Here is a 449,045-nt window from a genome sequence, read left to right as displayed (position 1 = left end):
ACCTGCGGGCCAAGATCGGCGCCCATATCGAGTCGGGCGGAGACCTCGCAAGCGCCTACTATGTGGATCAGGCACGCTGGAAAGGGCTGGACACGTTTGAAGAGCTTGCCACCAAAAACGCTGGCCGGGTGTTCGAAGAAATGGAATGGGAATAAACCTCTCCTCTTCAGTACACATAAATATACGTAGGCTTTCGGGCAAATTTATGCAGGATCATGCCGCAAGCCGGAATAGATTCGTCGTTTCCGTGGTGTTGGGGGCATTTTGTCCTTTTCTGAAGGTTCCGGCTAAACTGGTCTGGACGACCAAGCCGGATAAGGAAAGATTGCCCGCAATGTGCATGATTTCAGGACATATTCTGCAAGCGGGCGGGGCGTGATGCGTTGGCTGGATGTGCCGCCCGTCTGGCTGGCGGGGTTTGTTCTGGCGGCCTGGCTGCAGTCCGCACATGCCGCATTCGGTCTTTCTTTCGGGGGCGCCTGGGCTGAATTCCTGGGCGGCATTCTGCTCGGCGGCGGCCTGTTGCTGGCTATACTCGCTATTACTGAAATGCGGCGGCAAAATACCACTGTCATTCCGCACCAGACACCCAGCCGGCTGGTGCAATCCGGGGTCTTCAGCCGCAGCCGGAACCCAATCTATCTTGGCGATGCACTGATCCTTGCGGGCCTGGTGCTGTGGTTTGATGCGGTGCTGTCTCTGCCGCTGATCCCTATCTTCCTATGGGTGCTTGAAAAGCGGTTTGTCATTCCCGAGGAAGACAGGCTGCGGCGGACTTTCCGGGCAGACTGGGCCCGCTACGGGAAGAAGGTGCGCCGCTGGATCTGACCGGAACGCGGCGCTGCAGCATGGCTTTGCGGCAGTGCGGCAAAATCCTTGCGCAACAATGTTGCGCGTAGTAGAGAAATTCATTGTGATCCGTGCCCAAGCTTTGCTGGCGCGGGCAAGACGAGGGGGACCCATAAGGTGAAAATAGGGACACCAAAAGAAACATTTGCGGGTGAAAGCCGGGTCGGATTGACGCCGGAGTCCGCGAAGCAGCTGCAGAAGCTCGGGTATGATTGCGCGATCGAGAGCGGGGCCGGGGCTGCTGCGGGCTTTTCCGATGCCGCCTATGAGGCGGCCGGGGTCGAGATCGTCAAGACCGCCGCGCAGCTGTGGAAAACCGCTGACATCGTCGCCAAGGTGCGCCAGCCGAACGAGACCGAGCTTAAACGGCTGACCAAGGGCAAGACGCTGATCTCCTTCTTCAATCCGGCCGGGAATGAAGAGGGCATGCAAGCGGCCAAAGCCAAGGGCGCCAATGTCATCGCGATGGAAATGGTGCCGCGGATCTCCCGTGCCCAGAAGATGGACGCGCTCAGCTCCATGGCCAATATCGCGGGCTACCGCGCCGTGATCGAGGCGGGCAACAACTTCGGCCGTTTCTTCACCGGCCAGATTACGGCGGCGGGCAAAGTGCCGCCCGCAAAAGTGCTGGTGGTCGGCGCCGGCGTTGCCGGTCTGGCCGCGATCGGCACCTCGACCTCGCTCGGCGCGGTGACCTATGCCTTCGACGTGCGGCCCGAAGTGGCCGAGCAGGTGGAATCGATGGGCGCCGAGTTTGTTTATCTCGATTTCGAGGAGGAGCAGCAGGACGGCGCCGCCACCGGCGGCTATGCCTCGGTCTCCTCGCCGGAGTTCCGCGAAGCGCAGCTGGCGAAGTTCCGCGAGCTGGCGCCGGAGATGGACATCGTGATCACCACCGCGCTGATCCCCAACCGCGAAGCGCCGGAGCTGTGGACCGAGGACATGGTTGCGGCGATGAAGCCGGGCTCGGTGATCGTCGATCTTGCGGCGGAAAAGGGCGGCAACTGCAAGCTGACCGTCGCGGACGAGAAGATCGTGACGGACAACGGTGTGACGATCATCGGCTATACCGACTTCCCCAGCCGGATGGCGGCGCAGGCCTCGACGCTTTATGCCACCAACATCCGCCACATGATGACCGACCTGACGCCCGGCAAGGACGGCCAGGTCAATCACGACATGGAAGACGACGTGATCCGCGGCGCCACCGTGGCCTTTGAGGGCGAGATCACCTTCCCGCCGCCGCCGCCGAAAGTGCAGGCGATTGCGGCCAAGCCCAAGGAGGCGGTGCCGGAGCTGACGCCGGAGGAAAAACGCGCCCGGGAGGTCGAGGCCTTCAAGGCGCAGACCAAAAGCCAGGTCACCCTGCTGGCGGGCGGCGGCGCGCTGCTGCTGCTGGTCGGGCTCGTTGCACCGGTCAGCTTCATGCAGCATTTCATCGTCTTTGCGCTGGCCTGTTTCGTGGGCTTCCAGGTGATCTGGGGGGTGGCGCACAGCCTGCACACGCCTTTGATGGCGGTGACCAACGCGATCTCCTCGATCATCATCCTCGGCGCCCTGATGCAGATCGGCTCCGGCAGCTGGCTGGTGATCCTGCTGGCGGCGCTTTCGGTCTTCATGGCCGGGATCAACATCTTCGGCGGCTTCCTCGTCACCCGGCGCATGCTCGCCATGTTCCAGAAATCTTAAAGCGAGGCAGGTTCAATGGATTACGGTTTCACCACCGCCGCCTATGTTGTTGCGGCTGTTCTTTTCATCCTGTCGCTGGGCGGGCTGTCAAACCAGGAAAGCGCCAAACGCGCGGTCTGGTACGGCATTGCCGGCATGGGCCTGGCGGTCTTTGCCACCCTGATCGGTCCCGGTTCCGGCCTGTGGCTGCTGTCGCTCCTGCTGATCGCGGGCGGCGGCCTCATCGGCACCTATGTCGCCAAAAAGGTGCAGATGACCGAGATGCCGCAGCTGGTTGCCGCGATGCACTCGCTGGTCGGCCTGGCGGCGGTCTTTGTCGGCTTCATCGCCCATTTCGAGATCGGCAATGTGGCGGCCTCCGCGGCCTCGGGCAGCACCGAAGAGCTCGGCACCTTCGCCAAGCTGATTGCCAAGAAGACCCCGGCCGAGATCGCGTTTCTGCGGGTTGAGCTGTTTCTCGGCATCTTCATCGGCGCCATCACCTTCACCGGCTCGGTTGTTGCCTTCGGCAAGCTGGCGGGCAAGGTGACCTCGGCCGCGACCAAGCTGCCGGGCGGCCACATGCTGAACGCGGGCGCCGCGGCGCTCTCCTTCATCTGCCTGATCTGGTACTTCAATTCCGGCGGTTTCCTGCCGCTGGTGCTGATGACCCTGGCGGCGCTGTTCATCGGCTACCACCTGATCATGGGCATCGGCGGCGCCGACATGCCGGTGGTTGTCTCGATGCTGAACAGCTATTCGGGCTGGGCCGCGGCGGCGATCGGCTTCTCGCTTGGCAATGACCTGCTGATCGTGGTCGGCGCCCTGGTGGGCTCTTCGGGTGCGATCCTCAGCTACATCATGTGCAAGGCGATGAACCGCTCCTTTGTCAGCGTGATCCTGGGCGGCTTCGGCGGCGCGGCGGGTCCGGCGATGGAGATCGACGGCGAGCAGATCGCCATCGACGCCGACGGCGTGGCAGCGGCCCTGGACGAGGCCGACTCTGTGGTGATCATCCCCGGCTACGGCATGGCGGTGGCGCAGGCGCAGCAGAACGTGGCCGAACTCACCCGCCGCCTGCGCGCCAAGGGGAAGACCGTGCGCTTTGCCATCCACCCGGTGGCCGGCCGTCTGCCGGGGCACATGAACGTGCTCCTGGCCGAGGCCAAGGTGCCTTATGACATCGTGCTGGAAATGGACGAGATCAACGAGGACTTCCCGGAGACCGATGTGGCGATCGTGATCGGCTCCAACGACATCGTCAACCCGGCGGCGCAGGAAGATCCGAATTCTCCGATCGCCGGCATGCCGGTTCTGGAATGCTGGAAGGCGAAACAGGTGTTCGTCTCCAAACGCGGCCAGGGCACCGGCTACTCGGGCATCGAGAACCCGCTGTTCTTCAAGGAAAACACCCGCATGTTCTATGGCGACGCAAAGGCAAGCCTCGATAACCTGCTGACCATGATCAGCTAAGAGGCCAGGAAACCTGACGGAAGGCGCTCCAATCGGGGCGCCTTTTGTTTATGGGGCTTCTATCTGGTTTAAAATACTCCGGGGGAGGCCGCAGGCCGGGGGCAGAGCCCCTCGGAAGGGCTTTGCATACCATGGCATTCACATAACTTGTTGAAATAACGCTATTCTTTACATGCTTATTCACAGGCACTATGGTCCGCCGCATTGCCCCGGAGACCCCAATGCCCCTGATCCAGGATCACCCTTTACGCTATCAGCTCACCAATGAGCTGCACGCGCGGCCCTTTCCCGCCATGTCCAGCCCCTGCACGGTGGCTTACCTGGCCGTCAAACAGCCGCAGGAGGCCGAGCATCGCGACAGGCTGCAGGATGTTCAGCATCTGACGGATCTTCTGGACCGCCATGGCGCAGCGCATCCTCAGCCGGGTGCGACGCATCACACGGCGCAAATCGGGCGGCACATGATCAAATGGGAGCAGCACACGGAGTTCGTCAGCTACACGGTTTACCGTGACGGTGTCAGTACGCGGGCATTTGACCCGGCGGATTTTGACGTCTTTCCCTCTGATTGGCTGGCAGAAGCGCCGGGCCAGCGGATCACCTCGGCGCTGATCCGGGTGGTGCCGCGCGCGGCTCCGGCGGTGCTGAAGGCAACCATGCTTGACTGGTTTGTGCCGGAGAGCCTGGCAGCCTCGCAGGTGCTGGATGACAGCGCCGTGGTGGCCGGCGACTTCCGAATCGACCCGGCAGGCCATGTGCGGTTTGCCATCTTTCCGAATGCGGACACCGGCAGCCAGCGGGTCGGCAGGGTAGTGCAGAGGCTGTGTGAGATTGAGACCTACCGGGCGATGTCGATGCTGGGGTTTTCCCGCGCCCGCGGCCTGACCCCGACCATCGGAACGCTTGATACGCATCTGAGCGAGATGATGGCCGAGATGACCAGCGGCACCGCGCCTGCGGAACAGACCCTGTCGCAGCTGCTGACAGTGTCTGCCGAGCTGGAGGCGATGGCAGCCCGTTCTGCTTTCCGTTTCAGCGCCACAGGGGCTTATGAGGCTCTGGTCAACCAGCGCGTCAGCCTGTTGCGCGAAGACCGGCACGAGGGCTTTCAGACGCTCGCAGAATTCATGCTGCGCCGGTTTGAGCCGGCCATGCGCACGGTGAAGTCTGCAGAGAAACGGCTGGAGGCGCTGGCAAACCGGGCGCGCCGGGCCGGTGAGCTGCTGAGGACCCGGGTGGATGTGGAGCGGTCTGCGCAGAACCAGGCGCTGCTTGCCAGCATGGACCGCCGTTCCGATATCGCGCTGCGCCTGCAGCACACGGTGGAAGGACTGTCGGTGGTGGCGGTCAGCTATTACGCTGTGTCGCTGGTGTCCGACTTCTTCCTGCCGCTGGCGGAGCGGTACGGGCTGAACAAGAAACTGCTGATTGCAGCGGTCACTCTGCCGGTTGTTGGCCTGGTGTGGCTGGGGATTCAGCGGATCCGGAAGAAGCTGCAATAAGCAGGGAATTCATGCCGATACCGCCAAGCGCAATGAACACCAGCGCCAGCAGGGCGGCCAGGCTCAGGGCCGGGATACCGGCCAGCCCCGCACCCACTGTGCAGCCGCCTGCCAGCACCCCGCCGGTACCCATCAGAACCGCGCCGGACAGATAGCGGCCGGTTTGGCGCGGGCTGTCAAAGCTTTGCCATTTGAAGCTGCCGCCTAGCAGCGAAGCCGTCAGGGCGCCCAGCAGCACGCCGCCCAGCAGCCCCGGGCCAAAGCCTGCGGGGATGGAACTGGAGGCGATCACGAAGAACAATGTATCGGCAGCCGGAGAGGTGAAGGACAGGCTCTCCATTGCGATAGGATCGAACTCGTCAAAGAGCACAAAGCCGGTGCCAGCCCACGCCAGCGGAACCAGCAAGCCGATCAGGGCGCCGCCGCCCAGCGTCAGCACGCGATTTCCCGAACGCAGCGCAACAGCCAGCGCAGCAGCGGCAATCAGGGCGCTCCAAACCAGCGGGCCGCCGGGCAGGGCCGCCAGGGATACATGGTCACCCAACGGCAACGTCACGGAACCAAGCGCGGTTCGAAGCGGTGCCAGAACACCCTTGAGCGTTGCATGGGCCACAACCGCGAAGACCGCGATCACCAGCAGCGCCCGCAGGTTGCCGCTGCCCGCCAGCACCACCAGCCGCGACGCACACCCGCGGGTAAGGATCATGCCTGCGCCGAACATCAGCCCGCCGGCAGCGATGGCCAGCAGCGGCAGATCCTGTGACATCAGCCGGTGATCCGCAAAGCTGATCCAGCCCTGTGCCACCGCGGCTTGCGTGCCAAGGACGGCAACCGCAAGGGCCATGGCCCAGACGCCGGCTGCCTGGCGGCGGTCATCGCCAGCCAGCGCGCGGCGGAAGCAGAAACGGGTCAGCTGCGCCAGAACACCGAACAGAATGCCGACGCCAAGGGCAAGCAGGACGGAAACGTCCCGGGCGGAGGTCTCTTCAAAGCCAAATGTTTCGAACATTGCAGTCACCAGCAGCTAAAGCGGAATTTTTTCCCGAAATGACGGTATTTCTCTGGCTAGGCAAGGCTTGGGCGTCTTGGCTTGTGACGCAAGCCGGGGAAGCTTTCCCGCTAATCGCAGCTCGGTTCAAAGGTTTGTTTTCCGGTTTCGCCTTCGGGGAAACAAATTGGCCGCCTGCAGTGCGGCGGCCAATAGTCATGTTTTTATTTGAATGTGTGCGTGTGTTGCGCCTCAGCGCCCGCGGATCCGCGGATCCAGCGCATCGCGCAGCCCGTCGCCCAGGTAGTTGACGCTCAGCACTGTCAGGGAGATCGCCATGCCGGGCCAGAACACCCGCTCGGGGTACTGCTGCAGATAGTCGGTGGCATCAAACAGCAGCCGCCCCCAGGTCGGGAAATCCGGCGGAAAACCAAGGCCGAGGAAGGACAGGGACGACTCGGTAATGATCGCGGTGGCGATGCCCAGCGTCGCCGAGACCATGATCGGCGACAGCACGTTGGGCAGGATATGCCGGGTGATCAAACCGCTGTTGGTGGTGCCGATGGAGCGGGCGGCCATCACGAACTCGCGCTCTTTCAGTGCCAGCACATCACCGCGCACAATCCGCGCGGTGGGCATCCAGCTGGTGACGCCGATCGAGGCCACGATCAGAATGAAGATCCCCTGTTCCGGCCCGAAGGCGGCGTTCAGCGGCTCGCGGAACAGCAGCATCATCACCAGCAGCAGCGGCAGCAAAGGCAGCGCCAGGAACAGATCGGTGAGGCGCATCAGCGGCCCGTCCAGGCGTTTGAAGAACCCGGCCACCACCCCGATGAAGGAGCCCAGAAACAGTGCCAGCAGCATCGCTGTCAGCCCCACGGAGACCGAGGTCGCGCCGCCGGCCATCATCCGGGCCAGCATGTCGCGGCCCAGCTGGTCGGTGCCGAAGGGATGTGCCCAGCTGGGGCCCTGGTTGCGGGCACGGATGTCGATCTGGGTGGCTTCAAGCTCCCACACAAACGGGCCCAGATAGACCGCCAGGATGATGAACAGGAACAATGCCCCGCCCATCAGCGCGCCGCGGTGCGATTTGAACTGGTCCCACACATCCTGCCACTGGCTGCGCGGCGGGCTGTGCAGCTCCTCCAGCGCTCCGGCGCCGGGCACTGCGGTCGAAGCCGGCGCCATGCCTTCGTCGGGGACAAAGCGTTCCTTGTCAGTCATAGCGGATCCTCGGGTCAAGAATGCCGTACAGCACGTCGGCGATCAGGTTGAACAGCACGATCAGCACCGCAAAGATGAAGGTCAGGGTTTGCACCATCGGCAGGTCGTTGGCCTGAATGGCGCCGATCAGCAGCTGGCCGATGCCGTTCACCTTGAACACTTGCTCGGTGATGATGGCGCCGCCGAAGATCGACGGAATCCCCAGCGCAATCACGGTGACCACCGGGATCATCGAATTGCGCAGCACATGCACCATCACCACGACATACTCGCTCAGGCCCTTGGCACGGGCCGTGCGCACGTAATCCTGGTTCAGGTTGTCCAGCATTGAGGCCCGCATGAAGCGGCTGAGCTGTGCGGTGATCTGCAGCGCCAGCACCATCACCGGCATGATCATCTGCTTCAGCTGGTAGACAAAGGCGTCCCAGCTGTCGACCACATGGGTGGTGTCATAGATCGACGGGAACCAGCCCAGCTGCACCGAGAAGATCACGATCACCAGCACGCCCGAGAAGAATGGCGGCACAGAAAAACCCACCATGGAAACAAAGGTGCCCAGCTGGTCGAACCAGCTGTACTGGCGGTAGGCGGAATAGATCCCGATCGGCAGTGCAATCACGATGGCAACGATGTAGGCGGTGCCGACAACCCACAGGGTTTGCGGCAGACGCTGGATGACGATGTCCATCACCGGCGAACGGGTCTGCCAGGAGATCACCCGCAGGTCGCCCGCGGAGAAGGAGGTTCCGATGTAATGGTCGATCAGCACCTGCGGCTCGATCCAGAAGAATTGCACGATCCATTTCCAGAACCGGATATGCATCGGCTGGCCAAGGCCAAGCGCCTCGCGCATCTTCTCTTTGACTTCGGGGGGGACGGTCAGGGGAACCTGCGCCATCGGATCGCCGGGGGCGAGCTCCAAGAGCAGGAAGATCACGAGGCTGATAAACAGCAGTGTCGGTACTGCCAGGATCAGCCGTCGGATTGTAAAGGTCAGCATCTGGTAGGCGCCTTTGCAGCTTGTATTAAGGGCAGAGCAGGCGAGGGGGGCCTCACATCCATGTCACGCGCAGGCGGTTAAATGTAACCAATGCTGAGTGGCAAGGGGCCCTGAAGTAACGTCAGGGCCCCAGGTGAGGCAAGCGCTGCTTACTTGATGCGGTACCAGTCGGCTGCGTTCCACAGTTCGCTGTCCCAGACGTTCAGGTCAACGCCGCCCAGGGTGTTGGAATGTGCCGACAGGCGGCCGCGGTGCACCAGAGGGATCATGCCGCCCTTTTCCACCATGATGTCATTCAGGCGCTTGCCGATCTCGGCCCGGGCTTCCAGGCCTGCGGTTTTGGCGAGCTCCGCGTGCAGCGCATCGAACTCCTCGTCGCAGAAGCGCGAGATGTTCTCACCCTGCCACTGGGACGCGGGGGTCGGTGCCTTGTCGCACAACCCGTTCGCCAGGTAGGACTGCGGGTCGGTGCCGTTGAAGGTGTTGGCGTACATTTCGACGTCGGCATAGAACTTCTGGAAGGTGTCGGGCGAACCCGGGTCACCGCCGAAAAACACTGAGGCGTTGAGGTTGCGCAGCTCGGATTCGATGCCGATCTGGCTCCACCATTCCTTGATCAGCGCCTGGAAATCCTGGCGCACGGCGTTGGTCGAGGTCTGGTACAGGATCTTCATCGGCTTGCCGTCGGGGGTTTCCCGTACGCCGTCGCCATTGGTGTCCTTGTAGCCGGCCTCTTCCAGCATCGCCTTGGCGCCTTCAATGTCCTGGGTGGAGCAGTCAAAGGTGTCCGAGGCAAAGGCTGCCGGCGCAGGTACCCAGTTGCAGCCGACCTTGCCCGCCTTGCCATAGCCGATTTCCACCAGCAGCGGCCGGTCGATGGCCATCGACATCGCCTTGTAGACGGCCGGGTCGTTCAGGAACGGATGGCCGCGCTTCACCGAGCGTTCATCCGGGCCCAGTTCCGGGCTGGGGTCGGTCTGGTTCAGCATGATGCGTTCCACCAGCGGGCCGAACCCTGCCACCGGAACGCCCTTGCCGGCCGCTTCCATCTGCGCAATCACTTCAGGTGCCAGCTGCAGGTTCCAGGCATAGTCAAACTCGCCGGTTTCCATCACCGCGCGGCCCGCAGCGGTTGCATCGCCGCCGCCTTTGAACAGCACTTTGGCAAAGGCCGGCTTGGCCGGGTCGCGGTAGTTCGGGTTGGCCGAAAGGGTAATCACATCGTTCGGTTTGAACTCATCCACCGCAAACGGGCCGGTGCCGATCGGGTTAAAGTTGGCCTCGGTGCATTCCGGCGCCTTGGCGCCCATGCAGTTTTCGAACTGGGCCTTCTGGATGATCGGGCTTTCTCCGCCGACAAACGGGCCATAGGGGAAGGGGGTGGGGGCGCCGAAGGTGACCTTGACGGTCAGGTCGTCGACGGCTTCGACGTTGGTTACGCCTTCGAATTTGGTGACCTGCGCACAGCCGCCTTCGGGATGCATGCAGTAGTCGGCGGTGAACTTCACGTCATTGGCGGTGAAGGGGGTGCCGTCAGACCACAGGATACCTGGCTTGATCTTCCAGGTAATCGACTGCAGGTCTTCGCTGACGCCGCCGTTTTCCAGCGTCGGGATTTCCTCGGCCAGGAACGGCACCATCTCGCCTTGCGGGTCGTAGCGGGCCAGCGGCTCGACCACCAGCGAAGCGGATTCGGTGTCCTTGGTGCCGCCGGACAGGAACGGGTTCAGGATCGACGGCGCTTGCCAGTAAATAATGTTGACCTGGCCATCCGAGCCTCGCTCTGCAAAGGCCGCGGGCGCCAGGGACACCGTGGCAACGGCACCCATCAATAGGGACTTGAGTTTCATCACACTCTCCTTGTCGGACATGTTTCATGTCTTTATTCGGCCGGGCCGGTTCGGACCCGGTATTTTGCCGCATCTCTGCGGATGTGTAGCAATCGCGCCTGCAGGCAGCCCAAAGCGTGAAAAAAAGCAATACTTCTTAACATGTTGCCGACCGGGGCGGCGCGTGACGGCCTGCAGGCAGCCACTGAAGGTATCGAAAACCACTTCCTGAAAAATTGCAAATTCCAATTTCGAAAACCCTATGCATTATTTGCATGAGCAATTTGGTGCAAAGTGGAGTTTACTCAGGATTAGGGGGCCTCGTTTTCCGGCGGGGCCCGAGAATATACTGGCAGGGGAGCCGTCATGCTGGACAATGCAATTGCATCGATCAGGAACTTACGCGTGGAGTTCCAGACCAAGGACGGCACCGTCACTGGCGTGGAAGATGTGTCCTTTGATGTGAGCCCGGGCGAAACTGTCTGTATCGTTGGCGAATCCGGGTCGGGCAAGTCTGTCTCTTCGCTGTCTTTGATGCGGCTGGTGGAATTCGGCGGCGGCGAGATTGCGGGCGGCGAACTGCTGTTTAACCGCCGTGAGGGCGGCGTGACCAACCTGGTCACCTCCGAGCAGGAGATGATGAAGCAGATCCGCGGCAATGAAATCGGCATGATCTTTCAGGAGCCGATGACTGCGCTGAACCCGGTGTTCACAGTGGGCCGCCAGCTGACCGAGGGCCTGCGGATCCACAAGAACATGTCCAAAGCTCAGGCCGAGGAACGCGCGTTGGAGCTTTTGCGCCAGGTCCGCATTCCCGAACCGGAGCGGCGCTTGCAGCAATATCCGCACGAACTGTCCGGCGGCATGCGCCAGCGGGTGGTGATCGCCATGGCGATGGCCTGCGAGCCGCGTTTGCTGATCGCGGATGAGCCGACCACCGCACTGGATGTAACCATTCAGGCAGAGATCCTGGCGCTGATGGACCGGCTGAAGCGCGAGACCGGCACGGCGGTTATGTTCATCACCCACGACATGGCCGTTGTGGCGCAGATGGCTGACCGTGTCGTCGTCATGTTCCGCGGCAACAAGGTTGAGGAAGGCAGCGTCGAGGAGATTTTCGAGAACCCCAAGCATGACTATACCAAGGCGCTGCTGGCCGCAGTTCCGAAACTGGGGGAAATGCGCGGCAAGCAATACCCCGAGCCGATGAAGCTTTTGGGTGTCGAGAACCAGAAGATCGAACCGATCAAGGGCACGGATGAGGTGCTGCTGGAAGTGCAGAACCTGACCACCCGCTTTCCGGTCAAGGGCGGCCTGTTGCGCCGCACCCTCTCCAATGTCCACGCGGTCGAGGATGTGTCCTTCAAGGTATTCAAGGGCCAGACCCTGTCGCTGGTGGGCGAATCCGGTTGCGGCAAATCCACTGCCGGCCGTTCGATCCTGCGGCTGGTGGAACCGAATTCGGGCAAAGTGGAATTTGAGGGCCGAGACGTGCTGAGCTTCAGTGCATCGCAAATGCACAAAGCGCGCCTGGACATGCAGATGATCTTCCAGGATCCTTTTGCCTCTCTGAACCCGCAAATGCAGCTGCTGGATCAGGTGGCGGAACCGCTGCGCAACTACGGGCTCGCCTCCGGCAGTGAACTGCAGGACCGCGTTGCCGGCCTGTTCGACCGGGTCCACCTGCCGCGCAGTTTCATGCGCCGTTACCCGCATGAGATGTCCGGCGGCCAGCGCCAGCGGATCGCCATCGCCCGCGCGCTGGCCCTGAACCCCAAGCTGATCGTCGCGGACGAGGCGGTCTCGGCTCTGGATGTGTCAGTGCAGGCGCAAGTGCTGAACCTGATGATGGAGCTGCAGGCGGAACTGGGCCTGTCGTTCCTGTTCATCAGTCATGACATGGCGGTGGTGGAGCGCGTCTCGCATCAGGTCGGTGTCATGTACCTGGGCCGTATCGTTGAACTCGGCCCGCGCGAACGGGTTTTCGAGAACCCGCTGCACGCCTATACTCAGGCCTTGATGAAGGCGGTGCCGATCGCCGACCCGCGCCAGCGCAAGTCGGAGAAGGAACTGAACTTCAAGCCGATCCCCTCGCCGATCCATGAAGTCGGCTACCAGCCTGCGCCGTCGGAGTATCTGGAGTTGGAGCCCGGCCATTTCGTTCTGACCACTGACAGCGGATACTGAGACATGGCTGCCAAATTGACCCCTTTGGAAATCATGCACAGGCTGGTTTCCTTTCCGACCGTAAGCCGGGACACCAATTTGCCACTGGTGGACTGGGTGCAGGAATACCTGTCCTCGCATGGCATCGAAAGCCACCGCTGGGCAGACCCGCAGCAGCCGCATAAGGCCGCCGTCTTTGCCCATGCCGGGCCTTGGGACGAGGGCGCCGTGGTGCTGTCGGGACATACCGATGTGGTGCCGGTGGACGGTCAGCCCTGGGACAGCGATCCCTTTACCGTGGTCGAGAAAGACGGCAAATACTACGGCCGCGGCACCTGCGACATGAAGGGCTACGATGCGCTGGCCATCTGGGCCCTGGTCGAGGCGCACAGCCAGGGTGTCAACCGCCCGCTGCAACTGGCGCTGAGTTTTGACGAGGAGATCGGCTGCACCGGGGCCCCGCCGATGATTGCAGCGATGCAGCCTGTGCTGCCGAAGGGCTCGGCGGTGATTGTCGGGGAGCCCTCGATGATGAAGGCAGTGACCGGCCACAAGGGCGGCACCGGCTATGCCACCCACCTGGTGGGGTTCGAAGTGCATTCCTCGCTCATGCACACCGGCGTCAGCGCCATCATGCAGGGGGCCCGGCTGATCGACTGGGCGAACCGGATGAACGCCGAGAACATGGCCAAGGAACCGGGCGAGGTACAGGCGATGTTCACCCCGCCCTGGACCACCTGCCACGTTGGCATGATCGAGGGCGGCACGGCCCATAACATCACCGCCAAGGACTGCCGCTTCATGATGGATTTCCGGGTGGTGCCGGGCGAAAACGCCGCCGATTGGGAAGCGGCCTATTTGCAGAAGGTCCGCGGAGTGGAAGCTGAAATGCAGGCGATCCACCCGGAGGCGCGCATTGATGTGTCCAAGCAGTTCGACGTTCCCGGGCTGGTGCCGGAACAGGACGGTGCGGCGGAGGCTCTGGTGCGGCTGCTGACAGGTGACAACGGCTCCCATGTGGTCAGCTATGGCACCGAGGCGGGGCAGTTCCAGCAGGCGGGGTATTCCGCAGTGATCTGCGGCCCTGGCGACATTGCCCAGGCGCATCAGCCGAATGAATACATCACCGTGGCCCAGTTCAACGCCGGGCATGCGTTCATGCGCGGGCTGGTGGAAAAGCTGCGCGCGTAAACCCCGCACCTTGAATCCGTGCCTTTTGTGCTCAGATTGATGCCATGGGGTGTATCGGCGGTGGAGGCCGGGCGCATCTGTTCCGGCAGGTTCCGCCACGTCGCCGCAGCCCCGGATACTTGCGAAGCTAAGTTTTTTCGCGGACAGTCTGCCGCAACGGAAGCTGAAACATAAAGGGGGAGGGGAATATGCCGGCCAAGAACCGCTTTGCCGAGATGCACCAGGAGATCACGGCCTGGCGCCATCACCTGCATGAGAACCCCGAACTGATGTATGAGGTGCATGAAACCGCCGCCTTTGTGGTGGCGCGGCTCAAGGAGTTCGGGATCACCGATATCACCACCGGCGTCGGTCAGACCGGCGTGGTGGCGGTGATCGAGGGCAAGACCAGCACCTCCGGCCGGGCAATCGGATTGCGGGCCGACATGGATGCGCTGCCGATCCCCGAGGCCTCGGGCGTGGATTATGCGTCAAAAACACCGGGTGTGATGCACGCCTGCGGCCACGACGGCCACACCTCGATGCTGCTGGGGGCAGCTAAATACCTTGCGGAGACTAGGAATTTCGACGGCAAGGCGGTGCTGATCTTCCAGCCGGCCGAAGAGGGCGGCGCAGGCGGCAAGGCGATGTGCGACGACGGGCTGATGGACCGCTGGGGCATTCAGGAGGTCTATGGCCTGCACAATATGCCGGGCCTGCCGGTGGGCGAATTCGCCATCCGTCCCGGTGCTTTGATGGCCTCGTCGGATGAGTTCAATATCAAGGTCACCGGCAAGGGCGGCCACGCCGCCGCCCCCCATGATGCCATCGACACCACCCTGGTGGCGTCGCAAATCGTGGTCTCTCTGCATTCCATCGTGTCGCGCAATGTCGACCCGGTGAAACGGGTGGTGCTGACCGTGGGAACCTTTGAAACCGACAGCACGGCATCAAACGTCATTGCCCATACCGCCAAGCTGCAGGGGACTGTCCGCACGCTGGACCCCGAATGCCGGACCCAGGCCGAAAGCTGGGTGCGCCGTGTTGCGATAGACACGGCCTCCGCTTTTGGTGCCAAGGCGGAGGTGGAGTGGAACCCGGGTTATCCGGTGACCATTAACGACGAAGACGGCACCGCGCACGCAGTGGAGGCGGCACGGGCGGTGGCGGCCACGGTCAACACCGAAACCCCGCCGATCATGCCGTCCGAGGATTTCGCCTATATGCTCGAGGAGCGCCCGGGCGCCTATATCTTCCTTGGCAACGGCGACACCCAGATGTGCCACCACCCGGCTTATGTCTTTGACGACGATGCGATCCCGCTGGGATGCAGCTGGTTTGCCGAGCTGGTGGAACGAAGAATGCCCGCGGCCTGAGGCGGCGGGGAAAGACAACCAAAGGAGTGAAAGATGCCGGTCAAGAACCGCTTTGCCGAATTGCAGAATGAAATCACCGCCTGGCGCCGGGATATCCACGAAAACCCCGAAATCCTGTTCGACACCCACCGCACCAGCGCGCTGGTCGCTGAAAAACTGCAGGAATTCGGCTGCGACGAGGTGGTGACCGGCATCGGCCGCACCGGTGTGGTTGGCGTCATCAAGGGCAAGGCGGACAGCTCCGGCAAGGTGATTGGCCTGCGCGCCGACATGGACGCGCTGCCGATCCACGAACAGACCGGGCTGGACTATGCTTCCAAAACCCCCGGCGCGATGCATGCCTGCGGCCATGACGGCCACACCGCGATGCTTCTGGGCGCGGCGAAATACCTGTCGGAAACCCGCAATTTCGACGGCACTGTGGTGGTGATCTTCCAGCCTGCAGAAGAAGGAGGCGGCGGCGCCAAGGTGATGTGCGACGATGGTCTGATGGACCGCTGGGGCGTGCAGGAGGTTTACGGCCTGCACAACTGGCCGGGCCAGCCGCTCGGGTCCTTTGCCATCCGCCCCGGATCGTTTTTTGCAGCAACCGACCAGTTTGACATCACGTTTGAAGGCCGCGGCGGCCATGCTGCCAAGCCGCATGAGACCGTGGACACCACTGTTCTGGCAGCGCAGGCGGTGCTGGCGCTGCAGACCATCGCCTCGCGCAATGCCGACCCGGTGCATCAGATCGTGGTCTCGGTGACCTCGTTTGAGACCTCCTCGAAAGCGTTCAACGTGATCCCGCAGAAGGTGCAGATCAAAGGCACCGTGCGCACCATGTCCAAGGAAATCCGCGATCTGGCGGAAAAGCGGATCAAAGAGGTTTGCAACGGCATCGCCGCGACCTTCGGCGGCACCGCGGATGTCACCTATCACCGCGGCTATCCGGTGATGGTGAACCATGAGGAGCAGACTGAGTTCGCGGCGCAGGTGGCGGCCAGCGTCTCTGGCGGCTGCGCGGACGCGCCGCTGGTGATGGGCGGCGAAGATTTCGCCTTTATGCTGGAGGAGCGCCCTGGCGCCTATATCCTGATGGGCAACGGCGACACCGCGATGGTGCATCACCCGGAGTACAACTTCAATGACGACGCGATTCCGGCGGGCTGCAGCTGGTGGGCGGAAATTGTCGAACAGCGGATGCCTGCTGCTTAACTGAGACACCGGGAGGGGGCTGTCTGCCCCCTCTTGAGCGTTCAGCTCAATTCACCCCCGAGAGTATTTGCGACCAGAAATAAACGGGGGAGGGCTGCCTTAATGTTCCAGCAATTCGCGATAGATGGCGACCAGTGCGTCGGCCTCCTTCTCCAATGCGAAATTGGTTATGGCGTGTTTGCGTGCCGCCGCTGACCATTGTTGCAGCCGCCCTTCGGCGGACAGGATCCCGTCGATCGCCTCGACCATCTGCCCGGTGTCGCCGGGATCGATCAGCTGGCCTGTCTCACCCGGCGCAATCAGTTCCTCGAAGGCGCCAACACGGGTGGCCACGGCGGGCACGCCGCAGGACATCGCCTCCAGCGGGGTAAGGCCAAAGCCCTCCCAGCGCTGCGGCGCCACGTAGAGATCCAGCGCCTGATACCAGCGGGAAACCTCCCACACCGGCACCTCGGGCGGGAACAGCAGCCGGTCTGACAGGCCTGCGGCATCCACCTTGGCGCGCAGCTCCTTTTCAAATGCCGCATGTTTTTCGGTGGCGCGGCCCATCACCAGGGCGACGGCCTGAGGGTGTGTCTTCAGCACCTCCAGCATGGCGCCGACAAATACGTCGGTGCCCTTCTGCGCCCGGATCCGGCCATAGCATCCGATCAGGACGGCATCCTCCGGCAGGCCCAGTTCACGGCGCAGTGCGGCTTTGTCTGCGGGCTGACAGAACTCTTCGGTATTGATCCCGTGGTGCACCACCTGAACCGGTTTATCCAGGTAAGCGGCCCCCTTGGCTGAGGTGGCGATCACCCGGTCCATCTGCGAAATCAGCCATTTGGTATAGCCTGAGTGATGCCGCTGGGAGGCAGAGGTGAACAGCAGTTTCAGCCGCTTGCCCAATAGGTATTTCAATGCCAGCCCGCCCAGCATTTCGACATTGCGGCGGGCGTGCCAGACGCGGGCGCCGGCCGGGCCGTTGCGGTTCATGAAGATGAGCTGGGCTGCCGACAGATGCGGCATCTCCCCCGGCAGGCCGGCGCCTGCGGTGGCAATGGCGATCTGCCGGCGCTGCAAAGGCACCAGCCGCACGATCGTCGAGGTCACTCCGGACAGGCGGCGCTTGAAATTCGGGGCGATGACTTCGATTGTGTTGGCGTCAATCTGTGCCATCATGGCCTCCTGGCGGGCAGAAGCGCCAGCAGGGCGTCCACCGTCTTGTCCAATTGATCCGACTGGCGGGAGATGAACTGCCCTGCGGCATCGCGTGCGGCCTGGAATGTTTCCGGCTGTTCCAGCCACTGGGCGACCTGATCCGCCAGGTCCGCAGCGGATCGCACCTCAGCGGCGGCACCCGCTGCGGTCAGCTCGGCATAGGTTTCGGCGAAATTGTAGTGGCCCGTGCCAGTGATCACCGCAGCGCCTGCCTGCATCGGTTCAAACGGATTGTGGCCGCCGATTTCGCGCAAGGAACCGCCCAGAAACACCAGGGGGCAGAGCGCATACCATGTGCCAACCTCGCCGAGCGTGTCGGCCAGATACACCTGCGTCGCGGTCCCGGGCATCACGCCCTTGCTGCGGCGCGCGCAACTGAGGCCAGCGTCTTTCACCAGAGTTTCTACCGTGCTGCCGCGCTCCGGATGGCGGGGGGCCAGCAGCAGGCACAGGTCCGGATGCTGTTTCAACAGCAGTTTATGCGCCTGCAGCACGATCTCTTCCTCGCCCTCATGGGTGGAGGAGGCTACCCATACCGGGCGAGCGCCGATGTTGCCACGCACTTTGCCAAGGCTGTCCGGATCAACCGGCAGCGGGGCAGAGGCGGCCTTGAGGTTGCTGCCGGGGCGGATGCGGCCCGCGGCCGCGCCCATCGCCTGCAGGTTCGCAGCTGTTTTTTGGTTCTGGGTCACCAGCAGGTCGAATTGGTCCAGGATGTAGCGCGCCGTTTCGGGGCGTTTCTTCCAGCCCTCGACCGAGCGGTCTGACAGCCGCGCATTCAGCAGCACCAGCGGACAGCCTCCCTTACGCGCCCGCACCAGCATCTGCGGCCACAGCTCGCTTTCGACAAATACCCCCAGATCGGGGCGCCAGTGCGCCAGGAACCGGTCCACTGCGGCCGCGGTGTCCAGCGGCGGAAACTGGTGGCGGCAGCGCGGCGGCATCCGTTTGGCGATCAATTCCGCCGACGTCGGGGTGCCGGAAGTGATCAGAAACTCCGCCTCCGGCGCCTGTTCGCCCATGCGTTTGATGAGAGTGAGCACCGACAGGCTCTCGCCGACCGAGGCGGCATGGAACCAGATCAGCCGCCCGGAGGGGCGGGGCAGGGAGGCATGGCCCAGACGCTCGCGTACGCGCTTTTCGGGCAAGCCGTAATTGCGCAGCTTGGCCGCGACCTTGCGCCAGGCAAAGGGCGCGATCAACGCGCTGGCGCCGCAATAAAGCGAGTAGAGCAGCGTCGGCCGCGCAGGCGTGTCACTGGACATGTTCAGCCGCCGGTGTGGCTCATATGGCGGGATATCTGGCCGCCGGCCTCCTGCCGGGAATAATCAAAATCATGTCCGCGGGGCTTGTCTCCGATGGCGGCACGTATCGCAGCTTCCAGGATGCCGGTGCCTTCTTCATTTGCGCGCAGCGGCGCGCGCAGGTCGGCTTTGCCTTCCTGACCGAGGCAGGTGTAGATCTCACCGGTGCAGGTCACGCGCACCCGGTTGCAGCTTTCGCAGAAATTATGGGAGAGCGGCGTGATAAAGCCGATTTTCTGGCCGGTTTCCTCCAGCCGCACATAGCGGGCCGGACCGCCGGTGCGTTCGGCCAGATCGGTGACAGTGTAGTGGTTCTCGTACTCCGCGCGCACGTCTTCCAGCGACCAGTACTGGCCGATGCGCTCCATGGCGCCGATATCCTCACCCATCGGCATGACTTCGATCCAAGTGAGGTCCAGCCCGCGCTCAGAGCACCAGCGGGTGATGGAGGGCAGTTCTTTTTCGTTGAACCCCTTCAGCGCCACGGCGTTGATCTTGACCTTGAGGCCAGCCTTTTGGGCGGCGTCAATCCCCTTCAGCACCTGCGGCAGGCGGCCCCAGCGGGTGACATCGGCAAATTTCTGTTCGTCCAGCGTGTCGAGCGAGATATTCACCCGGCGCACCCCCGCAGCATAAAGGTCATCGGCGTATTTCACCAGCTGCGAGCCATTGGTGGTCAGCGTCAGCTCCTTCAAGGCGCCGGTGTCCAGATGGCGGCTCATCGCGTCAAAGAACGTCATGATGCCACGGCGCACCAGCGGCTCGCCGCCGGTGATGCGCAGCTTTTGCACGCCGAGCCGGATGAAGGTGGAGCACAGCCGGTCCAGCTCCTCCAGCGTCAGCAAATCCTTTTTGGGCAGAAAGGTCATGTTCTCCGACATGCAATAGACGCAACGGAAGTCGCAGCGGTCGGTGACCGAGACACGCAGGTAAGTGATTGCGCGGGCGAAGGGATCGATAAGCGGAGCTGTCATGCTTCTTAGGTAAAGCGGGGCAGCGCCCGCGGCAAGGGGGGACGGCATTTGTGTCTGGCAAAGAGTTTCGCTGAAAGCTAGGCTCGCCCTATGCGTATGACAGTCATTTCCCTTGCTTCGATTTCCCTGCTGGCGGCCTGCGACGGTATCCAGCTCAATTCCTCCATTCTTGGCGGCCAGGGGGCGCCGGCCTCGTCAGAGCCGCTGGACCCGGTGCTGCAGCCTGCCCCCGGCGTCGATGCGGTGGAGGCGGACCCGGGTTTGCCCGCCGCGCCGTCATTCCGCGGATCCGCGACCACGGTGGCGTCGCTGGGCGACCCGTCGCTGCCGGGGCTGTGGATGGAAACACCGTTGGTGGCAGCTGAACAGCAGGCCCTGGTGCGCACCAGCCGCAACACCCAGGTGGTGCTGACGCTGAAACCGGCATCCGGCGCGGCGACCGGCGGCAGCCGCCTGTCGATTGGCGCCATGCGCGCCTTGAACCTGCCGCTGACCGAACTGGCCGAAGTGCAGGTGCTGCCCGCCGGCTGAATTTTGTTAAGAGCGGAAAGGCGCCCGCCTCGTTGCCGCGGGGCGCGCCTAATCGTCCTTCAGGTATTTCGCCGCTTCCTTCCGGGCGAAGGGTTTCATGGCTGCTCCATGTTCCGCCAGAAATGCGCGGGTGCGCTCGGCGTCATGCTTGCTGAGGTCGCGCAGCCACCAGCCGATGGCCTTTTGGATAAACCAGTTCCGGTCCGGCACATAAAAGGCCGCCCAGCCCAGGATGCGTTCACGGTGCTGATGATCCGCGGGCTTCAGGTTGTTCATCTTGGCCCAGGGCAGGGTGGCCACAAGGGCCGCGCGGCGGGACCACATGTGGTCCGACCGGGTCCAGGCTTCGACAGTGTCCAGCCGTTCCGGTGCAGCTTGCAGACGTTTTGAAATGGCGGAGCAGGCGTGATCGGCAATGGCCCAGCTGTCAAATCCGGGCACCCATGCCTGCAGCAGCTCCCAAACGGGCGCATCCTCTTTGATCCGCGCCTGGGTCAGCAGTTTGGCAGCGGCGATGCGGGCTTCGAAGATATCCGACTCCCACAGTGCGCGTGCCAGATTAACCCGTTCTTCGAGCGAGAGTGCCTGCCGCCAAGTCCTGGTCAGGTCATTGGCAGCCGGGTTGGGCACGCCCAGAACTGCGCGGCTTTGCTTGTGATAGGCGGCCATCTGCTCGGCGCGGCCGGGTTCTGCCTGCGCTTTCAAACTGGCAAGAGCGTCATCCAGCGTCATCAATATCTCCGAAAATGTTGGTCGGCTGCCCGTCAATAGTGGTCAGGTTGCGCTCCGCCCAGAATGTGTGCAGCCCGTCCCGGCCCAGCGGTTCGGTCACCCTGTCCAATGTGTCCCGTTCGCCGGCGTAATCGAGGAACGGCACCGCGTAGCCGCAGGACGTCTGAATCATTTCCACGCTCAGGTCGTAGATTTGACGCGGGCCCGGATTGGCAGGGAACAGCGCATTGAGGTCCGCAAATTCCGGGTCGCGGGGATGCAGGGTGCGGGCCGAGCCATAGGCCCGCAGGATAAGCGGCCGCGTCGCGAAGCTGCACCACATCAGCGTCATCCGGTTCATCTGGCGCAGATGCCCCGCAGTCTCGTTGCCGCTGCCGGTGAGATTGCGCCAAACGATCCGGTTCGGGTCCATCACCCGCAGGCTGTCCATGCCCTTGGGCGAGATGTTCACCCGGCCTTCCGCCGCGGCGGTTCCCGCAAAGAAGATATGCTGCGCAGCGATGAAACGCGCGTGATCCTCATTGATCCGGTTAAACTGCTTGGCCACCGGGTGCTACTCCACGGTAACGGACTTCGCCAGATTGCGCGGCTGGTCCACATCAGTGCCCTTGGCCACGGCGGTGTGATAGGCCAGCAGCTGCGCCGGGATCGCATAAAGGATCGGGGTCAGCGCTTCCTTCACCCGGGGCATCCGGATCGCGCACCAGACATCGTCTCCGGCCTCGTCAATGCCGTTCTGATCGGAGATCATCAGCACCTTGCCCTTGCGCGCCAGCACCTCCTGCATATTGGAGACAGATTTGTCGAACAGCGCGTCCTTGGGCGTCAGCACCACCACCGGCATGTTCTTGTCGATCAATGCGATGGGGCCGTGCTTCAGCTCGCCGCTCGCATAGGCTTCGGCGTGGATATAGCTGATCTCCTTCAGCTTCAGCGCGCCCTCCAAGGCCAGCGGGAACATCAGGCCGCGGCCCAGGAACAGGACGTCGCGGGCCTCGCTCACCTTTTGTGCCGCCAAGCGGATCGCATCGTTCTGTTCCAGCGCAGAGGACAGCACGTTGGGCAGGCCGCGGATGGCTGTGGCATACTCCGCCATTCCCTCAGCACTCAGATGGCCGCGGTCGCAGGCGGCTTTCAGCGCCAGCGCCAGCAGAACTGTCAGCTGGCAGGTAAAGGCCTTGGTGGACGCCACGCCGATTTCCGGCCCGGCAAAGATCGGCAGAGCCAGATCGCTTTCCCGCGCGATGGAGCTTTCGGAGACATTGACCACCGACAGGATCTTGTCCGCCTTTTCCTGGCAATAGCGCAGCGCCGCCAGGGTATCGGCGGTTTCACCCGACTGCGAGACAAACAGCGCCAGCGTCTTGCCGGGGATCGGCGGTTCGCGGTAGCGGAATTCAGAGGCGATATCGACCTCGACCGGCAGCCGCGCAATCTGCTCAAACCAGTATTTGGCAGTGACACAGGCGTAATAGGCGGTGCCGCAGGCAACCATGGTCAGCCGCTCGACACCAGAGAAGTCCACGCCTCCGCCCGGCAGGCGCACAGCGTCTTCCTCGACCGGCAGGTAATGGCGGATCGCCTCGGCGATCACATGCGGCTGCTCGGCGATTTCCTTGGCCATGAAATGCTTGTGGCCACCCTTGTCGACCTGGGCGGCATCGATCTGGATGGTTTTGGTTTCGCGGTTCACCAGCTCGCCGCGGGTATTGCGGATTTCAGCGCCTGCGCGGGTGACAACAGCGCGGTCGCCCTCCTCCAGATAGGTGATCCGGTCGGTCAGCGGCGCCAGGGCGATGGCATCCGAGCCCACGAACATTTCGCCGTCGCCATGTCCGATTGCCAGCGGCGAGCCCTTGCGGGCAGCGATGATCAGGTCTTCCTCGCCGTCAAACAGGAAGGCCAGCGCAAAGGCGCCTTCCAGCTGATCGAGCGTCTTAAAGGCGGCATCGGCAGGGGAGAGGCCTTCCTGCAGATAGCGTTCGGCCATCAGGGCGACGGTTTCGGTGTCGGTCTCGGTGCGGAACTCCAACCCGCAGTCCAGAAGTTCGGCGCGCAGGTCCTTGTAGTTCTCGATAATGCCGTTGTGGACCACGGCCACAGCGCCCGCACGGTGCGGATGCGCGTTGCTGACCGAGGGCGCGCCATGGGTGGCCCAGCGTGTGTGGCCGATGCCGGCCTTGCCGGCCAGCGGTTCGTGCACCAGGAGGTCGGAAAGGTTCACCAGCTTGCCCACCGCCCGGCGGCGGCGCAGCTCTCCCTTGTTGACGGTGGCTATTCCAGCACTGTCATAGCCGCGGTATTCCAGCCGCTTCAGCGCCTCGACCAGGATCGGGGCAGCCTCGTGATTTCCCAGAACACCGACAATGCCGCACATCACTTGGCTCCCTTCTGAAGACGGGCCTTTTTGGCGCGCAGCATATCCATCAGCTTGCGCGCGCGCCCTGGTTTGTTGGTCTGTTCGGCGCGGGCTATGGCCAGATCGCCGTCTTCGACATTTTTAGTGATCACCGCGCCTGTAGCGGTCATCGCCTCGTTTCCGACCCGGACCGGTGCCACCAGCATGGTGTTCGATCCGATAAAGGCACGGGCGCCGATCTCGGTACGGTGCTTCATCACGCCGTCATAGTTGCAGGTAATCGTGCCTGCGCCAATGTTTGATGCAGCGCCAACAAAAGCATCGCCGATATAGCTGAGGTGATTAACCTTGGCGCCTTCTGCGATTTCCGCGTTCTTGATCTCGACGAAATTACCGATGTGGGTGTCCTCCGCCAGTTCTGCCCCCGGACGCAGCCGGGCGTATGGGCCGACCTTGGCACCACGGCTGATGTGGCAGCCCTCCAGGTGCGAGAACGCGCGGATCAGGGCGCCGCTTTCCACCGTCACGCCGGGCCCGAAGACCACGTTGGGCTCAATCACCGTGTCGCGGCCAATGATGGTGTCAAAGGCCAGGTAGACAGTTTCCGGCGCCATCAGGGTCACACCGAGGTCCAGAAGCTCTGCCCGGGCACGCGTTTGAAACAGCGAATCCGCCTGTGCCAGTTCGGCGCGGGAGTTGACGCCCAGCGTTTCGGCTTCATCGCAGGAAACCGCGGTAACCTTCAAATCTTCGCGCCGCGCCAATTCCACCAGGTCAGTCAGGTAATACTCGCCCGAGGCATTTTCATTGCCGACCTTGGCAATCAGCTCGAACATCATCCCCGCGTCGCAGGCCATCAGCCCGGAATTGCAGAAGCGGAGGGCGCGCTCCGCTTCGCTCGCGTCCTTGAATTCGACGATCCGTTCCAGGCTGTCGCCCTCCATCACCAGGCGGCCATAGCGGCCCGGATCGGCGGCCTCGAACCCCAGCACCACCAGATCGGCGCGCTGGCGGGCCTCGATCATGCGTTCCAGTGTGGCCGCACTGACAAAAGGCGTGTCGCCATACAGCACCACCACATCGCCGGAAAAGCCTTCCAGCGCGGCGCGGGCCTGATCCACGGCGTGGGCGGTGCCCAGCTGCTCTTCCTGCAGAACGACCTCGGCCGTTTCGTCGATGCCGGCGACGGATGCCCGCACGGCCTCTGCCCCGTGGCCTGCCACGATAATGCTGCGCTCCGGCTCCAGCGCGCGGCCCGCGGCCATGGCGTGCTGCAGCATCGGTGCTTGTGCGATCGGGTGCAGGACTTTCGGAATGTCAGAGTTCATCCGGGTGCCTTTTCCGGCCGCCAGGATGACAAGGGCAATGCTCATAATCGCTTTTCTCTTTGTCTTTTTATCGCTTCCGTTTTATCCGCTGGGGGGCGGGGCGCAAGGGACAGCGCCATCAAACAAGATTGCGGCCTGCAACATGCGGCGGCGGAAAGATGCCGAAAGGACGGATCATGCGGACAGTCATCTTCGATCTCGACGGCACGCTGGCCGATACCTCGGGCGACCTGCTGGCGGCGGCCAATGCCTGTTTCCGGCAAATGGGGCTGGGCGACGTGCTGACCCATCCGCAGGATGCTGGCATCGCCCTGCGCGGCGGCCGGATGATGCTGAGCCATGGTCTCCGGCGGACGAACCAGTTCAACGAAGCCACCGTGGATGAGTTCTATCCGCTGCTGCTGGAGGCCTACCGGGGTGCCATCGACCATCACACAGCCCTCTATCCCGGCGCGATGGCGGCGGTTGAGGCGTTGAAAACCGCAGGTTTCGGCGTCGGTATCTGCACCAACAAGCCCGAGGCGCTGGCGGATCAGCTGCTGCGCAGCCTGGGCGTGCGCGATGCCTTTGCGTCGCTGGTGGGGGCCGACACGCTGCCGGTGCGCAAACCTGACCCGGAACCGCTGTTTGAAGCCGCGCGCAGGGCGGGGGGCGATCCGGCCCGCACGCTGCTTGTGGGCGACAGTGATACGGACCGCAATACCTCGGCCAACGCGGGCGTGCCGTCGGTTCTGGTGACCTTTGGCCCCTCAGGTGATGACATGGCGGCGCTCAAGCCCGAGGCACTGCTGCACCGGTTTGAGGACCTGTCTGAGGTTGTCGAACGGCTGATTGCGTGATCCCGCAACTTAGTTTCGGGAAAATCGTCCATCCCGCTTCCCTCTTGACCGGCCGCGGGCTGCGGCTCACAAACGCCGCATGAGCGAAATATTTTCCGGGTCTTTCACCCAGCAGGAACCCATCTCCGAAGACGCTATCGAGGCCGCGCTGGCGGTGCTCCGCAGCGGGCGGTTGCACCGTTACAATGTGGCAGAAGGCGAGGCAGGGGAAACCGCGCTGCTGGAGCAGGAGTTCGCGGCGCAGATGGGCGCGAAATACTGCCTGGCCGTTGCCTCGGGCGGCTATGCTTTGGCGACCTCGCTGCGGGCGGCCGGGGTGAAACCCGGCGATAAGGTTCTGACCAATGCCTTCACGCTGGCGCCGGTGCCGGGCTCAATCGCCTCGGTCGGGGCGGAGCCGGTGTTTGTGGAGGTGGCTGAGAACCTGACCATCGACCTGGATGATCTTGCGGCCAAGGCGGATCGGGCAAAGGTGCTGATGCTGTCCCACATGCGCGGGCATTTGTGCGATATGGACCGGCTGATGGAGATCTGCAACGCGGCCGGCATCACCGTGATCGAAGATTGCGCTCACACCATGGGGGCGTCCTGGAATGGCGTGCTGTCGGGCCGCCACGGCGCTGTCGGCTGCTATTCCTGCCAGACTTACAAGCATGTGAATTCGGGCGAGGGCGGCCTGCTGATCACCGACGATGCGGAAATCGCCGCCCGCGCCATCATGCTGTCCGGCTCCTATATGCTCTATGGCCGCCACATGGCCGCGCCGCCGCCGGAGGTCTTCGAGCAGGTGAAGTACGAGACCCCCAACATCTCGGGTCGGATGGACAACCTGCGCGCCGCCATCCTGCGGCCGCAGCTGCGCGATCTGGACACCCAGGTGGAACGCTGGAACGTGCGGTACCGCGAAGTTGAGAACGGCTTGCGCGGCACGCCGGGCCTGACCGTGGTGGCGCGTCCCGCAAAGGAGGTCTATGTCGGCTCCTCGATCCAGTTCCTTTTGCTGGATTGGTCCGAGGACGCCGTGCAGGAGGCGGTCCGCCGCTGTGCTGCCCGCGGGGTGGAGCTGAAATGGTTCGGCACGCCGGAGCCGGTGGCTTTCACCTCCCGTTATGACAGCTGGCGCTATGCGGAAACACCGCGTCTTCCGCAAAGCGACCGTGTCCTGGCAGGTATCATCGACATGCGGGTGCCGCTGACGTTCAGTGTGGAGGATTGCGCCCAGATCGCCCGCATCATCCGTGCTGAGGTATCTGCGGTCTATCAGTCCGCCTGATAGAGCGGCACCGTCGAGATCGAAACCTTGGCGGAGCCATCGGTCAGCTCTGCTGCGTGGGCAGCATAGATCAGGGTCTGGTTGGCCTCATCGAAAATCCGCTTCACCCGCAGCGATTTCAGAATGATGGAGCGGGACGCCCGGAATACATCCTCGCCATCGCGGCCGCGGTCGATGTCGCCTATTGTGATCGGCCCGGTCTGGCGGCAGGCGATTGAAGCGTTGGACGGATCCTCGAACCAGTTCCCCTTTGACAGCCTGTCAAGCAAACCGCGCTCGAAATAGGCGATGTGGCAGGTCACGCCGCTGACCTTGGGGTCGGCGATGGCCTCGATGATGATGTCATTTCCCACCCAATCGACGCCGATCTCCCCGACTTCTTCAGCTGCGGCGGGCAGGCCCAGCAGGCAGGTCAGGGCTGCGGCTGTCCGGTTCAATCGCTTCATCAGTCTATATCCTCGCAATCTGCTGTGTGCCGGTCTGTCCCGTTACTGCTAACCCAACGCGCTCAAATGGCAAAACGATCCGGGGAACCTTTTTTGGAAGCGCACGTTGTCTGTCCGCAATGGCGCAAAAAACGCGCCTTCATGCAGAACTGATATCGAGGAGAACACAATGTTTACGCCCAAACGCGCCTTGACCGCTTCCGCTCTGGCCCTGCTGGCCGCCCCGGTGTGGGCCGGGGTCAAAGTGCAGGCTGTGACCGACCTGAACCTGCGCGCAGGCCCAGGCCCGCAGCACGAGATCATTGGGGTGATCTCTGCCGATGGCTCGGTTGATCTTGAGGGCTGCCTTGAGGAAAGCAACTGGTGCAAGGTCGGCTATGAGGGTGCAGACGGCTGGGCCTATGGCGAATACCTGACCGGCAATCTTGCCGATACATATGTGCCGGTTGTCGCCAAGGACAGCCCGGTGAAATTCAACACAGTGACCTATACCAGCACCGAGACCGGCGCAAACGATGCTGCGCTGGGTGCTGTCGGCGGTGCCGTCACCGGCGGCCTGATTGCAGGACCGGCTGGTGTTGTCGCCGGGGCCATTGCAGGGTCCATCGCGGGTGAGGCTGCTGTGCCGGACGAGAAGGTGGTGACCTATGTGCGCAGCAACGCCACCGAGCCGGTTTACGTGCAAGGTGAGGTGGTGACAGGTGTCGTGATTCCAGAGCAGGTCCAGCTGGCGGAGGTTCCGGATTCCAAGTTCCGTTACGTCTATCTCAATGGCCTCCCGGTGCTGGTTGAAGCAGACAGCCGCACTGTGATCCATGTGATCCGCTGACCCTGTTGGTCGGTTTGTTGCGGGCGGCCATTCAGGGGCCGCCCGTTGCCGTTTGTACCGCCTCGCAGGAACACGATTGACCCGAATCGGGGGCTCGTTTATTGAATTGAACAAGTGTTCATATAATCGGCTCTAACCGGGAGGTCCCGCGGGATGTTCAACGCAAGCATGACTTTTGATCTTGGTGAGGATGTGAACGCACTGCGCGACGCGGTTCACCGCTGGGCGCAGGACCGCGTCAAGCCGTTGGCGCAGGAAATCGATCAGAACAACGAGTTCCCTGCGGAACTTTGGAAAGAAATGGGCGAGCTTGGCCTGCTGGGGATCACCGTGCCGGAGGAATTCGGCGGCGCCGGCATGTCTTATCTGGCCCACACGGTTGCGGTCGAGGAAGTCGCCCGCGCCAGTGCCTCTGTGTCGCTGTCCTATGGCGCGCATTCCAACCTTTGCGTCAACCAGATCAAGCTGAACGGCAACGCCGAACAAAAGGCCAAGTATCTGCCGCGGCTGATCTCGGGCGAGCACGTCGGTGCGCTGGCAATGTCCGAGGCCGGCGCGGGGTCCGATGTGGTCTCCATGTCGCTGCGGGCGGAAAAGCGCAATGACCACTTCCGTTTGAATGGTAACAAATACTGGATCACCAATGGTCCGGATGCCGATACCCTGGTGGTCTATGCCAAGACCGATCCCGATGCCGGCTCCAAAGGCATGACCGCCTTCCTGATCGAAAAAGAGATGAAGGGCTTCTCCGCCTCCAAGCACTTCGACAAACTGGGCATGCGCGGCTCCAACACGGCCGAACTGGTGTTCGAGGACGTCGAGGTTCCGTTTGAGAACATCCTTGGCGAAGAGGGCAAGGGCGTGCGCGTCCTGATGTCCGGGCTGGATTATGAGCGCGTGGTGCTCGCGGGCATCGGCACCGGCATCATGGCCGCCTGCATGGACGAGATGATGCCCTATATGAAAGAGCGCAAGCAGTTCGGCCAGCCGATCGGGAACTTCCAGCTGATGCAGGCCAAGATCGCCGACATGTACACTGCGATGAATTCGGCGCGGGCTTATGTCTATGAAGTGGCCAAGTCCTGCGACAAGGGCACGGTGACCCGTCAGGACGCGGCGGCCTGCTGCCTCTACTCCTCCGAGGTCGCGATGACCCAGGCGCATCAGGCGGTGCAGGCTTTCGGCGGTGCGGGCTATCTGTCCGACAACCCGGTGGGCCGGATTTTCCGCGATGCCAAGCTGATGGAAATCGGCGCCGGCACCAGCGAAATCCGCCGCATGCTGATCGGCCGCGAGCTGATGGGAACCATGTGATCCACGGGGCCGGCAGCAGCGCAGGGTCCCGGGGCAGAGCTGCCCGCGTTCCGTGCAGCGAATGGAGCTATGATGGCTGAACCGCAAGATTTTCCGGGCCTGCGCCCTGACGGCAGCTGGGATTTGCCGGCACAGCTGAACATGGCCCGCCAGTGCCTGTCCCGCCCGCCGGAACAGACCGCGCTGATCGACATGACAGGCGCGGAGCGGCGCGACATTTCCTATGGCGACCTGTCCGGGATGGTGGATGGCCTGACCCGCTGCCTGCTGACCCGTATCCAGCCGGGTGACCGGGTCGGGGTGCTGCTCAGCCAGTCGCCCTGGTGCGCGGCGGCGCATCTGGCGGTCTGGAAGGCGGGCGGCATTTCGGTGCCGCTGTTCAAACTGTTCAAGCGTGATGCACTGGCCTCCCGTGCAGGCGATGCAGGCGTGCGCTTTGTCTTTACGGACCCCGAAGGCGCGGAACTGCTGGGCGATCTGGCCGATGCGGTGATGGTCGATAGCGCCGGAATGGACGGCGCGCCGGTGCCCTTTGCCGAGACTGCGCCTGATACGCCTGCGGTGCTGATCTATACCTCCGGCACCACCGGCAGCCCCAAGGGCGCGCTGCACGGCCACCGGGTGCTGACCGGCCACCTGCCGGGCGTTGCCATCAGCCATGATTACCTCGGGCAGCAGGGCGACGTGCTGTGGACCCCGGCGGACTGGGCCTGGATCGGCGGATTGTTCGACGTGCTGATGCCGGGCCTTGCGCTGGGCGTGCCGGTGGTTGCGGCGCGGCTGGACAAATTTACGCCCGAAGCTTGCGCCGATCTGATCGCCAAGGCCGGGGTGCGCAATATATTCTTCCCGCCAACTGCGCTGCGGATGCTCAAGGCAGCGGGGCAGGGGCTCGGCGGCCTGCGTTCTGTTGCTTCCGGCGGAGAGCCCCTGGGCGCGGAGATGCTCGCCTGGGGCCGGCGTTGCTTGGGCGTGACCATCAACGAATTCTACGGCCAGACCGAATGCAACATGGTGGCCTCCTCCTGCGCTGCCGGTTTCGAACCGCGCCCGGGCTGCATCGGCAAAGCGGTGCCGGGGCATGAAGTGGCGGTGATCGGCGAAGACGGCAACCCGGCAGAGGGCGAGGGCGACGTCGCCATCCGCCGCGGTTCGGCCTCGATGCTGCTGCAATACTGGAACCGCCCCGAAGAAACCGCTGCCAAGTTCCGCGGCGACTGGCTGCTGACTGGCGACCGCGGCATCTGGGAAGGCAGCTATCTGCGCTTTGTGGGCCGCGAGGATGATGTGATCACCTCGGCCGGCTACCGCATCGGCCCGGCCGAAATCGAGGATTGCCTGCTGACCCACCCGGCGGTGGCCACCGTGGGCGTGGTCGGCAAGCCCGATCCGCTGCGCACCGAGATCGTCAAGGCCTATGTGGTGCTGAAAGACGGGGCCCAGGCCTCGGCGCAGGAACTGCAGGATTACGTCAAGGACCGCCTCGCACAGTATTCCTACCCGCGCGAGGTGGAATTCCTGGACGCGCTGCCGATGACCGTGACCGGCAAGGTGATCCGCAAGGAGCTGAAGGCGCGGGCGGCGGGGGAGGCTGATCAATGACCCAGGGTGTTGCATACCCGGCGTACGCGGCGCCAACCGGAAGTAAAGATCTCAACCCTATAACGGGAGAGTGGACATGAAACTCACATCCAAGGCGATGCCTTCCTCCGAAGGCTTCAAGCAGAACCGCGAGGCGCATCTCGAAGCGCTGGCGCAGATCAGCGAGGCGGCCGAGGCCGCGCGCATGGGCGGCGGCGAGAAATCCCGCGCCCGGCATGAAAGCCGCGGCAAGATGCTGCCGCGCCGCCGGGTGGCAAACCTGCTCGATCCCGGCTCGCCGTTCCTTGAGATCGGCGCCACGGCTGCGCATGCCATGTATGACGGCGCCGCCCCCAGTGCAGGTGTTGTCGCGGGCATCGGCCGGGTCGAGGGCCAAGAGGTCATGGTGGTCTGCAACGATGCCACCGTGAAGGGCGGCACCTATTACCCGATGACGGTCAAGAAACACCTGCGCGCGCAGGAGATTGCCGAGGAGAACCGGCTGCCGTGCATCTACCTGGTCGACTCCGGCGGTGCCAACCTGCCGAACCAGGACGAGGTCTTCCCCGACCGCGACCACTTCGGCCGCATTTTCTACAACCAGGCCCGGATGTCGGCCAAGGGCATCCCGCAAATCGCCGTTGTCATGGGCTCCTGCACCGCGGGCGGCGCCTATGTCCCCGCGATGTCGGACGTCACCATCATCGTCAAGGAACAGGGCACCATCTTCCTGGCAGGTCCGCCGCTGGTGAAGGCCGCAACGGGCGAGGTCGTCAGCGCCGAAGATCTTGGCGGCGGCGACGTGCATACACGCCTGTCCGGCGTGGCCGATTATCTGGCCGAGGATGACGCCCACGCGCTGGCGCTGGCGCGGCGTGCGGTGCAATCGCTGAACATCACCAGGCCGCTGACGGTGAACTGGGCCAGCCCCGAGGAGCCCGCCTACGACCCCGAGGAAATCCTCGGCGTTGTGCCCGGCGACCTGCGCACGCCTTACGACATCCGCGAGGTGATCGCGCGGCTGGTCGACGGCTCCCGTTTTGACGAATTCAAGCCGCGCTTCGGCGAGACGCTGGTGACCGGCTTTGCCCACCTCAAGGGCTGCCCGATCGGCATCATTGCCAACAACGGCGTCCTGTTTTCGGAGGCGGCGCAGAAGGGCGCCCATTTCGTCGAACTCTGCTCGCAGCGCAAGATCCCGCTGGTGTTCCTGCAGAACATCACCGGCTTTATGGTCGGCCGCAAATATGAGAACGAGGGCATCGCCCGTCACGGCGCCAAGATGGTGACGGCGGTCGCCACCACCAACGTGCCCAAGATCACTATGCTGGTCGGCGGCTCTTTTGGCGCCGGCAACTACGGCATGTCGGGCCGCGCCTACCAGCCGCGGTTTCTGTGGACCTGGCCCAACTCCCGCATCTCGGTGATGGGCGGCGAGCAGGCAGCGGGCGTGCTGGCGACGGTGAAACGCGACGCCATCGAACGCCAGGGCAGCAGCTGGAGCGCTGAGGAGGAAGCTGCCTTCAAACAGCCCACCATCGACATGTTCGAGGAGCAGAGCCACCCGCTTTATGCCTCGGCACGGCTGTGGGATGACGGCATCATTGACCCGCGCAAATCCCGCGACGTGCTGGCGCTGTCGCTCAGCGCCGCCCTGAATGCCCCGGTCGAAGAGACCAAATTCGGCGTCTTCCGGATGTAAGCCTCCGGGCTTTCATCTTTCGCGAAATACTTCGGGGGTCCGGGGGCAGCGCCCCCGGTCCGGCGATCCAGACAAAGGACCAACCCCATGTTTGACAAGATCCTGATTGCCAACCGCGGCGAAATCGCCTGCCGCGTGATGGAAACCGCCCGCGCCATGGGCGTGCGGACAGTGGCGGTATATTCCGACGCCGATGCAGCCTCGAAACATGTGGCCCTGGCGGATGAGGCGGTGCATATCGGCGGCCCGGCCCCCGCCGACAGTTACCTTCGCGGCGATGAGATCATCCGCGTGGCGCAGGAAACCGGCGCCCAGGCGATCCACCCCGGTTACGGCTTCCTGTCCGAAAATCCGAAATTCGTTGATGCGGTAGAGGCTGCCGGCCTCACCTTTATCGGCCCGTCCGCAGATGCGATCCGCAAGATGGGCCTCAAGGATGCGGCCAAGGCGCTGATGGAAGAGGCCGGCGTGCCGGTGGTGCCCGGCTATCACGGCAGCAATCAGGACGCGGACTTCCTGCAGGAAGAAGCGGGCAAGATCGGGTATCCGGTGCTGATCAAGGCCGTGGCCGGCGGCGGCGGCAAGGGGATGCGGCTGGTCGAGAGCCCGGCGGAGTTCGCAGATGCCCTGAAAAGCGCGCAAGGCGAGGCCACCACGGCCTTTGGCAACCCGGATGTGCTGATCGAGAAATACATCCAGCAGCCCCGCCATATCGAGGTGCAGGTTTTTGGTGACGGGACCCGTGCGGTGCATCTGTTCGAGCGCGATTGTTCGCTTCAGCGCCGCCACCAGAAGGTGATTGAGGAAGCCCCTGCGCCGGGCATGACGGCGGAGATGCGCGAAGCAATGGGCCGGGCCGGCGTGCGCGCGGCTGAAGCGATCGGTTACAAGGGCGCAGGCACCGTCGAATTCATCGTCGATGGCTCGGACGGCCTGCGCAGCGACGGCTTCTGGTTCATGGAAATGAACACCCGCCTGCAGGTGGAGCATCCGGTGACCGAACTGATCACCGGTGTCGATCTGGTGGAGTGGCAGCTGCGGGTCGCCTCAGGTGAGCGCCTGCCTGCCCGGCAGGAAGACCTGACGATCACCGGCCACGCGTTTGAGGCGCGGCTTTATGCGGAAGACGTGCCCAAGGGCTTTCTTCCGGCCACCGGCACGCTTACCCATTTGTCTTTCCCGGCCGAGTGCCGGGCGGACAGCGGCGTGCGGGCAGGCGACGCCATCAGCCCCTGGTATGATCCGATGATTGCCAAGGTGATCGTGCATGGCTCCACCCGCAGGGTGGCGCTGTCCCGTTTGGCCCGTGCGCTGGAGGAAACCCAGGTCGGCGGCACCGTCACCAACCTTGCTTTCCTCGGTGCGCTGGCTGCGCATGAAGGGTTTGCGCAGGGCGACGTGGACACCGGCCTGATTGCGCGCGATCTGGAGGAATTGGTGGCTGCGCCGAAGGCAGAGCTGCGCCACAAAGCGGCCGCTGGCATGGTGGCGCTTGGTCTGGTGGATGCCGCGCCGGAGACCGGTTTCACGCTTTGGGGGCCGCTGCACCGTGCGGTGACGCTCAGCCATTCGGAGGAAGAGTTCACGGCGGACGTGCAGGTGGACGGGCCGGACCGGCAGCTGTGGACTGTGAATGGCGAAACCGTGCTGGCCGAACGCAGCCAGGGGCATTGGCGCATTGAAGGACGCCGGATGCCCGTAACCTCTGAGGCCGGCGCATTGATCACGGTGTTTGACGCATACGGCCTGGAATTCACTGTTGTGGACCCGCTGGACCGGGATGCGGCTGCGGGGGGCGACAGGAATGTGATTGAGGCGCCGATGCCGGGGCTGGTCAAAGCCGTTTTTGCTAAAGTCGGCCAGCCGGTGGCAGAGGGTGACAGGCTTGCCATTCTGGAAGCGATGAAAATGGAGCATTCACTGCTGGCCGCCCGTGACGGTGTGGTGGCTGAGGTGCTGGCCGGCGCGGGCGATCAGGTTGAGGCCGGCGCGGCGCTTGTGCGTCTGGAAGAGGAGGGGGACGGCTGACCGTGCGCCCGCGGCAGCTGTTGGCATTTGAGTATTTAGGACCAGAAAGAAGCAGGAGGCCCGGCAATGGTTGAGCGTGTCGAGATTTTCGAAGTCGGTCCGCGGGACGGGCTGCAGAACGAGAAGCGCGAAATCCCGGTGGCGGAGAAGGTGGCGCTGACGGATTGCCTGAGCCGGGCCGGGTTTTCGCGGATCGAGGTGGCCAGCTTCGTGTCGCCGAAATGGGTGCCGCAGATGGCGGGAAGCGCCGAGGTGCTGGCTGGCATCGCCCGCGCGCCCGGCGTGCGGTATGCAGCTTTGACGCCCAACATGCGCGGCTACGAGGATGCCGTCGCTGCCAAGGCGGACGAGATTGCGGTGTTCGCCTCGGCCTCTGAAGGGTTTTCCAAGGCCAACATCAACGCGACAATCGAGGAAAGCATCATGCGCTTTCTGCCCATTCTGGAGGCTGCAAAGGAAATCGGCCTGCCGGTGCGCGGCTATGTTTCCTGCGTGACCGATTGCCCCTTTGACGGGGTCACCGCGCCGCAGAAAGTTGCTGAAGTGGCCGAGCGCCTGTTTGCCTTGGGCTGCTATGAGATCTCGCTGGGGGACACCATCGGGCGAGGTACGCCGGACGCGATTACGGCGATGCTGAAAGCTGTCACAGCACGGGTGCCTGCAAAGAATCTGGCGGGCCACTATCACGACACCTCCGGCCGGGCACTCGACAATATCGAGGCATCGCTGGATCAGGGCGTACGGGTTTTCGATGCTGCTGTAGGCGGATTGGGCGGCTGCCCTTACGCGCCGGGCGCTGCGGGCAATGTCGCCACTGAGGCGGTTCACAGGCGTTTGACAGACCTTGGCTATGACACCGGCCTGGACGCGGATGTGCTGGCAGAGGCCGCGCTTCTGGCCCGGTCCATGCGCAGCCGGCAGTAAAATTTCAGCGGAGAAGCAAGATGTTCGAAACGATCACCCTGAACACCGACGCCCGTGGCGTCTGCACCCTGACCCTGAACCGTCCTGATAAGCACAATGCCATGTCCGGACAGATGCTGCAGGAGCTGATTCTGGCGGCCCGGCGGCTGAACGAAGACGGGACCGTCCGTGTGGTGGTGCTGACCGGTGCCGGCAAAAGTTTCTGCGCCGGCGGCGATCTGGGCTGGATGCGGGCGCAGATGGAGGCGGATGCCGAAACCCGCGGCCGCGAGGCGCGGGTGCTGGCTGAGATGCTGATGGCGCTCAATACCCTGGCCAAGCCGGTGATCGGCGCGGTGCAGGGCAATGCCTTTGGCGGCGGTGTCGGAATGGCTTCGGTTTGCGACGTTGCCATCGGTGCGGACCATCTGAAGATGGGGCTGACCGAGACCAAGCTGGGACTGATTCCCGCCACCATCGGCCCTTATGTCATTGCCCGCATGGGCGAAGCCAAAGCGCGGCGCGTGTTCATGTCGGCCCGTCTGTTCGGCGCTGCCGAGGCGGTGGAGCTGGGGCTGCTGGCAAAAGCCGTGCCCGCAGACCAGCTGGCGGAGGCGGTCGAAGCGGAGGTCGCACCCTATCTGAACTGCGCGCCCGGCGCTGTCGCCGCCGCCAAAAAGCTCGCCCGTGATCTGGGGCCGCAACTTGATGACGCGGTGATTGATCATACAATCAAGGCGCTTGTTGCGCGCTGGGAAGGCGACGAGGCGCAGGAGGGCATCAGCGCATTCTTTGAAAAGCGCAAACCCGTCTGGCAAGGCTGAAAAACCGGTGTAAACGATACATCTTCCGGTGGCGGCCGCGGTTTCCTCCGCGGCCGCTTTCCTTATGAAATGACTAAGGAATTACGCGCATGCCGCGGCGGTGCTGTTTCCTGTCACAAACCCTTGTAGATTAACCTTGCTTTAGTTGACGCTGTGGGGGCGGAGGGGTATGCACAGGGCAAATCAACACGCCAATTGACGTCGCGCGGGAAACCGCCGGGAAAAGGAGCTGCTCTTGGAAGAGATGTTGAGGGAATACCTGCCGATCCTGGTTTTCCTGGCCGTTGCGGCAGGTTTGGGCATTGTTCTTATCCTGGCAGCCGTTGTGCTGGCAGTCCGCAACCCGGACCCGGAAAAGGTCAGCGCCTATGAGTGCGGTTTCAATGCCTTTGATGATGCCCGTATGAAATTCGATGTCCGGTTCTATCTGGTCTCGATTCTCTTCATCATTTTCGACCTGGAAATCGCATTCCTGTTTCCCTGGGCCGTCGGTTTCAAGGACATAAGCGACACAGGGTTCTGGTCGATGATGGTGTTCCTGGGCGTGCTGACCATCGGCTTTGCCTATGAATGGAAGAAAGGGGCGCTGGAATGGCAGTGATGACCGGAGCCAACACCGCGGGTGTGGACAAGGAAACTGCCACCCAGGCCCTCAATGCCGAATTGCAGGACAAAGGGTTTCTGCTTACTTCGGCAGAAGACATCATCAACTGGGCCCGTACCGGTTCGCTGCATTGGATGACATTCGGCCTGGCCTGCTGCGCGGTCGAAATGATGCACACTTCGATGCCGCGCTACGATGCCGAACGTTTTGGCATCGCGCCGCGTGCCTCGCCGCGCCAGTCGGATGTGATGATCGTGGCGGGGACGCTGACCAACAAAATGGCGCCGGCCCTGCGCAAGGTCTACGACCAGATGCCTGAGCCGCGCTATGTGATCTCAATGGGGTCCTGCGCCAATGGCGGCGGCTATTACCATTACAGCTATTCCGTGGTGCGCGGCTGCGACCGGGTTGTGCCGGTGGACGTCTATGTGCCCGGCTGCCCGCCGACGGCCGAGGCGCTGCTGTACGGCCTGATGCAGCTGCAGCGCAAGATCCGCCGTACCGGCACCCTTGTACGCTAAGGCGGGAGAGAGCAGATGACTGAAGCACTGAATGAACTCGGCGCGCAGATCGAAGCCAAACGACCCGATTGCGTCGTCGCTTGGGATATCTCCTTTGGCGAACTGAATATCGATGTGACGCTTTCCAATATTGCCGGTCTGGTGGAGTTTCTGAAATCGGACCAGAACTGCAAGTTCTCCACTCTGGTGGACATCACTGCGGTTGACTATCCGGACCGGGCCAAGCGGTTTGATGTCGTCTATCATTTCCTGTCGATGTACCGGAACCAGCGTATCCGTCTGCGCACCGCGGTGCGCGAGGAGGAACTGGTGCCCTCGATCGTGAAGGTGCACCCGTCGGCCAACTGGTTCGAGCGGGAAGTGTACGACATGTTCGGCATCCTGTTCTCCGGCCACCCGGACCTGCGCCGGATCCTGACCGACTACGGTTTCCGCGGCTATCCGCTGCGCAAGGATTTCCCGACCACCGGCTACACCGAAGTCCGCTATGACGAGGCGCAAAAGCGCGTGGTCTATGAGCCGGTGAAGCTGGTGCAGGAATACCGGCAGTTTGATTTCATGTCCCCGTGGGAAGGTGCCGAATACATCCTGCCGGGCGACGAAAAGGAGGGCGCAAGCTGATGTGGTTTGAACCTCTGGCGGAAGCGGGAACCTTGCTGGCAGGCTGTGCGGCCATGCTCGGCGCGGCGATGCCCGTTTTAAAAAGATCTGAAGAGTTCAGCAAAGGTGCCTTTTCTGGACTTGTTCGTTGCGCCGTATTGGCGAAGGATAACGGAGGTCGCAAATGATGGACGGCTCCAAATTTGACGACGGCAGCGTCGACGCGCTTAGCGGCGAGCAGAAGATCCGCAATTTCAACATCAACTTCGGCCCGCAGCACCCTGCAGCACATGGGGTTTTGCGTTTGGTGCTGGAGCTGGACGGCGAGATCGTCGAGCGCTGCGATCCGCATATCGGGCTGCTGCACCGCGGCACCGAAAAGCTGATGGAAAGCCGCACCTACCTGCAGAACCTGCCGTATTTCGACCGCCTCGATTATGTGGCGCCGATGAACCAGGAACATGCCTGGTGCCTCGCCATCGAAAAACTGACCGGCGTGGAGGTTCCGCGCCGCGGCCAGCTGATCCGGGTGCTCTATTCGGAAATCGGCCGCGTCTTGAACCACCTGCTGAACGTCACCACCCAGGCGATGGACGTCGGCGCGCTGACCCCGCCGCTGTGGGGCTTTGAAGAGCGCGAAAAGCTGATGGTGTTCTACGAGCGGGCCTGCGGCGCCCGCCTGCATGCGGCCTACTTCCGTCCCGGCGGTGTGCATCAGGATCTGCCGGATGATCTGCTTGATGATATCGACCTCTGGGCGCTGGAATTTCCCAAGGTGCTGGATGACATCGACGGGCTGCTGACCGAAAACCGCATCTTTAAGCAGCGCAACTGCGATATCGGTGTGGTGACCGAGGAAGAGATCCAGCAATACGGATTCTCCGGCGTCATGGTGCGCGGCTCCGGCCTTGCCTGGGATCTGCGCCGGGCGCAGCCATATGAATGCTATGACGAGTTCGAGTTCCAGGTCCCGGTCGGCAAGAACGGCGACTGCTACGACCGCTATCTGTGCCGGATGGAAGAGATGCGCCAGTCGACCTCGATCATCCGCCAGGCGATTGTCAAGCTGCGCGAGGCCACCGGCGACGTGATAGCCCGCGGCAAGCTGTCCCCGCCCAAGCGCGGCGACATGAAGACCTCGATGGAAAGCCTGATCCACCATTTCAAGCTGTACACCGAAGGCTTCCACGTTCCCGCAGGCGAGGTCTACGCCGCCGTCGAGGCGCCCAAGGGCGAGTTCGGCGTCTATCTGGTGGCGGACGGGACCAACAAACCCTACCGCTCCAAGATCCGCGCGCCCGGGTTCCTGCATCTGCAGGCGATGGACCACGTGGCCGGCGGCCACCAGCTGGCCGATGTCGCTGCCATCATCGGCACCATGGACGTCGTGTTCGGGGAGATCGACCGGTGAGCCTGCCTGCCCTGTTTCATCTTTTCAAAAATACTCCCGCCGGAGGCATCCGCGCGGGCAACACCCACCAAAAGGTGATCTGATGCTGCGCCGTCTCCACCACGAACAACCCGACAGCTTTGCCTTCACCCCGGCCAACCAGGCCTGGGCCGAGGCGCAGATCACAAAGTACCCTGAAGGCCGTCAGGCCTCGGCAGTCATTCCGCTGCTGTGGCGTGCGCAGGAGCAGGAAGGCTGGGTCACCAAGCCCGCGATCGAAACCATCGCCGACATGCTGGGCATGGCCTATATCCGGGTGCTGGAAGTCACGTCTTTCTACTTCATGTTCCAGATGCAACCGACCGGTTCCGTTGCCAATATTCAGATCTGCGGCACCACCTCCTGCATGATCTGCGGGGCCGAAGACCTGGTTGCGGTCTGCAAGGAAAAGATCGCCGCGAAACCGCATACCCTGTCGGCGGACGGCAAGTTTTCCTGGGAAGAGGTCGAGTGCCTTGGCGCCTGCACCAACGCCCCGATGGCGCAGATCGGCAAGGATTACTACGAGGATCTGACGGTTGAAAGCTTCTCCAAGCTGCTCGACGATCTGGCCGCGGGCAGGGAGGTGACGCCGGGCCCGCAGAACGGCCGTTACGCCGCTGAGCCGGAATCGGGCCTCACCTCGCTGACTGACTTCGACAGCGGCAAGACCCAGTATAATGCGAGCGTCCAGCTGGCGGTGGACAACAAGGACGGCGTCAAGCGCATTCAGGGGGATGAGGTGCCGCTGCTGACCCCATGGGTTGGCAAGGACGGCGTTGTTGCAGGCCGTGCCGCGGCGGAGGCACCGCCCAAGGCACCGGAACCCCCCAAGCCTGCCGCGAAACAGGCGGAAGAAGCTGCCAAGGCGGGTCCGAAAAAATCGGCCGTTGCTGAGCCCTCCTCTCCGGAAGGGACGGCGGCCAAAGCCGCGGCTGACAGCCAGGCCGATGAAGCCGAGCCGGAAGTCCTGAAAGAGGCCCGCGGCGGCCTGCCGGACGATCTGAAGCTGCTCAAGGGCGTTGGTCCCAAGCTGGAAGCGCAGCTTAACGACCTTGGTTTCTTCCACTTCGATCAGATTGCGGACTGGGGCGAAGCTGAGGTGGCCTGGGTGGATGCGCGGCTCAAGTTCAAGGGCCGGATCGAACGGGACGGCTGGATCGAACAGGCCAAGCGTCTGCAGGTGGGCGATGAGACCGAGTTCGCCAAACGTGCCAAAGAAGAGCACATCTACGACGACAAAGACGACTGATCGGCACGCAGCCTGCAGGGCCGCACCCGGGTGATGGGGAACAGATGAGCAAGGAACAGGACCAGGCTATCGCTGCAAAGGGCCGGCATATCGCGCTTGTGATTGCCGGGACCATTTTGCTGTGGATGGCCGTGTCGCTGTTCATCGGCCCCATGCTGGGGCTGCCGGGGCGCTATGCGCTGCTGTTCGACTTCGCTGCGCTGGCGGGCATGATCTATGCCCTGGTCAACATATTTCAACTCTGGCGCATGCGTCGGGCCAATGAAGAAGAAAACCAAAGGTAGGCACACATGCTGAAGGATCAGGACCGGATCTTTACCAACCTTTACGGGATGCACGACCGCTCGCTGGCGGGCGCCAAGGCGCGCGGCCATTGGGACGGCACCGCGGGCATCCTGGAAAAGGGCCGTGACTGGATCGTTCAGACCATGAAAGACTCCGGCCTGCGCGGCCGCGGCGGTGCGGGTTTCCCGACCGGCCTGAAGTGGTCCTTCATGCCCAAGGAAAGCGACGGCCGCCCGGCCTATCTGGTGATCAACGCGGATGAATCCGAACCCGGCACCTGCAAGGACCGGGAAATCATGCGCCACGATCCGCATACGCTGATCGAGGGCGCGCTGATCGCCAGTTTCGCGATGAATGCGCATACCTGCTATATCTATCTGCGCGGGGAATACATCCGCGAGCGGGAAGCGCTGCAGGCGGCCATCGACGAATGCTACGATCAGGGCCTGCTGGGCCGGAACGCGGCCGGCTCCGGCTGGGACTTCGATGTTTTCCTGCATCACGGGGCAGGCGCCTATATCTGCGGCGAGGAAACCGCCCTGATCGAGAGCCTGGAGGGCAAGAAGGGCATGCCCCGGATGAAACCGCCGTTCCCGGCGGGCGCGGGTCTTTACGGCTGCCCGACCACTGTGAACAACGTGGAATCCATTGCTGTCGTGCCGACCATCCTGCGCCGCGGCGCCGACTGGTTCGCGGGTTTCGGGCGTCAGAACAACGCCGGCACCAAGCTGTTTGCGATCTCCGGCCACGTCAACAACCCCTGTGTGGTGGAAGAGGCGATGTCGATTGGTTTCGAGGAGCTGATTGAAAAGCATTGCGGCGGCATCCGCGGCGGCTGGGACAACCTTCTGGCGGTCATCCCCGGCGGCTCCTCGGTGCCCTGCGTGCGCGGCGAGAACATGCGCGATGCAATCATGGATTTCGATTACCTGCGCGGCGAACTGGGCTCGGGCCTTGGCACTGCGGCGGTCATCGTGATGGACAAGCAGACCGATATCATCAAGGCGATCTGGCGGCTGGCGAAGTTCTACAAGCACGAGTCTTGCGGCCAGTGCACCCCCTGCCGCGAAGGCACCGGCTGGATGATGCGCGTCATGGACCGGCTGGTTAAGGGCGAGGCCGAGCTGGAAGAGATCGACATGCTGTGGGATGTGACCAAGCAGGTCGAGGGCCACACTATCTGCGCCCTCGGCGATGCGGCGGCCTGGCCGATCCAGGGCCTGATCAAGAATTTCCGCGAGGAAATCGAAGACCGCATCAAGGCCCAGCAGACCGGCCGCCTGGGCGCGATGGCAGCGGAGTAACCAATGGAAACCTTCTCAGCATATTCCCACGCCTTGGCCGCGCTGGTGATCTTTACCCTGATCATCATGGCGCTGTCGCCGTTTTCGGCGCTGGCCAAGCAGAAGGCAGGCCTCGCACCCGGTGCGACACCGCGGGAGGACTATGCCGAAAAGGCTTACCGTCTGAACCGGGCCTATCTGAACGGTTGCGAAACGCTGCCGGCCTTCCTGACCGTGACCATCGCCGCGATCCTCGCGGGGGCGGCGCCGTTCTGGGTGAACCTGCTTGCCTCTCTGGTGCTGGTCACGCGGGTGATCATGATCCTCATCCACCTGAGCGGCAGCGGCAAGCCGCACGGCGGCCTGCGCACAATTTTCTACGTGACCGGCTGGTCCTGTATGGGCGGCCTGGCAATTCTGACTTTGGCGGCAGTATTTTGAGCATTCTAACGACATACCGGCTGACCCTGCCGGCGGCCTGTTTGGCAGTTGCGGCGCTGGTTTCGGCCTGCGGGTCCTCAACCACCAACAAGAACCGTGAACTGTATGACGGCGTCCCCTTCAAGGCCAAGGCCAAGCCGGTGGACAAGAAGGTGAACCGCGCAGATTTCTCCATCGAAATCAAGGGCGCGGACCGCTCGGTCACAGGGGCGCGCAAGGCTGCGGCCCACGCCGGGACCACCTATTGCGTTGTGAACTATGGCTCCTCCAAAATCGATTGGGCGGTGGACCCGTCCGACCAGGATGTGCAGCTGACACTGACCGACGGTCAGGCCGCTTTCCGGGGAACCTGCACCCCGTGAGCGGATTTCCGGCATATCAGGGCTGTCCGGCCCGGCTGCTATTGAATAGCAGCGCCGCCTGCCTGCGCAGTGGGAGCTTCAAACTGAAGGAGTTCTCCACCATGCGCGCCCTGATTGCTGCTGCCCTGTCTGTCTTTACGGCCCTGCCGGTCTCGGCACTGGCCAAACCGTCGCTGCGCGATGTTGCCGAAATCGAAAACCCGCTGTTTGCGGTGGCCGTGGCCAAGGAAGTCTCGGACCACTGCGACCGCCTTGCGCCGCGTTACTTCAAGGGGCTGGGCGAGTTGCGCCGGCTCAAAGCGCGGGCGAATGAGCTGGGGTACTCGGACACGGAAATCCGCGCCTACATCGGCTCGGACGCAGAAAAGGCCCGCATGCGCGCCAAGGGCGAGCGGCTGCTGGCACAAAACGGCGTCTCCTACGAACAACCGGAAACCTTCTGCGCCTATGGCCGCGCGGAAATCGAAAAGAACAGCGCGATCGGCGTGTTACTGAGGGCGAAATAGACCATGTCTGACCTCCGCAAGATCAACATTGACGGAACCGAGATCGAGGTGGAAGGGGCGATGACCCTGATCCAGGCCTGTGAAGAGGCCGGTGTCGAGATCCCGCGCTTCTGCTATCACGAGCGCCTGTCGATCGCCGGCAACTGCCGTATGTGCCTGGTCGAGGTTGTCGGCGGCCCGCCCAAGCCCGCGGCGTCCTGCGCCATGCAGGTACGCGATCTGCGCCCCGGTCCCGAAGGCCAGGCGCCGCAAGTGAAAACCAACTCGCCGATGGTCAAGAAGGCCCGCGAAGGCGTGATGGAATTCATGCTGATCAACCACCCGCTGGATTGCCCGATCTGCGACCAGGGCGGCGAATGCGACCTGCAGGACCAGGCGATGGCCTATGGCCTGTCAGGCAGCCGCTTCAAGGAAGCCAAACGCGCGGTGGACGATCTCGACCTCGGTCCGCTGGTGGACACCACCATGACCCGCTGCATCAGCTGCACCCGCTGCGTGCGCTTCACCACTGAGGTCGCCGGCATCCACCAGATGGGTCAAACGGGGCGGGGCGAAGATGCGGAGATCACCTCCTACCTGAACCAGACGCTGCAATCGAACCTGCAGGGCAATATCATCGACCTCTGCCCGGTTGGGGCTCTGACCTCCAAGCCTTACGCCTTCACCGCCCGTCCCTGGGAACTGACCAAGACCGAAACCATCGACGTGATGGACGCGCTGGGATCGAACATCCGGGTGGATACCAAGGGCCGTGAAGTGATGCGCATTCTGCCGCGCAACCACGACGGCGTGAACGAGGAATGGATCAGCGACAAGACCCGCTTTGTCTGGGACGGGCTGCGCCGCCAGCGGCTTGACCGGCCCTATGTGCGCGTTGACGGCAAGCTGAAGCCCGCCACCTGGCCCGAGGCGCTGACTGCCGCTGCCGCTGCAATGAAAGGCAGGAAGGTTGCGGGCCTGATCGGCGATCTGGCTCCGGTCGAGGCGGCCTTTGCGCTGAAGCAGCTGGTCGAAGGACTGGGCGGCAAGGTGGAATGCCGCACCGACAATGCCCGCCTGGCGATCGGCAACCGGGCAGGCTATGCCGGCACCGCAACCATCGCGGATCTCGATGAGGCTGAGATGATCCTGCTGATCGGCACCAACCCGCGTGACGAAGCGCCGGTGCTGAACGCCCGCATCCGCAAGGCATGGGCCAATGGCGCCGAGGTTGCCCTGATCGGCCCCGCGGCCGATCTGACATACGAATATTACCACGCCGGTACCGGCCGCGAGGCCCTCAGCGACATGATCGGCAAGGGTGTCCCGGAGGAGACCCGCGACAACAAGAAGACCGTCATTATCGTGGGGCAGGGCGCCCTGCGCGAGGCGGACGGCCTGGCAGTCATGGCCGCGGCCCAGAAGATGGCGGAACTTTCCGGTTCCAAGCTGTTGGTGCTGCACACTGCCGCCTCCCGTGTGGGCGCAATGGACGTCGGTGCCGTGACCGAAGGCGGCATCGATGCTGCGATCGACGGGGCCGAGGTGATCTACAACCTCGGGGCTGATGAGGTGGAGATCGGCGCAGGTGCTTTTGTGATCTACCAGGGCAGCCACGGCGACCGCGGCGCGCACCGCGCCGACGTGATCCTGCCGGGTGCTGCCTATACCGAAGAAAACGGTCTGTTCGTGAATACAGAAGGCCGCCCGCAGCTGGCCTTGCGTGCGAGCTTTGCACCGGGCGAGGCCAAGGAAAACTGGGCGATCCTGCGCGCGCTGAGCGCTGAGGCGGACGCCAAGCTGCCTTATGACTCGCTTGCCCAGCTGCGCCAGGCTTTGGTCGAAGAAGTCCCGCATCTGGCGAAAATCGACGAAGTGGGCGGGAAGGAAGGCGAGCCGCTGGAACAGGACAAGCTCGGCAGCGCTGACTTCCTGCCGGCAATCAAGGACTTCTATCTGACCAACCCGATTGCCCGCGCTTCGCAGCTGATGGCGGAACTGTCGGCAGGCGTCAAAGCCCGCGATACCGGGGCAATGGCCGCCGAATGATCCGCCTTGCCCTCATAACACCGCTGCTGCTGGCCGCCTGCGCAATGGCGCCCGGCAGCGATGGTGCGCGGCCTGCCCCGGTGTACGACGGGGTGGAAACCAGCCTGCTGGAGGGCAATCTGGTGCAATTTCACGTCTCCATACGCGGAGCTGCCGCACAGGAAGACCTGGATAACTATGCGGAATGTGCCGCTGCGCAATACGCGCTGATCCGGGGTTACGGATTTGCGCGCCATGTGCGCACAACAATGAAACAGGCAGGGAGCAGCCGGACCGCCGATGCGGTCTATCTGATTTCCCCCGCTTTGCCGCGCGGGCTGCGCACCATCGACGCTGAAGTCGTGGTGGCCGATTGCGCGGCGAACGGAATACCCACGGTGTGAGGACCTATGGCTGAATTCTTTACAACTACGGGCGGCATCGCTGTTCTGATCCTGGCGCAAGTGCTTGCAGTTGTTGCCTTTGTGATGATCTCGCTTCTGTTCCTCGTCTACGGGGACCGCAAGATCTGGGCCGCGGTCCAGATGCGCCGGGGGCCCAATGTGGTGGGCGTCTTCGGCCTGCTGCAATCGGTGGCTGACGCGCTGAAATACGTGGTCAAGGAAGTGGTGATCCCGGCCGGTTCCGACCGCGCCGTGTTCATCCTGGCACCGCTGACATCCTTTGTGCTGGCGATGATCGCCTGGGCGGTGATCCCCTTCAACGACGGCTGGGTGCTCAGCGACATCAACGTCGCCATCCTTTACGTCTTCGCGGTCTCCTCGCTTGAGGTCTACGGCGTCATCATGGGCGGCTGGGCGTCGAACTCGAAATACCCGTTCCTGGGCTCGCTTCGCTCGGCGGCGCAGATGATCTCTTACGAAGTATCGCTGGGCCTGATCATCATCGGCATTATCATCTCCACCGGCAGCATGAACTTTGGCGACATCGTACGGGCGCAGGACGGCGACCTGGGGCTGCTGAACTGGTACTGGATCCCGCATTTCCCGATGGTGTTCCTGTTTTTCATCTCGGCGCTGGCGGAAACCAACCGCCCGCCGTTCGACCTGCCGGAAGCGGAATCGGAGCTGGTCGCGGGCTACCAGGTGGAATATTCGGCCACGCCGTTCCTGCTGTTCATGGCCGGTGAATACATTGCCATCTTCCTGATGTGCGCGCTGACCTCGCTGCTGTTCTTCGGCGGCTGGCTGTCCCCGATCCCGGGCCTGCCCGATGGCGTCCTGTGGATGGTCGGCAAGATGGCGTTCTTCTTCTTCCTCTTCGCAATGGTCAAGGCGATCACCCCGCGCTACCGCTATGACCAGCTGATGCGGCTGGGATGGAAGGTGTTCCTGCCGTTCTCGCTGGCCTGGGTGGTCTTCGTGTCCTTTGCTGCAAAATTTGACTGGTTCTGGGGCATCTTCGCCCGCTGGACCGTGGGGGGCTAAGCAGCGATGGGTGTCGATATCGAGCTCTTCGAACGGCTGGCCGACTTGTCGACCCGCTTCCAGCCGGAAGGCCGGACGCTCATGCTTGGGCGTCACTCCTTCAGGGTGGAGGATCAGATCAAGCACAAGTTTGACCAGATCCTGCGCAAGAAGGGGCTTGATCTGACCCACACAGAGCTGCTTCAAGAGGATGGCTACTGCGAGACCCTCATGCAAAAGCTGGGGTTCGGCGACATGGAGACGATGGATTTTTCGGATTATGAGGGCGCCACAATCCTTCATGACCTCAACCGCCCCGTTGCAGCCGAACTGGAAGAACAGTTCGACCTGATCTTCGACGGCGGCACCATTGAGCATGTTTTCAATGTACCGATGGCACTGGAGACCGTTTTCCGGATGCTGAAACCCGGCGGGCGGTTCATTTCCGCAAACGGCTTTAATGGCTGGCCCGCTCATGGCATTTACCAGTTCAATCCGGAACTGGTCTGGACGTTTTGGGGACGCAACTGCGGCTGCACCGTGCATGACTGCCGCGGCATCCACAAACGGCCGCGCGGCGGGGATTACCATATTGAATTCAAGGATCCCGCCGAAACCGGCAAGCGGCTGCGGCTCAAGGGCAAGATACCGAAGGGGCGCATGTACCTCTACTACGAAATCGAAAAGACCAGCGGTTCAGCGATGAAAGACCTGGTTCTGCAAAGCGATTATGAAACCAAGTGGCACAGCCACAAAAACGCCGGCGCAACCCGGCTTGATGACGAAATGGCTCCGAAATGACCCAAATCGACTATACCCGCGCCGCCAAATACTTCCTGCTGCAGGATTTCTGGGTCGGCTTCAAACTGGGGCTGAAGTATTTCTTCGCCCCCAAGGCCACCCTGAACTACCCGCATGAAAAGGGCCCGCTGTCGCCCCGCTTCCGCGGCGAACACGCCTTGCGCCGCTACCCGAACGGCGAGGAACGCTGCATTGCCTGTAAACTCTGCGAGGCGGTCTGCCCGGCGCAGGCGATCACCATCGACGCCGAACCGCGCGAGGACGGCAGCCGCCGCACCACGCGCTATGACATCGACATGACCAAATGCATCTACTGCGGCTTCTGCCAGGAAGCCTGCCCGGTGGATGCAATTGTCGAAGGCCCGAATTTCGAGTTTGCCACCGAGACCCGGGAAGAGCTGTTCTATGACAAGGACAAGCTGCTGGCAAACGGCGACCGCTGGGAAGCCGAGATTGCCCGCAACCTGGAAATCGACGCGCCGTACCGATGACCTCAGAAGCGCTTCATACCGATACCTATGCCCGCGGCAAGGCCCTGTCCGAACAGGTCAACCCCGGCATGGAAGAGGCATTGCAGGCCCGCTACGACGCGCTGGTGCCGGGGCTGTCGCGAACCATTGTGGACGTGGCTTACGGCCAGTTCTACACCCGCGGCACGGTGGATGAGAAAACCCGTCTGCTGGCCACTGTCGCGGCACTGGCAGCGCTTGGCGGCCAGACCCGGCCGCAGCTCAAGGTGAATGTCGCCAGCGCCCGCGCCGTCGGGGCCACCCGCGAGGAAATTTCAGAGATCATCTTTCAAATGGCGCTCTATGGCGGCCTGCCGTCGATGATCAACGCGCTGAACGCCGCGATTGAGGTGTTCGAAGCAGAGGAGGCCGCCGATGGCTGATCCCAAGAACCCGTTTGAAGCCATGATGGAACAGATGCAGACCCAGGCGCAGGAGATGGCCAAGGCCTTCAATCCGGCGCTGGAGAATTTCTCGCCTTCCGAGGCGTTCAAGGAGTTCGAGGCGCTGTGGCCCACCATGCCCAAAGAAGTCATGGAAATGATGTTCGGCAACACCGTCAACAAGGACGGGCTGGATGCCAAGACCCGGCTGCTGCTGACCCTGGCCGGGCTCACGATGCAAGGCGCGCAGGCGGATTCAGCCGTGCGCCAGACCGTGCGCCACGCCCTGGCGGCGGGGGCAAAGAAACAAGAGATCGTGGAAACGATCGGACAGATGTCGGTCTTTGCCGGCATTCCGGCCATGAACCGGGCGCTGGATCTGGCGCAAGGAGTCATGGACGACAACAAGGACGATGAGACATGAGCGTTTTTGCCTTCTACCTCTTCGCCGTCAGCGCTATCACCGGCGGGCTGTTCACCGTGATCAGCCGCCAGCCGGTGCATTCGGTGCTGTGGCTGATCCTGGCCTTTATCTCCTCGGCCGGGCTGTTTGTGCTCTTGGGGGCGGAATTTGTCGCCATGCTGCTGATCATCGTCTACGTGGGGGCCGTTGCGGTGCTGTTCCTGTTTGTGGTGATGATGCTGGATGTGGACTTTGCCGCGCTCAAGGCCGAGATGGCGCGGTACCTGCCGCTGGCGCTGCTGATCGGCCTGGTGATCCTGATGCAGTTCGTGATGGCCTTCGGCGTCTGGGAAACCGCCCATAAGGCGCCTGAGCTGCTGGCCAATCCGGTGCCTGCCGACCGCCACAACACCGAGGCCCTGGGCCTCATCATCTATGACCAATATTTTCTTTTGTTCCAGCTGTCAGGCCTGATCCTGCTGGTGGCGATGATCGGTGCCATTGTGCTGACCCTGCGCCACCGCACCGACGTCAAGCGCCAGAACGTGGTCGCCCAGATGATGCGCGACCCGGCCGTTGCGATGGAGCTGAAGGACGTGAAACCGGGGCAGGGGCTTTGAGCATGATCGGACTTGAACATTATCTGACCGTCGCGGCGACGCTGTTCGTCATCGGCATCTTCGGGCTCTTCCTGAACCGCAAGAACGTGATCATCCTCCTGATGAGCATCGAACTGATGCTGCTGGCGGTGAACATCAACCTGGTCGCCTTCTCGTCCTTCCTGGGCGATCTGGTGGGGCAGGTCTTTACCCTGTTCGTGCTGACCGTGGCCGCCGCCGAGGCCGCCATCGGCCTGGCGATCCTGGTCTGCTTCTTCCGCAACCGCGGCAGTATCGCCGTCGAAGACGTCAACGTGATGAAGGGCTGAAGAATCATGGAAACCATCCTCCTCTTTGCCCCGCTGGCGGGGGCCATCATCTGCGGCTTCGGCTGGAAATTCATCGGCGAAAAAGCCGCCACAGTGACCGCCACGGCGCTGCTGTTCCTGGCGGCCCTGCTCAGCTGGATCATCTTCCTGTCGTTCAACGGAGAGACCCAGAACATCGAGATCTTCCGCTGGATCGAAAGCGGTTCGCTGTCGACCTCCTGGGCAATCCGGCTGGACCGGCTGACCGCGATCATGCTGATCGTGATCACCACGGTGTCCAGCCTCGTGCACCTCTACTCCTTCGGCTACATGGACCATGACCCGCAGTGGAAAGAGGGCGAAAGCTACAAGCCGCGCTTCTTTGCGTATCTGTCGTTCTTCACCTTCGCGATGCTGATGCTGGTGACCTCTGACAACCTGGTGCAGATGTTCTTTGGCTGGGAAGGCGTCGGCGTGGCTTCTTATCTGCTGATCGGCTTCTACTACCGCAAGCCAAGCGCCAATGCGGCGGCGATGAAGGCCTTTATCGTCAACCGGGTCGGCGACTTCGGCTTTGCGCTGGGGATCTTCGGGCTGTTCTTCCTGACCGACAGCATCAACCTGGCGGACATTTTTGATAAGGCACCGGAACTGGCGGAAACCCAGGTTTCCTTCCTGTGGAGCGAATGGAATGCGGCCAACCTGATTGCCTTCCTGCTGTTTGTCGGTGCGATGGGCAAATCGGCGCAGCTGCTGCTGCACACCTGGCTGCCGGACGCAATGGAAGGCCCGACCCCGGTGTCGGCGCTGATCCATGCCGCAACCATGGTGACCGCGGGTGTGTTCCTGGTTTGCCGGATGTCGCCGCTGATGGAGTTTGCGCCCGAGGCCACGGCCTTCATCACCGTGATCGGCGCCGCGACTGCATTCTTTGCGGCAACCGTGGGCCTGGTGCAAAACGACATCAAGCGGGTGATCGCCTATTCGACCTGTTCGCAGCTGGGCTACATGTTCGTGGCGGCTGGCGTCGGCATGTATTCGGCGGCGATGTTCCACCTGTTCACCCACGCCTTCTTCAAGGCGATGCTGTTCCTGGGTGCCGGCTCGGTGATCCACGCGATGCACCACGAACAGGACATGCGGAACTATGGCGCCCTGCGCAAGAAGATCCCCTATACCTTTGCGGCGATGATGATCGGCACCCTGGCCATCACCGGCGTCGGCATTCCGCTGAGCGGCTGGGTGGGCTTTGCCGGCTTTGTCTCCAAGGACGCCATCATCGAAAGCGCCTATGCCGGCGGCTCGATGTTCGGCTTCTGGGCGCTGGTGATCGCGGCCTTCATGACCTCGTTCTATTCCTGGCGCCTGATGTTCATGACGTTCTACGGCGAGGCACGCGGCGACAAGCACACCCACGACCATGCGCATGAAAGCCCCTGGACCATGCTGGTGCCGCTGGGCGTGCTGGCCGTGGGGTCAATCACCGCAGGCATGATCTGGTACGGCAGTTTCTTCGGCCACGCCGATCAGGTCGGCAAGTTCTATGGCATCCCGGTGGCGGAAGCCTCTGCTGCGGCACATGGCGACGCCGCCGGTCACGGCGCGGAAGCTGCGCTGGGTGACGACGCTGCACACGGTGAAGCCGCGGCACACGGTGATGAGGCAGCCCACGGCGAAGCCGCGGCAGACGGCGGGCACCACTATGTGTTCGCCGGCCAGCCGGGCGAGGGCGGGATCTACATCGGCAAGGACAACCACATCCTGGAAGATGCCCATGCGGCGCCGAAATGGGTGAAACTGTCCCCCTTCATCGCGATGCTGGGCGGTCTGGTGCTGGCGCTGTGGTTCTACATCTGGAGCCCGTCTCTGCCGAGCCGTCTGGCCGCGCAGCAGCGCCCGATGTACCTGTTTCTCCTGAACAAGTGGTACTTTGACGAGATCTACGATGTGATCTTCGTCAAGCCGGCGCTGGCCATTGGCCGATTCTTGTGGAAACGCGGCGACGGGGGCACCATCGACGGCTTCCTGAACGGCCTGGCGATGGGGGTTGTTCCCTTCTTCACCCGTCTCGCTGGACGCGCGCAGTCCGGTTACATCTTCACTTATGCCTTCTGGATGGTGCTGGGCATTGCGGCTCTGGTCACCTGGATGTCGATCGGCGGAGGAACGCACTGATGGACAATCTCCTTTCTATTGTCACCTTCATCCCGGCGCTTGCGGCGGCCATCCTGGCCCTGTTCCTGCGCGGCGAGGATAAGGCGGCGCAGCGCAACGCCAAGTATGTTGCGCTGTTTGCCACAACGATCACCTTCCTGGTGAGCCTTGGCATCTATTTCGAGTTCGACCCCGCCAACACCGGCTTCCAGTTTGTGGAAGAAGCCGCGTGGATTTTCGGGTTCAAATACAAGATGGGGGTCGACGGCATCTCGGTTCTGTTTGTGATGCTGACCACCTTCATCATGCCGCTGACCATTCTGGCCAGCTGGAGCGTCACCGACCGGGTCAAGGAATACATGATCGCTTTCCTGCTCTTGGAGACCCTGATGCTGGGCGTCTTCATGGCGCTGGATCTGGTGCTGTTCTACCTGTTCTTCGAGGCGGGCCTCATTCCGATGTTCCTGATCATCGGGATCTGGGGCGGCAAGGAGCGGATCTACGCCTCCTTCAAGTTCTTCCTCTACACCTTTTTCGGCTCGGTGCTGATGCTGGTGGCGATGGTCTTCATGTATGTGGATGCCGGCACCACCGATATCGAATCCCTGCTGACTCACAGCTTCTCGGCGGCGTCCTTTGACGTGCTGGGCATCCACATTGTGGGCGGCGCCCAGACGCTGATGTTCCTGGCCTTCTTTGCCTCCTTCGCGGTGAAGATGCCGATGTGGCCGGTGCACACCTGGCTTCCAGATGCGCATGTGCAGGCGCCGACTGCCGGTTCTGTGGTGCTGGCGGCGATCCTGCTGAAAATGGGCGGCTACGGCTTTTTGCGGTTTTCCTTGCCGATGTTCCCGGTCGGCGCGGATGTGATGACCGATGTGGTCCTGTGGATGTCGGCCATTGCGGTTGTCTACACTTCGCTGGTGGCGATGGTTCAGGAAGACATGAAAAAGCTGATCGCCTATTCCTCGGTCGCGCACATGGGCTTTGTCACCATGGGCATCTTTGCCGCCAACCAGCAGGGTGTCGACGGGGCCATCTTCCAGATGCTGAGCCACGGCTTCATCTCCGCCGCGCTCTTCCTTTGCGTCGGGGTGATCTATGACAGGATGCACACCCGCGACATCGACGCCTATGGCGGTCTGGTGATCCGGATGCCCGCATACGCTCTGGTGTTCATGTTCTTCACCATGGGCAACGTCGGCCTGCCGGGCACTTCAGGTTTTGTCGGTGAATTCCTGACCCTGATGGGCGCCTTCCAGAAAAACACCTGGGTGACGGCAGTGGCAGCAACCGGCGTGATCTTCTCGGCCGGCTATGCGCTGTGGCTCTACCGCCGGGTGGTATTCGGCGATCTGATCAAGGGCAGCCTGGCCGGCATCCGCGACATGTCCGCCCGCGAACGCTTTGTCTTTGCGCCGCTGGTTGTCATGACCCTGCTGCTGGGGGTCTATCCGTCCCTGGTGACCGACATCATCGCGCCCTCGACCGAGGCGCTGATTGCAAACTTCAACCAGTCTCTGGCAGCGGCCGACACCTCGGCAGCCATCCAGATTGCTTCGCATTAAGGGAGCATGAGGCAGATGATCCAAGCTGATCTTACTGTAATCCTGCCAGAGATCGTTCTGGCACTCTACGCGATGGGGGCGCTTTTGGGCGCCGTCTACACCAGCAAGGACAAGCTGGCCTCCCCGATGGTTTGGACCACCGCGGCGCTGCTGGCGGCGGTGGCCTTCTGGATCGCGGCCAGCCCGGCCACCACCCAGACCGCTTTCAACGGCATGTTCATCAACGACGGCTTTGCCCGCTTTGCCAAAGTGGCGCTGCTGCTGGGTGCGGCTGCGGTGCTGCTGATCGGCCAGGACTATATGGCGCGCCGCGGCATGCTGCGCTTCGAATACCCGATCCTGGTTGCGCTCAGCGCCGTGGGTATGATGATGATGGTCTCCGCCGGCGACCTGATGTCTCTGTACATGGGGCTGGAGCTGCAGTCTCTGTCGCTCTATGTCGTGGCCGCCATGCGCCGCGACAGCGTCAAGTCGACCGAAGCGGGCCTCAAGTACTTTGTGCTGGGCGCCTTGTCCTCGGGCCTGCTGCTGTACGGTGCCTCGCTGGTTTACGGCTTTGCCGGCACCACTCAGTTCGCGGGTATCATCCAAGTCGCCGAGCAGGGCCATATGTCGCTCGGCATGCTGTTCGGGCTCGTCTTCATGATCTCGGGGCTTGCCTTCAAGGTCTCCGCGGTGCCTTTCCACATGTGGACCCCGGACGTCTATGAGGGCGCGCCGACCCCGGTCACCGCCTTCTTTGCCACCGCGCCCAAGGTTGCGGCGATGGGCTTGTTTGCCCGCGTCCTGCATGATGCCTTTGGCGGTGCCATCTCCGACTGGCAGCAGATCATCGTGGTGCTGTCGGTGCTGTCGATGTTCCTCGGCGCCATTGCCGCCATCGGCCAGCGCGACATCAAGCGCCTGATGGCTTTCTCGTCGATCGCCCATATGGGCTATGCGATGATTGGCCTGGCAGCGGGCACCGAACAGGGCGTCACTGCGATGCTGGTGTATCTGGCGATCTACGTCACCATGAACATCGGTACTTTCTCCTTCATTCTGATGCTGGAAAAAGACGGCAAGCCTGTGACCGATATCATGGCGCTGAATCAGTTCGCCGCACGCGAGCCGGGCAAGGCGCTGGCGGTGCTTGTGCTGATGTTCTCGCTGGCCGGGGTGCCGCCGATGCTGGGCTTCTTTGCCAAGCTGGGCGTTTGGCAGGCGGGTGTCGACGCCGGCCTGATGGGGCTGGTCATTGCCTCCGCTGTCGCTTCGGTGATCGGTGCGTTCTACTACATCCGCATCGTCTTCTACATGTACTTCGGCACGGGCGAGGACGACGTCGAGGCGCAGGGATCACCGATCCTGGGCGTGGCGCTGATGGCCTCTGCCGCGCTGATGCTGGTAGGCGTGGTTTACCAGTTCGGCATCGACGGCGCGGCAGCTGCTGCCGCAGCAACCCTTGTAAATTGATCTGCTTTTCAGGCAGGCTGACAAGGCCCGGTCTTGTGACCGGGCCTTTCCGCATTTAAGGAGCGCGTATGAGCTGGCCAGCAGGATATGGAAAACGGGTGCTTGCCGAGGTTGACAGCACCCTGAACGAGGCCGCCCGCATTGCCGGGCAACTGGCAGGCCCCGAGTGGATTCTGGCGCTGCGGCAAACCCAAGGACGGGGACGCCGCGGCCGTGACTGGAAAGACCCCAAGGGTAATTTCGCCGCCACCCTGGTAATGCGGCCCCAAGGCGCTCCGGATCAGGCAGCGCTGCGCAGCTTCGTGGCGGCGCTGGCCGTCTATGACGCTTGTGTCGCGGTCACCGGACGCAGCGAAGGGCTGTCGCTGAAATGGCCCAATGACGTGCTGCTGAAGGGCGGCAAGCTGGCAGGCATTCTGCTGGAAAGCGCCGGCAACGGGCAGGGGGTCAACCACCTGTATGTCGGCATTGGCGTCAACCTGGTGGAAACCCCGATGAAGGAATGGCTGGAACCTGGTGCCGTCTGGCCAGTGTCGCTGCTGTCGGAAACCGGCGTTCAGGTCTCGCCGGAAGAGTTTCTGGAGGCGCTGGCAGAGGCCTTTGCCCGCTATGAGCAGCAGTTCACCACCTATGGGTTCGAGCCGATCCGCACCGCCTGGCTGGAGCGCGCGGCGAAACTGGGCGAGGTGATCACCGCCCGCACCGCCAGTTCCGAGACCGACGGCACCTTTGAAACGGTGGACGCCAGCGGCAACCTTGTCCTAAACACTGCCAAGGGCCGCGTGAGCATTCCCGCGGCCGACATCTATTTCTAGGAAGGGGCAGCGATGCTTCTGGCAGTTGATTGCGGCAATACCAACACGGTGTTTTCGATCTATGACGGCGAAGAGTTCATCGCCATGTGGCGCACGGCCACCGATTGGAAACGCACGGCGGATCAATATTACGTCTGGCTGAACACGCTGATGCGGCTGCAGGGGATCGAGGCGGATATCACCGACATGATCATCTCCTCCACCGTGCCGCGGGTGGTGTTCAATCTGCGTGTGCTCGCCGACCGCTATTTCAACACACGTCCCTTGGTGGTGGGAAAGCCCGGCTGCCTGCTGCCTGTCGCGGTGCGGGTGGACGAAGGCACCGCTGTCGGGCCTGACCGGCTGGTCAATACGGTGTCCGGCTTTGACCTTTATGGCGGCAATCTGATCGTGGTGGATTTCGGCACCGCAACAACATTCGATGTGGTGGCCGAGGATGGCGCCTATGTCGGCGGGGTGATTGCGCCTGGCGTGAACCTGAGCCTGGAGGCCCTGCACCAGGCTGCCGCCGCCCTGCCGCATGTGGACATCACCAAACCTGAAAATGTCATCGGCACCAATACCGTCGCCTGTATGCAGTCCGGCGTGTTCTGGGGCTATGTCGGCCTCGTCCGCGAGATCTGCACCCAAATCAAGGCGGAACGCGGCGTGGCGATGAAAGTAATCTCGACAGGCGGGCTGGCGCCTTTGTTCCAGCAATCTGCTGATCTGTTCGACGCATTCGAGGATGACCTCACCATGCATGGCCTGCAGATCATTCATAAATACAACAAGGAAAATGGTACTGACGCATGAGCAGTGAAAGATTGATCTATCTGCCCCTCGGCGGGGCGGGTGAAATTGGCATGAATGCCTATGTCTATGGCTACGGGCCAAAGGATAAGGAACGTCTGATCCTGGTCGACCTGGGCGTGACATTCCCGGATATGGACACCACCCCCGGCGTTGATCTGATCATGCCGGACATGACCTGGCTGAAAGAGCGGGTTGACCGGCTGGAGGGGATTTTCGTCACCCACGGGCACGAGGACCACATCGGCGCCATCGCGCATATGTATTCCAGCCTGAACGTGCCGGTCTACGCCCGCGCCTTCACCGCCAATCTGGCGCGGCGCAAGATGGAGGAAGCGGGCCACGATCCGGCAGCGGTGCAGATCGTGCAGGCCTGGCCGGAAACCACCAAACTCGGCCCGTTCACCATTGGCGTTGCACCGATGAGCCACTCGATCCCCGAAAGCGGCGCGCTGGTGATCGACAGCCCGGCAGGGCGGGTGGTGCATACCGGCGATTTCAAGCTGGACTCCAACCCGCTGGTCGGTGAACCCTTCGACCCGGAGATGTGGGCGGAGATCGCCAAAGACGGCATCCAGGCGCTGGTCTGCGATTCCACCAATGTGTTCTCCACCCATCCGGGCCGTTCGGAATCTGAGCTTCCGGATGAGATCACCCGGCTGATCTCCGAGGCCAAGGGCCTGGTGGCCGCGACCACCTTTGCCTCCAACGTGGCCCGGGTGAAAACCCTGGCCGAGGCCGGCGTCCGGGCCGGGCGGTCCATTGTGCTGCTGGGCCGGGCGATGCGCCGGATGATCGAGGCTGCGACGGAAACCGGCGTGCTGCAGGACTTCCCCAAGGTGATCAGCCCGGAGGACGCAAACAATGTGCCGCGCGACAACCTGATGCTGATCACAACCGGCAGCCAGGGCGAACGCCGTGCCGCCTCCGCGCAGCTGGCGCGCGGCAAATACCGCGGCCTGGAGCTGAAGCAGGGCGACACCTTCCTGTTCTCCTCCAAGACCATCCCGGGCAACGAGAGGGGCGTGATCCGCGTTATCAACCAGTTCTCGGAAATGGGCGTTGATGTTGTTGACGACAGTTCCGGCCTTTACCATGTGTCGGGGCATGCCAATGGGCCGGATCTGGAAGCCATGCATACCCTGCTGAAGCCCAGAATGCTGGTGCCGATGCACGGCGAGCACCGCCACCTGCGCCAGCACGCCCGTCTGGGCGAGGCAAAGGGCATTGCCAGTGCGGTTGTGGTCAACGGCATGATGATGGACCTGACCGGCGACGCGCCCAAACCCGCCGGCTATGTTGATACCGGCCGCACCTATCTGGACGGTTCTGTCAAATACGGCGCAATGGACGGTGTTGTCCGCGACCGTATCCGCATGGCGCTGAACGGCCATGTGGTGGTGACGGTGCTGCTGGATGAGGAAGACGAGCCGCTGGGCGAGCCCTGGTGCGACGTCAAGGGCCTGCCTGAGACCGGCAGTTCCAACGCCGCTCTGGTCGAGGTGATGGAAGAGGATCTGAACCAGTTCCTGATGCGTGCCGGTGCCAAGACGCTGCGCGACGACGACAAGCTGGAACAGGAACTGCGCCGCATTGCCCGCCAAAGCGCCCATAGCGAGATCGGCAAAAAACCCGAAGTGACGGTGGTGGTCAGCCGCATGCGCTGAGGCGCAATCCAAATAGCGCGACGCGGTTTGCAGCGCAAATTGCGCGCTCGGAAAATCCGGGCCGGGCGGGTCTCCCGCCCGGCCCACGCCGCATCATCGATGCAGCAGGCCCCGTTGGGCCAGGCGCCGCGGACCCCTGGGGGGGGCCGCGGCGCTGCCGCAGAACAGCAGCGGCAGAATCAATAACGCCGCGGCCTTCTCAGGCACGCGGCGTTTTTAATCCGGTTGCTGCTCCGGCGGCACCGGCGGCTGGTTCAGCCGTGCAGCGGGCGGGCGCAGCTGGGGCAGGAAATAACCTTGCGCGGGGCGCTGAACACGGCGCGGAACAGACGGCGCATCACGTTGGCAAATGCCTCGGCACGCAGCTCATGGGCGCGGGCTTCGATGGCTTGGAATTGTGCAATGGTCAGGGTGTTGGTGTCGGTGGTGTTCATGGCGAAGCCCATCTTCAATCGCGTTACAGTGTTGCGGAAGCAATACGCCTGTTTGCACGGATTGACGCCACCCAAGATCGAAGACCTGTTATGCTGCAAGTGCAAAGGTCGCTATGCTGCAACTGCACAGCGGGGTGTCCTTCTGCAGCTGCCAAGAAAAAGGCCGCCCCGAAGAGGAGCGGCCTGCAAAGCGTCAGGCGGTGCCGGTCAGCTGGCCCGGCGTTCCGCGAAGCTGAGGGCGATGAAGCTGGGCAGGTGATCGCCCATTCCGACCACTGTCTTGTCGTCGCGTTTGCCGTATTTGCCGCGGCCCGAAGAGCGTTCGGGCTTCTGCGCAGGCTTTTCGTCCTTGCGGGGGCTGCGGGCCGCCTCCTTGCGGGGGTCGCGGGCTTCCGCTTCCGGCTTGGGAGCGCGGGCTTCCGCTTCCGGCTTGGGAGCGCGGGCTTCCGTTTCCGGCTTGGCTGCGCGGGCCGGTTTTTCGGCCTTGGCTTCCGGCTTCACCGGGTTGTCCAGACGCGGGATCTCTTTCTGGATCAGCTTCTCCACTGCATCCAGCGCCTTGTCATCGCGGGAAATGCAGATGGTGATCGCCTTGCCCGCGCGGCCGGCGCGTCCGGTGCGTCCGATCCTGTGAACGTAATCCTCGGCATGGCCGGGCACGTCGAAGTTGAACACATGGCTGACGCTGGGCACATCAAGGCCCCGCGCGGCCACATCCGAAGCGACCAGGATCCGCAGGGAGCCTTCGCGGAAGCCGTCCAGTGTCCTGGTCCGCTGGCTTTGATCCAGGTCGCCATGGATAGGCGCCGCGTCATAGCCGTATTTCTTCAGCGATTTGGCAACGATATCCACGTCCGACTTGCGGTTGCAGAAGATGATTGCATTGGTGAGCTTGTCACCCTCATTGTCGATCAGCGCCCGCAGAACGGTACGCTTTTCGCTGCCCTCGCGGTCCCGGCGCGATGCCTTGAACTGCACCACGGCCTGTTCGATCGTTTCCGATGCGGTGGCTTGCCGTGCGACTTCAATGCGCTCGGGGCCGGACAGGAAGGTGTTGGTGATCCGCTCGATTTCCGGTGCCATGGTGGCCGAGAAGAACAGCGTCTGGCGGGTGAACGGCGTCAGCGAGAAGATGCGCTCGATATCGGGGATGAACCCCATGTCCAGCATCCGGTCGGCTTCGTCCACCACCATCACCTGCACGCCGGTCAGCAGCAGTTTGCCGCGTTCGAAATGGTCCAGCAGACGGCCGGGGGTGGCGATCAGCACATCGACGCCCTTGTCGATCAGCGCGTCCTGTTCCTTGAAGGAAACCCCGCCGATCAGCAGCGCCTTGGTGAGCTTTACATGCTTGGCATAGGTGTCGAAGTTTTCCGCCACCTGGGCCGCCAGCTCGCGGGTGGGGCACAGCACCAGGCTGCGCGGCATCCGGGCGCGGGCGCGTCCGCGCGCCAGCAGCGTGATCATCGGCAGCGTGAAAGACGCAGTCTTGCCGGTGCCGGTCTGGGCGATTCCCAGAACGTCACGCCCTTCCAGCGCAGGCGGAATCGCTCCGGCCTGGATGGGAGTGGGGGTTTCATATCCAGCTTCCTCAACAGCTTTGAGGACCTTGGGATTAAGGTTGAGATCGGTGAATTTTGTCATATGCATCCGTCATTGCGGACACTGACCTGGCCCGCGCGTGTTTGTTGCAGCCGACTCCGCAAAGGTCATGCGGGATGGCAGCTGCCGGCTCGTGAGGCGGCATAGCAAAATCCTGTGCGATCGTCAATTAATGCCGGATTTCGCAGTGTTTTTGTCCGGGCCTTTTGCAGCAGAGCGACAATTCAGCCGGATTCTGGAAAGTGTTTCCGCCGTTTCCTGTCCAAATCCAGTTTTCGAATCTTGAGCAGCCCCGCAGCGCGCAGGCGGTCCCGCAGGTCTGGGCTGTCGGCGCAAACTTCGTCGAAAAAGGTCCGCAGGCCGGCTTCGCCCTGATCCGACTCGATAGAACTGAGCAGCTGATGCGTCGTGATTCTCCCGGGCTCATGTGGCCGGGCGGGGGCCAGTTCGGCCCGGTAGGAGCCTTTTTGCAGCCGGTAGCGGTAGTGGCTGATCCAGCTCTGCCAATCGGCTGCGTGGAAATGGCACAGCTCCATGCCGCCCAGTTCTGCGGCGCCGGGGTTTTCCGTCTCGCCCAGAAAGGCGTTGTGAATGCGCAGGTCGAGCCCGTCAATGCCGGTCCGGACAAACAGCTTGCCCTGAACGTGGCTGAGAAAACCGCCGCGCAGCACCCGGCCGAACCGGGGATAAAGCTGATCAGCGGGGCCGCCGCGCCGTGCGGGGGCAACATATCCTTTAAAGGCCGTTCCATCGCCGCCGGCAAGGGCCTCGACCGGCCTTACCCGGGCGCATAGGGTCTCTGGCGGCAGCGCTGCAAGCCGGCTGGCGGGCAGGCTGTCCGACCACAGGAACTCATCCACGTCGCAATGCAGCAGCCAGCTGACATCCTTGGCCTGGCGCCGGTAAGCCCGATTGGCATTGCTGGCCTGCCGTACCTGATGCCGCGCCGGGCGGCCCTTCTGCTGCCAATACCGATCATCGCAGTCCACCACGCGGATTTTCGGATGCGCTTTCAACAGCGGATAGGCGTCCGGGCAGGGGGCATCCAGATAGAGGAACAGCCGGTGCGCTCCGGCGTCCAGATAATGCGCTGCAAAGGTGAGGATCTCCGCGGCCTCAGCCTTGATCGTGCTGACCACGCCCCATTTGACCGCACTATGGCTCATCTGAGGCCGATCTGTCCTTGTAGCGCTGAATGCGCCCGAAAATGCTGCGCGGGTCACTCATCACCATCCGCAGCATGCGCATGCCCAGCGGCTGCAAGACCGTGTCATTCTCCGAATAACGCCACAGCCGCGCCAGCAGGTTCATGTCCAGATCGCCATGAGGCAGGGAATAAGGCTCCAGCCCAAAGCCCAGATCATCCGGCCGCGGACCGCCGCGGGAGCGCGGAAAACCGTCGCTGTTCTTGCGCCCGCTCTGGCGGCGCTCGCTGTCGTGCAGCTTGATCAGGTCGAACAGCATCATCAGTCCCTGACCGCCCAGACGCTGATCGATGGTTTCACCGTGGTCGCCAAAGGTGGTCGCAGCCGAAATCAGCCAGCGGACGGGCAGTTCAAGGGCCAGAGTGCTGCCGTGCTCCCTCCAGATCCGCAGGAACAGCTGCTGCGCCTCCGGCGGCGGCGACCGCCTGCGCAGGATAGCGATACACAAAGCATGCAAAGCCCAAAGTTCCGGCTGGCCGAGAAACTCGGTCCGTATCAGCGCCCGCTTGCGCAGGGCATGCCTGCGGTCTTCGGGCATGTCTATCATTTCCGGCGCACTGTCCACGCGCTGCGCCTTCAGAGCGTTCAGATCGATGTCCAGGGGCGGAAGCACTGACAGGGGATCGTCAAACGGCGCCTCGCGCTTTTCGAGCCGCCGCATGAGCGTGTAAAACCCGCCAGGATAGTGTTCGTGTTCCAGATCCAAGGCGGGCTTCAATGCTCTGATTTCTCTAAAGGGCCGTCGGTTACACCATCATTTCCTTGGTCGCGGTCAGTTTCAAGTCCGGATAGTCGCGCACCACCCGGTCGATGTCCCATTGCAGCCGCGTCAGGTACACCACATCGCCGTCGTGATCATGCGCGATGTGCTGCTTGTTGGCATTGGTGAACTTGTCCACTGCTGCCCGCTCGCCGCTGACCCAGCGGGCCGAGGTGAACTGGCTGGCCTCAAACCGCACCGGCAGGCCGTATTCTATCTCGATTCGCGAGGCCAGAACCTCGAACTGCAACTGGCCGACAACACCAACGATGAATCCGGAGCCGATCGAGGGCTTGAACACCTTGGCGGCGCCTTCCTCGGCAAATTGCATCAGCGCCTTTTCCAGATGCTTGGCTTTCATCGGATCGCCCGCCCGCACGCCTTGCAGCAGTTCCGGCGCAAACGATGGGATGCCGGTCACCCGGATCTCCTCGCCCTCGGTCAGCGTATCGCCGATACGCAGCTGGCCGTGGTTCGGAATGCCGATAATATCGCCCGCCCAGGCCTCTTCCGCCAGTTCGCGGTCAGAGGCCAGGAACAGCACCGGGTTGGAAATCGCCATCGGCTTTTTGGTGCGCACATGGGTCAGTTTCATGCCGCGTTTGAAATGCCCCGACGCCATCCGGACAAAGGCGACCCGGTCGCGGTGCTTGGGGTCCATGTTGGCCTGCACCTTGAAGACAAATCCCGCGACCTTTTTTTCTTCCGGCGCCACCTGGCGGGGCTGGGCGGATTGCGGCTGCGGTTCGGGGCCATAGGCGCCGATGCCGTCCATCAGCTCCTTCACGCCGAACGAGTTGATCGCCGAACCGAACCAGATCGGGGTCATATGGCCTTCGAGCACCGATTGCGGATCCAGGGCCGGCAGCAGCTCACGGGCCATTTCGACCTCTTCCAGCAGCTGTTCCAGCAAGTGTTCCGGCACATGTTCTGCCAGCTTGGGATCATCCAGGCCGTTGATCTCAATGCTTTCCGCAACCTTGTTGCGGTCGGCGCGGTCCATCAGCTCCAGCCGGTCGCGCAGCATGTCGTAACAGCCGATGAATTCGCGGCCGACGCCGATCGGCCAGCTGGCAGGTGTCACGTCAATTGCCAGGTTCTGCTGGATCTCGTCGATGATCTCGAAGGTGTCCCGGCTTTCGCGGTCCATCTTGTTACAGAAGGTCAGGATCGGCAGGTCGCGCAGGCGGCAGACCTCGAACAGCTTCTGGGTCTGGCTTTCCACGCCCTTGGCGCCGTCGATCACCATCACTGCCGCATCCACTGCTGTCAGCGTGCGGTAGGTGTCCTCGGAGAAGTCCGAGTGGCCGGGCGTATCCACCAGGTTGAAGCGGAAGCCGCTGAAATCAAACGACATCGCCGAGGCCGAGACCGAAATCCCGCGGTCCTTTTCCATCTGCATGAAGTCCGATCGCGTGCGCCGCGCTTCCCCCTTGGCGCGCACCTGGCCGGCCATCTGAATCGCACCGCCGTACAGCAGGAACTTTTCAGTCAGCGTGGTCTTGCCGGCGTCCGGGTGCGAAATGATCGCAAAGGTCCGGCGCCGTGCAATTTCGGGCGGCAGTTCGGGGTGGTTTGAAGCGGAATCCAGCATGTGCGCGCGTATAGCAGGAATGCCGCAGGAGGCAAGAAAAACAGGGGGCGGCAGGCGTACACCCCGCGTGCCCCCCCTGTGCACCGGCTGGCGCCACGTGCCTGCCCGGCGTTCACCGCCGGGCCGCGCCCTTTTCCACTCGCTCTAAAAGTATCTTCTAAATGACTAGTAGCCTAAAGAAGCGAGTTTCTTCCCCTAGTGTCTTTAGGTAGAAATTCAGTTTGTCCCCAAAGTCGTATGACTTTTCTTCCCAAGCTTTCCAATTCTCGCTGACTTCGTGTTGCAGTTCTTCATCTGGCATATCGGTGGTCTTCAAGAACTCGGAGTATCGAGAGATCAAATCGTCATTTGCCTCAGCAAGTTTGGGGTCATTGGCTTCCCTTGCGATGTGCGTGAGCCGATCCGTGGGCGTAAGGCTCACCATTTCCTTCGCGTCCTGGGGGGTTACCGTTCGATTCTTCTTGTAGCAGTACAAGAGAAAGCAAATTGCGGAGTAACAAGTAAGCATTCTGCTGTGTTTTAGTTTTAAGTTCTTTATCCGAGCCTTCTCCTGCGCGGAGATGTTCTTTCTGCGTGCAAACTCGTAGTTAACACAAAAAGTGCGCCACAGTCGGAGAATGTCGTTGCAGAGAAAAGCTGGGATAAAGGCATCCGAGTGGTCAGCGTAGTCTCGAAAATATTCGGCAATAACTTCTTCGATTACTTCGTTAAAAACATCTTCGCCAACAACTGCTCGCCCTTCAAGAAACATTAGTAGGCGACCGGTCAATGTATTTCTATAATCATCCTCTGGGCTGCCGAGATGTATCAAGAAGTCGGAAACAGCATGACATGTAAGGTATTTCCCGTCGCCATCGAAGTCGGGAAGGTTCATGTTTCGAACTGCTCGGATAAGTTCGGCTTTTGCGAGGATCACATCGAGGTTCGACAGGAGGTTTACAGTTTTCTCTCCATCCTTTGCGACCTTCGATACTATGAAAAGATCTAGGTCACTCTTTGAACCAGCCTCCAATCGGCCGAAAGAACCAGTAGCGTATATGCAGGCCTTGTCACCGAGTATCTTGTTGAGGTCTGCAACATTAATCTGCAGTTCCTTAAATTTCTCCAGAGTCGAACTTCTTCTTTCCTCAAGGTAAGTCAATTTCTTTCCCATTCAAAAATGTTTGCGAAAATTTCGGCTTGCTCAATGGCGTCATCTAGCGCGTTGTGCGTGTGGGGTTTGTTTGACTGCATTTCGGATGGCAAGCTTGACTTTCCAGAAAGGGAAACTGGATTATTCAACTTTACTGCAAGGGAAGTTTTGATGTCATAACATCTGGAATGTCCAAAAGGTGAACCTTTGGGGCAAAATTTTAAGAAGTACCAATACATCCAAGACCAATCAAAACTTAACGGGTAGGCAACAAAAACAGGGTTGCCATCCTGAGACTGAGACCGCACCCAGTTATACGCTTCAAGCATAGCATCGACAGGATTTGAGCCAGTGGAAATTAGTCTTTCCCGGTCTAAACCATTAACTTCCAGTGCTTCAGGTTCAAAGTCTTCCGAAATTGGAGATAGTTCGCGATAAAAAGTTCTCGTATATTGGGCCGGGCGCACAAATTTGTGACCGTCAAAATTCCCTGCATAAACCAGTGCAAACGACAGCATGGAATACGGGCCGGGGATTGATCCATCGGTTTCAATATCCGCGGAAAAGTATATGTCCATGTCTCTATTCATCTACTGCCTGATTCGAGCGCTTGGGGACGCGCCTGTATGGGCACGGCGCCGAGATGTTCGCTGTTGGCCTCTTCTGACATGTCCGTTAAGCATAGGCAACCGAAGAGAATTGAAGAGGCCACGAGAGCAATCTTACCATCATTTGAATGGAAGGGCATGTAAAGGCGAAGCTTTGTCGGTACTAAAATCGTACACTCGTTGCCGTTGGGGCATTCAGTTAGTGAATGCTTAAGCTTCTCACATAGGGGTAAAGCGGAGGTGGGCACTTGGGTCACCTAGGCAAGTGTCTAGTACATCTCTTGCGGAGCTTGAAACGCTACCGCAGCGACGCCCGCTTCAGCAGCCCCACCGCATCCGGCCGGTCCAGCAGCGATCGGCTGACGTCCAGGCCGTGGGCGCCGCGCATGTGCTGCGCGGGCAGGGTGCCATGCTGGTGTCTGGGGCGCAGGGTCCAGAAATCTTCCGGCAGCGCCGGGCTTGTCACAGGGTCGAGGAAGGTGCTCTCCGCCGCGATGCCCTCGGCATAGATGATGTGGTGGCGGTCGAACAGAATCTGGAAATAGTCGGCAAAGCCGCCGTCCAGCACCACTACGGTGTCGCCGTTCACCAGATCGCGGGCGCGGACCAGGATCTCTGGCGCGCATGGAAGACCTGTTGCCGGCCGAAGACTTCCATGCGGTCTTTACGCTCCCTGCCCGGATTGCCGACTTTGCCTGCCAGAACAAGGCGGCGGTCTACGGCCTCTTGTTCAAGGCTTCGTCACAAACGCCACTGACCATCGCTGCCGGCCAAAAACACCTTGGCGCAAAGATCGGCATGGCATCGGTGCTGCACACATGGGGCCCGGCGCTGACCCACCATCCGTACGTGCATGTCATCGTGCCAGGTGGCGGGCTGTCCCAGGACGGCACCCGCTGGATCGGCTGCCGCCCAAGGTTCTTCCTATCCGTGAAGGTCCTGTCCCGGCTGTTCCGGCGCCTGTTCCTTGAAGGGCTGATCCGGTTGCACCGGACGAGCAAGCTGCGTTTCTTCGGAGCATTGGCGGGACTGACCGGCTCCGGCAGCATTGCAGCCCATCCCGCGCCACTACGCAAGACCGATTGGGTTGTTTGCGCCAAGCCACCCTTCGGAGGGCCCGAAGCCGTGTTGGCCTGTCTCAGCCGCTATACCCGCCGCGTCGCGATCTCGAACCAGCGCTTGGTCAGCGCCAATGCCGGCACGGTGGCCTTCCGCTGGAAAGACTACCGCATCAGGCGCGGTGACCGATTGAAGATCATGCGCCTGCGCACGGACGAGTTCATCCGTCGCTTCCTGATCCATGTCCTGCCCTCCGGCTTCCACCGCATCCGCCACACCGGCTTCCTCGCCAACGGCATCCGCCGCGGCAGGATCAAGAAGATCAGGCATTTGCTCAACGCGGAGCCCGAACCCGGTCAGGCAACCGGTGAAGCGGCAAGCGAAGATCCCGACGGCCGGATCGTGTGCCGGCCTGGCCCCAAATGCGGCGGGGCGATGCGCATCGTTGAGGCATTCACCCGCGGCCAAACCCCGAAATCCCGCGCGCCGCCATTGGGGGAGGCCGCATGACACAGCGAAAATGCCCGGCCCGGCGATACGCAGACGCCGCACCGATCACTGCGCCCGGCCTCATGAAACAGGCACCAAAACAGGCTAATGGATGCGAAAAGACAAACCAACCGGCAACAACAGGCCGTGAAAACCGCCGCGCCTGCACTCGTCAAAGCGATCAGCCCCACCGATCCGGCCAACGAAGGCTGAACTCGTAACGCACAATCCCCCTGGCAACGAAAGCCGCCCGCGCTTTCCTCCTTGTCAGATTTATCGCCGCTGCATCTCACGATGACAGCAGCCACAAACCTCAGACTTTGCGGACTTTTGCTGCGCCCGCACCTTAGTCCGCTTTAGCCATTACAAAGCCCCGCTAGGACTAACGCCTAGCATCCCCTCTCGCCATCGTTCTACCAAACTTCTTTGTCGGAACCCGATTTTCTGGTACCTTATTGCGAATAGTTCCAACCTACATTTTGAAAGGAGCCGCTATGAGTGCGTTTCGCTTTCTTCTTACTGGAATTTGTTCCCTTTTTGTCTGGTGCTTAGCTGATACTAGTCCGGCTTCCGCCCAATCCGGGAGCGCTGGCTTGGGGCGTCTTGCACAATACCTGCCTGCTTCAGGACAGGACGACACCTGGCAATTCATCAACAACGTCAACAGTTTTGAGATCAATAACATTGGTGATCCGCATGCGATCAGATACTTCTATGTCGGCCCAGAAAACGGCACCGAAGGCCGACGGCGGATCGATGTCGTGCTCGAAATTCACCCGGGCAGCACCGGATCTGCTGGGATCCTCTATGGGCTGAACAAATCCCGTGATGTCTACCACATGCTGACGCTGGATGCGCAGGGCGTGGTGCGGATATTCCGCCGCGACGATGAAGGGTTCCGGCCTTTATTGGAACAAAGTAGCAGCGCGTTTCAGTTGGGCAGGGCCAATATGCTGACCATCGTGGAAAATGGGAATGAGATTTCGTATCTGCTCAACGGCACGTCGCTCGGCTCTATCGGGGGTAACCTTTACGGCTTCGGTAGTGTCGGCATTGCGGCTGTGGGCGAAGTTCACGCCTATTTCACAGCGTTCTCTGACGGGGCGGCTAGCGATCGATCCAGCGCTCCCGCGCAGGCAAATGACAGTACTACGCTGGCCTCAAACGGACCGGCTTCTCCGCCCAACGAAGCGATCGAAATGCGGCGCGCGCAGATCGTGGATCAAAACGGACCAGCGGGCCAACCGTTTGCGGCCTATGAGACCTTGGTGCCTGCGAGCTGGAAAACCCAAGGGGGGGTGAAGTGGAGCAACTCTGATGGGCAAGCGGGCTGTTTCACGGGTGCGGGGCTGATATGGGGTACGGGCACTCAGGACGAAGCATATGGTCTCGCCTTTATGGATCCGCTCAGCTGGGGGATGTCAACCGATGGGCCAGCGGGCTACATGTGCCTCGGTGAGGATCTGACGGACGCAGAGATGGTGTCTCGCGCCTATTTTCAAGCCATCGCAACCACTTTGCAGGTCACGATCCAAGACGTTCAGCGTGCACCGGAACTGGAACCGCTGACGCAGCTGATCGGACAGGCCTGGCGCGCCAGTTGGCCTGCCACAGCCAAAGTCTGGGTGGATGGCGTGGTGATCCGCGCTCATGTCCGCACCCAGCAGCGCGAGAATGACGCCTATTTCGTCGTGATCACTAAACATGCGGAGGCCAATTACTCTGGGGCCGTCTATCGCGACGGGCGTACTGCAATAATCATGGGCATTTTCACCCCCGTAGGGAAATTGGACGAGGGGCATCCTGGCTTTGCCCCGATCATCAACAATCTACGGGTTAATCCGCAGTGGAAGCACTTGGAACAGAAATGGTGGGAAATTAAATTGCGCCAGCCGCGCCCCAATGTCAGCAGCGTTGCCAAGGCTGATACCTCAATCGGCGACATGATGTTTGAAAGCTGGAAGAAACGGGAAGGAATGAAGGATGCAGGCCATGCCAAGTCCGTTAGCGGCATCTGGGAGGTGCAGCCGTGGAAAACGCCATCCGGCAATACCGTGATGCTTAACCAGAACTACAATCACGCTTGGCAGCTGCAAAACGGGTCGATCGTCCTGACCAATAACGCCAACTTCAATCCAATGCAGGCGTTTAACCAGACCGGTCAGCAGATGCGACAGAACTAAAGTACTTCCGGTTTGACTTAACGAAGAACACAGCGGTTTTAAGGCAGTTCCTGAACACCTTAGGATTATAGTGGTCGCAAATTTCTCCAGTGGATTAGGACACTGATGTGAATGAGCGGGCAGCTATACGTCAGCATGTTATTTGCCCCTGAAAAAGGCTTGTTTAATCGCGCTCAAATCCAAATAGGGCGTTTCGCGGTGGCGATTGCCAAATTAAGATCACTTCTTGTTCGATAAATTAGAGTGTTCGTCATGCCAAGAACGAGAAAACCGAGAGCTTTGGAATCCGGGGAATAGTTGGTTGCGTCGGCGTGAGCCGGGCGTATTGACGAGGATAGCCGTGCTGGCGCCATGAGCAGACATACGCTGTCCGGTGGCATCACGGTCTGATTTGGGCTCAGATCGGGCTTTCTCAGCGCTTAGGCCCAACGGCTGCTTTGCGCTGGAACCCCCATCACGCTTTACGGTAAACAGACTACCGCAGCGACGCCCGCTTCAGCAGCCCCACCGCATCCGGCCGGTCCAGCAGCGACCGGCTGACGTCCAGGCCGTGGGCGCCGCGCATGTGCTGCGCGGGCAGGGTGCCATGCTGGTGTCCGGGCCGCAGGGTCCAGAAATCGTCCGGCAGCGCCGGGCTTGTCACAGGGTCGAGGAAGGTGCTCTCCGCCGCGATGCCCTCGGCATAGATGATGTGGTGGCGGTCGAACAGAATCTGGAAATAGTCGGCAAAGCCGCCGTCCAGCACCACAACGGTGTCGCCGTTCACCAGATCGCGGGCGCGGACCAGGATCTCTGGCGCGCCGGCGCCGATTTCGTCGCTGCGCTGATAGACCATCAGCCGGTGGGCGGGGCTGACGATCAGGTCATTGGCGTTGTTCAAGGCGCCCTGGCGGATCAGGATCGGGGCCAGATCCCCAACCGCGCGCAGGGTGGACTGGCCAATCCAGCGCACCTCCTGAATACCGTCGTCCCGGGTCAGCACACGGTCGCCTGCGCGCATGTCCTCGATCAGGCGCTGCGCGCCGGTGGCCAGCGTGATGCGGGTGCCGCGGGTGAACGAGACGCAGGCGGACTGTGCCAGCTTGCGCCGGGCCGACTTGCGCCCGGCCTTGACCAGCGTATAGGGCATATGCGCCTGCAAGGGGGCCAGCGGCACCAGAAAGATTCCGGCAATCAGCCCGTCACCGTCCACTTCGACCATCACCAGGATCTCGGTATTGGGGCCGCTGTCGGGCATCAGCGTCAGCAGGCAGTCCAGATGCAGCACCGCGCCCGGGGTGCCCAGGGCGGTGTCGCCGGCGATGCGGAAACTGCCATCGTGGTGGGCGGCGATGCCCAGCCGCTGCGGCGGCACCGGGCTGTTCAGCAGGTAGATGTCGTCCAGCACCAGGTCCTCGAGCAGCCCCATAGGGTCGCCCATGTTGGCACCGTATTCGACGCGGAAACGCTCGGCCGGGTAGGCCTGGACGGAGGAAAGGCTGGCGGTCAAATTCTGTCCCATATGCGGCCGGTATTCGCTTTCATATGCGGGCCCGCAGACCGGGCCGTCAAATAGATTTGCCGTGAGAATGTGGCAAAAAGGCGGTGGGAAGAGGCGGATTTCCCGGCAGTATCACGCTGCCGGCTGTGTGCGGCGGGGCCGGCCGCGGGGCTGGCCATCCGGACGCAGGCGGTGCAAGCTCCGCGAAACGGACAAGAATCCCGAGGGAGAACGACGATGGATCTGGGTATTTCGGGCAAGCGCGCGCTGGTTTGCGCCAGCAGCAAGGGGCTGGGACTGGGCTGCGCCGAGGCGCTGGCGGAGGCCGGTGTGAACCTGGTGATGAACGCCCGCGGCGCCGATGCGCTGGAGGCCTCGGCGCAGGCGATCCGCGACCAGTACGGCGTGGATGTGGTGACTGTCGCGGCCGATGTGACCACCGAAGATGGCCAGCAGAAGGTGCTGGAGGCTGCCGAAGGCGTCGATATCCTGGTCACCAATGCGGGCGGTCCGCCGCCGGGCATGTGGACCGACTGGGATCGCGAGGACTTTATCAAGGCGCTGGATGCCAACATGCTGTCGCCGATTGCGCTGATCAAGGCACTGGTGCCCGGCATGATGGACCGCGGCTGGGGCCGGGTGGTCAATATCACCTCTGTGTCGGTCAAGTCGCCGATCCCGGTGCTGGGCCTGTCGAATGCGGCGCGGGCGGGCCTCACAGGCTATGTCGCGGGCACCGCGCGGCAGGTGGCAGGCAAGGGCGTCATCATCAACAACCTGCAGCCCGGCATCCATGCCACCGACCGGGCCGTATCGCTGGACGATGGCGCCGCCAAGGCGCAGGGGATCACGCCCGATGAAGCCAAGGCGCAGCGCTGTGCAACCATCCCGGCGGGCCGCTACGGCACCCGGGCTGAGTTCGGCGCCACCTGCGCCTTCATGTGCTCGCAGCACGCAGGCTTCATGGTCGGGCAGAACATCCTGCTGGACGGCGGTGCCACCAACACCACGATGTGAGGCGCACCGCATGGCCAGCGGGTATTCCCTGAAGGACCAGCTGTTCAACCGCGATAAGGTCCGCTATCTGGCGGGCCTTTTTTCCGCGGCTGAGCCTGGGTTTGATGCCAGTGCTTTCGAAAGCCAAGTGATGGCGGAACTGCCGGCGCTGGAGCTGAAGCAGCGGATGACGCTGATTGCGCAGGTGCTGGCAGGCCATCTGCCCAAGGCGCTGCCGGAGGCCGCGCCGGTACTGCTGAGGGCGCTGCCGCCGCCGCTGGATCCGCGCAAAACGGATGATGATTTTGGCGATTTCATCTTTGCCCCTCTGGGGGAATATGTTGCCGCACAGGGGGTGGAGGCGCACCCGGATCTGTCGCTTGACCTGCTCGAGGAGCTGACACAGCGGTTTTCCATGGAATGGGCGATCCGCCCCTTTCTGAACCGCTGGCCTGCTGAGGTATTGTTGCGGATGCAGGGCTGGGCCGGGCACTCCAGCTATCACGTGCGGCGGCTGGTGAGCGAGGGCACGCGGCCGCGGCTGCCTTGGGGCGCCGCGGTCGGCCTGCCGCTGGCGGATCCGCTGCCTCTGTTGGACCGTTTGCACAGCGATCCCGCCCGCTATGTCACCCGCTCGGTTGCCAACCATCTGAACGATATCGCCAAAAAGGACCCGGAACTGGCGATGGACCGGTTGCAGAGTTGGCGCGAAGCTGCGGTGCAGCACCGCAAGGAGCTGGACTGGATGACCGCCCATGCCCTGCGCGGGCTGGTGAAGGCGGGGCATCCGCGGGCGGTGGCGATGCTGGGATACGATCCGGAGCTGACATTGAAGGCGCTAATTGCTGCCCCGGATACGGTGCGCATCGGCGAGGTCTTGGACTTTTCCTGCCGGCTGGAAGGGGCGGCTGGCGCGCCGGTTCTGGTGGATTATATCCTGCATTTCCAGCGCCCGGGCGGCAAGACCTCGGCCAAGGTGTTCAAGCTGAAGCAGGCCAGGATCACCGGCGGCATGCTGGAGCTGGGCAAGAGGCACAGGCTGAAAGGCGACGCCACCACCTTCAAGCTGGTGCCCGGGCCGCACCGGATCGAGCTGATGGTGAATGGCAAGGTGCGGGCCGGGGCGGCGTTTGAGCTGCTGCCGCCGGCATAGCGCAACGCGGCTGCTGACGCGGCTTCACGTTCCTGTGGGCGATCTGGCAGCGCCCCGGCGCCGCTGCTAGTCCGGGCCGGTCACATCACGGGAACCTGCCATGCAAGCCATCGCCATCACCGCCCTGTTTTCCGCCGTCATTGCCCTCAGCCTCTTTTACGCGCCGCGCAAGGTGACGGTGGGCGGTTTCTTTGGCGGTCGGGCCGCCAGCGGGCAGGCGCCGGGGCTTTGGACGCTGGTGCTGTCGCAGGTGACCACATGGATCTTCGCACGCTCTTTGATGAATGCCGCGATTCTCGGTTTCTATTACGGCATCGCGGGAACGCTGGCCTATGCGGCCTATTACGGCTCCTTTCTGACCGGCGGCTATATCGTCGGACGGATGCGCGCACAGGGCGCCGGCTCGGTGCAGGACTGGCTGTTGCAGCGGTTCGGCGCCGCAGGGACCATGGCCTATAACCTGGTGATCGCGCTGCGGCTTTTGTCCGAGGTCTTTGCCAATCTGCTGGTGGTCGGGCTGATCTTTGGCGCCGCGTTTCCAGGAGTGGCGGGGATCGAAACGCTGGCCATCGTCGCGGTGGGGCTGCTGGCGCTGGCCTATTCCGCCTGGGGCGGGCTGTCGGCGGCATTGCGCACCGATGTGATCCAGATGCTGTTCTTTCTGCTGGTGTTCGGCGCAGCGCTGGTGGCGTTGCTGCTGCGGCCGGGCTTTGACATCGCCGCGGTGCTGACCGCGCCTGGGGCTTCGGGGGCGCACAATGGCTGGGTGTTGCTGGCGGTCGCCGCGCTGCAGGTGTTTTCCTATCCGGTGCATGATCCGGTGATGATGGACCGAGGCTTTCTTGCCGATCCGGCCACCACCCGCAAAAGCTTCCTGCATGCCTTCTGGATTTCGGCGTTGTGCATACTGGGCTTTGGCTTCTTCGGCATCCAGGCGTCTTTGGAAGGCGCCGCCTACGAAGGCCAGCTTCTGGGCACCTGGGCCGTGATGCTGCCGGGCTGGGTGTTTGTGCTGTTGATCCTGTCGCTGCTGGTGTCAGCCCTGTCGACGCTGGATTCGGCGCTGAGCAGCGCCGCGCGGCTGGTGGTCGAAGAGCTGCGGCTGGCGCCGCGCACGCTATGGGGCGGGCGGCTAGCGATGCTGGGCTTTGCGGTGGCGGGCGGGGCACTGACCCTCTGGGGCAATCAGGCGCTGTTCGATGCGGTTGCGGTCTCTGGCACTGCATCGATGTTCCTGACCCCGGTGCTGGCGGCGGCGCTGACGGGCCGCCGGGTGGCAGTCTGGGCCTATCTGGCCAGCTTTGTGACGGCGATGGCGGGGGCGGCGGCCTACATGCTGCGCGACCTGCCTGCGGTGGCGGCGTTGCTTTATGACGGGCACAAATACGAACAGCTGCTGCAAATCTGTCTCGTGGTGCTGCTGGCGGGCTTTGCCGCCGTGGCCTGCGGCAGCCGCAGGGTTGAAGCAGGGCAGGCGGGCTGATACAGCTGCGGCAAAATCCGACGAAAAGCGTCGGGGACCGCAAGAGGCGACAGGTGCAATTGCAGATCCAAACTCCAGTCCCCCGTCTTGATATCCGCAATATCATGCGTCGCATCGAAGGCCGCGCGGTGGTGGATGACGTCTCGCTGCAGATCCAGGCGGGGCAGGTGACCTGCCTGCTGGGGCCGTCAGGCTGCGGTAAATCCACCACGCTGCGGATGATCGCCGGGGTGGAGATGCAGGACAGCGGCGAGATCTATGTCGACGGCAAGCTGATCTGCGACACCGTGTTCCGGGTGCCGCCGGAGCGCCGCGAAATCGGGCTGATGTTCCAGGATTTCGCCCTGTTTCCGCACCTGAGCGTCGCCGATAACGTCGGGTTCGGCCTGAAGGGCGGCAAGGACGAGAAACGCGCCCGGGTCGAGGAACTGCTGAACCGGGTTTCGCTGAAGCGGTTCATTGACGGCTACCCGCACCAGCTGTCGGGCGGCGAACAGCAGCGGGTGGCGCTGGCCCGCGCGATTGCGCCCAGGCCGCGGATCATGCTGATGGATGAACCGTTCTCGGGGCTGGACAACCGTCTGCGCGACGGCATCCGGGACGAAACGCTGAGCCTGCTGAAAGAAGAGGACACCGCCGTTCTGCTGGTCACCCATGAGCCGGAAGAGGCGATGCGCATGGCCGACGAGATCGCCCTGATGCGCGGCGGCCGGATCGTGCAGCAGGGTGCGCCCTACAACGTCTATACCCACCCGGTGGACAAGGCAGCCGTGGCGTTCTTCAGCGATGTGAACGTGCTGGGCGCCGAGGTGCGCGGAGCCCTGGCCGAAACCGCATTCGGACAGTTTCTGGCCCCCGGCGTGCCGGATGGAACCGAGGTCGAGATCGTCTTCCGCCCGCAGCATCTGCGTATTGATTTCGACCGGGCGGGCAAGGGGCCGCTGCCGACCCCCAGCGACGGCGTGCCGGCCCGCGCGGTGGTCGAACGCGCGCGGTTCCTCGGCAGCGAGAGCCTGATCGAGTTCCGGATGGAGTTTGATGGCTCGATCCTGAAAGCCACGGTGCCCAATGTGTTTTTGCCGGAAAAGGGCCGGGTGATGTGGCTGACAGTGCGCCGCAACCGCTGCTTTGTGTTCCCGGCCGGAGCCGCCGCTGCGGCGGGCCAGCAGCCGGGCTGACGCCGCGCCTGCGGGTCTTGCGAAGACCGGTCCTCCCGGGCGGGGCAGTGGCTAGCTCAGTGCGCGGCCATAGCGCCGGAAGAGATGCGCCAGGACACAGACGCAAGCGATGGCGAGCAGCCCGAGCCCGCGCTCATAAACACCGTCGATCCCCGTAGGCAGGAAAAAGAACACCGGTGCCGTCAGGGTCCACAGCACCGCGATGCCCCGCAGCGCCCAGGCGTACCTCCGGCCCATCTGCCCCGCAGCCCCCGCCATGGCAAAGGGAGCAGCCGCCATCAGGACTCCCAGCGCGTAGACAAGATAGACGTGGATCACCACGCCCTCACTGTCGCTGTCGCCATACTCGTTGCGGGCCCCCACCAGAAACACGATCAGCCCCATCAGGGCGAAGGCCACGATGCCAAAGCTCCAGCCGCGCCCGCCGAGATGAATATGGGCGGCCAGGATGGCGATACAGACCAGCGCGGCCGAAAAGGCGTAAAGCCCGGAATCGACGATGAATTCATACCGCCCCGCGCCGAGGTCGCTGATCGTGTCCGACACCCAGTCATGATCCGGCACCACGATGTCGGCAATCACCACGGAGCCGGCCGCCAGCAGGCAGCCGAGTATGGCACAGGCGGCCAGCAGGCGCACCAGTGTCGGCGCGCTGTGCAGGGCGGGCGGCAGGGGGAGGTCTGACATGGGGGCGGTCTCCTTGGATGGTCAGACAACCAACGCCGGGCAGGGGCATCGCGTTCCGCAAACCTGCGCCGCCGGACAAGAGGCTGGCAGTCAGGCCTGGTCCTTGCCGGGCTGATAGTCCTGCAAGCGCTTGCCGGGCTCGTCGACGAACAGTTCGGGCAGGGCGGCGGCCTCTTCGATCAGATCGGCGCGGAACACGCGAAAGGCTTCGCGGGTTTCGCACCAGGCGGTCAGCGTCCAGACCCGGCCCCAGTATTCCATGTGCAGGGGGCGGATCCGGCGCTGCGTCAGGGTGCCGTCGATGCGGCGGTAGGCCAGCTGCAGTTTCTGCCGCGCTTTGATCGCTGCGCGCAAGGTTGGCATATGGGCCAGGGCGCGTGCAGCGTCCGAAAACGGGTAGACCGCGAATTTCCAGGCGTCGGCTTCGGCTATGGTCTGTTCCGGCAGCACCGCGTCAATCTTGGCCGCCAGGGATTGCGCGGCGGATTTCAGATCCGGGTCGGCGGCTTCGGCGACGATGGCCATGCCAAGGTTCAGCGCCTCCAGTTCCTCCGGCGTCAGGGTGAGCGGCGGCAGGCTGATCTGCTCGCGCACCATGTAGCCGACGCCGCGTTCGCCCTCGACCGGCACGCCGGAGGCCGCAAGCGTGTCCATATCGCGGTAGATGGTGCGGGTCGAGACCTCCAGCCGTTCGGCAATGTCCCGGGCACGGTGCAGCTTCCCGTCGCGCAGGATCTGGATGATTTCGAAAAGACGGTCGGTGCGGCGCATGGGACCAACCCTTGGCGCGGGACAGGGTCCGAGGTCAAGGGCCGCGCCCGGCACAGGTGCCGGGCGCGGCCGGGTTCAGTTCAGGGCGTCATGTCCCAGAGCACCTCTTCATGCCGCATATGGGCTGTGCCAGGGGCAATTGCCGCAATCACTTCAGGTGCGTAATCCTGCTGCATGAATGCCTGGGCAGCCTTCTGTGCCGTGGCCATGTCCTGCCACACCACATAGTCGGTCCAGCTGCCATCCTCCCCCTGGCTCAGCTGCCGGTGCACAAAGCCCGCCTGGGCGCGCACAAAGCCTTCGGTGCGTTGCATCAGAGTGACAAAATCCGCGGGACTCACCTCTTTTTCAAGTTTGAAGGTCACAATTTCGGCCGCATGTCTGCGCATCACGTTTCTCCTTTGTGCTGTGATGGGCTGGATTTACCGCCTCACAACTGACATAAACCTGTCAGTTGAATGTGCGGCAGCTGCAAAAACTGCAAAATCTGCGCTTCACGGGCATTTGTGCTGCGGGTGCTGCTTTCGCTCAAAGCGCTGCCCGCGCTAAACCCGTAGCGAACCATTCCACCGGCAGCGCTGATCCGTGCCGGAACCAGAAGGAGACATTCTCATGCTCAACAATATCGGCCTTCCCGGCATTCTGCTTATTGCTGTTGTGGTCCTGGTCCTGTTTGGCCGCGGCAAGATTTCCTCGCTGATGGGCGAAGTCGGCAAAGGCATCACCTCGTTCAAGAAGGGCATCAGCGAAGGCACCAAGGAGCTGGAAGACGACGCGGCGGCCGACGCCAAGGACGTCACGCCCGAAGCCGAAGCCGCGGCTGAAAAAGACAAGGTCTAAGCGCGGATGTTCGATCTTGGGTGGACCGAACTGCTGGTCATCGGCGTGGTCGCGCTGATCGTCGTCGGCCCCAAGGACCTGCCGGTGCTGTTCCGCAATGTGGGACGGTTCGTGGGCAAGGCCAGGGGGATGGCGCGCGAATTCAGCCGGGCAATGCATGATGCGGCGGATGAGGCCGGGGTCAATGATATGGCCAAGGGCCTGAAGGCTGCCAGCAACCCGATGGGCACTGCCATGGACGGGGTGAAACAGGCCGCGCAGGATATGGCCAAGTCGATCGACCCGGCCAAATTCGACCCCAGCAGCGAGACCGGCAAGCTGGCCGCGGAGCGGGCCGAGGATGCCAAGAAAATCCAGGCCTCCACCGCCCGTGCCGCCGCCGAGCGCAAGGCCCGCGAGGCCGAGGAGGCGCTGGCCAAGGCCGAAGAAGCCGAAGCGGCGCTGAAGCCTGCTGCGCCGAAACCGGAAGAAGAGGCCAAATCATGAGCAACCCGGATGAGATCGACGACTCGGCGGCGCCGCTGATCGAGCATCTGGCCGAGCTGCGCAGCCGGCTGATCCATTCGGTCGTGGCCTTTATCGTCGGCATGGTGATCTGTTTCACCGTGGCGACGCCGGTGTTCAACTTCCTCACCGCGCCTTTGTGCCAGGTCCTGGCCGAGAGCGGCCAGGACTGCGCGCTGATCTTCATCAGCCCGCAGGAGGGCTTCTTTGTCGCGATCAAGATCTCCTTCCTGGGCGGCTTTATGCTGGCGTTCCCCTATATCGGGTTCCAGATGTGGCGCTTCGTGGCGCCGGGGCTGTACAAGAATGAAAAGGGCGCATTTCTGCCCTTCATGGTCGCCTCGCCTTTCATGTTCATCCTGGGCGCCAGCTTTGCCTTTTATGTGGTGACACCGCTGGCCTATGACTTTTTCCTGGGCTTCCAGCAGTTCGGGGCCGGCGGCGAGGCTGTCACCGGCGAGGAAGTGAACCAGGGGCTCAGCGTGGTGTTTCAGGGTTCGGCGCAGGAATATCTCAACCTGACCATCAAGTTCATTGTCGCCTTCGGCCTGTGCTTTCAGCTGCCGGTGCTGCTGACGCTGATGGGCAAGGCCGGGCTGGTCAGCGCCGAGGGCCTGGGTGCCGTCCGCAAATACGCGGTGGTGGCGATCCTGGTGCTGGCAGCGCTGGTGACACCGCCGGATGTGATCACGCAAGTGATCCTGTTTGTGGTGGTTTACGGCCTTTACGAGATCTCGATTTTCCTGGTCGGCCGCGTCGAGAAAAAGCGCGAAGCGCAGCTGCGCGCCGATGGCTACTATGATGATGAGGATGAGATGGATGCCCATCCCGACGATCCGGTGATGGCTGAATTCGAAGCTGAAGACCGCAAGGACAAGTAGGCCGGTGATGGCATGAAACAGAGGGGCGCGCCGGCAACGGCGCGCCTTTTTCGTTTTCTGATCCCGCCCCGGCCAGCGAACACGCTTCCGTGAAGATCCCGGCATCCAAGTATCTTTGTCCCAGGCCGTGCAGCATGCTGTCGCCAGTATTTAAGTGTTGGGAGGTTTCCATGAAAAAGGTTCTGACTGCATTGTCCTGCGCGGCGGTTTGCGCGCTTGCATCCGCATCTTCCGCCGAAGACCCGCCGATGGGGTTCTTTGTCACCTCCGCCGGGCTTGGCGACGGCGGCAACCTCGGCGGTCTCGAAGGGGCCGATGCCCATTGCGCCAGCCTGGCAGAGGCGGCGGGCTCCACCGGGCGGACCTGGCGCGCCTATCTCAGCACCCAGGAAGAGGGCAAGCGCGGCATCTCGGCCCGCGCGCGCATCGGCACCGGTCCCTGGTACAATGCCAATGGCGAGCTGATCGCGGTGGATCTGGACCAGCTGCACATCATGCCCAACCTCTATGCCCGCACCGCGGTTGATGAGAACGGCAACCGGATCAAGGGCCGCGGCGACAGCCCGAACGAGCATGACATCCTGACCGGCACCCAGGCCGACGGCACCGCCTATTTCCCCTGGCAGGAGGGCGACAAGACCTGTTCGAACTGGACCTCCAGCGGCGAGGGCGCGGCCACGGTCGGCCACCACGACCGCCACGGCGGCGGCAACACCTCCTGGAATGCGGCGCATAATTCCCGCGGCTGCAGCGCGGACAACCTGCGCGCCACCGGCGGCAACGGCTATTTCTACTGCTTCGCTGCGGATTGAGCGTCCTGCCCGGAAACAAGGCGGGGCCGCCAAGCGAACAGCTGTGCGTGGGCGCCATAATGACGACAAGGACGAGATGGACGCCCGTCCCGGCGACCCGATGATGGCCGGGTTCGCGGCCGAGGCCGGCAAGGGCCAGTCAGCCGGAGACGGTTTGAAACAGAAAGGCGCGTCTGGAATGGCGCTTTTTTTGACGATTTCTGTTACGAGCTGCCAGTCAGCTTTGAGCCCATTTTGACCGATGCTGCAACTTTTTCGAAGATCTGCTTTCCTCAGTATTGCTTGATGCAAATAGGGTTGATCGGCTCTGCCGAACTACTACGAAAGTTTCTCAGGACGGAGGCTGGCAACTTAGCACCAAACATGATATCTGACATTGGTGTTAGATTGATAAGGTGAATGCAGAATACTATGTATAGGACCGCCTTTCGTCCGGATATCGTCAAACGATCTTTGATTGTGGCACTTGTGGTTGGCACCGTGCTTAACCTGATAAATCAGGGCGACCAGTGGGTGCATTCGGGATCAGTGAATCTGCTGAAATGCCTTCTGACGTATACAGTGCCCTACTGCGTTGCGACCTATGGTGCGGTCAGTGCTTTGGCGCGGGTGCGATGAATTTGCACAATAAGTGTTGGAGTAGATAACATGGCGCATGGCTACGACAACAGAATGCACAAGATCGGCGACCTGTCAAAGGCATCAGGGCTGAGCGTGCGTACCCTGCGTGGCTATGAAGAGCTGGGTATTATTTCCCCCAGTCGCTCAGAAGGCGGGACGCGGTATTATGGCGAAACAGAGCTGTCCATTGCGCGGCTTGCCATGAAGATGAGAGAGCTGAATATCTCTGTCGAGATGATCAAGACGATTGCGACGCGACGGCGCGATTATGAAACCGGGGATCAATCCAGCGCCGCGATGATGGAGTTATTGGAGCATCTGACCGATGATTTGCGTGATCAGGCGGCTGGCATTTTGGCGATGCAGAATGAAATTCGGCGCACCGTTCGGCTGCTAAAAGGGTGCCAAGGCTGCAAGAACAAGCCAACGCCGCAGACCTGTCCCGAGTGTCCGATGCAGACCAGCCCGGACCGCACGGACATGGCGCAGATGATCTGGCAGTCGACTTAGGTTGGTACCCGGAATACCGGGCCGAGCAGTGGCCACCTGATATCAAACTTTGCGTTTTCGTCCTTGCGCAGCACGGACAGATCAGGGTCAGGCAAATCAATTCCCGCAGTGATCGCACCTTGTACCGCGGACCAGGTGGCCATGACCTCTTCCAGTCCGTCCAGATTGCATTTTCTCCGCATTTCCGCCCGGGGGCGCGTGACTGAAACCCCCGCAAATTCGAGGCCTTTGTACCCGGACAGCACAAAGGCGCGCTGCGGCTCCCAGAACGGGGCGATTGCGTCAAAGATTGGGGTGTAGGCGTGTCGGACATCACCGGGCAACGAAATCTCACCCCAGCACAGGGCGGCAAAGACACCGTCTGGACGAAGTATGCGACGCGCCTCGGCCAGATGTTTGGCGACGTCGAAATGATGCAGCGCCTGCATCGACAGGACCAAATCTACTGACGAGTCCTCAAACGGCAAAACTCCTGCATCCGCACATATCGCTTTGACCAATGTATCTGGAGGAAGCGGAATTGGATTGATATCGACGGCGCAGGATGTCGCGTATCGGTTTGCCAGAAATTGGGCGATCTCAGCGTTACCGGCCCCACACTCAACGCTCGTGCCCTTGCATAAAGGCAGAGCCGATAGCCAAGACAAGAACTGGTCTGGTTTCATCGGCTCTGCCCTCGGCATCAGTTCATGAGTTTGGTAAATTTCTCCATCTCGCCGTCATGCATATTGTGAGATAATTCCGGGTTTGGGAACTGGCCGCCCGTGGCGCGGTTGAAATATTCTGTATAGGCCTTGCGCATCTCACCCATGACGTCACCAAAGACTTCGCGCTTGGGCGGGATTGGGAAGACCGAACAGCCGATGATATCGCTCGATACATGAAAGATGCCGTGCGCGTGCGGACCAGACCCAAGGCTTGCGACAGCAACCGGCAGGTTCTCGTAGCACCATTTCGTCAGTTCGACCGAAGTATGCTCGAACAAAGCTGCGAAAATCCCCGCGTCAATTGAAGCGCGCACCAGTTCAACAATCTTCGCGGCGTCTTCTGCTGTGCGCCCCGCTGGCGCATGGCCGGAGTTCATCACCGCGCGTTCGCCTTGAACGCCGAAATGGCCCACAATCGGAACCCCTGCCGCAACGATGGCACGCATATGTTCGATCGTGCCCATTGAGGGTTCAATATGCACACCATCCGCACCCAGCTTGACCACCCGCGCCGCGTTACGCACCGATTCCTCGATGGAAATACTCGCTGTGGTGTTGGGCATGTTGCAGATGATAAAGGGCGAGGACGCTCCACGCAGAACGCCCTCCAGCATATAGAGCTGCTCTTCAAAATCTACGGTCGCCATAGATTTATGGCCCATCAGCCCCATCGGACCGGGACTTCCACAACACAGTAAATCCATTCCAAGCTCTTCGGCTATGATCGCACTGGGGGTGTCGTGACATTCCATGCCGACAATGCGCTCTCCTTTTGCGACCTTCTCGGCCAAGTGCTTGAGCCTTGTTTTACGGCGCTTTGTCATCAGATTTCCTCCCTTGATGAAAGTTAACGCTTCACGCTAACCGAGTTTCCTTGGTTGCTGTGTCAACGCGTTGACACAGCATGATCGGGGCAAGGTCAAATTTCTTGACTGAAGCCGAGAAAGGCTTAATCTAACATCATTGTTAGATTGTTAGGCCGGAGGGAAGCCGTTGCCCCAGACATCCCGCGAACCAATCAATTTCCACTTTGTCAGGGACCAATTGCTGTCGGGGTACTCTCTCGAAATACCGGCATCCAAGGCACAATCTTTTTGCCCGCCTGCCGATGGTTTTGTTCCCGGGTCAGAGGTTTATCTTCCCCATTTGTCGAACAAGGACATGGCGGGCCTGGAGGGCGCCTGTAAGACACTCGTTGATTTGGGGTATCAGCCAGTGCCGTATGTGGGCGCACGCCACTTGCAAAACGAGAGCCAACTGCGCGAGCATCTGACTGCCGCGCGCTCTGGTGGAGCCTGCCGGTTGTTGGTTCTGGCAGGGGATCGCGATGGCAGTCTGGGCCCCTACAATGACGCGATGCCTGTGCTGGCAGTCCCCTCGATTTCTGACCTGGGGTCTAGTCACATTCCAATCAGCGGCCCCCCCGAAGGGCACCCCCGGATTGGCGGCGCGCAACTTGTAGAAGCTTTGGAAAACAAGCTGGAATTCTTGGCAGCCCGGGGCATACAAGCTTTCATCACCACCCAGTTCGGCTTTGATGCAGGTTCTTATGCCAGTTGGATAAATATGCTGCGCGCGAGGGGAATTGTTACGCCAATAAACATCGGGATCACGGGGGTGACCTCGATCCCTGCGCGGATCAAATACTCGGTGCTATGCGGCGTGGGGCCATCCCTTTCGGCGCTTCGTAAAAGATCCGGTGCAATGGTCGGTTTGTTAAAAGGCTTTCAACCGGCAGAACTGATCGACGAGCTTTCGCAGGCGCTTGTCCTGAACGACCGGGTACCGGTGAAATTGCACTTTTTTCCTTTTGGCGGTGCCAAAAAGACCTTTGATTGGGTCGCCGCGCAGTTGGGAAAGCCCACATGACCCGTGTAAATCAGGAAGGGGTCCTGTGTCAGAATTTGCCTTGGCAAAACTGGACCGAAATTCTGGAGCTTGGCCGCCACGTAAACACAACATCCAATGCGTGGCTCGAGGCCTACAGCCAACAAGATGAACAAACGGCGGTTTTCCTGAGTGGTCGCGTGGGTCTCCGCCCGATTTCTGACGACGTGGACGACGGTCACGATATTATTGCAAAGGTTGCGCCGGCTATTATCAATTTGTCAGAGACATACACAAGTTCTGAAGCACATTGGATTATCGAAGCATCGAGTATCTATTTCTTCACGCCGCTCCGGCTTATGAGTGCCTTTTCCATCTCGGCCCAGTTTGCAGCAAATTTCATGCAAATATTGCAGTGCCAAACTGCGGAAGTGATGTGTTCGCCAAGTCATTCCGATTGCGGCTCAAAACGGCTTGCCGCTTCGCTCCTGGCAAGATTGGAAGACGGGCAGCCCGCTGGCCAGAAAGTCTACGTAACTCAGGCACAGCTCGCGACCGAAACCGGCCTGTCCCGCCAATGGGTCAACCGGCTCTTGAAGCAATTTGAGCGCCAAGGCATAGCAGAGCTCGGCCGCGGCCACGTTTTGTTGCGCGCGCCTTCGAAGCTTGAGTGTCAGTTTGGATAGGTCCAAAAAAATACTGGGATATTGCAAACAATAAAATGTACACCGTGTCTATTTGCTTTCCCCAGAGGCCGTCGTCCTGCCCTTAGGTATTCAGTCCCGTCATCAGGGCATCCGGGTGCCGAGCAAAGCCCACAATGCAGACCTTCAAGACTGGGCAGTCAGTGGCGGCTCTGTCCGCTGATGAGACATTCATAACTTGCCGGAGCAGAGTGGTTTCAAGCTCGGCTATTTCTTGGCCCCTCTTGCCGCCCCTGCCGGAACATGCTTTGAAATCCGGTAACTGACGGACGGAGGCACCTCATGGACCAGATCGCATTGACCCGCATTGCCGAGGCGCTGGAGCGGATGTCTCCGGCCCCGCTGGAAACCCCTGATTTCAACGCGGCCAGCGCCTTTGTCTGGCATGTGGGGCCGGAGCGGCTGGAGCCGGTCGGGGCGGTCAACCGGGTCGATCTGGACCTGCTGGTCGGCATCAACCGTTCCCGCGATACGCTGCTGGAGAACACCCGCCGGTTTGCCCAGGGCTTCGCCGCCAACAACGCGCTTCTGTGGGGCGCGCGGGGGATGGGGAAATCCAGCCTTGTCAAAGCCGTGCATGGCGCGCTGGCGGCGGATCACCCGGAGCTGAAGCTGGTGGAACTCCAGCGCGAGGATCTGCCCTCGGTGGCGCGGCTGCTGAACCACCTGCGCGGCTCCGGGCACCGGTTCATCCTGTTCTGCGATGATCTGTCGTTCAGCCATGACGACCAGCATTACAAAAGCCTCAAGGCGGTGCTGGACGGCGGGATCGAGGGGCGGCCCGAAAATGTGGTGTTCTACGCCACCTCGAACCGGCGCCATCTGATGCCGCGCGACATGATCGAGAATGAGCGCTCCAGCGCCATCAACCCGTCGGAAGCGGTGGAGGAGAAGGTCTCGCTGTCGGACCGGTTCGGCCTGTGGCTGGGGTTCCACCCCTGTGATCAGGACGAATACCTGGCGATGATCGCGGGCTATTGCGCGGCCTATGGGGTCAAACCGGATGCGGAGACGCTGCGGGCCGAGGCGATCGAATGGCAGGCCACCCGCGGCGCCCGCTCGGGCCGGGTGGCCTGGCAGTTCTTCACTGACCTCGCCGGGCGGCACGGGGTGGCCTTGCGATAGGCCGCAACGCCCCGGAATAAGAAAAGCCCGGCCATAAGGCCGGGCTTTTCATAAATAACAGGCCTTACTGCCGTCAGTTCAGGTAGCTCAGCGGGTCGATGCTTTCGAACCCGTCGCGCACTTCGAAATGGACATAGGCGTCGTCGCCGCCGCGCAGCGAGGCAATACGCTGGCCGCGCACCACGCTTTCGCCCTTCTTCACGGTGATATTGCCGACGTTCTGATAGACGGTCAGCAGCTTCTGGCTGTGGCGGATCACCACGATCGGCACGTTGTTGGAATCCTTGGTGATCGCCGCCACGGTGCCGGCCTCGGCTGCATTGACCGGCGCACCGGCGGCGGCGGCGATGTCGATGCCGTCATTGCGTCCCTTGGCGTAGGTTTTGACGATCTTGCCCTGCACCGGATAGGCCATGGCAGCGCTGCTGGCGCGGGTGGGTTCGGGCAGTTCCGGCTTGGGCAGGGTTTCCGCCGCGGGGGCAACGGCGGCAGGCTCGACCTTTTCTTCCGGCAGCGGCTGGCTGGCGCTTGGCGGCACCGGCGTCACCGAGCCGGCCCCCGGTTCGGTGACTGCCGCGGCGGCCGGGGCCGGCCGGGGCGCGGCTTTCTCTTTCAGGGGGATCAGCAGGAACTGGCCTTCGCGCACCGCAAAATCGCTGCCCAGGCCGTTCCATTCCGCCAGCGATTTCACCGGCACCTGGTAAAGCCGCGAGATGGTATAGGCGGTCTCGCCGCGCTTCACCTTGTGGCGCACCGGCTCGGGGCCGGCCTGCACCTTGGGCGGCTGCGGCTTCGGCACCGGCTGAATCGCGGTAGGGGTGACGGAACCGGGGTTGGGCGAGGTCAGCGGCGCGGTCTCGATAGCCTGGCCCGCCAGCGTTGCAATATCGACGGCCCCCGCGGCGGCGCTGCCAGGCAGGCTGTCCGGCGCGCGGCGCGGCAGCGCCAGCACCTCGCCCTGGCGCATCTTGTCGCCGGTTTCCATACCGTTGAACCGGGCAACTTCTGCGGGCGGCAGGCCGATGCGGGCAGCGACGTCCGAAACCGTATCGCCGCGCTGCGCCACCGCCACCTGATAAGAGGGGTAGGAGATCAGCCCGCGGGCATCCGGCGAGGGCCGGTGCGCTGTTGCGGTCTGGGCCGCGCCGGCGGTGTTAAAGGCGCCCAGCTGGCCGCGCAGGTCATAGTCCAGCGGGCCCTGGCAGGCGGCCAGCACCCCGGTCAGCATCCCGGCCAGCGGCAATACGGCCAGCAGCCTTGCACGGGGCAGGCCGCGGGATTCGGTCCGGTTGGGGGGGGTCCGGGTCATTTTGCTCTCCTCAAAACACGCTTCCCCTTTTTCGCGGGGATTCTCTCGCGTCAATCATTATAGCTCATGCCGTCCGGGCGGCGGCTGAAATCCGCCGGCAGTTTACGTGTCCTTGCCCAATCCCTCAAGCAGCGGCACAAACCGCACCGGGCGCAGCTCGTCATAGTCCAGCCCGTCTTCGGTTTTCCGCACCCGGATCAGCGTCTGCACATGGTCGGACTGCCCCACCGGCAGCACCATGATGCCGCCGGTCTTGAGCTGCGCAAGCAGGGGGCTTGGCGGATCTTCGGCGGCGGCGGTCACGATGATCCGGTCAAACGGCGCCTGTTCGTTCAGGCCGTGGCTGCCGTCGCCGACCAGCGAGGTCACATTGGCCAGCTGCAGCTGCTCGAACACCGCCCGCGCCTCGCGCACCAGCCTTGCGTGGCGGTCGATGGTATAGACCCGGCGCGCCAGTTTCGACAGCACCGCCGCCTGGTAGCCGGAGCCGGTGCCGACCTCCAGAACCGTGTCGCGCGGGCTGATTTCCAGCGCCTGGGTCATCATCCCGACAACGGAGGGCTGCGAGATGGTCTGGCCGCAGGCAATCGGCAGCGGCACGTCCTCATAGGCGCGGTCGGTGAAGATGCCGCGCACGAACATGCCGCGGTCGATGGCTTCGATCGCCTCCAGCACCTTCTGGTCCGTCACCCCGCGCGAGCGCACGGAGTACAGGAACTGCATCTTGGTTTCCGGATCGGGTCCGCTCATGCGCAGGTTCTTTCAATCGCCTTCAGCGCATCCAGTGCATCGCGCGCGGTCAGGTCGGCGCGCATCGGGGTGACAGAGATATAGCCGTCCAGGTTCACCGCGGCGTCTGATCCTGCAGCGGTCTCCACCTGCTGATTGCCGCCGCGGATCCACAGGTAGCGCCGCCCGGTCGGCGACAGCTGTTCCTCGGCCGAAAAATGGCTGCCGCGGCGGTACCCTTGGGTGGCGACGCGGGTGCCCTTGACGTCCGCCGCAGGGACCGGCGGGAAGTTGATATTGTAAAACAGCCGGTAGTCCTGCTGGTCCTGCGGCTGGGCGGCCAGGATCTTGTTGACCAGCGCCGCGCCATGCACGGCGGCGGCCTCGAACGGGTTGGCGGTCCCGCGGTTGGCAGGCCCGTAATACTGCGACAGCGCCATCGCCGGGATTCCCTGCAGCGCGGCCTCCATGGCGCCGCCAAGAGTGCCGGAATAGAGCGCGTTTTCGGCTGAGTTGTTGCCGCGGTTCACGCCCGACAGCACCAGATCGGGCTTGGCGCCCTGCATCACCACATGCAGCCCCGCCAGCACGCAGTCTGCGGGCGAGCCTTCGGCGGCAAAGCGGCGTTCGCCCAGCTGGCTCAGCATGGTGGGGCGGGTGTAGCTGATGCAATGGCCGACGCCGGATTGTTCAAACGCCGGGGCCACGGTCCAGACCTCGCCGCCGGGGCCTGCGACCTCATGGGCGATGGCGCCGAGAATGGTCAGTCCTTCGGCGCTGATGCCGTCGTCATTGGTGATCAGTATGCGCATGGGGTGTCTGCCTGCCGTGTTCAACCGGGTTTTCGATTGAATAGGACCTGCACCGTTAGGGGGCAAGGTTTTCGCGGATCGAAGCAGGATCAGCCGCAAAGCGGGGCAGGGAGGCAACAGGCCGGGCGGAGGGGTGCGCTCCCGCCCCCCGGGCCGGCATCACAGATGCCGTTCCAGGCGTTGGGCCGGGCGCCGCGCACGGCGCGGGACGGCGGCAGGCGTCAGTCCGCGAGGATCTGCGGCAGCAGGCGGGCGGCTTCGTCCTGAATGGCGGCGAGGGCGCTGCGGTCCTCGCCCGGGTGGAAGCGGGCGCGCAGGGCGGTGGCCATCGGCTGCGGGTCCAGGATCCGCACCTGCGGGCCGGTGCGTTCGGCCTCGGCCTGCCAGCTGCGGGCCAGCGCCATCTGCGCCGCCTTGGTGGCGCCATAGGTGCCATAGAACTTCTCGCCTGCCTTGGCGTCGTCAAAGAACACCGCGCGGCCCGACTGGCCCAGCAAGGGCGCCACATAGGGGATCAGCACCGAGGTCGCAGTGGCGTTGATGGCCACGGCCTTGGTCCAGTCCTTGGGGGCAACCGACGGCGCCGGGCACAGGGCGGTGGCGTGGATTGCAGTATGCAGCCACAGGTCCAGCTTGCCCCAGCGGTCGTGGATGCCGCGGCAGAGCGTCGCCATCGCCTCCGGAACGGTGATGTCCATCGGCGCCAGGGTGGCAGAGCCGCCCGCGGCCTTGATGCGGTCATCCAGCTCTTCCAGCGCGCCGGTGGTGCGGGCAACGGCGACAATGTGATGGGTGGGCGCAAGCGCTTCGGCCAGGGCGTTGCCAAGGCCGCGCGATGCGCCGGTGATGAGAGCGATTTTGTCTGTCATGGCCGCCTTCATGGGCCGCGGGCGCGGGCAGGTCAAGAGGTGCTGAATTCAGCCCTGGGACGCGCAGGGGTTTTGATGGAAACTCCCGCAGCTTTTCACGAAAAAAAACCGCACGGCCGCGCGGGTCCGGACGGTTCAGCTGCCCGGCATCATCAGACGCTTGCTTTCGCCTCTGGAATTCAGGATCAGCCCCTTGGCGTCAATTGCCACCACCTGGCCCGATGACAGGCGGCTGCCGCGCGATACTTTGCGGGTGCGGCCCGACGGCAGCCGGATCAGCGCAGTCATGCTGTCCTCGGGACCGTACAGGCCCAGCAGGCTCAGGTTGCCGCGGTTCATTGCATTGGTCTGGGTCGCAAGCCCGGCCACCTTGGCAGGGGTGCCGGTCTCAATCTCTGTGTTCGACATACCGTCCGTTCCTCATTAATCCGGACGTATCTGGGCTGCCGCAGGCTGCGTATCAAGCCGCATCCGGTGCGGCGGCACCTGGATCGGCGGGAAGCCGCGGACGGCCGCAACGGGACCGCGAGACCGGCTGCCGCAGTACCCGCTCAGGCGTCATAAACCAGCGACGGCAGGTCGTGGCCATAGGCATAGAGCAGCTCCAGCAGCTCCTCCAGCTCGGCTCCGTCCTTTTGCAGCGGATAAAGCGGATGGTTCTGCTCGGTGACCCTCAGCTCAGGATACTCACCGCCGGGGCGCATCTCCAGCATGCAGCCCGCAGGCACCGCCATATCCGGCGGGATCGCATTGGCCAGCCAGGCCGGGCGGTCGCCCAGCTTTTCCGTCTCGCGCATTTCGAAGAGGTCGAGATAGGCGTCGAAATCATCGCGGCTGAGGCTGGCCCAGGTGCCCAGGATGAACTCCTCGCCGCGGCTGTTTGCCAAAGGCACCGCCAGCACCGCGCGGATAAAGCGCAGCTCGCCCAAGCGGCAGAAATCATCCGTCAGGATGTCGCCGCGGGTGGCCAGGACGGCAGAGTTGTCCTCCACCTCCATGTCCTCGGAGCAGATATCGGGCCGGTCGCAGCTGAGGCTCAGCAATTGCGCAAATGTGGCGCCGCAGCAGCGGCACTGGCGCGGGGAGATCAGCATGCGGGCAAGATGCGCGTCCAAAAGGCGGCCTTTCATCTGAAAGCATAGGAAAAGGCGCGGGCCGTCACGGCCAGCGCCTCCCCATGCACTGTTGGCAGCTCTCATACGCGGATGCAGCCGGAATATCAAACCCCCATGGATCGCGGGGGCGGCTGCCTCAGCCGGTGGCCAGTTTCGAAGCGTTCCAGGAGGCACCGGGGGCCGGCATGTCCTGAATCTTGGCGCTGACCCGGCTGCTGCCTTCAAGCGCGTCCAGATATTCAGCGGTGACGCCGGTGACATAGTTGCCGTCAAAGCAGGAGCAATCAAAGCCTTGAATGTCCGGGTTGCCTTCCTGCGCCGCCCAGATCAGGTCTTCGAGCTTCTGATAGAACAGCGCATCCGCCCCCAGCTCCTCGCGGATTTCCTCGATGCTGAGGCCGTTTGCGATCAGCTCGTGCTTGGTCGGCATGTCGATGCCATAGACGTTCGGGTATTTCACCGGCGGCGAGGCAGAGGCGATATAGACCTTCTTGGCGCCTGCATCGCGGCACATTTGCACGATCTTTTTAATCGTGTTGCCGCGCACGATCGAATCGTCGATCAGCAGCACGTTGCGGCCCTTGAATTCCAGCGGGATGGCGTTCAGCTTGCGGCGCACCGATTTCTGACGTTCCGCCTGGCCCGGCATGATAAAGGTCCGGCCCACATAGCGGTTCTTCACCAGCCCTTCGCGGTAACGGATGCCGGTGGAGTTGGCGACTTCCAGCGCCACGGGACGGGCCGAATCAGGCACCGGGATGATGCTGTCGATTTCCAGCCCTGCCTCCTGGATCTGCCTGGCCAGCGCCTGGCCCATGCGCAGCTGGGTCTTGTAGACCGACACCCCGTCCATCATGGAATCGGGCCGCGCCAGGTAGACATATTCAAAAATGCAGGGGGTCAGCTTGCCCTCGACCGCCTGGAAGGTATGCATATTGCCGTCCAGATCAACCAGAATGGCCTCGCCGGGCTTCACATCACGGAGCTTTTCAAAGCCGTTGATGCCAAAGGCCACGTCTTCGGAGGCAAAGCAGAAATCCTCGCCGCCGCTTTCTGCCGGGCGCTTGCCCACGGACAGCGGGCGGATGCCGTTGGGATCGCGGAACGCCAGCATGCCGACACCGGCGATCATGCACAGCACCGAATAGGCGCCTTGGATCCGCTCCATCGTCATCTTCACACCGGCAAAGATATTGCGGACCGGCTCGGCATTGCCATTGACCTTGATCGCGTCAGCCACCTTGTCGGCCAGCACGTTCAGCATGATTTCGGAATCGGAGGTGGTGCGCAGATGGCGGCTGTATTTGCCGGTCACCTTTTCGCGCTGCTCGGCGGTATTGGTGATATTGCCGTTGTGCACCAGATAGATGCCATAGGGCGCGTTCACAAAAAACGGCTGCGCTTCGGCCGCACTCAGCGAACCCGCGGTGGGATAGCGGACATGGCCGATGCCGGTCTTGCCGGTCAGGGTGTCGGCATCCTGCGGGCCGAACACATCCTTGACCAGACCGTTTTCCTTGCGCTCGCGGAAGAACTCGCCGGTGTAGGTCACAATCCCCGAGGCGTCCTGGCCGCGGTGCTGCAGCATCAAGAGCCCGTCATAAATCTCCGCAAAGACATCCGTGTCCCGGCTTGCGATCCCCAAAATCCCGCACATTGGCTGGCTCCAATCCCACTTAGGCTTTGCTGTTCGGTTGCTGATGGAAGCGGTTCGGATGGCAGTCTAGCGCATTATGCCTGCTGCGCGCCAATCCGGCTGCCCGGGCTGCGCCAAAGGACCGTACCGGCAAGCCGGCCTGAGCCTGAGCGCCGAATGCGCCGCCGGCACCCGGCGCGCAGCGCGTCAGGTCAGGTCCGCAAGGGCAGGCGGGCAGCGTCTGCAGCAGCAAGGCGGTATGGCTCCGAATCCGATTCCTGTTCCGGCCCTCACATAGTGCCTTTCGCCGCGGCTGTCATCACAGGATCACAGATCCGATGCCGCACTGCGGCAACGGGGCGGGGAAGGATGGTCCGCACGGCGGCATCAATGCAGCGTCAGCAGCGAAATAACACCCACCAGAACAAGGCTCAGCGCCCAGACCAGATCCAGATTGAACCAGCTCTTGGACAGGAACCTCAGCCCCAGCCAATGATAAACGCCAAGCGCCAGCACCCCGCCGGCTGCGGTCATGGCAAGGGTATGGGCCAGCGCCACAGTTACGGCGATGCCGGCATTGCGCCCCATCAGCGTATAGGCGGCGGCGTGGCCTGCGCCTTGGTCCGGGCCGCAAAGGCCCAGATAGACCGGCACCAGCATCAGCCCCGCGCCATGCGCCATGGCGGCAAGGAACGACCACAGCGCCAGCCGCGACGGCGGCACCCGCGCCAGAAAGCGCGGATGACGGCGGTTGATCAGCAGATACACCCCCAGCGCAATCACCAGGCAAGCCGCGCCGATGCGGATTTCCGCATGCCATTCCGTCAGCCACAACAGTGCCGAAAACGGCAGCAGGATCGCAGCCATTGCCAGCAGATGGCCAAAGGCCAGCGCCAGCAGCGCCTTGAACAGGCTGGTCCTGCGCCGCTCCATCAGCGCCGAGGAGACCGCCAGCGGCCAGCCCATCCCCGGGTTCACCCCGTGATAGATCCCCGACGCAACGACGGCCCACCACAGGGCCGCCGCCGTTGAGAGTTCCGCCACCCGTCAGACGGAGGGATAGCAGAAACTGTCGGTGGAGCAGTCGCCCCCTTCCAGCCGGATCTGGTGGCTGCGGTAGCCTTTGGGGAATTCGACAAAGAAATCCTTGTCCAGTTCCAGCCCGCCGTTTTCGCCCACCTTGGCCATCACCATCTGGCCGCCTTCGCCGCCCGGATAGAACTGGTCGTCCCAAGTGGAATAGAGCGAGTTGGTCCAATAGACCCGCTTGCCGTCGCGGCTGATCTCGACCATCTGCGGGCCATAGGCAAAATCCTTGCCGTTGGGGTGCTTGGCGCCGCGGGCAATCCCGCCCAGTTCAACCTTGCCCGCCAGCTTGGGGTTCATAGGGTCAGAAACATCATACTGATGCATTTCACCCAGCCCCCAGCAGGCCACATACAGGTATTTGTCGTCCAGGCTCAGGTCGATGTCGGTGACCAACGGCGGCACCGCCTCGAACCCCTGCAGCAGCGGCGGCAGGTTTTCCGGCTTCTCCGGGCGCGGGTCGATGGTGAGGGTTTTCCTGGCCTCGAATGTGCCGTCATCCTTCTGCCACCAGGTAAAGATCGCGCCCTGCAGGTTGGTGGTATCCACCACCACGCCGCAAAACCCGTAGTCTTTGGAGGGATCATGCGCGGGCCGGATCTCCAGCGCCATCTGGTGGTTTTCGCCCAGGTCGATGGTCTGCACATTCTTGCGCTCGCGCAGGTTCCAGAAATGGATTGAATGGCCGTATTTGTTGCTCAGCAGATCCTCGGCCACGATGCCGTTTTCAAACTGCGGCGGCAGGCCCCATTCCGAGCTGACCATGTAATCGCGCGGCAGATTCCACCAGAAATCATAATGCTTGTCCTGCGCGCCCCGGTCCATTTCATAGCGGCCCAGAATGTCGAAGGTCTCGCAATCCATGATGAAGATGCCCGGCGGCCCGTCGGTGCCGTCTTCGCCGCCGCCGCCCAGGGTCGAGACATAGATACCCTCAGGCCCGCAGTGAATGGTATGCGGGCGGGAATAGCCGGTCTTGGCAAAGACCTCTTCCGGTTCGATGATCTTGTGGATCTTCGCCTGCAGCGGCTCTTTTACGTCTATCACGTAGATCCGGCTGGAGCGGATGCCGGGAATAATCAAATAACGCCGTTCCAGAAACGCGTGCCCCGTCAGCGGCGACAGGGCCGATGAACAGGCGTTCCAGCCGAAATGATGAAATTCGTCGCCCTTGTTGGGCATCATCAGCTGGTGCACGATATCGCCGTAGCTGTCCGAATTCGGATCCACATCGACAACCGCCAGCCCGTCGGGCTGCGAGCCATCAGGGCTGAGCATCAGGGTGAAAGCCAGCGTCTCGGCCGGGGCTTCCATGGCGAGCTTGGGGGTGGCATGAAATGTGGGGTCGGGCCGCAAGTTCATCGTTAAATCCTCCCTGGAACCGGGCGCCAAGCGGTCTGTTGTGTGTTCTGCGCCTGTGTCTGATGCTGGCACACAACTGTTTTCCGGGCAACTTTTTCCCCGAACACGCCTGCATCCGGAACATGCGTTCTGAAATCGCTAGAAAATTTCCGGACAGTTCTGTTGCAAACGTCAGGGAGCGGGTCTCCCGCGTTGCAAACGGGCGGTCTGGCAAAGAAAAGGCCCGCACAGTGGCGGGCCAGGGGGGGAGGGATGGTTTGGTTTACGGGGCCGGGGATCAGGCCGCCAGAATGCGGTCCAGCAGGTTGTCCAGCGGGCTGGGCAGGCGGGCGTCGGTGTCGCCCATGCCGGTTGCGGCCAGGGCACGGCCTTCATCGCTGGCCAGAACCTGGCGGGTTTCGGTCAGCGACAGTTGATGAAAGGCCGAGTCTTCAGCCACATCGCCTGCGGGCATCAGCATGCCGCTTTCGGCCCAAACCAGCTCTTCTTCTTCAAATTCGAAATGGATGCGGCCCAGGCGTTCCGGCGCGGCGGCGGAAATGCCCTTGTAGCCGGTCAGCGCAATCAGCTTGGCGACAACAACCGGCAGGCCGAACAGGCGCTCGGCGGTGTCCATCTCCAGTGCCACTTTCTGGTCCGAAGGCAGCATCAGGTCGGTGTCGTTGCCCAAAGCCCCGGCCGGGACATGCAGGCATGTGGTCAGACGCGGCACCGCGTGGCGCACCGCCTTCACTTCCTGGGCGCCGCCGTCAAAGGTGAACACCATGTCGCCGGGTTTCACGTCGCGGGCCTGCTTAAAGCCTTCTTCGGTCTCCACCAGGGTCGCGGGCAGAAAGCCGCCGCTGCGGACACGGGCGCGTTTTGCAGCCGGGGCGGCCTTCAGGCTCTGCGGCAGGGGATCGGTCAGCAGCAGCACATCAACCGGCTGGCAGTCGGCGAAATCTGTGGTGTGATCCAGCTGCATGTTCATGTCCCTTCTGAGCGTCTTAGCCCGGCGTTTTGCCGTTGAAGCCATCAGGCCCCCGAATTGGGACCAAATTGGGGCGGGCTTGCGTCCCATTTCGGGATGGTGCGATTTTTCCGGGACAAAAACCGCGTTTTCAGGGGGATTGTTAACCCTTTGACGGCGCAGGCTGAGGATTTGTTAAGATTTACCGCAAGTTTGACGATCCGGATATGCGCCGCTCTTCACGTGATTCTATATGGTTAACAAAGTGTTAACTAATATTTACCTCGTTAACCATCGGGCGCTGCTGCCTGTGGATAACTGTGTGAACGCTTTGAATTCAAAGCAAAACGGGCGCCCAGCGGGCGCCCGTGTGTCCGGCTTAAGGTGGTAATCCTTAGGTATTACTGGCCGCAGGAGCCGATCAGCGCTTCATATTGCGTGGTGACCCAGCCCAATGCCTGCTCCGGGTTGCGCTCCTCAATCTTGCCGATCAGGCGCTCAAACACTGCGGCCGAGCGGCTTTCGTCAACGATTGTAAAGCTCTGCCCGGTCATCACGACATTGTAGAGGAAGAAGGCGATTGCCACCAAAAGAATGCCGCGCAAGACGCCAAAGAAGAAACCCGTGCCCTGGTCCAGCCCGCCAAGCGCGGAACGCTGCACCAGGGTGGAAAACAGCGGCGTGAAAAACGAGACCACGATCAGCGCCAGTGCGAACACTGCGGCAAAGGCCGCGATGATCGACAATTCGCAGCTGTCGGCGATGAATTCGCCGATCACCGGGATTTCTGCCATCAGGGGTTCGACCTGCGGTGCAAAGATAAAGGCGAGCACGCCCGCGGCGATCCAGCCTGCGATGGCCATCGCCTCGCGCACGAAGCCGCGTGAATAGGCCAGCAGCGCCGATACGACAATGACCAGGGCCACGACCCCGTCGATGATTGTGAAACCTTCCATGTCCCTCGCCCGTTTGCCTGCGATATCAAATTTTTTGCGACCTTAGCCGGCCCCGAAGAATTCGCCAACAAAACCCGCCAGATCGCTGGACTTTCTCAAGTTCAGGCCGGTCACCGGCACGGTTTTGCTGCCGCCAGGGGCAATTGCCGCCGTGAAACCAAGTTTTTGCGCCTCTTTCAACCGGTTTTCGGTCTGCGGCGCAGGCCGGAGCGCCCCGGATAGTGAAATTTCTCCGAAAACCACCGTATCGGCGGGCAAAGCCACGTCTTCGCGCGCACTCAGCAGCGCCGCAGCCACCGCAAGATCTGCCGCAGGTTCCGAAATCTTCATGCCGCCGGCCACGTTCAGATAGACATCCAATCCGGCAAACGGAATGCCGCAGCGCGCCTCCAAAACCGCCAGGATCATCGCCAGCCGGGATGAATCCCAGCCGACCACAGCCCGGCGCGGCTGCGAATGCGGCGAGGGCGCGATCAGCGCCTGCATTTCGACCAGCACCGGGCGGGTGCCCTCGATGCCGGCAAACACCACCGACCCGGGCGAAGGTTCGCCGCGTTCGGACAGGAACAGGGCCGAGGGGTTGATGACTTCGGCCAGCCCGCCGCCGGTCATCTCGAACACGCCGATCTCATCCGCCGGGCCAAATCGGTTCTTGACCGCCCGCAGGATGCGGAACTGATGGCCGCGCTCACCCTCGAAATAGAGCACTGTGTCGACCATATGCTCGACCACCCGGGGGCCGGCAATCTGGCCGTCCTTGGTGACATGGCCGACCATGATGATCGACACCCCGTTGCGCTTGGCAAAGGTTGTCAGCTCATGCGCCGCCGCGCGCACCTGGCTGACCGATCCCGGCGCGCTGTCCACGTGATCGGCCCACATGGTCTGGATGGAATCGATAATCGCCAGCTGCGGCCTCTCTGCTTCCAGCGTGGTCAGGATATCGCGCAGGTTGGTTTCCGCCGCCAGCTGCACCGGCGCATCCGCCAGCCCCAGCCGCTGCGCCCGCATCCTGACCTGGGCTGACGCCTCTTCGCCGCTGACATAGATGGTCTTGACCCCGGACTGGGCAAACCGCGCTGCCGCCTGCAGCAAAAGGGTGGATTTGCCGATGCCGGGATCACCGCCCACCAGAATGGCCGAGGCCGCAACCAGCCCGCCGCCCAGCACCCGGTCCAGCTCCCCCACGCCGCAGCAGCTGCGCGGCGGCGGGGTTTCCCGTGTTGCCAGATCGGTCAGCGGGATGGTGCGCCCGCGTTTGATGCCCAGCGACTTTTTCGAGGGGCCGGAGCTCAGCCCCTTGTCCTCGGAAATCGTGTTCCATTCGCCGCAGCCCTCGCAGCGGCCCGACCATTTGGAGAAGCTCGCACCGCAGGCCGAGCAGGAGAAAGATGTTTTAGCCATGCCAGATCAGTGGCAGACGTTTCCGTTTTGTTCAAGGGGCTGCGAACCGGGACACGCCCCTGGGGCAGGTTGCCGCGGCGGACGCGAGACTCTGCCGCGCGCTCCGGGTATCAATCCGCGCGGCGGGGCGGCTGAATCGGCACCACGCTGCCGGGTTGCGGATCAGTCCCGTCCGGCGGGTTCTGCAACTGCGCCGACAGTTCCGGCAGCAATTCGAACAGCTCGCCGCGCAGCCGCCCCAGATGCGATTTGGCGATGCTTTCTTCGATCTCCACATCGCGGGTCCATTGGCGCAGCTCATGCATGATGATCTGGGCATCCTCCAGCCGCGCCTTGAAGGTCTCCAGCTCCTCCTGCCGCTGCTGCAGAAACTGCCGGGCGCGGGATACTTTGGCGTCGGAATAGGTCTCTGCCAGCTCATGGCTGACCTGGCTCATCTGCGACGCCACTTCCAGCACCTGCGGCTCCAGCCCGGCCAGATCCGGGTGCGACCGCAAAAAGGCCAGCCGCTCCTTCACCGCGTCGAATTCGGAGGCCAGGGTAAAGATCCCGGCACGGTCGGCGGCATGGGCCAGCTGATAGGCCTGCAGCACATCGTCCATCTGCAGGGAAAACCGCCGGTGCGAGGTTTCCAGCGCCAGGATGCGGCCGCTGGCAGGCAGGAAAAAGGCCAGCATCACCGCCAGCGCCGTCAGGGTGATCTGCGCCGCCATCCCCGCCTGCGGATAGATATCGGCGCCGAGCCCGGCCTGCAGGCTCAGCCAGGGCCAGATGCCCGCGGCCGACAGCCCGGTGGCCGCCAGCGCCGCCAGCGCGCCGCCGCAGATCAGCAGGAACGTCAGCCGCATGAATGCGGTCTGGGCAGTGAACAGGATCGATTGAACGCCGGACATAGGTCCCCCTCCAGCAGCAATGCAACAGATGCAGGGCAGGCGGGCTGCGGGGGACGCCCGTCAGCCGGGCGCAGCGTGCCGGACCCCTGCGATACAGGTGTTCGGCCTTACAAAATGGAGCGGTTCAGCGCCGGATCAAGCTTTCACTCCGGTGTTTTCCCAATCTTTGCAGTGCGTTCAGTCAGCAATCCCAGCACCAGCGAAGCCGCGATACAGGCCGTGAACAGGTACAGGCCCCAGGCCGTTTCGATGGTCGCAAGGCCGATCCCCTTGGCCAGCGTGATGTAGAGCGCGATGAGGAAAACATCGGCCATCGCCAGCTTGCCCAGCACATGCAGCACCGGCTGGACCTTGGCATCGAGCAGATCCCACTGCACCAGCGCCAGCCCGATGGTTTTAAGGTAGGGGGCGAAGATCGCAAAAAACGTCACGATCAGCGCCAGCACCGCGTCGCTGCCCCATAAGGATTGCAGCCCGGTCAAGACCGAGATTTCGCTGAGGCCGAAAACCGGCAGCAGCCCCGCCCGCATCAAGGGCGCAAACCAGGCGACGGGGTAAAGGATCAGCAGCGACAGGGTGAGGAGGCGGAGGATCATGGCAGCTCGTGTTTACGGGTCAGTCAAGGCTTGTGCGTTTCTCCGCCAATAGGGAAGGGGAAAACGTTGCAAACTTCATCAGCCGGGACGCCTGCGGCCCGGCCAGCTCCACCCCGCCCGCATAGGCGGGCGATGGCCTCATGCCGGATGCCTCCGGCGGGAGTATTTCGGCAAAGGTGAGGGAATCAGCGGCCTACCGCACCGCCTCGATCGGCCCCTCCGCGCGGCCGTGGATGAACTGGTCCAGATAGGGATCGCCCGAAGCATCCATGTCGGCCACCGGGCCGGTCCATTGGATCACCCCGCCGTGCAGCATCGCCACATTGTCGGCAATCGCGCGGACCGAGGTCATGTCGTGGGTGATGGTCATCGCGGTGGCGCCCATTTCCACCACGATCTCGCGGATCAGGTCGTTGATCACGCCGGACATGATCGGGTCCAGACCCGTCGTCGGCTCGTCGAAAAAGATGATCTCGGGCTCCGCTGCAATCGCCCGGGCCAGCCCCACCCGTTTCTGCATGCCGCCGGACAGCTCCGCAGGCAGGAGGTCGGCGACATTCGCCTTCAGGCCCACCCGGCGCAGTTTTTCAATGGCGATCCCGCGCGCTTCCTCAGCCGGGCGCTTCAAGGCGCCGCGCAGCAGGCGGAAGGCCACATTCTGCCAGACCGGCAGGCTGTCAAACAGCGCGCCGCCCTGAAACAGCATGCCGAACCGCGCCAGGAACTTGTCGCGGTCGCCCGACCCGGACGGCCTACCATCGACATAGATCTCGCCGCTGTCCGGGGTGATCAGGCCCAGCACGCTTTTCAGCGCCACCGATTTGCCGGTGCCGGAGCCGCCGATGATCACCATCGAGGTGCCCTTGGGGATTTCCAGGTTCAGGCCGTTCAGCACAGCGTTGTCGCCAAAGGCCTTGTGGACGTTTTCCATGCGGATCATAGCGAGAAAAACACCCCCGTCAGAACGAAATTGGCGGCCAGGATCAGCACCGCGGCGGATTCCACCGAGCCTTTGGTGGCGCGGCCAACACCCTGCGCGCCGCGGCCCGATTGCATGCCGTAATAGCAGCCCATCATCGCCGCGATGGTGCCAAAGGCGGCGCCTTTGGTCAGCGACGAGACGATGTCCAGCGGTTCCAGGAAGTCGACTGTGTTCTTCAGGTAGGCCGCAGCATTGAAGCCAAGGTTCTGCACCGCCACGGTATAACCGCCCATGATGCCGATGATGTCGCCGACACCGACCAGCACCGGCACGGTGATCAGCGCCGCCAGCACGCGGGGTGCGACCAGGTATTTCATCGGATGGGTCGACAGCGTGACCAGCGCGTCGATCTGCTCGGTCACTTTCATGGTGGCGATTTCCGCCGCAATCGACGACGTCACCCGCGCCGCAATCATCAGCCCGACCAGCACCGGGCCCAATTCGCGCACCATGCCGATGGCAACGATCTGCGGCACCACGGCCTCGGCGTTGAAACGGGCGCCGCCGGCATAAATCTGCAGCGCCAGCGCGCCGCCGGTGAAGATCGCGGTCAGCCCCACAACCGGCAGCGACAGCCAGCCGATGTTCAGCAGCGCATGCAGGAATTCACGCGGGTAATAGGGCGGGCGGACCATATGGCTGAAGGCCCGCAGCGCAAACAGCGCCGCGCGGCCGACAGCCGCCAGCCCGGCCAAAGCGGTGCGGCCCAGCCGGGCCAGGACGGCAACCGGGTTCATCCCTGGTAGGTCCGGGCGTAGCGGTGGCCGGTTGAGGTCAGGATCTCATAGCCGATGGTGCCGGCCGCATCGGCCAGCGCATCGACGGTCTGCTGTTCATTGAGAATCGCCAGCGTCTCCGGCACCTCAGCCAGATCCGTCACATCCACGGTGATCAGATCCATCGAGACCCGGCCCACGACGGGGCAGGGGGTGCGGCCTGCAAAGACCTGGATGCCGCCGTTGCCCATCGCCCGGTGCAGGCCGTCGGCATAGCCCGCGGCCACCGTGGCAATGCGGCTGGGGCGTTTGGCGGTCCAGGTGTTGCCGTAACCGGCAGTCTCGCCCGGTTCCAGATCGCGCAGCTGAATCACCGGCAGGTCCAGCTGCACCACCGGCAGCGCGTCCTGGAACGGCAATCCGCCGTAAATCCCGATACCGGGCCGGCAGAGATCAAAATGATAATCCGGCCCCAGCAGCATGCCCCCGGTCGCCGCCAGCGAGCGCGGAATCTCCAGCCCGTCGGTCATATCGCGGAAACTCTGCAATTGACGGGCGTTCATCGCGTGCGACGGCTCATCGGCGCAGGCCAGATGCGACATCAGCAGCACCGGGTTCTGGCCCAGGGCGATTTCAGCCACGGCCGCCCATTCGCCGTGCTCCATCCCCAGCCGGTTCATGCCGCTGTCCAGCTGCACCCCGAACGGGTGCCCCGGCAAAGCCTCGAAATGGCGCAGCATCTGGTCCAGCGAGTTCAGCATCGGCGTCAGCTGGAAATCCTTCAGCAGTTTGGTGTCGCCTTCCATATGGCCGGAGAACACCGAGATGCCGGGGCCCGGCCCCAGCGCACGCCGCAGCGCGCCGCCTTCTTCCGCCGCCGCCACAAAGAAGTTGCGCGCACCGGCCCTGGCCAGCGCCTTGCCGACGCGGCCCGCATCCAGGCCGTATCCATTCGCTTTGACCACGGCTGCGGTTTCGCAGCCGGTCAGCGCATCCAGATTCCGCCAGTTGGTGACCAGCGCATCCAGGTTGATTGTCAATCTTGCCGTGCTCATGCGGTGTTCATGACACGGGGCACGCGCAGGTCAAGTGGGAAATACCGGAATGGCGGCAGAGCTCCGCCGCCGGGGAACAAATAAGCCCGGTCCAGCGGGGGGGGCTGAACCGGGCCGGTGCCGGGGCGCTGACGGTCACGCGGACTGCCAGGCCCTGGCACGGTCATCCTGATTGCGGCCGCAACCGGCCGGGATCAATAGTCTTCCTGCCCCTGCTGCCAGGATTTCGCCAGGTTGCCAAAGCGGGTGAACTGCGCCTCGAACGACAGCTCCACCGTGCCGATGGGGCCGTGGCGCTGCTTGCCGACGATCACTTCGGCCTTGGCGTGCAGCCGCTCCATCGCCTGCTTCCACTCTTCCATCTTGTCCAGTTCGTGGTCGCCGGGCTTTTCCCGCTCCTTGTAGTATTCCTCGCGGAACACGAACATCACCACGTCGGCGTCCTGCTCGATCGAGCCCGATTCCCGCAGGTCCGACAGCTGCGGCCGTTTGTCGTCGCGGTTTTCCACCTGCCGCGACAGCTGCGACAGCGCGATGACAGGGATGTTCAGCTCCTTGGCAATCGCCTTCATCCCCATCGAGATTTCGGCGATCTCGTTGACCCGGTTGTCGGCCATGCCGCGGCACAGCTGCAGATAGTCGATCACCAGCAGATCCAGCCCGTGGGTCCGCTTCAGGCGCCGCGCCCGTGCGGCCAGCTGCGAAATCGGGATTGCAGGCGTATCGTCAATGAACAGCGGGCAGCTTTCCAGATCCTTGGCCGCCTGCACAAAGCGGCGGAATTCGCCCTCGGTCATGTCGCCCTGGCGGATCTTGTGCGAGGAGATTTCCGACGCTTCCGCCAGAATACGCCCGGCCAGCTGTTCGGCGCTCATCTCAAGGCTGAAGAACCCGACCACGCCGCCGTCCAGCGCGCCTTCGCTGCCGTCGGGTTTCACCCCGCGTTTATAGGCCTTGGCGACGTTGAAGGCGATGTTGGTCGCCAGCGACGTCTTCCCCATAGAGGGGCGGCCCGCGAGGATCAGAAGGTCCGAGGGATGCAGGCCGCCAAGTTGCTTGTCGAGGTCCATCAGGCCCGTCGAGATGCCGGCCATGCCGCCACCCCGCTGATATGCCTCGTTGGTCACATTAACCGCTTCTGTGACGGCTTTCAGGAACGACTTGAAACCGCTTTCCGTCTGGCCCTGTTCGGCCAGCTGATACAGCGACTGCTCCGCCTCGACGATCTGCTCTTTAGGTTCTGATGCCACGTCAACGCGGCGCGCCTTTTCTGCAATGCTCTGGCCCAGGGCGATCAGCTCGCGCCGGATCGCCAGGTCGTAGATCATCTGCGCATAGTCCCGCACCGCAAAGGCCGAGATCGACGCGCCGGCAAGCTTGGCCAGATAGGCCGGCCCGCCCAGCTCTTTCAGCCCCTCGTGGTCTTCCAGAAACGCCTTCAGCGTCACCGGCGAGGCCAGCGCGTTCTTGGAAATCCGCGCTGCGGCCACCTCATAGATCCGGGCATGCACCGGATCATAGAAATGCGACGAGTCGATGATCAGCGCGATCTTGTCGTAGACCTCGTTGTTGGTCAGGATCGCCCCCAGCAGCTGCTGTTCCGCCTCGACCGAATGCGGCAGCTCATTGTCCGGCATTGCGTTCTGCGGCGCGGCGGGTTCCGGCATCGGCGCCAGAGGGGGCATATCGCCGTCAAAGGGAGTAATCTCGTTCATCACTGCTCTCGTCGTTTGACCGCTTTATAGGGCGCCGGGGGCGGTTCTCCTATCTGGGAATCTCTGTGGATCCCTTGTGGATATCCGCACGGGGCCTGTGGGCTTTTTATCGGAAAGGGCCAGCAAGCCTGTCCTATGCAGGCTACATGATGCGGGGTGCCTTGGATAGACCCCTATATCTGCACGCCAGCCAAGGCGGAAATGCGATTCGGAGCAGCCTTGTCCACAGGCTGCCCCGTAACGCTTGCCGCAGGGTCAGGCGGATTTATGCGCGTCCTGCCAGGCGCGGGGATCCTTCAGGAAGGTCTCCACCTCATCCAGCGTCTCGGTGCTGAAGGCACCCTGCGCGCGGGCTTCGGCCAGCACATCCCACCAGGTGCAGAGATAATGCAGCTCGACCCCGTGGTCGCCCAGCGTCTTGGTGGTTTCCGGGAAGATGTCGTAATAGAAGATCACCGCCGTGTGGCCGCAGCTGGCACCGGTCTCGCGGATCGCATCGACAAACGACAGCTTGGATCCGCCATCGGTGGTCAGGTCCTCGACCAGCAGCACCCGCTCGCCTTCGCTCATCGCGCCTTCGATGCGGGCGTTCCTGCCATAGCCCTTGGGCTTCTTGCGCACATAGGTCATCGGCAGCGCCAGACGTTCGGCCACCAGCGCGGCAAAGGGAATGCCCGCGGTCTCGCCGCCGGCGATATTGTCGAACGCCTCGAACCCGGCATTGCGCATCACGGTGACGGTCATGAAATCCATCAGCGTCGAGCGGATCCGCGGAAAGGAGATCAGCTTGCGGCAGTCGATATAGCTCGGCGAGGGCAGGCCCGAGGCCAGCGTATAGGGCGTTTCGGTATTAAAGTTCACCGCGCCGATTTCCAGCAGCATCCGGGCCGACAGGCGGGCGATTTCTTGTTGGGACGGGTAGGACGAGGGGATCATGGCGGCAAGCATCCTTTGCGGCAGCGGTTTTGCTGTGCTTAAACCGGAACGCCGCCGGTTTGAAGCCCCGGCGGTTGCCTGCGGCACTGCGCGGGCCGCAATCCGGCCCGCGCAGTGATTGGGTCAATCAGAAGATGAAATCATTGCCCGACAGATCGGCAATCGCGACATCTTCCAAGGTAATGGTATTGCCCCTGTTGTCGCTGATCACCGCATCGCCGTCAGCGTTTTCGGACAGGTGATTGTTCTTCAGGTCGCGGAAATGCTTGATTGTGCCGACGTCTGAGAGGTCGATCTTTTCCTGGCGGCCGCCTGTCGAGAAATCAGATACCGTATCGTCTCCAAAGCTGCCCTTGAAAATGAACCGGTCTGCTCCGCCTTCGCCGAACAACAGGTCGTTGCCGCCGTCGCCATTGATCCTGTCCCGGCCGCTGCCGCCGTAGATCGTGTCGTTTCCGCCTTTGCCGGACAGCGTGTCGTTGCCGCCAAGTCCCATCAGGCGGTTGGCGCCTCCGTTGCCAAGCAGATTGTCGGCGCTCTCGGAGCCGCGCGCGCGTTCGATGCTGGTCAGCGTGTCGCGGTCGCCGAAGCCGTCAATGGCAAACCCTTTCGCCAGATTCACGGTCACGCCGTCCGTACCGCCATAGCGTTCATCGCGGTCATAGCGGACCTCGTCCGTGCCCTTGCCGCCGTTGATGGTGTCGTCGCCTTCGATGCCGCGGAAGTAATTGGCTTTACCATTGCCGGTGAGCTTGTCGTCGTAGGCCGAGCCGCGCAGCGTTTCGATGCTTTTCAGCGTGTCGGTCTTGCCCCAGCCATCGGTCGCGGTTCCTTTGCCCAGATGTGCGGTCACACCGCTGGGGTCCCAGGTAAAGGCAACCTGGTCAAAGCCGCCGCTGCCGCCGTTATAGGTGTCGCGGCCGTCGGAGCTGACGAAAAAGTCATCGCCCGCACCGCCGTTATAGGTGTCGCGTCTGGGCGTGCCCCAGAATTCATCCTCTTCGGTGGAGGACACGCCGGGGATGTCAGCCCAGGCAATGTCGGCACCGGGCGCAAAGGCGCCGGTGGGGGTGCCCATGCTGCCAATATCCGCTTCTACCGCGGCCCAGTCGGCCGCCGAGCTAACGTTGGGCAGAGCCTTGCCATCCAGAACGAAATAGAACTCGGTGTCCGTATAATCGCCGGTTTCCAGCGACACGATGAAAATCACACTGGAACCACCGCTCTTCCAGTTGATCTGGGTAATCAGGGTGTCATCGGCCCGAATGTCGGAGCTCAGATTATCCATGTTTATGCCGTCGAGGATCGGCTGAATGACGTTGTCGTCCATCTCGATGATATCGACACCGTCGTCATCGCCGACAACCGTATAGCTGAATGTGGAAGAGGCGGAAGGAACCGTGATCAAGGCGTTGATCGATCTTACGACGTCTGAACCATCACCATCGTCATAATCAGCCCGCACACCTTTAAATGAAAACGTCGTCATACCCTTGCCCTTTACCGGAAATTTGCCAGCGCAACTGCTGGGGGGAAATAATCACCCGATAATTGAAGGGGGCGGCTGATTCCCGGCAAGGGCTAGGGGAAGGGATCGTTAAAGAATTGTTAACAGGTGTTGCTATTCCGCACGCCAATGAACCGCAAACCCCGGATCAAACACCGTCACCGGGCCATCTCCGGTTTCAATCTTCTCCGGGAAATCCACAGCGGTGCCGGATTTGCGCAGGCTCAGGGTCTCGCTGCTGACCGGCAGGCCATAGAACGCCGGGCCGTTTTCCGAGGCAAAGCCCGCCAGCTTGTCCAGCGCGCCCTCTTCCTCGAACACATGCGCCAGCAGGGACATGGTGTTGGTGGCGGTGAAACAGCCGGCACAGCCGCAGGCGCTTTCCTTGTTCGGGTCGGTATGCGGCGCAGAATCGGTGCCCAGAAAGAACCGCGCATCGCCCGAGGCCGCCGCCGCGCGCAGGGCCAGCCGGTGCTCTTCGCGCTTGGCGACGGGCAGGCAATAGTAATGCGGCTTGATCCCGCCCACCAGGATGTGGTTGCGGTTGATGATCAGATGGTGCGTGGTGATCGTGGCGCCCAGGCCGGCGGCGCTGGATTTCACATAATCGACCCCGTTCTTGGTGGTGATATGCTCCATCACCACACGCAGGCCGGGGGTGGATTTGCGGACCGGGTCCAGCACCCGGTCGATGAACACCGCCTCGCGGTCGAAAATGTCGATGTCCGCATCCGTCACTTCGCCGTGCACGCACAGCGGCAGGCCGATTTCGGCCATCTTTTCCAGCACGCCGCGCACCTTGTTGAAGTCGCTGACGCCCGAGGCCGAATTGGTGGTGGCGCCCGCCGGGTACAGTTTCACCGCCTTGACCAGCCCGCTGGCGTGCGCCGCGGCGACATCCGCCGGATCGGTGTCCTCGGTCAGGTACAGCGTCATCAGGGGCTCAAACGCCATGCCGTCGGGCAGCGCGGCCAGGATCCGCTCGCGGTAGGCGGCGGCCTGGGCGCCGGTCACCACCGGCGGCACCAGGTTCGGCATGATGATGGCGCGGCCGAAATGGCGGGCGGTTTCGGGCAGCACGGCCTCCAGCATTGCGCCATCGCGCAGATGCAGGTGCCAGTCGTCGGGGCGGGGGATGGTCAGCGTCTCGGTCATGCACCCGCGTTAGCACAGCAGCGGCTGGAAAAGAAGCGGCTGTATGCGGCGGCGGCCCCCGCGCCAAGCCAGCGGCTGCTCAGCGCTTGGACGGAAAGGTGAACTCGCCGTCTTCGGCGCGCTTTTCCATCTCCTGCAGGCGGCGGCGGAACCGCGGCGCCCGCATCCGTTCGGTCACGTTGCGGCACAGCAGCGCCATCAGGTAGGCCCGGTCGTCCCGCTCCAGCCGCCCCAGCAGGTTGCGCAGGAAATAGGAGTTGTTGCGGCGGCTGCGGAACAGCTTGTGGAAGGCGCCGGCGCTCAGCTTGCGGCTGCCGGCCAGCGACAGGATGTGATACAGCATCTCCATCTCGATCAGCCGGGATTGCACCGCATCGCCCAGGTACGGCACCCGCAGACGGGTCACGTTCTTGCGCGCAAACAGCGCGGCGTGCATGGCATCCAGGCGTTCCCGCGGGTCATAAATCACATAGGCCTGATCGGCGGCGTCCAGCATATCGGGCGCATAGCCATAGCGGTCGGTGAAGGACGGACGCCGCATTTCGGCAAAGCGGTCATCCCATTCGGTCATCCGCAGGTCCAGCGTCGCCTGCGGCTGCACCGCAACCACCACGGCCCCCGGCGCGGCCACCGAAAAGGCCGCCGCCGCATAGCCGCAGGGGCCAGCGCCGTAAAAGATCACATTGTCGAACTCGTCAAAGAACCCGTCGTCGATCAGCTGGTCGAAAAATCCGTAGATGCGGCTGTCGCGGAACCAGGTGTCGCCGTCCGACACCACGCACATATGCGACCAGCCCAGGTTCTTCACCAGATCAAACCCCAAAGGCTGGGCCTGGTCCGACAGGTTGTGAATGCCCTGCATGGTCTCAAACGTCACCAGAAGCGTATTGCCCTGATCGATGAAGGTGGCGAAATGCTTGTCGCCCAGCGGCTGGTACATGCCATGCTCTTCGGCCAGGGCCGCCATCCGGGCTTTCCACTGGGCCGGCTTCAGCCCGGAAAGGTCTTCATCCAGATTTTCAAGTCCGTCCTGCATGCCTGCCATCCTCTGTGCCCTCCCTTATAGGTCCGGGCCTGCTGTTTGGATTTACATTTAAGTGACAATTAAGGCCAAAATTGGAAAAACCCATGCCTGAATAAGGCGGCCCGGGGTTCTTTCGGCGGCCGTTTTCCGGGGGGCATCAGGGTGTCAGCCGGCGTCCTCCTCCGGCGGCGCAGCGGGTTGATCCGGAATGGCAAAACTGCGCAGCAGATCGGCGGCGGCCGGGCTTACCGGGCGGGCCGGGGGCGTCATCAGCAGCCGCGCGAACAGCGCCCGGTAGGGTTCCTGCGTCATCAGCCCGGCAAACCGGGCACGGCGCCAGGCCACAGCGCGGCTGTGCAGCCGGGCCAGCTCCGGATCGTCCATCAGCACGGCCCGCAGATCCGCACTTGCCGGGCCGTAACGGGCGATGGAGGTATCCTCGGCGCTGCAATAATTCCGCTCGACCCAGTAATCCATGCCCAGCTCGGCCTGCCGGTTGACCCGGCCGCGGTCGGCCTTCAGCACATAGCTTTCCATCGCCCCCAGCGGGTAATGGTTCAGCTGCGCCAGCCGCCCGTTGGGCTGGCCGTAATTGGAAAACAGCCGCTTGGTCTTGAACGCCCTGCCCAGTTCACGGCCTTCGCAATCATACCAGCGGAAGCTGTCCAGCTGCGCCGGGCTGCCGAGATCCCGGGGCCGGTGCACACCGCATTTCCGGTAGGTGCCGTCATTGCGGTACAGCGTCTTGAACATCACCGCCCGCCACGGCCAGTGAATGACCTCCGGCGCGCAGCGGGTGAATTGTTCGGTCACCGGCGCATCCTGATAGCGCACCGCACCGGCGTTGCCGAACAGCCGCCAGGTCAGCGTCACCGCATCCGCCTCGGGCAGCGCCGCCAGCAGATCCGCCACTTTGCCGCCGCCGGTCTTGATGCAGACAAATTCGTCGATATCCAGCACCAGCACCCAATCGGCCTGTGTCATCAGCGGATGCCGGTCCGCCTGCTTCAATGCGGTGAACTGGATGCCGCCCTTGTCATAGGGGCCTTCATTGCGGACATGGACCAGCTGCCCCATGTCCTGCAAATGGTCCAGCATCCGATCGGTGCCGTCCTGGCAATCGTTTGAAAACACCAGGAAATCGGTGAAACCCGCAGCCCGGTGATGGGCCAGCCATTCCAGCAGGAACGCGGCCTCATTGCGGACGCATAGGACGGCCAGAACCCGCATCCCCTAGCGCCTCTGGTCCCGGCCGCCAGGGCCGGCGTGTTTGCGAAAAACGCGATGCATGGCTGGCGTCCCTGTCTCTGTCCCTTGCCCCGGTCGTCTGCGGGGCTGTCCCGCGGCAGTTTTACCCGGCAGGCCCGGTTATACAACCGCCTCCGTCAGCCCCGCCGCCGCAGCGTCGCCGCAGCCTGCGGCTTGACCGATGCCGCCCCGCATGGCCTGTTGGCCGGGCAAGGGGAGGCACAACATGCAGAAGGCGCAATCCATCGATCAGGTCCAGCACATGCTGTCGGAGCAGGGCTATGTTTGCGGCAGGTCTCTGGCCACCGTGGTGTTCCTGTCGCTGAAACTGGGCCGCCCGCTGTTCCTTGAGGGCGAGGCCGGCACCGGCAAGACCGAGATCGCCAAGGCGCTGGCGGCCAGCCTCGGCCGCCGCCTGATCCGGCTGCAATGCTACGAGGGGCTGGACGCTGCCAGCGCGGTCTATGAATGGAACTTCGCCGCCCAGATGGTCGCCATCCGCACCGCCGAGGCCGCAGGCAGCGCCGAACGCGCCGCCCTGCAAGCGGAACTTTTCTCTGCCGATTACCTGATCGAACGCCCGCTGCTGCAGGCGATGCGCCCGGATGAGCACGGCGCGCCGGTGCTGCTGATCGACGAGCTGGACCGCACCGATGAACCGTTTGAAGCCTTCCTGCTGGAGGCGCTCAGCGATTTCCAGGTCACCATCCCCGAGCTTGGCACCATTCAGGCGCTGGAGCCGCCGATTGTCATCCTCACCTCCAACCGCACGCGGGAAGTGCATGACGCCCTGAAACGCCGCTGCCTCTACCACTGGGTCGACTACCCGGACTTCGACCGCGAGGTCGAAATCCTCAACGCCCGCGCGCCCCGGGCCAGCGCGCAGCTTAGCCGCGAGATTGTCGCCTTCGTGCAATCCCTGCGCACCGAGGATCTGTTCAAGAAACCGGGCGTGGCCGAGACCATCGACTGGGCCAATTGCCTTCTGGCGCTCGACGTGATCGCCCTCAGCCCCGCGGTGATTGCCGACACCCTCGGCGCGATCCTGAAATACCAGGACGACATCGCCCGGCTGCAGGGTTCCGAAGCCAAGCGCATTCTGGATCAGGCCAAGGCCGGCCTGGATGCCGGCTGATGCTTCATCTTTGCAGAAATACTCCGGGGGGTGAGGCCCGTCCCGGAAGCCGTCCAGCGGACGGTTTCAGGGCCGAACGGGACAGCGCGCCCAGGAACGCGGATGCCTGACACCGCGCCGCTCACCCTGCCGGAGGACCCCAAGCTGGTCCGCAACATCACCCATTTCGCCCGCGCCCTGCGCAAGGCGGGTCTTCCCATCGGCCCCGGCCGGGTGCTGGACGCGGTGGCGGCGGTGGCGGCCGCAGGCTTCACCCGCCGCGCGGATTTCTACTGGGCCCTGCACGCCTGCTTTGTCGCCAAACCCGAACAGCGGGTGGTCTTTGCCCAGGTCTTCCGCCTGTTCTGGCGCGATCCCAGATACCTGGAGCAGATGATGGCGGCGATGCTGCCCGCGATCCGCGGCGTGCAGGAGGAGCGCAGCGCCAAACCCGCCGAAAAACGCGCGGCCGAGGCGCTGCTGGACGGCATGCAGGACCAGCCGGAGACACCGGACAGTGATGAGGACGGCACCGAGGCTGAGATCGACACCACCCTCACCATGTCGGCCGAGGAACGGCTCAGAACCCTCGATTTCGAACAGATGAGCACGGCTGAGGTGGCCGCCGCCAAACGCATCCTCGCCCAGCTCGCCCTGCCGGTGCAGCCGATCCAGTCGCGCCGCCTGATGGCCGCGCCGCGGGGGACACGTCCCGACTGGCGCCGCACCTTGCGCAACGCAGCCCGCCAGGGCGGCGACCTGCAGCAGATCGCCCGCGTCAGGCGCCGCATCCGCTGGCCCAATCTGGTGGTGCTCTGCGATATCTCCGGCTCGATGAGCCAGTACAGCCGCATCATCCTGCATTTTCTGCACGCCGCCGCCAATGCCCGGGAAGGTGCCGGTGGCCGGGGCTGGGCCAGGGTGCATGGTTTCACCTTCGGCACCCGGCTCACCAATATCACCCGCCATCTGCACCAGCGCGACGTGGACGCCGCCCTGGCCGCGGCCGGCGCCGAGGCGCAGGACTGGGAGGGCGGCACCCGGATCGGCGACTGCCTGCATGCCTTCAACCGCGACTGGTCGCGCCGTGTCATGGGGCAGGGGGCGGTGGTGCTGCTGATCACCGACGGGCTTGATCGCGGCGGCCCCGAAGGACTGGCCCGCGAAATGCAGCGGCTGCAGCTCTCGTCGCGCCGCCTGATCTGGCTGAATCCCTTGCTGCGCTGGGACGGCTTTGCCCCCAAGGCGCAGGGCATCCGCGCCATGCTGCCCTATACCGACAGCTTCCGCGCGGGCCATTCGATCGCCTCGCTGCAGGACCTGGCGCAGGTGATATCCAACCCGTCGGATGCCGGGGAAAAGGCGCGCCTGATGGCGCTGCTCTGAGGCGTAAGACGCTTGCAACCCGCGGCCCAAGCGCCGATGTATGACGGCAGACATCCCGGTGCTGCGAGGACGCCGCATGCAGACCCTGACCCTTTTTGAGCACGCCCCGGAAACCGCGCTGGACTGGCATCGGGCCGGTACAGGCGCGGCACTGGCAACTGTCGTGCAGACCTGGGGATCCGCCCCGCGCCGCACCGGCGCGCAGCTGGTTGTCTCCGGTGACGGACAGATCGAAGGCTCGGTCTCCGGCGGCTGCGTCGAAGGCGCCGTGGTGGTTGAAGCCATGGAGGCGCTGCAGGACGGCCGCCACCGCTTGCTGGAGTTCGGCGTCAGCGACGCGGATGCCTTTGCCGCCGGCCTGGCCTGCGGCGGCACCATCAAGGTGCTGGTGGAGCCGGTCGGTTCTGCGCTGCCCGCGGATCTGCTGGAGGACCTGGTGCAGGCCCGCGCAAACCACACGCCCGTTGCCTATGAGGTGAACCTGACCACCGGCGCCCGGCGGCTGGTGCGGGGCGGCCACCCGGACCGGATGCGCCTGGACCGCTCCGGGCTGGAGGACGGCGGCGAAATCTTTGTGGCTGTTCACAACCCGCCGCTGCGGCTGGTCTGTGTGGGCGCTGTCCATATCACCCAAGCCTTGGTGCCGATGGCGCGGATTGCCGGCTATGATCCGGTGATCATCGACCCGCGCGCCGCCTTTGCCTCTGCCGAACGCTTCCCGGGCGAGACCCTGATGGACGACTGGCCGGATGAGGCGGTCGAAAAGCTTGGCCTCGACAGCCGCACCGCGCTGGTGCTGCTGACCCATGACCCGAAACTGGACGACCCGGCATTGCAGGCGGCGCTGGCGGCCGAGGTGTTTTATATCGGCGCGCTGGGCAGCAGGAAAACCCACGCCGCCCGCACCGCCCGGATGCAGCAGGCCGGCTTCACAGAACAGCAGATCGCCCGCATCCACGGCCCCATCGGCCTTGATATCGGCGCCGCGGGACCGGCGGAAATCGCGGTCTCGATTCTTGCCGAAATGACCGCCGTGCTGCGCGGGAAACAGCCATGAGGTTCGGCGCGCTTGCCTTGAAAGACGCCGAAGGCGCGATCCTTGCGCATTCGCTGCAAGGTGCCTCGCGCAGGGTTGCCAAGGGCACGGAGCTGACTGGCGCAGACCTCGCAGACCTTGCCGCCGCCGGCCACACAAAGCTCACCGTCGCCCGGCTGGAAGAGGGCGACATGCATGAAGATGCCGCGGCAGAGGCGCTGGCGGCTGCGCTGATACCGGATCCGGCGGCGCAGGGCATCCGCATCTCCGGCGCGGGCACCGGGCGGGTGAACCTTTATGCCGCGCACGCCGGGCTGGTGCGGCTGGATCTGGCCAAGCTGGAGGCCTTCAACACCGTTGACCCGATGATCACCATCGCAACGGTGCCGGATTACCACCGCGCTGATGCAGACGGCATGATCGCCACGATCAAGGTGATTTCCTATGCAGTGCCCGAAGACGCCGTCCGTCAGGCCTGCACCGGCGCCGCCGATGCGATGCGCGTGCTGGCCCCGGTTTTCTCCTCGGCCACGCTGATCGAAACACAAGTGACCGGGGACATGCCCCGGGACAAAGGCCGCGCCGCCATGGCCGGGCGCCTGCACCGGATGGGCATCAGCCTGTCAGAGCGCGTGGTGGTCCCGCACCGCGAGGATGCGCTGGCAGCGGCGATCACCCGGGCACCGGGCGAGCTGCTGCTGGTGCTCACCGGCTCCGCCACCTCCGACACCCATGACGTCGCGCCTGCGGCGCTGCGCAGTGCCGGCGGCAGCGTGACCCGTTTCGGAATGCCCGTCGACCCCGGCAACCTGTTGTTTCTGGGCGCGTTTCAGGACAGGCCGGTGATCGGCCTGCCGGGCTGTGCCCGCTCCCCGGCGCTGAACGGCGCCGATTGGGTGCTGGAGCGGGTGATCTGCGGCATTCCCGTCACCGCGCAGGATATTGCTGCCATGGGCGTCGGCGGCTTGCTTAAGGAGATTCCCACCCGCCCGATGCCGCGCCGCGATGCGGAAGGCTGAATGCGGCACCGCGGCGAGGGATTTGTGACGCAAGGTCACAACCATGGGTAATCCCTTCTGACGCGGATTTTACCGCCGCCGCCGCCCGGAAAACACTTCGCGGATCGCTGTGCCCGTGCTTAACTCCCCCCAGCCAGATAAAAACGAGCTAAAGGGAGGGTACTATGGCCAAGGTCTCAATGACCGTGAACGGCAAGGCTGCCAGCGGCGACGTCGAGGGGCGCACGCTGCTGTCCGCATTCCTGCGCGAGGCGCTGGGCCTCACCGGCACCCATGTGGGCTGCGACACCAGCCAGTGCGGCGCCTGCGTGGTGCATGTGGACGGCCTGGCGGTGAAAGCCTGCACCATGCTGGCGCTGGAGGCCGAGGGGGCCGAGGTCGCCACCATCGAAGGACAGGCCAATGCAGACGGTTCGCTGAACACGATCCAGCAGGCGTTCCAGGACCATCACGGGCTGCAATGCGGCTTTTGCACGCCGGGCATGGTGATGTCGGCGGCGGCGCTGCTGAAGGACAACCCCAAGCCCAGCGAAGCGGAGGTCCGCGACTACCTGGAAGGCAACCTGTGCCGCTGCACCGGCTACCACAATATCGTCAAGGCGATCATGGCCGCCTCGGGCCAGGATGTTTCGGCGATTGCTGCCGGGTAAGTGCGACGGCCCCAGGCCGGTTGGCGGCCTGAACCGAACAAGGAGTGAGTGACCAAGAGGTGCGCGCAACGCAGCACTCTCCAGGGAGGAAGACCAGATATGCCCAAGGACAACGACAGCGGAATCGGCGCCAGCCCCAAGCGGCGCGAGGACGTGCGGTTCCTGACCGGCGCCGGCAATTACACCGACGACATCAACGTGCACGGCCAGGCTTACGTGCATTTCCTGCGCGCCGATGTGGCCCATGCAACCATCAATTCCATCGACACCAGCGCGGCCGAGGCGATGCCCGGCGTGGTGAAGATCTTCACCGGCGCCGATTTCACCGAGGTCGGCGGCATCCCCTGCGGCTGGGGCGTCACCGACCGCCACGGCAAGCCGCAGCAGGAGCCGCGGCATCCGATCATCGCCGATGGCACCATCCGCCACGTGGGCGAGATCGTGGCGGCAGTGGTCGCCGGCACGGTGGAACAGGCCCGCGACGCGGCGGAAGCCATCGAACTGGATCTCAGCGACAAACCCGCGGTGGTGGGGATGGCCGGCGCCTTGGCGGAAGACAGCCCCAAAGTGCATGAGGATCTGAGTTCAAACCTTTGCTATGACTGGGTGTTCGGCAATCCGGACGACGAAGCGGTGCAGGCGGCGTTTGACAGCGCCGCGCATGTGACGACGCTGGAACTGGTCAACAACCGGCTGGTTGCCAACCCGATGGAACCGCGGGTCGCCATCGGCGAATACAGCCGCGGCACCGATGAATACACGCTGCACACCACCAGTCAGAATCCGCATGTGATCCGTCTGCTGATGTGCGCCTTTGTGCTGGGCCTGCCCGAGCACAAGGTCCGGGTGATCGCGCCGGATGTGGGCGGCGGCTTCGGCTCCAAGATCTTCCACTATGCCGAGGAAGCCTTCTGCACCCATGCCGCCAAGGCCTGCGGGCGGGCGGTGAAATGGACCTCCACCCGGTCCGAGGCGTTCATCTCGGACGCCCATGGCCGCGACCATGTGACCAAGATCGAACTGGCGCTGGACAGCCATAACAACTTCACCGCGCTGCGCACCAATACGATGGCCAATATGGGCGCCTATCTGTCGACCTTCTCGACCTCGGTGCCCAGCTATCTGCATGGCACCCTGATGGCGGGCAACTACAAGACGCCGGTGGTGCAGGTGAACGTGAAGACGGTGTTCACCAATACGGTGCCGGTCGATGCCTACCGCGGCGCCGGCCGCCCCGAGGCGACCTTTCAGCTGGAGCGCGTCATCGACAAGGCCGCGCGCGAGCTGGGCGCCGATCCGATTGCGCTGCGCCGCCAGAACTTCATCACCGAGTTCCCCTATGAAACCCCGGTGGCGCTGACCTATGACACCGGCGATTACGTGGCGACCATGGACAAGCTGGAGGAGGTCGCCGATGTGGCGGGCTTTGCCGCCCGCCGCGCGGCAAGCGAAAAGAACGGCAAGCTGCGCGGCTTTGGCGTCAACTGCTATATCGAGGCCTGCGGCATCGCGCCCTCCAACATCGTTGGCATGCTGGGCGCCCGTGCCGGCCTCTATGATGCGGCCACTGTGCGGGTCAATGCCACCGGCACCATCAGCGTCTTTGTCGGCGCGCATTCACACGGGCAGGGGCATGAGACGTCGTTCCCGCAGGTGGTGGCCGAGATGATCGGCATCGACGAGAGCATGGTCGACATCGTGCATGGCGATACCGGGCGCGTGCCCTTCGGCATGGGCACCTATGGCTCGCGCTCGATTGCGGTCTGCGGTTCGGCGATGGTGCGGGCGACCGAAAAGATCATCGCCAAGGCCAAGAAGATCGCCGCCCATCTGATGGAGGCCTCGGACGCCGACATCGAGCTGAAGGACGGCCAGTTCACCGTTGCGGGCACCGACAAATCGGTGGCCTGGGGCGATGTCACCCTGACGGCTTACGTCCCCCACAACTACCCGCTGGAGGAGCTGGAGCCGGGGCTGGAGGAAACCGCGTTTTATGATCCGGCCAACTTCACCTATCCGGCCGGCGCCTATGCCTGCGAGGTGGAGGTGGACCCCGACACCGGCAAGGTCACCATCGAACGCTTCTCGGCCGCGGATGATTTCGGCAATATCATCAACCCGATGATCGTTGACGGCCAGGTCCACGGCGGGCTGGGGCAGGGCATCGGCCAGGCGCTCTTGGAAAACGCCGCCTATGACGAAGACGGCCAGCTGCTGTCGGCCTCCTACATGGATTACGCGATGCCGCGGGCCGATGACGTGCCGTTCTATCAGGTCGATCATTCCTGCCAGACCCCCTGCACCCATAACCCCTTGGGCGTAAAGGGCTGCGGCGAGGCCGGGGCCATCGGCTCGCCGCCTGCGGTGGTCAATGCAGTGGTCGATGCGCTGCAATCGGCGGGCAAGGATGTCACCCATATCGACATGCCGCTGAGCCCCGCGCGGGTCTGGGCGGCGATGAATGGCTGAGGAAATTGCGGGGGCGCTGCCCCCGCACCCCCGGGATATTTTTGGCCAGAAGAAGAGCCTGGGCGCTCTTTGGGAAGGAAACGAAGATGTATGAATTCGAGTTTGAAAAGCCTGCAACCGTGGCAGAGGCCGTGGCGGCGCTGGCCGATGAGGACGCGCAGGCGCTGGGCGGCGGGCAGACGCTGATCCCGACGCTGAAACAGCGGCTGGCGATGCCGTCGAAACTGGTGAGCCTCGCAGGCATCGAAGGGATGATAGGCGTCAGGGGCGGCGACGGAATGCTGAGCATCGGCGGCGCCACCACCCATGCGGATGTGGCGGAAACCCTGCCGGAGGCCTATCCGGCGCTGGCGGATCTGGCCAGCCATATCGGCGACCCGGCGGTCCGCAACCGCGGCACCATCGGCGGCTCACTGGCCAACAATGACCCGGCGGCCTGTTATCCGGCGGCGGCGCTGGCCAGCGGTGCGACGATCATGACCAACCGGCGCGAGATCACCGCGGATGACTTTTTCCGGGGGCTGTTCGAGACCGCGCTGGAAGAAGGCGAGATCATCACCGCGGTGCGCTTCCCGGTGCCGCAGAAGGCCAGCTATCAGAAGTTCGTGCAGCCGGCCTCGCGCTTTGCCCTGGTCGGGGTGTTCGTGGCGAAATATACGGCCGGCGTGCGGCTGGCGGTCACCGGCGCGTCCGAACAGGGCGTGTTCCGCTGGAACGAGGCCGAGGCTGCGCTGGATGCCGGTTTCACACCGGAGGCGCTGGACGGTCTGAGCGTGGATGCCGGCGGCATGATGGCCGACCTGCACGGGTCCAAAGCCTACCGCGCCCATCTGGTCGGGGTGATGGCCCGGCGCGCCGTGGCGGCTGCAGCCTGACGATCTGATCAGGCCGGGCACCGGGATGCCGGTGCCTGGCAGATGGCGGAGGCTGGCAGATGGCGGAGGCTAGTGCCGCAGGTAGCCCGAGATTTCCTCCAGCAGGGTCTGGGTCTTGCCCGACAGCTCGCGGATTTCGGTAGCGATCACCGCAAACCCCTTGCCCATATCGCCGATCCGCGCCGCCTCGATCGAGGCGTTGAAGGAGATGAACTTGATATTGCGGCCGACCCCTTCGGCATTGGCGATGGTTGTCCGCATGTTCTGTTCGCGCTCCTCCTCGCGCAGCTGCTGGGCGTCGCATAATGTCTGGGCCAACTGCTGGAGAAAGCCGGTGACGGCCGGTTCCAGCCGGTAAAGGCAGAGACCGGCAAGGTCCGGGATCAGGCGCACCTGCGCCAGCGGGCTGCCCTCGGTCCGGGAGGTGGCATCGTGCAGAGGGCTCAGCACCTCCAGGCAGGCCTGGCGCCTGGCCTCCAGATCCTTGGGCAGGCTGTAGCTGCACTGCTGCAACAGGCTGTCCAGACCGCTGCCGAGCATCGCATGGGCCGCCGCGATGCGCTGCACCGACAAGCTCAGAACATCGCTGGCGCTGCCGCCTTCCGCATCATCCTGGTCCCGCGCCAGGGCCAGCAGCGACAGCGCGGCGATGCGGCTGGGGCCGATGGCCATGAATGCGGTGTTCTGTACGTCGGATAAACTTTTCATGCCTGCACCTTAATGACCATGACGATCCTTCTATCGGGCAGGCGTTAAAGCAGCGCTAATTGCGATGGCCGCGGCAAAGGAAAAGCCCCGCAGCGGCGCTGCGGGGCTGAAATACCTGTGTCGAAGGCGGCCGGGTTACTTGTTCGGCAGCGGGCCGATCATCATGATCATCTGACGGCCTTCCATCTTGGGCATGTTTTCGACCTTGCCCAGTTCCTTGATGTCTTCGGCGACCCGCTCCAGAAGCTCTCTTCCGAGGTTCTGGTGCGCCATCTCGCGGCCCCGGAAGCGCAGGGTGATTTTCACCTTGTCGCCGTTTTCCAGGAACTTGTAGACGTTGCGCATTTTCACATCGTAGTCATGAGTGTCCGTGTTGGGACGGAACTTGACCTCTTTGACCTCGATGATCTTCTGCTTCTTGCGGGCTTCGCTCTCGCGTTTCTGCTGTTCATACTTGAACTTGCCAAAGTCCATGATCTTACACACGGGCGGGTTGGCATTGGGCGAGATTTCCACCAGATCCAATCCGGCCTCGGCGGCCATTTCCATGGCTCTGGCGGGGGTCACAACCCCTGCGTTATCGCCATCGGCGCCAATCAGGCGGATTTCGGAGGCACGGATTTTTTCGTTGACGCGCGGGCCGGTGTCGCGTTGCGGCGGCGCGTTATGAGGTCTGCGGGCTATGACTGCGATCCTTCTGTCATTGCAAAAAGTGCGGGAACGCTACTGCTCCCCCGCGTGTGATTCAAGGCTTATGGGCGGTATGGCGGCAGGAAAGCCGCATTTCAAGGCCGCATATTGCAATTGAACTTGAAAACGGGTGTAAAACAAGGCCCGACCGCTGCCGCAGGCCGCGCCGGATTTCGCGAAGACGGGAATGCGGCGGGGTTCCGCCAGTCGCGGGACCGGCCGGCGGCAGCTGGCCGCCCGTGATGCAGGCCAGGGAAACTTCCCCCTTGAGTGCTGCGGCGCAGGGCGTCATTTGGCAGGCGGATGCTGCGGATTGCGCGGCCAGGCCGGCCAAGCCGGGAAACGGAAGGAGAGCATTATGAAACAGGTATTTATAGTGATTGCGCTGGGGGCCGCTGCAGTGGCCGGGTTTGTGCTGCTGAACGGCCGGGACGCGCAGGAGCCCGCGCCCGCAGAGGTGCCGGCGGTGCAAGAGGAACAGAGCAGCACAGGGCCGGAATCGGCAGACGGGGACAGCGCGGCGCCCGCAGCGGCAGAAGAGGACAGCGGCGCGGCAGCCGGGCTGGCGGTGGAAGATGCGGCAGACGCTGTTGAGGGCGTCATCGAATCCGGTGCTGAAGCTGCCGGCGCCGCCGTCGAGGCGGTGCAGGACACCGTAAGCGAGGCGGCGGAAGCGGCTGCTGAATCGGTTGGGGATGCGGTTGATGCGGCCCAGTCCACGGCGGGTGCTGCATCGGATGCGGTGCAGGAGGCCACAGAGGCTGCCGGCGATGCCGCGGCCGGCGCGGCTGAGGGTGCGCAGGAGGCTGGATCCGAGGCGCTGGACAATGCAACCGGCACCGCGCAGGAGCTGCCGGATCAGTCCGGCGCGGCGGAAACCGAAAGCACTGCGGGCAGCAACTGATACTGGCTTAAAGTCAGCTGATTTTCCCGGCGGTAGGCATCATGCGCTGCCGCCGGAAGGCTTCGAGCGGACGTCTGTGGTGCGGATCAATGGGGACGGGCCTGCGCCTGCTGCGCAGCGCGGGCCATTTGGTCCAGCTGGGCCTGGCCGCCGGGCTGCGGCTGCGCCGCCAGAAAGGCCAGGAAGGTCTCCCAGCCGGCACTGTTGCCGCCCTGTTTGCGGGCGCGCTGGATTTGCAGCTGGGCCACGCCGGCCAGATCCAGAGGTTTGGTGCCGTCATAGGCGCTGCCGGTGATTCCGGCCAGATGGCTGCGGAACCGCTTGCCCATCGAATTCAGCAGCAGCATCGGCGAGGTCACCGGATGGCCGGCCTGCACCAGCGCATCAAACATCTCGTCAATGTCGCCGGGGGTAATGGCGCGCGCATTATAGCGGGCCTTGACGCTGGCAATCCTCTCATCAACCGACGGCTGCACCTGGTCGGGACGGGCCTGAAACCCTGCAACCGCTGCCTTGACGCGGGCTTTGCCCGCCTCCGTTCTGACGGACTGGAAAACGGGCGGCTGCCCCGAGGTCAATTCGTTCTGCATTTCTTGCTGCTCCGTTCTGGATCTCAGCAACCGGAATACAGAAACATCCCCAACAAAAGATAAACGGGAGGCGGCAGCCTCCCGTCAAATCCGTGTCAGAAATGGGGCGGCCCGCAGCGGCCGCCCGGCGCAGGATCAGTCCAGGAACGCCTTTTCAACCACGAAATGCGCCGGCTTCGAGTTGGCGCCCTCTTCGAGGCCATAGGTGTTCTCGAACAGGTCCTTGAGCTCGAGGTTGAAGGCCAGGTTGCCGCAGATCATCGCGCGGTCGCTTTCGGGGTTCAGCGGCGCCACGCCAAGCTCGGCAAAGGCCTCGCCCGAGCGCATCAGGTCGGTGATGCGGCCCATCTTTGGGCTCTCTTCGCGGGTGGTGGTCGGGTAGTATTTGATCTTTTTCCAGAAGCCTTCGCCGATCACCTCGTTCAGCAGCTCGTCGTCCTTGAGGCTTTCGATCAGTTCGCGGCCATAGGTCAGCTCGCCGGCGGTGCGGCAGGTGTGGGTGATTACCACCTCGTCGTAATCCTCGTAGGTCTGCGGCTCGCGCAGGAGGGAGGCGAAGGGCGCAAATCCGGTGCCGGTGGCAAAGAACCACAGCCGTTTGCCGGGCAGCAGCGCGTCATGCACCAGGGTGCCGACCGGCTTGGGGCGCAGGATGATCTCGTCGCCCGGCTGGATGTGCTGCAGGCGCGAGGTCAGCGGGCCGTCTTCCACCTTGATCGAGTAGAACTCCATTTCCTCGTCCCAGCTGGGCGAGGCGATGGAATAGGCGCGCAGCAAGGGTTTCACCTTGCCGGTCTTGGGGTCGGGATCGTTCATCAGGCCGATCATCACGAACTCGCCCGAGCGGAACCGCAGGGAGGCCGGGCGGGTCACCTTGAAGGAGAACAGCTTATCGGTCCAGTGCTTCACTTCGGTCACGGTCTGGGCGTCGGGCAGGGCCGGCTTGGCCTTTTCGGGCGCAGCATTGGTCGCAATGTCGGTCACGGGTGTCATCTCATTCATCACTTGCACTGCCGGAGGAGTAGCCGGCACCTCTGATTAGTCTTTGATACAGGTCAGGAAAACCCCCTGTTTTGCGAAACCGGCCCCGCGCAGGACGCAACGGAACCGGTCGGGTACAGGGTTTCCCGGCCGCGGGAGGGCTGGCTTAGCGGGCAGCGGTGCTGCCGCGCAGGCGGGCCTGATAGCTGTGGTCCTGCCAGTTGGCGCGGGCCAGCCACTGGTTCTCGGGCTGGCGGGCGGCCAGATCGTCGCTGATCTCCACCTCGTCAAAACCCGAGCGGCGGGCCATCGCATACTGGTCGGCCAGCACATGGCCAAAGGCGCGCAGGCGGCCCTCATAGCCTTTCAGCCGCAGCTGGCGGGCCAGGGTGAAGCCGCGCCCGTCGGCAAAGCTGGGAAAGCTGATCCGCACCAGTTCGACGCCGTCCAGCGCCACATCATTGAGGCTGGCATCCGACTGCAGCTCAAGCACGCTGCTGCCGTCAAAACCGCCGGTCCAATCGTCCTGGGCAAAGCCCGTGTCCGTCACGATAACAGTCATCGTTAAGCTCCTGTTCGTACCATTTGGCCATCCACCACGTGGATGCCGCATTCTTCTTTGTTTTCGCCGCGCCAGCGGCCGGCCCGGGGGTCTTCGCCTTCCTTCACCGGGCTGGTGCAGGGCGCGCAGCCGATCGACGGGTAGCCCTTGGCCACCAGCGGATGCCGGGGCAGGCGGTTCTCGTCCATATAGGCGCGCACGTCCTCCGGCGCCCAATGGGCCAGCGGGTTGATCTTGAGCCGCCCGGTGCCGTCCTCGACCTCAAAGAAATCAAGCGCGGCGCGGGTGCCGGACTGGAACCGCTTGCGGCCGGTGATCCAGCCGTCATAGCCCGCCAGCGCCTTTTGCAGCGGCACCGTCTTGCGCAGGGTGCAGCAGGCGTCCTTGTCGCTGAATTTCAAGGCCCCGTAGGGATCCTTTTCGGCGATGTCGTCGGCGCGGATGATGCGCACGTTGCGCAGGCCCAGCCGCTCGCTCACTTCCTGCTGATAGATCAGCGTCTCGGTGAACAGCAGTTCGGTGTCGACAAAGACAACCGGCGTCATCGGGTCGATGACCGCAGCCATGTGCAGCAGCACCACGGATTCCGCGCCGAAAGAGGAGACCAGGGCGATATGCCCCGCGTCCTTTAATGCGCCCTCCATAACCGAGGTGGCCGAATGGTGGCGGAAGCGCGCATTCAGCGCCTCCGCCTTGGCGGCCAGCTCCCGGTCCCGGGGGCTGACGGGCTCCCCGGCGGGCGTGTTTCCGGCTGTGTGGAACATCAGATCAGGCGACCTTTTTCTGAGCCTCGGGATAAAGCGCTGCCTTGAACGGCTCCATGCCGATCCGGCGGTAGGTTTCGAGGAAGGTTTCCTCAGCCGCCTCGCGCCGGGCCATATAGACCTCGACGATGCGCTCCACCGCAGGCACGATTTCGTCATAGGCAAAGCCGGGACCGGTGCGGGTGCCGATGGCCGCCGTCTCGGTGGCGTCGCCGCCCAGGGTGATCTGGTAGTTCTCCACCCCTGCGCGGTCCAGGCCAAGAATGCCGATATGGGCAACATGGTGGTGGCCGCAGGCGTTGATGCAGCCCGAGATCTTGATCTGCAGATGGCCGATGTCGTGCTCCATCTTCAGCTCGTCGAAACGGGTTGCGATCTCCTGTGCCACCGGGATCGAGCGGGCGGTTGCCAGCGCGCAGTAATCCATGCCGGGGCAGGCGATGATGTCCGAGATCAGGCCGACGTTGGCGGTGGCCAGGCCGTGCTCTTTCAGCTTGGCGTGGATCGCGGGCAGGTCGTTCTTGTGGACATGCGGCAGGATCACGTTCTGCTGGTGGCTGATGCGCAGCTCGTTATAGGCGTATTGCTCGCCCAGATCCGCCATCAGCCGCATCTGCTCGGCGCTGGCGTCGCCCGGGGTTGCCCCGTGCGCCTTGATCGAGATGGTAACGATGGCGTGGCCCTCGGCGCGGTGCTCGGCCAGGTTGGTGTCGGCCCAGGCGCGGAACACCGGGTCGTTTGCATAGGCGGCATCGAACACTTCGGTGGAGCCGGAGCGGAAGTCCGGCGCCGCGAAATGCTCCTTGATCTCGGCCAGCAGCTGCTGGTCGGTGCCGTCGAACTGGCCGCGCAGGCCCATAAAGGCTTCCTCGACCATCGCGCGGATGGTGTCGATGCCGTTCTCCTGCACGGTGATCTTGATGCGTGCCTTGTATTTGTTGTCGCGCCGGCCCAGCACGTTGTAGACGCTGAGGATCGCCTCCAGGTAGGGCAGCAGATCCGCCTGCGGCAGGAACTCGCGCAGCACCTTGCCGACCAGCGGGGTGCGGCCCAGCCCGCCGCCGACGACAACCTCGAAGCCGGTCTCGCCGTTGCGCTCGACCATGCGCAGGCCGACGTCATGCGCCTTGGTCACGGCGCGGTCGTTGGGGCTGCCGGTGATGGCGATCTTGAACTTGCGGCCCAGGAACTGGAATTCCGGGTGGTCGGTGGACCACTGGCGGATCAGCTCGGCATAGGGGCGGGGATCGGTCAGCTCATCCTTGGCGGCGCCGGCGAAATGGTCGGCGGTGGTGTTGCGGATGGTGTTGCCCGAGGTCTGGATGGCGTGCAGGCCAACCTCACCCAGCGCGTCCAGCATATCCGGAATGTCGCGCAGTTTCGGCCAGTTGTACTGGATGTTCTGGCGGGTGGTGAAATGGCCGTAGCCCTTGTCCCACTTTTCGGCCAGCAGCGCCAGGGTGCGCATCTGGGCGGAATTCAGGGTGCCATAGGGCACCGCGACCCGCAGCATATAGGCGTGCAGCTGCAGGTAGACGCCGTTCATCAGGCGCAGCGGCTTGAACTCGTCCTCGGTGAGAGAGCCGTCGATGCGGCGCTCGACCTGGGCGCGGAACTGGGCGTTGCGTTCCGCCAGGAAGGCTTCGTCGAACTCGTTGTACTTATACATTGGCTTCGGCCTCCTGCTTGCCGTGGAAGTAGTTCGAGGGGCCGGTGCGGCGGAAGTCCTCGCGGAAATGGGTCGGCTCGGGGCCGTTGGGGCCTGCCTTGGCGTCGGCCAGATAGGCGCCGACAATCCTGATGTTCTGCTTCTCCGCCTCCAGCAGGCGCAGCTGGGCGTCTGCCTCATCGGTGATCAGCTCAGCCTCGGACAGGTTGCGGGTCCAGGTGTTGCCGGCGGTGAAATAGATCACGTCGCCTTCCAGCAGGTCGTTGGCGGTGATGACTTTGGGCGTAAAAGGGCGGGCCATTATGCAAGCTCCGTTTTGAGGTCGTTCAGGGCGGCGGCCGCCTGGCGCGGCGCAAGGCCCAGGAATGTGAGGGCAGGGCCGTCGAACCCGGCCGCATCAAGATCGGCGGGCAGGCGGTCCAGGTTGGTTTCCAGCACCCGCTGTCCGGGGCGGGAGGCGTTTTCAATAATCGTTACCGGCGTGGCGCGGTCCGCCCCGTGCATGATCAGCCGGCCCTGCACGAAGCGGGCGGATTTCTTGCCCATGTACACCGCGGCAACCTCGCCCGGGCGCGCCAGGGCGGCCCAGTCGTGATCGGCAAAGCCGGTCATCGCGTGGCCGGTGAGGAACCGCACCGAGGTGTTGCGGCCGCGCTGGGTCAGGCTTTGGCCGATGGCGGCAACGGCGGCGGAGGCCGCGGTGATGCCGGGGAGGATGGTATAGGCGATGCCGGCCGCTTCGCAGGCGGTCAGCTCTTCATCCAGGCGGGCAAAGATGGTGGGATCGCCGGCCTTCAGCCGCAGCACCTTGCGGCCTGCCTTGGCATGGGCCACCAGCCGCGCGTTGATCTCGTCCTGGCTGACCTGCGGGCCAAAGCCCTCCTTGCCGACGTTTTCCAGCACCGCGTGCGGGCCGGCCAGCGCCAAGATTTCATCGCTGACCAGACGGTCATGGAGAATGACATCGGCGTTCTGCAGCGCGCGCAGGGTTTTGACGGTCAGAAGATCCGCATCGCCGGGGCCGGAGCCTGCAAAGACAACCCGGCCCGCAGCCATGCAGCACATGCTGCCGCGGGTGTGAGCGGTGGCATTGGCAGCATGTGTAGTGTGTGCAGGCATCTTGGCGGCCTCTCCAGTGTGTTTGACTTGAAGGTAGATATAGGAAATATTCCCGGTATTGCGCTATATGTCTGCGGAAATAAGAACACTGGTTTTGCCGTGATGAGGCAGCGGGCCGATTGGTCCTCACAATAGGAGAAAACAGGAATGACGGTGCGGATCGACGCCACTGACCGGAAAATTCTGGCTGAACTGCAGCGCGACGCGAGCCAGTCGCTGGATGAAATCGCCCGCCAGGTGGGGTCCTCGAAGACCCCGGTATGGAATCGGATCCGCAAGCTGAAGGAGGCCGGTGTGATCGGCCAGCAGACGGTGCTGCTGGACGCCGAGGCGCTGGGGTTCGAGGCCTGTTTCTTTGTCCTGATCCGGACCTCGGAGCATGAGGCGGACTGGCAGGCGAAATTCTTGCAGGCGCTGCGCGACCGCCCCGAGGTGCAGGAAGCCCACCGGCTGGCCGGCGACATCGACTATATCCTCAAGGTCCGGGTGCAGAATGCCCGCGCCTATGATGTCTTCTATCAGGCGCTGATCGCCGAGGTGCGGGTGCATAATGTGACCGCGCTGTTGTCGATGGAGGAGATCAAATCGACAACCATGCTGCCGCTGCAGGCCTGAGGGGTTTGAGTATTTAAGACCAGAAAGGCGCAGCCGGGAGGGTCCGCTTCTTTCTGGCCGGGAAATACTCCGGGGTTTGGGGCAGAGCCCCATGTCAGGCATGCGTTTGGGGCAGAGCCCCGTGTCAGGCATGCGTTCGGGGCAGGCCCCCGGACTAAGAACTGACCAGCAGCCGGGTCAGGCCATGGAAATGGTAGGTATTGGAGTATTCCGGTTCGGCTGCCAGTTTCAGATCCGGGCAGCGCCCGAACAGGATCGGCAGGGCAATCTGCATCTCCAGCCGCGCCAGCGGCGCGCCGACGCAGAAATGCAGCCCGCCGCCAAAGCTCTTGTTCACTTTCGGCGGCCGTGACGGGTCGAACACCTCTGGCCGGTCCAGCGCCGATGGGTCGCGGTTGGCGGCGGCCAGCAGCAAGGCCACCTGATCGCCGCGCTGGAAGGTATGGCCGAACACCTCGGCCTCCTCATAGGCGTAGCGGGTGAACATATGCAGCGGCGGATCAAAGCGCAGGATTTCCTCGACCAGCCCTTCAATGCCGTCCGGCGCCAGCCAGTCCGGCTGCCAGCCCTGCTGCAGCATCGTTTTCACCCCGTTGCCCAGCGAATGCACGGTGGCTTCATGGCCCGCGTTCAGCAGCAGGATGCAGGTGCCGATCAGCTCATCCGTTGACAGTTTGTCGCCTTCTTCCTCGGCTGCGATCAGCCGGGTGATCAGGTCGTCGCGGGGGTCGTTGCGGCGCTTGCCGATATAGCCGCGCAGGAATTCCGTGAACTGTTGCGAGGCCTCTGCCGCGGCGTGCTCTGTCTGTTCGGTGCGCGATGCCTGATACATCGCCACCATCCTGTGCGACCAGTCCAGCAGCTGCGGCGCCATCTCTTCGGGCACCCCCAGCAGGCGGCAGATGGCGATCACCGGCACCTGGGTGCAATAGGCGTCCAGCAGATCGAAAGGGTCCGCGGGGAAGGCATCGATCAACCGGTGGCACAGAACCTCAAGGCCCGGCTGCAGCGCCGCGATCTCGCGCGAGGTGAAGGCGCGCAGCACCAGGCGGCGCAGGCGGGTGTGGCGGGGCGGTTCGGCGTCCAGCATCGAATGCGCCTCGGCCGTCAGGAACGGGGCGAGATGGGCGGGGCCGTCCTGGCGCATCTCTTCCGGCACCTCGCGGCCGAAGCGGCGGTCGCGCAGCAGCATATGCACGGCGGAATGGCCGAAGGCGGCCGCCATGCCGTAATCCTGCCAATGGTGCAGCTGGCCCTGCTCCCGGGCGGCGGCATAAAACAGGTAGGGGTCCTGCACAAAGGCGGGGCCGGTGGGGGATTGGGTCAAGGTTTTCATATACCGGATTTTGCCGGCATGGCTGGCCAATGCAAGGGGGCGGCTGATAACGTGCGGCCATGAAAACACAAAACTATCTTCGCTGGAGCCTGCCTGCCGGGTTTTTGCTGGCGGTGGCGGCGCTGGCGCTGGCGGTCTGGTCTTACGGCTACCGCCAGGCGCTGGACAGCCTGGCCGAGCGCAGTGCGGCGGATCTGGCGCTGGCGTCGGACCGGGTCAGCACCCAGTTGCAGGTTTATCAGGAATTGGCGGTGCTGACAGTGGAACACCCGGCCCTGCGGGATCTGTCTGCGCCGGACCTGCGTGCGCAGGCGGCAGAGCTGCTGCGGTCGGTTGCGGATAAAACCGCGGCGCTGGATGTGTTCTTTGCCGCTGCAGACGGGACGGTGCTGGCGGCTGCCGAAGGGGTGGCGGCGGCCGGCGTGGCCCGGCAGGGCTACTTTACCCGTGCCATGCAGGGGGCCCTGGGCACCGGCCACGGCGTGCTGCAGCCGGGCGGCAAGCGGGCTTATTTCTATGCCGCTCCGGCCTTTGGGGCTGACGGGCGGGTGCGCGGCGCTCTGGTGGTGGTGGCCGATGTGGCGGATGTGGAGCAGACTTGGCGCGGCTCGCTGCCGGCGGTGTTTTTTACCAATGCAACCGGCGAGGTGTTCATTGCCAACCGCTCGGAACTGCTGTTCTGGCAGCGGGTCGGCGCGGAACCGGCCGCCGGCAAGCCGCAGGTGACCGGCAAGCGCCTGCACGCCGGGCATGAGATCTGGTCGCTGCGGGGCAGTGCCTATCTGCCGCAGCAGGCGCTGCACCTGTCGGTGCAGCTGCCGGTGATCGGCATGACCGGCGAGATCCTGGTGGATGTGGCGCCGGCCAGGGCCATTGCGGCGCTGCAGGCGGCGGCGCTGGCGGCGGTGTGCCTGGCGTTCGGCGCCATGCTGTTCATCGTGATGGAGCGCCGCCGCACCCTGGCCGAGGCCAATGCGGTGCTGGAAAGCCGGGTGGAACAGCGCACCAAGGCCTTGTCGCTGGCCAATGACCGGCTGCGCCGGGAGGTGCGGGAGCGCGAGGAGGCCGAGGCGGCGCTGAAACGCGCGCAGGAGGATCTGGTGCAGGCGGGCAAACTGTCGGCGCTGGGGCAGATGTCGGCGGGGATCAGCCATGAGCTGAACCAGCCCTTGATGGCGATCCAGCAGTATGCCGAAAACGGCACCGCCTTTCTGCAGCGCGGCAAGGCGGAGCGCACCGGCGAGAACCTGGGACGGATCGCCGATATGGCGGCGCGGATGGCGCGGATCATCAAGAACCTGCGCGCCTTTGCCCGCAACGAGAGCGAGCCGATGGGCCGGGTGGATCTGCTGCAGGTGATCGATACCGCGGTGGAGCTGACCACGCCGCGGCTGAAGGCGGATCAGGTGGCGCTGCGCTGGGACCGGGGCCGCCATGCGGATCCGGTTCTGGCCTGGGGCGGCGAGGTGCGGCTGACGCAGGTGTTTGTCAATCTGATCAACAACGCGGCGGATGCGATGCAGGGGCAGACGGAGAAGATGATCGCGGTCTCGGTTGAGACCGGGCCGCGGCTGCAGGTGCGGGTGCAGGACAGCGGTCCCGGCATCCGGGAGCCGGAGAAGATGTTCGATCCCTTTTATTCCACCAAGGCGGTTGGCAGCTCCGAAGGGATGGGGCTGGGGCTGTCGATCTCCTATGGGCTGGTGCAGAGTTTCGGCGGCAATATCCGCGGCACCAACACCGGCGGCGGCGCAATGTTCACCGTCGAGCTGGAGCCTTGGCGGGGCGCTGAGCAGAAAGAAGATGCCGCATGACCCGCAAGGTGCTGCTGGTCGACGACGATGCGGCGGTGCGCGAGGCGCTGGCGCAGACGCTGGAGCTGAACGATCTGGAAGTGATCGCCTGCGGGTCCTTTGTGGCGGCCAAGGATCACATCGCACCGGGGTTTGACGGCATCATCGTGTCGGACATCCGGATGCCGGGGCGGGACGGGTTTCATCTGCTGGATTATGCGCGGGGGGCCGATGACGAGCTGCCGGTGGTGCTGCTGACCGGCGAGGGCGACATTCCGATGGCGGTGAAGGCAATGTCGCGGGGCGCCTTTGATTTTCTTGAAAAACCCTGCGCCGCCGCCGATTTCCTGCCGGTGCTGGAGCGCGCTTTGAAAACCCGCGCCCTGGTGCTGGAGAACCGGCGGCTGAAACGGCAGCTGGAAACCGGCGATCCGGCCGCGCGGCTGCTGTTCGGCAGCTCGCCCCAGGCTGAAGAAATGCGGCGGCGGGTGCGGGCGGTGGCGCCGACCGGGGCCGAGGTGCTGGTCACCGGGGCGCCGGGCAGCGGCATTTCCAAGGTGGCCGAGGTTATCCATCTGATGTCGCCCGCGGGGCAGGGGCCGTTTGTGAAACGCCCGGCCGCCGGTCTGGCGGCGGAGACGGTGGCGGAGCTGTGCACCGAGGCCGCCGGCGGCTCGCTGTTTCTCGACGAGGTGCAGAGCCTGCCGGAGGCGGCGCAATATGCGCTGCTGGCGCAATTGGAGCAGGGCGGCGGGGTGCGCATCCTTGCCGGTTCCAGCGCCGGTCTGGCGGATAAGGTACAGGCAGGCGGGTTCAGCCCGGACCTGTTTTACCGGCTGGATGTGATGCGGGTGCGGATCCCGTCGCTGGCCGAGCGTCCCGGCGACATTCCGGTGCTGTTCCGCCATTACGTGGCGCAGGCGGCGGAGCAGGCCGGGATCGCGGCGCCGGAGATTTCCCAGGATCATCTGGCGGCGCTGATGGCACAGGACTGGCCGGGCAATGCGCGCTCCCTTATGTCGGCGGCGATGCGGTTTGTGCTGGGGATGCCCGAGGAAGCTGCGGCAGCCACGGGGCTGGGGCTGGCCGAGCAGATGGCGCAGGTGGAGCGTTCGCTGCTGATTGCGGCGCTGGGCCGGGCCAACGGGCGCGCGGCTGCGGCCGCCGAAGCCCTGAGGCTGCCGCGCAAGACGTTTTATGACAAGCTGGCCCGCTATGGCATCCGGCCCGAGGATTACCGGCGCTGAGAACGCTGGCGGCCGCGGTGCCTTGCGGCTGGTCTGGTCCGGCACTGCTGCCGGGGTATGAAGGAGGCGGCGCCGCCGGAAACCCCGGAATGGGGCAGGGGGCGGAGGGAGGATGGGGTTTTAATCCCATGCCCGCGTGAAGCCTTCGTTTCGGGGCGCCCCTGCACCCGATGAGGAGGTGGTCTTGGGGGCCCTGTGATCTCCTGTTGGTGCGGGGTGTCAGTCCGCACCGCGTGTCGCGACGGAGGAGAGTATCGCAGGGCCGCGTTAAGGACCGGCAAGCGGGGCGTGCGCCGGGGGCGCAACACCCCTGACCGGGGCGCCTGCGGACCTGTCGTGAGGGCGGGCAACTGCATGATTCCCGGGTTTTCTGTCCGGCGCTAACATTTGTGCGGATTTCCGCACAAAGCCGGGAGCGCCCTGTGCGGGATTTCGCACAGCTTTGACTTCCCTCGTCTGCGGAGGGTTCAATGGCGGCGGTAAGCCTATGCAAAAATGAGGAAAATTCAGGCGTCCGGTGAGTCTCGAATCAATTGTTGAGCGGTTTTGCGCAACTTGGGATGCTCTGAGCGGGCTTCAGCCATGCGCTGAATGCAACATCGGATTTACGAGAGATTTTTCTGGGAGGAAAAGACCATGAAATTCCTGACCACTGCCGCCACCGCACTGGCACTGGCCGTTACCGCAGGCGCAGCTTCGGCAGCCTGCGACGACGGCGAAATCGTGGTGAAGTTCAGCCACGTCACCAATACCGACAAGCATCCCAAGGGCATCGCTGCCTCGCTGCTGGAAAAGCGGGTGAACGAAGAGATGAACGGCACCATGTGCATCGAGGTCTATCCGAACTCGACGCTGTACAATGACAACAAGGTGCTGGAGGCGATGCTGCAGGGCGACGTGCAGCTGGCCGCGCCGAGCCTGTCGAAGTTTGAGAAGTTCACCAAGCAGTTCCGCCTGTTCGACCTGCCGTTCATGTTCAAGAACATCGACGCGGTGGATGCGTTCCAGGGATCGGAGACCGGCCAGGAGATGCTGGATTCGATGCAGCGCCGGGGCCTGCAGGGGCTGGCCTACTGGCACAATGGCATGAAGCAGATGTCGGCCAACAAGCCGCTGGTGGAGCCCACGGACGCCAAAGGGCTGAAGTTCCGGGTGCAGTCCTCGGACGTGCTGGTGGCGCAGATGGAAGCGATTGGCGGCTCGCCCCAGAAAATGGCGTTTTCAGAAGTTTACGGCGCGCTGCAGCAGGGGGTTGTGGACGGGCAGGAAAACACCTGGTCCAACATCTATGGCAAGAAATTCTTTGAAGTGCAGGACGGTGTGACCGAGACCAACCACGGCGCGCTGGACTATCTGGTGGTGACCTCGGTCGACTGGCTGGACAGCCTGGATCCGGCGGTGCGCGACCAGTTCCTGACCATCCTGAACGAGGTGACTGCGACCCGGAATGCCGAATCCACCAAGGTGAACAGCGAGGCCAAGCAGGCGATCATCGATGCCGGCGGCGTGGTGCGCGAGCTGACGCCTGAGCAGCGGGCAGCCTGGGTCGAGGCGATGAAGCCGGTCTGGGAGAAATTCGCAGGCGACGTCGGCCAGGAGAAAATCGACGCGGCGCAGGCCATCAACGCAGGCCTGTAACCGGCCCGCAGACCTGCAGCAGACAGGGCGCCCCCGCAGCGGGCGCCCTGCACCCGGCGCCGCGGCACTGACCGGCGGCCCATCAAAGCAATCCAAAATTTTGGGGGACTATAATGTCGGGGGCAAGAACCGGCCCAACCGGGCTACTCAATTCACTCGAAGAAACCCTGATCGCACTGCTGCTGGGGCTGATGACAATCATCACCTTTGCCAATGTGATCGCGCGTTTCGTGTTCAATTCCAACATCCTGTGGGCGCTGGAACTGACCGTGTTCCTGTTTGCCTGGCTGGTGCTGCTGGGGGCGTCCTACGCGGTAAAGGCGCATGCGCACCTGGGTGTCGATGCCATCGTCAACATGCTGGCGCCGGGTGCGCGGCGGGCGGTTGGCCTGTTTGCCGCCGCCTGCTGCATCGTGTTCTCCTTGCTGCTCTTGAAAGGCGCCTATGACTATTGGGCGGTGTTTGCGGATCTGCCGCCCACGTCGGGGCGGTGGTTCCCGACCGGGTTCGACATGACGGCGCGCAGCCAGAGCTTTTACGAGGTGCAGGATGTGCCGATGGTGGCGGTCTTCAAGTTTCTGGAAGATCTGATCAACTACGGCGAGTCCTACGAGAAACTGCCGAAAGTGGTGCCTTATGCGGTGCTGCCGGTGTCGATGCTGCTGCTGGTGTTCCGTTTCATCCAGGCGGCTTTCCAGATCGCGCGCGGTGAGGTGGACCGGCTGGTGGCCAGCCATGAAGTGGAAGATGAGCTGGACGCCGTGCGGGCGCAGCGCGGGGAGAATGATTGATGGAAGTGGTAATCCTCTTTGCGATGGTGATCGGCCTGCTGCTGATCGGGGTGCCGATTGCGGTGTCGCTGGGCCTGAGTTCCACGATCTTTCTGCTGATCTACTCCGACAGTTCGCTGGCGAGCGTCGCGGGCACGCTGTTTGAAGCCTTTGAGGGGCATTTCACGCTGCTGGCGATCCCGTTCTTCATTCTGGCCTCAAGTTTTATGACCACCGGCGGCGTGGCGCGGCGGATCATCCGGTTTTCGATTGCCTGTGTGGGGCATCTGCCGGGCGGTCTGGCGATTGCGGGCGTCTTTGCCTGCATGCTGTTTGCGGCCCTGTCCGGTTCCTCGCCTGCCACCGTGGTGGCGATCGGCTCCATCGTGATCGCGGGCATGCGGCAAGTGGGCTATTCCAAGGAATTCGCGGCCGGTGTGATCTGTAACGCAGGCACCCTGGGCATCCTGATCCCGCCGTCGATTGTGATGGTGGTCTATGCGGCCGCCGTCGAGGTTTCCGTCGGCCGGATGTTCCTGGCGGGGGTGATTCCGGGGCTGATGGCGGGTCTGATGCTGATGGTGACCATCTATGTGATGGCCAAGGTCAAGAATCTGCCCAAGGGCGAGTGGAAGGGCTGGGGCGAGGTCTTGACCTCGGCCCGCGATGCGGGCTGGGGGCTGTTCCTGATCGTGATCATCCTGGGCGGCATCTATGGCGGCATCTTCACGCCGACCGAGGCGGCGGCGGTGGCGGCGGTCTATGCTTTCTTCATCGCGAGCTTTGTCTACAAGGACATGGGGCCGCTGTCGAACGGCGAGGGCGCGGCCAAGACGCCGCTGATCAAGAAGCCTTATGCGCTGCTGACGGCCTTCCTGCACAGCGACACCAAACACACGCTGTTCGAGGCGGGCAAGCTGACCGTGACACTGCTGTTCGTGATCGCCAACGCGCTGATCCTGAAGCACGTTCTGACCGACGAGCAGGTGCCGCAGCAGATTGCCAATGCGATGCTGTCCGCGGGTTTCGGCCCGGTGATGTTCCTGGTGATCGTGAACGTGATCCTGCTGATCGGCGGCCAGTTCATGGAACCCTCGGGGCTGCTGGTGATTGTCGCGCCGCTGGTATTCCCGATTGCCATCGAGCTGGGCATCGACCCGATCCATCTGGGCATCATCATGGTGGTGAACATGGAGATCGGCATGATCACCCCGCCGGTCGGCCTGAACCTGTTCGTGACCTCGGGGGTGGCGGGGATGCCGATGATGGGGGTGGTGCGGGCGGCGCTGCCGTTCCTGGCGGTGCTCTTTGTCTTCCTGATCATGATCACCTATATCCCCTGGCTGTCCACCGTGCTGCCGAACGCGGTGATGGGGCCGGAGATCATAACCAATTAGGCAGGTGCCAAACAGAAAACGCCCCGGGAGACCGGGGCGTTTTTTGCTGCAGGGGAGGGGCGCTGCCCCTCTTGGCCTTTGGCCAATTCACCCCGGAGTGTTCAGGGAAAAATGAAAACCCAACTGGCTTCGTCTTTCCTGAAAACACTCAAATCCGAGGCCCGCGCCGCAAGCCGCCGGTCAGCTTGCCTCAAGCGCAGTGATGATCGGGGAGAAATCCGCGGCCCGGAGGCTGGCGCCGCCGACAAGGGCGCCGTCGACGTTGGAGACGGCAAAGATTTCGCTGGCATTGGAGGGCTTGACCGAGCCGCCGTAGAGCAGGCGGAAGCCATCAGCGGCAGCGGCGCCGAAACGGGCGCTGAGTTCGGCGCGCAGGAAATCATGCACCTCCGCGATCTGCGCCAGCGTCGGAACTTTGCCGGTGCCGATGGCCCAGACCGGCTCATAGGCGATCACGGTGTTTGCGCCGGTGGCAGACGCCGGGACGGAGCCCGCAAGCTGGCTGCCCGCGATTTTGAGCGTGTCGCCGGCCTCGCGCTCGGCCAGGGTTTCACCGATGCAGACCACAGCGGTCAGGCCTTCTGCGATGGCGGCCCCGGCCTTGGCGCAGATCTGGGCGTCGGTTTCACCGTGGTCGGCGCGGCGCTCGGAGTGGCCGAGGATCACGGCGGCGGCGCCTGCGTCCTTGAGCATGGCTGCGGACAGATCGCCGGTGTGGGCGCCCGCGGCATTGGCGTGGCAATCCTGGCCGCCGATGGCAACAGCGCTGCCCCGGACGGTATCTGCGGCGCGCGACAGCAGGGTTGCCGGAGGGCAGATCAGGATCTCCGCAGCCGGGCCGGCATGGCTTTCGGCCAGTGCCGACAGTTCTGCCAGGCTGCCGCCGGTGCCGTTCATTTTCCAGTTGCCTGCTGCCAGTTTCCGCCGCATGGGGGTATGCCTCCGATCCTCGTTATTTGGGCGTGACAGGTAGCACCGGCGGCGGGTTGGCGCAATTCGCTTGACCGCGGGGGCGGCAACAAAAAGGGCGGGGAAGACCCCGCCCGGTGATTGCATCCCGCCTGGCCCGGGTCAGGCGCCGGGCAGTTCCTTGAAGCTGATCGATTCGCCGCAGCCGCAGGCATCCGCGACATTGGGGTTGTTGAACTTGAAGCCGCTTTCCAGCAGCGTCACCTCATAGTCGATCTCGGTGCCGAACAGGAACATCTGCGCCATCGGCGCGATCAGGATGCGGGCGCCGTCCTGCTCCACCACCTCGTCGTTGGCGGAGGGTTCGCTGACGTATTCCATGGTGTATTCCATGCCCGCGCAGCCGCCTTTCTTGACGCCGATGCGCAGGCCGGCATGGCCGTCCTTGGCCATCAGTTTGGCGATCTGCGCTGCCGCCTTGGGCGTTATGGTCACAGCCTGTTTGCCGGGAATGCCGAACATGGGTTTCTCCTTACACTTAGTCCCTATCTAGGGCCGGTGCTGCGGCGGCTCAACCCCGCAAACGTCCTGGCAGGGGCGTTACATATATCCGGGATGCGGAAATTAAAGGGCCGCGGCGGCAGTTTTCGCAGTCCGCGGGCGTCACAGCCCCATGCAGTTGGCGTAATAGGTGACGGTGGCGGGCCAGTCGGAGAAGACGCCCGCGACCCCCACGTCCTGCGCCAGCACGTGCAGCAGCTGGTAGGAGAGGCCATCATCGCGGGGCAGACCGTCGAGCGATTGAAAGTACCATTCGCCGCCCTGCAGCGGGCCGGAGCGTTCCAGCGTCCAGGTGATCAGCCTAAGCCCGGCGGCTTTGGCCGCAATGGCATAGGCGGAGGGGACAATGCGGCCGTCCCGGACGGTCACCAGCATCCAGAGGGGCGGTGCCAGGTAGTTGACGCCCTGCGCCTTCAGCGCGGCGAAGTCGTAAGGGAAGGTGGCCGGATCGGTGTGATCGAAGCCTTCCTGGCGGTAGCTGCCGTCAAGCAGCACCGCCTGGCGGCCGAACTCCGGTTCGTGTTCGATCCAGTAGAGGATGTCGTCCAGGCTGAAGCTTTGCACCCAGACGTCCGCGGGGGCGATACCGGCGGTCTTGTAGTCATCGATCAGTTTCTGCGCGAAATCCTGTTGCGTGAAACCGTTGAAAGGCATCGGCACCGCGGCGGCCTTCAGCTCGGGCATGAATTTGGCGCCGAGGCTTTGGAACAGGGCAATCGACTCCGCATGGGTCAGGGTTTGGGCGCGGCCGGAATACAGCGTGCTGCGCCAGGAGGGGAGGCCGCCCTGATAGTCCTGCGCGGTGGCGGCCAGCGGGTTGGCGCTGTCCATTTTCGGGCGCAGGCTGCGGAACTCTTGCAGGGTCAGCTCGGAGCTGCGGCATTCGGCGCTGGCGGGGGACTCGCCGGCCGCCGGGGTGAAGGGCCGGATACAGCGGTCCGCCAGCGGCGAGGTCAGGATATCCGTGGTCCGGTGCAGGTCGTTCTGGGCATGGCGGCAGACCAGTTCCAGATCGCCGGTAAAGGTGACGTCGCATTCCAGGATGCCCGCCCCCATGGCGGCAGCGGCGCGGTGGCCCTCGGCGGTGTGTTCGGGAAACATCAGCGGCGCGCCGCGGTGGCCGATCGAGAACTCCGTGCGCGCCGGGGTCTGGCCGGCGCAGGATTGCAGCCTGTCCTTGAGCGCACCGCCGGGCAGCCGGCTGATCAGATAGGCCGGGCGGGGGCCGTAGCTGAGCGCCAGGGGCTCCGCGGCGGCGGCGGCGGGAACGAGCAGCAGGGCGGCGGGCAAAAGGGCAAGGCGCATGGGGCGGCTCCGGGTCTGGGGCTGCCGCAGCTTAGGCTTGCGGGGCGGAAAATGAAAAGGCCCCCGCTGGTGCAGGGGCCGGATCAGTACACAGGCTGTGCGGGCTTACATGAAGCCGAGTTCCAGGCGGGCCTCGTCGGACATCATCTCCATCCCCCAGGGCGGCTCCCAGGTCAGTTCGACGTCAACCGTTTTCACACCGGGCACCGGTGAGATGGCATCGACGACCCAGCCCGGCATCTCGCCCGCGACCGGGCAGCCCGGCGCGGTCAGGGTCATGATGATCCTGACGTCGTTCTCGTCGTTGATGTCGATCGTGTAGATCAGGCCCAGCTCATAGATATTCACCGGGATCTCCGGGTCATAGACAGAGCGGCAGGCGTCGGTCACGGCCTCGTACAGCGGGTGGCTGACGGAGGAGGGCGCGATCAGCGGTGCGCCTTCAAGCGGTTCGGAAGGATTGGTCATGGGGATCCCGGTCTGATATTCCGACGATTTATATAGGGAATGTGCGGCCCGGCGTCCAGAGGCGGCGCACGCCGCAGCGGGAATGTTCTGTTAATCACCCTTTCGTGAAAATTTGATTTGCGCGGGCAAGCGCGCTAAATTGTGGTTCCCCCAAGATGAATTTGCAAACGCTGCCCGAGGGATGCGGGCCGTGCGCCGGTGTCCGGCCACGGTACTGCTGCGTGCGGGCAGGAGCGGAGAGAGGCCATGCCAGGGAAAACCGCGACCCGCAGATGCGCGAACACCGCTGTCCTGGTGCTGGCGGGCGGTTGCCTGGCTGCCGGCGGGACGGCCGGCGATGCCTGGGCGCAGGGGGCGTGGCGCTGGCAGCTGACGCCTTTTGTGCTGGCGCCGTCGGTGGAAGGCACAACCGAGCTGGGGCTGGCCGGGGGCGGCGTATCGATTGATGCGGGCGATGTTTTTGATCAGCTGCAGGCCGGCGGGATGCTGGCGTTCGAGGGGCGCCACATCAGCCGTTTCGGTTTCCGGCTGCGCTATGCGGTGATGGATTCGGACCAAACGGCGGGAAGCTCTGCCGGCGCGGTGGCTGCAGCCTATGACCAGAATATAGCGGAAGCGGTGGTGACCTACAGATTCGGCCAGGGGCGCGACCGGGTCGAGGTTTTCGGCGGGCTGCGCCACTGGGATGTGGATGTGACGGCCTTTCTGCCGGGCGGTGCGGTGCGGCGCGGCGGCACATGGACCGACCCGATTGCCGGGCTGCGCTGGGAGCGTCGGCTGTCGCCGCGCTTCAGTCTTTCCCTGGAGGGCGACATCGGCGGCTTTGGCGCCGGGTCCGACCGGAGCTGGTCCGCCATGGGCGGGCTGATCTATCACCGCTGGGAGCGGGCCTCGATCTATGTGATGTACCGCGGGCTGGGGGTGGATTATCAGGACGGCACCCGCGGCACAGACGGTTTCTTCCGCCATGATGCGGAGACGCATGGCCTGCTGGCCGGGGTGGGGTTCAGGTTCTGACGCCGGCCGCGCCCTGCAGGCCAGGCTGCAGCGATGCGCTGCCCGGCTTGCGCTCAGTCATTGAAATCAGTCGTTGATGTCGTGGTCGAAGGTTTTCACCTGGCCCTTGGGCAGGGCAAAGTACCGGCGCATCACCAGCCAGGCGGCAAGCGACAGCACGGCAAAGATCAGCAGCAGCGGCGGCAGGCCAAGGCCGGCGCCCGCCAGCAGCAGCAAGCCAACGGCAGCGGCGCCGATGGCAAAGCCGAGGAAAACAAAGCCGGGCACCAGAACCTCCAGTATGGCCAGTGCCAGCGCCGTGGCGCCCCACACCCACCACAAGGCCCAGAACGGCATGTCCATCACTTGCCCCCTTTCAGCATTTTGAAGGCATCGCCAAAGGCCTCAAGCGCGTGGGCGGGCAGCACGATGGTCTGTTTGCCGTCGCCGTTGCCCAGGGCATTCAGCGCCTCGACCTGCTTCAGGGCAACCTGGTACTGCGCGGCTTCGATACCGTTTTCGGCAATCGCCTTGGCGACCACTTCGGTGGCATAGGCTTCGGCCTCGGCCTGGATGCGGCGGGCCTTGGCGATCTGTTCGGCGGCGTACAGCTCGGCGTCGGCGGACAGCTCCACCGCGCGCTTCTGGCCCTCGGCCTCGGTCACCTGGGCGCGGCGGGCGCGTTCGGCATTCAGCTGCTGCAGCATCGCGTCGCGGGTGGCCTGATCGAGGTTCACATCGAGGATCTCGGCGCGGGTGACTTCGATGCCCCAGTCGTCAACGGCGCTTTCGACACTGGTTTGAATCTGGCCGATCAGCTGGGCGCGGTTGGATTGCACCTCGTCCAGGTCCATCTTGCCGATTTCGGCGCGCACGATGCCGGCCACGGTGGTGGCAATGGCGCCATCCACATCGCGGATCCGGTAGACGGTCTTTTCCGGCTCCAGAATGCGGTAGAACACCGAGGTGTCGATCTGCACCAGCACGTTGTCCTTGGTGATCGCGTCCTGGGTGGCGTTCGGCAGCTGGCGTTCCAGGATCGAGATCTTGTGGCGGGCGACGTCCAGGAAAGGAACGATGAAATTGATGCCCGGCCCCAGCACCGAATGCAGGCGGCCGAAACGTTCGACCACGTATTTCTCGGACTGCGGCACGATGCGCACGCCCTTCAGCACCACGATGATCAGCAGGGCCGCGCCCAGCAGGTACAGAAGGTTGCTGGAAAGAAGGTCCAGAATCAGGTCTTCGTTCATGAAAAATTCCTTTGGTTAGTCGGCGGCGGCGGCTGGTTCGCCGGGCCGGGCGGGCGCGGCGGCGGCCTGCTGGGGGAGAGCAATTCACCGGGTAATTCACCGGTCGCGTTACTGGGCAATTCACCAGGTAATCCGCCTGGGGTCTTGGCTTTGTTCAATGGAACGCTCTATTGTGTGCAATGGTATGCAAATTCGGTTTGCGGCGGCGCTTTTCAAGACCTGTATGGCGGCGGGGAGCGGCTGCTGGCAAGCCCTGAAAGCAAGTCTGCCATGCCGGTTCAGGCGGCGGGGCCGGGTTTGCGGCGCCGCATCGGGGCAGGGCGGACCCGGTCCTCGATCTCGGCGTAGATCAGCGCCGCGATGTTCTTGGACGACGTCCGTTCGATCCCTTCCAGGCCGGGGGAGGAGTTCACCTCCAGCACCTTGGGGCCGGTTTCCGAGCGCAACAAATCCACTCCGGCCACGCTGAGGCCAAAGGCCCTGGCCGCTTGCACCGCTGTGGTGCGCTCTTCCTTGCTGATGCGCACCGCGACGGCGCTGCCGCCCAGGTGCAGGTTGGAGCGGAAATCGCCGTCGGCCCCGGACCGTTTCATGGCTGCGACGACCTTGTTGCCGACCACCAGGCAGCGGATGTCCTCGCCTGCGGCCTCCTTGACGAATTGCTGCACCAGGAAGTTGGCCTTGAGCCCGCGGAAGGCGGTGATCACGCTTTCGGCGGCTTTCTGGGTTTCCGCCAGCACCACGCCCTTGCCCTGGGTGCTTTCCAGCAGTTTGACGATCATCGGGGCGCCGTCGACGATATCGATCAGGTGGCGGGTGTCCTTGGGCGAGGCGGCAAAGGCGGTGGCGGGCATGCCGATCTTGTGGCGGGCCAGAATCTGATGCGCGTGCAGCTTGTCGCGGCTGGCGGTGATGCCTTCGGAACCGTTGATGCAGAAGGTGCCCAGCGTTTCGAACTGGCGCAGCAGGGCGGTGCCGTATTGGGTGACCGAGGCGCCGATGCGCGGGATCACCGCGTCATAGCGGGGCAGGCGCTTGCCGTCATAGTGGACCTCGGGGGCCAGCGCGTTGAGCGCCATGTAGCAGCGGGTGGTATTGACCACCTCCACCGTGTGGCCGCGGCTTTCGCCTTCCTCGACCAGGCGGCGGGTGGAGTAATTGTCCTCGCGGCTGAGCACGGCAATGCGCAGGGCGCGTTTGGGGGCGGATTTGCGGATGCTGGCGGAGGAGTAGACCGAATAGTCCAGCTCCGGCTGGCACAGGCGTTCGCCGGGGACAACCGTCACGTTTTCCGTCAGCGCCTGGCGGCCCAGCAGCATGTGTTTGGCCATCCCGCGCCGGTCGGTCAGCGTCAGTTCAACCGGCCAGGACTGGCCCCCGATCTGCATCGCGGTTTCGATCACAAAGCGCATTTCGCTTTCGCCATTGGAGGAGGTCACCTCGCGGCGGTCCTTGATCAGGGCGGAACAGGGGATCTCCAGATCGTACTGGCCGGGAATCGGATGCACCATGAATCGCACCTTGGGGGCGTTTTGCGGTCCGAAGGGCTCGATTCCGGTGGCGTGCAGCGAGGATGTGCGGGCGCCGGTGTCGACCTTGACCCGCAAGGCAGGCAGGCCGATGTCCGGCAGGCTGACCCATTCCTCCCATCCGAGTCTCAATTGCGGCGCGGGGTCTGCTGTGGACATGGGAGGGGCTCCTTGGCATTAGGGGTGAATCACCGGTGCGCCGGTTCGAGTGTAACTGCAGGAACATAAGATGGCAGAGCTTTTCAACTTTGAACTGAAGGCAACCGACGGTAAGGCACGCACGGGTGTGATCAATACGCCGCGCGGTGAAATCCGAACCCCTGCTTTCATGCCGGTCGGCACTGCTGCGACGGTGAAGGCAATGCTGCCGGAAAGCGTGCGCGCCACCGGCGCCGATATCCTGCTGGGCAATACCTATCACCTGATGCTGCGCCCGACGGCGGAACGCATCGACCGGCTGGGCGGATTGCATAAGTTCATGAACTGGGAGCGGCCGATCCTGACCGATTCCGGCGGCTTTCAGGTGATGTCGCTGGCCGGTTTGCGCAAGCTGACCGAAAAGGGCGTGACCTTCAAATCCCACATCGACGGTTCCAAGCATGAGCTGACGCCGGAACGGTCGATGGAAATCCAGCGGCTGCTGGGGTCCGACATCGTGATGTGTTTCGACGAATGCCCGGCGCTGCCTGCGGACCGCAAGCGCATTGCCGAGTCGATGCAGCTGTCGATGCGCTGGGCGGAGCGGTCGCGTGACGCGTTCGGCGACCGGCCCGGCCATGCGCTGTTCGGGATCATGCAGGGCGGGTTGGAGCAGGATCTGCGCGAAGAAAGCGCCGAGGCGCTGAAGAAGACCGGGTTCGAGGGCTATGCCGTTGGCGGCCTTGCGGTGGGCGAGGGGCAGGAGGCGATGTTCGATTGCCTGGATTATGCGCCCGGTTTCCTGCCCGAGGACAAGCCGCGGTATCTGATGGGCGTGGGCAAGCCAGATGACATCGTCGGCGCGGTGGCGCGCGGCATCGACATGATGGACTGCGTGCTGCCGTCGCGCTCGGGCCGCACCGGGCAGGCCTTTACCCGCCATGGCGTGGTGAACATCAAGAACGCCCGCCATCAGGACGATCCGCGGCCCCTGGATGAGCAGTGCAGCTGCCCGGCCTGTTCCAGTTATTCGCGCGCCTATCTGCACCATGTGTTCCGTTCGAACGAGATGATTTCGGGGATGCTGCTGACCTGGCACAACCTGCATTATTTCCAGGACATCATGCAGGGCATGCGGGATGCGATTGCGGCCGGCATCTTCGAGGCCTGGCAGGCGGATTTTCACGAGACCCGCGCGCAGGGCGATATTGAGCGTCTGTGAACAGAGCCTGTGCGGCGCCGGGCAGAGTCAAATCTGCCCGCCCGCTTGAAACCGGGGCGGGCGGACCTCAGGTCATGGCGGCAACATTCCTGTTGCTGGACACTTTGAACGGAGGATACCCCCCGTGAGCCACGATCTGTTTTCCCCCCATTCGGCTGGCGCCATCGACCTGAAAAACCGCGTCGTGATGGCGCCCTTGACCCGCAACCGGGCCGATGATGACACCGGCGAGGTGCTGGACCTCCACATCGAGTATTACGCCCAGCGGGCCGGTGCCGGGCTGATCATCACCGAAGGCACCCAGATCAGCGCCGAGGGCAAGGGCTATATCCAGACCCCCGGCATCCACACCCCCGGACAGGCCGCCGCCTGGCGCAAGGTCACCGATGCGGTGCATGCCAAGGGTGGCAGGATCGTCGTCCAGCTGTGGCACGTCGGCCGCATCACCCATGACTCGCTGCTGCCCGAAGGCGTGCTGCCTGTGTCCTCGGTTGCGGAGGCCGCCGAGGCGCAGACCTTCACCCGCAACGGATTCGAGCCGACTTCGACGCCGAAAGCGATGACGGCAGAGGATATCCAGCGGCTGGTGGCAGACTATGTGCATGCCGCCAAATGCGCCAAGGAGGCAGGTTTCGACGGGGTCGAGCTGCATGGCGCCAATGGCTATTTGCTGGAGCAGTTCCTGAAGGATGGCGTCAACACCCGCACCGACGCCTATGGCGGTTCGGCCGAAAACCGCGCCCGCCTTCTGTTCGAGGTTCTCGACGGGCTGCTGAGCGTTTGGGATGCAGACAGGATTGGCCTGCGGCTGTCGCCGTTCTCGGATTTCAATGGGGTTTCCGACAGCGATCCGACCGGCCATTTCGCTCCCATCATCGAGCGGCTGAACGGTTATGGCCTGGCCTATCTGCACATGGTCGAAGGCGAGGCGGGCAGCCCGCGTGCGGGTGATTACGAGACGCTGCGCAAGCTTTGGAGCGGGCCTTACATGGCCAACAATGGGTATGACCGCGACAGTGCGATGGAGCGTGTAGCCTCGGGTGCGGCGGATATGGTCGCCTTCGGCCGCCCCTATATTGCCAACCCTGATCTGGCGGAACGCCTGCAGGCGCAGGCGCCGCTGAACACAGGCAACCCGGAGACCTACTATGGCGGCGGCGAAGAAGGCTTCACCGACTACCCGGCGCTGAAAGAAGAGCGCGCAGCCTGACCGGTGCGCGGCATTCTGAAATAAGCTGCCTGCTTGGGAAGGCCCCCTGGCAGGCACCGGGGCGGGGTGGGTGCGCGGGCCTGTTAGGTCTTTGCTCACCCTTTCCCCATTTGCGCCCTTGTGGTCCCGGCGCGCTGCGGGCAATGTGGGCGCGACCTTGCGGCGGGCTGGTTGAAAAGTGTTAACCATCCCCCCAGATAAAGACATCGAATGAGGAGACGGGCCAAGCGCTGCCGGATACCGGGGCCGGGCCGTCTTGCCAAACCAAAGGACCGAGTATGCAAGAGCCACTCAATTCCTCCTACCCAGTCCTGCCGCTGCGCGACATCGTGGTTTTCCCCCACATGATCGTGCCGCTGTTCATGGGCCGGGAAAAATCGGTGCGCGCCCTGGAAGAGGTGATGGCGGATGACAAGCAGATCCTGCTGTCCAGCCAGATCGACCCTTCCGAGGACGATCCCGAAACCGATAGCATCTACACCGTGGGCGTGCTGGCCAATGTGCTGCAGCTGCTGAAACTGCCCGACGGCACCGTCAAGGTGCTGGTCGAGGGGCAGGTGCGGGTGAAGATCACCGAATTCCTGGAAAACGACAATTTCTTCGAGGCCAAGGCTGAAGAACTGCCGGAAATGCCCGGCGATGTCACCACCACCGAGGCGCTGGTGCGCACCGTGGGCGACGAATTCGAACGCTATGCCAAGGTCCGCAAGAACATCCCCGAAGAGGCGCTTTCCGCCGTCGGCGAGACCGCGGAACCTGCCAAGCTGGCGGATCTGGTAGCGGGCCACCTGGGCATTGAAGTGGACCGTAAGCAGGAACTCTTGGAGACGCTCTCGGTCAGCGAACGGCTGGAGAAGGTCTATGGCCTGATGCAGGGCGAGATGTCGGTCCTGCAGGTCGAGAAGAAGATCAAGACCCGCGTCAAATCGCAGATGGAGAAGACCCAGCGCGAATATTATCTGAATGAGCAGATGAAGGCCATTCAGCGGGAGCTGGGCGACGGCGAGGAAGGCGCAGGCGAAATCGCCGAGCTGGAAGAGAAGATCGCCGCCACCAAACTGTCGAAAGAGGCGCGCGAAAAGGCCGACGCCGAGCTGAAAAAGCTCAAGAACATGTCGCCGATGTCCGCCGAAGCCACGGTGGTGCGCAACTACCTCGACTGGATGCTGTCGATCCCGTGGGGCAACAAGTCCCGCGTCAAGAAAGACCTGATCAAGGCGCAGGAGATCCTGGACGCGGATCACTATGGCCTGGAAAAGGTCAAGGAGCGGATTGTCGAATATCTGGCCGTGCAGCAGCGCTCGGTCAAGCTGAAGGGGCCGATCCTGTGCCTGGTCGGCCCTCCGGGCGTGGGTAAAACCTCGCTGGGCAAATCGGTTGCCAAGGCGACGGGGCGCGAGTTCATCCGCATCTCCCTGGGCGGCGTGCGCGACGAGTCCGAGATCCGCGGCCACCGCCGGACCTATATCGGTTCGATGCCCGGCAAGATCATCCAGGCGCTGAAGAAGGCGAAAACCACCAACCCGCTGATCCTGCTCGATGAGATCGACAAGATGGGCCAGGATTTCCGCGGCGACCCTGCGAGCGCCATGCTGGAGGTGCTGGATCCGGAACAGAACAACACCTTTATGGATCACTATCTGGAGGTGGAATACGACCTCTCGAACGTGATGTTCCTGACCACGTCGAACAGCTACAACATGCCCGGGCCGCTGCTGGACCGGATGGAGATCATTCCGCTGTCGGGCTACACCGAGGATGAAAAGCGCGAGATCGCCAAGCAGCACCTGATTTCCAAGCAGGTGAAGAACCACGGCCTGAAAGCCAAGGAGTTCGAGCTGACCGAGGATGCGGTGACGGAGATGATCCGCACCTACACCCGCGAGGCCGGCGTGCGGAACCTGGAGCGCGAGATCGCCAAAGTGGCGCGGAAATCGCTGACCAAGATCATCAAGAAAGAGGCCGCCAGCGTGATTGTCACGGCGGACAATCTGGATGATTTCCTGGGCGTCAAGAAATTCCGCTACGGCCTGGCCGAGATGGAAGATCAGGTCGGTGTGGTCACCGGTCTTGCCTATACGTCGGTCGGCGGCGAGCTGCTGTCCATCGAGGCGCTGCGGCTGCCGGGGAAGGGCCGGATGAAGACCACCGGCAAGCTGGGCGATGTGATGAAGGAATCGATCGAGGCGGCGTCGTCTTATGTCCGCTCGATCAGCCCGCAGATCGGCGTCAAGCCGCCGCAGTTCGACAGGCTGGACATCCATGTGCACGTGCCCGACGGCGCGACGCCGAAGGACGGCCCAAGCGCAGGCCTGGCGATGGTCACCGCGATTGTGTCGGTGCTGACCGGCATCCCGGTGCGCAAGGATATCGCGATGACGGGCGAGGTCACCCTGCGCGGCAATGCAAGCGCCATTGGCGGGCTGAAGGAAAAACTTCTGGCGGCCCTGCGCGGCGGTATCAAGACCGTGCTGATCCCGCAGGAAAACGAAAAGGATCTGCCGGAGATCCCGGACAACGTGAAAGAGGGGCTGAAGATCATCCCTGTGTCGCATGTGTCCGAGGTTCTGAAGCACGCGCTGGTTTCGCAGCCGGAGCCGATTGAGTGGGACCAGGAAGCCGAGGAAGCCGCGGCTGCCAAGGCGGCCTTGAAAAGCTCCGAGGACGGGGCGGGCGCCACCGCCCACTGATCCCGGCCTTCGGCTGATGGAAAAAAGAAAGGGCGGTCCCGCGGGGCCGCCCTTTTCAGTGTTCTCTTCCGTTCCGGCCCTTCTTTGCGGGGCATGAATTCCTGGCCTCAGCCTGTCTTGCTCCGCCCCCGTCCTGACAGATCCCGGGCGGCGTGCTCCCGCCCGCTGCGGGATGCGCTGATGCGCTCAGCTGCGGTTGGACGGGGCGCCGCACCCGGGGTGCGGCGTGCGGCCTGCCCCGATGGGGCAGGCCGCCGGGCCCAAAATCCGTCAGGAGGCTGGCCGCAGGCCGGGGGCCGCGGGAGCGCCCCGCGGCGCCGGTTGGCAAATCGGTCAGGCCGCTTTGCTGGAACCGGCCATCCTGGCCTGCACCGTGGCAATGGCCATCTCAGCCGGGCTGACATCAGCTGCTTCCGCCTGGATCAGGATCGAGGCCATCGTCTCGTCCAGCGCCTGAAGCTTTTCTGCGACGAATCCCTTGCGGTCCTCGATCCGCAGGATTTCGGTCGCAACGTTGATGATGCCGCCGCCATTGGCCACGAAATCGGGCGCATAAAGGATGCCGCGCGCGTGCAGTGCTGCGGCGTCTGCCTCGGTGGCCAGCTGGTTGTTGGCGCCGCCTGCAACAATCTCCGCCTTCAGCTGCGGAATGGTCTGGCTGTTCAGGATGCCGCCGATGGCGCAGGGGGCAAAGACCTCTGCCTTGGCGCTGTAGATTTCCCCCAGCGGCATGGCCAGGGCGCCGAACGCTTCAATGGCCTGCTCCACACGGGCCGCGTCGATGTCGGTGACAACCAGCTTGGCGCCGGCCGCGTGCAGGAGCTGGCAGAGATACCAGCCGACATGGCCCAGACCCTGAACGGCAACGGTCACGCCCGCCAGATCGCGGCTGCCGTGCTTGTGGGCGCGGGTGGTGCAAATCGCGTTGAAAATGCCGCGCGCCGTGACCGGAGACGGATCGCCGCTGGCGAATGCGCCGTCGGCAAGGCCTGCCGCAAACCGGGTTTCTTCCGCCAGGATGGCCATGTCCGCCGGGCTCATCCCCATGTCTTCGGCAGTGATATAGCGCCCGTCCAGCCCCTCGATGGCGCGGGCAAAGGCGCGCAGCAGATCCGGCGACTTGTCCCGGGCCGGATCGCCGATGATCACCGCCTTGCCGCCGCCCAGTGCCAGCCCCGCCGCGGCGTTCTTGTAGGTCATGCCTTCGCTGAGCCGCTGTACGTCGGTCAGCGCCTCGTCCTCGCTGGCATAGGGGCGCATCCGCAAGCCGCCGGCGGCCGGTCCCAGCCGGGTAGAGTGGATGGCGATGAAGCCAAGCAGCCCCGCGGAGGCCTCCTCGACGCGGTAGATCTCTTCATGGGTGGTCGATGCAACGGCGGTCACTGTCATCTGGATTGCTCCTCCAAAACTTTTCCGGATAATACTAGGGCGCGGGCGCCGGTTTTCACCAAAAAGGCCTGCCGGAGCGGTGATGTTTGGTGGTATGCTCTGTGGAACGTAGCTTCCTTAGAGGAAACCTCCATGGATTCAATTGATCGCAAGATTGTGGCTGCGCTTCAGCGCAACGGGCGGCTGAAGATCTCCGAACTGTCGGAGAAAGTCGGGCTGTCGGCAACACCCTGCGCGCGCCGGGTGGCCAATCTGGAGGACAGCGGGGTGATCAGCGGTTACTCCGCGCGGGTCGATCAGGCCAAGCTGGGGCTGCCGGTCACGATCTTTGTGGCGGTGGAGCTGGAACGGCAATCCACCGGGGCGCTGCAGGCCTTTGAGAACGCGGTGCGCCAGTTCGATCAGGTGATGGAGTGCTATTTGATGACCGGCACCCGCGATATCCTGCTGCGGGTGGTGGCCGAGGATCTGCCGGATTTCGACCGGTTTCTGGAGGACCGGCTGATGCGGGTACCGGGTATTCGCAACACCCGCTCCAGTTTCACCCTGCGCACCATGATTCAGCGCGATGCTCTGCCGGCCTGCTAGCCGGTTCACGCCGGGGGGCTGCATGTGTTAGGCTGCAGGTACAGAGCAGGCCCGCACGCCTGGCTGCCGCCCGCAACAGCGCGTGGCAGCTCAGAAGCCGATGCAGGGCGGATAACAGGATTGCGGGGCATAAAATGGCACGAGAAACCAGCAAAAGCAGCACATCCGCGCGCAGGTCCGGCGCGGGCAAGGCACCTGGCCGCAAGGCCGGCACGCTGACGGGGTCCACCGCCGGGGCGCCGGCTGCGAAACCCGGGACGGGCACGCCGCCGGCGGTGAAATCGCCCGCCGGAGCGCCTGCCGCGCCGGAACCGGTGGTTGTTGCAGCGGCTTCGCCGGTTGTAGCCGCACCGGCGCTGAACAAGAAGGAACTGGTGGGACTGGCGGTTGAACGCTCGGGCGTTAAGAAGAAGGACGCAAAGCCGGTGGTCGAAGCGGTTCTGGCGCTGCTGGGCGAGGCCGTGGCCGGAGGCCGTGAGCTGAACCTCAAACCGTTCGGGAAACTGCGCATCAACCGCAGTCAGGAACGCAGCAACGGCAAAGTATTCGTGTGCAAGCTGCGCCAGCCTGCGGTCACAAAAAATGCGGCGGTAGAAAATTCCGGAGAAGCCGGAAATTCTTCCAAAGACCCTCTTGCAGAGGCCGCATCGGACGGGTAAAAGCCTGCCTCACGGGTGATTAGCTCAGTGGTAGAGCGCTTCGTTCACATCGAAGATGTCAGGAGTTCAAATCTCTTATCACCCACCATTATTCCTGAAAGGCGCTCCCGGACCCGGTTGAGCGCCTTTTCTTGTTTCCGGGGTTCCGTTGCTCCCGCCTTGCCGCTACCACTTTGGCGTGGAACCGGGCAGGGGGCATGCGATGCAGTTTCCGAAAATCTGGCTGCTGCGGCACGGGCAGACCGAGTGGAATGCAGAGCACCGCATTCAGGGGCAGCTGGAATCACCGCTGACACCGCTGGGCATTGAACACGCCCGCCGGCAGGCCGGACTGATAGCGCCGGTGCTGGCGCGGAAACCGGCCTGCTTTGCGTCCCCGCTGGGCCGGGCCCAGCAGACCGCGGATATCGCTTTGAGGGGGGCGCCGTTCGTGACCGACCCGCGCCTGGCGGAGGCCTATGCCGGTGTGTTTCAGGGCTTGACGCTGCAGGATGTCGCGCAGCGGTTCCCGCAGATCCATGGCGCCAACCCGCGCAATCTGGACCTGTTCTGCGAGGCGCCGGGCGGCGAGGGCTATGCAAGTTTTCATGGCCGCATTCTGGACTTCATGCAGGCGCTGACCGGGCCGACCGTGGTGGTGGCGCACGGTCTTTTGGGGCAGGTGATGCGCGGTATCATCTGCGGCCTGCCCCGTGACAGGATGGCGGCGCTGCCGAACGGGCAGGGGTGCGTTTATGTGCTGGAAAACGGGGCGGAAACCGTTTTGGAATGATCCGGCGCGCCGGGTGAAAAAATCTTCGTTTTCCTCTTGCGCTGACCGGCGGCATTGTCTAAATCCCCGCCTACCGGGTCGTTAGCTCAGTTGGTAGAGCGCTTCGTTTACACCGAAGATGTCGGGAGTTCGAGCCTCTCACGACCCACCATCCCCGCCTTGCAGTTTGACCGTTCCAAGACACGGATTGGCGTGTCCGCATCGCGTTTTTTCTATATGTTTCAAAGAGTTACCGGGCCGTGGTTATTTTTTTGGGGGAAAGTCCCGAAAAAGGCAAAACACTGCTTGACGGTTCAAGGGGGTGGGAATATTACAGCCCAACATTCAGCAGCGATGCTGAACGTGCAGCGGGCGGTTGTAGCTCAGTTGGTTAGAGTACCGGCCTGTCACGCCGGGGGTCGCGGGTTCGAGCCCCGTCAACCGCGCCACCGCTGCACCCTGTCCTGGGGTAATACAGGATCCGCCCCGGAGGGGAACTGGACTGGAAACAGTCCGCCGCAAGGCGAAAATGCGGTTGTAGCTCAGTTGGTTAGAGTACCGGCCTGTCACGCCGGGGGTCGCGGGTTCGAGCCCCGTCAACCGCGCCACTTTCGCCTGCCGCCCTGGCATCACAGGGACCGCCCCGGAGGGGAACATTGGCCGGCAACGGCCGCCGAAAGGCAAACGCGCGGTTGTAGCTCAGCTGGTTAGAGTACCGGCCTGTCACGCCGGGGGTCGCGGGTTCGAGCCCCGTCAACCGCGCCACTTTCTCCCGATTTGTTATGCAAAACCGCAACTGGCCTGCAGGTTACGCTCCGGTTTCCGGAGTGTCCTGGCTGAATGTGTTGATCCAGCCTGCTGTGCTCTCCTCCCATAGCGAGGAGATCAGCATGACCTGCCAATGGCCGCTGCCCGCAGGGCAGTACCGCGCGCGGTAGGACAGCAGTGCTGCACGCTCTGTAATGATGCGCAGTTGCGCATCACTCAGCCGGTATTGCGCCATCACCGGCCCGTCTTTCAGTTGCCCGCAATGGCCTGCCTTGTCTGAAAAGCCGCTGGGATAGACGCCGAGGAAGTCCTCCGACAGCAGCCGTCCATCCGCCTCGGGATCGCCAGCGACAAGCGCCTCCCAGACCTTGGTTTCCAAGGCAAGAATTTCGGCCAGATGCGGGCCTTCGGCTATTTTCTTTTCCGTCATGACGCCAGTTTGGCGCACAGCAGGGCCAGGTGCAAGCGGCCGGGGCATGGGGGCAAGGGGGCGAACCCTCCGGCCCTTGTTCGGCCTGGCGTTTGAACAATAACCGCAGCGCCTGCGGCATCCGATTGCCGTGTTTTTTGCGCCGGGGGGCCGGCATCGCCAGCAAACCCCACCGGAATTGACTGATCTTGCTGCTGCTCCCGGACTGGGGCGATCAGGCTGCCGCAAGAAACGCGATAGCGTTCCTTGGCGCCTTTCAGGGCTGAACGGGCGGAGCCCCGAAGAGCGTCCGCCCGTTTGCAGTTACTTGCGCGACAGGGCGTCCAGGACACGGGCCCAGGAGCGGATGCCCTTGTGGAAGCTCTTCAGGTCGTATTTCTCGTTCGGCGAATGGATCGCGTCGTCGTCATTGGCAAAGCCGATCAGCATCGCGTCCATGCCCAGGATCGACGAGAAGAAGCCGGCAATCGGGATCGAGCCGCCCATGCCGCAGAATACCGCTTCGCGCTGCCACTCGTCCGACAGGGCTGTGCGGGCGGCCTCGAACTCGGGGCGGGCGATGTTCATCACCGCGGCCGGGGAGCCTTCCAGATCATTGTTCCAGCGCACCGAAGCATCCGCGGGCAGACGGTCTTCGACGTGTTTGCGGATCTTGCTGCGCAGGGCGTCGGGATCCATGTCGCCGACCAGGCGGCAGGTGATCTTGCAATGCGCTTCGGACGGGATCACGGTTTTGGAGCCGGCGCCGTTGTAGCCGCCCCAGAGGCCGTTCACCTCCAGCGTCGGGCGGGCCCATTGCTGTTCCAGGGTGGAATAGGCCTTTTCGCCATGCGGCTGTGAGTAGCCGACTGAATTCAGATACCCGGCCTCGTCAAAGCCGCAGTTCTGCCACTGGCGAAGCTGATCCTCGGGGACTTCATGCACGCCTTCGTAGAAACCGTCGACAGCCACCCGGCCGGTCTCATTGTCATAAAAGGAGGCGACGATTTCCGACAGTGTGCGCAGCGGGTTCAGGCCGGGGCCGCCGTAGTGGCCGGAGTGCAGATCGATGCGCGGGCCGACAATCGTAAACTCATCCTTCAGCATGCCGCGCAGCTGGGAGGAAATCGACGGCACCCCGCGCGACACCATAGAAGTGTCGCAGATCAGCGCGAGGTCGGCCTTCAGCTCTTCTGCGTTGGCCTCCATGAAGGGGATCAGCGAGGGCGAGCCGGATTCCTCTTCGCCTTCAAAGAAGAAGGTGATGCGGCAGGGCAGGGAGCCGTTGACCGCTTTCCAGGCGCGGCAGGCCTCGACAAAGGTCATCAGCTGGCCCTTATCGTCCGACGCGCCGCGGCCGCGGATCACGGTGCCGTTCGGGGTTTCCTCCAGCTGCGGCTCGAACGGCGGCCTGTTCCACAGCTCCAGCGGATCGACCGGCTGCACATCATAATGGCCGTAGAACAGCACATGCGGCGCGTCGGCGTTTTCCTCGCCCACATGGCCAACCACCATCGGATGGCCGGGGGTTTCGCGTTTTTCCGCGGTGATGCCGATGGCATTGAGGTCCGCGACCAGCCAGTCGGCGGCTTTGTCACAGTCCGCCTTGAAGGCGGGATCGGTGGAAATCGACTGGATCCGAAGCAGGTCCATCAGCCGTTCGGTGGCGGCGTCCAGCTCTGTGTCGATCCGGTCCAGAACATCATTCAGTGCCATGTTTCATTCTCCTGCGTGTCCGGTTGCGGGCAATTTGCCGCAGACCCTAGCAGCGGCCCGGAACAGGGGCCAGTGGGGGAAGGGCGGGATTTCTCTTGTTTTTTCCGGGGCGGCAGGTTTCCGATCCTGCACATTTGCGGCCGGAAGGGCTGTAAATGCGCCGCAAACGGGGGGCGGTTTGGCGCAGGTGTTGTTGCCGCCGCCCTGTTTAAGTTTTATTTGACCTGCATCAATGTTGCGCACCAAGGGCTGCGCGTATGCAGTTGATCGAAGCGGGTGCCTGCGGTATTCATTCCGGACCGTGAATGTGGCCGCATCGCCAGAAGGCCGTGCCCTTTACACAGCCGCGTGCCCCCGGGGCCGCATGAAGCCATGGAGATGCCGGTGGATTATACCGCGAAACTGGATGCAGCGATTGCCAGCCTTCACGACGAGGGCCGTTACCGGACCTTCATCGATATCGAGCGCAAGAAGGGGCATTTCCCGCATGCGGTCTGGACCCGCCCGGACGGCAGCGAACAGGACATCACCGTTTGGTGCGGCAATGACTATCTGGGCATGGGCCAGCATCCGGTTGTGCTGGAGGCGATGCACGATGCGATCGATTCCACCGGCGCAGGCTCGGGCGGCACCCGCAATATCTCGGGCACCACAGTGTATCACAAGCAGCTGGAGGCCGAGCTTGCCGATCTGCACGGCAAGGAAGCATCGCTGCTGTTCACCTCGGCCTATATCGCCAATGATGCCACGCTGAGCACGCTGCCCAAGCTGTTCCCGGGGCTGATTATCTATTCCGACGCGTTGAACCATGCCTCGATGATCGAGGGCGTGCGCCGCAACGGCGGCGCCAAGCGGATCTTCCGGCACAACGACCTTGCCCATCTGCGCGAGCTGCTGGAAGCGGACGACCCCAAGGCGCCGAAGCTGATTGCCTTTGAATCGGTCTACTCGATGGACGGCGATTTCGGGCCGATCGAAGCGCTTTGCGATCTGGCGGATGAATTCGGCGCGCTGACCTATATCGACGAAGTGCATGCTGTTGGCATGTACGGACCCCGCGGCGGCGGCGTCACCGAGCGCGACCGCCTGGCGCACCGCATCGACATCATCAATGGCACGCTTGCCAAGGCCTACGGGGTGATGGGCGGCTATATCGCGGCCTCGGCCAGAATGTGCGACGCGATCCGCTCTTATGCGCCGGGGTTCATCTTCACCACCTCGCTGGCGCCTGCGGTGGCGGCAGGGGCGGCGGCCTCGGTTGCGTATCTGAAAGGCGCGCAGAACCTGCGCGTCAAGCATCAGGACCAGGCCAAGGTATTGAAACTGCGGCTCAAGGGCCTCGGCCTGCCGATCATCGACCATGGCAGCCACATCGTGCCGGTGATTGTCGGCAACCCGGTCCACACCAAGGTGCTGTCCGACCACCTGCTGGAGGATTACGGCCTCTACGTGCAGCCGATCAACTTCCCCACCGTGCCGCGCGGCACCGAGCGTCTGCGGTTTACCCCGTCGCCGGTGCACGGCCCCAAGGAAATCGACGCGCTGGTCCAGGCAATGGACTCATTGTGGTCGCATTGTGCGCTGAATCGTGCCGAACTTGCCGGGTAACATACTGATCAGTGTAAATATACCTTTGCTGTGTTACGCTGCTGCCAATCAATGAGCGGATCTGAGTCGCAACTGTGATTCCTTCACCGCCCTGAACAGATTGCGGCAGGCAGAAATGGGACATCAGGCATGATCGGGCGCTTCACCCAGCGCAAGCAAGAAGAGCATGGCGGAACGGCAGAGCCGAAGGGTTTTGACGATTTCGAACTGAAGCTCGGCGACGTGATGCGCGGTGAACGGGCAACGATGGGGAAATCGTTGCTGGATGTCCAGCGCGAGCTGCGGATCAAGGCGTCCTACATCGCCGCGATTGAGAATTCAGATCCTTCTGCCTTTGACACGCCCGGCTTCATCGCCGGGTATGTGCGTTCTTATGCGCGCTATCTGAACATGGACGCAGAAGAAGCCTTTCAGGACTTCTGCCGCGAAAGCGGCTTTACCGTGGCCCACGGCATGTCTGCCAAGGCCTCCAGCCGCAGCCCGGCCGGTGCCGGCCCGGCGGCAGCGTCCACCGGGCTGGGCGGCGACGCCTTTGGCGCGTCCCGCACCCCGTTTGTTCCGGCCCCCTGCAGCTTTCTCAGCCAGATCGAACCGCGGGCTGTCGGCTCGCTGATGGTGCTGGCAGCGCTGATCGGCGGTATCGGCTATGGCGGCTGGGCGGTCCTGAAAGAGGTGCAGCAGGTGCAGTTCGCTCCAGTGGATCAGACCCCGGCGGTGCTGGCTGATCTTGACCCGCTCAACAGCGCGGTGCTGGCGGGTGCCGACGGCGCCCGCGATCCGGCAGCCGAGGCGCTGGACCGGCTCTACCGTCCGCAGGCGCTGGATGTGCCGGTGCTGGTAGCCCGCGATGCGCCGATTTCGACCCTGGACCCGTCCACCCTGGGCAACTTTGCTTCACCCGAAGCGCCCTCGCTGGCCTTTGCCGAAGCCAGCCTTCCGTATGAGGGCGGAGGCCCGCTGCAGCAGGTGCCGCAGGTTGTGGCCGAGGTTGAACCCGGCGTCGAAATGGTGGCAGTGCGCCCGTCCTGGGTGCAGGTCACCGCGGCTGACGGCAGTGTGATCCTGGAAACCATCATGGACGCGGGCCAGCGGTTCGAGGTGCCATTGACCGAAGATGCTCCGCGCCTGCGCACCGGTGAAAGCAGCGCAATTTATTTTGCGGTGAACGGCGAACATTTCGGACCGGTGGGAAAACGCGGCCAGGTGTCCAAGAACATCGACCTGTCGATGGAGGCGATCACCGGCCGGTTTGCGCTGGCTGATCTGGCCGATGGCCGCAACGAAGCGCTTGCAACCCTGGTGGCCGAACTGCAGGCGGACCAGCCCGCCGAATAACTGTTCCCGTAAATGTGCCCGGCGAATCCTGCCGGAATGGGCGGGCTGCCATTGCAGCGCCGCCTCTCAGCACGTATCTAGCTGCTAACAGGATCCAGCCGGGACGCATTCCTCATGTCGATGAACCACATCCGCCCCTGGCGCCATATCGAGCGCCGCAAAAGCCGCCAGATCCATGTCGGCAATGTCCCCGTCGGCGGCGATGCTCCGATTGCGGTGCAGACAATGACCAACACGCTGACCACCGATGTGGCCGGAACCGTCGCCCAGATCCAGGCCGCGGCAGAGGCAGGCGCGGATCTGGTGCGGGTCTCGGTCCCGGACGAGGCCTCCTCCAAGGCGCTGAAGGAGATTGTGCGCGAAAGCCCGGTGCCGATCGTTGCCGACATTCATTTCCACTACAAACGCGGGATTGAGGCTGCCGAGGCGGGTGCGGCCTGCCTGCGCATCAATCCGGGCAACATCGGCGACGAAAAACGCGTCTCCGAAGTGATCAGGGCTGCACGCGACCACAACTGCTCGATCCGCATCGGGGTGAATGCCGGGAGCTTGGAAAAGCACCTGCTGGACAAATACGGCGAGCCTTGCCCGGAAGCGATGGTCGAATCCGGCCTCGACCATATCCGTATCCTGCAGGACCACGATTTCCACGAATTCAAGATCTCGGTGAAAGCCTCGGATGTGTTCATGTCCGCCGCCGCCTATCAGCAGCTGGCCGAAGCCACCGACGCGCCGATCCACCTCGGCATCACCGAGGCGGGCGGCTTTGTCTCCGGCACCATCAAATCCGCTATCGGCCTGGGCCAGTTGCTGTGGATGGGCATCGGCGACACCCTGCGCGTCAGCCTCTCTGCCGATCCTGTCGAGGAAGTGAAAGTGGGCTTTGAGATCCTCAAATCCCTCGGCCTGCGCCACCGCGGCGTCAATATCATCTCCTGCCCCAGCTGCGCCCGCCAGGGGTTCAATGTGATCAAGACGGTGGAAACGCTGGAGGAACGCCTCGCCCACATCCACACGCCGATGAGCCTTTCAATCATCGGCTGCGTGGTGAACGGCCCGGGCGAGGCGCTGATGACCGATGTCGGCTTCACCGGCGGCGGCGCGGGGTCCGGCATGGTCTATCTGGCGGGCAAGGCCAGCCACAAAATGTCCAACGAACAGATGGTCGACCACATCGTTGAAGAGGTCGAGAAAAAGGCCTCGGAAATTGAAGCGGAAATGGCCGCGCAGGCAGCGGAATAACCCCGCAGGCCTGCTTCAGACTGCCCGCTCTTTCATCTTTGAGAGAATACTCCGGAGTCCGGGGCATAGCCCCGGTTCCGCCGGTTCCACGTCAGGCGTCAGCTTTGCTGGTCGCGGATTTCAGCCACCATGATCTCCATCTGATCGGCGGGCAAGAAGCCGCGCAGCAGCTCATTGCCGAGCACAAAGGTCGGGGTGCCGGAAATCGCCATGCGCTGCGCAAGTGCGCGGGTCTGGCGCAGCTCGGCCGTGACCTCTTCGCTGTCCATCCTGGCAAAGATCGCATCGCCATCCAACGACAGCCCGTCCGCGATCCGGCGCAAGGCCACCTCGTTCGGCTCGCTGCCAAACGCAATCAGCGCATCATGCACCTGCTTGTAGGCCTCGTTCCCCGCTACCAGCTTCGTTGCCACGGCAAAGCGCGACGACAGCACCGAGGCTTCGCCCAGGATCGGGAATTCCTTGATTACCAGGCGGATATTGCCGTCGCTTTCCAGCAGCTTGGCCACTTCGGGAGCGGCCCGGCGGCAGTAGCCGCAGCGGTAATCCATGAATTCAACCAGGGTGATGTCGCCGTCGGGATTGCCACCGACCCAGGAGTAGCCATCGTTCTGCAGCTCTTCCAGGTTATCGGCGACCAGCGTGCCGTCGCGGGCGGCTTCGGCCTGTTGCTGGCGCTGCTCCAGCAGATCAACCGCTTCCAGGATCAGCTCGGGGTTTTCCAGCAGGTAGGCGCGGACCTGTTCGCCGAAAGCGTCGCGTTCGGCTTCGGACATATTGCTGAGGTCCAGCGCCTGCGCCGGGGTGCTCAGCAGGGCGAGGGCGGTGGCTGCCGCCGTGGCGGCGCGGGTGAAGGGGTTCATTTTTGTCTTTTCCTTTTCTGAGCTTGTTCATAGGCCGTCAGCACATCCTGTGCGCGCCGCGCGGCGGCGGATCCTGCAGGCAGCTGGGCGACGGCCCGTTTGGCATGAATTCCGGCGTCATCCAGACGCCCTTGCAAGGCATAACGTTCGGCGGTGACCAGTGCCGCCAGACCGGGTTGGCCGGTCTTGGCATAGGCCAGCGACATGTCGCGCAGCAGCACCGGGTTGCGGAAATCAATGGCGCGGGCGCGTTCCATGGTCTTCAGCGCGGCTTTCGGTTGGCCGGCGGCCAGCTGGGCGCGGCCGTAGCCGGTCAGGATCAGCGGATCCTTGGGGGCCAGTTTCACCGCATTGCCATAGGCGGCCAAAGCGGCGCCCCATTGCCGGTTTTCTATCAGGATCTGGCCTTTCAGCTCATGATAGAAAGGGTCGGAGGGCCGGATTGCCAGTGCCCCGTTCACCGACTTCAGGGCTTTCTTCAGGTTTCTCTGCCGGTGATAGGCGGCGGCCTCGCGCATCAGGCGCACGTCTTTATACTGTTCCTCGCGCACCCGGCGCAGGGTCCATTTCGGGGCGCGGGTAAATCCCGACAGCTTGCCGCGCACCCGGGCAAACCAGTATTGGGCCTCGGCACTGGTCTCGCCCTTGTCGCCATGCGCCGCGAGATAGGCCTGGGCGGCACGGATACGGTCGCGGCTCAACGGATGCGAACGGGTGTAGGGATCCTGGCTGCCGGCACTCAGCACCTCCTGGCCGGCAAAGGCGCGGTGCAGATCGACCAGCCCCTGCGGACTGATGCCTGCACGGTTAAGGTAATCTGCGGCGGAACGGTCGGCTGAGCTTTCTTCGGCGCGGGTGTGGGCCAGAAAGCCGCGCAGCGCGGAATTCTGCGTGCCGATGGCAAGGCCGCCTGCGGCCTCGCCCGCGCCGGCCGCAGCTGCCAGTACCGCCAGGGCCACGCCCAAACCGGCAGCGCTGTTGGCGGAACGCAGGTTCTGCATCCGCCGCGCCAAATGGCCATTGGTGATATGGGCTGCCTCGTGGGCGATCACCGCTTGCAGCATCCCGGGGGAGGTCACCTTCAGGATCAGCCCGTAATTCACGAAAATCGTTCGCGAATCCAAGACAAAGGCATTGAAGGCCGAATCATTGACCAGCAGGATCCGGACCCGGTTTGCATTCAATCCCGCGGCCCGCAGCACCGGCGCCGCCAGCCGGTTCAGACCGTGTTCGATATCCGGGTCGCGCAGCAGCGAGATCGATGCCGCCTGTGCCGCCGCTGCAAATTGAAACAGCGCGCAAAACAAAAGAGCCGGGATTGACGCCAGCCGGAAGAAACGGTCAAAACTCATGCGCGCACCATGGGAGATCAGAATGCGAAACTCAAGCCGATCCAGCGTTGATCCGTTTATTGTGATGGACGTGATGGAGGCCGCCCGCAAAGCCGAGGACGCTGGCCGCCACATCATCCATATGGAGGTCGGGCAGCCGTCGACGGGGGCGCCCTCCGGTGCCTTGAAGGCGCTGGGGAATGCGCTGGAAAACAATGCGTTGGGCTATACAGTTGCATTGGGTCTGCCGGAACTGCGTCAGCGTATCGCGCGGCTTTACGGCGACTGGTACAACGTCGATCTGAACCCGGAGCGGGTGATCGTGACGCCGGGCTCATCCGGCGCCTTTCTGCTCAGCTTCACCGCGCTGTTCGACAGCGGCGACCGGGTCGGGATCGGCGCGCCGGGCTACCCGTCCTACCGGCAGATCCTGAAAGCGCTGGGGCTGACGCCGGTGGACATCCAGACCGCACCGGAAAACCGGTTGCAGCCAGTCGCTGCGGATCTGAAGGGGCTGGATCTGGCGGGCCTCATGGTGGCCTCGCCTGCCAATCCGACCGGCACCATGCTGGACCACGCCGCAATGGGCGCGCTGATCGAGGCGGCGCGGGGCGAGGGCGCCAGTTTCATTTCGGACGAGATCTATCACGGGCTGGAGTATGAGGCGAAGGCGGTCACCGCGCTGCAGCTGACCGATGAGGCTTACGTCATCAACTCCTTCTCCAAGTTCTTTTCGATGACCGGCTGGCGGGTAGGCTGGATGGTGGTGCCCGAGGACCACGTGCGGGTGGTGGAACGCATCGCCCAGAACATGTTCATCTGCGCCCCGCATGCCAGCCAGGTGGCGGCGCTGGCGGCGATGGACTGCGAGGATGAGCTGCGCGGGAACCTGGCCGTTTATGCCAAGAACCGCCAGCTGATGCTGGACGGGCTGCCCAAGGCTGGATTCACCAGAATTGCCCCGCCGGACGGGGCGTTTTATGTCTATGCCGATGTGTCGGATCTGACCGCGGACAGCCGCAGCTTTGCCGCGGAAATCCTTGATAAGGCGGGCGTTGCGGTGACGCCGGGGCTGGATTTCGATCCGGTGCGCGGGGCCACGACGCTGCGGTTCTCCTATGCCCGCTCCACTGCCGATATCGAAGAGGGGCTGGCGCGGCTGGAGACATTCATGGCGTCCAGGGACTGAGCTGCGGCAGTGGCAGAAGGCGGATTTCCAATCCAGCCGGAATTGCCTAGTCTGCCCGGAAAACACCAAGAGACGAGCATGGGCAGACTGATTTCCTTCACCGCATTGATCTGGCTGCTGGCCGCGGGCGCCTGGGCGCAAAACAGCGGCAGCAGTTTCACCGGGCTGGCACGCATTGATGCGGAGACCAGCCGGGTCCGCGATGCCGGGCGGGGCGCCGAGGTGGCGCTGGGGCTGAGCCAGGGGGTGCCCTACCGGCTGTTCACCCTGGACGGGCCGCCGCGGCTGGTGCTGGATTTCCAGGAGGTCGACTGGAGCGGCCTGACGGTGCAAAACCTGCTGCAGGGCGAGCAGATCACCGCGGCGCAATTCGGCACCTATGTGCCGGGCTGGTCGCGGCTGGTTCTGCAGCTGGCAGGGCCGATGAAGGTGTCCACGGCGGCAATGACAGTGGACCAAGTGACCGCCGCCGCCCGGCTGGCGGTGACGCTTGAGCCCGCCGCGGCGGAAGATTTTGCCGCCGCCGCCGGCGCCCCGCAGGATCCGCGCTGGGATCTGCCTGCGCCGCAAACCATGCCGGGCAAGGGCGTGCGCGACGAAAATGCACCGCTTCTGGTGATGCTTGACCCCGGGCATGGCGGCATTGATCCAGGGGCGGAGACCGAAGTGGTCGTCGAAAAACACCTGATGCTGCAATTTGCGCGGGAGCTGGGCGAAGCGCTGGTGCGCTCAGGCCAGTTCACTGTGATGATGACCCGCGATGGCGACTATTTCGTCTCGCTGGAACGGCGCATCGCGATGGCGCATCAGGCCGGGGCGGATGTGTTCATCTCGCTGCATGCCGACACGATTTCCGAGGGCCGGGCGCATGGCTCCACCGTTTATACGCTGTCCAGGGAAGCCTCCGACGTGGCCTCGGCCAAGCTGGCGGAGCGGCAGCTGCGCGGTGATCTGCTGTCCGGCACCGACCTGAGCCAAGCGGACGACAAGGTGACGGCGGTGATGCTGGATCTGGCCCGGCAGGAGACCCAGCCGCGCAGTGATGCCTTGGCAGCGGCGCTGATCGACGGGCTGCGCGGGCAGGGGCGCCCGATCAACAACCGGCCGCTGCGTTCGGCCGGGTTTTCGGTGCTGAAATCGGCTGATATTCCTTCGGTGCTGGTGGAGATCGGATTTCTGTCCAGCACGCGGGACTTGCAAAACCTGGTGGACCCGGATTGGCGGGCCCAGGCGGCACGCGGCATTCTCAATGGGCTGATCACCTGGCGGGCGCAGGACGACGCCCGCCGCGCGCTGGTGCGGCAGTAGCACCGGAGGCGGGTTCCAGTCACTTTGCGGGCCTTGCTCTAAGCGGTTTCGGCCTTGGCCAGCGCCTTTTCGATCTCGCGCTCGAGCTCCTGCTTGTGCGGGGCCAGGATGTCATCGGCAATCTTTGCCAGCAGCCCCTGCTTTTCCACTTTGGCGGCGATGCAGTCCATGAGCTGCCCTTCGGCCTTGCTTTTCTCCATGCAGGAGCTGACGGTCTTCTCCAGCGCGTTCATGCGATCGGTCAAAGCCTTGGAAATGGCCCGGCCGGTGAAGAATTTATGCGCCATCCGCAGGACGGTTTGCAGCACGATCTCGGCGCCGATTTTGCGCGGAATGGCGGTGAAACGGCCAAGGATGAGCTCGATTTCCTTGCCGCCCCAGCGGGCAGCGGTGCTCCACAGGTATTTGTTGATCCAGCGGGAATTGACCATCCGGCTGGCCAGGCGTTCGCCGACCCCTTTCATGATCAGCTGTCCGGCCTTGGCGCCGAGCCAGGCTGAGAAGCCGCCCGCCAACGCGGCAAAGGTGACACGCTTGAAAGAGCCGGCCACGCCGCCAGACTTGACCCATTGCCCCTTGAGGATGACGCCGTTGGCGATCTCCTGAACCGTGTTCTTGCTGGCAGCGACAACGGCGCCGGCGGTGGCGGGGTTCACCCCGTTGGTGACCAGAATCAGCTGCACAATGTCGGCGGAGCCGTCGCGCAGGTCGACCGCGATTTCCTCGCATATCTTGGCGCTTTGCCCCAGTTCCTTGGACAGCATGTTCAGGTCCATCGCCACTGCATCGAGCAGGATCTTGGTCTGTGTCATCTGCTTGAAGGACGCCAGCAGGCTTTTCTTGTTCTTGCCATAGGTCATGTCGACCAGCTTGCCGACAGCAGCTTCGGCTTTCTTCAGCGACTTAGCCGGGCGTTCGATGTCGGCATTGGGGGTCACCATTTTCACGAAGAAAGACCAGAACCCCTTTTGCATCTCGCGGTACTGGTCCTGGTAATTCCGCAGGGTGCTCATGAAGGCCATGGTCTCGGTGTGCAGGCGGCTCTGGATGGCCTCCATGGCTGTGCCCATGTCGTCCTCGGTGAACCAGTGGGTCTTGCCCCGCCATTTCACTTCATAGACCTTGCCCTTGGCGGGCAGCGGCCTGCCGCCCTGCGACTTGGCGAACTGTTCGGCGACCTTGGCGGGCGGCATGTTCAGCATCTTGAAGGTCTTGGAGCCGGGTTCGACCAGGCTGGTCACCTTGGATTTCACCACCTGCTGCTGAAACTGGCCGATGGCAAGGATCGTCGGCTGGCCCACCTTGCCGTTGGCCGGCACCCGTTTGTAGCCGACCGAGGCGGCATGATCGTTGAGCATCTTCTGAACCAGCACAACGTCCTTGGGGTCGTTCACGGCAGTCTTGCCGCCGCCGACCGGCGCTCCGAGTTTGGCCATTGCAGTTTCCTCCACCTTTCGGGCTGCCGGGTGAATCCTGAATCGGGTGCGCGCCGAGGCTGGCGGGCGGTGGATGGGGAGGCAGGCCGGGGCGGCGATTGCGTGCGCGTGGGTTCAGCCTGCCCGCCGCTTGCGCCGAACCGCGGCAAGCTTTGGGAAAATGGGCAGCCGTTGTTAGTATTGTCCGGTCAGGATACATCACAGACGGCTTAAAACCAATTCATCGGGCGGCAGGGCTTCAGACAGCACTATTTCGCCGCCGCATGCTTTGACCCCGGACACCGCCGCACCTATATAGGCGGCACCTCGCGAGAAAGGCCAAACCCGTGCTCAGGTTCATACTCTCCTTCTTTGGTTCCATCTTCAGCACCATCACCCTTGGGGTGGCGATGGTGGCGCTGACCATTGGAGCGGTGTTCTGGATCTACGGGCGCGACCTGCCAAGCCACGACTCGCTGGCCCAGTACCAGCCGCCGACGATCAGCCGGATCTATTCGGGCGAAGGCCATATGATCGACGAATTTGCCAAGGAGCGGCGCCTGTTCACGCCGTCAGCGGATATCCCGGATCTGGTGAAACAGGCCTTCATTTCGGCCGAGGACAAGAATTTCTACAGCCACAGCGGTTATGACGCCCGCGGCATTGCTGCGGCAGCGATCGAGGCGGTGCGCTCGCGCGGGCAGACCGTGCGCGGCGCCTCCACCATCACCCAGCAGGTGATGAAGAATTTCCTGCTGTCCGGCGACCGCCGCGCCGAGCGCAAGATCAAGGAAATCATCCTCGCCACCAGGCTGGAGGAGACGCTTGATAAGGAACGGATTCTGGAACTGTATCTGAACGAGATCTTCCTGGGCCAGAATTCCTATGGCGTGACGGCGGCGGCACAGACCTATTTCAACAAGACCCTGAGTGAGCTGGCCCCGCATGAGGCGGCGACGCTTGCGGCGATGCCCAAGGCGCCGTCGGATTACCACCCGGTGCGCCAAAAGGAACGGTTGCTGGCCCGCCGCAACTACGTGCTGCGGGAAATGCGGGAGAACGGCTATATCTCGCGGGATGTCTACGGCGTCGAAGTGGCGCAGCCGCTGCGCTCGGTGCAGAACGGCGATTTCGAGAGCTTCCGCACCGCGCTGCCGCCGCGCGATTATTTCACCGATGAAATCCGCCGCCAGCTGACCCAGGATTTCGGCGAGGGCGAATTCTTCACCGGCGGCTTTACCGTACGGGCCACCATCGACCATGAAATGCAGGCCGAAGCGGCGCTGGCGATGCGCGGCGGCCTGCAGAAATACGACCGCTCGCGCGGGAAATGGCGCGGCACGGGCGTGACGCTGGAAGAGGCACAGCTGGCGGATGAGGCCAGCTGGCGCGAGGCGCTGGCCAATGCCGATGTGTCCCGTGATATCGAACTGGGCGGCAAATGGTATCCGGCTGTGGTGCTGGAAGTTGGTGACAAATCGCTGACCGTCGGTGTCGAAGACAACGAGGGCACGGGCACTGTGCCGCGCTCCGACATCAAATGGATGAAGGGCAGCTTTACCGATAATTTCACCCGCGGCGATGTGGTGCTGGTGCGGGCCGAAAAGAAAGACGATGCCTTCAGCCACTGGTCGCTGCGCCAGGTGCCGGAAGTGCAGGGCGGCTTTGTGGCGATGGACGTGAACACCGGCCGGGTTCTGGCAATGCAGGGCGGCTTTTCCTACCAGCATTCGGTGTTCAACCGCGCGACCCAGGCGCTGCGCCAGCCCGGCTCCAGCTTTAAACCCTTTGTCTATGCGGCGGCGCTGGACAGCGGTTACAGCCCGGCCACCATCGTGGTCGATGCCCCGATCGAGATTGATACGCCGCAGGGCCTGTGGCGGCCCAAGAACTCCTCCAATAAATTCTACGGCCCGACGCCCCTGCGCACCGGGATCGAGCGCAGCCGGAACCTGATGACGATCCGCCTTGCGCAGGAAGTCGGCATGCCGGTGGTTGCGGGCTATGCCGAACGCTTTGGCGTCTATGACAACATGGGCACCTTCCTTGCCAACTCGCTGGGGGCGGAGGAGACCACGCTTTACAAGATGGTGGCGGCCTATGCGATGTTCGCCAATGGCGGCGAACGGGTGAAGCCGACACTGGTCGACCGGGTGCAGGACCGTTTCGGGCGCACAATCTACCGGCATGACGACCGCGACTGTGTCGAATGCGCCGACCCCGATCTGGCCCCCGGCCATGCGCCGCGGATTGTCACCGACCGGGAGCAGGTGATGGATCCGATCACCGCTTATCAGCTGACCTCGATGCTGCGGGGCGTGGTCGACCGCGGCACCGCGTCGAGCGTGATCAACCTGCCGGTGCCCACTGCGGGCAAGACCGGCACCACCAACGATTCCCGTGATGTCTGGTTTGTCGGCTTCACCTCCAACATCGTGGCCGGCTGCTACATGGGCTATGACCAGCCCCGCCCGATGGGCCGCGGCGCTTATGGCGGCACCATGTGCGGCCCGGTGTTCCAGCAGTTCATGAAAAAGGCGACCGAGAAATTCGGCGGCGGCCCCTTTGACGTGCCGGAAGGCGGCCATTTCATCAAGATCGACCGCTATACCGGCGCACGGCTGCCCGACAATGCGTCAGGCGCCTATGTGGTGGCGGAGTATTTCCGCGACGGTGCCGAACCGATCTTCGGCCTCACCTATGATGGCGGCTTTGCGATGGGATCGAACCTGCCTCTGATCGAGGAAGTGCAGGAGTCCGGCCGCAAGGTCACGACGTCCAGCGGCGGCACCGCCGTGCTGGGGCCCAAGGCGACCTTCGGCACCATCAGCTCCGGCGGCTTGTACTGACCCGGACCGCAGCTTGCGCCGCTGTCGGCTTGCCCGCGGCGCAAGGGTGGTCTATCACGCAGGCCTGACCTGAAAATGCCCAAGATTGCAAGGACACCCCATGCGCGCGGAAACCCAGAACATCGTGGCGGACATCGAGAAATCGCTGGAGCTGCTGGCCCAGCGGCTGAACTGGGAAGCCGCGGAATTCCGCCTGGAGGAGTTCAACGCGCGGGTCGAGGATCCGAACCTGTGGGACGACCCCGAGGCGGCCCAGAAGCTGATGCGCGAACGCCAGGCGCTGGTGGATGCGATCGATACCTACAAGGGCATCAAACAGGACCTCTCCGACAATATCGAGCTGATCGAGCTGGGGGAGATGGAAGAGGATGACGAGGTCATCAAGGATGCTGAGGCTGCCCTTGCGGCGCTCAAAGCCAAGGCCGCCGAGAAAGAGCTGGAAGCGCTGCTGGACGGCGAGGCCGATGCCAATGACACCTTCCTTGAAATCAACGCAGGCGCCGGCGGCACAGAGAGCTGCGACTGGGCGTCGATGCTGGCGCGGATGTATGTCCGCTGGGCCGAGAAAAAGGGCTACAAGGTCGAGCTGCAGTCCGAAAGCGCGGGCGACGAAGCAGGCATCAAATCCGCCGCTTATAAAATCTCCGGCCACAATGCCTATGGCTGGCTGAAATCCGAGAGCGGCGTGCACCGGCTGGTGCGGATCTCTCCCTATGACTCGGCGGCCAAGCGGCACACCTCATTCAGCTCGGTCTGGGTCTACCCGGTGGTGGACGACAATATCGAAATCGACGTGAACCCCTCGGATATCCGCGTTGACACTTATCGTTCTTCGGGGGCGGGCGGCCAGCACGTGAACACCACCGACTCGGCGGTGCGGATCACCCACATTCCGACCGGCATCGTGGTGACCTCGTCCGAGAAATCGCAGCACCAGAACCGCGACATTGCCATGAAGGCGCTGAAATCGCGCCTGTATCAGCAGGAGCTGGACCGCCGCAACGCCGAGATCAACGCCGCCCATGAGGCCAAAGGCGATGCGGGCTGGGGCAACCAGATCCGGTCTTATGTGCTGCAGCCCTACCAGATGGTCAAAGACCTGCGCACCAGCCACGAAACGTCGGACACCAAGGGCGTTCTTGACGGTGACCTGGACGGGTTCATGGGCGCAACGCTGGCAATGAATGTCGCCGGCAAAAGCCGCTCCGAGGCGCAGGGCGAGGACTGACCTGTCACGGTGCTGGACCCAGCGCACGGACCGGAAAAGAAAAGAGCCTCAGGGTGCCCGCCCCTGAGGCTTTTTTTCCGGGCGCGTTCATTTAACTGTCAACTTTTGCCGCACTAGGCTTGCGGTTTTGCCTCATGTTTCCGGCAGCGGAACCGGCACATTTGCATTCGCGCCTGGGCGGGGGGCTGGCGGGGTTCAGCGCGCGGCGGGCCGGATCGCTGGACCGGCAAAGGAATTGATAACATGTATCCCAAAGGCATTTTTTAACAGCGGGTTCGCGTCTAGGCTGGCAAACAGCCAAATGGGAGGACAAACCGCGATGACCATAGAAAAGCCCTTTGGGGTGCCGCCGCTGCGGCCGGCTTCGACTCAGATGCTGTTTGAGGCACTGCGCCGGGGCTGGGCGGACTTCCGGGCGAAACCTGTGTACGGGCTGTTTTTTGCGGGTTTTTATGTGCTGGCAGGCTGGGCCATGACCTGGGTCACGGTTCAGACCGGAACCACCTATTGGCTGGTTCTTGCAGCGATCGGCTTTCCGCTGATCGGCCCCTTTGCCGCTGTGGGCCTTTATGAGGTCTCGCACCGTCTGGAGCAGGGCAGGGGGATAGCGGCCGGCAGGATCCTGGGCGTGGTTCTGCAGCAAAGCCGCCGCCAGCTGCCTTCTATCTGCGCCATCATTGTTGTGATGTTCCTGTTCTGGTTTTTCCTGGGCCACATGATTTTCGCCCTGTTCATGGGCCATGCCACGATGACCAATATCTCCAGTTCAGCCGAGGTTTTTCTGACCGCCAACGGGCTGATCATGCTGGCCGTGGGCACGGCAGTGGGCGCCCTGTTTGCGCTGCTGCTTTATATGATAACGGTGATTTCCCTGCCGCTGCTGTTGGACCGGGAGGTGGATTTTGTCACCGCGATGATCACCAGCTTTCAATACGTCCAGCAGAATTTTCCGGTGATGATGATCTGGGCCGGGTTGATCGCAGCTGTGACCTTTGCCGCGCTGCTGCCGTGGTTCCTGGGGCTGTTCCTGGTGCTGCCGCTGCTTGGCCACGCCACTTGGCACATCTACCGCCAGGCTGCCGCTGAATAGCGTCAGCGGAAGGGCTGACCGGACTGAAGCAGCCGCTGGTGAAAGGGCAGCAGTTCCTCCTCGTCGGCGAAACCTGCGCTGCGCGCGGCGGCCAGCACCTGTTTGGTGCTACGTCCCAGATGTTCATAGACCATCCGCGTCACCCGCTCGCTGGTTTCGTTTTCCCGGACGGTGCGGGCAACATAGCCGGACCAGAAGTTGTTCTCCAGCGAAGCCACCCGGGCCAGGTAGTTGAAGGAATAGGTCATTGCATTGCGGCGGGCGATAACAAACGCGACGCCGTCCTCGTGGCCGCTGATGTAGCCGCGGAATTCGCGGACGGCGGGCCTGTCTGGCAGGCCCTGGCCGCGCATCGCCTCCTTGGCCTCAAAGCCTTTGATATATGTCACCCCCGCCTCACGGAACACATAGACGAGGCCGATTACGAATTTGTCGTCATTGATAAAGCTGCGGCGGGTGAACCGGTAGAATCCGGACGGAAAAAACTCTTCCCTCAGTTGCAGCACACCGCAACCCAGGAAATCGGCGAGAATGGCGCCGTTGATGACTTGGCCGGCCTTTGACAGTTTTTCCACCGGCTCAAGCAGAATGCGGGCATCCACTTCGAAAAACTGGCAGATACGGTCCAGCACGTCCGGGCGCGGAAAGCTTTCTCCGGACAGGTAGCGGTTGAATTGAGTCCGGTTGATTCCCAGCTGCCGCGACAGTTCGGAAATCGACGGATACTGCCGCGACAATTGACGCAAATTGGCGCCAAACATGTTCCTCAGGTCGGCGGGCGATCGGTTTTGACTGGTCATCAATGCCCCTGATGGCGTGGCTGTTTTAGAATTTTAGCGCTGTCTGACAGCGATTTATGCAAGAGGATGGTAAAGAAGCGCGTGGCGTTGAACCCATTTAGCGTCACACTTGCTGCTAGTTCACGTCATCAGGCTAGTCAAGCTGACACAAAATGCAATAGGGCGGCGCGTATTTTACCATGTTAGCGTCACCTCAATTGTACCAGAATTGGAATGCAGCAATGCGAGGACTGGTATGTTTGGAATTGTTTTATGGAGAGACGACCGGCTGAACAAAGCCGTTATCTGGTGCGATGATCAGGGCGACCTTGCTTTTTACACAAGAAAGGCAAGTGAAGATTTCCTGGAACTGAATCCAGGCGATTGGGTTGAGTTTAAATTAAAATTGAACGGCAATTGCAGGATTGCGGAAAATCTTGCGCTATTGCTGGAACAGGGCAGTCCGGACCTGGCGGACCGGCTGTGTGCGGCAGCAGGTTGCGGTGCCGAACCGGCGGGTGCCGGACAGGAAAACGGAACCGTGGTTCCCTTTCCGCAGCATTCTGTGAAAAAGCGGCGCATTGCGGCGCCGCTTCATGTAAGCCGGGGCTGATAACGCCGGCCCCTCGTCGGGCCGGCTGCAGGGTCAATTGCCGCGCAGCAGCGCAGCAACGCCGGTGCGGGCAATCTCGGACAAGCCGAGCGGACGCATCAGATCGGCAAAGGCGTCGATCTTCTCCGGCGCGCCGGTAATCTCGAAAACAAAGCTGTTCAGCGTGCTGTCAACCACATTGGCGCGGAAGATATCCGCCAGCCGCAGCGCCTCGACGCGTTTGTCGCCTTCACCTGCGACCTTCAGGATCGCCAGCTCGCGCTCCACCGCCACGCCTTCGACGGTCAGGTCATGCACGTCGCGCACCGAAACGATGCGGCCCAGCTGCGCCTTGATCTGCTCGATCACCTGCGGGGTGCCGGTGGTGACAATGGTGATGCGCGATAGATGGCCGGTATGGTCAACCTCGGCCACTGTCAGGCTTTCGATGTTGTAGCCGCGGCCAGAGAACAGCCCGATGACACGGGCCAGGACACCGGGTTCGTTTTCCACCAGCACCGCGATGGTGTGCCGCTCCTGCTCATCCGAAAACGTCGGGCGCAGGTTATAAGCGGAATGGCGGGTGGAGCCTTTTTTGATATGCAGGGCAGACATCAGACGTCGTCCTTTTGTTAGTGGCTGCCAAAAGTTTTCTGAAAAACCTTTGGCAGAATTCTTCCTGAGAATTTTGCGGCGCCGCCGCGATTACACCAGCACTGCGCCGCCGCGATTACACCAGCACTGCGCCGCCGGCCTGGATGACGCCCTGGGTGTCGGCCTCGCCCAGCAGCATCTCGTTGTGCGCCTTGCCCGACGGGATCATCGGGAAGCAGTTCTCGTGCTTTTCCACCAGGCAGTCAAAGATCACCGGCCCGTCGTATTCGATCATTTCCATGATCGCATCATCCAGGTCCTTGGGATCGCTGACGCAGATGCCCTTGGCGCCGAAGGCCTCGGCGAGTTTCACAAAATCGGGCAGCGCTTCGGACCAGCTTTGGCTGTAGCGCTCGCCGTGCAGCAGCTCCTGCCACTGGCGCACCATGCCGAGGCGCTCGTTGTTGAGGATGAACTGTTTCACCGGCAGGCGGAATTGCACTGCGGTGCCCATCTCCTGCATGTTCATCAGCCAGGAGGCTTCTCCCGCGACATTGATCACCAGCGCATCCGGATGCGCCATCTGCGCGCCGATCGAGGCCGGGAATCCATAGCCCATAGTGCCCAGGCCCCCGGAGGTCATCCAACGGTTCGGATCCTCGAAATTCAGATACTGCGCCGCCCACATCTGGTGCTGGCCCACCTCGGTGGTGATATAGCGGTCATGGCCCTTGGTCAGCTCTTCCAGGCGCTGCAGCGCATATTGCGGTTTGATGGTCTGATCCGAATTCTTGAAATTCAGGCAGTTCACCGCGCGCCATTCGTCGATCTGCTTGTGCCATTTGGCCAGCGCCTCGCGGTTCACCTTGCGGCCGCGCGACTTCCAGACCTTCAGAATGTCTTCCAGAACATGGGCCACATCGCCGACAATCGGGATGTCCACCCGGATCACCTTGTTGATCGAGGAGGGGTCGATGTCGATATGCGCTTTCTTCGATTTCGGGCTGAAGGCGTCGATTTTGCCCGTGATGCGGTCGTCAAAACGGGCGCCGATGTTGATCATCAGGTCGCAGCCGTGCATCGCCATGTTGGCCTCATACAGCCCATGCATCCCCAACATGCCCAGCCAGTTCTTGCCCGAGGCCGGATAGGCGCCAAGCCCCATCAGCGTCGAGGTCACCGGGATGCCGGTGCCGTCCACCAGCTCGCGCAGCAATTGGCTGGCCGCATTGCCGGAATTGATCACGCCGCCGCCGGTATAAAACACCGGGCGTTTGGCCGTCTCAAGGGCCGCGACCAGTTCGGTGATTTCCTCCATGTCGCCTTTGACCTGCGGCTGGTAGTGGGAGGCAGCGGGTTTCGGACTGTTATAGGTGCCGTTTGCAAACTGCACGTCTTTGGGAATGTCGACCAGAACCGGGCCCGGACGGCCCGTGGTGGCGACATGAAAGGCTTCATGCAGGGTGCCGGCCAGCTTGTCGGTGTCCTTGACCAGCCAGTTGTGCTTGGTGCAGGGCCGGGTGATGCCGATGGTGTCGGCTTCCTGAAAGGCGTCGGAGCCGATCATGAAGGTCGGCACCTGGCCGGTGAGAACAACCAGCGGGATCGAATCCAGCAGCGCATCGGTCAGGCCGGTCACCGCATTGGTTGCGCCGGGGCCTGAGGTCACCAGCACAACGCCGGGTTTGCCGGTGGAGCGGGCATAGCCCTCGGCGGCGTGCACCGCGCCCTGTTCATGCCGTACCAGCACGTGGCGGATGTCATTTTGCAGAAAGATCTCGTCATAGATCGGCAGCACGGCGCCGCCTGGGTATCCGAAGACCACGTCCACACCCTGATCCTTCAGGGCTTGGACAACCATCTTTGCGCCGGTCATTTCACGTGTCATCTGCTTTTTGCTCCAATTGGCGGCATCGTCCGTTACGCATAAAAAAAGCCCCCGATTTCAAGTCGGAGGCGCATGGGTTCGATTATGGCTTACCGTTACCGGCCCATGCGCTTGGTTCCTACGATTACGACTAGGGTGGTCACGGCCACAGGCTCCTTTTTGCGTTGCGGGCGACATTATGGGCGCTGGACAGGGGCGTCAACCGTCAAAGGTATCAAAAAGGCGCTGTGCAGGGACATTTTCTTGCTCTCACCCCGGGGTGCAGCGACATTTCCGCGAATTCGGCGGGCCGCAACCGTTCAGAATCGTTCAAAACCGGCACGCCGGTGTCCCGTTTTTGCCAGATCCGCAGAGGTTGCGCAGGCAAGCTCACTTCAAAGAGGTTCACAGGGAAGGATGCAAATATGGTTCAACTTTCTGATCTGGTCGATCTGGGGCGTTATCCGATCGACCGGCCCGGCTGCGAAGCTTATGCGCGGCTGATCGCGGACCTCCAGCGCGACCTGGGGGCGGATGGCTGTGCCGTGCTGCCGGGTTTCGTCCATCAGCACGGTATTGCCAGGCTGGCGGCAGAGGCTGATGCAGTGGCGGAGAACGGCCATAAATCCTTCAGCCGCACCAATGCCTATTTCAGCAAGGACGATACCGCGCTGCCGCAAAGCCATCCGGTGCGCCAATTCTATGACCGCTCCAATGCCTTTATTCCGGCGGATAATTTCGGCGCGGACAGCCTGCTGCGGGCGATTTACGAGTTTTCCGGTTTCATGCCCTTCATCCGCACCGCCCTGGGAGAGCCAGAGGACCGCTTCTTCCGCTATGACGACCCGCTGGCCGATGTGATCATCAACATAGTCGAGGAGGGGCAGGGCTTTCCCTGGCATTTCGACACCAACAATTACACGGTGACACTGGCGATCCAGAACGGCGAGGCGGGCGGCGATTTCGAATATGCGCCGATGCTGCGCACCCCGGCGGATGAAAATTATGACGGCGTGGCGCGGGTGCTGGCGGGCGGCTCGCCGCTGGTGCGGAAACTGGTGCTGCAGCCCGGCGACTTGCAGATCTTCCGCGGCCGCTATTCGCTGCACCGGGTCGCCCCGGTCGCAGGCCCGCGCAGGCGCTATGTCGGCATCTTCTCCTTTGCCGAGAAGGAAGGCATGTGCGGCGGGGTCGAACGCACCGAACAGCTTTATGGACGGGTGCTGCCGCGCCATTACGAGCGTGAAGGCCTGCGCGCCGACGCGTTGCGGGATTGATTGCTGCTTGACCCTTTGGCGGCATGGGCTGCACAACTGCAGCAGCCCTCCCTTTTGCCGCCAAAGGAAACCAGCAATTGCCGAAGGTCATTTTTCACCTGAAACAGCGGCAAATCGGCAAGAGTCCCTCAAGCCGGGGCTTTGATCTTTACCGGGTGATCGAGCGGATGATTGCGGATGCCGGCGGGCAGGCGGAACGGCGTGTCCGGGACGCTGATATCCGGATCGGCACCCGGCAGGTCGCCGGCGCCAGGTTCGAGGACGGCAACCTGCACGTCATCGATGACCGGCATGTGCAAATGCCCAATGTGCTGAATGCGGCCCCCGCCTATTTGCCGGGGTTCTGGCATCTTGACCCCAAGGGGGTCCGCAGTCTGAGTTCGATCGGCAGCCTCCCGTTCCGCACCGACATGGTTCCGTTCCAGTACGCCAAGCGTTTCTACGGGCGGCTGCAGCGGAATTTCAAGGATCAGCGGCGGTCCCGCCACCGGCAGGAGCAGGAACGGACAAGCCTTCCGGCAGGGGCGGTCGCGGTCTTTTTCCAGGGCAGCTACCCGCGCGCGGCCGGCGCCACCCGTTTCAGCGACATCCGCATCTTGCAAGACGTTCTGAACGGTGCCGGAGACCGCGCGGTTCTGGTCAAACCGCATCCGCTGACAGCGGATGTTGAAAGCTTCTCAGCCCTGCTGCAGATCGCTGGGCAGGACCCCCGCGTCATCCCCACCCAGGCAAATGTTCATGATATTCTGGCCGCCAGCTGTGTTTCGGTATCGGTGAATTCCGGCGTTGCCATCGAAGGGTTCCTGCACCGCACGCCAGCCATTCTTTACGGCGCGTCGGATCTGCACCACATGGCGGAAACCGTCACCCGGACAGGGCAGTTTGCAGCCGCACTGGAGCGTGCATTGGCCCGCACCGGCGGCTATGCGCAATTCATGACCTGGTATTTCCGGAATAATTGCCTGGAAATCGGCGCACCGGACCTGGAGCCGAAGATCTGGGAGATTTTTGCCCAGGCTGGGTTCCCGCGGCGGCGGTTTGCATCAGCGTGATCCGGCAAAAGACCGGTGCCTGGCATTTTGGCGGAGAGTGCCCGGGCGGCCGGGCGCAGTTTTGCTGAGACACTGCCGCGGGTCATTCCGCCGGCGCGGCGTGCCCGGCCCGGTCCTGCCGTTCATGGCAACCGCTCGGGCAGCGAGATCCCCAGCAGCTGCCCCGGAGGAACCCCGGTCATAAAGAGGGCCGCCCCGCTGGCCAGCTGAAAGGACAAGGCGGCAGGTCTTCGCTGCGGCGGAATTCCGGGCCTTGGCGGCCGGGCCTGTTTCTGGCAGCCTGTCCGGTAAAAGACCCCGTATCACCGGGGCGCAGAGCAATCATAAAAAGCGGGCAGCGGCATGAGCATCACACGGCGTCACTTCGGATTTGGCCTTGCAGCTTTCGGGCTGGCGGCCTGCAGCAGCACAGTGCCTTCAAACAGCGGCTCCAGCGGCAGCACCGGCCTGCCGTCGGACCTTCGCCCTGCGCCCAATGCGGGCTATGACGCCTGGGTGGCGTCGTTCCGCTCCCGCGCCGGGGCGCGGGGCATTTCCCAATCCACCCTGCGCGCCGCGTTCCGCGGTGCAGGCTATCTTCCCGGTGTGGTCACGCGCGACCGCAACCAGACCGAATTCAAACGCACGCTGGAGGATTACCTCTCCATCGCCGTCTCGGAGGAACGTCTGTCCAAGGGCCGCGCAGCCTTTGCCCGCCATGCGGCAACCCTGCGCGCGCTGGAGCGCGCCTATGGCGTTGATGCGGAAATCATCTGCGCCATCTGGGGGCTGGAGAGCTTCTACGGCGAGCGCCGCGGCAATGTGCCGGTGATCTCGGCCGTCTCGACGCTGGCTTATGACGGACGGCGCGGGGCGTTCTTTGAGAAACAGCTGACTGCGGCGCTGAAGATCCTGCAGAACGGCGACGTTACCCCCTCCCGGATGACCGGCAGCTGGGCCGGGGCGATGGGGCATACGCAGTTCATCCCGACGTCTTATCAGGCTTTCGCAGTGGATTTCACCGGCGACGGCCGCCGCGATATCTGGTCGGAGGATCCCACCGACGCGCTGGCCTCCACCGCCGCCTATCTGCAGCGCAACGGCTGGACGCGGGGGCTGAAATGGGGCGGTGAGGCCGGGGCGCCGGGCACCCCCGCAGGCCGCATCCTGCAGCCGCAGGCGGGCGGGCCGAAGTTCTCGGTCACCGGAAATTTCGATGCGATCAAGCGCTACAACAACTCGGATTCATATGCGATCGGGGTGGGCCATCTGGCCGACCGGATCGCAGGCGGCGGCCCCTTGCGCGCCGGTTTCCCGCCGGACCGCTATGGCCTGACCAAGGACGACCGCATCCTGCTGCAAAAACGCCTGACAGCCAAAGGCTTTGATACCGGCGGTGCCGACGGGGTGCTGGGGCCGAAAAGCCGGGCCGCCATCAGCGCCTACCAGTCCAGCCGGGGATTGCCGGCATCAGGTGATCCATCGCCGGCGCTGCTCGCAAGCCTCGGCTGAAGCCATCGGGACCGGCGCGTCAGAATCCGGCGCCGGTCCCCTGCAGCACACCGTGTTCCAGCGCGTAACGGGTGAGGCCGGCAGTTGATGAAATGCCCAGCTTGCGTTTGATGTTCTTGCGGTGTGTCTCAACAGTTCTGACCGAGATATCAAGCGCCTGCGCGACCTCCTTATTGGATTTGCCCTGCGCCAGCTCCAGCAGGATGGTCTGTTCACGCCCGGTGAGCGCCTCGCGGCTGTCGCCGCCCTTGGGCTTCAGCGACCCCGCCGCCCCGGTGCAAAGATAGGTCTGCCCCTCCATCACCGCGTCGATGGCCTGTTTGATCTCTTCCGTGGGCACATCCTTCAGCACGTACCCCATGGCGCCATGGCTCAGCGCGGTTGAGATATATTCGGCGCTGTCATGCATCGACAGGATCAGGATGCGGGTGCCGGGGTGCTGCTCCAGAATGATCTCGGTCGCACTCAGCCCGCCGAGATTGGGCATGTTCAGGTCCATCAGCACCACATCCGGCGCCAGAGTGCCCATCTGCTCCACCGCGTCGCGCCCGTCGGTCAGCGACCCGATGACCTCGATATCGTCATAGCTTTCCAGGATCGACTGGATGCCTTCGGCGACCATCGGGTGGTCGTCGACGATCAGAACTTTCACCGGATCAGCCATCATCCCCCACAAGGCAGCTTTCCATCACTTGAGAGGCCCGCAAACCGCCGCACCCTCTCCGGTCACGGCAATTGCGCAGGCGTTCCCTCTTCACCCGGCGGCAGCAGGTGGCTCAGAGGCAGGCTTGCCTCGATCACCGTGCCGCTTTGGGTGCCACGTGATGACAGAATGCGCAGGGTGCCGTCAAGCTGCTCGATCCGCTCCTGCATGTTGCGCAACCCGATGCCGGGGCCGGAGCGGTCATCGCGCGGCGGCAATCCGCGGCCATTGTCAGTGATCCGCATAGTGGCGCCCTTGGTATGGCCGCGCAGATCAATGGTGACCTTGCTGGCCTCGGCATGCCGCTCAATATTGGTCAGCGCCTCCTGCGCAATCCGGTACAGTGCGATCTTGGCATCCTGATCCAGCCGGTTGCGGAACACTACGGTGGAAAACTCGGTTTCGATGCCGGTGCGGGCGGCGAAATCACCCGTCAGCGCCTTCAGCGCCGGGCCAAGGCCCAGATCGTCCAGCACGCCGGGGCGCAGGTCGCGGCTGATCCGGCGCACCTCGGTGATCGCGGTCAGCAGGCTGTCGGTGCCTTTCTCCAACGGGGCCGCAGCACCATCGCTGTCTCCGCGGGACAGCCGCCGCCGGGTGTTGTCCAGCGCATAGCGCACCCCGACCAAAAGCTGGCTGATGCCGTCATGCAGTTCCCGCGCCACCCGGCTGCGCTCTTCCTCCTGGGCGTCGAACACCCGCTGGGTCAGCTCTTTCAGCTTGGCATCCGCCAGCCGACGCTCGCGCAGGTTCAGGAACATGCCGGAGGCAAACACTAGCACAAGAGAGACCAGAGTGATGCCGCCGATATAGATAAAGGTGCGCTGCACCCGCGCTTCCACCTCCGCGCGGGAGGCGGCCACCGTGGCCAGAACATCGTCGATGAACACGCCGGTGCCGATCGCCCATTGCCAGTCCTGCAGCCCGACCACATAGGCAATCATCTGCGCCTCTTCCCCGGTCGAGGGCTTTTCCCAAGTGAAGGTATGCCAGCCCGCGCCGTCACGCGCGAGCCGGACGAACTGGTCCACCACCGGCACCCCGGCGCTGTCGGTCAGGCCCGCCCAGTTGCGGTTGATGAATTCGGTCTGCCGCGGGCTTACCAGGTTGGTGCCGTCGTAATCATAGACAAAGAAGAACCCGTCCTTGCCGTAGATCATCGCGCTGAGAATCTGGGTCACCTGCTCCTTGGCAAGGGCATCGTCCGGCGCCGCCAGACCATAGATATGGGCAAAGCCGTTGCGGGCCTGGGTCACATAGTTGCGCAGCTCCGCCTTCTTGGCCTGCAGCAGCTGCTGCTCCAGCGCCTGGATCTCGCCCTCGGCCAGGGCCCGCGACTGATAGCCGACCAGGACGGCGATTGCCGTGCCCGCCAAGATCAGCGGCAGGGTCATCAAAAGCGACAGTTTCTGCGCATAAGTCGGGCGCAGGAGAGCGGTGAACAGGCGCATCGGCAGGGTCCCGGAATTGGTCAGGATCTTGTACCGAATCATTCAGCCGCCGCCCAGAAGAATCAATCGGACTGTCCGGGCCTGCTCGCCTGACGTGCACCGGCCGGGGCAGTTTCCTGCCGGATATGCCCCGGATCGCGCCGCAAAAGCCGGAAAAACCTCCCGTTCTACGCAGTAGTAGGTATTCCCTTTGAAACCGCCGCCGCTAGGCTGGCCGCACTCGAACCGATCCGCCCGGGGGGACCTTCCGGGCAATCCGAATGATAATGGGAGGAATAATTAATGGATCGCCGTTCTTTCTTGAGGACTTCCGCGCTGGGCGGAACCGCTGCAGCAGCCAGCACCCTGGCGGCACCGGCCTATGCCCAGGGCAAGCGCACCCTGACCATGGTCACCACCTGGGGCCGCGGCCTGGCAGGGGTGCATGACTCGGCACAATATGTGGCCGAGAGCATCACTGCCATGTCTGACGGCAACCTGACCGTGGACCTGAAAGCAGCAGGCGAGCTGGTCGGCGCGTTCGAAGTGTTCGATGCGGTGACCGCAGGCCAGGCCGACATGTACCATGGTGCGGATTATTACTTCACCGGCCAGCATCCGGGCTATGCCTATTTCACCGCCGTGCCCTTTGGCATGACGCCGCAGGAAATCACCAACTGGTACTACCACGGCGAAGGCCAGGCGCTGCATGACGAACTGGGCCAGATTTTCGGCTTGAAGTCCTTCATCGGCGGCAACACCGGCCCGCAGTCCGGCGGCTGGTTCAACAAGGAAATCAAGGGCCCCGAGGATTTCAACGGCCTGAAATTCCGGATGCCGGGCCTGGGCGGCAAGGCGCTGGGCAAACTGGGCGCTTCGGTGCAGAACATTCCGGGTTCGGAAGTGTATCAGGCGCTGTCCTCTGGCGCTATCGACGGCACCGAGTGGATCGGCCCCTGGGCGGACGAGAAAGCCGGCTTCCAGGAAATCACCAAGACCTACTACACCGCGGGCTTCCACGAGCCGGGCGCAGCCCTGTCGGTTGCCACCAACCGCGATGTGTTCGACAGCCTGTCGCCTGCACATCAGAAGATCATCGAGATGGCATCGGCAGCCGGCCACCAGTGGAGCCTGTCGCAGTTCATGAACAACAATGGTGCGGCGTTGCAGCGTCTGCAGTCCGGCGGCGTCAAGACCCTGGAATTCCCCGACAGCGTCTGGGATGCCTTCGGCAAGGCGACCAAAGAAACCCTGGACGAGTTCATGGGCGACGAGCTGTTTGCCAAGATCCGCAACAGCGTCGAGGCCTCGATGAAGGCGTCCTCCGGCTGGATCACCAAATCCGAAGGCGCCTACCGCGTTCAGCGCGACCGCGTCCTGGGTTAATCTGCCTGATAGGCATCAATCGGGTCCTCCGCCGCCGCGCGGGGGATCCACATGCAGTTGCTGATACCGCGGGACGGTCGGCCAACGCCGCGCGCCCAGCCCGCTAACGGCGGCTTCGCAGCAATCTTCCCGGGGGAAATATGCAGGAAGAGAGTGGCATCACCTTCTTTGGCGCAATCTGGGGCGGGCTTGTCTGGCTGATCCAGAACATCGCCGGCGCCTTTTATAATTTCGGCTACGCCGTCACCCATCCGCAGCTTTGGCTCGACTGGTCCGACAAGGCCTCGGTCATGCGCTTTGTCTATTACGGCGGCTCGGTCGACTTCTTCTTTGTTGTGTTCACCGCCTTTCTGGTGCTGACCGGTATCGGCCTCTACTACCGCAATGTCATGTGGGCCATGGTCCGCGGGCTGGAGGGTCTGGCCAATACCACCGGCCGCTTCTTTGCCTGGGCGGGCCTGCTGATGGTGCTGCAGCAGATCATCATTGTCTTCATGCAGCGCGTGTTTGCCCGGCCCGACATCAGTTTCGGCTTTGGCATCCCGTTCAGCCAGGACGTCAGCTGGTTTGCCGAAGAATTGAAGCTGTACAATGCCTTGGTGGTCTGCCTTTGCGTGACCTACACCTTTGTGCAGGGCGGCCATGTGCGGGTGGATCTGATCTATTCCGGCATCAGCTTCCGTGCCAAGCGGGTGGTCGACATGCTCGGCTCGCTGTTGTTCATGATGCCCGCCGCGGTGCTGACCTGGATGTACGGCTGGTACTTCCTGTGGCGCCATCTGATCGTGCCGAAACCCTCGGCCTCGGACAGCCTTGAGCGCCTGGTGATGAAATCCCGCGCCCTGCGCTGGAACGTGGAGACCATCGGCTTCAGCCCCAACGGGTTCAACGCCTACTTCCTGTTCAAGATCCTGCTGGTCCTGTTCGCAGGCCTCGTATTCCTGCACGCCATCGCCTTCTTCTACCGCTCGTTCCTCGAGTTCGCCGAAGGCCAGGGCAGTGAAAACAAATACCTCGACAAGGACAGCCTTGGAGAGGGTGAAGAAGCCTACGAAGGCACGCACTAAAGGGACGTCAAAAAATGCTATTTGGACTTGATGGCGTCGAAATCGGGCTGCTCATCGTATTTCTCTGCCTCTTCGGGGGCATCCTCTCCGGCTTTCCGGTGGCCTTTGCCATCGGCGGCGCCGGGATCATCTCCTTCGGGATCATTGCCGCGCTGGACAGCTCCGGCATCCTGATCCACCAGGCCATCGACACCTCGTCGCAGGCCTACCGCGATCTGCTGAACTCCGGCGTCAGGCCGGACAAGGTCTCGGTCTTCCGCTACCCGGACTTGCCAAGACTGGCTGAGCCGGTGTTCACCCAAGGGTGGGAAGTGGCGCTGGACCGCAACGTCTCCTTCATCGTCAACCGGATGAACGAGCGGGTGCTGGCCGGTGCTTCGATCGAGACCCTGCTGGCGGTGCTGATGTTTGTTCTGATGGGCATCACCCTGGAACGCTCCAAAATCGCCAACGACCTCCTGACCACAATGGCGCGCGTCTTTGGCCCGCTGCCCGGCGGTCTGGCGGTGTCGATTGTTGTGGTTGGTGCGTTCCTCGCGGCCTCCACCGGCATCGTCGGCGCAACCGTGGTGACCATGGGCCTGCTGGCGCTGCCGACCATGCTGCGCAACAACTACAGCCCCGAACTGGCAACCGGCGTGATCGCGGCCAGCGGAACGCTGGGCCAGATTATCCCGCCCTCGATTGTGATCGTTCTGCTGGGCACGCTGGCAGGCGACCTTTACTCCACCGCGCAGGAAACCCGCGCAATGGAGGCGGGCTGCTCTGACGCGCTCACCTATCTGGGCGAACCCGCGGTGGTGTCGGTCGGCACCTTGTTCCAGGCAGCCCTGTTGCCGGGCATCCTGCTGGCGCTGCTTTATGCCACCTATGCCTTTGGCTATGCGCTTTTGAACCCGCACAAGGCACCTGCCGTGGCAATGGAGCCCGGCACCGGCGAGGTGATCACCCGCAATGAAGGCCTGATCTGGTTCCTGGCGGTTCCGGCAGCCTTGGCCGGCGGTGCCATCCTGCTCGGCAGTTTCAACGTGATCGGCAGCCAGAACATCACCGTCTCGACATTCTCGGACGCGGGCCAGACAGCCTCCCTGCGCACCAATGTCGGGGCCGAATGCAAGGCCGCGATGATTGACCTGCACGGGCAAGATGCCTGGGATGCCGCCGAGGCCGAACAGGACACCATCGATGCGGCCGGCGGCGTGACCCTGGCAGAACGGCTGACCGGGGATGAAATCATCGCCGCCCGCGAAGCCAAGATCGCTGCTGCCGCACCGATCGGCACCGGCATCGCGGTAATCATGATCCTTCTGGGTCTGGTGCTGGCCTTCGGCCGCGGTGTGGCGCCGTCACGCGATGCCAAGCCGCTGATCCTGGGCGCCATCGGCGTGCTGCTGATTGCGCTGGTGGATCTGGTTGCAATTGCGCCGGCTACATCCGCAGGCGTAACCGTGCTGTGGATTGCGCTGCCGCTGCTGCTGGCGCTATGGGGCTGCCGCGAAGCCGCGGCGCGCTGCGCCAAAAACGATCTGATCCGGGTGGTGTTCCCGCCGCTGGTGCTGATCGTGGCGGTGCTTGGCTCGATCCTGGGCGGCATCACCAACCCGACGCCCGCCGCGGCGCTGGGGGCTGGCGGTGCCATCATGCTGGCGGCCTACCGCAAGCTGCACGACGAGGGCCGTTCCGGCAAGATCATCATCTGGTCCACCTTTGCCGTGATGCTGTGCATCCTGGTCGGCATGAACTTTGACCTGCGGGTGAATCAGGGCGGGGTTTCCCTGGAAAGCTGGATCGCCTTCTTTATCGCCTATGGCGCCTATCTCTTTGCGCTGTTCGGGCTGCTGTACGGCTGCTGGGTGCTGTTCAAATCAGGCGTCCTGTCACCGATTGTGCGGGAGACCGCCAAGGTGACCTCGATGGTGTTCACCATCCTGATCGGCTCGCAGCTGTTGAACCTGGTGGTGATCTCCTTCGGCGGCGAGCACTACATCCAGCAGTTCCTGAAGAGCTTCGACAACGAGATGACGGTCTTCCTGATCGTGATGCTGGTGCTGTTCTTCCTGGGCTTCGTGCTCGACTTCCTGGAGATCATCTACATCGTGATCCCGATTGTCGGCCCGGTGATCTATGGCGGTTCGTTCGATCCGAAATGGGTAACCATCATGGTGGCGGTGAACCTGCAGACCTCGTTCCTGACGCCGCCCTTCGGCTTTGCGCTGTTCTACCTGCGCGGGGTTGCGCCCAAGGAGGTGACGACCGCCCATATCTACCGCGGGGTTGCGCCCTTTGTGCTGATCCAGGTGGTGGGCATCGGCATCCTGTGGGCCTTCCCGGCGATCGTGACCATCGTGCCGGCGCTGATCCCGAACTGACCGGGAACCGGGATAGGAAAACGGAAAAGGGGCCCCATGCGGGCCCCTTTGCTTATCTGCGGGGGCGGGGCGCTGCCCCTCTGCGCCTGTGGCGCATTCTCCCCGGAGTATTTGCAGAAAGATGAAACGAGGCGGCGCCGGTCTCAGGCGAACTGGATCAGGTCCCAGCGGTTGCCGAAAGGATCGCGCCAGACCGCAACGGTGCCATAGGGCTCATGGCGCGGCGCTTCCTCGAATAGGACGCCCTGATCCTGCATCGCCGCGTGGTCGCTGGCAAAGTCATCCGAGGCCAGGAATAATCCGACGCGGCCGCCGAACTGGCTGCCGATGGCGGCCTCCTGCTCTGGCCCTTCGGCACGGGCCAGGATCAGGCTGCCCTGGCTGGCGCCCGGCGGCAGGATGCGGACCCAGCGTTTGCGGCCCTGATCAATGTCCTCGGCCAGCTGCCAGCCAAGCCGGCCGCAGTAAAAGCCAATGGCGGCGTCGTAATCCGGCACCACCAGAGCGACAGCATGAAGGTATTGCATCAGCGTTTGCGGTGGATGGGCTGTTCGGGAAGCTGGATATTGGCGACCTGTTCGGCAATCGGATCGGTCGACAGCGGATGGCCGGCGGCTTCGAATTCAGAAGGGTCGGACATCTTCTTCCATTCGCTGCGGTGATAGATTTCCAGGCCGGAGAATTTGGCCTTGTAACCCATCTTCTGGCTGCCGGGCACCCAGTAGCCGAGGTAGACATAGGGCAGCCCCGCCTCGCGGGCGATGGCGATGTGGTCGAGGATCATGAAGGTGCCCAGCGAATTTTGCGGCTGGTCCGGGGCGTAGAAGGAATAGACCATGCTAAGCCCGTCCTCCAGCACATCGGTCAGCGACACCGCCGCCAGCGTGTTGGTTCCGGTCTCGGCATATTCCACAACCCGGCTGCGCACCGGGGTTTCCTCGATCATCGCGGCGTATTCAAAGACATCCATATCGGCCATGCCGCCATCGGCATGGCGGCTGTCTAGATAGCTGCGGAACAGGGCAAACTGATCCTCGGTCGCCCAGGGCGAGGTGGCACGCCGCTCCAGATGCGCGTTGCGCTTCAATGTGCGTTTCTGGCTGCGGGTGGCGGTAAAGGCCGCCACATCGATCCGCGCCGACAGGCAGGCGGAACATTCCGAACAGGACGGCCGGTAAAGCACGTTCTGCGAGCGCCGGAAGCCCTGCTGGCTGAGACTGTTGTTCAGCTGCTCCACCCCGTCGCCCTGCAACGCAGTGAACAGCTTCCGCTCCATCCGGCCCTCCAGATAGGGGCAGGGCTGCGGCGCGGTCACATAAAACTGCGGTGCAATAGGAAGGGTATGGCGCATCAGAACTCTTCAGCAGTTTCACAGGACAGACGGAACGGATTGCAACGTGGTCCCATGATGATAGCAATGCGGTCCCGGTGCGCCAAGTAGCGTTGTGGAAAATGGCTTAACGGCGTCTTGCCGCAGCGCCGGTCAGGCGCGCCGGTTCAGCATCACCGTGCCGAGGAAATGGTCGGTCAGGCCCTGGCCGCGCGCGGAGGTCAGCATCAGGATGACCGAGATCACCTGCAGGACCGGCAGCGCCAGCGACAGCGAGTACCCTGCGGTGTGCAGCGCGGCCAGACTGCTGCCAAGCCGCTGGCCGGAGCCGTCGCGCAATTCGATCCCGGCAAAGCGCATGCCCCAGGTGGCCGAGCCATTGGCGATGGTCACGGTCCGGTAGGCAAACCCCACGGCCAGGATCAGCAGCGGCCAGATCAGCAGCCCGGTAAAGGCCGTCATCACCACTGCGGCGGCGCTGATGGTGAAGATCAGAATGCTGTCGATGATCCAGGCGATCAGCCGTTTGGCGGGCACGGAGGTATAAAATTCTGCCTGGTAGTCGGGGTCGGGCAGGGCGGTCATTTGCAAAAGTCCTTTGCACTGCAGGGGGGAAGCGGGCGGAAAATCCCGGCTGGATCCCCGCCCGGAAAGGGGCGGGGCAGCCGGAGCGGGGGCGGCCCGGTCAGATCAAAGGGGCTTGGGGCTGCCGTCGCCGGCGTCCTCTTCCGGATCATCGCTGCGGGCAGCGTCCTTGGCGCGCTCATTCATGAAGGCGTCGAATTCGGCCTTGTCCTTGGCTTCGCGCAGCCGCTGCAGGAAGGCGTCAAAATCATGCTGCTCCTGCTCCAGGCGGTTCAGCGTGTCTGCCTTGTAGGCGTCAAAGGCACTGTTGCCCGAGGGCCGCATTGCGGAATATCCGTGGCGTGTCCAGGACTTGCGGTGGCGGCAGGAGGATTTGCTGAACATGCGTTTGCTCCAGATCATGTAGAAAAGAAGGGCCAGACCCACCGGCCAGAAGAACACGAAGCCCAGCACCATGGCGGCGATCCAGGCGCCTTTGCCCTTGCTGTCCATCCAGGCTTCGCTGCGGGAAAACCAGCCCAGCACGGGTGCATGGGGGGCGGTAGGGGTGAAACTCGTCATCAGGGTCCTCCAGGTTGCGGTAAATGTAAATCCCTTTCACATATCAGCATATCGGAAGCCGGCGGCCCGGGTTCAAGGGTGATGTGAAACTTTTTTACATCCACCCATCGGCGCCGCGAACAGGCCGGTTTGGCGGTTGTAGCGGGTTGTAGCGGGACACTTCGATTTGCAGTGCGGGACACTTCCCGTTGCAGCAACTCATTTTTGCGATTTCCCTGATTTTCAGCCCTGATTCCGGGGTTTTGCCGGTCCGGGGTTGCGCAGCTTCCGCGATTTGGCGCCGGGATTTTGGGACACTTCGTATTGCAGTGCGGGACACTTCCCGTTGCAAACTCGGCAATCCGCCGCCCAAAACGTAAAAAAACGCCGGGCGGCAGAGGATTTTAAAGGGTGTTTAAAGGGGGGTTAAACGCTCGTTGCAGGAATTGGCTTTAACAGCAGTCAATATCAACCGTGCCCCCAGGGGCGCCAAAGCGCGCCGCCAAAGCTGCAGGGCACTTTCCCCCGGGAGGACTTGCACGGCCCGCCGCAAGCGCCGCCCGTCCGCCGCAACGACCGGACCGCCGTCAATTTCCGCACTGAGCCAATAGACCGAGCCGCCGGTTATGCGCCGCCCGTCGGCCAGACAGTCGCGGATTGCATGCCGCCCTTTGTATTCCGGCAGCAGCGAGGGGTGGTAGCCGATAGCGCCCAACCGGGACCATTCGATGAACCACGGGGGCACGATGCGGAAGGAATGAACCGACACGACCAAGTCGGGCCGCCAAGGCAGGTCGGCCGACAGCAGGGGCAGGCGGCGGGGTTTCACTGCACAGGGAATGCCCAGGGCCTCGGCTGCTGCCTTGGCGGCCTTGTCTTCCGGCTCGGTAAGCAATGCGAGCGCATAGCCTTCGCCCGCAAGGCGGCGCAGCACCTCGGCCGCCAGCCAGGAACAGCCGATAACGGCCACGCGGAAGGGTTCATTCTTCGACATAGCGAAATCCCTGTACAGCCCGGAAATGGCCGCCCATGCGGCCTTTGAGGCTGCCTGTGCTTTTGGAGGCGGCGCAGCCGAGGGCAGAGGAAACCTGTGCCCAAAGCGGCTGGGCACGCAGAGCGGCCGCCAGACCGGGGTGCGACGTGTGAAAGAGTGATGGCATCGGGCGGTGGTAGCGGTTCACGCCCCGGCGCCACAGGGCGCAGACTTCATTCAGGAACCGCAGCCCCAACCCGGCGCCTTGCCATTCCGGCATGATCACCAGGCGGCAGGCGCGGGCTTCTACCAGGCCTGGCCGGGGGCTGAAGGCCACATGCGCAACCGGTTCGCCGCCGACAAAGCCGGTGTAGTAATCCGCCGCAACCATTCGAGGCATTTTCAAGTAGTGATGCGGCTCAAACAGGGGCCAGTAGGAACCGCCGGTCTTGTGAATGTCCATTGCGATGCTTGGCGGCCGTCGAAGACGCCTCCATTTAAGCTCGGCACTGCGGGTATCAATCACCCAATCAGGCTGCAGCCACTTGGCCACATCGTCGTGGCAGGTGATGCCGACAAATTGGCCGGCACCCCGCCGCCAGGCTTTGGAGAAGGCGGCCGCGCCGATTCTGGCAACCTGCCGGTCGATGGTCGACGTGAACTCGTCCACGACGGCCAGGGCGGGGCGCCCGCACAGCAGCCGGGCCAGATTGGCGCGGAACTGTTCTCCATTGGACAGGTGGCGCCAGGGCCGCAGCCAGCTCGGCACGCTGCCCAAGCCTACAGCGGCGAGCGCGGCTGTGACCTGGTCCATTTCGGTATCGGGGGCAATAGCGTCAATGATGGCCGCGTCCCTGGACCATTTTAAGGCCGCGTCCGACCTACGGCCGAACAGCTTGCGGCCCAAGGACGACTTGCCGGAGCCGGACGGGCCAATGATCAAGCCGACCTGCCAGGGGCGGGCGCCCAGGTTCGCGTCCAGCTCAAGGCGGAAGTCGGCATCGCCTTCCACGTTGAACATGCTGGACACGCGGGCCGCGCGGTAGGTTTCGGGGATGGGGGATTTGTGGTGGATGGTGAGCCTCATGTGTTCACCACCTTGCACTTGCGCCCTTGGGCCTTCAGCTCCTCAAAGAGGACTTTCTGGGCCGGTTCGTCCGGCACCAGGACAATAACGCCGAACTGGCGCTTATAGCGGTTCCCCTTCGGTTTCCCGTGGGTTCCGGGCGGCAGCGGGGGTAGATTGATCTCGGATGACTTGGTGGGCATTCTGCCCTTCCTTTCCATCGCGCTCATTGGATTGAACCGGGCGCTTTGGTGAAGGGCTCTGCGGCCTCAATGAATTATGTGCCTTGCATCTTGGGCACTTGATGGCGAGCGTGCCGCTGAGGGCGCCAGGCTCGATTTTAAATAACAATCTGCGGCATTCACCGCAACGCTGGTCTTGCAGCTTCAAGTGGAATCACTCCAAAGAGGCCGGGTCCTCGAGGACAGGGAGCGGCCAGGAGTATTGCGTGGTCGGCGGGGTCAGGTGTCAGAACATTGGCCCCGTGTTAAGGGGTGGTGACACACCCCTTGGCCTCCCGTTACCGGGAGGCGGGTTGTTTCAGGTTTCAGCCGCAGGGGCTGCCAGAGCAGCATCAAATACGGCCGGCACATCAAACCCGGCCAAATCCGCATCGCTGAGTGCCTCGATCTGCTGATGCACAGCGCGCTCCGCCGAGAAACAGGCCTGCACATGCTGCGCCACCGCCGCCGCGGCCGCTTCGATCTGCGCCTGCGTCAGATCCTGCCAGCCGCCTGGGAACTTCCAGGCTACCGGTTCAGAAACCATGCCGTTTTGCAGACTGGTGACGGCCGAGGTCAATTTGCGCGCGGTCACCTCATCAGACGGCAGTGTGGTCCCGTCCTGCAGGGTGATGCCGCCGGTTTCCGCCTTCCAGCGGATGCGGGCCAGATCCGCGAACAGCGCCACACGGGCCATGGCCGCTTTGGCTTCGGGGGTGACCACTTGCGAAAAGTCGATATTGCTCATGCCGCGGGTTCCTCTTCCGGCTCCGTTTGGGGTTCTGGAATACTGTATGGCGGCACCGGCACCGGACCGTCCTCAGTGACAGCCACCGGCTGCGGAAACCGTGTTTCATCCGGCGCCTTGTCGCCGTGCGGCAGCAGCAGGGTCAGGGTGATTTCGCCCCCCACACGCTCCACGTCCGAGGCCAGCCACTCGCAGGACACCGCGTCGCGCGGCAGGGTGGCGCCATCCGGCAGCGGGGCGAAGTCAAACAGCTCGCCGTTGATTGTCAGGGCATCGCCCTGCTTGGTGATGGTCAGCGCCTCATCCCGGCGCACCGGGGTCCAGTTGATCTGCATGGGGAAACTCCTTTAGAACCAGCGGCCGGTAGCTGTCAGATGACAGGACTTTGCCTGGCGCGCCCCCGCCGTGTCGAAACAGTTGAACTCAACATATGTGGTGGTGCTGGATGGCGGCTCCGCCGTCACGGAATGCGCCCCGGCACTGATCGGGAGAACTGAACATTGCGGTTCCTCAATGAAGCTGGCCGGGAAGGTCCAAGCCTCTGCTCCCGACGCGCTCGCATTCATGCGACGCGTGCAAATCTGTGTGCCGTCCGCAAAGCGCACATACCTGCCATTAGAATTGTTGCCGCGCTCGATCACTGCACCGGTGGGTACGCCTGCAGACTGAGATACAGTGCCCAGCAGGTTGTTGCGGGTCACGACCTCAGTCCAGTAAAGTCCTGTACCGTCTTCCTGGCACGATCCGATCCACTGTTTCGGCGGGTTGTTCGCGTCCTGTACCCGAGAGGCAATGTACAAAACATCTCCAGACAGTCCCTTGCCTACGATACAAGAACCCCACCACGCTCCGTCATCAGGGTTCCCTGCCGCACCTCCGCTGCCGCCCAGATACCGATAAAGACCTGAAGCAGGCGGGGCCGTGAAATCTGAGATTGTCGGGGCATTTCCAGATGTTACACCCAACCCAAAAGTGCCCGTGCCGGAGTTGGACAGTTTCAGAAGTTTGCCAAATGTGGCATCCGTGGCACTGGACTGCGCCATGGCGCTTGTGAGGGCTTCCACCCAGGCTGACCAGGACACGCCATCATAAGCGCGCAGGTACATCAAACCGTCATGGGAAACAGCCAGCTGCATGTATTTGCCCTGTAGCCGCACTATGCTCAACACCACTCCAGCGGTGCTTGGCGCTCCGGTCGTGGTTCCGCCGGCATACCGGAACAGGCCAGAAACCGTCAGGGCGTCCAGATCGTTTCCAGGCGACAAGTCCAATGTTGCGTCATTGACGCCCAGACCGAAAACACCCGCGCCGGAAAACAGTTTCAGCAGCTTGCCTGCGGTTGTGTCTGTCGAGCTGGCCTGTACCGCGGCGCCGCTGGCCGCCCCGGCTTTGAGGCGGAGCTGCCAATCACCCCCGGCTTTCAATGCCACCTCATTGCTGGTCGGCCAGCCCAGGCCAGTGTCTTCATCGCCGAGTTTGACCACTTCGGTGCTGAACTTGCCTTGGCCGGGGCCGTCCGCAATCGCCTGAAACGTACCGATCAGCGCCTGCACGCTGGCAACCAGATCATGCGCAAGCGACATTGTGGGGAACAGGGCGTATATTTGCCCGGCCGCAGTTGCGCCCTGGTAGGCGGGGGTGATCGTCAGAAGCGTGTCGCTGCTGACTGCCAGCACCTCATATACCCGCCCGTCCGGGCCGACCCAGCCCCAGCCCGCCTGCGCGCTGCCAAAAAAACTGGTGCCGGTGCCGGTGACGATTGCGCTGCCATTCGCAACGCTGACTGTTCCTGCCTTTGGCCATGCCATGAGGCTGCCCTCCTTATGTTACCTGGAACACTGTCCATTCGATTTTCGGGTTGTTGAAATAGACGCCGCCCTGGGCCTCCAAATCGATTGCGAGAAAGACCCTTTGATCGCTGCCGCTGGCCCAGTGTGGGTCCACCAGATCAGAAGGATCTTTGCTCCAGGCCGCGGTTGGGACGGGATTGCCGCCGCCGAAACCGTTCCAGCGTGCGCCGGGCTGGATCGATGTATTGAGGGTCCAGAAAGTATTGTTGGGGTCCATGCCGCCCGGTGCCGTGCCGGTGGTGGTGACCGATGCAGCAGCGGCCAGGGCAAATCGTTGCGCCTGCCAGACGTCCAGTTTTCCAACCCGGATGCCGGTATTCACAAAGGCCCAGCGGGCGCCATTGCCAATAGCCCCTGATACCGTGAATGAGCCTTGCGCCAGGACCAGAGGCCGGGAAATCACTGCGCCGGCCACTTTCAGAACATTGTTCCTGAAGTCGAGCTTCACGCCTTCGGTCGGGATCCCGTTTGCGTCCTCCGCATAGTCCTCAGACTTAAGGCTCCCGGCGATCTCGGCATTTCCGATTGAGCCTTTGCGGATCGCCGCCTTGCGCATGTAAACGCCCGCAGGCACCAAAATGCCGCCGACCATGGTGTCCTCGGTGTAGACCACAAAAGGCGTGCGCTTCTGCGCCCCATCGGGCGAGGCGATGGAAAACATGTCCGCTTGAAACACGATCTCGGCGGCGGGCTTGCCCTCGTCATCCAGGTCAGACCTGACCACCATGCCTGACACATGGCCGTTATTGTCGATGCGCAAGGTGTATTCCCCCATCACGCCATCCACAGTCTGCAAGGTTTGCTGGATGCTGGTGCTGTTGTCCCCCACATCGGATTGCAGCTGAGTGATCGCCGTGGCTTGGCTGGAAACTTCCCCTTCGGCATCGCTGACGCGGGTGTACAACTGGCTGAGGGCTGTGGCCTGTACGTCAGCATTGCCCTCGGCATCTTCCAGGCGGCTGTCCAGGCTGATGAGGCTTTGACCGTGACTGATGATCACGCCTTCCGCACTGGTGACTCGCGCATCCAGTTGCGATTGCGCCGTGGCCTGGCCGGAAATACCCCCCTCCGCGCTATCCAGGCGGGCCTCAAGGCTGGTGAGGCTCTGGCCGTGGCTGGTGATGGTGCCCTCTGCGGCGCTGACACGGGTTGTCAGCGCACTGGAAGCGGACGCCTGGGCAGCAATGTCGCCATCTAGGCGGACTTCCAGGGCATCAATGCTGCTGGCCAGTGCGGCATCGCCGCTGGCGCGCACCAGCTTTTCCGACTCTATCAGTGCTACGCTGTTTTCAATCGCCACACCCAGCGATGCAGTGATGGCCGCTGTTGCGTTACGGTCATCATCTACCCGCGCCCGGATATCCTGCGTGGCATAGGCAAACTGGGTTTTCAGGGCTTCGCGCTGCTCATAAGCCAGCAGCAATTGCTCCAGGGTGGCAATATCCTGAGTGCCAAACTGATCATGCAGGGTCCGCACGTCGCTTACGGTCTGGGTGATTGCCGGGCCATCCAGGGTGCTGATCTGCACCTCTGCCGTGGACAGGCGGCTTTCGGCGGCGTCAAAATCCGCCTGATCCACCTTCAGGGTGATGGCCTCTTGGGCGGCGTCGATATCCACTTCCGCCGAACTCAGGCGGGCGTCCATCCCGTCCACTTCGGTTTGCGTGGCCTTCAGAGCGATTGCCGCCTCTGCCGCGTCCAGGTCCGCCTCAACCTGATTGATCCGTACCTGTAAATCCCCCACCACAGGGATCTGGCTGGGGTCCAGCAGAGCATTGGATATCTGCTGATTGACCCAGGCTTGCGTGGCCGACAGTGTGATAGAGGCTTCCGCGGCAGACAGCCGGATTTCCGCCTCGCTGATCCGTTCGGCTTCCGCCTCCACGCCGTAGATCCGCACCGTGCCGGTGTCCGGATCCTGGTAGATCCCGGCGCCCGCCATCCGCCCGTCGATTTCGGACAGCTTGGTCAGTGCCCACAAGACCTGATCGCCAATCACCCCCAGCGCCTCTGCCGCATGGAAGCTCTGCACGTCGCGGACCTCCAGATCCCGCTGCACCGCGGCTTCCAGCGGCGCGATCCTGCCCAGGACAAGCTGGTCGTTCAGAGCGGCGGCGGCCGCATTGGCATCATCGGAGATTACCTGCCAGGTCTCATCGCTCAGCACATCCGGCTGCAGTTTGAACGCGGGCGTTGTTACCGGCAGCCAGCCGGTCCATTTCGTGTCCCTGGTCTTGGAGATTGCCCGAGCGCGGGTCTCGTATTCGGTGCCGCCCTGCATCGGTTCCAGGCGGAAGGTGCCAAGTTCCAGATCGGCGGTGCTGGCGCTGAAACGCTCATCGTCGCCGTCCTTGACCCGCACCTGGAAGGACACGCCATCCGCCGTGAAGGCAAGCGAGGGGGTCCAGACGGCGCGGATGCCCGCGCCGCGCACAACGCCGTTTGCGTCCTTGATCTCGATCCCCGAGACGCCAAAGCCCGGCACCCCGGCGTCCTGGGTGACGATGGGCGCGGTGACCTGCGGCGCGGCGGGGGTTTCAAGTGCGAGGTCCGGATCAAAGTCGCTGTGATCCCATTCCCGCAGGCTGACCGAGACGTTCAGCTTCAGCAGGTCAAAGGCCATCTCGGTGATGGTGAAGGTCTTGCCGTTGTAGCCGTACCAGGCAGAGGTGAAGCGGGTCTTCAGCAGGGGCCGCAGGTTTGCATATTCGGGCGGCAGCGGCAGCCGGTGGGTCCGGAAGCGGCGGTTTTCCTTCAGCAGCGCACTGCCGATCTGGCGCGCTTGCGGGGTGTTGAACACCATCGGCAGCTTCAGATCAAAGACACGTTCGCCGCCGTCTTCCGCTTCCCATTCCGGCCGGGTCAGCGTGATCGGCGCAGACGGGTTCCAAAGCGCATTTGGGGAAGGATGGGTGACTGTGACCGCGTTGAACGCCTTTTCCAGACCGGGGAAAGGGTCATGCTTCCAGCCTTCAGAGACCAGCAGATCGTCTTCGGTCAGGTCGGCCGCATAGGTGTCAACAGATCCCACCAGCGGATACCAATAACCGCCCAGCTCAACAATTTCGGCATTTGCGGAGGCAAAGACGTCCTCAAGGAAATCGGCCGGCGGCTCTTCAAAGCGGATCTCCATGCCGCCGCGGAACTGCGGCCGGTTGTTGTTGCCCACGGCCAGATCGCAGGCATCCATTGCCGCCGCCCATTCGGTGTAAGGCATGTCCTCGGCCGGAAAGCCGCCGCCCCAGACAGAGCCGCAGGGCAGGGTGATGCCGCGCATGACGGTATAGGCCATGACCATCAGGTTTTCGGTGGGCTGCCAGGTGGCTGGGTCCTCCCAGCGCTGGGACCCGTTGCCCCCGGCGGTGCTGTCCTGGCGCGGATCATAAAAGCCCGGCCCGTCCAGCTCGAACCGGACTTGCGGCCTGCCATTGGGATACTGCTTGTCGCTGCGGTAAAAGGTCAGAACCGCGTAGTTGAGGCCGGTCAGAATGTGGTCTTCGGTCCAGGACCGGTCCGGGTCCGCGCCGTACAGCGCCACCAGGCGTGCATCCGCCGTCAGTTGGCTGCCGTCATAGAACCGGATCCAGCCGTATCCCCAGCCGTCATCCGCGACCTTGTTCAGGATCTGGTAGCCGACGTTCGGGTCCCAATCCGTGCCGATCCCGGAGTATTCGCCGTCAATGATCAGGCGGCGCAGGCTGGCGCCGGGGATATCGCCCAGCTCAATCACATGGGTGAGGTAAACCCGGTTGTCGCCATGGCTGTTCTGATAGACCAGATGGCCTGCCGTGGCGAAGCGGCCAACAACCGAGCCTTGCGGATCTGTCCCGCCCTTTGTCGTGGTCGACGTTTGAATGCCGGGAAGGCGCTGTTTGCGCTGCTTGAGCTTCTTCATCAGCAGCGAAACGCCGGTGCTGATCAGTGTTCGCAGGGCCGCGGTGGCCAAGGACTTGAGGGTAATGGTCGCAACTGCCGCTTTGAAGGCGGTTCCAAGCGCAGCAATGGTGGCCGTGACCGGATCAGCGGCTGCGGGCTGGCACAGTACCAGCAGGAACAGCAGGGCATAGGACAGCAGCTTCATGGCCGGAACACCCGTTCGGCCCGGTCAAGGCGGAGATAGTCCAGCCCTTTGAGGCCCAGGACGTGGATCTGCGGACCGCCAATGATCCCCAGCGCCGTGTGGCCGCCTTCGCTGACAGCGGCGATATCTCCGGGCTGAGAGGTGTTCCAGCCGTCGATTTCCGGCAGATGGGCGGCGGCCAGGCAGTCCAGATCCCGATACCCGGCAGCCTTCAGCTTGGTCCGGCCTTCATCCAGGCTGCGGTACTGGCCGCGCCAGGCGCTGGCCAGGTCAACGCCCGTGCAGGCCTTCACCCAGCCTGCCGCAAAGAAGGCGCAGTCAAATTGCGACGGCTTCAGCACGCGCTTGGCAGACCGGATGCCGCTCAAGTAATCCAGCAGGAGTTCCGCCCGGTTCTGCATCAGGTTCCCCATGGCACCGGCCATTCCCCGGCAACGTCGCTGTATTCGCGGCCCCGGTCATCTGTGTTGCGGCGCTGCAGTTCGGCGTTTGAGCGCTTCAGGGGCAGGCCCTGGGTCAGCTTGCGGGCGGGCGATACCAGGACAAGCTGGGTAAAGCTGGGTTTGCCCTTGCCGCCCAGCTCCTCCGGCGCCTCGTTTAAAACGCCCTTAAACATGCGTTTAACGGGGGGCATCAGATTGCCGGTGTCCAGATCGAAGACGGCGGAATGGATCTGAACTTCAGCATGGCGGGGGTCGTACTGCTGCAGGAGCTGTTTTACCTCGTCCAGCATCGGCGGCAGCTTGACCCGGTACTGGCGCACCTGGAACCCCGGCGCGGCAATGATGGGCGGAACATCGATCACGGCGCCCGCGCCGTAGTAGGTGCGGATCCCGCCGTCGATCAGGAATTCCTGATGATCGTCGCCGGTCCAGAACCCAAGGGTTTCGGGGGCGCCGGTGGTGCGGTTCCTGGCCTGAAACCACAAGAGGACGCGGGCGTCTGTGCCGCGGCGTTCTTCAAGCTGCTGCTGTGCTTGTGCGGAATAGGACATGATTACCTCAGCGTCTGCAGCCAATTGAACGAGCCGCCTTCGGTGACCGCCGAGCGGCCCTCGCCGTACTGGGCGGTGGTGAGGGTGGCCTTCAGAACCGGATTGCCCAGCGTGACGGCCGCGCCCAGGGCGGCGCCCGGCCGGATGAACGGGGTGACTTCGATATCTGCGGCAATGCCTGCACCCGAGGCCACGGCACCGGTCGCAATGCGGTGGTAGGCGTAGCGGGTTGGATTGGCGCCATAGGTGAAGCCCAGAAGGTCGCCGCGGCTGAGGATGTATCCCGCAGGCAGGCCGGAGATATCCAGCTCGCGGTTGTTCGGGTTCAGCGCCTCGATGACGGGGGCGGAGCTGCCAAGGATGAATTTTTCCGGGTCGGCGGCCGGGTGCGGCTGGCGGGTGTCCCAAAGCAGAAAGGACGCGCCGGGTTCGTCCAGCAGCGACAGGCGCGCCTCGATGGCCGCAATGGCGCTGTGGTGATCCTTGTCCAGGACAATGCGCCCGCCCCACAGGCGGCTGCCGAGCCGGTGCTTGATCACGTCGCCGCCGTGGGTTTCCGACGTGGTATTAGCTGCACCCGGCCGGGAGGTGATCCGGGCGATGGGCAGGGTGTCAAAGAATTCGCTGAGGGGGAGGGGCCAGGCCAATGCCATCATCAAACCTTGTATGGATCTTCAAGAGTGTCTTTCACGGTCGAGCGGGCGGGGCCTTGGTCGTAGTCCCGGACCACCTCGACGCTGATTTCCGAGGCGCGCTCTTCCACCACCGCCTCGAACATCGGTGAGGGCAGAAGGCGGACTGTAATGGTCGGGCGGGTTTGCCCGGCCGCCGCTGCCGCCGAGGGCGCACTGGCGGCGGCGCCGGGAACAATTCCGCTTGCAAAACCGGGGATTTCAACGCCGTCATTCATCGCCTGCAGGATCGGGCGGTAGCGGCGGGTGGCCTTGCCAGTGATGACGCTTTCACCGGCAGACAGCATGGTGGGCACCTTGTCGTCCCGGTTGCCGCCGTCGCCGTAAACCATCATGCCAACGGTCCCGTCGGCGAGGCCAAACACCCCAGAGACAAAGTTGCCTAACAGGTCGGTTTCGCCTCCGGATCCGGACCCGCCGCCCAGCAGGCCGGAGCCAATGCCAAAGATCTCGGCAAGGGGACCATTGCCGAACAGAACCGCCTCGGCGGCCGCCTTGATGATCGCTTCTTTCACACGGTCCCAGGCGTCTGCGGCCGCGTCGCCGCTGGTGGTCAGCGCATCGCCCAGATCCTGGCCGGTTGCCTTCAGCCAATCGGCCGCCTCTTTTGTCTGCTCCAGCGCCTTTTCTTCCTCCAGCCGTTGGCGGATGATGGCCTCGACAGCCTTGCGTTCTGCGTCGGTAGCGTCCTTCAGAACATCCCGGTGCCGGATCATTTCCTGCATGACCGGGTTGGTTTCTTTCAGGATATCCAGCCGCCGGGTCTCCGCCGCAATCAGCCGTTCTACAGCTTTGCGTTCTTTCTCGGACTGGCTGGCGCCGCCGCGGCGCGACTTGCGCGGGTTGGGCGGCATGTCCACGTCGGGCAGACCCTGGTTGCGGTGGATGTAATCCGGGTTTCCGGCGCCTGCGCTTTCACCGCGCGGGTCGTTGAAATCCGGGTTGGCGCCGATGCCGCCCATGATCTCTTTGCCCTGGGCTTCCAGCAGGTTGGTTTTCAGGCGGTGGGCTTCATCCGCGGCCAGGGTGATATTGCCCGCGATATCGGCATCGGCCACCCCGTTGGCAGCATCCCAGGCTGCCATCAGCTCGTCCTTCAGCTCCTCGGAAACATCAAGCGCGTCAACTTGCTGCTGAAAAGCCTCGCGCTCTGCCTGCAGCCGGAGTTCGGCGACTTCCACGCTGCCTGCGCCCTGTTCGTTCATAGCCTGGCGCAAGGCTGCTTCCTGCTGAAGCGATGCGATCAGCGTTTGAGCGTCCTGCTGCTGTTCTTGGGACGCCGTCCGGGTCTGGGCATAGTAGGCATAGGCGGAGGCCAGGCGTTCCTGGTAGGGGTCCCGTGCTTCATTTGCCGCGTTCCATTGCTCAAGCAATGACGCCTTCAGCTCGTCGCTGATCCGCAGTTCTTCCACCTTGGCCAGAAACGCTTCGCGGGCCTGGGCAATTTTGAGATTGTGGACCTCGGCCGACTTTTGGCCATGGGCTTCAATGGCGGCGGTCAGAGCTTCTTCAGCAGCCAGTTCTTTGCTGAGGGCTTGGGCCTTGGCTTCGCTTGCAGCATCCCGGCCGTCTTCCATGGCCTGAATTTCCCGCAGCTTCAGCGCCAACTGGCGGAGCATGGCCAATTGGGCGTTTTCTTCTTCGGTGATTTTTCCGGAGAATTGGGCGGCGGTTTCAAAGCTGGTGATCAGCTCCTCTACTGCCTGCACCTGGTCCTGCACAGACCCGTTGGCCGCAGCGCCCAGGCCTTCGAAGTCATTCAGGACTTCGTCGATGAGGGACTTATGAGTGCGGCGGAACTCCCCATAGAACACGTCAAAGTCAAACAGGCCGCTCAGTTCCAGACGGTCATCCAGGCGGAAGCTGTTCAGGTCCAGGCCGCTCTCATCAAGCGTAACCGCGATGGTGGCTTCGGCTTCGAGCTTGAGGGTGGTCAGAGCGTTTTCGCGCAACCCGTCCAAAAGGATCTGGGCTTCCTGCCAGGCGTCGCCGAATTTGGATTGCAGGTCATTTGTTGAGACCGATGCCGCCTCAGCGGCCTCGGCATAGGCCTTCATCTGGTTTTCAAGATCGCCAATTGCATCTTCAAAAGTGCGCGCTTCGTCGCCCGCGCTGGTCAGCCACTGGAATAGGGCCGCACCGGCAGCGATGCCGCCAATGGTCAGCAGGTTCAGCGGGCTGATCATCCGAAGCAAGCCCTGGCGGAGCATGTTTACCGCACCGGCAGCGCCCGCATTGCCGAACACCTGAGTAATTTGTGTACCTTGCTGGAGGGCAAGCTGAACAGGTGCTTGCCCGGCTGCCAGCATCACCCAGATATCATTGAACTGAGCGGTTAGGTTGCCGACTTGTCCGGCAGCAAGCGCGCTGTTCTGACCAACCCGCACAACGTTGTTGGCCAGCCCTTCCTGGGCTGCATCGAGCACTTCAGCTTGGCCAGCCGCCGCGCCCGATGCCGTTCCCAGTTTCTTGATCTCGGCGGCCGCCTTGGCTTCTGCGAAACTTAGAACTTCAGCGGATTTTCCCGCGGCATCCTTTGCCCCCTTCAGCTCCGCCAGCTCCTGTTTGCCCTGGGAGGCATCCATCAAGACTTTTCCGGAGAGGACGAAGGGCATGATCAGTTTCCGATGCTTTCGGCCAGAACGCCGCTTTCAATAATCTGGACCTTGGCAAACAGGTCCGGGGTCATTTCGGTTCCGCTGAACGCCCAGGCGGCCTGGGCGCCGGGGTAGTTCAATCCGGTGATGCGGCTGCGGCCGTCTGCCAGGGCGATCCGGTTCAGCTGGGTGGCGGCGTCCAGGAAGGCTTCCACCGCCTCCGCGTTTTGCCGCCAGACGCCCTCCGGATCAGATCGGCCCGGCCGCCCTGCGGCCATCAGCTCTTTCGGGATGCCCAGGGTTTCGGCGTCTTCGTCTTCCTCGCACCGGGCGGGCGAGGTGCTGAACAATTTGCCCTGCACCCACGCCCGCCCGGCCCAGATCAGTTTCCCGGCAGCAGCCCGTTCATACCGTTGTGGTATGCCCCCATCAGCGCGATCCGGGCGTAGGGCAGTTTGAAGACGGTCTCGCGGATCTCATCACTGTAAGGAATGGGCTTGCCATCGGCCCCGGCCAGGTCATCCAGAGAAGCCACAGCCTGCCGCAGAAACTCTTTTGTGCCCTCAATATCCGCCATGCCGAGACCTTTGAGCGCGTCATCGTCCATGGCGTTGAAAGTGGCCTTGAAGTCCTGCTCGTCTACTCCGTCACCTTTGGGAACACGGACTTTCACGGTGCGGGTAAATGTGGGCCGTTCAATGATGTTGAACACGGGGGTTTGCTCCTTTGGGATCAGGTGAGGGTCAGCGACCACTGGCTGTTTTCGGTTGCGGCGCGGGGCACCAGGCGCAGCGGCCATTCTTTGATGCCCTGGGATTGGGTCAGGCCCGGCCGCTGCATCTGGGCGGTAGGCAGATTGAGCGTGGCGATCTTCCCGGCCTCGGTGCCGTGGGTCAGAACAACCGCGGGCTGGTCCATGTTCATCGCCATCTGGAACGGGTTGAAACCGGCCAGCGGCTGGGCTTCGACGGCGGTTTCAAACAGCTCGGATTTGTCGGTGATCAGGACCCGCTCGGCGCCGACCAGGAAGCGCGGTTCGACCTTGTTGCCCAGGGCCAGCTTGGCCGTCTTCATGACCAGGCTGGTGCCGCCGATGGTGAACACCGGCGTGTTGTTGTGGCTGACCACCAGCGGCTCGGTCCAGGACGCCAGATCCACGGCAGGCGGGGCAGTATCGCTGGGCAGCGTGAACAGCCCGGTAAGATCAAACTTGATCTTCGGTGTTTGCTGCGCATCAAGCATGAATTCCGCGGTGCCGCGGGTGCCGAGCATGACATAGCGGGTGCCGCCGATGCTGATATGCACGGTCCCGGCTTCCTGGCCGTTCACGATGGGGCTGTACATGACCGAGGTGCCCGCAGTGATGGTTTCCGCGACCGCGCAGGCACGCAGCAGCGGCCCCCAGGCCGGGGATGTGCCCGCCGCGCCGGACGCGCTGAGGTCCACGGTCAAGGCCAGCTTGGCGTGAATATCGGTTGGAATGGTGCCGTTGGCACTCATGCCGGGCTGTTCCAGGTCGCGTTCCTGGTCCTGGCCTTCCATCGGCTTGAAGGTCACATCAAAGCCCATGATGGCATTGGCCCCGCCGGTCGGGACGGCGTCGTCGCCATAGGTGCTTTCCAGCTTGAACAGGATGCGCTTGTCGCGCCAGTAGATCGGGGCGGCCATTTATGCCTCCTTTTCCTTGCGGGCGGGTTTGGCCGGAGCCTTCGGCTTCGGATCTGCAGCGGGCTTTTCAACCTGCTTCAGCTTGCCGTCAGGCTGGCGGGTGAAGCTGCCGCCGGATTGGGGCAGGGGAGGCTTGCTCATGGCGTGACCCTCAGTTCGGTGTTGATGGAAAAGACCAGCTCATAAAGGAGGCGGCCCCCGGTGATGGACAGCAGGCGGCCGCGGTCCACTTGAAATACACCTGGGCCAGCCTCTGGCGCCCAGCCCGCCAAAGCGGAGGCCACGCTGGTAATGAGCGGGTCCACCTCTTCCAGCGCCTTGGCGCCGGTCTTTGACTGGCTGGGGGCGATCAGCAGCACCGAATAGCCCCGGTGCAGCGGCTGGGTAAAAACGCCGGTGCCCGCCTCAGCTTTGCCGCCTTTCAGGCCCGCGGGGGAAACCGTCGCGGTGGCATTCTGCGGCAGGCGGTTGCTCCGGATCATTTCGACCAGGTCGGCCACCGGCTTAGCCCGGTTTGAAAGTGCGGGAACCTGATCGTTCAAGCGGCCGACAATCGCATCCAGCATCAGATGAACCCTTTCAGGTTCAAGGCGGTCAGCGGGCGTTCCCGGTCGGTGACCCGCACGCCATTGCCGGGCCGGGTGGTGGGTTCCACACCGGCAACGGGCAGGCGCACGGTGCCCTTGGCAATCTTTTCCAGAGTAGCTAGCGCCGCCTTGTGTTCATCCTTGATCAATTCGGACGGTGTGTAGCGGTGCAGTTTGTAGATCGTGATTTGCTCGGCCAGCTCGCGGATCAGCGGCGGGGTCTCACTCATCGGCAGCACATAGCGGCCCTGTAAATGACCGTCGATCAGGGCATCGGTGCCGCTGATCGCCTTTGCCACCACGTCCGCATCGATCTCGCCGGTGGGTTCTTCACCCCGGTCTGTCAGCTCAACCAGCAGGTCCTGCCCGTAGCGGGTGACCAGGTCATTTTGCGCGGCGTAGGCCATGGTGCCCTCGGGTGGTCAGAGAAGTGGGAAAGGGGGAGGCAGCGCCGGAGGGGCGCTGCCGGTTTACTCGCTGTCCAGCGCCTGAACGACCTTCAGGTCTTCGAGCGTCTTGAACTCGGTGGGGGGCAGCTCAACCGTGTCGTTCTCAGTGTCCGGGGCGTAGGTCTCGCCGTTGTACTTCAGCTCGCTGAGAACAAGGGCGCTGACCTTTTCGGCATCATCCTTGGGCGGTGCAGTGGTGCCTCCGGTGCGCCCTTCAGCAGCCGCTATGGCTGCTTTCAGGTTGTCGTTCGAGATGTTGCCGGGAAGATCCAGCTTCAGCTCTTTGGCGCGCGTGAATAGGGCTTTGCGTTCACTCATGACCGCCCCCTTATGCCGCCACTGCGTTCTGGATGTAGTAGCCGACGTCTTTGGCGACGATCACCTCTTTCACCCGCTCGCCGCGCCGGATGCGGTAGCCGCCCTGCAGGCCGATGTCCTTGTCTTCGATCCGCCCGGCGATTTTGCCGCCGAACTCGGCGGTGAACCCCCAGGTGATGCCGCCGCCCTGGGACGTTGCCATCTTGTTGATGTGCAGCAGGGAGATATTGTTTCCCCAGGCACGCTGCAGGTTGGCGGCCTGGTTCGGTTTTGCGGCATTGAAATAAGCATCGCCAATCAGCAGCCGCTTGATGCCTTCACCGGAAAACAGCTCAAGAAACTGCTGGCGGGTCACAATGCCTTCGTTGGTCAGGTTGCCTTTGACCGCGTTGACGAGTTTCGGGTGCGAAGACAGTGCCGTCCAAACCTTGCGCCCCATCACCATCGTATTGGCGGGCATGATCAGCGTTTTTTCAAGCCCGGTTTTGATGATGCCAATCGGGTCGGAATTGGCGTAATCGGAAAACTGGTCGCCGCCTGCCAGAGTGGTTTTGCGGCCGTCCGCATAGTTGTCGGCATTATGGACGGTACGGGCCACCCGGACTTCCCGGATGTTTTCAATGGTCTCGGAAACCATTTCCACCGCGTGGCCTTCGGGGTCGAAGTTCGACACGCCTGCAGCGCGGGCAGCGGCAGCGGTGTCAATATCGGAAATCGGCACCGGTGCGTCCAGGCCGTAGTCTTCCACTTCGGACGTGCGCTGTTTGCCGCCGAATTCGAGCTGGTTGACCCGGCCTTTACGGCTGACACGGGCGTCGGGCGTATTGAAGGCCTCTTCAATGGGGTATTCCGTCCAGCTGAACTTTTCACCGGGGACGGTATGGCGGGGCATCACCTCATCAGCGATGCGTGAGGCCTCCGGGTTTTTGTAGCCGACCGCAATGGCGGTCAGGATCGGGTCAGATTGAAACGGGCGGGTAGGCGCCATGGTCAGGTCCTTTCAGGAAATCAGGCTTCGTGCAGCAGGCCAGGGGCCAGGAAGGCCATGATGGTGTCGCCAGCGATGCCGGGTTCATCGGCAAAGCCGACAATGCGCACGGTGGTGGAAGCGGTGCCCGCAGCCAGGACGGCTGCAGCATCCGCATCAGAGGTGAGCGGATCGCCGGTACTTACAGGACCGCCCAGGATCACCGGAACCAGACCGGCGCGGTGCACGTCGCACATGCCGCCAGCCGGGGCGCCCATGCTGTCCGAAACGCCCAGGGACGCGGCGGTGTTGCTGTCTGCCAGGTCAATTGTCTGGCCGTTTGCCGGATCAGCAAATTTGACGATGCGGTAACCGGTGATCTCAGAGGCGGCCTCGTAGCCGCGGATGAAGGTCGGGATCATGCCTTGCCCTCCTGCACAGCATGCACCGCTTCGGTGATGCTGATTTCGAAACCGGCTTTGGCCTGCTGCAGTTGGTAGGCGGTGGCTTTGCCTGCCAGTTCGGTGGCATTCAGGGCCAGGCTGGTGCCGCCGCCGGGGGGCGTATCCGGCAGCAACTCGCCTTCCAACTTGGGAAAGGCATTGATCATCGCCTCGGTGCGTTCCGGGTTTTCCTGGTGCATGGCGATGAAGGTGTCGCGCTGCGGCTTTACGCCCATGCGCATGTCGGCAATGGCACCGTCCACAAATGCGGTTGCGGCAGTTTTCTTGTTGCCTTCCTGGAGGGTGCTGAATTGATCCGACAACCCCTTCAATGAGGATTGCAAGGCGATGATTTGAGCATCCTTGCCGGTGGTGTCGGCGTTTGCGCTTTGGGCGGCGGTCAGAATATCTTCAGCGCCCGCATCTTCAGCGCAGCCTAGGGCAACGCCGATCTGGCCAAGCTGGGATTGCAGTTCGGTGCTTTTCTCGCTGGGCTTCCGTGCCTTCAGCGCTTTGGTGATGTCCTCCTCGCTGGCATCGGCCGCAAGGCCCAGCAGCTTGGCGGCGGTTTCCCGAAACGGCATGGTTTCACTCTCCTGGTTAAGCGCGGTCAGCCCGCGCAGATTTGGCTGATTGACGAGGGAGGCCCGCGGAATTGCGACGATTTCCCGCCCGGCCGGCTGCAGCAGGGCGACAACCGGGGAAATGCCCGCAAAGGCGCGGTCTTCGAGCAGTTCACGGCCCTTGCCGGTCCATTCGACCTGGCCCCAGATGCCGTCTTCACGGGCCTGCATTTTGGTGATCCAGCCGCGGGCAGGTGCGGGGAGGCCCTTCGGGGCGGCAAGATCGGTTGCATGATTGACGTCGATCGGCAGCTTACTGGCCCCGTCAAAGCTGGCTGCAATGATCTTTTCCGCGTCGGTTACATGATACGGCCCCCGGCTGTCGTTGGTTTGCACCAGGCCGGATTTGGTGGGCAGAAGATGCACCCAATCCGGTACCCCGGCGCCGTCGGCACTGGGGAGTTCGGATTGGATCGCAATTGCGGTGGTCTGATACGTGTTTCCCATGCCAGCGAATGTCGCAGGCGGGCGCGTGCCGAAATACCCGCACCTATGTGCGGGTCAATGGAGCGGGGGTGTTCGGGGTGCGGTTCGGGACAGGTTGGCGGGGCAGGTGTGCCAGGTCAACCCCGGCTGTTTGCCGCCGTTTCCAGCCACTCTTCCAGCTCAAGCACCATATTATCTTGGTCCTTATCGGAAATGCCGATGAATTCGCGGGCAGGGATTCCGCCCCAGGGGATTGAAGACCCGTTTGAAGCGGTGCCAAAGGCGCCTTTTGCAGCACCAAACTGCATGACGGCAGCCTGGATGGCATTGGAGCCGTATTCCAGCCCGTCCTTGCTGGCCTCATAGAACAGGCTGTTGCGCATGTCGCCGGATTGATTCAACGGTGCGCCATAGGACAGGCCCAGCTTGGCGTAGCGGTCGATTGTCGTCTGGGACCGGGGCGCGAAGGGGGTTCCATCGGGGTTTTCGCCCTTCAGCATCCGGTCTTGAGTGGAGCTGACCAGGTATTCACCCAGGTCCGCCATCGCCTCGGAGGGGTCATCCAGCGCATCCCGGAGCGCTTCCAGCATCGGGTCCAGGGTGTCCGTGTTGTAAACAAGTCCGCTCATGGCTATATTCTACCTGCTTTCGTTGGGGGCATCAGGCCGCCAGGCTCATAACCTGGAACCGTGTTCGGGCGTTCAGGCCGGGGACCCATCGGAAGCTCTTCTTCCCCACATGGATTGAACTGCCAGCATCCGGCGCTTCTTGCCGCGGATCTCCAAGGCCACAGTGTAGGTCACCGCGCCGATCCGGCGCGTTAACCGGACCACAGGCAGTCCCGCCCGCGTTTGTCCTGCTTCCTCGATGGCGTCCGGCTGGTTCAGAATACGGGGCAGAAGCGCGTAAGTTTCCGCACTGATTGGGATCTGGCCGCGTAGGGCTTCAGAGGCCGCGCCGTGCCCCGAAAGAATGTGCCGCACCGCAGGCGCGTCCAGCGTGAAGTGAAAATTCTCCAGATCGTTGCCCAGCAGTTCCTTCACCCGTTGCCGGTGCGCCAGGGTGAGGCGGCCCATAGTTTGGACCGGCTGAACCGCGCGGCCCTCCTGCACAGCTTTTGCATAGCGGCGCAGGTCGGTCATCAGCGACGGCAGGTTGCGGTAGGCGCTGGACAATGCGTCCTGCTGGACGGCCGGGAAATCATCCAGATAGGCGCGGGCAATAGAGTACGGCCAGTTTACCGTCTTCTTGGCCATGGTCTGCACCAGGTCTGCAACGGACGCGCCCGGTGCATGGCCCCAGCCCTCATCTATGCCAGTGGGTGCGCCTGTTTCTGCCAGGGGAGCATCCCAACCGTCCTGGAGCTTAACTCCCGGCTTGCCGCCGCGCCGGATGGCACCGGCAACAGAGCGGGCACCAAAGACATTGCAACTGCAGCCAAAACCATTGGGCGGGAAAGCAAGCGGCCAGAACGGATGATCGGCGGGAAGGATCACCCCGTCCCAGGACAAGTGCTGCAGGCGCGGTTCCAAAGATCCGCCGTGCCGGTAAACCAGAAACGGAAAGTTGCCGTTGCGGAGCTGCGCCAGGCGCCCGGCCATGTAGCTGGAGCGCATATTGGTGCGGTAGATGGTCCGCATCCGCCAGTTCCGGCCTTTTTCGCTGTCTTCACCGGTCCAGCCGGTCCAGCCGCGCCGGGCCACGATGGCCCGGAAATCATCTTTGAAAGCCTCAAAGCCGGTGCCTTCTACAATGGCTTTGTCCAGGGTGGCGGCAAGATCCGCCAGCAGATCGGCCTTGACCGCACCGGCAACGGCAAAAGACCGGTCATGAGCCGCGCCTGCCAAATCATCCCAAGCCGCCGTGGGAACCAGGTTGCCGAGCCGCAGCCGGAAGGCTGCGGCCTGCTCCTTGAAGGGGCGGCGGAAGGTGGCCGCCAGCGCATCAGTCACCGGCTTCATCCTCTACCGCAGCCCGTCCGCCAGCGACGGCGGCCGTGATGGCATCGAGCATGGAGGCGGTAAGTCCATCTGCATTCAGATCGGAATAGGCGTTCAGCAGGATTTCCCGGAATTCCTCGAAGCCGGACGCCGCCTCAAGCATGGCTTCAATCTGATCCAGCATTCCGTCCACCGCCGGGCCTGCTTCCTGTTCCAGGCGGGCGGTCAGATCCGGAATTGGCGACACCCCCGAAAAATCGCCCGCAGAGGGCTGTTCGGCCTGCAGGGCGGTATCGCCCCCTGAAAAACCGTTCCGGGTATAAAACCCCCCTTTAAAAATGCTCTCAGGGGTGTTCCCGTTGCCTGCGCCCGGTTGCATTCCCGGCTGAGGCGGGGTTTCCGGCGTTTTGCCCAGGATCGCGTCCTTCGCCTTTGGTGCAGACAGCCCCAGCTTGTCCAGAACTTCTTTCTGAGAAACCTGCAATCCGGCAGAAACCCAAGGCACGGTCGCATCAGTCCAGGCTTTCAAATCCTCTGCTTCAGGGCGCGCGATGACCAGGCGCGGGTAAACCTTCTGCGGTCCGTGGTTCAAATCAATGAAAGGACGCACCAGTTGGCGGTTCAGGATCGCTGCCAGCATCCTTCCGTCCGCGCGTTCGATATCCTCCTGCACTTCACGATGTTCTTTGCCGGACCCAAGCCCGCCGGTAACCGCATCGGTGGTCGAAGTCTGCCCCAGGACGGCCTTTGACGTCTGCTTGTCCAGCCAGTCGGCGCGCTTTTCGTAAAGATCGGATGACGCGCCGACATTCGGGGCCGCAACAATATCGACCGACATACTGGCCGGCATGATGGCCGCGCAGTCGCCAGCGATATCAGCGACGGCTCTGAACAGCGTGTTTTTCTCGGCGTCTGATGTGCCAGGTGCGTATTTTCCGATTCTGATCGGCTGGCCGAATGTCTGGGTGAATATTGACCAGTCCCGCTGGGTGTAGGCCTTGAACATCCAGGACCAGGTTGCAATCCGGGCCAGACCTGACCGGAGATACAAACCGGACTTTGCCGGCATTGGGGCAAAGATGAACTTGAAAGGAGACAAGGGCACTTCCCGGCCTTTGTCATCCAGCAGGAGCGGGGTGCGCAGATCTGTGCGGTCGAACCGGAACCAGCGCTGATCGCGCCATTCCAGGCGCTCCGGCTGGTACTGGCCTTCGGAGTAATCCCAGATGATTTCCATGAAGGAATAGCCTTTGCCGATTGCATCCAGGATGTTGAAGATTTCCTCGGTCAGCTCGTCGCGCTTCAGCCAGGCCCGGATCAGCTCGGCGTGCTTTTTTGCGTCGGGCGTGTCGGCGCCGGGTTCCACCGTGATTTCCAACTGGCTGACAGCCCGCTTGCGGGTTCCCAGCACGGCCAGGTAATGCGGGTCGCGTTCTTCAATGGTTTCCGCCAGGCCCATGTAGCGGGTCGGGTCGCCGTGATCCGCTGCCCGAAGAATGCTGGCCAGGACAACAGGGTCCAAGCCATCAGCGGGATATCCAAAGACCGGCGAACGCGCGCCGCCAACTGTGGCGGCGGCGACTTCCTGGGTCAGCTCTGCGCGCTTCACCGGACGTCCGTATTGGTCCAGAACCTTTGGTTTACGGCCCATTAGCGGCCTCCCCAAAGCCAAAACCGGAAATTGCCGAACCAGCCGGTGCCGCGCACCCGGCCAGATGCGGCCGGCAAAGTTGCTTGAGCCAGTTTTACGCGCTCATATTTCCACTGCTTTGCCTGCTGCTGCGCGCGGCGTGCTTTGCTCCGCTTGCGCTCTTTTTTGGTGCGGGCCATCAAATCCCCCCTCTTAGTTTTGCGCCCAGGGGCTGGCGCCACCACCCTTTGCCAACGCCCTGCGGCGTGCCAAATGGGTGGCCGCCATCGCTGTCCAGGCTGCCGTCTGCATGTTGCGTATTGGCGCCGCGATAGGCGATTTCGGAATAGTCCTGGCGGCTTGCGAAATAGGCCAGGGCGCTGGCCACGGCGCTGTCCCCGTGCCGCTCCAGCCCATCCGTGCCCTTTATGCGGAAATTATCGGGCACCTTAATGATGCCTTTCACATACTGCAGAGACTGGTGGTCCTGAACCACGTCTTCATGGGCGCACAGCAGAATGGTCTTGTCGCCAAACGCCTCGATGTAGGGAGGCATTTCGCGGGCGTACCAATCGCGGCTGAAGCTCACTTCAATGATGCGCTCGCCGTACCTTTGCGCGGCCTTTTCGGCCAGGTAGGCGCCGTTGCCGGTTTTATCCAGCGCGCCTTTGATGAAGTTCGGGACCCGGTCGCAGATGTAAAAGAGAATGTCCCGCTGCTGGTCGAACGGGATGTTGCGCAACTCCACCAGCAGCTTGGTTTCCCGGACCAGGGTATCGGTGATTTCCTGAATGACAATGTCGGTGGCGTCGCCGGAGCGGGCAAAGTCTTCGCCCATCACATGTTTGCCGCTTTCGTTCAGCCCTTCCAGCACCGGCTTCAGGTGTTCTTCGCACCAATCCAGGGCCGTCTTCTTGCGGACCTCATCCGGGGCATTCTTGAATTCGTCCGGCTGGATCCAGCGGTGGTAGGGCACGCCCTGTTTGGTGCAGGCTTCGATCTGGACGCGGGTCAGGGCGGCGCCTTCGGCCTCGGCCGGGATGGCGTCCAGTTCCTGGCGCATGGCAGCGGTGCGGGACCCGTAGGCCGTGCGGATTGTCTTTTCCCAGGCGTCCTGGCCTTCCTGACACCATTCTTTCTCCCGCATCAGGCAGACGCTGCGGTACAGCCCGTTTTCAACAGCATCGCCGAACGGGATGTGATGAACCTGATAGGGGGTCTTTCCGGCCTTGGCTTCGCGGATCAGCTCATTGAACGGGTTCAGAATGCCGTTGTGAGTGGAGATAATCCGGACCTTGCCGCCCCAGATCAGCATCGCGCTTACGGCGTCAATGACCTCCCGCACATCCTTGTGGAAGGCCGCCTCGTCAATAACAACGATACCCTGCAAGCCCCGGATGTTGGCCGGGTTGGAAGACAGCGCCTCAACCCGGTAGCCGCTGGCAAAGGTGACCCGGTAAGCCGTGATGAACTTACTGGTGCCGTCCTCTTTCTTGTCCTCAAACAGATGTTCTTCAATATCGACCAGCTCACCGGCAACGACCTTGGCGAAATGGGCAACATAGCCGATGAACTCCCGGCCCTTTTCCTTGGTGTCCCCGATGTAGAACACGTTGTCTCCGCCTGCGGCCTTGGTGCTGGCGGCGGTGAGTGTGTCGTCCAGGGCTTCAGCAAAGGTAATGCCGGTGCGGCGGCCTTTTTCAGCGATTTTAAGATCGCTATCGTCCTCCAGCCAGGTCTTCTGGTGTTCCATCAGAATGCCGTCGGCGAGCGGGTCCAGATCCTCCGGCAGATCCGCGCCCAGGCGCAAACCGTCTGGAAGTGTTTCCGCATCGCGTGACAGGATTGGGTGCTGCGGGGCCAGATCAGCTTCGGACTTCATGTGCGCAGGCCCAGCACGCGGTTGCGGATATTCTCTGCCCGTTCCGGCGAAAGCCCGGCCTCGGAAACCGCTTCATCCAGGCGGCCGGCCATTTCAGCCTGCGCTTCCTCACGGGCCATGCGGGCGATGCGGCCGCGTTCGTCATCCATCAGCTTTTCGCGGATGCCGGAGCTGGCCATTACGTCCTTCATCATCTTGCCGATGAAATGCAGCTCGCGCGGGTCGATCTCGCCGTTTTCCTTGGCCATTTCCTGCTGCATGAACTTGAACGCCAACGTGGTCAGCATCTGAAACAGAACGTTGTGCCGCTGGGCTTCTTCTTCCAGCCCGGCTTCAGTCATCCAGCTTTCGGCCCATTGGCTGGCCTGTTCCTGGTACTTGACGAATTCGCGGTATTCCTGGCCGTACTCGTGAACCGCAGACTTGCCAATCTGCAGCTCTATGCCTTCTTCCTGCAGCTTGGCATTCAGGTCATCTGCGATTTTCTCATAACCGCTCCAGCCGCTGTCCCTCAGCGTCTCGTTCAGCCAGTCGCGCACTTCACCTGGCATCATGTTGATTTTACGGGGGCGGGGCATGGCTCAAGCTTTCGGGCTGGGGCGCTGGACTTCCGGGTGGGTGGAACGGCCCGTTGCGATCTCCGCCCCCGAAAGGGTGGCTGTAGCGACCACAAAATCACCGTTCTCCTGCGTGGTAATAAAGCCGTTTTCTTTCAGCCACTGCAGTTCGGTGATGACCTGGGACCGGGTCGAGGTCACGCCAACATGGTCAAGCACGTCGGTCAGGATCGAGGCGTTTGAGGTGTAATCCGTGCAGGCTTCCAGGTGGCGCAGAATGGCCAGGCGGCGGTGCTTGCGGTTGAAATCGTTGTAGCTCATGTTTTTTCCCGCAGGTAATCTTCGTGGCGCGATGAGATGTGTTCAAGCCGGGTCTGGCTCTCGGCGATGCCGCGCATGGACGCCCTCATTGCCTTCAGCTCGCCGCCCATGTCGGACAACAGGAGCTGAAGCGAATGAATGTCGTCTTTCTCAGGCATCGTGCTGAGCGTTTGCTCAGTGGACTGGATGCGGCTTTCCAGTGCGTTCATGCGGTCAGACCCAGCCTTAAACCGGGCGTCCACGTTTGAACGGCGGGTGGCGAACCAAGTATAGATCACGCACCCCAAAGCGGCCGCATAGTTGCCGGTTGTAAGCAGGTTGGAGAACGTGAATGTGGGGTCGAACTCCATCAGTGAAGTTCCCCCGCCGGTTCCGGTGCAGAAGCCCCGATAACCTGAAAATCCGTGCCGTAGCCCAGGGTGCAAGTTTGGCCGCCCGGTTCGGTCGAAATGATAGTCCAGGTGCCAACCGACGGGGCGGCGAATAGATGGATGGCGTTTCCATTCTTAGCCAGCATCTCCGCTGCAGGCCTTTCCCCGTATTGGTCCAGCAGTGCGTCGGCCATCTGATCAAAGGCCGGGAAGCAATCGACGGTAACGACAATGGACAAGGCGTCGGCCGTGCGAACGGCGAAGGCCAGGGCGATGGCGGCGGCAAGGGCTATGATCCTGGTCATGCGGCACCGCCTTTCATACCGGCAATCACCGCGTCCTTGTCCTTGGATCCGACTGACGAGCCGAAATAGAAGTTCAACACCTGGCTAAGACCAGTCGCTAGAGAGCCGATCAGCAGAGCCAGTACCGGGCCGCTGTCCGCGGGCAAGCCGTTCAGGGTCACATAGGCCAGAACTCCAAAGAACCCGACAATCACCACCGCGGCAAGAATGCCGGGCGTTCGGTCCTTGGTTTCAACCTGGCGGGCGCGGGCACTGTCCCGGTCATCGGCAGCGATGCGTTCCAGCTCAATGCCGGCGGCCTGAAGCTGGGCTGCGAACTCGGCGTCCACCTGTTTCAGTTTGGTCAGATCGGCGGCAGAGGCGCCCAGAATGGCTTGCTCCACCTCGTCGGCAGAGGCGCCCTGGCGGCCCATGAATTGGGTTGCCAGGGCATCAACGGCCACTCCGGCCATCGGCCCGCCCAGGGCTGCCGCGACGGTCGGAGCAACAGTGCCCAGAAACCTGATGATCTTGTCCTTGTTTTTCATGTCTCAGCCCCCTTGAAGCCGGGTTTTGAAATGGTGACGGGATCGGCGTAGCTCTCGACAACCCACCCTGCGGCGCCGCCATAGAACACCTTCAGCCACTCACGCCCGGCGACGGTCACAGAGGCGATGACCGGCACGCGGGTGTTATCGGGGATCTGCGCAATCACATTGGGATTGAAGCTGGGCCAGCGGCGCATATTGAGTGTGTCGCCGGGCGTGCTGATGATCACAAAATCATCTGCGGCAGCGGGGGTCTCTTCATCACCCAGTTCTGCCTCCGCCGGATCGGTGCGGCCAAGGATAAGCGACCGGATATGCTTCAGCGGGAAAAGCGGGTTGGTGTCTACTTTCCGGCCAGGGGAGACGTACCAATGGGTGGTGATGTCTTCGAGAGTCGGAATGGACGAAAACAACGTTTGCAAAAGGCCAAGTAGAGCCGAGATTTGCGCCTCAGTGTAGGGCATCCAAAGGCCGTGCCCGTGCTGGGGCGTTTCGGTTTCTTCAATGCCGTATTCCGGTATGTTGAATTTCTGGCCGAACCAGGTGCGTGCAAGTTCCGGTGCAGCCCGCGTCATACGGCCAGGGTTCACCAGTTCGATGCCGATGGAGAACCCGTTGCACCATTCGCGGCCGTGATACTCCGACTTGCCGGCATGGCTGGCTTTCCGGTTCACCGGGACTTGCTGCTCGATGTGCCCGTCGCGCTCGATCACAAAATGGACCGATACCTTGGCGTCGTTGCTCTGCAGGTAGCGGGCTGCGTTGCCCTTTGCGATCCGGCTGGCGGTGTCGTGAAGAATGACAAGGCTGGGAACGATCCCGCCACCAATCCAGCGCGCTTCGTTGAATGCCGCCCCAGTGACCTTGCCGTATTGGATGCCCATTTCCGGCCCCTTAAAACCCCATTTCATTGGGGTTTAAATTGGGGGATCGGGACGGGACGATACACCCGCACCTATGTGCGGGGCAGTTGGCGTCAGACGCCGGGGAACAAGGGGAGCTGGTTGGGGGCGGTCTTGCGGCGCGCGCCGGGTTTCCGCAACCAGCGGCGGACGCTGACGTCGGTCACGCCAAGCTTGAGAGCAATTTGCACGGTTGGCAAGCCCTGAGAATGATAGACTGCCGCGCGCCATTCCTTGACCAGGGGAACACGGCGCTGCAAGCGGTTTTCAATGGCTGCCAGCATCCGGGCCTTTGGATAGCCAATCAGCTCAACAACTTTGGACCGTTCGGTGGGGTGAGTGGCGATGTAGGTTTCAACACCGCCGAAGGCTTCAAGGAAACGCAAGGTGTCCTCAAGTCCCAGGGCTTCCATATAGGGTTCCACCTGGGCAGGCGGTTTAGGAAAACTCAGTTCATCCTTTGCCATTGGTCCGGCCCTTCGGCGGCTTGCGGTTGGTTCGGTTTCCCCGGATCGGCAAAACAGTGGTCACCACTCCATTGCGGACCTTATAGATATGGCCGCCGTGGATGATGCCTGTGGCCTCCGGAAACGCATCGCCAAGCGTCACAGCCTTTCCGATCCGGCGGCGGATTGCGTTGATGTTCACGCCCTTGACGCGCTCAAGGAACCGCAGGACAGCGTGGTCGGATACTTGCGGGCGGCTTGGCTTTTTCATCGTTGATGATCCTCCCAGGCGAATTCAATGTCCGCCCGCTTGCCCCAGCTTTTCAGGGCCTGAATAACCTGGTCGATCTGATCATGCTGGCGCAGCATATCCACGTCGGCTGGGATCGACTGCCAGGTGGTTTCAAACCGGGCGCGGATGAATTTGTTCAGTCCTTTGCGGCTGGAATCGCGCAGTTCGCCGGCTGCACCCAGTTCCCGCCACAGGACATGGACCAGGCGAAGATCGGCGCGGGAGGCCAGCTTGTGTTTTTTGCTGCCGCTGCTGGCCTTGAAGCCATCCGTTTTAAGGCGCTTTAAAACGCTGTTCAGCTCCGCCTCATTCATGTCTTTCATGGAGGCTTTGCCGGTGACGGCAAGCTGCAGATCGCGGCGGCCGTCACTGTCCAGGCCAAGCTTACGACAGCCGACGTGGATCTTTTGTTGAAGCGCGCGGCTCATCCCGTCACCTCTTCGACGGCGGGCACAGCGGTAACTGGGTGAAAGTCCTGTTGCCGGGCTTCCATGCGCTGCGCTGCGCGCTCCATTTCCTCTTTGGACAGCTCCGCGAATTCCTCCTCTGAAATCCTGGCCAGAGCAGCGTTTTGTTTCAGGATGGCCAGCCGGCCGCCAAGCATTCTGTAAGCGCGTCCTTGCCTGGTTGCGTAGACGCTGAAGCTGCGCCGCAGGCCGTCGCGGATATCATCTTTGGTTGTTGGCATGTTTCGGGTCCAATTCTTCAGGATTGGTCTTCGGTTTCGGCGGCGACGGCGGGCATCAGCCAATGGATTTCAAAGCCATCGGCTTCCATGTCGCGGGCCTGATCCATCTGCATTTCAACGCTCCATGTGCATTCGCCTGTTTTCAGGTGAACCGCTGCAGCGATGGGCGGCTGGGAAGCATTGGCGTATTTTGCGGGCGTCTGGGGGCCGAATTCGGACATAACTATCTCCTGATCTGAACTTGCGGGGAACTTGGCGGGAGGGAAACGGGCTTAGGCTTTGGCCAGGTCGATGGCGATGTATTGCCATGGGGCATCAACGCTGGAGCGCTGATAGCAGCGGGTATAAGACGCCGTGCCAACAACGCGCATCGCCATGCGGATGGCTTTCATGGCCTGCTGCCAGCGCTCATCGGCGATATCCTGGCGCAGCAGCATGAAAATCTCAGAGCGGTTGATTTGCCCCGTTTTGTCGGTGTTGAACGCGCGGGTGACGATGGAGCGGAGTTCCGGGCCAGCATCAGCAGCCCATTCATTCAGGCATTCGTCCAGCAGTTGCTTTGCAATCTGCAATTCTGGTCCAAAGTCGATCCGGTCGGCGACGGAAACCGTGACCTTGAACAGGCCGTCATGGGAAAGCAGGGTCATATTGCCTTTTTTCCCGCCAATCTTGGCGCCGTATTCCTGTGCCAGAAGCTCTTCCAGAGCGACAATGTCGCTGTTTGTGTGAGCTTTGAAACGGGCAATTTGCTCCTGCAGCGGCAGGGCATAGCTGACAATTTTGCGGACGGTTTCATCCATCAGCAGATCTTGAGCGTTTACCGTCTCAATTGGGTCCAATCCGCCTTTGGCGTTGGCCATATAGGTGTTGCCGTTAGCGAAAACCCGGCCATCAGGAATAGGGGCGGGGTTGAACTGGCTGGTGCGGGGTGTTTCCGGAGTTGGTTCGGTCATAAGTGGTGGCTTTCAGTGAGTGGTGGAAAACTAGTCAGGCGCCTCCCGGATCCAGGTGGTCGGCAATACGGCGCAGATGAATTGCAAGCCGGACCTTGAACGGAAGCCGGGTGGTCATTCTTTGGGTTCCTTGTTGAATTTCGGGCAGGCACGGCAGGCGCGTATCATCCGGACCCGGAACGGGCTGGAATGTGTCCACTTTTCCGCACGGCGGCGGTGGGCCAGGCAGGCGGCACTGGGGATTTCCGTTTTCAGGGCCGGGCAATTGACCGGGGCACTCATGAAAACATCGCGTACAGCGGTTTCGATCCGGACCAGTTTGCCGGCATAGCGGTTGCGCATCGCCTGGCTGACGATTGTCGGGCTAAGGCCCAGTTTCGCAGCAACAACGTTTTGAGAGGACTGGTCGCATTCGTGGACCAGGACTTCCACCCAATCAGGCAGAACATCGCCCCAGCCGTCCTGGGCAAGTATCAGACGGTCGCTCATTACAGTCGCCCTCCCGGTGCATAGACAATCTTGTCGTCGTTGGTGTCGATGATGACGGTCATGCTGCGTTTCTGGGGCGGCAGCGGGCCAGTGTTCTTCATCAGGAACAGTGATGTATCTGCCATCAAATTCCGGGTTCGGGCGGCGGTGCGCAGATAGCCGGCCCGGCGTAAAATCCGGCAGTATTCCACGATGAACCGCTGGGGGATATCCGGGCGGGCCGGGGCCAGCGCAGCAAAGATATCAACCGGCCTGAACCGTTTCTGGTGGCGGATTGCGGTCCAGACGGCGCCTTCTTTGGTGCTGCGTTTGTCTTTGGCGTCTTCGCGCGCCTCTTCCGGCGATTTCACCGAAAAAAACACCTTGCCCTTGCTGCGGCCCCAAACCCGCATGACGCCGGTCTGCTTCAGGCGGCTGAGGAACCGCGTCCGGATGGTTTCCGACGCGCATATGGTTTCAACATCTGCAGTGGTGAAATAAGGCCGCTCGGAAATGTATTTCCAAATCTGCTGTTCTTCCAGGCTGCGCGGTTCAGCCGATGGAAGCTCAATATCCGCACCTGTCTCGCGCATCTTGCCCAGCAACTGGTCCAGGCGGTTGCGGGACCAGGCAGTATCCAGCTCATGTCCGGTGGCCGCCGCCATGATCTTCTTGGCTTCGTCAACGCCCCAGACAGTATAGAACTGGGTAGTGCCGTTGCGGCCGCACTCGGTGACAACGCCCTGGCGCTGCAAGGCGCGCAGAAAGTTTTGCCGGGTCCAATCGCTGGCCTCGCAATAAGTGGCAACGTCATGGTGGGTAAACCGCAGCCGTGTCTGGATGAATTCCAGGATCTCTTTTTCGGCGGCGTTACGGGTGGCGGCTTGGATCATTTCAGCCCCCTGCGCGGGCTGGGAGCGTCCTTGCGGCGGAACTCGATACCGCCCCAGTCCTGCAGCGTCATGCTGGTCTGGCCGAGCTTGTTTGCCTCGCCTTTGACCTGGGCTAGGTCGGTCACCATGCGCCGCACGTTGCCGGTGTTGCGGTCCAGAATGGCGTCCAGCAAATCTTCGGCAACGTCCACGCCCTCAGCATAAACGCTTGCCAGCAGGCCCGCGTCTTTCAGGGTTGCCGGCTGCGCGGCGACCCAGGACATGACCCGGCTGTCAATGAGTTCATATTTCCGGAGCTTCTGCGGGAATTCTTCCATGCCGATCATGACAACCGGAGTATCCGAGCCATCGTGCAAATCCCGGATCAGCTCTATCACACCGCGCCGGAAGGCATAGTCCGCTTCATCGACAATCAGCGTGCGCCCATCCAGCGCCAGCTCTTCACAAGCCTGCAGAACCATATCGGGCACCACTCGCTTAGGCGCGATGCCCAGTTCGTTCAGCAGCCTTTCCAAAAAGGTCTTTTTGGTCCAATCGCCCTGCATGGAAATGTGGATGACGTCAAAGGCGGAGGCGCAGAAGATGGCACCAAAGGTTTTGCCGTATCCGGGGTAGCCATAAAACACGCCCAAACCCGGCATTCCAAAGGTCCGGTTCTGCAGCTCTGTAACCAGTGCTGCCATTGTCGCCACGTTGGTCAACGGTTGTACGCTATTGCCGATTTCCAAGGTCTGTGTCATGCTTGCTCCTAGTCAATCAATGCCGTCGCCATGGGGTCCAGCCAGGCGGCGGTTCTTTTTTGGGTTCTACCCGGCAGTATTGCCGCCGAATGCCTGTTTCAGCGCTGCCAGCGCCTCGTATTCAGAATGGCTTTGGTAGCCTGTCAGCCAGCCCGCCTCGCGCTCCCCGACAGGATCGCCGTTTTGCTGCCGCCGTTCGATTTCCTGCGCCTGGGCAAACCGTTCGTCTGCTGTTGCGGCCACTTTGAAGGACACCTGTTTGGGGGATGCTTCGGGTGTCTTCCGCTTGGCGCCGATCTGCAGAATGAGGGCGTCCTGAGCCGCCTCGGCGCTGGGGTCGGAATGCTGCCTGAATGTTGAGACCCTAGGCGTTTTGGCAAACACCGGCTTCACCACCTTGGCTTCCATCAGCGCAGTGGTTTCCTTGCGGATCCCGTTCAAATCGGCCCCGAGCTGTTCCGGAGTATGCGGTGCGTAAAGCTTGGCCAACTCTTTCTCTTTTTTGACGATATCACGCTTCCGCTTAGCGGTGACGCGCGCATCCTCATGACTGAAAAAGCCGATTTTCTGCTGACATTCGGCATAACCCAGGTACGCGCCATCGGGTGTGTAAATATGCACGCCGCCGTGCAGATTTTCGGGGTTAAAGCGGATCACAACCTTGCGGCCTGCTTCCTGGCTCATCCAGTCGCAGTGATAGACATTGCCCAGAAACTTCAGGCTGCCATTGTTTGTGTGAAGCTTACCTGTGTCCTGACCCATCAGCCAAAGATTGCGCTGCTCTTCGGTCGCCTTCAGGATATTGGCCGTTGCATAGCTTTCCGCAAAGGTCTCATCAAAACTCCGGCCGGCTGCCGTGTCCGTGCGGCGCCCCGTCCGGGCATTGTGTTCTTCAATGCGCTCTTCCAGAACCTCAATAAACTCATGCAGGGGAACGGCGTGGGAGCCGTAGTTTTCAGGTTTGGCATCCGGACGGTTCCCCACATACGCGCCCGCGAAACGCACATCTTTAGCAATGTCATTTGCATGACCGCCAAAGGCCCGCTCGATAGGCTTTGATTGGCCGCTCGCCGGTTGTGCCCATGTCAGGTTGATGCCCAACAGCGTTAATACGCCGTGCGCATCATCATCGCGCACCTTGAACCGGAACCGGGTAGGGGACCCGCCCGTCATCCACTTGTTTGCAAATTCATGGCCGTTGTCGAACAGGCAACGCTTTGGGATGCCCCAATTGTCTACCATCTCCCCAAAGGCAGCCATCACCATGATTTTGTTCGGATCACAGTCCACCCGCCAGGACAGGAACTTACCTGAGTAGAGGTCCTGAAACGCAATCATTTGCGGGCGGCGGATCTTACCATCGGGCCAGCGGACAAACACATCAAACTTGTGGCAATCCGCGTTCACAGCTTCCAGCGCGTGCAGAGCGGATTTATCTCTGATCTGTGCGGGAAAGCAGCGTATCAGCCCGCGTGGGCCTTCGCGTTTGTATACTTGAGTGGTGCGCGGAACTTCGGCATCCATCCAGCGTTTCGCGGTTTTCAGGATTGGAAACTCCCAGCCCCGATGGCCCGCAACACGAACCGCATCACGGTAGCTCTGTGCAAATGTCGGCCCCTCCATCCGCAGGAAGGCACTTTTCAGCCAGTCCATGAACGGTTTGAACTGGGACCGGTCCTCTTTTTTGACGCGTTTTTTGGGGATCTGCGGGGCCACATAGGCAAGCTGATCCTCTGCTGGGATGCCTTCGATCTGGGTGATCCAGTTGTAAATCGTGCGTTGGCTGACCTTCACCTCCGCCGCGATCACCGCAACGGAAACAACATGGTTCGTGCCGCTATGGTGCAGAAGCTCCACCTTGCGCAGCGCATCAAGCCGCCGCCGGGCTTTAGCCTTGGATTTCTCCGGCAGTTGTTCATAGGCCAGCCAGGCCGCCGTCCGATCGGGGCGCTCATCAGGGGCTTCAATCCCAATTGTAAGCACCTTCAAACGGGCGTCATGGGGGAAAAGCGACCAGTGGAAGTACAAGCCCCCGCCGCGGCCGGGTTTGCGTTTAAGCGCTGCAAAGTTGGTCTTCCAACCTTCGCGCTCAGCATAGGCGTTCACGCCGCGGACACTGCCCGGCAGCCCCGGCAGCCGCGCCGCCGCGATGTCTGCCGCGGACCACCATTCCTGTGTTGGCTTCAGATCACTGGTCACTGTCAGGCCTCCCTCTGGCTGGAAAAGGGAACGACTTCGCCTGTTGCGTCCTGCTTCTGCACCTCGGCCAGCAGTGCAGCCAGCTCTTCCCCGTTCCGCCGGACAAATTCCAGCCGCGCAGCCTTGGAGGCCCTTGCAAAGGCATCTGACAGCTTCGAAGCCTGCATCTCGGGCGTCGACTGAACCGGATCACCGGGTGACTTCATCCGGTTCAGGGCTTCTTTTGCGGACTTCGCTTCACCCTGGCCCAGTGCGATACAGATCGCACTGCGGTCTGCCTCCGCACTGCATTTGGCGATATGCTCCAGATCCTTGAACTGCACCCGGTTCGGGGCGCTGCGCAGCTGGGCGATTTCTTCCTTGGACAACTTTTCGCCGACGCTGATCAGGCGGCGAATGTGCCGGCCTCCCTTGCCGAACACCTCGGCGGCATTGGCGCTGAATGATGCAACGGACATAATGTCCGTTGCATTCCAGCGGCCATGCGCCCCGGCCTTACCCCGCGCAGTTTCGGGATTGTCCAGCTCGTAAAGCCTTTTGTGCTCTGCCAGGAACACGGCCATATCCAGCGGTGTGAGCGGGGCGCCGGCCACATTGGCGTCAACTTCAATCCGGATGGCCTGGTCGTTGGTGCATTCGCTGACCTTGACCGGCACTTCTTCCAGCCCGGCTTCTTTGGCGGCGGTCAGGCGGTGCAGGCCGTCCATCAGGCGGTAGCCGTCTTTGACCCTGCGCACCAGCAGCGGTTGCAGGATGCTGCCCACCTCATGGATGGACGAAACAATACTGGCAACTGCCGTGGGTGAGGCGGTGCGCAGGCGTTCTACCACTTGGATATCGGAAACCTGAAGGGTTTGAATTTTCTGCCAATTTGGAGGGGTCATTGGGGATGCTCCGCTTTGATTAAATTCAGGAGTTTCAAGGGAAGGCCCGCCGTTCTCTGCGGCATGGCCGCCTGTGTCAGCGCGCAGGCGGGGCTTGAAAGTGCCGTTTATGATCTGCGCGCCGGGCATCAGTGCTTGCGGGCCAGGAAGTCGGTGAAATCATCCAGAGCGCCGTCACCGGCCAGGCTGGCGACAAGATCCGCTACCCGGCGCTGCGTTTCGGCCAGGGCTTCAACTGCTGCGTCCACTTCTGCGGCACGTTCCCCGACCGTCTTCCAGCGACGTGTATGAGCCATCTTGTGACGGCTTGCAGCGACAACTAGGCGTTCGCGCTGCTCTGCATAAATAGCCGCAGCGGCCCGAAGTTCAGTAATCCGTTCTGGAACTGATTTATTCATAAAAACACTGGTGCCTGTCATTTCAAATTGGCTCCAAACAAGAACAAGAAGGGCAGGGCGAACACACAGATCGCTCCGATTACGTCACCGGCCAGATCGGCCGGGTGGGGCCACAACTCGCGCACCCTTTGGCCCCAGTCCGCCAGACATGAGGCAAGGCTGGGATCCGCTCCGGCGAGTGGTAGGCGGGAAGAAAAAGCCCCCGGCAGCGCATCCCCATGGCTGCCGGGAAGTTGAGCCAGGCCGCTGCTAGCAGGCGTGCGGAACTGGCTGGACGGGTACTGTTTCTCTATGCGGGTCACTGGCCTGGCGCCCTCCCGTCAGAGAGAGGGGGCAGATCACCAGCAGACAAATTGCGACGTTTCCGTTTGGGGCCGTGCATCTCCTCGTCGTAGGTACCTGTCTCTTTAAGGTGTGGGACGACGTCGTCGCCTGCATTCGCTACCCGATACCCCAAGGTGTACAGAACAGTCCTGACAGTAAGGGTATTCGGGTTGGGTACCTTCCCGTCCTTCAGTCTGCGAATTTGCTTGCCAGAGAGGCCGCAAGACCTGGCAAAGCTTTCGCAAGAAACCGTGGTGAAGCCTCGGTTCATCTGGTCAAGCTCTTTGCGGAGAAGCCCTGCGAACTGCTGTCCGCTCAAGTGGTGAATAATTGTTTCTGGTGCCATCGGGTCCTCCGTTGAATTGAACGGTAGCCCTAAAAGACCATAGCGACAACCCTAAAGGACCATCATAACGCCTTAAAGGGTCGTAAGTTTACCGCAAAAGGTTGCAGCCTATCCTTTTGTGTTGGATGCGCGAACTTAAAAGTCCGCCTATTGGACTTTTATTTCCGTTTGCTGGACAAATAATGTCGTGTAAGGTTCGCGCATGAGCAAACCAGGCAAGAATAAATCTGTCTCAAAGAGTGAAGGGGTCGAGGTGTGGAGGAAGCGCCTGCGCCAAGCCTTGGATGACCGTAACCTTGACTATGATAAGGTGTCGTTGGAGAGCGATAGCGGGGCTGAGTATGTAAGCCGAGTGCTGTCGGGCCGCTTCAACCCCACGGTCGGTAAGCTTATGAAAATTTGTGAAGTTGCAAATATTGATATGGCTTGGTTGTTTTCTGATGATCCTTCATCCGAGAGCCGGTCCGTTGTTGAGAAAGCTGCGGACCTCTCAGAAAATGATGCCGAGCTAGTCAGTCGGCTCATCAAGAGTGCGCGCCCGCGCTGAACTAATCCTATCCATTGCTTGTTCGAACAGCCGGGTTCCTTCGCCCGGCCTTTCTTGGTTTGCTTGCTCCACTTCATGGACAATCCTTTGCAGAGTTTCGGCGGTGATACCGTCTTCTTTCATTTGTTCGCCTATCGGAGAGAAGTATCACTTGTGATATTTCTCGCATTGCGGTAACGATATGTCACATTACATACTAAACGTGTGTGTCCAATATGATTAGTGATATAGCGGGTGTCCATTTACGGACCCTGGATAATATTTCTGAGTGTGGGTTTTCGCTTGGCGTTGGCTTCGACGGTGCGAATATTGCCTATCTCAAGTCGACATACTCGAAAGAGTGGCAGGAGCGGTACGTTGCTCAAAGATACCTCAACCTAGACCCAACAATAAGGTTCGGGATAGCTGGAACCGGCTTTATTACTTGGGACGAACTGAGGGCGCGCTACCCGGAAAGCGAGCGCTTCTTTGATGATGCCGCCAGGCACGGTCTAATGCAGGGAAACACTCTTTCAATTCATGTTGACGGGCAGGTGTCGATAGTGAGCTGTAGCGGTCCCAAGTGGACCGACACCGAGCGGCGGCTTGCGAAAGCAGCTTTGTACACGCTCTACTCACTGCACCACGAACAAACCCGGCACTATTCCATATCACGGCAGGCTCAGGATGTTCTTCGCCTCATGTGTTCGGGGTTTAAGGATCAGGAAATTGCCGAAAGGCTCGGGGTAAAGCTGGAAACTGTTCGCCAGCGCCGCAGAGGGGCGATGCAGGCCGTTGAGGCTACCTCAACCGCGCAACTGGTATCACTAGTGATAAAATTCGGGCTTATCTAAAGACCAACGATTCCATTCAAAATGGGCTCTTTGAACATGGCGCTGCAACTAGGAGAGCGCCATGCAACTACACGTCTTTTCTTTCGAACGCCGCCCCGCTTTTGAAGCGGTTTATTCAGGGTTTCTCGCCCTCCGCAAGCTTAAGCTGGTGGACGAACTTGGCTGGGGTTTGACCCATGATGGAGTTTTTGAGCAGGATCAATATGACCGAACGGGTGCGGTCTACTCCATCGTTACGCACGAGGGGCGTGTGATTGCCGGCGCCCGTGCGGCGTCATGCGCGGGCAGTGATGGGTTTTGGACCTACATGCTTAAGGACGCCAGAGACGGCAAAATCCCTGGTATCCCTGGCGGGCTGCTCAATGACTACCCGGAAACGAACCAGACATGGGAATGCACCCGCTTTGTAATGGATGAGACACGAGCAGATCAGGCGAACCCGTCCATCGAGACTAAGCTCGTCGTCGCCGGGTTGTGCAGGGCTACCTTCGGCCTTGGAGCATCTATGCTGATGTCACTTTCGCCGCCAGGGCTGGGGCCTCTGTTAAAGCGGTTCGGTTACCAGATCCGTAGGGAGGTGGCCCGCTACAGTTGCGAGGACGACGGACGGCTGTACCGTGCCTTTCGGATGGAGTGTGATCCAGGAGTTAATCAAAATCTGGCAGCACGCTATCTTTCATCGAGTTCTGCTTCCGCTTTGCGCGACGAACTGAAAGGGGCGGCGTAGCCCCAATTCGGCAAACCCAAACAACGGCTGCAGAGGGAACATAATTGGGCTTATCGTGTGCAACTTGGGTTCAGAGCCGCGCGCGGCTCTGTACCCAATGTTTTCCCTGCCTTAAGGCAAAGTTGCTGCAGGCACAAAAGGCTGGTGGCAGCCCGATGCAGTCATTGGCCGGAAACCCTGTCTACAGGAAGCCGCAACTGCGAAACTTCTGTCCACCTTCCCGAAAGCAGCTATTCATTCGTCCTGAAAAGCTCTCTCCAGCGCTGGGGTCAGAACCGCGGGAGAAAGGCGAACCCGCTCTCGCGGTTTCGGAATTTGCTGTACTTACAACACATTAATTCGACCGTGGGTTAGGAGGGGAGGCAGGGAGCTGATTCACTGACTAGGCAGCCCGGATTGTCGGCTACGACACCTGTATTCGTACTGTGTGTTCTCTCCCAACACTCTACATCGAGCGATGCCCCCACATGACAAAGTGGGCACTCGCCATGCTCGCTCCGCACACCCCGAGACGGTTCCTCGCGAGTGAGCCATACTCAAACACACAGACTTCTACCCTATCCAAACGAAACGTTTGACAAGTATGCTGAACGTTTCTAATCGAAATTCGCAAGCAACCTGCCGGAGAGCGTATTCATCTCGGAAGCTCCAAGGTCAGTCTTCGCAATCAAATCTGAAATCTTGATTTTGGCTTTCAGACTTCGGATCACAGCACCACCCTCCTCACAGATCCACCCTGCATCCTTAAGGGATTGAATAGACTCAGAAATTTTCTTGTTAATCTTTGGACCAAAAGTCGCTCGAGTATCCGCATCACCCCGACTTCGAGAGAACTCGATTTCGCAGCTCATTCCTTTAGGTTGGTAGCGTATGAGAAATTCCGCCTGTATACTTGTGCGGATTTTTCCTTCAATCTTATCAACATCCCAGCTGTAATCTCGCCCCGATGTGGCAATTAAGTTCTCAACAAAGACATCATGATCGACCTTATGAAAATCTCGTTTCATGAAGTTCAATAGACTTTCAACCTCCGCCTGCGCAGCCTCGATATCCAGCCTCTCGTTCATCTCTTGTCGCGTCATTAGATCGATAAGGCGGGTGACTCTATTCGACACCGTCCTATTCTTAAACCTCCGATTTACGACACGCCGAACTTGATCGACCCAATCTATCAAACGTGCTCCTCCCTCCGGAGGGTGCTCAGAGCACACGAGATAGTACAGAATCATTCCGAGCATGTATGCATCAGTCGATGCAGATCTTGGAGGCGCGGTGTTCTTCAAACCTTTTTGCTCCGGCGCGTAGTATCCGGTCTCTTCGGCACTAATAGCTTTAGTGTTTCCGGACGAAAATCTGTGCCAAGAGAGGTCAAAGTTGATAAGGCGAACAGAAGCTTCAAGCAGCTGCGATTTCTCGTACCCCGGAAACCAGTCTTCGAAAATAATATTCCCAGGCTTCAGATCACGATGAAGCACTTGACCATCGGAAATGTGACAGTTTCTGACTGCCCGAGAAATCGTGAGGAACATTTTCAATGTATCATCTGGCTCGCAGAAATCACCCATCGCCATTACCTCAGAAAGAGGTGAGCCGTTTACGTGCTCCATTATCACGGCGAGTGGAAGTTCAAGGTGATCAATGTACTTCGGAGCAATCGAAGAATTTGATCCGTTCAGCAGATACATTGACTGGATACCGCGCCGAAAACTCTGCCTCTCTGTCTCGTCTTCGTGTGTGTTCCCATTGAGAACTTTAGCAATGAGGTAATCGCCTCCGTTGGTGGTGTCTTCGACTAACCAAACAGAGGAAGATCCACTACCTTGCAGTTTCTCGTGAAGCTTATACTGTCCAAGGGAGTTATAGCCGTCCACCTTACTATCCAAAGCAGTGGCCATTTGGATCGCCAGAGAGTTACGGCGAATGAATTCGTGCAGCTGCCTGCTAGTAAATTCATACTTACATCCCAGCCCCGTCGCGGCACCAGCCATTAAGTCAATCGTTTCTGACCGGTTTTTATTGATCATATCTATTAGTGTGGAGCATTCTGGAAATTCCTCAACGTCAATTTCCGTCCTCGTAATCGGCAATTTCACTTCGGGCTCAGGCGCAGTATACTGCTCCAAATCATCCAAAATGGAGCAAATTGTCGTGGAGTGAACCCTGCTCCCATCCTTTAAAATTTCCGGCGTATACGCAATTATCCGGACACCATTCTTCTCTGCCCACTTTCTGGTCTCACTGTTTGGCGCTGGGCAAATCCAAAAGTGCTCTCCCAAGATTCCTGTTTTCTGGGCTTCTTGAATAGCGGGCGAAACGGCAACATCCTCAGGGTTCACACCTACGAACACGACGTTGTGGCTCTGGAACAACCAAGTCAAAAATGCCCTGTACTTCGTTCCGGTAGCTCCTTCAGTCAGTTTACGCCTTTCTGCGCCATTCATCACCCAGCGGCTTTTCTGATACACGGTACCATGAAGGTTTAGGCAGCAATATGCATCTTTCGCGATGAAAGCCTGCGAGTCCGTTATAGCGTATCCATCATAGCTGAGAAGTTTCGCTTGCCTTGTTCGCTCGTTCGTCTGAAAAGCTCGTTCGATCAGACCGTCGACGTTAAGCGTGACAATCTGCTTGTTGTTTCTCATAGACCATAATTTTTCATACACTACTGGCAGTGGTACTTTCGAGAAATCGAGTGATAAACGCTTATTCAGTGCGTCGTTATAGCTTGTCGACCAATGCTCCTCGGCGTATTCAAAATAGCCCCAGTAGTCGTTAGTGGCACGCCTCACTTCAAGCTCTCTAAACTTATCCAGAAGCTCTTCTGAAGCACCCCCATCTACGGTCTGGTCGATATCATGATGAACCGCTTCGCGAAGATCGTACCAAGTTGGCAAACCAGATTCAGCGGATGCGCCCGCGCCAACAAAAAAGATCGTGCGCCGGGTTTTTTCGGCGTAATTTCTCTTCAGGAGTTTTAGCGTTCCTTGGCTCGAATCATAAGGCATGTGGTCTCTTTTATGTCTCTAAGATCTATGAAGCGCGTCAACGTACTACCTTTTGAAGGTCTTGCAATCCCAAAAACACATCTTAATGGGGAGAGCATTCCATTGACATCGCGCAAGGATAAGGATCTGAGCTATTCAAAACTTAGGCTCAGGACCCATTGATTTCCGGTGGGTGGCGTGATTCACGGTTCGAAAAATGAGCGGTGATATGTCTGATCTTTTCTGGCTGACTGACGCGCAGATGGCCCGTCTTGAGCCTTATTTTCCGAAGTCCCACGGCAAGCCGCGTGTTGATGACCGGCGTGTTCTGAGCGGAATTATCTTCATCAATCGCAATGGCTTGCGCTGGCGTGATGCTCCCAAAGATTACGGCCCGCACAAGACCTTGTACAACCGTTGGAAGCGGTGGAGCGACAAGGGCATCTTTGCCCAGATGATGGCCGGTCTGGCTGCTGATCACGGTGAGGAAAAGACCGTGATGATCGACGCAACTTACCTGAAAGCACACCGTACAGCCTCCAGTCTTGGGGTTAAAAAGGGGGGCGTGGGCGTCTGATCGGGCGCACTAAGGGCGGCATGAACACCAAGCTGCACGCAATCTGTGACAGCCAGGGCCGTCCGCTGAACCTGTTCGTGAGTGCCGGGCAGGTCAGTGATTACACCGGTGCAAAGGCGCTGCTGAGTGGCCTGCCTGACGTCCAGTGGCTTCTCGGAGATCGCGGATATGATGCCGATTGGTTTAGAGAAGCGTTGAAAGACAAAGGGATACGCGCCTGCATCCCCGGCCGAAAGCAGCGCAAGAAAGCCATCAGATACGACAAACGCCGATATAAGCGGCGCAACCGCATTGAGATTATGTTCGGCAGGCTGAAGGACTGGCGGCGGGTTGCGACACGATACGACAGATGCCCAAAAGTCTTCCTGTCAGCAATCGCGCTTGCAGCCCTCGTTATCTACTGGCTTTGAAACTCAATGTGTCCAGAGCCTAGTCACTTCTAAAATCCTCTATAATTTTTTTGTCACGCGACACATACATCAGCATTTTGTTGCAGCAGGCTTCTTCGTAATAGTAACCTGAAAATATCGAGAACGTCTTTGATAAGGGTGGCCAATAAAACAGGCTTATTAGTTCTCGGTTGTCACCATATCGAGATGGGTTTGTTCCACCTCTCCTGCTGAAACAGGTTTTTGCTTTGTAAATCAGGTTCACCTGATGAAATTCACAGCTTTGGTACAAATGGCTGTCACTGGGAACAGCCTGACTCAGGTTTGCCCTTGCAACTATTTCTTCGAAGAACTGAGGGGTGTTGCGAAGCCTGCGATCTGCTAAGCGAACGCAAATTTGATCGGCGATGACTACCAGTGCTAGGCAAACGATAAGGTACTTAAGCATAAGTTTCATCTACGTTGTTTTGAGAGAGATAACCAGGCCTCTGAACGACGCGCGCTTTGCTCAACGTTTCGCACCTCGTGAATTTACATTGAGTGTGAGCTAAACGGTCGTTTTTGTCACGTACAATCTCCGCACGAGTGATCAAGCTGTTAGCGGTTCCAAAAACCTGTGACAAAACGTTTGGGGTTTTGGAAGGTTTTTGTCATGAAGGGGCATGATCATCGGATATGCTCGCGTTTCAACCACAGACCAGAATCTTGATGCTCAGACCGGCGCGCTGACGGCGGCGGGGGCTGAGCGGTTGTTCTGCGAGAGAGTAAACGGAGCCAGGGCGGAACGTCCAAAGCGGGATGAGATGATTGAGCAGCTCCGCAACGGTGATGTGGCGGTGACGGGATAGGACCGTCTTGCCGCTCTAGGCTAAATTCCGAGCCTCTAGAACGCAGTGATACTCGCTATGTCGACATCCATTGGCATGCCCGTTCAGCGAAAGGACTCGAACAAGCCGACGTTCGTACCTGGCGCAGCATCTGTTACATTGGGTTCGAATTGGGCCTTCACAGCAAGCGGCACCAATGTCCCCTTTCGAGAAGTGACACTGACTTTGCAAAGTACACTTCCTGCGCTTTTCTGACGCGCGGGGTTGTCCAAACTGCACGTGCGACGCACAGCAGCAACGCCCCGCCAGCATATCTGAAATCGATTCCTAGTTCAGAGAGTTGCTGTTGAGGGCGGTGCAGCACTCATCTTGTTGATTTTATGTGTATAATCCTATTCTAGGAAGCGATGTCTCTGACCCGCGCCCCAGTTCCAAGTTCGGCGGCTCAAAAGGGCCGACAGAAAGTTAACATAAGTGGCATTATCGCCCTCGTGAGGGCCTGTTTCCCCTTATTCTACAAGGTCTGGGGCAGGGGAGAAAGTTTGCAACGGGAAGTGTCCCAAAATCTGCTGAGCGCGCTGTACGGGCCATTTTGCCGGGTACTGAAGGACAAACGCCCCAAGCCACTTTTCAGGTTTAGAGCTTCTTTAGTGCCCTTTTTTATATGGCTCCGTCCGGGTTCTTCCGGTTTCCTCCGGCCTCTTCCAGTTACTGCAATATCAAGTGTCCCCTAACATTCGGCAAACTTAAACAGCGGCTGCAGAGGGAACATAATGGCGCTTATTGTCTGCAACTTGGGTTCAGAGCCGCGCGCGGCTCTGAACCCAATGTTTCCCCTGCCTTAAGGCAAAGTTGCAGCAGGCACAGAAGGCTGGTGGCAGCCCTAAGCTGCCGGACGCTCCAGCGGCGTCTTCAACCGCACACCGGCTGTTCTATTGTCGCCTTGCCAGAAGATGTTTGCACCCGAAATGTCGCGCCAATAGGATAGCTCGCGCCAAAGCAGCGGGGGCAGAAAATGCTGATCCATGTCGGTGATGAACGAAATGGGAAGATTGACCGGTATCTGGCCGCAGCACTGTCCACAATTGCGGGAGCATTGAATGCGGTAGGCTTTCTCATGGCGCGCTCTTTTACGGCGAATATGACCGGCAACGTTTCTGCCTTCGCTGACGAAGTTGCTCAGGGCTCCTGGCGGTCAAGTCTTAGTTTTCTGATTCTGTTGGCCCTCTTTATTGGGGGAGCGGCATTGGCTGCAGCCTTCGTCACCTTTGGTGAGCAACGCGGCATCCGGTCAATCTACGCCGCCGCCATCGCTGCCGAGGGAGTGGCAGTCCTTGCCCTAGGCCTGCTTCTTTCAGCATCAGTTGGCATATCGAACATGGCTCTCGTCGGAATCCTGAGCCTTGTCATGGGGCTGCAGAATGCGGTCACAAGCCTCATCTCCAGATCGCGTGTTCGGACCACGCATGTATCAGGGATGGCTACGGATATTGGGATCGGCCTAGCAGCTGTCATAATGCCCGGACGCTCTCGGGATGCAGCACTGCCAAAACTGGGGCTACATGTTCTGACACTGTCCGCCTTTGCACTCGGAGGTGTCGCGGGCGCCTTACTCTATGGTTTCATAGACACATGGTTTTTTACACTTGCTGGCTGCTGCCTTCTGGCAATCGCTCTGCCGGGAGTCTTGCGTGGATGCCAGTTCCCCCGTTCTCGCTAAACCCTGCCCAGAACGTTCATACGGGCCTGGCACAGCGAAAGCGCACTGCCAGCTCAAAGCGGACCTGGGCCCCGGGTTGCAGCCCCAAGGATGCTGCAAGTGCGAAACTTTCTGCCCATCACCTTGAAAACGGACATTCAACAGCCCTGGCTTTCAACCTTAAATGCTGCGGTCGGCACCGGGTGCAGAGAGGAACAGAAAGTATGCGTAAAAGGGTTCCACTGCAGGAGGCAATGTGATGTCCATTTCGGACAGGTGGTTTCCTGTTTGTTCAACTCGACTATCCTACAGGCCGATCTGGATCATTCTCCAGCGGCGATCGAGGAGACGTTTTTCGTTCCCATTTCGCGGCTTAACAAAGTAAAGCGTCTCGCGAATACTTTGAGACAGCCCTGGCGGCCAAAGGTTGAAATCCGGCTCGTCCAGTTCTGACCGCGATGAGGGCAGGCTTGCAAATGCGTTGGAGTAAGCCGCAGAAGACGCGATCATCTCGGGTTGCAGGATAAAGTCCAGAAGTTGCATTGAAACAACCATATTTCCCGCATCATTTGGAACCACAAACAGATCAGCCCACAGGTTTGCTCCCTCCTTGGGCACAATGTAACGGTACGGGGTGCTGTCTTTCTCCAGAAATGCCGCCTGTCCGTCGGTGCTCCAAGTGGCTGCCAAGCAGATATTACCGCCAAGCACATCGTCATACTGAGCGGTGTCAAATGACCGGACATATGGCGCAATGGCTGCAAGAACATCGAACGCCGCATCCAGATCCTCAGGAGACCGTGAATGCGGATCGAGGCCTAAATAGGAAAGTGCGGCTGGCACCATCTCCTCGACCGAGTCGACCACGGTAATTCCGCAATCGGCCAGTTCTTTGGCATTCGCGGGATCGAACAGCAGCGCCCAGCTATCAAGCGGTGCGTCTGGCAGGCGGTCGATCACCGCATCGAGGTCGTAAACAAGGCCGGTTGTCCCCCAGAGATACGGCAAGGCATATCCCTCGGCCTGCGGCAATGCCGTGAAGAGAATGTCTAGGAGCTGCCGGTCGGTGCCCGCCGTATCCAGGTCAAATTTCTGAAGAGCCTCTGCTTCGATCAGGCGGTTCACAATTTCCGATGGCACAACCGCCAGATCATACCCAGTGCCCTGTGCTGTCAGCCGCGCCTCTGCCTCGTCAGCTTCCTCATAGAAATCCAGGATGAGTTTTTTGCCGGTAGCGGCATGGAACTTTTCTATGACCGCGGGGTCAATATAGCCGCTCCAATTGTAAAGGCAGACCTCACTCTCCGAATCCGCAACTGCAGGCAGGGCGATCGCCGCGGCCGTAAACAGGAAAGCGGCCATTTTGATTGTCATGCGCATCGTACCGTCGCTTCCTTGGGTTTGTAATGCTCATTCGGCCACAAGCGGGCCAGTGCATTTGCCAATTTGGCTTTATTTATCGGTTTCGAGAGGTAATCGCACATCCCGGCGGATATTCCAGCATCGTGATCCTCCCGCATCGCATTGGCAGAGAGCCCGATGATCGGAACCGCAGGCAGACGGCCTTCCAGTTCTTTCGCCCTGATGGCTCGGGTGGCGTCCAACCCGTCCATTTCCGGCATCCGCACATCCATCAGGACCAGGTCGGGAGACCAGCTGTTCTCCAGCTCTACTGCCTCGGCGCCATTGGCTGCGACCTTGGTAGCGCAGCCCATACCCTCCAGAAATTTGACCACGACGATCTGGTTTACGCGGTTGTCGTCCGCAACAAGAACCTTCTTACTGAATGTAAAGCTTGTCATGTGGGCGCTGTCGGGCTCCGCCGCAGCCGCCGGGGCATTTTCTACTGGGAACTCCAGAATGAATTCTGAACCTGACCCAGCCGTGCTTTCCAGGTAAATCCTGCCATTTATTGCCTCTGTAAGCTTCCGGGTAATAGCAAGCCCCAGTCCAGTTCCGCCAACACGTGCAGTCCTGGATGCATCTGCTTGGGTGAACTGCTCGAAAATACTTTCTTTTGCCTCCTGAGGGACCCCGTTCCCCGTGTCCCGAACCGCGATACGAAGCGTACGCATGCCAGTTGTTTCCGCAGTCTCTTCCTTTAGATCGATCACGACAGATCCGCGTTCGGTAAATTTCACGGCATTGCTGACCAGGTTCACAACAATCTGACGGACGGCCGTGCTGTAGCCCGATACACGCCATCTGCCATTACCGGGATCCGCGGCAAGGCCCAGGCTGATGTTCTTGCTCCGCGCCTGCGGCAGGAACAGGTCAATAACCTCCTGGCAGAGCGAATGGGCATCAAACACCTCGGCTTCAAGTTCCAGCTTACCGGCTTCGGCCTTGGACAGGTCCAGCACATCATTGATGATGCGTAAGAGGGAATTCCCGCTCGCTTTCATGATGCGGATCATGTGCCTCTGCTGGTCACCCAACTCGGTGTCCATCAGCAGCTCGGCAAGTCCCAGGACACCGTTTAACGGGGTGCGGATTTCGTGGCTCATCGTTGCAAGGAATACGGACTTAGCCTCGGAGGCGGCCTCAGCCCGGCGGCGGCTCTCTTCGATTTTAGATTGCGCTTTGATAATGAACCGCTCCATTGGAAAGTACACATACTTGGCCGCCACCAGAACGCCACAAACACCTGTTAAAGCAGCAATTATTGCGTAGACCACCTGCCTCTTCGAGGCGATTTGAGAAGCCCTGACTTCAGCCTCCTTCACCTGCATAAGAACCGGAATCAGGCGTCTTGTAAGGTCCGAAGCAAGTGCTGCGGTTTTCGCAGACTTTGGTACAGAATTTTGGCGCTGCGGATCCGCCAGGACCTTGCTCATAAACAGTATGTCGTCGAACTCGGCCAGCGGGTTCAAGGAGGGTTGTGCCAGGATTTTCTGTCCCCGGGCAGAGAATGCAGACCGTGAACTGGCAAGTTTAAGTTCAGTCAGAGCCCCGGCTGCAGACCTGGCGCTAAGCCGGATGCGGCTGCGTTCAACTATTGCTTTTTGGCTGGTGGGGTTCCTTTGAATCCTCTCAAATGCCAAAGACATCTCGGCAAGTGAAACAAAAGCCTCATCAAGCGCGGACATGTTCTTGGCATGCAGCTGAACGCCGCGGTGGCCAGCAAGCGTAACCCATATAGCGAGAAGCGCTGAGAGAAGCAGAACCGCCAGAGCAAATCCACTGCGTCTGCGAAGATATTTTCTGGAGATACGCAGTGTTAGCACATCACTTTTCCCCCTACATTCTGCAAGGTGTTGCGAAATATTATCGCAAATAAAAAGAACCGGATTTATAATACTTGCACCCCAGGATAGATTAAATATCTAAGCCGTCGGCATTTACCTCTCTTTTTAACCGACCAGCGGCTCACTTGAGTTATGGCCCCGTCGGATCAGATCTGAAAATCTTCGAATTCCGGGCGGAAAGCTCAACTGAATTTCCAATATTATTAACGCCAGAAGGTAAGAATTGGCGCCCGCCGATCTGGTTCTAAACTATTTCAGTACCTCGTTGGCCCTGAAATAAAAAATTCATCAGGCAGCAAGGGAACATTCTCTGGCACCTGATGTTCAACACATGTCAGACCGCAATTTTCCAATCATCCAAACGCGTCTTCAAACTTTGGCGGCGGCCACCAACCCTGCTAAAACCTGTACGAGCAGATAAGGGATTGCGGCGGAAGCATGCTGCAGCGCACTACGGTCTGCGCTGCCTTATTCAGAGGCTCTTTAAGGCTGAGAGGGCGCTTATACCTGTTTCACAACAGATATCGCAAAAGCCATCAGTTTGCCTCCCGTCATCCCTCGATCCGCTGTCAAGCACATTCCCTGTGACCAGGAGGGGAACAGATCATAAACCCCTCCCCTCTTATGGTAACAATATAGTCATTACAATTCGTTGCTTCGCGGATCTTTTTTCTGAGCCGGTAGATGTAGGCATCCAGTATTTTGTCACCCGGATAGTCAGGGCCGGTGTACAAGTTCTCCAAAATTGTATTCTTCAGTACAACCCGCCCTTTTTGCAGCAGGAGCAGTTCCAGAATGTTATATTCGGTATTTGTCAGGTCAATCCTTCTTCCTTTCGCTTCTATAAACTTTTTTCCAAGTTTGAGCGTGATATCGCCCGCCCTGATGTCGGAATCGGAAAACCCTTTGGATCGCCGGATAATCGCGAAAATACGCGCCAGCAGTTCATCATATTTGACCGGCTTGACCATGAAATCGTCAGCCCCGTACTTGAGGCTGTTGACCCGGCTGTTCAGATCATCGGATCCTGAAATCACCAGAACCGGCGTATCAATCGCCGCCGCTCTGAGGTCCCGGATCACATCATGGCCATGGCGGTCCGGCAAGCGCAGGTCGAGCAGGATCAGGTCAAAGTCGAAATGCCGGGCCAGACTGATAGCATCTTCACCAAAACTGGTTGAAGACACGTTCAAATTCTCTCGTGTCAGAAAGCGCGTGACTGTTTCGGCGGTGGCTGCATCATCCTCGGCCAGAAGAATTTTCATGACTCACGACTTCCCGGAAACTGTTACGTGGAACCGGAAAGGCGTGCAAGCGACGGCCGCAGGCCGGTCTCCTCTAAGGCGCTGACATTCCTGGAAAAGTACTCTTCCGCCTCTTCGTGGCTTGCGAAGGTCAGAGCGCTATTGCCGAAGTAGGTAACCCTGTTCCCGCGGCATGACAGGAAGCCGCCACTTTCAAACCTGATGAACCAGCGATCTTGCATCTTTACCACCATGAAAAAAATTAGAGCCTTGGTGGAAAGTTTTCAGAAAAACCTTCATAATCACAAGGGGGGCGCGCATGAAGTTTCTGTAAAAGTGTACATAATCTGGCGCAGCGTTGGCTGGGTGCGGCAACAGGTGCAAGCAGCGGTTCGGACAACGTCCCGATGTGCCATTGTTTGACCTTCGGAAATGCTGCGCGATCTTCGAATGGCTGCAAAGCCTTGCTCCCGCGGCGCCTCTGGTGACATTCCTGCCTTGCGCAGCCGGTGACATTTCTGGATGGCTGCAACACGAGGACCTGTTTCCCTTATTCGACAAGGTCTGGGGCAGGGGAGGCAGTTTGCAACGGGAAGAGTCCCAAAATCTGCTGAGCGCGCTGTAGGGGCCATTCTGCCGGGTATTGAAGGACAAGCGCACCAAGGCGTCTCCTCGGTTTTAACCCCTCTGAAAGCCCTTTTTTACATGCTTCCATCCGGGGTCTTCCGGCTTCCTCCAGCCTCTTCCGGTTATTGCAATATCAAGTGTCTTCTAACTTGCGCTCGGCTCAATGGCGCGCAATGGTTCGGTGGCGCGGCCGGTTCCTGGTCTTGCGGACCTGCGGCACGGACCTGCACATTCCCTCAGGCTGCCATGCTGGTGCCTCAGGATGGAACGCCATCAGCATTTGCGCAGCAGAGCCCCGGAAATATAATCACGAAACTCAGGTTCGGGCGGAAGGCGGCACGGTCATGCTTCCGGTCCTCGGGCCGTTCAGGTGACAACACTGCACACAGCACAATATCCCAAGCAGAGCCAGGGCATTCCCAGCACCGCCCGGCATCCCCTGTTAACAAGATACTCTTTACATCGAATGGCCCCGAGCCGGAGCATAACCGTCTTTTGACGGTATCTTAACGCAGGCATTCCAGCTATTCGGGTATTCCTGACCCGGCGTATACTTGCGCTGCCGGGCTGCAATTCGGGCATTGACGCGCCTGTGCAGCGGGCACAGTCTCGGCGCATGACCACTGCCTTGAACATCACCCGCATGCCCCGTCCCTTTGATCCGGACCTTGGCGCCGAAACACGCGCCTTGGTGCCGGAATTAACCGGGGCGATGGCCGATCTGGTGGCGGGGGCCTGCGGTTCCAGCCCCTATCTGATGGAGCTGACCGCACGGGAGGCTGCCTGGCTGCCGCAGGCGCTGCAGGATCCTGAAACCGCGCTGGCGGCGGTCTTTGCGGACTGCAGGGCGCTGGAAGGCAACGGGCTGAAACCGGGTCTGCGGCAGGCCAAACGCCGTCTGGCGCTGCTGACGGCGCTTTGCGACCTGTCCGGCGGCTGGAGCCTGGAACAGGTGACCGGGGCGCTGACGGACTTCGGGGCGCTGTGCGCGGACGTCGCCATAAAATCCGAGATCGCCGCTTTGATCCGCCGCAGGAAACTGCCCGGGCTGACCGAGGACGACGTGGAAACCGCAGGCGGGCTTACCATTCTGGCGATGGGCAAGATGGGCGCGCATGAGCTGAACTACAGCTCGGATATCGACCTCATCTGCCTGTTCGATGAAACCCGGTTCGATCCGGATGACTTTTATGAGGCCCGCCAGGGCATGGTGCGCGCGACCAAGAACATGTGCGCCGCCCTCAGCGACCGCACCGGCGACGGCTATGTGTTCCGCACCGATCTGCGGCTGCGCCCGGATCCGGCGGTCACCCCGGTCTGTCTGGCGATGGAAGCGGCCGAGCGGTATTACGAAAGCCTGGGCCGCACCTGGGAGCGCGCCGCCTATATCAAGGCGCGCCCCTGCGCCGGCGACATCGCCGCGGGGGAGCGGTTCCTGACCACGCTGCGTCCCTTCATCTGGCGGCGGCACCTGGATTTCGCCGCCATCCAGGACGCCCATGACATCCGCCTGCGCATCCGCGAGAACAAGGGCACCGGCGGCGCCCTGCATGTGCCCGGCCACGACATGAAGCTGGGCCGCGGCGGCATCCGCGAGATCGAGTTCTTCACCCAGACCCGCCAGCTGATCGCCGGCGGGCGCGACGAATCACTGCGCCTGCGCGGCACGGTGGAAGGGCTGGCGGCGCTGGCGGACAAGGGCTGGGTGCCGCCGGGCACGGCAGAAATCCTCTCGGCCCATTACCGCGCCCACCGCGAGGTCGAGCACCGGATCCAGATGGTGCATGACGCCCAGACCCACCAGATGCCCAAATCCGAGGATGGCATTGCCCGGATCGCCAGCCTGATGGACCGCGATCCGGCAGAGCTGACGGCGGAAATCAGGGACCGGCTGACCGAAGTGCATGAGCTGACCGAAGGCTTCTTCTCTCCCGGCGGCACGCCGGGCGCGCCTGCCGCGGCAGAAAACACCGCCGAGCTGGATGGCGCCATCATCGCCCGCTGGCCGACCTATCCGGCGCTGCGCTCCTCCCGCGGGGCGCGGATTTTCGAGCGGCTGAAACCGGAGCTGCTGTCGCGCGTCGCCAAAACCGCCAAACCGGCCGAGACCCTGGTGGCGCTGGACGGTTTCCTGTCCGGGCTGCCTGCCGGGGTGCAGTTGTTCTCGCTGTTCGGAGCCAACCCGCAGCTGATCGATCTGCTGGTGGACATCGCCGGCACCTCGCGCGAGCTGGCCAGTTTCCTGTCCCGCAATTCCGGGGTGTTTGATGCGGTGATCGGCGGTTCCTTCTTTGATCCCTGGCCGGGGGCGGAGCAGTTGCGGGCGGAACTGAAAAACCGGCTGGTGCAGGAAGACGATTACGAGGCCCGGCTCGATGCCACCCGCCGCTGGTGCAAGGAATGGCACTTCCGCATCGGCGTGCACCACCTGCGCGGGCTGATCGACGGGCACCAGGCCGGGGTCCAATACGCGGAATTGGCCGAAGTGGTGATTGCCGGCATCGCACCGGACGTGGTGGCGCAGTTCTCCCGCAAGCACGGCCCCCCGCCGGGACGCGGCGCGGCGGTGCTGGCAATGGGATCGCTGGGCGCGGGGCAGATCAATTCCCAGTCCGATCTCGACATGATCGTGATCTACGATCCGGGCGGTGCGGATATGTCCGAGGGCAAGCGCCCGCTGGCCACGCGGCCCTATTACGCGCGGCTCACCCAGGCGCTGGTCACCGCGCTGTCGGCGCCGATGGCCCAGGGCAAGCTTTATGAAGTCGACATGCGTCTGCGGCCTTCGGGCAACCAGGGGCCGGTGGCGGTCAGCCTGGCCGGCTTTACCAGTTACCAGCAGAACGAGGCCTGGGTGTGGGAGCATCTGGCGCTGACCCGGGCCCGTGTGGTTGCGGGCGACGCCGCTCTTGCCGCCGAAATCGAGACCTTCCGCGCCGGTTTCCTAGCCGAACCGCGGGACCTTGCCATGGTGCTGCAGCAGGTGGCGCAGATGCGCGCGCGGCTGGCTGCCGCCAAGACGCCGGCAGGAGTCTGGGACGCCAAGAACGGCGCCGGGCGGATGATGGATATCGAGCTTTTGTCGCAGGCCGGCGCGCTCACTTCCGTTTCGGTGGCCCGCGATGTGGCCTCCGGCCTGCTGGGCGCTGTCGCTGCCGGATGGCTGAATGACGCGGATGCAGAATACCTGACCGCCAGTTACCGGCTATTCTGGTCGGTGCAAAGCGCCGCGCGGCTGCTTTCCGGCAAGGCGATCGAGGCCGGGACGATCGGGGAGGGCGGCGCGCAGTTCCTCTGCCGCACCACCGGATACGCCCGGCTGGATGCGCTGGAACAGGAGCTGCTGGCCCGTTACGAACGCTGTGCGGCGCTGATTGCAGAGGCCTTGGAAAGGGAACAGGCGGATGAAGGGCAGCATTGAACAGGACCCGCGCGGTCTGATCTACGAATCCTACCGGATCGACGGCATCACCGACGCGCAGTGCCGCAGCATATTCTTTGACTGGGCATTGGGCATGGATGCGGCGCGCGACAGCCGGGAAGACATCGGCGCGCTGCTGGACATATACGGCGGTGCCAATCCGGACCACCCGATGACCGCAGTGCTGCGCGACGGGCTGCAAGGCAGCGCCACGCCGCGCCGCCGCGGCGGCTGGCGCTCGCGCGAGCGGTGATAGCGGCGTCTGTGCGGGCCGGGGCAATCGTTACCCGGCCATCAGTGTTCATCACTTTTTCGCTGAACAGGCCCCGTTTCGGCCCTGTTCGACCCGCATCCTGCCCTTGAACCCGCCTGACGGACCCTGACCCGGCGGCGGCTTGAAAGGGGCAGGAGCAGGCGCAGAGCCATGAACATCTTCCGCAGACAGGCATTCGTCCCGTACGGGCTGATGGTCTCTGCCTGTGCTTCGGTGGACGTGCCGTCGCGCAACCTGCCGTTCAAGCCGGTGCCCGCCGCAGGGATGAGCGTTCGCAACGGCTATGAAACCTTGCCGCAGCTGAATCCGCTGCAGGCCCTGCAATAAAGCCAGGGCGCAGCGGTGAAGTTCTGCGCGAAGGGGCCATGCGGCCCCTTTTCCTGTTCCGGGCTTAAGGCTAAGAGGAACCCATGACAGCCTCCTCAGATGCGCTTCAGCGCCCCCGCGTGAAAATGAAACCCAAATCCAACGCCCGCGCCATCCGGCACGGGTTTCCCTGGGTTTATGCCAACGAACTGGTGACCGACCGGCGCACCCGCAAACTGGCGCCCGGCACCCTGGCGGTGCTGGAGGACGAGGCGCAGCACCCGCTGGGGCTGGTGTCGGTGAACCCGGAAAGCAAGATCATCGCCCGGATGCTCGACCGCGACCCGGAGGCGGTGATTGATCAGGCCTGGTTCGCAGTCCGCCTGACCCGCGCGCTGGAAATGCGCGAACGCCTGTACGGCGCGCCCTTCTACCGGCTGGTCCATGCCGAATCCGACGGGCTGCCCGGCGTGGTGATCGATCGCTTCGGCGCTGTCTGCGCCGTCCAGCCCAACGCCGCCTGGGCCGAGCTGCATCTGGACGCGCTGACCGCCGCGCTGGCGGAGGTGACCGGCACGGAGGTGATCCTGAAAAACGCCTCCGGCCGCACCCGTTCGCTCGAAGGCCTTGATGATGTGAACCAGACCCTGCTGGGCGAAACCCCTGCGGCGCCGGTGCCGGTGCAGATGAACGGCGCCACCTATATGGCCGATCTCACCGGCGGCCAGAAAACCGGGCTGTTCTTCGACCAGCGCGAAAACCACGCCTTTGCCGCCCGCCTCACAGGGCCCGGCGCCAAGGTGCTGGATGTCTTCTCTCACGTCGGCGGCTTCGGCCTCGCGATGCTGGCCGGGGGGGCAGGGCACGCAACCTGCGTCGACGGCTCTGCCGCAGCCCTTGAACTGGCTGCCCAGGGCGCCGAAGCCAGCGGTTTCAAGGACGCGTTCACCGCCCGCCAGGGCGATGCCTTCGATGTGCTGGCCGCCCTCGGCGAGGAGGGCGCAAACTTTGACGCCGTGATCTGCGACCCGCCCGCCTTTGCGCCCTCGAAACAGGCGCTGGAGGCGGGCCTGCGCGCCTATGAACGGATTGCCAAACTGGCAGCGCCGCTGGTCAAACCCGGCGGTTACCTCGGCCTCTGCTCCTGCTCGCACGCTGCTGATCTGTCGCGCTTCCGCAACGCCTCGGCCCGCGGCATCGGCAAGGCCGGGCGCCGCAGCAGCCTGATCCACACCGGATATGCCGGCCCCGACCACCCGCAGCTGCCGCAGCTGGCCGAAAGCGGCTACCTCAAGGCCGTGTTCTTCCGGCTGGACTGACGCGGGATGAAGCTGCTTCTGGATACCTGCGTGCTCTACCCGACAGTGATGCGGGAGATGCTGCTGGGCGCGGCGGGACTGAGGCATTTCACCCCGCTCTGGTCCGCCCGCATCCTGGGCGAGTGGGAGCGCGCAGCACTGAAACTCGGCCCCGAAGGCGCGGTGCAGGCCAAGGCTGAGATCGCCCTGGCCCGCGCCAATTGGCCCAAGGCCGAAATCGCCCCGGCACCGGGCACCGAGGCCCGCCTCTGGCTGCCCGACAGCGCCGACATCCATGTGCTGGCCGCCGCCGTCACCGGCCATGCCGATGGCATTGTCACCCTCAACAACAAGGACTTCCCCCGCCACACCCTGGCCGAGGAGGGGCTGGAGCGGCTCGGCCCCGACGAACTCCTTTACCGCATCTGGCTGGAGGATAACGCCGGAATAGAAGCTGTTGGCGCCCGGGTTCTGGATGAGGCCAACCGCCTTTCCGGCGGCAGCTGGGAGATCCGCCCGCTCCTGAAAAAAGCCCGCCTGCCGCGGCTCGCCAAAGCCCTGTCAGCCTGACCGCGCTTTCAACTTTCCTGAAATACTCCGGGGTAAGTGCCTGTACGCAGCGCAGCAAACTGCCCGGCGGACAGTTTGAAGGCACGAACCGGCGCCGCCGCGGGGGGGCGGCCCCTCAATCCAGCGTCAGCCGACGGCTCAGCGCTTGGCCCATTTTGCTTCCAGCCGCTCCAGCGCGGCGATGCGCTCTTCGGTCTTGGGATGGCTCATCAGCCAGGCCGGTGCCATGCCCGCGCGCGCCTGGGTCAGCTCTTCCAGCTTGGTGAACAGGCTTTTCTGCGGTGCCAGCCCGATGCCCGCCTTGGTCAGCAGCGCGGCGGCATATTCATCCGCCTCATACTCGTCGCCGCGCGACAGCCGGGCCGCGATCAAACCTGTCAGCACCCCGGCAATCCACGGCCCGATAAAGGGAATGTAGCGGCCCAGGATCATCATCAGCGCGGTGCGCAGCGCGTTCTGGCCGGAGAAGTCGATCATCCGCTTCCTGGCATGCCCCAGCGCCACATGGCCCAGCTCATGGGCGATCACCGATACCATTTCCTCGGCGCTTACCTCGCCGTTCTGGTACTTGCGGTAAAACCCGCGGGTGATGAAGATCCGCCCGTCCGGCGCGGCCAGCCCGTTGACCGGGTCGATCTCGTAGATATGCACCGGAATGCGGGCGACCTCCAGCGCTGCCGCCAGCCGGTCGGTCAGCCGCTTCAGTTTCGGGTCCGCCAGCTCGGTTGAGCGCTGGTCCAGCTCACGATGGGTGCGCCAGATCGAAATCCGGTACATCACAAGGCCGTAAGCGATGGCCAGCAGAATGGGGAGAAGGCGCAGCATGGCTCAGATATGGGGGCTGACCCGGCCGGGCTCAAGCGGTTTCTGCACGATCCGCTGCGGCCCATCCGCTCTCCTGCGGCGGCCTGTCCCGGCCCGGGGGGGCAGCTGCTGGCGGTCACCGCTTCCTGCAGCGCGGCATAACAGTCCGGACCGATCGCGGCGCCGGCCAGCTCGCGAATTCGGATCTGGAAAAGCCATGGGCCTTCTGCGCGGAAGCTGCGGAAGGCCCATGACCCCAGGGGCAGGTTTAACCTGCCCTTACCCCGGCGCGGGCGGGTTGGGGAAACTGCGCCGGAATTCAGTAAAACGGCCGGAACATGCGCGGCCCGTCTGAACGGATCAGTTCACGCCCAGCTTGCCGGGAAACTCGATGTTGATCTCCAGGCTCGACAGCTCATCGCCGCGTTCCATGCGGATGTCGATCGCCTCGTCGCCGATCTGCATGTGGCGGCGGATCACCTCCAGAATGTCGCGCTGCAATTGCGGCAGGCAGTCAGGGCTGGCGCCGCCGCTGCCGCTGCGCTCATGCGCCAGCAGGATCTGAAGCCGTTCCTTGGCGGTGCTGGCCGAGGGCTTGCGGGGGCGGAGAGAGAAACCGAACATCCCGCTACACCGCCCGTCCGAACAGCCGCTGCAGCAGGCCGGGGCGCCGGTCCGCAGCGATCCGCATTTCGATCTGCTCGCCGATCAGCCGGCCCACCGCGTCCTCATAGGCGGTGGCCGCCGCCGAGGGCTCATCCAGCACCACCGGCACGCCCAGGTTGGAGGCGCGCAGCACCGCGGCGCTTTCGGGGATGATCCCCAGCAACGGCACGGCCAGGATTTCCAGCACGTCTTCGACCGGCATCATCTCGCCGCTTTCGATCCGCGCCTTGTTGTGGCGGGTGATCAGCACCTGCGCCTTCACCGGCTCGGCGCCTTTCTGCTCGGCCCGTTTGGTCAGGCTGTTCAGCAATCCCAGCACCCGGTCGCTGTCGCGCACAGATGAAACCTCGGGGTTGGTCACCACAATCGCCTCATCGGCAAAATACATCGCCATCTGGGCGCCGCGCTCGATGCCCGCCGGGCTGTCGCAGATGATGTAGTCGAACTCCTGGCGCAGCTCTTCCAGCACCTTTTCGACGCCTTCGCGGCTCAGCGCTTCCTTGTCGCGGGTCTGCGAGGTCGGCAGCACCGACAGCGTCTCCAGCCGCCGGTCGCGGATCAGCGCCTGCTTCAGCTTGGCGTCGCCCTGGATGACGTTGATGAAATCGAACACCACGCGGCGCTCGCAGCCCATGATCATGTCCAGGTTGCGCAATCCGACGTCGAAATCGATCACCACCGTCTTATGGCCGCGCCGCGCCAGTTCCGCGCCGACAGCTGCGGATGTGGTGGTTTTGCCAACGCCGCCCTTGCCCGAGGTGACCACGATCACCTTGCCCAGCGGCTCTTCCAGTTTCAGGTCCTTGCTCATCGTCCCGCCTTCCTTATCCCTGCGCTCATCCCAGGGTCTCCACACAAAGCCGCCCGTCCTGCAGGAACACCTGCACCGGATGGTTCAACAGCTCCGGCTCCAAATTCTCGCTTGTCCGGTACAGCCCGGCGACCGCCAGCAGTTCAGCGTCCAGGCTGTGGCAAAAGATCCGGGCGTCCTCGTCGCCCTCGGCGCCTGCCATGGCCCGGCCCCGCAGGCGGCCATAGACATGAATGCTGCCGCGCGCAATCAGCTCGGCGCCGGAACTGACCGGTCCGACCACCACCAGATCGCCGCCCTCGGCCACCACCGTCTGGCCCGAGCGCACCGGCTGGGTAATCAGCCGGTTCTGCGGCGGGCGCAATTTCTTGGGCAATTCCCGGCGGGTACCGGGCCGGGCCGGGCCGTCGGTGTTCAGCGGCGCATCCTTGCCGCTGGCGATGGTGATCAGCCCGGCGTCCCCGGCTGCGGCCGCCTGCAGGGGCGAGGCATTCTGCACACCGAACACTGCCAGCCCGCGGCTGCGCAGGCTGTCGGTCAGTGCCCGCAGCTCAGCCGGGCGGTTCAAACCCGGCGCCTGGGCCAGATCCAGGATCAGCGGCGCGCCGTCAAAGAAATGCGGGCTCCAGCGCAGCTGCGCGTCCAGCGCGGCATAAAACGCCTGATCCAGCGGCCCGTCCTCCGGGCGCAGCGCAACAGCGGTGAAATACCGCCCGCGAATCTGAAACGGCTTTATGGCTGCAGCGGGGGCACCGCCACGGGGAGGGATGTCTTGATGCGGCACGCTCACGCGAGGCTCCTGCTCGGGGACTGCGGCCTTTGTTTTGCCGCTTGTTCTTTTGTTTATGGATAGCGGTTGGAAAGCGGCCCGTTCAACCGGACGGGGCGCGCTTCGGCGGACATGCGCCGGATGCCGTTCCAAGCGGCGGATTTCCGCAGGCAGACTGCTTTGGGTTGTGCAAAAAAGAATTGCGGTCCGCGCGGCGGGGGCGGGCTGCAGCGGCAATGGTTCCGACGTCCCCGGGGCCTCAAAATCCCAGACCGCTGCCCAGCCGGAGCCACTGCGCATCGCGTGCCGCCTCCGCCGTCTTCATCCTCCCGCCGCCGCGCGCCATCCCCCGCCGCCGTCTGCGTTCCCAGCGCAGGCCCGGCGCCGCGGCGCGCCACCCCAGCTGGCTGGAATCTGGGTCGGCAAACCGGGCCGGTTGCGGGCGCGGCGCTGCTCATGCGGTCACAGGATCGATGAATGCCCGGCGGTGCAATCAACCGCTGCCGATGTGACCTTGCGGCAAATGCAGCGGTTGCGCGGAATTTCCAGTGGCCCGCTCCGGAATGGCGTGATCTGACTGTGGCGGGAGGCTGCTTCTACCGGTCCGCAGCCTTGATTTCATTTCAGGAATTGGAGAATTGCGATGCATTGGATTTTACTTGCGGCGTCAGCGCTGGCGGCGCTTTGGATGGGCGTTCATGCCGTCATCGGCGGCCGGGAATGCGCGGTGCCGCTGGCACAGGACCGGAAGCTGCCGGAAGTTGTGCGCGAAACCACCCTGTTCTGCTGGCATCTGGTGACCGGCTACCTGGGCCTGATGGCGCTGTTCCTGTTTCTTGGCGCCCGCGGCTCGGCCGACATGGCGCTGGCGGGCACGGTCATGGCGGCAGTGACCGCGGCGATCGGCATCGCGGTGCCGCCGCTGCGGCGCGCGGGCTATGGCCTGCTGCCGCAGGGCTGGCTGTTCGTGCCGGTTGCCGCAATGGGCAGCTGGGGGCTGTGGGGCGTCTAGGGGCGGGGCTGCGCAATGCCCGCGTGCCAGGCGCAGCTCCCGCCCGTCCGGCCTGCATTGAAACTGCCGGTCTGCCGGTTGGGCCCGGCGCCGGACCTGAAGGTCCGGCGCGCATCCTGCCAAGGCAGGATGCCATGCCCAAGCCTGCCAAGGGGGGCTGGCGCCAGCCGGCGCGCCTGCAGGCGCGGGAGAGCCGCCGTCACCTGTTGCTTTAATCCGCCGCGCTGACGGGCTGCCGGGAACAGACCCCTAGCGCGACAGCTCCTTCATGCCGCGTTCCAGCCCGTCCAGCGTCATCGGCACCATCCGGTTCTCGAATATCTCGCGGATCATGCCGATCGAATGGGTATAGTCCCAGTATTTCTCCGGCACCGGGTTGATCCACAGGTTCGACGCCCAGGCGTCGCGGGCGCGCTGCAGCCAGACCTGGCCCGCTTCCTCGTTCCAATGCTCATTGGCGCCGCCGGGATAGGCGATCTCGTAAGGCGACATCGAGGCATCGCCGACAAAGATGCATTTATAGTCCGGCCCGTAGGTGCGCAGCACCTCATGGGTCGGGGTCTTCTCGCCCCAGCGCCGCCGGTTGTCGCGCCAGACCCCTTCGTACAGGCAATTGTGGAAGTAGTAGTACTCCAGGTGCTTGAACTCGGTCCGCGCGGCCGAGAACAGCTCCTCCACCACCTGGATATGCGGATCCATCGAGCCGCCCACGTCCAGGAACAGCAGCACCTTCACCGCATTGTGCCGCTCGGGCCGGGTCTTCACATCCAGATAGCCATGCTCGGCGGTGGAGCGGATGGTGCGGTCCAGATCCAGCTCCTCATGCGCGCCCTGGCGGACCCAGCGGCGCAGCCGTTTCAGGGCGACCTTGATGTTGCGGGTGCCCAGTTCGACATCGCCGTCCAGGTTCTTGAACTCGCGCTTGTCCCAGACCTTGACCGCGCGCTGGTGGCGGCTTTCATTCTGGCCGATGCGCACGCCTTCGGGATTGTAGCCATAGGCGCCAAAGGGCGACGTGCCCGCAGTGCCGATCCACTTGCTGCCGCCCTGATGGCGTCCCTGTTGCTCCCTCAGCCGCTCCTGCAGCGCTTCCATCAGCTTCTCAAAACCGCCAAGCGCCTCGATCTCGGCTTTCTCCTCGGCGCTCAGATGTTTTTCAGCCATCTTGCGCAGCCAGTCTTCGGGGATATCGACGGCGTCCATCACCGCCTCGGCCGGGATTGCCTCCAACCCTTTGAAGGTGGCGGCAAAGGCGCGGTCGAACTTGTCGATGTTGCGCTCGTCCTTCACCATCGCCGCGCGGGCGAGGAAATAGAACGCCTCGATATCATAGGTCGCCAGCCCCGCCTTCATCCCTTCCAGGAAGGTCAGGTATTCGCGCAAAGAGACCGGAATGGCCGCCTTGCGCAGGTTTTCAAAGAAGGGCTGGAACATCGCGGAGCCTTTGCTGAGCAGTTATGCCAGCACCCGGTGGGTCAGGATGGTTGCCAGCAGGCCAAGCATACCGAATACGATGGCATAGACAGCCCCGTATTGCAGCATGTCCAGGGTATTGCCGCCACGTTTGCGGGCCTTCATTGCGCCAATTGCGGCACCCAGCACCAAGCCGGCGATTACGATCATGGTCTTTTCCGTCTTTTGTCTCGTGTTGCAGGATCAGGATCCGGAAGGGCGCAGCGCGGCAATCTCTTCCAGCCGGGCCTCGACCGCCCAATCCGGGCCAAACCCGTAGCGCGCCCATCCCAGGCTGTCCAGCCTGACCCTGCGCGCCTCCACCACGCGGCCCTGCAGATCCAGCGCTTCGGCCTGCAGCATCAGCAGCGTCGACAGCAGGGCGGCGTTTTCATGCTGTGCCGCGGCGGCGGCAGCGGGTGTCAGGCGGGCCAGCGCAGCCCCCCCGTTGCCCGCGGCAATCTCATAGGCCGCCAGCTGCACCGCCAGCTTGGCCTGGTGCATCCGGGTGCCGGGCAGCCCCTGCAGATAGGTCTGGGCGGTCAGGAAATGCTGCAGCGCCAGCTCCGGTTCGCGGACATGCAGCATCCGGCCCAATGTGTAATGGCTCAAGGCCCGCCGGTGGTCCTGCCAGCCCAGATCGCGGGCAATCGCGGCGGCGGTGTTGGCGGCGCGCAGCCGGTCCCGCAGCGAGGCTTGCGGCCCCAGCGCCTGCTCATAGGCCGCGATCCAGGCCCGCGGGGTTTCCGGCAGCCGCTGTGACGCGGTGCGCGCGCCGCCCGGGTTCAGGCGCGCCAGCACCGCGGGCAGCCGTGCGGCGACTTCGGCCCGGCTCATGCCGGTGCGCAGTTCGGGCGCATAGGTGGCGCGCAGAATCAGCATGTCAAAGCCGGTCAGCACCGCGTGGATATTGTCATCGTTGAAGATCGAATCCGGCAGCCGGTACAGATCGTTCAGCGGCCCGATCGCCTGGGCCAGCTCCTCGTGCAGGCAGTCGCGGACTTCCTGCGGGCTGACGTCATTGGGGATGAACACCGCCAGTTTCCCGCGGCTGCGCAGCAGCGACCAATTGGTGCGCGGGCTGCGCCGGTTGCGGCGGTATTCACTCAGCGATGCGACGTTGGGCACCACGAAACAGGCGGCCTTGGGCAGAGCCCGCCGGATCTCGGCGCGCGATACCGATTGGATGGTGATATTGGCCGCGCCGCCCGACACCCGCCGCACCGGGATCCCGGCCTCGGTCTGCAGCCGGGTCAGCAGCGCGGTCAGATCGCGGTTGAAACCCGGTGCGGGCGTGCCGGTCACCCGCAGGGTGATCGGGGTCTCGAACCGGGTGAACTGGGGCAGGGTGCTGCCGCCTTCCAGCCGGAAATGCAGATCCAGAAAATCCCGCGCGATATCAGCGTTGGAGCGCTGCGGCGGCTGCGGCCGGCTGGCGGTGAACACCTTGACCGGCGGCAGCGCAACCGGCGCAGCTGCGGCGCGGGTCGGCGCTGCGACCCTTATGTCGGGGGCGGCACAGGCGGCCAGCGCAGCCACAGCTAGCCCGGCCACCGCGCCCCGCAGCACGCGCAGGCCGGCAGGCCTGCGGGCGGACCGCCATTCAGGGTGGCGGACAATGAACTGTGAAACCGGGGCAACGTCAGCGGGCACTCGGGGAGTCTCCTGTCAGCCCGGGCTGTGCTGCCCGGTTCTGTGTCCTCTGATAGGGGAATGCGGCAGCAATTTGAAGCGAAACAGACAGCCGCCAGGCCGCGCGCCTGCCTGTCCCGGCCGTAAAGCAGATCAGCGGCGTCCGCGCGCCATGAAGGCCAGCCGTTCGAACAGATGCACGTCCTGCTCGTTCTTCAACAGCGCCCCATGCAGTTTGGGCAGCGCATCGGCGCCGTCCCGCGCGATGTCCTCCGGTGACAGATCCTCGGCCAGCAGCAGCTTCAGCCAGTCGATCACCTCGGAGGTCGACGGCTTTTTCTTCAAGCCCTGGGTCTCGCGGATCTCGTAGAACTGGGTCAGCGCGGCGGTCAGCAGGCTGTCCTTGATGCCGGGATGATGCACCTCGACGATTTTCTTCATCGTCTGCGCATCCGGGAAGCGGATGTAGTGAAAGAAACAGCGCCGCAAAAAGGCGTCCGGCAGCTCTTTTTCATTGTTCGAGGTGATGATCATGATCGGGCGGTGCTTGGCCTTGACCATCTCGCCGGTCTCGTAGACGTGGAACTCCATCTTGTCGAGTTCCTGCAGCAGGTCATTGGGGAACTCGATATCGGCCTTGTCGATCTCGTCGATCAGCAGCACGACTTTTTCGCCGGCTTCAAAGGCTTCCCACAGCTTGCCCTTCCTGATGTAGTTTTTCACATCATTGACGCGCGCATCGCCCAGCTGGCTGTCGCGCAACCGGCTGACGGCGTCATATTCATACAGTCCCTGCTGGGCGCGGGTGGTGGATTTCACGTTCCATTCGATCATCCGCAGCCCCAGGGCTCCGGCCACCTGTTTGGCCAGCTCGGTTTTGCCGGTGCCCGGCTCGCCCTTGACCAGCAGCGGACGCTCCAGCGTGACCGCCGCATTGACCGCAACTTTCAAATCATCCGTTGCGACATATTCTTTAGTGCCCTGAAATTGCATATCTTTCCTGTTCCAGTCCTGATCGGTGCCGCGGCGCTAAGTTCTTATCACGGTTTTAACCAAACGGCGCCACTATTGTGTAGTGACATTCCCTTCTGATGGGGATAAACGCTGCGGCAGAGGGGAGAGCCAAAATGTTCAGGTGCAAGTTATGACCAGCATTATGGGCCAGACCGAAGGAGCCGAAATGAAGCAAGAGGTGTTTCTGCCGGACGACTACAGACCGGCTGAAGATGAGCCGTTCATGAACGACCGGCAGCTTGAGTATTTCCGACGCAAACTATTGGAATGGAAACAAGATCTGCTGTCCGACAGCCGCGATACCATCGAAGGGCTGCAGGACAACACCCGCAACATACCGGATGTTGCCGACCGTGCCAGCGAAGAAACCGACCGCGCGCTGGAACTGCGCACCCGCGACCGCCAGCGCAAGCTGGTCGCCAAGATCGACTCGGCCCTGCGCCGCATCGGCGAAGGCGAATACGGTTACTGCGAAGTGACCGGTGATCCGATCTCGCTGAAGCGCCTTGACGCGCGTCCGATCGCCACCATGAGCCTGGAAGCGCAGGAGCGCCACGAGCGCCGCGAAAAAGTCCACCGCGACGACTGACGGCCGGCTGAGGCGGGCAAACCGAAAATTAGATGACGCCGGGGTCTTTTGCTCCGGCGTTTTTTGTTTCATTGGGAGCGGGCGGAGAATCTGCAGGAGCTCATGGAACTCAGAGGCCTGAAAATAACTGTCATCGGCGCCGGGATCGGCGGCTTGACCGCAGCGCTGGCGCTGCGCCGCTTTGGCGCATCGGTGACTGTGCTGGAGCAGGCCGAGGCGATCTCCGAAGTGGGCGCAGGCCTGCAGATCACTCCCAACGGCGTTGCCGTGCTGAAGGCGCTGGGGCTGGCCGATGACCTTGCCTGGTGTTCGCAGCGGGCCCGCGCCGTGGTGCTGCGCGGCCACCGCCGCGGCGGCCAGGTATTGCGGCTGGATCTTGATGAACATGCCGCGGGCCTGCGCTATTACTTCGTGCACCGCTCCGACCTGGTCGGCATCCTGGCCGGCGCCGCCCGCCGCGAAGGCGTGCAGGTGCGGCTGCTGCAAAAGGCCGAGCGGGTCGTGCCCGGCCCGCAGCCGGTCGTGCGCCTCTGCAACGGCGCCCAATGCGGCAGCGATCTGGTGGTGGGCGCCGACGGGCTGCACTCGAAAACCCGGGTGGCGCTGAACGGCGCGCGCACGCCCGTCTTCACCGGCCAGGTCGCCTGGCGCGCCACCGTGCCCAACCATCTGAACCTGCCCGCGGAGGCGCAGGTATTCATGGGGCCGGGGCGGCATCTGGTGGCGTATCCCTTGCGCGACGGCAGCCTGATGAATCTGGTCGCAGTGCAGGAGCGCCGCGCCTGGGCCGAAGAGGGCTGGAACGTCAAGGACGACCCCGCCAATCTGCGCGCCGCCTTCTCCCGCTTCGGCGGCACGGCCGCGGCGCTGCTGGAGGCAGTGGAGGATGTGCTGCTGTGGGGGCTGTTCCGGCATCCGGTGGCGGCCGGCTGGCACGGCGAAAATACCGCGATTTTGGGTGATGCCGCGCATCCGACGCTGCCGTTCATGGCCCAGGGCGCCAATCTTGCGCTGGAGGATGCCTGGGTGCTGGCCCGGTCCCTGCGGGAGGCGCCGGATGTCGCGCGCGGCCTGGCACGCTATCAATCCCGCCGCCGGGAGCGGGCGGAAAACGTGGTGCAGGCCGCCAGTAAAAACGCCTGGAAATATCACCTGCGCGCACCGCTCAGCTGGCCTGCGCATCAGGTTCTGAGGCTGGGCGGCCGCTTGGCACCGGGCAAGATGGTCAGCCAGTTCGACTGGATCTACCGCCACGACGTCACCGCCTGAGGCAGCGCAGGCGGCGGGCTCCCGCCCCGTCCCGGTGCATCGGAGATGACCCGGGCCCTGTTGGGCCGGGCGCCGCGCTGAGGCGCGGCGCGGGCGGCGCTGGGTGTCAGATGTCCAGATCCACCCAGACCGGCACGTGGTCCGAGGGTTTTTCGCGTCCGCGCACGTCCTTGTCGATCTGGCAGTCGCGCAACAGGTCGGCGGCCTGCGGCGTCAGCAGGAAATGGTCGATGCGGATGCCGTCATCACGGTTCCACGCGCCGGCCTGATAATCCCAGAAGGAATAGTGCCCCGGTCCCTGGTGCCGGGCCCGGAACGCCTCGGTAAAGCCGAGGTTCACAATCCGCTGAAACGCGGCCCGGCTTTCCGGGCGGAACAGCGCGTCCTCCAGCCAGGCTTCGGGCCGCTTGGCGTCTTCGGCCTGCGGAATGATGTTGTAGTCGCCCGCCATCAGCGCCGGCATCTCGCTGTCCATCAGCTGTTGCGCCCGCGTCTTCAGCCGCTCCATCCAGGCCAGCTTATAGGCATATTTACCGCCCGCCGCCGGGCGGCCGTCCGCCTCCAGCTCAACCGGGTTGCCGTTGGGCAGATAGAGACCGCAGATGCGGATCGCCTGCTTGCCGACCACCGTCGCCTCAATCCAGCGCGCCTGTTCGTCGCTGTCATCGCCGGGCAACCCGCGGCGCACATCCTCCAGCGGCAGCTTTGACAGGATCGCCACGCCGTTAAAGCTTTTCTGGCCGTGGGTTTCGACATTGTAGCCGCGCTCTTCGAGCATTTCGCGCGGAAACGCCTCATCGACCGATTTGATCTCCTGCAGCACCGCCACGTCGGGCTGGGCCTCATCCAGCCAGTCCGGCAGCGCCTTGGCCCGGGCCTTGATGCCATTGATATTAAATGTGGCGATTTTCATGGCTTGCCTCCGGCGCAGATTGCTTTATTCGAGGCTGATCTATCGCTGAATCAGCACCCCGGGGCAAGCCCGAAGCGGAGTTCGCGAATCACTGACGGCACGGCGAATCACCTCTGTTTTGCACAGGTGAAAAGTACCCCTCAGGTTGAGTTTCTTTATTTTGCAATAATATGCGTGTGAATAACGCGGTGCATAAGCTGTGGATGAGTTGAAATAATTGAAATTGCGCAAAAAATAGCGGGTTGAAGTTAATGTAGTCCCCGCTAGAAAATACAATGTGAAATTGCATTTTCTGTTTGCGCTGCACGATGGCCGTGCCAGCGTTGAGGAGCCTTTTGTCTTTAACGAATGGGGTTCCAGATGACTGCTCAGCATAAAATCCAGACCATCCACGCAAGCCGCCCGGCCGCAGGTTCCAGCCTGTTCGAGGGCGATGCGGCAGGGATGTTTTCCTCCGGATCGGCGCCGGAGTGCATGGCCGGCCTGAGCGCGGGGGAGGGCGTGTCGCTGTTTTCTTCCGGCTCCATGCCGCAGGCAGCCGAAAGCTGGGCAGGCGGTGAAACCGGTTTATTCTCCAGCGGCTCGGCGCCGTCGGCACGCGGTGAAACCGCAGCGGGCGACCTGGTGGAAATGTTCTCCTCGGGCTCGGCCCCCGCGGCGCAGTCCGGCAGCCGGACAGGCGATCTGGTGCAGATGTTTTCCTCCGGTTCTGCTCCCGCTGAACACTCTGAGGTTGCGTCCGGTGATCTGACGGAGATGTTCTCTTCCGGCTCGGCCCCGGCCGCAACGGCAAAGGCGGGCGCGGGCGAGGGGACGCATCTGTTCTCCTCCGGCTCTGCCCCTGCAACCGCGGCGCGGGTCAGCGCGGGCGATGCCACCCGGCTGTTCTCCTCGGGCAGCTGATCCGGACGGGGCCGGGCTTTGTTCCGGCTCCTGTCCCTGGGCGGCCCTGCACCGGGGCCGCCGGTCTCGCGCCGCATCTGTCCGAACGAGGTTCCCATGGCCCAGATTATTCCGTTTTTCTCCCCAGCCGCCCGCCAGTCCCGGGCCGCTGCGCAAGAGGCGCTGATTGCCGGTTTTGCAAGGCACCGGCGCAGCCAGGAGGACGTGTTCTGGCTCAAGGAGAACGCCGAGCTGCTGAATATTCTGGAATGCACCGGGGCGGATGTTGCCGCAATCGCCCTGCAGCCCTTGCAGCCGTTCTACCAGGGGGCGGCGCGTCATCTCAGCTTCTTCCGGCAGTATTACCGCTTTATCCTGTCGATCTGCCTGGATCTGGAGGACCTGGGCCTGCCGGGGCAGACCGGTGCGCATCTGGCCGGCTGGGTGTCGGAGCAGGGGCTGGCGCAGGCCGAGCTGTCGGATCTGCAGCGCGCCGAGGCGCGGCGGCTATTGGCGCGGCGCGGGGTGGATCTGCGGGATGACGGGCTGGACGACCGGCTGCGCGGTTTCATTTCAAATCCGCAGACCTTTGCCATTCCGAATAAAAAAGCCGCTTATGAGCTGACCCACATCGTCTTTTACCTGTCCGAGTACGGCCGCCGCGATCCGGACCTGCCGGAAGCGGCGTTCACCAGTCTGGAATTTGCCGGCCTGGTGGCTTTTCTCGATCAGAATGCCGACCTGCTGGCAGAAATCTGCATCGCGCTGCGCTTTGCCGGCGGGCAGCCGCCCGCCGCCTGGGAGGCTTGGCTCGACCGGCAGGTTTCTGCCTTTATGCTCGCTAAGGGAGAATTTATTGGACATCATGATGCGTATCACGAGTATTTTGTGGTGAATTGGCTGATGCTGCTGTCCGGCCGTCCGGCCTTCCGGCAGGCGGTCCCGATGGGCGGGATGCATGTGTCGGCGCAGCAGGGAGGAAGTATCTTGAGGCGCCTGTCTGAAGCCGTTTTCCACGCCGGGATGGCGCGGACGAGCTGGAGCGCGGTGAAGGCGCGCGCTGAGGCCGTCCTGAGCGAAGAAGAACACGGGCTGCTCACTGCAGCGGAGCGCAGCTGTGCACGGTTCGGCGGATTTTTCGAAGGTTTTGCCCGGGCGGGCAGCGCCGGGGCGGCGTGATGGGCTGCCCCGGCAATCAGGCCCTGGGCGGCGCGCTTCTGGTGCTGGCCTACACCGGGCTGATCGCCTCGGCGGACGGGATCACCAAACTGCTGGCGGGGCAATATGCGGCGGCGCAACTTTATGCGCTGTCGGGCGCCATGGTGGCGGGCTTCTGCCTGCTGGCGGACCGCGTTCCCTCCCTGCGCGGCGGGTTCCGCACCTGTTGCCCGCGGGCGATGGCTTTGAGGTCGGTGGCAGCGCTGATCGCCGCGGTCTGTTTCTTCTATGCGTTCCGGCTGCTGCCCTTTGCCGAGGTGTTTGTGTTCATCGGCCTGATGCCGCTGCTGGCGGGTGCAATGTCCGGCGCGGTACTGAAGGAGCCGGTGCGCCCGGCGGCCTGGGTTGCGCTGGCTGCGGGGTTCTGCGGCGTGCTGTTCCTGCTGCCGCATGGCAATGAGGACGCGCATTCCTCCTGGGGTCATATCATTGCCTTCTGCGCGGTGGTGTCCGGCACATTTTCCATGACCCTGGCACGGTTTATCGGCCGCTATGAAAGCAATGCGCTGGCCCAGGTCTTTTATCCCAACCTGACGCTGTGCGGGGCGATGCTGCTGTTCTTGCCCTTTGTCTGGGTGCCGATGCCGATTGCGGATGTGGCCTGGGCTGCTGCCTATGCCTTGCTGCTGTTCGGCGCGCGCTGGCTGCTGGTGGTGGCGCTGCGGCTGTTGGTTTCCTATGCGGTGACGCCGCTGATGAACCTGCAGTTCATCTGGATGGCGGTTATCGGCTCGGTTTTTTTCGGGGAGTTCCCGCCGGCCTCAACCTATATCGGCGGCGCCGTCGTGATTGCCTCGGGGCTGTATCTGGTCTGGGATCAGTTTGCCCCGGCGATGCCCCGGCTGCGCAGTTCGGGGCGGCTGCAGACCGATCCCTAGCGCCGGATCCGCATTGCGGCTGAACATTTGCGCCCCGCCAGGGGAGCGAAGCGCCCGCCCCTTAAGATGAGGGCGGGCGCTGCCTTGCCTGACGGCAAGGCGGCATCGTTAAATGCGCGTTGGCGGCATGCGCGGCCCGGACCGGGCGCAGGGTCAGCCGGACTGGAAGCCGGGTTACATTGAAAACGAAGTGCCGCAGCCGCAGCTGGAGGTGGCGTTGGGGTTCTCGATGGTGAACCGCGCGCCGATCAGCTCTTCGGTGAAATCAATCACGGCGTTTTCCAGGAAGGGCAGCGAGACCTCGTCCACCACCACCTTTTCGCCCTGGCCTTCGAGCACCAGATCGTCCGTCTTGGGCGCGTCCAGGGCGATCTCGTACTGAAAGCCCGAGCAGCCGCCGCCTTCGACCGCGACGCGCAGCGCCTGGCCCTGGTCCGCGGCGCCAATCTCGGCCAGCCGGGCAAAGGCGCGGTCGGTGACTTTCGGGGGCAGGTTCATGCGGTCTCTCCAATGCCGTGTTGCAGCTCAAGGCATTATATATGAAGGTGCAATTCAGGCGGCAAGATTTGCTGGAGAAAAGATTTAACATGCATGCCCCTTATGCCACGTCACCGGACCGCAGCCGCGGCCGGCAGGTGACCGAGGAGGAAAGCTCCTTCCGCTCTCCCTATCAGCGCGACCGCGACCGCATTATCCATGCCAGCGCGTTCCGGCGGCTGAAGCACAAGACCCAGGTTTTTGTCGAACATGAGGGCGACAATTACCGCACCCGGCTGACCCATTCGATCGAGGTGGGGCAGGTGGGCCGCACCATTGCGGGCGCGCTGGGGCTGAACCAGGAGCTGACCGAGGCGGTGGCGCTGGCGCATGATCTGGGGCACACGCCGTTCGGCCACACCGGCGAAGATGCGCTGCACGGGCTGATGGAACCCTATGGCGGCTTCGACCATAATGCCCAGGCGATCCGCATTGTCACCTGTCTGGAGCGCCACTATGCGGAATTCGACGGGTTGAACCTGACCTGGGAAACTCTTGAAGCGATTGCGAAACACAATGGCCCGGTGGTGGGGGAGCTGCCCTGGGCGCTGGCGGAATGCAATGCGGCGGTGGATCTGGAGCTGCACACCCACGCGAGTGCCGAGGCGCAGGTGGCGGCACTGGCGGATGACATCGCCTATAACAACCACGACCTGCATGATGCGCTGCGGGCCGGGCTGTTCACCGACGATGACCTGGCGCGGCTGCCGCTGCTGGACCAGGCCTATGGCGCGGTGGACAGGCTGTATCCGGGGCTGGACCCGAACCGCCGCCGCCATGAGGCGCTGCGGCGCTTTTTCGGGGTAATGGTGGGCGATGTGATCGGCACCGCGCGGGCGCTGCTGGCGGATGCAGGCGTGCAGAGCGTCGAAGACGTGCGGGCGCTGGATCACCCGGTGGTGCAATTCTCGCCGGAGCTGTGGTCAGGGCTGAAGGAGATCCGCGCATTTCTGTTCACCCGCATGTACCGGGCACCTTCGGTGATGGAGAAACGCGCCAAGGTCGCCAAGGTGGTGGAGGCGCTGTTTCCCTACTTTCTGGACAATCCGCAGGACATGCCGGAGCGCTGGCACGCCGATATTGCCGGTGCGGCGGACCGCACCGCGCTGGCGCGGATCGTGTCGGACTATATCGCCGGCATGACCGACCGTTTCGCCCTGCAGCAGCATGAGCGGCTGATCGGGGTGAAGGTCGAGGTCTGAGGGCTTCCGTCTCTGCGGTGTCTGCTGCTGTCCTTTTGCATGTTCCGTTCAGGGGCAGGGGAGAGATGGCGGCGCCGCCACGGGGGCGGAGGGAAGGGCCGGAACGCCAGCGCGCCCCGTGTCCGGTCAAAAGCTTCATCAGTCAGACGCCCCTGCACCTTTTGCCGAGGTGGTCTCCGGGGTCCTGGTCTCCTGGTGCGCGCGGGGTGCCAGGCCCGCGCCATGTGCTGCAGCGGGGAGACCTTCGCATATCCCGGTTAAGGCGGCGCAAGCGGGGCGTGCGGTGCAACGGGGGCTGCCGCAACGCCCCTGCCATCTCCGGTGCCGCCTCCGGCCGGGCGCCAATGGCGGCGGCGGAGGCCTCCGGCGGGGGTATTTGCAGCAAGAGGAAAACCGAACCGCAGCGCTGCCGGCGGTCAGGGCGGGAATTGGTCCTAATCCGTGCTATCATCTGGCCCTATGATGCAATTGCGCATCGGCGGTAAGCCCCGGGGAAGGGCAGCAAAGGGGAAAGCCATGGCACGCTGGACCGTCACATTCACGGACAAGCCCGAAATGGACCGGGTGCGCGGCGACAGGAAGCGGCGGGAGGCGCATATCGCCTTTGTGCGCGCGCGGCCCGAGCTGCAGATCGGCGGCGCGCTGGCGATGCGGCCGATGCAGGATTTCCCCGGTGCAATCTGGAATGTGGAGGCGGAGAGCCGCCAGGATGTTGAGCGGCTGATCCTGCAGGATCCCTATTTCGTGGCGTCCTTGCGCAGCTACAAAATCACCGAATGGGGCACCGCCTCGGCCATTCAGGGAATGCTGTCATGACCGCACCCCGGGAAAGCCGCCGGGCCGCGCCGGTGCTGATCCGCTGGGCGGTGATGTTCCGGGACGCGCCGGCGATGACGGGCGTGCGCGCCAGCAAGGCGCGGCGCGAGGCCCATGTTGCCTATGTCGAAGACCATCCGGAGCTGCGCATCGGCGGCGGGCTGAAGCAGGATCCGGAGGGCGATTTCTGCGGCGCGCTGTGGATTGTCGAGGCCGAGGACCGGATCGAGGTGGAGCATCTGATTCACGGAGACCCGTTCTACGTGCCGGCCTTCCGGTCTTATGAGATCTTCGCCTGGGGCAAGATCCTGGAAGACCGGACGGCGGTTCTGTGATGCCCGCGCCGCGTCAGCAGCGCATATTTCTTCAGTAACAAAAATGGCCGGAAAATTCGATTTTTCCGGTGTGTTGCGCCTGAGGCCCCGGGCGGCACCTGCAATGCTGTTGACCCTGCCTCTGGCCCTAGGTATCCGCTGTGCTGAACATATGGGACGCCAGATATGAACCTTTTTACCGATATCCGCTCGCTTGTGATTGACAGCCTGACCGCCATGACCGGCGAAGGCGCGCTGCCCGAAGGGCTTGATTTTGCCAATGTGGCGGTGGAGCCGCCGCGTGATGCGGCGCATGGCGATATGGCGACCAATGCGGCGATGGTGCTGGCCAAGCCCGCCAGGATGAAGCCGCGCGATATTGCCGAGGCGCTGGCCGCAAAGCTGGCCGCGGATGACCGTGTCACCTCGGCCGAGGTCGCCGGCCCCGGCTTTCTCAACCTGCGGCTGGCGCCCGGGATCTGGCAGAACGTGGTGAAATCGGTCCTGGACGCAGGCACGGATTTCGGCCGCTCGGAGACCGGCGCGGGCAAGCGGGTGAACGTGGAATATGTCTCGGCCAACCCGACCGGCCCCTTGCATGTGGGCCACACCCGCGGCGCGGTGTTCGGCGATGCGCTGGCCTCGCTGCTGGCCTATGCCGGCTATGACGTCACCCGCGAATACTACATCAACGACGGCGGCGGCCAGGTCGATGTGCTGGCGCGCTCAGTCTACCTGCGCTACCTGGAAGCGCACGGGCAGGAAGTGGCTTTTGCCGATGGCACCTATCCGGGCGATTACCTGAAACCGGTGGGGCAGGCGCTGAAGGACAAGGCGGGCGATGCCTATGTCGGCAAGGGCGAGGACGTCTGGCTGGCCGAGGTGCGGGAATTCTCCACCGACGCGATGATGGCGCTGATCCGCGAGGATCTGGCCCAGCTGGGTATCGAGATGGATGTGTTCTATTCGGAGAAATCCCTCTATGGCACCGGCAAGATCGAGGCCGCGCTGGAAGCGCTGAAATCCAAGGGCTTGATCTATCAGGGCGTGCTGGAGCCGCCGAAGGGCAAGAAGCCCGATGATTGGGAGCCGCGCGAGCAGACCCTGTTCAAATCCACCGACCACGGCGACGACGTTGACCGGGCGGTGATGAAATCCGATGGCGCCTGGACCTATTTCGCACCGGACATCGCCTATCACTATGACAAGGTGGAGCGCGGCTTTGACGAGCTGATCGACATTTTCGGCGCCGACCACGGCGGCTATGTCAAGCGGATGAAGGCGGCGGTGTCGGCGCTGTCGGACGGCCGGGTGCCGCTGGACATCAAGCTGTGCCAGCTGGTGAAACTGTTCAAGGACGGCCAGGAATTCAAGATGTCCAAGCGGGCGGGCACCTTTGTCACCCTGCGCGATGTGGTCGATGCCGTCGGCCCCGATGTGACCCGTTTCATGCTGCTGACCCGCAAGAACGATCAGGGTTTCGACTTTGACCTCGACAAGGCGCTGGAGCAGTCCAAGGACAACCCGGTGTTCTACGTGCAATATGCCAATGCGCGGATCTGCTCGACCCTGCGCAAGGCGGCGGAGCAGAACATTGCCGCCGATGACGCCACCCTGGCGGGCGCCGATCTGGGCCTGATCTCGGACCCGGCGCAGCTGGCGGTGGCGAAAAAGCTGGCCGAATGGCCGCGCCAGGTGGAAATCGCCGCCCGCACCCATGAGCCGCACCGGGTGGCTTTCTTCCTCTATGATCTCGCCTCCGAGCTGCACGGGCTGTACCATCAGGGCAAATCGAACGAAGGTTTACGATTTGTTAACGAGAGCAGCCAATCGGCAACACATGCGAATTTGGCGCTGGCCCGGGCCGTTTCCGTTGTCATTTCCGCAGGTCTTGGTATTCTTGGCGTGAAACCGGCAGAAGAGATGCGATAACCAAAAGGGGCGGAAGCCGCTTTGGTGAAAATTGCACATCCGCCGGATTGAGGCAGTTCAAGAGACTTGGGGCGCAGCGCTGAACAGGCGCTGCCGAACCGGGCAGTGAGGCGGACAATGGCGTATTTTGCGCAGGCGGGCCAGGGGCACGCCTATACACAAGGCAGCGGTCACGAACAGGACGCCGCCGCGGACAGCACATACACACATCAGTATACCGGCCAGCACTATTCCGGGCCCGGGGCTGAGCCGGCCTACGGCTATGAAAACCCGGCCTATGGCTACCAGCCCGACGGGCAGGGGCATGCCCCCCAGGACTTTGCGGTTTTTGCAACCCCCGCCGGGCTGCGGGCGCGATTCTCGAAATCGCTGAGCATTCTGGGCGCGGCGGCCTCGATTGCGCTGGTCGCCGGGGTGGGCTTCTGGGGCTACAAGCTGGTGATGCGGGATGTCAGCGGCGTGCCGGTGGTGCGCGCAGCCGAAGGCCCGATGCGTGAACAGCCGGCTCTGCCGGGCGGCGCGCAGGCGGACCATCAGGGGCTGGCGGTCAATGCGGTTGCCGCCAGCGGCAGCGCCGAGGCGCCGGCCGACCGGCTGACACTGGCGCCCGCCGCGATAGAGCTGACCGAAGATGACAAACCGCTGCCGGAACTGGCCGCCGAAGCCGCGCCCGGCGTCAGTGAAGACGCAGTGGCCTCCTTCCAGAACGGCGATATCGACGCGCTGGTCGCCGAACTGGCGCGTGAGGCCGAGCCGGTGTCCGCTGCTGTGCCGGCGTCGGCGGCGGCCCCTGCCATCGTGCAGCCGCAACCGCTGCAGCCGGCGCGTGCCGCCGCAGTCCCGCCGCCTGCCATTCTGAATGCGCCGGGCATCAAGGTCTCGCTGCGGCCATCGGCCCGGCCCGCACGGTTCAGCCCGGCTCCGGCCGCAGCCGCACCGGCAGCACGCGCGGCATCCGTTGATGTGGATCCGGCAACCCTTGCGGCAGGCACCAGGCTGGCGCAGCTTGGCGCCTATGAAAGCCCGGAGGTGGCGCGCGCCGAATGGGACCGTATCCATGCCCGTTTCTCTGACTATCTTGAGGGCAAGCAGCGGGTGATCCAGCGCGCCGAAAGCGGCGGCCGCACGTTCTACCGCCTGCGGGCGATGGGCTTTGCCGGCCTGTCGGACGCGCGCCGGTTCTGCTCGGCGCTGGTGGCTGGCAATGCCGATTGCATTCCGGTAACCACACGCTGACCAAAACGGCACCCAAGCGGCAGCAGTGCCGGTTGCAAACTTTTGTACCGCCCGGCTGGAAGGCCGGGCAGCGCCCGTCCCGGCCCCCACGGGGCGGGCGCTTTGCACCCTCCCCGCCGGGACGGGCGCAGCCCTTTCCTTGAGTGAGCCGGGGGAGCGCGAACAACTGGGGACGCCCATGACCTACGGAGCCACCATCCTCGACGCCGAAGGCCTGCGGCTGACCGCCGATGAAAAGGCGTTCTTCCGCGATGCCGATCCGTTCGGTTTTATCCTGTTTGCCCGCAATCTGGACAGCGCCGAACAGATCCAGGCGCTGTGCGCAGACTTCCGCGAGGCCGTGGGCCGCAATGCCCCGATCACCATCGACCAGGAGGGCGGCCGGGTGCAGCGGCTGCGCAATCCGCTGGCGCGCAACTGGCTGCCGCCGCTGGAGCATGTGCAGCGGGCGGGCGCGGACGCCGCGCGGGCGATGTATCTGCGCTACCGGCTGATTGCCGATGAACTGCTCCGCCTCGGGATCGACAGCAACTGCGCGCCGATTGCCGATGTGGCCTGTGCGGAAACCCATGAGTTTCTGAAAAACCGCTGCTATGGCACCAGCGCCGATGCGGTGGCCGGGATCGCCCGAGCCGTGGCAGCCGCGCATCTGGACGGCGGTGTGCTGCCGGTGCTGAAACATATCCCCGGCCACGGCCGTGCCACCGCCGACAGCCACCTGGACCTGCCGCATGTGGCCAGCCAACCCGGCGTGCTGGAGCAAAGCGACTTTGCCGCGTTCCAGGCCTTGAACGACCTGCCGCTGGGGATGACCGCGCATCTGGTCTATGACGCCTATGACGGCCGCCCCGCCACCACATCGCCGGTGGTGATGCGGCTGATCCGCGAACGCATCGGTTTTGACGGTCTGATCATGACCGACGATATTTCGATGAAGGCGCTCAAAGGATCCCTGGCGGACAATGCCCGCGCCTCGATCAAGGCGGGCTGCGATGTGGTTCTGCTGTGCAATGCCTCGCTGCAGGAACGGATTGCGGTGGCCGGGGCCGCAGGGGCCATGACGGAGGCGGCGCAAACCCGCGCAGAGCAGGCGCTGGCGGCCCGCAAACCCCCTGCGGATCTTGACATTCAGGCCGCCGAAGACGAACTTGCCGCCCTCATGGGCGGGCAGGTGTATGGCTGAGCAGACACTCTTTTCAGACGCGGACACGGCAGTAGAGGACCGGCTGGCAGCCGAGGCCCTGATCGTGGATGTGGACGGGTTCGAAGGCCCGCTCGACCTGTTGCTGACGCTGTCGCGTACCCAGAAGGTGGACCTGCGCAAGATCTCGGTGCTGGAGCTGGCCAAGCAGTATCTGACCTTTGTCAACAAGGCCAAGGAGCTGCGGATCGAACTGGCCGCCGATTATCTGGTGATGGCAGCCTGGCTGGCGTTCCTGAAATCCCGCCTGCTGCTGCCGCCGGACCCGGAGGAGGACGGCCCCTCGGGCGAGGAGCTGGCCGCCCACCTGGCGTTTCAGCTGGAGCGTCTGCAGGCGATGCGCGATGCCTCTGCCCGGCTGCTGGCCCGCGACCGGCTGGGCCGCGACTTCTTCGCCCGCGGCGAGGAAGAGAGTGTCGCCCGGATCAAGACCGTTACCTATACCGCCAACCTGCTGGATCTGATGCAGGCCTACGCCCGCATCCGCACCAAGGAGGACTTCCGCCCCTTTGTGATGGACCGGGAGTCGGTCTTCACGATGGAAGAAGCCCTGGAGCGGATGCGCCATCTCCTGGGCTTCACCGGCGATTGGACCGATCTGATCAGCTATCTGCCGGACGGCTGGCACAGCGATCCGGTCAAGCGCCGCTCGGCCACCGCCTCGACCTTTGCCGCTTCTTTGCAGCTGGTGAAGGAAGGCAAGCTTGAGCTGCGCCAGAGTGAATCATTTGCGCCGATCCAGCTGCGCAGCCTGAACGAGGATACCTGATGGAAGACCAGCTTTTGGACAGCCACGGCGCTCCCATCCGCGAAGAGAGCGACACGCTGTTCGACGCGCCGCCGATGGCCGAGCAGGAGCGGATGGTGGAGGCGGTGCTGTTTGCCAGCGCCGAGCCGGTCACCCTGCGCGATCTGGAAGGCCGGATGCCGCATGGCTGCAACCCGCGCGAGGCGGTGGAGCATCTGCGCAAGCGCTACGAGGGACGCGGCGTGCGGGTGGTTCGCTTAGGCGATGCCTGGGCGATCCGCACCGCGCCGGACCTCGGCTTCCTGATGCAGAAGGAAACCACCGAGCTGCGCAAGCTGAGCCGCGCCGCGATCGAAACCCTGGCGATTGTCGCCTATCACCAGCCGGTCACCCGCACCGAGATCGAAGAAATCCGCGGCGTGTCGGTGTCGCGCGGCACCATTGACCAGCTGATGGAGATGGACTGGATCCGTCTGGGCCGCCGCCGGATGACGCCGGGCCGCCCGGTGACCTTTGTGGTGACACCGGTCTTCCTCGATCACTTCGGTCTGGAAAGCGCCCGCGACCTGCCGGGGCTGAAGGAGCTGCGCGCCGCAGGCCTGCTGGAAAACCGGCCGCCGCCGGGTTCCTTGGTGTCGGGCCAGGGGGGCGAGGACGACGAGGACCCGGAAGAACAGGCGGAACTGTTCGAAGAATGACACCGCAGGGCGCGGGTTTCGCAATCGTGTCCGCCGGGGTCTTGTCCCGGGGTGTTCTGCGCCCCGGAATTGTCTTAATTTGCCGTTAAGGCAACGGGCAGGCAGCAAGCGGGGCGACGTCCATGACTCTTAATTCAATCATCAGCATGATTCTGCGGCGGCTGGTCAGCCGCGCGGTCAATACAGGCGTCAATGCCGGCATCCGCGCGGTTGCCAAACGCGGCAAGGGGCAGGGTGCGGGGCACAGCGCGCCGTCCGCCCCGCAGGCAGGCAGCTCCCGCATTCCATCGGTCAAGCCGGGGCGCCGCCAGAGCTAAGCCGCGCCAGCTGCCCCTGAACGCTGCGGTGACCGCGTCGGGACCGGCCGGTGCAGGCGGGTACGGCGAAGCAGCGGGCGCATGCCGCGCCGGTGAAGCGAGGCCCGGCCCAGGGGCCGGGTGCTGCCCCGATCGCGATCAGGCCGGCGTTTTGAAATGCTTGGACAGTTTCAGCCCCTGGCCCTGGTAATTCGAGGCAATCCCGGCGCCATACAGCTGCTCGGGCACCTCGGCCATCTTCTCATAGACCAGACGCCCGACAACCTGGCCGTGCTCCAGCACAAAAGGCGCCTCGTGGCAGCGCACCTCCAGCACCCCGCGCGAGCCGGTGCCGCCGGCCGCGTCATGGCCGAACCCGGGATCGAAAAAGCCCGCGTAATGCACCCGGAATTCGCCTACCATCGCCAGATAGGGCGCCATCTCGGCGGCATAGGCGGGCGGGATGTGCACCGCCTCGCGGCTGACCAGAATGTAGAAGGCGCCGGGATCCAGGATGATGCGGCCGTCCTTGGTGCGCACCTCTTCCCAGTATTCCTGCGGATCGTATTCGCCGATCCGGTCCAGGTCGATGACGCCGGTATGCGGCTTGGCGCGGTAGCCGACCAGATCGCTGCCCGGCAGTTTCAGATCGACGGAAAAGCCCAGGCCATCCTCGATCACCGCCGCGCCGTCGACCAGCGGGGAGCCCGCGTGCAGCATCTTCAGCTCGGCATCCGACAGCACCGCCTGGCCGGTGCGGAAGCGGATCTGGTTGAGCCGCATGCCCGGACGCACCAGCACCGAGAACGACCGCGGGCAGATCTCGGCATAAAGCGGGCCGGTGTAGCCGGGTTTGATACGGTCGAATTCCTCGCCGCCGTCGGTGATGGTGCGGGTCAGAAGATCCAGCCGCCCGGTGGAGCTTTTGGCATTGGCCACGGCGGAGACATTCGCGGGCAGCGCCAGGCTTTCCATCAGCGGCACCACATAGACGCAGCCTTTTTCCAGCACCGCGCCGCCATCCAGGGAGATGCGGTGCATTTCAAACTCGGTCAGACGGTCGGAAACGCTGCGCCCCTGGCCGGCCAGAAAAGACGCGCGCACCCGGTAGGCCACGTTGCCTAGGCGCAGATCAAGGCTGGCAGGCTGCACCTGTCCCTCGGCCAGCGGGGTGCTGACGGCAATCGCGCCGCGATCCAGCATCTTTTCAATGGTTTGGCTGGGCAATACGCCTGTCATGTCCTGTTCCCCTCCGCGCCGGCTTTGCGGCGATGCTGGCTCAATTGGCCACGGTACGCAATCCCTGCACGCAACCGCCAAAGCCTTGCGCAGGATACGAAAACGCCCGGGTGCGTGAACACCCGGGCGTTTTCATATGGTCGGGCTAGCAGGACTCGAACCTGCGACCTTCCGTCCCCCAGACGGACGCGCTACCAGGCTGCGCCATAGCCCGTTGAGGAGCCTTCTAACCGTTTTCACGGCAGGGGCAAGAGGGGGCGGCAATATTTTTCGCACCGCCGCAAAGAAAGTCAGCAAGGTGAGGCTGTTGCCAGCCATGCCGCCGGCAGCAGTGGTGTTCCGCCGCCGGGTAAGGCGGGGGGTCAGGTGATGTCGGGCGCCCCTGAAGCCGTGCCGCCGGCAGCCAGCGCCCGCAGGTCCGCAGCGCAGCCGGCAATTGCGGCCACGGAGTGCGGCGGCAGGCTGCGGATGGCGGCAAGAAGCGCCAGAACACCCGGTTGCGGCATCTGCGGCTGGGCGGGCGGGAGCTCTGGCGGGTATTCTGGCGGCTGGGCTGGCGCGCCGGGCGCCGGGGCGTCCGCTGCAGCCTCTTGCGGTGCCGCCGTCTCGGGTGCCGCCGGGCCTTCCCGGGGCGCTTCGGCCTCGGGGTCGAAGCCGGAGGAAAACTCCAGGGCATCGACCTGCCGGGCGGCCGCGTCCAGGTCGTGCGGCGGGAAGGACGCCGCGGGATCTGCTTTGGAAACAGGCGCTGACCCGGCTGCAGGTCCGGCATCGGCCCCGGGCGCGGTCAAGCTGAAGTCCAGCGGCTCGTCCGGCTGCAGGCCGGCGGCAGCCACCAGGGTGTCCTCGGCCGGTGCGGGGGCCGGCGCTGTGTCCAAAGCGGGATCAAACGCGGCGGCAGGGTCCGGGTCCGCCGGACGGGCGTCTGCTGCGAAACCTGCCGGTTCTTCTGCAGGCTCCGCTGTCCCGCCGGGCGCAGGGGCCCCAGCAGGGGCCGTTTCTGCCGCAGGGCCAGGCCCGGCTTCGAAAGCCTGTTCTGCCATCGGTTCTGCGGCGTCTTCCGGTTCTGCCGCTGCTTCCGGTTCTGCCGCGGCTTCGCTTGCAGCCGGCTGATCCAGGGACAGCTCAGGCGCCTCGGCGACCGGCTGATCCGCGGCCGGGGCGCCGGCGACTGGCTGAAGCTGGGCGAATCGCTCCCCGGACTCATCTGCGGAGGCATCTTCGGCGGCGGGCTGATCCCGGGAGGCGGCATCTTCAGGCGTATCGGCAGCGGCATCCGGCAGAGCCGCAGGGGTATCGGCTACGGGGGCGCTGGATAGCGGCTGCTCTGCCGCGGGGGCATCGCCAAGACCCGGCTCTGGCTGTTCGGTGCCGCCATCTGCGCCGCTGTCTGCGGCGGGCGGCTCGAGATCCACCCGGGTCTGCGGGGCGGGGGCGGAATCAGATGCGGGGCCGGAGACAGGATCGGATACCGCATCGTATGCGGGGGGGAAGCCGAGCACATTGCTGCTCCCGGCAGGGTCCTCTGCGGCTGCGTCCCGGCTCAGCTCCAGCGAGCTTTGCCAGTCATCTCCCAGTTTATCGGCCGGCGGCGGGGCATCGGGGCGGTCATCGGCAGAGCCGTCAAGCGAATGGGAGAAGCCGGACACATGCGCCGTGCCATGCTCGCGCAGCAGCGCCTGCACCTCCTTGATCGGCAGCCCGTCGTCATGCAGCAGTTTCTTGATGCCGCCCAACAGCAGCATATCCGCAGGCCGGTAATACCGCCGCCCGCCGGCGCGCTTGACGGGTTTGACCTGGGTGAACTTGCTCTCCCAGAAGCGCAGGACATGCGCCTGCACGCCCAGCCACTCCGCAACTTCGCTGATTGTGCGGAACGCGTCCGGTGATTTCGACATGGCCTTTTGGTCCCGTTATTTACGGTTGCCGTCTGCCACGCGGTCTTTCATCAGGTGGGAGGGCCGGAAGGTCAGCACGCGGCGCGGCTGAATCGGCACTTCTTCGCCGGTCTTCGGGTTGCGCCCGACCCTGGCTGATTTGTCCCGCACGCTGAATGTGCCGAACGAGGAGATCTTCACCTGTTCACCGCGCACCAGGGCATCCGACATGTATTGCAGCATGCTTTCCACCAGCTGCGCGCTTTCATTGCGCGACAGGCCGACTTCCCGGAAAACTGCTTCACTCAAATCCATTCGTGTCAGTGTTTTTTCGCCCATACCAATCCCTGTTGTTTGCCAAAGCATAGGGTGTGGGGAATTTCCCTGTCAATATCAATGAATTGCGCCGGCTGTTTCGGCCGGAAATTTAGGCTGCGGGGTTACCAGCGTACCACAACAGCCCCCCAGGCGAGGCCGCCGCCGATGGCTTCGGTCACAATCAGATCGCCTTGTTTGATCTGGCCGCGCTCTTTGCCGACAGACAGGGCCAGCGGAATGGAGGCGGCGGAGGTGTTGCCGTGATCCTGCACGGTTACCACCACCTTGTCCATGCTGAGGCCCATTTTCTTGGCGGTGCCCTGGATGATGCGGATGTTGGCCTGGTGCGGCACGATCCAGTCCACATCCGCGGCGGCAAGCCCGGCGCGGTCCAGCGCGGTGTTCGCGGTGGAGGCGAGCTTTTCGACGGCATGGCGGAACACCTGGTTGCCCTGCATCCGCAGATAGCCGGTCGATTGCGTCGACACGCCGCCGTCTACATAAAGCAGATCCTTGTAGCGGCCGTCGGAATTGAGGTCGGTCGACAGGATGCCGCGGTCGCGGTGGGTGCCGGGCTGCTCCTGGCCTTCCAGCAGCAGCGCGCCGGCGCCGTCGCCGAACAGCACGCAGGTGGAGCGGTCGGTCCAGTCCATGATCCGGCTGAAGGTTTCGGCGCCGATCACCAGCACCCGTTCCGCCTGGCCCGAGGCGATCAGCGCGCTGGCATTGCTCAGCGCATAGACAAAGCCCGCGCAGACCGCCTGCACGTCAAAGGCAAAGCCCTTGGTCATGCCCAGCTTGGACTGCACCATGGTTGCGGCAGAGGGGAAGGTGAGATCGGGGGTGGAGGTTGCCACCACGATGGCGTCAACATCTTCCGCGGTCAGGCCCGCATCCGCCAAAGCGCGTTCAGCTGCTTTGGCGGCCATGTCCGAAGTGGTCTCCCCCTCGGCGGCGAAATGGCGGCGTTCGATGCCAGACCGGCTGCGGATCCACTCGTCCGTGGTATCCAGCGTGGCTTCGAATTCCGCGTTTTCAACCACCCGTTCGGGGAGATAGTGTCCTGTGCCAACAACTACCGCGCGTCGCGTCATTCGATTGCCTGCCTATTTTAATCTTTTTCGGTGGCCGCCCGCATCCCGCGGGGGGCAGTATCATCTTGGGTATGCGCACCGGCAGATGCAACCCGTGCCGCCAGCTTTTCGGCGAATCCATGCTGTGCCAGCCGGAATGCCAGCTTGACCGCTGCGGAAACCCCCATGGCATCAGCGCCGCCGTGGGATTTGACCACAGTGCCGTTCAGCCCCAGGAAGACGCCGCCGTTGACGCGCCGGGGATCCATCCGTTTGGACAGCCGTTTCAGCGAGGTCATCGCCAGAACGGCGGCAATCCTGGACAGAAACGAGTATTCAAAGGCTTCCCGCAAGGCGGTGCGCATCACCCGCGCGGTGCCTTCGCCGGTCTTGATCGCCACATTGCCTGTAAAGCCGTCAGTGACAATCACATCTGCGGTATCGCCCGGAATGTCGCTGCCTTCGACAAAGCCGGTGAATTCGTAATTTGCCTGTGCGGCATGACCCGCGATCAGCGCATGCGCCTCTTTCAGCACGGCGCTGCCCTTGTGCTCTTCGGTGCCCACGTTCAGCAAGCCGACCCGGGGGCGGGCGATATCCATGGAATTGCGCACGTAGGAGGTGCCCATCAGCGCATATTGCAGCAGATCTTCGGCGTCCGCCTTCACGTCGGCGCCGACATCCAGCATCACGTTGAAACCCTGCGGGTTCAGCGACGGCCACAGGATCGCAATGGCAGGCCGGTTGACGCCCGGCAGCTTGCGAAGGCGCAGCATGCTGAGCGCCATCAGCGCGCCGGTGTTGCCGCAGGACACAGCGCCTGCCGCCTCGCCGTTCTTGATCGCATCCAGCGCCGACCACATCGAGGTGCCCTTGCCGTTGCGCATCACCTGGGAGGGTTTGTCCTCCATCGTGACAACGTCGCGGACATCGCGGATCTCGACGCGACCCTCAAGGGTGCGTTTCCTGGCGACCAGCGGTTTCAGCTGTTCGGCGGGGCCGTGCAGGATAAACCCGATATCCGGGTTCTTTTCCGCCGACATGGCAATGCCGGCCACCACAACAGCGGGGCCGGCGTCTCCGCCCATGGCGTCAACGGAAATGGTGATGCGGCCGGCTTTTGCCTGATTTTGATCGGGTTTACCCGTCATGCGAAAGCCTGCCTGGCATCAGATCCTGTCCGTGGCTTATGCCGCGTCTTCGTCGATCTCGATTTCGTCAGCCGCTGCGACGATTTCCTTGTCGTCGTAATGGCCGCAGGAGGGGCATACGTGATGCGGGCGCTTCAGCTCGCCGCAGTTGCCGCATTCGTTCGGGTTTGCAGCAACCAGTGCATCGTGCGCGCGGCGGTTGTTGCGGCGCGATTTGGATACTTTATTCTGTTGGACGGCCATGTCTCAACCTTTGTCTGTTTGGGCCTTGGGGCACTCCCCGCGGCGCGATTGCGTTCTGTTCGATCAGTCTGACGTGCGTTTAGGCGCCTGCCCAAACATTGTCCAACCAAAAATTCCGATGAGCGCGCGAAAATACTGCGAATCCCCGGCGGCGCAAGATGTTTTTTAGGGCAGCGCCGCCACAGGTTCCAGATGCAATTTCCGCAAGCGCGCAAATTCCGGCTTAGTCTTCGTCTTTCAGCAGTCCGCGCAGCGCGCCAAGACCGGCGAAGGGGCGGGCGTCCTCGTCGCGCATCGGCTTGGCGCCGGGTTTGGTATAGACCGCTTCGCCCAGCTCGGCGCCCTCTTTGCGCGGGTAGGTGGGGATATGCAGCGCCAGCGCCTCAGCCATCACGGCGCCCGGGTCGATATGGCTGCCAAGCGGCTCGGTGCTGTCATCCTCGGGCATTTCCACCTCGTCTTCGCCGGGGATCTCCATACGGGACAGGTAGGTGCGGCGGACTTTTTCCTCGATCCGGGTGGTCACCGGCTCCAGCGTCACCACGCAGTCCTGCACCACGGTTGCCCCCAAGGATCCGGTCAGCTGCCAGTCGCGTTTGCCGCGCGCCCTGATCTCCCCGGTAAAGCGCAGCTTGCGCAGCGCGTTCACCCCCAGTTCAGCCGCCAGCGCGGCCAGCTCGGCTTTATCCGGGGTGATTTCAAAGGCGGTCGGGGCGTTTTGCGGCAGATCCGCCACCCGCACTGCGGTGCTCTCAGACATAATCGGGGACTTTCGTTTCTTGAACCGGAAGCGGTCATTAGGTAATCGGGTTCAAAGACGTATTCAAGCCGCGCATTGCGGCAATGGCCGGGGGGCAGTCATGGTTGCTAAGGCATTTCACTTCAAGTCCGTTCTGCGCGGGGCTGTTTTTGCCGCGGCGGGGCTGGCGCTGGCGGCCTGCTCGTCAGTCTACCGCAAGCACGGGTATGTGCCCACACCGGATCAGCTGGCCGAAGTGGTGCCAGGGATCGATACCCGGGATTCGGTGGCCGAAAGCGTTGGCATCCCGTCCTCGACCGGGGTGCTGAACGACAGCGGCTACTATTATGTTGCGACCCGTTTCCGCCACTACGGCGCCGCCGCCCCGAAACCGGTGGCCCGTGATCTGGTCGCGATCAGCTTTGACGCCGCCGGGGTGGTGCAGGGGGTCGAGCGGTTCAGCCTGGAAGACGGCAAGGTGGTGCCGCTGGAACGCCGGGTGACCAGCTCCAGCGTGCAGGACAGCACGTTCCTGCGCCAGCTTCTGGGCAGCCTGGGCAACTTCGGCCCCGATCAGTTCCTGCAGGACCAGTAAGGCTGGCGGCAGCCGGTCCAGCGGGCTTCACCGGGGTGTCACAGCGCTTATGCTAAGGGCTGAGCCGGAAAAGGGGGAGGCCGCAATGGCAGCGGAGCCGGACGTGCTTCTGCACAAAGGGTGTTACCGTGCCCGCCTGGCGGCGGGGCCGGCGGATGTGGCTGCGGCGCAGGCGCTGCGCACCCTGTGCTTCCGGACCGGCGCCGCCGATTGCGACGCTTACGACGCGGCCTGCATGCATGTGCTGGTGGAGGAGGCGCGGACCGGCAGTCTGGTCTGCTGTTTCCGGTTGCTGCTGCTGGAAAGCGGCGCCGAGCTGGGCCGCAGTTATTCGGCGCAGTTCTACGATCTGGAAGGGCTGCGGGCATTCCGCGGCCGGATGGCGGAGCTGGGCCGGTTCTGCATCCATCCCGATCAGCACAGTGCGGACATCCTGCGCGTCGCCTGGGGGGCGGTAACTGCCCTGGTCGATGCAAAGGATGTGCAGATGCTGTTTGGCTGCTCGTCCTTTGCCGGCACCTCGGCGGCGGAATACCTTGACACCTTTGCCATGCTGAAGCACCGCCATCTGGCACCGCCATGCTGGCTGCCGGGGGTCAAGGCGCCCGATGTGTTCCGCTTTGCCGCCGGGCTGCGGCCCAGGCCGGACCCGAAACTGGCGATGCTTCGGATGCCGCCGCTGCTGCGGACCTATCTGGTGATGGGCGGCTGGGTCAGCGACCATGCGGTTGTGGATGCCCGTATGAACACGCTGCATGTGTTCACCGGGCTGGAGATTGCGGCAATTCCGGCTGCCCGCAAGCGGCGTCTCAGGGCCGCTGCCGGGTAGAAATGAGTATTTTTGAAAAGATGAAGAAGCAGCGTTGACGCGATTCTGCCGCCGGGGTAGCTGGCTGGCATGGCACGTATTCCTCTTTTGCAGATGTCCGGCATTTCCCTCACCTTTGGGGGCGATCCGGTTTTTTCCGATCTTGATCTGGTGGTTCAGCCCGGCGACCGCGTCGCCCTGGTGGGCCGTAACGGGTCGGGAAAATCCACCCTGATGAAGGTGATGGCGGGGATTGTTGAAGCGGATAAGGGCTCCATCGTGGTGCCGCCGGGCAAATCGGTGGGCTATATGGAGCAGGATCCGCAGATGACGGGCTTTGCCACGCTTGGCGATTTTGCCGCCAGCGCGCTGGATCCCGGCGAGATGTACAAGGTGGAGCGCGCGGGCGAAGGGCTGAAGTTCGACCCGGCGCGCCCCGTGGAAACCGCATCCGGCGGTGAGCGGCGCCGCGCAGCGCTGGCCAAGCTGATGGCCGAGGCGCCGGATCTGATGCTGCTGGACGAGCCGACCAACCATCTGGACATCGAGGCGATCACCTGGCTGGAGAATGAGCTGAAGGCCACCCGCGCGGCGTTTGTGCTGATCTCGCACGACCGCGCCTTTCTGCGGGCGCTGACCCGGGCAACGCTGTGGGTGGACCGCGGCGAGGTGCGCCGTCAGGAAAAGGGGTTTGAGCATTTCGAGGCCTGGCGCGACAAGCAGTGGGAGGAGGAAGACCAGCAGCGGCACAAGCTGAACCGGCTGATCAAATCCGAAAGCCGCTGGGCGGTGGAGGGGATTTCCGCCCGCCGCAAGCGCAACATGGGCCGGGTGCGGGCGCTGCAGGATCTGAAATCCGAACGCGCCGGCCAGATCAAGCGCCAGGGGGCGGCCGAGATGGCGCTGGATGCGGGGCCGAAATCGGGCCGCAAGGTGATTGAGGCCGAGGGGCTGGGCAAGGCTTTTGGCGGCAAGCAGATCGTGCAGGATTTCTCGCTGAAGGTGCAGCGCGGCGACCGGGTGGCCTTTGTCGGGCCCAATGGCGCGGGCAAGACCACGCTGCTGAAGATGCTGCTGGGGCTGGAAGAGCCGGATTCCGGATCGGTGAAGCAAGGCACCAATCTGGAGCTGGCGCTGTTTGATCAGACGCGGGATCAGCTGGATGGCGACTCGACCCTGTGGGACAACCTGACCGCCGATCCCCTGCTGGGGATTTCCGGCAAGGCGGATCAGGTGATGGTGCGCGGCCAGCCGAAACATGTTGTCGGCTACCTGAAGGAATTCCTGTTTGACGAACGCCAGGCGCGGGCGCCGGTGCGGTCCCTGTCAGGCGGCGAGAAGGCGCGGCTTTTGCTGGCGCGGCTGATGGCGCGGTCCTCGAACCTGCTGGTGCTTGATGAGCCGACCAACGACCTGGATGTAGAGACGCTGGACCTGCTGCAGGAGCTGCTTGATAATTACGACGGCACCGTTCTGCTGGTGAGCCACGACCGGGATTTTCTGGACCGGGTGGCGACCACCACCATCGCGATGGAAGGCAACGGCAGGGCCACGGCTTACGCCGGCGGCTGGAGCGACTACCTGGCGCAGCGCGGCCCGCTGGACGTTGCGGACAAGGCAGAAAAGGTGAAGCCTGCCAAGCCGAAGCCGAAGCAGGAAAGCCAGCCCAAGGACGGGCTGAGCTTCAAGGAAAAGCACCGGCTGGAGGCGCTGCCGGGGGAGATCGAACGGCTGGAAGCGGAGATTGCCAAGCTGCAGGAGCTGATGGCGGATCCCGGGCTGTTCAGCCGCGAACCGGTGAAGTTCAAGAAGGCCACCGAGGCGCTGGTGGAGCGGCAGGAGAAGCTGGCCGCAGCTGAGGAGGAATGGCTGCTGCTGGAAGAAAAAGCCGAAGGCTGAGGCGGTTGTCCCGGTTAGGTCAGCACGTCTGACCAAATGTTTCGCGCGCGAAACATTTGGTCAAAGACACTGACGTAAAGCTTTGGAATTCATCAGGAAATGTGACGCGCGGGTTAAGGCGGCGGGCGCTGGCTTTACCGTTTGATTACCCGGTCAGAGGCCGGGCCGGGTTGCCTGCCACGGTACCTCCTGCCGGAACGTCCCTGGTCACCACCGCGCCCGCTCCGACGATGGCGCCATTGCCGATGGTAACGCCCGGCATCAGGATGGCGCCGCCGCCGATCCAGACCTCTGCCCCCAGGGTGACCGGGCGGGCAATCTCCAGCCCTTGCACGCGCAAATCCCTGTCCTTGTGGTGCTGGGCGCAGTAGATCTGCACATTCGGCCCCAGCATGGTGCCGTCGCCGATGGTGACCGGCGCGGTGTCCAGAATGGTGCAGCCCGCGTTCAGGTAGACATTGCGGCCCAGGGTGATGTTGAGGCCATAGGCGCAGTGGAAGGGCGCCTCGACCAGGCAGTTTTCGCCGTGGGCGGCGAAGAGACCGGCCAGCGGAGGGCTGAGCTGCGCGGCGGGATCCGGCGGGGCGGTGTTGTGCTGATGCACCGCAACGCGGGCCCGGTGCCGCAACACATCCAGTTCGCTGTCCTGGCAACAGTACCAGTCGCCAGCCTGCATTTTCTGCCGTTCAGTCAGGGTCATGGGGCCTCCTGACCGGGAGTGAACGGCTGGCGGCAGGGATTGTCAACCGGGGGCAGTGCTGCTGCGGGCGCGGGCATGGTGCCGCTGCGCACCGCCGGAAGTCCCGGCTGAGACGCGCTTCAGGGGCAGGTCTGCCCTGAAGGCGCCAAAGCGGGCATGACGACCGCTGGTTGCGCCGCAAGGATGAACCGTGCTGCGCACGGCGGCTTAGGGCTCCGCCCGTTGGCAGGCGAAACGCTCCCCCGGAGCGTTTCCAGGGCGCTTGATCACTCCTTGACCCGCAATCAGCGGCTGGGGAATCACCGCATGCGCAGGGCGCCGTCGATGCGGATGACCTCGCCGTTCAAATAGCCCATCTCGACGATGAAGCCGGCCAGGCGGCCGTATTCGCGCGGGTCGCCCAGGCGGGCCGGGTTGGGGACGTCTGCGGCGAGCTGCTGCTGCACCTCTTCCGGCAGGCCCGCCAGCATCGGGGTCATGAAGATGCCCGGTGCGATGGTCATCACCCGGATGCCCGAAGACGCAAGATCGCGGGCCATCGGCAGGCACATGCCGGCCACGCCGCCCTTGGAGGCTGCATAAGCCGCCTGGCCTTTTTGCCCGTCAAAGGCGGCAATCGAGGCGGTATTGATGATCACGCCGCGGGCATTGTCCGCGTCCGGCGTGTTCTTGGCAATCTCGACGGCGGCAAGGCGGGCGACGTTGAAGGTGCCGACCAGATTGATGTCGATGGTGCGGCGGTAGGCATCCAGCGGATGCGGGCCGTCCTTGCCCACGGTCTTGGCGCCGATGGCGATGCCGGCGCAGTTCACGCAAGCCGTGATCCTGCCCATCTTATCGGCGGCGTGGGCGATGGCGGCCGCAACCGCTTCCTCGCTGGTGACATCGGTCTGGGCGAAATGCCCGCCGATTTCTTGCGCCACCTGGGCGCCGCGGGCGGCGTCGCGGTCCAGGATGGTGACCTGGGCGCCTTGTTCGGCAAAGTAGCGGGCGGTGGCCTCGCCCAGGCCCGAGGCGGCGCCGGTGACAATGGCAGCGGTGTCTGCAAGTTTCATGAGCGGGGCTCCTCCCGGTTATCTGAACATGTGTTCATATAATCGGGGCGGTCGGCATCTGTCCAGCGGGACGGGACGTCGCGGGGCGGTCAGGCGCGCATCAGCCGCCCATCAGCCGCCGGTCCAGCAGCGCCAGCGGCTGCAAAAGGCGGCCCAAAGGCGGCCACAGGCCCCAGGTTCCGCCCAAACGGTGTGCCTTGGCGCCGGTGCCGAGTTTGAAACGGGCAAGGCCGGCGGCGCGCCCGGTGTTGATGAGGCCGAGGTCGAGGCGGCAGATGCCCTTGGCGGCAAGCCAGCCCGCAGCCTCCCACAGCAGCAGGGGGTGGGCGCTGAGCCGTTTGCCGCGCGCGGTGGTATGGGCGATGTGGTAGGTGGCAGCGCTGCCATGGGTGAGGATCAGGATGGCGGCGACCGGATCCTTGCCTTCGAAGGCCTGGAACAGCTTGGCCCGGCCCTTGTTCTCGCGCGCATAGGCGAGGGTGAGGTGAATGGGCCAGCTGCGGTAGCCGCGGGCGGTTTGCTGTTTGGCGTCGGCTGCGAACAACCAGTGGCGCGGGTCGTGCGGCAGGTTCTGGCGGGTGAGGCGCAGGCCCTGGGTTTCACCGTGGTTCAGCCGGTTGCGCCATTTCTGATGCAGGGCGGCCCGGCGCTGCCCGGGATCGCCGGTCAGGTCCCAAAGCGCCGCATGCGCCGGGGTGACAAGCGGCACCGCGCCGAGGCGGGAAAGGCCGGGCGCCGGCGTTTCGGGCGACAGGATCAGCGGGGTGCGGCCCAGCCCGTGGTCCTGCAGCGCCGCGCGCAGGGCGCCGGGGTCCGGAATGGCGGCGCGGTTCACCATCGCCAGCGGCAGCCCGCCCGGCAGGCGGCGGCGCAGCACCAGCATGTCCTGCAGCTGCGGCAGCATCACCGGCACCTGCCCGCAGGCGGCCAGGGCGCGGGCAAATTCGGCCGATTGCTGCAGCGCACGGGGGCGAAGTGCAATTTTGCCGCAGGGCGGGGAGGGAACCGGAGAGGCATCAAACATGTTTCCCATTAACACGCTGGAAACCTAAATGAGGGTTAATGAAGCCATGAAACAGTCAAAACAGATCATGGGGCAGGCGGCGGCGGCCCCCCGGATGACCAAAGCAGCGGCGCTGCTGATTGCAATCGGTCTGTCGGTGCCGGTGTTTCTTCTGCTGACGCTGCTGGATACGGTTGTTTTCTGACGCCGGAAAACCGACCGCGCCCGCAGGTGCAGTGGCTGCGCCGCAGTCCCTTGACGGCCTTGGGCCGGGCGCCGCTGCGCGGCGCGGCACCGCGGCGATTGGCCCGAATACTGAGGCTTGGTCCCGGATGGGGCTGGGCGGGGGCGGAGGAGCCTGCAATTGCGAAAAAAAAGGGAGCCGGAAGGCCAGCCCTTTGCAGCAAATGGTGCAGATGCAGATCAGGATCACATAAACAGAGGGCCCCAAGCCGCAGATTACTCCCGAAGAATTCGCCGGGAGCCCCCGAATCCCGAAGAGCAGCAGTGAAGACAATCCTGCCTTTCGCTGCAGGCTATATCGATGTCCGGTCTCAGTACATCTGGCCCACTTTTCCAAGCACATCGTCGATCCGGTCTGCGCGCAGCTTGTAGAAAACCCAGTTCTTGATCTTCTTGCTTTCGACCATGCCGGCCTCTTGCAGGATCTGCATGTGTTTGGTCACCGTCGGCTGTTTCAATCCGATCTTCTCGGTGATGAAGCCGACGCAGACCCCGTCTGAGACCAGATCGCCATCGACCTGCGGCGGGAAATGAGCTGTGGGATCCGCAAGCCAATGCAGGATGCGCAACCGGTTCTCGTGCGCCAGGGCGCGCAGCTCCTGGGCGGTTGACAGGTAGATCTCTGGTGTATAGCTATTCAACTATATAGACTCCTCACTATGCAGGTCCCTTATGTCACATTCCAGGACGCCCCTCAACTTCATCCACTGCGATGTTTTCGCGGCCAGCCGCTATTCCGGCAACAGTCTGGCAGTGTTCACCGGCTGTGCGGGGCTGAGCGCCGCGCAGATGCTGACCATAACCCAGGAGATGCGGCACTTTGAATCGATCTTCCTGAGCGAGGAGAACGGTCAGATCTCTGCCCGGGTCTTTGATCTTTTCGAGGAACTGCCCTTTGCCGGCCACCCGATCATCGGCGCCGCTTGTACTCTGCACAGGGAGCTGGCGTACCGGGAGCAGGGCGCCGAGGACAAGCGGGAGTGGACCTTTCGCCTGCAAGGCGGGCGCGCGGTCAGCGTCTCGACCGAGCATCGGGATGGGCGCTTCATCGGCAGGCTGGATCAGGGAAGGCCGGAGATGATCCGCACGGTCGATGCGCAGGAACGGGCAGGTATTGCCCGCGCCTTTAACCTCGATCGATTGGCGGAATTCCCGTTGGAAGTGATTTCCACCGGCCTGAAATACCTCGTCGTTCCCGCCGCCGGAGGGTTGCAGCAGGCGCGGATTACCATTCCCGATCTGGAGCAGACGCTCCATCGTCTCGGGGCCGGGTTTGCCTATCTGGTCGATGTGGATACCTTTGAAGGCCGGCATTGGAACAACGACGGTATCATGGAGGATGTCGCGACCGGCAGCGCGGCGGGTGTGGTCGGGGCCTATGCCGTGAAACATGGCCTGGCGGAGCCGGGCCGCAGCTTTTGCCTGAAACAGGGCCATTTCATGGGCCGGCCGAGCGAGATCATCGTGACCGCTTTCGGCAGGCCGGACGACGTCGAAAAGGTCACCGTTGCGGGCGAGGTCGCCTATGTCGGCCGTGGCGAAGTGATTGCGCCATGATCCCGGTCATCGGCCCGGATGCCATCCGCCCGCATCTGAGCATCACGGGGTTGATCCCGGCGGCGGAGCGGGCCTTTCGGGCGATCTCGGACGGCAGCGCCCAGGCGCCGGTCTATGTTCTGCACCCCAATGACCGCGCTGACATCCATGTGAAGTCTGCAGCCCTGCCCGGTTGTCCGATCTTCACGGTGAAAATGGCGGGATGGTCGCAGGTGCTGGCAGACCGGGGCGCGCCGGCCTCCAGCGGCATGATTGCCGTCTTCGACAGCGAGACCTGCAGGCCGCTGGCCATCCTGCAAGACGACCATCTGATATCGGACTATCGAACGGCGGCGGCAGGGGCCCTGGTGGCGCGGCTGTTGGTGCCTGCGGCGGCCCGATCCGCGCTGATCGTCGGGACCGGAACCCAGGCGCGGTTGCAGGCCGAGGCCCTGCTTGCGGTGCGCGCCATCAAGACCCTGCAGATCTGGGGACGGGATCGTGCAAAAGCGGGTGCGCTGTGTCAGGAATTGAGCGCGCGCCTGACCGGGGTGGCCGTACAAATGGCCCACGACCTGCCGACGGCTGTTGCCAGGGCCGATGTGATCGTCACCGCAACCGGCGCAAAAGACCCGGTGATACAGGCCGGATGGATCAGGCCTGGTCAGCACATCACCTCTGTCGGATCGGATGACACGGCCAAATGCGAGATCGATCCGGCGCTGCTCAAAGACGCCGAGGTCTTTGTCGATGCCAAGGCCTCGGCGCTCCAATATGGGGCACCGGCCCGCGCGATCGCGGCAAAGCTGCTGGTTGAGGATGCGCTGACCGAGATCGGATCCGTCCTGGCCGGGAAAATCCGCAGCAAGGGGGCGACGACAATCGCCTGCCTCTCGGGGCTGGGCGTGCAGGACCTGACCACTGTGGAGGCATTCCGGGCAGAGCTTACGTCAGCCACACTCGGATAGCTGCCGTTCAACTGCACAGCAGGATTTTGCGAAATGGGTATCCAGCTGTGCCTGGCAAACCGGCCTCCGGCACGTTTTCTTCGATTTGCGGACTTGGCTGCCGGTCGTCACGGCTGCACCAATGACCGTTCATCCAGAAATAAGTGCGTAATCCGCATGGTTTCACCGATGAATTCCGCCGCCACGGAGGCCGGTGTCGGCCAGTATGGATACAGGACGGCTTCAACCGCATCCTGGTCAAGATGCAGCTGTGCGTTGTGCTTAACCGCGAGATGCCTCATGAGGCTGTTCTCCTTCAGGCACATCAACCGAATCGACCGGACACTTCGGTTCCGGGCCATTGAGATAAGTCGCTCAAACAGCGCATCACCAATCCCAATGTTTTGCCAATCGGGTTCGACAGAAAAGGCGGCCTCTGTAGTTGAAGGCCAAAAATGGAGGACACCACGGAGTTCAGCGACGCCTCTTAATTGCCCGTCAATGAATGCGCCACAGACAAGGCTGTCGTAGCGAAAGATGCTAAGGGCGTATTTCGTGATCCCATTATCGCTGACGGTCCCGCAAAAGCGTGCGCGCCGGGAGCCGGCGTCGAGCCGCCGAAAGTGGCCGCAAATTCCCTCCAGGTCTGCCGAGGAAAGGCGGCGCACGGCTAATTCCTGATCATTTCTTTTGTGGCGCATGGAGTTGCCGCCCCGGCTGCAGGAAAAGTGTGAGCCAGCATCTTCGGGAGGAGGTGAAGATGCTGGCCCCTAGCATTGGCGTTCCCTGTTGGTGATTATATCGCCGCTGCTCATGCTGGTTTACTCTGGGAGGAGCGAGAACCAGCAATTCTCACGTGATCCGGCGAGGAAACTCTTGGCCGGATGCTTTCTCAAAGAATTTCCTTGCCTGCCGTGCTACTTGTCCGAGATCAGCCATTCTGCGTACCGCGGAATGTCGGACCGCGAGATGCCAATCTGGGTAAGCTGCTGATCATTCATGGCGGCGAGAACCGACATCATCCTGGCTGTTTCGAGAGTTTTCACAACGGATCTCGCAGTTGCAAAAGTTTTTGTCCTAACCCCCCAGAAAAATCTGGACAGTGCGCTCGAATGAGCGCTGGTGTGACCGTTGCCGGATCCGGCCGGTTGCGTGCTATTGGCCATAGGCTGCCTCCAGTGCCAGTCTTCGAATGCTGCTGCGGGGAATCCCCAAATCTACCAGATCGCGGTCGCTCAGCACCGAGAGTTCGTGGTACGTGGTGCGATAGATTTTCCGCCGGGTATTCGCGCTTCGCAATTTGTCCCGGTTTTGATGAATGATTGTGCGGCTGGCATCCAATACGACCATCAGCCCACTTCTCGAGCGTGTAATTGCCATCATGATACCTCGTTCATTGCTGCGGCGCAGTATTTTTGCTGCACTGCAGAGGTAGGCGTCTTTGTTGGCGCTCACAACTTCTCAAATTGGCACAGGCCCTGTGCCAAGGAGGAACAGACGGTGATAGGACATGGACATTTCTGCGCAAATGCTGATTTTCGCCACAGTGGTCGAGCAGGGAAGCATCTCCGCTGCGGCACGGTCGATGGGGCAGACACCATCAGCGGTCAGCAAACAGATCGGGTTGCTTGAGGATCGCGTTCAGTACCGGCTGCTCAACCGGACCCGCACTGGTGTTTCACCGACGCAGGAAGGCCAGAACCTCTACGAAAAATGCAAGGCGATGGCGGACAAGTTCAAAGAGGCCGAAGACCTCATCTTGAACCTTGACGGCACCCCGCGCGGCAAGCTCAGGGTCGCGTCAACGGTGGCTTTCGGGAAATCACAACTGATCCCCACGCTGCCGAAATTCCTAAAAGAATACAAGGAGGTCCAAGTTTTGTTGGACCTTACAGATCGAGACGTCGATTTGCAGGCAGAGGGGTTTGACGCCGCCATTTGCTTTGCCGAACAGCGCAAGAGCCCCGATACCATGGTTCGCCGCATCATGCAGAGCCGCCGGGTTTTATGCGCAGCCCCCGCGTACCTTGAACGCTTTGGAACCCCGGCAAATTTTGCAGAAATGGCCGAGCACAATTGCCTTAGGGTTTCTGGCACCGGCCGGCGCAATTCATGGTACAGCGTGGAACCAAACAACGGTCAGAGCTTTGAAGCGTCAGGGAACTTTGAAGGAAACAGCACCGACGTCGTCTTTCGCGCTGCGCTCGCCGGCTTGGGTATCGCACGGCTGCCCGGCTACATGGCAGAACAGAAATTCATGTCCGGCGAGCTGGTTCAGATCATGCCGGAATACGCGCCGTCAAGCACCGAGATTGTCGTAATGTTTGCTGACAGGCGCAACCTCGCGCCAAAAACCCGCGCATTCATAGACTTTCTGGTACGGCAGTTCCGGAGCAGCCCTGAAAGTTCAAACGGCAAGACCGCCGCCGCTGGGCGGTAAGCCCATTCGCCAAAGCAGCCACTCATCCGGTCCGCAGCATCTGGCACTCGGGTTCGGAGCGGCGATTGCGTTCCGAACCCGGTGATCGCTCATATGAACCATTTACCGTGACGGGCTGTGCCGGAAGGCTCCGGTTTCCGCAAATCCTGCAGTGCCGTCAGCCGTCCAGCCGGACCAGAGCGTGGCGTTTCTTGCCGGCGCTCAGCTTGATCGGTGAAGACAGCGCGCCTGCGTCGATCATCAGGCCCGCATCGGTGAGCGGCTGGTCGTCGATGCGGGCGCCGTTTTCGGAAATCAGCCGCTTGGCGTCCTTGCCCGATTTCGCGAGGCCGGATTTCACGATCAGCTGCACGATGGACATTCCGTCGCCCAGATCCGCCGAAGACAGCGACAGGGTGGGGAGGTCATCGCCGACGCCGCCCTTCTCGAACACTTCGCGTGCGGTGGCTTCTGCCGCCGCTGCCGCATCGGCGCCGTGCAGCAGTTTGGTCACCTCGTTGGCGAGGATCACCTTGCCCTCGTTGATCTCGGAGCCCTGCAGCGCGCCGAGGCGGTCGCATTCAGCGACCGGCAGCTCGGTGTAAAGCTTGAGGAAGCGGCCGACGTCGGCGTCGGTGGTGTTGCGCCAGAACTGCCAGAACTCGTAAGGCGACAGCATCTCGCCGTTCAGCCAGATTGCACCGCCTTGGCTTTTGCCCATCTTGCGGCCGTCCGAGGTGGTCAGCAGCGGCGAGGTGAGGCCATAGACCTCATGGTCGATCACCCGGCGGGTGAGGTCGATGCCGTTGACGATGTTGCCCCATTGGTCCGAGCCGCCCATTTGCAGAATGCAGCCGTAGCGGTTGTTCAGCTCCATGAAGTCATAGGCCTGCAGGATCATGTAATTGAACTCGAGGAACGACAGCGACTGTTCGCGGTCGAGGCGCGATTTCACGCTTTCGAACGACAGCATCCGGTTCACCGAGAAGTGGCGGCCGATGTCGCGCAGGAATTCCAGGTAGTTCAATCCGTCCAGCCATTCGGCGTTGTTCAGCATCAGCGCCTTGTTGGGGGCGTCGCTGTCAAAGTCGATGTAGGCGGAGAACACCTTTTTGATGCCCGCAATATTGTCGTCGATCTGGGCCTCGGTCAACAGCGGGCGCTCATCGGCGCGGAAGGAGGGATCGCCCACCTTGGTGGTGCCGCCACCCATCAGGGTGATCGGCTGGTGGCCGGTTTTCTGGAACCAGCGCAGCATCATGATCTGGATCAGCGAGCCGACGTGCAATGACTTGGCTGTGGCGTCAAAGCCGATATAGGCCGGGCGCACACCGCTGAGCAGGGCGTCATCCAGCCCCTGATAATCGGTGCAGTCCGCGAGGAACCCGCGTTCCATCATCACTGCGATGAAGTCCGATTTGGGAGTGTAGGTCATAACATGCCTCGGTCTCTAGGTTTTGCACCATGCCGTATAAATCGCATTGGCGCCGGTTGGAACCTGTTTTCCCGGCAAAATAAGCACTGTATCATGGCGTGCGAACGGGCGGGGCGGCCCGGAACCTATAAAGGGGCAGAGGCCATGAGCAGGGCCATAGCAAAAACAGGCGCGGTGCGGGCGCTGGGGGCGATGAGCGGCACCTCGCTGGACGGGGTGGATGCGGCTGTTGTCGTCACCGATGGCGCGCGTATCCACGGGTTCGGCGCCAGCAGTTACCGCGAATATTCGGTGGCGGAACGCAGCGTGCTGCGCGCCGGGCTGGGCAAATGGACAGGGCCGGAGGTCGAGGCGGCGGCCGGGGTTTGCGACGCGGCCCATGCGGCGGCGCTGGCAGGCTTCGAGGACGTGGAGATCATCGGCTTTCACGGCCAGACCCTGGCCCATGCGCCGCGGCTGCAAGGCACGCTGCAGGTGGGGGACGGGGCGGCGCTGGCAGAGAGATTGCGCAAGCCGGTGGTCTGGGATTTCCGCTCGGATGATGTCTCGCTGGGCGGCGAAGGCGCGCCGCTGGCGCCGTTCTTTCACTTTGCCTGTGCGAAATACATCGGCGCCGAGCGGCCCTTATGTTTCCTGAACCTGGGCGGGGTCGGCAACCTCACCTATGTGGATCCGCGGTTCGAGCGGCCTGAGGACCCGGGCGCGCTGCTGGCGTTCGACACCGGCCCGGCCAATGCGCCGGTCAATGATCTGGTGCAGGAGCGGCTGGGCATTCCCTGGGACGCGGATGGCAAGGTTGCGCGCTCCGGCAAAGTGGAGACAGGCGCGCTGGAGCTGTTTCTGGCCGAGCCCTATTTTGCAAGAATGCCGCCCAAGTCACTGGACCGGAATGACTTTGCCGAGATGGTGGGGCTGGTGAACGAGCTGAGCGATGCTGACGCGGCCGCGACATTGATCGCGATGTGCGCCGCCTCGGTTGCGCAAGGGATGGAGCATTGCCCGGAGCCGCCGGAGGCGGTGCTGGTCACCGGCGGCGGCCGCCATAATCCGGTGCTGATGGAGATGCTGCGGGTGTCGCTGGATTGTGCGGTGAAACCGGTCGAGGACGCAGGCCTGGACGGCGATATGCTGGAGGCGCAGGCCTTTGCCCATCTGGCGGTGCGGGTTGCGCGGGGAATGGCGACATCCTGCCCCGGCACTACAGGTGTCAGCGCCTGTGTCGGCGGCGGGGTGGTGAGCGTGCCGGGGGCGTGACGCTTCGGAACTCTGCAAGACGCCCGGCCGGAATTTCCTGCCAAGATTCTTTGCCGGACTTAAGTTGGTCTGCGCTGGCCGGGTCAGCGGGTCAGCTGCTTCACATAGCCCGCCGTGAACGCGCCATAGCCGTCTGACGTTGACTTCAGATGCGCCTGGGTGATGGCGTGGAAGGCCGGCAGCTGGTGGAACGGCACAGTCGGAAAAGCGTGATGCTCGGCATGGTAGGGCATGTTCCAGGCCAGAAACCGCACCGCCTGGCTGGTATATGTGGTGCGGGAGTTCTCCAGCATGTTGGCGACCGGCGGGCAAAGACCGTGTTCCGCCAGGAGGTAAGCGCGAAGGAACGGCTGGCCGATCAGCAGCGGCACAAGCCACAGCCACAAGATCAGCGGTGACGCCAGAAGGGTCAGCAGGGCGGCTGCATAGGCTGCCAGCAGCAGCCGCGCCTCCAGCCGCATATGCGCGTGGCGGCGTTGCGGCAGATAGGGGGCATCAATGGTGCCGAATGCATTGCGCCAAATGGTCTTGCCCATGCCGCGCCAATAGCTCCAGCCGCTGAGGTATATGAGCCATTGGGCCACGGTCACCGGGCGCGGCCCGTGTTCCAGCTCGGGGTCGCGTTCGGGGTCGTTGGTGAATTTGTGATGCGCCAGGTGGAAGTAGCGGAACCAGACAAAGGGCAGCGCCATCGCCAGGGCGCAGAGATGGCCCGCGGCCTCGTTCAGGGCTTTGCTGCGGAACGGCGTCTGGTGGGTGCATTCGTGGCTGAGGGTGAACAGGAACACCAGCAGCACCCCCTGCGGCAGCATCAGAAGCGGCCAGAAGGGCACCTGCAGCACCATGCCAGCGGTGCTGCCCGCCAGTGCGGCAAGGTACAGCGCAAGGTGCCGCAGACCGGCCGCATCCGAACGGGCAGTCAGGGACGCTTTGGTTTCCGGCGGCAGCGATTTGATCAGGGCCGTGTGATCCAATTCAGCAGGCATATGGACAGTCTTGTCCAGTATGCTGATTCGCTGCAAGAGGCGGGGTCAGCCGCGCGGGATGCCGAAGCCTGGCTGTGCAAGCTCGAACCCTTCGAACTGGAACCCCGGCGAGACGGTGCAGCTGACCAATGTGTAGTCCCCGGTGGTACGGGCGGCCTGCCAGTGGCCCTGCGGAACAATCAGCTGCGGCGCGCCTGTGTTCAGATCCGGGGTCAGCAAATGATCCCGGGCAAGGCCTTCGCTGGAGGCGGCAACCGACAGAACCAGCGGAGCGCCGGAATGATAGAGCCAGATCTCGGTGGCGTCGACGCGGTGCCAGTGGCTGCGCTCGGCGCCTTTCAGCAGGAAATAGATGCAGGTGCCGGTGGGACGGCCCTCGTTTCCGGCGCGCCAGGTTTCCTTGTACCAGCCGCCCTCGGGGTGCTGTTGAAGGCCCAGGTGTTCGATGATCTGGTCTGCGGTCATCTGCGCGCGCTCCCCTTTGGTCCTTTGGTGCTGGTAAATCTCTGTGCCAGTCATATGTTTGGGCCATGACAATGATGATCCCGTTCGACAACACATATGCTGCCCTGCCGGGGCAGTTCTACTCCAAACTGGCGCCGCAGGCGGTGAAGGCGCCGAGGCTGATTGCCTTTAACGAGGATCTGGCCCGGGTGATGGGCATCAGCCCCGGCGAGACGGCGGAAATGGCGCAGGTCTTTGGCGGCAATACGGTGCCCGAGGGGGCGGACCCGCTGGCGCAGATTTACGCCGGGCACCAGTTCGGCACCTATAATCCGCAGCTTGGCGACGGCCGGGCAATCCTGCTGGGAGAGGTGGCCGGGACCGACGGCACACGGCGCGACATCCAGCTGAAAGGCTCGGGCCGCACGCCCTATTCGCGCGGCGGCGATGGCCGTGCCTGGCTTGGTCCGGTGCTGCGCGAATATGTGGTCAGCGAGGCGATGCATGCGCTTGGCATCCCCACCACCCGCGCCCTGGCGGCGGTGGAGACCGGCGAGACCGTCTGGCGCGAAGGAGCCCTGCCCGGTGCGGTGCTGACGCGGGTGGCCGCCAGCCATTTGCGGGTCGGCACCTTTCAGGTCTTTGCCGCGCGCGGCGACAGGCACAGCCTGCGCCAGCTGACCGAATACGCGATTGCGCGCCATTATCCGGATGCCGAGGGGCCGATGGGGCTGCTGCGTGCAGTGCGCGACGCTCAGGCCAAGCTGATCGCCGCCTGGATGGGCGTGGGCTTTATCCACGGGGTGATGAACACCGACAATTCCGCGATCTCGGGCGAAACCATCGACTACGGGCCTTGCGCCTTTTTGGATGTCTACCATCCGCATACGGTGTTTTCGTCGATCGACCGCGGGCGGCGGTATGCCTATGCCAATCAGCCCAGTATTGCAGTGTGGAACCTGGCGCAGCTGGCGACGGCGCTGATCCAGCAGCTGGAGGATCCGCAAGCGGGAGTCGCGGAAGCCACGGAAATCGTTCATGCAATGCCGCAGCTGACCGAGGACGCCTGGCTGACCCGGTTCCGGGCCAAGCTGGGGCTCGCCTCGGCGCAGGAGAACGACCTGGAGCTGGTCACCGGCCTGCTGGAGCGGATGGCAGAAAACCAAAGCGATTTCACCAACACGTTCCGCGCGCTGGCGGAGGGCGGGGCACGGGGCCAGTTCACTGAACCGGCCGCCTATGACAGCTGGGCCGAAGGCTGGCAGGCGCGGCTGGCGGATGAGCCGGACCCGCAAGCGGTGATGCGGGCCGCCAACCCGGCCTTTATCCCGCGCAACCACCGCATCGAAGAAATGATCGCAGGCGCCGTGGCGGGAGACTATGCGTTGTTTCACCGGCTGAACGCGGTTCTGGCCAGCCCCTATGCGGACCAGCCGGAGCACGCGGACCTGCAACGCCCGCCGGCACCGGAAGAAGTGGTGCAGGCGACCTTCTGCGGGACCTGACGGGTGTCTTTCCGGTTCCAGATACTCCCGGGGGTGAATTGAGCCGCAGGCGCAAGAGGGGGCAGACAGCCCCCGGGCAACGCGCGCGGCGGGTTGACCGTTGTGTTTCAGGTGTGTCCTGCGCCAAACTCCCGAGTAGCCTGGAGGGACCGGATGCCCGATCAACCGCCGCAGGACACGCTGCGGGTCGCCACTTATAATATTCAGAAATGTATCGGCCTGGACCTGCGCCGGCGGCCTGAACGCATCCTGCAGGTGCTGGCCGGGCTGGATGCGGATGTCGTGGTGCTGCAGGAGGCCGACAAACGGCTGCCGCCGCGGCCCGCGGCGCTGCCGCATTTTCTGGTCGCGGAAACCGGCTGGCAGGCGGCGGATCTGGGCGGCGCGGGTTCCCTGGGCTGGCATGGCAATGCAGTGCTGTTCCGGGGCGGTTTGCAGTTGCAGGCCAAAGGCCATATCGCATTGCCGGGACTGGAGCCGCGCGGCGCGGTCTGGGTTCAGCTGAAGACGGTTCTGGGGCCGGTCCGGGTGATCGGCGCGCATCTGGGGCTGACGGGGCGGGCACGGCGCGAGCAGATGCATGCCTTGGCCCGTGCCGCACAGCGCGAGGACAGCGCGGTGGTGCTGGCGGGGGATTTCAACGAATGGTCGCGTATGCCGGTGCTGGAGCATATCACTCCGGCGCTGACTTTCCTGCCGCCCAAGGCGAGCTTTCCGGCGCTGCGGCCGCTGGGGGCCTTGGACCGGATTGCGTATTGCAAGCGGTTGAAAGCTGTTGCGCATGGGGTGCATGGGGCGCGGCCTGCGCATATCGCCTCGGACCATTTGCCGGTCTGGGCGGATTTGCGGGAGGCGTGATCACGGGCTTGCGTCCGGGGGGGGCTGGGGGAGGGCTCCCGCGCCCGCGGGTGCTTCAGGCTGCGCCTGAAACGCCCTGGCAGTCTTGGGCCGGGCGCTGCTGCGCAGCGCAGGATCAAGACGGAGAGGCACCCGGGGGCAAGTCTGCCCCCGGGTGCCGGTTTGCGTATGTGTTTGCGCTGCTCCGCTTCAAAGATGAACAGCGCTGGCGCCGTTCGTGGGGCGGATCAGCACCAGGAGGTCAGCGGGCGCGCTGTTTCTGGCCGCCGCGCTGTGCGCCGCCGGGGATTCCGCCGCCGGCGCTTGCGCCCTGGGGATTGCCCTTGCCGCCGCCGCCGCGGCGGCGCTGGCCGCCGGGTTTGCCGCCGCCGAAACCGCCGCCGCCGCGGCGTCCGCCGGGACGGCCGCCCGGTTTGCCACCGGGGGCCGCCGGATCCGGCAGGGCTTCCCAAGCGCGGCCCGAGGCGACAGGGATGGTGGTCTTCATCACCTTCTGGATTGCCTTCAGTTCGTCCATTTCATCGGGCGAGCAGAAGGCGATGGCAGCGCCGTCCTTGCCTGCGCGCGCGGTGCGGCCGATGCGGTGGACATAGGCGTCCGGCACATTGGGCAGCTCGTAGTTGTAGACGTGTTTCACGTCGGGGATGTCGAGGCCGCGGGCGGCCACATCGGTGGCGACCAGAACCTTGATGTCGCCGGATTTGAAGGCGGCAAGGGCGCGTTCGCGCTGGCCCTGGGATTTGTTGCCGTGGATGGCGGCAGCAGCAAAGCCTGCCTTGTCCAGCACCTTCATCAGCTTTTCCATGCCGTGCTTGGTGCGGCCGAAGACCAGCGCGCGCTCATCCTTGTGGTCGGCCAGCAGTTCCTTCAGGAGGCTCAGCTTTTCCGCCTTGGCGATGAAATGCACCGACTGGGTGACCTTGTCGGCGGCCTTGCCCGGAGGCGAGACCTCGATCCGGACCGGGCTTTGCAGGTAGGAGTTGGCGATCTCGTTCATCTGCTTGGGCATGGTGGCCGAGAACAGCATGGTCTGGCGCTCGGCCGGCAGCAGGGCTGCAATCTTGCGCAGGGTGTGGATGAAGCCGAGATCCAGCATCTGGTCGGCCTCGTCCAGCACCAGGAAGTCGCAGGAGCCAAGGTCCAGCGCGCCGCGGTCGAGGATGTCGATCAGCCGGCCCGGGGTGGCGACCAGGATATCGGTGCCCTTGGCAATGCGGGAGATCTGCGGGTTGATGGACACGCCGCCGACCACCAGGCCGACTTTCATCGGGGTGTTTTCGGTGAGCCCTTTCAGGGTCGCGGCGATCTGGTTTGCCAGCTCGCGGGTCGGCGCCAGCACCAGGCCGCGCACGGTGTTGGCGGCAGGCTTGCGGCCGTATTGCATCATCTGTGCGATCAGCGGCACGCCGAAGGCGGCGGTCTTGCCGGTTCCGGTTTGCGCAAGGCCCAGCACGTCCTGGCCGTTGAGCGCATGCGGAATGGCGCGGGCCTGGATCGGGGTGGGGTCGTTCAGGCCCAGGTCCTGGAGACGGGTGAGGAGCTTTTCAGGAAGCCCCATGGTCGAAAATTCAGTCACGTATCGTCCTTTCACAGCCCTGCATTCAGCACGGGCCGGATCCGCTGCAAACCAGCGGTTTCTTGCGGGGCAGGGACCTCGGGCGCGCGCTGGCCGGATGCCAGGCCGCTGGCCTCTGCAATCCCCACGCGTGATTTTGGGAATGTCGGCATATCACTTGACCCCGGCTGTCTTGTCACGCACATGCGGTGCGCCCGGTCTTGGTCTCTGCTCACGCGGCAGGGAGGGATGCCTGAGCGTCAAATGGCTGTGGATATACCGGTTGTCAACCATTGATCTCGGCGAAATGTCTGTTTTCGACACAGATTGCATCCGCTAAAGAGGAAGACCAGAAACCGCGAGGACCATCGATGACAAAGCCGATTATCGCCCGTTGCGAAGCCAAGGGGCTGCGTATGACCGGCCAGCGCCGGGTGATTGCCCAGGTGCTGCAGGACAGCGGTGATCACCCGGATGTGGAGGAGCTCTACGCCCGCGCCAGCGCGATGGATGCGGCGATCTCGATCGCGACCGTCTACCGCACGGTGAAGCTGTTCGAGGAGGCAGGTATTCTGGAGCGGCTGGAATTCGGCGACGGGCGCGCGCGGTACGAGGATGCGGAGCGGGAGCATCACGACCACCTGATCGACATGAACACCGGCGAGGTGATCGAGTTCTGCGACCCGGAGATCGAGGAGCTGCAGGAGCGGATCGCCCGCAAGCTGGGCTATGAGCTGCGCGGGCATAAGCTGGAGCTGTACGGGGTGCCGCGCAAGGCGGAGTAGCCTCTGCCCCGGTGCCCGTTCATGGCTGAATTCCGGTTGCGCCGGCGGCCGGAGCTGCATGGCGCATCACGGAAATTGATATGTATGCTCACGTCTTGTCATGACGCCGGGTCGGAAACGGAGTTGCCTGTGCCGGGGCGCTGATGTTCTTTGCCCGGATGGTCCGGCGCACTGCCGGTCCGCGATACGGGACGCGCGCTTATGAACAACCTGCACGGTATTTTTCTTGTCATCGTCTCGATGGCTTTTTTCACGCTTGAAGACATGTTCATCAAACGTCTGTCGGGCACCGTGCCGGTCGGGCAGATCCTGCTGTTTCTGGGGCTGGGCAGCGGGTTTGTGTTTGCGGCCATGGCCAAGATGCAGGGGCACCGGCTGCTGGCGGCGCGGGCCTGGCGCAAGAAGCCGGTGATGCGGGCGGCGTCCGAGGCGGTATCCGCCATGGGGTTTGCCTCGGCGTTGGCGCTGGTGGATATTTCGACGGTGGCCGCGGTGTTTCAGGCAACGCCCCTGGTGATCACCATGGGGGCGGCGCTGTTTCTGAAAGAGGATGTGGGCTGGCGGCGCTGGCTGGCGATCTGTACCGGATTTGCCGGGGTGCTGCTGATCATCCGCCCCGGGCTGGATGGGTTTGAACCGGCGGCGCTGCTGGTGGTGGTGGCAGTGCTGGGGGTCGCGGCCCGCGATCTGATGACCCGCACAATGGATGCCGGAGTGCCCTCCGCCGTGCTGAGCTTTCAGGCGTTCTTGGCGGTCGTCCCGGCGGGGGTATTGCTGCTGATCTTCACGCCGGGCGATGCGCAGGCGCTGGCGGGCGGCGAGTGGATGATGATCGCCGGCGGTGTGCTGTTCGGGGTGCTGGGCTATTACGGTATCGTGACGGCGATGCGGGTCGGCGATGCCTCGGCGGTGACGCCGTTCCGCTATACCCGGCTGCTGTTTTCGATCCTTGCAGGTGTCATCGTCTTCGGCGAGCGCCCGGATGCGCTGACGCTGGCAGGGGCGGCGCTGATCATCGCCTCTGGTCTCTATACATTTGTCCGGGAGCAGGGGCTGGCCCGGCGGGCCCGGCGCGCGGCGGCTGCTGCGGCCTGAGGTCCCGGACGGGAGCGCGGCGCGCATTTGTGCAATCCTGTTGGCGCAAACAGAGCAATGTTAGCCCTAAACCGCCGCTTTCATGTGTGTTAGCGATAACGAGGCCGGTTTACATTTCCCCCGCGGCTGGTATGACGCTGGCAACAGAACGCGCCGCTTTCAGGCCAAACCAAGGATGGACAGATGAGCACCATTATCGACATTCACGCCCGTGAGATTCTCGACAGCCGGGGCAACCCGACGGTTGAGGTCGACGTGATCCTGGAAGACGGCACCATGGGCCGTGCTGCCGTGCCCTCGGGCGCCTCGACCGGCGCCTATGAGGCGGTAGAGAAACGCGACGGCGACAAGTCGCGCTACATGGGCAAAGGCGTGCTGGAAGCGGTTGCCGCAGTGAACGGCGAGATTGCCGAAGAACTGGTTGGCTTTGACGCCTGCGAGCAGGTCGCCGTGGATATGGCGATGATCGAGCTGGACGGCACCGACAACAAAGCCCGCCTGGGCGCCAACGCCATTCTGGGTGTTTCCATGGCGGTGGCCAAGGCGGCGGCCGATTTCACCTCGCAGCCGCTGTACCGCTATATCGGCGGCACCTCGGCGCGGGTTCTGCCGGTGCCGATGATGAACATCATCAACGGCGGCGAACATGCCGACAACCCGATCGACATTCAGGAATTCATGATCATGCCGGTGGCAGCGGAGAACATCCGCGACGCCGTGCGCATGGGCTCGGAAGTGTTCCACACCCTGAAGAAAGAGCTGTCGGCAGCGGGTCTTTCGACCGGTATCGGCGACGAGGGCGGCTTTGCCCCCAATATCGCCTCCACCCGTGAAGCGCTGGATTTCGTGCTGAAGTCCATCGAGAAGGCGGGCTACAAGCCGGGCGAGGAAATCTATCTGGCACTGGATTGCGCGGCGACCGAATACTACAAGGACGGCAAATACGTGCTGTCGGGCGAGGGCAAATCGCTGTCATCCGAAGAGAACGTGGCCTATCTGGCGGCGCTGGTGAACGACTACCCGATCATCTCGATCGAGGACGGCATGGGCGAAGATGACTGGGATGGCTGGAAGGCGCTGACCCAGGAAATCGGCGACAAGGTGCAGCTGGTCGGCGACGATCTGTTCGTCACCAACCCGGCGCGTCTGGCCGAGGGTATCGAGCGCGGCTGCGCCAACTCGATGCTGGTGAAAGTGAACCAGATCGGCACCCTGACCGAGACCCTGAAGGCGGTCGATATGGCGCACCGTGCGCGCTACACCAACGTGATGTCGCACCGCTCGGGCGAGACCGAGGACGCCACCATTGCTGATCTCGCCGTGGCGACCAACTGCGGCCAGATCAAGACCGGCTCGCTGGCGCGGTCTGACCGGCTGGCGAAGTACAACCAGCTGATCCGGATCGAGGAAATGCTGGGTGAAGTGGCTGAATACGCGGGGCGTTCGATCCTGAAGTAAGGCCGCGGCCTGATGGCATGGGCGGGGGCACCTCCGCCCGCAGCCCCGCCGGTATTCCGGCGGGGTTTTTGCGTCATCGTGGGGCGAGGGGAGCGGTCTGTTCCGGTATTGACGCGCTGGAACGATCCGGCTGCGTGCGCCCGAATGTGGGGCAGATCACAGACGTTCACGCTGCTGTTATGGTAAATTTCCGCCGCGCAACGCGATTTGCGTTGCCGGAAAGGGGAACAGGCCATGACGATGCGAAACCTTCGCACAGTCGCAATCTGTGCAATTCTTTCGACACTTCTGGGGTGTAGCGAAACCGGGAAATATCCCTTTAGCGGCGTAGCTGCAGCTGACGGAGATCCGGTGCGGCAGATGTATATCTCCCTAGCCACTGCTGTGCCGCAGGGGCTGTGAGCTGATCCAGCAGAGCCTGCTCACGGCACGGGCGCCCTGAACGGGCCGGGACAGGGCGCCCGTGCCGTGTGCCAGCTATCAGCACGCAGCGGTGTAATATGTTCCGTCGCCGCGTGAGTAGGCGCATTTCTTCGTTTGGTTGTTCTGCGCAACCACGGTGCCGGCGGCGGCACCGCCGAGGGCGGCGATCAGTTTCCAGTCGTCGTCCGCCTTCAGCGCGTCCGCAGCGATCAGGCCCGCGGCGGCGCCGCCGGCCACACCGGCAACGGTGCGCTGCTCCGGGGTCAGATTGGTACAGGCACCCAATGTGATGGTCGCAGTGCTTGCAAGTACGGGGATCCAGCGGAAGGTCATGTGAAGTCTCCATTTGCGTAGTTCGGAGCAGCCCGCTGCGGGGCCGCAGATGACACTATAACACTGCCGGCAAAGGAAAGGTTCCGACTGTTGCGGGCGGGGCCGCCGCTGCAAGCGCAAAAACGCTGGGCGGCAAGAGCGCATCGGCGAAAGTGTGCCGGGCGGGTGACGTTACAAGTCCTTGGTCATCAGGATGTAATTCTCGCGCGGTTTGAACCGGGTGCGCAGATACAGCCGCTGGGCGGTTTCGTTTTCGCGGTCGACCTCCAGGTGCAGGGCGCGCAAACCGGCGGTGGCCAGGGTTTTCGGCAGTTCGGTCAGCACCTCGGTTGCGACGCCGCGGCCGCGCACGGCGGGGCGGATGTAAAGCTCGTCCACAAAACCGTCCATGCCGCCGAATTCCACCGACCAGCCGAAGGTGATGACGATATAGCCGATCGGGGCGCGGGTGGGGCCGATCAGGTAGATGGCGCCGTAAGGGTGGCCGTTCAGCAGCGGCTCAACCCCGGCGCGGCGGTGGTCCTCGGTGGTGGCGAGATTGGATTCGGCATGGAAGGCGGCAACCAGCGCCAGCACCCCGTCCAGGTGTTCCGGCTTGGCAAGATGCAGGGCGGCGCTCATAGGCGGGCGAGCCTTTCGGTCAGGAGTTTGAAGAATCCGTCCGCATCGGCGTCGCCGATGAACAGGGCGTTGGGTTTGCGGCCGGTGACGCGCCACCAGTCGGCGACGGTCATGCCGAGGGTGAGGTCCGACTGGGTTTCGATTTCGACATTCACGCGGCGGCCGGAGAACAGCCCGGGCTGCAGCAGCCAGGCGATGACGCAGGGGTCATGCAGCGGGCCGCCCTCGGAGCCGTATTTCTCCACGTCGAAGCGTTCGAAGAAATCAAGCATGTCCGCGGTGAAAGTGCCCACGCGGGAGTTCAGGGCGCGGATCGCCGCGGTGCGGGGTTTGGTCGCCAGCACCTTATGCGTCACGTCCAGCGGCATCACAGTGATAGGCGCGCCGGATCTGAAAAGGATTTCAGCAGCTTCCGGGTCGACGTAAATGTTGAACTCAGCTGCCGGGGTGATGTTGCCGACCTCGAAATAGGCGCCGCCCATCATGACGACTTCCTGCACCCGTTCGATAATGTCGGGCGCCCGGTTGAAGGCGGCGGCGATATTGGTCAGCGGGCCCAGCGTGCAGAGGGTGACGGTGCCCGCCGGTTCGCTGCGCAGGGTGCCGATGATGAAATCGACGCCGTGCCCTTCGGCCAGCGGCATGTCCGGCTCCCACAGCGTTGGCCCGTCAAGACCGGTCTGGCCGTGCACATGTTCGGCGGTGATCAGCGGCCGGCAGAGCGGTGCCTTGCTGCCCGCGAAGACCGGCACATCCGTCTTGCCTGCCGCCTCGCAGGTAATGCGGGCGTTCTTGCTGGTGAGCGGCAGCGGCACGTTGCCCGCAACGCAGGTGATGCCCAGCAGATCCAGCTCTTCGGGGCTGGCGAGCGCCAGCAGGATGGCCACAGCATCATCCTGTCCCGGATCGGTGTCGATGATGATTTTCCTGGGGCTCATGGTGCTCTCCGCTGGTGATGAGCCAAAAGATTACGCGCAGTTCCGCCGGGATTGAACCGTCCGCAGGGAGGCCGGCGCAATTTCCCGGAATTTTTCTGCAACGGATGTTTGCTGCTGCTGCGTTTGCTTTCCATGGCCATCTGACGCGGCGGCCTCCGGACCGGGATCGGCAGTCTGAAAAAGCCCGGCCTGGCCTGAAGCCCGCGGCGGCTGCCCGGCGGCGGTGCCGCCAGGCCTGTTTGAGTATTTTTTAAAAGATGACGCGGGCAGGGTGCGGCTAGGCGCGCTCGTCTGCCTTTACTTCGTCCCAGAGGGCGTCCATTTCGGCCAGATCGCTGTTTTCCGGGCGTTTGCCGCGGGCGGCGAGTTTGGCTTCGACGCCTTCAAACCGGCGGGTGAATTTGGCGTTGGCGGCGCGCAGCGCGGATTCGGGCTCAACCCCCAGGTGGCGGCCCAGATTGGCCATCACAAACAGCAGATCGCCGAATTCTTCCTCTACCTCGGTGTGGGAGAGGGTGTCGCGCGCTTCGACCAGCTCGGCGCATTCTTCGGTGATTTTGGCGATGACGTTGTCCGCAGAGGGCCAGTCAAAGCCGACGCGGGCGGCGCGTTGCTGCAGCTTATAGGCGCGCAGCAGGGCGGGCAGGCCGACGGCGACACCGTCCAGGGTGCCGGTCTCGGCTTTGCCTGCGCGTTCAGCCGCTTTGATCGCCTCCCAGTCCTGTGTCTGCTGTTCAGCGGATTTTTCGCGGGATTCATTGCCGAACACATGCGGGTGGCGCGAGACCATCTTGTTCGACATGGTGGTGACCACGTCCTGAAAGGTGAAATGGCCTGCTTCCTCGGCCATCCGGGCGTGGAAGACGGATTGGAACAGCAGGTCGCCCAGTTCCCCCTTCAGCTCATCCCAGGCTTCGCGGTTGATCGCGTCGGCAACTTCGTAAGCTTCTTCAATAGTATAGGGGGCGATACTGGCGAAATCCTGTTCGATGTCCCAGGGGCAGCCGGTTTTCGGGTGGCGCAGGCGCGCCATGATTTCCAGCAGGCGTTCGATGCCTGCGGTTTCGTTGCGGATCAGATCGGTATCGGGCATTGCGGCGGCTCTTGTTCCAGTGTCAGATGCATCAATCCCGAGTCTGATGCAGGAGTCCACCCCAATGCCCGTTGTGAACCGTATTGCCGGCTACGCCGAAGAGATGAAGGCCTGGCGGCGGCATCTGCATCAGATCCCCGAGCTGGCGCTGGATCTGCCCAAGACCGCCGCCTTTGTGGCGGAGCGGCTGCGCGAGTTCGGGGTGGATGAACTGCATGAAGGCATTGCCCAAACCGGCATGGTGGCGATCATCAACGGGCGCGGGGAGGGTCCCACCATCGGCTTGCGCGCTGATATGGATGCGCTGCCGATCCCGGAGGAAACCGGGGTGGATTACGCCTCCGGGCACGCGGGCAGCATGCATGCCTGCGGCCATGACGGCCATACCGCGATGCTGCTTGGGGCCGCGAAATACCTGGCGGAGACGCGCAATTTCAAGGGCCGGGCGGCGCTGATATTCCAGCCCGCCGAGGAGGCGATCGGCGGTGCGCGTATCATGGTCGAAGAAGGGATGATGGAGCGCTTTGATATCGGCGAGGTCTATGCGTTGCACAATGCGCCGGGCCTGCCGGAGGGGCATTTCCTGACCACGCCGGGCGCGCTGATGGCGGCGGTGGATACATTCCACATTCATATTCAGGGTGTCGGCGGCCATGGCGCCATGCCGCAAGAGACCCGCGATCCGGTGATGGCGGCCTGCGGCATGGCGCAGGCGATCCAGACCATCGTGTCGCGCAACCATCATACGCTGGAGGATCTGGTGGTCTCGGTCACCCAGATCCACACCGGCAGCACCGATAACGTGATCCCGGACACCGCCTATATCAACGGCACCGTGCGCACCTTTAACCCGGAGGTGCAGAAGATGGTGCGGCGGCGGATGAAGGAGATCGTGGCAGGGCAGGCCGCCAGTTACGGCGTCGAGGCGGAACTGGACTATGAGATCGGCTATCCGGCCACCTTCAATGACGCGGAAAAGACCGCCTTTGCGGTGGAGGTTGCCAAGGAAATCGCGGGCGAGGGCCATGTGGTGCCGGACGGCGGCCGCGAGATGGGGGCGGAGGATTTCGCCTATATGCTGCAGGCGCGGCCCGGGTCCTATCTGTTTCTGGGGCAGGGCAGCACCGCGGGGCTGCATCATCCCAAATATGATTTCAACGACGGGATTGCACCTGTGGGGGCTTCGTTTTTTGCCCGCCTGGTGGAGCGGGCGCAGCCGCTGGGCGGCTAGCGGTGGCGCCGCCGTTGCCGGCCGGCCCCGCGCAACGGCGGCTTCCGGCCGGCCCGCGCGGGGTGGTGCCGGCACAACGGTCGGCCACGGTGTTGCGGCGCAGGGCTCTCTGCTCTTTGACACGGGTGGCGCAACTGCTATTGCCGGGGCACATGCGGCGGCGGAAATCATCTGCCTTCTGGGCTGGAACATGAGAGACAATGACTGACTTCAATCAACCGATCAGCGGCAATGACCTGGCCCGGTTCTCCGGACCCAACACTTTCATGCGGCTGCCGCAGGCAACCTCGCTGAACGGTTTGGATGTGGCCGTGCTGGGCGTGCCGATGGACATCGGCACCTCCTGGCGGTCGGGCACCCGGTTCGGTCCCAAGCAGATCCGTGCCGAAAGCGCGATGCTGCGGCCATATAACATGGCCACGGGTGCTGCGCCGTTTGACAGTCTGAATATCGGCGATATCGGCGATCTGGCGATCAACACGTTTTCGCTGCCGGACTCGCTGCGCATCATTCAGGAAAGCTATGAGGCGATCCTGTCCGGCGGGGTGATCCCGGCGGCGATGGGCGGCGATCATTCGATTACCCTGCCGATCCTGCGCGCGATTGCCAAGAAATACGGCCCCGTGGCGCTGGTGCATGTGGACGCCCATGCGGATGTGAACGACGAGATGTTCGGCGAGCGCGAGACCCATGGCACCGTGTTCCGCCGTGCCTTCGAGGAAGGGCTGATTGTTCCGGACAAGACTTATCAGATCGGTATCCGCGGCACGGGTTACGCCGCCAGCGATTTTACCGAGGCGCAAAGCTGGGGCTTTCAGCATTTTCCGGCGCAGGAATTGTGGGGGCGGCAGCTGCATCAGATGGGTGCGGAAATTCGCCGCGATATCGGCAATAGGCCGGTCTATGTGTCTTATGATATCGATAGTCTTGATCCGGCCTATGCGCCGGGCACCGGCACGCCGGAAATCGGCGGGCTGACCACGCCGCAGGCGCTGGAGCTGATCCGGTCGCTGAAGGGGGTGAACATCGTGGGCTTCGACCTGGTGGAGGTCTCGCCGCCGTATGATCCCTCGGGTAACACCGCTTTGGTGGGCGCCAACCTGCTTTATGAGCTGCTGTGCGTGCTGCCGGGTGTGACGGCAAAATAAGCGGTCCGGCCTGAATTTCAGGCCGGGGAAGGGCCGCAGAGGGAGGAGGCAAGGGTTGATCTTGAAACCGCAATGAGGCGGCTGATGCTGTTCGCCTGGCTGATATTGGCGGCGGGCATTGCCGGCCTGGGGTTCATCCGGCTGGCGCCAAGCGACCCGCTGGATTGGAACACCCAGCCGGAGTTCACCGAGGACAAGGAGTTCCGCGGCGGTGTGTTCCGGGTGGTGCGCAGCGGTCCGGACGGGCTGGAGCGGTTCCACCGTATTGCCAGCCATGCCCCGCGCACCAGCGTGCTGGCGGGCGGGCCGGATGACGGGATGGTCACGTATATCACCCGCACCCAGGTGCTGGGGTTCCCCGATTACACCACCGCTGCGCAGGACGGCGATCTGCTGAAGGTCTATGCCCGGTTGCGGTTTGGCCGGTCGGATCTGGGCGCCAACAAGGAGCGGATCAACGGCTGGCTGGCCGAGATGGAGTCCGGGGTGCCTCAAGCTGCCTCCGCCGGGGAATAGGGGGCGAGGGGGCTCCCGCCTGTTCGCAGGCTTGTGGAAAAAGCCCCTCACAGTCGGGCCGGGCGCCGCGCTGGCGCGCGGCGCAGGCTCTTCCGCCGGTGCCGGAAGAGCCATGTTTTTCTGCTGAGAGGCGCTTTAGGGGCAGGTTTGTCCTTAAGGCGCTGCTCCAAAGATGATGATGTGTGCCGCGTCAAGGGCAATCCGCGCGTGAACGCGCGGTGGCTGCGCCACCCTTGCCCCGGCGGCGCTCTATGAAAATTTCCAAAAATGCCCGAAGATACAGGGGCGAAAAAAGATGAAAGCCGCGGGGCAGTCCGATGAAGGGAGGCCGGATCGGTGCTGCTGAACTTGAAGCGTGGGGGTGAACCCGGGGCTTGTGCTGGATGCCGGATGGTCTGTTACCAATCTGAACGGGCCCAGCTGAGGAGGGAAGTGCAAGTTGGATTGTATTGCGGTGCTCGATCTGGGAAACGGGCGTAGGATACACTGCAAGAGCGTTGATGCGGCAAAAGCCAGGTGGGCGGAGACCTACTCAGGCATGGAAGAGGCGACCATCGACGTGCTCTTTCCTATCGGGCTGAGCAGCATTGTGGTGACCTATCGCTACGATAGCGACATGGAAAAATGGGTGAAGTGCTCATAGTGAGAGGGGCTTGAACGCCTGCAGAGCCCTTTTGGGAAAAGAGAAGATAAACGGCAGGGAGCGGGTTGGTCAGAGGTGCGGCAGTTCTGCCGGAGACGCGGACGCGCCAGGCAGCGGCGCCAGCGACGCCGACAGGCAGCTGCTTTGCACTTCGCGCCACATCGGCACGTTCAAGGACATTTGGCATTGCGCCATGAACATGCGGCCGTCCACCTGCAGGCAGCGCAGCTCGCCCAGCTCGACGCGGGAGCCGGATTTGTCGGTGCAGTAGCAATCTATGGTTTTGCCGCCCGGTCCGGTCACATCCGCCAGGCCCGCGGCAGGCAGGGTGAGAAGGATTGTGGCAATAAGGACTCTGGCATGTGGCATGGCTCTAGCATATCACATGGGGGAGAATTGGCCAAAACATGAACAAGAATAGGCGCGCCCATGGTCCCCGAAGAGCGGCTGGAACAGATCCTGCAGCGGTTTCAATATCTTGAAGCCGCAATGGCGGATGGCGCCGGGGGCGGCGATATTGCAGCGCTGGCCAAGGAGTATTCCGACCTGCGTCCGGTAGCGGAGCAGATCAGCACCTACCGCAGACTGCTGAGTGATCTGGAGGAGGCCGAGCTGATGCTGGGCGATCCGGACATGAAGGACCTGGCAGAGGAGGAGATCCCGGCGCTGAAGGCGGCGATCCCCGAAGCCGGGCAGGCCCTGCAGCTGGCCTTGCTGCCGAAAGATGCCGCAGATGGCCGTCCGGCGATGCTGGAAATCCGGCCTGGCACCGGCGGTGATGAGGCGGCGCTGTTTGCCGGCGATCTGCTGCGGATGTACCAGCGTTATGCCGAGGGGCAGGGCTGGAAAGTCGAGATCATCGAGGAACAGGCAACCGAGCTGGGCGGCATCAAGGAAGTGGTGGCGCATATCAAGGGCGAGAATGTCTTTGCCCGGCTGAAGTATGAATCCGGCGTGCACCGGGTCCAGCGGGTTCCAACAACCGAAAGCGCCGGCCGCATTCACACCTCGGCTGCCACCGTGGCGGTGCTGCCGGAGGCTGAGGATGTGGACATTCATATCGATGCAAACGACATCAGGATCGACACCATGCGGGCCTCGGGGGCGGGGGGGCAGCATGTGAACACAACCGACTCGGCTGTCCGTATCACCCATTTGCCGACCGGTCTGATCGTAACGTCGTCAGAGAAATCCCAGCACCGCAACCGCGAGATTGCCATGCAGGTTCTGAAAACCCGGCTGTATGACCTGGAACGGCAGCGGATCGACAGCGCGCGGTCTGCGGACCGGGCAAGCCAGGTGGGTTCGGGCGACCGGTCGGAACGCATCCGCACCTATAATTTTCCGCAAGGGCGGATGACCGATCACCGCATCAACCTGACGCTGTACAAGCTGGACCAGGTGATGGGCGGCGATCTGGATGAGATCATCGACGCGCTGACAGCGGACAATCAGGCGCGGCTTCTGGCCGAGATGGGGCAGTGATGATGACAGAGACCGCAGCGCAGGCAATGGCGGCAGCAACGGCCCGGCTGCGTGCGGCCGGCGTGCAGGACCCGGCGCGCGACGCGCGGGTGCTGCTGGCCCATGCGGCGCGGATCGAAGCCAGCCGGGTGACACTGATCGCGCCTGAGGAGCTGGCGCCGGAAGTGGCTGAACGCTATGAGCAGCTGATCGCCCTGCGCGCTGTCCGGGTGCCGGTGTCGCATCTGATCGGCGAGCGGGAGTTCTATGGCCGCCGCTTCAAAGTGTCGCGTGATGTGCTGGACCCGCGCCCCGAGACCGAGATCCTGATCGAGGCGGCGCTGGCGGAGCCCTACAGCCGGGTTCTGGACCTTGGCGCCGGTTCCGGCTGTATCCTGGTGACGCTGCTGGCGGAGCGGCAGGAGGCCACCGGTCTGGGGGTCGATATCAGCGAGGCCGCCTGCCTTCAGGCCAGCGCCAATGCGGTGCTGCACCGGGTTGAGGCACGCGCCGATATTCAGCAGTCAGACTGGTTCGAGGCGGTTGAGGGGATGTTCGACCTGATCGTATCCAACCCGCCCTATATAGCGCTGGATGAGATGGACGGGCTGTCCGCGGAGGTGCGCGGGCATGAACCGGGCATCGCGCTGACCGATGGCGGCGACGGGCTGGGGGCTTACCGGAAGATAGCGGCGCAGGCTGCGGCGCATCTGGCGCCGGGCGGGCGGGTGCTGTTGGAAATCGGCCCGACGCAGGGGCAGGCGGTCGGCGCGCTGCTGGAAATGGCAGGGCTGAGCGGTATCGCCGTGCTGCCGGATCTGGACGGGCGGGACCGGGTGGTGCGGGCGCATTCCGCCTCAAATCGCGGTTTTTAACGCGGAAATCCGTGATTTCCGAAGAAATACCAAGAAAACTCTATTGTGCCTCTTGTCTGTAGCTTTGTAACATGGTTACTCAAGAGGAGCCGCTTCAGGAGAACGCTTTCCAAGCCTTCCCGCGGCATCAAGCCCAAAAAAGCTAATGATCCGGCGCTAAGACGCGTAGAACAGGGTCTACGGCGCATTAACTCAAGGCTTACGCTAGGCATATGAGATCGTCAAAATCACGTTCACGTTCCAAGTCAAACCGGAACCGCCCCAATGGCGTCAATGTTGTCAACCGGGTTTTCGACAGCTCCGGTCCCGAAGGCAAGGTGCGCGGAACCCCGCAGCAGATCATTGACAAGTACAACCAGCTGGCGCGGGACGCCCAGCTGAGCAATGACCGGGTTGCGGCAGAGAATTTCCAGCAGCACGCAGAGCATTACCTGCGGCTGCTCAATGAAGCGCAGCGCGAGATCGACGCGCGCCGCGAAGAGCAGGAGCGGCAGAACCGCGAACGCCAGGCCGACCGCGACCGCGAACGGGCCGAGCGGCTGGAGCGCCAGGAGCGGGAAGCTGCGGCTGCCGCCTCGGCACCGCCCGCAGCCGATCCGGCAGCGGCGCCGCAGCCCGAGGTGATCGACCCGCGCGGCGACAATGGCAACGGCCAGGAGAGCGGTCTTGTCGAAACGCCGGAAAGCCGGTCCGCAGCGCCTGCAGACGCCCCGGCGGAAGCACCCGCAAAAAAGGCCCCCGCCCGCAAGCCGCGCACGCGCAAGCCCGCGGCCACGGCTGACGACGCGGCCCCGGCAAGCGAAGGCGGCGAGGCGCCTGCGCCAAAGAAACCCGCCCGCACGCGTGCCAAGCCCAAGCCCAAGCCAAAGGCTGAGGACGGCCCAGCGGAGGCGGCTGAGTAATCAGCGCCCGGCCTGAAAACCAAAAAAACCCCCGGCGCTGACTGCCCGGGGGTTTTTCCGTTTCTGCTCAGGCGGCTGGCCTCTGGCAGCAGAGGCGCGGGTCCGGAGGGTGTCAGGCGTTGTGCCCCAGCACCCGCAGATAGCGCCGGACCGCTTCGGGAAAGCCCAGCATCAGCGCATCTGCGGTCAAGGCGTGGCCGATCGAAACCTCCGCCAGATCGGGGATGGCCCGGCGCAGGGCTGCCAGGTTGTCCACGGTCAGGTCGTGGCCCGCGTTCAGCCGCAGGGCGCCCAGGCGGCGGGCCGCATCTGCCGTGGCTTTCAGCTTTGCCAGCTCTCGGGAGACTGCCTCTGGCGCGGTTTCATTGGCATATGGGCCGGTGTAGAATTCAATCCGGTCAGCCCCGGCCTGCTGCGCCAGCGCCGGGTCTGCCGGATCGGCGTCCGCGAAATAGGAGACGCGGATGCCGGCGGCCTTGAACTCCTGGGCGATGGGCAGAAGCATCTCTCCGTCGGCTGCAAAATCCCAGCCATGGTCAGAGGTGGATTGTTCCGGCGTGTCGGGCACCAGCGTCACCTGATGCGGTTTGTTTTCCAGAACCAGATCGATGAAATGGCGGGTCGGATAGCCTTCGATGTTGAACTCGGCCTGCGGGAATTCTTCGGTGATCAGGCGGGACAGGGCCGGGAGGTCGGAAAAGCGGATGTGCCGCTCGTCCGGGCGGGGGTGCACGGTGATGCCGTGGGCTCCGGCCTTCAGTATGGCGCGGGCGATGTCGATCAGATCGGGCCAGGGCACCTCGCGCCGGTTGCGCAGATAGGCAACGGCGTTGACGTTAACGGACAGAAGGGTCGGATGCGACGTATCGGTTTGGGTCATCGGAATGTAAGGCTCCGGTTATGAAAGGGAACAGCTCAGGCCGTGGCCAGCTCGCGGGCAAGCGCGCAGAAGGCTTCCAGGCTTACCTGTTCGGCGCGTTCGGTGGGCGGGATGCCAGCAGCGTTGAGGTGATCCTCGATCGCCGGTGAGACGCCTTTGAGCGAAGCGCGCAGCATCTTGCGGCGCTGGTTGAAGGCGGCGGCCACGACCCGCGACAGGATCGCGGCATCTGCCGGGAAGCGCGGCTCGGGCAGGGCATCCAGATGCACCACGGCGCTGGAGACCTTGGGCGGCGGCGTGAAGGCGCCGGGCGGCAGCGACAGCACGATCCGCGCGTCTGCCCGCCATTGCGCCAGCAGCGCCAGCCGGCCATAGGCCTTGGAGCCGGGCTGCGCCACGATGCGCTCAGCCACTTCGCGCTGGAACATCAGGGTGAGGCTTTGCCAGAACGGCGGCCAGTCTTTTGGGGTGAGCCAGCGCACCAGCAATTCGGTGCCGACGTTATAGGGCAGGTTGGCGGCGATGCGGATCGGCGGCGTCAGGTGTTCGAGCGGGTCGATCTCCAGCGCGTCGCCGTTGATCACCTCGAACCGGCCCGGATAGGCGTCAGCGATCTCCTGCAGCGCGGGCAGGCAGCGGCTGTCTTTCTCCACCGCCAGCACCCGGCGGGCGCCTTCGGCAAGCAGCCCGCGGGTGAGGCCGCCGGGGCCGGGGCCGATTTCCAGCACGTCGCAGTCTGATAGGTCGCCGGCCTGCCGCGCGATCTTGGCGGTGAGGTTCAGATCCAGCAGGAAGTTCTGGCCCAGTGATTTGCGCGCCGACAATTGATGCGTTGCGATCACTTCACGCAGAGGGGGAAGGGAGTCGATAGCGCTCATATCATCTGGACCTTGGGACAGGGCGCAGGCAGTGCGCCGGATTTTTCATGCCTCCGGCGGGGATATTTGCCGCCTGAAGAAGAATCAAGGGCTGGCAGCCATCCGCTGCGCCAGCTTCAGGGCCTCGATCAGGCTGGTGGGATTGGCCTGACCGGTGCCTGCGATATCAAAAGCGGTGCCGTGGTCGGGCGAGGTGCGGATAAAGGGCAGGCCCAGGGTTACATTGACGCCGCGATCGAAATCCAGGGTCTTGATCGGGATCAGCGCCTGGTCGTGATACATGCAGACCACGGCGTCGTAGCGGACCCGGGCGGCTGCGTGGAACAGTGTGTCCGCCGGGTGCGGGCCGGTGACATCCAGGCCCTCCGACTGCATCTGCCGGATCAGGGCGTTGATCCAATCCAGTTCCTCATGGCCCATGGCGCCGCCCTCGCCGGCATGCGGGTTGAGCCCGGCGACGGCGATGCGGGGCGCGGCGATGCCGAACTGACCCCTGAGGCCCGCTGCGGTGATTTCGATGGTCTCTTGCAGCAGCGCCGGGGTCAGAACCTTGGGGACTTCGGACAGAGCAATGTGGATGGTGGCAGGCACCACCCGCAGCCGGTCACTGGCCAGCATCATCACCACCCGGCTGCGGCCCGCGAGTGCGGCCAGGAATTCGGTATGGCCGGGATAGGAAAAGCCGGCACCGTCGATCAGCGCCTTTTTGTGGATCGGGGCAGTGCAGACGGCGGCGGCTTCGCCGGTCTGGACCAGCTGGACGGCGGTTTCGATGGACCGGATGACACCGGCGGCATTGGCCGGGTCCGCAGTGCCCCTGGCCGCGCTGCCGGCGAATGCAATGGGCAGCACCGGGAAACTGTCTGCGCAGGCCGTAGCCGCCGCAGATGGGGCGGTGATTTCCTTGACCGGGGTGCCTTCCGGCAGATGGCGCGGGTCGCCGATCCAGAAGAACGGGCAAGAGCTGCGCAGGGCCTCCCAGGCCTTGACGGCGATTTCCGGGCCGATGCCTGCGGGTTCGCCGCAGCTGAGAGCAATCGGCCCGGGCTGGCTCATTTGATGTCGATCCGGGCGTCGGCGCGCAGCTGTTCGAGATAGCTGCCGGCCAGCGAGGCCATCCGCTGCGCCGTCAGCGCATTGGCCACGGTTTCGCGGGAGCTGTCCTCGCCCAGATCGGCGGTGCGGCCGCAGAGCATCAGCACCAACAGCGTCTGGCCGTTATTGCGGGTCAGCGCAGTAGAGGTCTCGCCCGGGTCCAGTTTGGCCAGTTCCAGGGCGACATCGCGGGGGATATCAGACGGCGGCAGGCTTTGCACATCCAGAACAGAAGGGTCCTGGCCCTGGGCCAGCCCATAGAAATCTTCGCAGGTGTCGATGCTGTTCATCACCTTTTGCGCCGCGGCAAGCCCTTCGGGCGTGCGCCCGCCGGGCACGTGATAGGCGGCGTATTCGATCGCGGAGAAGCGCGGTGCCGCGCCCTCGACCTCGCGCACGCCGCGCATCTGGAACAGGGCTACTGCGCTTTGCAATGGCAGCGGTTCGGAAATCTCGCCCGGCTTCAGCGCCAGCACAACCTCTTGCAGCTGCGGCGGCAGCTTGGTCAGCGGCATCCAGGGCAGGCGGCCGCCGTTCTCGCGGCTGCCTGCTGCGGAATATTGGGTGGCGGCGGCCGAGAAGCTGTCGTAGCCCTTGAGCCGGGCCACCTGTTCGATCAGCTCTTCGACCTGGGCTGCGTTCTGTTCGTTGATCGGAACGATGAATTCGCTGAGCAGAACCTGGACGCTGCCGGTTCCGGCCGACCCCATGGCGCGGTCAATCTCAACCGGAGTGGGGCGGGCGCGGGACAGGAAGCGGGCGCGAGAATATTCCCGCCAGCCCAGCCCGACCTTGGTGAAATCGCGCAGGGTTTGCGGCGCCACGCCGTTTTGCTGCAGCGCGGTGAGGAACTCGTTCAGCGACAGGTTGGCGCGTGCGGCCAGTTCTTCCATGCCGGCGGTGATTTCCTCATCGGTCAATTCGATCCCGGCCTGTTCCAGCACGGCGAGTTTGAGCCGGTCGTTGATCAGCTCCTCGCGGGCGGTTTCCAAAGGATCGCCGGGCACCCGCAGCGCCGACTGGAAGCGGGCGCGCTGTTCCAGCTCGTACCGGGTGATGACTTCGTCATTCACGGTGATGGCCGGGGCAAATAGGTTTTGTGCTTCCGCCGGCAGGCCGGTCCAGGAAAGCCCCGCGGCCAGCACCAGCGCGGCTGCGGTTTTGAAAGCACGGGAGAGGAAAGGAGCCGGGAACCGGGTATTCACGTCTTGCTGCATGACCGCCTGTACTGTTTGCTGCCGCTCTTTACGGAAAATCCGCTGAGGGAAATGGTAAAGCCGAAATCCGTTGTCGGCTCAACACTTGTTGTTGAGGTATAGCGGCGGTTGACGGAAAGGTCGACCGTCACGCATTCGTTGCGGTACGCCACACCGAGGCCCGCGCGGGTGGCACGGGCGTCGGAAATATCATAGCGCAGCCGGGCGCTGGCGGACCAGCTGGGGCTGATGTCATAGCTGCCGTCCACCCACAGTTCCGAGCTTTCCTCATCCCGGTCCTCATCAGGGTCGGTGCCGAGCCACAGATAGGTGCCGGAGAGGCTGGAGCGGCTGGTGCGCCAGTCGCCGCGCAGTTCAGCCTTGGAAAAATTCAGCGCGCCGTTCAGCAAACCGCGGGTGGAAAGGGCCAGCCCGTCGCCGAATTTGATCTGGCCTGCCAGCAGGAAGTCGGAAGAGGTGCCGCTGAGACCGGAGCTTTTGGTGAACCGGTCGTCGCCGTCGCTGCGCAGCACCTGGCCGGCTGTGGCATAGGCCTGCCAGCCGGTGGGTGCATAACGCGCCCAGTTTGCACCGTAGACCAGGGTCAGTCCGTCCTCGCGGGCGTCGGTGGAGGGGAACCGTGACAGCGACAAGAGATTGCCCTGGTCGAACTCGACAAAACGGCTTTCTTCGGTAACCACATTGCCGCCGCCTTCGTCGCGCCAGCCCAGCTGCAGGATCGGCTCCAGGTACTGGGTGGCGCCGCCTGCGTCGCGGCGGCGCATCGGCAGGCGCAGGGTCAGCGCGGTGCGCGGGGTCAGGCGGGTGACCTCTTCGTTGAAGAAACTGTCATCATAGGCCCGGAAGGCGTCTGCTGCGGCGCCGAGTTCCCATTCCGCCAGGATGCCGGAGCCCAGGCGCCAGCTGCGGCGCCAGTCGATATCGGCAGTGAGCCGCGCAAGATCGCGGCCGTTGCTGTCAATGGCAGTGCCGTCGAGGCTGGAACTGCGGCGGTGGCCATGGCCCTGCAGGGTCAGCCGCAGCTCGCCGCCGGTGAGGGCGGGATGGTGGCGGGTCTGATAAAAGGCTTCAGCAATCCCGGAGGGGATGTTTGCCTGTTGTTCGCTGAGGCGCAGGGTTTTGTAATGGGTCAGGGACGCGCGGAACAGGCTGTCGCGTTTGGCGCGGGACAGCACCGCTTCGGAGCGCAGACGGTCCAGTTCCGGCAGGCCGTAGTCCTCAAGGTAGGCATCGTCCGAGACCGCCTTGACGTCGAAGGTAAACCGGAAGTCGCGCGGCAGATCGAACTGGCCTTCACCAAAGATGTAGCCGCGGTCCTCGCCGGGAAACAGGTCGTCGCGGGTGTAGGCGCCGTTGAATTCGATCCGGCCGCGGCGGAAAGCCTGGCGGTAGCGGAGGTCCAGCGTCTGGGTGCTGGAGGAGATATAGGGTGCCAGTGTCAGGTCGCGGTGCGGACCGAGGGTGAAGAAGTAGGGCACTTTGACCCCGGTGCCGAGGTTCGAGGTGGAGCGCAGCGACGGGATCAGGAAGCCGCTGGCGCGCTCCAGCGAGGGATCCGGCAGGCGCAGGGCCGGGAAGTAGAAGACCGGGACGTCCAGAACACGCAGCTGGGCGCCCTCGAAATAAAGCTGGCGTTCCTGCTGGTCGTGGGTCACCCGCTCGGCCCGGATCTGCCAGAGCGGCGGGCTGCCGTCTTCGCAGACGTGGCAGGAGGTGACGGCGGTCTTGTACAGCTGTGTGTAGCGGCCGCTGACCCGTGTCATTTGAAGCGAGGCCAGCTGCAGCTGCTGCTGGAACACCATGCGGGCGCCGGTCAAGAGGCCGTTGCGCAGGTCGCTGTCCAGCTCGGCGGCATTGGCCAGGATGGTGATGTCGCCTTCCTGGTCGATACGGATCGGGCCTTCGATCTGCAGGGTGCCGGCGGTCTGGTCAAAAGTGATCTTTTGCGCGCGCAGCCGGGTGTTGCCCTGAAACGCTTCGACGTTGCCTTCGGCCACCAGAATGCGGCTGGGGGTGATGAAGACCTGATCTGCAACCAGCATCGCGGGCTGCGCCGGATCAGGCGGCGCCGCGGTCTGCGCCTGCGGGGCAGGGGCGGACAGCGCCAGCCAGGGCAGCACAGCAGAAAGAAGCAGTGCGCGGCGCAAGTTACCCGTCTTCGGCATGGAGGAGCAGTCCCAAGGTCAAAAGTATCGCGGCGGCGGGCGGCGCCCAGGCGGCCAGGGCCACCGGGATTTGCCCGTTCTCGCCAAGGATTTGCGCGAAATTGCGGATGAAATAAAGCCCGAATCCCAGGAGCACCGCCATGAGCACCGCCAGCCCGGTGCCGCCGAAGCGCGCGTGCCGCATGGTAAAGGACGCCCCGACCAGCACCATGGCGATCAGGAACAGGGGGCGGGCCAGCTCTGCCTGATAACGGACTTCATAGCGTTTGGTTGTAAAACCTGCGGCGGACAATTCGCGGATGGTCGAGGGCAAATCGTAGATCGAGATGCCGCTGGCCGTGCCCAGCGTATCGCGGATCCGGTCGGTGGTCAGTGTTGTGGGCAGCCGCAGCTCGTCATGCCGGGCGGCATTGGAATCGGGGTTGATGCCGGCTGCCAGCGGCCAGGATTTGACGTTCGACAGGACCCAGTTGCTGCCGTCCAGCCGGGCGCTGTCGGCGATGATGCGGCGGACCAGGCCGCCGGAACTGGTGCCGGAACTGGTGTAGGCGTGGATCGATACGTCAAGCAACGTGATTTCCGCAGCGTCGCCGCTGTAGCCTTTGGCGTGGATGACCGCTTGCCCCCTGGCCCCGCCCTGGCGCAGCCACAGGCCCTCGCCGGACAGCGACAGCGCTGACGGTCCGCCGTTGTGATAGGTCTCGGCCAGATCCTGGTAGCGGTTGGCGGTTGCCGCCGCGATCGGGTTCAGCATGGTGACCGCCAGGCCGCCGATTGCGGCGGCCACCATCACCGGTGCGGCCAGCGCACGGATGCCGGACCGGCCGATGGCGCGGGTCACCACCAGCTCGCTGCTGCGGGCGAGGCCGACAAACAGCACGATGGTCGACAGGATCATGATCAGCGGCAGGAACTCGCTGAGGGCGGCCGGAACGTTGAGCAGGGTCAGGCCAAGAAGTTGCGGCAGGCTGAGGTCGATCGCCTCGAAGCGGCGGACCTGTTCGTTCAGGTCGATCAGCACCACCAGTGTCATCAGCACCGCAACAATCACCAGGAACCACTGCAGGAAACGGCGGGCATAATAAAGATCAAGCTTCATGCGGACGCCTCCGCCCGGGTCCGTTTGGGCCGGGCTGACAGAACCAGGAAGATCAGCGCCACTGCCAGCCCCAGAAAGGTCGGCAGATAGATCAGCGGCCACAGGCTGGGGTTTTGCAGAACCGGCTCCGAGACAACCCCGCGCAAGCCCTCGACAAAGATCAGCACAACAAAGGCCAGGAAGGCCTGACGCCACACACCGAAGCGCGAGAAGGTGCCCAGCATCAGGGCGGAAAACCCGATCAGGGCGACGGCAACACAGACCAGGGCACGGGCAAAGCGCAGGTGCAGTTCCTCGGCCTGGGCGCCTGCGGAATAGCCATCGCTGCGGGTGATGGCCCGGGTGCTGGTCATCAGCTCCAGGCTTGGGATAGCCCGGATGCTGCGCGCCGGGTTTTCAGACTTTTGGGCGAGAGCGCTGATATCATAAGAAAAATCCGAGAAGAACGTGGTCGAAAGCCGTTGTGTCTGATTGTCCAGCCGCTGCGCCATGCCTTCCACCATGATCAGATGCGCGCTGCCCTCGTCGCGCACCAGAAAGGCGCGGGCACCGGTATAGGTCAACGTGGTTTCCGGGTCGCGGCGGTCAGACAGGAAGACGTCGTTCAAGGTGCCGTCCGGGTCGATCTGGCGGATGTAGAAGGTAACACCGTCTGCCGGATGCAGGAAATCACCCTCGCTCAGCAGGCTGGCGGTGATGTTGCGGGAGACCTCGCTTTCGCGCACCTCCAGCTGGCTGATCGAGGCCGGCAGCAGGTAGTGGGTCAGCGCCGACATCATCAGAGCGGTGATGACGCCGAACGCCAAGGCCGGCCGCGCCATCTGCCAGGGGCTGGTGCCGGTGGCGCGCAGCACAGTCAGCTCGCTTTCGCTGTTCAGCCGGTTGGTCACCCAGACCGAGGCGCCGAAGACGGCAATCGGCAGCACCATGCGGATGAGGTTCGGCAGGGTGAGAGCGGTGAATTCGAGGAACACCAAAGCCGACTGCCCGTTGCCGATCAGCCGGTCGAACAGCACAACAGCCCGGTTGACCCAGAACACGGCCACCAGAATCAGCGCAAAAAAGCCGAAGAAGAGCAGATATTGTGACAGCACGTATCTGTCGTAGCGTGACACCTGATCCCCCCAGACCTTTGTGATTTTGCGGGACATTAGTGGATTTGGCCGACGGGGAAAACTGCATTCTCGCAAGCGGCCTCATTCGGCGGCGGATCGCGGCTGCCGCGGGCGCAAAGGCGGGTCTGGCCAAGCGCCTCTGCGCAGGATACCTCTTAGGCCAAGAACCATATGAAACCAGCAGGAGCGCGCGAGAATGAGCAGCCTTACCCCGATCCGTTTTGCCGAATACGATCCACAGGCCCTGCCGGAAATGACCGGCCGCGTGGCGGTGATGGTGACGCCCGATGGCAGCATGGATCAGGCGGCGCGCACGGCCAACCGGCTGAGCAAAGGAGCAATTGCCCGGCTGATCGAATCGGATGGCTTCAGGAAGGCCAAGGCGGGGGATGTGATCTCGCTTGGCTGGCCCGCTGGCATGCAGGCCGAGGCGCTGGATGTGCTGGTGCTGCCGCGCAAGCTGACCCCGGTGGAGGCGCGCCAGGCGGGTGCAAAACTGGCCAAAGGAGCCGCAGGCAAGCGTCTGACGGTAATGGCCGGCAGCATGAACAAGGCCGCTGACCTCACACTGGGCATTGCGCTGCGCGACTATGGCTTTGACGACCATAAGACCCCTGCCGAGGACAAATCCGAAGGCGAGGTGGTGATCGCCGCCAAAGTGCCGTCCGATCTCGAGGCTGCCTGCGGACCGTTGCTGGCCGTGGCCGAAGGCGTTCACATGACCCGGGATCTGGTCAATGAGCCCGCCAACGTGCTGACAACCACAGAATTCGCCCGCCGCATTGAGGAAATGAAAGGCATCGGTCTTGAGGTCGAGGTCCTGGAGGAGGCGGATCTGGAAAAGCTTGGCATGCGCACGCTGCTGAGCGTCGGTCAGGGCTCTGACAGTCCCTCCAAAGTGGCGGTGATGCAATGGAAAGGCGGCGCCGGGGATGCAGCTCCGCTGGCACTGGTCGGCAAGGGCGTGGTGTTTGATACCGGCGGTATCTCCCTGAAGCCTGCGGGCGGCATGGAAGAGATGACGATGGACATGGGCGGTGCCGGTGTTGTGGCCGGCACGATGAAGGCGCTGGCACTGCGCAAAGCCAAGGCCAATGTGGTCGGTCTGGTCGGCCTGGTGGAAAACATGCCCTCGGGCAATGCCACCCGTCCGGGCGATGTGGTGAAGTCGATGAAGGGCGACACGGTCGAGATCATCAACACCGACGCCGAAGGCCGTTTGGTTCTGTGCGACGTCTTGTGGTATGCGCAGGAACGGTTCAAGCCTGCCGGCGTGATTGATCTGGCGACCCTGACCGGTGCGATTATCATCGGGCTGGGGCATGAGAATGCCGGCGTATTCTCGAACGATGACGATCTGTGCAATGCCTTCCTTAAGGCCGCGCATTCGGAAGATGAGGGCGCCTGGCGGATGCCGTTGGGCAAGGCCTATGACGATCAGTTGAAATCGCGCATTGCCGATATGAAAAACGTCGGCGGGCGTCCTGCGGGCTCAATCACCGCGGCGCAGTTTTTGCAGCGTTTCATCAAGGACGGCATGCCCTGGATTCATCTGGACATCGCCGGTGTGGCCTCGGTCAAGACGGATACGGACTATGCGCCCAAAGGCGCCACAGGCTGGGGCGTGATGGCGCTGAACCGTCTGGTCGCGGATAGGTTCGAGGCGGAATAAGCATTCATGGGGGCTGCCTACTTCTATCATCTGACCCGCAGGCCGCTGGAGGAGACCCTGCCGGTCCTTCTGGATAAGGCGCGCGGGGCGGGCTGGCGCATTGCGGTGCGCGGGCGCGACCCCGAGCGCATGGCCTGGCTGGATGACCGGTTGTGGCTGGGGCCGGAGGACAGCTTTTTGCCCCATGGCCTGGCAGGCGGCCCCCATGATGCGCTGCAGCCGGTTCTGCTGACCGCAGGACCAGAGGCAGCCAATTCCCCTAACTGTGTGATGGCGGTGGATGGCGCCGCGGTCAGCGCGGATGAGGTGCAGGCGCTGAACCGTGTCTGCATTCTGTTTGACGGCACCGATCCGGAAGCCGTGCAGCACGCCCGCCGCCAGTGGAAAACCCTGACCGATGCAGGCTGTTCCGCCCAGTACTGGTCCGAAGAAAGCGGCCGTTGGGAGAAGAAGGCCGAGAAATAGGCCGGGAAACCGGCCTGTTCGTCCGCTGTATCGGCGGGATATTGCCAGTTTCCTACGGTTTTGTTTCAGTTTGGCAGGAAATGCTCGCGCCAAAGGCGCTGCCGCAGTACGTCTCCCGGTCAATAGATCAGATCAAAAGACCAGGACACTGGGGGACAGATGAAAGTATCACATGCGTTCCGTCGGGCGCGGCTGCTGCCGTTTGTTGGGGCTGGGCTGCTGTTCCTCGCAAGTTGCGGTGATATTCAAGGCGGATCGGTGGCCCGCGCCGAGGTTGAGGCCGCGCGTCTGGAGTACGCGGTCCAAGAAGTCCAGTCTTTGCAATCCAGGGGACGCCGCGTCTGGTGCGTGCCCTTTGCCCGCAACGCCAGCGGGATCGAGATCTTCGGCAATGCGAAAACCTGGTGGGCGCAGGCTAAAGGACAGTTCAGCCGCGATCAGAAGCCGCAAACGGGTGCGGTGATGGCCTTCCGGGCGACCCGCTCCAATCCGCTGGGCCATGTTGCCGTGGTGTCCAAGGTTGAGGAGCCGCGCAGGATCCGGGTCAATCACGCAAACTGGCGCCGCAACAAGGTGTCGCTGGGAATGGCGGTCATCGACGTATCGGCCGAAAACGACTGGTCCGCGGTGCGCTTGGAGAGCAATCCGGGGGCCTTCGGGCGGGTCTATCCGGTCAACGGATTCATTCTGCCGGTACTTGACGAAGGGTGACCGATGTCGAGCGGCGCTGCCCCTCCTGGCGGTCCGGCCAATTCACCCCGGAGTATTCCGAGCAAGAGAAAGAAAATGCTCTTGGCTTCTTTCTGGTCCGGAATACTGCTGCCGGAGGCCTGCACCGCCCAGGCGCCTGATCAGCGTGTCAGCACCAATGCGCCATTGCGGATTTCGATGCTGGACCAGCGCTGCAGGTAGCCCATTCCCAGCAGGGATTGCTCCAACTCGCCCTGGTTCACCCAGACGCGCACGTTCGTGTCGGTGATGCCGCCCAGCGACATTTCTTCGATCCAGACCGAGGCCGTGCGCACCTCGCCATTGGCGGTGCGGGCGCGGCCGAGATAGGCGAGGGCGTCGGTATCGATGCCGGCACGTTCCGCATCGCGCGCGTTCAGCACAACTTCGCTGGCCCCGGTGTCGACCAGGAACGGAACGGTGGCGCCATTCACCTCCAGCGTCAGATAGTAATGCCCGTCGGGCGCGCGCGGCACTTCGACCCGTCCGGCATCCACCGCGACGCTTTGCTGCGGGCGCACGGTTTGGCGGATGTCCTCCCACAGCCCATAGGAGGCTATCACACCAAGAAAGATAAAGCCCCAGACGGCAAACATCTGCAGGGTCTTGCCAATGTTCTGGCGGTTTTGCACAAACACCCAGGACCCGACTGCAACCAGCAAGACAACCAGATAGATAACCCGCCCGATTTCATACTCGCCCATCCGCGCACCTCCTGCATATAATGTAGGCGGGCCGGGGCGTTATGCTAGCCTGCAAATCCAAAAGCACGCAGCCCGTCGAGCACGAACTGGACGGACAGCGCCGCTAGCAGCATGCCCAGGAGACGGGTCACAACGGTGATGCCGGTCTTGCCCAGCATGCGTTCGAACAGGCCGGAAAACAGGCACATCACCAAGAGGATCGCCAGCACCGCAACCACCACGCCCATCACCATGGCAAAGCCGGCAATGCCAGGCTGCTGGCCCGCCAGCAGAATGACGGTGGCGATGGACCCGGGGCCTGCAATCAGCGGGATCGCCAGCGGGAAAATGGAGGGGTCTTCAGAATCATCCTCCTCGCTGCGGTCTTCGCGCCGCTTGTTGCGGCGTTCAAACAGCATGTCGAGCGCGGTGAGGAACAACAGCACGCCGCCTGCAATGCGGAAGGCAGGCATGGAAATTCCTGCAAAGCCGAGCACCGCCTCGCCAAGTGCCGCAAACAGCGCAAGCAGAATTGCCGCGGTGATGGTGGAGCGCAGAGCAATCGCGCGCCGCTGTGCCGGCGTCATCCCCTGTGTCAGCGCCAGAAAGATCGGTGTCAGGCCGATCGGGTCAACGATGACAAACAGCGTCACAAAGGAGGTGATCAGAAAAGCCGTGTCGATCATTGCGCCTCTGCTTTTTCCAGTTTCTCCACCGCTTTCAGCCAAAGCTCCTCGGCGCGGTCCTGCGCCTCCATCACTTCGGCATATTTGCGCTGCCAGACAACGGCTTCGTCCTTGCGTCCGTCGTCATACAGGGCAGGGTCCGCCAGTTTTTTGGCGAGCTTGTCGCGCATCTCGCTGACTTTTTCGAGCCGGGCTTCGCCTTTGCGCACGTCGGCGCGAAGGGCCAGGATCGCATCGCGGGTGGGGCGCTTGGGCTTTGCCGCCTTGGGCTTGCCTGCGGGTTTGTCGCGGGTCAGCAGCAGATCGCGGTAGGCCGGCAGGTCGCCCTCGAACGGTTTCACGGTGCCGCCCGACACCAGCCACAGCCGGTCCGCGACCAGGCTGAGCAGATGCATGTCGTGGCTGACCAGAATGACCGCGCCGGAATAGGCAGTCAGCGCTTCGACCAAAGCCTCGCGGCTTTCGATATCCAGGTGGTTGGTCGGCTCATCGAGGATCAGCAGATGCGGGGCGGGCAGGGTCGCCAGCAACAGCGACAGCCGCGCTTTTTGTCCGCCGGACAGGCGTCCCACCTCGGTGTCAGCCTGATCCGACCCCAGGCCGAACCCGGCCAGCCGGGCGCGCAGGCGGGCCTGGCCTTCATCCGGGCGTTCGCGTTGCAAATGCTGCAGCGGCGTTTCGTCGATGTGCAGCTCATCCACTTGATGCTGCGCAAAAAAGCCAATCCGAAGCTTGCCGGACTGGGTCATCTTGCCGGCCATCACATCCAGACGGCCTGACAGCATCTTGGACAGGGTGGATTTGCCCTCGCCGTTCTTGCCCAAGAGCGCGATACGGTCGTCCTGGTCGATGCGCAGATCCAGCCGGCTGAGGATCGGGGTTCCGTCGTACCCGACCGAGACGCCCTCGGTTGCGATGATCGGCGGCGACAGCTCCTCTGGTTCGGGAAAGGTGAACACCGTGCGCGCGGCGTCTTCGGGGGCGCGGATGGTCTCCATTTTTTCCAGCATTTTCACCCGGCTTTGCGCCTGTTTGGCTTTGCTGGCCTTGGCTTTGAACCTGTCGACAAAGGCCTGCAGATGGGCGCGGCGGGCGTCTTGTTTTTTGGCCTGGGCAGCCTGATTGGCGCGGTTGGCGGCGCGCTGGCGGGCAAACTGGTCATAGTTGCCGGAGTAATAGGTCAGGCCAAGCTCTTCGAGATGCAGAATGCCGTTCACCGAGCGGTTCAGCAGCTCGCGGTCGTGGCTGATGATGATCACTGTGTGGGGGTATTTCACCAGATAGGCTTCGAGCCACAGCGCGCCTTCAAGATCCAAATAGTTGGTCGGCTCATCAAGCAGCAGCAGATCAGGCTGGGAAAACAGCACCGCCGCAAGGGCGACGCGCATCCGCCAGCCGCCCGAATAGTCGGAGCAGGGGCGTTGCTGGGCGGCATAGTCAAACCCGAGACCTTTGAGGATGGCGGCGGCGCGGGCCTCGGCCGACCAGGCATCGATATCTGACAGGCGGGTTTGAATTTCGGCAATCCGGGCCGGATCCTGCGCGGTCTCAGACTCGGCCATCAATTCGGCACGTTCGGTATCTGCCGCGAGCACCGTATCGATCAGCGACACGTTTGACGATGGCGCTTCCTGCGCGATGCCGCCGATCCGGGCCCGGCTGGGCAGGGAAATGGCGCCGGATTCCAGCGACAGCTCATTGCGGATCAGCCGGAACAGCGTGGTCTTGCCGGTGCCGTTACGGCCGACCAGTCCAACCTTGTGGCCAGTGGGGATCGTGGCGCTGGCGCCATCGAACAAAAGACGGCCTTCGACCGCGTAGGATATATCGCTGATACGTAACATAGGCCGAGCACTGCTGTACTGTCTGGCCCTTGTCAATGGGGCAGGCCATGTGCAGGGCACCGGCGGCCGCTGGATGTGGCAGGGTTATTTCAGATCGGCGGGGGGACCGGCAAGGGCACAGGTCGCCGAGCCGGCAGGCTGCGCACCGCCTTTGCGGCTGCGTCAACGCTGCGCAATCCCCTCTTTATCCTGTCACAGAGCCATGCTATCGGAGCGGCAATTCGTAACGGGCCGGGCATGATGTCCGGCTTTTCAGCACAGGAGTCTGCCCCATGGCACTGGAACGCACTTTTTCGATCATCAAACCCGACGCAACCCGCCGCAACCTGACCGGCGCAATCAACGCCAAATTCGAAGAAGCCGGCCTGCGTGTCGTGGCGCAAAAGCGCATTCACCTGACCAAAGCCCAGGCAGGCGAGTTCTACAAAGTGCACGCCGAGCGCCCCTTCTACGATGAGCTGTGCGAATTCATGGCCTCCGCTCCGATCGTCGCGCAGGTTCTGGAAGGTGAAAACGCCATCGCCAAAAACCGCGAAGTGATGGGCGCCACCAACCCGGCAGACGCCGCGGCCGGCACCATCCGCGCTGAATTTGCTGAATCGGTTGGCGAAAACTCCGTCCACGGTTCCGACGCGCCGGAAACTGCCGCTGTTGAGATCGCCTACTTCTTCTCCGGCCTCGAGCTGGTCGGCTAAGCCGCAGGCTTACCGGATGAATTAAAGACCGCGCCGGGCAACCGGCGCGGTCTTTTTTATGACTGAGGCCGAGTGGACCGCTCAATGTCCCTGCGATGCGGATGCACAGCAGTGGCCTGCCGCGGTGCGGTCCGATTGGAATCGCTGCGCCGCGCAAGACGTTTCGCCAACGCTTCATCCTGCGCGGCTGTGTGTTTCAGGTGGCGGCGCAGCAGGGCAACATTGCGGACGTTAGCCTTCCAGCCGATGTCGAACAGGTCGCCGATCAACGGGATCGCCCCCACAAGCGTATCAATGCCGATGTTGGCGGCCATACGGGCCAGTGTTCCCTTTGAAGCGCCCATGCGGTGGCCTGAAAGCAGGATGTAGCCGGCAGGCAGCAGCGCAATGGCGTCGCCCGCGCCGGGGACGAGGCCCAGAATACTGTCCCAGCCGACCCGCGTGCCGATCAGCGGAATCCGGAACGCGCGGTCCATGCGATGGGCCAGGCTTTCCAGCGACCGCAGCTGGTCCTCGTGAAGCGCAGCTTTAGGCACGTTCAGGCGTCTTAGCGATAATCCAGACAGCGTGCACGATGCCCGGGATGTAGCCGAGGATGGTCAGCAGGATGTTCAGCCAGAAATGCTTGCCCAGGCCGACCTGCAGAAACACGCCAAGCGGCGGCAGAATGACTGCAAGAATGATGCGGATCAGGTCCATCGAGGATCTCCTTTGGTTGGTGTTCCTTTGATGAACTAACCCTCGGATCTCCCATTCGGTTCCGCCCTGCTATTTGCGCGCGACAACCCCGATCATGTCCAGGGCCGCTTCGAAGGCTGCCTTCTGCGTATCAAAGCTGCTGGCCTTGATCTCGTCAAAACGCTGGCGAAGCTCTTCTTTTTCCTTGCCTTTGCAATCGTTCCACGGCCGTCCCTGCAGCGCCATCACCAGAACGTAGTAGCCGATGAAATGCGGCCGGGTGCCGGTTTGCAGCAGCCTGGCATAGGCTGCGTCAGCGCCGATGGCACGCAGATCCTCGGCCGAAGAGATACCGGCGCGGTGGCAGGCTTCCTCGTAAGCGGGGCCAAGATTGCGGATGGAAGAGATAGGAGTGTTCATGTTTTGTTTCTAGCTGGTCCACGCGGTGTTGTCACGCGGCAATCCGGCTTCATCGACATAGGCGCGGCGGCGTCCTGACGCCGGGTCTTTCCCCGAAGTTGGATTGACAGTCGCATTTGCTGCGGAAATCCTGACTGGCACGGCCAGCGGGAGGGTGTCAGGTGAGCGGCGGACAGCACGGATTTGTGAATATCGAGGAGTTTGACCTGGCAAACCCGCCAGAGGGTTTTCTGGAGGATCCCTTTCCCTTTTATGATGCTTTGCTGCGCGGGGCGCCGGTTCTGCCGCAGCCGGATGGATCACTGCTGGTCTGCCGCCATGCCGATCTGGACAGGATCTACCGGGACACCACGCTGTTTTCCTCGGACAAGAAGAAGGTTTTTGCGCCAAAATTCGGCGCAGGTTCACCGCTATTCGAGCATCACACCACTTCCCTGGTGTTTTCCGACCCGCCGCTGCACACGCGGGTGCGCAGGATCATGACCTCGGCGCTAACGCCGCGGGCGCTTGCCAGGATGGAGCCGGGGCTGGTTGAGACGGTTGATCACTTGCTGGACAGAATGGAAGGGGCGGCCAAGGTGGATCTGATTGAGGATTTTGCGGCCTCCATTCCGATCCAGATTATCGGCAATCTGCTGGACGTGCCGATGGCGGAGCGGGCGCCGCTGCGCGATTGGTCACTGGCGATCCTGGGCGCGCTGGAGCCTGCGTTGAAGGCTGATCAGCTGGCGGCCGGTCACCGGGCGGTGGAGGCGTTCAAGGCTTATCTGCAGGACCTGATCGCCCGGCGGCGGGCCAGGCCGGGGAATATCGAAACCGACGTTCTGACACGGCTGATCAACGGCGAGGGGGCGGATGGCACTCTCAGCGAGGTTGAGCTGATACAGAATTGCATCTTTATCCTGAATGCAGGCCACGAGACGACCACCAATCTGATCGGTAATGGATTGGCGCTGCTGAATGATCATCCGGACCAGAAACAGCGGGTGCTGGAGCAGCCGGACCTGATCAAACCCGCTGTCGAGGAAGTTCTGCGGTTCCGTTCGCCCAATCAGCTGGGCAACCGCGAAACCACAGCGGAGGTGGAAATCGGCGGTATGAAAGTCCCTGCGGGGACCAACTTGCACCTGCTGATCGGTGCGGCGAACCGGGATCCGGAGGTGTTTGACAAGCCTGGCGACTTTGATGCCGGGCGGACGCCGAACCGGCATTTGGCGTTTGCCGGCGGGCCGCATGTCTGCGTCGGGCTGACTCTGGCGCGGCTTGAGGGGAGGATTGCCATTGAACGCCTGCTGCACCGTTTCCCGGGCTACCGGCTGCTGACCGGCCGGGTGCCGGGCGGACGTATCCGCTTCCGCGGCTATGCGGCGCTGCCGGCGGAAATGGGGTGACACGGGCGCTGTCAGGCTGGCGGCTGTCAGCAACAGCACTGCCTTCTGTGCGGTGCGGGCGGGCGCGTTGCCGGTCGGCGTGGCCAGCGCGGCGGTACCTGCGGTGCAATAGATGATCTAGAATCTGCGCGCGCCGGCACCGGTCACCTTCGAGACGGAAACCATCTGGACCACGCGGGGCGCAGCAATTCACCGGCGCGCCGCTGGCCGTTCCGGTCGGGCCGATGGTTGTCAGCAGCCGCCGCCTGATGGCGCAAACGGTGAATGTTTATGCGGAAGAGATCTCTGTTGCGGATGCGGTCGAAGGAGGGCCGATTGTAGTCTTTTGGCGCTACGGGGCCGAGATGCTGCGCCAGGGGGGGGGCATCAGGTGACAGCGGTTCCAGGCAGTGCAGGCGGCGGTGCGGCGGCCTTGGAGCGCGCCAAACAGCGAGCAGGCATTGCATTGGTGCCAGAAATTCCGGCGAAGCCAAAGCATTCGGCCATTCACTGCGTTGTTGTTGGTTAGCCTGGGCTGCCGCCGGCGTATTCACATTTTGCAACCGTGTCATGCTCTGGTGCGCAGCAATCCTGCACAGTGGAGACGAAACCGGCGCTGCAGGCCTTTTGGGAGGAACCGGCGCCGAAAGTTGCACCTGAGGAAGTGCGGTAGCCGTACCGTAGCCGACCATTCTGCACATGTTATCGGCGCGAACAATTGGCGGCCTGTCCAGCGGCTGTTTGGAGGCTGGCAAGCCCTGGGCAACCGCGGTTTTCTCCGGCAAAAACGGCCCCTTAAACGAGGGGCGAAAAAAGTTCCCCAAAACCGCAGATTTCCTCTGGACGTCCTTTGGAGTTATTTCTATACCGCATCTCGTGTTCCGGCGTAGCTCAGCGGTAGAGCAGTTGACTGTTAATCAATTGGTCGTAGGTTCGATCCCTACCGCCGGAGCCAGCTTCCCTCTAGGAAGTTGGAAATAAACGACAGAAGCGCTACAGCTTGGGGCGCTTCTGTCGTTCCGAACACATTCTCCGTCACATCCGATTGCGCGGGACCCTCGCGGGAGCCGGAGTATAGAGAAGATCAACACCAGGCCAGCATCTGGAACCGAGGCCATCGTCGTTTTACTGGCGGCGGCGCGTCGCGGACTCATTGGAAAAACGCTTCACATCTGTTTTCCGTCTTTTCTGGGAGCTAAGATGGGCCGCGAGACCGGGGAGCTGGCCAGTAGTCTGCGGAAGCTTCAACAGCATGTGGTTTAAGCCTTTCCATTATTAATCCTTGAACCGGGAGATCCGCTTGCAACCGGTCATGTCCAAGTTGAAGCAGAGTTCGCTAATCGCGGCCAGCCGACGGTCAAGCGCTGCTGCCTCGCGGGAGGCATAAGCGTGTCGTGGAAGGCAATAAATGCAGGTAGGGATCGGCTTGAAGCCGGCGCAGGCCCGCGCCAGCGCCATAAAAAATTTGACTTGCGGCGTTCAAGAGGGGAGGGCGGATGCGCCTCCGCTGATTGGGAGATGCCGGGCCAAGGGTAGGGAATCCTGCGCAAGCGTTTGCGCCGCATCAATATTTCCACCCGATTTCTCGGAGCTGGATTTTTGATTTTCAATCAACGCTTTGGGTGATTTTGGCTCCGGCGGTAGGGATCGAACCTACGACCAATTGATTAACAGTCAACTGCTCTACCGCTGAGCTACGCCGGAACGGTCTGTGCCGTATAGCGCCCTCCGGATCAGGCGTCCAGAGGGCAAGAAGGACTTTTTCGAAAAAAGTCAGCCGCTGCGCCGGTCAAAAACGGCGGAGGCGGAAAGGGGGCCATGCGGTGCGGCCAATTTGCGGCCGGTGAGGTCAACAAGATGCGCGAAAACATTGCGCTCGGCAGCTTTCAGCAATGCCGGCGGGGTTTCGGTGTAGATCTTCCGGGCCAGAACGGAAGCGCTGGCGGGCGCCTCTGAAAGCGCGTCCAGAATTGCGGCCTCGCGGGAGCCGCGGTGGGCGATCAGCCAGTCGAGCCGGCCGGCAGGGTCGTGGACCGGGGCACCATGGCCGGGGTGGAAAACACGCCAGTCGCGCTGGCGCAGTCGGCGGCAGGAGGCCATGAAATCCGTCAGGTCGCCATCCGGCGGCGAGACCAGCGAACTGGCCCAGCCCATCACATGATCAGCGGTGAAACAGGCGCCGCCCCAAGCCAGCGCAATGTGATTGCCGAGGTGGCCGGGTGTGTGGATGACCTCCAGATCCCAGCCGTCACCGCGGATGATCTCGCCGTCCCCGACCGTGATGTCAGGTGAAAACCCGGCGTCGATGCCTTCGCCGCCTCCGGCCAGCCCGCCGGCGGCCAGCTGGCACATCACGGCGCTGCGCCCGGCTGCAGGCCCGCCAAAGGCAAAGACCGGCGCACCGGTTGCCTGGCCAAGCACCCGGGCCAGCGGGGAATGGTCCAAATGGCTGTGGGTCACGATGATATGGGTGATCTGCTGCCCCGGCTGCACGGCGGCCAGAATCGCCGCAAGGTGCGGCTCGGACTCCGGCCCAGGATCAATGACTGCCAGGCCGCCGGTCCCGATCACATAGGTATTGGTGCCGCGATAGGTCATCGGCGAGGGATTCGGCGCCAGAATGCGGCGCAGGCCCGGCTCCAGCTCTTCGGCCAAGCCAGCCTGCGGGTTGAAATCATCTGATGCCTGCATACTCTTGCTCCGCTGCTGTTTTCCCGGCCGGTTCGGGCCCGGATTGGCTTTTCTCTTTTCCAAGCGCCCTATAGGCTTAGCCCATGTTCTTCAAATGGCTCAAACGATATATGCCGCGCAGTCTATATGCCCGTGCGGCTTTGATCCTGGTGGTGCCCATCGTGGCGCTGCAGATCGTGGTGTCTGTGGTGTTCATCAAACGCGATCTGGAAGATGTCACCGTGCAGATGACGGCCACCATCCAGCGCGAGTTCGAGCTGCTGCGCCAGGTGGCGGACGCGGCAACGGACCAGCAGGCCGCATTGGTTCAGATGGGGCCGCTGCTGCAGCCGTTGAACATGCAGGCGCGGTTTCTGCCTCCTGGTGCTCCGCTGCCGGAGGATCAGTTCAGCCTGATCGAGTTTTCCGGCCGGGTGGTGCGTGAAGAACTGCAGAAGACGTTCCCAGGGTTTCTGGCGGCGCGGTTTCCTGCGGACCGCACGGTACAGGTCTATTTCGGCTCCGCGCACGGGCTGATGGAACTCAGCTTTGACCGTCGGCGGGTAACTGCCGCCGCACCGCACCAGCTGATTGTCACTATGCTGTTGTTCGGCTTCCTGATGATGCTGATTTCCTTTCTTTACATGCGCAACCAGCTGCGCCCGATCAAGCGGCTGGCCAATGCTGCCGAAGCTTTCGGGCGCGGCCGGGCGGTGCCGTATTCGCCGGCCGGCGCATTGGAAGTGCGGGCGGCCGGCAGTGCCTTTCTGGATATGCGCGCGCGGCTCGAGCGGCAGATCGAGCAGCGCACGCTGATGCTGTCAGGGGTAAGCCATGACCTGCGCACGCCGCTGACGCGGATGAAGCTTGAGCTGGCAATGCTGGACGAGGAGCATGCCGCACCGATGCTGCGCGATGTGGATGAAATGCAGGCACTGCTGGATGCGTTCCTGGATTTCTCCAGGGGGGCGACCGTAAGCGAGCCTGAACCGGTGGATCCGCAAGACCTTGTCCGCACTATCATCAGCGATTGGCAGCGCCAGGATAAACAGGTGGCGCTGGGAGAGATGTCCGGCACGGGGGAGGTGATGCTGCGCCGCCAGCCGCTGCGAAGGGCGGTGGAGAATTTGATCTCAAACGCCGTGCGCTATGGCTCCCAGGCGCGGGTTTCTGTGGCTTTGACCGATCGCTCCATGCGCATCCGGGTCGAGGATGACGGCCCCGGCATACCAGCCGGGCAGCGCGGCGATGCCATCCGCCCGTTCACCCGGCTGGATCCGGCCCGTAATCAGGACCGCGGGTCTGGTGTCGGCCTTGGTCTGGCGATTGTGGCGGACATCGCCCGTGCTCACGGCGGTACCCTGCGGCTGGGCGAAAGCACGGATCTGGGCGGGCTGAAAGCCGACATCGTGATCGCGCGCTGACCGCTAAGCCGCAGACGCCGCCCCGCGGGGCAGGCGCCAGTGCGCCATCAGGTGTTGCGCGGCGGCGGCCGGCAGGGCTTTGTTGCATAAATCTGCTGAAGGCCGTGCCACCCCTTTCCCCGGACAGACTTATCCTACGGCCAAGGTATCTGGTATGCTGAGAGCTGTGTACCGGTTGAGCATTGCGATGCGGAGCTGGATTTCCGCAACTTGGCGGTCGAAGTCCCGCGCCATGAGGCTTTGCCCCAGCAGCTTTGCACAATGCATCCAATCGCCGGGAAAATGATCCCCCGGATCACTTTCAGCACCCCATATCCCGGCGCGGCGCCGGCGCTGGTATCCGCTCCATCGTCGCCACAGGGCACGGCCCGAATATCGCGATGCATTGACGGCCCCGTTCCGAGCGATGGCCCCTGCGCTCGCAGGCTTCCAGGGTTTGGTGTTTTTGCGCGGAGGAATGACGGCAAGCGCGCCGCGCGCGGCAATTGCCCCGTGGCATTTCCGGGTGCCATATGCGCCGTCCGCGGTGACGCTGCCAAACTTCTGTTCAGGCGGGATTTGGCCGGGCAGTTCGGGCCGCATGGGCGCATCCCAACGTTGCTGCTTGTGACCTAGACGGCCCGCGCTTCCAGCGTTTTTTCGTCGATCCCTGCGTGCAGCTTGCGCCATATACGGCGTTTGGGGCCACCATGTTCACGGGCATTCCACGCACCTTCACCCTCAGCCTTCACCCTCAGCCTTGATGCCGGTGCTGTCCGCTGCCCGGCAGTGGTTTGCTTGCAAGCCATGAGAGGGGGGGGGAGCAGGTTCAGTGGGCCAGTTTTCGGCCCCGATACGGCAGACTTACGTTCAGTGTCCTCTGACGGCGGCATAGGGTGCTGCAGCCGGGTACGGCCCAGTCCAACCCGGCCAGCCGCAACAAGCATTGTACGACGCCGGTGGATTGCCGCAAAGGCATGCCAGACAAGACCTTCAGGGTAAGGCAGGCCTGGATTGCCGCATCGCTGAATTGGAATTGGCGGCCAGGCTTGCCTGTTGGCGGCGGCGTCCAGACCCTCTCGGGATCAAACCAGATCGACAGCGATCCGCGTTGCTTCAGTGCTGTGTTGCAAGACGGCCAGTTCGTGGTCTTGTACTTCGCCGGGGCCCAACGGCTCATGCCCTCCAGCTATCACGCTGGATGCACACAGTGAATCCTTCACGAAATTTGTGCAGCAAAGCCTTGCTGATGCATCTTATCCTTTGATCGGCAGAGCAACGCTGCCGAAAGACAAGGGCAGTTCTGGGGGAGGTTCCGCGCCTTCCGTTGCGGATCAGAAGTCAGACGAACCGACTGGACAGATGGAGTACCCAGGGTCCAAAGGCCTGAAATTGGCCTGATCTCTGAAGCCTCAGGTTCAATGAACTCGCGAGAAAACCGTACGCGAGATCTAAGGCATTGATTTTATGGTAGGCCCGGAGGGATTCGAACCCCCAACCAAAGCGTTATGAGCGCTCTGCTCTAACCGTTGAGCTACAGGCCCGCCATGGTTTCGTGGTTAGGAAATGGGGCGGGCAAGGTCAAGCGGTGATTGCAGGCCGCACCGGTGAAATTACCGTGCGGTGCCGGTGCAGCGGCTCCAGCCGGGCCACTGTGTTCCCTATGGTCAGATCCCGGTGCCGGTCCGGCGTGCGGCGGGAGCGGGAGGCAGTTGCTCACCGGTCACGATGCGGCCAGCTTCGATCCCGCTCTGGCGCAGGGGCAGCCCGGGCTGCAGGACGGCGCTGCTGATCCCGGTTAACGGTTATGTGATTGAGCGTGGCGGCCGAAAGCTGCTGACCGACACGGGGACCGCCCGGCTGGTTGGGCCGGGCGCGCTGTCCCAGGTGCTGCGCCAGGCGATCGGCTATGCCCATCAGGCGGCCCCTTGGCCATTTGGCCATTGAGGCCGGTTCAGAGGCTGTGAAATCCCCTTGGCGCGTTGCCTGTGATGGCGCGGCGGATTCCTTTGTTTCCTTCCGAGGCGCCTTGCGCTAAAGGCTGCGCAACCGATTTGAAGGAGCCAAGTGATGACCAGCGGCAAGAACGGCTTGACCTATGCAGACGCAGGTGTGGACATTGATGCGGGCAACGCCCTGGTTGACCGGATCAAGCCGGCCGCCAAGCGCACCAACCGCTCCGGCGTGATGAGCGGGCTGGGCGGTTTCGGCGCGCTGTTCGATCTGAAAGCTGCCGGCTACAACGATCCGATCCTGGTGGGCGCCACCGATGGTGTCGGCACCAAGCTGCGGATCGCCATCGACACCGGCGTGGTGGACGGCGTTGGCATCGACCTGGTCGCAATGTGCGTCAACGACCTGGTCTGCCAGGGCGCCGAGCCGCTGTTTTTCCTCGACTATTTCGCCACCGGCAAGCTGGAAACCGAAACCGCCGCCCGCATCATCGAGGGCATCGCCGAGGGCTGCGTGCGCTCCGGCTGCGCGCTGATCGGCGGCGAGACGGCCGAGATGCCGGGCATGTACCCGCAAGGTGATTTCGACCTTGCAGGCTTTGCCGTTGGCGCGATGGAACGCGGTACGGCACTGCCGGAAGGCGTGCAGGAGGGCGATGTTCTGCTGGGGCTGGCGTCTGACGGCGTGCATTCCAACGGCTATTCGCTGGTGCGCAAGCTGGTCGACGTGTCCGGTCTGGGCTGGGACGCGGAGTGCCCCTTTGGCGAGGGCACTCTGGGCGAGGCGTTGCTGACACCGACCCGTCTCTATGTGAAACAGTCGCTGGCGGCGGTGCGGGCAGGGGGCGTGCATGCGCTGGCCCATATCACCGGCGGCGGCCTGACCGAGAACCTGCCGCGGGTGCTGCCCGAAGGCCTGGGGGCCGACATCGATCTGAACGCCTGGCAGCTGCCCGGTGTGTTCCAGTGGATGGCGGCGACCGGCGATATCGCCGAAGCCGAGATGCTGAAGACCTTCAACTGCGGCATCGGCATGATCCTGTCGGTTTCCGCCGATCGCGCCGATGCGCTGATTGAGCTTCTGGAAGGCGAAGGCGAGACCGTCAGCCGCCTGGGCACCGTCACCGCCGGCGAAGGCATGCGCTACACGGGCAATCTGCTGTGAGGGACAAGAAACAGGTTGCCATTCTGGTTTCCGGCGGCGGCTCCAACATGGTGGCGCTGCTGGAGAGCATGACCGGCGATCATCCGGCGCGGCCCTGCCTGGTGCTGTCCAATGATGCCGGGGCGGGCGGCTTGAAAAAAGCCGCGGCCGCCGGTGTCGCAACAGCGGCGGTGGATCACCGCCCGTTCAAGGGCGACCGGGCCGCTTTTGAGGCGGAACTGGTCAAACCCATTCTCGAGGCCGGCGCCGACATCGTCTGTCTGGCCGGATTCATGCGGGTGCTGACCGAAGGTTTTGTGTCTCAGTTTCAGGGCCGGATGCTGAATATCCACCCGTCACTGCTGCCGAAATACAAGGGCCTGCACACCCACGCCCGTGCGCTTGAGGCCGGCGACAGCGAACATGGCTGTACCGTGCATGAGGTGACGCCGGCCCTGGATGATGGCCCGATATTGGGTCAGGCCCGTGTACCGGTCCTGAAGGGAGATACACCGGATGATCTGGCAGCCCGGGTTCTGGTGCAGGAGCATCTTCTTTATCCGGCAGTGCTGCGCCGCTTCGCGGCGGGTGACAAAACGCTGGTTCAGCTGGGCTGAGGTCCGGCTGATTGCATTGCCCGGGACAAGCGCGTATCACGTCCCGGCCCACATGAGATTGAAAAGCCGGAATTTATGAAAACTCTGACCACCACCGAAGACCTGCAGGCCTTTTGCGAAACCGCCGCACAGTATCCTTATGTCACGGTAGATACCGAGTTTTTGCGGGAACGGACCTATTATTCCAAGCTTTGCCTGATCCAGCTGGCCTTTGCGGGGGATGGCGAAAGCGATGCGGTTCTGGTTGACCCGCTGGCCGACGGCATATCGCTGGAGCCGCTATATACGCTGTTTCGCGATGAGAACGTGGTCAAAGTGTTCCACGCTGCCCGCCAGGATCTGGAAATCTTCTGGGTTGACGCAGGTGTCTTCCCCAAGCCGCTGTTCGATACCCAGGTTGCGGCGATGGTCTGCGGCTTCGGTGATCAGGCAGGTTATGAAACCCTGGTGCGCAAGATCGTCAAACTGGGTGTCGACAAGACATCGCGGTTTACCGACTGGTCGCGCCGGCCTTTAAGCGAGGCGCAAAAGACCTATGCGCTGGCCGATGTGACCCATCTGCGCAATATTTACGAGTTCCTGGCCGCTGAACTGGAAAAGAGCGGCCGGTCCCATTGGGTGGCCGAGGAGCTGCAGGTTCTGACCGATCCGGCGACCTATGACATTCAGCCCGAAGATGCGTGGAAACGGGTCAAAACCCGGACCTCGTCGGGTAAGTTTCTGGCCGTGGTGCGTGAATTGGCCGCCTTCCGCGAAACCTATGCGCAAACCAACAATGTGCCGCGCAACCGGGTGTTCAAGGACGATGCGCTGGTCGAGCTTGCTTCGACCAAGCCGCGCAACCCTGGTGATCTGGGCGGCTCCCGGCTGCTGCTGCGCGAGGCGCGCAAGGGTGCCATTGCCGAAGGTATCCTGGCGGCCGTGGCCAAGGGGGCTGACTGCCCGCCCGAAGACCACCCCCGGATGGACCGCAGCAAGGAAAAGCTGCAAGTGAATCCGGCGCTGGCGGACCTTCTGCGGGTGCTGCTGAAGGCCAAGACCGAAGCAGAGGGCGTGGCGGCCAAGCTGATCGCACCCAGTGCGGACCTGGACGCGATTGCGGCGGGCCTGCGCGATGTCCCGGCCCTCAGCGGCTGGCGCCGCGAAGTGTTCGGCGCCGATGCCCTGCGGCTTTGCGAGGGCAAGATCGGCCTCGCAGCCAAAGGCCAGGCGGTTCAGGTGGTGGAGCTGTAAGCCGCTCCGGCTGCTGCCAACAGCAGGCAAATAGAAAAACGCCCGCAACGATTGCGGGCGTTTTTCTTTCTAAGCGGTCATGGGGTCAGCGGCGGCGGCTTTCGCGGGAATTTTCCGCGCCATTCACACGCACGGTGCGGATTCCGGCCAGATCCTGATTCGTAACTGTGCGGGCGGCATGGATGGTGCGGCTGAACTCGCTGCCGGTTGGCGTGCCATCCTCTGGGTACACAACCCGGAAGTCGAAGCTGAGGACACCTTCATCACTGTCTTCGGCCGGCCGCAGAACAACGTCATAGGCGCCCTGACGGGCGGCAACGGCAGTTGCATAGATGATGGCGCCGGATGCGGTGCGTTCTATCCGCATACCGGTCACGTGACTGACCAGGACGGAAGTGTCCTTGGGCTCGGGGCGGGCAAAGAGCCCGCGGGCATTGCTTTCTTGCGGCAGCAGCGGGTTGCTGTTTGCCGGTACCGGCGCTTCGGCGGGCGCGGAGCTGCCAAACCAGTTGGACGGGTTGACCCGCGACTGTTTCCAGCCGCCGCAGCCTGCCAGCATCAGCGCGCAGGCCAATGTAAGAGCCAATGGTTTGTGCATTTGTCCCCGCCCATTCAAAATGTCTTTGCAAGGGATTACCCCATTGGCCGAAGCTTGAAAAGCGGTTGAAATGGGGCGGGCAGGGGCTTAGGTGCTGAACTGCCCCCGGAAACGGATTTTGAGGATAACGGACGATGGCCACTGCCGCCTTTGAAGAGATCGTGGAAGACTTCGAGTTCATGGAGGACTGGGAGGACCGTTACCGCCATGTCATCGATCTGGGCAAGGCGATGCGGCCGCTGGACGACGCGCTGAAAGTGCCCGCAACCAAGGTCGACGGCTGCGCCAGCCAGGTCTGGCTGCATGCCACGGTTGAAGACGGAGAATTCCGGTTTGACGGTGACAGCGATGCGATGATTGTGCGGGGTCTGATTGCCGTGCTGCGCTGCCTGTACAATGGTTTGGGGCTTAAGGATGTGGTTGCCGTGGATGCCAGGGCGGAGCTGGGTCGGCTTGGGCTGAACGAACACCTGTCTTCGCAGCGCTCGAACGGGTTACGCTCGATGATCGAGCGGATCCGCGAAACCGCAATGGCGCAGGCCTGAGGCCGGCCGGGCGAGGGGCCGGCCCCTCGCGCTCCCCGGAGTATTTCTTGAAAGATGAAGGGCCTACTCGGCCCAGTTGGAGATCGCGGTTTCCAGATCGCCATAGCCGGTGTGGCGGTGCTCGAACTCCAGCCCCATGCGGGCTGCGCAGCCGCGGGCTTTTTCCACCAGCTTGGGGTCGCTGATCTGTGACTGGTAGATCAGTTTGGTGTAATTGCCGAACACCATGTCCCGCAGCTCCGGGTGCTTGTCGAGCCCCATCGGACGCCAGACAAAAGCATCGAATTGCTTGACCAGGAAATCGGTCAGGTAAAAGGCAGTGATCTCACCCGCATCGGTACGGGACGCAAAGGCGTCATTGCCCTCAAAAAAGGAATAGCAATGCGGGCCTGCGACCATTTCCACGCCGAGCTCCGCGCATTTGCGTTCCAGCGCGCCGCCGGTGCCGCAGTCCGCATAGATCACGTAAATCTTGTCATATACTGTTGAGTATTTAGCCACGGCGCCGTCGACCGCATCGACAATCTGATCCGGATAGAGGTGCAGTTTTGCGGGCAGGCAGGTGAGGTCTATGTGATCCAGCCCGTTTTTCTCCTTGATATCAAGGATCTCTCGCGCAAGCGCGCCGCAGGCGATCAGCAGGATTCGGCCGGTCTTTTTCTCAGGTGCGGCCAGGCCCTGTTCGGTGAGGGAGCTTTCCTCAAGCGTCCTCCCGGTCGGAGGGCGGAAGGCAGCCCGCTCGGTCAAGCGGGCTGCGCGTCCTTTGCGTGCCAAATCAGGCGCTCATCGAGTTGTGCTTGCGCGCCACCATATCCTTGGCCATTTCAACGGCCACGGCGGCGTCACGGCAATAGCCGTCGGCGCCGATTGCCTTGCCGAACTCTTCGTTCAGCGGCGCGCCGCCAACCAGCACGATGTAGTCATCACGCAGGCCTTGCTCGACCATGGTGTCGATCACCACCTTCATGTAGGGCATGGTGGTGGTCAGCAGAGCGGACATGCCGAGGATGTCCGGCTTGTGCTCTCCCAGGGCTTCCAGGTAGTTCTCGACCGGGTTGTTGATCCCCAGATCGACCACTTCAAAGCCGGCGCCTTCCATCATCATCGAAACCAGGTTTTTACCGATGTCATGGATGTCGCCCTTGACGGTGCCGATAACCATCGACCCGATCTGAGGGGCGCCGGTTGCAGCCAGCAGCGGTTTCAGAATGGCCATGCCGCCCTTCATTGCGTTGGCGGCCAGCAGAACCTCGGGGACAAACAGGATGCCGTCGCGGAAGTCGGCGCCAACGATGGTCATGCCGCCCACCAGAGCCTTGGTCAGAACGTCATAAGGCGCCCAGTCGCGGGACAGCAGAATGCCAACGCCTTCTTCGATTTCCTCTTTGAGACCGTCATAGAGGTCGTCAAACATCTGCTGAACAAGTTCCTCGTCATCGAGTTCCGAGAGGATGATGTCTTCTTCGTCCGACATGCGCCTAATCCTTGCTGACGGGGGTGTCCCCGGTGTTGGCCTGTTTCAGGGGCTTTTGTGACAGAATACAGCCAGTGAACTGCATTATTTGCGACATTGCCGCTGTTCTAACCGACGTATAGAGACAATTCCGGCGCAATAATAATGAAGAATTCACATGGAAATCTTCGAAATTGCCAATTTGTTCTTTATTTGTTCCCTCGTGATGGGTAGGTTGCGCCCATGCTGCAGGAAATCACCCAACATGCCACGCGCCGCAAAGGGCGCGCCAGTCTCAGCAATGCGGCGGGGCGGTTCGATCTGGACCGCAGCCAGGTGGATGACGGCTGGGTTCAGGAGCCGGATCCGGAGGTGATTCCCACCGAAGTGCGGCTCGAGACAGCGCGGTCGCTGATCAGTTATAACCGGTCTCCGGATTTGCCGTTCGACCGGTCCATCAACCCTTACCGCGGATGTGAGCATGGTTGCATATATTGTTTTGCGCGGCCCAGCCATGCCTATCTTGGCCTGTCGCCGGGGCTGGACTTTGAAACCCGGCTGGTCGCACGCCCCAATGCGGCCGCGGTGCTGCGCAAGGAACTGTCGGCGCCGCGTTACAAGACGGCCGTTCTGGCGCTTGGCACCAACACCGACCCTTACCAGCCGTGCGAGCGGGACCATCGCATCACCCGCGGCTGCCTGGAGGTATTGCGGGATTTCGATCATCCTGTGGCGATCGTCACCAAGGGCGCGATGGTGGAGCGGGATCTGGATATTCTGGCGCCGATGGCGGCCAAGGGGCTGGTGCGGGTGGGGATTTCCCTCACCACGCTGGACCCTGACCTGTCCCGCCGGATGGAGCCGCGGGCACCATTGCCGGCCCGGAGGCTGGCCGCGGTCCGGCGGCTGACTCAGGCGGGCGTGCCGGTGCGGGTGATGACTTCCCCCGTCGTGCCGGGGCTGACCGACCATGAGCTGGAGGCGCTGCTGGCGGCCGGCGCGGAAGCGGGCGCTGATGCAGCCAGCTGGATCATGCTGCGGCTGCCGCGGGAGGTGTCGGAGCTGTGGCAGGAATGGCTGGCCGAAAATGAGCCGGGCCGTGCGGCCAAGGTGATGGCGCGGCTGCGGGAAATGCATGGCGGGCGCGATTATGATCCGCGCTGGGGCCACCGGATGCGGGGTGAGGGGCGTTACGCCGAGATGATTGCCCAGCGGTTCAAGGCAGCCTGCAAGCGGCTGGGCCTGCAGGAGCGGACGGAGCCGCTGCGTAGCGATCTGTTTGCCCGCCCGCCGCAGCCGGGCGATCAGCTGGCGTTGTTTTGATCCATTCTTCCACGGCCGGTGCGGTGTTTTTGTGCTATGCTGGGGCCGTATCTGACGGAAAGGAAGGTGGGCTATGACGTCTGTCGCTGTGAAAGCACGGGTCACCGGACGTGTGCAGGGCGTGGCCTTCCGCACCTGGGCCAGGGCGGAAGCGGTGCGGCACGGGCTGTCCGGCTGGATCCGCAATGAGCCCGACGGCTCGGTGCGGGCCCTGCTGATGGGGCCGGCCGCCAGCGTTGCCGATATGGTGCGCAGAATGGGGCGCGGCCCCGGTGCCGCCTCGGTCAAGGATGTCCTGACGGAGCGGACCGATCCCGAACCGGGGGTCAGCGGTTTCAGGATTGTCGGCTAGGCCGGGCTGACCGGCAGGTCTGAACACAGGGCTGCAGACCGGCGCTGGCAAGCTGCCGCCGGGGGGCGGAGCTCGCGGCTATGCGAGGGCGGGTGGATGACACCGATAGGCTGGGACCTGGACGAAATACGGCGCCGCATGATGACATGCGGCGCCGTTATTTCAGCGGTTCTGGCAATTGCCGCCTTCAGGCGCGGCGGCGGCGGCGGGAGCGGCGCTCGCCACCCGTGTTTGCATCATCGCCGGTGCCGTCGCCGTCGGAGGTGAAGGGGCCCAGCAGGTCGACGATCTGTTCCAGCGCCGGACGGTCGCCGCGCGGGCGGCTGTCGAGCGCCGCGCGCATGTGGCGCAGGTGTTCGGGCATGGTGCCGCAGCAGCCGCCGATAATCCTGGCGCCCGCGTCACGGGCCATGACCGCGTATTCGCCCATCAGCTCGGGCGTGCCATCGTAATGGATGTGGCCGTCGACATATTTCGGAATGCCGGCATTGCCCTTGGAGATGATCGGCCGCTCGGTGCCTTGGGCGGCAAAGCCGAGAACGGTGCGCAGAATGTCGGAGGCGCCGGTGCCGCAATTGGCACCGAAAGCCAGCGGCGCATTGTCGAATTCCTCCACCAGCTGGGCGAGGTCAGCAGAGGTCACTCCCATCATGGTGCGGCCTGCAGTGTCAAAGCTCATGGTGCCGCACCAGGGCATATCCGCCAGTTTGAAGGCATCAGCCGCGGCGCGGAATTCCTCCGGCGCGGAAATGGTCTCCAGCCACAAGACATCGGCGCCGCCCTCTTTCAGGGCATCCGCCTGCTCGTGGAACATCTCGACCGCCAAAGCATGGGACATGTCGCCAACAGGTTCAAAAATTTCCCCTGTCGGGCCAACAGAGCCGGCCACCGCGATCTTGCGTTCCGCCTTGTCGGCCACCTCGCGGCCAAGTTCGGCGGCGACGCGGTTCAACTCGCGCACGCGGCCCTGGGCGTCATGCAGCTTCAGCCGGGCGGCGGTGCCGCCGAAACTGTTGGTCAGGAACAAGTCGCTGCCCGCATCAACCGAGCCCTTGTACAGCGCCAGAATCTTCTGCGGTTCGTCCACGTTCCACAGTTCCGGCGCATCGCCGGCCTGCAGTCCCATAGCGAACAGATTGGTGCCGGTTGCACCATCCGCCAGCAGGGCGTCTTTGGTTTCCAGCAGCTGTTTGAAAGTGTTTGTCATCGGTTTAATCCCGTTTCAGCAGGCCGCCAGGACGGGCAGGGCGGCAAGTCGGTCTATGTCCCCTGTGTCATGCCGGGCGGGCAAGGGCAATTTCATTTTCTTCATCTTCATTATGAAGCCTGCGCCGCACCAGCCGGCCGTGCAGGCGAGCCGCGCACTATGCCCGGTGTATTTATGGTGGCAGGCGGCGGCACTGCGGCCTGGGGCGTAGCAGGGCAATGGAGCCGGCAGCGAGGCCCGGCAATGGATCAAACAGCGTAAGCGACGCCTGCGGACTGCTTAGGCAGAATGGCGCTCAATTCAGGCAACGGCGGCAGTTCGGTGTGCGCCTGCAGCAGCTGCAGGCAGATTTCCATGATCAGAAATGAAACTGCCGGCCGGGATCGCCCGCGTAGCCGGTTTGGCGGCGGTGGGTTTTGAATGCAGCGTGGCAACCTTGGCGGGCAGCGCAAAAAGTCCTGCGCTGCCAGTCTGCTGACAGCAGTTTCCGGATGGGTTAACCACCAGGGTTATGTTGTTTTCTGCTGCGGCCCCATGCTGTATTCACAGGGCAGTGCAGGCCGGCATGAGCGGCAGCAGAAGGACTGCGATGCCGGCGGGCACCGCGACGGGAAACGGTCAGAGGGCACCGGGCTGGCCTGGCGGCCGGACCGGGTGATCAGCCGGCTTCGCTCAGAATTTCTTCTTGCGCCCGCGGCATCATTTCCAGCAGTTTGCTGCGGATCTGGTTTTCGCTTGCCCGGGGCCCCAGGTCGCCGGCCAGTTTACGCACGATATCATCATGGCCCGCTTCCACAAGATCGGCAGAGACGACGGACTGGGCGTAATCATGGGCAGATGAGCCGCTTTTCCCCAACAGCTCTGCCGCCCAAAGGCCAACCAGTTTGTTGCACCGCGCACGGGCTTTGAACTGCATTTCCTCATCATGCGCGAATTTGGCCTCAAACGCCTGTTCGCGTTCGTCAAATGTAGTCATGACTGATCCTCATAAACCGTTTGCACCTGTCTAATGATAGGAGCATGATCGTTGCTGAGGGCAAGGAAAAACTGTTCTTGATAAAGCCTTTGTGCCTGCAGCGAGGCGGGCGGGCCTCTGATGCCGGCAGCGGCCGGGGCGCGAGCCCGTGCAGCAAGCTTGCGGCTGAGGCCCCCTTGCACTATGAGAGCGGCACATCGCAGGGCCGGATTCCCGGCATTGACCCGAAAGGCTCCCAATGGCGCGTCGCAAGAAAATCTACGAAGGCAAGGCCAAGACACTGTATGAAGGCCCCGAACCGGGTACCATCGTCCAGTACTTCAAAGACGACGCCACCGCCTTTAATGCTGAAAAGCACGACGTGATCGAGGGCAAGGGCGTTCTGAACAACATCCTGAGCGAGTTTTTCATGCTGGGCCTGGGGCAAATCGGAGTGCCGACCCATTTCCTGAAACGATTGAACATGCGCGAGCAGCTGGTGCGCAGCTGCGAAATCGTGCCGTTGGAAGTGATTGTGCGCAACTATGCTGCAGGCTCGATCTCCAAGCGCCTGGGCATTGACGAGGGCACCCAGCTGCCGCGCCCGATTGTGGAATACTGCTATAAGGACGATGGCCTGGGCGATCCGCTGGTCACCGAAGAACACATCGCTGCCTTCGGCTGGGCCAGCCAGCAGGACATGGACGACATCCTGAGCCTGGCGCTGCGGGTGAACGACTTCCTGTCCGGCGTGTTTCTGGCCGTCGGCATCCGCCTGGTCGATTTCAAGATCGAGATCGGCCGTGTTTACGAAGGCGACTTCCAGCGTCTGGTGATCGCGGACGAGATCAGCCCGGACAGCTGCCGCCTTTGGGATGTGAAAACCGGCCAGAAGCTGGACAAGGACGTGTTCCGCCGCGACCTGGGAAGCCTGACGGATGCATATAGCGAAGTGGCGCGCCGTCTGGGCGTGATGCCGAACAACCCGCCGGCGCCGGGCAAGCCGACGCTGGTGAACTGAGCCGCAGAACAGAATGCGTCGCGTCCGGTGCACGGGCGGGACTTGAATATATTGCAAAGAAGAAGCCTGGATGGGGCTTCGCCATCGAAAACCTGAGGGATGATGCGATGAAGGCACGGGTGCATGTGATGCTGAAGAACGGGGTTCTGGATCCGCAGGGCGAGGCCGTGCGCCACGCACTGGGGGCCCTGGGCTTTGACAAGGTCGAAGGCGTGCGTCAGGGCAAGGTGATTGATCTGGATCTGGCTGAGGGCGCAACCGAGGCTGACGTGACCGCAATGTGCGAAAAGCTGCTGGCCAACACCGTGATCGAATCCTACAGCATCGAGCTGCAGTGATGAAGGCGGCGGTAGTAGTCTTCCCGGGTTCGAACTGCGACCGCGATCTGGCGGTGGCGTTTGAGCAGGCCGGATTCGACGTGTCGATGGTCTGGCACAAGGACAGCGCACTGCCCGAAGGGATTGATATCGTCGGCGTGCCCGGCGGCTTCTCCTACGGCGACTACCTGCGCTGCGGTGCTATCGCGGCGCAATCGCCGATCTGCAAGGCAGTGATCGATCACGCCGACCGCGGCGGCTACGCGATTGGTGTCTGCAACGGCTTCCAGATCCTGACTGAAACCGGTGTGCTGCCGGGGGCGCTGCTGCGCAACGCAGGTTTGAAATACATCTGCCGCACCGTGGACCTGAAGGTGGCGACGTCCGAGAGTGTCTTCACCCAAGGGTACAGCGCGGGCGACGTGATCGGGGTGCCGATTGCCCATCATGACGGCAATTATTTTGCCGATGAAGAGACTGTAAGGGCGCTGCAGGATCAGGACCGGGTGGCCTTCACCTATGCGGATAACCCCAATGGTTCGGTTGCCGATATCGCCGGTATTCTGTCGGAAAACCGCCGTGTTCTGGGCATGATGCCGCACCCGGAGCGGGCTGCGGATGAGGGGCATGGCGGCACCGATGGTGCGGCAGTGTTCCGCGCATTGGCGGGTATGGTCACTGCCGCGTGACTTGAGGATGCGGGGCGGCCGCAATAGGTATAGTTTATGACCGCCCCGCACTCAGATTTGAACAAACCCAAGCGGAAGACCGGCTCGCGCACGATTTCCTGGCGTGCGCGGCTGTCGCTTGTGCTGTTCATGCTGGTGGCGGCTGCCACCGTGTGGACCACCAACCGGGCGCTGACCCACCGATTTACTGAAAGCACCCGCAACCGGGCCGAGCTGCGGCTGGCGCTGTACTCAGGCAACCTGCTGAGCGAGCTGCGTCAGCATGCGATTGTGCCGCAGCTGCTGGCGCGCGACCAGACTTTGATTTCGGCCCTGCAGTCCAATGACTTTTCTCTGTCTACGCAAAGGCTTATCTCCTTTGTTGACGAAATCGGCGCGGCTTCGATCATGCTGCTGGCTCAGGATGGCCGCACCGTGGCTGCAACCGACCGCAACCGGCTGGGCGAGACCCATCGCAATGCCGCTTATTTTGTCGATGCGCTGACCCTGCAGACGCCCGAAGGCGCCATCCAGCGGGCGATCCGGGCCACCACAGACTGGACCGCGCTGCCGCCGGACGCCTATTTGCAGGGCGAGGCGGTGATGCGGCTGGAGACACGGGTGCCGTTCCAGGGCTGGCGGATGGCATCCTTCACCACCTATTCCTCGGTGCGCGAGCGGGTAAACGCGGTGCTGGCACTGGAAATTATGGGATTCGCCATCCTGCTGGCGCTGGCCTTTTACGCGCTGAGCCGGAAAACCGCGCTGCGTATGGCCTTGTTCCAGCGCGAGTCGGCAGAGCTTCGCGTATTGAATGCGCGCCTGCAGCGGGAAATTGCCGAACGGGAACGGATGCAAAAGACCCTTGCTGTGGCTGAACAAAGCCTGGCGCAAAGCTCGAAACTGGCGGCTTTGGGTGAAATGTCGGCGGCTGTCAGCCATGAGCTGAACCAGCCGCTGGCGGCGATGAAAACCTATTTGGCCGGCGCCCGGCTTCTGCTCAACCGGAACCGCCCGGACGAGGCGCTGGCTTCTTTTGGCCGGATTGATGATCTGATCGAACGGATGGGCGCGATCACCCGCCAGCTGAAATCCTATGCGCGCAAGGGCGGCGATACGTTCAGCCCAGTAAACGTGGGCGATGCACTGGCCTCCAGCCTGTCGATGATGGAGCCGCAGCTGCGTCAGCGGCATGTGAAAATCACCCGGATTTTGCCCGAAGAACCTGTTATGGTGATGGGCGACCGGATGCGGCTGGAACAGGTCATGGTCAACCTCTTGCGCAACGCGCTGGATGCCACCAAATCTGTGGCGGACCCTGAGGTGGAAATCCTGCTGGCCGCAGGTGAGACGGCGACGCTGTCGGTGCGCGACAATGGGGTGGGGATCAGCGGCTTCGATGAATTGTTCGAACCGTTCTACACCACCAAGCTGCCCGGCGACGGGGTTGGTTTGGGGCTTGCCATCTCCTCGGGGATCGTCAACGACCTTGGGGGACGGCTGACGGCCCGCAACGGCCAGAACGGCGGTGCGGTCTTTGAGATGCAATTGCCGGTCCTGGTGGACGGCATCGAGGCTGCCGAATAGGGCAGCCCCTGAATTAGGAGTGAACGCGCATGGCTCAGGCTATGAAGATCGCGATCGTAGACGACGAACAGGATATGCGGCAGTCGATCAGCCAATGGCTGGCGTTGTCCGGGTACGACACCGAGACGTTCTCGAGCGCTGAAGAGGCGCTGAAGGTGCTGGGTCCGGATTATCCCGGCATCGTGATTTCCGACATTAAGATGCCGGGCATGGACGGGATGCAGTTCCTGAAAAAGCTGATGGGCAGCGATTCTGCGCTGCCGGTGATCATGATCACCGGCCATGGCGATGTGCCGATGGCGGTTGAGGCGATGCGGGTCGGCGCCTTCGACTTTCTGGAGAAACCCTTTAACCCGGACCGCATGTCGGAACTGGCCAAGCGCGCCACTGGTGCCCGCCGGCTGACGCTGGACAACCGGGCGCTGCGACGCGAGCTGTCGGATGGCGGCCAGATCATGAAGAAGCTGATCGGCCAAAGCCCGGTGATGGAGCGCCTGCGGGAGGATATCCTGGATCTGGGCCAGGCCGACGGCCATGTGCTGATCGATGGCGAGACCGGCACCGGCAAGACGCTGGTGGCGCATGCGCTGCACGCAGTTGGCAGCCGCGCGGGCAAGAAATTCGTGCTGATTTCCTGTGCCGCCCTGGAAGAGGAAGCGCTTGCCAAGCGCTTGTTCGGCCCGATGCAGCCGGAAGACAGCATGCTGCCCGCGGTCGAGGAAGCCCGCGGCGGTACTTTGGTGCTGGAAGATATCGACGCACTGTCAGAAACTTTGCAGGCCAAGCTGCTGAGTGTGATCAACGAGCAGGGCACGCCTGCGGAAACCCGCATTATCGCGATTTCCAACCTGCAGGAGGCCGGCAAGACCTGCGAAGACGCGCTGCGCCCGGATCTGTTCTACCGGCTGGCGGCGCTGCGGATCACCGTGCCGCCGCTGCGCCAGCGCGGCGAGGACATCCTCACGCTGTTCACCCGTCTCAGCGAACAGTTCTCTGAGGAATACGGCTGCGAGGCGCCGCAGGTCAGCGCCCAGGAAGCGGCGCAGCTGCTGCAGGCGCCCTGGCCGGGCAACGTGCGCCAGCTGATCAACATTGCTGAACGCGCGGTGCTGCAGTCACGCCGCGGCTCTGGCACCATTGCATCGCTGCTGATGTCCGACCACGAGGAAATGCAGCCGGTGATGACCACTGAAGGCAAGCCGCTGAAGGAATATGTGGAAGCTTTTGAACGGATGCTGATCGATAACACCATGCGCCGCCACAAAGGATCCATTGCCAGCGTGATGGATGAGCTTTGCCTGCCGCGCCGGACCCTGAATGAGAAGATGGCCAAATACGGCCTGCAGCGGTCGGATTACCTGGCCTGAATTAAACAGCGCCGCTTTCCGGCCCGGAAAACGGCGCTGCCTAACAGGCGTCTTCCAAACCGGAACTCTCGTAGAATGTCGGTGGCGGTTTGAAAAAATACTAGAAATGAACAGCTTGCCTGTTAAAGGCGGGCTGTATTCATTTTCAGGTCCTGTGGTGACGAATGACCATTGTCATTACCTATCCACAGGCCTTATGCTGACACAACGGGCCGGAAACCGGCAAATGGCTTCCCCCGTTCTGATGAGTTTCGCTGGCTCCAGCTTTTGTCCGGCACGATCCGAGAAAACTGCAGCCAGACCGATTGGCCCCTTAAGCTTTAGGGGGCAGTTTAGCGCCCGAACCGGAATTGCAGCCGGTACAGGGATAATGTGGCAGGGACGGGCGGCGCCCGCCTGCCGGAGAAGAACCGCGATGACGCGCGCGAGAGCGAAAAGCACTGAGGCAGGAAGGCCGGGCATTGATCCCGGGACCACCTGCTGCACCGCGCCGTCCCAGATCGCCCTGACAAGACACCACCCGAAACGTGCGCGGCCGCCTGGAACCAGGCGGTTTGCGGACGCACAGGGCAGGTGCACCAAGGACCCATGGCAAAGAAGATGCTTATCGACGCCACCCACGCGGAAGAGACCCGTGTTGTGGTTGTGGATGGAAACAAGGTTGAGGAATTCGACTTTGAATCCGAAAACAAACGCCAGCTTGCTGGCAACATTTACCTCGCAAAAGTAACCCGGGTCGAGCCGTCGCTGCAGGCGGCTTTTGTGGACTATGGCGGCAACCGTCATGGATTCCTGGCGTTCTCCGAAATCCATCCGGATTATTACCAGATCCCCGTCGCCGACCGTGAGGCGCTGATGGAGGAAGAGCGTGCCTATGCAGAGGCGATGCGCGCCCGCGACGACGAGGAAGACGAAAAGCCGGCCAAGCCCAAGCGGTCGCGCCGTTCCAAATCCGCGGCTAAGGCTGCCAAGACCTCTTCTGATGATGCGGTGGAAACCAAGGAGGTTGAGGCCTCTGAGGAGAAGACCGCCGAAATCGCCGGAATGGAGACCATTGATCTGAGCGACAGCGCTGAGGTTGCGGATGATCTGGCAGAAGTGCCGGAAGGGTCGTCGCCGGTGGACCATGTCGCGGAAACACCGGTTGAAGAGCCGGAAGACAGCGATGCCTCTGCTCCCGAAGCAGCCGAAGCCGAAGTGTCCGCCGACACCGCTGAGACTGCTGGCGAGGAAGCCCCTGCAGAAGCGGCAGCCGAGGCTGAACCAGCTTTGGAAACCGCTGAGGATGATGCAGAAGCCGCTGCAGCCAAGGCCGATAGCGCGGACGGCGATGAGAGCGACGAAGACGCTGGCGAAACCGGCCGTGCCGACGCGACCTCCAAAGATGACAGCATCGAATCCGTCGCGGATGAGGACGACAGCGAAGACATCCGTCCGCCGCGCAAGCCGCGCCCGCGCCGTTATAAAATCCAGGAAGTCATCAAAGTCCGCCAGGTCCTGCTGGTGCAGGTCGTCAAGGAAGAACGCGGCAACAAGGGCGCTGCGCTGACCACCTATCTGTCGCTTGCCGGCCGTTACTGCGTGCTGATGCCCAACACCGCCCGCGGCGGCGGGATCTCCCGCAAGATCACCAACGCTGCCGACCGTAAAAAGCTGAAAGATATCGCGACCGAACTGGACGTGCCGACCGGTGCGGGCCTGATCGTGCGCACCGCCGGCGCCAAACGCACCAAATCCGAGATCAAGCGCGACTATGAATACCTGCAGCGGATGTGGGAACAGATCCGCGAACTGACGCTGAAGTCCATCGCGCCGGCCAAGATCTACGAAGAAGGCGACCTGATCAAACGTTCGATCCGCGACCTTTACAGCCGCGAGATTGACGAGGTTCTGGTCGAGGGCGAGCGCGGCTACCGCATCGCCAAGGACTTCATGAAAATGATCATGCCGTCCCATGCCAAGAACGTGAAAAACTACCAGGAAGGGCTGCCGCTGTTTGCCCGTTTCCAGGTGGAAAGCTACCTGGCCGGGATGTTCAACCCGACCGTGCAGCTGAAATCCGGCGGCTACATCGTAATCGGCGTGACCGAGGCGCTGGTGGCGATCGACGTGAACTCCGGCCGGGCCACCAAACAGGGCTCGATTGAGGAAACTGCGCTCAACACCAACCTGGAGGCGGCTGAAGAAGTTGCCCGTCAGCTGCGTCTGCGCGACCTCGCCGGTCTGATCGTGATCGATTTCATCGACATGGACGAGCGCAAGAACAACGCCGCCGTCGAAAAGCGCATGAAGGACAAGCTGAAGACCGACCGTGCGCGCATTCAAGTGGGCCGGATCTCGGGTTTCGGTCTGATGGAAATGTCGCGTCAGCGCCTGCGCCCCGGGATGATCGAAGCGACCACCGCGCCGTGCCCGCATTGCCACGGCACCGGTCTGATCCGCTCGGACGACTCGATGGCGCTGTCGATCCTGCGCCAGATCGAGGAAGAGGGCACCCGCCGCCGCTCCCGCGAAGTGCTGGTGCGCTGCCCGGTTTCCATCGCCAACTTCCTGATGAACCAGAAACGCGAGCATATTGCCCAGATCGAGGCGCGTTACGGCCTGTCTGTGCGGATCGAGGGCGACCCGCATCTGGTCAGCCCGGATTTTGTGCTGGAGAAATTCAAAACCGCTTCGCGGGTGGTGCCTGTGGCAACTGCTCCGGTGGTATCGGTTGACACCTCGATCATGGACCAGGTGGACGCCGAAGAAGCCAGCCAGGATGAGGAAGAAGCGCCGGCAGCCGTGGAGGAGGCCGCAAGCACCGCCGACGATGCTGCGCAGGACGATAAGCCCAAGCGCAAGCGCCGCCGCCGCCGCCGCCGGAAATCAGGCAATGGCGAGCAAGGCCAGGCTGACGATAACGGCGATGAGGCCTCTGATGAGCTGCAGCAGCAGGATGAAGCTGCTGAGCCTGCAGAAACTGCCGCCGAAGGAGAAGGCGCTGCCGCTGAAGAGGTGAAGGAAAAGAAACCTTCCCGCAGCCGCACCCGTACCCGGTCGCGCAAGCCGAAGGCCAAACCGGCCGAGGCAGAGACCGCGGAAGAGACACCCGCCGCTGCGGAGACTGCCGAAGCCGCTGCGCAGGACGCTCCGGCCGCGGCTGAAGCTGAAGCAGAAAACGCCCCTGCAGCGGAGTCCGTTGCGCAAGCGCCGGCTGAAGACGCCGCAGAAAGCGCATCAGCCGCTGCTGCCGCGGATGCTGAACCTGCCGCGGACAGCGTTGCTGAAGCCGAAGGTGCCGCTCCTGCAGAGCTCGCCCCTGCTGAAGGTGACGCTACGCCGGCAGAACCGGCGGCTGCTGAAGCCGACGTTGCACCGGCGGAAGAGCCTGTAGAAACAGCACCGGACGCAGCTGGCGAGGCGTCGGCGGAACAGCCTGCTGCAGAAGAGGCCGCACAGCCGGAACCGGCGCCTTCGAAAGAGGAGAAGAAGAAGGAACCTGCGATGGCGGTAGCTGCTGCTGACCCGGAACCTGAAGCGCCGGCCAAACCGAAACGCCGCGGCTGGTGGTCGGTGGGCAGCTGATTGCGAAGTAGAATCTAGAGGGAGAGGCAGGCCAAAGCGCCTGCCTTTCTTTTTGGGGACATGAAACCGATTGCTATGCCACCGCTGGCACTGCAGGGAAACGTTTACCAGCGCAGTAAACGATCCTGCTCTCACGTGTTTTCCGGGCTGGATTTCGGGTCGAATACCGCCGCATTCAAGCCTGGGGGCCTGAAAGTTTACGGTCCTAGCCGCCTTTGCGGATCAAATAGATCTGGTGGCCCGCGCCTTCGCTGTGGCCGACAAACTCATGGCCCGCTTCATTGCAGAAATGCGGTACGTCAATCACCGCTGCCGGATCATCCGCCAGCAGTTGCAGCACATGGCCGGGCTGCAGCGATTTAAGCCGCTTGCGGGCCTTCAGGACGGGCAGGGGGCACAGCAGCCCGATGGCGTCCAATGTCTCTTTGATCTCGGTCATGGTCTGGAGATAAGCGGGATGTTTCATCCTGTCCACAAGGATGTGACCAGCCCGCCCCGTGACGTTGGTCAATTGCTGGCATAAGTGTTGGGACATGTTTGGAATCGAGATCATTGACGCAGGGCTGCTCCCTGCCATGCTGGTAGCGCTGCTAGGCGGCGTGATCAGTTTTCTGTCGCCCTGCGTTCTGCCGATCGTGCCGCCGTACCTGGCCTATATGAGCGGCGTCACCATCGGCGAAATGCAAGGCACTTCAGCAGCCCGGCGCAAGGCGGTCATTGCTGCGCTGTTCTTTGTCATGGGGCTGTCCACGGTGTTTCTGCTGCTCGGGTTCACCGCCTCGGCGTTTGGCGCATTTGTGCTGAAAAATCAGGAGCTTTTCGCGCAAGTCTCAGGCGTGGTCGTGATCATATTCGGCCTGCACTTCCTGTCTGTTTTCCGCATTCCGCTGCTGGACCGCGAGGCGCGGATGGAAGCGGGCGAATCCGGAGGTTCCGCGTTGGGCGCGTATGTCCTGGGGCTGGCATTTGCCTTTGGCTGGACGCCCTGCATCGGGCCGCAGCTGGGCGCGATCCTGTCGCTGGCCGCTTCTGAGGCTTCCGTCAGCCGCGGCACAATCCTGCTCGGCGTTTATGCCGCAGGTCTGGGTATTCCCTTCCTGCTGGCGGCGATGTTCCTCAACCGCTCGATGACGCTGATGAATAAGATGAAGCGGCACATGGGGATGATTGAAAAGGTGATGGGCGGGCTGCTGCTGGTTGTCGGCATAATGCTGGTCACCGGGCTGTTCACCACTTTCTCATGGTGGCTGCTGGAAACATTCCCGGCACTGGCAACGCTGGGCTGAGAGCGGAAGCATCAGGGGCCTTCGGGCCCCTTTTTCTTTGTCATTCCTGGCCTTACTCTTGCCGGAATGCACTGCTAGTCTGGCGGCTGAACAATGATGCAGGCCAGGGCGTGACACAGCAGGAGCACGGTCAACAGCGGGTGCGCAAGCGGCGGGTATTCTACATACCCGGCTATGATCCGATTCATCCGCGCCGTTACCGCGAGCTGTACCGCAAGGAAGGCACAGCGCAGGCGGAGATTTCCGGCTACAGCCTGACCCTGTCGCCCAAGCAGACCAAAGGCCCCTTCGGCTGGCACGTGGTGTCCAGGATGGACGGTGTGCAGACCGAAGCCGATATCGAGGTTCTGATCTGGTCCGACATCGTGCGCGGCAGCATGGAGGCCACGATCCCCGCAACCTACTGGCAACTGCTGCGCACCGCCTGGATCTACATCTCCACCGGCGCATTGCTGCGGCTGATGCGGCTGCGCAAGGGGCCGGTGATTGCCGCGCTTTACCCGGTTGGGATGCTGCTGCTGCAGGCGGTTCTGGCGCTGTTGCTGGCCTGGGGTGTTGCGTATGTCTTGGGGGCGGCGGCCGCACTTGCCGGCCTTTCCGGTCCGGTGGCGCCGGCCATTGGCTGGGCCTTGGGCTTTGGTGCCGGCTACGCGCTGTTGCGCTGGTTCAAGAAACGGGACGGAAAGTTTTTTGCCTATTACCTGATGCACGATTATGCCCATTCCGCGGCCTCCCGCGGTGCTATCGCACCGGAAATGGATGTCCGGATGGGCGAGTTCCGGGCGCTGATTTCGACCGCTTTGCAAGATCCGGACCTGGACGAGGTGCTGGTGGCGGGCCATTCCTCTGGCGCGCATGTCGGCGTGTCCGTACTGGCGGACCTGATCCGAGCGGGACTGCCCGCTAACAGCCCGGCACTGGGGTTTCTGACCTTGGGGCAGGTCGTGCCGATGGTGTCATTTCTGCCGCGGGCGGAGCGTTTGCGGGCTGATCTGCAGTATCTGTCCCAGCGGCACGAGCTTGCCTGGGTCGATGTCACTGCGCCCGGTGACGGCTGCGCCTTTGCGCTGTGCGACCCGGTGTCGGTCAGCGGTGTCGCGGCAGCGGGCAAGCGCTGGCCGCTGGTATTTTCCGCCGCCTTCACCCAGACCCTCAGCCCGGAACGCTGGCAACAGCTGCGTTGGCGGTTTTTCCGGCTGCACTTCCAGTATCTCTGCGCTTTCGACCAGCCAGGCGACTATGACTACTTCCGCATCACCGCCGGCCCGCTGACGCTTGCCGCGCGTTATAAGGACCGCAAACCGTCGCAGTCCCGTATCGACACGGCAGTTTCGAAATTCACCTCGGTGGCCGCTGAATGACAGAAATTCTGCCGCCGAAACCGCCCGCGCGTCCGGACCGCGTATCATTTTGGCGCTATTTGAAGCTGTTCCGTCAGGACATACTCTCGGCCCAGCCTGCGCGGCTGTACCGTGCCTGGATGGCTGAGTTCCGCACACCGTTTTTCCGCTCTTTCCTGGTCAACCAGCCGGATCTGGTGAAAACCCTGCTGAAGGAGCGCCCGGATGATTTTCCCAAGTCGGACCGCATCGCGGAGGGGCTGAAGCCCCTGCTGGGCAATTCCGTGTTCCTGACCAATGGCGAGGCCTGGAAGCGGCAGCGGCGGATCATCGACCCGGCCTTTGAAGGCGGGCGGCTGAAGGACACGTTTCCGGCGATGCGCGCGGCGGCGGATGCGGCAGTGGCCCGGCTGAAAGGGCGGCAGGGACCTGTCGAGATCGAGGAGGAGACGTCCCATGCGGCGGCGGATGTGATTTTCCGCACGCTGTTTTCGATCCCGATCGAGCATGAGGTGGCAGTGCAGGTTTTCAGCCGCTTCCGGGACTACCAGCGCAGCCAGCCGCTGTTGAACCTGGCGGCCTTTGTGCCATTGCCGCGCTGGATGCCGCGGTTTTTCCGCCGCGGCACCCGCCGGAACGCTGAAATGATCCGGGGGCTGATTGCACAGCTGACCTGCGAACGTATGAATGCAATCCGCGCGGGCACGGCGCCGGATGACCTGGCGACCAAGATCATGACCACCCGCGACCCGGAAACCGGCAGCACCTTCGATTCTGCCGAGATGGTGGATCAAGTGGCCATCTTCTTTCTGGCGGGGCATGAAACCAGCGCCTCGGCACTGGCCTGGGCGCTGTATTTGATGGCGCTTTATCCCGAATGGCAGGAGAAGGTGGCAGTTGAAGCCGAGGCGCTGGAAGATGAAAGCTTTGCCGCGGTTTCGAAGCTGAAAATCAGCCGGGATGTTTTTCGCGAAACGCTGCGGCTCTACCCTCCGGTGCCGATGATGGTGCGCCAGGCAGCATGCCCGGAACAATTCCGCAACCGCAATGTGCCCAAGGGGGCGCAAATGGTGCTGAGCCCCTGGCATTTGCACCGGCATGAGCGGCTGTGGGAGAACCCGGACAGGTTCGATCCGGCGCGCTGGGGGACGGAGAACGGCAGGCAATGCCAGCGCGAGGCTTATATTCCGTTTTCAGCCGGGGCAAGGGTTTGCACCGGGGCAGGGTTTGCCATGGTAGAAGGGCCGCTGATCCTGTCGATGATCCTGCGTCAGTTCCGAATCACACCAGTAGCGGGCAGGGTTCCGGTGCCGGTGGCGCATCTGACAGTGCGGTCAAAGAACGGTATCTGTATCCATCTGACGGAACGGTAACCAAAAAAATTTCAATTTTCTTCAGGAAATCATGTGTACCGGTTCCCGGTTGCAGGAAATCACAACCTGGCCTGCGGCTTCTACTGCATGGAAGCCGCGCCGGTGTAATTCTAGCTGGACCTGCTCACAGCCTAACAGACGTTCTATGTCGCGCTTCTTACGCCGGACCACACTGCCCTGTGCGGCCGCTTGCGACTGAAAGATCTGCTGGATTCAAGCGCCGGGTGAAAGCTGAACCGGGACAGACATTCCTTCAGCTTGCCAGTGCGTGGTTAACGCGCCCTTAGCCGCCGCAGCACAAACAGGCGGATTGCGGATGCCAGCCCGCAGTCCTCGCCTCGGATTTCATCAATCTCCGCCGCCAAGTCGTTGATTGCTCGTTGGTCTTCCGAGGCGATCTCGCGGAAAGCATCCCAGAATTCATCCTCCAGCGACACCGAGGTGCGGTGCCCGCGTAAGGTCAGGGAATGCTTCTTGGGGCGGGAATTCATTCGTCGCGCTTGTGCTCGTCCAGGCGTTTGATCTCTTGGGCATTGCGTGCCTTGTCCAGATCTTTTTCCGCCTTGCTCCGTCCGAAGGCAGCAGCGTTCTGGTCAGCGCGGGCCTTTTCTCCGGCCCGCGCCTTTTCTTTCCGGTACCGGTTCAGATTGACCGGCTTACCCATCAGTCCTTGGGCCCGATCATCTGCTCCGGCCGCACAACCGCGTCAAAGGTGGCTGCATCCACAAACCCGAGCGCAATCGCTTCTTCCTTCAGCGTGGTGCCGTTCTTGTGTGCGGTCTTGGCGACCTTGGTGGCGTTGTCGTAACCGATGGTCGGCGCCAAAGCCGTCACCAGCATCAGCGACTCCTTCATCAGCTTGTCGATGCGCGGCTCATTGGCCTGAATCCCGTTCAGCATCCGCTCGGTAAAGCTGTCCGCCGCATCGCCCAGCAGCTGGATCGACTGCAGCAGGTTGTAGGACATCATCGGGTTGTAGACGTTCAGCTCGAAGTGGCCCTGCGAGCCTGCAAACTTGATCGCCGCGTCATTGCCCATCACATGCGCTGCCACCTGGGTCAGCGCCTCAGCCTGGGTCGGGTTCACCTTGCCCGGCATGATCGAGGAGCCAGGTTCGTTCTCCGGCAGGATCAGCTCGCCCAGGCCGGAGCGCGGGCCGGAGCCGAGGAAGCGGATGTCATTGGCGATCTTGTAGCAGCTGCCCGCGATGGTTGCGAGCGCTCCGGACAGGAACACCATGGCGTCATGGGCGGCCAGTGCTTCGAACTTGTTGGGGGCGGTGACAAAGGGCAGGCCGGTAATCTCTGCCATGTTGGCGGCAACTTTCTCGCCCCAGCCTTTCTGGGTGTTCAGCCCGGTGCCAACCGCGGTACCGCCCTGCGCCAGTTCATAGATGCCGGGCATCGCCGCTTCGACCCGCGCCAGACCCTGACGGATCTGATGCGCATAACCGCCAAATTCCTGGCCCAGTGTCAGCGGGGTGGCGTCCTGGGTATGGGTGCGGCCGATTTTGATGATGTCCTTGAACGCCTCGGCTTTGGCCTCCAGCCCCTCGGCCAGTTTGGTCAGGCCGGGCACCAGCACGTCGCGCACGCTCATCGCAGTGGCGATATGCATGGCGGTGGGGAATGTGTCGTTCGAGGACTGGCCCATGTTGCAGTGATCGTTCGGGTGCACCGGGTCCTTGGAACCGATGACGCCGCCCAGGATCTCGATCGCGCGGTTGGCGATCACCTCGTTGGAGTTCATGTTGGACTGGGTGCCGGACCCGGTCTGCCAGACCACCAGCGGGAAGTTGTCGTCGAACTTGCCGGCAACCACTTCGCTGGCGGCCTGGATCACGGCATCACCGATCCTTGCATCCAGCTTGCCCGACTCCTTGTTGGCCATGGCGCAGGCCTGCTTGATCACCCCCAGCGCGCGCACAATGGCGACAGGCTGCTTTTCCCAGCCGATCGGAAAGTTCATGATTGAACGCTGGGTCTGGGCACCCCAATACTTGTCTGCGGGGACCTCAAGCGGGCCAAAGCTGTCGGTTTCGGTGCGGGTTTCGGACATCCGTCTTCTCTCCGTTGAGTATGCGATTGTATGCCGTGTAGCCTGCGCGGTGCCGCGGCGCAATTGGCCAGTTGCGCGCAGCATAGCCAAAAGGCAGGTGAGGTATAGTGTCGATTTGGGGCAATCCAGTCCACGCCATTGCCTCAATCCATGCTATAGTCACAGTGAGCGGGATGGGGCGGGAGACGGTTGATTTGTTATCCGGAAAGGAAGAGACCGTGCCAATGCGTCTGTGTGCTGTTCTGTCATTGAAATCCCTGGCTGTGCCTGCTTTGGCAGTTTGCGTGCTGCTGTGCGCGGCCGTGCAGGGGATTGCCGCCAGTATTGCGCAGTTTGCGGGCGAATATGCAGGCAGCGTCGACGTCGTCAAAGCGGATGGCGACACTGATCCCCGGGATATGAGCGTCTCCATCAATGAGATGAAGAAAGGGTTCATCATCGAATGGACCTCGACCACCGAAAAGGATGACGGCCGCAGAAAGACCAAGACCTATCAAATCGAATTTCAGCAAAGCGGACGCGAAGGTGTCTACTCTGCGGCGATGACACGCAATGTGTTCGGTCATGCGGTGCCGCTGAACCCGATGGAGGGCGAACCCTTCGTCTGGGGGCGCCTGACCGGCGATACGCTGACAGTCTTTTCGCTGTTTATTCACCCGAACGGCGACTACGAAATGCAGCAGTATGACAGGACCCTGGCCGATGGCGGGCTGGATCTGGTTTACATTTCACGGTTGAACGGCGAACCGCGCCGGAGGCTGAAAACCTTCCTGGCCAGGCAATAGGCCAGGAACAAGCGGGACAAGAATAAACAGGACATGAAAACGGCAGCCGGCCGGGCTGCCTGTTACTGCGTCAAGAGGCAGTGCCGCCTATTTGCGGAAGCTGTCCAGTGACACGACATCCGCGTCTTTCTTGTCGTTCTCATGCTCCTCAGCGTCGTTCGGTTCCTCAGCCGGATCCATCACCGCGGAGTAGCCTTCCGGCTCTTCATCGGCGGACTCGAACCGCAGTCCGAATTCCACCGACGGGTCCACAAATGTGCGGATTGCGTCATAGGGGATATAGAGCGGTTCCGGGGAGTCACCGAAGTTCAGAGTGACCGCAAAGCCGTCCTCATCCACGGTCAGATTGTCGAACCAATGCTGCATGACCACGGTCATCTCACCGGGATACCGATCGGATAGCCAATCGGCCAGTTCCACATCCGGGTGGGCCGTATCGAAGGTGATGAAAAAGTGGTGGTTACCGGGCAAGCCGTTGTCAGAGATATCCTGCAGCACGGTCCGGATCAGGCCGCGCATGGCAGAGTGCATCAGGTTGCCATAGTCGATTTCACGGGACATGCAGTCACCCTTTGTTCATTTGTTCCCAGCATAGGAGATTCTGGCGGAAACAAAAGGGCAGCCTTTTCACGGACCGAAAATTTCTTGCGGCTGACGGCACTTTGCGGGGATCGGCAGTCAGCTGATTGCAAACGGGAATTCCGCAATGGCCAGACCGGCTGCTGCCATCACCGCCAGCAGCAGCAGCATATTACCGCGCACCGCCCAGGCGGCAAGCGGCGCCAGCAGAACCAGCAGAACCGCTGTGCTGTTTATGCTGCTCCAGACCGGAACAGGCATGTGCAGAATACCGGCCTCAATCACCTGCGTTCCGGCAAAGGTCACATGCATCATGAACCACACGGACAGGTTCAGAATGACACCCGCCACCGTGGCCGTTACCGCCTTCAGCGCCATGCCAAGCCGGGGATGCGCGGCGATACGCTCCACATAAGGCGCCGCGGCAAAGATCCACAGAAAACATGGCATGAAGGTCGCCCAAAGCGCCACCGCGCCTGCAGCCAGGAACAGCCCGGACCCGCCCTTCGTCAATCCGGACAGCATGGCGACAAACTGGGTGACCAGGATCAGCGGGCCAGGGGTTGTTTCGGCCAGGCCCAAGGCATCGATCATCTGCCCGGCGGTGATCCAGCCGAATTGGCTGACCACGGTCTGGCTGATATAGGCCAGCACCGCATAGGCGCCGCCAAAGGTCACCACGGCCAGTTTGGAAAAGAACCAGCCGATGTCCGCCAGAAAACCTGCTCCGGACAGCGACAGGGCAATCAGCGGCAGCAGCCACAACCCTCCCCAAACTGCAATTGTGCGCAGGGTGCTGCCATTGCGGGCAGGCGCGCTGTGTGCGGGATCACCGGTGCTGCCGTCTTTGCGCAGCAGGCCAATGCAGGCGGCGGCCAGCACCACCAGCGGAAACGGCAGGTTGAACAGGAACAGCGCGGCAAAGCCGAACCCCGCCAGCGCCCAGTCCAGCGGATGGTTCAGGGCCTTGCCCGCCAGCCGCCGCAGCGCTTGCAGGATAATGACAACCACCGCCGCCTTGACCCCCAGAAATGCGGATTGCACCGCGGGCAGGGTGCCGTATTGCGCATAGAGCCAGACCAGCGCCGCAATCACCGCTGCACCCGGCAGCACAAACAGCAGCCCCGCCAGCAGCCCGCCGGCGGTGCCGCGCATCCGCCAGCCGGTATAGGTCGCCAGCTGCATCGCCTCCGGCCCCGGCAGCAGCATGCAAAAGGAAAGGCCGCGCAGGAAGCTGTCCTCGCTCAGCCAGGGGCGGTCTTCAACCAGCTCCTTGTGCATCACTGAAATCTGCGCCGCGGGGCCGCCAAAGCTCAGCACCCCGATGCGCCCGAAGACACGGAACATCTCCGTCCAGCTGGGAGGGCTCATGCCGTCCGGTCCGCGGGCCAGTCGTGGCCTTCGCCCTGACCGTCACGGGCCCAGCGGTATAGCGCATCATATAGGGTCATGCCTGCCTCGAGCTGCTGATGGTCATCCTTGAACTGGCGCGACAGCCCGACCGAGAGGGCCAGCAGCCCCGCTGCCTCGGGCGCCAGATCGTGCCGGTTGGTGTCGGCGCCTCTTACAACCAGGGACAGCCTGTCCAGCGCCGGTGTCCTCAGGCCGAATTCATCCAGCATGGTGTCAAAAGTGCAAAGCGGCCCGCGGTGCGACCAAAACACGTCCTCGACATCAAACGGCGTGGCGCCAAAGCGGTCAGCAACGCCGGCAACCTCGGATGGCGAGACATACAGAATACGCGCCTTGGGATCCGCAAAGCGGCGGATCAGCCAGGGGCAGGCGATGCGGTCGATCTTGGGGCGGTGCCGGGTCACCCACAGAGTGCTGCCGCCCACCGGGGCGGGCAGGGCGCTGGCCGGGATCCGCGGCGCATTTTCCAGGGTTCGCCAAGCAAACATGCCGCCCTGCAGGTATTCCGCCTCAATCCCGTCATTGCGCAGCCAGGCGGCCATGCCTTGCGACAGTTTGATGCCCTTCTGGCAAATCACCACGCAACGCCGCCCGTCGAGGCGGGCCTTGAGGCCATCTATATCCCGATGGGGATGGCGGAAGGAACCGGGGATCAGAAAAGGATCCGCGGCAAAGTCCTCGTCAATGCAGATATCCACCAGCACCGGCGCATTGGGCGTGCCGATCAGACGCAAGAGCTGGGCGGGGGTGATTTCATTCGGGGCAGCCATGGGCATGTCTCCTCGCGAGCAAGGTTAACATGCGAACCTTGGGCTTGTCGCCTCACGGGGCGTTCGCGGTTGTCCCCATACTTCTTAGAAACCGCATTTGCGGCAGCCTTGTCAAGGTTGCACGGGGCGGCCAATGCGCGTCACTTCAACCGTTCGCCTGTCATGCAGACCGCAAGGGCCTCGGGCGGCAGCTGTCCCAGTTTCTCAAACATCTGGAAGTAGTCCATATTGGAGTGCAGTTCGGCGATCCTGCCCTCCTCCACCCGGGCCATCAGCTGACCGGTGATCTGAAAGGGCGTGCCATCGCTTGGCTTGCAGGTGCGAACCAAAAGCCGGACGGAAACCCAGTCTGCGGTTTCCATTGCGTGGGTAAAAGTGAAAGTCATCGGCCCCAGCAGGTTGCGCAGCGCCGCGACAACTTCGCCATAGTCGCATTCTGGTTCTGCCAGGGCAGAGATCGCGCCGGAAATCAACGTGTCTGGGGTCATCACCTCGGCAACGGCGTCCATATTCCCTTTGCGCCACACCTCTTCGAACCAGTAGTGCAGCAGCCGGGTCAAAGGCATGTGAGCCGGGCTTGCGGGGTCAAAAGGGGCTGCCATGGCCGGGGTGCTATCCGCTGCATACTGCTTTAGACCGTGAGCAGGCGCTGTCCGGCGCGGGGACACAGGGGCAGATTCGGGTTTGCTGATAGATTTGGACATCTTAATCCTGAGTGCGTTCTTCTCCCGGCAGATTGCGGCAGGCACGGGCAGGCCGCAGACCGGCGTTGGTTCAAGCATCGGTGATATCGCTGCCGCCAGCAGAGTTGAACCGCCAATACGGAAATTCCGGCAGGTTGACGTGACAGCAACTTAGTCTCAGGGCGGAAAGTGCAGGTTTCTGTTGCCAGGTACCTGCGAACCCCGCCTTACACTGCTAGGCGCAAGGACTTAGTTTCGGCGACTCGAACTGCTTACGCAGCCAGAGCCATTGCCGGAGCACGATTGTCATTTGCAATTGTACTGTTTGGGCCGGTACGGTGGCACCCCGCCGAGACAAAGCTAACCCCTTTAGACGTCCGTCGATCCTGTTTCGACCCCATGATCCCCAAATGAAGGATGTTTGGTGGAGTCGCCGGGTACCGCCCCCGGGTCCGATCCGCTTATTACGAGCGCGTTTATGTCCATAGTTCCACAAGGGAACAGTGGCTATATAGTCTGCTTCTTTCGGGTTGCAAAGGGGGGAACCGGAATTCTGCGAGGATTCCGGTCAGTTTTCCGGCGCTGAAAACGGGTCTTCTGCTGCCGGCCGGGCCGCTGAAAGCCCTCGCAGGACTTTAGCCGTTTTCCGCGCCGGGAAACGGCGGTGCCACGCCAGCCCTAGGTTCGTGGTATTGTACAAGAAAACAATCACTTGCCCGTGGTTTTGCGCCGCTTGGAAGGCACAGGTATCGTGCAGCCGGATGCCAGGTGAAAATGCCGAACGGGGTTTGACCATGGCCCGGCTGTCCCGGTTCACGGTTAGCAAGTGCAGCGTCTCTATTTATGCGCCCGGGCCGCAAAGACATCGGACGCCAGCTTGCGCGTTTCGTTCTCCAGGTCCTGCAGGCCCGCGGTGGCAGCGCCGCCGTTGCCTGCTTCAATGGCATCGGCAATGCGGGTGTGAAGGCCGGTGATCACCTCGCGGTCGCGGGCGGTGAAGGTGATCATGTTCATCAAGGGCTGCATTGCCTCAACCGCGCCGGCCAGCTGGTAGGACAGCACCGGATTGCCGGCCCCGTCCACCAGCGCCCGGTGAAACGCCACATCGGAGGCGCAAAACGCCACATCGGTCAGCCCCGGCTGGCCCTGGCGGAAGATCTCTGTCCGCATGGTGGCCAGGTGATCGGCGCTGCGCCGCGCTGCCGACAGCGGCGCACAGGCACGCTCCAGCGCGTAACGCGCCTCGCAAGCGGTATCAAAACTTACCGCGTTCATGCTCAGCAGCAGGGTCGAGGTGGTGATCTGCTGCGAATAGGCGTCCTCAAAGCTCAGGCGGTTCACAAACGCCCCGCCGGAGGCGCCGCGCTGGGTGCGGATCAAGGATTGCGCGGCCAATCGCTTCAATGCTTCGCGCACGGTGGAACGGGAGACCTGAAACTGCTCCGACAGCTCGCTTTCGGACGGCAGCCGCTCATCCACGATCAGCGCCCCCGAGATGATGGCATCCTTGATCGACTGCGCGATCTGAACCGAAAGATCGGCGGAACTGTTGGGGTCAATCTTCATGCTCGGGCCCTGACGCAGCACTACGCCGGAGGTGCCCCGGCAAAAAATCATTTGTCCGACATTTAAAAGTCTGACATTTAAAATGCAAGGTGTGAGTCGGGAGAATGCAATGATCGGATCATCCATGCGCAACGTTCTGCGGCTTGGGTTCATTACCGCCATTCCGGCGTCCGGTGGAGGGTTTGTTCCATGAACGCCGGCATGGGGCTGGAACTGACCGGCCGTCCCGGTCCGATGGCCGGGGCCATGCGCAATGTAGATCCGCGCAGGGGCATGGACATGCCGATGGCGGCTTTTGGCCCGGTCCTTGCCGGGTGTGCGATCACGATGGCGCGATGATGCTGGCGGCTATGGTGCCAACCCTGCACAGCTATAAGGATCTGAGCGCCCGCATCAGCGGTTCCCGCGGCGGCCGTCTGATCCTGAAGCCACTGGGAGGGACATTTGCCGCCGGGGAGATCGCGGTGATCGCCTACCCAGTCAGTGCCGGAGGATAACAAATTGGAAACCTGCCAGCATCCCAAGGCCACGTCCGCCGTTCGGGCGGTCGCGAACGAGCTGTTCCTGAACTGCTCTTCAGACGTGCTCAGCCCCTGCGTCGCCTCGCTTGGCGCGCAACCGGCGGCGGGCGGCCTGGACCGGCACTGCCGTTGGCAGATTGAAATGTGTAACGCTCATACGGAGAATTGAGCATGGCGAATATCTTTCCGTCCCGCCGCATCCGGCGCACGCCCTTTTCCAAAGGGGTCGAGGCCGCAGGCGTCAAGGGGTATACTGTCTACAACCACATGCTGCTGGCGACAGTGTTTGAAAGTCTTGAATACGACTGCGCGCACCTCAAGGAGCATGTGCAGGTCTGGGATGTGTCCTGCGAACGGCAGGTCAGCATCAAAGGGCCGGACGCGCTGCGGCTGCTGAAACTGATCAGCCCGCGCGACATGGACCGGATGGCGGACGATCAGTGCTATTATGTGCCGACGGTGGATCATAACGGCGGTATGCTGAATGATCCGGTGGCGGTAAAGCTGGCGGCGGACCACTACTGGCTGTCGCTGGCCGATGGCGACCTGCTGCAGTTCGCACTGGGCATCGCCATTGCCAGGGGATTTGACGTCGAGATTGTGGAACCCGACGTCTCGCCGCTGGCTGTCCAAGGCCCCAGGGCTGATGATCTGATGGCGCGGGTGTTTGGCGATGCGGTGCGCGAGATCCGCTTCTTCCGCTACAAGCGTCTTGCGTTCCAGGGTGTCGAACTGGTGGTGGCGCGCTCAGGCTGGTCCAAACAGGGCGGCTTTGAGATTTATGTAGAAGGGGCGGATCTGGGCATGCCGCTGTGGGATGCATTGTTCGAGGCCGGAGAGGACATGCACGTGCGGGCGGGCTGCCCGAATACCATCGAACGCATCGAAAGCGGGCTGCTGAGTTACGGCAACGACATGACCCGCGAGAACACCCCATATGAATGCGGGCTGGGCAAGTTCTGCAATTCGCCCGAAGACTACATCGGCAAGGCCGCACTGGCGGAACAGGCTGCAAATGGTCCCGCCCGGCAAATCCGCCCGCTGGTGATCAGCGGAGAGATCCCGCCCTGCCTGGACGCTTGGCCGCTTTTTGCAGATGGCCGCCAAGTCGGGCAGGTGGGATCGGCCATCTTCTCCCCCGAATTCGGGGTGAATGCAGCGATTGGAATGGTGGACCAAAGCCATTGGGCGCCGGGAACGGTGATGGAGGTCGACACCGGGGCAGGGATTCTGCCTGCAACGGTGCAAGACAGGTTCTGGCGCTAAGAAAGGGGGGCGCTGACCCCGCCCCGGCAAGCCACGGCCTGCCGGGGGTATTTTTAGCAAGAGGAAAAACACCTCTGGGAAAGGGAATGTGAAATGTTCAATGCATTGGTCGTAAACAAGGATGAGGACAGCGGCAAAACCTCTGCTGCGGTCCAGCAGCTGAGCCTGGAAGATTTGCCTGAGGGCGAGGTGACCGTCGCGGTCGATTATTCCACCGTGAACTATAAGGACGGCCTGTGCATCGGTCCCGGCGGCGGGCTGGTGCGCAAGTACCCGCATGTGCCTGGGATAGATTTTGCCGGCACGGTCGAAACGTCCTCCGACGAGCGTTACAAACCTGGCGACAAGGTGGTGCTGACCGGCTGGCGGGTGGGCGAGGCGCATTGGGGCGGCTATTCGCAAAAGGCCAACGTGCGCGCCGACTGGCTGGTGCCATTGCCCGAGGGGCTGGATACCCGCCAGGCGATGGCGGTGGGAACCGCAGGCTTCACTGCGATGCTGGCGGTGATGGCGCTGGAGGACCACGGGCTGGAACCTGGCCATGGCCCGGTGCTGGTGACAGGTGCCGCGGGCGGTGTCGGCTCGGTGGCCACTGCAATCCTTGCCAGCCTGGGCTACGAGGTTGCAGGCGTGACCGGCCGGCCGGAAACTGAGGACTATTTGAAATCTCTGGGCGCTGCGCAGATCGTCGCGCGCGAAGAGATCAACGAGACCACCAAACGGCCGCTGGAAAGCGAAAGCTGGGCGGGCTGCGTCGATGCGGTCGGGGGCGCCATGCTGGCCCGCGTGCTTGGGCAGATGAAATACGGTGCCTCGGTCTCTGCTGTCGGCCTGGCGGGCGGGGCCGGGTTGCCCGCCACCGTCATCCCCTTCCTGCTGCGCGGGGTGAACCTCTTGGGCATCGATTCAGTCATGCAGCCTTACGGCAACCGTCTGCGGGCCTGGCAGCGCATCGCCAAGGATCTGCCGATGGACAAGCTGGAAGCGATGGTCCAGCCCGCCGTGCTGAGCGATCTGCCGCAGCTGGGCGCAGATATCCTCAAGGGCCAGGTCAAGGGCCGGGTTGTGGTTGATGTGAACGGCTGACGCCAGTTTCCGAAGCAGTCTGGAAGGGGGGCGGCCGCGACCGGCCCCTTTTTTTGGGTGCGCCGTTGTGTTCCTCCGCCGCAGCGGAGCCGCCCGCCGTGCCGCCGCATCCGGCATCCGGACGGCTCGGTCTCAGTAAAGCGGCATTCGGGCCGGAAAATGCGCAGAAGCCCGGGGTGCGGCTGTCAATGAAGCTGCAAAAATGCTGTTTTTCCTTACCCCGGGGCCTTTCATACAGACCCGTCCAGTGGCATTCCGGCCGCAAATAAATCCACTGTCTATTCGGGGAAACATGTCATGACGACTGAAACCAACGAATCCGAGGCCGACTATGAGATCGGCCAGGATAACATCCAGGTCATGGGCCTGGATGTTCACAACCCAGTCTTCGCCATTTCCGCCTTGACCATCGTCGCCTTCGTGATCCTCTCCCTGGTGTTCAAGGACCAGGCAGCGGCGTTCTTTGGCTGGCTGCGCCCGGCGCTGACCAGCAAGTTCGACTGGGTCTTCATGATCTCGACGAACATCTTTGTGCTGTTCTCGCTGTTCCTGGTGGTATCGCCCTATGGCAAGATCCGGCTGGGCGGCGACGATGCGCGGCCGGACTTTTCCTATGCCGGCTGGTTTGCGATGCTGTTTGCAGCCGGTATGGGTATTGGCCTGGTGTTCTGGGGGGTGGCTGAGCCGATCTCGCATTACGGCGCCGCAATGGGCGGCATTGCTGCCGGCGAGGATGGGCTGCGCACCGACTGGGCGCCGCTGGGGGCCGCTGCAGGCGATGAGGCCGGCGCGCGGAAGCTGGCGATGGCCGCAACCATTTTCCACTGGGGCCTGCACCCCTGGGCGGTTTATGCGGTCGTCGCGCTGGCGCTGGCCTTCTTTTCCTTCAACCGCGGCTTGCCGCTGACCATGCGCTCGGTGTTTTACCCGCTGTTCGGCAATGCGACCTGGGGCGTGCTGGGCCATATCATCGACGTGCTGGCGGTCTTTGCCACCATCTTCGGGCTTGCAACCTCTCTGGGCCTGGGGGCAACCCAGGCGCTGGCGGGCTTGAACTATCTGTTCGGTGTGCCCGTCACCGACAGCATGAAGGTGCTCCTGATCGCCGCCATCACCCTGTTTGCGCTGATCTCGGTTGTTGCGGGACTGGAAAAGGGCGTTAAACGCCTCTCTGAGGCGAATATGATCCTGGCTGCAGCCCTTTTGCTGCTGGTTCTGATCGTCGGCCCGACCGTGGCGATCCTCACCGGCTTCTTTACCAGCCTGGTGGAATACGCTGTGCATCTGCCGCAGCTGTCCAATTGGGTGGGCCGCGAAGACACCAGCTTCCTGCAGGGCTGGACCACCTTCTATTGGGCTTGGTGGATCTCCTGGTCGCCGTTTGTCGGCATGTTCATTGCCCGCATCTCGCGCGGCCGCACGGTGCGCGAGTTCGTCATATGCGTGCTGCTGATCCCGACTGTTGTCGGCGCCCTGTGGATGAGCGTCTTTGGCGGCGCCGCGCTGGATCTGGTGGCAGGCGAGACCGGCCAGGCGCTGCAGGACGCAGCGCTGGAACTGAAGATGTTCAAGCTGTTCGAGACCTACCCGCTGACCGGTATCCTGTCCTTTGTCGGCATCATTCTGGTGGTGGTCTTCTTCGTCACGTCCTCGGACTCCGGCTCGCTGGTGATCGACACCATCACAGCAGGCGGCAAGACAGATGCGCCGACCGCACAGCGCGTGTTCTGGTGCATTCTGGAGGGCGCGATTGCCATCGTGCTGCTTCTCGGCGGCGGTCTGGGTGCGCTGCAAGCGGCGGCGATTGCCACCGGCTTTCCCTTTGCCATCGTTCTGGTGCTGATGTGTGTTTCAGTGCTGATGGGCCTGGCCCGGGAAAAGCGCGGCAACTAAGGCGGCCCAGCAGCCAGACGTCAAAAAAGGCCCCGGGAAACCCCGGGGCCTTTTGCCTGTCATGCGTTGTACTTGAAGAAGCCAAGCGAGTTGCCATCCGGATCGGTGGCATAAAAGAACCGTCCAGGCGGGATCTCTATAGTTTCCGAAACCACCTTTCCGCCGCCGTCCGTGACCCGCTCCATCACGTCTTCCAAAGCGCCCGCAGCCGTCAGGTGCAGCGTCGGGCCGCGGCCGTCGCCTGCCGGTTTGCCGGGATAAAGGTGCAGGGCAACGCCTGTTTCCTGATCCGCGGGCTTGAACATTGCAATCGGGTTCGGGCCGCTGGTGTCGATGCTCAATGCTGCACCGGTCACCTTGGAATAAAACGTCACTGCTGCGTCCAGATCGCTGACGGGCAGCTCGCCCCAGACCAGGAAATCCTTGGGGGTATAGGCCATATCAAATCCTCCGTGTTTGCCTGGGGACAGCATGACAGGCGCTCCTGTCAGTTTCTGGCATCAGCGTCCGGTTCGGGGCGTCCGCTGCAATCAGGGTTCACACCCGGCGTGTTATTCGGAAATTCCAGCTTGCAGGGCGGCATGGGTTCCCTCAATCCTTGTGCCGGAGCGCAGCCTTGCCGGGACATCTGCCAAGAACCGAAATCACCTGACAGGCGCGCGATTTGAGGAGAGGGAAAAACAATGACCGCATTGGATATCGATTTTGTCCGGGCACAGTTCCCGGCCTTTGCCGAACCCGGGCTTCAGGACCAGGCGTTTTTTGAAAACGCGGGCGGCTCCTACACGTGCCGTCAGGTGATCGACAGGCTGACCCGGTTCTATACCCAGCGCAAGGTGCAGCCCTATGCCCCTTACGAGGCCTCCCGCCTGGGCGGCGCCGAGATGGACGAGGCCCGCTCCCGCTTGGCCGCGCTGATGGGGGTGGCAACTGAGGAGCTGAGCTTTGGCCCCTCAACCACCCAGAACACTTATGTGCTGGCTCAGGCCTTCCGCGGGTTCATGAGACCCGGTGAAGCCATCATTGTCACCAACCAGGATCACGAGGCCAACACCGGCCCCTGGCGCCGTCTGGCGGAGGAGGGGATCGAGATCCGCGAATGGCAGATCGACCCGCAGACCGGCCATCTGGACATAGCGCAACTGGAAACCCTGCTGGACGAAAACGTCCGTCTGGTCTGCTTCCCGCATTGTTCCAACGTGGTGGGCGAGATCAACCCGGTCGCCGAGATCTCGGCCATGGCTCATGCCGCGGGTGCCTTTGTCTGCGTCGACGGCGTCTCTTATGCGCCGCACGGGCTGCCGAATGTGGATCACCTGGGCGCCGATATCTACCTGTTCTCCGCCTACAAGACCTATGGGCCCCATCAGGGCATCATGGTGATCCGCAAGGCGCTGGGCGCGCTGCTGCCGAACCAGGCGCATTACTTCAACGCGGACACGCTTTATAAGCGGTTCACCCCGGCAGGCCCCGACCACGCCCAGGTGGCGGCCTCGGCCGGCATGGCGGATTATTTCGAAGCATTGGCGGCCCATCACGGCCACTTAGGCAGCGCTGCCGAAACCGGCGCCTTTGTCCACGACCTGATGCGCGCGCATGAGGCAACGCTGCTGCAGCCGCTGCTGGATGCGGTAAAGGACCGCAACGATGTCCGCCTGCTGGGCCCCTCAACCGCAGAAACCCGCGCGCCTACTGTTGCCATAGCCTTGAACCGTCCGGCGGAACCGGTTGCCGCGGCATTGTCGGAATATGGCATCATGGCAGGCGGCGGCGATTTCTACGCTGTGCGCGCTCTTTCCGCCATGGGCGTTGATCCAAGCGAAGGCGTGCTGCGTATGAGCTTTACCCATTACACGTCCGAGGCAGAAGTGGCCAAGCTGATCGAGGCTCTGGACCGGGTGCTGAGGTCAAACACATAAGAGGAAGGAAGCAGTTTATGAGCACCCGTCCCCTGGCGATCTGGTGGATCAGGCGGGACCTTCGCCTGTCCGACAATCCGGCTCTGACAGCCGCCTTGGCCGGGGACGGCGCTGTCCTGCCCGTCTACATCCTCGACGAACAGGACGCGGGGCTGGGCGCTGCGCCCAAGTTCCGCCTTGGACTGGGGCTGGAGCATTTCGTTAGGGAACTGGCCAAGGCCGGTTCCCGCCTGATCCTGCGCAGAGGCAAGGCGCTGGATGTGCTGCAACAGCTGGCCGGCGGCACCGGGGCAGGGGCTGTCCACTGGTCCCGCCTGTATGATCCGCAGGCCATTGCCCGCGACACGGATATCAAACAGCAGCTCACGGCGCAGGGGATCAAGGTCCACTCCCACGGCGGGCGGTTGCTGTTCGAGCCCTGGACGGTCGAGACCAAGGCCGGCGGTATGTACAAGGTCTACACCCCGTTCTGGAAGGCGGTGCGGGGCCGCAGCGCCGGCAGCTTGCTGCGGGCACCCGCCACGCTGACAGCACCGGAAGACTGGCCTGTCAGCGAAGACCTCTCCGCCTGGAACATGGGCGCCGCCATGCGCCGCGGCGCGGATATCGTGGCCCGCTACTGCCGCGTCGGCGAAGCAGCCGCGTTAAACCGCCTGGACGAATTTCTTGCGGGCTCTGTGGACGCCTACAAGGAGCGCCGTGACTATCCGGGCGAGGATGCCACCTCCGGCCTTTCGGAAAATCTCGCCTGGGGGGAAATCAGCCCGCACCGCATGTGGCACCTGGGCCGTGCGGCGATGGAGCGCGGCAGCCAGGGCGCCGAACATTTCCTGAAGGAGATCGCCTGGCGTGAATTCGCTTATCATCTGATGTATCACTCGCCCCATATTCTGACGGCCAGCTGGCGCGACGAATGGCAAGCCTTCCCCTGGTCGCAGCGGATTACCCCGCAGGTACAGGCCTGGCAGCGCGGGCAGACAGGGTACGGTTTCATAGACGCAGCCATGCGGGAGCTGTATGTGACCGGCAAGATGCACAACCGTGCCCGTATGATCGCAGCAAGTTTCCTCACCAAACATCTGATGACGCATTGGAAGATCGGCATGGACTGGTTTGCGGACACGCTGGTCGACTGGGATCCGGCTTCAAACGCCATGGGCTGGCAATGGGTGGCTGGCTCCGGCCCCGATGCCTCACCGTTTTTCCGCGTCTTCAACCCCAGCGGCCAGTTGGAAAAGTTCGACCCTTCAGGCGCTTACACCGACCGCTGGATAGCCGAAGGCCAGGCCGCTCCTCCGCAATCCGCTTTGGATTTTTTCGATGCGGCTCCCTTGTCCTGGGACCTGTCGCCAGCCAGCCCCCGCGTGAAGCCGGTGATCAGCCTGAAAGAGGGCCGCGACCGCGCGCTCACCGCCTATCAGGGGGCGCGTGAAGACCGGTGACGCATAGTTCTCTTGCCCGAAGGCCCCCTGTGGCCTAGCTTTTTCCCTAGCCAGTCCGTGACTCACAGGGGGAAGCGAATGAAGCACACGTCCGTTGAGGGCCAGGAGAATCTGCCGCGCTACTTTGCTGCGGTGTTCGCCAAGGTTAAGGCCATGGAAGTCGGGCAGCTGGATATCCACCTGCCGGACGGGCGCATATTTTCCGCAAACGGGCGCAATCCCGGTCCCGCTGCCGACTTGCACATCCGCAATCCCGACTGTTTTGCCCGGCTGATCCGCGAAGGCGATCTTGGGTTCGCCGACGCTTACCTGGAAGGCTGGTGGAGCACATCGGACCTGCAGGCCTTCATGGATCTGGTGCATATGGGCGCCAATACCGTCTATGACGGCTTTCCCGGCCAGGGCCTGGCGCGCGCCTATGAACGCTTCCGCTTCTGGCTGCACCGCAATCACCGCAAGCAGGCGCAAAAGAACATCTCCTATCACTACGACCTGGGCAATGACTTCTACGGCCTGTGGCTGGATGACACGATGACCTATTCCAGCGCTCTGTTCTGCAGCGGCCAGGACAGCCTTGAGGCGGCGCAGACCGCAAAATACGCCTCGATGGTGGATCAGATGGGGGTGCAGCCCGGCGACCATGTGCTGGAGATCGGCTGCGGCTGGGGCGGTTTTGCCGAATATGCTGCCGGTCAGCGGGGGCTGAAAGTCACGGGCCTGACGATCAGTAAAGAGCAGCTGAACTTTGCCCGGCAACGCCTGGAAAAGGCAGGACTTTCCGATCATGTCGATTTCCGCCTGCAAGACTATCGCGATTGCCGCGGCACCTTTGACGGCATCGCTTCGATCGAGATGTTCGAGGCGGTGGGTCAGAAATACTGGCCCGCCTATTTCAGCACCATCCACGACCGGCTGAAACCCGGCGGCAAGGCCACACTGCAGATCATCACCGTCGCCGACAGGCGCTGGGAGATCTACCGCAAAGGCGTCGACTTCATCCAGAAACACATTTTCCCCGGCGGGATGCTGCCGTCACCGCAAGTCCTGCGCGGCCAGGTCGAACGGGCAGGGCTGGGGGTGGTGCGCTCGATTGAATTCGGCGACAGTTACGACCAGACCTTGCGGCGCTGGCACGACACGTTCAATGCCCGCTGGGATCAGATCGCGGGCCTGGGGTTTGATGACCGGTTCCGCAAAATGTGGAACTTTTACCTCACATCCTGCGCTGCGGCCTTTAAGGCTGGCAATTGCGACGTGACGCAGATTACAGTTGCTCATCGCTGATTGAACTGGCCGCACGGATTGTAACCAGACATGCCCACCGGAGCCCGACTGACCGCCGCCTTTTGCCTGGCTTTGGTGGCGTTTATTGTGTCCTTCCTGGTTATGCCGCAGTTGCCCGAAGGTACGGATTTCGGCTATTTCGTGCATGTGAATGTCGCGCTGGGGCTGCTGAGCGGCTGGATCTTCATGGGCAAACGCGCGGGCCGGGGCCTGGTGCCCGCCATCAACAATGGCCTGACCGGCATGGCGGTCATGGTGCTGTGGGCGCTGCTCATCCAAGGCGCGTGGGAGATGTTCCGCCTGGCCATGCGCCACCGCTATGGCGGCCCGTTTGAGGCGCTGTCGCAGATCTTTGTGATTGCATTGGATTATTTCTTTGTTATCGCTGTGCCAACCGTGCTGGTGCCATTGGCTGTGGGCGGGGTTCTGGCTGGACTCGCGGCCGAGAGCGCCTCCCGCCGCTGGCGCTGAAACTTCTTTTTAACAACAGGTTGTAATCCGTGGCTGATCTCTTTTTCTTTGGCACGCTGCGCCATATCCCTTTGCTTGAACTGGTGCTGGGCCGCAGCGGCGCGGCGCTGAAGGCGCAGGCTGCCAAACTGTCCGGCCATGGCGTCTATCAGGTTGCCGGCCAGCCGTTTCCGGCGATTGAGGCGCGCGACGGTGCAACGGCTGACGGCGTTCTGGTGCAGGATCTGTCGCCTGCCGATCTGGATGCGCTCAATTTTTACGAGGGCGGCTTTGGCTATGCGCTGAAACCGGTTTCCGTGCAACTGGAGGACGGCAGCACCGCCCCGGCGGAGGTTTACTTTCCTGAAACTGGCCTGTGGCAAACGGCTGAGCCCTGGGATCTGGCAGCTTGGGTGCGGAAATGGGGCGCGCTGTCCCTGCGTGCAGCCGAAGAGGTGATGTCCTATCACGGCCGGATGACCGCCGAAGAGGTGGCCCGCTGCTTCCCCTCGGTCCGCCGCCGTGCTGCCGCCTGGCTGGAGGCACAGGCCCGCCCCGGTGACGGGGTGCATGACCTTGCCAAGGACGTGATCGTCCACAGCCACAAGCGCGCCTATCTGAACTTCTTCGCAATGGAGGAGATGGAACTGCAATTCCGCCGCTTCGACGGCACTATGAGCCCGGTGATGGAGCGTTCCGCCGCGATGGCCGGGCATGCGGCGGTGCTGCTGCCCTACGATCCGCTGCGCGATCAGGTGCTGCTGGTGGAGCAATTCCGCGCACCGCCCTTCATCATGGGCGAAGCGCACCCCTGGATGTGGGAGCCGGTCGCGGGTGTGATCGACCCTGGCGAGTCGCCCGGGGAAACCGCGATCCGCGAAGCGCAGGAGGAGGCAGGCGTCACAGTCCAGCGGCTTGAACCGGTGGCGCAGGTCTATCCCTCCAGCGGCGCTCTGGCGGAATTCATCCATGTTTTCATTGGTATATCAGACCTTTCTGACATCAATGGCGGCGGCGGTGTCGCCGGTGAGGGCGAGGATATCCGCAGCCGGATCCTCAGTTATGACGAACTGATGCAGGGGGTGGATGCGCAGGTCTATCAGGACATGCCGCTGGTTACTGCTGCGCTGTGGCTGTCACGCCACCGTGAGCGGCTGCGGAACGCACCGTCCTGAACGCTTCGCGCCTTGTGAACGCCGGGGCGCTTAGTTACACCTTGGGGGAACGATCGAAAGGGATACCATGCGCATTGCACGCGATCTGGCTGATGCCATCGGCCACACACCTCTTATCCGCCTGAACCGCGTCAGCGAAGAGACCGGCTGCGAGATCCTGGGCAAGGCGGAATTCATGAATCCGGGCCAGTCGGTCAAGGACCGTGCCGCGCTCTATATCATCAAGGATGCGATTGCCCGCGGCGAGCTGAAGCCTGGCGGCACCATTGTTGAAGGCACTGCCGGCAATACCGGTATCGGCCTGGCGCTGGTGGGGGCTTCAATGGGTTTCAAGACGGTGATTGTGATCCCGGAAACCCAGTCGGAAGAGAAGAAAGATATGCTGCGCCTGGCCGGCGCCCAGCTGGTCCAGGTGCCTGCGGCCCCTTACCGCAACCCCAACAACTATGTCCGCTATTCCCAGCGCCTGGCGGAAAAGCTGGCCAAGACGGAACCGAACGGCGCCATCTGGGCCAACCAGTTCGACAATGTGGCGAACCGCCAGGCCCATGTGGAAACCACCGGCCCGGAAATCTGGGAACAGACCGGCGGCAAGGTTGATGGCTTTGTCTGCGCGGTCGGCTCCGGCGGCACCCTGGCCGGGGTGGCGGAAGCGCTGCAGCCCAAGGGCGTCAAAGTCGCTCTGGCCGATCCGCTGGGGGCTGCGCTGTACTCCTTTTACACCACCGGTGAGCTGGCCTCCGAGGGCAGCTCCATCACCGAAGGCATCGGCCAGGGCCGGATCACCAAGAACCTGGAAGGCTTCACGCCTGACTTCAGCTACCAGGTTCCGGATGCTGAGGCGGTGCCTTATGTCTTTGATCTGCTGCACGAGGAAGGCCTGGTACTGGGCGGCTCCTCCGGCATCAACATCGCCGGGGCTGTGCGTATGGCCAAGGACATGGGGCCGGGCAACACCATTGTCACCGTTTTGTGCGACTATGGCACCCGCTACCAGTCCAAGCTGTTCAATCCGGATTTCCTGCGGGAGAAGAACCTGCCGGTGCCAGAGTGGATGACGCATACGCCCGCGTCGATTCCAGGCGTATTTGAGGACGTATGACACCTATCATAACCGCTTTGCGGGTTGCTTTGCTGGGGCTGGTCTTCGCGGCCGGCCTCGCCTTGCCTGCGCTGGCTCAGCTGACAGCTGAATCCCGCGCCTATTACCAGGACTGGCTCAAGACCGCTGAACGCGCCGAGCAGGTGATCGACGCCAGGCGCGCCTCCAGCGCTGCGCTGGAGCAGCTGCGCAAGAAGCTGACCGATTACCGCCAAAGTTTCCTGGCGCAGCGGGATGGCAACAGCGACCGGGTTGAGACCCTGCAGGGCCAGCTTGACGCGCTCGGTGCGGCCCCTGGCGAAGGTGAAACCGAACCCGAGGACATCGCCGCCCTGCGTGAGGCGCTGAACACCGAGCTGGATCAGCTCCAGGTGCCGCGCACGGTGTCGCTTGTGGCCTACAGCCGGGCCGACGGGCTGATCGGTGAGATTGACAAGATCATCCGCGAACGCCGCACCGAGACGCTGCTCGAACGCGGCCCGTCGCCGCTCAACCCCGAGCATTGGGGGCCTGCGGCGCGCGCGCTGAAGCGGGCCGGGCAAGCGCTGTGGAATGAAACCCTGGCACAGGTGGCCAGTGCCACCACCTTTGAACGGGTCCGCAGGAACCTGCCCGCGATCCTCATTCTGCTGCTGTTTTCCGGGCTGCTGATTTTCCGCGGCCGCCCCTGGGCGCATTCGGCGGGTGACTACCTGCGCCAGTTCGGCAGCAGCGGCCGCGGCGTTTGGGGCTTCATCGTGTCGCTGTTGCAGGTCGGGCTGCCGCTGCTCGGGATCATCTTTGCGGTGGCGGCGGTGAACCTGGCAGGCCTCACCGGCTCGCGCGGCTCCTTTCTGCTCGATTTCGTGCCGGGCTGGGCGTTCCTGATCCTCTCCTTCCATTGGCTCGGCAACCAGCTGTTTGCCAGCAAGATCGACAATGACCTGATCCCGGTCCAGGAGGGGCGCCGCAACATTACCCGGCTGATGGTCGATGTGCTGGCCGTGCTGCTGGTGCTGCAGGACGCGCTGACCAAGCTTGGCGAATTCGAGAACATCTCTGAACCCGCCCATGCGGTGCTCAGCTTCCCGCTGATCCTGGCCGCTGCGCTGGTGCTGCTGCGGCTGCACCGCATCGGTGCCAAGCGGCGCAGGCAGCAAAGCGCCCAGGACGAGGAAGCCGAGGACGGCGCCATCGCGGCCGGGGCCGGGCATGTGTTCTCAATCGCGCGCCGCGCCATCTACCTGCTCGGCTTCATCTCGCCGCTGCTGGCGGTGCTTGGCTATGTGAACGCCGCCGAAGCACTGGTCTACCCGGCTGCAACCACGCTGGCGCTGCTGGCGGCGCTTCTGGTGCTGCACCGCTTCTGCGGCGATGTCTACGGCTGGCTGTCGGGCAAGGGTAGCGAGGCGCGCGAGTCGCTGTTCTCGGTGCTGATCGGCTTTATGCTGGCTCTGCTGGCGCTGCCGCCGCTGGCGCTGATCTGGGGCGCGCGGATCGCTGACCTGACAGAGCTGTGGTCGCAGTTCCTCAAAGGCTTCCAGTTCGGCGAAACCCGGATTTCGCCCACCGCCTTCCTGACCTTTGCGGTGGTCTTTGCCACCGGTTACGCATTGACCCGGGTTCTGCAGGGGAGCCTGCGCAACACGCTGCTGCCCAAGACCAAGATCGACCCCGGCGGCCAGAACGCGATCACCTCGGGCCTCGGCTATGTCGGGATATTCCTGGCCGCGGTGGTGGCGATCTCGATGGCCGGGCTGGACCTGTCGTCGCTGGCGATTGTCGCCGGTGCGCTGTCCGTCGGCATCGGCTTCGGCCTGCAGACCATCGTCTCCAACTTCGTCTCCGGTATCATCCTGCTGATCGAACGGCCGATCTCCAAGGGCGACTGGATCGAGGTCGGCGGGCTGATGGGCTATGTGCGCGACATTTCGGTGCGTTCCACCCGGATTGAGACCTTCGACCGCACCGATGTGATCGTGCCGAACTCGGACCTGATCTCCGGCACCGTCACCAACTATACCCGCGGCAACACCGTGGGCCGGGTGATCGTGCCGGTGGGCGTGGCCTATGGCACCGATCCGCGCAAGGTCGAGGCGATCCTGAAAGAGGTTGCCAAGGGCCACCCGATGGTGCTGCTGAACCCGGCGCCTTCGGTGGTGTTCCAGGGGTTTGGCGCCGACAGTCTCGATTTCGAGATCCGCGCCATCCTGCGGGACGTGAACTGGGTTCTGTCGGTGAAATCCGACATGAACTATGAAATCGCCAAACGGTTTGACGAAGAAGGGATCGAGATCCCCTTCATGCAACGCGACATCTGGATCCGTAACCCGGAGGCATTGGCACAGGCCGCAACGCCCGCTTCGGCCGGCACCGCCTTCGCCGAAGCCCCGGCTGCGGCCTCATCGGCGCCGCCGCCGAAGCCTGACCTGGATGATTTGCAGCAAATTCCCGATCAAGATGCCGATGGAGAAACGGATGCCGAAAAGTGACCTGCTGTTCCGCAAGGACGCCTATGCCCGGATGAGCGAAGCAACGGTGCTGGGCCATACGGAACAGGGCGGGCTGATCCTGGACCGCACCCTGTTCTACGCCACCGGAGGCGGCCAGCCGGGCGACAGCGGCCAGCTCTTGTGGGGCGATGGCCAATGCACAATCGCCACAACCGTCAAAGGCGAAGACGGTGCGGTGGTTCTGGTGCCGCAGGAGGGCGGGACGCTGCCGGCCGAAGGGGCCAAAGTTACTCAGGTGCTCGATTGGGACCGCCGCTACGGCTACATGCGGATACATACGGCGCTGCATCTATTGTCAGTGGTGATCCCGCTGAAGGTGACCGGCGGCTCAATCAGCGCGGATAAGGGCCGGCTGGATTTCAATATGCCTGAGGCGCCGCAGGACAAGCAGGCGCTGCAGGACCGGTTGCAGGCCCTGATCGACCGCGATCTGGAGGTGACCGAGGATTGGATCACCGACGCGGAACTGGAAGCGAATCCGCAGCTGGTGAAAACCATGTCCGTCTCGCCGCCGCGCGGGGCAGGGCAGGTGCGCCTTGTCCGCATTGGCTCCGGGGGCACGCAGATCGATCTGCAGCCTTGCGGCGGCACCCATGTGAAACGCACCGGTGAAATCGGCAGAATCCGCCTTGGCAAGGTGGAGAAAAAGGGCAAGCAGAACCGCCGCGTCTATCTGCATCTGGAGTCCTGAAAAAGAATGCGGGCCGGGGTGCATTTTTCCCATTTCGGGCCTTGCATTTCCCCCTGCTATCCTTCAAAAGCCCCCTCACGGAGAGGTGGCCGAGTGGTCGAAGGCGCACGCCTGGAAAGTGTGTAGGCGGGAAACCGTCTCCAGGGTTCGAATCCCTGTCTCTCCGCCATAACCCACATTGTTGACTTCAATCCCTTTCTGCAGGGCTGCCCTGACAGGGCGTCGAAAACACGCTGCGGCGGATGCCGCCGTGTCAACAGCAGGCCGGTCAGCGGACGCTTGCCGGTGGATTGACTAAAATCTTTAGCGTTATTTACTTTCTCCGCGGCGGCGCTGACCCTCCGCATCGGCCGTTTGATTCGAAAGAACGCTCTGACATTGCTGCCGCGCTGGGAAACAAACATTGGAAACGGCGAGGATTGAAATCAAATCCACGCTATTTTCCTTGGGGCTGCTAGCGGATGGAGCTGAAAGCCGGCGGTATCGCCACATTTTGCCCTTGTTTCCGTTTTGGCAACAAGGTCACGCCGTCAAGCAACGAATGCGGGAAATTTGTGGCGGAAATGCAAATTTAGGCGCCGGATTGTCACCGGTTTCAGAAACAATCAGTGTGGTCCAGCATCGGTTGCACAGCCTCAATTGGCCCGACGCGTCCAATGGGGGGAATTTTAGGCAATTTTTTGGCTTTGTGACCGGAGGTAGCTAACGTATGCATGTTTTAGCCCTTTGGGGGGGCGAGTTCTGCGAGCTGCTGGATTGTGGCGGATTGCTAAAATTTAGCTTAAGTCCCTGTGCTGATGATGTCTGCACACCACTGATCTGAGAGCTTCTGCTTATCGGCTGCACGCTGTTCCGGCGTGCACTCCAGAACGTTTGCGCGTTCTGGACCTCTCTCCGCTTGGGCTGGTGTTTTGACTGCGGTGTTCCGCATGGCTGTGCGGCTGTCCGGCAGGCCCGAACGATGGTCTTGGGGCAAGACCGGTGAGGAGAGAGTGATGGCGAAGAGTACCGATATGCCGAATGCGGCCTTGAACGGAATTGTCGAGGGAACCTCGGGGGATGACCTGATCAATGCGGCCTACACCGGCGATCCGGAAGGCGATATGGTTGATAACGCCGATGCCACCGACCCGGCAGCGGGGCCGGATGATGATGTCATCATCGCAGGCAGCGGCAATGACAGCATCTATGCCGGCTCCGGCGATGATACTGTCGATGGCGGCAGCGGCGATGACCTGATCCTGGGCGACGGCGTCTCCGGCGCCAATGAACCGGTCAAGATCACCATTTCCTCGACCAGTGCGGCGTTCCAGAACAAGGTCTTTGCCTACACCATCGATCCGTCAACCGGCGAGATCAGCAATGTCGTGATGCTGTCGCAGAATGCCAGTGCGGATGTCGGCGAGTCCTATTTTTATGATGCGCCCGCAGGCGCGGTTGTCGGCGTCGGCATCGTCAGCCCGCATGGCACATATTACTCTTCCGGCTATGGCGCTAATGCGGGCCTGAACCCTGACGGTCTGGATCACACCAAGGGGATCTATGAATTCCCGGACGGTTCCGTCCAGCTGGGTTTTGAAGATACCCGCGACCTCGGCGACAAGGATTTCAACGACGTCAAGCTGATCGTTGACCTCGGAATTTCCGGCACGACACTCGACACTGCGCATTTCGACTATTCCTCCGATCCGCAGGATCCGGTTGTGCCGGGCGACGACAGCCTGACCGGCGGCGAGGGCGACGACACCATTTTCGGCGGCCGCGGCGACGACACCATCGACGGTGGCGACGGTTCCGACTCGGTCGATGGCGGGGATGGCGATGATCTGATCGACACCTCCAAGGACAGCGGTCATCCGCTGCCGGACCGCGGCTTTCCGGGCTACACCGGCACCGACCCCGACATTCCCTTCATTCCTGCGGACGCCGACCCCTATGACGACCGGGATACCGTTCTGGGCGGTGCCGGCAATGACACCATATCCACCGGCGATGACGCGGACCTGATCTACGGCGGTTCGGGCATGGACGTGATTGACGGCGGCATCGACGATGACACCATCGATGGCGGCTCCAATGCAGACATTCTGACCGGCGGCGAAGGCTCCGACAGCCTGCTGGGCGGCGGCGGCAGCGACACCATTTATGGCGGGCTGAACCCGGCGTTCCCGGATGGTCTGAACATCACTGACGACGGCAGCGACGGCCGCCCCGCGGATCCGGACCCGACCAACGGTATGGACACGATATACGGCGGTTCGGGCAATGATCTGATCTTTGGCCAGGACGACGACGACGACATTTACGGCGGATCGGGCCATGACACCATTGACGCCGGTATCGACGACGACATTGTCCGCGGCGGCGCAGGCAACGACCTGATCACCGGCGGCCAGGGCGCCGATACCCTGTCGGGCGGCGCCGGGCGCGATACCTTCCTGGGCGGCGATGCCGGCGACGTGGTTGATGGCGGCTCAGGCGGCGATGATTTCGACACGCTGGACCTCTCCGGCAGCGGCCCGTTTGAGCTTGCGGGCGTCACCGTCGACGCGGATGGCAACAGCATCTCGGGCACCGTCAATTTCCTCGATGGCGACGGGGCTGTGACCGGTTCCATGACCTTTGGCGAGATCGAGCAGATCATTCCCTGCTTCACGCCCGGCACGCTGATCGCGACCCCGCTGGGGGAACGCCGGGTCGAAGACCTGCAGGCTGGCGACCGGGTGATCACCCGCGACAACGGCATTCAGGAAATCCGCTGGATCGGCACCCGCACGCTGCAGGGCCAGGAGCTGGACAGTGCTGCGCATTTGCAGCCGGTTCTGATCCGCCAGGGCGCCTTGGGCAATGGCCTGCCGGAGCGCGATATGATGGTCAGCCCCAATCACCGGGTGCTGGTCGCCAACGACAAGACGGCGCTGTATTTTGAAGACCGTGAGGTTCTGGTGGCTGCCAAGCATCTGACCGGGCTGGCGGGCGTCGATGCGGTGGAAACCACCGAGGTGACCTATATCCACTTTATGTTCGATCAGCACGAGGTGGTGCTGTCCGATGGCGCCTGGACCGAGAGCTTTCAGCCGGGCGACCAGTCCTTGCGCGGGCTGGACAACGCACAGCGCAACGAACTGTTCGAGCTGTTTCCGGATCTTAAGTCGGAGAAGGGCCGGGCCGCCTATTCCGCGGCACGCCGGTCCCTGCGGAAACACGAGGCGCATCTGCTCGTGCATTGAAAAATGCTGCTGCTGTTTTGGGGGAACCGGCAGACAAGAGCAAAGCGCAGGAAGGCAGGGCCATGTGCCCTGCCTTCTCTGCGTTCGGAGGGGGAGTGGAGGGATTAGCGGCGGCTGCGCCACTCCGCCCAGTCCGCGGGCGTGTCCAGATCGGTCAGCGCATGGTTTTCCGGCAGGGGCACCATCTGCAGCGGTTCGGAGGTCAGAATGCTGCGGGCACCCTGATCCCCGCTGAGGGTTTTCAGGGCGGCGAAACAGCGGCGTGGAAACAGCACCGGGTGGCCCTGGGTGCCGTCCTCGGAGGTTGCCCGCAGAACCGGGTTGCCGTCTCCGGGGAAATGCGCGGCGAGATGCAGCATGTCCTGGGTTTCAACCTCTGGCATGTCGGCGGGCAGGAGCATCACGGCCTCAGCCTCTGGCGGCAGTGCCGCGACCCCGCAGCGGATCGAGGCGGCCATGCCCTCATCCGCGCCGGGAACGGGTACCGGGATGGCGCTGCCGATGGCAGCCGCGCGCGGATGGGTGCTGCTGGGCAAGGTCACGAACACCGGCAGACCGGTAAGCGCCGCCCGGCGGCACATCAGCGCAAGCAGGGGCAGGCCGTCAACATCCTCCATCAGCTTGTCGCGGCCTTCCATCCGGGACGAGGCGCCTGCCGCGAGCAGGAGAATGGCGATGGCGGTCATGCGTTTCCGGGCCTTTGCACTGGGCCGCAAGGTCGGATGCCTCCGGCGGGAGTATTTTGGGAAAGATGAAGAGACGGGTCCAGGGAAAATCCATTAGGTCAGAGAGACTGACCGAATGTTTCGCGCGCGAAACATTCGGGTAAAAGGCCTGACCTATCCGTTGCCGGGTTGCCCTGAGGGCAGCGTACGCTGATCCGGCAACAGGGGGCAGGCAGGTCAGCACAACTGACCTGCCTGGGGGATGTTAGCCGCGCATCCGGGCGCCGTCGGCGTCGAACAGCGGTTCAGTGATCAGGCGGGCCTTGTACATCTTGCCGAGGATCTCGATCCCGACCTCAAGGCCTTCAGCTGCGCGGTCGGTGGGAACAAACCCCAGCGCGATGGATTTCTGCGCGTGATGCGAATAGCCGCCGGAGGTGCAGAAGCCCACGACTGCGCCGTCCAGCCAGACCGGTTCATAGGCGACCACATCGGCGTCGTCTGCATCGACTTCAAAAGCGCAGAGCCGCCGGGCGGGGCCTGCGTCGCGTTCAGCTTCTGCCGCGGCGCGGCCGATGAAATCCACCTCCTTTTTGAAAGAGATGAAGCGGTCCAGCCCTGTTTCCGCCGCCGTGTAGTCGGGCGAGAATTCCCGCAGCCAGGAGCCGAAGAATTTATCGAGCCGCAGGGACATCATCGCCCGCATGCCGAAGGGTTTCATGCCATGCGGCTGGCCTGCGGTCCAAAGAGCATCCCAGAGGGCGCGCTGGGAGAGCAGGTCGCAGTAGATCTCGTAGCCGAGGTCACCGGTGTAGCTGACGCGCTGCACGATGCAGTCTGCCATGCCCACGGTCAGGCGGCGCACATCCATAAAGCGCATGTCCGAGATGTCGGTGCGGGTGCAAGCCTGCAGCACTTCGCGGGCCTTGGGGCCTGCGATCTGGAAGCCATTGCGGGTGTCGGAGATGTTCTCGAGGCTGACGCCCGCGTCCAGGTTCTGCAGGAACCAGCGCATGTGATAGGCTTGGCTGCCGTAGGACGCGGTGAGCTGGAACTCTTCTTCCGACAGGCAGGAGATGGTGAAATCGCCGATCAGCCGGCCCTTGGGGGACAGCATCGGGGTCAGCGACAAGCGGCCCGGTTTTGGCACCCGGCCGGCCATGATGCGGTCGAGCCAGGCGCGGGCACCTGCGCCCTTGACCAGGTATTTGCCGAAGTTGTGGACCTCGTTGATGCCGACGGTTTCGCGCACCGCTTTGACTTCGCGCGCGGTGGCCTCGAACGCGTTGGAGCGGCGGAAGGACGGGGTCTCAAAACGCGGTTCGCCCTCAGCCGCGAAGTAGTTCGGCACCTCCAGCCCGTATTGCGCGCCCCAGACCGCGCCCATGCCATCAAAGATGTCGTACATCGGGGTGGTGCGGAACGGGCGGGCGGCGGGCAGCTCTTCGTTCGGGTAGGCGATGGAAAAACGTTTTTGATAGTTTTCAATGACTTTAGGGCGGGTGTAGCCGGGGGTGATCCAACCGCCGAAGCGGGCGCAGTCCATGGCGAAAGTGTCGCGCTCGCATTCGCCGGCCACCATCCACTGGGCCAGCATCAGGCCGACGCCGCCGCCCTGGGAGAAGCCGGCCATTACCGCGCAGGCGGACCAATAGTTGCGCATGCCGGGCACCGGGCCGACCAGCGGGTTGCCGTCCGGGGCAAAGGTGAAGGGGCCGTGGATCACCGATTTGACGCCTGCAGCCTCCAGCGCCGGGAAGCGTTTATAGGCAAAGTTGATGGAATCCTCGATCTTGTCGAAATCGTCCTGCAGCAACTCGTGGCCGAAGTCCCAGGGGGTGCCATCCACTGCCCAGGGTTTGCAGGGCTGTTCGTAGAAACCGATGCAGAGGCCGCGGCCCTCTTGCCTGAGGTAGCTTTCGCCGGCCGGGTCCATCACATGCGGGTGCTCGCCGCCGCCGTCGATGATTTCGGCAATCATCGGCACCTCGTCGGTGACGATATACTGGTGCTCCATCGGGTGCAGGGGGAAGTAAACGCCGGCCATGGCGCCGACCTCGCGGGCCCAGAGACCGCCTGCGTTGACGACATGTTCCGCGTGAATGGTGCCCTTGCTGGTGACCACATCCCAGGTGCCGTCGGGGCGCTGGTTGGTCTCGATCACCTTGCAGTGGGTCTCGATCGTGGCGCCGCCCATGCGCGCGGCCTTGGCATAAGCGTGGGTGGTGCCGGAGGGGTCGAGGTGGCCGTCGAGCGGGTCGTACAGCCCGCCGATGATGCCGTCGGTGTTGGTGACGGGGGCGATCTTCTTGATCTCTTCAGGGGAGACGATCTCGGTCTCAAGTCCCATGAAGCGGTGCTTGGCACGCTCGGCCTTCAGCATGTCGAAGCGTTCCTGGGTTTCGGCCAGGGTAACGCCGCCGACGTGGTGGAGGCCGCAGGACATGCCGGTGATCGCTTCCAGCTCTTTATAGAGCTTGATGGTGTAGCCCTGCAGCGCGGCCATGTTGGTGTCGCCGTTGAGCGTATGAAACCCGCCCGCCGCGTGCCAGGTGGAGCCGGAGGTCAGCTCCGAGCGTTCGATCAGCATGACGTCGGACCAGCCGAGCTTGGTCAGGTGATACAAGACTGAGCAGCCGACGACGCCGCCGCCGATAACTGCCACGCGGGTAGTGGTTTTCATGTGGGCCTCCCTGAATAGGTGTTGCCTGCATTCTGTACAGAAGTGAACAGTAGTCCAGCTAAAAAGCGGCACGGCGTGCCGCTTATTGACCGTCAGGCCAGGAAGGTCTTACGCAGAGGTGCGGAAGCGGCTGTTCTGGATCACAAATATCGTGGTGAGGGGGGCGGCCAGGAGGATCACGCCAACGGTGATCAGCAGTATGCCCAACTGGGAATAATCGGCGGGGGTGGTGATATTGCCTGCCGAATCTGTCACCTCGCGCGTCACCACGAAGATTTCGTTCAGGTACTTTGTGCCGAGGCTGGAGGCCGACAGCGCCAAGTTGGTGAAAGAGGCCATGACCGCAAAGAAGGTGGCCTTGAGCCCCGAGGGCGCGTTGCGGGCAATCCAGGCGAGCATCGGGATCATCGCGACCTGGCCGAGCGGGGATTCGACGGCGGTGTCGACAATGGCGATGAAGCGGGCGTCGACCACGCCGCCGGTCATTGCAGCGGTCCAGTGGTGGGCGCCGTAGTAAAGCGCGATATTGGGCAGGCTGAGGACAGCCTCGGTGATGGCCAGGAAGGCGACGATCCAGGCGATCGGGCGGCTGGCCATCATCGGGCGGAAGATCAGCATGCCCGCCAGCGTCAGTAAAGAGGTGATCAGGGCCAGGACAGACAGGAATTGCTGGTCGAACCCCAGCACGTCGATTTCAAACCAGGTGGCGCCGGGGCCGCGCAGGGGCGTGGCGCGGTAGACAAAGATGATGATGGCGGTGCCGACCAGGGCGCGGGCTTGCTCTGTGGGCAGGACCGAGACCAGCTGCCGCATCAGGAACAGCACAATCGCCATGGAACCGGCAAAGACGATTTCCTGCGAGTAGGGCACGTCGCCCAGGCCCACGGCGAGGGAGAGCGCAACAAAGGCGCCGCCGCCGAGGAAGTACCAGTGATTGGGGGCGACCGGTTCGCGCGGCAGTTCTATGCGGGCGCGGATTTCAGCCTCAGCCACACCGGCGCGGCGCAGCAGGGCGGTCTTGCGCCATTTCTGCCAGATCGCCAGGACCACACCGGAGAGGGAAATCACCGGGATCAGCAGGGCGAGACTGAAGACAAAGCCGTAAAGCGCGCCTTTTTCCGGCTGCTGCAGCGCGTCGGCACCGTCGAACAGGGCGACGTTCAACGCAGCGGCGGCGCTGGAGCCGCCGATCAGGGCAATGCGGCCGAAGGTCTGCATGGTGGTGTGCAGGGATTTGGTTTCAGCCTCGGACAGGGGGCGGCCGTGGTCATCGGTGTGGGGCACGGCCTCGACCGACATCGCGTCGGCCACTACATCCTGCAGCACATATCCGCAGGGGGCCAGCAGCGCGGCGGTGACATACCAGGCGCCCGGCGGCATCACGGCGCCCATCATGGCAGGTTCCAGCACGATGGCAGCAAGGATGCCATAACTGCCGGCCATCAGCCCGGCCCCCAGCAGGATCAGCAGGTATTTCCAGCGCCAGATCAGATCGACCAGATGCCCCAGCGGCATCTTCAGCGCCCATGGCAGGCCGACCCAGAACGCCAATCCCGCCAGAAAGGCGGCGGAAAAGTCCAGGTATTCCTTGACGAAAAACGATGCGGCGACGGTGGTGATACCCTGCGCGCCATAGGCAAAGTAGATCAGCAGCGGCGGCATGAAGGACCAGCGCAGCTGGCGGAACAGATCCAGGATGACGCTGTCGAACCAGCCCCAGGCCAGCTCCGCCGTGCGGGTCATGCGTGTGTCCCCGTCACGACAAGGGCCGGATCTTGAGGCCGGTCACCCGGTTGCCCTCGCGCTCGGTCACTTCAAAGCGGAAGCCATGAAAGGAGAACACCTGGCCCTTGGTCGGGATCATCTGCGCCTCGTGGATGACCAGCCCGGCGATGGTATTGGCTTCCTCATCCGGCAGGTTCCAGTCGGTGGCGCGGTTCAAGTCGCGAATGGTGGTGACACCCTCGACCAGATAGGAGCCATCTGCGGTCTTCTTGACAATGCTTTCCTCGTCGGGATCGAATTCGTCAGTAATTTCGCCGACGATTTCTTCCAGAATATCCTCCAGCGTGATCAGGCCTTGCAGCGCACCGTATTCATCGACCACCAGCGCAAAATGCGAGCGCATCCGCAGGAACTGGCGCATCTGTTCGTCCAGCGTGGTGGTTTCGGGCACAAAATAGGGCGCCTTGGCAATTTCGGAGATGTCAAAGGACGCGAGACGTCCGGCATCGCCGTCTGCGCCGCCGGCCTGTTCGTACATCGCCCGGAACAGATCCTTGGCATGGACCACGCCAATGATGTTTTCCTGCTCGCCGCGGAACACCGGCAGGCGGGTGTGCGGGCTTTGCAGGCATTGCTCAAGGATGGTTTCCGGTTCCGCATTCGCGTCGATCATCTCGATCTTGGAGCGGTGCAGCATGATTTCTTCGACAAAACGGTCGGACAGATCCAGCGCGCCCAGGATGCGGTCGCGGTCTTCCTTTTCGACCACGCCTTCGGAATGGCCCAGATGCAACGCGCCCGCGATTTCCTCGCGCACCGCCATGATATGGCTGTCAGGGTCGATCTGCACGCCGAAGATCCGCAAGACACCGCGCACCAGCAGCCGGACCAAGCCGACCACCGGCGCCAGCAGGGTGACCAGCACGCCGATCACCGGCGCAACGGCCGCCGCGGCCTTTTCAGCGTTGGAAATGGCATAGGTTTTGGGCAGCACCTCGGCAAACACCAGCACCAGAACGGTCATCACCAGGGTGGCCAGGGCGACGCCGCTTTCGCCGAAAGCACGGGTGAACAGGGCGGTCGCCAGCGAGGTGCCGAGGATGTTGACCAGGTTGTTGCCCAGCAGCACCGAGCCGATCAGTCTTTCGCTGTCCTCGGTGACGCTGAGCGCCTTTTGGGCGCCATGCGAGCCCTTGTCGGCCTGGCTGCGCAGTTTCCCGCGCGAGGCGGCGGTCAGCGCAGTTTCCGAGCCTGAGAAAAAGCCGGACAGGACGAGCAGCAGGACAATGGCCCCGGCAGTGGTCCAGAAGGCGCTGTCGAGTACGGTGGAGGCAGTGTCCATGTGGGGTCCAGAGATCCGGTCAGTTGAATGTTCGCTGTATTTATGGGGGTTTGCTGCAGGCGCTTCAAGTTCTAGCGGCGCTTAGCCCGCATCCTTGGCCAGCGGGTGATGCTGCAGCACCAGTTCCTGCAGGCGGGCGTCCAGCACATGGGTGTAAATTTCGGTAGTGGCGATGTCGGCGTGGCCGAGCAATGCCTGGATCGCGCGCAGGTCGGCGCCATTGGCCAGCAGATGCGTGGCAAAGGCGTGGCGCAGCGTGTGCGGCGTGACCTTGTCCGGAGAAACGCCGCCGGTGACCGCCAGTTCCTTGATCAGCAGGTAGAAGCGGTGGCGGGTCAGATGGCCGGATTTGCCGCGCGAAGGGAACAGGAAACGCGAGGCGGGCTTGCCCTTTGCTTCTCGTTCTGCCTCGGTGCTGTCGCGGGCGGCCAGCCAGACGGCCAGCGCTTCGCGCGCGGGCGGCGACAGCGGCACCATGCGTTCCTTGCCGCCTTTGCCCGTGATCAGCAGCATTCTGGGGTCGCCGCGGGCCGCGGAAACCGGCAGCGAGACCAGTTCGGTGACCCGCATTCCGGTGGCATAGAGCAGCTCCATCAGGCAGGTGTTGCGCAACCGGTCTGCGGTGCTGCGGCCGGTCTGGCGGGCGGCGTCGAGCAGGCGGTCGACCTCGATGACCTCCAGCGTTTTCGGCAGCCGCTTTTCGCGCCCCGGGCCGCGGATCTGGATGGCCGGATTGTCTTCGCGCCAGCCTTCTTCAAACGCAAAGCGGTAGATCTGCTTGGCGGCTGACAACCGCCGTGCCCGGGTTGACCGCGCCAGCCCTTGCGCGTCGCAATTGATCAGGTAGGCTTCGATATCGTCCTGGCTGGCGGTCAGGAAATCCAGGGTGCGGTGCTCCAGCCAGCCGGCTAGGTCCTTGAGGTCGCGGCCATAGGCCAGAAGCGTGTTCTGCGATGCGCCGGCTTCGGCCGCCTGGGCGTCGAGGAAGGTTGAGATCCACTGGAAATTGTCCCGGGGGCGCGCCATGTCACTGATGCTCCAGCAGCATCAGCTGCAGGGCGGCGCGGCGGGCGGTGTCCTCCAGCCCGACAGCGCGGAAAGCGGCCAGCGCCGCGGTCAGGTCGCCGAGATTGCCGTCGGCACCTTGGGCAAACAGCACCATGCTGCGCAGGATCGCTTCGCCCAGCTGGCCGTTGTTCAGCATTTGCCGGATCGCGGGCGGCACCGGGGCCGTTGCGTCAAACCCCAATGATATGGCTTCAGCCATCGCCGACGGGGCGGCCGCGTCACCAGGCCGGCCCTGCGCCAGGGCTGCAAGGAACGGGTCGATTGCGCCGGCAGCCTGGGCATCATGCGCGGCCAGTTCATAAGAGGGCGACAACAGGCGGATGCGCCAGGCCAGCGCGGCGGTCTGGCCGTTCAGGCTTGCGCGCGCCAGCGGTTCGCCGAAGAGGTCGGCAAAGACGGTTTCGGTGCCCGCCTGCTGCATCGCCTCCCAGGCGCGGGGCAGGGAGCGGTCAATGGCGTCCGCGTTGCCGGAGCTGAGGTCGCTTTCCAGCTGCTGGACCGCTGCAACCCGGTCCCAGATGCCGCCTGATGCGGCGGGTTTGCGGGCGCTGAACAGGCCAAGATACTGATTGGGGTTGAGCGCCCCGCCACGGGCCAGCCGTTCGGCCGCCGCCAGCTGCGCCTTCCAGCCGGCAATGTCGCGCAGATCCGCTGCGGCAAAGGCCGGCGGCAGGGGCGCGGTGGGCATCGCTTCGCCAATGGTCTCGAAAAGGCGGAAGGTCAGCGGATCCGGGTCCGCGGGGCGGCGCAGCGGCGGTGCCAGCTCGAACAGATCGGGGTTCAGGAAGCGGTCCAGCAGCTGCATATGGTTTTCGGGCAGCAGCTCCAGCGCGTGGGCGGTTTCCATCATCAGCGCCGCGGTTGGCCAGTCGCTGCGCCGCGCCGCGCAAAAGATCCTGGCGGCATAGCTGTCTGACAGATGCGGCGAGGCCGTGAGCGCGGCGCAGGAGGCGTCCTCGCTGCCGGTCAGCAGCGTGGCGTCAAACCAGCGGGTGAAGCGGTCCTTGCTGTCCGTGGGCCCTGCATGTTCAACCAGTGCCTGGGCGGGATCTGTGGCCCCCAGCGCCAGCAGCCGGTCCAGCCGGGCCAGAAGAATCCGGTCGCCTGCGGCAGGTGGCGGGCGGGTTTCCGACAACAGCAGGGTGAACAGCAGTGCCTGCATCGCCGGGCTGCCGCGCACCGGAACGGTTTCAATCAGATGGGTGATGTCGCCGGCAGCGCTGCCGCGCCACAGATCGGCCGGCAGGCCGGTTGCCGACGCCGGGACCAGCCCGATGGGAGGCACCAGCGTTTCCAAAGGTGTGACCGAGACTGACGGGAATGCAGCCGTGCCCGCCACCGGCGGCTCCAGCAGAACAATGCCGGGCAGGCCGCTGCGCGGCGGCGGCTGGTTCAGCCAGTCAATTGCCGCCAGGGGTTCATTGGCAATGGCACTGCCGGCCAACATCACCCCGGCGGCAGCCGCCTTAATCCGCATTCAGCACCACCGGTTTGCGCACCTCGGTGCTGGGCGCGCGGAAATCCGCACCGAACCACGGCCCCACATATGCATAGCCCACCAGCCCGATTGCGGCCAGAACCGCCAAATAGACCAAGTACTTAATCAATCGCCTCATGGTACATCCAAAGCCTGTTTCCTGCTCTTTTGCCCAAGTTATATATTCCCTTTTCCGCAAGATCACGTCATTCACTGAAGAATGAGCGAAAAAGAGCAAGACAGAGGCCAGAAGGCAGCAGGCCCGGTGCCGGGGAAACTGAAGAAGACCATCGTGATGGTGGGTATGATGGGGGCCGGCAAGACCGCCGTGGGGCGCGCGCTGGCGGCCCGGCTGGATGTGCCTTTCCTGGACAGCGACCACGAGATCGAGGCCGCAGCCAATATGACGATCCCCGAGATTTTTGCCCGCGATGGCGAGCCGTTCTTCCGCCTAAAGGAACGGCAGGTGATCGCCCGGCTGCTGGAAGAGGAACGCGGTGTGCTGTCGACGGGCGGCGGCGCCTTTCTGGCGGAAGAAAACCGCAATGTGATTACCGCCAAAGGGGTCTCGGTCTGGCTGCAGGCCGATCTGGATGTTCTGTGGAACCGGGTGCGCCACCGCGACACCCGGCCGCTGCTGCGCACGGCTGATCCGCGTGCGACCCTCAGCGGCCTGTTCCGCGACCGGGTGCCGCTTTATGCAAAGGCAGACCTGACCGTCGTTTCGGACGGCCAGGCGGCAATTGAAACCATGGTTGACCGGGTGCTGGAAGCCTTGCAGGCGCGCCCCGATGTATTGGAGTGGACATGATGGAACGCAAGGTTCACGTGCCTCTGGGCGAGCGTGCCTATGATGTGGTGATTGCGCCCGGGTTGCTGGCGCAGGCGGGGGAGCGGATCAAGCCGCTGCTGAAGCGGCCGCAGGTGGCGGTTGTGACAGACGAAACCGTGGCGGCAAAACATCTGGAGGGATTGCGCGCCGGGCTGGCCGCTGCAGGCATCGAGATGACCGCGCTGGCGTTGCCGCCGGGCGAGTCGACCAAGGGCTGGCCGCAGTTCAGCCGTGCGGTCGAGTGGCTGCTGGAGCAGAAGGTTGAGCGGGGCGATGTGGTTGTCGCCTTCGGCGGCGGCGTGATCGGCGATCTGGCGGGCTTTGCGGCTGCGGTGCTGCGCCGCGGGGTGCGGTTTGTGCAGATCCCGACCTCGCTGCTGGCGCAGGTCGACAGTTCGGTGGGCGGCAAAACCGGCATCAACGCGCCGCAGGGGAAGAATCTGATCGGGGCCTTCCATCAGCCGTCGCTTGTCCTGGCCGATACATCCATTCTGGAAACACTGACGCCGCGCGATTTTCTGTCCGGCTATGGCGAAGTGGTGAAATACGGGCTGCTGGGGGATGCGGATTTCTTTGCCTGGCTCGAAGAGCATGGTCCTGCACTGGCTGAAGGCGATGTTGCAGCGCGGGTCGAGGCAGTGGCGCGGTCGGTCCAGATGAAGGCCGACATCGTGGTGCGTGACGAGACCGAACAGGGCGACCGGGCGCTGCTCAATCTGGGCCATACCTTTTGCCACGCGCTGGAGGCGGCGACGGGCTATTCCGATCGTCTCTTGCACGGCGAGGGGGTGGCCATCGGCTGTGCCTTGGCGTTTGAGCTGTCGGCCAAGCTGGGGCTGTGTTCCCAGGAGGATCCCAGCCGGGTGCGGGCGCATCTGAAGGCGATGGGAATGAAGACTGATCTGGCCGATATTCCGGGCGATCTGCCGGGAGCGGAGGTGCTGCTGGAACTGATGGGCCAGGACAAGAAAGTGGTCGAGGACCAGCTGCGTTTCATCCTGGCGCGCGGCATCGGCGAGGCATTTGTCACCGGCGACGTGCCGCCCGAGGCGGTGCTGGCCGTGCTGCGGGACGCTGGGGCGTAATCAGCGCAGACATTCCGAAAAGAAAAGGGCAGCCGCGGGGCTGCCCTTTATTTTATGAGTTCCGTTTCTTAGAACGGGATTTCGTCGTCGTCGATGTTGTGCGAGGCGCCGCCGCCGAAGCCGCCGCCCTGGCTGCCGCCGCCGCTTTGCGGGCCGCTGTCATAACCGCCGCCGTAGCCGCCGCCCTGGCTGCCGCCGCCATAGCCGCCGCCACCCTGGCCGCCACCACCGCCGCCTTCGCCGCGGCCGTCAAGCATGGTCAGGGTTGAGCCGAAGCCCTGCAGGACGATTTCGGTCGAATACCGGTCCTGGCCGCTTTGGTCCTGCCATTTGCGGGTCTGCAGCTGGCCTTCGATATAGACCTTGGAGCCTTTGCGGAGGTACTGCTCGGCGACGCGCACCAGGCCTTCGCTGAAGATGGCCACGGAGTGCCACTCGGTCCGCTCGCGGCGTTCACCGGTGTTGCGGTCCTTCCAGTTTTCCGAGGTGGCGATGCGCAGGTTGCACACCTTGCCGCCATTCTGGAAGCTGCGCACCTCCGGGTCGCGGCCCAGATTGCCGATGAGCATGACTTTGTTGAGTGAGCCGGCCATAAGGTTCCGTCCTTTTATTCCTGAATGTCCTGTCCAGCACCGGTCCGGCGCGAATCCGTCCGGGCTGCTTGGTCGGCACAGTATAGACCTGTGCAAGGTGAGGAAAGCAGCTCTATGGGGATGCTTTTGCAGGAGTTCGCGGTGCCGTGACGGCGGATTGCGCCAGTGTTGCTTTAAATTTCTGCTGTATCCGTTATATTCGCGCAAAGTGGGACAGTGTTGGGACAGCGGAAATGCGCAAAGTCGTTGCGGGGCTGGTGATTGCCCTGGTCGGGGCAGGGCAGCCTGCCGCCGCCGAAGTTTTGAGTACCAAGAACCGGCGGGATTTGTTTTCCGCCCACACCAGGGTTCTGGATGACCGCGCGGCCACGCAGTACAGAAACTCTACCCGGCTGCAGCCCAAGACCTATCAGATACCTTCAGCCGCGGGCACGCTGCCCTACAGCGGCAAGTACCGCGGCCAGTACCTGAAACTGGCACGGGTGGCCGCGCGGCAGCACGGTGTGCCCGAAGATCTGTTCCTGCGCCTGGTGCAGCAGGAAAGCAATTGGAACCCGAACGCCAAATCGCACAAAGGTGCATTGGGCCTGGCGCAGCTGATGCCTGCCACCGCGCGGGCGCTGGGGGTCAACCCGGCGGTGCCGCAGCAGAACCTGGAGGGCGGGGCGCGGTATCTGGCGCGGCAGTTCCGCAAATTCGGGTCCTGGCGGCTGGCACTGGCGGCCTATAACGCTGGTCCGGACGCGGTGAAGAAATACGGCGGGGTGCCGCCGTATAAGGAAACCCAGAACTATGTGAAGAAAATCTGGGGCAGCTGACGCCTGGCTTGGTTAACCTGCCGGCAAGATCCCTTAATGCCGCGTTAACTCCGCCGCACTGTCACGCATTTGCCTTAATTTTTCATGAATCTGCCCTCAAGTTCTGGAGGGAATGACGTGTATATCAACAGCTTTGACGAGCGCATCAACCGGATTGACTGGCAGCCGAGCGCGGTTCCAACGCGGCAGATGATTGACAGTGTCCTGGCCAGCCGCCGGCCCCGGCAGCCGCGCAGTGCTGTGCTGAGCCTGGCCGGCGCTATTGCCGGCATTCTGATCGGCACTGGCCTTAAGGGTATGGCTTTGGCCGGATCCCCTTGGGGACCGGAAACAGGCCTTGCCGGAGCTATCGGCGGCAGCCTGGCGCTGACCGGCCTGGCGGCCTCGGTATCGGCTGCCCTGATTGCTGCGGCCAAAGGGAAAGAAGCACCGCGGCTGATGCAGTTCGCTTCGATGAACCTTCTGATGATCGTGGTGCTGCTGTTGAGCTGAACAAGACGGACCCCGTGGGAGTGGGGGTGGGAAGTGGAACCCCATGCGTTGCCGTAAGAGCGGCGCATGGGGTCTTGCTTTGCCGCGTCTGGCCTTGGCAGGCAGGACCAGTCCTGGCGGGCGTGTGACGCGCAGAGGCGCCGCACCTGAAATGGGCGCCGCGGCCTGATGAGGCCGCGGCGCAGTACTGTCTGTCAGCCTGACGGGAAGGAATTATTCCGCGGCGACCTTGATCACCGGCGTCATCCGCTTCAGCACCTCGTCGCTAAGGTGGCATTTCACCTGATGACCGTCTCCCAGCTGGCGCTGCGGCGGCACCTCGCGCTCGCAGAGGTTGCCCGGCACCTGGGACTTCCAGCGGCAGCGGGTCTGGAACGGGCAGCCCGGCGGCGGGTTCATCGCCGATGGGATGTCGCCCTCGAGCACGATGTGCTCCTTTTCGACCGAAGTATCGGCAATCGGCACCGCCGACAGCAGCGCCTCGGTATAGGGGTGGTAGGGGGGCGCGAACACCTGATCGGTGGTGCCCAGCTCCACCACATGGCCGAGATACATAACCATCACCCGGTCGCTGAGGTAGCGCACGATGCTGAGGTCGTGGGAGATGAACAGCAGCGTGGTCTTTTCCTTGCGCTGGATCTCCATCAGCAGGTCAGTGACGGCGGCCTGCACTGACACGTCGAGCGCTGAGACCGGTTCATCTGCCACCACGATGCGCGCGCCGCCGGCAAAGGCGCGGGCGATGCCGACACGCTGCTTCTGGCCGCCCGACAGCTGCCGCGGCATCCGGTCGGCAAAGGCACGCGGCAGTTTCACCAGATCCAGCAGTTCCAGCATCCTCTTGCGCCGTTCGGCTTCGGAATTGCCGATGCCGAAGATTTCAAGCGCCCGCATGATCTGGCGGCCGACGGTCATCGACGGGTTCAGCGTGTCGAACGGATTCTGGAACACCATCTGCACGTCGGAGATGGTCTTGGTGTCGCGCTCCTCGATCGGGATCTGCTCGATGTTGCGGTTGTCGAGCAGGATCTGGCCTTCGGTGGCGGTTTCCAGCCCCATCAGCACCTTGGCAAAGGTGGATTTGCCGCAGCCGGATTCGCCGACGATGGCGAGGGTCTCGGATTCGCGCGCCTCGAAGCTGAGCGTCTCGTTGGCCTTGACCACCTTCTTGTCGCCGCCGCCGAACAGGGCGTTGGCTGCAACCTCATAATATTTCTTGAGGTTTTCCATCTTGAGAACAACTTTGCCAGGCGCTGTTTTCTCTTTTTGCTCGCCCAGTGTAATCGGGGCGTTCCAGTCGATCTCCTGGAACCTCAGGCAGCGGGTCTCGTGGCGGTCATTACCATGCACCGGCAGCATCGGGATCACCTGGTCGGCATCGCAGCGGCCCTGTTCGAAGTAGTCGCAGCGCGGTCCGAAGTTGCAGCCGGGCGGGCGTTCGTGTGGCAGGGGGAAATTGCCGGGAATGGCCACCAGCGGGCGTGAGTTCTTGTCGGCGCCCGGCAGCGGGATCGAGCGGAACAGCGCCTGGGTATAGGGGTGCTGCATTTCGTCGAAGACGTCGTGGATCGAGCCGCGCTCCACCGCCTCGCCGGAATACATCACGCACAGCCGGTCGCAGGTTTCCAGCACCAGGCCGAGGTTGTGGCTGATGAACAGCATCGAGGTGCCGTATTTCTTACCCAGATCCTTGACCAGTTCCACCACCGCGGCCTCAACCGTCACATCAAGTGCGGTGGTGGGTTCATCCAGGATCAGCAGCGACGGTTTCGACATCAGCGCCATCGCAATCACGATCCGCTGCTGCTGGCCGCCCGACAGCTGGTGCGGGAAGGAGTTCAGCATCCGCTCCGGGTCGGGCAGGCGCACGTCGGTCACCACTTCCAGCGCCCGTGCCCGGGCTTCCTTTTCGCTGACGCCCTCGTGGATCATCGGCACTTCCATCAGCTGCCTGCCGATTTTCATCGCCGGGTTCAGCGAGGCCATAGGCTCCTGATAGATCATCGCGATCTCATTGCCGCGGATGTCGCGAAGCTCTTCCCTGCTCATCTGGGCCAGATCGCGGCCCTTGAACTTGATGGTGCCGCCGACAACGCGGCCGTTCTTGCCAAGGTCCTGCATGACACCCAGCGCCACGGTGGATTTGCCGCAGCCGCTTTCGCCGACCAGACCCACCGCCTCGCCGGGCTGCACGGCCACAGAAAAATCCATCACCGCTGGGATTTCACGCAGGCGGGTGAAGAAGGAGATCGACAGCTTTTCAATCTCGAGGATCGGGCCGTCGTATTCTTCCATTTTGCTCATATTCTTATTCTCCCTGTTGGAGCGGGAGGGGAAGGGACCCCTTCATCTGGCTCCAATTCTCCGGGGGGCCGGTGGCCCTGCCCCCCAGCCGGATCAATCCCTGAGGCTCTCTTCGCGCAGGCCGTCGGCCAGCAGGTTCAGACCAAGAACCAGCGTCAGCAGGGCAAAGGCAGGCGGCAGCGCCGGGTGCAGGTAGATCGACAAGAGCTTGCGCCCGTCATTGATGGTCGATCCCCAGTCCGGGCTTTCCGGCGGCAGGCCGAGGCCGAAGAAGCCCAGGGTCCCCAAGAGGATCGTGGTATAGCCGATGCGCAGGCAGAAATCGACGATCAGCGGACCGCGGGCGTTGGGCAGGATCTCCCACAGCATGATGTACCAGGGGCCTTCGCCGCGGGTCTGGGCGGCAGCCACATAGTCGCGGGTCTTGATGTCCAGGGTCAGGCCGCGCACGATCCGGAACACCGTGGGCGAGTTGACGAAGACCACCGATACAAACACCACCAGGATGCCGCCGGGAATGTCGAACATATCCATCGCCCGGGGCAGGCCCCAGATCGCGTATTCCGGCGTGTTGATCAGATAGCCGCCGTTCGAGACCAGCTGCAGGTAGAACCAGATGATTGTGCCCAGCACAACCGGCAGCAGCCAATTGCGCACTTTCGGCCGGGTGTAGTAGCGCGAGTTCAGCAGCACCCCGACAAAGATGATCGGGAACACGAACAGCACGATGGCCATATAGTTCGGAACACCGGTGGCGACGATTTCCGGGGTCACCAGCAAGTAGAACAACAGGATCACCGGGAAGGCCAGGATCAGGTTGGCTGCAAAGGACAGGATGGTGTCCAGGCGGCCGCCGTAATAGCCTGCGGGCAGGCCCAGGGTGATGCCGACCATGAAGGCGAACACCGCGGCCATCGGGGCAATCTTGATGACTTCCCAGGCACCTTTGACCAGACGGCTGAACACGTCGCGGGCCAGGTTGTCACCGCCCAGCAGATACCATTGGTACTGGCCTTCTTCGGGGTTGCGCAGCGGCGTGCCGGGCACCTTGTTCTTCATGCCGGAAAGCTGGCTCAGCGGGTCATGTGTGATAATCATGTCCATGGCGCCGTAGATGCCGGTGAACACCCAGAACATCACCAGGCCGAAGCCGATCATGCCGATGGGGCTGTCAAACAGCTTGCCGTACAGGCCGAGCCGCCGTTTGAAGCCGATGGAGAAAGCATAGAGGATTACCAGGGAAATCCAAACCGGAGACAGCTGGTAGACAATACGCCCTGCAATTTCAATTGCGCTAATAGGTTCCATTCTCTGCTGCCTTCCTTATGAGATCCGGATACGCGGGTTCAGATACACATAGCCGATATCCGAGATCAGCTGGGTGATCAGAACCACGAAGACTGAGACCACAGAGACGGCCAGCAGCAGTTCGATGTCGTTGTTGCCTGCGGCTTCCACCAGAATCCAGCCGAAACCCTTGTAGTTGAACAGGGTCTCGACGATCACCACACCGTTCAGCAGCCAGGGGAACTGCAGCATGATGACGGTGAAGGGGGCGATCAGCGCGTTCCGGAGCGCGTGCTTCAGAACGATGTTGTGAAAGCTCACCCCCTTGAGGCGGGCAGTGCGGATGTACTGCGCGGTCATCACCTCGGTCATCGAGGCGCGGGTCATCCGGGCGATGTAGCCCATGCCGTAGAGCGCAATGGTGAGAACCGGCAGGAAGAAGTTTTCAAAGTTCGGGTTGTCCATCGCCGAGGTCGCGGTGCCCTTGAACCATTTCAGGCCGACGGTGGAGGATGTGAAGACGGCGATAAAGATAACCCCGGACACATATTCGGGCGTCGCCGTGGTCAGGATTGAAGCGGTCGACAGGCTCCGGTCCGTGACCGAGCCCTCGCGCATCCCGGCCAGGACACCTATGATCAGCGCCGATGGTATCATCAGCATCAGCACCCAGAACATCAGGCGGCCCGTATTGCCCAACCGCTCTGCGATGATTGAAGAAACATCGTCCTTAAAACGGGTGGAATAGCCCCAGTCGCCCTGCAGAATACCGCAGAAGGTAGAGGCTTCGGCAGCCACTTCAGCCGAGACGGTGCCGGTCATGCAACGGCCGCTGAAGCCGTCTTCGGACTCGCGGGTCCAGCCAGGCAGCACGCCCAGCCATTGACCGTATTTCGAGACCATGGAACCGCCGTAGCCATTGGCGTCCAGCCAGCTGGCCACGGCCTCATCCGACATGCGGAAGTTGCCCTGGGTCTTGGCGAGTTTCTCAAGGTTCGGGTAGAGGTTTGTCAGGAAGAACACGATGAACGTCAGGCACAGGGCCGTCAGCAGCATCACGCCTGAACGTCGGAGAATGAAAAGTCCCATAGGGTCCCCTGTCAGTCTGGCGGATCGGACCCGGTTGCTGGTGCGGGTCTCTTATCGTCTTGGCTGGGAAGCACCGCCCCATCCGGGGCGGTGCGGGAGCCAGGAGCCTGGAAGGGCTTGGCTTAGGCAGCCCAGCCCCACTTGTAGTGATGGTGCTCGAAGGACACGTGCATGTCCGCGCCGGCAACGCCTTCGCGCATGTGGCGGTAGAGCGAACGCCAGTAGGGCTGGATGGTAACGCCTTCCTCCTGGATCAGCGCCTGGCCCTTGGCAGAGATTTCGCGGCGCTTGTCGGCGTCGGCGATCGACAGGGCTTCTTCCAGCAGGGCGTCGAATTCAGGGTTCGACCAGCCGAATTCATTCCAGGCTTCACCGGACTTATAAGCCAGGGCCCAGATCTGCACGCCCAGCGGGCGGTGGTTCCAGTTGGTCGAGGAGAATGGGTATTTCACCCAGTCGTTCCAAAAGGTCGAACCAGGCAGAACGGTCCGCTTTACCTTGAAACCGGCGTCGCGCAGCTGAGCGGCCACGGCGTCGGTGGTGTTCCGGCGCCAGTCGTCATCAATCGACAGGATTTCATGTTCGAAATCCATCATGCCGGCTTCTTCCATCAGCGCACGGGCACCTTCGGGGTCCACCTTCTGCGGCGGCAGTTCGGCGTATTCCGGATGGATCGGGCCGACATGGTGGTTTTCTGCAGGTTCACCACGGCCGCCATAGCCCAGTTCAAGACAGACGGAGTTGTCGACGGCCATTTGGATCGCGTTGCGGACGCGTTTGTCAGCATAGGGTTTCTTGCCGTCGATTTCTGCCAGCTGGTTGGTGCGGACCACGATCGTGGACATGGTCACAACTTCGGAACTCTTGTAGCCGAGGCCGTCCATCACGTCGATGAATTCACCAACCGATTCATAAAGCATGTCGACTTCATCGGATTCCAGTGCAGCCAGCCAGGACGACGGGTCGGTGCCGAAATCGACGTATTCGATGCGGTCCAAAGCGGGCTTTCCGTGAACCGCTTCACCCCACCAAGTGTGATTTTCGTTGCGCACCAGGGTCGCCTTCACGCCCACGTCCAGCTCAGTCAGCAGGTAAGGGCCGGTGCCGACGTTGGACAGGAAATCATTGGTCTGGAAAGACGAGTGGACAATCGCCGCCGGATAATCCGCCATGCCCGCGATCAGCGAGATGTCGGACATCGGCAGGTTCAGTTTCACGGTGTGGCTGTCGACCACCTCGATGCCGCCTTCAACCACCTGGCCGGAGTCAGCGTCGATCAGGGTCCCAAACCGGCCGGCCATCGAATTGCCTTCCAGCCCTTTGTCACACCAGGCGGCGATATTGCGGGCAACATCTTCGGCAGTGAAATCGTCGCCGTTGTTCCATTTGACACCCTGCCGGACGTTCAGCGTGTAGACGGTGGCGTCCTCGTTGACCTCCCAGCTTTCCAGCAGCATGCCGGTGAAGGAGCCGTCGTTGTTGTATTCCACCAGGTACTCTTGGGTTCCGCGGGACAAGTTGCCCATTTCGGACCAGTCATAGGTGCGTGGGTCCTTCAGCGGCTTGACCAGCATCTGAACGCGCAGGGTGCCGCCTTCCTGCATGCCCTCGGCAGCTTTGACCGGCGCGGCCATGCCGATCATGCCGTAGGCAGCTGTTGCGGTTACACCAAGTGCGGTGGCGCGGGTTAGGAATTCACGGCGGTCAAGCTTGCCATCGAGCACTTCCTTTGCGTGCATCTTGGCGGCCCAATGTACCGGTGCCCCATTAATTGTGTCATTGGTCATTTAAGTCTCCCTGTTATACCGTTTGGTCATTTGTCTTGCGAAACGGATTTTGATCCAGCGGAGTGCCGGGCGTTTTAGCTAAGCGCTTAGGATTAAAGTTTCCCCATAGCTGTATTCGGGCAGAGATATGCCGTTTCGTCAATGCACAGTTTCGGCGTTTGAAGGTAAAATTACGACATTCGGGGTGTCGTTTTCCCGATTTGAAACGGTATGCTGCTGAATACTGTTCAAAACTGCCCAGTGGCCGGGGCGAAATCCGCACTTGACGGAAAACATGCAAGAATCTGCAGGCGGATCAAACTATTGCGACTTGTTGCGGGCCGCTTTGCGCAATGCGCTGGGTGTTTGCCCGGCGTGCTGGGAAATGAAGCGGGTGAAATAGGCGGCGCTGCCGAACCCAAGCTGAGCAGCAATGTCGCGGATCGGCAGGTCAGAGCTGATCAGCAACGTGCGGGCGGCATGCAGCTGGCGCTCGGTCAGCAGGGCTGCGGCGGTTTTGCCAGTCTCGGCCTTGCAGACCCGCGTCAGGTGGGTTGGCGTCACCTTCAGCGCAGCCGCGTGACCGGCTATGGCGGCCTGGGCGCCGGGCAGGCCGGCGATGCGGCGGCAGTAGGCGTGGCACAGGCGTTGCGCCGCGGTTTGCCGGGCAGCCGGGCCGGCGGGGTCCGGCTGCCGGTGCAAGGCGATTGCAGCAAGTTCGCAATGGGCCTGAATAGAGCGGTGCCAGAGAGGGTCCTGCGCATCCTGCTCGCGGCTGATCGCTTCGAAGAGGGCGGTCAGCCTGGCCTGGTCCTGAAGGCTGGTGAACCGTTTCTGAACCGGCGTATCGGGGAATGGCAGCGGCAGCGGGCCGGATACCGACAGAACCTGCCCCAGGCACTGGCGGGTGAATTCGGCGGACCACAGCGTTCCGGCCGGAAGGAAGATAGCAGTGTAGGGGCCAAAGCCGCGCTGTACGCCATTGACGCAAATTCGCCCCTGTCCGCGGGTGATCCAGATCAGCAGGTGTTCGCGGCGGGTGTGCGCCAGCCCGGTTTGCCAGGCGCCGTCGGGGGCAAGCCTGAATAAGGGCGCGGCGTGAATGTCGCCGGACAGGTTCGGATCAAATGGCATCAGAAATCTTAGGCGCAGAATTTAATGTGATGTGATGCAAAAGGGCATGAAACCCTGATTCTGGCAAGTTTTCGCCGGACGGAACGGAAAACGTCTAAATATTTAGGGATTGTGCCGGCAGGCTGGCCGGCGGCGGCGCTCAGGCCAGCGTCACCTGCTGCCAGTTTTTCATGCGGGCGCGGAACCAGCTGCGCTGGCGTTTGGCGAACCGCCGGGTGGCGATGGCAGCGCGTTCTTCAGCCTCCGCCAGCGTTATCCGGCCCTGGGCGCAGGCCATAAGTTCGGGAACGCCGATCGCCTTGCAGGAGGGCAGGGCGGGGTCGTAGCGGTTCTGCATCGCGCCGATTTCATCCATAGCACCCTGATCCAGCATCTGGCCAAAGCGTTTGCGGATGCGGGCCTCCAGCCAGGGTTTCTCTGAATTGAGCACCAGGGCGGTGCAGCCGGACAGCGGCAGCGCCGGGGCCGGGGTATCATCCTGCCAGCTGGCCAGCGGGCGGCCGGTGGCCTTCAGCACCTCCCAGGCGCGCTGCACCCGGGCCCGGTTCTGCAGGTCAATGCGGGATGCAGTATCGGGATCCAGCTCTGCCTGCAGCGCCTCAAGGGGCAGGCTGTCGCCTTCGGCCCGCACTGCGGCCGGGGTGGCGGGAATGTCTGCCATGCCTTCGGTCAGAGCGGTGAAGTACAGGCCCGTGCCGCCAGTGATGATCACCCGCTCAGGCCCGTTCAGCAGCTCCAGCACCTCGCGCAGCCAATGGCCGGCGGAATAGTCTGCATCATAGGGTACATGCCCGTACAGCGCGTGGGGCGTTTGCGCTTCTTCCTCAGCCGAAGGGCGGGCGGTGATCACCCGCCAGCAATCGTAGACCTGGCTGGCATCGGCATTGACGATGATGCCGCCCTGGCGCGCGGCAATCTCCAGCGCCAGCGCCGACTTTCCCGAAGCAGTGGGCCCGGCGATCAGCACAGGCAGATCCGGGTTGATGTCAGGCAGGTTCATTCAGGCGCGATCCGTCTCTTAAGTCGCGTTCCGCAATACTGTGCGGAAAGCGCGCTGCGCGGATTGAAACCGGCAGCGATTTGCTTCATTTTACGCGCAAACTAACCCTCACATCTTCTGGAGTGCAACATGCCTCAACCGCAAGACAAGCCGGAGCTGCATCCGGCCGCCGCCTATAAACGCGTCATGCTGAAAATTTCGGGCGAGGCTTTGATGGGCGATCAGGGGTTCGGCCTGCATCCGCCGACCGTGCAGCGCATCGCCCGCGAAGTGAAATCCGTGCAGGAGATGGGCGTCGAGATCTGCATGGTGATCGGCGGCGGCAACATCTTCCGCGGGCTGTCCGGTTCCGCCCAGGGCATGGAGCGGACGACTGCTGATTACATGGGGATGCTGGCGACAGTGATGAATGCGCTTGGCATGCAGTCGGCGCTGGAAGAACTCGGGGTTTTCACCCGGGTGATATCGGCGATCCGCATGGACGAGGTGGCAGAGCCCTATATCCGCCGCCGCGCCGTGCGCCATTTGGAGAAAAAGCGGGTCTGCATCTTTGCAGCGGGCACCGGCAACCCGTATTTCACCACCGACACTGCTGCCACCCTGCGGGCCAATGAAATGGCCTGCGAGGCGATCTTCATGGGCAAGAACGGGGTCGATGGCGTCTATGATAAGGACCCGAAGGAACATGCCGATGCCGTCCGCTATGACGAGATCAGCTATGATGAAGTCTTTGCCAAACGGCTGAAGGTGATGGATGCGTCGGCCATTGCGCTGGCGCGGGACAACAATCTGCCGCTGATCGTGTTCCCGCTGGATGAGCCGGGCGGCTTCCGTGGCATCCTGGCCGGCGAAGGCACCTATACAAAGGTGCACGGCTAAGTTGTAATTCAGGTTTGATGAATGACGCGGGCCCATTGCGGCCCGCGTTTTTTGTTTCCTGCACCGGTGTTCCCTCTAGCAAGGAAGTGCAATTCCGTGAAATCGCCTGACGGCAAACTAAATTTCCTGCAGGATAGGAGAGGCCGCCAAGGGGCAATATGCGGTTCCGGGGGCGGCAAATCCTGGCCGACATCGCTATACATCAGCCTTCCAATGTCTTATGAGCCAATGGAAGACCGCCTCAGATAAGGGGAGAGAGCAGCATGTCTGATGATTTTGAACTGGATACCGACGACCTGAAGCGCCGTATGGACGGTGCCATGGCCAACCTGCGGACCGAATTCGCGTCCTTGCGCACCGGTCGGGCCTCTGGCTCGATGCTGGAGCCGGTGATGGTGGATGCCTATGGCTCGATGACGCCGATCAACCAGGTCGGCACTGTGAACGTGCCGGAACCGCGCATGGTCACCATCAACGTCTGGGACAAGGGCCTGGTCGGCAAGGTCGAAAAGGCGATCCGCGAATCCGGGCTGGGGATCAACCCGCAGCTTAACGGCACCATCATTATGCTGCCGATTCCGGAGCTGAACGAGGAACGCCGCCGCGAACTGACCAAAGTAGCCGGCCAGTATGCCGAGCATGGCCGGGTTGCGATCCGGAACGTGCGCCGCGACGGCATGGACCAGATCAAGAAGGCCAAGGCCGACGGCATGTCGGAAGACGATCAGAAGTTCTGGGAAGCCGAAGTGCAGGAGCTGACCGACAAGATGATCAAAGCTGTGGACGAGGCGCTTGAGACCAAGCAAGCCGAGATCATGCAGGTCTGACCGGCAGTATGCCAGGAGATGCAAATCCGCAATTGAGCGCCGCCGGAAACTCTCCGGCGGTCCGTTCCGGCCCGCGCCATGTGGCCATCATCATGGACGGCAACGGCCGCTGGGCGCAGGCCCGCGGGCGGCCGCGGCTGTTCGGCCATCATGCCGGCGCGCGCCGGGTGCGTGAAGTTGTCGAGTGCTGCCCGGGTCTGGGCGTGAAATACCTGACCATCTTTGCCTTCTCGACCGAGAACTGGAAACGCACCCAGACCGAGGTCGCCGGCCTGATGAGCCTGTTCCGGCGCTATATCTCCAAGGAGATGAACGCTTTGGCGGACCGCAATGTCCGGGTGCGCTTTATCGGCGACCGGGTACGGCTGGATGGCAAGCTGATCGACCTGATGGACAAGCTGGAACAAAAGACCGAAGGCAACGACGGCACCCAGCTGACCATCGCGCTGAACTACGGCGGCCGCGACGAGGTCGCCCGTGCCACCAAGCGGCTGGCACAGGATGTGGCGGATGGCCGGCTGGATCCCGGCAAAGTCGATGAAGAAACCCTGCCGCGTTATTTGGACACCCATGTGCTGCCGGATCCGGATCTGGTGATCCGGACCAGCGGCGAGGCGCGGATCTCGAACTTTTTGCTGTGGCAGTCGGCCTATGCGGAATACGAGTTCATCGACACGCTGTGGCCGGATTTCTCCGGCGAGGAGCTGGCCAGGCTGTGCAACAGCTATGGCCGCCGGGACCGCCGGTTCGGGGCCGTTAAAACATGAGTGCTGCCAGGGGCCGCTGGGCGGACCTGCTGCCGCGGGCCTTGTCTGCCGTGGTGATGGTGGCGGTCGGCGGATATGCCGTGTGGGCTGGCGGGCTGGTGTTTAACGTACTGATTGCGCTGTGCAGCGGCGGCATGGTGTGGGAATTGGTGCGCATGCTCCAGCCTGCGCGCAGCGGCATTGCGCTGCAGCTTGGCGCGATCTCTGCTGTTGCGTTGCTGCTGGCGTCGCTCCTGCCCGCGCTTTGGGTGCTGCCGGTGCTGGCGGCCCCTGTGGCGGCAGGGTTCAGCCAGATCCGCGAGCGGCGGCAGTATTTCACCGGATTTGCCTTGTGGGTTCTGCTGGCGGGTTTCGGCTTTGTCTGGCTGCGCGGCCAGATGGGCTTGGCTTGGATGCTGTGGCTGGTCTGTATCGTCGTGGCCACCGACATTGCGGGCTATTTCGCGGGCAAAGCCCTTGGCGGGCCAAAGTTCTGGCCGCGGGTCAGCCCCAAGAAAACCTGGAGCGGCACTGCGTCGGGCTGGCTGGCGGCTGCCATCGTGGGCGCGGTCTTTGCCGGGCAGGCCGGGCTGGGTTATGGCATCGTGGTGCTGTCGGTGCTGTTGTCGATGGCGAGCCAGGCGGGCGATGTGGCCGAAAGCGCCTTGAAGCGGAAGATGGGCGTCAAGGATTCCAGCGGGCTGATTCCCGGCCACGGCGGGCTGTTCGACCGGTTCGACGGGATGCTGGGGGCTGCGGCGATGGTCCTGGCCGTGACCGCCCTCTGGGGATAACCAGACAGGAAGAACAATGCGGAAAGTCTCGATCTTCGGCGCGACGGGCTCGATTGGTCAGAATACCATCGACCTGATCCGCCGCGCGCCGGACGCTTATGATGTGGTGGCGCTGACCGGCGGCGCCAATATTGCGCGGCTGGCCGGGGACGCCGTTGCGCTGCGGGCTGATGTCGCCGTGACTGCCTATGACGACCGCCTGCCGGATCTGCGCGCGGCGCTGGAAGGGACTGGCGTCGAGGCCGCAGCAGGACAGGCGGCGCTGGTGGAGGCTGCCGCCCGGCCTGCGGATTGGATCATGTCGGCCATCGTCGGCGCGGCCGGCCTCGCTCCGGGGCTGGAGGCGCTGAAACACGGCACCACCCTGGCGCTGGCCAACAAGGAATCGCTGGTCTGCGCAGGCCGGCTGCTGCTGGAGACGGCCGCGGCACACGGCGCCCGGCTGCTGCCGGTGGACAGCGAGCATTCGGCGGTGTTCCAGGGGCTGGCGGGCGAAGACATTGATGCGGTCGAGCGGATCGTCATCACGGCGTCCGGCGGTGCATTCCGAGATTGGCCGCTGGAAGATCTGCCTACGGCAAGCCTGGCGCAGGCGTCGTCGCATCCCAATTGGGACATGGGGCAGCGGATCACTATCGACAGCGCGTCCATGTTCAATAAGGCGATGGAAGTTATTGAAACCCGGGAATATTTCGGCGTCCAGCCAGAGCAGATAGAGGTGCTGGTGCATCCCGAATCGCTGGTCCATGCGCTGGTTGGTTTCACCGACGGCGCGCTGATGGCTCATCTGGGTGCGCCGGACATGCGGCACGCCATCGGATACGCGCTGCATTGGCCGGAACGCCGGGAACTGCCGGTGGAGCGGCTGGATCTGGCCCGCATCGGCCAGCTGAATTTCCGCGCGCCGGACCCGGCCCGGTACCCGGCATTGCGCCTGGCTTATGACGTGATGGCGCGCGGCGGCATGATGGGCGCAGCCTTCAACGCTGCCAAGGAACAGGCACTGGATGACTTCATCTCAGGCCGTATCCGGTTCACTGACATGGCGGCCGTCACAGAGACCGCGCTGGAGCGCATGTCAGCGGAACGTGATCTCATTGATGCCGCAATGACACTTGATAACGTGACCCGGGTCGACCATCTCGCCCGGCAACAGGCGGCACGCGCCGCAGAAGAACGCATAGGGTAGATCTTTGGACGTACTTGCTTTTGTCCCGCAGTTTGGCGGTTTTCTTTATACGATTGCCAGCTTTGTCATCGCCTTGTCGGTGATCGTGGCAGTGCATGAATACGGCCACTACATCGTTGGCCGCTGGTCCGGCATCCACGCGGAAGTGTTCTCGCTGGGGTTCGGCCCGGTGCTGTGGAGCCGGGTGGACAAGCACGGCACCCGCTGGCAGATCGCAGCACTGCCGTTTGGCGGCTATGTGAAATTTCTTGGCGATGCCGATGCGGCCTCGGGCAAGGATGACCAGGCGATGCAGGCCGCGGCTGACGATCCGGCAGCCCTGCGCCGGACCATGCATGGCGCGCCGCTATGGGCCCGGACTGCAACTGTGGCTGCCGGCCCGGTGTTCAACTTCGTGATGTCGGCGATCATCTTTACCGCTGTGGCCATGTCCCAGGGCATCATGCGCGACCCGCTGACCATTGGCGCGCTGGCGCCGCTCCCAGGGGTCGAGAATGGCTTGCGGGAAGGGGATGAGCTGATTTCAGCAGGCGGGCTGGCGGTGCCAAGCTATCTGGAAGCCGACGCCTGGGAGGCCTTCCGCGAAGCCCTGCCGCAAGAGCAGCCGCTGGAGTATCAAGTGCGCCGCGGCGGCAGTGAGATCAGCGTCAGCGGGCCGTATCTTTACCCGCCCTATGTGCGCGGTGTGGTGCCGCGCAGCGCTGCGGCGGATGCCGGGTTGCAGCCGGAAGACGTGATACTGGCGATGAACGGCGCACCGGTGGTGTCCTTTGACCAGCTTAAGGCGCACGTCGAAGCGGCGGACGGCAAAGTGCTGGTGCTGGATGTCTGGCGGGACGGCCAGCAGGTTGAGATGGCGCTGGCGCCGCGCCGCACCGATGAGCCGCAGCCGGATGGCGGCTTCGCCACCCGCTGGCGGATCGGCATCATAGGCGGCCTGGCGTTTGAGCCGGCCACGGAATCCGCGGGCTTCGGCGCCTCACTGGCGGCCGGCACCTATCAGGTTTGGGCTGTGGTGGAGACCTCGCTGTCCGGGCTGAAACATATGATCACCGGCGCCATCAGCACCTGCAACCTGTCCGGACCGATCGGCATTGCCGAAACCTCGGGCGCGATGGCCAGCCAGGGGGCGGAGAGCTTTATCCGTTTCATCGCGGTGCTGTCGACCGCTGTTGGCCTGCTGAACCTGTTCCCGGTGCCCGCGCTGGATGGCGGCCACCTGATGTTCTACGCCTATGAGGCTGTGGCAGGCCGTCCGCCCAGCGACCGGGCGGTGCGGGTGCTGATGTCGCTTGGCATTGCCATCGTGCTGTCGCTGATGGTGTTCGCGCTTGGCAATGATTTGTTCTGCTGAGCGGACTGCACCGATACGATGACTTTGGGCGGCCATTTTGCCGCCCAAGTGCTGCCATATTCTCCCGTTAACTTTTTATCAATCCGCGGATTCCGCCAGGCAGGCATTTCGCGGACGGGTGGACGATAACTGGGGGATGACCATGCAGACACTCACGCAATCTTACCGGGGCCTGGGCCTGTTGGTCCGGCTCAATCGGGACCGCGCGCTGTCGGGTTTTGCCGTCCTGGGCGCCTTGACCGCCGGCGCCTGGCTCGCCACATTGTGATTCCTGCAACCGGCGCGCAAGCCTGCCGTGCCGGTTGCCGCCAGAATGCGCTTTGTTGGTTTTGACAAGCGCTTTCAAACCCGGTACGCACATCCCAAAGCTGCTATAATAATCGGGTTTTGAAAAATGGTTTGGGGGAAGTTCGCAGGCAAGTCCTGTGGTGAGCGCAAGACGGGCATCAACATCTTGTACCGTAAAGTTTCGGCTATTTCTCTGGCGGTTGCGCTGGGTTATGCATTGTCTCCGCTGCCGGCCGAGGCGCAAAGCTTCCGCTTCAATACGGTCCAGGTCGAAGGCAATCAGCGGATTCAGACGTCTACTGTTGTCGCCTACACCGGGATCGAACGCGGCCAGACCGTCAGCGCGGGCGAACTGAATGACGCCTATCAGCGCATCCTTGACAGTGGCGCATTTGAAACAGTGGAGATGGTGCCGCGCGGAAATACGCTGGTGATCAAAGTCACCGAATTCCCGACCATCAATCAGATCAGCTTTGAGGGCAACCGCCGTCTCAAGGATGCCTCCCTGGACCAGATTGTCGAATCCGCTCCGCGCCGGGTGTTCAACCCCTCGCAGGCCGAGCGCGACGCCGCCGCGATCGCCGAGGCTTACAGCGTTCAAGGCCGTCTGGCGTCGCGCGTGACACCGCGTATCATCCGCCGCAGCAACAACCGTGTCGACCTGGTGTTTGAAATCTCTGAAGGGGACACCATCGAGGTGGAGCGGGTCTCTTTCACCGGCAACCGGGTCTATTCCGACCGCCGCCTGCGCCGGATCCTGCAGACCAAGCAGGCTGGCTTCCTGCGCAGTTTCATCAACTCGGACACGCTGATCGAGGACCGGCTGGACTTTGACAAGCAGGTGCTGCGCGATTTCTACCTGTCGCGCGGTTACGTCGATTTCCGGGTGAACAGCTCCAATGCTGAAGTCACGCGGGAGCGGGATGCGGTCTTCCTGGTGGTTGATGTGACCGAAGGCCAGCAGTTCAAATTCGGCAATATTTCGGTGAGCAGCGAAATGCCGGAAGCGGATGCCGACCTGTTCAGCTCAACGCTGAAGATCAAACCCGGTGTGGTCTATTCCCCGACGCTGGTCGAGAATGCGATCGACCGGATGGAAGGGCTGGCTGTCCGCAATGAGATCGACTTTCTGCGGGTCGAGCCGCGGGTCACCCGCAACGACCGGGATCTGACCCTGGATATCGAGTTCGTATTGCGCCGCGGTCCGCGGGTGTTTGTCGAGCGGATCGATATCGAGGGCAACACCACCACGCTTGACCGGGTGATCCGCCAGCAGTTCCGCTCGGTGGAAGGCGACCCCTTCAATCCGCGGTCCATCCGCAACAGTGCGGAGCGCATCCGGGCGCTTGGTTTTTTTGCCAACGCGGATGTTGAGACCCGTGAAGGCAGCTCTTCCGATCAGGTGATCATCGATGTCGACGTCGAGGAGCAGCCGACCGGCTCCCTGAACCTTGGCGGCGCGTACTCGGTCACCGATGGGTTCGGGGTCAGTGTCGGTCTGACCGAGAACAACTTCCTGGGCCGCGGCCAGCGGCTGTCCTTCAATATCGCCACCGCAACGGAATCGGATTCCTATGTGCTGGGCTTTACCGAACCTTACCTCTTGGGGCGGGATCTCAAGTTCGATCTGGATCTGGGTCTGAATGAAACCGACTCCAGCTTCTCGGAATACCGCACCAAACGGATCTTCTTCCAGCCTGCGCTGACCTTCAACACAGGCGAGGATACCTCGCTTCAGGTCCGTTATACGTGGGATTCGGACGAGATGCTGTTCAGCGATAACGAGGATGACGACACTACTTCCTTCCTGGCGAGCCCGGTTATCCGCAATGAAATCGCGCAGGGTGAGCGTTCGTCGAGTGGCGTCGGGTTCACCTACCGCTATGACAGCCGTCTGACGGGCCTGGATCCGAATGCCGGGTTCCTGGTTGAAATCGGTGCGGACTATGCCGGGTTGGGCGGGGATTCAGAGTATATCAAGACCAAAACGAAGCTTGTCGCGCAGAAGAAGATTCTGAACGAAGAAGTCACGATCCGTGCAACCCTGGAGGCTGGCTCGTTCCAATGGGAAGGAAACGGCTCCAGCCGCTCGATTGACCGGTTTGTTCTGACCCCCACCATCATGCGCGGCTTCGAACCTGGCGGTATCGGTCCCCGCGATCAGTCCGGCGGCGCGCCTGGCAGAGGCAGTTACAATGACTTCCTCGGCGGCAACTACTATGCCGTAGCCCGCTTTGACGCGGAGTTTCCCCTTGGCCTGCCGGAAGAACTGGGGATGCGCGGTGCGCTGTTCTATGATGTTGGCAGCCTTTGGGGCCTGCAGAATGTGGACACATCCAACCCCGGTAGCGGCAATGCAAATGTAGTCGGACGCAGCCGGTCGTTCCGTCATGTCGTTGGCGTCTCTCTGCTGTGGACCACCGGGATTGGCCCGTTGCGCTTCAACTTTTCCAAAGCCCTCCAGAAAGAGGATTTTGACCAGGAGCAAAGTTTCGACCTGACCCTGCAGGCCCGGTTCTGAACTGGTGCAGAGGTCTGTGCCCAATTATCGGGCTGCGTTTGGTCTTGCCATAGCGCTGTCCGGGCCGGGGACAGTGCCGGCCCTTGCCCAGGAGCTGGTTTCACCGGCCCCCAATGCCGCCGCGGAGTTCCAATTGGGGCTGCCGCAGAGCGGTATCCTCACCATCCAGCCTGACCGGTTGTTTTCAGAAAGTGCCTTTGGCAAGCGGGTGGAGCGCGAGATCGAGGCCGAGGGCGCAGTGCTGACTGCGGAAAACCGCCGCATCGAGGCTGAACTGCGCGCCGAGGAGCTGGAGCTGACCGAGCGCCGCAGCGACATGGCGCCGGACGCCTTCCGCGCCCTGGCCGATGCTTTTGACCAGAAGGTGCAGGAAACCCGCCGCCGCCAGGACCAGAAGCTGCGAGAAATCAACCAGATGGGTGAGGACGCCCGGCGGGAGTTCATCACCGCTTCACTGCCGGTGCTGCAGCAGATCATGCGGGAAACCGGAGCAGGGGCGATTCTGGACCATGCGTCGGTCTTTCTGAGCGCCGATGCCGCTGACATCACCAGCCTTGCAATCGGCCGGATTGACGCGGTGCTCGGCGATGGCGCAACGGTTGAGGAGAGTGAGCGCTGAGCGTGCGAACTTGCCCAAGGGCCGTCTGCTTGCTAGGGACGGCACAGCATAATTGACGAAAATGGGAAACCACGCATGACCACCGAGCTGAAAAGTGCTGACATTCAACTGATCCAGCGGATCCTGCCGCACCGCTACCCGTTCCTGCTGGTCGACAAGGTGGTTGATATCGACAGCTACAAATCGGCCCGCGGCATCAAGAATGTCACCATGAACGAGCCGCATTTCCAGGGTCATTTCCCGGGCACGCCGATCATGCCCGGTGTCACCATTGTCGAAGCGATGGCGCAGACCGCGGGGGTGATGCTGGGCGTTGGCATGGACCTGGTCGATACCGATCTGCTGATCTATTTCATGAACATCGACAAATGCAAATTCCGCCGCAAGGTGGTGCCCGGCGACGTGCTGGAAATGCATGTGGAGACGCTGCGCGGCAAGCCGGGCGGCAAGATCTTCAAATTCCTGGGGCGTGCCACGGTGGACGGCGAAGTGGCCGCAGAAGCCGAATTCACCGCGATGGTTGATCGCCAGGCGGAGGGCGCCTGATATGGGCAGCATCCACCCAAGCGCGATTATTGAAGACGGTGCCAAAATCGGCGAGGGCTGCGAGATCGGCCCGTTCTGCCTGGTGGGACCTGATGTTGTGCTGGGGGACCGGGTTGTTCTGAAATCCCATGTGGTGGTCACAGGCGACACCGAGATCGGCGACGAAACCGTCGTTTTCTCCTTTTCGGTGCTGGGCGAGATCCCGCAGGATCTGAAGTTCAAGGGCGAGAAGTGCAAGACAGTGATCGGCAAACGCAACCGCATCCGCGAGCACGTGACGGTGAATGCCGGCACCGACGGCGGCGGCGGCGTGACCCGCATCGGCGACGATGGCTTGTTCATGGCCGGCTGCCATATCGCCCATGATGCTCAGGTCGGCGACCGGGTGATTGTGGTGAATTCTGCCGCAGTGGCGGGTCACTGCGTGCTGGAGGATGACGTGATCATCGGCGGCCTGTCCGGCATCCACCAGTGGGTCCGCATCGGCCGCGGCGCCATCATCGGCGCGGTCACCATGGTGACCAATGATGTGATCCCCTACGGCCTGGTGCAGGCGCAGCGGGGCGAACTGGACGGATTGAACCTGGTCGGCCTCAAGCGCCGCGGTGTGGCCCGCAGCGACATCACGGCCTTGCGCGCCGCGTTTCAGATGCTGGCCCAGGGCGAGGGAACTTTTCAGGAGCGCGCCAAACGCTTGGGGGACGAGGCTGACAGTGAATACGTGCAGCGGATCGTCGCCTTTATCACCGGCGGCAGCGACCGCTCTTTCCTGACCCCGGGGGGCTGAGGTTATGCTGGCAGTGATTGCAGGCACCGGCGGGCTGCCGGCCGAAGTCGTGTCCCGCGTCCCGGGAAGGCCGCTGGTTTGCGCGATGGCAGGGTCCGAACCTGATGCGGTGGATGCGGAAATCACGTTCCGGTTTGAACAGCTGGGATCTTTTCTGGAACGCTTGAAGGCCGCAGACGTGACAGAGATCTGCATGGCGGGCGCGGTGCGCCGCCCCGGCATCGACCCTTCGGCCATAGATGCCGCCACGATGCCGCTGGTTCCGGTGCTGCAGGCTGCGCTGGCCGCTGGCGACGACGGGGCCCTGCGCGCCATTATCGGTATTTTCGAACAGGCCGGGTTCACAGTCCTTGCCGCCCATGAGGTGGCGCCGGATCTGCTGATGTCAGAAGGCGTGCCGACCAAGGTGCAGCCGGGCGAGCTGGACAAGGCGGATGCTGTGCGGGGCGCCGAGATTGTCGCTGCCATGTGTGCGGCTGATATCGGCCAGTCCTGTGCCGTGCGCAAACAGCAGGCAATCGCGGTCGAAAACATCTTTGGCACCGACTGGATGCTGGCCTCGCTGCTGCATCGCCCGGACGGGCAGGGCGGATTGCTGTTCAAGGCGCCGAAACCGGCGCAGGACCGCCGCGCTGACCTCCCGGCTATTGGCGTCGGGACGGTGGAGGCCGCAGCCAAGGCCGGCTTGTCCGGCATCACACTGGAAGCAGGCGGCGTCATTGTGCTGGACCAGGACGCGGTGATTTCGGCCTGTGACCGGCTTGGCCTGTTTCTGTGGCTGCGCGCGCCATGAGCCTGCGGGTGTTCATCCTGGCCGGGGAGCCTTCGGGCGACCGGCTGGGCGGGGCACTGATGGCAGGGCTGAAACAGCTTGCACCCGGAGTGCGCTTTGACGGCATCGGCGGCATGCTGATGGCTGAGCAGGGGCTGGCCTCACGGTTTCCGATGGACGAGCTGTCGGTGATGGGGCTGGCCGAGGTGCTGCCGAAATACCGCCATCTGAAACGCCGGATCCGGGAAACTGCCGATGCGGTGCTTGAGACCAGGCCGGATGTGCTGATCACCATCGACAGCCCGGATTTCTCTCTGCGGGTGGCACGGCTGGTCAAAGAGCAAAGCAATATCCGCACGGTTCATTACGTGGCGCCCTCGGTCTGGGCGTGGCGCCCGAAGCGGGCGGCAAAAATGGCAGAGGTCGTCGACCATGTGCTGGCGCTGCTGCCGTTTGAGCCGCCCTATATGGAGGCGGCCGGGATGGCGTGCGATTTTGCCGGCCACCCGGTAGTCGCCGAGCCGCAGGCCACGCGTGAAGAGATTGCTGCGTTCCGGCAGGAGTTTGGTCTGGGGGATGCGCCCTTTGTGCTGGCGCTGCCAGGCTCGCGGCGCTCTGAGATATCGCGGCTGGCGCCGGCCTTCGGGGCTGCCTTGAAGCAGTTTCTGGAGACGCATCCGGGTTATCAGGTGGTTGTTCCTGCCGCCGCACCGGTTGCAGGGCTGGTGCAGGAGACCTTGCAGAGCTGGCCTGAGGGCACTGTCCTGATCGACCCGAACATAATTGAGCCTGCCATTGCCAAAGCCCACAAACGCGCCGCCTTTGCGGCAGCGGATCTGGCGCTGGCGGCCTCTGGCACGGTGTCGCTGGAGCTGGCTGCCGCGGCCACGCCGATGGTGATTGCCTACAAATTCCAATGGCTGACCTGGCAGATCATGAAACGCATGGCGCTGATTGATACCGTGACGCTGGTCAATCTGGTGAGCGATACCCGCGTGGTGCCGGAATGCCTGGGACCGGAGTGCACGCCGGACAACATCGCTGCCCGGCTGGCTGCGGTTTCAGCAGACCCAGGCGCGCAATTGGGCGCCATGGACGTGACCATGCAACGTCTTGGCAAAGGCGGTGAAGAGCCTGGCCTGCGCGCCGCCCGCGCGGTTCTGGACCGTTTGCCCAGCCGGTAGGGCGGGAGCGCGGCGGAGGCTGATGCCTCCGCCGCGCGGCTTCTGGTGGCGCGGGCGCTGCGCGCCCGCGCGGGGCATGCCGCAGCGATGGAGCAGAACACCTGCGTTCCGGCAGGGACGTTGAGCTCTAGAATACTTGCTGGGAAGCGCCTAAGGACAGGTCTGCCCTCAAGCGCATGTGCATTTTGTTTCAAGGCTTCCGCGTCAAGGACTGGCTGAATTGGCTCGCCGAGGCTGCGCCTTCCTTGCCGCGGTGTTGCCGCGTGACGCTTCAGTAGCCGCGCCAAATCCAGCCGCCGCCAAAGATGCGGCTGCCCTCCGTCGCGTAGAACACGCAGGCCTGGCCGGGCGAGACGCCTTCCTCCGGGGTCAGCAGTTCGACCTCGGCGGTGGTGTCGCTCAAGGGGCGGATAATAGCCTCGCGCGGAGGACGGGTGGAGCGGACCTTGACCTTCACATGCCATTCATCCTGAGAGGTGAAGGGCGCGTCGCCCAGCCAGTTGATCTCGCGCACAGGGATTGTGCGGGTCGCCAGCAGTTCCTTGGGGCCGACAACAACCTGCTTTTTGTCCACGTCAAGCTTGACCACATACAGCGGTTCGCTGAGGCCGCCGATGCCAAGGCCGCGGCGCTGGCCGATGGTGTAGTGCAGGACTCCGTTGTGGCGGCCCAGCACGCGGCCGTCGGAATGGACGATGTCACCCGGTTCCGCAGCACCGGGGCGCAGTTTTTCGATTACCCCGGCATAGTTTCCATCCGGCACAAAGCAGATGTCCTGGCTGTCGGGCTTGTCTGCCACGGCCAGCCCGTATTGCGCCGCCATCTCCCGTGTTGCGTCCTTGGAGGGCAGATGCCCCAGCGGAAAGCGCAGGTAATCCAGCTGTTCCGGAGTGGTGGAGAACAGGAAGTAGCTCTGGTCGCGGTTTGCATCCTCGGCACTGTGCAGCTCCGGCCCGTTTGCCCCCATCTTGCGCTGGATGTAATGGCCGGTGGCCATGCAGTCGGCGTCCAGATCCTTGGCGGTCTCCAGAAGGTCCTTGAACTTCACCCGTTCGTTGCAGCGGATGCAGGGAACCGGGGTCGCACCGGCCAGATAGCTGTCGGCGAACTCGTCAATCACCGCATCCTTAAAAATGTTCTCATAATCCAGGACGTAATGCGGGAAGCCGCGTTCTTCGGCGACGCGCCGCGCGTCGTGAATATCAATACCGGCGCAGCAGGCGCCTTTCTTGGCCAATGCCGCGCCGTGATCATAGAGCTGCAGCGTCACGCCTACCACGTCATAGCCCTGATCGGCCAAGTATGCAGCAACTACAGAGCTGTCGACGCCGCCCGACATGGCCACCACCACGCGGGTTTCCGAGGGCGGTTTGGCAAAGCCGAGCGAGTTTAGGTTTGAGTCGTGGTCCAGCGCCATGGGGCAGCTCCTGAAGGCAAGGGGGCAGGCGCCGCAGAATATAGGAAAATCCTACAGACTCTCAAGGGCCGTGGTTCACGTACCGTTAAGCCTGATCGGAAATTCTTACTCCAGACCCAACGAGCAAGATCTTCAGCGGGAAGTCAGAGGTAAGAAAGATGTTTTTGAAGAAAGTTGACGGGCCGCGCGCCGTCACCCTGCCGGATGGCACCATCATGACCCGGGCGGACCTGCCGCCGGAAACCACAAAGCGCTGGGTCGCCTCGCGCAAGGCCGCGGTGGTGCGCGGTGTTCTCTACGGCCTGCTGCCGCAAAAGGAGGCCATGCAACGCTACGGGCTGAGCGAGGAAGAGTTCCGAAGCTGGGTCGCGGCGGTTGCAGATCATGGCGAAGAAGCCCTGAAAACCACACGTCTCAAAAAATTCCGGGCACCGGAAGCAAAATAATCAGAGCCGCCCTTGAGTTGCATTTGTAAATTAACCATCATGGTAACGAGGCATTAACTTTTTTCCACCAAGGTTAACGGGACCTGAGGGAAACAGTGTACAGGCGGAGAAAATAATATGCGCATTCTGCTGGTTGAGGATGATCCAACCACGGCCAAAAGCATCGAACTGATGCTGACCCATGCCAACCTGAACGTCTACTCGACGGATTTGGGGGAAGAAGGGATCGATCTGGCCAAACTTTACGACTATGACCTGATCCTGCTGGATCTGGGGCTGCCCGATATGAACGGCCACGAGGTCCTGCGCCAGCTGCGCATGTCCCGCATCGAAACGCCCATTCTGATCCTGTCCGGTGCCGATGATACCGACAATAAGATCAAGGGCTTCGGCTTCGGCGCGGACGACTATCTGACCAAGCCTTTCCACCGCGAGGAACTGGTGGCGCGGATCCATGCGATTATCCGCCGGTCCAAAGGGCATTCGCAGTCTATCATCAAGACCGGCAAGATCGCGGTCAACCTGGATGCCAAGACAGTCGAGGCCGATGGCAAGGCGGTGCATCTGACCGGCAAGGAATACCAGATGCTGGAGCTTCTGTCCCTGCGCAAGGGCACGACGCTGACCAAGGAGATGTTCCTGAACCATCTTTATGGCGGCATGGATGAGCCTGAACTGAAAATCATTGATGTTTTCATCTGCAAGTTGCGTAAGAAGCTCAGCAACGCAACAGGCGGCGAGAATTACATCGAGACTGTCTGGGGCCGCGGCTATGTTCTGCGCGACCCGCAGGAAGATCACATGTCAGGCGGACCAAGGTTGGCTGTCGGCGCCTGAAAGGACGATCACCCGGGCGGCACGTGACCCCGTGCCGCCGGTTACAAGGACCTGCCGGCTGGCGGGTCTTTTTGCTTTGTGCAGCTTGTTGCCGCGGGCCTGACGGATGCGCTGGACGCGGCCGGCCCCGCACCTTATCACGAGAGGAAAGAACGAAGAGGGGCCGCGCGTGGCACAGAAAACGGAAAAAGACGTGGCAAACCTGTCAGCTGAAGACGCGCGGGCCGAGTTTCTGGCACTGGAAGAAAAACTGCGTGCGGCGGATCTGGCCTATCACCAGGCCGACGCGCCCGAGATCAGCGATGCGGATTATGATTCGCTGAAGCGGCGTTACCGGGCGCTGGCAGAGACGCATCCGGATCTCGCGGCGGCTGCCACACAGCTGGATGCGGTGGGAGCTCCGGTTGCCTCTGGTTTCGGAAAGATCTCTCATTCGGTGCGGATGCTCTCCTTGGGCAACGCCTTTGCCAACGATGACGTCAGCGATTTCGACCGCAGCATCCGCAAGTACCTTGGCTTGGGGCGTGACGCCGTGCTTGCCTATACCGCCGAGCCCAAGATCGATGGGCTGTCGCTGTCGCTGCGCTATGAACAGGGCAAACTGATCCAGGCCGCCACCCGCGGCGACGGCAGCATCGGTGAGAATGTAACCGCCAATGCAATGACCATCTCAGACATCCCGCACCAGCTTGAAGGGGCGCCGGAGGTGCTGGAGGTGCGCGGCGAAGTTTATATGAGCCACGCGGATTTCGAGGCGCTCAATGCGCGTCATGCGGAACGCGGCGGCAAGAGTTTTGCCAACCCGCGCAATGCCGCAGCCGGATCTTTGCGGCAGCTGGATGCGGAAATAACCCGGGCCCGGCCCTTGCGTTTCTTCGCCTATAGCTGGGGCGAGCTGAGTAAGGATTTGGCGGAAACGCAAATGGAGGCCATAGCGCGCCTGCACGCTCTGGGCTTTCAAACCAACCCGCTGACCCGGCTGTGTGCGTCGGTGGAGGAGATGATCGCCCATTACCGCAGCATCGAGGAACAGCGCGCGACACTGGGCTATGACATCGATGGTGTGGTCTACAAGGTCAACGATCTGGCACTTCAGGGGCGGCTTGGGTTCCGCTCCACCACGCCCCGCTGGGCGATCGCCCATAAGTTTCCGGCAGAGCTCGCCTGGACCCGGCTGGAGGCGATCGACATCCAGGTCGGCCGCACCGGCGCGCTGAGCCCGGTTGCCCGGCTCACCCCTGTGACCGTAGGCGGGGTGGTGGTGTCGAACGCCACCCTGCACAACGAGGATTACATTCAGGGCCGTGATTCAAAGGGTGAGGAAATCCGCGGCGGCAAGGACATCCGCATCGGTGATTGGGTGCAGATTTACCGGGCCGGTGACGTGATCCCGAAAGTGGCGGATGTGGATCTGTCCAAGCGCTCCGCGGATGCGGTGCCATATGCGTTCCCGCAAACCTGCCCGGAATGCGCCAGCCCGGCGGTGCGCGAGGAAGGCGATGCCGTGCGGCGCTGCTCCGGCGGCATGATCTGTCCGGCGCAATCGGTTGAAAAGCTAAAGCATTTTGTATCCCGTGCGGCCTTTGACATTGATGGTCTGGGTGCCAAGCAGGTAGAGCAGTTTCATGCCGATGGATGGATTAAAGAGCCTGCGGATATCTTTGATTTACAAAAGAATTACGGGTCCGGACTGCCGCAGCTGAAAAACCGTGAAGGCTGGGGGGAAAAGTCTGCCGAGAACCTGTTTGCCGCCATCGAGGAGAAGCGTACCATTCCCTTGGCCAAGCTGATCTTTGCCCTGGGCATCCGCCATGCTGGCGAGGTTGCAGGCCGTGATCTGGCGCTGCATTACCAGGACTGGCAGGCAATGGCGGATGCAGTTGACGCCGCACGCCCGGCTGCGCTGGCGCACCGGGCAGCGGATGAGGCTGAAGAGGCTGAACGCCAGGCTGCCGCGGACGCGGGCCGCCGTGCCCGGATATCAGACACCCGGGCCGCTGCTGTCGCGGCTCGCGATGTCCCGGCTGAGGCCGCTGCCGCTTGGGCGGACCTCATCGGAGTGGATGGAATCGGCGCGGTGCTGGGCCTGTCTCTGTCCGACGCGTTTGCCAACCCTGAGGAGCGCGCGGCTTTTGACCGGCTGGTGGCAAAGCTGACCATCGTTGCGCCGGATGCACCGGCTGCAGAAAGCCCGGTGGCGGGCAAAACCGTGGTCTTCACCGGCACGCTGGAAAAGATGACCCGTGCCGAAGCCAAAGCGCGGGCCGAGGCGCTGGGGGCCAAGGTCTCCGGCTCGGTGTCCAAAAAGACCGATATTCTGGTGGCGGGTCCGGGCGCGGGGTCCAAGGCCAAAAAAGCGGCTGAGCTGGGCATCCGGACAATGGATGAAGATGGCTGGCTGGAGCTGATTGCAGAAGCATGAGCGGGCGTCCCGAGATCCTGTTTCCGCTGTTCGCCGGGGCCGAGACCTTGCAGGGGGTCGGCCCGAAGACTGCGCTCTCTCTCGCTCAGATAGAGATAGAAACGCCGCGTGACCTATTGTTTTCACTGCCGTATTCGGTGGTGGACCGGAGGCGGCGCGAGACTATTCGCGGGGTGGATCTGCCCGCCGTAATTACGGTTGAAGTGACCATTGGCAGCCACCGTCCGGCCCGGAACCGCGGCGGCGCCTACCGCATTCATGCGGAAGACGCGGAGACCGGGTTCCAGCTTGTCTTCTTCCACGGCCGCAGCCGGTATCTGGAGGCGCAGTTGCCCGAAGGAGCGCGCCGCGTGGTCTCGGGCAAGCTGGAGCTATTTGACGGGCTGGCCCAGATGGTTCACCCGGATCATATGCTGCCGGTGGAAGCGGCGCACGAAATCCCGGAATTTGAGCCGGTTTACAGCCTGACCCACGGGGTCACCCAAAAGACCATGTACAAGGCGGCGCAAAGCGCGCTGTCGCGGATGCCGGAGCTGGCCGAATGGATCGATCCGGCGCAGATGCTGAAGGAAGCCTGGCCAGCTTGGCATGAGGCGCTGCAAACGGCCCATGCACCGCGGGGCCCCGATGATTTGGACCTGCAGGCGCCGGCCCGGGCGCGGCTGGCCTATGATGAGCTGTTTTCCCATCAGCTGACCCTGGCGCTGGCCCGCCAGACCGAACGCAAAGTCCGCGGCCTTCAAAGCAAGGCCACAGGACGGATGCAATCCCGCGTGCTGAAGGCGCTTCCGTATCACCCGACCGGCGCACAAGCCCGCGCGATCGCGGAAATTTCTGCGGATATGGCCTCGGACAAACGGATGAACCGGCTTCTGCAGGGGGATGTCGGATCTGGTAAAACATTGGTTGCTTTCATGGCTTTGCTGGTCGCTGTTGAAGCGGGCGGGCAGGGGGTGATGATGGCGCCCACGGGTATTCTGGCACAGCAGCATATGGAGGGGCTTGCACCGCTGGCCGAGGACGCTGGTGTGGTGATTGAGATCCTCACCGGTCGCGACAAAGGGGCGGAGCGCAAGGCCAAGCTGGCGGCGTTGAAGCGCGGCGATATCCAAATCCTGGTCGGCACCCATGCGGTGTTCCAGCAGGATGTGGAATTCCGCGACCTGCGGCTGGCCATTGTTGACGAACAGCACCGGTTCGGGGTGCGCCAGCGGATGGAGCTGGCGGAGAAAGGCAAGGGCGCGGATGTCTTGGTAATGACCGCCACACCGATCCCGCGCTCTTTGGCGCTGGCGCAATATGGCGACATGGATGTCTCAGTGCTGGACGAAAAACCGCCGGGGCGAAAGCCGGTCAAGACAGCTGTGATCAGCACCGAACGGATGCAGGAGGTGGTCGATCATCTGCGCCAGGCCATATCAGAAGGGCGTCAGTGCTACTGGGTCTGTCCGCTGGTCGACGAGTCCGAGCTGAGCGACCTGACCGCGGCGGAGGAACGGTTCAAGCATCTGCGCGCCATTCTGGGCGAAGGCACAGTGGGACTGGTGCATGGCCAGATGCCGCCTGCCGAAAAGGACGCCGCAATGGCGGCTTTTCAGGCTGGGCAGACCAAGGTTCTGGTCGCCACCACGGTGATCGAGGTAGGAGTGAACGTGCCCAATGCCTCGATCATGGTGATTGAACGGGCTGAGATTTTTGGCCTGGCGCAGCTGCACCAGCTGCGCGGCCGGGTGGGACGCGGCAGCGCCCAGTCGACCTGTCTGCTGATGTATCAGCCGCCGCTGACCGAAGGCGGGCGCAAACGGCTGGAAGTTCTGCGCGAAACCGAGGACGGCTTCCGCATTTCGGAAACCGATCTGCAGATGCGCGGGGCGGGCGACATGATCGGCACCGCCCAATCGGGCTTGCCGCGGTTCCGCATTGCCGATCTGGAACGTCAGGCCGGGCTGATGGCGGTGGCGCAAAGCGACGCGCGGTCGCTGCTGGCCGCCGATCCCACACTGGAAAGCAGCCGCGGCAAGGCCGCCCGCGTTCTTCTGTGGCTGATGAAGCAGGACCAGGCAATTCGATTAATTTCAGTGGGTTAACGGGAATTCTTCTGCTCGTTCCCCCTGTGGTGTTCCCTTCAGTTCGCAAATGTTCTCAAAAAGTTCTTTACAGGTGTCCGCAAAGATGAGAACAAAGGGGCAACAAACTTGCCAGAGAGCGAAGAGACTGACCGGAGGAGGCCCGAGCCATGATAGCCCAGATCAAAACCACCATTCAGAATGCCCACTCGACCTTGCTGCAGGACGCTATTGGCGCGGCCTCTTTGATGGTGATGCTGGTGGCTGCGTTGCACCTGCCCGGGCTGCTCTGACCCGCTCTATTCATTCCTGATTGCATCTGTTGTGCCGGGCCGGCCCTTTCCTGTCCCGGACTGCCCGAGGGATCAACCGCCTGTCCCGATCCCCAATTGGATTGCCTCAATATCCAGCCTGGCCTGCCCGGGTCCCGCGCAGCAGAGCATGACTGCCGCCGCCATCCTGCCCGGATGCGCGGCGGTTTTTTTACCTGAGGGGGAGGAAATCACGCAGCCTTGTGCTTTGCGCAGGTGCAGGCCCTGGTACGGATTTTCCGCATCACATTTGCAGGGGAGCAAAGGCCCGCATCAGGCGCATTGCTCCTTGGCGGCGGTTTGCATCGCCTCCAGCGTTGCCTCCAGCGCCAGCATAATCGAGGCATGGCGGTTTTTGAACTCGCGTGCGGGCTGCAGAACTTCCAGCCCGTCAAATGGCGCGTCCGGTACCGGGCCGTTTTGGGTTAGCATCGCCTTCAGCTGGTCGCGGGCGGTTTCGACCTCTTCCAGCGAGCGGCCGACCACATGGGCGCCCACCACGGCGGCCGAGGCCTGCCCCAGCGCGCATGCCTTTACGTCCTGGCCAAATTCCGCGATCCGCCCGTCTTCCACATAAATGTCGACAGTCACGGCCGAGCCGCAGAGCGGCGAGCGTTTTTTGACAGTTGCACTGGGAGATTCAAGCCTGTCGAGATGCGGAATATCCGCGGCCAGCGCCAGAATGCGTGTGGAGTACAGCTTGATCAGATCACTTTCGCCAGACATGTCTTCCCCGGGCTTTCCCTGCTTGGTGGTTCCCCATATATAGGGAGCCGAACAGCAGATGCAAAAGGTTTTTGCCTATGTCTATAGCCGCGCCCTTTGATCCCGCCAGCCTGGTATTTAATGATGCCGGGCTGATCCCCTGCATTGCGCAGGACCAAGCCTCGGGCGAGGTGCTGATGATGGCCTGGATGAACGCCGACGCGGTGGCGCGCACGCTGGAGACCGGAAGGGTCACCTATTGGTCGCGCTCGCGGCAGTCATTCTGGGTCAAGGGAGAGACGTCCGGCCATCTGCAGGAGCTGGTGGACCTGAGGGTGGATTGCGACCGGGATTGCCTGCTGGCGCTGGTGCGCCAGACAGGGGCGGCGTGCCACACCAACCGGCGGACCTGTTTCTATACCGCGGTGCGGAATGGGGAAGAGCATGAGCTGATGAAACCGATGGAGTGACGGGCAACGGCCCTGACGGGGCGTGCCTCCGGCGGGAGTATTTTCAACCAGAAAGAAGCGGCAAGTCTACCATTCCGCGGATGTCCTGCGGGGTGGCGCCTTGGGCGCGGTATTTGGCGATGGCGCGGGCGTCGTCGCGCTTCGCTAGGCGCTTTCCAGCCGCATCGCGGATCAGGCGGTGGTGGTGGTAGACCGGGGTGGGCAGGCCCAGAAGGCTTTGCAGCAGGACGTGGATCTGAGTTGCCTCAAACAGGTCGGCGCCGCGCACCGCGTGGGTGATGCCCTGATCCGCGTCATCGATGACAACTGACAGGTGGTAGGAGCTGCCCATAGTGCGGCGTACCAGAATGATATCGCCTGCAGCTGTGATCAGCTGGTCCGGGTCCAAAGCGTGGAGGCCCTGAAACTCCGCTCCGGTTTCAGTGAAACCGCGCAGCTCAGCAGTTTTGACGGCTTTTTCCATATTCAGGCGGATCACGTCACGGTCTGAGGTTTCAGATGTCTGCCGGTTACGGCAAGTGCCGGGGTAGATGCGTCCGTCGGGGCCGAACTGCGGCACGCCCTCCTGGGGGGCGCCGGCGGCTGTTTCAATATCAGCGCGGTTGCAGCGGCAAGGGTAGGTGAGCCCCATGGCAGTCAAGCGCTCCAGTGCGGTGCGGTATCGCGGCAGCCGGTCCGATTGCCGCATCACCGGCTGCGGCCAGGCCAGGCCAAGCCAAGCGAGGTCCTGATAGATCTGTTCCTCCCAGGCGGCGCGCGCACGCGACTGGTCGATGTCTTCGATCCGCAGCAGGAAGGTGCCGCTTTCAGCCTGCGCCATATCATGTGCCAGCAGTGCCGAATAGGCATGGCCGAGGTGTAAGGGTCCAGTGGGTGAAGGCGCAAAACGGGTGGTGAATGTCACGCTTTCTCAATCACGTAAACGGTAGACTTAAGGTTGATACCGGGCAGGTGGTCGCCGTATTCCCTGAATAGCAGCCGGGCTGCCGAACAGTCCAGCCAATCATTGAGTTTACCGGTATAGGCGCGGTCCTCCAACGCGTGGTCATTGTAGGAGAAGGCAAACAGCCCGCCACGGTCCAGCGCGCGCATGATAATGTCGAAAGTGGCGGGCGGGGCCGCCCCCTTGCTGAGCAGACCGCAGCCTATGATGGCGCGGTAGGCGCCCGGCTTGACCGGCGTCTTGTCGGCAACATCCAGTTGGGTCAATTGCCGGTAGGTGTCCTTGGCCCGGGCCTGTGCCAGCATTTCGGGCGAGGGTTCCAAGCCGTCGACCACCTGATATCCGGCGAGGCGCAGCGCCAGGCCGGACAGGCCGGTACCGCAGCCGAAATCGAGGATCGGCGCGTCCGGCTCCGGCAGGTATTTCCACAGTGCCGTCGCGATCCGCCCCGGTGTGGCATAGCCGTTTTCAGCGATTTCCGCGTCATAGGAGGCGGCCCAGCTGTCATAATGGTCCCGGGTCGCCTCTTCATTTTCCAGGCTGTAGGAGCTGTCGAGGAACTTTTTATTCATACCCCGATCCTAGACCCGCAGTCTGCGCAGCGTCTAGGGAAAGTTGCTGAGCCAGTCCTGCCAGACTTCTTTGGCGCGGTCGGTATAGGCCTTGTAGCGGTCCTTGCGGCCGCGGCGGCCGCCCTTGAGGCCGTCCACCGGGCGGAACAGGCCGAAGTTCACATTCATCGGCTGGAACGTCTTGGCCTCGGCGCCGCCGGTAATGTGGTGGATCATCGCCCCCATGGCACTGTCCTGCGGCACGGCTGGAAGCTCCCGGCCAAGGATTTCTGCAGCGGCCAGGCGGCCGGCCAGCAGGCCCATTGCGGCGCTTTCCACGTATCCCTCAACCCCGGTGATCTGGCCGGCAAACCGGATGTTCGGTTTCGACTTCAGCCGCATCTGCGCGTCCAGCAGAGTGGGTGAGTTCAGGAATGTGTTGCGGTGGATGCCGCCGAGCCGGGCAAAGCTGGCGTTCTCCAGCCCCGGGATCATTTTGAACACCTCGGTCTGGGCGCCGTATTTCATCTTGGTCTGGAAGCCGACGATGTTGAACAGCGTTCCCAGCGCGTTATCACGGCGCAGTTGCACCACAGCATGGGCCTTGACGTCAGGCTGATGCGGATTGGTCAGGCCCACCGGCTTCATCGGTCCGTGGCGCAGGGTCTCGCGGCCGCGTTCGGCCATCACTTCGATCGGCAGGCAGCCGTCGAAATAGCCCGCGGTCTCGCCGTCGTGAAACTCAGTTTTGTCAGCTGACAATAATGCGTCGATGAAGGCTTCGTACTGGTCCTTGTCCATCGGGCAGTTGAGGTAGGCAGTCCGCTCTTCCTCGGTCTCGCCCTTGTCATAGCGGGACTGCATCCAGGCCTGCGACATGTCGATCGACTCGGCATAGACGATCGGTGCGATGGCATCGAAAAAGGCCAGAGCCTCAGCCCCGGTTTCCGCCTGAATGGCTTGACCCAATTCCGGTGATGTCAGCGGTCCGGTGGCAAAGATCCAGTGGCCGTCTTCGGGCAGGCTGGTGATTTCCTCATAGGAGACGGTGACATTCGGATGCGCCTTCAGCTTGGTTGTCACAGTTTCAGCAAAGGGATCCCGGTCCACGGCCAGCGCACCGCCGGCGGGCAGGCGGTGTTCGTCCGCGGTGGCCATGATCAGCCCGTCTGCTGCGCGCATTTCCCAGTGCAGAAGGCCCACGGCATTCTGTTCGTCATCATCCGAACGGAAGGAGTTCGAACACACCATCTCGCCCAGGTTGCCGGTCTGATGGGCAAAGGTCTCTACCTTGGGGCGCATTTCGTGGATCACCACGGGTATGCCCATGTTTGCCGCCTGCCAGGCCGCTTCGGACCCGGCCATGCCGCCGCCCACGATATGCAATGTCTGTGCCGAATGATCTGTCATGCCCGCCACATAGGGCAGGGGGCGGGCTGGCGCAACAGGCTTGGCTGTCCAATAGCAGCCGCAAAAGCTGCTGCAATGCGCATGGGGTTTGCGGGGAGAGTGCGAATTGACCGGGAGTGAGAGAAATTTGGGGCCGCCGCTGCGGGAATGGTGCACCGGTGAGAGAGAACCGGTTGGAGAGACCCTTCCGCAGCAGCAGCCCAAATTGTGCCGGTCAGTGATTAATCAGTGGCCGTGCCCAATCTTTGCCATCTTTCCGCCCGAATTGAAAGGCGTTTGGCTGGCGTCTTAAGGAAACAATATGTGCGGATTGGTAAACAAAGCCTAAAATTTTCGAAGAATTCCGGGGGTCAGGCCGGAATTCCCGTGCATTTATCCGTAGGGATCAGCTTTCCTGCCAGTCGGGGGCGCGTTTTTCGATGAACGCCGCCATGCCTTCGATGGTGTCGCGGTACATCAGATTCTCGACAATCACCCCGCTGGTATAGGCGTAAGCCTGATCCAGCGGCATTTGCAGCTGTTCGTAGAACGCCTGTTTTCCGACCTTCACTGCGGCCCCCAGTTTCGACGCGATGGTTTCGGCCAGCCGGGTGGTTTCGGCCTCCAATTCCTCCAGTGGCACGGCGCGGTTGGCCAGGCCCAGATCCACCGCGCGGGCGGCATTGATGAACTCACCCGTGGTCAGCAGCTCAAACGCCTGCTTGCGGGGGATATTACGCGAGAGTGCTACCATCGGGGTGGAACAGAACAGCCCGATGTTGACCCCGTTAACCCCGAATTTTGTGTCTTCAGCTGCCACCGCCAGATCGCAGGAGGCAACCAGCTGGCAGCCCGCTGCCGTGGCGATGCCATGCACCTGCGCAATCACCGGCTGGGGCAGGGATTGCAGGCCGGTCATCACACTGGTGCAGCGGGCAAACAGGTCCTGGAAATAGGCCTTGCCGCCATCCTCCGCCGTGCGGCCCGCGGTCATCTGCTTGATATCATGGCCCGCGCAGAAGCCTTTGCCGGTGCCGGACAGGATCACCACCTTGATACTGCTGTCTTCCCGCAGGGCGTCGATCTGCCCCTGCAGCGCGGCAAGCATCTCGTCCGACAGGGCATTCAGCTTTTCCGGCGTGTTCATCGTCAGCCGGGCTATCGCCCCTGTGTCGTGACGTTTCAGAATTGTCATCTTGCCCTCCTCGCAAATCTCGGGGCAACTCTAGGCAGGGTTAGGGGAAAGGGAAAGCATGGCGCTGGCATTTGATGTCGCAGGTCTGACGGATTACCTGCATGAGATCTTTCCGCAGGTGAAAGACGATTTTTCCATCGACGCGATGGACGAGCAGGGCCTGCGGATGCGGCTTTTGACAGCCGAGCGGCATCTGCGGCCCGGTGGCACCGTGTCCGGCCCGTCGATGTTTGCGCTGGCGGATTGCGCGATCTATGCGCTGATCCTGTCGCGGCTGGGGCGTGAGGCGCTGGCCGTTACCACCAATTGTTCGCTGGATTTCATGCGCAAGCCCGTTGCAGGCGCGGATGTGATCGCCGAGGCGCGGCTGCTGAAGCTGGGCCGGGTTTTGGCGGTCGCCGATGTGCTGATGTATTCCGAAGGGCTGGGGGAGCCGGTGGCGCGCGCCAGTATGACCTATTCGATCCCGCCTAAGCGTTAGAGTGCGGTGGCAAAGGGCTGGCCGACCTTCACCAGCGTTTCCCGCCCTTTGGCGCTGTTTGCCACCAGATCATCGGCAAAGCGGACCTTGCCGGGCTCAAACACCACCACCACGGTGGAGCCGCCGAATTTGAAATAGCCCTTTTCGTCCATCTTCTGCACGTCGCCAGCGGTCCGGGTGTTGACGATACTGCCCACGCCAAAGGCGCCCACTTCGACAAAACAATAGGTGCCGGCAGTCTCCGTCTCAACCAGCGTCCAGGACCGCTTGTTCTCGCCGAACACATCCGGTCCGGCACCGAGCGCAATCGGGTTCACTGAGTGCAACGCACCGGCAATGTCCTGGGCGCCGGTGATCCGGCCTCCGGCGGGGAAATGGTAGCGGTGGTAGTCCGCCGGGCACAGCCGCACGATGGCCAGGGCGCCGCCGATGAAGCGGCCGGCAATTCCCGGTAGCATGGTGCGGATTGACATCGGGTGGTCTTTGACAGGGATAAATATGTCCTCGGCCAATTCCGGGAACACCAGCACCCGGCCATCGGCTGGGGAGACGATTTCATTCGGGTCATCGCTGAAAGGCCGGGATTCGGGCTTCAGGCGGCGCACAAAGAAATCGTTGAAACAGCTATAGCTGTCTGCAGGTGCGGTGGCCTCATCCATGTCGATCGACAATTGGTCAATCACCGTTCCGATCTTGCCTTTGGAGAACCGCGAGCTGAACCAGGCGCCCATCAGACGGCTGATCAGGCTGGAGCGGAACAGCAGCTTTTCCACCGGCCGGGCGCTGGCGTTCTGATAGGCCCAGCGGATCCATTTCTCGCCCAGCACGGCCTCCTCAAAGGTCTTGCCGGTGTCGCGGTCTACGACAAAGATAGGGTCGCGCTGCATCAGGTTCACTGCCTCTGGTTTCGTTCTGCTGCGCGTAGCAAAGCGAGGGCGCCGGGCCAAGGGCAGAATTCAGCTGAGCTTGCCGCGCAGCCAGTGAATCTGGGCCTTGGCTTCCTCAGTGGCGCTTTCGGCATCGGGAAACACACGGCTGCCGTGGTGGCCAATGCTGTACCAGCCGCGGCCATCTTCTGGGTCACGGCGGAACTCATCAAAGCCATACGTTTCATCTGGTCGTTCAAAGATGTCTACGCAGATCATCTCGCCGTCCAGGTTGACCGATCGGATTGTTTTATTGATATGCGCCAAGTGTCCCTCCGCTTGCGGAGAAGCAACCAAGCGGAGAGGGCGGGACTGCAAGCGTCAAAACTGCGTAAATGAAAAAGGGGGCCGAAGCCCCCTTGCGCATCCCCTTACGGGAACAGTTTTTTCACATAGTTCGGCAAGGCGAATGCGGCCTTGTGAACTTCCGGATTGTAATAGCCGGTGTCGATTCCGGCAGCAGCATAACGTGCTTCCAGATCAGCCAGGCTGGCGTTGCGGGCCTTGTCCGAGTGGCTGCCCCAGCCAAAGGCCATCGGCCCGCCAGCGTAAGTCGGCACGGTCGCCAGATAGCAGGAGGCATCGGCAAACAGCGCCTGAAACGCGCGCAGTGTGCCAGTGAGCTCGTCGCCCTGCATGAACGGCACGCCGTTCTGGGTCACGATGATGCCGTCTTCGGTCAGCGCACGCGCGGCATGGCCATAGAAGGTGTCGGTGAACAGCACTTCGCCGGGGCCGATCGGGTCGGTTGAATCGACAATGATCACGTCGAACTTTTCGGTGTTCTCTTTCATGAAGAGCGCACCGTCGTTGATCACCAGATTCAGACGCGGATCGTCAAACGCGCCGTCGCTCAGCATCGGCAGGTATTCTTTGGAGAAATCCACCACGCCGCCGTCGATCTCCACCATGGTCACATGCTCGACCGAGGTGTGGCGCAGGGCCTCGCGGGCCATGCCGCCATCGCCGCCGCCGATGATCAGCACGCGCTTTGCAGCGCCATGTGCCAGAATCGGCACATGGGTCAGCATCTCGTGGTAGATGAAGTTGTCGCCTTCGGTGGTCTGGACCACGTCATCCAGCGTCAGAATGCGGCCGAACTGGCCGTTCTGGAACACTTTCAGGCGCTGATGCTCGGTGTTGCTGTCATAGAGCATTTCATCTACGCGCAGGGCTTGAGCGTAATGCGCGTGCAGGCTTTCCGTCACCCATTGCTGTTTGCCGGCCTGTTTGGCGGTGTCGCTCATGCCGCAACCTCTTTGGCAATCAGCTCCTCGCCGCGCAGCAGTTCGCGCACTTCCACCATGTCGGTGGAGAAGGCCTGTTTCAGCACGTCAACGGCTTTCCACGGCTCGGCGTCGCCGCACATGAAGACGTCAAAGGCGCCATAGCCGATTTCAGGCCAGGTGTGCACCGAGATGTGGCTTTCCGCCAGCACGGCCACACCGGAGACGCCCTGCGGCGAAAACTTGTGGGTGTGGATGTGCAGCAGGGTGGCACCGCAAACGTCCACGCAGTCGCGGAACGCTTTCTGGATGCGGGCTTCGCAATCCAGGCCGGTGCCTTTCATAACTTCGATGATCAGATGGGTACCGGCGAACACCTTGCCATCCTTGCGGATGAAATGGTCTTCGCGGTCCGAGTCCACAACGGAGTCGATATTCGCGGCTGTTACACCGCGGGCGGTATCTTCCTCATGGGCGCCTGTCTCCAGACCGATCCCCAGTTGGAAGAGGTTGGCGTCTTTCATGACACTCCCCTTCGTTCCAGTAGATGACAATCCAGCCGGCCCTTAGCGCCCCCCCGGATAAGAGTCCGGGGTTGGGATCGGTACCGAAAGTGAGGCGCATTTAGGCCGGGGGGAAGATTCGATCAACCTCTAATTTCTGCATAGCCGGTAACACGCGGGAACCTGCATCCTGCGGATCATAATGCCGGGCAAAAAAAGGCCGGGGCGAACCCCGGCCGTCAGGTTGTTCTTTTGCCCGGGGGATCATGGGCGCCAGAACGGAAGAGTGGCTTCATAATGGGCGTCCTGGCGGCTCACCCCGATGTCCTTAAGCTGCGCATCGCTCAGATGTTGCAAACGAGCTCGTGTGCAGTGGCGCAGGCTCCACTTGGTCACCAGGACGGCAAAGGATACGGCCCATTGCGCCAGTACCGGCAGGCCCGGGCGGCTGATCAGATAGGACATGTTCGAGTGTGCCATTTGCGTGTGCTGTGCCATGGGAGGCTTCCTGTATTGTGTTGATACAATCCTGTTGATTTGTCGTGATGTTTTGATACAAAGAGGCGATCGTATTGTCCAAGGATGGATTGTAATGGGTACAATTTGGCCGCAAAGCCTGAGTGAGGCAAAAGGTCCCAAGTACAAAAAGGTAGCAGATACAATCCGGTCTGCCGTCGATTTGGGCAGTTTGAAAACTGGTGCAAAGCTGCCGCCGGTGCGCGACCTTGCGTATCAATTAGGCATTACACCCGGCACCGTTGCCCGCGCCTACAGTATTTTGACTGATGAGGGTGTGCTGGAGGCTGAGGTCGGGCGCGGCACCTTTGTAGCCGAAAAGAAAAAACCGGTGCCCGATGACGTATGGTCGCGGCAGCTGCATTTGCTGGAGGCGCGCGATCCCGGCCATGTCAGCCTGTTCAGCCCGCGCATCGCCGATATGGGGCAGGTGGCCGCGATGCGCGAGGCGCTGCACAAAGTGGCCGAAGGCGAGGCGCGCAGTTTTCTGAATTATCCGACACGGGACGCCTATCTGCCGGTGCGCCAGGCAGCAGCAGCCTGGGTGAGCCAATCGCCGGTCGGCCCGGTCAGCGAAAGTGACGTGGTGCTGACACATGGCGGCCAGAACGGGCTGATGGTGGTGCTGCAGGCAATCCTGACCGGGCCGCAGCCGGTGATCATGGTCGAGGACCTCACCTATGCCGGGTTCCGCCGCGCCGCAGAGCTGCTGAGGGCGCAGGTGGTCGAAGTTGCGATGGATGAACACGGGATCCGGCCGGATTCAATGGAGCTGGCGATCCGCAAGACCGGCGCCTCGGTGCTGTGCACCAGCCCTGAGGTTCACAACCCCACCGGGCTGCACACGCCGCTGGAGCGCCGCAAGGAGATTGTCCGGATCGCCCGCCGTCATGAGGTGCAGATCGTCGAGGACGACTGCTACCGGTTGGGGGAGACGCGGACGTCCAGTTACCGGGCGCTGGCGCCGGAACTTGCCTGGCATGTGTCATCGATCTCCAAGATCCTGACACCAGCCCTGCGCGTCGGTTTTGCGCTGGCGCCCGAGGGCCGGTCCACAGAGCTGCGGCGGGCGGCGGAATACGGGTATTTCGGCCTGGCGCAGCCGCTGGCCGAACTGCTGCGGATCCTGCTCACCGATCCGCGGCTGCCTGACCTGGTTGCGGCGGTGCGCGGGGAGATGGCCCGTTATGTCCGGGTGGCGGTCAACGCGCTTGGCGCGTTTGATCTGACCTGGAACCCGGACGTGCCCTTCGTCTGGCTGCGGCTGCCCTCGGGCTGGCGCGCTGCCGCCTTTACCCGCGCTGCAGAGGCGAACGGGGTGCAGATCCGCTCGGCAGATGAATTTGCCCTGCGCGACGGCCGTGCACCGCATGCGGTGCGCATCGCCATCAACGCGCATGTGCCGTTGCGGCAGTTCGAAGAGGCGATGCTGCGCCTGCGCGCCCTGCTGGACAACCCGCCGGAGCAAATCAGTGTGTGATTTATTGGGGTATTAATATACCTATTTTGCAAGCCATTGAAAAAGAATGGTTTTATGTCGATCACCCCTGTTGACGTGCTTCTTTGTTGCCCGTAAACCCCCTCCATCGCATTCAGGCAGTTCCTTTCGGGGAATCTGCCGTCACGACAAACAGGATTGACCTGCCATGAAAACCTTCTCTGCTACTCCGGCAGACATCGAGAAGAAGTGGATCCTGATCGACGCCGAGGGCGTTGTTCTGGGCCGTCTTGCCTCGATTGTTGCCATGCGCCTGCGTGGCAAGCACAAAGCGTCCTTCACTCCGCATATGGATATGGGCGACAACGTCATCATCATCAACGCCGACAAGGTGCAGATGACCGGCAAGAAGCGCGAAGAGCACTTCTACTGGCACACCGGCCACCCGGGCGGCATCAAGTCGCGCACCAAACAGGAAATCCTGGAAGGCGCGCACCCGGAACGCGTTGTGACCCAAGCGGTCAAGCGCATGCTGCCGGGCAACCGTCTGAGCCGTCAGATCATGACCAATCTGCGTGTTTATGCCGGTGCCGAGCATCCGCATGAAGCACAGGCCCCCGAAGTTCTGGATGTTGCATCCATGAACAAGAAAAACACCCGGAGCTAATGTAGATGTCTGATCAGATCAACACTCTTGAAGACCTCGCAGCTGCAACCGGTGTGGAAGCAGTGGCCGAAGAAACCATCACACGTGAGCCGGTTCGCGACGAACTGGGCCGCGCCTATGCCACCGGCAAGCGGAAAGATGCGGTTGCCCGCGTCTGGATCAAGCCGGGTTCCGGCAAGGTCGAAGTGAACGGTTTGGAAATCAACAAGTACTTCGCCCGTCCGGTGCTGCAGATGATCCTGCGCCAGCCGTTCCAGGTTGCCGGCGTCGAAGGCGAATTCGACGTTTACGCCACCGTTAAGGGCGGCGGCCTGTCCGGTCAGGCCGGTGCGGTCAAGCACGGCATCTCCAAAGCGCTGCAGCTTTATGATCCGGCTCTGCGCGGCGCGCTGAAAGCGGCAGGCTTCCTGACCCGCGACAGCCGTGTTGTGGAACGGAAGAAATACGGTAAAGCCAAAGCCCGTAAGAGCTTCCAGTTCTCCAAGCGTTAACTTTCACGCTATTGCTGTTTTTTGGAAAGGGCCGCCTGATGGGCGGCCCTTTTTGCTACGGGAGCGGACGATTTACCGGCGCCGTTAACATTTTCGCAGAAATAACGTAACATGGCAGGCGCCGCCTTCAGTTGGGGTGACTGCCATGCCGCAATCCATCTATGAAAAATACGGCGGTTTCAGTGCCATCAGCCGGGTCGTGATGACTTTCTATGAGATGGCGCTCGATTCCGATCAGATCGGCGATTACTTCGCTGATGTCGACATGGCGCGGCTGATCGACCACCAGACCAAGTTCATTTCTTCGCTGCTGGGCGGGCCTGCTTCCTTCAGCGACGAGCGGCTGGAGGCGGTGCACCGGGCCCTGGCTATAACCCACGATGATTTTGATGAAATGGGCGCGCTTCTGAAAGCAGCGCTGGAGCAGCACGGGCTGTCAGAACCGGATGTCCGTGCTACGCTTGCCTTGATTGAAACCAAACGCAACGTCATCGTCCACCGGGACGCCGCATGAGCATTGCCGCCATCAACGAACAGCTGCTGCGTGCTATTGGCGTAGGGGTTGCCGTTGTCCGCGTCTCTGATCTTGGGTTTGTCTTTCACAATCAGTCCTTTGCAGAATGGTTTGGAACACCCGGCTCTGACGCGGCGCTGACGGATGCCATTGAGGGATTGCAGCTCCAGGAACTTGGCCAGCTGCGGGCCGAAGGACGGCGCTATTCGGCGGAACTGAAGATCAAGCGTAAGAGGCGGACGCTGGTTTTTGCCATCAATATCTCGCAGGCCAGCCATCTGAACGAGGCGCTGCTGGTGGTTGAATGCCAGAACATCACCCGTATCCGCGAGCTGGAAAGCATGATCGACAGCTACTCTGCCATGGTGGAGCGCAACACCCGCGAGCTGGAGCGGGAAAAGGAGCGGGTGGAGCGGCTGCTGCTGAACCTGATGCCGCGCTCGGTCTATGAGGAGTTCAAGACCTTCGGCGTGGTCACCCCGCAGCTTTACTCCAAAGTTTCGGTTGTGATGCTGGATTTTGTCAATTTCACCGACTTCGCCTCCCGCACCGATCCGACGGTGACTCTGGGAGAGCTGATCGATATTTTCACCGCTTTTGACCGGATCGTCGAACAATTCGGCTGCGAACGCATCAAGACCATAGGGGATGCTTATCTGGCGGTTGCCGGAATGCCGGAACCAACGCCGGACCACGCCACCGCGGTGGCCCATTGCGCCACCCGGTTCCTGCGCTACCTGGACCGGCGCAATCTGAGTCATCAGCATAAATGGCAGGCGCGCATCGGCTTGGGAACCGGCTCGGCTGTCGGCTCCGTGGTGGGCATTCAAAAGTATGTCTACGACGTTTTCGGCCCGGCTGTGAACCTGGCCTCGCGTTTGCAGGTCTTTGCCAACCCGATGAAAATTGTCGCCCCGGAGGAAATGAAAGAAGCCTTGGCGGAAGAGTTCCGCGTCACCGACATCGGCCCCGAAGAGATCAAGGGCATAGGCGAGGTGCATCTGGTCAATGTCGGCAACGAATTGAGCGCCCCGCAGCCCCGCAGCCGGTTCTGAAGGACCGGCATCAAGGGGCGGGGTTTAGTCGTCGGATGCGATCAGTCCCAGCCCGCGCAGGTAGATGCCGATGCCGCTTTCCAGCAGATCTTCGGGCGGGAAGGGGGAGGCAGCGCCGGGTGAATTCCTTGCATAAAGCTCAACCACCCCGTGGCTCATCGCCAGCACATGGGCCGAGAACATCGAGGCCGGCGGGCGTTTGCTCTCCGGAATATGCTGGCTGAGGTCGGCGGCGGCGCGTTCCAGGATCGCCCGTGCCCGGGCGGCGGCATCGGCCAGCTCAGGAGTCCGGTTCACAGAAATTCCGCTTTCGAACATGGCGATGTAGTGGCCGGGATGCTTGCGGGCAAAGGCGAGATAGGCGCGGCCTGTTGCCTCAAATGCGGCCAGCGCCGAAGGCTGGTATTTGTCATAAGCGTGCTGCATCAGGTCGGCAAACATCACATAGCCCTGCCGTCCGGCCTCGGCGATCAGGTCCTCGCGCCCCTTGAAATGACGGTAGACGGCGGCGGGGGTGACGCCGGCCTGCTTGGCTGCTTCTGACAGGGTGAAACCGGTCGGGCCCTTGGCCTCAATCAGATGCAGGGCTGCTTCGACCAGTGCCTGGCGCAGATTGCCGTGATGATAACCGCGTTTAGTCATCCCAGATATCCGGGCCTCCGCAAATTCCCTGGTCCCGTTCGCCAATCGAGCCGGTGTCTTTGTTGCTGTAGCTGACCCCGCGCAGCACGCTGCGCACCGCCGCCAGCCGGGCCCGCCGTTTGTCATCGGACCGAATGACGGTCCAGGGGGCCTCTGCACTATGGCTGCGCGCGAAGGTTTCGGAAATGGCGGCGCTGTATTCGTCCCATTTGTGCAGCCCTTCCACGTCGATCGGGCTGAGCTTCCACTGTTTCAATGGGTCGGACTCGCGCGACAGCAACCGGCGCAGCTGTTCTGCCCGGCCAACGTTCAGCCAGACCTTGAACAAATGCACGCCATCGTCAGCCAGCGCCTGTTCAAAACCTTGAACCTGATGAAAAAACCGTTCGCGCTGTTCGTCGGTGCAGAAGCCAAAGACCTTCTCCACCACGCCGCGGTTGTACCAGCTGCGGTCGAAAAAAACGATTTCGCCGCCTGACGGCAGATGCTGTATATAGCGCTGGAAATACCATTGGCTTTGCTCGGCCCTGGTGGGTTTGGACAGGGCCACGACCCGTGCGCCGCGGGGGTTCAGATTCTCACGGAACCGTTTGATTGTACCGCCCTTGCCGGCCGCATCGCGGCCTTCAAAAACGATCGCAATACGGGCGCCGCTGGACTTGACCCAAGCCTGCAGCTTGACCAGCTCGATCTGCAGCGCCTCCAGCTCTTTTTCATAGGCCTTCCGCTTCATCCGCTCCCGGTGCGGATAGCTGGGGCTCAGGATCTCGTCATTGTCCGCACCTTTGATGGCCCTGCGGATCTCATCCGGCACGCCGGTCTGGTAAAAGCGGCTGATGGCTCCGTCAAATGGCAGCGGCATGAGAAAAACCCTTCTGTCCTCAAACTCTTATATGGGTAAGGAGTATGGAATGTGAATCGTTTTAACGCAATTGCGCGCGCAGGGCGGCCCGCCGCACGGCTGCGGCCACGTCTTCTGTGGCCACATGCTGCGGCATATGCCCGATGCCGTCCAGCAGGGTCAGCTGTGCGCTGTTCACATTCCGGGCCAGGCCCCGGGCATGAAGCTCCGGGCTGACCAGGTCGTCAGCGCTGCCGTGAAGAACCTCCACGGGGACCGAGATTTCGCCATAGCGCGGCGCCAGTTCAGTCACTTCGTCCAGCAGGTTCGCCCTTTGCCGGGCATTCGCGCGCAGGGACCCGCGCCGCAGCGTCAGGCTAGGGCCGAAATGCGCGGCATAGCCTTCGGGCACGGCTTGCGGGGCAAAGACGTCCTGAAGCGAGCGGGACACCGCAAAGCCTGGCACAAAGGCGGTCAGCAAGGGCACCACCACCGCACTGCCTGCGCGCGAGGACGTGACCCGGTAAAGCGGATCCAGCGGTGTGGCCCAGGGGTAGGCGACACCGGCCACTGTCACCAGCGCCGAAACGCTTTCCGGGCGGTCTACCGCCCAGGCCAGCGCGACCGCGCCGCCATAGCTTTGCCCCAGCACAATGGGCCTGTCCGCCCCCATCTGAGCCGCGGCCTGTTGCAGCAGGGCGGCCTGCTGCCGGATGCTGGCCCCGGTGGCGTTGATGCGGTCCGAATATCCCAGGCCGGGCCGGTCGAAGATCAGGATGCGGAACTCCTCCGCCAGAGCCGGTGCCAGGCGGAAGGTCATATCGCGGGTATTGCCGCTGGAGCCGTGAATCAGCACCAGATCCGGCGCGCTGCCTTTGGGGCAGCCCATCTCCACCACATGCACCCGGTGGCTGCCCACCATCAGAATCTGCCCCGAAGGCGGGTGGCTTGCGACCGCCGCAGCCTCGCGGCGGCCCGCTTGCCAGACGGTCAGCGCGGCAGCGGCCGTCAGTGCAAGGCCCGCATAAATCAGCACCTTACTGGCCGATCTGGTCCATTTCATATGCCGTGGTCTGGTAGATCTCATTGATCCAGTTGCCATAAAGAAGATGCGCGTGGCTGCGCCAGCGGTTTAGCGGCTGCTGGCTGGGGTCATCGTCCGGGTAATAGTTGCCCGGCACGTTTATCAGGGTGCCATTGGCCACGTCCCGGTCGTACTCCTGCTTCAGCGTGTCGTTGTCATATTCGAAGTGGTTAAAGATATAGAGCGCCCGGTGCGCCTTGTCCTCAACCAGGCAGGGGCCGACTTCGTCACTGCCCAGCAGCGTCTGCAGCCCCGGTGCCGCGTTGATTTCTTCCTGCTTCATTTCCGTCCAGCGGCTGACCGGGATCACGAAATCATCCGAGAACCCGCGCAGATAGGGCGAGGCCGGCGCCAGGTTCCGGTGCCGGAAGCAGCCAAACGCCTTGTGATCCAGCATATGCTTTTTCACGCCGTGGAAATGGTTGATCATCGCCATGCCGCCCCAGCAGACGCCAAAGGTGGAATGCACGTTGGTCTGCGTCCATTCAAACACCTCGCGCATCTCGTCCCAATACGTCACCTCGGGGAAGTCGAGATGCTCAATCGGCGCGCCGGTGATGATCAGACCGTCGAACTTCTCGTGCTTCACTTCCTGAAAGGGGCGGTAGAACTCGGCCATATGCGCGGCGGCCGTGTTCTTGGTGCGGTGCTCGCTCATCCGGATCAGGCTGAGTTCAATCTGCAGCGGCGTGGCGCCGATCAGCCGGGCAAACTGATTCTCGGTTTGGATCTTCTTGGGCATCAGGTTCAAGAGCCCGATGCGAAGGGGACGGATATCCTGACGCGCCGCCTGATCCGGCGACATCACCATCACGCCTTCGTTCGTGAGAACGTCATAGGCGGGGAGGTCTGCGGGAATCTTGATGGGCATGTCAGTGTCCTGATTTGCGGAAGTTTGTGCGAAATAGCGGAATTCGACAGATAGGCGGGTTAGCCGCGGGTCTCAAGAGCGGAGGCGATCAAATCCTCGAAACCGGCCTCATCCTTGACGGCTGAGATCTGGTCAGCGGTGACGGTAACGCCCCAATTGTCCGCCATTGCCTGATAGCGCGGCTGGCGGTGGGCCAGGGCCTGGGCATAGGTCCAGCGGATAAAGGCGTCGGGGTCCACTTCCCCTTCAGCTATGTGATTTTCCTTGAGATACTCTTGCCAGACCCGGTCCAGGAATTCCGGCTGATAGGACATCGGCTTGGGCGCGCGGTCAAAGCGGCGCACCAGCTCGGCGGTATGGTCCTCGCTGCCCTTGATCCAGACCATCAGCGTGTGCTTGCTGAGTTCGGTCAGGATATGGTCCTCGGGGTCATTGGCATCGACCCATTCGCAGATCGATCCGCCAGTGTCGCAGATGAAGTTCGGATACCCGTATAGCTGCTGGGCACGGCCTTCGAAATACTCGGTGTCCAGCAGGGCGCGGATCTCGGCGACCCGGAACTGCTCCTGGCGGTGTTTGTATTCCTCGATCGGCAGTCCGCCCTTGGCGGTATCACCGGGCTTGCCGAGGTAAGAGGCAACCGGGGTCAGGTTCTCAAAGGTGATGTTGGAGCCGATATAGATCGAATCCGTGAGCAACAGGTCGCGCAGGAACGGGACTTTCATCGCTTCGGCCTTCGCATTGTCGGCGATGTATTCGCCCATGTACCGGGTGCCGATCCGGTAATCGATCGAATAATGGAACCAGCGGCCGGCCCCGCGCAGGATGTTGCTGACATAGGTTTTGCCAAGCCCGGACATGCCAAAGAACAGCACTCGTTTGTTCGGCGCATCGCGCCAGTCCTGCGCAGAAGAGTAAAGCATGAGATCCCAAGTCCTTGAAGGTTTAACGCCTAGCTAATCGCCTGCGCGGGCTTGGTCAATTCCGTGCGCGCTTGCGCCGCAAGACGGGTTTGCCGTTCAGGATGATCAGGCCTGCAGCCAGAAGGGTAAAGCCTGCATAGGCTTGCGGCTTCAGCGCTTCCCCCAGGACCAGCGCGCCCAAAAGAATGGCCACCGGCGGGATGATCAGCGTAACCAGCATCAGGTTGCCGCTGCCCGCCAGCTCCAGCACCCGGTAATAGAGCAGATAGGCCCCTGCCGTGGCGAACAGGGCAAAATAGGCGATGGAGGCCCAAGTGCGCACCTCCAGCGCCAGGACAGGCGCGCCGTCGATCAGCAGCGCTGCGGGGGCCAGGAACAGGGTGGAGCCGGTCAGCATTCCGGCAGCCGCGACAAGCGGCGGAAGGCCGGTCAGTTTGAAACGCGCCCAGGCGCTGGCAAATGCATATGAGACGGTGCCCGCCAGCACTGCCAGCTGCGCTGTGCTGCGCAGGTCGAAGCGGGCGAATTGCTCCAGCCCGATGGCGGTTGCGACACCAAGAAACCCAAGGCCCACTCCCAGCGCTTTGCGGGCCGTCAGCCGCTCATCCGCAAAGAGAAGCGCGGCAACGATCACTCCGAATATTGCCGTCGCCGCATTCAGGATCGAGGTGAGGCCGGTTTCGATATGCAACTGTCCCCAGGCCATCAGCCCGAACGGGATCACGTTGTTCAGCAGGCCCATTATCAGGAACGCCACCCAGATCCGCAAATCCTTGGGGACCGGTATCCGCATGGCCAGCACCACAGCCCAGAGGAACAGTGCCGCCCAGCCGCAGCGGTGCAGAACCAAAGTGAGAACAGGAATTTCATCCAGGGCGATGCGGATCGACAGGAATGACGCGCCCCAGATCAGACCGAGCAGGATCAGCTCGGCCCAGGCGCGGGGGGAGAGTGTTTTTTGCAGGCTCATGCGGTTCAGCTAGCGTGGCTGCCTGTCTCTAGCGACCCGTTTCTTGCGGCAAAAGAAAGCCCCGCCCGGGAAACCGGGCGGGGCTGGATCCGGAACTGCGGCAGGATCAGAAGTGGTAGCCTACCTTGAAGCCGACCCCGACCGATGTGTTGTCGCCGAATTGCGATGTGGCAAAGGGCGCCTGGCTGACCACAGTTTGGGCACTGCCGACGCGGGTGATGTTCACACCGCCGGAGATGCTCATGTTGCCTTGCTTGTATTTGGCGCCGATCGTCAGACCCAAGCGGCCGTCCTGCGGGCTGAGATTGGACTGGAAACCGCCCAGTGTTTCCTCATAGCTGACCGACACGGAACCCGACCAGTTTTCATTGAACTTGCGGCCCACGCCCAAGGTGTAAGTGTAGCGGTCATCAGCAAAAGACACCAGCGGCCGGCGGATCAGCGTGCCGCTGTAGAAGGTGGGCGAAATGTTGAACTTGGACCATTCCACCCAGCGCACGCCGCCGAACAGCAGCGTGTCCTTGGCAATGCCGGTCTGGAAATCCAGATTCACAGCCTGCGGCGTGTTGATGGCGGTTGTCGAGGTGACCGGACCAGGCAGGCCGCCGCCGCTTTCCACGGTGCTGACGTCGTGGTCGATTTCCGAGAAGTAGGTCAGCGCAATCCGCAGTGCGATGTCCGGCCGCTCATAGGCGGCGCCGACCAGATAGCCGAAGCCTTCATCGCGGTCACCGCTGGCTGCATAGCCGCCGAACACAGGGATGGAGACTTCTGCCTCCATTGTCTGCAGCCGCACGCCGCCATAAGCGCTGAAGTTCTGGTTGAATTTATAGCGCAGCACCCCGGTTATAGCATTGGAGTTGAGTTCGGCGGTTGCGCCCTGAAACACATAGCCGGTGCCGGCAGGGTATTCCACGTCGGCGCCGAAAGGCTGATCGAAAATCAGCGCAAAACTCAGCTTGTCATTGATGTCGCGCTTGTAGGCAGCACCCAGCTGCAGATGCGAGCCGACCATGTCGCCGGAGTTTGCGCCAAGCGCCGTGCCCGACACATCCGGGCTCACATGGCCAATCGAGAACTCGGCGTAAGTGCCCTCTTCAAACAAGGCGCCAAGAGATTGGCCGGAGCGGTCGACGCCGCCCGCCATGGCAACACCGGGCAGCAGCGCCAGCGCCAAGGGCGCAGCGTGAATCTTCTTCATATGTTCCTCCCTGTACAAAAGCCTTCCCGGCTTCTTGTCACAGGACCGTAATCAGCAGAAAATCGCCAAATCAATGCTAACGGCACGGAAACCTGCCGGAATCGATCAATCCTAAGCAGGTTTTGCAGGCCTTTTTGCAACTATGTTGAGATAATTCGCAATACAGATGACCGCGGCGCCGCTCAGAACCCAGGCATCCAGCGCTTCGCCGTAGATCACCATGCCAAGGATCGCGATGGCAGGAAGCCGGGCGAAATCAACTGGCACCACAACGCTGGCCGGCGCCAGCGACAGGGCAGTGGTCAGGCAGAAATGCGCAGTCAATCCGGCAATGCCGATGAGAATCAGCCAGGGCAGGGTGGTCGCATCGGGCAGGGCCATGTCGCCGTCCCAGCCTGCCGCCAGCAGGCCCATAAGCAACTGCATGGAGGTAAGCCAGAAAAGAATGGAGGCTGTTTTTTCGTTCCGGGTCAGCCGTTTGGTCAGGATTGCAGTCAGCGCAAAGAAGATGGCGCAGCTGGCGGCGGCAATGATGCCGAGGTTCAGCGTTTCCGGGCTGGGGCGGGCGACAATCAGAATGCCGGCAAAACCGATGCCTGCAGCAAGCAGCCGGCGCCGGGTGAGGGCTTCTCCCAGCAAGAACGGCGACAGGATGATCACCCACAAGGGCGAGGTGAACTCCAAGGCGAAGACCTGTGCCAGCGGCACCAGCGTCACCGCCAGAAACCAAAGGTTCTGACCGGTGAAGTGGAAAAGGTTGCGCACCGCATGGACACCCAGACGGACGCTGCTGACCTGGTGCCAGCGGCCCGTTATTGTCAGCAGGCTCGCGACTATGACGACCCCGACCAGGCTGCGATAGGCCATGATTTCGAAGGTATCCAGCGTCAAGCCGGCCTCGCGCCCTGCGATCGCCATTGCAGAGAATGAGACAATCGCGCCGATCATCCAAACGGCGGCGAGTCCCGCGCGTGCTTCGCCTTGTGCCATGCTTGCCCCGTTGCTTAACCCGTGCGAAAAGAGGCGGAAAATGCGCCAAGGTCAAGTGCAACACGCGCCGGACGCGTCCGGCTCGGCGCAGGCAGGGGAAGCGTCCGGGGGTGCCGGAACCGGCGGGCGTTTGGCGTCAGGCCGCGTTGCGGCGCAGGGTCGGAGAAACCAGGGGTTTTCCTGAATTGATATAGGTTGACGCCATTGCAACCGGGTCGAAATTCAACCGGTTCAAAAAGGGGGCGGATTTCCTCCGTCAGTGCCTCAGCCACGTCAGAGGCGTTGCGGGTGGCGCTCTTCTTGTTGGGCGGCAGTACGGGGTCTGCCAGATGCCCCAGGGCGGTCAGCCGCCGGGCGGCGCCTTCCGGCTTGGTGGCCTTTTCCAGCCGGGCTTCGATAAAGTTGATCCTGTCACTGAATTTCAGCGCGTAACAGGCACGGCGCGCCTCCATTTCCAGTGCGTGCCACATCGCCCAGCCGATCTGTCCCAGCTGGCGGAACATCTTGGGGTTCACGATGATATTGGTGTAGATTATGTCCGGCACCATTGCCTGGGAATGGTGATATTCTGAAAATCAATGCGCCCGGCATAGCTGGCGCATTGCTTGGCTAGGTCGCGGCGCAGAATGATGACGGAGCTGCGGTCGGCGATGCCGCTGTTGGCCAGCGCCTCGATCAGGCCGCATTTGCCCAGCGTGTGATTGGATTCCGCATAAGGCGGGTGCAGCGCGGCCAGATTGTTCTGCCAGAAGGCCTGCATCTTGCCGTCCATGCCCAGCGTGTTGAACCGCCGCATGTGGCTGATTTCCCGCATCTGGGTGCCGAAGTTCAGCACGCCCAGCGGTTCGTGGACCGAAATCACCGACAGGTTGTCGCCCAGGAATTGCGCCAGCCAGGCTGTTCCGGTGCGCCCGGCAAAGAGGGTGAAAATAAAATCGCTTTGCCCCTTGCCGGACACTGTCGCCGTGGCCGGCACGATTTCCGGCTTCTGATAGCCGAACTTCAGGATTTCCGCAGCGCAATGTCTGGCCACGATGTCTGCGGCGTCGGGAAAGCGGGAATAGGGCGTTGCCGGATCGGTGCCCTGTAGGGGGGAGGCAGCGCCCCTTGGCTCGCAGGCTTGAGAACCGTACCCGCAGCCCGTCGATCCCCAGCGCAGCGATGTCCTCCTCCAGGTGTTCATAGCGCAGGTAGACAGCCAGCGCCTTAGCCTGTTCTGCCGGAATGCGGTTGAAAAACGGCGCCTCGGGTTCCGTGCCCTCCGGCCAGGCCTGTTTCTGGTGGTTTTGCGCACCGTGATACCCCAGGTCTTTGCGGCTTACCTCATCCTCCGGAGTAATCGGAGTGATGACGCCAGCCTCGTCGCAGAAACTGAACCGGGCATTCCCGAAAGATGTGCCCCCGACCTTCTTGGTCTTAATGAAGATCAGCATCAACGGGTGGCAAATGATCATTGGGTTCTCCAAACCGGCCGTGTTTGGGGAAATATCTCAAAACACCTGACGGATTGGAAAACCATGCCGGCAAAAGAAAACCCCGGCCGCTGGGGCCGGGGCTGGATAGCTGAGGGTCATTCCCACTCGATCGTGCCCGGAGGCTTCGAGGTGATGTCGTAGGTGCAACGGTTGATGCCCTTGACCTCATTGATGATCCGCGTGGCGGTCTCCCCCAGGAATTCATGGCTGAACGGGTAATAGTCGGCGGTCATGCCATCGACCGAGGTCACCGCGCGCAGGGCGCAGGCATAGTCATACGTCCGCCCATCCCCCATCACACCAACGGTGCGGACCGGCAGAATCGCGACAAACGCCTGCCAAATATCATCGTACAGACCATGCTTGCGGATCTGGTCGATATAGACCGCATCCGCTTCGCGCAGGATCTCCAGCTTTTCGCGGGTGATCTCGCCGGGGCAGCGGATCGCCAGGCCCGGTCCGGGGAAGGGGTGGCGGCCGATAAAGCTTTGCGGCAGGCCCAGTTCGCGGCCCAATGCGCGGACTTCGTCCTTGAACAGTTCGCGCAGGGGTTCGACCAGTTTCAGCCCCATCTTCTCCGGCAGGCCGCCCACGTTGTGGTGGGACTTGATGGTGACCGAAGGCCCGCCCGAGAAGGAGACCGATTCAATCACATCGGGGTACAGGGTGCCCTGGGCCAGGAACTCGGCGCCGTCGATCGTGTCGGCATGTTTCTGGAACACGTCGATGAACAGTTTTCCGATGATCTTGCGCTTGGTTTCCGGGTCGGACTGGCCGTCCAGCTCCCCCAGAAACAGATCGCTTTCATCTGCGTGGATCAGCTTGATATTATAGTTGTCGCGGAACATCGCGACGACTTCTTCCGCCTCGTTCTTGCGTAGCAACCCGTGGTCGACAAAGACGCAGGTCAGTTGGTCGCCGATCGCCTCATGGATCAGGATCGCCGCGACCGAGCTGTCAACGCCGCCGGACAAGCCGCAGATCACCTGTTTGTCGCCAACCTGTTCGCGGATTTTCTCGATCATCTGCTCGCGGTAGGCACCCATGGTCCAGTCGCCGGAGAAACCTGCCAGCTTGACAAAGTTCTCATACAGTTTGGCGCCATTGGGGGTGTGATGCACCTCCGGGTGGAACTGCACCGCATAGAAATTGCGGCTGACATCGGCGGCGATGGCAAAGGGCGCGTTGGGGGAGGTGCCGTAGACCTCGAACCCCGGGGCGATCTTGCTTACGTGGTCGCCGTGCGACATCCAGACCTGTTCGCGGTCGCTGTCATTGGCGAACCAGCCTTCCAACAGCGGCGGTGTCTCCACGGTGGGGGTGACAAAGGCGCGGCCGAATTCGGCGGTGCCATGGCCGCTTACGACCGTGCCGCCCAGCTGGTGCATCATGACCTGCTGGCCATAGCAGATGCCCAGGATCGGCACGCCATAGTCGAAAATCTCCTGCGGCGCACGCGGGCTGCCCTCGCGGGTCACGCTGTCCGGCCCGCCTGAGAAGATCACCGCTTTGGGCGCCATGTCGCGCACAAACTCCATGGTGACATTCTGATAAGGGTGGATTTCGCAATAGACGTTCAGCTCGCGCAGGCGGCGAGCAATCAGCTGCGTGACCTGGCTGCCAAAGTCGATGATGAGAAGGCGGTCATGGGATGTCTCTGTCATGCACGCGCCATAGGGCAGGAACAGGGTTTCCGCAAGAGGGTTTGAGCTTCCGCCTGCCTGCTGGCCTGATTTTCACGGCAGAACGGTCCTGAACCCGGTAAAGGTATGCAAAAGTTCACAGCCGCGGTGGAAAATGCCCCGCCAATGTCGCTTTTCAACTTGAATGGCCGCAATCCTGCGGCGGCGCGGTGTGAGGTGGCTATAATACCCATCGCAATGAAATGCCTGTGGTGAGGATAAACCATGACAGAAGCAGCACCGCGCCGTCGCGCACGGGGTGGCGGCGGCGCCGCCCGCCGCGCCGAACGCACCAGCGTCAAGATCGAGACCGCGAAGTACATCGAGCGCAACATTCCGAACTTCGAGATTCTGAACGAAGAAGCGCTGGAGATCATCGAATACAACGCCGACACGATCCTGGAAGAGGTCGGTGTCAACTTCGTTGACAATCCGGCGGCGCTGCAGCGCTGGCGCGAAGCCGGTGCTGATGTCAACGGCGAGCGCGTGCGCATCCCCCGCGGCCTGGCCCGCAAGCTGTGCGAAACCGCTCCGTCCGAGTTTACCCAGCACGCCCGTAACCCGGAGAAATCAGTGGTCGTCGGCGGCCGCAATATGGTGCTGGCACCCGTCTACGGGCCGCCGTTTGTGCGCGACGCCAGTGGCGGCCGCCGCTATGCAACCATGGACGACTTCAACAAATTCGTGAAGCTCGCCTATATGTCCAAGTGGCTGCACCACTCGGGCGGCACCGTCTGCGAACCCACGGATATCCCGGTGAACAAGCGCCACCTGGACATGCTGATGGCGCATATGACCCTCAGCGACAAGCCGTTCATGGGTTCCGTGACCGAACCCAGCCGGGCGCAGGACTCGGTCGATATGGCCGGTATCCTGTTCGGCAAGGAGTTCGTGCAGAACAACACCGTGATGACCTCGCTGACCAACATCAACTCGCCGATGACCTTCGACGACGTGATGATGGGCTCGCTGGAAGTCTACGCCCAGAACAACCAGGCTTGCATTATCTCGCCCTTCATCGTCGGCGGAGCCATGGCGCCGGTGTCGGTTGCCGGCACACTGACACAGGTTCTGGCCGAGGTTCTGGCCGGTGTCGCTTACAGCCAGCTGTGCCGCGCAGGCGCGCCGGTTATCTTCGGCGCCATGGTGACCTCGATTGACATGAACTCGGGCGCGCCGACCTTCGGCACGCCGGAAGCGTCCCACATCACCTATGGCGCAGGCCAGCTGGCCCGCCGGATGAACCTGCCGTACCGTTCGGCCGGCTCGTTCTGCGGCTCCAAACTGCCCGACGCACAGGCAGCCTATGAGACCGCCAACTCGCTGAATATGGGTCTTCTGTCCGGCGTGAACTTCCAGCTGCACTCCTGCGGATGGCTCGAAGGCGGCCTGGTTGCCGATTTTGAGAAGTTCGTGATGGACGCAGACCAGCTGGGCGTTCTGCACGGCCTGGCCAAAGGCGTGTCGGTGGACGAGAACGCCCAGGCAATGGATGCCATCCGCGAGGTTGGCCCCGGCGGCCACTATCTGGGGTGCGCCCACACTCAGGCGAACTTCAAATCGGCGTTCTGGAAGTCCGAGCTGCTTGACTACAAGCCGTTTGAGACCTGGGAAGAAGAAGGCGCGCGCGATACCTATGCGCTGGCGACCAACCGCGTCGAGAAACTGCTGGCCACTTACGAACAGCCGGCCATGGATCCGGCCATCAAGCAGGCGCTTGAGGAATACGTGGCCGAGAAAAAGGCCTCGATGCCCGACGCGTTCATGTAAACGCGCAGCAATAGCTCAGGGGCAGCGGGCAACAGCCCCTGCCGCAGCAGAACGGCGGTCCTGAAGGGCCGCCGTTTCCGTTTTCGGACGGGCGGCGGTATTGCGCAGGAAGGCGGTTTCGCCTGCCAGCGCAATCAGCACGTCAACATGCCGGATCAGCGAATATCCCGCTTCACCCGCCTTACGTGCGGCGTCCTGCGTGCTTTCCAGCTCCAAGAGCTGCATTACGGCAGCGGCCGGCTTGGGCAGGGTTCCATACCCCAGAATCCGGTGCAGATCCCGCTGCCGGCAATAGTTCTGTGCCCCCAGCCGGGCAGCCCGTGCCAGAATCCGCGGGCGCCGCAGCAGCTTAAGGCGGGTGTGTACGTCCTGCATGGTCCTCTCCTTTCAAATCTCTGTACCGGACTTGCTATAACACAACCTATCGTGGTGTTGCGGCTAGGGGTCTACCGGCGAACGGTATGTTTCGTGATGATTATGTTTTCTTTGGAAACAATGAGGCCTGATCCGCGCATTAGTTCAACTACAGTCAGGCGAACGTGGAAAAGCTTCAGCCGCTATTGATCGCGGCCAGCAGGCTGGCCTGGCTGACGACCGGGGCTTGATATATGCAAAACATACCGCGCACTTCCCTGCCTGGCTGGGTGCCGCTTGAGACATGCCGTTACCTTCAGCACACAGAGGCAGGCCGCCCGATCCGGCAGTTGGCTCGCAAGGCGGGGTGCCATCCCTCGACCATTCTGCGGCAGGTCAGGCGGGTGGAGACCTTGCGGGACGATCCTCTGATCGATGAAGTTCTGACATACCTGGCCGGGTGTTACCAAGCGGCCCCGGGAAAAGCCTGCAACGCCGGCACCGGCCCGGCTAAACCCGCTGGACGGGCATTGACTGCCGGGTTCGAGCAGGAGGCGGCCAGTGTTCTGACCCTGCTTGGCCGCGGCGGTGCGGTTTTGGCTGCGGCCGAGGGCATGGAAATGGCGGTGGTCGTGCGCGAAGGCGCCGAGGCGGATAGGCAGAAGGTTGCGGTCTCCCGTCCCCTTGCCGGTGCGTTGGCCTTGTCCGGCTGGATATCCTGTGTCCGCCGGGGCCGGATCAGCCGCTATGCCATCACACCTGCCGGGCGCAGTGCGTTGAACCGGATCATTGCCGATCAGGAAAACCGGGCGCGGGCCCGTCTGGAGGGCGGCTTTGCCGAGGCCCAGACGCCGTTTCTGGCACCCGACGACAGCGATAAATCCAGCTATGGCCGCAAAACGCGCTACAGCGGTTCGGAAACGCCGCTGGAGATGCTGGCCCGGCTGTCCGACAAGGACGGGAATTCCTTTTTGACCCCGGGCATGATCAGCGCAGGCAAGCGCCTGCGGGAAGATTTCGAGCTGGCCCAGATCAGCAGCCATCTGATGCAGGAAAAGCTGTATTTCACCCAAGGCAGCCAAGCGTTGCGCAGCAGCAGCCTGGAGGCCGGGGCCGCCGCCCGCAAACGCATGACCGAGGCGCTGCAGGCGCTGGGCATGGGGCTGAGCGATATCGCACTGCGCTGCTGCTGCCATCTGGAAGGTCTGGAAACAGCAGAGCGCAATCTGGGCTGGCCGGCCCGGTCTGGAAAAGTTGTTCTGCGCATCGCCCTTCAGCATCTGACGGACTATTACGGAGAGGCCAGCGCGCAGGAGTCTGAGTTGATCGGCTGACCGCCGGCAGGAACTCAAACGAAAACGGGCCCGCACATGACGGACCCGTAGATTTTGCAGAAGCGGCAGCGCCTTAGGCGGCGACTTCGGCCTTGGCGTCTTTCAGGTGCTTCAGCACGGTCTCCGGGGAGGACACGCCATAGGGGTCTTCGCCGTGGTTGTCGCACAGGCCCGGCTCTTCGAACCATGCTTCAACAACACCGTCGTTGATGATGGCGGCATAACGCCAGGAGCGGTTGCCGAAGCCCAGGTTGTCCTTGGCGACGAGCATGCCCATCTTGCGGGTGAATTCGCCGGACCCGTCGGGGATCACGCCGACGTTTTTCAGGTTCTGCGCTTCGGCCCATTTGTTCATCACAAAGCTGTCGTTCACTGACATGCAGTAGATCGCGTCGATGCCTTCGGCCTGGAAGTCGGCAAAGCCGTTTTCAAAGCCCGGCAGCTGGTAGGTGGAGCAGGTCGGGGTGAAGGCGCCGGGCAGCGAGAACAGCACAACGCGCTTGCCTGCAAAGTAGTCAGCGGTGGTCTTGTCTTCCCAGCGGAAGGGGTTCGGGCCTTCGACCGCTTCGTCACGGACGCGGGTGTGGAAGGTCACGTCGGGCAGCTTAACGCCAGCTTTCATTTCGGATGCTCCTGAAGGTGGGTGTTCGTTCGGCGGGCAGACTTAAAATGATTCTAAGCCGGTATCAATAAGGCCGTGCGCGAGATGTGAAGGTTCCGGACAAGACGCCGCAGTTGTGCCATCCGGAAGCCAAATGGCGGCACACCGGGTGCGGGTTTCGCGTCCTTCAGAAGAGAGGCTGCCGGTCAGACTGCCGCCTTTTTGATTGTCACCTTGGTGCCGCGCAATTTGCGCTCGGCTGCCGTGGTGACGTCATTGAATTTCTTTAATGTGGCCAGAAGCTTCTTCTTGTCCTTGGAATCGTTGATTTTGCCGGGGAACTTCTTTTTCACCGTCTGGTATTGGTCGTTGATTTTCTTCAGATCCTTGTACTTTGCCTCCGCTGCCTTCAGATCCGGCACTGCTGCCTTCAGGTCCTGCCCGGCTTTTTCGATCGCCGACACGCAATGCGCATTGATCGCCTTTGCCAGCACCCCGACCTGATTGGTGTATTTCTTCAAATTCCGGTCCACCAGCAGCTGCGGCAGCTCGGTGGCATCCAGCTTCTTATCCTGGGACTCATCGCTTTCCTTCAGAATTCTGGCCACGGTTTTCTGGAAATTCGCAGCATAGAATTTCTGTGCCGCGTTCAGCTTGCCCTCATACTGCGCCGCTTTCTTCACTTCTGCGGTTTCCTTGGCCAGTTTGTCTTGCAGCGCCTCGATATCCTTTTTCGAGGCAGACGTTTTGGATCGCTTTTTCAGATCTTTGCCGATGTCGGCCAGCAGTTTGTCCAACTTGGCCAGATGCGCCTTGGCATTGCTGCAAAAGCCCAGCATCGCATCAAGCTCTTTCTGATGAATATCCACCGCCTTGTTCCAGGTGGTCAGCCCGTCCTTGAAGCTCTTGTTCTTTTGCAGATCCGCCAGTTTCTTGGATTCAACTCCGTCCTTGCGCGCCTTGGCCAGGCTTTCGCGGAAGTAATCTTCGCCCTCCCAGGCGTTGCCCAATGAAATCCCGACCCGTTTTTTGAGCTTGGCGCCCTCAGCAGTGGTGTATGTCTTGGTACCTGCTGCCAGTTTCTTATGTTCTGCTTTGAACTTCTCCAGTTCCTTGGCCATGGGACCCTCCCTGAACATTTTAACCGCGCATCTTCATTCGGCAGCTGAATTATGTGGGCCTGGGCCGCGCTTTGGCAAAAGAAAACGGCATTTGCGCCTGTGTTTGGCCGCTCTTTGAGCCATGACAAGACGTCAAGGCAGGGTTGAAGATATGACCGTGCCAAGCCAGATCAGCTATGTTAAACCCGCAATGAAGCCAGAGGCCGGAAGGGAAACCCACGTGAGAGACCTAAAGATCCCGGAGCAGCGCCACCCTGAAAAGGCGCATCGTCCCGATAATGCTCAGCCAAAAAAGCCAAGCTGGATCCGGGTCAAGGCGCCGGGCGGCAAGGGGTATGCCGAAACGCATAAGATCATGCGCGACAACAAGCTGACCACCGTCTGCGAGGAAGCGGGTTGCCCCAACGTCGGCGAATGCTGGAGCCAGGGCCACGCCACCATGATGATCATGGGGGAGGTCTGCACCCGGGCCTGTTCGTTCTGCAACATTGCCACCGGCAAACCGCCGGAGGATCTGGATGTGTTCGAGCCCGGCCGGGTGGCGGATGCGGTCCAGAAGCTGGGGCTGAACCACGTGGTGATCACCTCGGTCGACCGCGATGATATCAAGGATGGCGGCGCCGAGCATTTTGCCCAGACCATCCGGGCAGTGCGCCATCGCAGCCCGAAGACGACAATTGAAATCCTGACGCCTGATTTCATCAAATGCGATGCCTCGGCCCTTGAAAAAGTGGTGGACGCACGCCCCGATGTGTTCAACCACAATCTGGAAACCGTGCCTGGCCTGTATCCCGTGGTCCGTGCCGGTGCCCGCTATTTCCACTCGCTGCGGCTGTTGCAGCGGGTCAAGGAGCTGGACCCGTCCATGTTCACCAAATCCGGCATCATGGTCGGCCTGGGCGAGGATGCCCAGGCGGTGAAACAGGTGATGGACGACATGCGCGCAGCCGATGTCGATTTCCTGACCATTGGCCAGTACCTGCAACCGACGCCCAAACACCATGCGGTGGACCGGTTTGTGACGCCCGAGGAATTCAAGACCTATGAGAAAGCCGCCTATGGCAAGGGGTTCTTGATGGTTTCGGCGACGCCGCTGACGCGCTCCTCCTACCACGCGGGCGATGACTTTGCGCGGCTGCGCGAGGCCCGCAATAAGAAACTGGGCCTTGCATGACGCCTGAGCGTTTGGCGCGGCTCAGCGCTTTGCGCCGAGCCCTGCATCAAATCCCCGAAGTTTCGGGCGCCGAGGAGAAGACCGCTGCCATGGTGGCGGACTATCTGCGCCGTTATGAACCGGATCAGCTGCTGACGGGACTGGGAGGGCATGGAATCGCAGCGGTCTATGAGGGCAGGGCAGATGGCCCCACCGTCCTGATCCGCTGCGAGCTGGACGGGCTGCCGATCGAGGAGCTGTCGGATCAGCCCTACCGTTCCACCCATGCGGGCCGCGGCCATCTTTGCGGCCATGACGGCCATATGGCGATGGTTGCCGCCCTGGCGGAGGATCTCTCAGCCAACCGTCCCGCAAGGGGCCGTGCCGTGCTGCTGTTCCAGCCGGCCGAGGAAACCGGCCGGGGCGCAGCCGCAGTGATTGCTGATCCCGTTTTTGCGCAGATCGCGCCCGACTATGCGTTTTCGCTGCACAACTTTCCGGGGCTGCCGGTGGGGCAGGTTGCGTTGTGTTCCGGTCCTGCCAATTGCGCGTCGCGCGGGATGCGGATCAAGCTGACCGGCAAGACATCACACGCCGCCGCGCCGCAGGATGGGGTGTCGCCGGCCGGCGCCATCGCGCAGCTATTGCCCGCCCTTGCAGGTTTGAGCAGCGGTGCTGAGCTGGGGGCGGAGTTTGCCCTGGTCACCCTGACTCACGCCCGGCTGGGCGAGGCCACGTTCGGTATCGCGCCGGGATCCGGTGAAGTTTGGGCCACGTTGCGCACAGTCACGGATACCCGCATGGAGCGGCTGATAGCTGCTGCGACGGCGCAAGCGGAACAGGCCTGCGCGGCAGAAGGGCTGGCATTTTCAACCGGATTCGATGACGTATTTGACGCCTGCGCCAACCATCCCGAGGCGGTTGCCGTTCTGCGCGCGGCTGCCACGGCGGCGGGATGTCCGGTGCAGATGCAGGATATGCCCCAGCGCTGGTCCGAAGATTTCGGTCAGTTCGCCAAGCAGGCAAAGACGGCGATGTTCTGGCTCGGCTCCGGGACGGATCAGCCGCAGCTGCACAATCCGGATTACGACTTTCCGGATGCGGCGATCCCGGCTGGAACCGGGGTTTTTCTGCATACGGTCAGACACCTGCTGGGCTGAGGGCTACTTCAGCAGCGCGTCGACAACCGCAACTGCGCCGATAATCGCCAGGGTGTCCTTCACGACCTCATAGATTTTACCGTCCTGACGGACATACCGGTGACCGTCGCGCGGCGGGTTCAGGCCCCAGCGATTG

At 62.7% G+C, this 449,045-nt stretch carries 442 protein-coding genes, 10 tRNA genes, 1 other RNA gene and 3 pseudogenes (2 of these 456 running past the window's edge); 219 read left to right on the top strand and 237 right to left on the bottom strand.

Translation table 11 applies throughout. The features are described from left to right. The 5 genes from METH_RS11765 to METH_RS11745 all read left to right on the top strand — a co-directional run. On the top strand, positions 1 to 155 hold the end of the coding sequence (locus METH_RS11765) for an MBL fold metallo-hydrolase (protein ID WP_024090700.1). It extends 799 nt beyond the left edge of the window; 155 of the gene's 954 nt are visible here — the last part of the coding sequence; its start codon lies beyond the left edge, outside the window; it ends in the stop codon at positions 153 to 155. 223 nt (positions 156 to 378) lie between these two features. Continuing rightward, on the top strand, positions 379 to 828 hold the full coding sequence (locus tag METH_RS11760) for a methyltransferase family protein (protein WP_024090699.1): 450 nt from the start codon (positions 379 to 381) through the stop codon (positions 826 to 828). Positions 829 to 966: 138 nt separating this feature from the next. Then, positions 967 to 2,538 carry a Re/Si-specific NAD(P)(+) transhydrogenase subunit alpha gene (locus METH_RS11755; protein ID WP_024090698.1) on the top strand — a complete coding sequence of 524 codons (1,572 nt, stop codon included), beginning with the start codon at positions 967 to 969 and terminating at the stop codon, positions 2,536 to 2,538. A gap of 15 nt (positions 2,539 to 2,553) precedes the next feature. Beyond that, entirely contained in the window at positions 2,554 to 3,990 is a 1,437-nt protein-coding gene (locus METH_RS11750) for an NAD(P)(+) transhydrogenase (Re/Si-specific) subunit beta (protein WP_024090697.1), read from the top strand. 221 nt (positions 3,991 to 4,211) lie between these two features. Continuing rightward, on the top strand, positions 4,212 to 5,492 hold the full coding sequence (locus tag METH_RS11745) for a DUF3422 family protein (protein ID WP_024090696.1): 1,281 nt from the start codon (positions 4,212 to 4,214) through the stop codon (positions 5,490 to 5,492). On the opposite strand, the gene METH_RS11740 is transcribed toward METH_RS11745, so the two are convergent. The 4 genes from METH_RS11740 to METH_RS11725 form a co-directional block, all read right to left on the bottom strand. Continuing rightward, positions 5,428 to 6,501, bottom strand: coding sequence for a YeeE/YedE family protein (locus METH_RS11740; RefSeq protein WP_024090695.1), 1,074 nt, complete (start codon positions 6,499 to 6,501; stop codon positions 5,428 to 5,430). The genes METH_RS11745 and METH_RS11740 overlap by 65 nt on opposite strands. Before the next feature lie 231 nt (positions 6,502 to 6,732). Continuing rightward, complete coding sequence (locus METH_RS11735) at positions 6,733 to 7,704, bottom strand: ABC transporter permease (RefSeq protein WP_024090694.1); 972 nt, start codon at positions 7,702 to 7,704, stop codon at positions 6,733 to 6,735. After that, positions 7,697 to 8,704, bottom strand: a complete 1,008-nt coding sequence (locus tag METH_RS11730) for an ABC transporter permease (RefSeq protein WP_024090693.1) — start codon at positions 8,702 to 8,704, stop codon at positions 7,697 to 7,699. Before METH_RS11730 ends, METH_RS11735 begins: the two co-directional genes overlap by 8 nt. Positions 8,705 to 8,853: 149 nt before the next feature. Further along, the gene (locus METH_RS11725) at positions 8,854 to 10,554 is read right to left on the bottom strand and encodes a peptide ABC transporter substrate-binding protein (protein WP_024090692.1); all 1,701 of its coding nucleotides are present in this window, start codon (positions 10,552 to 10,554) and stop codon (positions 8,854 to 8,856) included. Positions 10,555 to 10,899: 345 nt separating this feature from the next. On the opposite strand from METH_RS11725, the gene METH_RS11720 reads away from it, so the two are divergent. From METH_RS11720 to METH_RS11705, 4 genes are all read left to right on the top strand, one after another. Beyond that, a complete protein-coding gene (locus METH_RS11720) occupies positions 10,900 to 12,720 on the top strand; it encodes an ABC transporter ATP-binding protein (protein ID WP_024090690.1) in 1,821 nt (606 codons plus the stop codon). A gap of 3 nt (positions 12,721 to 12,723) precedes the next feature. Beyond that, positions 12,724 to 13,890, top strand: a complete 1,167-nt coding sequence (gene argE, locus METH_RS11715) for an acetylornithine deacetylase (protein WP_024090689.1) — start codon at positions 12,724 to 12,726, stop codon at positions 13,888 to 13,890. 188 nt (positions 13,891 to 14,078) lie between these two features. Beyond that, positions 14,079 to 15,245, top strand: coding sequence for a M20 aminoacylase family protein (locus tag METH_RS11710; protein WP_024090688.1), 1,167 nt, complete (start codon positions 14,079 to 14,081; stop codon positions 15,243 to 15,245). A gap of 33 nt (positions 15,246 to 15,278) precedes the next feature. Continuing rightward, positions 15,279 to 16,442 carry a M20 aminoacylase family protein gene (locus tag METH_RS11705; RefSeq protein WP_024090687.1) on the top strand — a complete coding sequence of 388 codons (1,164 nt, stop codon included), beginning with the start codon at positions 15,279 to 15,281 and terminating at the stop codon, positions 16,440 to 16,442. Positions 16,443 to 16,541: 99 nt separating this feature from the next. Here the strand turns inward: METH_RS11705 and METH_RS11700 are convergent, their stop codons facing one another. Genes METH_RS11700 through moaA form a run of 3 tightly spaced genes read right to left on the bottom strand, consistent with a single transcriptional unit; the run spans position 16,542 to position 19,920 of the window. After that, the gene (locus tag METH_RS11700; RefSeq protein WP_024090686.1) at positions 16,542 to 17,600 is read right to left on the bottom strand and encodes a glycosyltransferase family 4 protein; all 1,059 of its coding nucleotides are present in this window, start codon (positions 17,598 to 17,600) and stop codon (positions 16,542 to 16,544) included. Then, positions 17,600 to 18,907, bottom strand: a complete 1,308-nt coding sequence (locus METH_RS11695) for a 3-deoxy-D-manno-octulosonic acid transferase (protein ID WP_024090685.1) — start codon at positions 18,905 to 18,907, stop codon at positions 17,600 to 17,602. The genes METH_RS11700 and METH_RS11695 overlap by 1 nt, the downstream gene beginning before the upstream one ends. A 2-nt stretch (positions 18,908 to 18,909) precedes the next feature. Further along, the gene (gene moaA / locus METH_RS11690; protein WP_024090684.1) at positions 18,910 to 19,920 is read right to left on the bottom strand and encodes a GTP 3',8-cyclase MoaA; all 1,011 of its coding nucleotides are present in this window, start codon (positions 19,918 to 19,920) and stop codon (positions 18,910 to 18,912) included. A gap of 90 nt (positions 19,921 to 20,010) precedes the next feature. On the opposite strand from moaA, the gene METH_RS11685 reads away from it, so the two are divergent. Beyond that, on the top strand, positions 20,011 to 20,451 hold the full coding sequence (locus METH_RS11685) for a hypothetical protein (RefSeq protein ID WP_024090683.1): 441 nt from the start codon (positions 20,011 to 20,013) through the stop codon (positions 20,449 to 20,451). A 48-nt stretch (positions 20,452 to 20,499) separates the two neighbouring features. Here METH_RS11685 and METH_RS11680 read toward each other — a convergent pair whose 3' ends face one another. Genes METH_RS11680 through glmU form a run of 4 tightly spaced genes read right to left on the bottom strand, consistent with a single transcriptional unit; the run spans position 20,500 to position 24,915 of the window. Continuing rightward, positions 20,500 to 21,183 (bottom strand): DNA alkylation repair protein, encoded by a 684-nt coding sequence (locus METH_RS11680; RefSeq protein WP_024090682.1) that lies wholly within the window; start codon positions 21,181 to 21,183, stop codon positions 20,500 to 20,502. Further along, positions 21,170 to 21,730, bottom strand: a complete 561-nt coding sequence (locus METH_RS11675) for a pyridoxamine 5'-phosphate oxidase family protein (RefSeq protein ID WP_024090681.1) — start codon at positions 21,728 to 21,730, stop codon at positions 21,170 to 21,172. Before METH_RS11675 ends, METH_RS11680 begins: the two co-directional genes overlap by 14 nt. 6 nt (positions 21,731 to 21,736) lie before the next feature. Further along, on the bottom strand, positions 21,737 to 23,560 hold the full coding sequence (glmS, locus tag METH_RS11670; RefSeq protein WP_024090680.1) for a glutamine--fructose-6-phosphate transaminase (isomerizing): 1,824 nt from the start codon (positions 23,558 to 23,560) through the stop codon (positions 21,737 to 21,739). Further along, a complete protein-coding gene (gene glmU, locus METH_RS11665; protein WP_024090679.1) occupies positions 23,560 to 24,915 on the bottom strand; it encodes a bifunctional UDP-N-acetylglucosamine diphosphorylase/glucosamine-1-phosphate N-acetyltransferase GlmU in 1,356 nt (451 codons plus the stop codon). The genes glmS and glmU overlap by 1 nt, the downstream gene beginning before the upstream one ends. A 131-nt stretch (positions 24,916 to 25,046) precedes the next feature. Here glmU and METH_RS11660 point away from each other — a divergent pair, with 131 nt between their 5' ends. Both METH_RS11660 and METH_RS11655 read left to right on the top strand, forming a co-directional pair. Next, positions 25,047 to 25,709 (top strand): HAD-IA family hydrolase, encoded by a 663-nt coding sequence (locus tag METH_RS11660; protein ID WP_024090678.1) that lies wholly within the window; start codon positions 25,047 to 25,049, stop codon positions 25,707 to 25,709. 79 nt (positions 25,710 to 25,788) lie between these two features. Next, entirely contained in the window at positions 25,789 to 26,982 is a 1,194-nt protein-coding gene (locus tag METH_RS11655; protein ID WP_024090677.1) for a DegT/DnrJ/EryC1/StrS family aminotransferase, read from the top strand. Here METH_RS11655 and METH_RS11650 read toward each other — a convergent pair. Beyond that, the gene (locus tag METH_RS11650; protein ID WP_024090676.1) at positions 26,970 to 27,428 is read right to left on the bottom strand and encodes a CreA family protein; all 459 of its coding nucleotides are present in this window, start codon (positions 27,426 to 27,428) and stop codon (positions 26,970 to 26,972) included. The genes METH_RS11655 and METH_RS11650 overlap by 13 nt on opposite strands. 169 nt (positions 27,429 to 27,597) lie before the next feature. Here METH_RS11650 and METH_RS11645 point away from each other — a divergent pair, with 169 nt between their 5' ends. The 33 genes from METH_RS11645 (at position 27,598) to METH_RS11490 (ending at position 58,780) form a co-directional block, all read left to right on the top strand. Then, positions 27,598 to 28,257: a DUF1236 domain-containing protein gene (locus METH_RS11645; protein WP_024090675.1), complete on the top strand. Its 660-nt coding sequence runs from the start codon at positions 27,598 to 27,600 to the stop codon at positions 28,255 to 28,257. Positions 28,258 to 28,410: 153 nt separating this feature from the next. Further along, positions 28,411 to 29,571 (top strand): isovaleryl-CoA dehydrogenase, encoded by a 1,161-nt coding sequence (locus METH_RS11640; protein ID WP_024090674.1) that lies wholly within the window; start codon positions 28,411 to 28,413, stop codon positions 29,569 to 29,571. A gap of 72 nt (positions 29,572 to 29,643) precedes the next feature. Continuing rightward, positions 29,644 to 31,173, top strand: a complete 1,530-nt coding sequence (locus tag METH_RS11635) for an AMP-binding protein (RefSeq protein ID WP_024090673.1) — start codon at positions 29,644 to 29,646, stop codon at positions 31,171 to 31,173. Between the two features lie 76 nt (positions 31,174 to 31,249). Further along, positions 31,250 to 32,854, top strand: a complete 1,605-nt coding sequence (locus tag METH_RS11630; RefSeq protein WP_024090672.1) for a carboxyl transferase domain-containing protein — start codon at positions 31,250 to 31,252, stop codon at positions 32,852 to 32,854. 87 nt (positions 32,855 to 32,941) lie between these two features. Then, positions 32,942 to 34,882: an acetyl/propionyl/methylcrotonyl-CoA carboxylase subunit alpha gene (locus METH_RS11625; protein WP_024090671.1), complete on the top strand. Its 1,941-nt coding sequence runs from the start codon at positions 32,942 to 32,944 to the stop codon at positions 34,880 to 34,882. A 66-nt stretch (positions 34,883 to 34,948) separates the two neighbouring features. Continuing rightward, a complete protein-coding gene (locus METH_RS11620; RefSeq protein WP_024090670.1) occupies positions 34,949 to 35,806 on the top strand; it encodes a hydroxymethylglutaryl-CoA lyase in 858 nt (285 codons plus the stop codon). A gap of 20 nt (positions 35,807 to 35,826) precedes the next feature. Continuing rightward, positions 35,827 to 36,609 carry a crotonase/enoyl-CoA hydratase family protein gene (locus tag METH_RS11615; protein ID WP_024090669.1) on the top strand — a complete coding sequence of 261 codons (783 nt, stop codon included), beginning with the start codon at positions 35,827 to 35,829 and terminating at the stop codon, positions 36,607 to 36,609. Positions 36,610 to 36,844: 235 nt separating this feature from the next. Continuing rightward, a complete protein-coding gene (locus METH_RS11610; RefSeq protein WP_024090668.1) occupies positions 36,845 to 37,210 on the top strand; it encodes an NADH-quinone oxidoreductase subunit A in 366 nt (121 codons plus the stop codon). Further along, the gene (locus tag METH_RS11605; RefSeq protein WP_024090667.1) at positions 37,201 to 37,734 is read left to right on the top strand and encodes a NuoB/complex I 20 kDa subunit family protein; all 534 of its coding nucleotides are present in this window, start codon (positions 37,201 to 37,203) and stop codon (positions 37,732 to 37,734) included. Before METH_RS11610 ends, METH_RS11605 begins: the two co-directional genes overlap by 10 nt. 15 nt (positions 37,735 to 37,749) lie before the next feature. Then, positions 37,750 to 38,355: an NADH-quinone oxidoreductase subunit C gene (locus METH_RS11600; RefSeq protein ID WP_024090666.1), complete on the top strand. Its 606-nt coding sequence runs from the start codon at positions 37,750 to 37,752 to the stop codon at positions 38,353 to 38,355. Next, the gene (locus METH_RS23935; protein WP_156927481.1) at positions 38,355 to 38,522 is read left to right on the top strand and encodes a hypothetical protein; all 168 of its coding nucleotides are present in this window, start codon (positions 38,355 to 38,357) and stop codon (positions 38,520 to 38,522) included. Before METH_RS11600 ends, METH_RS23935 begins: the two co-directional genes overlap by 1 nt. Next, on the top strand, positions 38,522 to 39,745 hold the full coding sequence (locus METH_RS11595; protein WP_197538839.1) for an NADH-quinone oxidoreductase subunit D: 1,224 nt from the start codon (positions 38,522 to 38,524) through the stop codon (positions 39,743 to 39,745). Before METH_RS23935 ends, METH_RS11595 begins: the two co-directional genes overlap by 1 nt. Positions 39,746 to 39,827: 82 nt before the next feature. Then, entirely contained in the window at positions 39,828 to 41,015 is a 1,188-nt protein-coding gene (locus METH_RS11590) for an NADH-quinone oxidoreductase subunit E (protein ID WP_024090664.1), read from the top strand. Positions 41,016 to 41,059: 44 nt separating this feature from the next. Continuing rightward, positions 41,060 to 41,299 (top strand): DUF5337 domain-containing protein, encoded by a 240-nt coding sequence (locus tag METH_RS11585; RefSeq protein ID WP_024090663.1) that lies wholly within the window; start codon positions 41,060 to 41,062, stop codon positions 41,297 to 41,299. A 6-nt stretch (positions 41,300 to 41,305) separates the two neighbouring features. Further along, positions 41,306 to 42,604, top strand: coding sequence for an NADH-quinone oxidoreductase subunit NuoF (gene nuoF / locus METH_RS11580; RefSeq protein ID WP_024090662.1), 1,299 nt, complete (start codon positions 41,306 to 41,308; stop codon positions 42,602 to 42,604). Between the two features lie 3 nt (positions 42,605 to 42,607). Further along, on the top strand, positions 42,608 to 43,024 hold the full coding sequence (locus tag METH_RS11575) for an MAPEG family protein (RefSeq protein ID WP_024090661.1): 417 nt from the start codon (positions 42,608 to 42,610) through the stop codon (positions 43,022 to 43,024). Continuing rightward, positions 43,021 to 43,386 carry a hypothetical protein gene (locus METH_RS11570; RefSeq protein WP_024090660.1) on the top strand — a complete coding sequence of 122 codons (366 nt, stop codon included), beginning with the start codon at positions 43,021 to 43,023 and terminating at the stop codon, positions 43,384 to 43,386. The genes METH_RS11575 and METH_RS11570 overlap by 4 nt, the downstream gene beginning before the upstream one ends. 101 nt (positions 43,387 to 43,487) lie before the next feature. Beyond that, entirely contained in the window at positions 43,488 to 43,892 is a 405-nt protein-coding gene (locus tag METH_RS11565) for a DUF5333 domain-containing protein (RefSeq protein WP_024090659.1), read from the top strand. A 3-nt stretch (positions 43,893 to 43,895) separates the two neighbouring features. After that, positions 43,896 to 45,920: an NADH-quinone oxidoreductase subunit NuoG gene (gene nuoG / locus METH_RS11560; RefSeq protein ID WP_024090658.1), complete on the top strand. Its 2,025-nt coding sequence runs from the start codon at positions 43,896 to 43,898 to the stop codon at positions 45,918 to 45,920. Then, positions 45,917 to 46,303, top strand: a complete 387-nt coding sequence (locus METH_RS11555) for a hypothetical protein (RefSeq protein WP_024090657.1) — start codon at positions 45,917 to 45,919, stop codon at positions 46,301 to 46,303. The genes nuoG and METH_RS11555 overlap by 4 nt, the downstream gene beginning before the upstream one ends. 6 nt (positions 46,304 to 46,309) lie before the next feature. Next, the gene (gene nuoH, locus METH_RS11550) at positions 46,310 to 47,347 is read left to right on the top strand and encodes an NADH-quinone oxidoreductase subunit NuoH (protein ID WP_024090656.1); all 1,038 of its coding nucleotides are present in this window, start codon (positions 46,310 to 46,312) and stop codon (positions 47,345 to 47,347) included. A gap of 6 nt (positions 47,348 to 47,353) precedes the next feature. Further along, positions 47,354 to 48,127 carry a methyltransferase domain-containing protein gene (locus METH_RS22700; protein ID WP_024090655.1) on the top strand — a complete coding sequence of 258 codons (774 nt, stop codon included), beginning with the start codon at positions 47,354 to 47,356 and terminating at the stop codon, positions 48,125 to 48,127. Continuing rightward, a complete protein-coding gene (gene nuoI / locus METH_RS11540) occupies positions 48,124 to 48,618 on the top strand; it encodes an NADH-quinone oxidoreductase subunit NuoI (protein WP_024090654.1) in 495 nt (164 codons plus the stop codon). Before METH_RS22700 ends, nuoI begins: the two co-directional genes overlap by 4 nt. After that, on the top strand, positions 48,615 to 49,019 hold the full coding sequence (locus METH_RS11535; protein WP_024090653.1) for a carboxymuconolactone decarboxylase family protein: 405 nt from the start codon (positions 48,615 to 48,617) through the stop codon (positions 49,017 to 49,019). The genes nuoI and METH_RS11535 overlap by 4 nt, the downstream gene beginning before the upstream one ends. Next, complete coding sequence (locus METH_RS11530; RefSeq protein ID WP_024090652.1) at positions 49,012 to 49,443, top strand: carboxymuconolactone decarboxylase family protein; 432 nt, start codon at positions 49,012 to 49,014, stop codon at positions 49,441 to 49,443. Before METH_RS11535 ends, METH_RS11530 begins: the two co-directional genes overlap by 8 nt. Next, complete coding sequence (locus METH_RS11525) at positions 49,440 to 50,042, top strand: NADH-quinone oxidoreductase subunit J (RefSeq protein WP_024090651.1); 603 nt, start codon at positions 49,440 to 49,442, stop codon at positions 50,040 to 50,042. Before METH_RS11530 ends, METH_RS11525 begins: the two co-directional genes overlap by 4 nt. A 2-nt stretch (positions 50,043 to 50,044) precedes the next feature. Next, complete coding sequence (nuoK, locus tag METH_RS11520) at positions 50,045 to 50,350, top strand: NADH-quinone oxidoreductase subunit NuoK (protein ID WP_024090650.1); 306 nt, start codon at positions 50,045 to 50,047, stop codon at positions 50,348 to 50,350. Between the two features lie 6 nt (positions 50,351 to 50,356). Beyond that, complete coding sequence (gene nuoL / locus METH_RS11515; protein ID WP_024090649.1) at positions 50,357 to 52,504, top strand: NADH-quinone oxidoreductase subunit L; 2,148 nt, start codon at positions 50,357 to 50,359, stop codon at positions 52,502 to 52,504. Beyond that, entirely contained in the window at positions 52,504 to 54,051 is a 1,548-nt protein-coding gene (locus METH_RS11510; protein ID WP_024090648.1) for an NADH-quinone oxidoreductase subunit M, read from the top strand. The genes nuoL and METH_RS11510 overlap by 1 nt, the downstream gene beginning before the upstream one ends. 15 nt (positions 54,052 to 54,066) lie before the next feature. Continuing rightward, positions 54,067 to 55,506, top strand: coding sequence for an NADH-quinone oxidoreductase subunit NuoN (nuoN, locus tag METH_RS11505; protein ID WP_024090647.1), 1,440 nt, complete (start codon positions 54,067 to 54,069; stop codon positions 55,504 to 55,506). 68 nt (positions 55,507 to 55,574) lie between these two features. Beyond that, on the top strand, positions 55,575 to 56,321 hold the full coding sequence (locus tag METH_RS11500) for a biotin--[acetyl-CoA-carboxylase] ligase (RefSeq protein ID WP_024090646.1): 747 nt from the start codon (positions 55,575 to 55,577) through the stop codon (positions 56,319 to 56,321). 12 nt (positions 56,322 to 56,333) lie between these two features. Beyond that, positions 56,334 to 57,116 (top strand): type III pantothenate kinase, encoded by a 783-nt coding sequence (locus tag METH_RS11495; protein ID WP_024090645.1) that lies wholly within the window; start codon positions 56,334 to 56,336, stop codon positions 57,114 to 57,116. Next, positions 57,113 to 58,780, top strand: a complete 1,668-nt coding sequence (locus METH_RS11490; protein WP_024090644.1) for a ribonuclease J — start codon at positions 57,113 to 57,115, stop codon at positions 58,778 to 58,780. The genes METH_RS11495 and METH_RS11490 overlap by 4 nt, the downstream gene beginning before the upstream one ends. A 254-nt stretch (positions 58,781 to 59,034) precedes the next feature. On the opposite strand, the gene METH_RS11485 is transcribed toward METH_RS11490, so the two are convergent. From METH_RS11485 to METH_RS11455, 8 genes and pseudogenes are all read right to left on the bottom strand, one after another. Continuing rightward, complete coding sequence (locus METH_RS11485) at positions 59,035 to 59,226, bottom strand: RSP_7527 family protein (protein WP_245602883.1); 192 nt, start codon at positions 59,224 to 59,226, stop codon at positions 59,035 to 59,037. Between the two features lie 195 nt (positions 59,227 to 59,421). Continuing rightward, entirely contained in the window at positions 59,422 to 60,858 is a 1,437-nt protein-coding gene (locus METH_RS11480) for a DEAD/DEAH box helicase (protein WP_024090642.1), read from the bottom strand. 182 nt (positions 60,859 to 61,040) lie between these two features. Further along, complete coding sequence (locus tag METH_RS11475) at positions 61,041 to 61,982, bottom strand: glycosyltransferase family 2 protein (protein ID WP_024090641.1); 942 nt, start codon at positions 61,980 to 61,982, stop codon at positions 61,041 to 61,043. Continuing rightward, positions 61,972 to 62,739 carry a hypothetical protein gene (locus tag METH_RS11470; RefSeq protein ID WP_245602882.1) on the bottom strand — a complete coding sequence of 256 codons (768 nt, stop codon included), beginning with the start codon at positions 62,737 to 62,739 and terminating at the stop codon, positions 61,972 to 61,974. The genes METH_RS11475 and METH_RS11470 overlap by 11 nt, the downstream gene beginning before the upstream one ends. A 28-nt stretch (positions 62,740 to 62,767) precedes the next feature. Further along, positions 62,768 to 64,375, bottom strand: a complete 1,608-nt coding sequence (locus METH_RS11465) for a peptide chain release factor 3 (RefSeq protein WP_024090639.1) — start codon at positions 64,373 to 64,375, stop codon at positions 62,768 to 62,770. Between the two features lie 157 nt (positions 64,376 to 64,532). Further along, entirely contained in the window at positions 64,533 to 65,528 is a 996-nt protein-coding gene (locus METH_RS11460; RefSeq protein WP_024090638.1) for a nucleotidyltransferase domain-containing protein, read from the bottom strand. Then, entirely contained in the window at positions 65,513 to 66,025 is a 513-nt protein-coding gene (locus METH_RS23155) for a 3'-5' exonuclease family protein (protein ID WP_197538799.1), read from the bottom strand. The genes METH_RS11460 and METH_RS23155 overlap by 16 nt, the downstream gene beginning before the upstream one ends. Positions 66,026 to 66,413: 388 nt before the next feature. Beyond that, positions 66,414 to 66,731 (bottom strand): annotated as a pseudogene (locus METH_RS11455) (Hint domain-containing protein); the annotation flags it as partial. Positions 66,732 to 66,733: 2 nt separating this feature from the next. Between METH_RS11455 and METH_RS11450 the strand changes: the two are divergent. Continuing rightward, positions 66,734 to 67,684, top strand: a pseudogene (locus METH_RS11450) (IS91 family transposase); the annotation flags it as partial. Positions 67,685 to 68,256: 572 nt separating this feature from the next. Beyond that, entirely contained in the window at positions 68,257 to 69,846 is a 1,590-nt protein-coding gene (locus METH_RS11445; RefSeq protein ID WP_024090634.1) for a hypothetical protein, read from the top strand. A 475-nt stretch (positions 69,847 to 70,321) separates the two neighbouring features. Here METH_RS11445 and METH_RS11440 read toward each other — a convergent pair whose 3' ends face one another. Continuing rightward, positions 70,322 to 71,347 carry a Hint domain-containing protein gene (locus METH_RS11440; protein ID WP_024090633.1) on the bottom strand — a complete coding sequence of 342 codons (1,026 nt, stop codon included), beginning with the start codon at positions 71,345 to 71,347 and terminating at the stop codon, positions 70,322 to 70,324. Positions 71,348 to 71,563: 216 nt separating this feature from the next. Here METH_RS11440 and METH_RS11435 point away from each other — a divergent pair, with 216 nt between their 5' ends. The 4 genes from METH_RS11435 (at position 71,564) to METH_RS11420 (ending at position 76,136) form a co-directional block, all read left to right on the top strand. Continuing rightward, positions 71,564 to 72,343, top strand: coding sequence for an SDR family oxidoreductase (locus tag METH_RS11435; RefSeq protein WP_024090632.1), 780 nt, complete (start codon positions 71,564 to 71,566; stop codon positions 72,341 to 72,343). Positions 72,344 to 72,353: 10 nt separating this feature from the next. Beyond that, positions 72,354 to 73,475 carry a hypothetical protein gene (locus METH_RS11430; protein WP_024090631.1) on the top strand — a complete coding sequence of 374 codons (1,122 nt, stop codon included), beginning with the start codon at positions 72,354 to 72,356 and terminating at the stop codon, positions 73,473 to 73,475. Between the two features lie 100 nt (positions 73,476 to 73,575). After that, on the top strand, positions 73,576 to 74,958 hold the full coding sequence (locus tag METH_RS11425) for an SLC5/6 family protein (protein ID WP_024090630.1): 1,383 nt from the start codon (positions 73,576 to 73,578) through the stop codon (positions 74,956 to 74,958). A gap of 104 nt (positions 74,959 to 75,062) precedes the next feature. Then, entirely contained in the window at positions 75,063 to 76,136 is a 1,074-nt protein-coding gene (locus tag METH_RS11420; RefSeq protein WP_245602881.1) for an ABC transporter ATP-binding protein, read from the top strand. A gap of 51 nt (positions 76,137 to 76,187) precedes the next feature. Here METH_RS11420 and METH_RS11415 read toward each other — a convergent pair whose 3' ends face one another. The 3 genes from METH_RS11415 to METH_RS11405 all read right to left on the bottom strand — a co-directional run bounded on the left by METH_RS11415 (position 76,188) and on the right by METH_RS11405 (position 77,983). After that, positions 76,188 to 76,823, bottom strand: a complete 636-nt coding sequence (locus METH_RS11415; protein WP_024090628.1) for a DUF998 domain-containing protein — start codon at positions 76,821 to 76,823, stop codon at positions 76,188 to 76,190. Positions 76,824 to 76,913: 90 nt separating this feature from the next. Further along, a complete protein-coding gene (locus METH_RS11410) occupies positions 76,914 to 77,594 on the bottom strand; it encodes a helix-turn-helix transcriptional regulator (RefSeq protein ID WP_024090627.1) in 681 nt (226 codons plus the stop codon). Between the two features lie 80 nt (positions 77,595 to 77,674). Further along, positions 77,675 to 77,983, bottom strand: coding sequence for a hypothetical protein (locus tag METH_RS11405; RefSeq protein ID WP_024090626.1), 309 nt, complete (start codon positions 77,981 to 77,983; stop codon positions 77,675 to 77,677). Between the two features lie 223 nt (positions 77,984 to 78,206). On the opposite strand from METH_RS11405, the gene METH_RS11400 reads away from it, so the two are divergent. The 6 genes from METH_RS11400 to METH_RS11380 all read left to right on the top strand — a co-directional run bounded on the left by METH_RS11400 (position 78,207) and on the right by METH_RS11380 (position 81,762). Beyond that, a complete protein-coding gene (locus METH_RS11400) occupies positions 78,207 to 78,434 on the top strand; it encodes a twin-arginine translocase TatA/TatE family subunit (protein ID WP_024090625.1) in 228 nt (75 codons plus the stop codon). A 6-nt stretch (positions 78,435 to 78,440) separates the two neighbouring features. Next, positions 78,441 to 78,920, top strand: coding sequence for a Sec-independent protein translocase protein TatB (gene tatB, locus METH_RS11395; RefSeq protein ID WP_024090624.1), 480 nt, complete (start codon positions 78,441 to 78,443; stop codon positions 78,918 to 78,920). Next, positions 78,917 to 79,819: a twin-arginine translocase subunit TatC gene (gene tatC, locus METH_RS11390; RefSeq protein ID WP_024090623.1), complete on the top strand. Its 903-nt coding sequence runs from the start codon at positions 78,917 to 78,919 to the stop codon at positions 79,817 to 79,819. Before tatB ends, tatC begins: the two co-directional genes overlap by 4 nt. Before the next feature lie 170 nt (positions 79,820 to 79,989). Further along, complete coding sequence (locus METH_RS11385; RefSeq protein ID WP_024090622.1) at positions 79,990 to 80,631, top strand: hypothetical protein; 642 nt, start codon at positions 79,990 to 79,992, stop codon at positions 80,629 to 80,631. A gap of 399 nt (positions 80,632 to 81,030) precedes the next feature. Next, positions 81,031 to 81,249 carry a nitrate/nitrite transporter NrtS gene (gene nrtS, locus METH_RS25380; protein WP_084013784.1) on the top strand — a complete coding sequence of 73 codons (219 nt, stop codon included), beginning with the start codon at positions 81,031 to 81,033 and terminating at the stop codon, positions 81,247 to 81,249. Positions 81,250 to 81,279: 30 nt separating this feature from the next. Continuing rightward, positions 81,280 to 81,762, top strand: coding sequence for a MerR family transcriptional regulator (locus METH_RS11380; protein WP_024090620.1), 483 nt, complete (start codon positions 81,280 to 81,282; stop codon positions 81,760 to 81,762). Here METH_RS11380 and METH_RS22695 read toward each other — a convergent pair. Then, positions 81,759 to 82,427: a class I SAM-dependent methyltransferase gene (locus tag METH_RS22695; RefSeq protein WP_169731244.1), complete on the bottom strand. Its 669-nt coding sequence runs from the start codon at positions 82,425 to 82,427 to the stop codon at positions 81,759 to 81,761. The two genes, METH_RS11380 and METH_RS22695, sit on opposite strands and share 4 nt — an antisense overlap. Before the next feature lie 17 nt (positions 82,428 to 82,444). Continuing rightward, a complete protein-coding gene (locus METH_RS11370) occupies positions 82,445 to 83,293 on the bottom strand; it encodes a 3-methyl-2-oxobutanoate hydroxymethyltransferase (protein WP_044008406.1) in 849 nt (282 codons plus the stop codon). 169 nt (positions 83,294 to 83,462) lie between these two features. Between METH_RS11370 and METH_RS11365 the strand changes: the two genes are divergently transcribed. From METH_RS11365 to METH_RS11355, 3 genes are all read left to right on the top strand, one after another. After that, positions 83,463 to 84,338 carry a methylenetetrahydrofolate reductase gene (locus METH_RS11365; protein WP_156927480.1) on the top strand — a complete coding sequence of 292 codons (876 nt, stop codon included), beginning with the start codon at positions 83,463 to 83,465 and terminating at the stop codon, positions 84,336 to 84,338. Continuing rightward, on the top strand, positions 84,335 to 84,982 hold the full coding sequence (locus METH_RS11360; RefSeq protein ID WP_024090616.1) for a Crp/Fnr family transcriptional regulator: 648 nt from the start codon (positions 84,335 to 84,337) through the stop codon (positions 84,980 to 84,982). The genes METH_RS11365 and METH_RS11360 overlap by 4 nt, the downstream gene beginning before the upstream one ends. A 300-nt stretch (positions 84,983 to 85,282) precedes the next feature. Beyond that, the gene (locus tag METH_RS11355; RefSeq protein WP_024090615.1) at positions 85,283 to 86,125 is read left to right on the top strand and encodes an ATP-binding protein; all 843 of its coding nucleotides are present in this window, start codon (positions 85,283 to 85,285) and stop codon (positions 86,123 to 86,125) included. A gap of 73 nt (positions 86,126 to 86,198) precedes the next feature. On the opposite strand, the gene METH_RS11350 is transcribed toward METH_RS11355, so the two are convergent. The 23 genes from METH_RS11350 to METH_RS11240 form a co-directional block, all read right to left on the bottom strand. Next, complete coding sequence (locus METH_RS11350) at positions 86,199 to 87,434, bottom strand: peptidoglycan DD-metalloendopeptidase family protein (RefSeq protein ID WP_024090614.1); 1,236 nt, start codon at positions 87,432 to 87,434, stop codon at positions 86,199 to 86,201. Between the two features lie 102 nt (positions 87,435 to 87,536). Next, positions 87,537 to 88,184 carry a protein-L-isoaspartate(D-aspartate) O-methyltransferase gene (locus tag METH_RS11345; RefSeq protein ID WP_024090613.1) on the bottom strand — a complete coding sequence of 216 codons (648 nt, stop codon included), beginning with the start codon at positions 88,182 to 88,184 and terminating at the stop codon, positions 87,537 to 87,539. Further along, a complete protein-coding gene (gene surE / locus METH_RS11340) occupies positions 88,181 to 88,975 on the bottom strand; it encodes a 5'/3'-nucleotidase SurE (protein WP_024090612.1) in 795 nt (264 codons plus the stop codon). Before surE ends, METH_RS11345 begins: the two co-directional genes overlap by 4 nt. A 221-nt stretch (positions 88,976 to 89,196) precedes the next feature. Further along, entirely contained in the window at positions 89,197 to 89,844 is a 648-nt protein-coding gene (locus METH_RS11335; RefSeq protein ID WP_024090611.1) for an SDR family NAD(P)-dependent oxidoreductase, read from the bottom strand. Between the two features lie 135 nt (positions 89,845 to 89,979). Beyond that, on the bottom strand, positions 89,980 to 90,252 hold the full coding sequence (locus METH_RS11330) for a hypothetical protein (protein ID WP_024090610.1): 273 nt from the start codon (positions 90,250 to 90,252) through the stop codon (positions 89,980 to 89,982). Positions 90,253 to 90,395: 143 nt separating this feature from the next. Then, positions 90,396 to 90,938 carry a DUF2199 domain-containing protein gene (locus tag METH_RS11325; RefSeq protein ID WP_024090609.1) on the bottom strand — a complete coding sequence of 181 codons (543 nt, stop codon included), beginning with the start codon at positions 90,936 to 90,938 and terminating at the stop codon, positions 90,396 to 90,398. A 157-nt stretch (positions 90,939 to 91,095) separates the two neighbouring features. Further along, positions 91,096 to 92,616 carry an amidophosphoribosyltransferase gene (gene purF / locus METH_RS11320; RefSeq protein ID WP_024090608.1) on the bottom strand — a complete coding sequence of 507 codons (1,521 nt, stop codon included), beginning with the start codon at positions 92,614 to 92,616 and terminating at the stop codon, positions 91,096 to 91,098. A gap of 366 nt (positions 92,617 to 92,982) precedes the next feature. Continuing rightward, positions 92,983 to 93,639 carry a hypothetical protein gene (locus tag METH_RS11315; protein ID WP_024090606.1) on the bottom strand — a complete coding sequence of 219 codons (657 nt, stop codon included), beginning with the start codon at positions 93,637 to 93,639 and terminating at the stop codon, positions 92,983 to 92,985. A gap of 3 nt (positions 93,640 to 93,642) precedes the next feature. Then, a complete protein-coding gene (locus METH_RS11310; protein ID WP_024090605.1) occupies positions 93,643 to 95,043 on the bottom strand; it encodes a selenium-binding protein SBP56-related protein in 1,401 nt (466 codons plus the stop codon). A 277-nt stretch (positions 95,044 to 95,320) separates the two neighbouring features. Continuing rightward, positions 95,321 to 96,007, bottom strand: coding sequence for a Hint domain-containing protein (locus tag METH_RS11305; RefSeq protein ID WP_024090604.1), 687 nt, complete (start codon positions 96,005 to 96,007; stop codon positions 95,321 to 95,323). 386 nt (positions 96,008 to 96,393) lie between these two features. Then, on the bottom strand, positions 96,394 to 96,948 hold the full coding sequence (locus tag METH_RS11300) for a CvpA family protein (RefSeq protein ID WP_024090603.1): 555 nt from the start codon (positions 96,946 to 96,948) through the stop codon (positions 96,394 to 96,396). A 42-nt stretch (positions 96,949 to 96,990) separates the two neighbouring features. Further along, a complete protein-coding gene (gene radA, locus METH_RS11295; protein WP_024090602.1) occupies positions 96,991 to 98,352 on the bottom strand; it encodes a DNA repair protein RadA in 1,362 nt (453 codons plus the stop codon). A gap of 110 nt (positions 98,353 to 98,462) precedes the next feature. Continuing rightward, positions 98,463 to 99,245: a BAR domain-containing protein gene (locus METH_RS11290; protein ID WP_024090601.1), complete on the bottom strand. Its 783-nt coding sequence runs from the start codon at positions 99,243 to 99,245 to the stop codon at positions 98,463 to 98,465. 143 nt (positions 99,246 to 99,388) lie between these two features. Further along, positions 99,389 to 99,841, bottom strand: coding sequence for a paraquat-inducible protein A (locus tag METH_RS11285; protein ID WP_024090600.1), 453 nt, complete (start codon positions 99,839 to 99,841; stop codon positions 99,389 to 99,391). Between the two features lie 193 nt (positions 99,842 to 100,034). Then, a complete protein-coding gene (locus METH_RS11280; protein WP_024090599.1) occupies positions 100,035 to 100,781 on the bottom strand; it encodes an ABC transporter ATP-binding protein in 747 nt (248 codons plus the stop codon). After that, positions 100,778 to 101,560, bottom strand: a complete 783-nt coding sequence (locus tag METH_RS11275) for an MlaE family ABC transporter permease (protein WP_024090598.1) — start codon at positions 101,558 to 101,560, stop codon at positions 100,778 to 100,780. Before METH_RS11275 ends, METH_RS11280 begins: the two co-directional genes overlap by 4 nt. Next, complete coding sequence (gene alr / locus METH_RS11270; RefSeq protein WP_024090597.1) at positions 101,557 to 102,594, bottom strand: alanine racemase; 1,038 nt, start codon at positions 102,592 to 102,594, stop codon at positions 101,557 to 101,559. Before alr ends, METH_RS11275 begins: the two co-directional genes overlap by 4 nt. Before the next feature lie 194 nt (positions 102,595 to 102,788). Beyond that, positions 102,789 to 104,309: a replicative DNA helicase gene (locus METH_RS11265; RefSeq protein ID WP_024090596.1), complete on the bottom strand. Its 1,521-nt coding sequence runs from the start codon at positions 104,307 to 104,309 to the stop codon at positions 102,789 to 102,791. Between the two features lie 255 nt (positions 104,310 to 104,564). Further along, entirely contained in the window at positions 104,565 to 105,245 is a 681-nt protein-coding gene (locus tag METH_RS11260; protein ID WP_024090595.1) for an orotate phosphoribosyltransferase, read from the bottom strand. Positions 105,246 to 105,372: 127 nt separating this feature from the next. Beyond that, positions 105,373 to 106,734, bottom strand: a complete 1,362-nt coding sequence (locus METH_RS22690) for a calcium-binding protein (protein WP_024090593.1) — start codon at positions 106,732 to 106,734, stop codon at positions 105,373 to 105,375. Positions 106,735 to 106,866: 132 nt separating this feature from the next. Then, positions 106,867 to 107,907 carry a dihydroorotase gene (pyrC, locus tag METH_RS11250; protein WP_024090592.1) on the bottom strand — a complete coding sequence of 347 codons (1,041 nt, stop codon included), beginning with the start codon at positions 107,905 to 107,907 and terminating at the stop codon, positions 106,867 to 106,869. A 79-nt stretch (positions 107,908 to 107,986) separates the two neighbouring features. Next, the gene (locus METH_RS11245) at positions 107,987 to 108,943 is read right to left on the bottom strand and encodes a hypothetical protein (protein ID WP_024090591.1); all 957 of its coding nucleotides are present in this window, start codon (positions 108,941 to 108,943) and stop codon (positions 107,987 to 107,989) included. A gap of 153 nt (positions 108,944 to 109,096) precedes the next feature. Continuing rightward, positions 109,097 to 110,161 (bottom strand): glycosyltransferase family 2 protein, encoded by a 1,065-nt coding sequence (locus METH_RS11240; RefSeq protein WP_024090590.1) that lies wholly within the window; start codon positions 110,159 to 110,161, stop codon positions 109,097 to 109,099. Between the two features lie 244 nt (positions 110,162 to 110,405). Here METH_RS11240 and METH_RS11235 point away from each other — a divergent pair, with 244 nt between their 5' ends. From METH_RS11235 to METH_RS11205, 7 genes are all read left to right on the top strand, one after another. Continuing rightward, positions 110,406 to 111,314, top strand: coding sequence for an AAA family ATPase (locus METH_RS11235; RefSeq protein ID WP_024090589.1), 909 nt, complete (start codon positions 110,406 to 110,408; stop codon positions 111,312 to 111,314). Positions 111,315 to 111,416: 102 nt separating this feature from the next. Beyond that, positions 111,417 to 112,679 carry a vWA domain-containing protein gene (locus METH_RS11230; RefSeq protein WP_024090588.1) on the top strand — a complete coding sequence of 421 codons (1,263 nt, stop codon included), beginning with the start codon at positions 111,417 to 111,419 and terminating at the stop codon, positions 112,677 to 112,679. A 76-nt stretch (positions 112,680 to 112,755) separates the two neighbouring features. Beyond that, positions 112,756 to 113,736 (top strand): XdhC family protein, encoded by a 981-nt coding sequence (locus tag METH_RS11225; RefSeq protein WP_024090587.1) that lies wholly within the window; start codon positions 112,756 to 112,758, stop codon positions 113,734 to 113,736. After that, positions 113,733 to 114,734 carry a molybdopterin-binding protein gene (locus METH_RS11220; RefSeq protein WP_024090586.1) on the top strand — a complete coding sequence of 334 codons (1,002 nt, stop codon included), beginning with the start codon at positions 113,733 to 113,735 and terminating at the stop codon, positions 114,732 to 114,734. Before METH_RS11225 ends, METH_RS11220 begins: the two co-directional genes overlap by 4 nt. Before the next feature lie 164 nt (positions 114,735 to 114,898). Continuing rightward, complete coding sequence (locus METH_RS11215) at positions 114,899 to 115,384, top strand: (2Fe-2S)-binding protein (protein ID WP_024090585.1); 486 nt, start codon at positions 114,899 to 114,901, stop codon at positions 115,382 to 115,384. 99 nt (positions 115,385 to 115,483) lie between these two features. Beyond that, positions 115,484 to 117,853: a xanthine dehydrogenase family protein molybdopterin-binding subunit gene (locus tag METH_RS11210; RefSeq protein ID WP_024090584.1), complete on the top strand. Its 2,370-nt coding sequence runs from the start codon at positions 115,484 to 115,486 to the stop codon at positions 117,851 to 117,853. An 86-nt stretch (positions 117,854 to 117,939) separates the two neighbouring features. After that, a complete protein-coding gene (locus METH_RS11205) occupies positions 117,940 to 118,728 on the top strand; it encodes an FAD binding domain-containing protein (protein WP_024090583.1) in 789 nt (262 codons plus the stop codon). Between the two features lie 69 nt (positions 118,729 to 118,797). Here the strand turns inward: METH_RS11205 and METH_RS11200 are convergent, their stop codons facing one another. Then, complete coding sequence (locus METH_RS11200) at positions 118,798 to 119,436, bottom strand: methyl-accepting chemotaxis protein (RefSeq protein WP_024090582.1); 639 nt, start codon at positions 119,434 to 119,436, stop codon at positions 118,798 to 118,800. A gap of 135 nt (positions 119,437 to 119,571) precedes the next feature. Beyond that, entirely contained in the window at positions 119,572 to 120,033 is a 462-nt protein-coding gene (infC, locus tag METH_RS11195) for a translation initiation factor IF-3 (RefSeq protein WP_323784310.1), read from the bottom strand. A 451-nt stretch (positions 120,034 to 120,484) separates the two neighbouring features. Between infC and METH_RS22685 the strand changes: the two genes are divergently transcribed. After that, positions 120,485 to 121,030, top strand: a complete 546-nt coding sequence (locus tag METH_RS22685; RefSeq protein WP_024090580.1) for a hypothetical protein — start codon at positions 120,485 to 120,487, stop codon at positions 121,028 to 121,030. Positions 121,031 to 121,116: 86 nt separating this feature from the next. Here the strand turns inward: METH_RS22685 and METH_RS11185 are convergent, their stop codons facing one another. The 7 genes from METH_RS11185 to cobA all read right to left on the bottom strand — a co-directional run bounded on the left by METH_RS11185 (position 121,117) and on the right by cobA (position 126,652). Beyond that, positions 121,117 to 121,620, bottom strand: coding sequence for a hypothetical protein (locus tag METH_RS11185; RefSeq protein ID WP_024090579.1), 504 nt, complete (start codon positions 121,618 to 121,620; stop codon positions 121,117 to 121,119). Between the two features lie 135 nt (positions 121,621 to 121,755). Continuing rightward, complete coding sequence (locus METH_RS11180; RefSeq protein ID WP_024090578.1) at positions 121,756 to 122,622, bottom strand: ferredoxin--NADP reductase; 867 nt, start codon at positions 122,620 to 122,622, stop codon at positions 121,756 to 121,758. A gap of 145 nt (positions 122,623 to 122,767) precedes the next feature. Continuing rightward, positions 122,768 to 123,163: a DUF934 domain-containing protein gene (locus METH_RS11175; protein ID WP_024090577.1), complete on the bottom strand. Its 396-nt coding sequence runs from the start codon at positions 123,161 to 123,163 to the stop codon at positions 122,768 to 122,770. Positions 123,164 to 123,165: 2 nt separating this feature from the next. Next, on the bottom strand, positions 123,166 to 123,927 hold the full coding sequence (locus METH_RS11170) for a phosphoadenylyl-sulfate reductase (RefSeq protein WP_024090576.1): 762 nt from the start codon (positions 123,925 to 123,927) through the stop codon (positions 123,166 to 123,168). A gap of 4 nt (positions 123,928 to 123,931) precedes the next feature. Beyond that, positions 123,932 to 125,596 carry a nitrite/sulfite reductase gene (locus METH_RS11165; protein WP_024090575.1) on the bottom strand — a complete coding sequence of 555 codons (1,665 nt, stop codon included), beginning with the start codon at positions 125,594 to 125,596 and terminating at the stop codon, positions 123,932 to 123,934. Next, complete coding sequence (locus METH_RS11160) at positions 125,589 to 125,897, bottom strand: DUF2849 domain-containing protein (RefSeq protein ID WP_024090574.1); 309 nt, start codon at positions 125,895 to 125,897, stop codon at positions 125,589 to 125,591. The genes METH_RS11165 and METH_RS11160 overlap by 8 nt, the downstream gene beginning before the upstream one ends. After that, positions 125,897 to 126,652, bottom strand: coding sequence for a uroporphyrinogen-III C-methyltransferase (gene cobA / locus METH_RS11155; RefSeq protein ID WP_044008404.1), 756 nt, complete (start codon positions 126,650 to 126,652; stop codon positions 125,897 to 125,899). Before cobA ends, METH_RS11160 begins: the two co-directional genes overlap by 1 nt. A 210-nt stretch (positions 126,653 to 126,862) precedes the next feature. Between cobA and METH_RS11150 the strand changes: the two genes are divergently transcribed. Then, positions 126,863 to 127,330 (top strand): Lrp/AsnC family transcriptional regulator, encoded by a 468-nt coding sequence (locus tag METH_RS11150; RefSeq protein WP_024090572.1) that lies wholly within the window; start codon positions 126,863 to 126,865, stop codon positions 127,328 to 127,330. A 154-nt stretch (positions 127,331 to 127,484) separates the two neighbouring features. Here the strand turns inward: METH_RS11150 and METH_RS11145 are convergent, their stop codons facing one another. Further along, a complete protein-coding gene (locus METH_RS11145) occupies positions 127,485 to 128,666 on the bottom strand; it encodes a cytochrome P450 (protein WP_024090571.1) in 1,182 nt (393 codons plus the stop codon). Between the two features lie 59 nt (positions 128,667 to 128,725). Between METH_RS11145 and METH_RS11140 the strand changes: the two genes are divergently transcribed. The 5 genes from METH_RS11140 to METH_RS11120 all read left to right on the top strand — a co-directional run bounded on the left by METH_RS11140 (position 128,726) and on the right by METH_RS11120 (position 135,511). Beyond that, a complete protein-coding gene (locus METH_RS11140) occupies positions 128,726 to 130,480 on the top strand; it encodes a sensor histidine kinase (protein WP_024090570.1) in 1,755 nt (584 codons plus the stop codon). Beyond that, the gene (locus METH_RS11135) at positions 130,477 to 131,706 is read left to right on the top strand and encodes a sigma-54-dependent transcriptional regulator (protein WP_024090569.1); all 1,230 of its coding nucleotides are present in this window, start codon (positions 130,477 to 130,479) and stop codon (positions 131,704 to 131,706) included. Before METH_RS11140 ends, METH_RS11135 begins: the two co-directional genes overlap by 4 nt. A gap of 636 nt (positions 131,707 to 132,342) precedes the next feature. Next, positions 132,343 to 133,344: a DctP family TRAP transporter solute-binding subunit gene (locus METH_RS11130; RefSeq protein WP_024090568.1), complete on the top strand. Its 1,002-nt coding sequence runs from the start codon at positions 132,343 to 132,345 to the stop codon at positions 133,342 to 133,344. 113 nt (positions 133,345 to 133,457) lie between these two features. Next, positions 133,458 to 134,135, top strand: a complete 678-nt coding sequence (locus METH_RS11125) for a TRAP transporter small permease (RefSeq protein ID WP_024090567.1) — start codon at positions 133,458 to 133,460, stop codon at positions 134,133 to 134,135. Next, positions 134,135 to 135,511 carry a TRAP transporter large permease gene (locus METH_RS11120; RefSeq protein WP_024090566.1) on the top strand — a complete coding sequence of 459 codons (1,377 nt, stop codon included), beginning with the start codon at positions 134,135 to 134,137 and terminating at the stop codon, positions 135,509 to 135,511. Before METH_RS11125 ends, METH_RS11120 begins: the two co-directional genes overlap by 1 nt. 180 nt (positions 135,512 to 135,691) lie before the next feature. Here the strand turns inward: METH_RS11120 and tpiA are convergent, their stop codons facing one another. From tpiA to METH_RS11100, 4 genes are all read right to left on the bottom strand, one after another. Then, positions 135,692 to 136,441, bottom strand: a complete 750-nt coding sequence (tpiA, locus tag METH_RS11115) for a triose-phosphate isomerase (RefSeq protein ID WP_024090565.1) — start codon at positions 136,439 to 136,441, stop codon at positions 135,692 to 135,694. A gap of 141 nt (positions 136,442 to 136,582) precedes the next feature. Next, a complete protein-coding gene (locus METH_RS11110) occupies positions 136,583 to 136,942 on the bottom strand; it encodes a HesB/IscA family protein (RefSeq protein ID WP_024090564.1) in 360 nt (119 codons plus the stop codon). 141 nt (positions 136,943 to 137,083) lie between these two features. Continuing rightward, the gene (locus METH_RS11105) at positions 137,084 to 138,286 is read right to left on the bottom strand and encodes a glycerophosphodiester phosphodiesterase family protein (RefSeq protein WP_024090563.1); all 1,203 of its coding nucleotides are present in this window, start codon (positions 138,284 to 138,286) and stop codon (positions 137,084 to 137,086) included. A gap of 105 nt (positions 138,287 to 138,391) precedes the next feature. Then, a complete protein-coding gene (locus METH_RS11100; RefSeq protein WP_024090562.1) occupies positions 138,392 to 138,754 on the bottom strand; it encodes an SUF system Fe-S cluster assembly protein in 363 nt (120 codons plus the stop codon). A gap of 246 nt (positions 138,755 to 139,000) precedes the next feature. Between METH_RS11100 and METH_RS11095 the strand changes: the two genes are divergently transcribed. Then, complete coding sequence (locus tag METH_RS11095; RefSeq protein ID WP_024090561.1) at positions 139,001 to 139,771, top strand: outer membrane protein; 771 nt, start codon at positions 139,001 to 139,003, stop codon at positions 139,769 to 139,771. A gap of 66 nt (positions 139,772 to 139,837) precedes the next feature. On the opposite strand, the gene METH_RS11090 is transcribed toward METH_RS11095, so the two are convergent. From METH_RS11090 to rimK, 3 genes are all read right to left on the bottom strand, one after another. After that, positions 139,838 to 140,113: an NfeD family protein gene (locus METH_RS11090; protein WP_024090560.1), complete on the bottom strand. Its 276-nt coding sequence runs from the start codon at positions 140,111 to 140,113 to the stop codon at positions 139,838 to 139,840. Further along, positions 140,113 to 141,003, bottom strand: a complete 891-nt coding sequence (locus METH_RS11085; protein ID WP_024090559.1) for an SPFH domain-containing protein — start codon at positions 141,001 to 141,003, stop codon at positions 140,113 to 140,115. The genes METH_RS11090 and METH_RS11085 overlap by 1 nt, the downstream gene beginning before the upstream one ends. Positions 141,004 to 141,281: 278 nt before the next feature. Continuing rightward, positions 141,282 to 142,691, bottom strand: coding sequence for a 30S ribosomal protein S6--L-glutamate ligase (rimK, locus tag METH_RS11080; protein ID WP_024090558.1), 1,410 nt, complete (start codon positions 142,689 to 142,691; stop codon positions 141,282 to 141,284). Between the two features lie 70 nt (positions 142,692 to 142,761). On the opposite strand from rimK, the gene tgt reads away from it, so the two are divergent. From tgt to lon, 3 genes are all read left to right on the top strand, one after another. Continuing rightward, the gene (gene tgt / locus METH_RS11075) at positions 142,762 to 143,892 is read left to right on the top strand and encodes a tRNA guanosine(34) transglycosylase Tgt (RefSeq protein ID WP_024090557.1); all 1,131 of its coding nucleotides are present in this window, start codon (positions 142,762 to 142,764) and stop codon (positions 143,890 to 143,892) included. 124 nt (positions 143,893 to 144,016) lie between these two features. Continuing rightward, the gene (locus METH_RS11070) at positions 144,017 to 145,102 is read left to right on the top strand and encodes an alkene reductase (protein WP_024090556.1); all 1,086 of its coding nucleotides are present in this window, start codon (positions 144,017 to 144,019) and stop codon (positions 145,100 to 145,102) included. A gap of 278 nt (positions 145,103 to 145,380) precedes the next feature. Next, positions 145,381 to 147,792, top strand: a complete 2,412-nt coding sequence (gene lon / locus METH_RS11065) for an endopeptidase La (protein WP_024090555.1) — start codon at positions 145,381 to 145,383, stop codon at positions 147,790 to 147,792. 333 nt (positions 147,793 to 148,125) lie between these two features. Here lon and METH_RS11060 read toward each other — a convergent pair whose 3' ends face one another. Further along, complete coding sequence (locus METH_RS11060) at positions 148,126 to 149,181, bottom strand: Leu/Phe/Val dehydrogenase (protein ID WP_024090554.1); 1,056 nt, start codon at positions 149,179 to 149,181, stop codon at positions 148,126 to 148,128. Between the two features lie 132 nt (positions 149,182 to 149,313). On the opposite strand from METH_RS11060, the gene METH_RS11055 reads away from it, so the two are divergent. The 8 genes from METH_RS11055 to METH_RS11020 all read left to right on the top strand — a co-directional run bounded on the left by METH_RS11055 (position 149,314) and on the right by METH_RS11020 (position 151,944). After that, positions 149,314 to 149,769, top strand: coding sequence for an Lrp/AsnC family transcriptional regulator (locus tag METH_RS11055; RefSeq protein ID WP_024090553.1), 456 nt, complete (start codon positions 149,314 to 149,316; stop codon positions 149,767 to 149,769). Positions 149,770 to 149,903: 134 nt separating this feature from the next. Then, positions 149,904 to 150,428, top strand: coding sequence for an HU family DNA-binding protein (locus tag METH_RS23145; RefSeq protein ID WP_084013783.1), 525 nt, complete (start codon positions 149,904 to 149,906; stop codon positions 150,426 to 150,428). A 13-nt stretch (positions 150,429 to 150,441) separates the two neighbouring features. Then, positions 150,442 to 150,516: transfer RNA gene (locus METH_RS11045), tRNA-Val, on the top strand. 114 nt (positions 150,517 to 150,630) lie between these two features. Next, positions 150,631 to 151,200, top strand: coding sequence for a histidine phosphatase family protein (locus METH_RS11040; RefSeq protein ID WP_024090551.1), 570 nt, complete (start codon positions 150,631 to 150,633; stop codon positions 151,198 to 151,200). A gap of 75 nt (positions 151,201 to 151,275) precedes the next feature. Beyond that, a tRNA-Val gene (locus METH_RS11035) sits at positions 151,276 to 151,351 on the top strand. Positions 151,352 to 151,551: 200 nt separating this feature from the next. Beyond that, a tRNA-Asp gene (locus METH_RS11030) sits at positions 151,552 to 151,628 on the top strand. An 82-nt stretch (positions 151,629 to 151,710) separates the two neighbouring features. Continuing rightward, positions 151,711 to 151,787 (top strand) — tRNA-Asp (locus tag METH_RS11025). 80 nt (positions 151,788 to 151,867) lie between these two features. Then, positions 151,868 to 151,944 (top strand) — tRNA-Asp (locus tag METH_RS11020). Positions 151,945 to 151,987: 43 nt separating this feature from the next. Here the strand turns inward: METH_RS11020 and METH_RS11015 are convergent. Continuing rightward, entirely contained in the window at positions 151,988 to 152,377 is a 390-nt protein-coding gene (locus METH_RS11015; RefSeq protein WP_024090550.1) for a nuclear transport factor 2 family protein, read from the bottom strand. 303 nt (positions 152,378 to 152,680) lie between these two features. After that, positions 152,681 to 154,072: a M20/M25/M40 family metallo-hydrolase gene (locus METH_RS11010; RefSeq protein WP_024090549.1), complete on the bottom strand. Its 1,392-nt coding sequence runs from the start codon at positions 154,070 to 154,072 to the stop codon at positions 152,681 to 152,683. A gap of 372 nt (positions 154,073 to 154,444) precedes the next feature. Between METH_RS11010 and hemA the strand changes: the two genes are divergently transcribed. The 3 genes from hemA (at position 154,445) to ispG (ending at position 158,257) form a co-directional block, all read left to right on the top strand. Next, positions 154,445 to 155,680, top strand: coding sequence for a 5-aminolevulinate synthase (gene hemA / locus METH_RS11005; protein WP_217623461.1), 1,236 nt, complete (start codon positions 154,445 to 154,447; stop codon positions 155,678 to 155,680). A 129-nt stretch (positions 155,681 to 155,809) separates the two neighbouring features. Continuing rightward, the gene (locus METH_RS11000; protein WP_024090547.1) at positions 155,810 to 157,015 is read left to right on the top strand and encodes a helix-turn-helix domain-containing protein; all 1,206 of its coding nucleotides are present in this window, start codon (positions 155,810 to 155,812) and stop codon (positions 157,013 to 157,015) included. A gap of 114 nt (positions 157,016 to 157,129) precedes the next feature. After that, positions 157,130 to 158,257 (top strand): flavodoxin-dependent (E)-4-hydroxy-3-methylbut-2-enyl-diphosphate synthase, encoded by a 1,128-nt coding sequence (gene ispG, locus METH_RS10995; protein ID WP_024090546.1) that lies wholly within the window; start codon positions 157,130 to 157,132, stop codon positions 158,255 to 158,257. 98 nt (positions 158,258 to 158,355) lie between these two features. Here the strand turns inward: ispG and METH_RS10990 are convergent, their stop codons facing one another. Both METH_RS10990 and METH_RS10985 read right to left on the bottom strand, forming a co-directional pair. Further along, positions 158,356 to 159,120: a DsbA family protein gene (locus METH_RS10990; RefSeq protein WP_024090545.1), complete on the bottom strand. Its 765-nt coding sequence runs from the start codon at positions 159,118 to 159,120 to the stop codon at positions 158,356 to 158,358. Then, entirely contained in the window at positions 159,117 to 160,472 is a 1,356-nt protein-coding gene (locus METH_RS10985) for a M48 family metalloprotease (RefSeq protein WP_197538797.1), read from the bottom strand. The genes METH_RS10990 and METH_RS10985 overlap by 4 nt, the downstream gene beginning before the upstream one ends. A 22-nt stretch (positions 160,473 to 160,494) precedes the next feature. Here METH_RS10985 and METH_RS10980 point away from each other — a divergent pair, with 22 nt between their 5' ends. Then, complete coding sequence (locus METH_RS10980; RefSeq protein WP_024090544.1) at positions 160,495 to 161,640, top strand: pyridoxal phosphate-dependent aminotransferase; 1,146 nt, start codon at positions 160,495 to 160,497, stop codon at positions 161,638 to 161,640. 78 nt (positions 161,641 to 161,718) lie between these two features. Continuing rightward, positions 161,719 to 162,948, top strand: coding sequence for an N-acetylmuramoyl-L-alanine amidase (locus METH_RS10975; RefSeq protein ID WP_024090543.1), 1,230 nt, complete (start codon positions 161,719 to 161,721; stop codon positions 162,946 to 162,948). Between the two features lie 38 nt (positions 162,949 to 162,986). Here the strand turns inward: METH_RS10975 and METH_RS10970 are convergent, their stop codons facing one another. Next, the gene (locus METH_RS10970; RefSeq protein WP_024090542.1) at positions 162,987 to 164,384 is read right to left on the bottom strand and encodes a nucleotidyl cyclase domain-containing protein; all 1,398 of its coding nucleotides are present in this window, start codon (positions 164,382 to 164,384) and stop codon (positions 162,987 to 162,989) included. A gap of 326 nt (positions 164,385 to 164,710) precedes the next feature. Between METH_RS10970 and METH_RS10965 the strand changes: the two genes are divergently transcribed. The 3 genes from METH_RS10965 to METH_RS10955 all read left to right on the top strand — a co-directional run bounded on the left by METH_RS10965 (position 164,711) and on the right by METH_RS10955 (position 169,530). Continuing rightward, positions 164,711 to 167,212 (top strand): penicillin-binding protein 1A, encoded by a 2,502-nt coding sequence (locus METH_RS10965; RefSeq protein ID WP_024090541.1) that lies wholly within the window; start codon positions 164,711 to 164,713, stop codon positions 167,210 to 167,212. Between the two features lie 100 nt (positions 167,213 to 167,312). Then, a complete protein-coding gene (prfB, locus tag METH_RS10960) occupies positions 167,313 to 168,440 on the top strand; it encodes a peptide chain release factor 2 (RefSeq protein WP_024090540.1) in 1,128 nt (375 codons plus the stop codon). 319 nt (positions 168,441 to 168,759) lie between these two features. Then, positions 168,760 to 169,530, top strand: a complete 771-nt coding sequence (locus METH_RS10955) for a DUF2189 domain-containing protein (RefSeq protein WP_044008403.1) — start codon at positions 168,760 to 168,762, stop codon at positions 169,528 to 169,530. Between the two features lie 2 nt (positions 169,531 to 169,532). Here the strand turns inward: METH_RS10955 and METH_RS10950 are convergent, their stop codons facing one another. Next, the gene (locus METH_RS10950; protein WP_197538796.1) at positions 169,533 to 170,330 is read right to left on the bottom strand and encodes a helix-turn-helix domain-containing protein; all 798 of its coding nucleotides are present in this window, start codon (positions 170,328 to 170,330) and stop codon (positions 169,533 to 169,535) included. 235 nt (positions 170,331 to 170,565) lie between these two features. Here METH_RS10950 and METH_RS10945 point away from each other — a divergent pair, with 235 nt between their 5' ends. Continuing rightward, positions 170,566 to 170,922 carry a S1 domain-containing protein gene (locus METH_RS10945; RefSeq protein WP_024090537.1) on the top strand — a complete coding sequence of 119 codons (357 nt, stop codon included), beginning with the start codon at positions 170,566 to 170,568 and terminating at the stop codon, positions 170,920 to 170,922. A gap of 33 nt (positions 170,923 to 170,955) precedes the next feature. Here METH_RS10945 and ilvN read toward each other — a convergent pair whose 3' ends face one another. Beyond that, positions 170,956 to 171,516 carry an acetolactate synthase small subunit gene (ilvN, locus tag METH_RS10940; RefSeq protein ID WP_024090536.1) on the bottom strand — a complete coding sequence of 187 codons (561 nt, stop codon included), beginning with the start codon at positions 171,514 to 171,516 and terminating at the stop codon, positions 170,956 to 170,958. Between the two features lie 115 nt (positions 171,517 to 171,631). Further along, entirely contained in the window at positions 171,632 to 173,383 is a 1,752-nt protein-coding gene (locus METH_RS10935; protein WP_024090535.1) for an acetolactate synthase 3 large subunit, read from the bottom strand. 404 nt (positions 173,384 to 173,787) lie between these two features. On the opposite strand from METH_RS10935, the gene METH_RS10930 reads away from it, so the two are divergent. From METH_RS10930 to METH_RS10920, 3 genes are all read left to right on the top strand, one after another. Beyond that, positions 173,788 to 174,639 (top strand): HalD/BesD family halogenase, encoded by an 852-nt coding sequence (locus tag METH_RS10930; RefSeq protein ID WP_024090534.1) that lies wholly within the window; start codon positions 173,788 to 173,790, stop codon positions 174,637 to 174,639. 77 nt (positions 174,640 to 174,716) lie between these two features. After that, complete coding sequence (locus METH_RS10925) at positions 174,717 to 175,691, top strand: hypothetical protein (protein ID WP_024090533.1); 975 nt, start codon at positions 174,717 to 174,719, stop codon at positions 175,689 to 175,691. 342 nt (positions 175,692 to 176,033) lie between these two features. Further along, the gene (locus METH_RS10920) at positions 176,034 to 177,182 is read left to right on the top strand and encodes a lytic murein transglycosylase (RefSeq protein ID WP_024090532.1); all 1,149 of its coding nucleotides are present in this window, start codon (positions 176,034 to 176,036) and stop codon (positions 177,180 to 177,182) included. A 19-nt stretch (positions 177,183 to 177,201) separates the two neighbouring features. Here METH_RS10920 and METH_RS10915 read toward each other — a convergent pair whose 3' ends face one another. Next, positions 177,202 to 177,846: a response regulator transcription factor gene (locus tag METH_RS10915; protein ID WP_024090531.1), complete on the bottom strand. Its 645-nt coding sequence runs from the start codon at positions 177,844 to 177,846 to the stop codon at positions 177,202 to 177,204. Between the two features lie 62 nt (positions 177,847 to 177,908). Then, on the bottom strand, positions 177,909 to 179,336 hold the full coding sequence (locus METH_RS10910) for a cache domain-containing protein (RefSeq protein ID WP_024090530.1): 1,428 nt from the start codon (positions 179,334 to 179,336) through the stop codon (positions 177,909 to 177,911). Positions 179,337 to 179,618: 282 nt separating this feature from the next. Between METH_RS10910 and METH_RS10905 the strand changes: the two genes are divergently transcribed. The 3 genes from METH_RS10905 (at position 179,619) to METH_RS10895 (ending at position 184,137) form a co-directional block, all read left to right on the top strand. Beyond that, positions 179,619 to 180,701, top strand: a complete 1,083-nt coding sequence (locus tag METH_RS10905) for a TRAP transporter substrate-binding protein (RefSeq protein WP_024090529.1) — start codon at positions 179,619 to 179,621, stop codon at positions 180,699 to 180,701. Between the two features lie 140 nt (positions 180,702 to 180,841). Then, positions 180,842 to 181,768: a TRAP transporter small permease subunit gene (locus tag METH_RS10900; RefSeq protein ID WP_024090528.1), complete on the top strand. Its 927-nt coding sequence runs from the start codon at positions 180,842 to 180,844 to the stop codon at positions 181,766 to 181,768. A gap of 14 nt (positions 181,769 to 181,782) precedes the next feature. After that, positions 181,783 to 184,137 (top strand): TRAP transporter large permease, encoded by a 2,355-nt coding sequence (locus METH_RS10895; protein ID WP_024090527.1) that lies wholly within the window; start codon positions 181,783 to 181,785, stop codon positions 184,135 to 184,137. A 143-nt stretch (positions 184,138 to 184,280) separates the two neighbouring features. Here METH_RS10895 and METH_RS10890 read toward each other — a convergent pair whose 3' ends face one another. The 49 genes from METH_RS10890 to METH_RS10660 form a co-directional block, all read right to left on the bottom strand. Next, entirely contained in the window at positions 184,281 to 184,664 is a 384-nt protein-coding gene (locus tag METH_RS10890) for a VOC family protein (protein WP_024090526.1), read from the bottom strand. Next, on the bottom strand, positions 184,664 to 185,488 hold the full coding sequence (locus tag METH_RS10885; protein ID WP_024090525.1) for an arginyltransferase: 825 nt from the start codon (positions 185,486 to 185,488) through the stop codon (positions 184,664 to 184,666). The genes METH_RS10890 and METH_RS10885 overlap by 1 nt, the downstream gene beginning before the upstream one ends. A gap of 132 nt (positions 185,489 to 185,620) precedes the next feature. Then, positions 185,621 to 186,052, bottom strand: coding sequence for an RDD family protein (locus tag METH_RS10880; RefSeq protein WP_024090524.1), 432 nt, complete (start codon positions 186,050 to 186,052; stop codon positions 185,621 to 185,623). 105 nt (positions 186,053 to 186,157) lie between these two features. Beyond that, positions 186,158 to 186,613 (bottom strand): DUF2852 domain-containing protein, encoded by a 456-nt coding sequence (locus tag METH_RS10875; protein ID WP_024090523.1) that lies wholly within the window; start codon positions 186,611 to 186,613, stop codon positions 186,158 to 186,160. Between the two features lie 394 nt (positions 186,614 to 187,007). Then, complete coding sequence (locus METH_RS10870) at positions 187,008 to 187,562, bottom strand: formyltransferase family protein (RefSeq protein WP_169731243.1); 555 nt, start codon at positions 187,560 to 187,562, stop codon at positions 187,008 to 187,010. A gap of 10 nt (positions 187,563 to 187,572) precedes the next feature. Then, a complete protein-coding gene (locus METH_RS10865) occupies positions 187,573 to 188,652 on the bottom strand; it encodes an ABC transporter ATP-binding protein (protein WP_024090521.1) in 1,080 nt (359 codons plus the stop codon). Next, positions 188,649 to 188,834, bottom strand: coding sequence for a hypothetical protein (locus METH_RS10860; protein WP_024090520.1), 186 nt, complete (start codon positions 188,832 to 188,834; stop codon positions 188,649 to 188,651). The genes METH_RS10865 and METH_RS10860 overlap by 4 nt, the downstream gene beginning before the upstream one ends. After that, a complete protein-coding gene (locus METH_RS25375) occupies positions 188,755 to 189,021 on the bottom strand; it encodes a Com family DNA-binding transcriptional regulator (RefSeq protein WP_084013782.1) in 267 nt (88 codons plus the stop codon). Before METH_RS25375 ends, METH_RS10860 begins: the two co-directional genes overlap by 80 nt. A 150-nt stretch (positions 189,022 to 189,171) precedes the next feature. Beyond that, positions 189,172 to 189,600 carry a DUF4376 domain-containing protein gene (locus METH_RS10855; protein ID WP_024090519.1) on the bottom strand — a complete coding sequence of 143 codons (429 nt, stop codon included), beginning with the start codon at positions 189,598 to 189,600 and terminating at the stop codon, positions 189,172 to 189,174. After that, complete coding sequence (locus METH_RS10850; protein WP_024090518.1) at positions 189,597 to 189,935, bottom strand: hypothetical protein; 339 nt, start codon at positions 189,933 to 189,935, stop codon at positions 189,597 to 189,599. The genes METH_RS10855 and METH_RS10850 overlap by 4 nt, the downstream gene beginning before the upstream one ends. A 12-nt stretch (positions 189,936 to 189,947) precedes the next feature. After that, positions 189,948 to 191,408, bottom strand: a complete 1,461-nt coding sequence (locus tag METH_RS24815; RefSeq protein ID WP_024090517.1) for a pyocin knob domain-containing protein — start codon at positions 191,406 to 191,408, stop codon at positions 189,948 to 189,950. Positions 191,409 to 191,421: 13 nt separating this feature from the next. After that, complete coding sequence (locus METH_RS22675) at positions 191,422 to 195,531, bottom strand: phage tail tip fiber protein (RefSeq protein WP_024090516.1); 4,110 nt, start codon at positions 195,529 to 195,531, stop codon at positions 191,422 to 191,424. Further along, positions 195,528 to 195,944, bottom strand: a complete 417-nt coding sequence (locus tag METH_RS10835; protein WP_044008642.1) for a DUF6950 family protein — start codon at positions 195,942 to 195,944, stop codon at positions 195,528 to 195,530. Before METH_RS10835 ends, METH_RS22675 begins: the two co-directional genes overlap by 4 nt. Then, on the bottom strand, positions 195,932 to 196,525 hold the full coding sequence (locus METH_RS10830; RefSeq protein ID WP_024090514.1) for a hypothetical protein: 594 nt from the start codon (positions 196,523 to 196,525) through the stop codon (positions 195,932 to 195,934). The genes METH_RS10835 and METH_RS10830 overlap by 13 nt, the downstream gene beginning before the upstream one ends. A gap of 2 nt (positions 196,526 to 196,527) precedes the next feature. After that, positions 196,528 to 197,181 carry a hypothetical protein gene (locus METH_RS10825; protein ID WP_044008401.1) on the bottom strand — a complete coding sequence of 218 codons (654 nt, stop codon included), beginning with the start codon at positions 197,179 to 197,181 and terminating at the stop codon, positions 196,528 to 196,530. Beyond that, positions 197,181 to 199,802 (bottom strand): phage tail length tape measure family protein, encoded by a 2,622-nt coding sequence (locus METH_RS10820; protein ID WP_024090512.1) that lies wholly within the window; start codon positions 199,800 to 199,802, stop codon positions 197,181 to 197,183. Before METH_RS10820 ends, METH_RS10825 begins: the two co-directional genes overlap by 1 nt. A 32-nt stretch (positions 199,803 to 199,834) precedes the next feature. Beyond that, positions 199,835 to 200,176 carry a DUF1799 domain-containing protein gene (locus METH_RS10815; protein WP_024090511.1) on the bottom strand — a complete coding sequence of 114 codons (342 nt, stop codon included), beginning with the start codon at positions 200,174 to 200,176 and terminating at the stop codon, positions 199,835 to 199,837. Between the two features lie 20 nt (positions 200,177 to 200,196). After that, entirely contained in the window at positions 200,197 to 200,526 is a 330-nt protein-coding gene (locus tag METH_RS10810; protein WP_024090510.1) for a hypothetical protein, read from the bottom strand. A 20-nt stretch (positions 200,527 to 200,546) separates the two neighbouring features. After that, complete coding sequence (locus tag METH_RS10805; protein ID WP_044008399.1) at positions 200,547 to 201,482, bottom strand: phage tail tube protein; 936 nt, start codon at positions 201,480 to 201,482, stop codon at positions 200,547 to 200,549. Beyond that, positions 201,483 to 201,623, bottom strand: a complete 141-nt coding sequence (locus METH_RS23930; RefSeq protein WP_024090508.1) for a hypothetical protein — start codon at positions 201,621 to 201,623, stop codon at positions 201,483 to 201,485. Next, entirely contained in the window at positions 201,620 to 202,048 is a 429-nt protein-coding gene (locus METH_RS10800; RefSeq protein ID WP_044008398.1) for a phage tail terminator protein, read from the bottom strand. The genes METH_RS23930 and METH_RS10800 overlap by 4 nt, the downstream gene beginning before the upstream one ends. Then, on the bottom strand, positions 202,048 to 202,476 hold the full coding sequence (locus METH_RS10795) for a gp436 family protein (protein WP_024090506.1): 429 nt from the start codon (positions 202,474 to 202,476) through the stop codon (positions 202,048 to 202,050). The genes METH_RS10800 and METH_RS10795 overlap by 1 nt, the downstream gene beginning before the upstream one ends. Positions 202,477 to 202,539: 63 nt before the next feature. Continuing rightward, entirely contained in the window at positions 202,540 to 202,836 is a 297-nt protein-coding gene (locus METH_RS10790) for a hypothetical protein (RefSeq protein WP_024090505.1), read from the bottom strand. Between the two features lie 10 nt (positions 202,837 to 202,846). Continuing rightward, complete coding sequence (locus METH_RS10785; protein WP_024090504.1) at positions 202,847 to 203,824, bottom strand: hypothetical protein; 978 nt, start codon at positions 203,822 to 203,824, stop codon at positions 202,847 to 202,849. Between the two features lie 20 nt (positions 203,825 to 203,844). Continuing rightward, positions 203,845 to 204,225, bottom strand: a complete 381-nt coding sequence (locus METH_RS10780; protein WP_024090503.1) for a DUF2190 family protein — start codon at positions 204,223 to 204,225, stop codon at positions 203,845 to 203,847. After that, positions 204,222 to 205,316, bottom strand: a complete 1,095-nt coding sequence (locus tag METH_RS10775) for a phage protease (RefSeq protein WP_024090502.1) — start codon at positions 205,314 to 205,316, stop codon at positions 204,222 to 204,224. Before METH_RS10775 ends, METH_RS10780 begins: the two co-directional genes overlap by 4 nt. A gap of 116 nt (positions 205,317 to 205,432) precedes the next feature. Continuing rightward, positions 205,433 to 205,924, bottom strand: coding sequence for a phage virion morphogenesis protein (locus tag METH_RS10770; protein WP_024090501.1), 492 nt, complete (start codon positions 205,922 to 205,924; stop codon positions 205,433 to 205,435). Between the two features lie 72 nt (positions 205,925 to 205,996). Further along, entirely contained in the window at positions 205,997 to 207,256 is a 1,260-nt protein-coding gene (locus METH_RS10765; protein WP_044008397.1) for a PBECR3 domain-containing polyvalent protein, read from the bottom strand. Further along, positions 207,240 to 208,886 carry a DUF935 domain-containing protein gene (locus tag METH_RS10760; RefSeq protein ID WP_024090499.1) on the bottom strand — a complete coding sequence of 549 codons (1,647 nt, stop codon included), beginning with the start codon at positions 208,884 to 208,886 and terminating at the stop codon, positions 207,240 to 207,242. Before METH_RS10760 ends, METH_RS10765 begins: the two co-directional genes overlap by 17 nt. After that, positions 208,886 to 209,065, bottom strand: coding sequence for a hypothetical protein (locus METH_RS10755; protein WP_024090498.1), 180 nt, complete (start codon positions 209,063 to 209,065; stop codon positions 208,886 to 208,888). Before METH_RS10755 ends, METH_RS10760 begins: the two co-directional genes overlap by 1 nt. Beyond that, positions 209,065 to 210,747, bottom strand: a complete 1,683-nt coding sequence (locus tag METH_RS10750; RefSeq protein ID WP_024090497.1) for a hypothetical protein — start codon at positions 210,745 to 210,747, stop codon at positions 209,065 to 209,067. Before METH_RS10750 ends, METH_RS10755 begins: the two co-directional genes overlap by 1 nt. After that, positions 210,744 to 211,325 (bottom strand): phage protein Gp27 family protein, encoded by a 582-nt coding sequence (locus METH_RS10745; RefSeq protein ID WP_024090496.1) that lies wholly within the window; start codon positions 211,323 to 211,325, stop codon positions 210,744 to 210,746. The genes METH_RS10750 and METH_RS10745 overlap by 4 nt, the downstream gene beginning before the upstream one ends. A gap of 3 nt (positions 211,326 to 211,328) precedes the next feature. After that, positions 211,329 to 211,625, bottom strand: a complete 297-nt coding sequence (locus METH_RS10740) for a VpaChn25_0724 family phage protein (protein WP_024090495.1) — start codon at positions 211,623 to 211,625, stop codon at positions 211,329 to 211,331. Further along, positions 211,622 to 211,975, bottom strand: coding sequence for a DUF2730 family protein (locus tag METH_RS10735; protein WP_044008396.1), 354 nt, complete (start codon positions 211,973 to 211,975; stop codon positions 211,622 to 211,624). The genes METH_RS10740 and METH_RS10735 overlap by 4 nt, the downstream gene beginning before the upstream one ends. Then, positions 211,975 to 212,301 carry a hypothetical protein gene (locus METH_RS10730; RefSeq protein ID WP_044008395.1) on the bottom strand — a complete coding sequence of 109 codons (327 nt, stop codon included), beginning with the start codon at positions 212,299 to 212,301 and terminating at the stop codon, positions 211,975 to 211,977. Before METH_RS10730 ends, METH_RS10735 begins: the two co-directional genes overlap by 1 nt. After that, positions 212,298 to 212,828 carry a hypothetical protein gene (locus METH_RS10725; RefSeq protein WP_024090492.1) on the bottom strand — a complete coding sequence of 177 codons (531 nt, stop codon included), beginning with the start codon at positions 212,826 to 212,828 and terminating at the stop codon, positions 212,298 to 212,300. The genes METH_RS10730 and METH_RS10725 overlap by 4 nt, the downstream gene beginning before the upstream one ends. After that, positions 212,825 to 213,739 (bottom strand): N-acetylmuramoyl-L-alanine amidase, encoded by a 915-nt coding sequence (locus METH_RS10720; RefSeq protein ID WP_245602880.1) that lies wholly within the window; start codon positions 213,737 to 213,739, stop codon positions 212,825 to 212,827. Before METH_RS10720 ends, METH_RS10725 begins: the two co-directional genes overlap by 4 nt. A 65-nt stretch (positions 213,740 to 213,804) precedes the next feature. Beyond that, on the bottom strand, positions 213,805 to 214,197 hold the full coding sequence (locus METH_RS10715) for a hypothetical protein (protein WP_024090490.1): 393 nt from the start codon (positions 214,195 to 214,197) through the stop codon (positions 213,805 to 213,807). Continuing rightward, entirely contained in the window at positions 214,184 to 214,447 is a 264-nt protein-coding gene (locus tag METH_RS10710; protein ID WP_024090489.1) for a hypothetical protein, read from the bottom strand. The genes METH_RS10715 and METH_RS10710 overlap by 14 nt, the downstream gene beginning before the upstream one ends. Beyond that, positions 214,444 to 214,896: a gp16 family protein gene (locus tag METH_RS10705; RefSeq protein WP_024090488.1), complete on the bottom strand. Its 453-nt coding sequence runs from the start codon at positions 214,894 to 214,896 to the stop codon at positions 214,444 to 214,446. Before METH_RS10705 ends, METH_RS10710 begins: the two co-directional genes overlap by 4 nt. Further along, positions 214,893 to 215,156: a hypothetical protein gene (locus METH_RS10700; RefSeq protein ID WP_024090487.1), complete on the bottom strand. Its 264-nt coding sequence runs from the start codon at positions 215,154 to 215,156 to the stop codon at positions 214,893 to 214,895. Before METH_RS10700 ends, METH_RS10705 begins: the two co-directional genes overlap by 4 nt. Before the next feature lie 17 nt (positions 215,157 to 215,173). Further along, positions 215,174 to 215,377 carry a hypothetical protein gene (locus METH_RS10695; RefSeq protein ID WP_024090486.1) on the bottom strand — a complete coding sequence of 68 codons (204 nt, stop codon included), beginning with the start codon at positions 215,375 to 215,377 and terminating at the stop codon, positions 215,174 to 215,176. A gap of 51 nt (positions 215,378 to 215,428) precedes the next feature. After that, positions 215,429 to 216,109: a DUF3164 family protein gene (locus METH_RS10690; RefSeq protein WP_024090485.1), complete on the bottom strand. Its 681-nt coding sequence runs from the start codon at positions 216,107 to 216,109 to the stop codon at positions 215,429 to 215,431. A gap of 114 nt (positions 216,110 to 216,223) precedes the next feature. Beyond that, the gene (locus METH_RS10685) at positions 216,224 to 216,598 is read right to left on the bottom strand and encodes a hypothetical protein (protein ID WP_024090484.1); all 375 of its coding nucleotides are present in this window, start codon (positions 216,596 to 216,598) and stop codon (positions 216,224 to 216,226) included. Then, complete coding sequence (locus tag METH_RS10680) at positions 216,598 to 217,470, bottom strand: hypothetical protein (protein ID WP_024090483.1); 873 nt, start codon at positions 217,468 to 217,470, stop codon at positions 216,598 to 216,600. The genes METH_RS10685 and METH_RS10680 overlap by 1 nt, the downstream gene beginning before the upstream one ends. After that, on the bottom strand, positions 217,467 to 218,210 hold the full coding sequence (locus tag METH_RS10675; RefSeq protein WP_024090482.1) for an AAA family ATPase: 744 nt from the start codon (positions 218,208 to 218,210) through the stop codon (positions 217,467 to 217,469). Before METH_RS10675 ends, METH_RS10680 begins: the two co-directional genes overlap by 4 nt. Positions 218,211 to 218,276: 66 nt before the next feature. Then, the gene (locus tag METH_RS10670; RefSeq protein WP_024090481.1) at positions 218,277 to 220,409 is read right to left on the bottom strand and encodes a transposase domain-containing protein; all 2,133 of its coding nucleotides are present in this window, start codon (positions 220,407 to 220,409) and stop codon (positions 218,277 to 218,279) included. Between the two features lie 2 nt (positions 220,410 to 220,411). Then, positions 220,412 to 221,293 carry a ParB/RepB/Spo0J family partition protein gene (locus tag METH_RS10665; protein WP_044008637.1) on the bottom strand — a complete coding sequence of 294 codons (882 nt, stop codon included), beginning with the start codon at positions 221,291 to 221,293 and terminating at the stop codon, positions 220,412 to 220,414. A gap of 128 nt (positions 221,294 to 221,421) precedes the next feature. Beyond that, positions 221,422 to 221,712, bottom strand: coding sequence for a hypothetical protein (locus tag METH_RS10660; protein ID WP_044008394.1), 291 nt, complete (start codon positions 221,710 to 221,712; stop codon positions 221,422 to 221,424). 851 nt (positions 221,713 to 222,563) lie between these two features. On the opposite strand from METH_RS10660, the gene METH_RS10650 reads away from it, so the two are divergent. The 3 genes from METH_RS10650 (at position 222,564) to METH_RS10640 (ending at position 224,468) form a co-directional block, all read left to right on the top strand. Then, complete coding sequence (locus METH_RS10650) at positions 222,564 to 222,908, top strand: helix-turn-helix domain-containing protein (RefSeq protein WP_024090476.1); 345 nt, start codon at positions 222,564 to 222,566, stop codon at positions 222,906 to 222,908. A 215-nt stretch (positions 222,909 to 223,123) separates the two neighbouring features. Then, positions 223,124 to 223,741 (top strand): autoinducer binding domain-containing protein, encoded by a 618-nt coding sequence (locus METH_RS10645; RefSeq protein ID WP_024090475.1) that lies wholly within the window; start codon positions 223,124 to 223,126, stop codon positions 223,739 to 223,741. 61 nt (positions 223,742 to 223,802) lie between these two features. Further along, a complete protein-coding gene (locus METH_RS10640) occupies positions 223,803 to 224,468 on the top strand; it encodes an acyl-homoserine-lactone synthase (protein ID WP_024090474.1) in 666 nt (221 codons plus the stop codon). Between the two features lie 596 nt (positions 224,469 to 225,064). Here the strand turns inward: METH_RS10640 and METH_RS10635 are convergent. After that, positions 225,065 to 227,473 carry a protein kinase domain-containing protein gene (locus tag METH_RS10635; protein ID WP_044008393.1) on the bottom strand — a complete coding sequence of 803 codons (2,409 nt, stop codon included), beginning with the start codon at positions 227,471 to 227,473 and terminating at the stop codon, positions 225,065 to 225,067. Positions 227,474 to 227,681: 208 nt separating this feature from the next. Between METH_RS10635 and METH_RS23135 the strand changes: the two genes are divergently transcribed. From METH_RS23135 to METH_RS10615, 3 genes are all read left to right on the top strand, one after another. Continuing rightward, positions 227,682 to 228,439, top strand: a protein-coding gene (locus tag METH_RS23135) for an IS5 family transposase (RefSeq protein ID WP_156927478.1) whose coding sequence is annotated in 2 segments (ribosomal slippage) — positions 227,682 to 228,006 and positions 228,006 to 228,439 — 759 coding nt in all. Because the reading frame shifts where the segments join, the coding sequence is not laid out codon by codon here. Between the two features lie 641 nt (positions 228,440 to 229,080). Beyond that, positions 229,081 to 229,266 (top strand): recombinase family protein, encoded by a 186-nt coding sequence (locus METH_RS10620; protein WP_024090471.1) that lies wholly within the window; start codon positions 229,081 to 229,083, stop codon positions 229,264 to 229,266. A 994-nt stretch (positions 229,267 to 230,260) separates the two neighbouring features. Next, positions 230,261 to 230,965 carry a YoaK family protein gene (locus METH_RS10615; RefSeq protein WP_024090470.1) on the top strand — a complete coding sequence of 235 codons (705 nt, stop codon included), beginning with the start codon at positions 230,261 to 230,263 and terminating at the stop codon, positions 230,963 to 230,965. 285 nt (positions 230,966 to 231,250) lie between these two features. On the opposite strand, the gene METH_RS10610 is transcribed toward METH_RS10615, so the two are convergent. The 3 genes from METH_RS10610 to METH_RS10600 all read right to left on the bottom strand — a co-directional run bounded on the left by METH_RS10610 (position 231,251) and on the right by METH_RS10600 (position 235,457). After that, positions 231,251 to 232,318 (bottom strand): extracellular solute-binding protein, encoded by a 1,068-nt coding sequence (locus METH_RS10610; protein ID WP_169731242.1) that lies wholly within the window; start codon positions 232,316 to 232,318, stop codon positions 231,251 to 231,253. Then, on the bottom strand, positions 232,315 to 234,033 hold the full coding sequence (locus METH_RS10605; RefSeq protein WP_052348698.1) for an ATP-binding protein: 1,719 nt from the start codon (positions 234,031 to 234,033) through the stop codon (positions 232,315 to 232,317). Before METH_RS10605 ends, METH_RS10610 begins: the two co-directional genes overlap by 4 nt. Before the next feature lie 728 nt (positions 234,034 to 234,761). Then, positions 234,762 to 235,457 carry a response regulator transcription factor gene (locus METH_RS10600; RefSeq protein ID WP_024090467.1) on the bottom strand — a complete coding sequence of 232 codons (696 nt, stop codon included), beginning with the start codon at positions 235,455 to 235,457 and terminating at the stop codon, positions 234,762 to 234,764. Between the two features lie 1,222 nt (positions 235,458 to 236,679). On the opposite strand from METH_RS10600, the gene METH_RS10590 reads away from it, so the two are divergent. The 5 genes from METH_RS10590 (at position 236,680) to METH_RS10575 (ending at position 241,932) form a co-directional block, all read left to right on the top strand. Then, positions 236,680 to 239,484, top strand: coding sequence for a bifunctional [glutamate--ammonia ligase]-adenylyl-L-tyrosine phosphorylase/[glutamate--ammonia-ligase] adenylyltransferase (locus METH_RS10590; protein ID WP_024090465.1), 2,805 nt, complete (start codon positions 236,680 to 236,682; stop codon positions 239,482 to 239,484). Next, positions 239,468 to 239,737 (top strand): hypothetical protein, encoded by a 270-nt coding sequence (locus tag METH_RS10585; RefSeq protein WP_024090464.1) that lies wholly within the window; start codon positions 239,468 to 239,470, stop codon positions 239,735 to 239,737. Before METH_RS10590 ends, METH_RS10585 begins: the two co-directional genes overlap by 17 nt. Positions 239,738 to 239,908: 171 nt before the next feature. After that, positions 239,909 to 240,085 carry a hypothetical protein gene (locus METH_RS23925; RefSeq protein ID WP_024090463.1) on the top strand — a complete coding sequence of 59 codons (177 nt, stop codon included), beginning with the start codon at positions 239,909 to 239,911 and terminating at the stop codon, positions 240,083 to 240,085. Positions 240,086 to 240,168: 83 nt separating this feature from the next. After that, positions 240,169 to 241,383: an RSP_2647 family RNA methyltransferase gene (locus METH_RS10580; RefSeq protein WP_024090462.1), complete on the top strand. Its 1,215-nt coding sequence runs from the start codon at positions 240,169 to 240,171 to the stop codon at positions 241,381 to 241,383. A 6-nt stretch (positions 241,384 to 241,389) separates the two neighbouring features. Then, entirely contained in the window at positions 241,390 to 241,932 is a 543-nt protein-coding gene (locus METH_RS10575) for an RSP_2648 family PIN domain-containing protein (protein ID WP_024090461.1), read from the top strand. A 138-nt stretch (positions 241,933 to 242,070) separates the two neighbouring features. Here METH_RS10575 and METH_RS10570 read toward each other — a convergent pair whose 3' ends face one another. The 4 genes from METH_RS10570 to minC all read right to left on the bottom strand — a co-directional run bounded on the left by METH_RS10570 (position 242,071) and on the right by minC (position 245,003). Beyond that, positions 242,071 to 242,757 carry a M48 family metallopeptidase gene (locus METH_RS10570; protein WP_024090460.1) on the bottom strand — a complete coding sequence of 229 codons (687 nt, stop codon included), beginning with the start codon at positions 242,755 to 242,757 and terminating at the stop codon, positions 242,071 to 242,073. A 339-nt stretch (positions 242,758 to 243,096) separates the two neighbouring features. Next, complete coding sequence (gene minE / locus METH_RS10565; RefSeq protein ID WP_024090458.1) at positions 243,097 to 243,360, bottom strand: cell division topological specificity factor MinE; 264 nt, start codon at positions 243,358 to 243,360, stop codon at positions 243,097 to 243,099. Between the two features lie 4 nt (positions 243,361 to 243,364). Further along, a complete protein-coding gene (minD, locus tag METH_RS10560) occupies positions 243,365 to 244,213 on the bottom strand; it encodes a septum site-determining protein MinD (protein ID WP_024090457.1) in 849 nt (282 codons plus the stop codon). Between the two features lie 25 nt (positions 244,214 to 244,238). Beyond that, positions 244,239 to 245,003, bottom strand: coding sequence for a septum site-determining protein MinC (gene minC / locus METH_RS10555; RefSeq protein ID WP_024090456.1), 765 nt, complete (start codon positions 245,001 to 245,003; stop codon positions 244,239 to 244,241). A gap of 622 nt (positions 245,004 to 245,625) precedes the next feature. Here minC and METH_RS10550 point away from each other — a divergent pair. Then, entirely contained in the window at positions 245,626 to 245,994 is a 369-nt protein-coding gene (locus tag METH_RS10550) for a hypothetical protein (protein ID WP_024090455.1), read from the top strand. Positions 245,995 to 246,243: 249 nt separating this feature from the next. Here METH_RS10550 and METH_RS10540 read toward each other — a convergent pair whose 3' ends face one another. The 4 genes from METH_RS10540 to METH_RS10525 form a co-directional block, all read right to left on the bottom strand. Next, complete coding sequence (locus METH_RS10540) at positions 246,244 to 247,428, bottom strand: vWA domain-containing protein (protein WP_024090453.1); 1,185 nt, start codon at positions 247,426 to 247,428, stop codon at positions 246,244 to 246,246. Between the two features lie 21 nt (positions 247,429 to 247,449). Further along, positions 247,450 to 247,617 carry a hypothetical protein gene (locus METH_RS24325; RefSeq protein ID WP_024090452.1) on the bottom strand — a complete coding sequence of 56 codons (168 nt, stop codon included), beginning with the start codon at positions 247,615 to 247,617 and terminating at the stop codon, positions 247,450 to 247,452. A 33-nt stretch (positions 247,618 to 247,650) separates the two neighbouring features. Next, entirely contained in the window at positions 247,651 to 249,099 is a 1,449-nt protein-coding gene (locus tag METH_RS10530) for a DUF2927 domain-containing protein (protein ID WP_425412300.1), read from the bottom strand. A gap of 132 nt (positions 249,100 to 249,231) precedes the next feature. Beyond that, positions 249,232 to 250,071 (bottom strand): AAA family ATPase, encoded by an 840-nt coding sequence (locus METH_RS10525; RefSeq protein WP_024090450.1) that lies wholly within the window; start codon positions 250,069 to 250,071, stop codon positions 249,232 to 249,234. 187 nt (positions 250,072 to 250,258) lie between these two features. On the opposite strand from METH_RS10525, the gene dksA reads away from it, so the two are divergent. Further along, entirely contained in the window at positions 250,259 to 250,681 is a 423-nt protein-coding gene (gene dksA, locus METH_RS10520) for an RNA polymerase-binding protein DksA (protein WP_044008631.1), read from the top strand. Positions 250,682 to 250,783: 102 nt separating this feature from the next. Next, positions 250,784 to 251,950 carry an FAD-dependent monooxygenase gene (locus tag METH_RS10515; RefSeq protein WP_024090448.1) on the top strand — a complete coding sequence of 389 codons (1,167 nt, stop codon included), beginning with the start codon at positions 250,784 to 250,786 and terminating at the stop codon, positions 251,948 to 251,950. 106 nt (positions 251,951 to 252,056) lie between these two features. Here METH_RS10515 and xth read toward each other — a convergent pair whose 3' ends face one another. Next, positions 252,057 to 252,863, bottom strand: coding sequence for an exodeoxyribonuclease III (xth, locus tag METH_RS10510; RefSeq protein WP_024090447.1), 807 nt, complete (start codon positions 252,861 to 252,863; stop codon positions 252,057 to 252,059). 360 nt (positions 252,864 to 253,223) lie between these two features. On the opposite strand from xth, the gene METH_RS10505 reads away from it, so the two are divergent. The 3 genes from METH_RS10505 (at position 253,224) to METH_RS10495 (ending at position 255,841) form a co-directional block, all read left to right on the top strand. Next, positions 253,224 to 253,766, top strand: coding sequence for a DUF6749 family protein (locus METH_RS10505; RefSeq protein ID WP_044008630.1), 543 nt, complete (start codon positions 253,224 to 253,226; stop codon positions 253,764 to 253,766). A 96-nt stretch (positions 253,767 to 253,862) separates the two neighbouring features. After that, entirely contained in the window at positions 253,863 to 254,924 is a 1,062-nt protein-coding gene (locus METH_RS10500) for a DUF6902 family protein (protein ID WP_024090445.1), read from the top strand. Further along, positions 254,924 to 255,841, top strand: coding sequence for a DMT family transporter (locus METH_RS10495; protein WP_024090444.1), 918 nt, complete (start codon positions 254,924 to 254,926; stop codon positions 255,839 to 255,841). The genes METH_RS10500 and METH_RS10495 overlap by 1 nt, the downstream gene beginning before the upstream one ends. Positions 255,842 to 256,015: 174 nt before the next feature. On the opposite strand, the gene METH_RS10490 is transcribed toward METH_RS10495, so the two are convergent. After that, a complete protein-coding gene (locus tag METH_RS10490; protein WP_024090443.1) occupies positions 256,016 to 256,339 on the bottom strand; it encodes a HesB/IscA family protein in 324 nt (107 codons plus the stop codon). Between the two features lie 89 nt (positions 256,340 to 256,428). Between METH_RS10490 and METH_RS10485 the strand changes: the two genes are divergently transcribed. The 9 genes from METH_RS10485 (at position 256,429) to METH_RS10445 (ending at position 264,842) form a co-directional block, all read left to right on the top strand. Further along, positions 256,429 to 257,580, top strand: coding sequence for a deoxyguanosinetriphosphate triphosphohydrolase (locus METH_RS10485; RefSeq protein ID WP_024090442.1), 1,152 nt, complete (start codon positions 256,429 to 256,431; stop codon positions 257,578 to 257,580). 516 nt (positions 257,581 to 258,096) lie between these two features. Then, positions 258,097 to 258,396: a YciI family protein gene (locus tag METH_RS10480; protein WP_024090441.1), complete on the top strand. Its 300-nt coding sequence runs from the start codon at positions 258,097 to 258,099 to the stop codon at positions 258,394 to 258,396. Continuing rightward, complete coding sequence (locus METH_RS10475) at positions 258,393 to 258,731, top strand: YciI family protein (protein WP_052348697.1); 339 nt, start codon at positions 258,393 to 258,395, stop codon at positions 258,729 to 258,731. The genes METH_RS10480 and METH_RS10475 overlap by 4 nt, the downstream gene beginning before the upstream one ends. Positions 258,732 to 258,896: 165 nt before the next feature. Then, positions 258,897 to 260,642: an arginine--tRNA ligase gene (gene argS, locus METH_RS10470; protein ID WP_024090439.1), complete on the top strand. Its 1,746-nt coding sequence runs from the start codon at positions 258,897 to 258,899 to the stop codon at positions 260,640 to 260,642. A 117-nt stretch (positions 260,643 to 260,759) separates the two neighbouring features. Continuing rightward, positions 260,760 to 261,878 carry an SPOR domain-containing protein gene (locus tag METH_RS10465; RefSeq protein WP_024090438.1) on the top strand — a complete coding sequence of 373 codons (1,119 nt, stop codon included), beginning with the start codon at positions 260,760 to 260,762 and terminating at the stop codon, positions 261,876 to 261,878. A gap of 178 nt (positions 261,879 to 262,056) precedes the next feature. Beyond that, positions 262,057 to 263,061, top strand: a complete 1,005-nt coding sequence (gene nagZ / locus METH_RS10460) for a beta-N-acetylhexosaminidase (protein ID WP_024090437.1) — start codon at positions 262,057 to 262,059, stop codon at positions 263,059 to 263,061. Then, the gene (locus tag METH_RS10455; protein WP_024090436.1) at positions 263,054 to 263,848 is read left to right on the top strand and encodes a segregation and condensation protein A; all 795 of its coding nucleotides are present in this window, start codon (positions 263,054 to 263,056) and stop codon (positions 263,846 to 263,848) included. The genes nagZ and METH_RS10455 overlap by 8 nt, the downstream gene beginning before the upstream one ends. Then, positions 263,848 to 264,525, top strand: coding sequence for an SMC-Scp complex subunit ScpB (gene scpB, locus METH_RS10450; RefSeq protein ID WP_024090435.1), 678 nt, complete (start codon positions 263,848 to 263,850; stop codon positions 264,523 to 264,525). Before METH_RS10455 ends, scpB begins: the two co-directional genes overlap by 1 nt. A gap of 122 nt (positions 264,526 to 264,647) precedes the next feature. Continuing rightward, positions 264,648 to 264,842 carry a hypothetical protein gene (locus METH_RS10445; protein ID WP_024090434.1) on the top strand — a complete coding sequence of 65 codons (195 nt, stop codon included), beginning with the start codon at positions 264,648 to 264,650 and terminating at the stop codon, positions 264,840 to 264,842. Positions 264,843 to 264,980: 138 nt separating this feature from the next. Here the strand turns inward: METH_RS10445 and METH_RS10440 are convergent, their stop codons facing one another. The 8 genes from METH_RS10440 to METH_RS10405 all read right to left on the bottom strand — a co-directional run bounded on the left by METH_RS10440 (position 264,981) and on the right by METH_RS10405 (position 271,482). Further along, positions 264,981 to 266,060, bottom strand: a complete 1,080-nt coding sequence (locus tag METH_RS10440) for a 2'-deoxycytidine 5'-triphosphate deaminase (RefSeq protein ID WP_024090433.1) — start codon at positions 266,058 to 266,060, stop codon at positions 264,981 to 264,983. A gap of 137 nt (positions 266,061 to 266,197) precedes the next feature. Further along, positions 266,198 to 266,274: transfer RNA gene (locus METH_RS10435), tRNA-Pro, on the bottom strand. Between the two features lie 148 nt (positions 266,275 to 266,422). Next, a complete protein-coding gene (locus tag METH_RS24810) occupies positions 266,423 to 267,958 on the bottom strand; it encodes a MerR family transcriptional regulator (RefSeq protein ID WP_024090432.1) in 1,536 nt (511 codons plus the stop codon). A gap of 15 nt (positions 267,959 to 267,973) precedes the next feature. Further along, positions 267,974 to 268,276 (bottom strand): integration host factor subunit alpha, encoded by a 303-nt coding sequence (ihfA, locus tag METH_RS10425; RefSeq protein WP_024090431.1) that lies wholly within the window; start codon positions 268,274 to 268,276, stop codon positions 267,974 to 267,976. Between the two features lie 101 nt (positions 268,277 to 268,377). Next, positions 268,378 to 269,349 (bottom strand): beta-ketoacyl-ACP synthase III, encoded by a 972-nt coding sequence (locus METH_RS10420; RefSeq protein ID WP_024090430.1) that lies wholly within the window; start codon positions 269,347 to 269,349, stop codon positions 268,378 to 268,380. 17 nt (positions 269,350 to 269,366) lie between these two features. Beyond that, positions 269,367 to 270,479, bottom strand: a complete 1,113-nt coding sequence (gene plsX / locus METH_RS10415; protein WP_024090429.1) for a phosphate acyltransferase PlsX — start codon at positions 270,477 to 270,479, stop codon at positions 269,367 to 269,369. 36 nt (positions 270,480 to 270,515) lie between these two features. Beyond that, on the bottom strand, positions 270,516 to 270,722 hold the full coding sequence (rpmF, locus tag METH_RS10410; protein ID WP_008558107.1) for a 50S ribosomal protein L32: 207 nt from the start codon (positions 270,720 to 270,722) through the stop codon (positions 270,516 to 270,518). A gap of 223 nt (positions 270,723 to 270,945) precedes the next feature. Continuing rightward, complete coding sequence (locus METH_RS10405) at positions 270,946 to 271,482, bottom strand: YceD family protein (RefSeq protein ID WP_024090428.1); 537 nt, start codon at positions 271,480 to 271,482, stop codon at positions 270,946 to 270,948. Between the two features lie 100 nt (positions 271,483 to 271,582). On the opposite strand from METH_RS10405, the gene METH_RS10400 reads away from it, so the two are divergent. From METH_RS10400 to METH_RS10390, 3 genes are all read left to right on the top strand, one after another. Further along, a complete protein-coding gene (locus tag METH_RS10400; RefSeq protein ID WP_024090427.1) occupies positions 271,583 to 272,056 on the top strand; it encodes an outer membrane protein assembly factor BamE in 474 nt (157 codons plus the stop codon). Between the two features lie 85 nt (positions 272,057 to 272,141). Beyond that, a complete protein-coding gene (locus METH_RS10395) occupies positions 272,142 to 272,885 on the top strand; it encodes a GNAT family N-acetyltransferase (RefSeq protein ID WP_044008392.1) in 744 nt (247 codons plus the stop codon). A gap of 69 nt (positions 272,886 to 272,954) precedes the next feature. After that, positions 272,955 to 274,763, top strand: a complete 1,809-nt coding sequence (locus tag METH_RS10390; RefSeq protein ID WP_044008391.1) for an ABC-F family ATP-binding cassette domain-containing protein — start codon at positions 272,955 to 272,957, stop codon at positions 274,761 to 274,763. A 145-nt stretch (positions 274,764 to 274,908) separates the two neighbouring features. Here METH_RS10390 and METH_RS10385 read toward each other — a convergent pair whose 3' ends face one another. The 3 genes from METH_RS10385 to METH_RS10375 form a co-directional block, all read right to left on the bottom strand. Beyond that, complete coding sequence (locus METH_RS10385) at positions 274,909 to 275,463, bottom strand: sugar O-acetyltransferase (RefSeq protein WP_024090424.1); 555 nt, start codon at positions 275,461 to 275,463, stop codon at positions 274,909 to 274,911. Positions 275,464 to 275,762: 299 nt separating this feature from the next. After that, the gene (locus METH_RS10380; protein WP_024090423.1) at positions 275,763 to 276,518 is read right to left on the bottom strand and encodes an SDR family NAD(P)-dependent oxidoreductase; all 756 of its coding nucleotides are present in this window, start codon (positions 276,516 to 276,518) and stop codon (positions 275,763 to 275,765) included. A gap of 100 nt (positions 276,519 to 276,618) precedes the next feature. Beyond that, positions 276,619 to 277,542, bottom strand: coding sequence for a GNAT family N-acetyltransferase (locus tag METH_RS10375; protein ID WP_024090422.1), 924 nt, complete (start codon positions 277,540 to 277,542; stop codon positions 276,619 to 276,621). A gap of 46 nt (positions 277,543 to 277,588) precedes the next feature. Between METH_RS10375 and METH_RS24320 the strand changes: the two genes are divergently transcribed. Continuing rightward, complete coding sequence (locus tag METH_RS24320; RefSeq protein ID WP_024090421.1) at positions 277,589 to 277,726, top strand: hypothetical protein; 138 nt, start codon at positions 277,589 to 277,591, stop codon at positions 277,724 to 277,726. 349 nt (positions 277,727 to 278,075) lie between these two features. Here METH_RS24320 and METH_RS10365 read toward each other — a convergent pair whose 3' ends face one another. Next, positions 278,076 to 278,405 (bottom strand): ArsR/SmtB family transcription factor, encoded by a 330-nt coding sequence (locus tag METH_RS10365; protein WP_024090419.1) that lies wholly within the window; start codon positions 278,403 to 278,405, stop codon positions 278,076 to 278,078. A 31-nt stretch (positions 278,406 to 278,436) separates the two neighbouring features. On the opposite strand from METH_RS10365, the gene METH_RS10360 reads away from it, so the two are divergent. Together METH_RS10360 and METH_RS10355 are read left to right on the top strand one after the other, a co-directional pair. Further along, on the top strand, positions 278,437 to 279,321 hold the full coding sequence (locus METH_RS10360; RefSeq protein ID WP_044008389.1) for a PhzF family phenazine biosynthesis protein: 885 nt from the start codon (positions 278,437 to 278,439) through the stop codon (positions 279,319 to 279,321). Further along, entirely contained in the window at positions 279,318 to 280,268 is a 951-nt protein-coding gene (locus tag METH_RS10355; protein ID WP_024090417.1) for an ornithine cyclodeaminase family protein, read from the top strand. The genes METH_RS10360 and METH_RS10355 overlap by 4 nt, the downstream gene beginning before the upstream one ends. A gap of 107 nt (positions 280,269 to 280,375) precedes the next feature. Here the strand turns inward: METH_RS10355 and METH_RS10350 are convergent, their stop codons facing one another. The 3 genes from METH_RS10350 to METH_RS23125 form a co-directional block, all read right to left on the bottom strand. Beyond that, the gene (locus METH_RS10350; RefSeq protein WP_052348695.1) at positions 280,376 to 280,948 is read right to left on the bottom strand and encodes a GNAT family N-acetyltransferase; all 573 of its coding nucleotides are present in this window, start codon (positions 280,946 to 280,948) and stop codon (positions 280,376 to 280,378) included. Positions 280,949 to 281,164: 216 nt separating this feature from the next. Next, on the bottom strand, positions 281,165 to 281,293 hold the full coding sequence (locus METH_RS24315; protein WP_169731241.1) for a DUF1127 domain-containing protein: 129 nt from the start codon (positions 281,291 to 281,293) through the stop codon (positions 281,165 to 281,167). Positions 281,294 to 281,402: 109 nt separating this feature from the next. Next, on the bottom strand, positions 281,403 to 281,702 hold the full coding sequence (locus METH_RS23125; RefSeq protein ID WP_245602879.1) for a YjiS-like domain-containing protein: 300 nt from the start codon (positions 281,700 to 281,702) through the stop codon (positions 281,403 to 281,405). 55 nt (positions 281,703 to 281,757) lie between these two features. Here METH_RS23125 and METH_RS10340 point away from each other — a divergent pair, with 55 nt between their 5' ends. Then, complete coding sequence (locus tag METH_RS10340) at positions 281,758 to 282,687, top strand: LysR family transcriptional regulator (RefSeq protein ID WP_024090413.1); 930 nt, start codon at positions 281,758 to 281,760, stop codon at positions 282,685 to 282,687. Positions 282,688 to 282,844: 157 nt separating this feature from the next. On the opposite strand, the gene tyrS is transcribed toward METH_RS10340, so the two are convergent. Next, the gene (gene tyrS, locus METH_RS10335; RefSeq protein ID WP_024090412.1) at positions 282,845 to 284,101 is read right to left on the bottom strand and encodes a tyrosine--tRNA ligase; all 1,257 of its coding nucleotides are present in this window, start codon (positions 284,099 to 284,101) and stop codon (positions 282,845 to 282,847) included. 144 nt (positions 284,102 to 284,245) lie between these two features. Here tyrS and METH_RS10330 point away from each other — a divergent pair, with 144 nt between their 5' ends. After that, a complete protein-coding gene (locus tag METH_RS10330) occupies positions 284,246 to 285,355 on the top strand; it encodes an anhydro-N-acetylmuramic acid kinase (RefSeq protein ID WP_024090411.1) in 1,110 nt (369 codons plus the stop codon). An 83-nt stretch (positions 285,356 to 285,438) separates the two neighbouring features. Here the strand turns inward: METH_RS10330 and METH_RS10325 are convergent, their stop codons facing one another. Further along, positions 285,439 to 286,341: a fatty acid desaturase gene (locus tag METH_RS10325; RefSeq protein WP_156927477.1), complete on the bottom strand. Its 903-nt coding sequence runs from the start codon at positions 286,339 to 286,341 to the stop codon at positions 285,439 to 285,441. 45 nt (positions 286,342 to 286,386) lie between these two features. Beyond that, positions 286,387 to 286,806: a cupin domain-containing protein gene (locus METH_RS10320; RefSeq protein WP_024090409.1), complete on the bottom strand. Its 420-nt coding sequence runs from the start codon at positions 286,804 to 286,806 to the stop codon at positions 286,387 to 286,389. Positions 286,807 to 286,871: 65 nt separating this feature from the next. Here METH_RS10320 and METH_RS10315 point away from each other — a divergent pair, with 65 nt between their 5' ends. Continuing rightward, positions 286,872 to 288,290: a protein adenylyltransferase SelO gene (locus METH_RS10315; RefSeq protein WP_024090408.1), complete on the top strand. Its 1,419-nt coding sequence runs from the start codon at positions 286,872 to 286,874 to the stop codon at positions 288,288 to 288,290. A 153-nt stretch (positions 288,291 to 288,443) separates the two neighbouring features. Then, the gene (locus METH_RS10310; RefSeq protein WP_024090407.1) at positions 288,444 to 289,148 is read left to right on the top strand and encodes an endonuclease/exonuclease/phosphatase family protein; all 705 of its coding nucleotides are present in this window, start codon (positions 288,444 to 288,446) and stop codon (positions 289,146 to 289,148) included. Between the two features lie 241 nt (positions 289,149 to 289,389). Here the strand turns inward: METH_RS10310 and METH_RS10305 are convergent, their stop codons facing one another. Then, positions 289,390 to 290,724, bottom strand: coding sequence for a DEAD/DEAH box helicase (locus METH_RS10305; RefSeq protein ID WP_024090406.1), 1,335 nt, complete (start codon positions 290,722 to 290,724; stop codon positions 289,390 to 289,392). A 350-nt stretch (positions 290,725 to 291,074) separates the two neighbouring features. On the opposite strand from METH_RS10305, the gene METH_RS10300 reads away from it, so the two are divergent. The 3 genes from METH_RS10300 (at position 291,075) to eno (ending at position 294,041) form a co-directional block, all read left to right on the top strand. Next, positions 291,075 to 291,488 (top strand): Fur family transcriptional regulator, encoded by a 414-nt coding sequence (locus tag METH_RS10300; protein ID WP_024090404.1) that lies wholly within the window; start codon positions 291,075 to 291,077, stop codon positions 291,486 to 291,488. 201 nt (positions 291,489 to 291,689) lie between these two features. Further along, complete coding sequence (locus METH_RS10295) at positions 291,690 to 292,583, top strand: DMT family transporter (protein WP_024090403.1); 894 nt, start codon at positions 291,690 to 291,692, stop codon at positions 292,581 to 292,583. Between the two features lie 183 nt (positions 292,584 to 292,766). Continuing rightward, positions 292,767 to 294,041: a phosphopyruvate hydratase gene (eno, locus tag METH_RS10290; RefSeq protein ID WP_024090402.1), complete on the top strand. Its 1,275-nt coding sequence runs from the start codon at positions 292,767 to 292,769 to the stop codon at positions 294,039 to 294,041. A gap of 480 nt (positions 294,042 to 294,521) precedes the next feature. Here eno and METH_RS10285 read toward each other — a convergent pair whose 3' ends face one another. From METH_RS10285 to mazG, 4 genes are all read right to left on the bottom strand, one after another. After that, positions 294,522 to 294,797, bottom strand: coding sequence for a glycine zipper 2TM domain-containing protein (locus METH_RS10285; RefSeq protein ID WP_024090401.1), 276 nt, complete (start codon positions 294,795 to 294,797; stop codon positions 294,522 to 294,524). A 171-nt stretch (positions 294,798 to 294,968) separates the two neighbouring features. Next, a complete protein-coding gene (locus tag METH_RS10280; RefSeq protein WP_024090400.1) occupies positions 294,969 to 295,418 on the bottom strand; it encodes a GNAT family N-acetyltransferase in 450 nt (149 codons plus the stop codon). Next, positions 295,415 to 296,356: a nucleoside hydrolase gene (locus METH_RS10275; RefSeq protein ID WP_024090399.1), complete on the bottom strand. Its 942-nt coding sequence runs from the start codon at positions 296,354 to 296,356 to the stop codon at positions 295,415 to 295,417. Before METH_RS10275 ends, METH_RS10280 begins: the two co-directional genes overlap by 4 nt. A gap of 277 nt (positions 296,357 to 296,633) precedes the next feature. Then, the gene (gene mazG / locus METH_RS10265) at positions 296,634 to 297,449 is read right to left on the bottom strand and encodes a nucleoside triphosphate pyrophosphohydrolase (RefSeq protein ID WP_024090397.1); all 816 of its coding nucleotides are present in this window, start codon (positions 297,447 to 297,449) and stop codon (positions 296,634 to 296,636) included. Positions 297,450 to 297,513: 64 nt separating this feature from the next. On the opposite strand from mazG, the gene METH_RS10260 reads away from it, so the two are divergent. The 3 genes from METH_RS10260 to METH_RS10245 all read left to right on the top strand — a co-directional run bounded on the left by METH_RS10260 (position 297,514) and on the right by METH_RS10245 (position 300,344). Then, positions 297,514 to 298,680, top strand: coding sequence for a M20 aminoacylase family protein (locus METH_RS10260; protein ID WP_024090396.1), 1,167 nt, complete (start codon positions 297,514 to 297,516; stop codon positions 298,678 to 298,680). Between the two features lie 200 nt (positions 298,681 to 298,880). Then, positions 298,881 to 299,828: an agmatinase gene (speB, locus tag METH_RS10250; RefSeq protein ID WP_024090395.1), complete on the top strand. Its 948-nt coding sequence runs from the start codon at positions 298,881 to 298,883 to the stop codon at positions 299,826 to 299,828. A gap of 72 nt (positions 299,829 to 299,900) precedes the next feature. Beyond that, positions 299,901 to 300,344 (top strand): DUF1499 domain-containing protein, encoded by a 444-nt coding sequence (locus METH_RS10245; RefSeq protein WP_024090394.1) that lies wholly within the window; start codon positions 299,901 to 299,903, stop codon positions 300,342 to 300,344. Between the two features lie 712 nt (positions 300,345 to 301,056). Here the strand turns inward: METH_RS10245 and METH_RS10235 are convergent. Continuing rightward, complete coding sequence (locus tag METH_RS10235) at positions 301,057 to 301,356, bottom strand: hypothetical protein (protein ID WP_024090392.1); 300 nt, start codon at positions 301,354 to 301,356, stop codon at positions 301,057 to 301,059. Positions 301,357 to 301,416: 60 nt separating this feature from the next. Between METH_RS10235 and prfA the strand changes: the two genes are divergently transcribed. The 3 genes from prfA to METH_RS10220 all read left to right on the top strand — a co-directional run bounded on the left by prfA (position 301,417) and on the right by METH_RS10220 (position 304,228). Further along, positions 301,417 to 302,472 carry a peptide chain release factor 1 gene (gene prfA, locus METH_RS10230; protein WP_024090391.1) on the top strand — a complete coding sequence of 352 codons (1,056 nt, stop codon included), beginning with the start codon at positions 301,417 to 301,419 and terminating at the stop codon, positions 302,470 to 302,472. 2 nt (positions 302,473 to 302,474) lie between these two features. Beyond that, a complete protein-coding gene (prmC, locus tag METH_RS10225; protein WP_024090390.1) occupies positions 302,475 to 303,326 on the top strand; it encodes a peptide chain release factor N(5)-glutamine methyltransferase in 852 nt (283 codons plus the stop codon). Positions 303,327 to 303,538: 212 nt separating this feature from the next. After that, positions 303,539 to 304,228 carry a DUF4167 domain-containing protein gene (locus tag METH_RS10220; protein WP_024090389.1) on the top strand — a complete coding sequence of 230 codons (690 nt, stop codon included), beginning with the start codon at positions 303,539 to 303,541 and terminating at the stop codon, positions 304,226 to 304,228. 112 nt (positions 304,229 to 304,340) lie between these two features. Here the strand turns inward: METH_RS10220 and METH_RS10215 are convergent, their stop codons facing one another. From METH_RS10215 to lptF, 7 genes are all read right to left on the bottom strand, one after another. After that, entirely contained in the window at positions 304,341 to 305,108 is a 768-nt protein-coding gene (locus METH_RS10215) for a pyridoxine 5'-phosphate synthase (RefSeq protein WP_044008385.1), read from the bottom strand. Positions 305,109 to 305,143: 35 nt separating this feature from the next. Beyond that, a complete protein-coding gene (rsmA, locus tag METH_RS10210) occupies positions 305,144 to 305,986 on the bottom strand; it encodes a 16S rRNA (adenine(1518)-N(6)/adenine(1519)-N(6))-dimethyltransferase RsmA (RefSeq protein ID WP_024090387.1) in 843 nt (280 codons plus the stop codon). An 84-nt stretch (positions 305,987 to 306,070) separates the two neighbouring features. Beyond that, the gene (gene pdxA, locus METH_RS10205; RefSeq protein WP_024090386.1) at positions 306,071 to 307,042 is read right to left on the bottom strand and encodes a 4-hydroxythreonine-4-phosphate dehydrogenase PdxA; all 972 of its coding nucleotides are present in this window, start codon (positions 307,040 to 307,042) and stop codon (positions 306,071 to 306,073) included. Continuing rightward, the gene (locus METH_RS10200) at positions 307,039 to 308,298 is read right to left on the bottom strand and encodes a peptidylprolyl isomerase (RefSeq protein WP_024090385.1); all 1,260 of its coding nucleotides are present in this window, start codon (positions 308,296 to 308,298) and stop codon (positions 307,039 to 307,041) included. The genes pdxA and METH_RS10200 overlap by 4 nt, the downstream gene beginning before the upstream one ends. Continuing rightward, positions 308,283 to 310,463 (bottom strand): LPS-assembly protein LptD, encoded by a 2,181-nt coding sequence (locus tag METH_RS10195; RefSeq protein WP_197538832.1) that lies wholly within the window; start codon positions 310,461 to 310,463, stop codon positions 308,283 to 308,285. Before METH_RS10195 ends, METH_RS10200 begins: the two co-directional genes overlap by 16 nt. Continuing rightward, the gene (gene lptG / locus METH_RS10190) at positions 310,447 to 311,562 is read right to left on the bottom strand and encodes an LPS export ABC transporter permease LptG (RefSeq protein WP_024090383.1); all 1,116 of its coding nucleotides are present in this window, start codon (positions 311,560 to 311,562) and stop codon (positions 310,447 to 310,449) included. The genes METH_RS10195 and lptG overlap by 17 nt, the downstream gene beginning before the upstream one ends. Beyond that, positions 311,559 to 312,677: an LPS export ABC transporter permease LptF gene (gene lptF / locus METH_RS10185; protein WP_024090382.1), complete on the bottom strand. Its 1,119-nt coding sequence runs from the start codon at positions 312,675 to 312,677 to the stop codon at positions 311,559 to 311,561. The genes lptG and lptF overlap by 4 nt, the downstream gene beginning before the upstream one ends. Before the next feature lie 196 nt (positions 312,678 to 312,873). Here lptF and METH_RS10180 point away from each other — a divergent pair, with 196 nt between their 5' ends. The 3 genes from METH_RS10180 (at position 312,874) to METH_RS10170 (ending at position 315,525) form a co-directional block, all read left to right on the top strand. Further along, the gene (locus METH_RS10180) at positions 312,874 to 314,349 is read left to right on the top strand and encodes a leucyl aminopeptidase (protein WP_024090381.1); all 1,476 of its coding nucleotides are present in this window, start codon (positions 312,874 to 312,876) and stop codon (positions 314,347 to 314,349) included. 6 nt (positions 314,350 to 314,355) lie between these two features. Further along, positions 314,356 to 314,814, top strand: a complete 459-nt coding sequence (locus tag METH_RS10175) for a DNA polymerase III subunit chi (RefSeq protein ID WP_024090380.1) — start codon at positions 314,356 to 314,358, stop codon at positions 314,812 to 314,814. Positions 314,815 to 314,973: 159 nt separating this feature from the next. Continuing rightward, positions 314,974 to 315,525: a CHAP domain-containing protein gene (locus METH_RS10170; protein WP_024090379.1), complete on the top strand. Its 552-nt coding sequence runs from the start codon at positions 314,974 to 314,976 to the stop codon at positions 315,523 to 315,525. A gap of 140 nt (positions 315,526 to 315,665) precedes the next feature. On the opposite strand, the gene METH_RS10165 is transcribed toward METH_RS10170, so the two are convergent. From METH_RS10165 to METH_RS10155, 3 genes are read right to left on the bottom strand one after another with little or no spacing between them, the layout of a single operon-like run. Continuing rightward, entirely contained in the window at positions 315,666 to 316,247 is a 582-nt protein-coding gene (locus METH_RS10165; protein ID WP_024090377.1) for a retropepsin-like aspartic protease family protein, read from the bottom strand. 44 nt (positions 316,248 to 316,291) lie between these two features. Beyond that, the gene (locus tag METH_RS10160; RefSeq protein WP_024090376.1) at positions 316,292 to 316,912 is read right to left on the bottom strand and encodes a MarC family protein; all 621 of its coding nucleotides are present in this window, start codon (positions 316,910 to 316,912) and stop codon (positions 316,292 to 316,294) included. After that, positions 316,909 to 318,756 (bottom strand): ABC-F family ATP-binding cassette domain-containing protein, encoded by a 1,848-nt coding sequence (locus METH_RS10155; RefSeq protein WP_024090375.1) that lies wholly within the window; start codon positions 318,754 to 318,756, stop codon positions 316,909 to 316,911. Before METH_RS10155 ends, METH_RS10160 begins: the two co-directional genes overlap by 4 nt. A 272-nt stretch (positions 318,757 to 319,028) precedes the next feature. Between METH_RS10155 and ndk the strand changes: the two genes are divergently transcribed. Beyond that, a complete protein-coding gene (gene ndk / locus METH_RS10150; protein WP_019298521.1) occupies positions 319,029 to 319,451 on the top strand; it encodes a nucleoside-diphosphate kinase in 423 nt (140 codons plus the stop codon). A gap of 56 nt (positions 319,452 to 319,507) precedes the next feature. Here ndk and METH_RS10145 read toward each other — a convergent pair whose 3' ends face one another. From METH_RS10145 to METH_RS10135, 3 genes are all read right to left on the bottom strand, one after another. After that, positions 319,508 to 319,987, bottom strand: coding sequence for a DUF4112 domain-containing protein (locus METH_RS10145; RefSeq protein ID WP_024090374.1), 480 nt, complete (start codon positions 319,985 to 319,987; stop codon positions 319,508 to 319,510). Continuing rightward, a complete protein-coding gene (locus METH_RS23120; protein ID WP_024090373.1) occupies positions 319,980 to 320,150 on the bottom strand; it encodes a YqaE/Pmp3 family membrane protein in 171 nt (56 codons plus the stop codon). The genes METH_RS10145 and METH_RS23120 overlap by 8 nt, the downstream gene beginning before the upstream one ends. A 69-nt stretch (positions 320,151 to 320,219) precedes the next feature. Beyond that, positions 320,220 to 320,549 (bottom strand): TfoX/Sxy family protein, encoded by a 330-nt coding sequence (locus METH_RS10135; RefSeq protein WP_024090372.1) that lies wholly within the window; start codon positions 320,547 to 320,549, stop codon positions 320,220 to 320,222. Between the two features lie 161 nt (positions 320,550 to 320,710). Between METH_RS10135 and METH_RS10130 the strand changes: the two genes are divergently transcribed. From METH_RS10130 to METH_RS10125, 3 genes are all read left to right on the top strand, one after another. Next, positions 320,711 to 321,940: a cytochrome P450 gene (locus tag METH_RS10130; RefSeq protein ID WP_024090371.1), complete on the top strand. Its 1,230-nt coding sequence runs from the start codon at positions 320,711 to 320,713 to the stop codon at positions 321,938 to 321,940. Between the two features lie 224 nt (positions 321,941 to 322,164). Continuing rightward, positions 322,165 to 322,314, top strand: coding sequence for a hypothetical protein (locus METH_RS23910; RefSeq protein WP_024090370.1), 150 nt, complete (start codon positions 322,165 to 322,167; stop codon positions 322,312 to 322,314). A 485-nt stretch (positions 322,315 to 322,799) separates the two neighbouring features. Next, positions 322,800 to 322,874: transfer RNA gene (locus METH_RS10125), tRNA-Asn, on the top strand. A gap of 674 nt (positions 322,875 to 323,548) precedes the next feature. On the opposite strand, the gene METH_RS10115 is transcribed toward METH_RS10125, so the two are convergent. Both METH_RS10115 and METH_RS10110 read right to left on the bottom strand, forming a co-directional pair. Beyond that, positions 323,549 to 323,623 (bottom strand) — tRNA-Asn (locus METH_RS10115). 69 nt (positions 323,624 to 323,692) lie between these two features. Further along, on the bottom strand, positions 323,693 to 324,610 hold the full coding sequence (locus tag METH_RS10110) for an MBL fold metallo-hydrolase (RefSeq protein WP_024090368.1): 918 nt from the start codon (positions 324,608 to 324,610) through the stop codon (positions 323,693 to 323,695). 83 nt (positions 324,611 to 324,693) lie between these two features. On the opposite strand from METH_RS10110, the gene METH_RS10105 reads away from it, so the two are divergent. Beyond that, complete coding sequence (locus METH_RS10105) at positions 324,694 to 326,013, top strand: ATP-binding protein (RefSeq protein WP_024090367.1); 1,320 nt, start codon at positions 324,694 to 324,696, stop codon at positions 326,011 to 326,013. Positions 326,014 to 326,142: 129 nt separating this feature from the next. Here the strand turns inward: METH_RS10105 and METH_RS23115 are convergent. Further along, positions 326,143 to 327,172, bottom strand: a pseudogene (locus METH_RS23115) (IS5 family transposase). A 288-nt stretch (positions 327,173 to 327,460) separates the two neighbouring features. Then, positions 327,461 to 327,536, bottom strand: a tRNA-Ile gene (locus METH_RS10090). 184 nt (positions 327,537 to 327,720) lie between these two features. Here METH_RS10090 and METH_RS10085 point away from each other — a divergent pair. The 4 genes from METH_RS10085 (at position 327,721) to rnd (ending at position 330,938) form a co-directional block, all read left to right on the top strand. Beyond that, positions 327,721 to 327,939, top strand: a complete 219-nt coding sequence (locus METH_RS10085; protein ID WP_024090364.1) for a hypothetical protein — start codon at positions 327,721 to 327,723, stop codon at positions 327,937 to 327,939. Between the two features lie 123 nt (positions 327,940 to 328,062). After that, complete coding sequence (purM, locus tag METH_RS10080) at positions 328,063 to 329,109, top strand: phosphoribosylformylglycinamidine cyclo-ligase (protein WP_024090363.1); 1,047 nt, start codon at positions 328,063 to 328,065, stop codon at positions 329,107 to 329,109. Further along, a complete protein-coding gene (purN, locus tag METH_RS10075; protein ID WP_024090362.1) occupies positions 329,106 to 329,705 on the top strand; it encodes a phosphoribosylglycinamide formyltransferase in 600 nt (199 codons plus the stop codon). Before purM ends, purN begins: the two co-directional genes overlap by 4 nt. A gap of 75 nt (positions 329,706 to 329,780) precedes the next feature. Then, positions 329,781 to 330,938: a ribonuclease D gene (rnd, locus tag METH_RS10070; RefSeq protein WP_024090361.1), complete on the top strand. Its 1,158-nt coding sequence runs from the start codon at positions 329,781 to 329,783 to the stop codon at positions 330,936 to 330,938. 85 nt (positions 330,939 to 331,023) lie between these two features. Here rnd and METH_RS10065 read toward each other — a convergent pair whose 3' ends face one another. Continuing rightward, the gene (locus tag METH_RS10065; RefSeq protein ID WP_024090360.1) at positions 331,024 to 331,536 is read right to left on the bottom strand and encodes a hypothetical protein; all 513 of its coding nucleotides are present in this window, start codon (positions 331,534 to 331,536) and stop codon (positions 331,024 to 331,026) included. Positions 331,537 to 331,670: 134 nt separating this feature from the next. Here METH_RS10065 and METH_RS10060 point away from each other — a divergent pair, with 134 nt between their 5' ends. Beyond that, on the top strand, positions 331,671 to 332,081 hold the full coding sequence (locus METH_RS10060; RefSeq protein ID WP_024090359.1) for a SufE family protein: 411 nt from the start codon (positions 331,671 to 331,673) through the stop codon (positions 332,079 to 332,081). 63 nt (positions 332,082 to 332,144) lie between these two features. On the opposite strand, the gene METH_RS10055 is transcribed toward METH_RS10060, so the two are convergent. Both METH_RS10055 and METH_RS10050 read right to left on the bottom strand, forming a co-directional pair. Next, positions 332,145 to 332,855, bottom strand: coding sequence for a DUF1638 domain-containing protein (locus tag METH_RS10055; RefSeq protein WP_024090358.1), 711 nt, complete (start codon positions 332,853 to 332,855; stop codon positions 332,145 to 332,147). Position 332,856: 1 nt separating this feature from the next. Next, a complete protein-coding gene (locus METH_RS10050) occupies positions 332,857 to 333,555 on the bottom strand; it encodes a corrinoid protein (protein ID WP_024090357.1) in 699 nt (232 codons plus the stop codon). A 222-nt stretch (positions 333,556 to 333,777) separates the two neighbouring features. On the opposite strand from METH_RS10050, the gene METH_RS10045 reads away from it, so the two are divergent. After that, positions 333,778 to 334,857, top strand: coding sequence for a PA0069 family radical SAM protein (locus METH_RS10045; protein ID WP_024090356.1), 1,080 nt, complete (start codon positions 333,778 to 333,780; stop codon positions 334,855 to 334,857). Positions 334,858 to 334,930: 73 nt separating this feature from the next. Continuing rightward, positions 334,931 to 335,209: an acylphosphatase gene (locus METH_RS10040; RefSeq protein ID WP_024090355.1), complete on the top strand. Its 279-nt coding sequence runs from the start codon at positions 334,931 to 334,933 to the stop codon at positions 335,207 to 335,209. A gap of 187 nt (positions 335,210 to 335,396) precedes the next feature. On the opposite strand, the gene bmt is transcribed toward METH_RS10040, so the two are convergent. Together bmt and METH_RS10030 are read right to left on the bottom strand one after the other, a co-directional pair. Next, complete coding sequence (bmt, locus tag METH_RS10035; protein WP_024090354.1) at positions 335,397 to 336,416, bottom strand: betaine--homocysteine S-methyltransferase; 1,020 nt, start codon at positions 336,414 to 336,416, stop codon at positions 335,397 to 335,399. Positions 336,417 to 337,074: 658 nt separating this feature from the next. Beyond that, complete coding sequence (locus METH_RS10030) at positions 337,075 to 337,392, bottom strand: DUF1476 domain-containing protein (protein WP_024090351.1); 318 nt, start codon at positions 337,390 to 337,392, stop codon at positions 337,075 to 337,077. 238 nt (positions 337,393 to 337,630) lie between these two features. Here METH_RS10030 and purC point away from each other — a divergent pair, with 238 nt between their 5' ends. From purC to METH_RS10000, 6 genes are all read left to right on the top strand, one after another. Next, entirely contained in the window at positions 337,631 to 338,392 is a 762-nt protein-coding gene (gene purC, locus METH_RS10025) for a phosphoribosylaminoimidazolesuccinocarboxamide synthase (protein WP_024090350.1), read from the top strand. 107 nt (positions 338,393 to 338,499) lie between these two features. Beyond that, positions 338,500 to 338,730: a phosphoribosylformylglycinamidine synthase subunit PurS gene (gene purS, locus METH_RS10020; protein ID WP_024090349.1), complete on the top strand. Its 231-nt coding sequence runs from the start codon at positions 338,500 to 338,502 to the stop codon at positions 338,728 to 338,730. After that, the gene (gene purQ / locus METH_RS10015; RefSeq protein WP_024090348.1) at positions 338,730 to 339,398 is read left to right on the top strand and encodes a phosphoribosylformylglycinamidine synthase subunit PurQ; all 669 of its coding nucleotides are present in this window, start codon (positions 338,730 to 338,732) and stop codon (positions 339,396 to 339,398) included. The genes purS and purQ overlap by 1 nt, the downstream gene beginning before the upstream one ends. 36 nt (positions 339,399 to 339,434) lie before the next feature. Next, positions 339,435 to 340,964, top strand: coding sequence for a sensor histidine kinase (locus tag METH_RS10010; protein WP_024090347.1), 1,530 nt, complete (start codon positions 339,435 to 339,437; stop codon positions 340,962 to 340,964). A gap of 29 nt (positions 340,965 to 340,993) precedes the next feature. Continuing rightward, the gene (locus METH_RS10005) at positions 340,994 to 342,331 is read left to right on the top strand and encodes a sigma-54-dependent transcriptional regulator (RefSeq protein ID WP_024090346.1); all 1,338 of its coding nucleotides are present in this window, start codon (positions 340,994 to 340,996) and stop codon (positions 342,329 to 342,331) included. Between the two features lie 588 nt (positions 342,332 to 342,919). Beyond that, on the top strand, positions 342,920 to 345,898 hold the full coding sequence (locus METH_RS10000) for an Rne/Rng family ribonuclease (RefSeq protein ID WP_024090345.1): 2,979 nt from the start codon (positions 342,920 to 342,922) through the stop codon (positions 345,896 to 345,898). 205 nt (positions 345,899 to 346,103) lie between these two features. Here the strand turns inward: METH_RS10000 and METH_RS09995 are convergent, their stop codons facing one another. After that, a complete protein-coding gene (locus METH_RS09995; protein WP_024090344.1) occupies positions 346,104 to 346,337 on the bottom strand; it encodes a sulfurtransferase TusA family protein in 234 nt (77 codons plus the stop codon). Between the two features lie 94 nt (positions 346,338 to 346,431). Here METH_RS09995 and METH_RS09990 point away from each other — a divergent pair, with 94 nt between their 5' ends. From METH_RS09990 to METH_RS09980, 3 genes are all read left to right on the top strand, one after another. After that, on the top strand, positions 346,432 to 347,184 hold the full coding sequence (locus METH_RS09990; protein ID WP_024090343.1) for a cytochrome c biogenesis CcdA family protein: 753 nt from the start codon (positions 346,432 to 346,434) through the stop codon (positions 347,182 to 347,184). A 110-nt stretch (positions 347,185 to 347,294) separates the two neighbouring features. Then, positions 347,295 to 348,545, top strand: coding sequence for a hypothetical protein (locus METH_RS09985; protein ID WP_024090342.1), 1,251 nt, complete (start codon positions 347,295 to 347,297; stop codon positions 348,543 to 348,545). Next, positions 348,542 to 349,897, top strand: coding sequence for a cytochrome P450 (locus tag METH_RS09980; protein ID WP_044008384.1), 1,356 nt, complete (start codon positions 348,542 to 348,544; stop codon positions 349,895 to 349,897). Before METH_RS09985 ends, METH_RS09980 begins: the two co-directional genes overlap by 4 nt. 272 nt (positions 349,898 to 350,169) lie before the next feature. On the opposite strand, the gene METH_RS09975 is transcribed toward METH_RS09980, so the two are convergent. Genes METH_RS09975 through fumC form a run of 3 tightly spaced genes read right to left on the bottom strand, consistent with a single transcriptional unit; the run spans position 350,170 to position 351,955 of the window. Then, positions 350,170 to 350,388: a ribbon-helix-helix domain-containing protein gene (locus tag METH_RS09975; protein ID WP_024090340.1), complete on the bottom strand. Its 219-nt coding sequence runs from the start codon at positions 350,386 to 350,388 to the stop codon at positions 350,170 to 350,172. Beyond that, the gene (locus tag METH_RS09970; RefSeq protein ID WP_024090339.1) at positions 350,385 to 350,561 is read right to left on the bottom strand and encodes a DUF4169 family protein; all 177 of its coding nucleotides are present in this window, start codon (positions 350,559 to 350,561) and stop codon (positions 350,385 to 350,387) included. Before METH_RS09970 ends, METH_RS09975 begins: the two co-directional genes overlap by 4 nt. Next, a complete protein-coding gene (gene fumC / locus METH_RS09965) occupies positions 350,561 to 351,955 on the bottom strand; it encodes a class II fumarate hydratase (RefSeq protein ID WP_024090338.1) in 1,395 nt (464 codons plus the stop codon). Before fumC ends, METH_RS09970 begins: the two co-directional genes overlap by 1 nt. Positions 351,956 to 352,179: 224 nt before the next feature. Between fumC and METH_RS09960 the strand changes: the two genes are divergently transcribed. Next, positions 352,180 to 352,740: a hypothetical protein gene (locus tag METH_RS09960; protein ID WP_024090337.1), complete on the top strand. Its 561-nt coding sequence runs from the start codon at positions 352,180 to 352,182 to the stop codon at positions 352,738 to 352,740. An 87-nt stretch (positions 352,741 to 352,827) separates the two neighbouring features. On the opposite strand, the gene METH_RS09955 is transcribed toward METH_RS09960, so the two are convergent. From METH_RS09955 to METH_RS09935, 6 genes are all read right to left on the bottom strand, one after another. Continuing rightward, positions 352,828 to 353,301, bottom strand: a complete 474-nt coding sequence (locus METH_RS09955) for an SspB family protein (RefSeq protein WP_024090336.1) — start codon at positions 353,299 to 353,301, stop codon at positions 352,828 to 352,830. Between the two features lie 117 nt (positions 353,302 to 353,418). Then, on the bottom strand, positions 353,419 to 354,690 hold the full coding sequence (gene chrA / locus METH_RS09950) for a chromate efflux transporter (protein WP_024090335.1): 1,272 nt from the start codon (positions 354,688 to 354,690) through the stop codon (positions 353,419 to 353,421). Further along, complete coding sequence (locus tag METH_RS09945; protein ID WP_024090334.1) at positions 354,687 to 355,502, bottom strand: chromate resistance protein ChrB domain-containing protein; 816 nt, start codon at positions 355,500 to 355,502, stop codon at positions 354,687 to 354,689. The genes chrA and METH_RS09945 overlap by 4 nt, the downstream gene beginning before the upstream one ends. A 140-nt stretch (positions 355,503 to 355,642) precedes the next feature. Then, a complete protein-coding gene (locus tag METH_RS09940; protein ID WP_024090333.1) occupies positions 355,643 to 356,068 on the bottom strand; it encodes a nuclear transport factor 2 family protein in 426 nt (141 codons plus the stop codon). 305 nt (positions 356,069 to 356,373) lie between these two features. Further along, positions 356,374 to 356,726, bottom strand: a transfer-messenger RNA (tmRNA) gene (gene ssrA, locus METH_RS23105). 296 nt (positions 356,727 to 357,022) lie between these two features. Continuing rightward, a complete protein-coding gene (locus tag METH_RS09935; RefSeq protein ID WP_024090332.1) occupies positions 357,023 to 357,751 on the bottom strand; it encodes a FadR/GntR family transcriptional regulator in 729 nt (242 codons plus the stop codon). Positions 357,752 to 357,940: 189 nt separating this feature from the next. Here METH_RS09935 and METH_RS23905 point away from each other — a divergent pair, with 189 nt between their 5' ends. The 5 genes from METH_RS23905 to METH_RS09910 all read left to right on the top strand — a co-directional run bounded on the left by METH_RS23905 (position 357,941) and on the right by METH_RS09910 (position 362,517). Further along, positions 357,941 to 358,090 (top strand): hypothetical protein, encoded by a 150-nt coding sequence (locus METH_RS23905; protein ID WP_024090331.1) that lies wholly within the window; start codon positions 357,941 to 357,943, stop codon positions 358,088 to 358,090. After that, positions 358,066 to 358,248: a hypothetical protein gene (locus METH_RS23900; protein ID WP_156927475.1), complete on the top strand. Its 183-nt coding sequence runs from the start codon at positions 358,066 to 358,068 to the stop codon at positions 358,246 to 358,248. The genes METH_RS23905 and METH_RS23900 overlap by 25 nt, the downstream gene beginning before the upstream one ends. 195 nt (positions 358,249 to 358,443) lie before the next feature. Further along, positions 358,444 to 359,538 (top strand): dimethylsulfoniopropionate demethylase, encoded by a 1,095-nt coding sequence (locus METH_RS09920; RefSeq protein ID WP_024090329.1) that lies wholly within the window; start codon positions 358,444 to 358,446, stop codon positions 359,536 to 359,538. 93 nt (positions 359,539 to 359,631) lie between these two features. After that, positions 359,632 to 360,624 carry an acryloyl-CoA reductase gene (gene acuI / locus METH_RS09915; RefSeq protein ID WP_024090328.1) on the top strand — a complete coding sequence of 331 codons (993 nt, stop codon included), beginning with the start codon at positions 359,632 to 359,634 and terminating at the stop codon, positions 360,622 to 360,624. A 297-nt stretch (positions 360,625 to 360,921) separates the two neighbouring features. Beyond that, on the top strand, positions 360,922 to 362,517 hold the full coding sequence (locus METH_RS09910) for a BCCT family transporter (RefSeq protein WP_024090327.1): 1,596 nt from the start codon (positions 360,922 to 360,924) through the stop codon (positions 362,515 to 362,517). Between the two features lie 59 nt (positions 362,518 to 362,576). On the opposite strand, the gene METH_RS09905 is transcribed toward METH_RS09910, so the two are convergent. Beyond that, complete coding sequence (locus METH_RS09905) at positions 362,577 to 362,957, bottom strand: VOC family protein (protein ID WP_024090326.1); 381 nt, start codon at positions 362,955 to 362,957, stop codon at positions 362,577 to 362,579. A 243-nt stretch (positions 362,958 to 363,200) separates the two neighbouring features. Between METH_RS09905 and METH_RS09900 the strand changes: the two genes are divergently transcribed. The 10 genes from METH_RS09900 to METH_RS09855 all read left to right on the top strand — a co-directional run bounded on the left by METH_RS09900 (position 363,201) and on the right by METH_RS09855 (position 376,302). Continuing rightward, complete coding sequence (locus tag METH_RS09900; RefSeq protein ID WP_024090325.1) at positions 363,201 to 364,436, top strand: aminotransferase class V-fold PLP-dependent enzyme; 1,236 nt, start codon at positions 363,201 to 363,203, stop codon at positions 364,434 to 364,436. A gap of 17 nt (positions 364,437 to 364,453) precedes the next feature. Then, complete coding sequence (locus METH_RS09895) at positions 364,454 to 365,878, top strand: cryptochrome/photolyase family protein (RefSeq protein WP_024090324.1); 1,425 nt, start codon at positions 364,454 to 364,456, stop codon at positions 365,876 to 365,878. A gap of 78 nt (positions 365,879 to 365,956) precedes the next feature. After that, complete coding sequence (locus METH_RS09890) at positions 365,957 to 367,162, top strand: SAM-dependent methyltransferase (protein ID WP_024090323.1); 1,206 nt, start codon at positions 365,957 to 365,959, stop codon at positions 367,160 to 367,162. Between the two features lie 30 nt (positions 367,163 to 367,192). Next, positions 367,193 to 367,633, top strand: a complete 441-nt coding sequence (locus tag METH_RS09885) for a TrgA family protein (RefSeq protein WP_024090322.1) — start codon at positions 367,193 to 367,195, stop codon at positions 367,631 to 367,633. Between the two features lie 29 nt (positions 367,634 to 367,662). Further along, positions 367,663 to 368,787 (top strand): NUDIX domain-containing protein, encoded by a 1,125-nt coding sequence (locus METH_RS09880; protein WP_024090321.1) that lies wholly within the window; start codon positions 367,663 to 367,665, stop codon positions 368,785 to 368,787. Positions 368,788 to 368,854: 67 nt separating this feature from the next. Then, a complete protein-coding gene (locus METH_RS09875; protein ID WP_024090320.1) occupies positions 368,855 to 369,889 on the top strand; it encodes a cysteine synthase A in 1,035 nt (344 codons plus the stop codon). After that, on the top strand, positions 369,886 to 372,360 hold the full coding sequence (locus tag METH_RS09870; protein WP_024090319.1) for a DUF3772 domain-containing protein: 2,475 nt from the start codon (positions 369,886 to 369,888) through the stop codon (positions 372,358 to 372,360). The genes METH_RS09875 and METH_RS09870 overlap by 4 nt, the downstream gene beginning before the upstream one ends. Then, positions 372,347 to 373,072, top strand: coding sequence for an alanyl-tRNA editing protein (locus METH_RS09865; RefSeq protein WP_024090318.1), 726 nt, complete (start codon positions 372,347 to 372,349; stop codon positions 373,070 to 373,072). The genes METH_RS09870 and METH_RS09865 overlap by 14 nt, the downstream gene beginning before the upstream one ends. 79 nt (positions 373,073 to 373,151) lie before the next feature. Then, positions 373,152 to 373,241 (top strand) — tRNA-Ser (locus METH_RS09860). An 826-nt stretch (positions 373,242 to 374,067) separates the two neighbouring features. Beyond that, positions 374,068 to 376,302, top strand: coding sequence for a Hint domain-containing protein (locus METH_RS09855; protein ID WP_024090316.1), 2,235 nt, complete (start codon positions 374,068 to 374,070; stop codon positions 376,300 to 376,302). A 104-nt stretch (positions 376,303 to 376,406) separates the two neighbouring features. Here the strand turns inward: METH_RS09855 and METH_RS09850 are convergent, their stop codons facing one another. From METH_RS09850 to METH_RS24310, 7 genes are all read right to left on the bottom strand, one after another. Beyond that, positions 376,407 to 376,988, bottom strand: coding sequence for a nucleotidyltransferase family protein (locus METH_RS09850; protein ID WP_024090315.1), 582 nt, complete (start codon positions 376,986 to 376,988; stop codon positions 376,407 to 376,409). 244 nt (positions 376,989 to 377,232) lie between these two features. Then, positions 377,233 to 379,650: a GcvT family protein gene (locus METH_RS09845; RefSeq protein ID WP_024090314.1), complete on the bottom strand. Its 2,418-nt coding sequence runs from the start codon at positions 379,648 to 379,650 to the stop codon at positions 377,233 to 377,235. A gap of 108 nt (positions 379,651 to 379,758) precedes the next feature. After that, positions 379,759 to 381,393 (bottom strand): MFS transporter, encoded by a 1,635-nt coding sequence (locus METH_RS09840; RefSeq protein ID WP_024090313.1) that lies wholly within the window; start codon positions 381,391 to 381,393, stop codon positions 379,759 to 379,761. 13 nt (positions 381,394 to 381,406) lie between these two features. Then, on the bottom strand, positions 381,407 to 382,717 hold the full coding sequence (locus METH_RS09835) for an HlyC/CorC family transporter (protein ID WP_024090312.1): 1,311 nt from the start codon (positions 382,715 to 382,717) through the stop codon (positions 381,407 to 381,409). An 81-nt stretch (positions 382,718 to 382,798) separates the two neighbouring features. After that, positions 382,799 to 383,743, bottom strand: coding sequence for a site-specific tyrosine recombinase XerD (locus METH_RS09830; RefSeq protein WP_024090311.1), 945 nt, complete (start codon positions 383,741 to 383,743; stop codon positions 382,799 to 382,801). Position 383,744: 1 nt separating this feature from the next. Continuing rightward, positions 383,745 to 385,262, bottom strand: coding sequence for a hypothetical protein (locus METH_RS09825; protein WP_024090310.1), 1,518 nt, complete (start codon positions 385,260 to 385,262; stop codon positions 383,745 to 383,747). Continuing rightward, positions 385,252 to 385,401 (bottom strand): hypothetical protein, encoded by a 150-nt coding sequence (locus METH_RS24310; RefSeq protein WP_024090309.1) that lies wholly within the window; start codon positions 385,399 to 385,401, stop codon positions 385,252 to 385,254. The genes METH_RS09825 and METH_RS24310 overlap by 11 nt, the downstream gene beginning before the upstream one ends. An 81-nt stretch (positions 385,402 to 385,482) precedes the next feature. Between METH_RS24310 and METH_RS09820 the strand changes: the two genes are divergently transcribed. Together METH_RS09820 and aroB are read left to right on the top strand one after the other, a co-directional pair. Beyond that, positions 385,483 to 386,073, top strand: a complete 591-nt coding sequence (locus METH_RS09820; protein ID WP_024090308.1) for a shikimate kinase — start codon at positions 385,483 to 385,485, stop codon at positions 386,071 to 386,073. Next, positions 386,073 to 387,179: a 3-dehydroquinate synthase gene (gene aroB / locus METH_RS09815; protein WP_024090307.1), complete on the top strand. Its 1,107-nt coding sequence runs from the start codon at positions 386,073 to 386,075 to the stop codon at positions 387,177 to 387,179. Before METH_RS09820 ends, aroB begins: the two co-directional genes overlap by 1 nt. Positions 387,180 to 387,247: 68 nt before the next feature. On the opposite strand, the gene ssb is transcribed toward aroB, so the two are convergent. After that, complete coding sequence (gene ssb / locus METH_RS09810; RefSeq protein WP_024090306.1) at positions 387,248 to 387,772, bottom strand: single-stranded DNA-binding protein; 525 nt, start codon at positions 387,770 to 387,772, stop codon at positions 387,248 to 387,250. A gap of 233 nt (positions 387,773 to 388,005) precedes the next feature. On the opposite strand from ssb, the gene METH_RS09805 reads away from it, so the two are divergent. Beyond that, complete coding sequence (locus METH_RS09805; protein ID WP_024090305.1) at positions 388,006 to 388,590, top strand: lytic transglycosylase domain-containing protein; 585 nt, start codon at positions 388,006 to 388,008, stop codon at positions 388,588 to 388,590. Positions 388,591 to 388,779: 189 nt separating this feature from the next. Beyond that, on the top strand, positions 388,780 to 389,082 hold the full coding sequence (locus tag METH_RS09800) for a hypothetical protein (protein WP_342667094.1): 303 nt from the start codon (positions 388,780 to 388,782) through the stop codon (positions 389,080 to 389,082). Between the two features lie 213 nt (positions 389,083 to 389,295). On the opposite strand, the gene METH_RS09795 is transcribed toward METH_RS09800, so the two are convergent. The 6 genes from METH_RS09795 to miaA form a co-directional block, all read right to left on the bottom strand. Further along, positions 389,296 to 391,386, bottom strand: coding sequence for a dipeptide ABC transporter ATP-binding protein (locus METH_RS09795; RefSeq protein ID WP_024090303.1), 2,091 nt, complete (start codon positions 391,384 to 391,386; stop codon positions 389,296 to 389,298). A 93-nt stretch (positions 391,387 to 391,479) separates the two neighbouring features. Further along, positions 391,480 to 392,694 carry an ABC transporter permease gene (locus METH_RS09790; protein ID WP_024090302.1) on the bottom strand — a complete coding sequence of 405 codons (1,215 nt, stop codon included), beginning with the start codon at positions 392,692 to 392,694 and terminating at the stop codon, positions 391,480 to 391,482. A gap of 15 nt (positions 392,695 to 392,709) precedes the next feature. Beyond that, a complete protein-coding gene (locus METH_RS09785) occupies positions 392,710 to 393,762 on the bottom strand; it encodes an ABC transporter permease (protein ID WP_024090301.1) in 1,053 nt (350 codons plus the stop codon). Positions 393,763 to 393,884: 122 nt separating this feature from the next. Further along, a complete protein-coding gene (locus METH_RS09780) occupies positions 393,885 to 395,549 on the bottom strand; it encodes an ABC transporter substrate-binding protein (RefSeq protein ID WP_024090300.1) in 1,665 nt (554 codons plus the stop codon). Between the two features lie 300 nt (positions 395,550 to 395,849). Continuing rightward, complete coding sequence (locus tag METH_RS09775) at positions 395,850 to 396,662, bottom strand: helix-turn-helix transcriptional regulator (protein ID WP_024090299.1); 813 nt, start codon at positions 396,660 to 396,662, stop codon at positions 395,850 to 395,852. A 139-nt stretch (positions 396,663 to 396,801) separates the two neighbouring features. Then, positions 396,802 to 397,662 carry a tRNA (adenosine(37)-N6)-dimethylallyltransferase MiaA gene (gene miaA / locus METH_RS09770; RefSeq protein ID WP_024090298.1) on the bottom strand — a complete coding sequence of 287 codons (861 nt, stop codon included), beginning with the start codon at positions 397,660 to 397,662 and terminating at the stop codon, positions 396,802 to 396,804. A gap of 129 nt (positions 397,663 to 397,791) precedes the next feature. On the opposite strand from miaA, the gene pyrH reads away from it, so the two are divergent. The 13 genes from pyrH to lpxB all read left to right on the top strand — a co-directional run bounded on the left by pyrH (position 397,792) and on the right by lpxB (position 410,168). Continuing rightward, positions 397,792 to 398,541 carry a UMP kinase gene (gene pyrH / locus METH_RS09765; RefSeq protein ID WP_024090297.1) on the top strand — a complete coding sequence of 250 codons (750 nt, stop codon included), beginning with the start codon at positions 397,792 to 397,794 and terminating at the stop codon, positions 398,539 to 398,541. Between the two features lie 263 nt (positions 398,542 to 398,804). Then, positions 398,805 to 399,368, top strand: a complete 564-nt coding sequence (frr, locus tag METH_RS09760) for a ribosome recycling factor (RefSeq protein ID WP_024090296.1) — start codon at positions 398,805 to 398,807, stop codon at positions 399,366 to 399,368. A gap of 8 nt (positions 399,369 to 399,376) precedes the next feature. Then, complete coding sequence (locus METH_RS09755; protein ID WP_024090295.1) at positions 399,377 to 400,135, top strand: undecaprenyl pyrophosphate synthase; 759 nt, start codon at positions 399,377 to 399,379, stop codon at positions 400,133 to 400,135. Then, entirely contained in the window at positions 400,132 to 400,908 is a 777-nt protein-coding gene (locus tag METH_RS09750) for a phosphatidate cytidylyltransferase (protein WP_024090294.1), read from the top strand. Before METH_RS09755 ends, METH_RS09750 begins: the two co-directional genes overlap by 4 nt. Before the next feature lie 16 nt (positions 400,909 to 400,924). Continuing rightward, positions 400,925 to 402,097, top strand: coding sequence for a 1-deoxy-D-xylulose-5-phosphate reductoisomerase (gene dxr, locus METH_RS09745; protein WP_024090293.1), 1,173 nt, complete (start codon positions 400,925 to 400,927; stop codon positions 402,095 to 402,097). Positions 402,098 to 402,101: 4 nt separating this feature from the next. Continuing rightward, a complete protein-coding gene (rseP, locus tag METH_RS09740) occupies positions 402,102 to 403,451 on the top strand; it encodes an RIP metalloprotease RseP (protein WP_024090292.1) in 1,350 nt (449 codons plus the stop codon). 142 nt (positions 403,452 to 403,593) lie between these two features. Further along, positions 403,594 to 403,719, top strand: a complete 126-nt coding sequence (locus METH_RS24805; protein ID WP_024090291.1) for a hypothetical protein — start codon at positions 403,594 to 403,596, stop codon at positions 403,717 to 403,719. A gap of 126 nt (positions 403,720 to 403,845) precedes the next feature. Continuing rightward, complete coding sequence (gene bamA, locus METH_RS09735; protein ID WP_024090290.1) at positions 403,846 to 406,260, top strand: outer membrane protein assembly factor BamA; 2,415 nt, start codon at positions 403,846 to 403,848, stop codon at positions 406,258 to 406,260. 73 nt (positions 406,261 to 406,333) lie between these two features. After that, on the top strand, positions 406,334 to 406,879 hold the full coding sequence (locus METH_RS09730) for an OmpH/Skp family outer membrane protein (protein ID WP_245602978.1): 546 nt from the start codon (positions 406,334 to 406,336) through the stop codon (positions 406,877 to 406,879). Between the two features lie 75 nt (positions 406,880 to 406,954). Further along, the gene (fabZ, locus tag METH_RS09725) at positions 406,955 to 407,425 is read left to right on the top strand and encodes a 3-hydroxyacyl-ACP dehydratase FabZ (RefSeq protein WP_024090288.1); all 471 of its coding nucleotides are present in this window, start codon (positions 406,955 to 406,957) and stop codon (positions 407,423 to 407,425) included. Between the two features lies 1 nt (position 407,426). Continuing rightward, a complete protein-coding gene (gene lpxA, locus METH_RS09720) occupies positions 407,427 to 408,212 on the top strand; it encodes an acyl-ACP--UDP-N-acetylglucosamine O-acyltransferase (protein WP_024090287.1) in 786 nt (261 codons plus the stop codon). A gap of 4 nt (positions 408,213 to 408,216) precedes the next feature. Beyond that, a complete protein-coding gene (locus METH_RS09715) occupies positions 408,217 to 409,005 on the top strand; it encodes an LpxI family protein (RefSeq protein ID WP_024090286.1) in 789 nt (262 codons plus the stop codon). Then, positions 409,002 to 410,168 carry a lipid-A-disaccharide synthase gene (gene lpxB / locus METH_RS09710; protein WP_024090285.1) on the top strand — a complete coding sequence of 389 codons (1,167 nt, stop codon included), beginning with the start codon at positions 409,002 to 409,004 and terminating at the stop codon, positions 410,166 to 410,168. The genes METH_RS09715 and lpxB overlap by 4 nt, the downstream gene beginning before the upstream one ends. A gap of 271 nt (positions 410,169 to 410,439) precedes the next feature. On the opposite strand, the gene mnmA is transcribed toward lpxB, so the two are convergent. After that, on the bottom strand, positions 410,440 to 411,585 hold the full coding sequence (gene mnmA / locus METH_RS09705; protein WP_024090284.1) for a tRNA 2-thiouridine(34) synthase MnmA: 1,146 nt from the start codon (positions 411,583 to 411,585) through the stop codon (positions 410,440 to 410,442). A 158-nt stretch (positions 411,586 to 411,743) separates the two neighbouring features. Here mnmA and sciP point away from each other — a divergent pair, with 158 nt between their 5' ends. From sciP to METH_RS25160, 5 genes are all read left to right on the top strand, one after another. Continuing rightward, the gene (gene sciP, locus METH_RS09700; protein WP_024090283.1) at positions 411,744 to 412,031 is read left to right on the top strand and encodes a CtrA inhibitor SciP; all 288 of its coding nucleotides are present in this window, start codon (positions 411,744 to 411,746) and stop codon (positions 412,029 to 412,031) included. Positions 412,032 to 412,148: 117 nt separating this feature from the next. Then, the gene (gene ctrA / locus METH_RS09695; RefSeq protein WP_024090282.1) at positions 412,149 to 412,868 is read left to right on the top strand and encodes a response regulator transcription factor CtrA; all 720 of its coding nucleotides are present in this window, start codon (positions 412,149 to 412,151) and stop codon (positions 412,866 to 412,868) included. A 202-nt stretch (positions 412,869 to 413,070) separates the two neighbouring features. Further along, positions 413,071 to 415,290 (top strand): NAD-dependent DNA ligase LigA, encoded by a 2,220-nt coding sequence (gene ligA, locus METH_RS09690; RefSeq protein ID WP_044008620.1) that lies wholly within the window; start codon positions 413,071 to 413,073, stop codon positions 415,288 to 415,290. Then, positions 415,287 to 417,377: an ATP-dependent DNA helicase RecG gene (recG, locus tag METH_RS09685; RefSeq protein WP_024090280.1), complete on the top strand. Its 2,091-nt coding sequence runs from the start codon at positions 415,287 to 415,289 to the stop codon at positions 417,375 to 417,377. Before ligA ends, recG begins: the two co-directional genes overlap by 4 nt. Before the next feature lie 149 nt (positions 417,378 to 417,526). Next, positions 417,527 to 417,649 carry a hypothetical protein gene (locus METH_RS25160; protein ID WP_024090279.1) on the top strand — a complete coding sequence of 41 codons (123 nt, stop codon included), beginning with the start codon at positions 417,527 to 417,529 and terminating at the stop codon, positions 417,647 to 417,649. Positions 417,650 to 417,940: 291 nt separating this feature from the next. On the opposite strand, the gene METH_RS09680 is transcribed toward METH_RS25160, so the two are convergent. Then, the gene (locus METH_RS09680) at positions 417,941 to 418,393 is read right to left on the bottom strand and encodes an iron-sulfur cluster assembly scaffold protein (RefSeq protein WP_024090278.1); all 453 of its coding nucleotides are present in this window, start codon (positions 418,391 to 418,393) and stop codon (positions 417,941 to 417,943) included. Positions 418,394 to 418,470: 77 nt separating this feature from the next. Between METH_RS09680 and hisI the strand changes: the two genes are divergently transcribed. Next, complete coding sequence (gene hisI, locus METH_RS09675; protein ID WP_024090277.1) at positions 418,471 to 418,842, top strand: phosphoribosyl-AMP cyclohydrolase; 372 nt, start codon at positions 418,471 to 418,473, stop codon at positions 418,840 to 418,842. 43 nt (positions 418,843 to 418,885) lie between these two features. Here the strand turns inward: hisI and gluQRS are convergent, their stop codons facing one another. The 4 genes from gluQRS to METH_RS09655 all read right to left on the bottom strand — a co-directional run bounded on the left by gluQRS (position 418,886) and on the right by METH_RS09655 (position 422,920). Next, positions 418,886 to 419,746: a tRNA glutamyl-Q(34) synthetase GluQRS gene (gene gluQRS / locus METH_RS09670; RefSeq protein ID WP_024090276.1), complete on the bottom strand. Its 861-nt coding sequence runs from the start codon at positions 419,744 to 419,746 to the stop codon at positions 418,886 to 418,888. After that, complete coding sequence (locus METH_RS09665) at positions 419,743 to 420,357, bottom strand: class I SAM-dependent DNA methyltransferase (RefSeq protein ID WP_024090275.1); 615 nt, start codon at positions 420,355 to 420,357, stop codon at positions 419,743 to 419,745. The genes gluQRS and METH_RS09665 overlap by 4 nt, the downstream gene beginning before the upstream one ends. A gap of 33 nt (positions 420,358 to 420,390) precedes the next feature. Next, entirely contained in the window at positions 420,391 to 421,746 is a 1,356-nt protein-coding gene (gene trmFO / locus METH_RS09660; protein WP_024090274.1) for a methylenetetrahydrofolate--tRNA-(uracil(54)-C(5))-methyltransferase (FADH(2)-oxidizing) TrmFO, read from the bottom strand. 385 nt (positions 421,747 to 422,131) lie between these two features. After that, positions 422,132 to 422,920, bottom strand: coding sequence for an enoyl-CoA hydratase (locus METH_RS09655; RefSeq protein WP_024090273.1), 789 nt, complete (start codon positions 422,918 to 422,920; stop codon positions 422,132 to 422,134). A gap of 58 nt (positions 422,921 to 422,978) precedes the next feature. On the opposite strand from METH_RS09655, the gene METH_RS09650 reads away from it, so the two are divergent. Further along, the gene (locus METH_RS09650; protein WP_024090272.1) at positions 422,979 to 423,401 is read left to right on the top strand and encodes a PaaI family thioesterase; all 423 of its coding nucleotides are present in this window, start codon (positions 422,979 to 422,981) and stop codon (positions 423,399 to 423,401) included. Here the strand turns inward: METH_RS09650 and asd are convergent. From asd to METH_RS09625, 5 genes are all read right to left on the bottom strand, one after another. Then, a complete protein-coding gene (gene asd, locus METH_RS09645; RefSeq protein ID WP_024090271.1) occupies positions 423,398 to 424,288 on the bottom strand; it encodes an archaetidylserine decarboxylase in 891 nt (296 codons plus the stop codon). The genes METH_RS09650 and asd overlap by 4 nt on opposite strands. Positions 424,289 to 424,357: 69 nt before the next feature. Further along, positions 424,358 to 424,594, bottom strand: a complete 237-nt coding sequence (locus tag METH_RS09640) for a hypothetical protein (protein WP_024090270.1) — start codon at positions 424,592 to 424,594, stop codon at positions 424,358 to 424,360. Between the two features lie 104 nt (positions 424,595 to 424,698). Continuing rightward, positions 424,699 to 425,574: a polyamine aminopropyltransferase gene (gene speE / locus METH_RS09635; RefSeq protein WP_024090269.1), complete on the bottom strand. Its 876-nt coding sequence runs from the start codon at positions 425,572 to 425,574 to the stop codon at positions 424,699 to 424,701. Further along, complete coding sequence (gene speD, locus METH_RS09630; protein ID WP_024090268.1) at positions 425,571 to 426,077, bottom strand: adenosylmethionine decarboxylase; 507 nt, start codon at positions 426,075 to 426,077, stop codon at positions 425,571 to 425,573. Before speD ends, speE begins: the two co-directional genes overlap by 4 nt. A 243-nt stretch (positions 426,078 to 426,320) precedes the next feature. Then, positions 426,321 to 426,536 carry a DUF1127 domain-containing protein gene (locus METH_RS09625; RefSeq protein ID WP_245602977.1) on the bottom strand — a complete coding sequence of 72 codons (216 nt, stop codon included), beginning with the start codon at positions 426,534 to 426,536 and terminating at the stop codon, positions 426,321 to 426,323. A gap of 112 nt (positions 426,537 to 426,648) precedes the next feature. On the opposite strand from METH_RS09625, the gene METH_RS09620 reads away from it, so the two are divergent. The 5 genes from METH_RS09620 to METH_RS09600 all read left to right on the top strand — a co-directional run bounded on the left by METH_RS09620 (position 426,649) and on the right by METH_RS09600 (position 430,737). Continuing rightward, on the top strand, positions 426,649 to 428,052 hold the full coding sequence (locus tag METH_RS09620) for an aminotransferase-like domain-containing protein (protein ID WP_024090266.1): 1,404 nt from the start codon (positions 426,649 to 426,651) through the stop codon (positions 428,050 to 428,052). Between the two features lie 166 nt (positions 428,053 to 428,218). Next, complete coding sequence (rplM, locus tag METH_RS09615; RefSeq protein WP_024090265.1) at positions 428,219 to 428,677, top strand: 50S ribosomal protein L13; 459 nt, start codon at positions 428,219 to 428,221, stop codon at positions 428,675 to 428,677. Positions 428,678 to 428,682: 5 nt separating this feature from the next. After that, entirely contained in the window at positions 428,683 to 429,168 is a 486-nt protein-coding gene (gene rpsI, locus METH_RS09610; protein ID WP_024090264.1) for a 30S ribosomal protein S9, read from the top strand. Positions 429,169 to 429,313: 145 nt separating this feature from the next. Next, a complete protein-coding gene (locus METH_RS09605; protein WP_024090263.1) occupies positions 429,314 to 429,682 on the top strand; it encodes a group I truncated hemoglobin in 369 nt (122 codons plus the stop codon). After that, positions 429,679 to 430,737: an adenylate/guanylate cyclase domain-containing protein gene (locus tag METH_RS09600; RefSeq protein WP_024090262.1), complete on the top strand. Its 1,059-nt coding sequence runs from the start codon at positions 429,679 to 429,681 to the stop codon at positions 430,735 to 430,737. Before METH_RS09605 ends, METH_RS09600 begins: the two co-directional genes overlap by 4 nt. Before the next feature lie 24 nt (positions 430,738 to 430,761). On the opposite strand, the gene METH_RS09595 is transcribed toward METH_RS09600, so the two are convergent. The 11 genes from METH_RS09595 to guaA all read right to left on the bottom strand — a co-directional run bounded on the left by METH_RS09595 (position 430,762) and on the right by guaA (position 441,398). Next, positions 430,762 to 431,379 (bottom strand): TetR/AcrR family transcriptional regulator, encoded by a 618-nt coding sequence (locus METH_RS09595; protein WP_024090261.1) that lies wholly within the window; start codon positions 431,377 to 431,379, stop codon positions 430,762 to 430,764. Next, the gene (gene ppk2, locus METH_RS09590; protein WP_024090260.1) at positions 431,372 to 432,241 is read right to left on the bottom strand and encodes a polyphosphate kinase 2; all 870 of its coding nucleotides are present in this window, start codon (positions 432,239 to 432,241) and stop codon (positions 431,372 to 431,374) included. The genes METH_RS09595 and ppk2 overlap by 8 nt, the downstream gene beginning before the upstream one ends. A gap of 61 nt (positions 432,242 to 432,302) precedes the next feature. Then, complete coding sequence (locus METH_RS09585; protein WP_044008381.1) at positions 432,303 to 433,283, bottom strand: alpha/beta fold hydrolase; 981 nt, start codon at positions 433,281 to 433,283, stop codon at positions 432,303 to 432,305. Further along, on the bottom strand, positions 433,258 to 434,175 hold the full coding sequence (metA, locus tag METH_RS09580; protein ID WP_024090258.1) for a homoserine O-acetyltransferase MetA: 918 nt from the start codon (positions 434,173 to 434,175) through the stop codon (positions 433,258 to 433,260). The genes METH_RS09585 and metA overlap by 26 nt, the downstream gene beginning before the upstream one ends. A 59-nt stretch (positions 434,176 to 434,234) precedes the next feature. After that, a complete protein-coding gene (locus tag METH_RS09575; RefSeq protein ID WP_024090257.1) occupies positions 434,235 to 435,098 on the bottom strand; it encodes a hypothetical protein in 864 nt (287 codons plus the stop codon). Positions 435,099 to 435,153: 55 nt separating this feature from the next. After that, on the bottom strand, positions 435,154 to 436,068 hold the full coding sequence (locus METH_RS09570; RefSeq protein ID WP_024090256.1) for a DMT family transporter: 915 nt from the start codon (positions 436,066 to 436,068) through the stop codon (positions 435,154 to 435,156). 106 nt (positions 436,069 to 436,174) lie between these two features. Next, positions 436,175 to 437,269, bottom strand: a complete 1,095-nt coding sequence (locus METH_RS09565; protein WP_024090255.1) for an OmpP1/FadL family transporter — start codon at positions 437,267 to 437,269, stop codon at positions 436,175 to 436,177. A gap of 111 nt (positions 437,270 to 437,380) precedes the next feature. Continuing rightward, on the bottom strand, positions 437,381 to 438,259 hold the full coding sequence (locus METH_RS09560; RefSeq protein WP_024090254.1) for a DMT family transporter: 879 nt from the start codon (positions 438,257 to 438,259) through the stop codon (positions 437,381 to 437,383). Positions 438,260 to 438,273: 14 nt separating this feature from the next. Then, a complete protein-coding gene (locus METH_RS22670) occupies positions 438,274 to 438,807 on the bottom strand; it encodes a hypothetical protein (RefSeq protein ID WP_024090253.1) in 534 nt (177 codons plus the stop codon). Continuing rightward, positions 438,792 to 439,292 (bottom strand): hypothetical protein, encoded by a 501-nt coding sequence (locus METH_RS22665; protein ID WP_024090252.1) that lies wholly within the window; start codon positions 439,290 to 439,292, stop codon positions 438,792 to 438,794. The genes METH_RS22670 and METH_RS22665 overlap by 16 nt, the downstream gene beginning before the upstream one ends. Positions 439,293 to 439,829: 537 nt before the next feature. After that, positions 439,830 to 441,398, bottom strand: coding sequence for a glutamine-hydrolyzing GMP synthase (gene guaA / locus METH_RS09550; RefSeq protein ID WP_024090250.1), 1,569 nt, complete (start codon positions 441,396 to 441,398; stop codon positions 439,830 to 439,832). 243 nt (positions 441,399 to 441,641) lie between these two features. On the opposite strand from guaA, the gene METH_RS09545 reads away from it, so the two are divergent. Beyond that, complete coding sequence (locus METH_RS09545; protein ID WP_024090249.1) at positions 441,642 to 443,186, top strand: trimethylamine methyltransferase family protein; 1,545 nt, start codon at positions 441,642 to 441,644, stop codon at positions 443,184 to 443,186. Positions 443,187 to 443,201: 15 nt separating this feature from the next. Here METH_RS09545 and METH_RS09540 read toward each other — a convergent pair whose 3' ends face one another. Then, complete coding sequence (locus METH_RS09540; protein ID WP_024090248.1) at positions 443,202 to 443,561, bottom strand: DUF6477 family protein; 360 nt, start codon at positions 443,559 to 443,561, stop codon at positions 443,202 to 443,204. 233 nt (positions 443,562 to 443,794) lie between these two features. Between METH_RS09540 and METH_RS09535 the strand changes: the two genes are divergently transcribed. Continuing rightward, positions 443,795 to 444,874, top strand: a complete 1,080-nt coding sequence (locus METH_RS09535) for a DUF6456 domain-containing protein (RefSeq protein ID WP_024090247.1) — start codon at positions 443,795 to 443,797, stop codon at positions 444,872 to 444,874. Positions 444,875 to 444,947: 73 nt separating this feature from the next. Here METH_RS09535 and METH_RS09530 read toward each other — a convergent pair whose 3' ends face one another. Next, on the bottom strand, positions 444,948 to 445,496 hold the full coding sequence (locus METH_RS09530) for a peroxiredoxin (protein ID WP_024090246.1): 549 nt from the start codon (positions 445,494 to 445,496) through the stop codon (positions 444,948 to 444,950). Positions 445,497 to 445,681: 185 nt separating this feature from the next. Beyond that, the gene (locus METH_RS09525) at positions 445,682 to 446,596 is read right to left on the bottom strand and encodes a hypothetical protein (protein WP_024090245.1); all 915 of its coding nucleotides are present in this window, start codon (positions 446,594 to 446,596) and stop codon (positions 445,682 to 445,684) included. A 220-nt stretch (positions 446,597 to 446,816) separates the two neighbouring features. Between METH_RS09525 and lipA the strand changes: the two genes are divergently transcribed. Both lipA and METH_RS09515 read left to right on the top strand, forming a co-directional pair. After that, positions 446,817 to 447,770, top strand: a complete 954-nt coding sequence (gene lipA / locus METH_RS09520) for a lipoyl synthase (protein WP_024090244.1) — start codon at positions 446,817 to 446,819, stop codon at positions 447,768 to 447,770. Further along, positions 447,767 to 448,909 carry an amidohydrolase gene (locus tag METH_RS09515; RefSeq protein ID WP_024090243.1) on the top strand — a complete coding sequence of 381 codons (1,143 nt, stop codon included), beginning with the start codon at positions 447,767 to 447,769 and terminating at the stop codon, positions 448,907 to 448,909. The genes lipA and METH_RS09515 overlap by 4 nt, the downstream gene beginning before the upstream one ends. Before the next feature lie 3 nt (positions 448,910 to 448,912). Here the strand turns inward: METH_RS09515 and METH_RS09510 are convergent, their stop codons facing one another. Next, a protein-coding gene (locus METH_RS09510; RefSeq protein ID WP_024090242.1) for a hypothetical protein crosses the window boundary here: on the bottom strand, positions 448,913 to 449,045 show its end. Its footprint extends 197 nt past the window's final position; the window shows 133 of its 330 coding nt (coding positions 198-330); the start codon falls outside the window, past its right edge — the gene reads right to left on this strand; it ends in the stop codon at positions 448,913 to 448,915.

Source organism: Leisingera methylohalidivorans DSM 14336 (genome assembly GCF_000511355.1).
In the GTDB taxonomy this organism is placed as follows: Bacteria; Pseudomonadota; Alphaproteobacteria; order Rhodobacterales; family Rhodobacteraceae; genus Leisingera; species Leisingera methylohalidivorans.
Note: the sequence above shows the minus strand (reverse complement) of the source record. Positions and strands in the feature narration are given on the sequence as shown.

Coding starts and splice junctions, on each gene's coding strand:
- METH_RS10340 (WP_024090413.1), top strand. CDS start 281,758: ATGGACATTTCTGCGCAAATGCTGATTTTCGCCACAGTGGTCGAGCAG.
- METH_RS10905 (WP_024090529.1), top strand. CDS start 179,619: ATGGATCGCCGTTCTTTCTTGAGGACTTCCGCGCTGGGCGGAACCGCT.
- nuoH (WP_024090656.1), top strand. CDS start 46,310: ATGGCTGAATTCTTTACAACTACGGGCGGCATCGCTGTTCTGATCCTG.
- METH_RS10295 (WP_024090403.1), top strand. CDS start 291,690: ATGAACAACCTGCACGGTATTTTTCTTGTCATCGTCTCGATGGCTTTT.
- METH_RS11345 (WP_024090613.1), bottom strand. CDS start 88,184: ATGAGCGGACCCGATCCGGAAACCAAGATGCAGTTCCTGTACTCCGTG.
- METH_RS10825 (WP_044008401.1), bottom strand. CDS start 197,181: ATGATGGCATTGGCCTGGCCCCTCCCCCTCAGCGAATTCTTTGACACC.
- METH_RS10720 (WP_245602880.1), bottom strand. CDS start 213,739: ATGAAATGGGGTTTTAAGGGGCCGGAAATGGGCATCCAATACGGCAAG.
- plsX (WP_024090429.1), bottom strand. CDS start 270,479: ATGACGGGTAAACCCGATCAAAATCAGGCAAAAGCCGGCCGCATCACC.
- METH_RS11760 (WP_024090699.1), top strand. CDS start 379: ATGCGTTGGCTGGATGTGCCGCCCGTCTGGCTGGCGGGGTTTGTTCTG.
- bamA (WP_024090290.1), top strand. CDS start 403,846: ATGGTTTGGGGGAAGTTCGCAGGCAAGTCCTGTGGTGAGCGCAAGACG.
- METH_RS11205 (WP_024090583.1), top strand. CDS start 117,940: ATGTATGAATTCGAGTTTGAAAAGCCTGCAACCGTGGCAGAGGCCGTG.
- METH_RS11085 (WP_024090559.1), bottom strand. CDS start 141,003: ATGAACGAAGACCTGATTCTGGACCTTCTTTCCAGCAACCTTCTGTAC.
- METH_RS11355 (WP_024090615.1), top strand. CDS start 85,283: ATGGACCAGATCGCATTGACCCGCATTGCCGAGGCGCTGGAGCGGATG.
- mnmA (WP_024090284.1), bottom strand. CDS start 411,585: ATGGCGCTGGACCACGACTCAAACCTAAACTCGCTCGGCTTTGCCAAA.
- METH_RS10920 (WP_024090532.1), top strand. CDS start 176,034: ATGAGCATCACACGGCGTCACTTCGGATTTGGCCTTGCAGCTTTCGGG.
- hisI (WP_024090277.1), top strand. CDS start 418,471: ATGTCTATAGCCGCGCCCTTTGATCCCGCCAGCCTGGTATTTAATGAT.
- METH_RS11605 (WP_024090667.1), top strand. CDS start 37,201: ATGGCAGTGATGACCGGAGCCAACACCGCGGGTGTGGACAAGGAAACT.
- METH_RS10050 (WP_024090357.1), bottom strand. CDS start 333,555: ATGTCGGACGAAGAAGACATCATCCTCTCGGAACTCGATGACGAGGAA.
- lon (WP_024090555.1), top strand. CDS start 145,381: ATGCAAGAGCCACTCAATTCCTCCTACCCAGTCCTGCCGCTGCGCGAC.
- METH_RS10715 (WP_024090490.1), bottom strand. CDS start 214,197: ATGGCAAAGGATGAACTGAGTTTTCCTAAACCGCCTGCCCAGGTGGAA.
- METH_RS09585 (WP_044008381.1), bottom strand. CDS start 433,283: ATGAAATGGACCAGATCGGCCAGTAAGGTGCTGATTTATGCGGGCCTT.
- METH_RS23930 (WP_024090508.1), bottom strand. CDS start 201,623: ATGAGCAAGCCTCCCCTGCCCCAATCCGGCGGCAGCTTCACCCGCCAG.
- METH_RS10910 (WP_024090530.1), bottom strand. CDS start 179,336: ATGCGCCTGTTCACCGCTCTCCTGCGCCCGACTTATGCGCAGAAACTG.
- METH_RS23155 (WP_197538799.1), bottom strand. CDS start 66,025: ATGCTGTCGTTTGCACTGGTTTATGCAGGGAATTTTGACGGTCACAAA.
- METH_RS11100 (WP_024090562.1), bottom strand. CDS start 138,754: ATGACCAATCCTTCCGAACCGCTTGAAGGCGCACCGCTGATCGCGCCC.
- METH_RS11535 (WP_024090653.1), top strand. CDS start 48,615: ATGACCTCAGAAGCGCTTCATACCGATACCTATGCCCGCGGCAAGGCC.
- METH_RS11275 (WP_024090598.1), bottom strand. CDS start 101,560: ATGAACCCGGTTGCCGTCCTGGCCCGGCTGGGCCGCACCGCTTTGGCC.
- METH_RS10610 (WP_169731242.1), bottom strand. CDS start 232,318: ATGACAATCAAAATGGCCGCTTTCCTGTTTACGGCCGCGGCGATCGCC.
- purQ (WP_024090348.1), top strand. CDS start 338,730: ATGAAGGCGGCGGTAGTAGTCTTCCCGGGTTCGAACTGCGACCGCGAT.
- dxr (WP_024090293.1), top strand. CDS start 400,925: ATGCGGAAAGTCTCGATCTTCGGCGCGACGGGCTCGATTGGTCAGAAT.
- METH_RS09605 (WP_024090263.1), top strand. CDS start 429,314: ATGCCGCAATCCATCTATGAAAAATACGGCGGTTTCAGTGCCATCAGC.
- METH_RS10350 (WP_052348695.1), bottom strand. CDS start 280,948: ATGCGCCACAAAAGAAATGATCAGGAATTAGCCGTGCGCCGCCTTTCC.
- METH_RS10385 (WP_024090424.1), bottom strand. CDS start 275,463: ATGACCCTGACTGAACGGCAGAAAATGCAGGCTGGCGACTGGTACTGT.
- dksA (WP_044008631.1), top strand. CDS start 250,259: ATGAAGCAAGAGGTGTTTCTGCCGGACGACTACAGACCGGCTGAAGAT.
- METH_RS09540 (WP_024090248.1), bottom strand. CDS start 443,561: ATGCAGGACGTACACACCCGCCTTAAGCTGCTGCGGCGCCCGCGGATT.
- METH_RS10170 (WP_024090379.1), top strand. CDS start 314,974: ATGAAAGTATCACATGCGTTCCGTCGGGCGCGGCTGCTGCCGTTTGTT.
- METH_RS09955 (WP_024090336.1), bottom strand. CDS start 353,301: ATGTCCCGTGAAATCGACTATGGCAACCTGATGCACTCTGCCATGCGC.
- METH_RS10010 (WP_024090347.1), top strand. CDS start 339,435: ATGACCGCCCCGCACTCAGATTTGAACAAACCCAAGCGGAAGACCGGC.
- METH_RS10835 (WP_044008642.1), bottom strand. CDS start 195,944: ATGGGGAACCTGATGCAGAACCGGGCGGAACTCCTGCTGGATTACTTG.
- purS (WP_024090349.1), top strand. CDS start 338,500: ATGAAGGCACGGGTGCATGTGATGCTGAAGAACGGGGTTCTGGATCCG.
- METH_RS10165 (WP_024090377.1), bottom strand. CDS start 316,247: ATGGGCGAGTATGAAATCGGGCGGGTTATCTATCTGGTTGTCTTGCTG.
- METH_RS24325 (WP_024090452.1), bottom strand. CDS start 247,617: ATGATCGTAATCGCCGGCTTGGTGCTGGGTGCCGCAATTGGCGCAATG.
- METH_RS11015 (WP_024090550.1), bottom strand. CDS start 152,377: ATGACGGAAAAGAAAATAGCCGAAGGCCCGCATCTGGCCGAAATTCTT.
- trmFO (WP_024090274.1), bottom strand. CDS start 421,746: ATGACAGATCATTCGGCACAGACATTGCATATCGTGGGCGGCGGCATG.
- METH_RS11010 (WP_024090549.1), bottom strand. CDS start 154,072: ATGGCACTGAATGATGTTCTGGACCGGATCGACACAGAGCTGGACGCC.
- speB (WP_024090395.1), top strand. CDS start 298,881: ATGACTGACTTCAATCAACCGATCAGCGGCAATGACCTGGCCCGGTTC.
- METH_RS11585 (WP_024090663.1), top strand. CDS start 41,060: ATGAGCAAGGAACAGGACCAGGCTATCGCTGCAAAGGGCCGGCATATC.
- rpsI (WP_024090264.1), top strand. CDS start 428,683: ATGTCTGATCAGATCAACACTCTTGAAGACCTCGCAGCTGCAACCGGT.
- METH_RS23910 (WP_024090370.1), top strand. CDS start 322,165: ATGGTTGTCAGCAGCCGCCGCCTGATGGCGCAAACGGTGAATGTTTAT.
- METH_RS10395 (WP_044008392.1), top strand. CDS start 272,142: ATGGCAGCGGAGCCGGACGTGCTTCTGCACAAAGGGTGTTACCGTGCC.
- METH_RS09565 (WP_024090255.1), bottom strand. CDS start 437,269: ATGAAGAAGATTCACGCTGCGCCCTTGGCGCTGGCGCTGCTGCCCGGT.
- METH_RS24810 (WP_024090432.1), bottom strand. CDS start 267,958: ATGTCGAAATCACCGGACGCGTTCCGCACAATCAGCGAAGTTGCGGAG.
- METH_RS10360 (WP_044008389.1), top strand. CDS start 278,437: ATGTCACATTCCAGGACGCCCCTCAACTTCATCCACTGCGATGTTTTC.
- METH_RS10380 (WP_024090423.1), bottom strand. CDS start 276,518: ATGAAACTTGCAGACACCGCTGCCATTGTCACCGGCGCCGCCTCGGGC.
- METH_RS11420 (WP_245602881.1), top strand. CDS start 75,063: ATGCGTCGCATCGAAGGCCGCGCGGTGGTGGATGACGTCTCGCTGCAG.
- METH_RS10970 (WP_024090542.1), bottom strand. CDS start 164,384: ATGGCCAAACTCGGAGCGCCGGTCGGCGGCGGCAAGACTGCCGTGAAC.
- METH_RS10675 (WP_024090482.1), bottom strand. CDS start 218,210: ATGACACAGACCTTGGAAATCGGCAATAGCGTACAACCGTTGACCAAC.
- METH_RS11040 (WP_024090551.1), top strand. CDS start 150,631: ATGCAGTTTCCGAAAATCTGGCTGCTGCGGCACGGGCAGACCGAGTGG.
- METH_RS10760 (WP_024090499.1), bottom strand. CDS start 208,886: ATGGGCCGTAAACCAAAGGTTCTGGACCAATACGGACGTCCGGTGAAG.
- METH_RS09905 (WP_024090326.1), bottom strand. CDS start 362,957: ATGGCCTATACCCCCAAGGATTTCCTGGTCTGGGGCGAGCTGCCCGTC.
- METH_RS09910 (WP_024090327.1), top strand. CDS start 360,922: ATGACGACTGAAACCAACGAATCCGAGGCCGACTATGAGATCGGCCAG.
- METH_RS10950 (WP_197538796.1), bottom strand. CDS start 170,330: ATGACCAGTCAAAACCGATCGCCCGCCGACCTGAGGAACATGTTTGGC.
- METH_RS10750 (WP_024090497.1), bottom strand. CDS start 210,747: ATGAAGTCCGAAGCTGATCTGGCCCCGCAGCACCCAATCCTGTCACGC.
- METH_RS10275 (WP_024090399.1), bottom strand. CDS start 296,356: ATGAGCCCCAGGAAAATCATCATCGACACCGATCCGGGACAGGATGAT.
- METH_RS10605 (WP_052348698.1), bottom strand. CDS start 234,033: ATGTCCGCGCTTGATGAGGCTTTTGTTTCACTTGCCGAGATGTCTTTG.
- METH_RS10830 (WP_024090514.1), bottom strand. CDS start 196,525: ATGTCCTATTCCGCACAAGCACAGCAGCAGCTTGAAGAACGCCGCGGC.
- ispG (WP_024090546.1), top strand. CDS start 157,130: ATGTCGATGAACCACATCCGCCCCTGGCGCCATATCGAGCGCCGCAAA.
- METH_RS11510 (WP_024090648.1), top strand. CDS start 52,504: ATGGACAATCTCCTTTCTATTGTCACCTTCATCCCGGCGCTTGCGGCG.
- METH_RS11240 (WP_024090590.1), bottom strand. CDS start 110,161: ATGCGGGTTCTGGCCGTCCTATGCGTCCGCAATGAGGCCGCGTTCCTG.
- METH_RS11215 (WP_024090585.1), top strand. CDS start 114,899: ATGGCCAAGGTCTCAATGACCGTGAACGGCAAGGCTGCCAGCGGCGAC.
- METH_RS11435 (WP_024090632.1), top strand. CDS start 71,564: ATGGATCTGGGTATTTCGGGCAAGCGCGCGCTGGTTTGCGCCAGCAGC.
- METH_RS10525 (WP_024090450.1), bottom strand. CDS start 250,071: ATGCAATTTCAGGGCACTAAAGAATATGTCGCAACGGATGATTTGAAA.
- METH_RS11060 (WP_024090554.1), bottom strand. CDS start 149,181: ATGACAGTGACCGCCGTTGCATCGACCACCCATGAAGAGATCTACCGC.
- METH_RS11095 (WP_024090561.1), top strand. CDS start 139,001: ATGCCAGGGAAAACCGCGACCCGCAGATGCGCGAACACCGCTGTCCTG.
- METH_RS11625 (WP_024090671.1), top strand. CDS start 32,942: ATGTTTGACAAGATCCTGATTGCCAACCGCGGCGAAATCGCCTGCCGC.
- argE (WP_024090689.1), top strand. CDS start 12,724: ATGGCTGCCAAATTGACCCCTTTGGAAATCATGCACAGGCTGGTTTCC.
- METH_RS11430 (WP_024090631.1), top strand. CDS start 72,354: ATGGCCAGCGGGTATTCCCTGAAGGACCAGCTGTTCAACCGCGATAAG.
- METH_RS10575 (WP_024090461.1), top strand. CDS start 241,390: ATGAAGCTGCTTCTGGATACCTGCGTGCTCTACCCGACAGTGATGCGG.
- METH_RS10680 (WP_024090483.1), bottom strand. CDS start 217,470: ATGATCCAAGCCGCCACCCGTAACGCCGCCGAAAAAGAGATCCTGGAA.
- METH_RS10930 (WP_024090534.1), top strand. CDS start 173,788: ATGGTTCAACTTTCTGATCTGGTCGATCTGGGGCGTTATCCGATCGAC.
- METH_RS09600 (WP_024090262.1), top strand. CDS start 429,679: ATGAGCATTGCCGCCATCAACGAACAGCTGCTGCGTGCTATTGGCGTA.
- METH_RS11310 (WP_024090605.1), bottom strand. CDS start 95,043: ATGAACTTGCGGCCCGACCCCACATTTCATGCCACCCCCAAGCTCGCC.
- METH_RS09750 (WP_024090294.1), top strand. CDS start 400,132: ATGAGTGCTGCCAGGGGCCGCTGGGCGGACCTGCTGCCGCGGGCCTTG.
- rimK (WP_024090558.1), bottom strand. CDS start 142,691: ATGTCCACAGCAGACCCCGCGCCGCAATTGAGACTCGGATGGGAGGAA.
- nuoK (WP_024090650.1), top strand. CDS start 50,045: ATGATCGGACTTGAACATTATCTGACCGTCGCGGCGACGCTGTTCGTC.
- METH_RS11225 (WP_024090587.1), top strand. CDS start 112,756: ATGCAGACCCTGACCCTTTTTGAGCACGCCCCGGAAACCGCGCTGGAC.
- METH_RS11645 (WP_024090675.1), top strand. CDS start 27,598: ATGTTTACGCCCAAACGCGCCTTGACCGCTTCCGCTCTGGCCCTGCTG.
- METH_RS11330 (WP_024090610.1), bottom strand. CDS start 90,252: ATGTCGAACACAGAGATTGAGACCGGCACCCCTGCCAAGGTGGCCGGG.
- METH_RS10735 (WP_044008396.1), bottom strand. CDS start 211,975: ATGGAGTTCGACCCCACATTCACGTTCTCCAACCTGCTTACAACCGGC.
- METH_RS10320 (WP_024090409.1), bottom strand. CDS start 286,806: ATGACCGCAGACCAGATCATCGAACACCTGGGCCTTCAACAGCACCCC.
- METH_RS10325 (WP_156927477.1), bottom strand. CDS start 286,341: ATGCCTGCTGAATTGGATCACACGGCCCTGATCAAATCGCTGCCGCCG.
- METH_RS23925 (WP_024090463.1), top strand. CDS start 239,909: ATGAACATCTTCCGCAGACAGGCATTCGTCCCGTACGGGCTGATGGTC.
- METH_RS09650 (WP_024090272.1), top strand. CDS start 422,979: ATGGCGCTGGCATTTGATGTCGCAGGTCTGACGGATTACCTGCATGAG.
- METH_RS11410 (WP_024090627.1), bottom strand. CDS start 77,594: ATGCGCCGCACCGACCGTCTTTTCGAAATCATCCAGATCCTGCGCGAC.
- tyrS (WP_024090412.1), bottom strand. CDS start 284,101: ATGACCTACACTCCCAAATCGGACTTCATCGCAGTGATGATGGAACGC.
- METH_RS10880 (WP_024090524.1), bottom strand. CDS start 186,052: ATGACCGCCCTGCCCGACCCCGACTACCAGGCAGAATTTTATACCTCC.
- METH_RS09655 (WP_024090273.1), bottom strand. CDS start 422,920: ATGACAATTCTGAAACGTCACGACACAGGGGCGATAGCCCGGCTGACG.
- METH_RS11175 (WP_024090577.1), bottom strand. CDS start 123,163: ATGACTGTTATCGTGACGGACACGGGCTTTGCCCAGGACGATTGGACC.
- METH_RS10480 (WP_024090441.1), top strand. CDS start 258,097: ATGGCACGCTGGACCGTCACATTCACGGACAAGCCCGAAATGGACCGG.
- METH_RS11425 (WP_024090630.1), top strand. CDS start 73,576: ATGCAAGCCATCGCCATCACCGCCCTGTTTTCCGCCGTCATTGCCCTC.
- tatB (WP_024090624.1), top strand. CDS start 78,441: ATGTTCGATCTTGGGTGGACCGAACTGCTGGTCATCGGCGTGGTCGCG.
- lptG (WP_024090383.1), bottom strand. CDS start 311,562: ATGAAGCTTGATCTTTATTATGCCCGCCGTTTCCTGCAGTGGTTCCTG.
- METH_RS09935 (WP_024090332.1), bottom strand. CDS start 357,751: ATGAAGATTGACCCCAACAGTTCCGCCGATCTTTCGGTTCAGATCGCG.
- METH_RS11685 (WP_024090683.1), top strand. CDS start 20,011: ATGCGTATGACAGTCATTTCCCTTGCTTCGATTTCCCTGCTGGCGGCC.
- METH_RS10500 (WP_024090445.1), top strand. CDS start 253,863: ATGGCCCAGATTATTCCGTTTTTCTCCCCAGCCGCCCGCCAGTCCCGG.
- surE (WP_024090612.1), bottom strand. CDS start 88,975: ATGCGCATACTGATCACCAATGACGACGGCATCAGCGCCGAAGGACTG.
- METH_RS10455 (WP_024090436.1), top strand. CDS start 263,054: ATGGCTGAGCAGACACTCTTTTCAGACGCGGACACGGCAGTAGAGGAC.
- METH_RS10030 (WP_024090351.1), bottom strand. CDS start 337,392: ATGACTACATTTGACGAACGCGAACAGGCGTTTGAGGCCAAATTCGCG.
- METH_RS11125 (WP_024090567.1), top strand. CDS start 133,458: ATGTCGGGGGCAAGAACCGGCCCAACCGGGCTACTCAATTCACTCGAA.
- METH_RS09780 (WP_024090300.1), bottom strand. CDS start 395,549: ATGACCAATGACACAATTAATGGGGCACCGGTACATTGGGCCGCCAAG.
- minD (WP_024090457.1), bottom strand. CDS start 244,213: ATGAGCAAGGACCTGAAACTGGAAGAGCCGCTGGGCAAGGTGATCGTG.
- METH_RS10705 (WP_024090488.1), bottom strand. CDS start 214,896: ATGAGCCGCGCGCTTCAACAAAAGATCCACGTCGGCTGTCGTAAGCTT.
- METH_RS22685 (WP_024090580.1), top strand. CDS start 120,485: ATGAAACAGGTATTTATAGTGATTGCGCTGGGGGCCGCTGCAGTGGCC.
- METH_RS22670 (WP_024090253.1), bottom strand. CDS start 438,807: ATGGTGCCGGACATAATCTACACCAATATCATCGTGAACCCCAAGATG.
- METH_RS11555 (WP_024090657.1), top strand. CDS start 45,917: ATGATCCGCCTTGCCCTCATAACACCGCTGCTGCTGGCCGCCTGCGCA.
- METH_RS10260 (WP_024090396.1), top strand. CDS start 297,514: ATGCCCGTTGTGAACCGTATTGCCGGCTACGCCGAAGAGATGAAGGCC.
- METH_RS10585 (WP_024090464.1), top strand. CDS start 239,468: ATGAAGGGCAGCATTGAACAGGACCCGCGCGGTCTGATCTACGAATCC.
- METH_RS10730 (WP_044008395.1), bottom strand. CDS start 212,301: ATGACCAGGATCATAGCCCTTGCCGCCGCCATCGCCCTGGCCTTCGCC.
- METH_RS11720 (WP_024090690.1), top strand. CDS start 10,900: ATGCTGGACAATGCAATTGCATCGATCAGGAACTTACGCGTGGAGTTC.
- METH_RS10805 (WP_044008399.1), bottom strand. CDS start 201,482: ATGGCCGCCCCGATCTACTGGCGCGACAAGCGCATCCTGTTCAAGCTG.
- METH_RS09920 (WP_024090329.1), top strand. CDS start 358,444: ATGGCGAATATCTTTCCGTCCCGCCGCATCCGGCGCACGCCCTTTTCC.
- METH_RS10045 (WP_024090356.1), top strand. CDS start 333,778: ATGCTGCAGGAAATCACCCAACATGCCACGCGCCGCAAAGGGCGCGCC.
- METH_RS09545 (WP_024090249.1), top strand. CDS start 441,642: ATGACAGAAGCAGCACCGCGCCGTCGCGCACGGGGTGGCGGCGGCGCC.
- METH_RS10865 (WP_024090521.1), bottom strand. CDS start 188,652: ATGAGGCTCACCATCCACCACAAATCCCCCATCCCCGAAACCTACCGC.
- METH_RS10980 (WP_024090544.1), top strand. CDS start 160,495: ATGCGAAACTCAAGCCGATCCAGCGTTGATCCGTTTATTGTGATGGAC.
- METH_RS09970 (WP_024090339.1), bottom strand. CDS start 350,561: ATGGGTAAGCCGGTCAATCTGAACCGGTACCGGAAAGAAAAGGCGCGG.
- METH_RS10855 (WP_024090519.1), bottom strand. CDS start 189,600: ATGAGCAATATCGACTTTTCGCAAGTGGTCACCCCCGAAGCCAAAGCG.
- scpB (WP_024090435.1), top strand. CDS start 263,848: ATGGAAGACCAGCTTTTGGACAGCCACGGCGCTCCCATCCGCGAAGAG.
- METH_RS10945 (WP_024090537.1), top strand. CDS start 170,566: ATGTTTGGAATTGTTTTATGGAGAGACGACCGGCTGAACAAAGCCGTT.
- rpmF (WP_008558107.1), bottom strand. CDS start 270,722: ATGGCCGTCCAACAGAATAAAGTATCCAAATCGCGCCGCAACAACCGC.
- METH_RS10315 (WP_024090408.1), top strand. CDS start 286,872: ATGACAATGATGATCCCGTTCGACAACACATATGCTGCCCTGCCGGGG.
- METH_RS11500 (WP_024090646.1), top strand. CDS start 55,575: ATGAGCTGGCCAGCAGGATATGGAAAACGGGTGCTTGCCGAGGTTGAC.
- METH_RS11170 (WP_024090576.1), bottom strand. CDS start 123,927: ATGTTCCACACAGCCGGAAACACGCCCGCCGGGGAGCCCGTCAGCCCC.
- METH_RS10710 (WP_024090489.1), bottom strand. CDS start 214,447: ATGAAAAAGCCAAGCCGCCCGCAAGTATCCGACCACGCTGTCCTGCGG.
- METH_RS11235 (WP_024090589.1), top strand. CDS start 110,406: ATGCAGAAGGCGCAATCCATCGATCAGGTCCAGCACATGCTGTCGGAG.
- METH_RS11055 (WP_024090553.1), top strand. CDS start 149,314: ATGGATTCAATTGATCGCAAGATTGTGGCTGCGCTTCAGCGCAACGGG.
- METH_RS11725 (WP_024090692.1), bottom strand. CDS start 10,554: ATGAAACTCAAGTCCCTATTGATGGGTGCCGTTGCCACGGTGTCCCTG.
- METH_RS09875 (WP_024090320.1), top strand. CDS start 368,855: ATGCGCATTGCACGCGATCTGGCTGATGCCATCGGCCACACACCTCTT.
- METH_RS09715 (WP_024090286.1), top strand. CDS start 408,217: ATGCTGGCAGTGATTGCAGGCACCGGCGGGCTGCCGGCCGAAGTCGTG.
- METH_RS11750 (WP_024090697.1), top strand. CDS start 2,554: ATGGATTACGGTTTCACCACCGCCGCCTATGTTGTTGCGGCTGTTCTT.
- METH_RS11730 (WP_024090693.1), bottom strand. CDS start 8,704: ATGCTGACCTTTACAATCCGACGGCTGATCCTGGCAGTACCGACACTG.
- ndk (WP_019298521.1), top strand. CDS start 319,029: ATGGCACTGGAACGCACTTTTTCGATCATCAAACCCGACGCAACCCGC.
- purF (WP_024090608.1), bottom strand. CDS start 92,616: ATGTGCGGGATTTTGGGGATCGCAAGCCGGGACACGGATGTCTTTGCG.
- lpxA (WP_024090287.1), top strand. CDS start 407,427: ATGGGCAGCATCCACCCAAGCGCGATTATTGAAGACGGTGCCAAAATC.
- purM (WP_024090363.1), top strand. CDS start 328,063: ATGACCAGCGGCAAGAACGGCTTGACCTATGCAGACGCAGGTGTGGAC.
- METH_RS09595 (WP_024090261.1), bottom strand. CDS start 431,379: ATGACTAAACGCGGTTATCATCACGGCAATCTGCGCCAGGCACTGGTC.
- METH_RS11105 (WP_024090563.1), bottom strand. CDS start 138,286: ATGCGCCTTGCCCTTTTGCCCGCCGCCCTGCTGCTCGTTCCCGCCGCC.
- METH_RS10135 (WP_024090372.1), bottom strand. CDS start 320,549: ATGAACACTCCTATCTCTTCCATCCGCAATCTTGGCCCCGCTTACGAG.
- METH_RS09535 (WP_024090247.1), top strand. CDS start 443,795: ATGCAAAACATACCGCGCACTTCCCTGCCTGGCTGGGTGCCGCTTGAG.
- METH_RS09755 (WP_024090295.1), top strand. CDS start 399,377: ATGCCAGGAGATGCAAATCCGCAATTGAGCGCCGCCGGAAACTCTCCG.
- METH_RS10620 (WP_024090471.1), top strand. CDS start 229,081: ATGATCATCGGATATGCTCGCGTTTCAACCACAGACCAGAATCTTGAT.
- METH_RS10505 (WP_044008630.1), top strand. CDS start 253,224: ATGACTGCTCAGCATAAAATCCAGACCATCCACGCAAGCCGCCCGGCC.
- METH_RS11135 (WP_024090569.1), top strand. CDS start 130,477: ATGACCCGCAAGGTGCTGCTGGTCGACGACGATGCGGCGGTGCGCGAG.
- METH_RS10660 (WP_044008394.1), bottom strand. CDS start 221,712: ATGACAGGCACCAGTGTTTTTATGAATAAATCAGTTCCAGAACGGATT.
- METH_RS10775 (WP_024090502.1), bottom strand. CDS start 205,316: ATGGGAAACACGTATCAGACCACCGCAATTGCGATCCAATCCGAACTC.
- METH_RS23145 (WP_084013783.1), top strand. CDS start 149,904: ATGGCACGAGAAACCAGCAAAAGCAGCACATCCGCGCGCAGGTCCGGC.
- METH_RS22675 (WP_024090516.1), bottom strand. CDS start 195,531: ATGAAGCTGCTGTCCTATGCCCTGCTGTTCCTGCTGGTACTGTGCCAG.
- METH_RS22690 (WP_024090593.1), bottom strand. CDS start 106,734: ATGACGACGTTTTCATTTAAAGGTGTGCGGGCTGATTATGACGATGGT.
- METH_RS11360 (WP_024090616.1), top strand. CDS start 84,335: ATGACCCGTGTAAATCAGGAAGGGGTCCTGTGTCAGAATTTGCCTTGG.
- METH_RS11160 (WP_024090574.1), bottom strand. CDS start 125,897: ATGGCCCGCCCTTTTACGCCCAAAGTCATCACCGCCAACGACCTGCTG.
- METH_RS10300 (WP_024090404.1), top strand. CDS start 291,075: ATGACAAAGCCGATTATCGCCCGTTGCGAAGCCAAGGGGCTGCGTATG.
- tgt (WP_024090557.1), top strand. CDS start 142,762: ATGGCAGAGCTTTTCAACTTTGAACTGAAGGCAACCGACGGTAAGGCA.
- METH_RS10485 (WP_024090442.1), top strand. CDS start 256,429: ATGCATGCCCCTTATGCCACGTCACCGGACCGCAGCCGCGGCCGGCAG.
- METH_RS09530 (WP_024090246.1), bottom strand. CDS start 445,496: ATGAAAGCTGGCGTTAAGCTGCCCGACGTGACCTTCCACACCCGCGTC.
- METH_RS09825 (WP_024090310.1), bottom strand. CDS start 385,262: ATGCGGATTAAGGCGGCTGCCGCCGGGGTGATGTTGGCCGGCAGTGCC.
- METH_RS11140 (WP_024090570.1), top strand. CDS start 128,726: ATGAAAACACAAAACTATCTTCGCTGGAGCCTGCCTGCCGGGTTTTTG.
- nuoG (WP_024090658.1), top strand. CDS start 43,896: ATGTCTGACCTCCGCAAGATCAACATTGACGGAACCGAGATCGAGGTG.
- METH_RS11525 (WP_024090651.1), top strand. CDS start 49,440: ATGAGCGTTTTTGCCTTCTACCTCTTCGCCGTCAGCGCTATCACCGGC.
- prfB (WP_024090540.1), top strand. CDS start 167,313: ATGCGCGCGGAAACCCAGAACATCGTGGCGGACATCGAGAAATCGCTG.
- tpiA (WP_024090565.1), bottom strand. CDS start 136,441: ATGCGGCGGAAACTGGCAGCAGGCAACTGGAAAATGAACGGCACCGGC.
- METH_RS09975 (WP_024090340.1), bottom strand. CDS start 350,388: ATGAATTCCCGCCCCAAGAAGCATTCCCTGACCTTACGCGGGCACCGC.
- METH_RS09845 (WP_024090314.1), bottom strand. CDS start 379,650: ATGAAAACCACTACCCGCGTGGCAGTTATCGGCGGCGGCGTCGTCGGC.
- fabZ (WP_024090288.1), top strand. CDS start 406,955: ATGACCACCGAGCTGAAAAGTGCTGACATTCAACTGATCCAGCGGATC.
- METH_RS11620 (WP_024090670.1), top strand. CDS start 34,949: ATGGTTGAGCGTGTCGAGATTTTCGAAGTCGGTCCGCGGGACGGGCTG.
- METH_RS10615 (WP_024090470.1), top strand. CDS start 230,261: ATGCTGATCCATGTCGGTGATGAACGAAATGGGAAGATTGACCGGTAT.
- METH_RS11090 (WP_024090560.1), bottom strand. CDS start 140,113: ATGGACATGCCGTTCTGGGCCTTGTGGTGGGTGTGGGGCGCCACGGCG.
- METH_RS10215 (WP_044008385.1), bottom strand. CDS start 305,108: ATGACCCAAACCGATACGTCGCATCCGACCCTTCTGTCCGTTAACGTC.
- METH_RS11735 (WP_024090694.1), bottom strand. CDS start 7,704: ATGACTGACAAGGAACGCTTTGTCCCCGACGAAGGCATGGCGCCGGCT.
- lpxB (WP_024090285.1), top strand. CDS start 409,002: ATGAGCCTGCGGGTGTTCATCCTGGCCGGGGAGCCTTCGGGCGACCGG.
- METH_RS11335 (WP_024090611.1), bottom strand. CDS start 89,844: ATGACAGACAAAATCGCTCTCATCACCGGCGCATCGCGCGGCCTTGGC.
- METH_RS10245 (WP_024090394.1), top strand. CDS start 299,901: ATGAGGCGGCTGATGCTGTTCGCCTGGCTGATATTGGCGGCGGGCATT.
- METH_RS10885 (WP_024090525.1), bottom strand. CDS start 185,488: ATGCGCCATACCCTTCCTATTGCACCGCAGTTTTATGTGACCGCGCCG.
- METH_RS09865 (WP_024090318.1), top strand. CDS start 372,347: ATGCCGAAAAGTGACCTGCTGTTCCGCAAGGACGCCTATGCCCGGATG.
- METH_RS11485 (WP_245602883.1), bottom strand. CDS start 59,226: ATGGGCTTCGCCATGAACACCACCGACACCAACACCCTGACCATTGCA.
- METH_RS09575 (WP_024090257.1), bottom strand. CDS start 435,098: ATGCTTTACTCTTCTGCGCAGGACTGGCGCGATGCGCCGAACAAACGA.
- METH_RS10640 (WP_024090474.1), top strand. CDS start 223,803: ATGCAACTACACGTCTTTTCTTTCGAACGCCGCCCCGCTTTTGAAGCG.
- METH_RS09525 (WP_024090245.1), bottom strand. CDS start 446,596: ATGGCCAAGGAACTGGAGAAGTTCAAAGCAGAACATAAGAAACTGGCA.
- METH_RS11440 (WP_024090633.1), bottom strand. CDS start 71,347: ATGGGACAGAATTTGACCGCCAGCCTTTCCTCCGTCCAGGCCTACCCG.
- METH_RS10860 (WP_024090520.1), bottom strand. CDS start 188,834: ATGCCCACCAAGTCATCCGAGATCAATCTACCCCCGCTGCCGCCCGGA.
- argS (WP_024090439.1), top strand. CDS start 258,897: ATGAACCTTTTTACCGATATCCGCTCGCTTGTGATTGACAGCCTGACC.
- METH_RS09900 (WP_024090325.1), top strand. CDS start 363,201: ATGACCGCATTGGATATCGATTTTGTCCGGGCACAGTTCCCGGCCTTT.
- METH_RS09850 (WP_024090315.1), bottom strand. CDS start 376,988: ATGACCGCCATCGCCATTCTCCTGCTCGCGGCAGGCGCCTCGTCCCGG.
- acuI (WP_024090328.1), top strand. CDS start 359,632: ATGTTCAATGCATTGGTCGTAAACAAGGATGAGGACAGCGGCAAAACC.
- METH_RS24320 (WP_024090421.1), top strand. CDS start 277,589: ATGAAACAGTCAAAACAGATCATGGGGCAGGCGGCGGCGGCCCCCCGG.
- METH_RS09995 (WP_024090344.1), bottom strand. CDS start 346,337: ATGACCGAGATCAAAGAGACATTGGACGCCATCGGGCTGCTGTGCCCC.
- METH_RS10110 (WP_024090368.1), bottom strand. CDS start 324,610: ATGCAGGCATCAGATGATTTCAACCCGCAGGCTGGCTTGGCCGAAGAG.
- METH_RS09515 (WP_024090243.1), top strand. CDS start 447,767: ATGACGCCTGAGCGTTTGGCGCGGCTCAGCGCTTTGCGCCGAGCCCTG.
- METH_RS22700 (WP_024090655.1), top strand. CDS start 47,354: ATGGGTGTCGATATCGAGCTCTTCGAACGGCTGGCCGACTTGTCGACC.
- METH_RS10795 (WP_024090506.1), bottom strand. CDS start 202,476: ATGGCCTACGCCGCGCAAAATGACCTGGTCACCCGCTACGGGCAGGAC.
- prfA (WP_024090391.1), top strand. CDS start 301,417: ATGGTCCCCGAAGAGCGGCTGGAACAGATCCTGCAGCGGTTTCAATAT.
- METH_RS11640 (WP_024090674.1), top strand. CDS start 28,411: ATGTTCAACGCAAGCATGACTTTTGATCTTGGTGAGGATGTGAACGCA.
- METH_RS09870 (WP_024090319.1), top strand. CDS start 369,886: ATGACACCTATCATAACCGCTTTGCGGGTTGCTTTGCTGGGGCTGGTC.
- nrtS (WP_084013784.1), top strand. CDS start 81,031: ATGCAGAATACTATGTATAGGACCGCCTTTCGTCCGGATATCGTCAAA.
- METH_RS09940 (WP_024090333.1), bottom strand. CDS start 356,068: ATGCCTTTGACCCGGCTGCTGCACTACTGGTTCGAAGAGGTGTGGCGC.
- METH_RS09830 (WP_024090311.1), bottom strand. CDS start 383,743: ATGGCGCGCCCCCGGGACAATTTCCAGTGGATCTCAACCTTCCTCGAC.
- METH_RS11465 (WP_024090639.1), bottom strand. CDS start 64,375: ATGCTGGATTCCGCTTCAAACCACCCCGAACTGCCGCCCGAAATTGCA.
- METH_RS09835 (WP_024090312.1), bottom strand. CDS start 382,717: ATGGACACTGCCTCCACCGTACTCGACAGCGCCTTCTGGACCACTGCC.
- METH_RS09960 (WP_024090337.1), top strand. CDS start 352,180: ATGCGTCTGTGTGCTGTTCTGTCATTGAAATCCCTGGCTGTGCCTGCT.
- METH_RS22695 (WP_169731244.1), bottom strand. CDS start 82,427: ATGAAACCAGACCAGTTCTTGTCTTGGCTATCGGCTCTGCCTTTATGC.
- METH_RS10875 (WP_024090523.1), bottom strand. CDS start 186,613: ATGACGAGTTTCACCCCTACCGCCCCCCATGCACCCGTGCTGGGCTGG.
- METH_RS11245 (WP_024090591.1), bottom strand. CDS start 108,943: ATGCAGGACGGACTTGAAAATCTGGATGAAGACCTTTCCGGGCTGAAG.
- METH_RS11260 (WP_024090595.1), bottom strand. CDS start 105,245: ATGATCCCCTCGTCCTACCCGTCCCAACAAGAAATCGCCCGCCTGTCG.
- METH_RS10785 (WP_024090504.1), bottom strand. CDS start 203,824: ATGGCGCCTACCCGCCCGTTTCAATCTGACCCGATCCTGACCGCCATT.
- METH_RS10580 (WP_024090462.1), top strand. CDS start 240,169: ATGACAGCCTCCTCAGATGCGCTTCAGCGCCCCCGCGTGAAAATGAAA.
- sciP (WP_024090283.1), top strand. CDS start 411,744: ATGTTTTTGAAGAAAGTTGACGGGCCGCGCGCCGTCACCCTGCCGGAT.
- METH_RS10745 (WP_024090496.1), bottom strand. CDS start 211,325: ATGCCCCGCCCCCGTAAAATCAACATGATGCCAGGTGAAGTGCGCGAC.
- nagZ (WP_024090437.1), top strand. CDS start 262,057: ATGACCTACGGAGCCACCATCCTCGACGCCGAAGGCCTGCGGCTGACC.
- METH_RS11700 (WP_024090686.1), bottom strand. CDS start 17,600: ATGGCACAGATTGACGCCAACACAATCGAAGTCATCGCCCCGAATTTC.
- METH_RS10540 (WP_024090453.1), bottom strand. CDS start 247,428: ATGTTCCAGCCCTTCTTTGAAAACCTGCGCAAGGCGGCCATTCCGGTC.
- ilvN (WP_024090536.1), bottom strand. CDS start 171,516: ATGTCTGCCCTGCATATCAAAAAAGGCTCCACCCGCCATTCCGCTTAT.
- asd (WP_024090271.1), bottom strand. CDS start 424,288: ATGCAGCGCGACCCTATCTTTGTCGTAGACCGCGACACCGGCAAGACC.
- prmC (WP_024090390.1), top strand. CDS start 302,475: ATGACAGAGACCGCAGCGCAGGCAATGGCGGCAGCAACGGCCCGGCTG.
- pyrC (WP_024090592.1), bottom strand. CDS start 107,907: ATGACCGAGACGCTGACCATCCCCCGCCCCGACGACTGGCACCTGCAT.
- METH_RS11415 (WP_024090628.1), bottom strand. CDS start 76,823: ATGTCAGACCTCCCCCTGCCGCCCGCCCTGCACAGCGCGCCGACACTG.
- METH_RS11300 (WP_024090603.1), bottom strand. CDS start 96,948: ATGGAAGGTTTCACAATCATCGACGGGGTCGTGGCCCTGGTCATTGTC.
- METH_RS11000 (WP_024090547.1), top strand. CDS start 155,810: ATGATCGGGCGCTTCACCCAGCGCAAGCAAGAAGAGCATGGCGGAACG.
- METH_RS10690 (WP_024090485.1), bottom strand. CDS start 216,109: ATGACCGAACCAACTCCGGAAACACCCCGCACCAGCCAGTTCAACCCC.
- METH_RS09560 (WP_024090254.1), bottom strand. CDS start 438,259: ATGGCACAAGGCGAAGCACGCGCGGGACTCGCCGCCGTTTGGATGATC.
- METH_RS10600 (WP_024090467.1), bottom strand. CDS start 235,457: ATGAAAATTCTTCTGGCCGAGGATGATGCAGCCACCGCCGAAACAGTC.
- METH_RS09840 (WP_024090313.1), bottom strand. CDS start 381,393: ATGACCCGCACGGCGGAGCTGGCCTGGGGCTGGTTCGACAGCGTCATC.
- METH_RS11745 (WP_024090696.1), top strand. CDS start 4,212: ATGCCCCTGATCCAGGATCACCCTTTACGCTATCAGCTCACCAATGAG.
- METH_RS10195 (WP_197538832.1), bottom strand. CDS start 310,463: ATGCCGAAGACGGGTAACTTGCGCCGCGCACTGCTTCTTTCTGCTGTG.
- chrA (WP_024090335.1), bottom strand. CDS start 354,690: ATGAGCCCTCCCAGCTGGACGGAGATGTTCCGTGTCTTCGGGCGCATC.
- METH_RS10040 (WP_024090355.1), top strand. CDS start 334,931: ATGACGTCTGTCGCTGTGAAAGCACGGGTCACCGGACGTGTGCAGGGC.
- speD (WP_024090268.1), bottom strand. CDS start 426,077: ATGAAAGACGCCAACCTCTTCCAACTGGGGATCGGTCTGGAGACAGGC.
- METH_RS11460 (WP_024090638.1), bottom strand. CDS start 65,528: ATGGGAAAGAAATTGACTTACCTTGAGGAAAGAAGAAGTTCGACTCTG.
- METH_RS11145 (WP_024090571.1), bottom strand. CDS start 128,666: ATGAAAACCTTGACCCAATCCCCCACCGGCCCCGCCTTTGTGCAGGAC.
- METH_RS10695 (WP_024090486.1), bottom strand. CDS start 215,377: ATGTCCGAATTCGGCCCCCAGACGCCCGCAAAATACGCCAATGCTTCC.
- METH_RS10935 (WP_024090535.1), bottom strand. CDS start 173,383: ATGACACGTGAAATGACCGGCGCAAAGATGGTTGTCCAAGCCCTGAAG.
- METH_RS09785 (WP_024090301.1), bottom strand. CDS start 393,762: ATGGGACTTTTCATTCTCCGACGTTCAGGCGTGATGCTGCTGACGGCC.
- METH_RS24805 (WP_024090291.1), top strand. CDS start 403,594: ATGCAGACACTCACGCAATCTTACCGGGGCCTGGGCCTGTTGGTCCGG.
- METH_RS09805 (WP_024090305.1), top strand. CDS start 388,006: ATGCGCAAAGTCGTTGCGGGGCTGGTGATTGCCCTGGTCGGGGCAGGG.
- hemA (WP_217623461.1), top strand. CDS start 154,445: ATGGAGATGCCGGTGGATTATACCGCGAAACTGGATGCAGCGATTGCC.
- METH_RS10285 (WP_024090401.1), bottom strand. CDS start 294,797: ATGACCTTCCGCTGGATCCCCGTACTTGCAAGCACTGCGACCATCACA.
- METH_RS25160 (WP_024090279.1), top strand. CDS start 417,527: ATGATAGCCCAGATCAAAACCACCATTCAGAATGCCCACTCGACCTTG.
- METH_RS10590 (WP_024090465.1), top strand. CDS start 236,680: ATGACCACTGCCTTGAACATCACCCGCATGCCCCGTCCCTTTGATCCG.
- METH_RS10755 (WP_024090498.1), bottom strand. CDS start 209,065: ATGGCCCGCACCAAAAAAGAGCGCAAGCGGAGCAAAGCACGCCGCGCG.
- METH_RS11110 (WP_024090564.1), bottom strand. CDS start 136,942: ATGTTCGGCATTCCCGGCAAACAGGCTGTGACCATAACGCCCAAGGCG.
- METH_RS09680 (WP_024090278.1), bottom strand. CDS start 418,393: ATGTCTGGCGAAAGTGATCTGATCAAGCTGTACTCCACACGCATTCTG.
- METH_RS23935 (WP_156927481.1), top strand. CDS start 38,355: ATGTGGTTTGAACCTCTGGCGGAAGCGGGAACCTTGCTGGCAGGCTGT.
- METH_RS10330 (WP_024090411.1), top strand. CDS start 284,246: ATGAGCAGGGCCATAGCAAAAACAGGCGCGGTGCGGGCGCTGGGGGCG.
- METH_RS10390 (WP_044008391.1), top strand. CDS start 272,955: ATGGCACGTATTCCTCTTTTGCAGATGTCCGGCATTTCCCTCACCTTT.
- METH_RS11650 (WP_024090676.1), bottom strand. CDS start 27,428: ATGAAGCGATTGAACCGGACAGCCGCAGCCCTGACCTGCCTGCTGGGC.
- moaA (WP_024090684.1), bottom strand. CDS start 19,920: ATGACAGCTCCGCTTATCGATCCCTTCGCCCGCGCAATCACTTACCTG.
- METH_RS11200 (WP_024090582.1), bottom strand. CDS start 119,436: ATGAAAAGTTTATCCGACGTACAGAACACCGCATTCATGGCCATCGGC.
- nuoF (WP_024090662.1), top strand. CDS start 41,306: ATGCTGAAGGATCAGGACCGGATCTTTACCAACCTTTACGGGATGCAC.
- speE (WP_024090269.1), bottom strand. CDS start 425,574: ATGAGCGACACCGCCAAACAGGCCGGCAAACAGCAATGGGTGACGGAA.
- METH_RS11150 (WP_024090572.1), top strand. CDS start 126,863: ATGACGGTGCGGATCGACGCCACTGACCGGAAAATTCTGGCTGAACTG.
- METH_RS10685 (WP_024090484.1), bottom strand. CDS start 216,598: ATGAGCGACCGTCTGATACTTGCCCAGGACGGCTGGGGCGATGTTCTG.
- METH_RS11615 (WP_024090669.1), top strand. CDS start 35,827: ATGTTCGAAACGATCACCCTGAACACCGACGCCCGTGGCGTCTGCACC.
- METH_RS09980 (WP_044008384.1), top strand. CDS start 348,542: ATGACAGAAATTCTGCCGCCGAAACCGCCCGCGCGTCCGGACCGCGTA.
- nuoI (WP_024090654.1), top strand. CDS start 48,124: ATGACCCAAATCGACTATACCCGCGCCGCCAAATACTTCCTGCTGCAG.
- nuoN (WP_024090647.1), top strand. CDS start 54,067: ATGATCCAAGCTGATCTTACTGTAATCCTGCCAGAGATCGTTCTGGCA.
- recG (WP_024090280.1), top strand. CDS start 415,287: ATGAGCGGGCGTCCCGAGATCCTGTTTCCGCTGTTCGCCGGGGCCGAG.
- radA (WP_024090602.1), bottom strand. CDS start 98,352: ATGGCTAAAACATCTTTCTCCTGCTCGGCCTGCGGTGCGAGCTTCTCC.
- METH_RS23120 (WP_024090373.1), bottom strand. CDS start 320,150: ATGGACCTGATCCGCATCATTCTTGCAGTCATTCTGCCGCCGCTTGGC.
- METH_RS10740 (WP_024090495.1), bottom strand. CDS start 211,625: ATGAGCTACAACGATTTCAACCGCAAGCACCGCCGCCTGGCCATTCTG.
- METH_RS10725 (WP_024090492.1), bottom strand. CDS start 212,828: ATGAAAAACAAGGACAAGATCATCAGGTTTCTGGGCACTGTTGCTCCG.
- METH_RS11185 (WP_024090579.1), bottom strand. CDS start 121,620: ATGCAGAACGAATTGACCTCGGGGCAGCCGCCCGTTTTCCAGTCCGTC.
- METH_RS10105 (WP_024090367.1), top strand. CDS start 324,694: ATGTTCTTCAAATGGCTCAAACGATATATGCCGCGCAGTCTATATGCC.
- METH_RS11210 (WP_024090584.1), top strand. CDS start 115,484: ATGCCCAAGGACAACGACAGCGGAATCGGCGCCAGCCCCAAGCGGCGC.
- METH_RS11695 (WP_024090685.1), bottom strand. CDS start 18,907: ATGTCCAGTGACACGCCTGCGCGGCCGACGCTGCTCTACTCGCTTTAT.
- glmU (WP_024090679.1), bottom strand. CDS start 24,915: ATGAGCATTGCCCTTGTCATCCTGGCGGCCGGAAAAGGCACCCGGATG.
- miaA (WP_024090298.1), bottom strand. CDS start 397,662: ATGAACCTGCCTGACATCAACCCGGATCTGCCTGTGCTGATCGCCGGG.
- METH_RS10990 (WP_024090545.1), bottom strand. CDS start 159,120: ATGAACCCCTTCACCCGCGCCGCCACGGCGGCAGCCACCGCCCTCGCC.
- METH_RS11325 (WP_024090609.1), bottom strand. CDS start 90,938: ATGCTGATCTCCCCGCGCCAGTGCCGCTGCTGCGGCGCCACATTTGCG.
- METH_RS10400 (WP_024090427.1), top strand. CDS start 271,583: ATGGTTGCTAAGGCATTTCACTTCAAGTCCGTTCTGCGCGGGGCTGTT.
- METH_RS10915 (WP_024090531.1), bottom strand. CDS start 177,846: ATGGCTGATCCGGTGAAAGTTCTGATCGTCGACGACCACCCGATGGTC.
- purC (WP_024090350.1), top strand. CDS start 337,631: ATGGCGCGTCGCAAGAAAATCTACGAAGGCAAGGCCAAGACACTGTAT.
- METH_RS11370 (WP_044008406.1), bottom strand. CDS start 83,293: ATGACAAAGCGCCGTAAAACAAGGCTCAAGCACTTGGCCGAGAAGGTC.
- METH_RS11130 (WP_024090568.1), top strand. CDS start 132,343: ATGAAATTCCTGACCACTGCCGCCACCGCACTGGCACTGGCCGTTACC.
- METH_RS10160 (WP_024090376.1), bottom strand. CDS start 316,912: ATGATCGACACGGCTTTTCTGATCACCTCCTTTGTGACGCTGTTTGTC.
- METH_RS10635 (WP_044008393.1), bottom strand. CDS start 227,473: ATGCCTTATGATTCGAGCCAAGGAACGCTAAAACTCCTGAAGAGAAAT.
- METH_RS11285 (WP_024090600.1), bottom strand. CDS start 99,841: ATGATCCTCCGCCTCCTCACCCTGTCGCTGCTGATCCTTTACCCCGTC.
- METH_RS09775 (WP_024090299.1), bottom strand. CDS start 396,662: ATGCCATTTGATCCGAACCTGTCCGGCGACATTCACGCCGCGCCCTTA.
- METH_RS10495 (WP_024090444.1), top strand. CDS start 254,924: ATGGGCTGCCCCGGCAATCAGGCCCTGGGCGGCGCGCTTCTGGTGCTG.
- METH_RS10820 (WP_024090512.1), bottom strand. CDS start 199,802: ATGGATGCCTCCCAGGGCAAACAGGAGCTGGCGGAGCTGAAGGGGGCA.
- METH_RS11265 (WP_024090596.1), bottom strand. CDS start 104,309: ATGAACGAGATTACTCCCTTTGACGGCGATATGCCCCCTCTGGCGCCG.
- METH_RS10175 (WP_024090380.1), top strand. CDS start 314,356: ATGGGGGCTGCCTACTTCTATCATCTGACCCGCAGGCCGCTGGAGGAG.
- METH_RS10375 (WP_024090422.1), bottom strand. CDS start 277,542: ATGTTTGATGCCTCTCCGGTTCCCTCCCCGCCCTGCGGCAAAATTGCA.
- METH_RS10280 (WP_024090400.1), bottom strand. CDS start 295,418: ATGAGCGCCGCCCTGCATCTTGCCAAGCCGGAACACCTGGACGGGGTG.
- METH_RS10475 (WP_052348697.1), top strand. CDS start 258,393: ATGACCGCACCCCGGGAAAGCCGCCGGGCCGCGCCGGTGCTGATCCGC.
- METH_RS11230 (WP_024090588.1), top strand. CDS start 111,417: ATGCCTGACACCGCGCCGCTCACCCTGCCGGAGGACCCCAAGCTGGTC.
- METH_RS11220 (WP_024090586.1), top strand. CDS start 113,733: ATGAGGTTCGGCGCGCTTGCCTTGAAAGACGCCGAAGGCGCGATCCTT.
- METH_RS10355 (WP_024090417.1), top strand. CDS start 279,318: ATGATCCCGGTCATCGGCCCGGATGCCATCCGCCCGCATCTGAGCATC.
- METH_RS10900 (WP_024090528.1), top strand. CDS start 180,842: ATGCAGGAAGAGAGTGGCATCACCTTCTTTGGCGCAATCTGGGGCGGG.
- METH_RS11280 (WP_024090599.1), bottom strand. CDS start 100,781: ATGATCCGCATGGAAAACGTCCACAAGGCCTTTGGCGACAACGCTGTG.
- nuoL (WP_024090649.1), top strand. CDS start 50,357: ATGGAAACCATCCTCCTCTTTGCCCCGCTGGCGGGGGCCATCATCTGC.
- fumC (WP_024090338.1), bottom strand. CDS start 351,955: ATGTCCGAAACCCGCACCGAAACCGACAGCTTTGGCCCGCTTGAGGTC.
- METH_RS09855 (WP_024090316.1), top strand. CDS start 374,068: ATGGCGAAGAGTACCGATATGCCGAATGCGGCCTTGAACGGAATTGTC.
- METH_RS11565 (WP_024090659.1), top strand. CDS start 43,488: ATGCGCGCCCTGATTGCTGCTGCCCTGTCTGTCTTTACGGCCCTGCCG.
- METH_RS11165 (WP_024090575.1), bottom strand. CDS start 125,596: ATGTATAAGTACAACGAGTTCGACGAAGCCTTCCTGGCGGAACGCAAC.
- METH_RS10515 (WP_024090448.1), top strand. CDS start 250,784: ATGGAACTCAGAGGCCTGAAAATAACTGTCATCGGCGCCGGGATCGGC.
- rplM (WP_024090265.1), top strand. CDS start 428,219: ATGAAAACCTTCTCTGCTACTCCGGCAGACATCGAGAAGAAGTGGATC.
- METH_RS10895 (WP_024090527.1), top strand. CDS start 181,783: ATGCTATTTGGACTTGATGGCGTCGAAATCGGGCTGCTCATCGTATTT.
- METH_RS11385 (WP_024090622.1), top strand. CDS start 79,990: ATGAAAAAGGTTCTGACTGCATTGTCCTGCGCGGCGGTTTGCGCGCTT.
- METH_RS09625 (WP_245602977.1), bottom strand. CDS start 426,536: ATGGCACACTCGAACATGTCCTATCTGATCAGCCGCCCGGGCCTGCCG.
- glmS (WP_024090680.1), bottom strand. CDS start 23,560: ATGTGCGGCATTGTCGGTGTTCTGGGAAATCACGAGGCTGCCCCGATC.
- metA (WP_024090258.1), bottom strand. CDS start 434,175: ATGCCCATCAAGATTCCCGCAGACCTCCCCGCCTATGACGTTCTCACG.
- METH_RS11405 (WP_024090626.1), bottom strand. CDS start 77,983: ATGCGCAGACATGCGGCCGAAATTGTGACCTTCAAACTTGAAAAAGAG.
- xth (WP_024090447.1), bottom strand. CDS start 252,863: ATGAAAATCGCCACATTTAATATCAATGGCATCAAGGCCCGGGCCAAG.
- METH_RS11740 (WP_024090695.1), bottom strand. CDS start 6,501: ATGTTCGAAACATTTGGCTTTGAAGAGACCTCCGCCCGGGACGTTTCC.
- METH_RS10665 (WP_044008637.1), bottom strand. CDS start 221,293: ATGACCCCTCCAAATTGGCAGAAAATTCAAACCCTTCAGGTTTCCGAT.
- METH_RS10790 (WP_024090505.1), bottom strand. CDS start 202,836: ATGAGTGAACGCAAAGCCCTATTCACGCGCGCCAAAGAGCTGAAGCTG.
- METH_RS24310 (WP_024090309.1), bottom strand. CDS start 385,401: ATGAGGCGATTGATTAAGTACTTGGTCTATTTGGCGGTTCTGGCCGCA.
- METH_RS11305 (WP_024090604.1), bottom strand. CDS start 96,007: ATGCAGCTGGATCACACCACAGATTTCGCCGACTGCCAGCCGGTTGAT.
- alr (WP_024090597.1), bottom strand. CDS start 102,594: ATGAGCACGGCAAGATTGACAATCAACCTGGATGCGCTGGTCACCAAC.
- METH_RS09885 (WP_024090322.1), top strand. CDS start 367,193: ATGCCCACCGGAGCCCGACTGACCGCCGCCTTTTGCCTGGCTTTGGTG.
- METH_RS10235 (WP_024090392.1), bottom strand. CDS start 301,356: ATGCCACATGCCAGAGTCCTTATTGCCACAATCCTTCTCACCCTGCCT.
- METH_RS11680 (WP_024090682.1), bottom strand. CDS start 21,183: ATGACGCTGGATGACGCTCTTGCCAGTTTGAAAGCGCAGGCAGAACCC.
- METH_RS10645 (WP_024090475.1), top strand. CDS start 223,124: ATGATTAGTGATATAGCGGGTGTCCATTTACGGACCCTGGATAATATT.
- METH_RS11530 (WP_024090652.1), top strand. CDS start 49,012: ATGGCTGATCCCAAGAACCCGTTTGAAGCCATGATGGAACAGATGCAG.
- mazG (WP_024090397.1), bottom strand. CDS start 297,449: ATGCCCGATACCGATCTGATCCGCAACGAAACCGCAGGCATCGAACGC.
- METH_RS10985 (WP_197538797.1), bottom strand. CDS start 160,472: ATGAGTTTTGACCGTTTCTTCCGGCTGGCGTCAATCCCGGCTCTTTTG.
- METH_RS10000 (WP_024090345.1), top strand. CDS start 342,920: ATGGCAAAGAAGATGCTTATCGACGCCACCCACGCGGAAGAGACCCGT.
- METH_RS10850 (WP_024090518.1), bottom strand. CDS start 189,935: ATGCAGATCAACTGGACCCCGGTGCGCCGGGATGAGGCGCTGACCATC.
- METH_RS24815 (WP_024090517.1), bottom strand. CDS start 191,408: ATGGCATGGCCAAAGGCAGGAACAGTCAGCGTTGCGAATGGCAGCGCA.
- METH_RS11490 (WP_024090644.1), top strand. CDS start 57,113: ATGAGCAGTGAAAGATTGATCTATCTGCCCCTCGGCGGGGCGGGTGAA.
- METH_RS10065 (WP_024090360.1), bottom strand. CDS start 331,536: ATGCACAAACCATTGGCTCTTACATTGGCCTGCGCGCTGATGCTGGCA.
- METH_RS10310 (WP_024090407.1), top strand. CDS start 288,444: ATGCCCGATCAACCGCCGCAGGACACGCTGCGGGTCGCCACTTATAAT.
- METH_RS10060 (WP_024090359.1), top strand. CDS start 331,671: ATGGCCACTGCCGCCTTTGAAGAGATCGTGGAAGACTTCGAGTTCATG.
- METH_RS10765 (WP_044008397.1), bottom strand. CDS start 207,256: ATGAAGCCGGTGACTGATGCGCTGGCGGCCACCTTCCGCCGCCCCTTC.
- METH_RS09620 (WP_024090266.1), top strand. CDS start 426,649: ATGGGTACAATTTGGCCGCAAAGCCTGAGTGAGGCAAAAGGTCCCAAG.
- METH_RS11180 (WP_024090578.1), bottom strand. CDS start 122,622: ATGAATGAGATGACACCCGTGACCGACATTGCGACCAATGCTGCGCCC.
- METH_RS11635 (WP_024090673.1), top strand. CDS start 29,644: ATGGCTGAACCGCAAGATTTTCCGGGCCTGCGCCCTGACGGCAGCTGG.
- METH_RS09890 (WP_024090323.1), top strand. CDS start 365,957: ATGAAGCACACGTCCGTTGAGGGCCAGGAGAATCTGCCGCGCTACTTT.
- METH_RS11705 (WP_024090687.1), top strand. CDS start 15,279: ATGCCGGTCAAGAACCGCTTTGCCGAATTGCAGAATGAAATCACCGCC.
- METH_RS10220 (WP_024090389.1), top strand. CDS start 303,539: ATGAGATCGTCAAAATCACGTTCACGTTCCAAGTCAAACCGGAACCGC.
- ctrA (WP_024090282.1), top strand. CDS start 412,149: ATGCGCATTCTGCTGGTTGAGGATGATCCAACCACGGCCAAAAGCATC.
- METH_RS10405 (WP_024090428.1), bottom strand. CDS start 271,482: ATGTCTGAGAGCACCGCAGTGCGGGTGGCGGATCTGCCGCAAAACGCC.
- pdxA (WP_024090386.1), bottom strand. CDS start 307,042: ATGAGCCAGCCCGGGCCGATTGCTCTCAGCTGCGGCGAACCCGCAGGC.
- ssb (WP_024090306.1), bottom strand. CDS start 387,772: ATGGCCGGCTCACTCAACAAAGTCATGCTCATCGGCAATCTGGGCCGC.
- METH_RS11120 (WP_024090566.1), top strand. CDS start 134,135: ATGGAAGTGGTAATCCTCTTTGCGATGGTGATCGGCCTGCTGCTGATC.
- METH_RS11475 (WP_024090641.1), bottom strand. CDS start 61,982: ATGAGCCATAGTGCGGTCAAATGGGGCGTGGTCAGCACGATCAAGGCT.
- rnd (WP_024090361.1), top strand. CDS start 329,781: ATGAAAACTCTGACCACCACCGAAGACCTGCAGGCCTTTTGCGAAACC.
- METH_RS10570 (WP_024090460.1), bottom strand. CDS start 242,757: ATGCTGCGCCTTCTCCCCATTCTGCTGGCCATCGCTTACGGCCTTGTG.
- METH_RS11710 (WP_024090688.1), top strand. CDS start 14,079: ATGCCGGCCAAGAACCGCTTTGCCGAGATGCACCAGGAGATCACGGCC.
- METH_RS09800 (WP_342667094.1), top strand. CDS start 388,780: ATGATTGACAGTGTCCTGGCCAGCCGCCGGCCCCGGCAGCCGCGCAGT.
- METH_RS11380 (WP_024090620.1), top strand. CDS start 81,280: ATGGCGCATGGCTACGACAACAGAATGCACAAGATCGGCGACCTGTCA.
- METH_RS10780 (WP_024090503.1), bottom strand. CDS start 204,225: ATGATCCCGACCTTCATCCGCGGCTACGAGGCCGCCTCTGAGATCACC.
- METH_RS10180 (WP_024090381.1), top strand. CDS start 312,874: ATGAGCAGCCTTACCCCGATCCGTTTTGCCGAATACGATCCACAGGCC.
- guaA (WP_024090250.1), bottom strand. CDS start 441,398: ATGACAGAGACATCCCATGACCGCCTTCTCATCATCGACTTTGGCAGC.
- METH_RS23905 (WP_024090331.1), top strand. CDS start 357,941: ATGAACGCCGGCATGGGGCTGGAACTGACCGGCCGTCCCGGTCCGATG.
- ppk2 (WP_024090260.1), bottom strand. CDS start 432,241: ATGCCGCTGCCATTTGACGGAGCCATCAGCCGCTTTTACCAGACCGGC.
- aroB (WP_024090307.1), top strand. CDS start 386,073: ATGGAACGCAAGGTTCACGTGCCTCTGGGCGAGCGTGCCTATGATGTG.
- METH_RS09945 (WP_024090334.1), bottom strand. CDS start 355,502: ATGGCTGCCCCGAATGAAATCACCCCCGCCCAGCTCTTGCGTCTGATC.
- METH_RS10440 (WP_024090433.1), bottom strand. CDS start 266,060: ATGACAGGCGTATTGCCCAGCCAAACCATTGAAAAGATGCTGGATCGC.
- pyrH (WP_024090297.1), top strand. CDS start 397,792: ATGCCTCAACCGCAAGACAAGCCGGAGCTGCATCCGGCCGCCGCCTAT.
- METH_RS10465 (WP_024090438.1), top strand. CDS start 260,760: ATGGCGTATTTTGCGCAGGCGGGCCAGGGGCACGCCTATACACAAGGC.
- frr (WP_024090296.1), top strand. CDS start 398,805: ATGTCTGATGATTTTGAACTGGATACCGACGACCTGAAGCGCCGTATG.
- METH_RS11575 (WP_024090661.1), top strand. CDS start 42,608: ATGGAAACCTTCTCAGCATATTCCCACGCCTTGGCCGCGCTGGTGATC.
- cobA (WP_044008404.1), bottom strand. CDS start 126,652: ATGGCTGCGGGCCGGGTTGTCTTTGCAGGCTCCGGCCCCGGCGATGCG.
- METH_RS10770 (WP_024090501.1), bottom strand. CDS start 205,924: ATGAGCGGACTTGTTTACAACACGGACACCCTGGACCCGATGCTGGAA.
- METH_RS10420 (WP_024090430.1), bottom strand. CDS start 269,349: ATGACGCGACGCGCGGTAGTTGTTGGCACAGGACACTATCTCCCCGAA.
- METH_RS10890 (WP_024090526.1), bottom strand. CDS start 184,664: ATGCAATACCTTCATGCTGTCGCTCTGGTGGTGCCGGATTACGACGCC.
- bmt (WP_024090354.1), bottom strand. CDS start 336,416: ATGACAAACACTTTCAAACAGCTGCTGGAAACCAAAGACGCCCTGCTG.
- METH_RS11660 (WP_024090678.1), top strand. CDS start 25,047: ATGCGGACAGTCATCTTCGATCTCGACGGCACGCTGGCCGATACCTCG.
- METH_RS10975 (WP_024090543.1), top strand. CDS start 161,719: ATGGGCAGACTGATTTCCTTCACCGCATTGATCTGGCTGCTGGCCGCG.
- ihfA (WP_024090431.1), bottom strand. CDS start 268,276: ATGGGCGAAAAAACACTGACACGAATGGATTTGAGTGAAGCAGTTTTC.
- METH_RS09820 (WP_024090308.1), top strand. CDS start 385,483: ATGAGCGAAAAAGAGCAAGACAGAGGCCAGAAGGCAGCAGGCCCGGTG.
- METH_RS10700 (WP_024090487.1), bottom strand. CDS start 215,156: ATGCCAACAACCAAAGATGATATCCGCGACGGCCTGCGGCGCAGCTTC.
- METH_RS09570 (WP_024090256.1), bottom strand. CDS start 436,068: ATGAGCCTGCAAAAAACACTCTCCCCCCGCGCCTGGGCCGAGCTGATC.
- METH_RS11600 (WP_024090666.1), top strand. CDS start 37,750: ATGACTGAAGCACTGAATGAACTCGGCGCGCAGATCGAAGCCAAACGA.
- METH_RS10650 (WP_024090476.1), top strand. CDS start 222,564: ATGAGCAAACCAGGCAAGAATAAATCTGTCTCAAAGAGTGAAGGGGTC.
- METH_RS09795 (WP_024090303.1), bottom strand. CDS start 391,386: ATGAGCAAAATGGAAGAATACGACGGCCCGATCCTCGAGATTGAAAAG.
- METH_RS10800 (WP_044008398.1), bottom strand. CDS start 202,048: ATGCTGGATGCGATTGTCGGCCGCTTGAACGATCAGGTTCCCGCACTT.
- METH_RS10490 (WP_024090443.1), bottom strand. CDS start 256,339: ATGAACCTGCCCCCGAAAGTCACCGACCGCGCCTTTGCCCGGCTGGCC.
- METH_RS11290 (WP_024090601.1), bottom strand. CDS start 99,245: ATGTCCGGCGTTCAATCGATCCTGTTCACTGCCCAGACCGCATTCATG.
- METH_RS09665 (WP_024090275.1), bottom strand. CDS start 420,357: ATGAATAAAAAGTTCCTCGACAGCTCCTACAGCCTGGAAAATGAAGAG.
- tatC (WP_024090623.1), top strand. CDS start 78,917: ATGAGCAACCCGGATGAGATCGACGACTCGGCGGCGCCGCTGATCGAG.
- METH_RS11590 (WP_024090664.1), top strand. CDS start 39,828: ATGCTGCGCCGTCTCCACCACGAACAACCCGACAGCTTTGCCTTCACC.
- METH_RS11400 (WP_024090625.1), top strand. CDS start 78,207: ATGCTCAACAATATCGGCCTTCCCGGCATTCTGCTTATTGCTGTTGTG.
- eno (WP_024090402.1), top strand. CDS start 292,767: ATGAGCACCATTATCGACATTCACGCCCGTGAGATTCTCGACAGCCGG.
- METH_RS10200 (WP_024090385.1), bottom strand. CDS start 308,298: ATGCAGCAAGACGTGAATACCCGGTTCCCGGCTCCTTTCCTCTCCCGT.
- METH_RS11480 (WP_024090642.1), bottom strand. CDS start 60,858: ATGACAAAATTCACCGATCTCAACCTTAATCCCAAGGTCCTCAAAGCT.
- METH_RS11630 (WP_024090672.1), top strand. CDS start 31,250: ATGAAACTCACATCCAAGGCGATGCCTTCCTCCGAAGGCTTCAAGCAG.
- METH_RS10445 (WP_024090434.1), top strand. CDS start 264,648: ATGACTCTTAATTCAATCATCAGCATGATTCTGCGGCGGCTGGTCAGC.
- METH_RS09990 (WP_024090343.1), top strand. CDS start 346,432: ATGTTTGGAATCGAGATCATTGACGCAGGGCTGCTCCCTGCCATGCTG.
- METH_RS10550 (WP_024090455.1), top strand. CDS start 245,626: ATGCATTGGATTTTACTTGCGGCGTCAGCGCTGGCGGCGCTTTGGATG.
- METH_RS10005 (WP_024090346.1), top strand. CDS start 340,994: ATGGCTCAGGCTATGAAGATCGCGATCGTAGACGACGAACAGGATATG.
- METH_RS10955 (WP_044008403.1), top strand. CDS start 168,760: ATGACCATAGAAAAGCCCTTTGGGGTGCCGCCGCTGCGGCCGGCTTCG.
- METH_RS11655 (WP_024090677.1), top strand. CDS start 25,789: ATGAGCGAAATATTTTCCGGGTCTTTCACCCAGCAGGAACCCATCTCC.
- METH_RS11350 (WP_024090614.1), bottom strand. CDS start 87,434: ATGACCCGGACCCCCCCCAACCGGACCGAATCCCGCGGCCTGCCCCGT.
- METH_RS10155 (WP_024090375.1), bottom strand. CDS start 318,756: ATGTTACGTATCAGCGATATATCCTACGCGGTCGAAGGCCGTCTTTTG.
- METH_RS11495 (WP_024090645.1), top strand. CDS start 56,334: ATGCTTCTGGCAGTTGATTGCGGCAATACCAACACGGTGTTTTCGATC.
- METH_RS09790 (WP_024090302.1), bottom strand. CDS start 392,694: ATGGAACCTATTAGCGCAATTGAAATTGCAGGGCGTATTGTCTACCAG.
- METH_RS09895 (WP_024090324.1), top strand. CDS start 364,454: ATGAGCACCCGTCCCCTGGCGATCTGGTGGATCAGGCGGGACCTTCGC.
- minE (WP_024090458.1), bottom strand. CDS start 243,360: ATGTTCGGTTTCTCTCTCCGCCCCCGCAAGCCCTCGGCCAGCACCGCC.
- METH_RS11595 (WP_197538839.1), top strand. CDS start 38,522: ATGGACGGCTCCAAATTTGACGACGGCAGCGTCGACGCGCTTAGCGGC.
- rsmA (WP_024090387.1), bottom strand. CDS start 305,986: ATGAGCGCTATCGACTCCCTTCCCCCTCTGCGTGAAGTGATCGCAACG.
- METH_RS10085 (WP_024090364.1), top strand. CDS start 327,721: ATGCGGCCAGCTTCGATCCCGCTCTGGCGCAGGGGCAGCCCGGGCTGC.